Source organism: Pseudomonas sp. GL_090, from assembly GCF_057837765.1.
The window spans coordinates 1,845,317-2,303,986 of the sequence record NZ_CM174452.1; the positions used below are offsets into that span (position 1 = coordinate 1,845,317).

404 protein-coding genes, 5 tRNA genes, 1 other RNA gene, 4 pseudogenes and 1 riboswitch (2 of these 415 only partly in view) are annotated in these 458,670 nt (G+C 60.4%); of the genes and pseudogenes, 222 read left to right on the forward strand and 192 right to left on the reverse strand.

Annotation, left to right across the window (positions count from 1 at the left end; all coding sequences use genetic code 11):
• Positions 1-347, forward strand: partial view of a DUF808 domain-containing protein gene (locus tag AC3ITA_RS08190; protein WP_489279964.1) — the 3' portion only. Its footprint begins 568 nt before the window's first position; only the last 347 of its 915 coding nucleotides appear in the window; its start codon lies beyond the left edge, outside the window; the stop codon is at positions 345-347.
• Positions 348-474: 127 nt separating this feature from the next.
• On the opposite strand, the gene AC3ITA_RS08195 is transcribed toward AC3ITA_RS08190, so the two are convergent.
• Positions 475-1,263: an MlaA family lipoprotein gene (locus tag AC3ITA_RS08195; protein ID WP_095944027.1), complete on the reverse strand. Its 789-nt coding sequence runs from the start codon at positions 1,261-1,263 to the stop codon at positions 475-477.
• Positions 1,256-2,554: a serine/threonine protein kinase gene (locus AC3ITA_RS08200; protein WP_095944026.1), complete on the reverse strand. Its 1,299-nt coding sequence runs from the start codon at positions 2,552-2,554 to the stop codon at positions 1,256-1,258. Before AC3ITA_RS08200 ends, AC3ITA_RS08195 begins: the two co-directional genes overlap by 8 nt.
• A 225-nt stretch (positions 2,555-2,779) precedes the next feature.
• Between AC3ITA_RS08200 and AC3ITA_RS08205 the strand changes: the two genes are divergently transcribed.
• Positions 2,780-3,148, forward strand: coding sequence for a hypothetical protein (locus AC3ITA_RS08205; protein ID WP_095944025.1), 369 nt, complete (start codon positions 2,780-2,782; stop codon positions 3,146-3,148).
• A gap of 126 nt (positions 3,149-3,274) precedes the next feature.
• Here AC3ITA_RS08205 and AC3ITA_RS08210 read toward each other — a convergent pair whose 3' ends face one another.
• Positions 3,275-4,870, reverse strand: coding sequence for a glycoside hydrolase family 17 protein (locus AC3ITA_RS08210; RefSeq protein ID WP_489279965.1), 1,596 nt, complete (start codon positions 4,868-4,870; stop codon positions 3,275-3,277).
• 296 nt (positions 4,871-5,166) lie between these two features.
• Here AC3ITA_RS08210 and AC3ITA_RS08215 point away from each other — a divergent pair, with 296 nt between their 5' ends.
• The 3 genes from AC3ITA_RS08215 to AC3ITA_RS08225 all read left to right on the forward strand — a co-directional run bounded on the left by AC3ITA_RS08215 (position 5,167) and on the right by AC3ITA_RS08225 (position 8,225).
• The gene (locus tag AC3ITA_RS08215) at positions 5,167-6,018 is read left to right on the forward strand and encodes a glycine betaine ABC transporter substrate-binding protein (protein WP_489279967.1); all 852 of its coding nucleotides are present in this window, start codon (positions 5,167-5,169) and stop codon (positions 6,016-6,018) included.
• A gap of 240 nt (positions 6,019-6,258) precedes the next feature.
• A complete protein-coding gene (locus AC3ITA_RS08220; RefSeq protein WP_095944022.1) occupies positions 6,259-6,570 on the forward strand; it encodes a DUF485 domain-containing protein in 312 nt (103 codons plus the stop codon).
• Positions 6,567-8,225, forward strand: a complete 1,659-nt coding sequence (locus AC3ITA_RS08225; protein WP_150673892.1) for a cation acetate symporter — start codon at positions 6,567-6,569, stop codon at positions 8,223-8,225. The genes AC3ITA_RS08220 and AC3ITA_RS08225 overlap by 4 nt, the downstream gene beginning before the upstream one ends.
• A gap of 1,140 nt (positions 8,226-9,365) precedes the next feature.
• On the opposite strand, the gene gltA is transcribed toward AC3ITA_RS08225, so the two are convergent.
• Positions 9,366-10,655, reverse strand: a complete 1,290-nt coding sequence (gene gltA / locus AC3ITA_RS08230; RefSeq protein ID WP_007959044.1) for a citrate synthase — start codon at positions 10,653-10,655, stop codon at positions 9,366-9,368.
• Positions 10,656-11,019: 364 nt separating this feature from the next.
• On the opposite strand from gltA, the gene sdhC reads away from it, so the two are divergent.
• The 12 genes from sdhC (at position 11,020) to AC3ITA_RS08290 (ending at position 25,487) form a co-directional block, all read left to right on the forward strand.
• Positions 11,020-11,394: a succinate dehydrogenase, cytochrome b556 subunit gene (gene sdhC / locus AC3ITA_RS08235; protein WP_032829628.1), complete on the forward strand. Its 375-nt coding sequence runs from the start codon at positions 11,020-11,022 to the stop codon at positions 11,392-11,394.
• Positions 11,388-11,756, forward strand: a complete 369-nt coding sequence (gene sdhD / locus AC3ITA_RS08240; RefSeq protein WP_056721678.1) for a succinate dehydrogenase, hydrophobic membrane anchor protein — start codon at positions 11,388-11,390, stop codon at positions 11,754-11,756. Before sdhC ends, sdhD begins: the two co-directional genes overlap by 7 nt.
• Positions 11,757-11,759: 3 nt before the next feature.
• A complete protein-coding gene (sdhA, locus tag AC3ITA_RS08245) occupies positions 11,760-13,532 on the forward strand; it encodes a succinate dehydrogenase flavoprotein subunit (RefSeq protein ID WP_095944020.1) in 1,773 nt (590 codons plus the stop codon).
• 11 nt (positions 13,533-13,543) lie between these two features.
• Positions 13,544-14,248 carry a succinate dehydrogenase iron-sulfur subunit gene (locus tag AC3ITA_RS08250; RefSeq protein WP_095944019.1) on the forward strand — a complete coding sequence of 235 codons (705 nt, stop codon included), beginning with the start codon at positions 13,544-13,546 and terminating at the stop codon, positions 14,246-14,248.
• Between the two features lie 253 nt (positions 14,249-14,501).
• Positions 14,502-17,333 carry a 2-oxoglutarate dehydrogenase E1 component gene (locus tag AC3ITA_RS08255; RefSeq protein ID WP_095944018.1) on the forward strand — a complete coding sequence of 944 codons (2,832 nt, stop codon included), beginning with the start codon at positions 14,502-14,504 and terminating at the stop codon, positions 17,331-17,333.
• A gap of 42 nt (positions 17,334-17,375) precedes the next feature.
• Complete coding sequence (gene odhB, locus AC3ITA_RS08260) at positions 17,376-18,593, forward strand: 2-oxoglutarate dehydrogenase complex dihydrolipoyllysine-residue succinyltransferase (RefSeq protein WP_007984589.1); 1,218 nt, start codon at positions 17,376-17,378, stop codon at positions 18,591-18,593.
• 98 nt (positions 18,594-18,691) lie between these two features.
• Positions 18,692-20,128, forward strand: coding sequence for a dihydrolipoyl dehydrogenase (gene lpdA, locus AC3ITA_RS08265; protein WP_095944017.1), 1,437 nt, complete (start codon positions 18,692-18,694; stop codon positions 20,126-20,128).
• Positions 20,129-20,324: 196 nt separating this feature from the next.
• Positions 20,325-21,491: an ADP-forming succinate--CoA ligase subunit beta gene (gene sucC / locus AC3ITA_RS08270; RefSeq protein ID WP_489279969.1), complete on the forward strand. Its 1,167-nt coding sequence runs from the start codon at positions 20,325-20,327 to the stop codon at positions 21,489-21,491.
• The gene (gene sucD / locus AC3ITA_RS08275; RefSeq protein ID WP_007919877.1) at positions 21,491-22,372 is read left to right on the forward strand and encodes a succinate--CoA ligase subunit alpha; all 882 of its coding nucleotides are present in this window, start codon (positions 21,491-21,493) and stop codon (positions 22,370-22,372) included. The genes sucC and sucD overlap by 1 nt, the downstream gene beginning before the upstream one ends.
• 398 nt (positions 22,373-22,770) lie before the next feature.
• On the forward strand, positions 22,771-24,084 hold the full coding sequence (gene brnQ, locus AC3ITA_RS08280) for a branched-chain amino acid transport system II carrier protein (RefSeq protein ID WP_095946355.1): 1,314 nt from the start codon (positions 22,771-22,773) through the stop codon (positions 24,082-24,084).
• A gap of 264 nt (positions 24,085-24,348) precedes the next feature.
• Entirely contained in the window at positions 24,349-25,086 is a 738-nt protein-coding gene (locus tag AC3ITA_RS08285) for a DUF599 domain-containing protein (protein WP_489279970.1), read from the forward strand.
• The gene (locus tag AC3ITA_RS08290; RefSeq protein WP_489279971.1) at positions 25,086-25,487 is read left to right on the forward strand and encodes an MAPEG family protein; all 402 of its coding nucleotides are present in this window, start codon (positions 25,086-25,088) and stop codon (positions 25,485-25,487) included. The genes AC3ITA_RS08285 and AC3ITA_RS08290 overlap by 1 nt, the downstream gene beginning before the upstream one ends.
• Positions 25,488-25,554: 67 nt before the next feature.
• On the opposite strand, the gene AC3ITA_RS08295 is transcribed toward AC3ITA_RS08290, so the two are convergent.
• Positions 25,555-25,827, reverse strand: coding sequence for a hypothetical protein (locus AC3ITA_RS08295; RefSeq protein WP_095946364.1), 273 nt, complete (start codon positions 25,825-25,827; stop codon positions 25,555-25,557).
• Positions 25,828-25,985: 158 nt separating this feature from the next.
• Here AC3ITA_RS08295 and AC3ITA_RS08300 point away from each other — a divergent pair, with 158 nt between their 5' ends.
• The 4 genes from AC3ITA_RS08300 (at position 25,986) to AC3ITA_RS08315 (ending at position 29,694) form a co-directional block, all read left to right on the forward strand.
• Positions 25,986-26,462 carry a PaaI family thioesterase gene (locus AC3ITA_RS08300; RefSeq protein ID WP_150674167.1) on the forward strand — a complete coding sequence of 159 codons (477 nt, stop codon included), beginning with the start codon at positions 25,986-25,988 and terminating at the stop codon, positions 26,460-26,462.
• The gene (locus AC3ITA_RS08305; protein ID WP_095946360.1) at positions 26,459-26,911 is read left to right on the forward strand and encodes a PaaI family thioesterase; all 453 of its coding nucleotides are present in this window, start codon (positions 26,459-26,461) and stop codon (positions 26,909-26,911) included. Before AC3ITA_RS08300 ends, AC3ITA_RS08305 begins: the two co-directional genes overlap by 4 nt.
• An 81-nt stretch (positions 26,912-26,992) precedes the next feature.
• Positions 26,993-28,897: a molecular chaperone HtpG gene (gene htpG / locus AC3ITA_RS08310; protein ID WP_095946365.1), complete on the forward strand. Its 1,905-nt coding sequence runs from the start codon at positions 26,993-26,995 to the stop codon at positions 28,895-28,897.
• 68 nt (positions 28,898-28,965) lie between these two features.
• Positions 28,966-29,694: a dienelactone hydrolase family protein gene (locus tag AC3ITA_RS08315; protein ID WP_489279972.1), complete on the forward strand. Its 729-nt coding sequence runs from the start codon at positions 28,966-28,968 to the stop codon at positions 29,692-29,694.
• 120 nt (positions 29,695-29,814) lie between these two features.
• Here the strand turns inward: AC3ITA_RS08315 and AC3ITA_RS08320 are convergent, their stop codons facing one another.
• The 5 genes from AC3ITA_RS08320 to purM form a co-directional block, all read right to left on the reverse strand.
• A complete protein-coding gene (locus AC3ITA_RS08320; RefSeq protein WP_489279973.1) occupies positions 29,815-30,675 on the reverse strand; it encodes a pirin family protein in 861 nt (286 codons plus the stop codon).
• Between the two features lie 62 nt (positions 30,676-30,737).
• Positions 30,738-31,154 (reverse strand): OsmC family protein, encoded by a 417-nt coding sequence (locus AC3ITA_RS08325; RefSeq protein WP_150674170.1) that lies wholly within the window; start codon positions 31,152-31,154, stop codon positions 30,738-30,740.
• A gap of 142 nt (positions 31,155-31,296) precedes the next feature.
• Positions 31,297-32,010: a DUF3108 domain-containing protein gene (locus tag AC3ITA_RS08330; protein ID WP_095945917.1), complete on the reverse strand. Its 714-nt coding sequence runs from the start codon at positions 32,008-32,010 to the stop codon at positions 31,297-31,299.
• Between the two features lie 8 nt (positions 32,011-32,018).
• The gene (gene purN / locus AC3ITA_RS08335; protein WP_095945918.1) at positions 32,019-32,669 is read right to left on the reverse strand and encodes a phosphoribosylglycinamide formyltransferase; all 651 of its coding nucleotides are present in this window, start codon (positions 32,667-32,669) and stop codon (positions 32,019-32,021) included.
• Positions 32,669-33,727 (reverse strand): phosphoribosylformylglycinamidine cyclo-ligase, encoded by a 1,059-nt coding sequence (gene purM, locus AC3ITA_RS08340; protein WP_090457782.1) that lies wholly within the window; start codon positions 33,725-33,727, stop codon positions 32,669-32,671. Before purM ends, purN begins: the two co-directional genes overlap by 1 nt.
• A 385-nt stretch (positions 33,728-34,112) precedes the next feature.
• On the opposite strand from purM, the gene AC3ITA_RS08345 reads away from it, so the two are divergent.
• The 6 genes from AC3ITA_RS08345 (at position 34,113) to AC3ITA_RS08370 (ending at position 39,448) form a co-directional block, all read left to right on the forward strand.
• Positions 34,113-35,165 carry a DUF2066 domain-containing protein gene (locus AC3ITA_RS08345; protein WP_489279975.1) on the forward strand — a complete coding sequence of 351 codons (1,053 nt, stop codon included), beginning with the start codon at positions 34,113-34,115 and terminating at the stop codon, positions 35,163-35,165.
• A gap of 36 nt (positions 35,166-35,201) precedes the next feature.
• Positions 35,202-36,275, forward strand: coding sequence for an AI-2E family transporter (locus AC3ITA_RS08350; RefSeq protein ID WP_489279977.1), 1,074 nt, complete (start codon positions 35,202-35,204; stop codon positions 36,273-36,275).
• Positions 36,276-36,505: 230 nt separating this feature from the next.
• Positions 36,506-37,210, forward strand: a complete 705-nt coding sequence (hda, locus tag AC3ITA_RS08355) for a DnaA regulatory inactivator Hda (RefSeq protein WP_007984552.1) — start codon at positions 36,506-36,508, stop codon at positions 37,208-37,210.
• A gap of 222 nt (positions 37,211-37,432) precedes the next feature.
• Positions 37,433-38,065, forward strand: coding sequence for a C40 family peptidase (locus AC3ITA_RS08360; protein ID WP_056721709.1), 633 nt, complete (start codon positions 37,433-37,435; stop codon positions 38,063-38,065).
• A 165-nt stretch (positions 38,066-38,230) separates the two neighbouring features.
• Complete coding sequence (locus tag AC3ITA_RS08365) at positions 38,231-38,767, forward strand: C40 family peptidase (RefSeq protein ID WP_095945921.1); 537 nt, start codon at positions 38,231-38,233, stop codon at positions 38,765-38,767.
• An 18-nt stretch (positions 38,768-38,785) separates the two neighbouring features.
• On the forward strand, positions 38,786-39,448 hold the full coding sequence (locus AC3ITA_RS08370; protein WP_150674175.1) for an O-methyltransferase: 663 nt from the start codon (positions 38,786-38,788) through the stop codon (positions 39,446-39,448).
• 110 nt (positions 39,449-39,558) lie between these two features.
• Here AC3ITA_RS08370 and AC3ITA_RS08375 read toward each other — a convergent pair whose 3' ends face one another.
• Together AC3ITA_RS08375 and AC3ITA_RS08380 are read right to left on the reverse strand one after the other, a co-directional pair.
• Positions 39,559-40,872, reverse strand: coding sequence for a PQQ-dependent sugar dehydrogenase (locus tag AC3ITA_RS08375; protein WP_489279980.1), 1,314 nt, complete (start codon positions 40,870-40,872; stop codon positions 39,559-39,561).
• A gap of 66 nt (positions 40,873-40,938) precedes the next feature.
• Positions 40,939-41,523, reverse strand: a complete 585-nt coding sequence (locus tag AC3ITA_RS08380) for a hypothetical protein (RefSeq protein WP_095945924.1) — start codon at positions 41,521-41,523, stop codon at positions 40,939-40,941.
• 153 nt (positions 41,524-41,676) lie between these two features.
• Positions 41,677-41,909: riboswitch (cobalamin riboswitch) on the forward strand.
• Positions 41,910-41,991: 82 nt separating this feature from the next.
• Between AC3ITA_RS08380 and cobO the strand changes: the two genes are divergently transcribed.
• The 14 genes from cobO (at position 41,992) to AC3ITA_RS08450 (ending at position 53,404) form a co-directional block, all read left to right on the forward strand.
• Positions 41,992-42,603 carry a cob(I)yrinic acid a,c-diamide adenosyltransferase gene (gene cobO, locus AC3ITA_RS08385; RefSeq protein ID WP_057715808.1) on the forward strand — a complete coding sequence of 204 codons (612 nt, stop codon included), beginning with the start codon at positions 41,992-41,994 and terminating at the stop codon, positions 42,601-42,603.
• Positions 42,600-43,970, forward strand: coding sequence for a cobyrinic acid a,c-diamide synthase CobB (locus tag AC3ITA_RS08390; protein WP_489279982.1), 1,371 nt, complete (start codon positions 42,600-42,602; stop codon positions 43,968-43,970). The genes cobO and AC3ITA_RS08390 overlap by 4 nt, the downstream gene beginning before the upstream one ends.
• A complete protein-coding gene (gene bluB, locus AC3ITA_RS08395; RefSeq protein WP_489279984.1) occupies positions 43,967-44,617 on the forward strand; it encodes a 5,6-dimethylbenzimidazole synthase in 651 nt (216 codons plus the stop codon). The genes AC3ITA_RS08390 and bluB overlap by 4 nt, the downstream gene beginning before the upstream one ends.
• Positions 44,614-45,522 carry an adenosylcobinamide-phosphate synthase CbiB gene (cbiB, locus tag AC3ITA_RS08400; protein WP_095945927.1) on the forward strand — a complete coding sequence of 303 codons (909 nt, stop codon included), beginning with the start codon at positions 44,614-44,616 and terminating at the stop codon, positions 45,520-45,522. The genes bluB and cbiB overlap by 4 nt, the downstream gene beginning before the upstream one ends.
• The gene (cobD, locus tag AC3ITA_RS08405) at positions 45,515-46,507 is read left to right on the forward strand and encodes a threonine-phosphate decarboxylase CobD (protein ID WP_489279986.1); all 993 of its coding nucleotides are present in this window, start codon (positions 45,515-45,517) and stop codon (positions 46,505-46,507) included. Before cbiB ends, cobD begins: the two co-directional genes overlap by 8 nt.
• Positions 46,504-47,955 (forward strand): cobyric acid synthase, encoded by a 1,452-nt coding sequence (locus tag AC3ITA_RS08410; protein ID WP_489279987.1) that lies wholly within the window; start codon positions 46,504-46,506, stop codon positions 47,953-47,955. Before cobD ends, AC3ITA_RS08410 begins: the two co-directional genes overlap by 4 nt.
• Positions 47,956-48,076: 121 nt before the next feature.
• Complete coding sequence (gene cobU / locus AC3ITA_RS08415; protein WP_489279989.1) at positions 48,077-48,598, forward strand: bifunctional adenosylcobinamide kinase/adenosylcobinamide-phosphate guanylyltransferase; 522 nt, start codon at positions 48,077-48,079, stop codon at positions 48,596-48,598.
• Positions 48,595-49,650 carry a nicotinate-nucleotide--dimethylbenzimidazole phosphoribosyltransferase gene (gene cobT, locus AC3ITA_RS08420; protein ID WP_489279991.1) on the forward strand — a complete coding sequence of 352 codons (1,056 nt, stop codon included), beginning with the start codon at positions 48,595-48,597 and terminating at the stop codon, positions 49,648-49,650. Before cobU ends, cobT begins: the two co-directional genes overlap by 4 nt.
• On the forward strand, positions 49,647-50,222 hold the full coding sequence (cobC, locus tag AC3ITA_RS08425; RefSeq protein ID WP_150674183.1) for an alpha-ribazole phosphatase family protein: 576 nt from the start codon (positions 49,647-49,649) through the stop codon (positions 50,220-50,222). The genes cobT and cobC overlap by 4 nt, the downstream gene beginning before the upstream one ends.
• Positions 50,223-50,224: 2 nt before the next feature.
• The gene (locus AC3ITA_RS08430; protein WP_489279993.1) at positions 50,225-50,956 is read left to right on the forward strand and encodes an adenosylcobinamide-GDP ribazoletransferase; all 732 of its coding nucleotides are present in this window, start codon (positions 50,225-50,227) and stop codon (positions 50,954-50,956) included.
• A 56-nt stretch (positions 50,957-51,012) separates the two neighbouring features.
• The gene (locus AC3ITA_RS08435; protein WP_095945934.1) at positions 51,013-51,417 is read left to right on the forward strand and encodes a MarR family winged helix-turn-helix transcriptional regulator; all 405 of its coding nucleotides are present in this window, start codon (positions 51,013-51,015) and stop codon (positions 51,415-51,417) included.
• A 52-nt stretch (positions 51,418-51,469) separates the two neighbouring features.
• Positions 51,470-52,678 (forward strand): MFS transporter, encoded by a 1,209-nt coding sequence (locus AC3ITA_RS08440; RefSeq protein ID WP_046037618.1) that lies wholly within the window; start codon positions 51,470-51,472, stop codon positions 52,676-52,678.
• A complete protein-coding gene (locus AC3ITA_RS08445) occupies positions 52,675-52,797 on the forward strand; it encodes a hypothetical protein (RefSeq protein ID WP_007977581.1) in 123 nt (40 codons plus the stop codon). The genes AC3ITA_RS08440 and AC3ITA_RS08445 overlap by 4 nt, the downstream gene beginning before the upstream one ends.
• Before the next feature lie 55 nt (positions 52,798-52,852).
• The gene (locus AC3ITA_RS08450; protein WP_489279995.1) at positions 52,853-53,404 is read left to right on the forward strand and encodes a glutathione peroxidase; all 552 of its coding nucleotides are present in this window, start codon (positions 52,853-52,855) and stop codon (positions 53,402-53,404) included.
• Positions 53,405-53,598: 194 nt separating this feature from the next.
• On the opposite strand, the gene AC3ITA_RS08455 is transcribed toward AC3ITA_RS08450, so the two are convergent.
• The 3 genes from AC3ITA_RS08455 to AC3ITA_RS08465 form a co-directional block, all read right to left on the reverse strand.
• The gene (locus AC3ITA_RS08455; protein ID WP_150674186.1) at positions 53,599-54,870 is read right to left on the reverse strand and encodes an OmpP1/FadL family transporter; all 1,272 of its coding nucleotides are present in this window, start codon (positions 54,868-54,870) and stop codon (positions 53,599-53,601) included.
• Between the two features lie 146 nt (positions 54,871-55,016).
• Complete coding sequence (locus AC3ITA_RS08460) at positions 55,017-55,499, reverse strand: hypothetical protein (RefSeq protein WP_007984504.1); 483 nt, start codon at positions 55,497-55,499, stop codon at positions 55,017-55,019.
• A 275-nt stretch (positions 55,500-55,774) separates the two neighbouring features.
• Positions 55,775-55,999, reverse strand: a complete 225-nt coding sequence (locus AC3ITA_RS08465) for a hypothetical protein (protein ID WP_008051046.1) — start codon at positions 55,997-55,999, stop codon at positions 55,775-55,777.
• Between the two features lie 1,007 nt (positions 56,000-57,006).
• Here AC3ITA_RS08465 and AC3ITA_RS08470 point away from each other — a divergent pair.
• Both AC3ITA_RS08470 and AC3ITA_RS08475 read left to right on the forward strand, forming a co-directional pair.
• A complete protein-coding gene (locus AC3ITA_RS08470; protein WP_080925238.1) occupies positions 57,007-57,330 on the forward strand; it encodes an SEL1-like repeat protein in 324 nt (107 codons plus the stop codon).
• 175 nt (positions 57,331-57,505) lie between these two features.
• On the forward strand, positions 57,506-58,870 hold the full coding sequence (locus tag AC3ITA_RS08475) for a DNA recombination protein RmuC (protein WP_172435401.1): 1,365 nt from the start codon (positions 57,506-57,508) through the stop codon (positions 58,868-58,870).
• Positions 58,871-58,976: 106 nt separating this feature from the next.
• On the opposite strand, the gene AC3ITA_RS08480 is transcribed toward AC3ITA_RS08475, so the two are convergent.
• Positions 58,977-62,447: a hybrid sensor histidine kinase/response regulator gene (locus AC3ITA_RS08480; protein WP_095945938.1), complete on the reverse strand. Its 3,471-nt coding sequence runs from the start codon at positions 62,445-62,447 to the stop codon at positions 58,977-58,979.
• 352 nt (positions 62,448-62,799) lie between these two features.
• On the opposite strand from AC3ITA_RS08480, the gene AC3ITA_RS08485 reads away from it, so the two are divergent.
• From AC3ITA_RS08485 to AC3ITA_RS08495, 3 genes are all read left to right on the forward strand, one after another.
• Complete coding sequence (locus AC3ITA_RS08485; protein ID WP_095945939.1) at positions 62,800-63,111, forward strand: cupin domain-containing protein; 312 nt, start codon at positions 62,800-62,802, stop codon at positions 63,109-63,111.
• A 105-nt stretch (positions 63,112-63,216) separates the two neighbouring features.
• Positions 63,217-64,368, forward strand: coding sequence for a TDT family transporter (locus tag AC3ITA_RS08490; protein ID WP_489279998.1), 1,152 nt, complete (start codon positions 63,217-63,219; stop codon positions 64,366-64,368).
• A 96-nt stretch (positions 64,369-64,464) separates the two neighbouring features.
• Positions 64,465-66,339, forward strand: coding sequence for an MFS transporter (locus tag AC3ITA_RS08495; RefSeq protein ID WP_095945941.1), 1,875 nt, complete (start codon positions 64,465-64,467; stop codon positions 66,337-66,339).
• Positions 66,340-66,464: 125 nt separating this feature from the next.
• On the opposite strand, the gene sugE is transcribed toward AC3ITA_RS08495, so the two are convergent.
• From sugE to rdgC, 3 genes are all read right to left on the reverse strand, one after another.
• A complete protein-coding gene (gene sugE / locus AC3ITA_RS08500; protein ID WP_414929338.1) occupies positions 66,465-66,779 on the reverse strand; it encodes a quaternary ammonium compound efflux SMR transporter SugE in 315 nt (104 codons plus the stop codon).
• Between the two features lie 118 nt (positions 66,780-66,897).
• Positions 66,898-67,863 carry a bile acid:sodium symporter family protein gene (locus tag AC3ITA_RS08505; RefSeq protein ID WP_414929339.1) on the reverse strand — a complete coding sequence of 322 codons (966 nt, stop codon included), beginning with the start codon at positions 67,861-67,863 and terminating at the stop codon, positions 66,898-66,900.
• Between the two features lie 147 nt (positions 67,864-68,010).
• Positions 68,011-68,931: a recombination-associated protein RdgC gene (gene rdgC, locus AC3ITA_RS08510; protein WP_007969735.1), complete on the reverse strand. Its 921-nt coding sequence runs from the start codon at positions 68,929-68,931 to the stop codon at positions 68,011-68,013.
• A gap of 159 nt (positions 68,932-69,090) precedes the next feature.
• On the opposite strand from rdgC, the gene AC3ITA_RS08515 reads away from it, so the two are divergent.
• From AC3ITA_RS08515 to AC3ITA_RS08530, 4 genes are all read left to right on the forward strand, one after another.
• Positions 69,091-69,166 (forward strand) — tRNA-Val (locus tag AC3ITA_RS08515).
• A 19-nt stretch (positions 69,167-69,185) separates the two neighbouring features.
• Positions 69,186-69,262 (forward strand) — tRNA-Asp (locus AC3ITA_RS08520).
• 199 nt (positions 69,263-69,461) lie between these two features.
• A tRNA-Val gene (locus tag AC3ITA_RS08525) sits at positions 69,462-69,537 on the forward strand.
• 19 nt (positions 69,538-69,556) lie between these two features.
• Positions 69,557-69,633 (forward strand) — tRNA-Asp (locus AC3ITA_RS08530).
• 190 nt (positions 69,634-69,823) lie between these two features.
• Here the strand turns inward: AC3ITA_RS08530 and AC3ITA_RS08535 are convergent.
• Both AC3ITA_RS08535 and AC3ITA_RS08540 read right to left on the reverse strand, forming a co-directional pair.
• Positions 69,824-70,960, reverse strand: a complete 1,137-nt coding sequence (locus AC3ITA_RS08535; protein WP_414929340.1) for a catalase family protein — start codon at positions 70,958-70,960, stop codon at positions 69,824-69,826.
• Between the two features lie 28 nt (positions 70,961-70,988).
• A complete protein-coding gene (locus AC3ITA_RS08540; RefSeq protein WP_150674192.1) occupies positions 70,989-72,791 on the reverse strand; it encodes a di-heme-cytochrome C peroxidase in 1,803 nt (600 codons plus the stop codon).
• 269 nt (positions 72,792-73,060) lie between these two features.
• Between AC3ITA_RS08540 and bamJ the strand changes: the two genes are divergently transcribed.
• From bamJ to AC3ITA_RS08565, 5 genes are all read left to right on the forward strand, one after another.
• Positions 73,061-73,777, forward strand: coding sequence for a BamJ family beta-barrel-assembly machinery protein (gene bamJ / locus AC3ITA_RS08545; protein ID WP_007974985.1), 717 nt, complete (start codon positions 73,061-73,063; stop codon positions 73,775-73,777).
• 292 nt (positions 73,778-74,069) lie between these two features.
• Positions 74,070-74,525: a YkvA family protein gene (locus tag AC3ITA_RS08550; protein WP_150674193.1), complete on the forward strand. Its 456-nt coding sequence runs from the start codon at positions 74,070-74,072 to the stop codon at positions 74,523-74,525.
• A gap of 114 nt (positions 74,526-74,639) precedes the next feature.
• The gene (locus AC3ITA_RS08555) at positions 74,640-74,981 is read left to right on the forward strand and encodes a helix-turn-helix domain-containing protein (RefSeq protein WP_095945247.1); all 342 of its coding nucleotides are present in this window, start codon (positions 74,640-74,642) and stop codon (positions 74,979-74,981) included.
• Positions 74,978-75,349 (forward strand): hypothetical protein, encoded by a 372-nt coding sequence (locus tag AC3ITA_RS08560; RefSeq protein ID WP_007898892.1) that lies wholly within the window; start codon positions 74,978-74,980, stop codon positions 75,347-75,349. Before AC3ITA_RS08555 ends, AC3ITA_RS08560 begins: the two co-directional genes overlap by 4 nt.
• Complete coding sequence (locus AC3ITA_RS08565) at positions 75,350-75,757, forward strand: SEL1-like repeat protein (RefSeq protein WP_489280001.1); 408 nt, start codon at positions 75,350-75,352, stop codon at positions 75,755-75,757.
• 24 nt (positions 75,758-75,781) lie between these two features.
• Here the strand turns inward: AC3ITA_RS08565 and AC3ITA_RS08570 are convergent, their stop codons facing one another.
• On the reverse strand, positions 75,782-77,572 hold the full coding sequence (locus tag AC3ITA_RS08570; RefSeq protein WP_489280003.1) for an EAL domain-containing protein: 1,791 nt from the start codon (positions 77,570-77,572) through the stop codon (positions 75,782-75,784).
• Between the two features lie 145 nt (positions 77,573-77,717).
• Entirely contained in the window at positions 77,718-79,799 is a 2,082-nt protein-coding gene (locus tag AC3ITA_RS08575; protein ID WP_172435380.1) for a carboxy terminal-processing peptidase, read from the reverse strand.
• A 138-nt stretch (positions 79,800-79,937) separates the two neighbouring features.
• Here AC3ITA_RS08575 and AC3ITA_RS08580 point away from each other — a divergent pair, with 138 nt between their 5' ends.
• Complete coding sequence (locus tag AC3ITA_RS08580; RefSeq protein ID WP_489280004.1) at positions 79,938-80,900, forward strand: zinc-binding dehydrogenase; 963 nt, start codon at positions 79,938-79,940, stop codon at positions 80,898-80,900.
• A gap of 114 nt (positions 80,901-81,014) precedes the next feature.
• Here AC3ITA_RS08580 and AC3ITA_RS08585 read toward each other — a convergent pair whose 3' ends face one another.
• The 6 genes from AC3ITA_RS08585 to AC3ITA_RS08610 form a co-directional block, all read right to left on the reverse strand.
• Entirely contained in the window at positions 81,015-81,668 is a 654-nt protein-coding gene (locus tag AC3ITA_RS08585; RefSeq protein ID WP_095945207.1) for an HAD family hydrolase, read from the reverse strand.
• A 34-nt stretch (positions 81,669-81,702) separates the two neighbouring features.
• Positions 81,703-82,692 carry an ABC transporter ATP-binding protein gene (locus AC3ITA_RS08590; RefSeq protein ID WP_095945208.1) on the reverse strand — a complete coding sequence of 330 codons (990 nt, stop codon included), beginning with the start codon at positions 82,690-82,692 and terminating at the stop codon, positions 81,703-81,705.
• Positions 82,689-83,489, reverse strand: coding sequence for an ABC transporter permease (locus AC3ITA_RS08595; protein ID WP_095945209.1), 801 nt, complete (start codon positions 83,487-83,489; stop codon positions 82,689-82,691). Before AC3ITA_RS08595 ends, AC3ITA_RS08590 begins: the two co-directional genes overlap by 4 nt.
• Entirely contained in the window at positions 83,476-84,312 is an 837-nt protein-coding gene (locus tag AC3ITA_RS08600; protein ID WP_172435381.1) for an ABC transporter permease, read from the reverse strand. Before AC3ITA_RS08600 ends, AC3ITA_RS08595 begins: the two co-directional genes overlap by 14 nt.
• A gap of 5 nt (positions 84,313-84,317) precedes the next feature.
• Positions 84,318-85,124, reverse strand: coding sequence for an alkaline phosphatase family protein (locus AC3ITA_RS08605; protein ID WP_095945211.1), 807 nt, complete (start codon positions 85,122-85,124; stop codon positions 84,318-84,320).
• Positions 85,125-85,303: 179 nt separating this feature from the next.
• Positions 85,304-86,368, reverse strand: a complete 1,065-nt coding sequence (locus AC3ITA_RS08610) for an ABC transporter substrate-binding protein (RefSeq protein ID WP_095945212.1) — start codon at positions 86,366-86,368, stop codon at positions 85,304-85,306.
• A 363-nt stretch (positions 86,369-86,731) separates the two neighbouring features.
• Between AC3ITA_RS08610 and AC3ITA_RS08615 the strand changes: the two genes are divergently transcribed.
• Positions 86,732-87,445 (forward strand): UTRA domain-containing protein, encoded by a 714-nt coding sequence (locus AC3ITA_RS08615; RefSeq protein ID WP_095945213.1) that lies wholly within the window; start codon positions 86,732-86,734, stop codon positions 87,443-87,445.
• Positions 87,446-87,628: 183 nt separating this feature from the next.
• Positions 87,629-88,177 (forward strand): hypothetical protein, encoded by a 549-nt coding sequence (locus tag AC3ITA_RS08620; protein WP_095945214.1) that lies wholly within the window; start codon positions 87,629-87,631, stop codon positions 88,175-88,177.
• Between the two features lie 82 nt (positions 88,178-88,259).
• Here AC3ITA_RS08620 and AC3ITA_RS08625 read toward each other — a convergent pair whose 3' ends face one another.
• The 7 genes from AC3ITA_RS08625 to minC all read right to left on the reverse strand — a co-directional run bounded on the left by AC3ITA_RS08625 (position 88,260) and on the right by minC (position 95,130).
• Positions 88,260-90,365, reverse strand: coding sequence for a mechanosensitive ion channel domain-containing protein (locus tag AC3ITA_RS08625; protein ID WP_489280008.1), 2,106 nt, complete (start codon positions 90,363-90,365; stop codon positions 88,260-88,262).
• 126 nt (positions 90,366-90,491) lie between these two features.
• On the reverse strand, positions 90,492-90,668 hold the full coding sequence (locus AC3ITA_RS08630) for a hypothetical protein (RefSeq protein ID WP_172435382.1): 177 nt from the start codon (positions 90,666-90,668) through the stop codon (positions 90,492-90,494).
• Positions 90,669-90,839: 171 nt separating this feature from the next.
• On the reverse strand, positions 90,840-92,129 hold the full coding sequence (locus AC3ITA_RS08635) for a M18 family aminopeptidase (protein ID WP_095945216.1): 1,290 nt from the start codon (positions 92,127-92,129) through the stop codon (positions 90,840-90,842).
• Between the two features lie 213 nt (positions 92,130-92,342).
• Positions 92,343-92,978: an RluA family pseudouridine synthase gene (locus tag AC3ITA_RS08640; RefSeq protein WP_046037585.1), complete on the reverse strand. Its 636-nt coding sequence runs from the start codon at positions 92,976-92,978 to the stop codon at positions 92,343-92,345.
• A gap of 141 nt (positions 92,979-93,119) precedes the next feature.
• The gene (gene minE, locus AC3ITA_RS08645) at positions 93,120-93,374 is read right to left on the reverse strand and encodes a cell division topological specificity factor MinE (protein WP_007974947.1); all 255 of its coding nucleotides are present in this window, start codon (positions 93,372-93,374) and stop codon (positions 93,120-93,122) included.
• A 3-nt stretch (positions 93,375-93,377) separates the two neighbouring features.
• Complete coding sequence (gene minD / locus AC3ITA_RS08650; RefSeq protein ID WP_007974946.1) at positions 93,378-94,190, reverse strand: septum site-determining protein MinD; 813 nt, start codon at positions 94,188-94,190, stop codon at positions 93,378-93,380.
• Between the two features lie 202 nt (positions 94,191-94,392).
• Positions 94,393-95,130, reverse strand: a complete 738-nt coding sequence (gene minC / locus AC3ITA_RS08655; RefSeq protein WP_095945248.1) for a septum site-determining protein MinC — start codon at positions 95,128-95,130, stop codon at positions 94,393-94,395.
• Positions 95,131-95,248: 118 nt separating this feature from the next.
• Here minC and AC3ITA_RS08660 point away from each other — a divergent pair, with 118 nt between their 5' ends.
• Positions 95,249-96,181, forward strand: a complete 933-nt coding sequence (locus AC3ITA_RS08660) for a lipid A biosynthesis lauroyl acyltransferase (protein WP_095945217.1) — start codon at positions 95,249-95,251, stop codon at positions 96,179-96,181.
• A gap of 164 nt (positions 96,182-96,345) precedes the next feature.
• Positions 96,346-97,518: a patatin-like phospholipase family protein gene (locus AC3ITA_RS08665; protein ID WP_489280012.1), complete on the forward strand. Its 1,173-nt coding sequence runs from the start codon at positions 96,346-96,348 to the stop codon at positions 97,516-97,518.
• A gap of 114 nt (positions 97,519-97,632) precedes the next feature.
• On the opposite strand, the gene AC3ITA_RS08670 is transcribed toward AC3ITA_RS08665, so the two are convergent.
• The 8 genes from AC3ITA_RS08670 to puuE form a co-directional block, all read right to left on the reverse strand.
• Complete coding sequence (locus tag AC3ITA_RS08670) at positions 97,633-98,418, reverse strand: outer membrane protein OmpK (RefSeq protein ID WP_095945219.1); 786 nt, start codon at positions 98,416-98,418, stop codon at positions 97,633-97,635.
• 377 nt (positions 98,419-98,795) lie between these two features.
• Complete coding sequence (locus AC3ITA_RS08675) at positions 98,796-99,581, reverse strand: outer membrane protein OmpK (protein WP_489280015.1); 786 nt, start codon at positions 99,579-99,581, stop codon at positions 98,796-98,798.
• A 167-nt stretch (positions 99,582-99,748) separates the two neighbouring features.
• Positions 99,749-101,107 carry a nucleobase:cation symporter-2 family protein gene (locus tag AC3ITA_RS08680; RefSeq protein WP_095945221.1) on the reverse strand — a complete coding sequence of 453 codons (1,359 nt, stop codon included), beginning with the start codon at positions 101,105-101,107 and terminating at the stop codon, positions 99,749-99,751.
• A gap of 164 nt (positions 101,108-101,271) precedes the next feature.
• A complete protein-coding gene (locus tag AC3ITA_RS08685; protein WP_150674234.1) occupies positions 101,272-102,576 on the reverse strand; it encodes a urate hydroxylase PuuD in 1,305 nt (434 codons plus the stop codon).
• Positions 102,577-102,626: 50 nt separating this feature from the next.
• Positions 102,627-103,130, reverse strand: a complete 504-nt coding sequence (locus tag AC3ITA_RS08690; protein WP_008005655.1) for an ureidoglycolate lyase — start codon at positions 103,128-103,130, stop codon at positions 102,627-102,629.
• A gap of 121 nt (positions 103,131-103,251) precedes the next feature.
• Entirely contained in the window at positions 103,252-104,247 is a 996-nt protein-coding gene (gene alc, locus AC3ITA_RS08695; protein ID WP_150674233.1) for an allantoicase, read from the reverse strand.
• 87 nt (positions 104,248-104,334) lie between these two features.
• Positions 104,335-104,850 (reverse strand): 2-oxo-4-hydroxy-4-carboxy-5-ureidoimidazoline decarboxylase, encoded by a 516-nt coding sequence (gene uraD / locus AC3ITA_RS08700; RefSeq protein ID WP_489280017.1) that lies wholly within the window; start codon positions 104,848-104,850, stop codon positions 104,335-104,337.
• Positions 104,847-105,773, reverse strand: coding sequence for an allantoinase PuuE (gene puuE, locus AC3ITA_RS08705; RefSeq protein ID WP_489280019.1), 927 nt, complete (start codon positions 105,771-105,773; stop codon positions 104,847-104,849). Before puuE ends, uraD begins: the two co-directional genes overlap by 4 nt.
• Before the next feature lie 434 nt (positions 105,774-106,207).
• Between puuE and uraH the strand changes: the two genes are divergently transcribed.
• Positions 106,208-106,561, forward strand: a complete 354-nt coding sequence (uraH, locus tag AC3ITA_RS08710) for a hydroxyisourate hydrolase (protein WP_489280021.1) — start codon at positions 106,208-106,210, stop codon at positions 106,559-106,561.
• Positions 106,562-106,757: 196 nt separating this feature from the next.
• Here uraH and AC3ITA_RS08715 read toward each other — a convergent pair whose 3' ends face one another.
• From AC3ITA_RS08715 to AC3ITA_RS08745, 7 genes are all read right to left on the reverse strand, one after another.
• Positions 106,758-107,384, reverse strand: a complete 627-nt coding sequence (locus AC3ITA_RS08715) for a LysE family translocator (protein ID WP_489280022.1) — start codon at positions 107,382-107,384, stop codon at positions 106,758-106,760.
• Positions 107,385-107,456: 72 nt separating this feature from the next.
• On the reverse strand, positions 107,457-108,806 hold the full coding sequence (locus AC3ITA_RS08720; protein ID WP_008048392.1) for an NCS2 family permease: 1,350 nt from the start codon (positions 108,804-108,806) through the stop codon (positions 107,457-107,459).
• Positions 108,807-109,322: 516 nt separating this feature from the next.
• Complete coding sequence (locus AC3ITA_RS08725) at positions 109,323-109,694, reverse strand: glutathione S-transferase N-terminal domain-containing protein (protein WP_095945228.1); 372 nt, start codon at positions 109,692-109,694, stop codon at positions 109,323-109,325.
• 104 nt (positions 109,695-109,798) lie between these two features.
• Positions 109,799-110,344 carry a GTP cyclohydrolase I FolE gene (gene folE, locus AC3ITA_RS08730; RefSeq protein ID WP_003204506.1) on the reverse strand — a complete coding sequence of 182 codons (546 nt, stop codon included), beginning with the start codon at positions 110,342-110,344 and terminating at the stop codon, positions 109,799-109,801.
• Positions 110,345-110,421: 77 nt separating this feature from the next.
• Positions 110,422-110,979 (reverse strand): Smr/MutS family protein, encoded by a 558-nt coding sequence (locus AC3ITA_RS08735; RefSeq protein WP_095945229.1) that lies wholly within the window; start codon positions 110,977-110,979, stop codon positions 110,422-110,424.
• A gap of 78 nt (positions 110,980-111,057) precedes the next feature.
• Complete coding sequence (locus AC3ITA_RS08740; RefSeq protein WP_008048404.1) at positions 111,058-111,378, reverse strand: hypothetical protein; 321 nt, start codon at positions 111,376-111,378, stop codon at positions 111,058-111,060.
• Between the two features lie 131 nt (positions 111,379-111,509).
• A complete protein-coding gene (locus AC3ITA_RS08745) occupies positions 111,510-112,100 on the reverse strand; it encodes a cysteine hydrolase family protein (RefSeq protein WP_095945230.1) in 591 nt (196 codons plus the stop codon).
• Positions 112,101-112,338: 238 nt separating this feature from the next.
• Here AC3ITA_RS08745 and prmB point away from each other — a divergent pair, with 238 nt between their 5' ends.
• Positions 112,339-113,247, forward strand: coding sequence for a 50S ribosomal protein L3 N(5)-glutamine methyltransferase (gene prmB, locus AC3ITA_RS08750; RefSeq protein WP_150674230.1), 909 nt, complete (start codon positions 112,339-112,341; stop codon positions 113,245-113,247).
• Between the two features lie 126 nt (positions 113,248-113,373).
• Here prmB and AC3ITA_RS08755 read toward each other — a convergent pair whose 3' ends face one another.
• Positions 113,374-114,165, reverse strand: coding sequence for a hypothetical protein (locus AC3ITA_RS08755; RefSeq protein ID WP_489280024.1), 792 nt, complete (start codon positions 114,163-114,165; stop codon positions 113,374-113,376).
• 98 nt (positions 114,166-114,263) lie between these two features.
• Positions 114,264-115,262, reverse strand: coding sequence for an alpha/beta hydrolase (locus tag AC3ITA_RS08760; protein WP_489280025.1), 999 nt, complete (start codon positions 115,260-115,262; stop codon positions 114,264-114,266).
• An 83-nt stretch (positions 115,263-115,345) separates the two neighbouring features.
• Here AC3ITA_RS08760 and aroC point away from each other — a divergent pair, with 83 nt between their 5' ends.
• From aroC to mtnC, 5 genes are read left to right on the forward strand one after another with little or no spacing between them, the layout of a single operon-like run.
• The gene (gene aroC, locus AC3ITA_RS08765) at positions 115,346-116,437 is read left to right on the forward strand and encodes a chorismate synthase (protein WP_414929350.1); all 1,092 of its coding nucleotides are present in this window, start codon (positions 115,346-115,348) and stop codon (positions 116,435-116,437) included.
• 29 nt (positions 116,438-116,466) lie between these two features.
• Complete coding sequence (locus tag AC3ITA_RS08770) at positions 116,467-117,618, forward strand: MFS transporter (RefSeq protein WP_095945235.1); 1,152 nt, start codon at positions 116,467-116,469, stop codon at positions 117,616-117,618.
• A complete protein-coding gene (locus AC3ITA_RS08775; RefSeq protein ID WP_095945236.1) occupies positions 117,615-118,235 on the forward strand; it encodes a methylthioribulose 1-phosphate dehydratase in 621 nt (206 codons plus the stop codon). The genes AC3ITA_RS08770 and AC3ITA_RS08775 overlap by 4 nt, the downstream gene beginning before the upstream one ends.
• A 12-nt stretch (positions 118,236-118,247) precedes the next feature.
• Positions 118,248-118,793, forward strand: coding sequence for a 1,2-dihydroxy-3-keto-5-methylthiopentene dioxygenase (locus AC3ITA_RS08780; protein ID WP_095945237.1), 546 nt, complete (start codon positions 118,248-118,250; stop codon positions 118,791-118,793).
• Between the two features lie 4 nt (positions 118,794-118,797).
• Positions 118,798-119,481, forward strand: a complete 684-nt coding sequence (gene mtnC, locus AC3ITA_RS08785; RefSeq protein ID WP_095945238.1) for an acireductone synthase — start codon at positions 118,798-118,800, stop codon at positions 119,479-119,481.
• A gap of 120 nt (positions 119,482-119,601) precedes the next feature.
• Here mtnC and AC3ITA_RS08790 read toward each other — a convergent pair whose 3' ends face one another.
• Positions 119,602-119,880 (reverse strand): DUF3509 domain-containing protein, encoded by a 279-nt coding sequence (locus AC3ITA_RS08790; RefSeq protein WP_095945239.1) that lies wholly within the window; start codon positions 119,878-119,880, stop codon positions 119,602-119,604.
• A gap of 357 nt (positions 119,881-120,237) precedes the next feature.
• Between AC3ITA_RS08790 and AC3ITA_RS08795 the strand changes: the two genes are divergently transcribed.
• The 10 genes from AC3ITA_RS08795 (at position 120,238) to AC3ITA_RS08840 (ending at position 129,293) form a co-directional block, all read left to right on the forward strand.
• Positions 120,238-122,076 (forward strand): long-chain-acyl-CoA synthetase, encoded by a 1,839-nt coding sequence (locus AC3ITA_RS08795; protein ID WP_489280029.1) that lies wholly within the window; start codon positions 120,238-120,240, stop codon positions 122,074-122,076.
• A gap of 97 nt (positions 122,077-122,173) precedes the next feature.
• Positions 122,174-122,692, forward strand: a complete 519-nt coding sequence (locus AC3ITA_RS08800) for an ankyrin repeat domain-containing protein (RefSeq protein WP_095945241.1) — start codon at positions 122,174-122,176, stop codon at positions 122,690-122,692.
• A gap of 111 nt (positions 122,693-122,803) precedes the next feature.
• Positions 122,804-123,334, forward strand: coding sequence for a hypothetical protein (locus tag AC3ITA_RS08805; protein ID WP_489280030.1), 531 nt, complete (start codon positions 122,804-122,806; stop codon positions 123,332-123,334).
• An 80-nt stretch (positions 123,335-123,414) separates the two neighbouring features.
• Positions 123,415-123,606: a PLD nuclease N-terminal domain-containing protein gene (locus AC3ITA_RS08810; protein WP_046042941.1), complete on the forward strand. Its 192-nt coding sequence runs from the start codon at positions 123,415-123,417 to the stop codon at positions 123,604-123,606.
• A gap of 253 nt (positions 123,607-123,859) precedes the next feature.
• Positions 123,860-124,735, forward strand: coding sequence for a polyamine aminopropyltransferase (speE, locus tag AC3ITA_RS08815; protein ID WP_095945243.1), 876 nt, complete (start codon positions 123,860-123,862; stop codon positions 124,733-124,735).
• 217 nt (positions 124,736-124,952) lie between these two features.
• A complete protein-coding gene (locus AC3ITA_RS08820) occupies positions 124,953-125,186 on the forward strand; it encodes a hypothetical protein (RefSeq protein ID WP_414927913.1) in 234 nt (77 codons plus the stop codon).
• A 210-nt stretch (positions 125,187-125,396) separates the two neighbouring features.
• The gene (locus AC3ITA_RS08825) at positions 125,397-125,741 is read left to right on the forward strand and encodes a ribonuclease E inhibitor RraB (RefSeq protein WP_414927914.1); all 345 of its coding nucleotides are present in this window, start codon (positions 125,397-125,399) and stop codon (positions 125,739-125,741) included.
• Between the two features lie 373 nt (positions 125,742-126,114).
• Positions 126,115-127,524 (forward strand): circularly permuted type 2 ATP-grasp protein, encoded by a 1,410-nt coding sequence (locus AC3ITA_RS08830; RefSeq protein ID WP_007988088.1) that lies wholly within the window; start codon positions 126,115-126,117, stop codon positions 127,522-127,524.
• A gap of 12 nt (positions 127,525-127,536) precedes the next feature.
• Positions 127,537-128,487 carry an alpha-E domain-containing protein gene (locus tag AC3ITA_RS08835; protein ID WP_095945245.1) on the forward strand — a complete coding sequence of 317 codons (951 nt, stop codon included), beginning with the start codon at positions 127,537-127,539 and terminating at the stop codon, positions 128,485-128,487.
• Positions 128,484-129,293, forward strand: coding sequence for a transglutaminase family protein (locus AC3ITA_RS08840; protein ID WP_095945246.1), 810 nt, complete (start codon positions 128,484-128,486; stop codon positions 129,291-129,293). Before AC3ITA_RS08835 ends, AC3ITA_RS08840 begins: the two co-directional genes overlap by 4 nt.
• A 118-nt stretch (positions 129,294-129,411) precedes the next feature.
• On the opposite strand, the gene AC3ITA_RS08845 is transcribed toward AC3ITA_RS08840, so the two are convergent.
• Complete coding sequence (locus AC3ITA_RS08845; RefSeq protein ID WP_095945195.1) at positions 129,412-130,233, reverse strand: c-type cytochrome; 822 nt, start codon at positions 130,231-130,233, stop codon at positions 129,412-129,414.
• A 595-nt stretch (positions 130,234-130,828) separates the two neighbouring features.
• On the opposite strand from AC3ITA_RS08845, the gene AC3ITA_RS08850 reads away from it, so the two are divergent.
• The 3 genes from AC3ITA_RS08850 to AC3ITA_RS08860 all read left to right on the forward strand — a co-directional run bounded on the left by AC3ITA_RS08850 (position 130,829) and on the right by AC3ITA_RS08860 (position 135,024).
• The gene (locus tag AC3ITA_RS08850; protein WP_095945194.1) at positions 130,829-132,034 is read left to right on the forward strand and encodes an acetyl-CoA C-acetyltransferase; all 1,206 of its coding nucleotides are present in this window, start codon (positions 130,829-130,831) and stop codon (positions 132,032-132,034) included.
• A gap of 24 nt (positions 132,035-132,058) precedes the next feature.
• Complete coding sequence (locus AC3ITA_RS08855; RefSeq protein WP_414927915.1) at positions 132,059-134,203, forward strand: 3-hydroxyacyl-CoA dehydrogenase NAD-binding domain-containing protein; 2,145 nt, start codon at positions 132,059-132,061, stop codon at positions 134,201-134,203.
• A gap of 98 nt (positions 134,204-134,301) precedes the next feature.
• On the forward strand, positions 134,302-135,024 hold the full coding sequence (locus tag AC3ITA_RS08860) for an amidotransferase (protein WP_095945192.1): 723 nt from the start codon (positions 134,302-134,304) through the stop codon (positions 135,022-135,024).
• A 110-nt stretch (positions 135,025-135,134) separates the two neighbouring features.
• Here the strand turns inward: AC3ITA_RS08860 and AC3ITA_RS08865 are convergent, their stop codons facing one another.
• The 3 genes from AC3ITA_RS08865 to AC3ITA_RS08875 all read right to left on the reverse strand — a co-directional run bounded on the left by AC3ITA_RS08865 (position 135,135) and on the right by AC3ITA_RS08875 (position 137,893).
• Positions 135,135-136,106, reverse strand: a complete 972-nt coding sequence (locus AC3ITA_RS08865) for a magnesium and cobalt transport protein CorA (RefSeq protein WP_095945191.1) — start codon at positions 136,104-136,106, stop codon at positions 135,135-135,137.
• 160 nt (positions 136,107-136,266) lie between these two features.
• Entirely contained in the window at positions 136,267-136,989 is a 723-nt protein-coding gene (locus tag AC3ITA_RS08870; protein WP_414927916.1) for a lysophospholipid acyltransferase family protein, read from the reverse strand.
• 214 nt (positions 136,990-137,203) lie between these two features.
• Positions 137,204-137,893, reverse strand: coding sequence for a crotonase/enoyl-CoA hydratase family protein (locus tag AC3ITA_RS08875; protein ID WP_095945189.1), 690 nt, complete (start codon positions 137,891-137,893; stop codon positions 137,204-137,206).
• 308 nt (positions 137,894-138,201) lie between these two features.
• On the opposite strand from AC3ITA_RS08875, the gene AC3ITA_RS08880 reads away from it, so the two are divergent.
• The 9 genes from AC3ITA_RS08880 to AC3ITA_RS08920 all read left to right on the forward strand — a co-directional run bounded on the left by AC3ITA_RS08880 (position 138,202) and on the right by AC3ITA_RS08920 (position 141,785).
• A tRNA-Ser gene (locus AC3ITA_RS08880) sits at positions 138,202-138,291 on the forward strand.
• A 348-nt stretch (positions 138,292-138,639) separates the two neighbouring features.
• A complete protein-coding gene (locus tag AC3ITA_RS08885) occupies positions 138,640-138,894 on the forward strand; it encodes a type II toxin-antitoxin system HicA family toxin (protein WP_414927917.1) in 255 nt (84 codons plus the stop codon).
• Positions 138,891-139,223: a type II toxin-antitoxin system HicB family antitoxin gene (locus AC3ITA_RS08890; protein ID WP_414927918.1), complete on the forward strand. Its 333-nt coding sequence runs from the start codon at positions 138,891-138,893 to the stop codon at positions 139,221-139,223. Before AC3ITA_RS08885 ends, AC3ITA_RS08890 begins: the two co-directional genes overlap by 4 nt.
• A gap of 122 nt (positions 139,224-139,345) precedes the next feature.
• Positions 139,346-139,666, forward strand: coding sequence for a YbjQ family protein (locus AC3ITA_RS08895; RefSeq protein WP_489280032.1), 321 nt, complete (start codon positions 139,346-139,348; stop codon positions 139,664-139,666).
• 146 nt (positions 139,667-139,812) lie between these two features.
• Complete coding sequence (locus tag AC3ITA_RS08900; protein ID WP_095945198.1) at positions 139,813-140,001, forward strand: hypothetical protein; 189 nt, start codon at positions 139,813-139,815, stop codon at positions 139,999-140,001.
• Positions 140,002-140,315: 314 nt separating this feature from the next.
• The gene (locus tag AC3ITA_RS08905) at positions 140,316-140,684 is read left to right on the forward strand and encodes a bacteriocin (protein ID WP_095945186.1); all 369 of its coding nucleotides are present in this window, start codon (positions 140,316-140,318) and stop codon (positions 140,682-140,684) included.
• A 114-nt stretch (positions 140,685-140,798) separates the two neighbouring features.
• On the forward strand, positions 140,799-141,266 hold the full coding sequence (locus AC3ITA_RS08910) for a YMGG-like glycine zipper-containing protein (RefSeq protein ID WP_095945197.1): 468 nt from the start codon (positions 140,799-140,801) through the stop codon (positions 141,264-141,266).
• 16 nt (positions 141,267-141,282) lie between these two features.
• Entirely contained in the window at positions 141,283-141,465 is a 183-nt protein-coding gene (locus AC3ITA_RS08915) for a hypothetical protein (protein WP_095945185.1), read from the forward strand.
• A 107-nt stretch (positions 141,466-141,572) separates the two neighbouring features.
• The gene (locus tag AC3ITA_RS08920; RefSeq protein WP_414927919.1) at positions 141,573-141,785 is read left to right on the forward strand and encodes a hypothetical protein; all 213 of its coding nucleotides are present in this window, start codon (positions 141,573-141,575) and stop codon (positions 141,783-141,785) included.
• A 40-nt stretch (positions 141,786-141,825) separates the two neighbouring features.
• Here the strand turns inward: AC3ITA_RS08920 and AC3ITA_RS08925 are convergent, their stop codons facing one another.
• The gene (locus AC3ITA_RS08925) at positions 141,826-144,987 is read right to left on the reverse strand and encodes an RHS repeat-associated core domain-containing protein (RefSeq protein ID WP_489280033.1); all 3,162 of its coding nucleotides are present in this window, start codon (positions 144,985-144,987) and stop codon (positions 141,826-141,828) included.
• Positions 144,988-145,234: 247 nt separating this feature from the next.
• Here AC3ITA_RS08925 and AC3ITA_RS08930 point away from each other — a divergent pair, with 247 nt between their 5' ends.
• Positions 145,235-145,930 carry an HAD-IA family hydrolase gene (locus AC3ITA_RS08930; protein WP_095945184.1) on the forward strand — a complete coding sequence of 232 codons (696 nt, stop codon included), beginning with the start codon at positions 145,235-145,237 and terminating at the stop codon, positions 145,928-145,930.
• A 139-nt stretch (positions 145,931-146,069) separates the two neighbouring features.
• Here AC3ITA_RS08930 and AC3ITA_RS08935 read toward each other — a convergent pair whose 3' ends face one another.
• A complete protein-coding gene (locus tag AC3ITA_RS08935; protein ID WP_095945183.1) occupies positions 146,070-146,816 on the reverse strand; it encodes a 3-oxoacyl-ACP reductase family protein in 747 nt (248 codons plus the stop codon).
• Between the two features lie 124 nt (positions 146,817-146,940).
• On the opposite strand from AC3ITA_RS08935, the gene AC3ITA_RS08940 reads away from it, so the two are divergent.
• A complete protein-coding gene (locus AC3ITA_RS08940; protein WP_150671848.1) occupies positions 146,941-147,864 on the forward strand; it encodes a LysR family transcriptional regulator in 924 nt (307 codons plus the stop codon).
• Between the two features lie 116 nt (positions 147,865-147,980).
• On the opposite strand, the gene AC3ITA_RS08945 is transcribed toward AC3ITA_RS08940, so the two are convergent.
• From AC3ITA_RS08945 to AC3ITA_RS08955, 3 genes are all read right to left on the reverse strand, one after another.
• A complete protein-coding gene (locus AC3ITA_RS08945) occupies positions 147,981-148,709 on the reverse strand; it encodes an aspartate/glutamate racemase family protein (protein ID WP_489280034.1) in 729 nt (242 codons plus the stop codon).
• A gap of 56 nt (positions 148,710-148,765) precedes the next feature.
• The gene (locus tag AC3ITA_RS08950) at positions 148,766-150,307 is read right to left on the reverse strand and encodes an NCS1 family nucleobase:cation symporter-1 (protein WP_150671846.1); all 1,542 of its coding nucleotides are present in this window, start codon (positions 150,305-150,307) and stop codon (positions 148,766-148,768) included.
• A 556-nt stretch (positions 150,308-150,863) separates the two neighbouring features.
• Positions 150,864-151,604, reverse strand: a complete 741-nt coding sequence (locus tag AC3ITA_RS08955) for a phosphoadenylyl-sulfate reductase (protein WP_095945179.1) — start codon at positions 151,602-151,604, stop codon at positions 150,864-150,866.
• A 173-nt stretch (positions 151,605-151,777) separates the two neighbouring features.
• Here AC3ITA_RS08955 and thrH point away from each other — a divergent pair, with 173 nt between their 5' ends.
• The gene (gene thrH, locus AC3ITA_RS08960) at positions 151,778-152,395 is read left to right on the forward strand and encodes a bifunctional phosphoserine phosphatase/homoserine phosphotransferase ThrH (RefSeq protein ID WP_057715714.1); all 618 of its coding nucleotides are present in this window, start codon (positions 151,778-151,780) and stop codon (positions 152,393-152,395) included.
• Between the two features lie 104 nt (positions 152,396-152,499).
• On the opposite strand, the gene pabB is transcribed toward thrH, so the two are convergent.
• The 4 genes from pabB to rloA form a co-directional block, all read right to left on the reverse strand.
• The gene (pabB, locus tag AC3ITA_RS08965; RefSeq protein WP_095945178.1) at positions 152,500-153,843 is read right to left on the reverse strand and encodes an aminodeoxychorismate synthase component I; all 1,344 of its coding nucleotides are present in this window, start codon (positions 153,841-153,843) and stop codon (positions 152,500-152,502) included.
• A gap of 204 nt (positions 153,844-154,047) precedes the next feature.
• On the reverse strand, positions 154,048-155,034 hold the full coding sequence (locus AC3ITA_RS08970) for an alpha-L-glutamate ligase-like protein (protein ID WP_095945177.1): 987 nt from the start codon (positions 155,032-155,034) through the stop codon (positions 154,048-154,050).
• On the reverse strand, positions 155,034-156,569 hold the full coding sequence (gene rloB, locus AC3ITA_RS08975) for an osmotic stress tolerance membrane protein RloB (protein WP_489280036.1): 1,536 nt from the start codon (positions 156,567-156,569) through the stop codon (positions 155,034-155,036). The genes AC3ITA_RS08970 and rloB overlap by 1 nt, the downstream gene beginning before the upstream one ends.
• Before the next feature lie 5 nt (positions 156,570-156,574).
• Positions 156,575-157,111 carry a retropepsin-like aspartic peptidase RloA gene (gene rloA, locus AC3ITA_RS08980; protein WP_489280038.1) on the reverse strand — a complete coding sequence of 179 codons (537 nt, stop codon included), beginning with the start codon at positions 157,109-157,111 and terminating at the stop codon, positions 156,575-156,577.
• A gap of 296 nt (positions 157,112-157,407) precedes the next feature.
• Here rloA and AC3ITA_RS08985 point away from each other — a divergent pair, with 296 nt between their 5' ends.
• The 6 genes from AC3ITA_RS08985 to prpD all read left to right on the forward strand — a co-directional run bounded on the left by AC3ITA_RS08985 (position 157,408) and on the right by prpD (position 166,022).
• A complete protein-coding gene (locus AC3ITA_RS08985; protein ID WP_008048579.1) occupies positions 157,408-158,127 on the forward strand; it encodes a GntR family transcriptional regulator in 720 nt (239 codons plus the stop codon).
• Positions 158,124-159,014 (forward strand): methylisocitrate lyase, encoded by an 891-nt coding sequence (gene prpB, locus AC3ITA_RS08990; protein WP_095945174.1) that lies wholly within the window; start codon positions 158,124-158,126, stop codon positions 159,012-159,014. Before AC3ITA_RS08985 ends, prpB begins: the two co-directional genes overlap by 4 nt.
• 149 nt (positions 159,015-159,163) lie before the next feature.
• Positions 159,164-160,291: a bifunctional 2-methylcitrate synthase/citrate synthase gene (prpC, locus tag AC3ITA_RS08995; protein ID WP_150671843.1), complete on the forward strand. Its 1,128-nt coding sequence runs from the start codon at positions 159,164-159,166 to the stop codon at positions 160,289-160,291.
• A gap of 197 nt (positions 160,292-160,488) precedes the next feature.
• A complete protein-coding gene (gene acnD / locus AC3ITA_RS09000) occupies positions 160,489-163,083 on the forward strand; it encodes a Fe/S-dependent 2-methylisocitrate dehydratase AcnD (RefSeq protein ID WP_489280040.1) in 2,595 nt (864 codons plus the stop codon).
• 65 nt (positions 163,084-163,148) lie between these two features.
• Entirely contained in the window at positions 163,149-164,339 is a 1,191-nt protein-coding gene (gene prpF / locus AC3ITA_RS09005) for a 2-methylaconitate cis-trans isomerase PrpF (protein ID WP_489280041.1), read from the forward strand.
• Positions 164,340-164,537: 198 nt separating this feature from the next.
• On the forward strand, positions 164,538-166,022 hold the full coding sequence (gene prpD, locus AC3ITA_RS09010) for a 2-methylcitrate dehydratase (protein WP_095945170.1): 1,485 nt from the start codon (positions 164,538-164,540) through the stop codon (positions 166,020-166,022).
• A gap of 117 nt (positions 166,023-166,139) precedes the next feature.
• Here prpD and ppsR read toward each other — a convergent pair whose 3' ends face one another.
• Positions 166,140-166,958: a posphoenolpyruvate synthetase regulatory kinase/phosphorylase PpsR gene (ppsR, locus tag AC3ITA_RS09015; RefSeq protein ID WP_008048584.1), complete on the reverse strand. Its 819-nt coding sequence runs from the start codon at positions 166,956-166,958 to the stop codon at positions 166,140-166,142.
• A 174-nt stretch (positions 166,959-167,132) separates the two neighbouring features.
• On the opposite strand from ppsR, the gene ppsA reads away from it, so the two are divergent.
• From ppsA to AC3ITA_RS09055, 8 genes are all read left to right on the forward strand, one after another.
• On the forward strand, positions 167,133-169,508 hold the full coding sequence (ppsA, locus tag AC3ITA_RS09020; RefSeq protein WP_095945169.1) for a phosphoenolpyruvate synthase: 2,376 nt from the start codon (positions 167,133-167,135) through the stop codon (positions 169,506-169,508).
• A 180-nt stretch (positions 169,509-169,688) separates the two neighbouring features.
• Positions 169,689-170,678 carry an alpha/beta fold hydrolase gene (locus AC3ITA_RS09025; RefSeq protein ID WP_489280043.1) on the forward strand — a complete coding sequence of 330 codons (990 nt, stop codon included), beginning with the start codon at positions 169,689-169,691 and terminating at the stop codon, positions 170,676-170,678.
• A 140-nt stretch (positions 170,679-170,818) separates the two neighbouring features.
• A complete protein-coding gene (gene rraA / locus AC3ITA_RS09030; protein ID WP_172435379.1) occupies positions 170,819-171,307 on the forward strand; it encodes a ribonuclease E activity regulator RraA in 489 nt (162 codons plus the stop codon).
• A 26-nt stretch (positions 171,308-171,333) separates the two neighbouring features.
• Positions 171,334-172,329: a zinc transporter ZntB gene (locus AC3ITA_RS09035; protein ID WP_095945167.1), complete on the forward strand. Its 996-nt coding sequence runs from the start codon at positions 171,334-171,336 to the stop codon at positions 172,327-172,329.
• A 62-nt stretch (positions 172,330-172,391) separates the two neighbouring features.
• Positions 172,392-172,640 (forward strand): hypothetical protein, encoded by a 249-nt coding sequence (locus AC3ITA_RS09040; protein ID WP_008048593.1) that lies wholly within the window; start codon positions 172,392-172,394, stop codon positions 172,638-172,640.
• 2 nt (positions 172,641-172,642) lie between these two features.
• Positions 172,643-173,467 (forward strand): mechanosensitive ion channel family protein, encoded by an 825-nt coding sequence (locus AC3ITA_RS09045; RefSeq protein WP_053157419.1) that lies wholly within the window; start codon positions 172,643-172,645, stop codon positions 173,465-173,467.
• 90 nt (positions 173,468-173,557) lie between these two features.
• Positions 173,558-174,148 carry an RNA polymerase sigma factor SigX gene (gene sigX / locus AC3ITA_RS09050; RefSeq protein WP_095945166.1) on the forward strand — a complete coding sequence of 197 codons (591 nt, stop codon included), beginning with the start codon at positions 173,558-173,560 and terminating at the stop codon, positions 174,146-174,148.
• 107 nt (positions 174,149-174,255) lie between these two features.
• On the forward strand, positions 174,256-175,299 hold the full coding sequence (locus AC3ITA_RS09055; protein WP_489280046.1) for an OmpA family protein: 1,044 nt from the start codon (positions 174,256-174,258) through the stop codon (positions 175,297-175,299).
• 73 nt (positions 175,300-175,372) lie between these two features.
• On the opposite strand, the gene cobA is transcribed toward AC3ITA_RS09055, so the two are convergent.
• The 8 genes from cobA to AC3ITA_RS09095 all read right to left on the reverse strand — a co-directional run bounded on the left by cobA (position 175,373) and on the right by AC3ITA_RS09095 (position 186,993).
• Positions 175,373-176,137, reverse strand: coding sequence for a uroporphyrinogen-III C-methyltransferase (gene cobA / locus AC3ITA_RS09060; RefSeq protein WP_150671838.1), 765 nt, complete (start codon positions 176,135-176,137; stop codon positions 175,373-175,375).
• Positions 176,138-176,147: 10 nt separating this feature from the next.
• Positions 176,148-178,865, reverse strand: a complete 2,718-nt coding sequence (locus tag AC3ITA_RS09065) for a nitrate reductase (RefSeq protein WP_489280048.1) — start codon at positions 178,863-178,865, stop codon at positions 176,148-176,150.
• On the reverse strand, positions 178,865-179,182 hold the full coding sequence (gene nirD, locus AC3ITA_RS09070; protein ID WP_046042889.1) for a nitrite reductase small subunit NirD: 318 nt from the start codon (positions 179,180-179,182) through the stop codon (positions 178,865-178,867). Before nirD ends, AC3ITA_RS09065 begins: the two co-directional genes overlap by 1 nt.
• Entirely contained in the window at positions 179,179-181,632 is a 2,454-nt protein-coding gene (nirB, locus tag AC3ITA_RS09075) for a nitrite reductase large subunit NirB (protein ID WP_489280049.1), read from the reverse strand. Before nirB ends, nirD begins: the two co-directional genes overlap by 4 nt.
• Before the next feature lie 329 nt (positions 181,633-181,961).
• On the reverse strand, positions 181,962-183,632 hold the full coding sequence (locus AC3ITA_RS09080; protein ID WP_489280050.1) for a bifunctional protein-serine/threonine kinase/phosphatase: 1,671 nt from the start codon (positions 183,630-183,632) through the stop codon (positions 181,962-181,964).
• A gap of 7 nt (positions 183,633-183,639) precedes the next feature.
• The gene (locus tag AC3ITA_RS09085) at positions 183,640-184,851 is read right to left on the reverse strand and encodes a nitrate/nitrite transporter (RefSeq protein ID WP_008048622.1); all 1,212 of its coding nucleotides are present in this window, start codon (positions 184,849-184,851) and stop codon (positions 183,640-183,642) included.
• Positions 184,852-185,190: 339 nt separating this feature from the next.
• Positions 185,191-185,766 carry an ANTAR domain-containing response regulator gene (locus AC3ITA_RS09090; protein ID WP_008048624.1) on the reverse strand — a complete coding sequence of 192 codons (576 nt, stop codon included), beginning with the start codon at positions 185,764-185,766 and terminating at the stop codon, positions 185,191-185,193.
• Positions 185,767-185,781: 15 nt separating this feature from the next.
• Positions 185,782-186,993 (reverse strand): CmpA/NrtA family ABC transporter substrate-binding protein, encoded by a 1,212-nt coding sequence (locus tag AC3ITA_RS09095; protein WP_414927928.1) that lies wholly within the window; start codon positions 186,991-186,993, stop codon positions 185,782-185,784.
• Positions 186,994-187,221: 228 nt separating this feature from the next.
• Between AC3ITA_RS09095 and AC3ITA_RS09100 the strand changes: the two genes are divergently transcribed.
• Positions 187,222-188,241: a quinone-dependent dihydroorotate dehydrogenase gene (locus tag AC3ITA_RS09100; protein WP_489280053.1), complete on the forward strand. Its 1,020-nt coding sequence runs from the start codon at positions 187,222-187,224 to the stop codon at positions 188,239-188,241.
• Positions 188,242-188,488: 247 nt separating this feature from the next.
• Here the strand turns inward: AC3ITA_RS09100 and rmf are convergent, their stop codons facing one another.
• Entirely contained in the window at positions 188,489-188,704 is a 216-nt protein-coding gene (rmf, locus tag AC3ITA_RS09105) for a ribosome modulation factor (RefSeq protein ID WP_003223300.1), read from the reverse strand.
• A gap of 530 nt (positions 188,705-189,234) precedes the next feature.
• Here rmf and rlmKL point away from each other — a divergent pair.
• Positions 189,235-191,505 (forward strand): bifunctional 23S rRNA (guanine(2069)-N(7))-methyltransferase RlmK/23S rRNA (guanine(2445)-N(2))-methyltransferase RlmL, encoded by a 2,271-nt coding sequence (gene rlmKL, locus AC3ITA_RS09110; RefSeq protein ID WP_095945158.1) that lies wholly within the window; start codon positions 189,235-189,237, stop codon positions 191,503-191,505.
• Positions 191,506-191,709: 204 nt separating this feature from the next.
• Positions 191,710-194,109 carry a sensor domain-containing diguanylate cyclase gene (locus AC3ITA_RS09115; protein ID WP_095945157.1) on the forward strand — a complete coding sequence of 800 codons (2,400 nt, stop codon included), beginning with the start codon at positions 191,710-191,712 and terminating at the stop codon, positions 194,107-194,109.
• A gap of 135 nt (positions 194,110-194,244) precedes the next feature.
• On the opposite strand, the gene dacB is transcribed toward AC3ITA_RS09115, so the two are convergent.
• Positions 194,245-195,705 (reverse strand): D-alanyl-D-alanine carboxypeptidase/D-alanyl-D-alanine endopeptidase, encoded by a 1,461-nt coding sequence (dacB, locus tag AC3ITA_RS09120; RefSeq protein ID WP_095943264.1) that lies wholly within the window; start codon positions 195,703-195,705, stop codon positions 194,245-194,247.
• A 234-nt stretch (positions 195,706-195,939) separates the two neighbouring features.
• Here dacB and AC3ITA_RS09125 point away from each other — a divergent pair, with 234 nt between their 5' ends.
• The gene (locus AC3ITA_RS09125) at positions 195,940-196,284 is read left to right on the forward strand and encodes a YggL family protein (RefSeq protein ID WP_007971486.1); all 345 of its coding nucleotides are present in this window, start codon (positions 195,940-195,942) and stop codon (positions 196,282-196,284) included.
• 49 nt (positions 196,285-196,333) lie between these two features.
• On the opposite strand, the pseudogene AC3ITA_RS09130 reads toward AC3ITA_RS09125, so the two are convergent.
• Both AC3ITA_RS09130 and AC3ITA_RS09135 read right to left on the reverse strand, forming a co-directional pair.
• Positions 196,334-196,411: pseudogene (locus AC3ITA_RS09130) on the reverse strand (outer membrane lipoprotein carrier protein LolA); the annotation flags it as partial.
• A complete protein-coding gene (locus AC3ITA_RS09135) occupies positions 196,395-197,609 on the reverse strand; it encodes a benzoate/H(+) symporter BenE family transporter (protein WP_150671831.1) in 1,215 nt (404 codons plus the stop codon). The gene AC3ITA_RS09135 and the pseudogene AC3ITA_RS09130, both read right to left, overlap by 17 nt.
• Positions 197,610-197,871: 262 nt before the next feature.
• Between AC3ITA_RS09135 and AC3ITA_RS09140 the strand changes: the two genes are divergently transcribed.
• Positions 197,872-198,636: a GntR family transcriptional regulator gene (locus AC3ITA_RS09140; protein WP_095943266.1), complete on the forward strand. Its 765-nt coding sequence runs from the start codon at positions 197,872-197,874 to the stop codon at positions 198,634-198,636.
• A gap of 173 nt (positions 198,637-198,809) precedes the next feature.
• Here the strand turns inward: AC3ITA_RS09140 and guaD are convergent, their stop codons facing one another.
• The 4 genes from guaD to xdhA all read right to left on the reverse strand — a co-directional run bounded on the left by guaD (position 198,810) and on the right by xdhA (position 204,929).
• A complete protein-coding gene (guaD, locus tag AC3ITA_RS09145) occupies positions 198,810-200,114 on the reverse strand; it encodes a guanine deaminase (RefSeq protein ID WP_095943267.1) in 1,305 nt (434 codons plus the stop codon).
• An 8-nt stretch (positions 200,115-200,122) separates the two neighbouring features.
• Positions 200,123-200,965, reverse strand: coding sequence for a xanthine dehydrogenase accessory protein XdhC (gene xdhC / locus AC3ITA_RS09150; protein ID WP_414927931.1), 843 nt, complete (start codon positions 200,963-200,965; stop codon positions 200,123-200,125).
• Positions 200,966-201,082: 117 nt separating this feature from the next.
• Positions 201,083-203,482, reverse strand: a complete 2,400-nt coding sequence (gene xdhB / locus AC3ITA_RS09155) for a xanthine dehydrogenase molybdopterin binding subunit (protein ID WP_489280056.1) — start codon at positions 203,480-203,482, stop codon at positions 201,083-201,085.
• A complete protein-coding gene (gene xdhA / locus AC3ITA_RS09160; protein WP_150671829.1) occupies positions 203,475-204,929 on the reverse strand; it encodes a xanthine dehydrogenase small subunit in 1,455 nt (484 codons plus the stop codon). The genes xdhB and xdhA overlap by 8 nt, the downstream gene beginning before the upstream one ends.
• A gap of 277 nt (positions 204,930-205,206) precedes the next feature.
• Here xdhA and AC3ITA_RS09165 point away from each other — a divergent pair, with 277 nt between their 5' ends.
• From AC3ITA_RS09165 to ffs, 6 genes are all read left to right on the forward strand, one after another.
• Positions 205,207-205,866 carry a GntR family transcriptional regulator gene (locus tag AC3ITA_RS09165; protein ID WP_095943271.1) on the forward strand — a complete coding sequence of 220 codons (660 nt, stop codon included), beginning with the start codon at positions 205,207-205,209 and terminating at the stop codon, positions 205,864-205,866.
• A gap of 2 nt (positions 205,867-205,868) precedes the next feature.
• A complete protein-coding gene (smc, locus tag AC3ITA_RS09170) occupies positions 205,869-209,357 on the forward strand; it encodes a chromosome segregation protein SMC (protein ID WP_489280058.1) in 3,489 nt (1,162 codons plus the stop codon).
• Between the two features lie 257 nt (positions 209,358-209,614).
• Complete coding sequence (zipA, locus tag AC3ITA_RS09175; RefSeq protein WP_095943273.1) at positions 209,615-210,469, forward strand: cell division protein ZipA; 855 nt, start codon at positions 209,615-209,617, stop codon at positions 210,467-210,469.
• A 91-nt stretch (positions 210,470-210,560) separates the two neighbouring features.
• The gene (gene ligA, locus AC3ITA_RS09180) at positions 210,561-212,918 is read left to right on the forward strand and encodes an NAD-dependent DNA ligase LigA (RefSeq protein ID WP_489280059.1); all 2,358 of its coding nucleotides are present in this window, start codon (positions 210,561-210,563) and stop codon (positions 212,916-212,918) included.
• 172 nt (positions 212,919-213,090) lie between these two features.
• Positions 213,091-214,257 carry a zinc-binding metallopeptidase family protein gene (locus AC3ITA_RS09185; protein WP_489280061.1) on the forward strand — a complete coding sequence of 389 codons (1,167 nt, stop codon included), beginning with the start codon at positions 213,091-213,093 and terminating at the stop codon, positions 214,255-214,257.
• Between the two features lie 111 nt (positions 214,258-214,368).
• An RNA gene (ffs, locus tag AC3ITA_RS09190) (signal recognition particle sRNA small type) lies at positions 214,369-214,465 on the forward strand.
• A gap of 60 nt (positions 214,466-214,525) precedes the next feature.
• Here the strand turns inward: ffs and AC3ITA_RS09195 are convergent.
• Positions 214,526-215,323: a substrate-binding periplasmic protein gene (locus tag AC3ITA_RS09195; RefSeq protein WP_489280063.1), complete on the reverse strand. Its 798-nt coding sequence runs from the start codon at positions 215,321-215,323 to the stop codon at positions 214,526-214,528.
• A gap of 123 nt (positions 215,324-215,446) precedes the next feature.
• Between AC3ITA_RS09195 and dnaX the strand changes: the two genes are divergently transcribed.
• The 5 genes from dnaX to AC3ITA_RS09220 all read left to right on the forward strand — a co-directional run bounded on the left by dnaX (position 215,447) and on the right by AC3ITA_RS09220 (position 221,240).
• Positions 215,447-217,522: a DNA polymerase III subunit gamma/tau gene (gene dnaX / locus AC3ITA_RS09200; protein WP_489280064.1), complete on the forward strand. Its 2,076-nt coding sequence runs from the start codon at positions 215,447-215,449 to the stop codon at positions 217,520-217,522.
• A gap of 67 nt (positions 217,523-217,589) precedes the next feature.
• Positions 217,590-217,928, forward strand: a complete 339-nt coding sequence (locus tag AC3ITA_RS09205) for a YbaB/EbfC family nucleoid-associated protein (RefSeq protein ID WP_007971455.1) — start codon at positions 217,590-217,592, stop codon at positions 217,926-217,928.
• 259 nt (positions 217,929-218,187) lie between these two features.
• On the forward strand, positions 218,188-219,219 hold the full coding sequence (locus AC3ITA_RS09210) for an NADP-dependent oxidoreductase (protein ID WP_150671825.1): 1,032 nt from the start codon (positions 218,188-218,190) through the stop codon (positions 219,217-219,219).
• Between the two features lie 79 nt (positions 219,220-219,298).
• On the forward strand, positions 219,299-219,901 hold the full coding sequence (gene recR / locus AC3ITA_RS09215) for a recombination mediator RecR (RefSeq protein ID WP_046041325.1): 603 nt from the start codon (positions 219,299-219,301) through the stop codon (positions 219,899-219,901).
• Positions 219,902-220,091: 190 nt separating this feature from the next.
• The gene (locus tag AC3ITA_RS09220) at positions 220,092-221,240 is read left to right on the forward strand and encodes an acyl-CoA dehydrogenase family protein (protein WP_095943279.1); all 1,149 of its coding nucleotides are present in this window, start codon (positions 220,092-220,094) and stop codon (positions 221,238-221,240) included.
• A gap of 220 nt (positions 221,241-221,460) precedes the next feature.
• On the opposite strand, the gene AC3ITA_RS09225 is transcribed toward AC3ITA_RS09220, so the two are convergent.
• The 18 genes from AC3ITA_RS09225 to ccoN (AC3ITA_RS09310) form a co-directional block, all read right to left on the reverse strand.
• Positions 221,461-222,009, reverse strand: a complete 549-nt coding sequence (locus AC3ITA_RS09225; RefSeq protein ID WP_008057870.1) for an adenine phosphoribosyltransferase — start codon at positions 222,007-222,009, stop codon at positions 221,461-221,463.
• An 80-nt stretch (positions 222,010-222,089) separates the two neighbouring features.
• A complete protein-coding gene (gene fnr, locus AC3ITA_RS09230) occupies positions 222,090-222,824 on the reverse strand; it encodes a fumarate/nitrate reduction transcriptional regulator Fnr (RefSeq protein WP_095943280.1) in 735 nt (244 codons plus the stop codon).
• A gap of 90 nt (positions 222,825-222,914) precedes the next feature.
• The gene (gene hemN, locus AC3ITA_RS09235) at positions 222,915-224,297 is read right to left on the reverse strand and encodes an oxygen-independent coproporphyrinogen III oxidase (protein ID WP_414927981.1); all 1,383 of its coding nucleotides are present in this window, start codon (positions 224,295-224,297) and stop codon (positions 222,915-222,917) included.
• A 192-nt stretch (positions 224,298-224,489) separates the two neighbouring features.
• Entirely contained in the window at positions 224,490-225,173 is a 684-nt protein-coding gene (locus AC3ITA_RS09240; protein ID WP_095943282.1) for a sulfite exporter TauE/SafE family protein, read from the reverse strand.
• A complete protein-coding gene (gene ccoS / locus AC3ITA_RS09245) occupies positions 225,166-225,384 on the reverse strand; it encodes a cbb3-type cytochrome oxidase assembly protein CcoS (protein ID WP_007971444.1) in 219 nt (72 codons plus the stop codon). The genes AC3ITA_RS09240 and ccoS overlap by 8 nt, the downstream gene beginning before the upstream one ends.
• Positions 225,385-225,406: 22 nt before the next feature.
• Positions 225,407-227,857, reverse strand: coding sequence for a heavy metal translocating P-type ATPase (locus AC3ITA_RS09250; RefSeq protein WP_095943283.1), 2,451 nt, complete (start codon positions 227,855-227,857; stop codon positions 225,407-225,409).
• A gap of 140 nt (positions 227,858-227,997) precedes the next feature.
• Positions 227,998-228,537 carry a FixH family protein gene (locus tag AC3ITA_RS09255; protein ID WP_095943284.1) on the reverse strand — a complete coding sequence of 180 codons (540 nt, stop codon included), beginning with the start codon at positions 228,535-228,537 and terminating at the stop codon, positions 227,998-228,000.
• A gap of 11 nt (positions 228,538-228,548) precedes the next feature.
• The gene (gene ccoG, locus AC3ITA_RS09260; RefSeq protein WP_414927943.1) at positions 228,549-229,964 is read right to left on the reverse strand and encodes a cytochrome c oxidase accessory protein CcoG; all 1,416 of its coding nucleotides are present in this window, start codon (positions 229,962-229,964) and stop codon (positions 228,549-228,551) included.
• 205 nt (positions 229,965-230,169) lie between these two features.
• Positions 230,170-230,580, reverse strand: coding sequence for a type II toxin-antitoxin system VapC family toxin (locus AC3ITA_RS09265; protein ID WP_095943286.1), 411 nt, complete (start codon positions 230,578-230,580; stop codon positions 230,170-230,172).
• Positions 230,580-230,834 (reverse strand): type II toxin-antitoxin system Phd/YefM family antitoxin, encoded by a 255-nt coding sequence (locus tag AC3ITA_RS09270; RefSeq protein WP_095943287.1) that lies wholly within the window; start codon positions 230,832-230,834, stop codon positions 230,580-230,582. The genes AC3ITA_RS09265 and AC3ITA_RS09270 overlap by 1 nt, the downstream gene beginning before the upstream one ends.
• Before the next feature lie 177 nt (positions 230,835-231,011).
• Entirely contained in the window at positions 231,012-231,989 is a 978-nt protein-coding gene (gene ccoP / locus AC3ITA_RS09275; protein WP_095943288.1) for a cytochrome-c oxidase, cbb3-type subunit III, read from the reverse strand.
• The gene (locus tag AC3ITA_RS09280; RefSeq protein ID WP_003175465.1) at positions 231,986-232,171 is read right to left on the reverse strand and encodes a CcoQ/FixQ family Cbb3-type cytochrome c oxidase assembly chaperone; all 186 of its coding nucleotides are present in this window, start codon (positions 232,169-232,171) and stop codon (positions 231,986-231,988) included. The genes ccoP (AC3ITA_RS09275) and AC3ITA_RS09280 overlap by 4 nt, the downstream gene beginning before the upstream one ends.
• Before the next feature lie 5 nt (positions 232,172-232,176).
• Entirely contained in the window at positions 232,177-232,785 is a 609-nt protein-coding gene (gene ccoO / locus AC3ITA_RS09285; protein ID WP_095943289.1) for a cytochrome-c oxidase, cbb3-type subunit II, read from the reverse strand.
• On the reverse strand, positions 232,785-234,227 hold the full coding sequence (ccoN, locus tag AC3ITA_RS09290; protein WP_008050393.1) for a cytochrome-c oxidase, cbb3-type subunit I: 1,443 nt from the start codon (positions 234,225-234,227) through the stop codon (positions 232,785-232,787). Before ccoN (AC3ITA_RS09290) ends, ccoO (AC3ITA_RS09285) begins: the two co-directional genes overlap by 1 nt.
• 482 nt (positions 234,228-234,709) lie before the next feature.
• Complete coding sequence (gene ccoP, locus AC3ITA_RS09295; protein WP_150671821.1) at positions 234,710-235,663, reverse strand: cytochrome-c oxidase, cbb3-type subunit III; 954 nt, start codon at positions 235,661-235,663, stop codon at positions 234,710-234,712.
• Positions 235,660-235,854, reverse strand: coding sequence for a cbb3-type cytochrome oxidase subunit 3 (locus tag AC3ITA_RS09300; protein WP_150671820.1), 195 nt, complete (start codon positions 235,852-235,854; stop codon positions 235,660-235,662). Before AC3ITA_RS09300 ends, ccoP (AC3ITA_RS09295) begins: the two co-directional genes overlap by 4 nt.
• A 3-nt stretch (positions 235,855-235,857) precedes the next feature.
• Entirely contained in the window at positions 235,858-236,466 is a 609-nt protein-coding gene (gene ccoO, locus AC3ITA_RS09305) for a cytochrome-c oxidase, cbb3-type subunit II (protein ID WP_057715669.1), read from the reverse strand.
• A 10-nt stretch (positions 236,467-236,476) separates the two neighbouring features.
• Positions 236,477-237,901 carry a cytochrome-c oxidase, cbb3-type subunit I gene (ccoN, locus tag AC3ITA_RS09310; protein ID WP_095943292.1) on the reverse strand — a complete coding sequence of 475 codons (1,425 nt, stop codon included), beginning with the start codon at positions 237,899-237,901 and terminating at the stop codon, positions 236,477-236,479.
• A 94-nt stretch (positions 237,902-237,995) separates the two neighbouring features.
• Between ccoN (AC3ITA_RS09310) and AC3ITA_RS09315 the strand changes: the two genes are divergently transcribed.
• Positions 237,996-238,673, forward strand: coding sequence for an alpha/beta family hydrolase (locus AC3ITA_RS09315; protein ID WP_150671819.1), 678 nt, complete (start codon positions 237,996-237,998; stop codon positions 238,671-238,673).
• Between the two features lie 121 nt (positions 238,674-238,794).
• Here the strand turns inward: AC3ITA_RS09315 and AC3ITA_RS09320 are convergent, their stop codons facing one another.
• The 3 genes from AC3ITA_RS09320 to acnA all read right to left on the reverse strand — a co-directional run bounded on the left by AC3ITA_RS09320 (position 238,795) and on the right by acnA (position 244,144).
• Positions 238,795-240,360 carry a methyl-accepting chemotaxis protein gene (locus AC3ITA_RS09320; protein ID WP_414927947.1) on the reverse strand — a complete coding sequence of 522 codons (1,566 nt, stop codon included), beginning with the start codon at positions 240,358-240,360 and terminating at the stop codon, positions 238,795-238,797.
• Positions 240,361-240,465: 105 nt separating this feature from the next.
• Positions 240,466-241,257: a CPBP family intramembrane glutamic endopeptidase gene (locus tag AC3ITA_RS09325; protein ID WP_150671855.1), complete on the reverse strand. Its 792-nt coding sequence runs from the start codon at positions 241,255-241,257 to the stop codon at positions 240,466-240,468.
• A 145-nt stretch (positions 241,258-241,402) separates the two neighbouring features.
• Positions 241,403-244,144 (reverse strand): aconitate hydratase AcnA, encoded by a 2,742-nt coding sequence (gene acnA, locus AC3ITA_RS09330; RefSeq protein ID WP_150671817.1) that lies wholly within the window; start codon positions 244,142-244,144, stop codon positions 241,403-241,405.
• A gap of 298 nt (positions 244,145-244,442) precedes the next feature.
• Here acnA and rlmM point away from each other — a divergent pair, with 298 nt between their 5' ends.
• Both rlmM and tusA read left to right on the forward strand, forming a co-directional pair.
• Positions 244,443-245,516, forward strand: coding sequence for a 23S rRNA (cytidine(2498)-2'-O)-methyltransferase RlmM (gene rlmM / locus AC3ITA_RS09335; protein WP_489280071.1), 1,074 nt, complete (start codon positions 244,443-244,445; stop codon positions 245,514-245,516).
• A gap of 169 nt (positions 245,517-245,685) precedes the next feature.
• Positions 245,686-245,937: a sulfurtransferase TusA gene (tusA, locus tag AC3ITA_RS09340; RefSeq protein ID WP_015095965.1), complete on the forward strand. Its 252-nt coding sequence runs from the start codon at positions 245,686-245,688 to the stop codon at positions 245,935-245,937.
• Positions 245,938-246,067: 130 nt separating this feature from the next.
• Here tusA and AC3ITA_RS09345 read toward each other — a convergent pair whose 3' ends face one another.
• Entirely contained in the window at positions 246,068-247,477 is a 1,410-nt protein-coding gene (locus AC3ITA_RS09345) for an MATE family efflux transporter (RefSeq protein WP_414927949.1), read from the reverse strand.
• Between the two features lie 242 nt (positions 247,478-247,719).
• Here AC3ITA_RS09345 and pdxB point away from each other — a divergent pair, with 242 nt between their 5' ends.
• On the forward strand, positions 247,720-248,862 hold the full coding sequence (gene pdxB / locus AC3ITA_RS09350) for a 4-phosphoerythronate dehydrogenase PdxB (RefSeq protein ID WP_095943299.1): 1,143 nt from the start codon (positions 247,720-247,722) through the stop codon (positions 248,860-248,862).
• Between the two features lie 113 nt (positions 248,863-248,975).
• Here pdxB and AC3ITA_RS09355 read toward each other — a convergent pair whose 3' ends face one another.
• Positions 248,976-249,155 carry a PA1571 family protein gene (locus tag AC3ITA_RS09355; protein WP_095943300.1) on the reverse strand — a complete coding sequence of 60 codons (180 nt, stop codon included), beginning with the start codon at positions 249,153-249,155 and terminating at the stop codon, positions 248,976-248,978.
• Positions 249,156-249,406: 251 nt separating this feature from the next.
• On the opposite strand from AC3ITA_RS09355, the gene AC3ITA_RS09360 reads away from it, so the two are divergent.
• Complete coding sequence (locus AC3ITA_RS09360; RefSeq protein ID WP_489280764.1) at positions 249,407-251,188, forward strand: ABC transporter transmembrane domain-containing protein; 1,782 nt, start codon at positions 249,407-249,409, stop codon at positions 251,186-251,188.
• Positions 251,189-251,295: 107 nt separating this feature from the next.
• Here AC3ITA_RS09360 and AC3ITA_RS09365 read toward each other — a convergent pair whose 3' ends face one another.
• On the reverse strand, positions 251,296-253,224 hold the full coding sequence (locus AC3ITA_RS09365; RefSeq protein WP_150671814.1) for a transglycosylase SLT domain-containing protein: 1,929 nt from the start codon (positions 253,222-253,224) through the stop codon (positions 251,296-251,298).
• 214 nt (positions 253,225-253,438) lie between these two features.
• Between AC3ITA_RS09365 and AC3ITA_RS09370 the strand changes: the two genes are divergently transcribed.
• Positions 253,439-255,358: an ATP-binding cassette domain-containing protein gene (locus AC3ITA_RS09370; protein ID WP_414927950.1), complete on the forward strand. Its 1,920-nt coding sequence runs from the start codon at positions 253,439-253,441 to the stop codon at positions 255,356-255,358.
• Between the two features lie 190 nt (positions 255,359-255,548).
• Here AC3ITA_RS09370 and AC3ITA_RS09375 read toward each other — a convergent pair whose 3' ends face one another.
• Complete coding sequence (locus AC3ITA_RS09375; protein WP_046041383.1) at positions 255,549-255,989, reverse strand: universal stress protein; 441 nt, start codon at positions 255,987-255,989, stop codon at positions 255,549-255,551.
• Between the two features lie 104 nt (positions 255,990-256,093).
• On the opposite strand from AC3ITA_RS09375, the gene AC3ITA_RS09380 reads away from it, so the two are divergent.
• From AC3ITA_RS09380 to AC3ITA_RS09410, 7 genes are all read left to right on the forward strand, one after another.
• Positions 256,094-256,531, forward strand: a complete 438-nt coding sequence (locus AC3ITA_RS09380; RefSeq protein ID WP_095943303.1) for a hypothetical protein — start codon at positions 256,094-256,096, stop codon at positions 256,529-256,531.
• Between the two features lie 617 nt (positions 256,532-257,148).
• A complete protein-coding gene (gene fadB, locus AC3ITA_RS09385) occupies positions 257,149-259,296 on the forward strand; it encodes a fatty acid oxidation complex subunit alpha FadB (RefSeq protein ID WP_414927951.1) in 2,148 nt (715 codons plus the stop codon).
• Positions 259,297-259,325: 29 nt separating this feature from the next.
• Positions 259,326-260,501: an acetyl-CoA C-acyltransferase FadA gene (gene fadA / locus AC3ITA_RS09390; RefSeq protein ID WP_489280072.1), complete on the forward strand. Its 1,176-nt coding sequence runs from the start codon at positions 259,326-259,328 to the stop codon at positions 260,499-260,501.
• A 97-nt stretch (positions 260,502-260,598) separates the two neighbouring features.
• Positions 260,599-260,835: a DUF1653 domain-containing protein gene (locus AC3ITA_RS09395; RefSeq protein WP_095943355.1), complete on the forward strand. Its 237-nt coding sequence runs from the start codon at positions 260,599-260,601 to the stop codon at positions 260,833-260,835.
• Positions 260,836-260,949: 114 nt separating this feature from the next.
• Complete coding sequence (gene topA, locus AC3ITA_RS09400) at positions 260,950-263,577, forward strand: type I DNA topoisomerase (protein WP_095943305.1); 2,628 nt, start codon at positions 260,950-260,952, stop codon at positions 263,575-263,577.
• Between the two features lie 170 nt (positions 263,578-263,747).
• The gene (locus AC3ITA_RS09405) at positions 263,748-264,272 is read left to right on the forward strand and encodes a DUF6586 family protein (protein WP_150671813.1); all 525 of its coding nucleotides are present in this window, start codon (positions 263,748-263,750) and stop codon (positions 264,270-264,272) included.
• A gap of 94 nt (positions 264,273-264,366) precedes the next feature.
• Entirely contained in the window at positions 264,367-264,600 is a 234-nt protein-coding gene (locus AC3ITA_RS09410) for a hypothetical protein (protein WP_046041430.1), read from the forward strand.
• Positions 264,601-264,693: 93 nt separating this feature from the next.
• Here the strand turns inward: AC3ITA_RS09410 and sulA are convergent, their stop codons facing one another.
• Together sulA and lexA are read right to left on the reverse strand one after the other, a co-directional pair.
• Positions 264,694-265,170 carry an SOS-induced cell division inhibitor SulA gene (sulA, locus tag AC3ITA_RS09415; RefSeq protein WP_007991406.1) on the reverse strand — a complete coding sequence of 159 codons (477 nt, stop codon included), beginning with the start codon at positions 265,168-265,170 and terminating at the stop codon, positions 264,694-264,696.
• A gap of 10 nt (positions 265,171-265,180) precedes the next feature.
• On the reverse strand, positions 265,181-265,789 hold the full coding sequence (gene lexA, locus AC3ITA_RS09420; protein ID WP_007995278.1) for a transcriptional repressor LexA: 609 nt from the start codon (positions 265,787-265,789) through the stop codon (positions 265,181-265,183).
• A gap of 229 nt (positions 265,790-266,018) precedes the next feature.
• On the opposite strand from lexA, the gene AC3ITA_RS09425 reads away from it, so the two are divergent.
• The 3 genes from AC3ITA_RS09425 to AC3ITA_RS09435 all read left to right on the forward strand — a co-directional run bounded on the left by AC3ITA_RS09425 (position 266,019) and on the right by AC3ITA_RS09435 (position 268,645).
• On the forward strand, positions 266,019-266,726 hold the full coding sequence (locus AC3ITA_RS09425) for a TetR/AcrR family transcriptional regulator (protein ID WP_007974041.1): 708 nt from the start codon (positions 266,019-266,021) through the stop codon (positions 266,724-266,726).
• A gap of 158 nt (positions 266,727-266,884) precedes the next feature.
• Positions 266,885-267,895 carry a beta-N-acetylhexosaminidase gene (gene nagZ / locus AC3ITA_RS09430; RefSeq protein WP_489280075.1) on the forward strand — a complete coding sequence of 337 codons (1,011 nt, stop codon included), beginning with the start codon at positions 266,885-266,887 and terminating at the stop codon, positions 267,893-267,895.
• 12 nt (positions 267,896-267,907) lie between these two features.
• Positions 267,908-268,645 (forward strand): S-methyl-5'-thioinosine phosphorylase, encoded by a 738-nt coding sequence (locus tag AC3ITA_RS09435; RefSeq protein WP_007991412.1) that lies wholly within the window; start codon positions 267,908-267,910, stop codon positions 268,643-268,645.
• Positions 268,646-268,785: 140 nt separating this feature from the next.
• On the opposite strand, the gene AC3ITA_RS09440 is transcribed toward AC3ITA_RS09435, so the two are convergent.
• From AC3ITA_RS09440 to mfd, 3 genes are read right to left on the reverse strand one after another with little or no spacing between them, the layout of a single operon-like run.
• Complete coding sequence (locus AC3ITA_RS09440; RefSeq protein ID WP_095943308.1) at positions 268,786-271,479, reverse strand: DEAD/DEAH box helicase; 2,694 nt, start codon at positions 271,477-271,479, stop codon at positions 268,786-268,788.
• A 6-nt stretch (positions 271,480-271,485) separates the two neighbouring features.
• The gene (locus tag AC3ITA_RS09445) at positions 271,486-272,064 is read right to left on the reverse strand and encodes a CsiV family protein (RefSeq protein ID WP_095943309.1); all 579 of its coding nucleotides are present in this window, start codon (positions 272,062-272,064) and stop codon (positions 271,486-271,488) included.
• Positions 272,065-272,074: 10 nt separating this feature from the next.
• Positions 272,075-275,524, reverse strand: coding sequence for a transcription-repair coupling factor (gene mfd / locus AC3ITA_RS09450; RefSeq protein ID WP_489280077.1), 3,450 nt, complete (start codon positions 275,522-275,524; stop codon positions 272,075-272,077).
• 363 nt (positions 275,525-275,887) lie between these two features.
• Between mfd and AC3ITA_RS09455 the strand changes: the two genes are divergently transcribed.
• The 6 genes from AC3ITA_RS09455 to sthA all read left to right on the forward strand — a co-directional run bounded on the left by AC3ITA_RS09455 (position 275,888) and on the right by sthA (position 282,627).
• Positions 275,888-277,351 (forward strand): glyceraldehyde-3-phosphate dehydrogenase, encoded by a 1,464-nt coding sequence (locus AC3ITA_RS09455; RefSeq protein WP_056722011.1) that lies wholly within the window; start codon positions 275,888-275,890, stop codon positions 277,349-277,351.
• Positions 277,352-277,567: 216 nt separating this feature from the next.
• Complete coding sequence (locus AC3ITA_RS09460; protein WP_150671808.1) at positions 277,568-278,053, forward strand: PAAR domain-containing protein; 486 nt, start codon at positions 277,568-277,570, stop codon at positions 278,051-278,053.
• 115 nt (positions 278,054-278,168) lie between these two features.
• Positions 278,169-279,263, forward strand: coding sequence for a polymorphic toxin type 44 domain-containing protein (locus AC3ITA_RS09465; protein ID WP_150671807.1), 1,095 nt, complete (start codon positions 278,169-278,171; stop codon positions 279,261-279,263).
• Between the two features lie 40 nt (positions 279,264-279,303).
• Positions 279,304-279,660 (forward strand): hypothetical protein, encoded by a 357-nt coding sequence (locus tag AC3ITA_RS09470; RefSeq protein WP_150671806.1) that lies wholly within the window; start codon positions 279,304-279,306, stop codon positions 279,658-279,660.
• 339 nt (positions 279,661-279,999) lie between these two features.
• Positions 280,000-281,025, forward strand: coding sequence for an FAD:protein FMN transferase (locus AC3ITA_RS09475; protein WP_489280080.1), 1,026 nt, complete (start codon positions 280,000-280,002; stop codon positions 281,023-281,025).
• A 207-nt stretch (positions 281,026-281,232) separates the two neighbouring features.
• Positions 281,233-282,627, forward strand: coding sequence for a Si-specific NAD(P)(+) transhydrogenase (gene sthA, locus AC3ITA_RS09480; RefSeq protein ID WP_007984277.1), 1,395 nt, complete (start codon positions 281,233-281,235; stop codon positions 282,625-282,627).
• Positions 282,628-282,669: 42 nt separating this feature from the next.
• Here sthA and AC3ITA_RS09485 read toward each other — a convergent pair whose 3' ends face one another.
• The gene (locus AC3ITA_RS09485) at positions 282,670-283,392 is read right to left on the reverse strand and encodes a glycerophosphodiester phosphodiesterase (protein WP_095943311.1); all 723 of its coding nucleotides are present in this window, start codon (positions 283,390-283,392) and stop codon (positions 282,670-282,672) included.
• Positions 283,393-283,406: 14 nt separating this feature from the next.
• Complete coding sequence (locus AC3ITA_RS09490; RefSeq protein WP_489280083.1) at positions 283,407-283,988, reverse strand: PilZ domain-containing protein; 582 nt, start codon at positions 283,986-283,988, stop codon at positions 283,407-283,409.
• Between the two features lie 94 nt (positions 283,989-284,082).
• Between AC3ITA_RS09490 and AC3ITA_RS09495 the strand changes: the two genes are divergently transcribed.
• The 5 genes and pseudogenes from AC3ITA_RS09495 to AC3ITA_RS09515 form a co-directional block, all read left to right on the forward strand.
• Complete coding sequence (locus tag AC3ITA_RS09495) at positions 284,083-285,333, forward strand: lipoprotein-releasing ABC transporter permease subunit (protein WP_095943313.1); 1,251 nt, start codon at positions 284,083-284,085, stop codon at positions 285,331-285,333.
• Between the two features lie 7 nt (positions 285,334-285,340).
• Complete coding sequence (gene lolD, locus AC3ITA_RS09500) at positions 285,341-286,024, forward strand: lipoprotein-releasing ABC transporter ATP-binding protein LolD (protein WP_162831855.1); 684 nt, start codon at positions 285,341-285,343, stop codon at positions 286,022-286,024.
• A gap of 63 nt (positions 286,025-286,087) precedes the next feature.
• Positions 286,088-287,332: a lipoprotein-releasing ABC transporter permease subunit gene (locus AC3ITA_RS09505; RefSeq protein ID WP_095943314.1), complete on the forward strand. Its 1,245-nt coding sequence runs from the start codon at positions 286,088-286,090 to the stop codon at positions 287,330-287,332.
• 65 nt (positions 287,333-287,397) lie between these two features.
• Positions 287,398-287,604 (forward strand): annotated as a pseudogene (locus AC3ITA_RS09510) (lipoprotein-releasing system transmembrane subunit LolC); the annotation flags it as partial.
• A 65-nt stretch (positions 287,605-287,669) separates the two neighbouring features.
• Positions 287,670-287,876 (forward strand): annotated as a pseudogene (locus AC3ITA_RS09515) (lipoprotein-releasing system transmembrane subunit LolC); the annotation flags it as partial.
• A 103-nt stretch (positions 287,877-287,979) separates the two neighbouring features.
• Here AC3ITA_RS09515 and AC3ITA_RS09520 read toward each other — a convergent pair.
• Positions 287,980-289,329: a heavy metal sensor histidine kinase gene (locus AC3ITA_RS09520; protein ID WP_489280086.1), complete on the reverse strand. Its 1,350-nt coding sequence runs from the start codon at positions 289,327-289,329 to the stop codon at positions 287,980-287,982.
• Positions 289,329-290,009: a heavy metal response regulator transcription factor gene (locus AC3ITA_RS09525; RefSeq protein ID WP_489280088.1), complete on the reverse strand. Its 681-nt coding sequence runs from the start codon at positions 290,007-290,009 to the stop codon at positions 289,329-289,331. The genes AC3ITA_RS09520 and AC3ITA_RS09525 overlap by 1 nt, the downstream gene beginning before the upstream one ends.
• 155 nt (positions 290,010-290,164) lie before the next feature.
• On the opposite strand from AC3ITA_RS09525, the gene copI reads away from it, so the two are divergent.
• Positions 290,165-290,701 (forward strand): copper-resistant cuproprotein CopI, encoded by a 537-nt coding sequence (copI, locus tag AC3ITA_RS09530; protein ID WP_489280090.1) that lies wholly within the window; start codon positions 290,165-290,167, stop codon positions 290,699-290,701.
• Positions 290,702-290,762: 61 nt separating this feature from the next.
• A complete protein-coding gene (gene queF, locus AC3ITA_RS09535; RefSeq protein ID WP_095943319.1) occupies positions 290,763-291,593 on the forward strand; it encodes an NADPH-dependent 7-cyano-7-deazaguanine reductase QueF in 831 nt (276 codons plus the stop codon).
• Positions 291,594-291,767: 174 nt separating this feature from the next.
• Here the strand turns inward: queF and AC3ITA_RS09540 are convergent, their stop codons facing one another.
• A complete protein-coding gene (locus tag AC3ITA_RS09540; RefSeq protein ID WP_008053327.1) occupies positions 291,768-292,031 on the reverse strand; it encodes a DUF4404 family protein in 264 nt (87 codons plus the stop codon).
• Positions 292,032-292,156: 125 nt separating this feature from the next.
• Complete coding sequence (gene pcrP, locus AC3ITA_RS09545; protein ID WP_095943320.1) at positions 292,157-292,777, reverse strand: HAD superfamily inactivated hydrolase PcrP; 621 nt, start codon at positions 292,775-292,777, stop codon at positions 292,157-292,159.
• Between the two features lie 201 nt (positions 292,778-292,978).
• Here pcrP and AC3ITA_RS09550 point away from each other — a divergent pair, with 201 nt between their 5' ends.
• The 3 genes from AC3ITA_RS09550 to rssC all read left to right on the forward strand — a co-directional run bounded on the left by AC3ITA_RS09550 (position 292,979) and on the right by rssC (position 295,722).
• Positions 292,979-293,668: an MlaA family lipoprotein gene (locus AC3ITA_RS09550; RefSeq protein WP_095943321.1), complete on the forward strand. Its 690-nt coding sequence runs from the start codon at positions 292,979-292,981 to the stop codon at positions 293,666-293,668.
• Positions 293,669-294,058: 390 nt separating this feature from the next.
• Positions 294,059-295,240: a two-component system response regulator RssB gene (rssB, locus tag AC3ITA_RS09555; protein WP_032829882.1), complete on the forward strand. Its 1,182-nt coding sequence runs from the start codon at positions 294,059-294,061 to the stop codon at positions 295,238-295,240.
• Positions 295,240-295,722, forward strand: coding sequence for an anti-sigma factor antagonist RssC (gene rssC, locus AC3ITA_RS09560; protein ID WP_007978612.1), 483 nt, complete (start codon positions 295,240-295,242; stop codon positions 295,720-295,722). Before rssB ends, rssC begins: the two co-directional genes overlap by 1 nt.
• Positions 295,723-295,832: 110 nt before the next feature.
• Here rssC and tal read toward each other — a convergent pair whose 3' ends face one another.
• Positions 295,833-296,759, reverse strand: a complete 927-nt coding sequence (gene tal, locus AC3ITA_RS09565) for a transaldolase (RefSeq protein ID WP_095943322.1) — start codon at positions 296,757-296,759, stop codon at positions 295,833-295,835.
• Between the two features lie 201 nt (positions 296,760-296,960).
• The gene (locus AC3ITA_RS09570; RefSeq protein ID WP_489280095.1) at positions 296,961-297,926 is read right to left on the reverse strand and encodes a glycosyl hydrolase family 5; all 966 of its coding nucleotides are present in this window, start codon (positions 297,924-297,926) and stop codon (positions 296,961-296,963) included.
• A gap of 291 nt (positions 297,927-298,217) precedes the next feature.
• On the opposite strand from AC3ITA_RS09570, the gene AC3ITA_RS09575 reads away from it, so the two are divergent.
• Genes AC3ITA_RS09575 through AC3ITA_RS09610 form a run of 8 tightly spaced genes read left to right on the forward strand, consistent with a single transcriptional unit; the run spans position 298,218 to position 307,732 of the window.
• Positions 298,218-298,658, forward strand: a complete 441-nt coding sequence (locus tag AC3ITA_RS09575; RefSeq protein WP_046038070.1) for a low molecular weight protein-tyrosine-phosphatase — start codon at positions 298,218-298,220, stop codon at positions 298,656-298,658.
• Between the two features lie 39 nt (positions 298,659-298,697).
• Positions 298,698-300,917 carry a polysaccharide biosynthesis tyrosine autokinase gene (locus AC3ITA_RS09580; protein WP_489280096.1) on the forward strand — a complete coding sequence of 740 codons (2,220 nt, stop codon included), beginning with the start codon at positions 298,698-298,700 and terminating at the stop codon, positions 300,915-300,917.
• 40 nt (positions 300,918-300,957) lie between these two features.
• Positions 300,958-302,040 (forward strand): glycosyltransferase family 4 protein, encoded by a 1,083-nt coding sequence (locus AC3ITA_RS09585; protein ID WP_095943325.1) that lies wholly within the window; start codon positions 300,958-300,960, stop codon positions 302,038-302,040.
• Positions 302,041-302,055: 15 nt separating this feature from the next.
• Entirely contained in the window at positions 302,056-303,168 is a 1,113-nt protein-coding gene (locus AC3ITA_RS09590) for a polysaccharide pyruvyl transferase family protein (RefSeq protein ID WP_489280097.1), read from the forward strand.
• Positions 303,165-304,394, forward strand: a complete 1,230-nt coding sequence (locus tag AC3ITA_RS09595; RefSeq protein ID WP_095943327.1) for an MATE family efflux transporter — start codon at positions 303,165-303,167, stop codon at positions 304,392-304,394. Before AC3ITA_RS09590 ends, AC3ITA_RS09595 begins: the two co-directional genes overlap by 4 nt.
• Positions 304,385-305,488 carry a hypothetical protein gene (locus tag AC3ITA_RS09600; protein WP_095943328.1) on the forward strand — a complete coding sequence of 368 codons (1,104 nt, stop codon included), beginning with the start codon at positions 304,385-304,387 and terminating at the stop codon, positions 305,486-305,488. The genes AC3ITA_RS09595 and AC3ITA_RS09600 overlap by 10 nt, the downstream gene beginning before the upstream one ends.
• Positions 305,489-305,500: 12 nt before the next feature.
• Positions 305,501-306,541 carry an acyltransferase family protein gene (locus AC3ITA_RS09605; protein ID WP_095943329.1) on the forward strand — a complete coding sequence of 347 codons (1,041 nt, stop codon included), beginning with the start codon at positions 305,501-305,503 and terminating at the stop codon, positions 306,539-306,541.
• A gap of 24 nt (positions 306,542-306,565) precedes the next feature.
• Positions 306,566-307,732, forward strand: a complete 1,167-nt coding sequence (locus AC3ITA_RS09610; protein WP_489280099.1) for an SGNH/GDSL hydrolase family protein — start codon at positions 306,566-306,568, stop codon at positions 307,730-307,732.
• A 69-nt stretch (positions 307,733-307,801) separates the two neighbouring features.
• Here the strand turns inward: AC3ITA_RS09610 and AC3ITA_RS09615 are convergent, their stop codons facing one another.
• Positions 307,802-308,218, reverse strand: coding sequence for a mannose-1-phosphate guanylyltransferase (locus tag AC3ITA_RS09615; RefSeq protein WP_414927968.1), 417 nt, complete (start codon positions 308,216-308,218; stop codon positions 307,802-307,804).
• Positions 308,219-308,265: 47 nt separating this feature from the next.
• Positions 308,266-309,099 carry a UTP--glucose-1-phosphate uridylyltransferase GalU gene (gene galU, locus AC3ITA_RS09620; RefSeq protein WP_046038087.1) on the reverse strand — a complete coding sequence of 278 codons (834 nt, stop codon included), beginning with the start codon at positions 309,097-309,099 and terminating at the stop codon, positions 308,266-308,268.
• Between the two features lie 390 nt (positions 309,100-309,489).
• Here galU and galE point away from each other — a divergent pair, with 390 nt between their 5' ends.
• The 6 genes from galE (at position 309,490) to AC3ITA_RS09650 (ending at position 315,694) form a co-directional block, all read left to right on the forward strand.
• Positions 309,490-310,506, forward strand: a complete 1,017-nt coding sequence (galE, locus tag AC3ITA_RS09625; protein WP_095943332.1) for a UDP-glucose 4-epimerase GalE — start codon at positions 309,490-309,492, stop codon at positions 310,504-310,506.
• A gap of 232 nt (positions 310,507-310,738) precedes the next feature.
• Complete coding sequence (locus AC3ITA_RS09630) at positions 310,739-310,975, forward strand: hypothetical protein (protein ID WP_046038091.1); 237 nt, start codon at positions 310,739-310,741, stop codon at positions 310,973-310,975.
• A 90-nt stretch (positions 310,976-311,065) separates the two neighbouring features.
• The gene (locus AC3ITA_RS09635; protein ID WP_191628361.1) at positions 311,066-312,181 is read left to right on the forward strand and encodes a polysaccharide biosynthesis/export family protein; all 1,116 of its coding nucleotides are present in this window, start codon (positions 311,066-311,068) and stop codon (positions 312,179-312,181) included.
• Between the two features lie 14 nt (positions 312,182-312,195).
• On the forward strand, positions 312,196-312,861 hold the full coding sequence (locus AC3ITA_RS09640; RefSeq protein ID WP_095943334.1) for a YjbF family lipoprotein: 666 nt from the start codon (positions 312,196-312,198) through the stop codon (positions 312,859-312,861).
• Positions 312,858-313,619 carry a capsule biosynthesis GfcC family protein gene (locus AC3ITA_RS09645; protein WP_095943335.1) on the forward strand — a complete coding sequence of 254 codons (762 nt, stop codon included), beginning with the start codon at positions 312,858-312,860 and terminating at the stop codon, positions 313,617-313,619. The genes AC3ITA_RS09640 and AC3ITA_RS09645 overlap by 4 nt, the downstream gene beginning before the upstream one ends.
• On the forward strand, positions 313,616-315,694 hold the full coding sequence (locus AC3ITA_RS09650; RefSeq protein ID WP_095943336.1) for a YjbH domain-containing protein: 2,079 nt from the start codon (positions 313,616-313,618) through the stop codon (positions 315,692-315,694). Before AC3ITA_RS09645 ends, AC3ITA_RS09650 begins: the two co-directional genes overlap by 4 nt.
• Positions 315,695-315,750: 56 nt before the next feature.
• Here the strand turns inward: AC3ITA_RS09650 and phnX are convergent, their stop codons facing one another.
• Together phnX and AC3ITA_RS09660 are read right to left on the reverse strand one after the other, a co-directional pair.
• Positions 315,751-316,578 (reverse strand): phosphonoacetaldehyde hydrolase, encoded by an 828-nt coding sequence (gene phnX, locus AC3ITA_RS09655; RefSeq protein WP_095943337.1) that lies wholly within the window; start codon positions 316,576-316,578, stop codon positions 315,751-315,753.
• Between the two features lie 151 nt (positions 316,579-316,729).
• Positions 316,730-317,839, reverse strand: coding sequence for a 2-aminoethylphosphonate--pyruvate transaminase (locus tag AC3ITA_RS09660; RefSeq protein WP_095943338.1), 1,110 nt, complete (start codon positions 317,837-317,839; stop codon positions 316,730-316,732).
• 109 nt (positions 317,840-317,948) lie between these two features.
• Here AC3ITA_RS09660 and AC3ITA_RS09665 point away from each other — a divergent pair, with 109 nt between their 5' ends.
• Positions 317,949-318,812: a LysR substrate-binding domain-containing protein gene (locus AC3ITA_RS09665; RefSeq protein WP_095943339.1), complete on the forward strand. Its 864-nt coding sequence runs from the start codon at positions 317,949-317,951 to the stop codon at positions 318,810-318,812.
• A 121-nt stretch (positions 318,813-318,933) separates the two neighbouring features.
• On the opposite strand, the gene AC3ITA_RS09670 is transcribed toward AC3ITA_RS09665, so the two are convergent.
• Positions 318,934-319,806: a LysR family transcriptional regulator gene (locus AC3ITA_RS09670; RefSeq protein ID WP_095943340.1), complete on the reverse strand. Its 873-nt coding sequence runs from the start codon at positions 319,804-319,806 to the stop codon at positions 318,934-318,936.
• 268 nt (positions 319,807-320,074) lie between these two features.
• Between AC3ITA_RS09670 and AC3ITA_RS09675 the strand changes: the two genes are divergently transcribed.
• Positions 320,075-321,400: an MFS transporter gene (locus AC3ITA_RS09675; RefSeq protein ID WP_150671792.1), complete on the forward strand. Its 1,326-nt coding sequence runs from the start codon at positions 320,075-320,077 to the stop codon at positions 321,398-321,400.
• Positions 321,401-321,470: 70 nt separating this feature from the next.
• The gene (locus AC3ITA_RS09680) at positions 321,471-322,862 is read left to right on the forward strand and encodes an FAD-dependent oxidoreductase (protein ID WP_489280105.1); all 1,392 of its coding nucleotides are present in this window, start codon (positions 321,471-321,473) and stop codon (positions 322,860-322,862) included.
• Between the two features lie 3 nt (positions 322,863-322,865).
• Here AC3ITA_RS09680 and AC3ITA_RS09685 read toward each other — a convergent pair whose 3' ends face one another.
• A complete protein-coding gene (locus AC3ITA_RS09685) occupies positions 322,866-324,278 on the reverse strand; it encodes a type VI secretion system Vgr family protein (protein ID WP_489280107.1) in 1,413 nt (470 codons plus the stop codon).
• Between the two features lie 225 nt (positions 324,279-324,503).
• Between AC3ITA_RS09685 and AC3ITA_RS09690 the strand changes: the two genes are divergently transcribed.
• Complete coding sequence (locus tag AC3ITA_RS09690; RefSeq protein ID WP_008051121.1) at positions 324,504-325,208, forward strand: YebC/PmpR family DNA-binding transcriptional regulator; 705 nt, start codon at positions 324,504-324,506, stop codon at positions 325,206-325,208.
• A 136-nt stretch (positions 325,209-325,344) separates the two neighbouring features.
• Here AC3ITA_RS09690 and AC3ITA_RS09695 read toward each other — a convergent pair whose 3' ends face one another.
• From AC3ITA_RS09695 to AC3ITA_RS09705, 3 genes are all read right to left on the reverse strand, one after another.
• Positions 325,345-326,658: a leucine-rich repeat-containing protein kinase family protein gene (locus AC3ITA_RS09695; RefSeq protein ID WP_095943344.1), complete on the reverse strand. Its 1,314-nt coding sequence runs from the start codon at positions 326,656-326,658 to the stop codon at positions 325,345-325,347.
• 271 nt (positions 326,659-326,929) lie between these two features.
• The gene (locus tag AC3ITA_RS09700) at positions 326,930-327,682 is read right to left on the reverse strand and encodes an anti-sigma factor family protein (protein WP_414927973.1); all 753 of its coding nucleotides are present in this window, start codon (positions 327,680-327,682) and stop codon (positions 326,930-326,932) included.
• Positions 327,679-328,185 carry a sigma-70 family RNA polymerase sigma factor gene (locus tag AC3ITA_RS09705; RefSeq protein WP_095943346.1) on the reverse strand — a complete coding sequence of 169 codons (507 nt, stop codon included), beginning with the start codon at positions 328,183-328,185 and terminating at the stop codon, positions 327,679-327,681. The genes AC3ITA_RS09700 and AC3ITA_RS09705 overlap by 4 nt, the downstream gene beginning before the upstream one ends.
• Before the next feature lie 163 nt (positions 328,186-328,348).
• Here AC3ITA_RS09705 and AC3ITA_RS09710 point away from each other — a divergent pair, with 163 nt between their 5' ends.
• Complete coding sequence (locus AC3ITA_RS09710; RefSeq protein WP_150671787.1) at positions 328,349-329,434, forward strand: catalase family peroxidase; 1,086 nt, start codon at positions 328,349-328,351, stop codon at positions 329,432-329,434.
• On the forward strand, positions 329,431-329,976 hold the full coding sequence (locus tag AC3ITA_RS09715) for a cytochrome b (RefSeq protein ID WP_095943348.1): 546 nt from the start codon (positions 329,431-329,433) through the stop codon (positions 329,974-329,976). Before AC3ITA_RS09710 ends, AC3ITA_RS09715 begins: the two co-directional genes overlap by 4 nt.
• A gap of 62 nt (positions 329,977-330,038) precedes the next feature.
• Here AC3ITA_RS09715 and AC3ITA_RS09720 read toward each other — a convergent pair whose 3' ends face one another.
• Complete coding sequence (locus AC3ITA_RS09720; RefSeq protein WP_172435327.1) at positions 330,039-331,184, reverse strand: M14 family metallopeptidase; 1,146 nt, start codon at positions 331,182-331,184, stop codon at positions 330,039-330,041.
• A gap of 366 nt (positions 331,185-331,550) precedes the next feature.
• Between AC3ITA_RS09720 and AC3ITA_RS09725 the strand changes: the two genes are divergently transcribed.
• The 5 genes and pseudogenes from AC3ITA_RS09725 to AC3ITA_RS09745 all read left to right on the forward strand — a co-directional run bounded on the left by AC3ITA_RS09725 (position 331,551) and on the right by AC3ITA_RS09745 (position 336,406).
• Positions 331,551-332,219, forward strand: a complete 669-nt coding sequence (locus tag AC3ITA_RS09725) for a GntR family transcriptional regulator (RefSeq protein WP_489280111.1) — start codon at positions 331,551-331,553, stop codon at positions 332,217-332,219.
• 79 nt (positions 332,220-332,298) lie between these two features.
• Complete coding sequence (locus AC3ITA_RS09730; protein WP_150671785.1) at positions 332,299-333,105, forward strand: ABC transporter substrate-binding protein; 807 nt, start codon at positions 332,299-332,301, stop codon at positions 333,103-333,105.
• An 11-nt stretch (positions 333,106-333,116) separates the two neighbouring features.
• Positions 333,117-333,884 (forward strand): amino acid ABC transporter permease, encoded by a 768-nt coding sequence (locus AC3ITA_RS09735; protein WP_414927977.1) that lies wholly within the window; start codon positions 333,117-333,119, stop codon positions 333,882-333,884.
• A gap of 1 nt (position 333,885) precedes the next feature.
• A pseudogene (locus AC3ITA_RS09740) lies at positions 333,886-334,664 on the forward strand (amino acid ABC transporter ATP-binding protein).
• A gap of 131 nt (positions 334,665-334,795) precedes the next feature.
• The gene (locus AC3ITA_RS09745) at positions 334,796-336,406 is read left to right on the forward strand and encodes a gamma-glutamyltransferase family protein (RefSeq protein WP_150671782.1); all 1,611 of its coding nucleotides are present in this window, start codon (positions 334,796-334,798) and stop codon (positions 336,404-336,406) included.
• A gap of 75 nt (positions 336,407-336,481) precedes the next feature.
• Here AC3ITA_RS09745 and AC3ITA_RS09750 read toward each other — a convergent pair whose 3' ends face one another.
• Positions 336,482-336,688, reverse strand: coding sequence for a hypothetical protein (locus tag AC3ITA_RS09750; protein ID WP_489280114.1), 207 nt, complete (start codon positions 336,686-336,688; stop codon positions 336,482-336,484).
• 208 nt (positions 336,689-336,896) lie between these two features.
• Between AC3ITA_RS09750 and AC3ITA_RS09755 the strand changes: the two genes are divergently transcribed.
• The 3 genes from AC3ITA_RS09755 to AC3ITA_RS09765 are packed head-to-tail and all read left to right on the forward strand — an operon-like array spanning position 336,897 to position 341,285.
• On the forward strand, positions 336,897-338,618 hold the full coding sequence (locus AC3ITA_RS09755; protein ID WP_150671781.1) for a type I secretion system permease/ATPase: 1,722 nt from the start codon (positions 336,897-336,899) through the stop codon (positions 338,616-338,618).
• A gap of 7 nt (positions 338,619-338,625) precedes the next feature.
• The gene (locus AC3ITA_RS09760) at positions 338,626-339,960 is read left to right on the forward strand and encodes an HlyD family type I secretion periplasmic adaptor subunit (protein ID WP_150671780.1); all 1,335 of its coding nucleotides are present in this window, start codon (positions 338,626-338,628) and stop codon (positions 339,958-339,960) included.
• Entirely contained in the window at positions 339,957-341,285 is a 1,329-nt protein-coding gene (locus AC3ITA_RS09765) for a TolC family outer membrane protein (RefSeq protein ID WP_150671779.1), read from the forward strand. Before AC3ITA_RS09760 ends, AC3ITA_RS09765 begins: the two co-directional genes overlap by 4 nt.
• A 174-nt stretch (positions 341,286-341,459) precedes the next feature.
• On the opposite strand, the gene AC3ITA_RS09770 is transcribed toward AC3ITA_RS09765, so the two are convergent.
• On the reverse strand, positions 341,460-343,295 hold the full coding sequence (locus AC3ITA_RS09770) for an O-linked N-acetylglucosamine transferase, SPINDLY family protein (protein WP_489280117.1): 1,836 nt from the start codon (positions 343,293-343,295) through the stop codon (positions 341,460-341,462).
• An 82-nt stretch (positions 343,296-343,377) separates the two neighbouring features.
• Positions 343,378-349,911 carry a hypothetical protein gene (locus tag AC3ITA_RS09775; RefSeq protein WP_489280118.1) on the reverse strand — a complete coding sequence of 2,178 codons (6,534 nt, stop codon included), beginning with the start codon at positions 349,909-349,911 and terminating at the stop codon, positions 343,378-343,380.
• 397 nt (positions 349,912-350,308) lie between these two features.
• Between AC3ITA_RS09775 and AC3ITA_RS09780 the strand changes: the two genes are divergently transcribed.
• Positions 350,309-350,911: a class I SAM-dependent methyltransferase gene (locus AC3ITA_RS09780; protein ID WP_007978448.1), complete on the forward strand. Its 603-nt coding sequence runs from the start codon at positions 350,309-350,311 to the stop codon at positions 350,909-350,911.
• A gap of 424 nt (positions 350,912-351,335) precedes the next feature.
• Here AC3ITA_RS09780 and AC3ITA_RS09785 read toward each other — a convergent pair whose 3' ends face one another.
• Positions 351,336-351,677: a DUF6124 family protein gene (locus AC3ITA_RS09785; RefSeq protein ID WP_095943349.1), complete on the reverse strand. Its 342-nt coding sequence runs from the start codon at positions 351,675-351,677 to the stop codon at positions 351,336-351,338.
• A gap of 129 nt (positions 351,678-351,806) precedes the next feature.
• Here AC3ITA_RS09785 and AC3ITA_RS09790 point away from each other — a divergent pair, with 129 nt between their 5' ends.
• The gene (locus AC3ITA_RS09790; RefSeq protein WP_095943350.1) at positions 351,807-352,454 is read left to right on the forward strand and encodes a LexA family protein; all 648 of its coding nucleotides are present in this window, start codon (positions 351,807-351,809) and stop codon (positions 352,452-352,454) included.
• Between the two features lie 39 nt (positions 352,455-352,493).
• Here AC3ITA_RS09790 and AC3ITA_RS09795 read toward each other — a convergent pair whose 3' ends face one another.
• The 4 genes from AC3ITA_RS09795 to AC3ITA_RS09810 form a co-directional block, all read right to left on the reverse strand.
• Positions 352,494-354,449: an acetyl/propionyl/methylcrotonyl-CoA carboxylase subunit alpha gene (locus tag AC3ITA_RS09795; RefSeq protein WP_489280121.1), complete on the reverse strand. Its 1,956-nt coding sequence runs from the start codon at positions 354,447-354,449 to the stop codon at positions 352,494-352,496.
• Entirely contained in the window at positions 354,449-355,261 is an 813-nt protein-coding gene (locus tag AC3ITA_RS09800; RefSeq protein ID WP_095943352.1) for a gamma-carboxygeranoyl-CoA hydratase, read from the reverse strand. Before AC3ITA_RS09800 ends, AC3ITA_RS09795 begins: the two co-directional genes overlap by 1 nt.
• A gap of 131 nt (positions 355,262-355,392) precedes the next feature.
• Entirely contained in the window at positions 355,393-357,000 is a 1,608-nt protein-coding gene (locus AC3ITA_RS09805) for a carboxyl transferase domain-containing protein (RefSeq protein ID WP_489280123.1), read from the reverse strand.
• Between the two features lie 12 nt (positions 357,001-357,012).
• Positions 357,013-358,176, reverse strand: a complete 1,164-nt coding sequence (locus AC3ITA_RS09810; protein WP_007946948.1) for an isovaleryl-CoA dehydrogenase — start codon at positions 358,174-358,176, stop codon at positions 357,013-357,015.
• A 292-nt stretch (positions 358,177-358,468) separates the two neighbouring features.
• Between AC3ITA_RS09810 and AC3ITA_RS09815 the strand changes: the two genes are divergently transcribed.
• Positions 358,469-360,166, forward strand: coding sequence for an AMP-binding protein (locus AC3ITA_RS09815; RefSeq protein ID WP_489280126.1), 1,698 nt, complete (start codon positions 358,469-358,471; stop codon positions 360,164-360,166).
• Between the two features lie 683 nt (positions 360,167-360,849).
• Here the strand turns inward: AC3ITA_RS09815 and AC3ITA_RS09820 are convergent.
• The 3 genes from AC3ITA_RS09820 to AC3ITA_RS09830 form a co-directional block, all read right to left on the reverse strand.
• Complete coding sequence (locus tag AC3ITA_RS09820) at positions 360,850-361,749, reverse strand: hydroxymethylglutaryl-CoA lyase (RefSeq protein ID WP_095945975.1); 900 nt, start codon at positions 361,747-361,749, stop codon at positions 360,850-360,852.
• 146 nt (positions 361,750-361,895) lie between these two features.
• Complete coding sequence (locus tag AC3ITA_RS09825; RefSeq protein ID WP_095945976.1) at positions 361,896-362,297, reverse strand: MerR family transcriptional regulator; 402 nt, start codon at positions 362,295-362,297, stop codon at positions 361,896-361,898.
• Positions 362,298-362,503: 206 nt separating this feature from the next.
• Positions 362,504-363,433 (reverse strand): LysR family transcriptional regulator, encoded by a 930-nt coding sequence (locus AC3ITA_RS09830; protein WP_095945977.1) that lies wholly within the window; start codon positions 363,431-363,433, stop codon positions 362,504-362,506.
• A 165-nt stretch (positions 363,434-363,598) separates the two neighbouring features.
• Here AC3ITA_RS09830 and AC3ITA_RS09835 point away from each other — a divergent pair, with 165 nt between their 5' ends.
• Entirely contained in the window at positions 363,599-364,828 is a 1,230-nt protein-coding gene (locus AC3ITA_RS09835; protein ID WP_095059574.1) for an acyl-CoA dehydrogenase, read from the forward strand.
• Between the two features lie 113 nt (positions 364,829-364,941).
• On the opposite strand, the gene AC3ITA_RS09840 is transcribed toward AC3ITA_RS09835, so the two are convergent.
• Together AC3ITA_RS09840 and xthA are read right to left on the reverse strand one after the other, a co-directional pair.
• Complete coding sequence (locus AC3ITA_RS09840; RefSeq protein WP_095945978.1) at positions 364,942-366,282, reverse strand: substrate-binding domain-containing protein; 1,341 nt, start codon at positions 366,280-366,282, stop codon at positions 364,942-364,944.
• Positions 366,283-366,471: 189 nt separating this feature from the next.
• Positions 366,472-367,284, reverse strand: a complete 813-nt coding sequence (gene xthA / locus AC3ITA_RS09845; protein WP_095945979.1) for an exodeoxyribonuclease III — start codon at positions 367,282-367,284, stop codon at positions 366,472-366,474.
• A gap of 311 nt (positions 367,285-367,595) precedes the next feature.
• On the opposite strand from xthA, the gene AC3ITA_RS09850 reads away from it, so the two are divergent.
• The 7 genes from AC3ITA_RS09850 (at position 367,596) to AC3ITA_RS09880 (ending at position 378,820) form a co-directional block, all read left to right on the forward strand.
• Complete coding sequence (locus AC3ITA_RS09850; protein ID WP_414928084.1) at positions 367,596-368,246, forward strand: GNAT family N-acetyltransferase; 651 nt, start codon at positions 367,596-367,598, stop codon at positions 368,244-368,246.
• Positions 368,247-368,324: 78 nt separating this feature from the next.
• Entirely contained in the window at positions 368,325-370,052 is a 1,728-nt protein-coding gene (locus AC3ITA_RS09855; RefSeq protein WP_095945981.1) for an autotransporter assembly complex protein TamA, read from the forward strand.
• Complete coding sequence (locus AC3ITA_RS09860; protein WP_489280130.1) at positions 370,049-373,720, forward strand: translocation/assembly module TamB domain-containing protein; 3,672 nt, start codon at positions 370,049-370,051, stop codon at positions 373,718-373,720. Before AC3ITA_RS09855 ends, AC3ITA_RS09860 begins: the two co-directional genes overlap by 4 nt.
• A 237-nt stretch (positions 373,721-373,957) precedes the next feature.
• Entirely contained in the window at positions 373,958-374,431 is a 474-nt protein-coding gene (locus tag AC3ITA_RS09865; RefSeq protein WP_095945983.1) for a MarR family winged helix-turn-helix transcriptional regulator, read from the forward strand.
• A complete protein-coding gene (locus AC3ITA_RS09870; RefSeq protein WP_489280132.1) occupies positions 374,428-375,897 on the forward strand; it encodes an efflux transporter outer membrane subunit in 1,470 nt (489 codons plus the stop codon). The genes AC3ITA_RS09865 and AC3ITA_RS09870 overlap by 4 nt, the downstream gene beginning before the upstream one ends.
• A gap of 15 nt (positions 375,898-375,912) precedes the next feature.
• A complete protein-coding gene (locus tag AC3ITA_RS09875; RefSeq protein ID WP_095945985.1) occupies positions 375,913-377,115 on the forward strand; it encodes an HlyD/EmrA/EmrK family protein in 1,203 nt (400 codons plus the stop codon).
• Between the two features lie 172 nt (positions 377,116-377,287).
• A complete protein-coding gene (locus AC3ITA_RS09880; protein WP_489280133.1) occupies positions 377,288-378,820 on the forward strand; it encodes a DHA2 family efflux MFS transporter permease subunit in 1,533 nt (510 codons plus the stop codon).
• A 123-nt stretch (positions 378,821-378,943) separates the two neighbouring features.
• On the opposite strand, the gene lpxH is transcribed toward AC3ITA_RS09880, so the two are convergent.
• Both lpxH and AC3ITA_RS09890 read right to left on the reverse strand, forming a co-directional pair.
• Positions 378,944-379,696: a UDP-2,3-diacylglucosamine diphosphatase gene (gene lpxH, locus AC3ITA_RS09885; protein ID WP_095945988.1), complete on the reverse strand. Its 753-nt coding sequence runs from the start codon at positions 379,694-379,696 to the stop codon at positions 378,944-378,946.
• The gene (locus tag AC3ITA_RS09890) at positions 379,693-380,196 is read right to left on the reverse strand and encodes a peptidylprolyl isomerase (RefSeq protein WP_046037821.1); all 504 of its coding nucleotides are present in this window, start codon (positions 380,194-380,196) and stop codon (positions 379,693-379,695) included. The genes lpxH and AC3ITA_RS09890 overlap by 4 nt, the downstream gene beginning before the upstream one ends.
• Positions 380,197-380,463: 267 nt before the next feature.
• Here AC3ITA_RS09890 and AC3ITA_RS09895 point away from each other — a divergent pair, with 267 nt between their 5' ends.
• Both AC3ITA_RS09895 and cysS read left to right on the forward strand, forming a co-directional pair.
• Positions 380,464-382,161, forward strand: coding sequence for a glutamine--tRNA ligase/YqeY domain fusion protein (locus AC3ITA_RS09895; RefSeq protein ID WP_095945989.1), 1,698 nt, complete (start codon positions 380,464-380,466; stop codon positions 382,159-382,161).
• 20 nt (positions 382,162-382,181) lie between these two features.
• Positions 382,182-383,564 (forward strand): cysteine--tRNA ligase, encoded by a 1,383-nt coding sequence (gene cysS, locus AC3ITA_RS09900; RefSeq protein WP_414928090.1) that lies wholly within the window; start codon positions 382,182-382,184, stop codon positions 383,562-383,564.
• A 217-nt stretch (positions 383,565-383,781) separates the two neighbouring features.
• Here cysS and AC3ITA_RS09905 read toward each other — a convergent pair whose 3' ends face one another.
• On the reverse strand, positions 383,782-385,614 hold the full coding sequence (locus AC3ITA_RS09905) for a sigma-54-dependent Fis family transcriptional regulator (protein ID WP_095945991.1): 1,833 nt from the start codon (positions 385,612-385,614) through the stop codon (positions 383,782-383,784).
• 385 nt (positions 385,615-385,999) lie between these two features.
• Here AC3ITA_RS09905 and AC3ITA_RS09910 point away from each other — a divergent pair, with 385 nt between their 5' ends.
• The 6 genes from AC3ITA_RS09910 to AC3ITA_RS09935 are packed head-to-tail and all read left to right on the forward strand — an operon-like array spanning position 386,000 to position 391,954.
• Positions 386,000-387,094 (forward strand): ABC transporter ATP-binding protein, encoded by a 1,095-nt coding sequence (locus AC3ITA_RS09910; protein ID WP_489280137.1) that lies wholly within the window; start codon positions 386,000-386,002, stop codon positions 387,092-387,094.
• Positions 387,094-388,209: an ABC transporter ATP-binding protein gene (locus tag AC3ITA_RS09915; protein ID WP_095943708.1), complete on the forward strand. Its 1,116-nt coding sequence runs from the start codon at positions 387,094-387,096 to the stop codon at positions 388,207-388,209. The genes AC3ITA_RS09910 and AC3ITA_RS09915 overlap by 1 nt, the downstream gene beginning before the upstream one ends.
• Entirely contained in the window at positions 388,206-389,072 is an 867-nt protein-coding gene (locus AC3ITA_RS09920; RefSeq protein ID WP_008046507.1) for a carbohydrate ABC transporter permease, read from the forward strand. Before AC3ITA_RS09915 ends, AC3ITA_RS09920 begins: the two co-directional genes overlap by 4 nt.
• A gap of 8 nt (positions 389,073-389,080) precedes the next feature.
• Entirely contained in the window at positions 389,081-389,881 is an 801-nt protein-coding gene (locus AC3ITA_RS09925) for a carbohydrate ABC transporter permease (protein WP_095943709.1), read from the forward strand.
• Between the two features lie 10 nt (positions 389,882-389,891).
• The gene (locus AC3ITA_RS09930; protein WP_095943787.1) at positions 389,892-390,164 is read left to right on the forward strand and encodes a DUF2160 domain-containing protein; all 273 of its coding nucleotides are present in this window, start codon (positions 389,892-389,894) and stop codon (positions 390,162-390,164) included.
• 47 nt (positions 390,165-390,211) lie between these two features.
• Positions 390,212-391,954: an ABC transporter substrate-binding protein gene (locus AC3ITA_RS09935; protein ID WP_095943710.1), complete on the forward strand. Its 1,743-nt coding sequence runs from the start codon at positions 390,212-390,214 to the stop codon at positions 391,952-391,954.
• Positions 391,955-392,215: 261 nt separating this feature from the next.
• Here the strand turns inward: AC3ITA_RS09935 and nuoN are convergent, their stop codons facing one another.
• The 23 genes from nuoN to AC3ITA_RS10050 form a co-directional block, all read right to left on the reverse strand.
• The gene (gene nuoN, locus AC3ITA_RS09940) at positions 392,216-393,679 is read right to left on the reverse strand and encodes an NADH-quinone oxidoreductase subunit NuoN (RefSeq protein WP_095943711.1); all 1,464 of its coding nucleotides are present in this window, start codon (positions 393,677-393,679) and stop codon (positions 392,216-392,218) included.
• 7 nt (positions 393,680-393,686) lie between these two features.
• Positions 393,687-395,219, reverse strand: coding sequence for an NADH-quinone oxidoreductase subunit M (gene nuoM / locus AC3ITA_RS09945; RefSeq protein WP_095943712.1), 1,533 nt, complete (start codon positions 395,217-395,219; stop codon positions 393,687-393,689).
• Positions 395,220-395,258: 39 nt separating this feature from the next.
• Positions 395,259-397,112, reverse strand: coding sequence for an NADH-quinone oxidoreductase subunit L (nuoL, locus tag AC3ITA_RS09950; protein ID WP_095943713.1), 1,854 nt, complete (start codon positions 397,110-397,112; stop codon positions 395,259-395,261).
• A complete protein-coding gene (gene nuoK / locus AC3ITA_RS09955) occupies positions 397,109-397,417 on the reverse strand; it encodes an NADH-quinone oxidoreductase subunit NuoK (RefSeq protein ID WP_007946416.1) in 309 nt (102 codons plus the stop codon). The genes nuoL and nuoK overlap by 4 nt, the downstream gene beginning before the upstream one ends.
• 2 nt (positions 397,418-397,419) lie before the next feature.
• Positions 397,420-397,923 carry an NADH-quinone oxidoreductase subunit J gene (nuoJ, locus tag AC3ITA_RS09960; protein ID WP_489280141.1) on the reverse strand — a complete coding sequence of 168 codons (504 nt, stop codon included), beginning with the start codon at positions 397,921-397,923 and terminating at the stop codon, positions 397,420-397,422.
• Positions 397,924-397,932: 9 nt separating this feature from the next.
• Positions 397,933-398,478: an NADH-quinone oxidoreductase subunit NuoI gene (gene nuoI, locus AC3ITA_RS09965; protein WP_007970449.1), complete on the reverse strand. Its 546-nt coding sequence runs from the start codon at positions 398,476-398,478 to the stop codon at positions 397,933-397,935.
• A 10-nt stretch (positions 398,479-398,488) separates the two neighbouring features.
• The gene (nuoH, locus tag AC3ITA_RS09970; RefSeq protein WP_095943714.1) at positions 398,489-399,496 is read right to left on the reverse strand and encodes an NADH-quinone oxidoreductase subunit NuoH; all 1,008 of its coding nucleotides are present in this window, start codon (positions 399,494-399,496) and stop codon (positions 398,489-398,491) included.
• Positions 399,493-402,207 (reverse strand): NADH-quinone oxidoreductase subunit NuoG, encoded by a 2,715-nt coding sequence (nuoG, locus tag AC3ITA_RS09975; RefSeq protein WP_150671702.1) that lies wholly within the window; start codon positions 402,205-402,207, stop codon positions 399,493-399,495. Before nuoG ends, nuoH begins: the two co-directional genes overlap by 4 nt.
• Before the next feature lie 137 nt (positions 402,208-402,344).
• The gene (nuoF, locus tag AC3ITA_RS09980) at positions 402,345-403,700 is read right to left on the reverse strand and encodes an NADH-quinone oxidoreductase subunit NuoF (protein ID WP_095943716.1); all 1,356 of its coding nucleotides are present in this window, start codon (positions 403,698-403,700) and stop codon (positions 402,345-402,347) included.
• A complete protein-coding gene (gene nuoE / locus AC3ITA_RS09985) occupies positions 403,697-404,194 on the reverse strand; it encodes an NADH-quinone oxidoreductase subunit NuoE (RefSeq protein WP_008053447.1) in 498 nt (165 codons plus the stop codon). The genes nuoF and nuoE overlap by 4 nt, the downstream gene beginning before the upstream one ends.
• Before the next feature lie 2 nt (positions 404,195-404,196).
• Complete coding sequence (gene nuoC / locus AC3ITA_RS09990) at positions 404,197-405,981, reverse strand: NADH-quinone oxidoreductase subunit C/D (RefSeq protein WP_095943717.1); 1,785 nt, start codon at positions 405,979-405,981, stop codon at positions 404,197-404,199.
• A gap of 72 nt (positions 405,982-406,053) precedes the next feature.
• The gene (locus tag AC3ITA_RS09995; protein WP_007970441.1) at positions 406,054-406,728 is read right to left on the reverse strand and encodes a NuoB/complex I 20 kDa subunit family protein; all 675 of its coding nucleotides are present in this window, start codon (positions 406,726-406,728) and stop codon (positions 406,054-406,056) included.
• Between the two features lie 10 nt (positions 406,729-406,738).
• Positions 406,739-407,152 carry an NADH-quinone oxidoreductase subunit A gene (locus AC3ITA_RS10000; RefSeq protein WP_003223812.1) on the reverse strand — a complete coding sequence of 138 codons (414 nt, stop codon included), beginning with the start codon at positions 407,150-407,152 and terminating at the stop codon, positions 406,739-406,741.
• Positions 407,153-407,798: 646 nt separating this feature from the next.
• Entirely contained in the window at positions 407,799-409,124 is a 1,326-nt protein-coding gene (aceA, locus tag AC3ITA_RS10005; protein WP_034146910.1) for an isocitrate lyase, read from the reverse strand.
• A 473-nt stretch (positions 409,125-409,597) separates the two neighbouring features.
• Positions 409,598-410,359, reverse strand: coding sequence for a secretin N-terminal domain-containing protein (locus AC3ITA_RS10010; protein WP_489280145.1), 762 nt, complete (start codon positions 410,357-410,359; stop codon positions 409,598-409,600).
• Between the two features lie 321 nt (positions 410,360-410,680).
• Complete coding sequence (locus AC3ITA_RS10015) at positions 410,681-411,106, reverse strand: GNAT family N-acetyltransferase (RefSeq protein WP_032829897.1); 426 nt, start codon at positions 411,104-411,106, stop codon at positions 410,681-410,683.
• The gene (locus tag AC3ITA_RS10020) at positions 411,099-412,268 is read right to left on the reverse strand and encodes a ribosomal protein uL16 3-hydroxylase (RefSeq protein ID WP_095943720.1); all 1,170 of its coding nucleotides are present in this window, start codon (positions 412,266-412,268) and stop codon (positions 411,099-411,101) included. The genes AC3ITA_RS10015 and AC3ITA_RS10020 overlap by 8 nt, the downstream gene beginning before the upstream one ends.
• An 86-nt stretch (positions 412,269-412,354) precedes the next feature.
• Positions 412,355-413,725 carry an adenylosuccinate lyase gene (gene purB / locus AC3ITA_RS10025; RefSeq protein WP_489280147.1) on the reverse strand — a complete coding sequence of 457 codons (1,371 nt, stop codon included), beginning with the start codon at positions 413,723-413,725 and terminating at the stop codon, positions 412,355-412,357.
• Between the two features lie 124 nt (positions 413,726-413,849).
• A complete protein-coding gene (hflD, locus tag AC3ITA_RS10030; protein WP_008053455.1) occupies positions 413,850-414,473 on the reverse strand; it encodes a high frequency lysogenization protein HflD in 624 nt (207 codons plus the stop codon).
• A complete protein-coding gene (gene mnmA, locus AC3ITA_RS10035) occupies positions 414,470-415,603 on the reverse strand; it encodes a tRNA 2-thiouridine(34) synthase MnmA (protein WP_150735177.1) in 1,134 nt (377 codons plus the stop codon). The genes hflD and mnmA overlap by 4 nt, the downstream gene beginning before the upstream one ends.
• A gap of 59 nt (positions 415,604-415,662) precedes the next feature.
• Positions 415,663-416,109 carry an NUDIX hydrolase gene (locus AC3ITA_RS10040; protein ID WP_095943723.1) on the reverse strand — a complete coding sequence of 149 codons (447 nt, stop codon included), beginning with the start codon at positions 416,107-416,109 and terminating at the stop codon, positions 415,663-415,665.
• A 137-nt stretch (positions 416,110-416,246) separates the two neighbouring features.
• Complete coding sequence (locus tag AC3ITA_RS10045; RefSeq protein WP_489280151.1) at positions 416,247-418,472, reverse strand: NADP-dependent isocitrate dehydrogenase; 2,226 nt, start codon at positions 418,470-418,472, stop codon at positions 416,247-416,249.
• 328 nt (positions 418,473-418,800) lie between these two features.
• Entirely contained in the window at positions 418,801-418,968 is a 168-nt protein-coding gene (locus tag AC3ITA_RS10050; RefSeq protein WP_172435343.1) for a hypothetical protein, read from the reverse strand.
• Here AC3ITA_RS10050 and icd point away from each other — a divergent pair.
• Positions 418,967-420,223, forward strand: coding sequence for an NADP-dependent isocitrate dehydrogenase (icd, locus tag AC3ITA_RS10055; RefSeq protein ID WP_007972065.1), 1,257 nt, complete (start codon positions 418,967-418,969; stop codon positions 420,221-420,223). The genes AC3ITA_RS10050 and icd overlap by 2 nt on opposite strands.
• 80 nt (positions 420,224-420,303) lie before the next feature.
• On the opposite strand, the gene cspD is transcribed toward icd, so the two are convergent.
• A complete protein-coding gene (gene cspD, locus AC3ITA_RS10060; RefSeq protein WP_095943725.1) occupies positions 420,304-420,558 on the reverse strand; it encodes a cold shock domain-containing protein CspD in 255 nt (84 codons plus the stop codon).
• Positions 420,559-420,782: 224 nt separating this feature from the next.
• On the opposite strand from cspD, the gene clpS reads away from it, so the two are divergent.
• Both clpS and clpA read left to right on the forward strand, forming a co-directional pair.
• A complete protein-coding gene (gene clpS, locus AC3ITA_RS10065; protein ID WP_015094394.1) occupies positions 420,783-421,145 on the forward strand; it encodes an ATP-dependent Clp protease adapter ClpS in 363 nt (120 codons plus the stop codon).
• 30 nt (positions 421,146-421,175) lie between these two features.
• Positions 421,176-423,446, forward strand: a complete 2,271-nt coding sequence (gene clpA / locus AC3ITA_RS10070; protein WP_489280154.1) for an ATP-dependent Clp protease ATP-binding subunit ClpA — start codon at positions 421,176-421,178, stop codon at positions 423,444-423,446.
• A gap of 355 nt (positions 423,447-423,801) precedes the next feature.
• Here clpA and infA read toward each other — a convergent pair whose 3' ends face one another.
• The 4 genes from infA to trxB form a co-directional block, all read right to left on the reverse strand.
• On the reverse strand, positions 423,802-424,020 hold the full coding sequence (gene infA, locus AC3ITA_RS10075) for a translation initiation factor IF-1 (RefSeq protein ID WP_002553999.1): 219 nt from the start codon (positions 424,018-424,020) through the stop codon (positions 423,802-423,804).
• 111 nt (positions 424,021-424,131) lie between these two features.
• Positions 424,132-424,839 carry an arginyltransferase gene (locus tag AC3ITA_RS10080; protein WP_095943726.1) on the reverse strand — a complete coding sequence of 236 codons (708 nt, stop codon included), beginning with the start codon at positions 424,837-424,839 and terminating at the stop codon, positions 424,132-424,134.
• Positions 424,840-424,896: 57 nt separating this feature from the next.
• Positions 424,897-425,577: a leucyl/phenylalanyl-tRNA--protein transferase gene (gene aat, locus AC3ITA_RS10085; RefSeq protein ID WP_414928093.1), complete on the reverse strand. Its 681-nt coding sequence runs from the start codon at positions 425,575-425,577 to the stop codon at positions 424,897-424,899.
• A 62-nt stretch (positions 425,578-425,639) separates the two neighbouring features.
• Complete coding sequence (trxB, locus tag AC3ITA_RS10090) at positions 425,640-426,599, reverse strand: thioredoxin-disulfide reductase (protein ID WP_150671699.1); 960 nt, start codon at positions 426,597-426,599, stop codon at positions 425,640-425,642.
• Positions 426,600-426,905: 306 nt separating this feature from the next.
• On the opposite strand from trxB, the gene AC3ITA_RS10095 reads away from it, so the two are divergent.
• The 6 genes from AC3ITA_RS10095 (at position 426,906) to cysG (ending at position 434,546) form a co-directional block, all read left to right on the forward strand.
• On the forward strand, positions 426,906-429,317 hold the full coding sequence (locus AC3ITA_RS10095) for a DNA translocase FtsK (protein WP_489280155.1): 2,412 nt from the start codon (positions 426,906-426,908) through the stop codon (positions 429,315-429,317).
• A gap of 66 nt (positions 429,318-429,383) precedes the next feature.
• Positions 429,384-430,007: an outer membrane lipoprotein periplasmic chaperone LolA gene (gene lolA, locus AC3ITA_RS10100; RefSeq protein WP_095943729.1), complete on the forward strand. Its 624-nt coding sequence runs from the start codon at positions 429,384-429,386 to the stop codon at positions 430,005-430,007.
• A 150-nt stretch (positions 430,008-430,157) separates the two neighbouring features.
• The gene (locus tag AC3ITA_RS10105) at positions 430,158-431,480 is read left to right on the forward strand and encodes a replication-associated recombination protein A (protein ID WP_095943730.1); all 1,323 of its coding nucleotides are present in this window, start codon (positions 430,158-430,160) and stop codon (positions 431,478-431,480) included.
• Positions 431,480-431,854 carry a fluoride efflux transporter CrcB gene (crcB, locus tag AC3ITA_RS10110; RefSeq protein ID WP_008049383.1) on the forward strand — a complete coding sequence of 125 codons (375 nt, stop codon included), beginning with the start codon at positions 431,480-431,482 and terminating at the stop codon, positions 431,852-431,854. The genes AC3ITA_RS10105 and crcB overlap by 1 nt, the downstream gene beginning before the upstream one ends.
• 16 nt (positions 431,855-431,870) lie before the next feature.
• Positions 431,871-433,151 (forward strand): serine--tRNA ligase, encoded by a 1,281-nt coding sequence (gene serS, locus AC3ITA_RS10115; RefSeq protein WP_489280158.1) that lies wholly within the window; start codon positions 431,871-431,873, stop codon positions 433,149-433,151.
• Entirely contained in the window at positions 433,152-434,546 is a 1,395-nt protein-coding gene (gene cysG, locus AC3ITA_RS10120; protein WP_095943732.1) for a siroheme synthase CysG, read from the forward strand.
• A 117-nt stretch (positions 434,547-434,663) separates the two neighbouring features.
• Here cysG and AC3ITA_RS10125 read toward each other — a convergent pair whose 3' ends face one another.
• The 8 genes from AC3ITA_RS10125 to AC3ITA_RS10160 form a co-directional block, all read right to left on the reverse strand.
• On the reverse strand, positions 434,664-435,665 hold the full coding sequence (locus tag AC3ITA_RS10125) for a glutathione S-transferase family protein (protein ID WP_489280160.1): 1,002 nt from the start codon (positions 435,663-435,665) through the stop codon (positions 434,664-434,666).
• A gap of 91 nt (positions 435,666-435,756) precedes the next feature.
• Complete coding sequence (locus AC3ITA_RS10130; protein ID WP_150671694.1) at positions 435,757-436,758, reverse strand: glycosyl transferase family protein; 1,002 nt, start codon at positions 436,756-436,758, stop codon at positions 435,757-435,759.
• Positions 436,755-437,090 (reverse strand): TusE/DsrC/DsvC family sulfur relay protein, encoded by a 336-nt coding sequence (locus AC3ITA_RS10135; protein WP_046037873.1) that lies wholly within the window; start codon positions 437,088-437,090, stop codon positions 436,755-436,757. Before AC3ITA_RS10135 ends, AC3ITA_RS10130 begins: the two co-directional genes overlap by 4 nt.
• Positions 437,087-437,380 (reverse strand): sulfurtransferase complex subunit TusB, encoded by a 294-nt coding sequence (gene tusB, locus AC3ITA_RS10140; protein WP_489280162.1) that lies wholly within the window; start codon positions 437,378-437,380, stop codon positions 437,087-437,089. Before tusB ends, AC3ITA_RS10135 begins: the two co-directional genes overlap by 4 nt.
• On the reverse strand, positions 437,380-437,742 hold the full coding sequence (gene tusC, locus AC3ITA_RS10145) for a sulfurtransferase complex subunit TusC (RefSeq protein ID WP_095943736.1): 363 nt from the start codon (positions 437,740-437,742) through the stop codon (positions 437,380-437,382). The genes tusB and tusC overlap by 1 nt, the downstream gene beginning before the upstream one ends.
• 1 nt (position 437,743) lies before the next feature.
• Positions 437,744-438,136 carry a sulfurtransferase complex subunit TusD gene (gene tusD, locus AC3ITA_RS10150; protein ID WP_414928113.1) on the reverse strand — a complete coding sequence of 131 codons (393 nt, stop codon included), beginning with the start codon at positions 438,134-438,136 and terminating at the stop codon, positions 437,744-437,746.
• A gap of 187 nt (positions 438,137-438,323) precedes the next feature.
• Positions 438,324-438,674, reverse strand: a complete 351-nt coding sequence (locus tag AC3ITA_RS10155; RefSeq protein ID WP_150671692.1) for a DUF6388 family protein — start codon at positions 438,672-438,674, stop codon at positions 438,324-438,326.
• A gap of 20 nt (positions 438,675-438,694) precedes the next feature.
• Positions 438,695-438,943 (reverse strand): hypothetical protein, encoded by a 249-nt coding sequence (locus tag AC3ITA_RS10160; RefSeq protein ID WP_008049352.1) that lies wholly within the window; start codon positions 438,941-438,943, stop codon positions 438,695-438,697.
• Positions 438,944-439,091: 148 nt separating this feature from the next.
• Here AC3ITA_RS10160 and AC3ITA_RS10165 point away from each other — a divergent pair, with 148 nt between their 5' ends.
• Positions 439,092-439,442 carry a hypothetical protein gene (locus AC3ITA_RS10165; RefSeq protein ID WP_414928100.1) on the forward strand — a complete coding sequence of 117 codons (351 nt, stop codon included), beginning with the start codon at positions 439,092-439,094 and terminating at the stop codon, positions 439,440-439,442.
• A 130-nt stretch (positions 439,443-439,572) separates the two neighbouring features.
• Here AC3ITA_RS10165 and AC3ITA_RS10170 read toward each other — a convergent pair whose 3' ends face one another.
• Positions 439,573-439,998, reverse strand: a complete 426-nt coding sequence (locus tag AC3ITA_RS10170) for a GNAT family N-acetyltransferase (protein ID WP_095943740.1) — start codon at positions 439,996-439,998, stop codon at positions 439,573-439,575.
• Between the two features lie 146 nt (positions 439,999-440,144).
• On the opposite strand from AC3ITA_RS10170, the gene AC3ITA_RS10175 reads away from it, so the two are divergent.
• Positions 440,145-440,582 (forward strand): hemerythrin domain-containing protein, encoded by a 438-nt coding sequence (locus AC3ITA_RS10175; RefSeq protein WP_095943741.1) that lies wholly within the window; start codon positions 440,145-440,147, stop codon positions 440,580-440,582.
• A 66-nt stretch (positions 440,583-440,648) separates the two neighbouring features.
• The gene (locus tag AC3ITA_RS10180) at positions 440,649-441,242 is read left to right on the forward strand and encodes an NUDIX domain-containing protein (RefSeq protein WP_095943742.1); all 594 of its coding nucleotides are present in this window, start codon (positions 440,649-440,651) and stop codon (positions 441,240-441,242) included.
• Here the strand turns inward: AC3ITA_RS10180 and AC3ITA_RS10185 are convergent, their stop codons facing one another.
• Positions 441,243-441,755: a methylated-DNA--[protein]-cysteine S-methyltransferase gene (locus AC3ITA_RS10185; RefSeq protein ID WP_095943743.1), complete on the reverse strand. Its 513-nt coding sequence runs from the start codon at positions 441,753-441,755 to the stop codon at positions 441,243-441,245.
• Positions 441,756-441,891: 136 nt separating this feature from the next.
• Here AC3ITA_RS10185 and ggt point away from each other — a divergent pair, with 136 nt between their 5' ends.
• Positions 441,892-443,619 (forward strand): gamma-glutamyltransferase, encoded by a 1,728-nt coding sequence (ggt, locus tag AC3ITA_RS10190; protein ID WP_489280164.1) that lies wholly within the window; start codon positions 441,892-441,894, stop codon positions 443,617-443,619.
• 69 nt (positions 443,620-443,688) lie between these two features.
• Positions 443,689-444,222, forward strand: a complete 534-nt coding sequence (locus tag AC3ITA_RS10195; protein WP_095943745.1) for a cysteine hydrolase family protein — start codon at positions 443,689-443,691, stop codon at positions 444,220-444,222.
• A 494-nt stretch (positions 444,223-444,716) separates the two neighbouring features.
• Here the strand turns inward: AC3ITA_RS10195 and AC3ITA_RS10200 are convergent, their stop codons facing one another.
• On the reverse strand, positions 444,717-445,619 hold the full coding sequence (locus AC3ITA_RS10200) for a LysR family transcriptional regulator (protein WP_489280165.1): 903 nt from the start codon (positions 445,617-445,619) through the stop codon (positions 444,717-444,719).
• 199 nt (positions 445,620-445,818) lie between these two features.
• Here AC3ITA_RS10200 and AC3ITA_RS10205 point away from each other — a divergent pair, with 199 nt between their 5' ends.
• The 7 genes from AC3ITA_RS10205 to AC3ITA_RS10235 all read left to right on the forward strand — a co-directional run bounded on the left by AC3ITA_RS10205 (position 445,819) and on the right by AC3ITA_RS10235 (position 455,306).
• Entirely contained in the window at positions 445,819-447,318 is a 1,500-nt protein-coding gene (locus tag AC3ITA_RS10205) for a purine-cytosine permease family protein (protein ID WP_489280167.1), read from the forward strand.
• A complete protein-coding gene (locus AC3ITA_RS10210; protein ID WP_095943748.1) occupies positions 447,315-448,157 on the forward strand; it encodes a nitrilase-related carbon-nitrogen hydrolase in 843 nt (280 codons plus the stop codon). Before AC3ITA_RS10205 ends, AC3ITA_RS10210 begins: the two co-directional genes overlap by 4 nt.
• A gap of 85 nt (positions 448,158-448,242) precedes the next feature.
• A complete protein-coding gene (locus AC3ITA_RS10215; protein ID WP_256589065.1) occupies positions 448,243-449,268 on the forward strand; it encodes a helix-turn-helix transcriptional regulator in 1,026 nt (341 codons plus the stop codon).
• A gap of 200 nt (positions 449,269-449,468) precedes the next feature.
• Positions 449,469-451,265 (forward strand): amidohydrolase, encoded by a 1,797-nt coding sequence (locus AC3ITA_RS10220; RefSeq protein ID WP_489280766.1) that lies wholly within the window; start codon positions 449,469-449,471, stop codon positions 451,263-451,265.
• A gap of 18 nt (positions 451,266-451,283) precedes the next feature.
• Positions 451,284-453,023: an amidohydrolase gene (locus tag AC3ITA_RS10225; protein WP_095943750.1), complete on the forward strand. Its 1,740-nt coding sequence runs from the start codon at positions 451,284-451,286 to the stop codon at positions 453,021-453,023.
• Positions 453,024-453,130: 107 nt separating this feature from the next.
• Positions 453,131-453,871, forward strand: coding sequence for a TorF family putative porin (locus AC3ITA_RS10230; protein ID WP_489280168.1), 741 nt, complete (start codon positions 453,131-453,133; stop codon positions 453,869-453,871).
• 46 nt (positions 453,872-453,917) lie between these two features.
• Complete coding sequence (locus AC3ITA_RS10235) at positions 453,918-455,306, forward strand: purine-cytosine permease family protein (protein ID WP_095943752.1); 1,389 nt, start codon at positions 453,918-453,920, stop codon at positions 455,304-455,306.
• Positions 455,307-455,327: 21 nt separating this feature from the next.
• Here AC3ITA_RS10235 and AC3ITA_RS10240 read toward each other — a convergent pair whose 3' ends face one another.
• The 4 genes from AC3ITA_RS10240 to glyA form a co-directional block, all read right to left on the reverse strand.
• Positions 455,328-456,047 carry a L,D-transpeptidase family protein gene (locus tag AC3ITA_RS10240; protein ID WP_150671681.1) on the reverse strand — a complete coding sequence of 240 codons (720 nt, stop codon included), beginning with the start codon at positions 456,045-456,047 and terminating at the stop codon, positions 455,328-455,330.
• Positions 456,044-456,802 carry a M15 family metallopeptidase gene (locus AC3ITA_RS10245; protein WP_489280170.1) on the reverse strand — a complete coding sequence of 253 codons (759 nt, stop codon included), beginning with the start codon at positions 456,800-456,802 and terminating at the stop codon, positions 456,044-456,046. Before AC3ITA_RS10245 ends, AC3ITA_RS10240 begins: the two co-directional genes overlap by 4 nt.
• 33 nt (positions 456,803-456,835) lie before the next feature.
• A complete protein-coding gene (gene lipA / locus AC3ITA_RS10250; protein WP_150671679.1) occupies positions 456,836-457,825 on the reverse strand; it encodes a lipoyl synthase in 990 nt (329 codons plus the stop codon).
• A 141-nt stretch (positions 457,826-457,966) separates the two neighbouring features.
• Positions 457,967-458,670, reverse strand: partial view of a serine hydroxymethyltransferase gene (gene glyA, locus AC3ITA_RS10255; RefSeq protein WP_095943756.1) — the 3' portion only. 553 nt of this gene lie beyond the right edge of the window; 704 of the gene's 1,257 nt are visible here — the last part of the coding sequence; its start codon lies off the right edge, out of view; its stop codon occupies positions 457,967-457,969.

The following is a 458,670-nucleotide window of genomic DNA, read 5'->3' on the forward strand; positions in this document are numbered from 1 at the left end:
GATTGGTGGCGGGTATCGTCAAGCTCGACGACCTGGGCCTGTGGTTGACCCAGAAACCCGGGCAGATGGCGAAAAGCATTGGCGGCGGGATTCTGCGCGCGGCACCGTACATGATGAAAAGCCTGTCGGTGATTGGTACGGCGGCGATGTTCCTGGTGGGCGGCGGGATCCTCACGCACGGTGTGCCGGTGGTGCATCACTGGATCGAAAGTGTCGGCGCAGCGGCGGGAAGTGGCGGGTTTATCGTGCCGGTGTTGCTCAATGGCGTGGCGGGGATTATCGCGGGGGCGGTGGTATTGGTTGGCGAGATGGCCGTCAGCAAGATCTGGAAAGCCATGAAGGGCTGAAGGCAACACAAAGCAAATGTAGGAGCGAGCCTGCTCGCGATGACGGAGTGTCAGACAACCTCGTTGGTGACTGACACGACCTCATCGCGAGCAAGCTCGCTCCTACAGTTATTTGCGATCGTCTGATTTACTCGGCGACCTGCAACTTGCGCGCTTCGGTGTACACGTAGCGCACTTTCTCGTATTCGAATGGCGAGTTCATCTGGCCATAGCGGAAGCTGGTCTGGTGGCGTTTGTCGATGGCGCGCAGGATCAAGATTTCCGGATGGTTGGAGCTGACTTCGGCCACGTTGAGGAAGTTGATCGCATTCTCGGCCGAGTAGTCCACCAGCAGGCCACCGGTATCACGCAGATTCGACGGACCGAGGATCGGCAGGACGAAATAAGCGCCGCCCGGCACACCGTAGAAGCCTAAAGTCTGGCCGAAGTCTTCGCTCTGGCGCGGCAGACCCATGGCGGTGGCCGGGTCCCACAGGCCGGCGATGCCGATGGTGGTGTTGAGCAGCAGTCGCCCAGTGGTTTCCAGGGAGCGCTGACCCTTGAGTTGCAGCAGGCTGTTCATCAGGTTCGGCACATCGCCGAGGTTGTTGAAGAAGTTGCTGACACCGGTACGCAGGAAGCTCGGGGTGACGTAGCGGTAACCATTGACCACCGGCAGGAACACCCATTGGTCGAAGCGGTAGTTGAAGTGATAGACGCGCCGGTTCCACTCCTCCAGCGGATCGTAGACGGCCAGCGCGTTGAGCGTCGAACGCTCGAACTCGCGCTGATCCAGGCCCGGGTTGAATTTGAGTTTGCTCAGCGGCTCCTTGAAGCCATCGCTGTCGACGACCACGGGGGCATTGGCTTTGCTGTTGTCGGCATTGGCGACGCCTGCACAGAGTAACGCTGCCAAAAGCAGGAGGTATTTAGCCACGGAAGAACTCCAGCATGGCGTCGCTGTTGACGCGGTAGTTAATGTTGCCGCAATGGCCGCCCAGCGGGTAAACGGTCAGGCGATCGCCGAAGGTCCGGCGCAGGAAACCCAGGTCACCAGGTCCGAGGATCACGTCGTCGGCGTTGTGCATGACGGCGATTTTCGGGCTTTCGTGCAGATAGTCCTTCAGCGCATACAGGCTCACCTGGTCAATCAGTTGCAGCAGGCTGCCGCCGTCGGTGCGGGCGCGCCACATCGGGATCACTTGCTCGGTGATGTAGCAGTCGAAGTCGCATTGCAGCGCACGCTTGAGGAATGGCGTGAGGCTGGTGCCCTCGGTGATCGGGAACTTGGGTGGGGTGATCAGGCCGCGACGGTTGACCAGGTCCGAAGTGAAGGCAATGTCGGCCGCCGAAAAGCGAAACGAGGTGCCGATCAGCATGGCCATCTGCTCGTTGCTCAGGTGCTGCTTGGACTGCTGGAAGTCGTAGAGCAGGGCGTCATTGAGGTCGATGTAGCCCTTCTGCTGGAAGTAGCGGGTCAGCTTGTCCAGTACCAGCTCATAGAATGTGGTGCTGGTGTTGATGCCCTTGACCTCGGTCTGGACCAGCTTGTCGAGGTTGGTGATCGAGGTGTAGAGGTTGACCGGCGGGTTGAGCAGCAGGACTTTCTTGAAGTTGAAGCTGCGGCGGGTTTCGTCCAGGTGCGAGACGAAAGCGGCATCCAGTGCACCCAGGCTGTACCCGGTCAGGTAGTAATCGGTGACCGGCATTTTCGGGTTCTGTGCCCGTACGGCCTGCATTACCCGGTACAGATCTTCGGCGTCTTCCTTGGAAACACCCGGGGTGGCGAAGCGTGATGCGGCACTCATGAAGTCGTAGCTGGTGGGCGATGACAACTGCACCACGTGGTAGCCGGCTTTGTAGTAGAGCTTCTTCAGGTATTCGTTCAGGGTGCTGTCATAGCGCGCACCGGTGCCGGCGATCAGGAAAATCAGCGGTGCGGCGTGATCCTGTGTGGCAATGCGGTAGTCGAGTTTCTTGACCGCCCAGAAATTGTCCGGCAATTCGAACGCCCGTTCCGGACGCAAGGTGACGCTGCGCACTTCCTGATCGATATCGTCGTCCAGGGGTAACTCCGGACGCAGGTCCGGCGGCGTGGTCGCGATGGTCGCCTCGAACGGATTGGTCAGGGGGTAGCCGTAACTGGCGGCGTCAATGTCGACCGCCAGTGCGGACGCACTCAATATAAGGCCGCCAAACAGGGCAGCGAAGCGCAAGGAACGGAGCATGACTAAATCCCTTAGAAGAAGGTGCCAAATGAATTTCGCAGGCTATGACCACCGGATTTGCGCCAAAGTGCCAAGCCTCGGCACCAAACAGGCTTTATTTCGAAGTAATAGTAGCTGGACGATACACTTTGCAGCGATTGAATGACCAGTTAACAGTTGTTATCGCTTGCGAAACGCTCTTGTGCGATTAAGCTGGCCGCCGTTTTTCGCCAATTGGAGTGTTACATGTCCCGCCGCCTGCCCGTGATCCTGCTGCTTGTTTTGCTGCCTGTATGGCTGGCCGCCAGTTATGGCGCGCGTTATGGCTTCATGGAGGATGCGCAGTGGGTCGGCATTTGCGCGGATGAAGCGAGTCGTTGGGAATGCCAGGTGCGTTCGAACCTGGGGCTGATGATTCATTTCGGGGTGCTGGGTTGGTCTGCACTGGGCGCGGCGATCATCGGCTTTGTCGTGCCAGGGAGGGCAGGCTGGTGGCTCGCGGTGCTGGCGCTGGTGTTCGGTTTTCCGGCGCTGGCTTTGTACAACACGACGCTGGCGGTGTTTGCGGTGGTGATTGCGGGGTTGCGGTTGGTCAGGAAGTCTCGTAGCGCCTGATAGTCCGTCATCGCGAGCAGGCTCGCTCCCACAGTAGATCTTCAGTGAACACAAAATTTGCGTGCGACAAAGATCAAATGTGGGAGCGAGCCTGCTCGCGAAGAGGCCGATCAAGTCGCTAAAGATTCAAGCCTTACGAACCCGAAGGCAACGCCACAACGCTGCCACCATCATCATGCTCACCAGCGCCCAGCCCCAAGCCTGCTGGTTCTGCAATCCTTCGCGGAACAACTGCGGCGCAATGCCGGCACCGATGATGAAGGTCAGCAACGCAATCTCGCGGCGCGGCACGTTAACCGGGCGGCACAGATACACCAGCGCAGGCACGATGAACGCGACACTCGGGAAGCTGCGATAACGCGGATCGAGCACCAGTTCCAGCATCATCACCGCTGCCGCGAACCCTGTCGTTGCAACCAGCCAGCCAGCACGGCGTTCCAGCAGGTTGAAAGCCCGGCCACGCCAACCGCTGCGAGGGCTCAATATCAGTGCGGCATGGGCCAGCACCAGCAGATTCAGAGCGGTCAGCAATCCGACCCATAGCCATTCACTGGTAAAACGCGTGGTCACTCGTGCCAGGTCGCCCCAGGCGCCAATCGAGCACGCCGCCAGCGCACCGAGCAGGGGCAGCACCAGTGCCGAACGCGTCGTGCGGACCCGGCCACCGAGCAGCAACGTGCCGATGAAGATCAAGCCACCCACCGCGAGCCACTGCGACCAGTACGGTACGTTTGTCACGGGCCCCGCCAGCACGCCCTTGTCCTGGCGATCGGCATCGAACAGCCCCCAATAACCACCGACCGCACCTTCACTGGCGCGTTTCCAGGGCTGGTCGAAGGCTTCGATCAAGTTGTAGTGCCAACCCTGTTGCTCGGCCATGGCGACAAAGCCGCGAATGAATCTGGCTTCGTTGACCCGGCTCGGCAGGGCGGTTTCGCGCTGGCGACCTTCGCTTGGCCAGCCGGTTTCGCCGATCAGCACATCCTTGGGCGCGAACTTGTTGCCGAACCCCTGGCGTACGTCGGCCACATGTTGCAGGGCTGCGTCGATGTTCGACGGATCATCCTCCCAGTACGGCAGCAGGTGAATGGTCAGGAAATCCACGGCGGGGGCGATTTCCGGATGCTTGAGCCAGAACTCCCAGACGTCGGCGTAGGTGACAGGCTGTTTGACCTGGCTCTTGACCTTGTTGATCAGCTTCGCCAATTGCGCGCCGGTGACTTCCTTGCGCAGCAGGGTTTCGTTGCCGACGATCACTGCGCTCACCACATCCGGGTTGGCGTTGGCCGAGGCGATCAGAAGGTCGACTTCTTTCTCGGTGTCCACCGGGTTGCTGTTGACCCAGGCGCCGATCATCAGCTTCAAGCCATGCTTGCGCGCAAGGTCCGGCAGGGCTTCGAGGCCGGTCATGGAATAGGTGCGGATGCATTCGAAGTTTTTGGACAGCAGTGCGAGGTCGGCATCCATACGCTCGGGGCGCAAGTTGAAAGGCACGTCGAACGGCGATTGGTCTTTATCGAATGGGGTGTATGAGGCGCATTGCAACTTGTGCGTTGCGCTGGCGACGTCCGGCAAAATTACCGGTTTGCCGAGGCCGTACCAGAAGCCGCCAAGGGCAAACAGCCCGAGCAGGCAGGCGAATAGATAAGCAGCAAAAGGGAAACGGGAAGTCGCGGACATGGTCAGGCCGTGTGGGAACAAAGCGGCGCATGTTACCTGCATTTGTCGCGTGCTTGGTGGCCTGCATGATTTTGTCATGCAAAGTTCGGGCGGATTGGCAGGGGTGTTTGTAGCGCTGGGGGTTAATGGCTTTCTGATGTCGTTTCTCGATGCCTTGAGGTCGCTGGCAGAGCAGGTCGCCATGAGCGTCAGGTTGATTATCGCAAGTGTCAGTACTCCGCTGATGTTCGAACGAGTTTGCGGTGGGCGTGAAGGGCGTGATGGGGGCGCTGTGCACCATAACAATACGTTTAAGCGACTCGGCATCCGTCGAGCGCAGCACTTTCGGGGAAGTAACGATGAAGATGCGACGACTCTTGGGCGCAGGTGCCGCTTTGGTGCTGGCGATCAGTTCTACCGTGGCCAGTGCCGCCAGCAAGGAAGTGACTATCGGTTATGTCGACGGCTGGTCGGACAGTGTCGCCACGACCAACGTGGCGGCTGAAGTGATCAGGCAGAAACTCGGTTATGACGTGAAGTTGCAAGCCGTTGCCACCGGGATCATGTGGCAGGGCGTGGCCACAGGTAAACTCGACGCCATGCTGTCGACCTGGCTGCCAGTGACCCACGGTGACTACTGGACGAAGAACAAGGATCAGGTCGTCGACTACGGCCCGAACTTCAAGGATGCGAAAATCGGTCTGATCGTGCCGGAGTACGTTAAAGCCAAGTCCATCGAGGACCTGAAAACCGACGACACCTTCAAGAACCGCATCGTCGGCATCGACGCCGGTTCAGGCGTGATGCTCAAGACCGATCAGGCAATCAAGGACTATGACCTGACCGGCTATCAACTCAAGGCCAGTTCCGGCGCCGGCATGATCGCCGAGCTGACCCGTGCCGAGAAGAAGAATGAATCCATCGCCGTGACCGGCTGGGTACCGCACTGGATGTTCGCCAAGTGGAAACTGCGCTTCCTCGAAGACCCGAAAGGCGTGTACGGCGCGGCTGAAACCGTGAACAGCATCGGCAGCAAGGGCCTGGAAGCCAAGGCGCCGGAAGTGGCCAAGTTCCTGAAGAACTTCCAGTGGGAATCCAAGGATGAAATCGGCCAGGTGATGCTGGCGATTCAGGATGGTGCCAAGCCTGAAGCCGCGGCGAAGGATTGGGTCGCCAAAAACCCTGAGCGTGTGGCTGCCTGGACCAAGTAACAAGGAACCTCGCTGTACCCTGTAGGAGCGAGCCTGCTCGCGATAGCAGTCTGTCAGTTGACTGAGAAGTCGCCTGACACGACGCTATCGCGAGCAGGCTCGCTCCTACATTTATTTGTACATGCTGGAGTTTGGCGAATCCGTCATGGGGTTCTAAGACTAAGGTCGTCTGGAACCTGCCCCGCAGCCGCATAGAGTGGATACCGTTCCAACTAAATCTGTGCTGCGAGGATAAAAACAATGAACGACAGCATTTACCTCTCGATTCAAAACAGCCCGCGCTTCAAGGAGCTGGTTAGCAAGAGGGAACGATTCGCCTGGATTCTTTCGGCGGTCATGCTAGGGCTTTACTCCGGATTCATCCTTCTGATTGCCTACGGGCCGCAGGTGCTGGGGGCGAAAATCAGCCCTGAGTCTTCGATTACCTGGGGCATACCGATCGGTGTCGGGCTGATTGTCTCGGCCTTCATCCTGACCGGTGTCTACGTACGACGCGCCAACGGCGAGTTCGACGACCTGAACAATGCGATTCTCAAGGAGGCTCAGCAATGATCCGCCGTCTAATGGCTCTTTTGAGCATCGTAGCTTTCGCACCTGGCGCCTGGGCAGCTGACGCCCTGACCGGTGCCGTTCAGAAACAACCGCTTAACGTGTCCGCGATCGTAATGTTTGTCGCCTTCGTCGGTGCCACCCTGTGCATCACCTACTGGGCTTCCAAGCGTAATAATTCGGCAGCCGACTACTACGCCGCCGGCGGCAAGATCACCGGTTTCCAGAACGGTCTGGCGATTGCCGGTGACTACATGTCGGCAGCGTCCTTTCTGGGTATTTCCGCGCTGGTGTTCACCTCCGGCTACGACGGCCTGATCTACTCGATCGGCTTCCTGGTGGGCTGGCCGATCATTCTGTTCCTGATCGCCGAACGCCTGCGTAACCTGGGTAAATACACCTTTGCCGACGTGGCGTCCTATCGCCTGGGGCAAACCCAGATCCGCTCGCTGTCTGCTTGTGGTTCGCTGGTGGTGGTGGCGTTCTACCTGATCGCGCAAATGGTCGGAGCCGGCAAGCTGATCCAGTTGCTGTTCGGTCTCGATTACCACGTCGCGGTGATCCTGGTCGGTATCCTGATGTGCCTGTACGTGTTGTTCGGCGGCATGCTGGCGACCACCTGGGTGCAGATCATCAAGGCTGTGCTGTTGCTGTCCGGTGCTTCCTTCATGGCGCTGATGGTGATGAAGCACGTCAACTTCGACTTCAATATGCTGTTCTCCGAGGCGATCAAGGTTCACCCGAAAGCTGAAGCGATCATGAGCCCTGGTGGCCTGGTGAAGGATCCGGTCTCGGCATTTTCCCTCGGTCTGGCGCTGATGTTCGGTACCGCTGGCCTGCCGCACATCCTGATGCGCTTCTTCACCGTGAGTGACGCGAAGGAAGCTCGCAAAAGCGTGCTGTACGCAACCGGCTTCATTGGTTACTTCTACATCCTGACCTTCATCATCGGCTTCGGCGCGATCCTGCTGGTCAGCACCAACCCGGCCTTTAAAGACGCTGCCGGCGCCTTGCTGGGCGGTAACAACATGGCGGCGGTGCACCTGGCCAACGCGGTGGGCGGCAGTATCTTCCTGGGCTTCATCTCGGCGGTGGCGTTCGCGACCATTCTGGCAGTGGTTGCCGGTCTGACCCTGGCCGGTGCTTCGGCGGTGTCCCACGACCTGTACGCCAGCGTGATCAAGAAGGGCAAGGCCAACGAGAAGGACGAGATTCGCGTCTCGAAAATCACCACCATCGCCTTGGCGGTGCTGGCCATTGGTCTGGGTATCCTGTTCGAGAGCCAGAACATTGCGTTCATGGTGGGCCTGGCGTTCTCCATCGCGGCGAGCTGCAACTTCCCGGTGCTGCTGCTTTCCATGTACTGGAAAAAGCTGACCACCCGCGGTGCGATGATCGGCGGCTGGATGGGGCTGGTCAGTGCCGTGGGCCTGATGGTGCTTGGTCCGACCATCTGGGTGCAGATCCTGCATCACGAGAAGGCCATCTTCCCGTATGAGTACCCGGCGCTGTTTTCGATGATGATTGCCTTTGTCGGGATCTGGTTCTTCTCGGTTACCGACAAGTCGACTGCGGCTGACAATGAGCGGGCGTTGTTCTTCCCGCAGTTTGTGCGTTCGCAGACTGGCCTGGGTGCAAGTGGTGCTGTTTCGCACTAAGCGTTTGGGTTTGACTGTTTAAGTTGTGTTGAATGGAAATGCCCTGGTCGAGAGATCGGGGCATTTTTTATTGGGCGGTGATCGACCTGAATTTCGTGGATGTACAGATTTACTGTAGGAGCGAGCCTGCTCGCGAAGGCGGCCTGACAGCCGACCTGTCTTTTGTTGACCGCGTACATATCCATTGCTGCGGTAACGACGACTTATGGTTCCGCTCTTACAGCGGGTCACTTTGGCAAACGCCGGAGTGCCGGCCCAGCCCAAAGTAACCAAAGGTCTCGCCCCTTACGTACGGCCCCTTGCTAAGGCTCGGCGTTCCTTCGCTGCGGTATTCATCCGGGGGCATTGCCCTCCGGTCGGCTTCGCTTCGACCTACATGCAATGAGTTCGACTGCGTCGAACGGCGCTGCGCGCCAATCCCCGGATGAACACCTCCACTCAGCCTGCCGATGGGGGCGGGTGGATCAAGATCAAGAGCTGCAGGCGAGCTAACGCTCGGCCCTGTAGGAGCGAGCTCGCTCGCGATGGACGTCAACGATAACGCGTGCTGCCTGATTGAAGGTGTTGTCCAGACGTTTTTCGCGAGCAGGCTCGCTCCTACAGTGGATTAGCGTATTGGCTGGCAGGCCGAACTATTCGCAATTGAACGCGTTCCCTGTAGGAGCGAGCTTGCTCGCGATAGCAGCCTGGCAGTCACCAGGCACCTCCCGGACGAACGCACCCCGCAAACAGGCCGGCCGGTAGGCCGCCTCGGTTGCTGTTGCGGTGCAGGCCCCCCCACGTGAGGCCGAGCGCAGGTTCTGCGCAGTGGGCAACCCGGCATGGATGCCGGGTTAGCCGCCGCCGGCCATGGATGGCCGATGGCGGCGGGCCCACGGAGCAGGACCGGAGCGAGGGAATGCCGAGCCACAGCGAGGCACCGAATGTCAGGGGCAAGAGCCCTTTGGTTACTTTGGGGCTTTTCCAAAGTGACCCGCCGTAAGGGCGGAACCCTAAGAGGCCGTTACAGAAAAAACGGATATGTACCCGACCAAAGAGCCAATCGCGACAAAGCGCACAAACAAAAACGGCCTCCTGCTCTTTATATAAAAAGCAGAGGCCGTTCCCGGTACAACTCAACACCCTACAGCAAGACAGCGCTTACTTGCGGTCTTCCAGCTTGGTGATATCACGCGACTCGTAGCCGGTGTACAACTGGCGCGGACGGCCAATCTTGTACGGGCTGGAGAGCATTTCCTTCCAGTGGGAGATCCAGCCGACGGTCCGCGCCAGGGCGAAGATCACGGTGAACATGCTGGTCGGGATGCCGATCGCCTTGAGGATGATCCCCGAGTAGAAGTCGACGTTCGGGTACAACGAGCGTTCGATGAAGTACGGATCGGTCAGGGCGATCTCTTCCAGGCGCATGGCCAGTTCGAGTTGCGGATCGTTCTGGATGCCCAGTTCCTTCAACACTTCGTCGCAGGTCTGCTTCATTACCGTGGCGCGCGGGTCGCGGTTTTTGTAAACGCGGTGACCGAAGCCCATCAGCTTGAACGGATCGTTCTTGTCCTTGGCCTTGGCGATGAACTTGTCGATGTTCGAAACATCGCCGATTTCATCGAGCATGGTCAGTACGGCTTCGTTGGCACCGCCGTGGGCAGGGCCCCACAGTGCAGCGATACCGGCGGCGATACAGGCGAACGGGTTGGCACCCGAAGAGCCGGCCAGGCGTACGGTGGAGGTCGAAGCGTTCTGCTCGTGGTCGGCGTGGAGGATGAAGATCCGGTCCATGGCCTTGGCGAGCACCGGGCTGATCGGTTTGATCTCACACGGGGTGTTGAACATCATGTGCAGGAAGTTTTCCGCGTACGACAGGTCGTTGCGCGGGTACATCATGGGTTGGCCCATGGAGTACTTGTAAACCATCGCGGCCAGGGTCGGCATCTTGGCAACCAGACGGATCGCGGAGATTTCGCGATGCTGCGGGTTATTGATGTCCAGGGAGTCGTGGTAGAACGCCGAGAGGGCACCGACTACGCCGCACATGACGGCCATCGGGTGGGCGTCACGACGGAAGCCGTTGAAGAAGGTCTTCAGCTGCTCGTGAACCATGGTGTGGTTCTTCACGGTGCCGACGAACTGGGCCTTCTGTTCTGCGGTCGGCAGTTCGCCGTTGAGCAGCAGATAGCAGGTTTCCAGATAGTCCGACTTTTCAGCCAGCTGTTCGATCGGGTAGCCGCGGTGCAGCAGAATGCCGTTGTCGCCGTCGATATAGGTGATCTTCGACTCGCACGAGGCGGTCGACATGAAGCCTGGGTCAAAGGTGAAACGGCCCGTGGCCGTCAGGCCCCGAACATCGATAACATCGGGACCAACGGTGCCGGTTAAAATGGGCAGCTCGACGGGGGCTGCGCCCTCGATGATCAACTGCGCTTTTTTGTCAGCCATGTGGCCTCCTATTTATGCTTGAAATCATCAGACAGACCCCCCACGCAGGGCCCGCACCACTATAGTGAGATAAATTCGAATGTCAATTTGCCTAAAGTCTTGCTCCAGAAGGCTTTAACCGGACTTTTTTCTCGAAATTGGCTGCCATTTACGCCTTTTATGCCAGTTGCGCAATCAGCTGTTCGGGTTAGGTGTTTGCGTTGTCATTAGTAGCCTAACTGTCTATACTCGGCCACCGACCGCCAAGGGCTTTTGGGCTTGCTTTCATTGGGGGTCGCATCCCTGGGTGGTGGTTACCTGACCAGTGCACTCCCCAACAACTTTGCCCTGATTGTTAGGGGCTCTTCAGTGTGAAAAAAAAGCCGTGAAAAGCCAACGACCTGTAAACCTAGACCTAAGGACCATCAAACTCCCAGTCACTGCTTACACGTCCATCCTTCACCGAATTTCCGGTGTCATCCTCTTCGTGTGCCTTGCCATCATGCTTTATGCATTGGACAAGTCGCTGAGTTCCGAGGAAGGCTTCGGTCAGGTGAAAGCGTGTCTGACCAGTCCGCTAGCCAAGCTAGTGACATGGGGCATCCTGTCCGCTCTGCTTTATCACCTGGTAGCCGGTGTGCGCCATTTGATCATGGACATGGGCATCGGTGAGACGCTGGAAGGCGGCAAGCTGGGCTCGAAAATCGTTATCGCCGTTTCCGTGGTGGTAATCGTTCTGGCAGGAGTTTGGATATGGTAACTAACGTCACGAACCTGTCGCGTTCGGGCCTCTATGACTGGATGGCGCAACGTGTGTCTGCGGTCGTTCTCGCGGCTTACTTCATCTTCCTGATCGGATACATCGTGGCCAACCCTGGCCTCGACTACGCCCAGTGGCATGAACTGTTCGCCCACAACGGAATGCGTATCTTCAGCCTCCTGGCCCTCGTTGCCCTCGGCGCTCACGCCTGGGTCGGCATGTGGACCATCGCGACCGACTACCTGACGCCAATGGCGTTCGGCAAGTCCGCAACGGCTATACGTTTCCTTTTCCAGGCAGTATGCGGCGTTGCGATGTTCGCTTACTTCGTCTGGGGCGTGCAGATTCTCTGGGGTATCTGAGTCATGGCTAACATTCCAACGATTTCTTTCGACGCCATCATTATTGGTGGTGGCGGTGCCGGCATGCGCGCAGCGCTGCAACTGGCACAGGGCGGTCACAAGACCGCCGTGATCACCAAGGTTTTCCCGACCCGTTCGCACACTGTGTCCGCCCAGGGCGGCATCACCTGCGCGATCGCGTCCGCTGACCCGAACGATGACTGGCGCTGGCACATGTACGATACCGTCAAGGGTTCCGACTACATCGGTGACCAGGACGCTATCGAATACATGTGTCAGGAAGGCCCGGCTGCCGTTTACGAGCTGGACCACATGGGGATGCCATTCTCGCGTACCGAGCAAGGTCGTATCTACCAGCGTCCATTCGGCGGTCAGTCCAAGGACTACGGTAAAGGCGGCCAGGCTGCGCGTACTTGCGCTGCGTCCGACCGTACCGGTCACGCTCTGCTGCACACCCTTTATCAGGGCAACCTGAAAGCCGGTACCGTGTTCCTGAACGAGTACTACGCTGTCGATCTGGTGAAGAACGGCGAAGGCGAGTTTGTCGGCGTGATCGCCATCTGCATCGAAACCGGCGAAACCACCTACATCCGTGCCAAGGCCACCGTATTGGCCACCGGCGGTGCAGGTCGTATCTACGCTTCGACCACCAACGCCCTGATCAACACCGGTGACGGCGTTGGCATGGCGCTGCGTGCCGGCGTACCGGTACAAGACATCGAAATGTGGCAGTTCCACCCGACCGGCATCGCCGGCGCCGGTGTACTGGTTACAGAAGGTTGCCGTGGTGAAGGTGGTTACCTGATCAACAAGCACGGCGAGCGTTTCATGGAGCGTTATGCTCCGAACGCCAAAGACCTTGCCGGTCGTGACGTTGTTGCCCGTTCGATGGTTAAGGAAATCATCGCCGGTAACGGTTGCGGTCCGAACGGCGACCACGTGATGCTCAAACTCGACCACTTGGGCGAGGAAGTGCTGCACAGCCGTCTGCCAGGCATCTGCGAACTGTCCAAGACTTTCGCACACGTTGACCCGGTTGTTGCTCCGGTTCCGGTTGTTCCGACCTGCCACTATATGATGGGCGGCGTTGCCACCAACATTCACGGTCAGGCGATCACCCAGGACGCTGATGGCGTCGATGCCATCATCCCGGGCCTGTTCGCAGTAGGCGAAGTGGCTTGCGTATCGGTTCACGGTGCCAACCGTCTGGGCGGCAACTCGCTGCTCGACCTGGTGGTATTCGGCCGCGCTGCCGGCCTGCACCTGGAAAAGGCGCTGACCGACGGTATCGAATACGACGACGCCACCGACGCCGACATCCAGGCTGCCCTGGCGCGTCTGTCCGCTCTGAACGAGCGTACCGAAGGCGAAGACGTGGCTACCCTGCGTCGCGAGCTGCAAAACTGCATGCAGAACTACTTCGGTGTATTCCGTACCGGCGAATACATGCAGAAGGGTATTGCCCAGCTGGCGGACCTGCGCAAGCGCATCGCCAACGTGAAGATCAACGATAAGTCGCAGGCGTTCAACACTGCACGTATCGAAGCGCTGGAACTGCAGAACCTGCTGGAAGTGGCCGAAGCCACCGCCATCGCTGCCGAAGTACGTAAAGAGTCCCGTGGTGCTCACGCCCGTGAAGACTTCGAAGACCGTGACGACGAAAACTGGCTGTGCCACACCCTGTACTTCCCGGGTGACAAGCGCGTGACCAAGCGTGCCGTGAACTTCTCGCCGAAGACTGTTCCGACTTTTGAACCTAAGATTCGGACTTATTAAGGGTGGCCGCCATGTTGCAAGTCAGCGTTTATCGTTACAACCCTGATCAGGACGCCGCGCCGTTCATGCAGGAATTCCAGGTTGATACCGGTGGTAAAGACCTGATGGTGCTGGACGTGCTGGCCCTGATCAAAGAGCAGGACGAGGGTTTCTCCTATCGTCGCTCTTGCCGTGAAGGTGTTTGCGGTTCCGACGGCATGAACATCAACGGCAAAAACGGCCTGGCGTGCGTCACGCCGCTGTCTGCTGTCGTAAAAGGTAACAAGTTGATCGTTCGTCCTCTGCCAGGTTTGCCGGTTATCCGTGACCTGGTCGTCGATATGAGCATCTTCTACAAGCAATACGAAAAGGTTAAGCCATACCTGCAGAACGACACGCCGGCTCCGGCCATCGAGCGTCTGCAGTCCCCTGAAGAGCGTGAAAAGCTGGACGGTCTGTACGAGTGCATCCTGTGCGCTTGCTGCTCGACTTCCTGCCCGTCCTTCTGGTGGAACCCGGACAAGTTCCTGGGTCCGGCTGCCCTGCTGCAAGCGTACCGCTTCCTGGCAGACAGCCGTGATACCAAGACGTCCGAGCGTCTGGCTTCGCTGGATGATCCGTTCAGCGTATTCCGCTGCCGCGGGATCATGAACTGCGTCAGCGTATGTCCGAAAGGCCTGAACCCGACTAAGGCCATCGGTCACATCCGTAACATGTTGCTCTCAAGCGGCGTGTGATTCAGCTGCTGTACCCGTTGTACCCGTAGATGCTACGGCGCAGGCTTCAACCGGCGCCGTAGTTTTAACCTGAGCAGCAGCTTAAAAGGCTGCAGCTCTTATTTTGAAGAAATGAGACAAGCAGGGGCATCCGGGCTGGTACCCGGACTATCAGTGTGATCCTAGTGGCTTGTTTTGGTCGCTGCATTCGGACTTCTGCAAGTTTGCTCGGTGTCGACACCGATGGTGTTCCCCTAACCGAGGGTGACCAAGCATGCAAGAAAGCGTGATGCAGCGCATGTGGAACAGTGCCTACCTATCCGGTAGTAACGCTGCCTATGTGGAAGAGCTTTACGAGCTCTACCTGCACGACCCTAACGCTGTGCCAGAAGAGTGGCGCACCTACTTCCAGAAGTTGCCTGCTGACGGCAACTCTGCCACCGATGTTTCGCACTCCACAATTCGCGATCATTTCGTCTTGCTGGCAAAGAACCAGCGCCGCGCCCAACCGGTTTCCGCCGGCAGCGTGAGCAGTGAGCACGAGAAGAAGCAAGTTGAAGTGCTGCGATTGATCCAGGCCTACCGTATGCGTGGCCACCAGGCAGCCCAGCTTGACCCGCTGGGGCTGTGGCAGCGTCCTGCACCTGCAGACCTGTCGATCAATCATTACGGCTTGACCAATGCCGATCTTGATACGACCTTCCGTGCCGGCGACCTGTTCATCGGCAAAGAGGAAGCGAGCCTACGCGAAATTCACGAAGCGTTGCAGCAGACATATTGCCGCACCATCGGCGCTGAATTCACGCACATCACCGATTCCGAGCAGCGCCAGTGGTTCCAGCAGCGTCTGGAAAGCGTGCGCGGTCGTCCGACGTACTCCGCCGACATCAAGAGCCACCTGCTTGAGCGCGTGACCGCCGGCGAAGGCCTGGAAAAATACCTGGGCACCAAATACCCGGGTACCAAGCGTTTCGGTCTGGAAGGCGGCGAAAGCCTGATTCCGATGCTCGACGAGCTGATCCAGCGTTCCGGTTCCTACGGCACCAAGGAAATCGTCATCGGCATGGCCCACCGTGGCCGTCTGAACGTGCTGGTCAACACCTTCGGCAAGAACCCGCGCGAGTTGTTCGACGAGTTCGAAGGCAAGAAGAAGGTCGAGCTGGGTTCCGGTGACGTTAAATACCACCAGGGCTTCTCGTCCAACGTGATGACCACCGGCGGTGAAGTTCACCTGGCCATGGCGTTCAACCCGTCCCACCTGGAAATCGTTTCCCCGGTGGTCGAGGGTTCGGTTCGCGCCCGTCAGGACCGTCGTAACGATCCGACCGGCGAGAAGGTTCTGCCGATCTCCATCCACGGTGACGCTGCGTTCGCAGGTCAGGGCGTGGTCATGGAAACCTTCCAGATGTCGCAGACCCGCGGTTTCAAGACCGGCGGTACCGTGCACATCGTGATCAACAACCAGGTCGGTTTCACCATCAGCAACCCGCTGGACTCGCGTTCCACCGAGTACGCGACCGACGTTGCGAAAATGATCCAGGCGCCGATCCTTCATGTGAATGGCGATGATCCGGAAGCCGTATTGTTCGTGACCCAGCTGGCCATCGACTACCGCATGCAGTTCAAGCGTGACGTGGTGATCGACCTGGTCTGCTACCGTCGTCGCGGCCACAACGAGGCCGACGAGCCAAGCGGCACCCAGCCGATCATGTATCAGCAGATCACCAAACAGCGCACCACCCGTGAGCTGTATGCCGATCGTCTGACCCAGGGCGGTGTGCTGGACGCAGAGCGTGTTCAGGCGAAAGTCGACGAATACCGCAACGCACTGGACAACGGTCTGCACGTGGTGAAGAGCCTGGTCAAAGAGCCGAACAAAGAGTTGTTCGTGGATTGGCGTCCGTATCTGGGCCACGCCTGGACCGCGCGTCACGACACTCGCTTCGACCTCAAGACCTTGCAGGAACTATCCGCCAAGCTGCTGGAAATTCCGGAAGGCTTCGTGGTTCAGCGCCAGGTCGCGAAGATCTACGAAGACCGTCAGAAGATGCAAGCCGGCGGCCTGCCGATCAACTGGGGCTACGCCGAAACCATGGCGTACGCGACCCTGGCGTTCGAAGGTCACCCGATCCGCATGACCGGCCAGGACATCGGCCGCGGTACGTTCTCGCACCGTCATGCTGTCTTGCACAACCAGAAAGACGCGGGCACCTACATCCCGCTGCAGAACCTGTACAACGGCCAGCCACGTTTCGACCTGTACGATTCGTTCCTGTCCGAAGAAGCCGTACTGGCGTTCGAATACGGTTACTCGACCACCACGCCTGATGCGCTGGTGATCTGGGAAGCCCAGTTCGGCGACTTCGCCAACGGTGCCCAGGTGGTTATCGACCAGTTCATCACCAGTGGCGAGCACAAGTGGGGCCGTCTGTGCGGTCTGACCATGTTGCTGCCGCACGGTTACGAAGGTCAGGGGCCGGAGCACTCCTCGGCGCGTCTGGAGCGTTACCTGCAGCTGTGCGCCGAGCACAACATTCAGGTAGCCGTGCCGACTACGCCGGCACAGATCTATCATTTGCTGCGTCGTCAGGTGATTCGCCCGCTGCGCAAGCCGTTGATCGTTCTGACTCCAAAATCGCTGCTGCGCCACAAGCTGGCCATCTCGACGCTGGAAGATCTGGCCGAAGGTTCGTTCCAGACCGTCATCCCGGAAATCGATGCCCAAGACCCGAAAAAGGTCGAGCGCGTTGTTCTGTGTAGCGGCAAGGTCTACTACGACCTGCTGGAAAAACGCCGTGCCGAAGGTCGTGACGACATCGCTGTCGTGCGTATCGAGCAGCTGTACCCATTCCCTGAGGACGACTTGAAGGAAGTCCTGGCGCCTTACACCAACGTCAAAGCTGCCGTCTGGTGTCAGGAAGAGCCGATGAACCAGGGTGCGTGGTACTGCAGCCAACACCACATGCGTCGCAGCATCAGTAACCTCAACAAGTCTCTCGTACTCGAGTACGCGGGCCGTGAGGCTTCTGCTGCACCAGCATGCGGTTACGCATCGATGCACGCCGAACAGCAGGAAAAACTGCTGCAAGACGCCTTTACTGTTTAACGCCTTCGCGCACCTGAAACCGAATTTAAGGAACCACAGACAATGGCTATCGAGATCAAAGCCCCCACTTTCCCGGAATCGGTTGCCGATGGCACCGTTGCCACCTGGCACAAACAACCGGGCGACGCGGTCAAGCGCGACGAGCTGATCGTCGACATCGAAACCGACAAAGTCGTGCTGGAAGTGCTGGCTACCGCTGACGGCGTGCTGGGCGCTATCGTCAAGAACGAAGGCGACACCGTTCTGTCCGACGAAGTCCTGGGCTCCATCGTTGAAGGCGGCGCTGCTGCTGCCGCTCCGGCTGCCGCTGCTGCTCCGGCCGCCGCCGCCGCTCCAGCTGCCGGCGCTGACGAAGACGCCATCGCCGCTCCGGCTGCTCGCAAGCTGGCCGAAGAAAACGGTATCAACCTGGCTTCCGTCAAGGGCACCGGCAAAGATGGTCGTGTAACCAAGGAAGACGTGGTTGCCGCTGTCGAAGCCAAGAAAGCCGCTCCTGCTGCCGCGCCTGCCAAGGCTGCTGCTCCGGCTGCCGCTGCTCCTGTGTTCGCCGCCGGCGATCGCATCGAGAAGCGTGTACCGATGACCCGCGTTCGTGCCACCGTGGCCAAGCGTCTGGTTGAAGCTCAGTCGAACATGGCGATGCTGACCACTTTCAACGAAGTCGACATGACCGAAGTCATGGCCCTGCGTTCGAAGTACAAGGATCTGTTCGAGAAGTCCCACAACGGCGTGCGCCTGGGCTTCATGTCGTTCTTCGTGAAAGCGGCCACCGAAGCGCTGAAACGCTTCCCGGCTGTCAACGCGTCGATCGACGGCGGTGACATCGTTTACCACGGCTACGCTGACGTCGGCGTTGCAGTTTCCAGTGATCGCGGCCTGGTTGTACCGGTTTTGCGTAACGCCGAACTGATGAGCCTGGCTGAAATCGAAGGCGGCATCGCCACCTTCGGCAAGAAAGCCCGCGACGGCAAACTGTCGATGGACGAAATGACCGGTGGTACTTTCACCATCACCAACGGTGGTACTTTCGGTTCGATGATGTCGACCCCGATCGTCAACCCGCCACAAGCCGCCATCCTGGGCATGCACAACATCATCCAGCGTCCTATGGCCATCAACGGTCAGGTCGTTATCCGTCCGATGATGTACCTGGCACTGTCCTACGATCACCGTCTGATCGATGGCAAAGAAGCTGTGACCTTCCTGGTGACCATCAAGAACCTGCTGGAAGATCCGGCTCGTCTGTTGCTGGATATCTGATAGAAGCAGCCATGAGCTGCAAGCACAGGCTGCGGAAAACCCGCGACCTGGCTTGCCGCTCGCGGCTTGAAGCTTTTCGCTAAAGAGGATTTTTTTCAATGTCGCAGAAATTTGACGTAGTAGTGATCGGCGCGGGCCCTGGCGGTTACGTGGCTGCCATCAAGGCCGCCCAGCTTGGTCTTTCGACAGCCTGCATCGAGAAGTACACCGACAAGGAAGGCAAACTGGCTCTGGGCGGTACTTGCCTGAACGTCGGCTGCATTCCATCCAAGGCGCTGCTGGACAGCTCCTGGAAGTACAAGGAAGCCAAAGAAGGCTTCGCGATCCACGGTATCAACCACGCTGGCGTGACCATGGACGTGCCGGCAATGGTCGGCCGCAAGGCCACCATCGTCAAAGGCCTGACCTCTGGCGTTGCGACCCTGTTCAAAGCCAACGGTGTGACTTCCATTGAAGGTCACGGCAAGCTGCTGGCCGGCAAGCAAGTTGAAGTCACCAAGCCAGACGGCTCGGTAGAAATCATCCAGGCCGAGAACGTGATCCTGGCTCCAGGTTCGCGTCCGATCGACATTCCACCGGCTCCGGTCGACCAGAATGTGATCGTCGATTCGACTGGCGCCCTGGAATTCCAGACCGTACCTAAGCGTCTGGGCGTGATCGGCGCTGGCGTGATCGGTCTGGAACTGGGTTCGGTCTGGTCGCGTCTGGGCGCGGAAGTGACTGTCCTGGAAGCCCTGGACACCTTCCTGATGGCAGCGGACACCGCTGTTTCCAAGGAAGCGCTGAAAACCCTGACCAAACAGGGCCTGGACATCAAGCTGGGCGCTCGCGTCACCGGTTCCAAAGTGAACGGCGACGAAGTCGTGGTGAACTACACCGATGCCAAGGGCGAACAGAACATCACTTTCGACAAGCTGATCGTAGCCGTTGGTCGCCGTCCGGTGACCACTGATCTGTTGGCTGCCGACTGCGGCGTGACCCTGGACGAGCGCGGTTTCGTGCACGTTGACGATCACTGCGCCACCACCGTACCGGGCGTTTACGCCATCGGTGACGTGGTTCGCGGCATGATGCTGGCGCACAAGGCCTCGGAAGAGGGCATCATGGTTGTCGAGCGCATCAAGGGCCACAAGGCCCAGATGAACTATGATTTGATCCCTTCGGTTATTTATACTCACCCGGAAATCGCGTGGGTTGGTAAAACCGAGCAGGCCTTGAAAGCTGAAGGCGTTGAAGTTAACGTCGGCACCTTCCCGTTCGCAGCCTCTGGCCGTGCCATGGCTGCCAACGACACCGGTGGTTTCGTCAAGGTCATCGCAGATGCCAAGACAGACCGCGTTCTGGGCGTCCACGTGATTGGCCCAAGCGCTGCCGAACTGGTTCAGCAGGGCGCGATCGGTATGGAATTCGGCACCAGCGCTGAAGACCTGGGCATGATGGTTTTCTCCCATCCGACCCTGTCTGAAGCCTTGCACGAAGCTGCTTTGGCTGTGAATGGCGGCGCCATTCACATCGCCAACCGCAAGAAGCGTTAAGACAATAAGAAACCACGGCGGAATGGCCCGTCGTGAGCCTTGCATGCAAGACTCACCGCGGAATATCCGCTGGACGCAGTCTTGCATAGCTGCACCGGGTATCCGGAAAGGCTATGCAAGCAGCAGTCACAGGTGGTGCGGCACTTGAATGAGTGCAGCACCGAATGCGCAGTACCTAACGAAGACGGTAATAAGCATGAATCTTCACGAGTATCAGGGTAAGCAGCTGTTCGCTGAATACGGCCTGCCAGTTTCCACCGGTTACGCGGTAGACACCCCGGAAGCAGCAGCAGAAGCTTGCGACAAAATCGGCGGCAGCGAGTGGGTTGTCAAAGCCCAGGTCCACGCCGGTGGTCGCGGTAAAGCGGGCGGCGTAAAGCTGGTTCGCAGCAAAGAAGACGCCAAGGCATTCGCACAGCAGTGGCTGGGCAAGCGTCTGGTGACTTACCAGACTGACGCCAATGGCCAGCCAGTCACCAAGATCCTGGTTGAATCGTGCACTGATATCGCTAAAGAGCTGTACCTGGGCGCTGTCGTGGACCGTTCGAGCCGTCGTATCGTGTTCATGGCTTCCACCGAAGGTGGCGTGGACATCGAGAAAATCGCTCACGACACTCCAGAAAAAATTCTGAAGGCCACTATCGATCCACTGGTTGGCGCTCAGCCATTCCAGGGTCGCGAGCTGGCATTCCAGTTGGGTCTGGAAGGCAAGCAAGTTGCCCAGTTCGCCAAGATCTTCGTAGGTCTGGCCAAACTGTTCAAGGATCACGACCTGGCCCTGCTGGAAGTGAACCCGCTGGTGATCAAGGCTGACGGCGATCTGCACTGCCTCGATGCCAAGATCAACATCGACGCCAACGCCATGTACCGTCAGCCTAAGCTGAAGACTTTCCACGATCCGTCGCAGGACGATCCGCGCGAAGCGCACGCTGCCAAGTTCGAACTGAACTACGTAGCGCTGGAAGGCAACATCGGTTGCATGGTCAACGGTGCCGACCTGGCCATGGGTACCATGGACATCGTCAACCTGCATGGCGGCAAACCAGCCAACTTCCTCGACGTGGGCGGCGGTGCTACCAAGGAACGCGTTACCGAAGCGTTCAAGATCATCCTGTCCGACACTAACGTCGCTGCAGTATTGGTCAACATCTTCGGCGGCATCGTTCGTTGCGACATGATTGCCGAAGGCATCATCGGCGCGGTGAAAGAAGTCGGCGTGAAAATCCCGGTTGTTGTTCGCCTTGAAGGCAACAACGCTGAGCTGGGCGCTAAAGTACTGGCAGAAAGCGGTTTGAACATCATCGCTGCTACCAGCCTGACCGACGCTGCTCAACAAGTTGTCAAAGCTGCGGAGGGCAAATAATGAGCGTCCTGATCAATAAAGACACCAAAGTTATCTGCCAGGGCATTACCGGTTCGCAAGGTAGTTTCCACACCCAGCAAGCCATCGAGTACGGCACCAAGATGGTGGGTGGTGTAACTCCAGGCAAAGGCGGCACCGAGCACCTGGGCCTGCCAGTGTTCAACACCGTGAAAGACGCTGTAGCTGCCACTGGCGCCACCGCCAGCGTGATCTACGTTCCGGCTCCTTTCTGCAAAGACTCGATCCTGGAAGCTGCCTTCGGCGGCATCAAGCTGATCGTGTGCATCACCGAAGGCATTCCTACCCTGGACATGCTGGACGCTAAAGTTAAGTGCGACGAGCTGGGCGTAGTCCTGATCGGCCCTAACTGCCCAGGCGTGATCACCCCAGGCGAATGCAAGATCGGCATCATGCCAGGTCACATTCACCTGCCAGGCAAGGTCGGTATCGTTTCCCGTTCCGGCACCCTGACCTACGAAGCTGTGAAGCAGACTACTGACGCCGGTTTCGGTCAGTCGACTTGCGTCGGCATCGGTGGTGACCCGATCCCGGGTTCGAACTTCATCGACATCCTGAAGCTGTTCCAGGAAGACCCGAAGACCGAAGCGATCGTAATGATCGGTGAGATCGGCGGTTCGGCTGAAGAAGAAGCGGCTGCCTACATCAAGGCACACGTGACCAAGCCGGTTGTTTCCTACATCGCTGGTGTGACTGCTCCTCCGGGCAAGCGCATGGGCCATGCTGGCGCAATCATCTCTGGCGGCAAAGGTACTGCAGACGAGAAATTCGCTGCTCTGCAAGACGCAGGCGTTAAAACCGTGCGTTCGCTGGCAGACATCGGCAAGGCCCTGGCCGAGCTGACTGGTTGGGCTGTCAAGTAAGCCTCGCGCTTAGCTGACGCTTCACCAAACAAAGGCCACCTTCGGGTGGCCTTTGTCGTGTGCATTTGTGTTGACCGTGCGGACGCCATCGCGAGCAGGCTCGCTCCCACATTGGAACGCGGTCAACTGTGGGAGCGAGCCTGCTCGCGAAGACGGACTTGTAGGCGACAACCATTAACATGCAAAAACGCGACACTAAGATGTCGTATATCGGATAGTTCGCCCTCAAACAGTGCGTTTATCGGCCAAATTCGTTAGTCTACGCGCCATTTTTGCGTCTGCGGCCCACAAGGCGGCAACGCGCTAAAAGGGTCGGTCTTATACGGACTGACAGCATTTCCCTCACCCATAGGGAAATCCCTCTCTAAATTCCGATTCAGTAGTGTGGTATTTCCTTAATGAAAGTGTTGAAAGGCCAGGACATCCTGGCACTTGGTTTTATGACGTTTGCCCTGTTCGTCGGGGCTGGCAACATTATCTTCCCGCCTATCGTCGGTTTGCAGTCCGGGCCCAATGTCTGGATGGCGGCGTTGGGCTTTCTGGTCACGGCGGTCGGTTTGCCGGTGATCACCGTTGTGGCGCTGGCCAAGGTCGGCGGTGCAATGGATGCCTTGAGCAGCCCGATCGGTAAAGTCGCCGGTGGCCTGCTGGCAGCGGCTTGCTACCTCGCTGTTGGCCCGCTGTTCGCGACGCCACGTACCGCGACAGTATCCTTCGAAGTGGGTCTGGCGCCCCTGACCGGCGAGAGCCCGTTGGCGCTGTTCCTGTACAGCTCGGTGTACTTCCTGCTGGTGTTTTTCATCTCGCTGTATCCGGGTCGTTTGCTGGATACCGTCGGGCGTTTCCTCGCGCCGCTGAAGATCATCGCCCTGGCCGTGCTGGGCATTGCAGCGTTTGCCTTGCCGGCCGGTGACATTGGCCAGGCAACCCCTGAATACGTGGCGGCGCCGTTTTCCCAAGGCTTCATCAATGGTTACCTGACCATGGATACCCTGGGCGCCCTGGTGTTCGGCATCGTCATCGTCAACGCCATCCGTTCACGCGGCGTCGAGTCGCCGGCCCTGATCACCCGCTACGCAATCATCGCTGGCCTGATCGCTGGTGTCGGCCTGGCGTTGGTGTATGTCAGCCTGTTCCGTCTCGGTTCGGGCAGCCATGAAGTGGCCGCTGGCGCTACCAATGGCGCGGCGGTATTGCATGCTTACGTGCAGCATACCTTTGGTTCCCTGGGCAGCGGCTTCCTTGCCGTTCTGATCTCCCTGGCGTGCCTGGTGACCGCGGTTGGCCTGACCTGTGCCTGCGCCGAGTACTTCAGCCGTGTGGTGCCGCTGTCCTACAAGACGCTGGTGATCATCCTCGCTGCGTTCTCGCTGCTGGTATCCAACCTGGGCCTGACCAAGCTGATCGCGTTCTCGATCCCGGTGCTCACCGCGATCTACCCGCCGTGCATCGTTCTGGTGGCGTTGAGCTTCTGCAAGGACTTCTGGCATGAGCACGGTCGTATCCTCGGCCCGGTCATGCTGGTGTCGTTCATCTTCGGCCTGATCGACGCCCTCAAGGGTGCAGGCCTGGCGGACTGGATGCCGACGCAAATGGCCCACCTGCCCCTGAGCGAGCAAGGCCTGGCCTGGCTGGTGCCGTCGGTGATGACACTGGTGGTCGCGGTGGTTTGCGATCGCCTGCTGGGCAAGCGCGCCGAAGCCTTGGCTTAAGTCGCTTCACGACTCGCCACGAGCGGGTCTTGAGCAAAAACAGAAATGCCCCGTATCAATCGATACGGGGCATTTTTTTTGTGAGGGATGCGGTGTCTTTTCCGTTGAGCTAACGTCGAAGCACTGCAACACCCTTTGTGGGAGCGAGCCTGCTCGCGAAGGCGTCGCTTCATTCAACGCAGATGTTGATTGATCTACCGCTTTCGCGAGCAGGCTCGCTCCCACAAGGTTTCAGTGTTCCGTTACTACTTCACAAGGATCTGCATGTCGTTCATCCAAGCCAACCTGATCCACATTCTCGCCGCCGTCTGGTTCGTTATCTGCTGGGGCGGGTACACCCGCTATGCCACATGGAAAGGGCGTGACACCGCATGCCTGGCCAGTGTGCTGCACCTGTATCGTGAAGACTGGATGCGCCGCATGCTGCTGCGCGACAACCGCATCGCCGATGCCAGCGTGATCGGCAATCTGGAGCGCAATGCGTCGTTCTTCGCCTCCAGTACGCTGATTATCCTGGCCGGTATTCTCACGGTGCTGGGGGCTTCGGAACGGGCGGTATCCTTGCTGGCGGATATCCCGATGGTGCAACAGGCGTCCCAGGGCATGTCGGAAATCAAGTTGCTGTGCCTGGCGCTGGTGTTTGTCTATGCATTCTTCACGTTCAGCTGGTGCATGCGCCAATACAACTTTGCGGCAGTGCTGGTGGGTTCGGCGCCGATGGTCGGTGAACGCCATGTGTCGGAGCAGGAGCGCAAAGCGTTCGCTTTACGTGCCGCCCGCGTCATCTCCATGGCCGCCAACCAGTTCAACTTCGGGCTGCGCTCCTATTACTTCGGCATGACCATGCTGGCGTGGTTTGTCAGCCCGTGGCTGTTCATGTTGATGAGTGCCGGCGTGGTGTTCGTGTTGTACCGCCGCGAGTTTCATTCCGACGTTCTCGATGTGATGGTCTATACCCCTACAGAGGCACCGTTGCCGGAGGCGATCAAAGAGGCAGGTTGATGAGTATTCCATTCTGGTGCGTGTTGATCAGTGCGGTGTTGATTTACCTGGCGCGAATGCCCGTGACGACTGCCATGAAAGAGCAGGGCGGCTACGATAACCACCTGCCGCGCCAACAGCAGGCGCAACTCACAGGCTTGGGTGCCCGGGCAGTGGCTGCGCATCAGAACAGTTTCGAAGCCTTCATGTTGTTTGCTGTGGGTGTGTTGATGGCGCATACCACGCAGACAGCGGGCTGGCTGATCGACGGCCTGGCGATCATCTTCGTGATCACGCGGGTTATTTACCTGGTGTGTTACTGGAAAGACCTGGCCTGGCAGCGCAGTCTGGTTTGGCTGGTGGGCTTAATCTGTTCGCTGTTGTTGATAATTAGTCCGACTTTTCGAACGATTTTGCTCTAACCACTGTTTTCAAGACAAAAGAAAACCCGCACTTGGCGGGTTTTCTTTTGTCACGCTAAAAACCGTATTAGTTCTTAGGTGCTTCCGGAGCGGCCGGAGTAGCTGGAGCGGCCGGAGCAGCCTCTTTTGCCGCTTCTGCGTTCGATTCAGCCTGATCTTTGGCGGCTTCGGCGTTTTCTTTCGCCGCGTCGTTCACTTTATCCTGAGCTTCGTTCATTTTTTGCTGGGCTTGCTCAGCATTTTGGTTAGCATCTTGAGCTTTGTCCTCGGATTTTTTATCGCAGGCAGCGAGACCGAGGGAAGCGGTCAACATCAAGGCAATAGCTAAAGTCTTACGCATGGGGTGTTTCTCCTGATGAAAAGCATCTACTGGCATTAAGAGCCCACACATCAGGGTTAAGTTCCTTAATTCTTTCAGATATATAAGTTTGTTCTAGTGCGGAACTTTTACCCGTACCGCCACCGCACTGTACGGGCATAAACAAGAGCGTTTATCAAATGGCTGAAAATCCCGTTTTTGAGCGCGCGAAGCGCTTTCTGTCGGCGCTGCGACATTGCCAGGTACTTGGACTAAGCGTTCACAGCGCCAGCAACGAAGGGCTGACGATTGTGCTGCCGTACAGCCCGCGGATCGTCGGCAATCCCGAAACCGGCGTTATTCATGGCGGGGCGCTGACCTCGCTGATGGACACCGCCTGTGGCATGGCGACCCTCTGCGTGCTCCCGGAATTCGAAGTCTGCCCGACCCTGGACCTGCGCATCGACTACATGCACGCCGCCGAGCCGCATAAGGATGTCTACGGCTTTGCCCAGTGCTATAGGGTCACCACCGACGTGATTTTTGCCCGCGGCTTCGCCTATCAGGATGACCCCGGACAACCCATTGCCCATGTGATGGGCACTTTCATGCGCATGGGCAAGAACATCAAAGGCACCAAGGGCTTTGGTGGCGCGGTTGCCGGAGGGGCGCAATGAGCGAGTCTCTGAAGGATCAACTGCAAAAGGCCCACGAACGGGGCGATTACGCCGCGCTACTGGATTTGATTCCCTATGCCCGGCTGATCGGCGTCGAATGTTCGCGGGTGGGCGATGAGTTGCTGTTCAAGCTGCCAGCGAACAAGGACAACATCGGGAACCCGTTGTTGCCGGCGATCCATGGCGGTGTGATAGCCGGCTTCATGGAATTGGCCGCCGCGCTGCATCTGTTGGTGTTTACCGGATCGCCCGGGGTGCCGAAGATCATCGACTTCTCCCTGGATTACCTGCGTGCCGGGCAGTTTCGCGATACTTGGGCCCGCTGCCAGGTCTGGCGCCAGGGTCGCCGGGTCGCCAACGTGGCGATTACCGCCTGGCAAAGCACTGAAGCCGAACCGATTGCCACCGCCCGCGCACATTTCAAACTCGAGGAGCCCTTGAAATCCTGAACTCAGCCCCCAACTCAGATGACAACCCGCCGCCGACCGTCAAGGTCGCGGCTTATGCCATCTGATTGGAGTTTGATGACCATGAGTGTGGAAACTCAAAAGGAAACCCTGGGCTTCCAGACCGAGGTGAAGCAGCTGCTGCATCTCATGATCCATTCGCTGTATTCCAACAAGGAAATTTTCCTTCGCGAATTGATCTCGAACGCCTCTGACGCTGTCGATAAATTACGTTTCGAAGCCCTGGCCAGGCCAGAGCTGCTGGAAGGTGGCGCCGAACTGAAAATCCGCGTGAGCTTCGACAAGGACGCTAAAACCGTCACCCTCGAAGACAACGGTATCGGCATGAGCCGCGAAGACGCGATCACCCACCTGGGTACCATCGCCAAGTCCGGCACCGCCGATTTCATGAAGCACCTGAGCGGCGACCAGAAGAAAGACTCGCACCTGATCGGCCAGTTCGGCGTCGGTTTCTACTCCGCCTTCATCGTCGCTGACAAAGTCGATGTGTACAGCCGTCGTGCCGGCAGTGTTGCCAGCGAAGGCGTGCATTGGTCGTCCAAGGGCGAAGGTGACTTCGAAGTGGCGACCATCGACAAGGCCGAACGCGGCACTCGCATCGTCCTGCACCTCAAATCCGGTGAAGACGAGTTCGCCGATGGCTGGCGCCTGCGCAACATCATCAAGAAGTACTCCGACCACATCGCCTTGCCGATCGAGTTGCCGAAAGAAGTGGCGGCCGCTGAAGGTGAAGAGAAGCCTGCCGTCGAATGGGAAACCGTCAACCGCGCCAGCGCCCTGTGGACCCGTCCGCGTACCGAGATCAAGGACGAGGAATACCAGGAGTTCTACAAGCACATCGCTCACGATTTCGAAAACCCGCTGAGCTGGAGCCACAACAAGGTCGAAGGCAAGCTCGAATACAGCTCGCTGCTGTACGTGCCGACCCGCGCTCCATTCGACCTGTACCAGCGTGAAGCGCCGAAAGGCCTGAAGCTCTATGTACAGCGCGTGTTCGTCATGGATCAGGCCGAGTCCTTCCTGCCGCTGTACCTGCGCTTCATCAAAGGCGTGGTCGACTCCAATGACCTGTCGCTGAACGTGTCGCGGGAAATCCTGCAGAAAGACCCGATCATCGACTCGATGAAGTCGGCGCTGACCAAGCGCGTGCTGGACATGCTGGAAAAACTGGCGAAGAACGAGCCTGAGCAATACAAGGGTTTCTGGAAAAACTTCGGTCAGGTCATGAAAGAAGGCCCGGCAGAAGATTTCGCCAACAAGGAAAAAATCGCCGGCCTGCTGCGTTTCGCATCGACCCACGGCGACGATGGCGAGCAGGTTGTTGGCTTGGCCGAGTACCTGGCGCGCGGCAAGGAAGGCCAGGACAAGATCTACTACCTGACTGGCGAAACCTACGCCCAGGTCAAGAACAGCCCGCACCTGGAAGTCTTCCGCAAGAAAGGCATCGAAGTGCTGCTGCTGACCGATCGCATCGACGAGTGGCTGATGAGCTACCTCAGCGACTTCGACGGCAAGAGCTTTGTCGACGTGGCGCGCGGCGACCTGGACCTGGGCAACCTGGACTCGGAAGAGGACAAGAAGGCCGCGGAAGAAGTCGCCAAGGCCAAAGAAGGTCTGGTTGAGCGTCTGAAAACTGCGCTGGGTGAATCCGTTGCGGAAGTTCGGGTGTCCCATCGCCTGACCGACTCCCCGGCGATCCTGGCCATCGGCGAGCAGGACCTGGGCTTGCAGATGCGCCAGATCCTGGAAGCCAGCGGCCAGAAGGTTCCGGATTCGAAGCCGATTTTCGAATTCAACCCGGCTCACCCGCTGATCGAGAAGCTCGACAACGAGCAGAGCGACGAGCGCTTCGGCGACCTGTCGCACATCCTCTTCGATCAGGCGGCCCTGGCGGCCGGCGACAGCTTGAAAGATCCGGCGGCCTATGTGCGCCGTCTGAACAAGCTGTTGGTCGAACTGTCGGCTTGACTGAGTTGTAGAAAAACCCGCTTCGGCGGGTTTTTTCATTCTGGTGATTCAACAATCAGGAGTCAGAAATGAGCCAAATCACTGTACGTTCCGTTGCCTATCAGATTGACGGCCAGGCTTACGAAAGCCGTCTGGCCTTCGATGCCGACCATAAAGGCCCGCGCCCGGGTTTGTTGATGGCGCCGAACTGGATGGGCGTCAGCGCCGGTGCCGAAGAGATTGCCAGGTCGGTGGCCTCCAAGGGTTATGTGGTGTTGATCGCAGACCTTTACGGTCAGTCGGTTCGTCCGACGAACAATGACGAGGCCAGCGCAGCCATGATGCCGTTGAAGAATGACCGCCCATTGCTGCGCAAGCGCATGCAGGTGGCATTCGAACAGCTGCAAAGCCAGGGTGAAGTGGCTGTCGATACTTCGAAACTGGCCACTTTCGGTTTCTGCTTCGGCGGTTGCTGCGCCCTGGAGTTCGCCCGTACCGGCGCGCCGGTGAAGGCCGCGGTGTCGTTCCACGGCACGCTGGACACACCGAATCCGGTCGATGCGAAAAACATCAAGGGTAAGGTCCTGGTGCTGCACGGCGCTTCCGATCCATTAGTGCCGAAAGAGCAGTTGCCGGCGTTCGAAGATGAAATGAACGCGGCGGGCGTGGACTGGCAGTTGCTGAGCTACGGCGGTGCGTTCCACTCGTTCACTGACCCGCACGCCAACGTGCCGGGCATGATGATGTATAACGCCAAGGTGGCTGCTCGGGCCTTCACGTCGATGCATAACTTGCTGGATGAAGTGTTCAAGGGTTGATCATGATTCGGCCGGTGTGAGTACCGGCCTCATCGCGAGCAGGCTCACTCCTGCATTGGAATGCATTCACCTGTAGGAGTGAGCCTGCTCGCGATAGCGGTCTAACAGACACTCAACTGTTTATGGCAATTCGATCCTCTCAACTTCCCCCGGCACCGTCGGCCAGTCCCCGGCCGCCCAACGCCGGCGTGCCTCATCGATCGCCGCCGGATCGCTCGCGACAAAATTCCAGTTGATCCGCCGTGGCCCGTCCAGCGGTGCGCCGCCAAACAATACGGCGTGACTGTCGCTTTCGGCAAAAAGAGTCATCTCTTCCCCCGCAGGCAGTACCACCAGCGAGTACGGCTCTATCGGCTCGCCGTCCAGTTGCACCTCGCCGCTCAATACATACAAGGCACGTTCTTCATGCTCGGTAGGGATGAGCAAAGTCGTCGCCGTTTGCAGGTGCAGTTCCGCGTACAGCGTAGGAGAAAGCACCGGCACTGGCGATTCCAGGCAAAAGCCCGCCCCGGCAATCATGCGAATCTTCACTCCCAGGTTTTCGCTGACCGGTAAAGTCGACGCCGGATGGTGACTGTAATGCCCCGGACCTTGCTCTTTGTCCTTGGGCGAAGCCAGCCAGATCTGCAGGCCGTGCATCGTGAAGCCGCTTTCTTTCAAGGCCTCGGGCGTGCGTTCGACATGGGCGATGGCACTGCCGGCCGTCATCCAGCTGACATCGCCAGTCCCGACCACTTGATCGGAACCGAGACTGTCCTTGTGCTGGATCTGCCCTTGGAACAAGTAGGTGAGGGTGGACAGGCCGATGTGCGGATGCTGGCGGATGTTCATGCCCTTGCCCGGTGGATAACGGGTTTCCAGCATGTGGTCGAAAAACACGAATGGCCCGACGCTGCGGCATTTGGCCGACGGCAGCGGGCGGAGAATCGGCTGGCCTTCGACATCTTCAGTGCGGGGGCGGATCACGGGCGGAGTGTTCATGGTGCGTTCCAGGCTGAGCGGGTAATGCGTTCGAGCATAACCCGCTTGCGCAGCCCTTGCCGCTATTGGCTGAACGCACCTTCGGACAAATGCGTTTCGATGCTCACTTCAGACGTGGTCATCAGCTTGTGGATCGGGCAGCGATCGGCCACGCGGTGCAGTTCATCGCGCTGGGCGTCGGTGAGTACGCCCTTGAGGGTCAGTTTGACGTGCAGCGCGTACTGGCCTTTCTGTTCCAGGCTGTTGTCGCGCTTGACCTCGACGCCGACACCGGTCAGCGGGATGTCCTTCTTCTTCGCATACAGCTTCAGTGTCAGGGCCTTGCAGGCGCCGAGAGCAGCGTCGAAATAATCATGGGGCTCCGGTGCCGAGCCTTCACCACCCGCCGTGACGGGCACGTCGGCGAAGAATTCATGGTCATCGATTTGTACGCTGTGGCGAAAACCTTCGGCGGAAACGGTATTGACTGTAACGGTCATGGGAAACCTCGCAGGCGACAGGAAAACTCATTCGATCAAAAAAGACCTTGAAGGTATAGAGCCATCGCGCTTGTCGGGTGTTCCAATTTTCGAACCCACAAAAAAGCCCCGCAATGGCGGGGCTTCATGGTATCGATCCGGATCAGCTGCCTTTGACTGGCTTGCCGTTGACCGTGCCATCCAGGAGCATGATGTTGTATTCCTTGCCGTCGGTTTCGACTTGTTGCAGGCGGACCAGCAGGTAGTCCCAATCCTTGGCGAACCACATCACGGTGATGCGTTTGTTCTGTGTCGGATCGCGTACACGTTCAACCTTGATCGCATCGATCTTGCCGGCCTTGGTGTCGACCTTTTCGGCGCCCAGCACGCGGAAGTCATAGGTGTCGACTTCACCGCCGTCGACCACTTGATAACTCATGCTTTTTTTGCCGGCGGCGACGTCGTGCTGCAGGGCCAGTTGATAGCTGGATTTGTCGAGCATGCCACGGTTGAGTGGAACCTTGACCGCGTCGCCGCGATCGGTGCCGGTGACCATCTTGGTGTTCCAGTCGAAATCCAGATCCGCTTTCTTGGCCTTGCCCAGGCCGCCACGTTCGAAGTGGTACGACTCTGGAAGAAGCGTGTCCTTGTCCATGGTCAGGGTGCTTTCCTCGGACAGGCTGGCGATCATCATCGATGCCTTGAAACTCAGTTTCCATTTGCCGTCGCTGGTTTTTTCGAGGTTGCGCTCGGCAGTGCCACTCATGGGCAGCTGTTTCCAGTCGGCGGTGTAGCTGGCGGAGAAAGGTTGAAGGTCTGCCGCCTGGGCGAAGGGCAAGGCGAGCAGAGCGCAAGCGAAGAGCAGGGCGCGACGCATAAAATCTCCTAGTTTCGAATCAAGTGGCCGCTGGCCGCGAGTAACTGTCCATCCAGTAAAGCACCTTGCTCGCCGAGGGCCAGACGGCCTTCGGCAAACCAGCGTACGGCCATCGGGTAGATCAGGTGTTCCTGAACATGGACCCGTTGCGCCAGACTCTGCGGCGAATCCTGTAACTCTACCGGTATTACAGCCTGTACGACCAGTGGTCCGCCATCGAGTTCCTCGGTGACGAAGTGCACGGAGCAGCCGTGCTCGGTGTCGCCGGCCTCCAGCGCGCGCTCATGAGTGTGTAACCCTTTGTATTTGGGTAGCAGCGAGGGATGGATATTGAGCAGGCGACCCTGATAGTGGCGTACGAAACCGGCGCTGAGAATGCGCATGAATCCGGCCAGTACCACGAGTTTGGGGTTGAAGGCGTCGATCAGTTCGATCAGCGCGGCGTCGAAGGCCTCGCGACCTTCGAAAGCCTTGTGATCCAGGGCGCGGGTGTCGATACCCGCGTCACTGGCGCGCTGCAGGCCGTAGGCGTCGGCGCGATTGGAGATCACCGCAGCGATGCGGACCGGGCTGTCGCCGGTCCGCGTGCTGTCGATCAGGGCCTGCAAGTTACTGCCGGTGCCGGACAACAGCACCACCACATCACAGGTCTGAGACATCAATGAGCCTTGAGGTTCTTCAGTTCAACCTGAGCCGCGCCTTCGGCAGCGGTGGAGATCTGGCCGATGACCCAAGGCTGCTCGCCCGCTTCGCGCAGAACGTTCAGGGCCGCTTCAACGTGCTCCTGAGCCACGCAGATGACCATGCCCACGCCGCAGTTCAGCACGCGGTGCATTTCGTTCTCGTCAACGTTGCCTTTCTCTTGCAGCCAGTCGAACACAGCTGGGCGGTTCCAGCTTGCCACGTCAACCACGGCTTGCGCGCCTTTTGGCAGCACGCGCGGGATGTTGTCCAGCAGGCCGCCACCGGTGATGTGGGCCATGGCTTTGACGGCACCGGTTTCCTTGATCAGCTTGAGCAGCGGCTTCACGTAGATGCGGGTTGGGGCCATCAGCAGGTCGGTCAGCGGCTTGCCGTCGAGCTGGATGTTTTCGATGTCGGCGCCGGACACTTCGATGATCTTGCGGATCAGCGAGTAGCCGTTGGAGTGCGGGCCGGAAGAAGGCAGGGCGAGCAGGGCATCGCCGGCAGCGACCTTGGAGCCGTCGATGATTTCGGATTTTTCCACGACGCCGACGCAGAAACCGGCCAGGTCGTAGTCTTCGCCTTCGTACATGCCCGGCATTTCAGCGGTTTCGCCGCCAACCAGCGAGCAACCCGACAGTTCGCAGCCAGCACCGATGCCGGTCACAACCTGGGCAGCGGTGTCGACGTTCAGTTTGCCGGTGGCGTAGTAGTCGAGGAAGAACAGCGGCTCGGCGCCGCACACCACCAGGTCGTTGACGCACATGGCAACCAGGTCGATTCCGATGCTGTCGTGTTTGTTCAGGTTCAGTGCCAGGCGCAGCTTGGTGCCGACGCCGTCGGTACCGGAAACCAGCACAGGCTGCTTGTAGCCGGCCGGGATTTCGCAGAGGGCGCCGAAACCGCCCAGGCCGCCCATGACTTCCGGGCGCGCAGTGCGCTTGGCGACGCTCTTGATGCGTTCGACCAATGCTTCACCGGCGTCGATGTCTACACCGGCGTCCTTGTAGCTCAGGGAGGGTTGCTTGCTCATGATCCAGGCCTTTAGGGGGGGATTTCTGGGTAACGACCGAGTCCATCGGGACCGCCGAAACAGGCGAAGGCGAGGGCCATGCGCGAATTTCAGGGGGCCCGGCTGTTGCCGGTCTGCGAAGGCGCGCGATTTTATCAGGCTTGAGCCGCAGCGGCCATCCTCAGGCCGACAGCAGGGCCATATCCGGTCAAAAAAAACCGTTGATGCACGGTGTCGGTGGCATCCTGCATGGCTGTATAAGGTATCGCGATTAACCGTCTATCGTTATGACAGTGCGAAAACTTACCCGGAGCGTGTGAATGTTTTGCGTCGGGCAACGGTCACAGTCTTGCTCGATCGTCTTCATGCGGTCTGTTCCAGCCGCTCTTGTCGTCAGGAATCTTCCATGCGTTTTTGTAAACTCTTGCTTGTGAGTTGTTTGTCAGTGGTCAGCCTGGTCAGTCAAGCCGAAACCGTCAAAGGCCTTTACCTGGTGCGCGAGCCGGTGAATGGCCAGTCGCCCGAGGAGCGCGACCAGGCGACTCAGCGTGCACTGGATACACTGGTGTTGCGCCTGACCGGCGACCCCAAGGCCGCTCAAAGTCCGGGGTTGGCGGCAATTCGTAAAGACCCGCAACAGATCATCAGCCAATACGGTTTTGAGGCCGGGCCGCCGGAAGTCCTGAAAGTCGATTTCGACCCGGGCACCACCGAGCAGGCCTTGCGCCGCGCCGGCCTGGCCATGTGGGGTGCCAACCGGCCGTCGATCCTCGGCTGGTGGTTGAATGATTCCACCGAGGGTTCAAGCCTGGTGGGTGACGGCCAGGCCAGCGCAGCGCCGTTGCGTCGGGCTGCCCAGCACCGGGGCTTGCCATTGCGCTTGCCGTTGGCGGATTTGAATGAGCAGATCGTCGCGACCGCGCCGAATCTGGAGGGCGCGGACCCCGCGCCTTTGCAGGCGGCATCGGAGCGCTACAACGCCGACGCCCTGCTCGCCGTTCACGCCAGGGAGGAGGGCGGGCAGTGGCAAGCCAAGTGGCAATTGTGGCTGGGGGATAAAAAAGAGGCCGGCAACGTGCAAGGCGCCGATCAGGCCGCCGTGGCCGATGCGGTGATGCTGGCGGTCAACGAGCGCCTGGCGCCACGGTTTGTCGTCAAACCCGGTGCTTCGAGCGAGCAATTGCTGGAAGTGCAAGGCATGAATCTTGAGCACTACGCGTCGCTCGGGCGTTTGCTGGAGCCGTTTGGCGGGCGCGTGCAAAGTGTCGAGGGCGACCGGATTCTCTATCGGGTCAATGGCAGCGTCGATCAACTGCGTGCGCAACTGTCGCTGGCGAGGCTGCAGGAGGCGCCGGCGAGTCAGGTCCCGCCCCCGGTAGCGCCCGTTCAGCCAGCCACCGGCGGCGCGGTGCCAGTCGCCGCGCCGGCCCCGATCCCGCAACTGCGTTTTCGCTGGTAGTTTTTCTTTCTTTATATAGAAGCAATGGAGTGGTTCATGGCCGATTCGCGGCGTTGGTTCTGGCTCGGTGGGGTGGTCCTGCTGTGTGTGTTTGTCTGGTTGTTGCATCCGATCCTGACGCCGTTCCTGGTGGCGCTGCTGTTGGCCTACCTGTTCGACCCGCTGGTGGATCGGCTGGAGAAGGCAGGCCTGTCCCGAACCTGGGGTGTCGTGGCGGTGTTTACCCTGTTTACATTGATCTTCACCGCGCTGCTGTTGGTCTTGGTGCCGTTGCTCGCCAGGCAATTGTTTCGTTTGTATGAACTGGCTCCACAGATGCTCGACTGGCTGCAGCACACGGCGTTGCCCTGGGCGCAATCGAAGTTCGGCCTGTCAGACGGTTTCTGGAAGTTCGACCAGCTCAAGGCCGCCATCAGCGAGCATATGAGTCAGACCACTGATGTTGTCGGCGTGGTGCTGAGTCATGCCACAGCCTCTGGGCTGGCGTTGATCGGCTGGCTGGCGAACCTGGTGTTGATTCCGGTGGTGAGTTTCTACCTGTTGCGGGACTGGGACCTGATGATGGCCAGGATCCGCGGCCTGCTGCCCCGTGAGCGTGAAGCGCGCGCGGTGTCGTTGGCGGGTGAATGCCATGAAGTGCTCGGCGCGTTCGTGCGCGGGCAGTTGCTGGTGATGGTGGCCTTGGGCGTGATCTACGCGGCAGGCCTGATGCTGGTCGGGTTGGAGCTGGGCCTGCTGATTGGCCTGATTGCCGGCCTGGCGGCGATCGTGCCGTACATGGGGTTTATCATCGGCATTGGCGCGGCGCTGCTTGCTGGGCTGTTCCAGTTCGGCGGTGATCTTTATCCGATGCTCGGCATTGTCGCGGTATTCATGGTCGGTCAGGCGCTGGAGGGTATGGTGTTGACCCCTTGGTTGGTCGGTGACCGGATTGGCCTGCACCCGGTGGCGGTGATTTTCTCGATCCTGGCCGGTGGTGAGCTGTTTGGCTTTACCGGTGTGCTGCTGGCATTGCCGGTCGCGGCGGTGATCATGGTGTTGGTGCGCCATGTACATGATTTGTATAAGGTTTCTGAAATCTACGGGGGAGTCGACGAGCCGCAGGTGTAAGGGGCGTCGATAGCTATTGGCAGGCTGCCCGGGTTCGTGCCGGATCAGCCTGTCGGCGTCGCCCGCCTGTCACATGCACCGCCAAAGAATCTGCCACAAAACCGGTGCATTAACGCAAACCTTTGATTTTGCTTGTGGTCTGTCGCATTGTGCGGTCCGCTTCACGGGTATAAACTTCGCAAACTTTACACAGAGGCCACTAACGGTTCCTTTGGAACTGTTCAGTCAGCATGAAACCGATTCAGCTGCCCCTAGGTGTGCGTCTGCGTGACGACGCCACCTTTATCAACTATTACCCAGGCGCCAATGCCGCTGCACTCGGCTATGTCGAGCGGCTGTGCGAAGCCGACGCCGGCTGGACAGAAAGCCTGATCTACCTTTGGGGCAAGGACGGGGTGGGGCGTACGCACCTGTTGCAGGCCGCCTGCCTGCGCTTCGAGCAATTGGGCGAGCCGGCGGTGTACCTGCCGTTGGCCGAACTGCTCGATCGCGGTATCGAAATCCTCGACAACCTCGAACAGTACGAACTGGTCTGTCTGGATGATTTGCAGGTGGTTGCCGGGCGGGCGGACTGGGAAGAGGCGCTGTTCCATCTGTTCAATCGCTTGCGTGACAGTGGCCGACGCTTGCTGATTGCCGCATCGACATCCCCGCGTGAGTTGCCGGTGAAGCTGGCGGATCTCAAATCCCGGCTGACCCTGGCCTTGATCTTCCAGATGCGCCCGCTGTCCGATGAGGACAAACTGCGTGCCCTGCAATTACGCGCATCCCGTCGCGGCCTGCATCTGACCGATGAAGTCGGGCATTTCATTCTGACTCGCGGTACCCGCAGCATGAGTGCGTTGTTCGAGCTGTTGGAACGCCTCGATCAGGCTTCCCTCCAGGCCCAGCGCAAGCTGACCATCCCGTTTCTGAAAGAAACCCTCGGCTGGTAAGCCCGCTGAAACCGGGGCTTTTAGCCGGTTCGGCAAATTTCAGGCGCCAGCAATCCCGCTTTCCTGCAAGGTTGCAGGCCGCGTGCATGTTTAAAATGGGCTTAAGCGCTTAGATGTAAACGGGAAACGGATAAGTCACAAAAAGATCGATTGAATTTGCAAATGAGGATGATAGCGGGCATAGTCTCGGCTTCTTTACAACTTTCAGCCACGGTCGTGCCCATGCTAAATCGCTTCGCACCCCTCGTGCCTCTCGCACTCGTCACCCTGTTGTTCGGTTGCGCTGCCCACACTCCAGTGGCCCAGCAAGCTCCGCAACAGCAGGTTCAACACTCGGCCACTGCCCAGTCTTCCGCTCTCTTTCAGGAAGAGCTGGCCACCGAAAAAGAACTCGCAGACTTCGCTGGCGGCAAGTCCTACCAGCTTCCGGTCCTGGCCGACAGCATCCTCGAACGTGGCATGTCCCTGATTGGTACCCGTTACCGTTTCGGCGGTACTTCTGAAGCCGGCTTCGATTGCAGTGGTTTCATCGGTTACCTGTTCCGCGAAGAAGCGGGCATGAACCTGCCACGCTCCACCCGCGAAATGATCAACGTGGACGCTCCGCTGGTCTCGCGCAGCAAACTTGAGCCGGGCGACCTGCTGTTCTTCGCTACCAACGGTCGTCGTGGTCGCGTCAGTCACGCCGGGATCTACCTGGGCGACAACCAGTTCATCCACTCCAGCAGCCGCCGCAGCGGCGGTGTGCGCATCGATAGCCTGGGCGACAGCTACTGGAGCAAGACTTTCATCGAAGCCAAGCGCGCCCTGGCAATGGCACCTAACGCGTCGCCAATCGTCACTGCACGTAAATAAGCGGACATTTTGTAAGGCGAACTTAAAGTCTTACTTGAAGTTTGTCGTGTAGCCGCTAGAATCTTGATCTACAAATGATGGCAAACCGCCTGCGTCCAACGCAGGCGGTTTTCTTTTCTGCGCTCCCCGCAGAAAAAGCCGCAGCCAGATCAGGATGTTCTGCTTATGACGACGTCGGCCCGCCTCGCAATCATGTTCTTCGCAGCGCTGCTCAGTGCCTGCGCCAGCCGCACACCGCCTCCTGCGCCGGTGATTCGCGCTCCCATCGTATTTGGTTCCTCGCAGGCTTTTTCGCCCGAAGCGGAAGACGTGCTGTTTCGCGCCCTCGGTCTGGTGGGCACGCCTTATCGCTGGGGTGGCAACACGCCGGATTCCGGGTTTGATTGCAGTGGCCTGATCGCTTACGTGTACCGCGATGTCGCCGGTATTGCTTTGCCGCGCACCACGCGTGAGATGATCTCCATGCAAGCGGCGAATGTAGGCAAGGAAGGCCTGCAGACCGGCGACCTGCTTTTCTTTGCCACCAATGGCGGTTCCCAGGTCAGTCATGCCGGCATCTATGTGGGAGAAGGGCGCTTCGTCCACGCGCCGGCCACCGGCGGCACCGTGAAGCTCGACAGCCTGTCCAAGGCGTATTGGCAAAAAGCTTACCTGAGCGCCAAGCGTGTTCTGCAGCCTGAGCATCTGGCGCGCAATCCGTAACCTTCGGAGCTGCTGGTCATGACTGCTCGCACGCTTAATCTCGACGACGACCTGTACCAATACCTGCTCGATGTTTCCCTGCGCGAAACGCCGCTGCTCAAGCGCTTGCGCGATGAGACCCAGGCGCTGCCGATGGCGCGCTGGCAGGTGGCGCCTGAGCAGGGGCAGTTTCTTGCCCTGCTGGTGAAACTGACGGGGGCCAGGCGCTTGCTCGAAGTCGGCACCTTTACCGGCTACAGCGCGCTGTGCATGGCGGCGGCGTTGCCCGCTGACGGTTCGCTGATTTGCTGTGACATCCCTGGCGACTACAACGCCATCGCGCGGCGCTACTGGCAAGAAGCGGGGCTGGCCGGGCGGATTGACCTGCGGCTGGCTCCGGCGCTGGAAACCCTTGCCGAACTTGAGCGACAAGGGCAGGGCGGGCAGTACGACCTGGTGTTCATCGATGCCGACAAGGCCAACTACCCGGCTTATCTGGAACACGCCCTGCAATTGCTGCGGGTCGGTGGGCTGGCGGTGTTCGATAACACCCTGTGGAGCGGGCGCGTGCTCGAGGCCAGCCCCGAGAGCGCGGACACCCGGGCGATTCAGGCGCTCAACCGGGCGTTGAAGGATGATGCGCGGGTGGATTTGTCCTTGTTGCCGATCGGGGATGGTTTGACTCTTTGCCGCAAACGCTGAGCCCCTGTAGGAGCGAGCCTGCTCGCGATGGCTGTGGGGCAGGCAACATCAAAGTTGAATGCGCCGGCCTCATCGCGAGCAGGCTCGCTCCTACAGGTGATGTAGTGCCGTTACCTGGCAGCCGACACCCGCCACACCTTGTTCCCCACGTCATCGGCCACCAACAGGTCACCCTGTCGGTCGATCACCACGCCCACCGGGCGGCCCATGGCCTGTTCCTTGTCGTTGAGAAAACCTGTGAGCACTTCAACGGGCTTTCCGACCGGTTTGCCTGCGCTGAACGGCACGAAAATCACTTTGTAGCCACTGTGGGGGTTGCGGTTCCATGAGCCGTGCTGCCCGATGAATGCCCCTTGGGTGAAAGGTGGCGGCAACTTGCTGTTTTCGGCGAAGGTCAGGCCCAGTGATGCCGTGTGCGGTCCGACGGCGTAGTCCGGGGCGATAGCCTTGGCCACCAGGTCCGGGTTTTGCGGCTCGACGCGAATATCGACATGCTGGCCGTAGTAGCTGTACGGCCAGCCATAAAAAGCGCCGTCTTTCACTGAGGTGATGTAGTCCGGTACCAGGTCACTGCCGATTTCATCCCGTTCGTTGACTGCGGTCCACAGCGCACCACTGTGCGGTTCCCAGGCCATGCCGTTGGGGTTGCGCAAGCCGGAGGCGAAGATCCGCTGCCGGCCGGTGGCGCGATCCACTTCCCAGATCGCCGCGCGACCTTCTTCCTTGTCCATGCCGTTTTCGCCGACGTTGCTGTTGGAACCTACGGTGACGTATAGCTTGCTGCCGTCCTTGCTGGCGATGACGTTTTTCGTCCAGTGATGGTTCAGCGGCCCACCTGGCAGGTCGACCACCTTGATCGGCGGTGACTTGATCTGCGTATCGCCACTTTCATAGTGAAAACGCAGCAGGCGATCGGTGTCGGCCACATACAGGTCATTGCCGACCAGGGTCATGCCAAAGGGCGAGTTGAGGTTTTGCACAAACACCGTGCGGGTTTCCGCGACGCCGTCGTGGTCCTTGTCGCGCAGCAAGGTGATGCGGTTGGCGCTGGGCACCCTGGCTCCGGCGCGGCCCATGACTTTCTTCATCACCCAGCCGCGAATGCCTTTGCCGTCTTCGGGTTTGGGTGGTGCATTGGTTTCCGCTACCAGCACATCGCCATTGGGCAGTACATAAAGCCAGCGAGGGTGATCCAGGTCTTCGGCAAAAGCGGCTACTTGAGTGCCTGTGGCGGCGACGGGTTTCGCACCCTGCGGCCAGCCGATGGCCGGGGCGATGTTCACGGTCGGCACCAGTGTCTTGTTGGGTTCTGGTAGTCGGGGTGACGGGCCGGTGCCGTCGGAGACTTGCAGGCGGGAGGTCTCGCCACAAGCGGCGAGCCCTGCGCCAAGCGCGATAACGAGAACGAGCGGGGGCGTGCGCATGCTGGTCTTCCCTATGAATGCCTTGTTCTAATCATAGAGAAGGGTTGTCGTGCGATGGTTCAACCCTCAGCCGCGTGCCTCCTTGAACAGCACTGCAATACCGGGGTGATAGTTGCCGGCTTCGTTGCGCAACTTGCGATAGGCATAAGGGAAATACCAGGCGACAGCGCAGGTGTGTTCCTTTTGCAGGTCGTCGACCATGTCCTGGAGTTCTTCCGGTGTGGCGCCCTGCTGGGCTTTTTGCGGGGCGACGAACAGGCAGCCGAGCTTCAGGTCGCTGGCGTGGCTCAGGCGCTTCGCATCGCTGGCGATATCGAGCAGGGCCTGGGACAGGTTGAGGCTGTTGACCCGTGGCCAGCGCTGGCTGGTCTGGATGTAGGCGCGGGTTTCGGGGGAGGCCAGGAGCAGGTCGGCGCGGCTGTTGCGCTCGCCTTCTTCGGTCTGCTTGCGGGTGGGGGTCTGTTGCAGCGTGACCATCTCGGCCATCCAGGCGGCGGCGGACAGCAGTCCGAGATTGGCCTTTTCGTCGTGCCAGTACGGTGTGTCGCCATCGCCGCGGACGGCGTTGTAACGGTCGATGCATTCGAACCAGTGCTCGAGCACCGGACGCAGGAATTCCAGCTTTGGATTGCTGATGATCATGCCTTGCATGGGCTCACCCTTGTTATTGTGTTGTGAGATTGTGGCTCTTTGATATCACTGCTGAGAGCGTGGCACAAGATTGACGTCAGTTTATTGATTGATGGCAGTTATTCGGTCGATGGCCTCCCGGCTTTAATTGACGCTCCACCCCCAACCCTCTAACCTTCGCGGCTTGTTTCAGGTGCTCTGTGGCTTGGGTCGACAGAGTGAAACAGGGAAGCCGGTGAGTGAGTCCTTCTGTTGGTCGAAGGCCCGCAATTCCGGCGCTGCCCCCGCAACGGTAAATGAGTGAAAACTGTGTGTGATGCCACTGTGTCGATTTGATGCGGGAAGGCGCACAGTCTGGCCCCGCGCCACTCATGAGCCCGGAGACCGGCCTGATTCATCCAGCGGCATCACGGTGGGCGATGCCAGGCTTTTTGCCTTCTATTGTTGTGCCTGCCCGCCGTTATTCCTGCCTCAACGGAGAGCTCCCCCATGACTGATACCCCCGATCGTGACGAACGCCACCTGGCGCGCATGCAGCGCAAAAAAGCCGTGATCGACGAGCGCATCGCCAATTCCCCGAACGAGTGTGGCCTGCTGCTGGTGCTGACCGGCAACGGTAAGGGCAAGAGCAGCTCGGCTTTCGGCATGCTCGCCCGCGCCATGGGGCACGGCATGCAATGCGGCGTGGTGCAGTTCATCAAGGGCCGCAACAGCACGGGTGAAGAGTTGTTCTTCCGGCGCTTTCCCGAGCAGGTGCGTTTTCATGTGATGGGCGAAGGCTTTACCTGGGAAACCCAGGACCGCCAGCGCGACATCGCCGCCGCCGAAGCCGCCTGGGCGGTGTCGCAGCAACTGCTGCGCGATCCGTCCATCGGCCTGGTGGTGCTCGATGAGCTGAACATCGCCCTCAAGCACGGCTACCTCGATCTCGATCAGGTGCTCAGCGACTTGCAGGCCCGACCGCCGATGCAACACGTGGTGGTCACCGGTCGTGCCGCCAAGCCGGAGATGATCGAGATGGCTGACACCGTCACCGAGATGGGCGTGATCAAACACGCCTTTCAAGCGGGGATCAAAGCGCAGAAAGGCGTCGAATTGTGAGTCAGCCTCGGCACTGTCCGGCGGTACTGATTGCCGCGCCGGCCTCTGGCCAGGGCAAGACCACCGTCACCGCGGCGCTGGCCCGATTGCATCGCAATCAGGGGCGCAAGGTCCGTGTGTTCAAGTGCGGCCCCGACTTTCTCGATCCGATGATCCTCGAGCGCGCCAGTGGTGCGCCGGTGTATCAACTGGACATGTGGATGGTCGGCGAGCAGGAGAGTCGCCGCTTGCTGTGGGAAGCCGCCGCTGAAGCCGATCTGATCCTGATCGAGGGCGTCATGGGGCTGTTCGACGGGACGCCGTCGAGCGCCGACCTGGCGCGGCATTTCGGTGTTCCGGTGCTGGGTGTGATCGATGGCACCGCCATGGCCCAGACCTTCGGCGCGTTGGCCCTGGGGCTGGCGCGTTATCAGCCGGATTTGCCGTTCGCCGGCGTGCTGGCCAATCGTGTCGGCACGCTGCGCCACGCGCAACTGCTTGAAGGCAGCCTGACTGAAGGTTTGCGCTGGTACGGCGCGCTGTCCCGGGAAACCGGGATCGAATTGCCGAGCCGGCACCTGGGGCTGGTGCAGGCCAGCGAGTTGAACGATCTCGACCTGCGCCTCGATGCGGCCGCCGATGCCCTGGCCAGCAGTTGCGAGGTTGCGCTGCCGCCGACAGTCGAGTTCGCCGCCCCTGATGTCATCGCGGTCGAACCGCTGCTGGCCGGTGTGCGCATTGCCGTCGCCCGGGATGAAGCCTTTGCGTTCACTTACGGTGCAAGCCTGGATCTGCTGCGGGCGATGGGCGCCGAGTTGTCCTTCTTCTCGCCGATCCGCGACTGTGCGTTGCCGGAGGCGGACAGTCTGTATCTGCCGGGTGGTTACCCGGAACTGCACCATGTTGCGCTGGCGCAAAACACCGCGATGCTCGACGCGATCCGCGCCCACCACCGGGCGGGCAAACCCTTGCTCGCCGAGTGTGGCGGCATGCTGTATCTGCTCGACTCACTGACCGATGTCGAGGGCACTCGCGCCGAACTGGTTGGCTTGCTGGCCGGTGATGCGGTCATGCAAAAGCGTCTGGCGGCGTTGGCGTTGCAAGCGGTGGAATTGCCGGAAGGCTCGCTGCGCGGGCACACCTATCACCATTCGCTGACCACCACTGAACTGGCGCCGATTGCCCGTGGCTTGAGCCCTAACGGTGGGCGCGGAGCGGAGGCGGTCTACCGTGAAGGGCGGATGACCGCCTCTTATGTGCACTTTTATTTTCCGTCGAGCCCCTCGGCGATTGCCGCGCTGTTTGCGCCGGACCTTGAGGCCGTCATCGCTTCCGTAATGGATCACCTGACTCCTGTGGGAGCGAGCCTGCTCGCTAAGCGGCCATGAGCGACAACGCATTCTCTGAAGCCGAACGCACAGCGGTCTATCGCGCCATCGCCGAACGCCGCGACATGCGCCACTTCAGCGGCGGCACCGTCGAGCCCGAATTGCTCCGGCGCCTGCTCGAAGCGGCGCATCAGGCCCCCAGTGTCGGCCTGATGCAGCCCTGGCGCTTCATCCGCATCAGCGATCGCGCCTTGCGCGGGCAAATCCAGGCCCTGGTGGAAGAAGAACGCATCCGCACCGCCGAAGCCCTCGGCGAGCGCAGCGATGAGTTCATGAAGCTCAAGATCGAAGGCATCAACGATTGCGCCGAGGTTCTGGTCGCCGCACTGATGGACGACCGCGAGCAGCATATCTTCGGTCGCCGCACGCTGCCGGAAATGGACATGGCTTCGCTGTCCTGTGCCATCCAGAACCTTTGGTTGGCGTCCCGCGCCGAAGGGCTGGGCATGGGCTGGGTGTCGCTGTTCGAACCCCAGGCACTGGCGGACTTGTTGAGGTTGCCGTCGGGAGCCAAACCGCTGGCGGTGCTGTGCCTCGGGCCAGTCAAAGAGTTCTACCCGGCGCCGATGCTGGTGCTCGAAGGCTGGGCACAGGCGCGTCCGCTACATGAATTGCTGTATGAAAATTATTGGGGAGTGAGTCAATGAGTGTGGCGTTGTTGAGTGTCGCCGCGGTTGCGCTGGATGCGCTGCTGGGTGAACCCAAACGCTGGCATCCGCTGGTGGCGTTCGGCCGATTTGCCGAGCGCATCGAGCAACGTTTCAACGGCGGCGGTCGCGGCTGGCGCAGTCATGGCGTCACCGCGTGGGTGATCGCCGTATTGCCGCTTACGCTGCTGGCCACGGCACTCTCCTGGGCGCCCTATGTCGGCTGGATCGTCGAGATTCTCGCGCTCTATTGCGCCCTCGGCATGCGCAGTCTCGGTGAGCACGTCACGCCTGTGGCCAAGGCCCTGCGCGGCGGAGATCTTGATGAAGCACGCAAACGCGTGAGCTATCTGGTCAGTCGCCAGACCAGCGAACTGGATGAAACCGAGATCGCCCGTGCCGCTACCGAGTCGGTACTGGAAAACGGCAGCGATGCAGTATTCGCGGCGTTGTTCTGGTTTGCCGTGGCCGGTGCGCCGGGCGTGGTGCTCTACCGCCTGAGCAATACGCTGGATGCGATGTGGGGTTATCGCAATGAGCGTTTCGAACGGTTCGGCTGGGCGGCGGCGAAAGTCGACGACGTGCTCAATTACATTCCCGCGCGCCTGGTGGCACTGACTTACGCGCTGCTGGGCAAAACCCGGTTGGCGTTGAAATGCTGGCGCACCCAGGGCCCGACCTGGGACAGCCCGAACGCCGGCCCGGTGATGGCGGCAGGGGCGGGTACCCTTGGTGTCGAATTGGGCGGGGCGGCGATTTATCACGGCGAATTGCATCAGCGTCCGCAGTTGGGCGAAGGCGTGCCGGCGGATGCCGACTCCATTGACCGGGGCTGGCAATTGGTCCAGCGCGGGGTATGGTTGTGGCTGCTGATTCTCTGTCTGGGGGCCGAATTTTATGCTTGAGCACGGTGGGCGATTGCGCAAGGCGGTGCTCGAATACGGCATAGAGGAAGCCGACTGGCTGGACCTGTCCACGGGCCTTGCGCCTTGGCCGTTCCCGGTGCCGGATATTCCGCTGCGGGCCTGGGCCCGTTTGCCGGAGACGGACGACGGCCTGGAGCAGGCCGCCTGTGATTACTACGGCACCTTGCAGGCATTGCCGGTCGCCGGCTCGCAAATGGCGATCCAGCTGCTGCCGCGATTGCGTCGGGCGGGCAAGGTCGGCGTGCTGTCACCCTGTTACGCCGAGCACGCCGAAGCGTGGCGTCGCAACGGCTACATCGTGCGTGAAGTGCTGGAGCAGGAAGTCGACTTCTTTATCGACAGTTTCGACGTGCTGGTGGTGGTCAATCCGAATAACCCCACAGGCCTTAGCCTCACCCCCAGTCGCCTGCTCGACTGGCACACACGGCTGGCCCAGCGCGGTGGCTGGCTGGTGGTGGACGAAGCGTTCATGGATAACACGCCGCCACTGAGCCTGGCGCCGTTTGCCCATCAAGTCGGGCTGATCGTCTTGCGTTCCTTCGGCAAGTTTTTCGGCCTGGCCGGTGTGCGCCTTGGGTTTGTGCTGGCAGAACGCAAGTTGCTCAAGTTGCTGGCTGAACAAGTGGGGCCCTGGGCCGTGAGCGGGGCAACCCGGGTCGTGGGCCAGGCCTGCCTGCGCGATACGCAAGGGCAGGCGCGGCAACGGCTGCGCACCGAAGAGGCCAGCGAGCGCCTTGCGTCGTTGCTGGAGCAACACGGCTTCGAGCCCCAAGGCGGTTGTGCGCTGTTCCAGTGGCTGATCACCGAGCGCGCCGAAGAACTGTATGAATTCATGGCGCGGCGCGGCATTCTCCTGCGGTTGTTCACGCACAACGGCAGCCTGCGATTCGGCTTGCCCGGTAACGAAATCGCCTGGGTACGACTGGCGCAGGCGTTCGACGATTTCGCCAAGGACAACCAATGACCACGCTGATGGTGCAGGGCACCACATCGGATGCCGGTAAAAGCACGCTGGTGACCGCGCTGTGCCGTTGGGCCACGCGCCAAGGCGTCAGGGTGGTGCCGTTCAAGCCGCAGAACATGGCCCTCAACAGTGCGGTGACGGCCGACGGTGGCGAGATCGGCCGCGCCCAGGCGGTACAGGCCCAGGCCGCGAACCTTGCACCGCACACCGACATGAACCCGGTGTTGCTCAAGCCCAACAGTGACACCGGTGCCCAGGTGATCATCCATGGCCGCGCCGTCACGACCATGAATGCCGTCGCCTATCACGACTACAAAACCATCGCCATGCAAGCGGTGCTGGCCTCCCACGAGCGCTTGAGCGCGGCGTATCCGCTGGTGATGGTCGAGGGCGCGGGCTCGCCGGCGGAAATCAATCTGCGGGCCGGCGACATCGCCAACATGGGCTTCGCCGAAGCGGTGGATTGCCCGGTGCTGCTGATCGCCGATATCAATCGCGGCGGGGTTTTCGCCCATCTGGTAGGCACTCTTGAATTGCTGTCGCCGAGCGAACAGGCGCGGGTCAAAGGCTTCGTCATCAATCGTTTTCGTGGCGATATCGCGTTGCTGCAACCCGGCCTCGACTGGCTCGAAGAGCGTACCGGCAAACCGGTGATCGGTGTGCTGCCGTACGTGATGGACCTGCACCTGGAGGCCGAGGACGGCATCGATCAACGCCAGACCGATAAAGTTGAGCAAGTGCTGAAAGTGGTGGTCCCGGTGCTGCCGCGCATCAGCAATCACACCGATTTCGATCCGCTGCGCCTGCATCCGCAAGTGGACCTGCAATTCATCGGCCCCGGCCAGGCGATTGCGCCTGCCGACCTGATCATTCTTCCTGGCTCGAAAAGTGTGCGCAGCGACCTCGCGTACCTGCGGGCCAACGGCTGGGACACCGCCATCGCCCGGCACCTGCGTTACGGCGGGAAACTGCTGGGGATTTGTGGCGGTCTGCAGATGCTCGGAGAGCAAGTGCATGACCCGCTGGGCCTTGAAGGGGCGTCGGGTTCCAGTGCCGGTTTGGGGCTGCTGGCGTTCCAGACTCTGCTCGAACAAGAGAAGCAGTTGCGCAATGTGCGCGGTCGTCTGGCGCTGGAAGATGCGCCGGTGGCGGGCTATGAAATTCATGCCGGCGTGACCACCGGCCCGGCCCTGGAAAACGCCGCAGTGCACCTGGATGACGGTCGCTGTGAGGGTGCGCAAAGTGCTGACGGGCAGATTTTCGGCACCTACCTCCACGGGCTGTTCGAATCGGCGGCGGCGTGCAGTGCGCTGTTGCGATGGGCGGGGTTGCAGGAGGTGCAGGACGTGGATTATCACGGCTTGCGCGAGCGTGATATCGAGCGGTTGGCGGATCTGGTGGAGAAGCATCTGGATACCGGGCTGTTGCGGCAGCTCTGCGGGTTTTGATGCGGTTTTAATACCGGTATCGCGAGCAGGCTCGCTCCTACAGTTGACTGCGTTTCCATGTGGGAGCGAGCCTGCTCGCGATGACTTAAGTTGCCTCACCGAAGATTTCAAGGAAACAACCATGCTCCAACTGATCCTCGGCGGCGCCCGCTCCGGCAAGAGTCGCCTGGCTGAAAAGCTCGCCATCGACAGCGCCCTGGCCGTGACCTACATCGCCACCAGCCAGCCACTGGACGGAGAAATGAGCGAGCGGGTGGCCCATCACCGTGCCCGTCGTCCTGCCAAATGGGCATTGATCGAAGAACCGGTGGAGCTGGCCCGGGTGCTGCGCGAATCCGCCCGTATCGACCGTTGCCTGCTGGTGGATTGCCTGACCTTGTGGCTGACCAATCTGCTGATGCTCGACGATGCCCAGCGCTTGCAAGCCGAGCGTGATGCCTTGCTGGACTGCCTGGCGTCGCTGCCGGGTGAAATCATTTTTGTCAGCAACGAGACCGGAATGGGTGTCGTGCCGCTGGGCGAATTGACTCGCCGCTATGTCGATGAAGCCGGTTGGCTGCATCAAGCTCTGGCTGAGCGTTGTCAGCGTGTCGTCCTGACCGTCGCCGGCCTGCCCCTGACTCTGAAAGGAACTGCGTTATGACTCAATCCTGGTGGCTGAACCCGTGCAAGCCGGTCGATACCCAAGTGGTCGAACAGGCCCAGGCGCGGCAACAGCAACTGACCAAGCCGGCCGGCTCCCTTGGCCAGCTGGAATCGGTGGCGGTGCAACTGGCGGGTTTGCAGGGGCGGGTCAAGCCGAGTCTGGAGCAGGTGTGGATCGCGATTTTTGCCGGTGACCACGGCGTCGTCGCCGAGGGTGTGTCGGCGTTTCCCCAGGAAGTGACCGGGCAGATGCTGCTCAACTTCGTCAGCGGTGGTGCCGCGATCAGCGTATTGGCGCGGCAGCTGGGCGCTTCCCTTGAGGTGGTTGACCTTGGCACGGTCACGCCGTCGCTGAGCCTGCCGGGCGTGCTTCACCTGAACGTCGGCCCGGGCACGGCAAATTTTGTACAGGGACCGGCCATGACCGCGGCCCAGGGGCAACTCGCCCTGCAGGCCGGCCGTGACAGCGTGCAGCGGGCAATCGCCAGCGGTGTGCAGTTGTTTATCGGTGGCGAAATGGGCATCGGTAATACCACCGCCGCCAGCGCCCTGGCGTGCGCGCTGCTCGATTGCCCGGTGGTGCATTTGACCGGGCCTGGCACTGGGCTCAGCGCTGATGGTGTCAGCCACAAAGCCCAAGTGATCGAGCGCGCCCTGGCATTGCATGGCGCGCAGCGTGGCGATGCCTTGCAGACCCTGTTCAACCTCGGCGGTTTTGAGATCGCCGCGCTGGTCGGTGCCTATCTCGCCTGTGCCCAGGAAGGTGTCGCGGTGCTGGTGGACGGCTTTATTTGCAGCGTCGCAGCGCTGGTCGCGGTGCGCTTGAATTCTGAATGCCGTCAGTGGCTGTTGTTCGGTCATCGCGGCGCCGAGCCGGGGCATCGTCATGTGCTGGAAACCCTGAAGGCGCAACCCTTGCTCGATCTCGGCCTGCGGCTTGGCGAAGGCAGTGGCGCGGCAATGGCTGTGCCGCTGCTGCGCCTGGCGTGCGACCTGCACGGGCAGATGGCGACCTTCGCCGAAGCCGCTGTGGCAGATCGTCCGGCATGACTTTGCGCCTGGATCTGTTGCGTCACGGTGAAACCGAACTCGGCGGTGGCTTGCGTGGCAGCATCGATGATGCGTTGACCGACACGGGCTGGGCGCAGATGCGCGCCGCCGTGGTCGGGCAAGGGCCGTGGGATCGGCTGGTCAGTTCGCCGTTGCAGCGTTGTGCGCGATTTGCCGAGGAGCTGGGTGCGCAATCGGGTGTGCCGGTGCAACTGGATAAAGACCTGCAAGAGTTGCATTTCGGCACCTGGGAAGGGCAGAGCGCGGCGGCGTTGATGGAAACCGACGCGCAGGCTCTGGGTCTGTTCTGGGCCGATCCTTATTCGTTCACGCCGCCTCAGGGTGAGCCGGTTGCAGAGTTTTCGGCGCGGGTGCTGGCCGCGCTGGAGCGCTTGCACGCGACCTGTGCCGGTGAGCGCATTTTGCTGATCAGCCATGGCGGTGTGATGCGCCTGTTGTTGGCACAAGCGCGCGGGCTGCCACGGGAGCAGTTGCTCAATGTTGAGGTCGGGCATGGCGCGCTGTTTTCGCTGACGGTGGAGCCTGCGGGCGTGTTGAAGGAAGTACTCTGACCATGCTGCCATTCTGGATCGCTCTGCAATTTCTCGGCAGCCTGCCGATTCGCCTGCCCGGTATGCCCGAGCCCCGGGAGCTGGGGCGGTCGCTGCTGTTTTATCCGTTGGTGGGATTACTCTTTGGCGTGATTCTGTGGGCAGTCAACTGGCTGTTGCCGGGCACGCCGACCTTGCTGCACGCGGCGCTGTTGCTGAGCGTCTGGGTGCTGCTCAGCGGCGGCTTGCATCTGGATGGCCTGGCGGACAGCGCCGATGCCTGGCTCGGAGGTTTTGGCGACCGCGAGCGCACGCTGACCATCATGAAAGACCCGCGCAGCGGGCCGATCGCCGTGGTGACGCTGGTGTTGGTGTTGCTGCTCAAGTTCACCGCGCTGCTGGCGCTGATCGAACAGCCGCATTCACTGGCATTGATCATCGTGCCGTTGATCGGTCGCAGTGCATTGCTCGGCTTGTTCCTGACCACGCCGTACGTACGTGCCGGTGGCCTGGGTCAGGCATTGTCCGATCATCTTCCGCGTTCGGCGGGCAAGCAGGTGCTGGCAGTCAGCGCACTGGCCTGTGTGTTGATCGCCGGTTTGAGTGGTGCGCTGGCGGTGGTGTTGGCTGCGCTGGGATTTGTCTGGCTGCGCCAGGTGATGCTGCGGCGCCTGGGCGGCACGACGGGGGACACGGCGGGCGCGATGCTGGAGTTACTGGAAGTTGCAGTGCTGGTAGGCTTGGCGCTGTTTTAACTGTTATTGCGGATCTGTAACTTGATTTAACCGACTCGCGGGTATATACACGCACCATGCTCGATTCCCAATGTTTATGCATCAACCTGCGCCGCGCCGCCCGTGGCGTCAGCAGGCACTACGACGGCGCTCTCGACGGCTTCGGGATCAACGTTGCGCAGTATTCTTTGCTGTGCAATCTGCAGCGTCTGGATCAGCCGAGCATCTCGACCCTGGCCGAGGCCATGGGCCTGGATCGCAGCACCCTGGGGCGCAATTTGCGGGTGCTGGAGGGTGATGGCCTGGTGACGCTGGTCGAGGGCGAGGACATGCGCAACCGCATCGTCCTGTTGACCGATGCCGGGGCAGAGCGCCTCAAGGCTGCCTTGCCGGCCTGGGAAGCCGCGCAGCAGCGCTTGATCGATCGCCTGGGTGCCGAGAAGCGCGAAACCTTGTTAAAGCTGCTGGATGAACTGGCATGATGCCGGTTTTTTCGATCATAAGCGGGTATATACCCGCTACTGGAGAACAACAATGACATCGATGTGGCGTACATGCGGCTGGGTTCTGTTGGGGAGTGCGCTGATCCTTGCGTTGTCGCTGGGCGTTCGCCATGGTTTCGGGCTGTTTCTGGCACCGATGAGCGCCGAGTTCGGCTGGGGCCGTGAAGTCTTTGCCTTCGCCATCGCTTTGCAGAACCTGATCTGGGGCCTCGCTCAGCCGTTCACCGGCGCCCTGGCCGACCGCTTCGGCGCGGCGAAAGTGGTGCTGATCGGTGGCGTCCTGTACGCGGCCGGGCTGATTTGCATGGGGCTCTCCGACTCGGCAATGACCCTGTCCCTGAGCGCCGGCCTGCTGATCGGCATCGGACTGTCCGGTACGTCGTTCTCGGTGATCCTGGGGGTGGTCGGCCGCGCGGTGCCGCCGGAAAAGCGCAGCATGGGCATGGGGATCGCCAGTGCGGCCGGTTCGTTCGGCCAGTTCGCGATGTTGCCCGGCACACTCGGTTTGATTGGTTGGCTTGGCTGGTCCGCGGCGTTGCTGGCGCTGGGCTTGCTGGTGGCGTTGATCGTGCCGCTGGTGAGCATGCTCAAGGACAAGCCGCTGCCCGTCCTGGGCCACGAACAGACCCTTGGCGAAGCGCTGCGCGAAGCCTGCTCGCATTCCGGATTCTGGCTGCTGGCGTTCGGCTTTTTTGTGTGCGGATTCCAGGTGGTGTTCATCGGCGTGCACTTGCCGGCCTATCTGGTGGATCAACACCTTCCGGCGACGGTCGGCACCACGGTGCTCGCGCTGATCGGCCTGTTCAACATCTTCGGCACCTATACCGCCGGATGGCTTGGCGGGCGCATGTCCAAGCCGCGTTTGCTCACCGGTCTGTACTTGCTGCGGGCAGTGGTCATTGCGTTGTTCCTGTGGGCGCCGGTGACGACTACCACGGCCTACCTGTTCGGCATGGCCATGGGCTTCCTGTGGCTGTCGACGGTGCCGTTGACCAACGGCACGGTGGCGACCTTGTTTGGTGTGCGAAACCTGTCCATGCTCGGTGGGATTGTTTTCCTGTTTCACCAGCTCGGTTCGTTTCTGGGTGGCTGGTTGGGCGGGGTGGTGTATGACCGAACCGGGAGTTATGACTTGATCTGGCAAGTGGCAATTCTCTTGAGCCTGTTGGCCGCTGCCCTCAACTGGCCGGTGCGTGAGCGGCCGGTTGAGCGTCTGCAATCACAAATGAGTGCGATATGAACAGTCTTTGGCCGCGGATTGCTGTAGCCGCTGTCTGCGCCTTATTGCTGGCGTTGTCGTGGTGGGGCTGGCATCAGGGCGGGTTGGCGCTGATGCAGTTGGGCATGGGTGCTTGCTAGTGAGCGGTGAGGGCGAGTAACGTCGCTTTTGACGAGTTATCAAGGATGCACCGACATGCTGATGCGCTGGATTGCAGTCCCCGCGTTGCTGGCGACGTTTACCGGGCCGACCTACGCGGCCGAGTGCCCGGAACTGCTGCAGGGATCACTGCAAAAGCTGCGGGCAAAGGAATCCATCGACCTGTGCCAACGGTATGAAGGTAAGCCGCTGGTGGTGGTCAATACGGCGAGCTTCTGCGGTTTCGCCCCGCAGTTCAAAAGCCTTGAGGCGCTGAATCAGCGTTACAAAGGACAGGGGCTGGAAGTGCTGGGTGTTCCGTCCAATGACTTCAAGCAGGAGTCAAAGGATGGCGCCGAGACCGCCAAGGTCTGCTACGTCAACTATGGCGTGACCTTCACCATGACCGAGCCACAGCCGGTACGTGGCGCCGACGCAACCCATCTGTTCAAGGTGCTGGCCGAACAGAGCAGTGCGCCAAAATGGAATTTCTACAAATACGTGGTCGATCGCAAGGGTAAGGTGATCGCCAACTTTTCCAGCCTGACCAAGCCCGATGATCCCGAGTTCATTGCGGCGGTGGAGCAAGCCCTGGCTTCCGCCCCTTGATCGGTAGGTGTGGGTGTAGGTGTAGGAGCGAGCTTGCTCGCGAAAATCCAAAGGGCGCCGCGTTCATCCAGCAAGCCCCCGTCATCGTTGACGCCCATCGCGAGCAAGCTCGCTCCTACAAAAGCCCCGCCTCTGTTAAGAGCGCGGGGCTTTTTTGATTCCGATGGCGAGTTGTTCAGGCTCGCCGGGAATCATCAGAAGCGGTAGGTCGCACCAAGGCCGAAACCGTTCGCGTAGTTTTCATACTTGGCGTTGTAGGTCTGGCCACGGTCGTTGCTGTTGTTGACCTTGACCGACTCTTCCCGCAGGTACGAATACGCCAGGTCGATGGTGAGGTCGTCGGTCGGGCTCCAGCCGGCGCCCACGCTGAACGCTTTGCGATCGCCCGTCGGGATGCGTGGGGATCGGTTAACGTTGTTGGTCGGTGCCTGATCAACGGAAAGACCGGTACGCAGTACCCATTGCTTGTTCAGCTGGTAGGACGCGCCAATGGCGTGAGCCCAGGTGTCGTGCCAGTTCTGTTCTTCGGTGATGGTACCGAATTGGCCGTTCAGGACGGTTGGAACACCACTGTTTTCGACGGTGATATCTTTCAGGCGGCTCCAGCGGGTCCAGGTGCTGCCTGCGTAAAGAGTCCACTTGTCGTCGAGCTGGTGAGTGACCGAGAAGTCCACCGATTCAGGCGTGGTCAGGTCCAGCGACGCGTCGTATTTCTGATTCGGGTTCTGGCCGATCAGGCCCAGTACGTTGTAGTTGACCTTGGTGCTGCCCTCGAGCTTGTACTTCACTTTCGAGTGGTAGGTCAGGCCGACGCGAGTGCTGTCGGTGGCTTGAACCAGCACGCCGATGTTGTAGCCCAGCGCGGTGTCGTCACCGGTGATCTTGACCTTGCCGTCCGGCGCGGCCTGGGTGATCGACAGGTTCGATTCCAGGGTGCCGTCAATGCGGTTGATGGTCGGGCCAAAACCGATGGAAACCTTGTCGTTGAAGGCGTAGCTGACAGTCGGTTGCAGGGTGACGATCTTGACTTCGCTCTTGCTGCCGAAGTAGCGACCGGCAAAGCCGTTTTCGTAGTCGGTTACCAGACCGAATGGTGCGTACACGCCCACACCGAAGGCCCACTGGTCATCGATTGGCTTGACGTAGTAACCCATAGGCACGGCGATCAACGGGACCATGTCGCCTTTATTGGTGCCGCCGTTCGGGCTGGAGCTGGCGTGGCTGATGTCGGTGTGTGCGTCAATCATTGCAAAACCGCCGGTGACTTGTTCGCGCTTGATGCGCGACATGCCGGCAGGGTTGCCAAAAACTGTACTTGCGTCGTCGGCAGAGGAAGATCGCCCGGCAAAACCCGTACCCATCCCGCTGATGCTTTGTTCGTTAACGGCAAAGCCACTTGCAAAGATCTGGGTGGATGCCATGGCAACGGCGAGACTGATGGTGGTTTTGAGCATTACTTTTTTCATTATTAGAACTCCTGGTGATCACCGGGGCGAAAATTACCAACATTTTCGTCTCGGCGCCATAGGCTGTATGCCTTGATTTAGAGCGGTTTTGTAGGACAATCCGACCAGATTCGCGGCGTGTTGCGCGATCTTTGGATCCAGAGGTGTCAGCAGGCTACCTGATTCAGCGGTGAAACACAGGTCTGCCAGGCGCAAGTAAAATCACGCAGGCGTCCCTGGGGCTGAAATGTCTGGCGCCAGATTCTGGCCATGCCCAGCAAATCATCGGGGGCGGGGAGGGGGGTGTTCTGTTCTTCCACCAGCAGCCAGGCGATGGCCGTGGCGTAACGCAAGTTGACGGTCAATTCGAGGTGCGGTCCACTGAGAAACGCATGCTGGCTGGCCAGGCCGCGGACCAGGCTTGCACGCTCCGGATCAAGGGCCAGGTAGTGGTCCCAAAGGGCCTGGTGGCGGGGCTCGGCGATGCGGTACAGGCCGTGCCCACGGCGGTCATGCAGGGCGGAGCCAAGGGCGGACTGACTGGCGGCAATGCCCAGCAGCAGGGATTCGGCAGTAGCGCTATGACGTCCGAGGTAGATCAAGGTCGGACGAATCACATAACGGCACAGTTCGCTGGCAGCGATACCCATAAAACCCTCGAAACCTGAAATGGACGGCGATACCTGAAAGGGGCTTGGCAGCAGTGAATCGACTCAGGCTCGCCGCAAGCGGGTCAAGCCGCTTGAGTTGAAGTGTAGTGTCATATTCGCGCTGTAAAGGTCTGTTTTTAAAATATTTCCAGCGACCCGTTATAACCGTTATATCGGATCGTGCTTAGCCGTGATTCGAGGAAAGGGAAATATCGGGTAATAAAAAGCCCCGCTTTTCGGGCAGGGCTTTCGGGTTTTTCAGCCTTTCTGGCGTTTCAGGCAACCAGTGCCTGACGGGTACGCTCGATCACGGCCTGCAGCGGCTCGGCGCTGGAGTATTGATCGGGGTACAGGCGTTCGCTGTGACGAGCGATACCGTGTTCGTTGACCAGGGTGAAGCTGAAGCAGCCTTTGCGAGCGGCCATGATCAGGCAGTTCATTGGTGCAAAAGCATTGGTTAGGGTGCGAATGGCATCCTGAGTCTGGATTTGAGTAGACATTATTGGGTGTTCCTACAAATGACACGGATAAGAACCGTGCAACGTTAAAACGTTCCAGTAACGTCGATCACCATTGATCGAACGAAGAACCCGACTGGAACAAAGCAGCCAGTTTGAAGCGCTGACAAGTTGGCGCGCTTGGGCTGGCAGGTAGGTACTTAGGAGGGCAGGCAACACATCAAGGGCAAAGGTTCTGGGCCCGGGGTGAAGATCCTGATCAATTTGCAGGTTGGTTCGAGCAGAGTAGGCAGGCGGAACAACACCCTTTGCTTTCGATTCAAAGGTTGTGTTGGCGCAAGATTTACCTGGAAACCATCGAGGTGGTCGATCCCGCTTGTTCGGTGGAGGCTTCCGTCGGGAAGGCTGACCGGGGGGATTTGTTCGACCAGAATTGACTTTCAGCTTGGTACTAACGCTGCGGATACTAACGGATTGAACCGGCCAAGGGAAGTGTGATAGCGAAAAGAATTTCCCGGCGGGTGCCTGATCGGGCTGTTTTGCCTTGTGGAGGCGCGGATAAAGCTGCACGGTCTGGGATTGATACGCCCTGTTTCGGGACAGAACCCGACCACCGGTCATCGACGTTTGTAGCAGTGCAGCCGTCTGGATACCGGGTTTGCCAGGGCTTATCCCCAGGCACGACAAAAAAATGCGCCGAAAAAGGGCGTCGATATAACCATCGCAAAGGCACTTGTGCACATTAGTTGCGCGGTCTGTCACCCCGCTGTCATCTCTCGTTCAAGCGTAATGGCTGCCTGTAACCAAAATTTAAGTCAATGAAAAACATCGCTTTTTTTTACTGGTGAAAAAATCGTCAGTTTGACTGCGAGCCCCATTCCACAGGGCTTTGAGCGAGTTAGAAGGCGGTTGTCCACTGAGTTATCCACAGCTTCTGTGGATTGTCCCGAGCGCTTGCTCTAGGACGGGCGTGCCGGGATATTTTCAGCTTTACCTGTAAGAAAAAGAGAGTAAAGTTGCGCGCCTTCTGATCTGCCCCACAGTGCTTTATGAAGTTTCGCTCAGCCTCTGTTTCCTCTTCCTCCACACCGCCCTCTGTTGCCCCTACCAAGCGCTTTTCCATGCGCGTGGCGGAGTGGCTGTTGGACAGTCCGCATCTGGGCGAAAACCGTAACGTCAAACACATCGCCGGACGTCTGCTCAAGCAACCGGCCCGTGAAGGCGTGGTGGCTGCGCAAAGCCGCCTTGGCCAGTTGATGTGCCGCGAATGCGGGAATGCCCGGGACCGCCGGATCGGTCAGGACCTGTTGCGTCAGGCCGCTCGGGCGGGCGATCACCGCGCTCAACAGGAACTGGGGCTGATCGAAGACTGAGCTGTCCAAGACCGGACGCCTTGGTTAACCTTCAGGCTTTACCCGAATGGCAGGAGTGGCTATGGCAATGGACTTGACCAGCGTATTGCTGGGGCTGGCAGGGGCCGCGTTGCCGTTGCTGGTATTGGCCTGGCAACTGCAGCGTCGGGCCAGCACCACGCAAGCCGATGTCGCGCTGCTGCAAGAACGCCTGGCCATGGCGCAACTGGCGCAGGACGGATTGAATGCCCAGCTCGAATCCAGCCGCGATGAAGCGGCTGATCTGGCCCAGGCCAATGCCACTAAACAGGCTGATCTGGCTGCGCTGCGTCGTGAAGTCGAACTGCTGCAGATCGAGCGCGACGACGCCCGGGATGCCGCCCATGCATGGAATATCGAACGCGCCGGCAAAGAAGCCGAGTTGCGCCGTCTGGATGCCCAGGCCGCGTCGCTCAACGCCGAATTGCGCGAGCAACAGGACAGCCATCAGCAACGCCTCAATGACCTGCAAGGTTCGCGGGACGAGTTGCGCGCGCAGTTCGCCGAACTGGCGGGGAAAATTTTCGATGAGCGCGAGCAGCGTTTTGCCGAAACCAGCCAGCAGCGCCTGGGGCAGTTGCTCGATCCGCTCAAGGAACGCATCCAGTCCTTCGAAAAGCGTGTCGAGGAAAGCTATCAGAACGAGGCCCGTGAGCGCTTCTCCCTGGCCAAGGAGCTGGAGCGTCTGCAACAGCTGAATTTGCGCTTGAGCGATGAAGCCACCAACCTGACCCGTGCCTTGAAAGGGCAGAAAACCCAGGGCAATTGGGGCGAGCTGATTCTCGAACGTGTGCTTGAGCATGCGGGGCTGGAGAAGGGCCGTGAGTACCAGACGCAGGTCAATCTCAAGGGACCGGACGGCGAGCGCTTCCAGCCGGACGTGATCATTTATCTGCCAGGCGACAAGCAGGTGGTGGTCGACTCCAAGGTCAGTCTGACGGCCTATCAGCAGTATGTGGCGGCTGAGGACGAGGCTATCGGCCAGATCGCCATCAAGCAGCACGTGCTGTCGTTGCGAAATCACGTCAAAGGCCTGGCCGGCAAGGATTACAAACGCCTGGATGGCTTGCACAGCCTGGATTTCGTGCTGCTCTTCGTGCCGATCGAGGCGGCGTTTTCTGCCGCGTTGCAGGCTGAGCCGACGCTGTTCCAGGAAGCATTCGACCGCAACATCGTGATCGTCAGCCCGACCACCTTGCTGGCGACCCTGCGCGTCATCGACAGCCTGTGGAAGCAGGAGCGCCAGAGCCAGAATGCCCGGGAAATTGCCGAGCGGGCCGGGTGGCTGTATGACAAGTTCGTGCTGTTCATTCAGGATCTGGACGAGGTCGGCAATCGCCTGCAGCAACTGGACAAGGCCTACAGTTCGGCACGCAACAAGCTGACAGAGGGACGCGGCAACCTGGTCAGCCGCAGTGAACAACTCAAGCTGCTGGGTGCGCGGGCGAGCAAGAGCCTGCCGGCGGACTTGCTGGAGCGTGCGATGACTGATGTGGATGGGTTGGTCGAGTTGCCGGAGTAGCTGAAAAAGCTTCGCGAGCAGGCTCGCTCCCACATTGGAATGCGTTCTCCTGTGGGAGCGAGCCTGCTCGCGAAAAAACTGGAAGCATCACCGCACAACCCAGTGATTACAATGGTATGTAGCGGCTCAACAACGCCCGCAACGCCGCCGGTTTCACTGGTTTGGCCAGATAATCCAGCCCCGCGGCATGCACCAGGTCAACCGTCTCCGGCCGGCCATCGGCGCTGATCACCACCCCCGGAACCGGTTCGCCCATCTGTGTGCGCAACCAGGCCATCAAATCGGTTCCGGTCTCGCCATGATCGAGGTGGTAATCCACCAGCGCCAATTGCGGGCGCATGCCTTCGTCAAGCAACGTAGCGCATTCCTCGCGATTGCGCGCGGTCCAGACCTGGCAACCCCAGCGGCTGAGCAGGCTGTTCATGCCGATCAGGATGCTGTCCTCGTTGTCGATACACAGCACCTGCGCGCCATTGAGCAATTTGCCATTGAGCTCGGCGACCTTGACCGGCGCTGCGGTTTGCGCCCGGGCCAGCGGTACGCTGACGCTGAACACGCTACCGCGTCCCGGCCAGGAGCGTACGCGCAAGGTATGACCGAGCACGCGACATAGCCCGTCGGCAATCGCCAGCCCCAGACCGAGGCCTTTTTCGGCCCGTGTCTGGTGGCTGTCGAGGCGCTTGAACTCTTCGAAAATCACCTGCAGCTTATCTTCCGGAATGCCTGGCCCACGGTCCCAGACTTCCAGGCACAGTTGATCCTTGTGCCGGCGAACCCCCAGCAGCACCGGTCCTTTGCCGTAGCGGAAAGCGTTGGTCAGGAAGTTCTGCAAAATCCGCCGCAGCAGTTTGATGTCGCTGTCGACGCGCAACGTGCTTGCGCGAACCCGGAACTCCAGTTTTTGTTGTCGCGCCAGCGCTTTGAACTCTGTACCGAGGGTATCGAACAGTTCTTTCAGGGCGAATGGCTGGCGATTGGGGTTGATCTTGCCGTTCTCCAGGCGGGAAATGTCCAGCAGGTCGCTGATCAAGTCCTCGGCCGAGCGCAGCGAGCTGTCCAGGTGTTCGACCAGTTTCCGCGCTTCGCCGGACAACCCGTCGTCCTGATGGGAGAGGGCGGCGGAGAACAGCCGCGCCGCATTCAACGGTTGCATCAAGTCATGGCTGACGGCCGCGAGGAAACGGGTCTTGGACTGGTTGGCCGCCTCGGCGGTGCCCTTGGCTTCGGTCAGGGCAACGTTGAGCTGCGACAATTCGTGAGTCCGTTCGGTGACCCGTCGCTCCAGCCCTTCGTTGGCTTCGGTCAGCGCTTGCTCGGCTTCGCGGAACGCGGTGATGTCGGTGAAACTCATGACGAAGCCGCCGCCCGGCATCGGGTTGCCGATCAGCTCGATCACCCGGCCGTTGGGGAACAGGCGCTCGGAGGTGTGCGCGCGGCCCTGACGCATCCAGTGCAGACGGCGCGCGACGTGCACTTCGGCTTCGCCGGGGCCGCACAGGCCGCGCTCGGCGTTGTGGCGAATGATGTCGGCAATCGGCCGGCCGACTCTGATCAGGCCATCCGGGTAGTTGAACAAATCCAGATAACGACGGTTCCAGGCCACCAGTTTCAGCGACTGGTCGACCACGCTGATGCCCTGGGTGATGTTCTCGATGGCGCCCTGCAGCAAGGCACGGTTGAACTGCAGCACCTCCGAGGCTTCGTCGGCGATGCGCACGACGTCCTCCAGTTGCATCTCCCGGCCCTCAATGGCGGCTTTTACCACCGCGCGGGTCGAGGAGGCTCCAAGCACACCGGCCAGCAAGCGTTCGGTATGGGCGATCCATTCACTGTCGGCGTTCTGGTTCGGGTTGAAGCCTTTGCCCTGGCGATAGGCAAAACGGATGAAGCTTTGACGGGCGCGTTCTTCGCCGACGAAGCGCGCCGCCAGTTGCAGCAGGTCGTCGATCTGCACCGCCAGCATCGAGCGTGCGCTGGGGCGGGCGCTGATTTCCTGGCCGATGAAGCGGCCCGCCTGCCAATGCTCGGAAACCCGGGTACGGGACAGCACCGAGACCCAGGCGAACAGTGTGAAGTTGCCTGCCAGCGACAGCACTACGCCCTGGGTCAGCGGGGTGATCGGCAGGTTCAGTGGATTGCTGTGCAACCACGCCAGCCCCGGGAATGTGCTCAGGGACAGGCCGAGGCTATTAGCTGCAATCGGCAGGATCAAGGTGTAGAACCACAGGAAGGTGCCTGCGGCGAGGCCGGCGAAAACACCACGGCGGTTGGCCTGTTTCCAGTACAACGCACCGAGCATGGCGGGGGCCAACTGGGTCACGGCGGCGAAGGCGATCTGGCCGATGGTCGCCAGGCTGGCGGTCGAGCCCAGCAGGCGATAACTGACGTAGGCCAATAGCAGAATGACCACGATGCTGACGCGGCGCACCGACAGCATCCACTGGCGGAACACTTCGAACGGGCGCTCGGCGTTGTTGCGACGCAGCAGCCAGGGCAGCAGCATGTCGTTGGATACCATGGTCGACAGCGCGACGCTGGCCACGATCACCATGCCGGTGGCCGCCGATGCGCCACCGATAAACGCCAGCAGGGCCAGCGCCGGATGCGCCTGGGCCAGGGGCAGACTGATAACGAACGAGTCCGGCAACACCGAGCTGGGCAACATCATCTGACCGGCCAGGGCGATCGGCACGACAAACAAGGCGGCGAGGGCGAGGTAGGCCGGGAACACCCACTTGGCCAGACGCAGATCCTGGGGGTCGATGTTCTCGACGACGGTCACGTGGAACTGCCGTGGCAGGCAAATGATCGCCATCATCGCCACACCGGTCTGCACCACCATCGACGGCCAGTTGATGGTTTCCTTCCAGTACTGTTCGAGGCGCGGCGCCAGCATGGCCTGGTTGAACAGGTCGTCGAAACCGTCGTACAGGCCGTAGGTCACGAAGGCGCCGACGGCGAGGAACGCGAACAACTTCACCAATGATTCGAAGGCGATGGCCAACACCATGCCGCGGTGGTGCTCCGTGGCGTCGAGGTTGCGGGTACCGAAGACGATGGTGAACAGCGCCAATACCAGCGACACGATCAGCGCGGTGTCCTGGGCACGGGTGCCCATGGCGTCGGCACCGGCGCCGATCAGCAGGTTCACGCCGAGCACGATGCCTTTGAGCTGCAGCGCGATGTAGGGCAGCACACCGACCAGGCAAATCAGCGCCACCACCACTGCCAGCGACTGGGATTTGCCATAGCGCGCGGCGATGAAGTCGGCGATCGAGGTGATGTTTTCCTGTTTACTGATCATCACCATTTTTTGCAGGACCCACGGCGCGCCGACCAGCAACAGGATCGGCCCGAGGTAGATCGGCAGGAACGACCAGAGCTGTTCGGCGGCCTGGCCCACTGCACCGAAGAAGGTCCAGCTGGTGCAGTAGACCGCCAGCGACAGGCTGTACACCCACGCCCGCACACGCGGCGGCAAGGGCGCGCTGCGACGGTCGCCATAGAAGGCGATGGCGAACATGATGGCCATATAGGCCAGGGCGACGACGGCAATCAGCCCGGTGGACAGCGACATGGGGACTCCAGACAAAAGACTTCCGGGCCTCCCGCCCGGACAGACAGTCTCGCACGACCGCCAGCGTTAGTCAGTGTCGACCAAGGTCGTGGCGTGGTGGGGTGTCGCAGGGGAATTTGCAGTGTCTGGACTGGCCCCATCGCGAGCAGGCTCGCTCCCACAGGGATTGTGGGTGGCAGGCAAATTTTGGGAGCGAGCTTGCTCGCGATGGGGGCTTCACTGATTCAATGCAACCTCATGGCTTAGCGCAATGGCGAGTCTACTGCGATCACGTTCGGCCAGGGGCTGCGAGGCCAACCGGTAAAATTGAGTTAGCCTTGGCACCCACTCAGTTCACTCGAAGGATCGAACCATGAAGATCATCCGCAGCAAATCGTTCACTGGCGAGCGTGCCTGGGCCGCGCTGGACATCGCCAGCATGAACGGCATCACCACGCGGTTGCACTGGACCGATCAGCCCTACAAGTGGCACGTCAATGATGGCGAGGAAGTGTTCGTGGTGCTCGATGGCCAGGTGCAGATGCGGTATCGCGAAGAGGGAGTGGAGCGGGAAGCCTTGCTGGAGGTCGGTGACATTTTTCATGCCTCGGTTGGCACTGAGCATGTGGCGCATCCATTAGGACCGGCCCGGATATTGGTGATCGAATCTGAAGGGAGTGTCTGACGCTATATAAGTGATATAGATAAGATATAGAGATATTACCCGTTATATAGATATTCTATTCGGATCTAACATGGGCTCTACCTCACGAGAGGACAGGAGTTCGCCATGACATGCGCCAATCGCATCAAGCCCGGAATCAAACCTTTCAGCCATTTGCAGCATCCCCGCGAGGTGATCCGCCAGTTCACCCCCAACTGGTTCGCGGCCACCATGGGCACCGGCGTGCTGGCGTTGGCACTGGCGCAATTGCCGGTCGCCCTGCCTGCCTTGCACGCCGTTGCCGAAGCCCTCTGGCTGTTCAATATCGCTCTGTTCCTGCTGTTTACGGCGCTATACACGGCGCGTTGGGTGCTGTTTTTCGACGAGGCGCGGCGGATTTTCGGCCACTCCACGGTTTCGATGTTTTTCGGCACCATTCCCATGGGCCTGGCGACCATCATCAACGGCTTCCTGGTGTTTGGCCTGCCGCGCTGGGGTGAAGGGGTGATTCACCTCGCCGAGGTGCTGTGGTGGCTGGATGTGGCCATGTCGCTGGCCTGCGGTGTGCTGATTCCCTACTTGATGTTCACTCGCCAGGAGCACAGCATCGACCAGATGACGGCGGTCTGGTTGTTGCCGGTGGTCGCGGCAGAAGTGGCGGCCGCCAGCGGGGGCCTGTTGGCTCCGCATTTGGTCGATGCTCATTCGCAACTGGTGGTGCTGGTGACCAGCTATGTGCTCTGGGCCTTTTCCCTGCCGGTGGCCTTCAGCATCCTGACCATTCTGTTGTTGCGCATGGCCCTGCATAAACTGCCCCACGAAAACATGGCCGCCTCGAGTTGGCTGGCCCTTGGCCCGATCGGCACCGGTGCGCTGGGCATGCTGGTACTGGGCGGCGATGCACCGTTGATTTTCGCGGCCAACGGTATGCCGGGAGTCGGCGAGATTGCCGCAGGACTGGGTCTGGTGGCCGGCATCACCTTGTGGGGCTTCGGCCTGTGGTGGATGCTGATGGCATTGCTGATCACTGTGCGCTACCTGCGTGCCGGCATTCCTTTCAATCTCGGCTGGTGGGGCTTCACTTTCCCGTTGGGCGTCTATTCTCTGGCAACGTTGAAGCTGGCCAGTACCTTGAACCTGACGTTTTTCAGTGTGTTCGGCTGCGTGCTGGTGGCGTTGCTGGCGGTGATGTGGCTGATCGTCGGCAAGCGCACGGTGCTGGGCGCCTGGCGTGGCGAGTTGTTTGTCTCGCCGTGCATTGCCGGATTGAAGAAATAACCGGCAAAGATTAGGTAAGGTGTGGCCTGGATCGACTTGTGATAATCCAATAAGAATCCAGGCCACTCGTTACCTAACATCAGGGACACATGGAAGATGAGTCACCCTTCACAGTTCACCTTGCTGCGCACCCGGCGTTTCCTGCCGTTCTTCATCACCCAGTCCCTCGGGGCGTTCAACGACAACGTCTTCAAACAGTCGTTGATCCTCGCCATTTTGTACAAGCTGACCATCGAAGGTGACCGCTCGATCTGGGTCAACCTGTGTGCGCTGCTGTTTATCCTGCCGTTTTTCCTGTTCTCGGCCCTGGCCGGGCAATTCGGGGAAAAGTTCGCCAAGGACGCGTTGATCCGCCTGATCAAGCTTGGGGAAATCGCCATCATGGCGGTCGGCGCCGTCGGTTTCATGTTCGATCACCTGTCGTTGATGCTGGTGGCGTTGTTCGCCATGGGCACCCACTCGGCGCTGTTCGGGCCGGTGAAGTACTCGATCCTGCCGCAGGCCCTGCATGAAGATGAGCTGGTAGGCGGCAACGGCCTGGTGGAAATGGGTACCTTCCTGGCGATCCTCGCCGGCACCATTGGCGCCGGGATCATGATGTCTTCGGCGCATTACGCGCCGGTGGTGTCCATGGCGATCATCGGCACTGCCGTGCTCGGCTACCTGGCCAGCCGCAGCATTCCCCGGGCGGCGGCCGCCACGCCGCAAATGCGTCTGAACTGGAACATTTTCAGCCAGTCCTGGGCCACGTTGAAGCTGGGCCTGGGGCAAACGCCGGCGGTGTCACGCTCGATTGTCGGCAACTCGTGGTTCTGGTTTGTCGGGGCGATTTACCTGACGCAGATCCCGGCCTATGCCAAGGAATGGATGCACGGCGACGAAACCGTGGTGACGCTTATTCTGACGGTGTTCTCGGTGGGGATCGCCGTGGGTTCAATGCTTTGCGAAAAGCTCTCCGGGCGCAAAGTCGAGATTGGCCTGGTGCCGTTCGGATCGTTTGGCCTGACCGTTTTCGGTCTGTTGCTGTGGTGGCATTCTGGTGGAATCCCGAACAGCGCCACCGGCCATGGCTGGATCGAAATCCTCGGTTTTGGCCACAGCTGGCTGGTGTTGCTCGACATCCTCGGCCTGGGCGTCTTCGGCGGTTTCTATATCGTGCCGCTGTACGCGCTGATTCAGTCACGTACGGCGGAGAACGAACGGGCGCGGGTGATTGCCGCCAACAACATCCTCAATGCGTTGTTCATGGTGGTGTCGGCGATTGTCTCGATCGTCTTGCTGAGTGTGGCCGAGCTGTCGATTCCGCAGCTGTTCCTGGTGGTGTCGCTGCTGAACATCGGTGTCAACGCCTACATCTTCAAGATCGTCCCCGAGTTCACCATGCGTTTCATGATCTGGCTGCTCAGCCATTCCATGTACCGCGTCGAGCACCGCAATCTGGATTTGATTCCCGATGAAGGCGCGGCGTTGCTGGTGTGCAATCACGTGTCGTTCGTCGACGCGTTGCTGATTGGCGGCGCGGTACGTCGGCCGATTCGCTTTGTCATGTATTACAAGATCTACAACCTGCCGGTACTGAACTTCATCTTCCGTACCGCGGGGACGATTCCGATTGCCGGGCGCCAGGAAGACATCCAGATATACGAACAAGCCTTCACGCGCATTGCCCGGTACTTGAAGGACGGGGAGCTGGTGTGCATCTTCCCCGAAGGTAAGCTGACCGCCGATGGCGAGATCAATGAGTTCAAGAGCGGGCTGACGCGGATTCTCGAAGAGACGCCGGTGCCGGTGATTCCGTTGGCCTTGCAGGGGTTGTGGGGGAGTTTCTTCAGCCGCGATCCGGGCAAGGGACTGTTTCATCGCCTGTGGTCGCGGGTGACGTTGGTGGCGGGGCCGGCGGTGGCGGTTGAAGTGGCGGAACCGGCGAAGTTGCAGGCGTTGGTGGGGGAATTGCGCGGGGCAGTCAGATAACAGTTGTTTGAGCGGGCCTCATCGCGAGCAGGCTCACTCCTACAGGGATCGCGGGTGTGGTGAAAATCTCCGACACACCATAAAACCTTGTAGGAGTGAGCCTGCTCGCGATTGGCGGTAGTCGCTTAAGCGCTGACCTTGAGCCCAACGAGTCCGCTAATGATCAACGCCACACTCGCCAACCGCAGCAGCGCCATGGATTCGCCAAACAGAATGATCCCGGCGATCACCGTGCCCACGGCGCCGACCCCGGTCCAGATTGCATAGGCCGTACCCAGCGGCAATTCCTTCATTGCAAGGCCGAGCAAGCCAAGGCTGATCGCCATGGCCGCAACGGTCAACACAGTGGGGAGCGGGCGGGTGAAGCCGTCGGTGTACTTGAGGCCGACGGCCCAGCCCACTTCGAACAGGCCGGCGAAAAACAGAATGATCCAGGACATGAAGACCTCCATCGTCTGACGGGGTCGTCCCCTGATTAATGACTCGATCGAGCCGCGAGGTCGTCCTCGCGATGGGCAATAGAGTGCCCAGCATTAACCCGGGGATCAAGTTTTTGAATCAGTCAGTCGCCTGCTGTGCAGCCATTTCCAAATCCTGTTTCTCACTCATGCGACGGAAATACGTGGAGAGCAATGCCCCGGAAATATTGTGCCAGACACTGAACAGTGCACTTGGCACTGCCGCCAGCGGTGAGAAGTGTGCGCTCGCCAACGCGGCGCCCAACCCGGAGTTCTGCATACCGACTTCCAGGGCCAGGGACTTGCGCTGGGCCAGAGGCAGCTTGAACAGGCGCCCGGTGAAGTAACCCAGCAGGTAGCCGAAGCTGTTGTGCAGCATGACCACGGCCATGATCAACAGGCCGGACTCTGCGATCTTCGCCTGGCTGGCGGCGACGACTGCGGTGACGATGATCACGATGCTGACCACCGATACCAGCGGCAACACGTCCACGGCGTGGCGAACCTTGTCGCCGAGCACCCGTTGGGCAACCACGCCCAGCACGATCGGCAACAGCACCACCTGCAGGATCGACCAGAACAACTCCATGAACGACACCGGCAACCAGGCCGAGGCCAGCAGCCAGATCAGGGCTGGGGTCAGCAGCGGGGCGAGGAGGGTGGTGACGGCGGCGATGGCCACCGATAGCGCCAGGTCGCCACGGGCCAGCCAGGTCATCACGTTCGACGAGGTGCCGCTCGGGCAGCAGCCGACCAGAATCACGCCAACGGCGATTTCCGGCGGCAAGTGGAACACTTGGCAGAGCAACCACGCCACGCCAGGCATGATCACGAAATGGGCAACCACGCCCAGGGCCACGCGCCATGGATGGCGAGCGACTTCGGCGAAGTCTTCGAGTTTGAGGGTCAGGCCCATGCCGAACATCACCAGCCCCAGCAAGGGCACGATGGCGCCTTTGAGGCCGATGAACCATGCTGGTTGCAGAAACGCCACGACAGCGAAAATCAGTACCCAGTAAGCGAAGGTGTTGCCGACAAAACGACTCAATGCAGCCAGTGCGCGCATGGCTTGATCCTTTTTTATAAGTAGCATCACTAAACCAATGTAGGAGCGAGCCTGCTCGCGATTGCGGACTGACATTCAACAATGATGCTGACTGACATTCCGCTATCGCGAGCAGGCTCGCTCCTACAATTTGGACATCGCCAGGGTTTAGATGCCTTGCGGAGTCTCTTCGCCACCCAGCGCTTCAACCAGCGCCGGGAGGAAGTCGCCGAAAGTCAGCATCATCAGGGTGAAGCTGGCGTCCAGTTGGCCCAGGGCTTCGTCGCCGCCGTCCTGTTCCGCCTGGTCTTGCAGCAGGTCTTCGAACTTCAGGCGCTTGACCACCATTTTGTCGTCGAGGACGAACGACAGTTTGTCCTGCCAGGCCAGGGACAGTTGAGTGACCACTTTGCCGGTGCTCAGGTGCAGCTGGATTTCTTCGCTGGTCAGGTCCTGGCGCTTGCAACGCACAATGCCGCCGTCTTCGTGGGTGTCGCGCAGTTCGCACTCGTCCAGCACAAAGAAGTCGTCCGCGGCTTTCTGGGTGGTGACCCATTCGGTCATGGTCGCGGTCGGAGACATCTTCACGGTCAGTGGGCGCACCGGCAGGGTGCCGATCACTTCACGCAGGGTCGACAGCAAGTCTTCGGCGCGTTTCGGGCTGGCCGAGTTGACCAGAATCAGGCCCTGTTTCGGCGCGATGGCGGCGAAGGTCGACGAGCGACGGATAAAGGCGCGGGGCAGGAAGGCCTGGATGATTTCATCCTTGATCTGATCGCGTTCCTTCTTATAGACCTTGCGCATTTGCTCGGCTTCGATCTCTTCGACCTTTTCCTTGACCGCGTCACGCACGACGCTGCCCGGCAAAATACGTTCTTCCTTGCGCGCGGACACCAGCAGGAAGTCACCGCTGACGTGTACCAGTGGCGCATCTTCGCCTTTGCCGAACGGCGCGACGAAACCGTAGGTGGTCAACTCCTGGCTTGCACATGGGCGCGCCAGTTTGGTGGCCAGTGCAGTTTCCAACGCCTCGGCATCAACAGGCAGATCTTGGGTCAGGCGATAGATAAGCAGGTTTTTGAACCACATGGGGTGAGTCTCTCCTTTATACAAAGGGGGGCATTATTGTCTTCGCCGTGCCATAGGCCAACCCTTCTCTAAGCCTTTGGAAGGGCTCGGAAAATTATTTTAAAAAGTGCTTGCCAGAGGTTGGGTCGCTCCGTAGAATGCGCGCCACACCGAAGCGAAGGGTGATTAGCTCAGCTGGGAGAGCGTCTGCCTTACAAGCAGAATGTCGGCGGTTCGATCCCGTCATCACCCACCATTCGTTTTCAGTGTTACGCGCAGCGGTAGTTCAGTCGGTTAGAATACCGGCCTGTCACGCCGGGGGTCGCGGGTTCGAGTCCCGTCCGCTGCGCCATATTCGGTAACCTGGAACACTGAACGCCAGGTCACCACGGAAAAGCCCGCTTAGGCGGGTTTTTTTCTGCCTCAAGTTTCACTGTTGTTCCTGTGGGTTGCATCGTTTCACCGGTTTTTAGATTTTTTTGAAAAAAACTTCAAATAAATCAACACTTTATAAAAACCTGTGGCATAATGTGCCCCGCAACGAAGGTAAAGGGTGATTAGCTCAGCTGGGAGAGCGTCTGCCTTACAAGCAGAATGTCGGCGGTTCGATCCCGTCATCACCCACCACTTACTTTCAACGCTACGCGCAGCGGTAGTTCAGTCGGTTAGAATACCGGCCTGTCACGCCGGGGGTCGCGGGTTCGAGTCCCGTCCGCTGCGCCATATTCGGTAACCTGGAACACTGAACGCCAGGTCACCACAGAAAGCCCGCCTTGTGCGGGCTTTTTGCTGTCTGGCGTTTGGCTTTCCTCGCTCTCTGTAGGAGCGAGCTTGCTCGCGAAGGTCGTGAACGATAACGCGTAAACTCAGATACCCAGCGGCGCCCATGGCTTCTTCGCGAGCAAGCTCGCTCCTACAGTTCGGCATTGCGCCTGTGGCGGTAATCGCTGACGGCTTCATACACGGCCTTGCGCAGGCGATTGATCCCGCCAATCGGACGGTGCGCCTCGACGCCAAACCAGGGATTGAACGACTGGTTGTCGCATTGCAGGTTCAGCGCCGGTGTATCGAAGTCCTGCGCCGGCACCTTGATCCGCGCCACCGTCTCGAAGGGCGCATCGCTCTCGCGCCACTCAATGCTGGTGTCTTCAATCGGCATGTACTTGTTGGCGTCCTGTCGCTGGATTTGCAGGACGAAACACGCGGGCATCCGGTCGGTCGACAGCTGTTGGTGCAGCGCATTGCGCAGAAAGTTCGGCAGCTTGCGATTCTGTTCCGGCAGGTTGTAGGCCGGGCAGCTATCCGGATCGGGCATGACCCGGAACTTCGCATTGGCTTCACCGAACTTGTAGGGTGAAACCGAAAAATACGTCGTCTGGGTCGGGCTCGACGGGGCGGGGGCCAGTGTCGCCAGGGCAATGAACAGGTGGCGAACCTGCCACGTGCGTGGATCCCGGCCGGGGAAGAAGGCCATCATCTTTTTACCGTCGGCCTGGGCGGCGACGTTCTGACGGTATTCGGCGACATTACTGACAAAGAAGTTCGGGTGGCTGAACATCACAAAGTCCTGTTGGCTTCGCCCCTGCTGATCGCTCAACAGTTGCTTGCCCGGCACATCGAACAGTTTGATCGCCATGCCCCGGGCATCGCGGATGCTGTCGAACTGCGGGTAGGCATTGCCGTTGGACAGCCGCATCGTCGCTTGCCAGGTTTTGCCCGGCTCGCTGAACACGCCCTGGCGCAGTTCGCCTGGCAATTCCGGCAGCACCTGAACCTCGGCCTTCACACAGCCGTGGGCCTTGGCATGGGCGTCGCGCAAATAGCGGGTGCTTTCACGGTGCTGATCGACGATGCGCACGGCGGTCTGGATGATGTCCCGGGTCATCGCGGCTTCACCGTCCGCAATCAACTCCTGCGTCGAGACCGGCCCGCGCTGCTGCCAGGCAAACCAGGCGCTGGCCAGGGCCCAGCCAAGCACGCCGAGACCCAGTAACCACAGCAACAGCTTGCCGAGAAAGGCGCCCAGGCGCAGCCAAAGTGTAATCAGCATGGGAAAGTCCTTTTGACTGAGGCGGTGGTCATGGCAATTGCGCTTCCAGCGGGCCGCCCAGCACTTTCAGGTATTCCAGCAGGGCCCAGCGTTCTTGCGGCTGCAACCCGCGGCCGATTACACCATTGCCGAGTTTGCCGGCGCGGAATTCATGGCCACTGTTGTGGTTGCCGGTGATTCGCGTATCGAACAGAAATCCGTTGGTAAAGGCTTCGGTGCGATAGCCCAGGTGTCCCGGGTCGTATTCGAACGTGCCTTTATAGAACGTGGTCGCACGCTCATCCTGAGGCGACAGCAATTGATAAAGGCTCGGCACCGAACCGTTGTGCAGGAACGGCGGTGTCGCCCATACACCCGCCAATGGCCTGGCCTTGTACGAACGCAACTCGCGTACACCGATTGGCAGGCCGAAACCGTCCATTAAAGGACGCTCTGCAGGGGTGACATTGGCGTCTTGATACGCGCGGTCCCGGACAAATGCGGTGACGTAGGCCAGCCCCTTGGCCACGGACATCTTGCTCAGGTCCAGTGGTTCGTCGGGTTTTGGCTCGACATCGAGTTTTTCCAGTTCCGCCTGCTTCCATTGCAGCGCTGTCAGGTCGAAGCGGTGGTCAGCGATGTTGTTGGCCGCGCCGGGGTCGGTGCCGATGTAATCCACCGGGAGCATTTTCAGGTGCTGAACGTATCGCCCCTCGCCCTGGGTGGTGCGCGGTACATGACAACCTGCGCAGTTTTCGGCGAACAAGGCGCGCCCCTTGGCTGCCAGGGGTTTGTCGACCGCGCCCAACAGTTCTTCCGGCCAGGCTGGAGGCGCGAGTCGTTGCAGGGTTTGTTCGATCAGGTGCAGATCGCGCACGCGGACACTGGAGGGATAGCGGGCATCGCCCGTCAGTGGCTGGCCGTTTTTGTCGAAGAAGTTCAGCGTGGCACCGACGCCCAGCGCCTCGCCGATGTTGCGGGCCATCGGTTGTTTTGCCGAGCCGTTCCACTGCACCCATTCGAACGTCCACATGTCCCACAACTGCGGATAATCGACCGGGGCATTGGCTACGCGGTAGTTGTCGGGGGATATCGCATCACCGAAGCTGGCATTGGCGATGCGCCCGAAGGCGTCTGTGCGCCCCGGGCCTTCCTCGGTCGGATAGAGCCCGCGATGGGTGTCGTTCCAGGCCACCTTGAGGAAGGTGTCCAGTGAAGATTTGAAATCTTTGCGCAACTGTTGGTGGCGCGTCTCGTAGTCCTGACCGAGCACGTTGCGTGCGAAGCGTTCGAATTTCCACGGGTTGTAGTAAGTGGAGGCGAGGCTGGCCACCAGGGCCTGTCCGAAACTGCCCCCTTTGAGCGTAGGAACACTGGACGGCAGCACATGCTGCGCCGAGCCGCCGTCGATACGCACGGCCTGGCCCTTGAAACGCAGTTCACCGGTGTGACAGGCCGCGCAGGTGATATCCAGAAACACATCCGGGCTCCCCGCGTTCTGGTGCCGGGTAAAGCCTGCGGGGAGGTTGCCAGGGTTGTTCGGTATCGGTTTCTGGCCGGGGTCCACCAGGAAACCGAAGCGGGCGAGGTATTCGGGGGCGGCGAATCGTTGTTGCGAGAAGGGCAGTTCGAGGGCGGTGAACCAGTCGTAGCGCAAGCCTTTGACCTGAGTGCCCTGGGGGGTGAAGTAATAGGTCTCGCGATCGGCGGCGCTCCATTGCTCCAGGTAATGCACCTGTTGTGCAGGCGACCAGGCCGGCAGCTTCGGGTTGGCGACGTAGTAAAGCACCACGGCCATGATCAGCCCGAGCAGTACTGTGATGAGAACCAGCAAGCGAAGGAAGAGGCGCAAGATAAACGTCCTTGTCGAATGATCATGCCGTTATGCCCGAGTACCCAGGATGCGGCAAGAGGCCATTACGCCAGATGTTGTAGGTTCAGGAATCGGCCTGCGTCGGATCAAGATGAAAGAAGCTTCATCAGCCGAATTGTGAAAAGCGTTTAAACACCTGAACTTATCAATTGTTTCCAGCTCTCATGCCGGTAGCCATTGGTCGTGGCGGCCTGATAAGCTCGCGGCTTTACTCGATTGCCCTTTAGGCGCATGAACAAGGAAATAGCATGAAACAGCATCGGTTGGCGGCGGCGGTAGCCCTGGTTGGCCTGGTACTCGCGGGTTGTGACTCGCAGACCAGCGTAGAGCTGAAAACTCCGGCGCAAAAAGCTTCCTACGGCATTGGTCTGAACATGGGCAAGAGCCTGGCTCAGGAAGGCATGGATGACCTGGATTCCAAGGCTGTAGCCCAGGGCATCGAAGACGCCGTCGGCAAGAAAGAGCAGAAGCTCAAAGACGAAGAACTGGTCGAGGCGTTCGCCGCACTGCAAAAGCGTGCCGAAGAACGCATGGCCAAGATGAGCGAAGAGTCGGCAGCCGCCGGCAAGAAATTCCTCGAAGAAAACGGCAAGAAGCCTGGCGTGACCACCACCGCTTCGGGCTTGCAGTACGAAGTCGTGCAGAAAGCCGATGGCCCTCAGCCAAAGCCGACTGACGTAGTGACCGTTCACTACACCGGCAAGCTGACCAACGGCACCGTATTCGACAGTTCCGTCGAGCGTGGCAGCCCGATCGATCTGCCGGTCAGCGGTGTGATCCCGGGTTGGGTCGAAGGCCTGCAACTGATGCACGTTGGCGAGAAGTACAAGCTGTACATTCCTGCTGACCTGGCTTACGGCGCTCAAAGCCCAAGCCCGGCGATTCCAGCCAACTCGGTGCTGGTATTCGACCTGGAACTGCTGGCCATCAAGGATCCGGCAAAAGAAGACGCCGCTGCCAAGTAACCAGCGCCTGCTTCGATAACAACGCCTCGCTCATGCGGGGCGTTGTTGCATCTGGCGTTCGGCGGGGGTAAACAAAACGAACAGGCGCTCTAGGCCGGAGTCTTAGGCATAGTGGTGTTGGCGGTAGTCGCACAAGGCCGCCAAGTCAATGAAATTATGGGTTTTTTTTGATGAGTAAAAAACGCCCGATCTGAACGCAGACCTTGTAAAACGGGGCTTACAGCGATGAAAAGCAGCTCTGTTCACAAGGTTATCCACAATTTGTGTGGATAACATTTCAACGGGAGGAATGATGAAAGCACCCTGGAGTTTCGCTCGTTTCCTGCCACTGGCCGGACGCCTGTTGGCACGCGGTCGATTGCCGACCCTGTTGTTCGCGGTCGCCAGTAAAGTTGCAAGCCAGGGCAACCGGTTGGGCAAGCTCAAGGATGACTTGCGCCTGATGCAGGCACTCTGCCTGGCCTACTGGCGTGGTGAGTATCGCGCCATCAGCCCCAAGGCGCTGATTTCGGTGGTCGCGGGCCTGATGTACTTCCTCAGCCCGGTGGATGCGATCCCGGATTTCATTCCATTATTTGGCATGTTCGATGACATCGCGGTACTGGCATGGCTGATGAAAGTGCTCGACGACGAGCTCAATGCCTTCCGCGCCTGGCGCAAACGGCAAGTGCCGGAGAAGCTCGCGGTGGTTGAGCGTCTGCCTGATACCCCCGAGCAACTTCAACTTCAAGGCCCGAAAAAACACTGAGTCGATTTTGACCTGTTCACAGATTGATGTCCCCCGCGACCTTGGCCGCTGTTAGGATTACACTTCTAGGGAAAAGTGCTGACTCGCTAAGTGTTGTTGTCCTACGGGGTAGTGATGGATATTCAGATAATTACACGCGAAGGCGAGCCCGAATATGCGGTTCTGCCATGGGCTCAGTATCAGGCGTTACTGAAAGCAGCGGGTATCAAGGAGCAAGCGTCACCTCAAGCTGCAAAGCTTCAGGCGGCAACACCAGACGCGATTCTTCCGGGTCTGGATCAACTACGCAGTTTGCGTGAGGGGAAGGGCATCGCCATCGAGGCGTTGGCCCGCACGGTAGGCATCAGCCCGTCTTACCTGGCCATGATCGAAAGTGGCGAGCGTCTGCCCGACGCCGCGATTCGTCGCAGCCTGGCCTGGGAATTGACGGTGCCTGGGTGGAGGGATGAATCGTGAGCGTACGCATCAGTCGTCAACACTGGGACGGATTGTTGGGCGAACTGGATCAGGCGCGTCGCCAGCGCCATCTGTTGACGTATCGGGCATTGCTGGAGCGTTTGCAGCTGCCGACCCCGGCCATGCAGACCCTGACCGCGGCCCTTGAGCATCTGGCGGCCCTGGACGCCAGGGCGGAGCAGCCATTGCGCAGTTCGCTGGTGATCAGTCAGGGCGCCAGCCGCTTGCCGCGCACTGGATTCTTTGAGTGTGTCGAGCGTCTCGGGCGTTTTTCCGGGCCGTCGGACGGCGTTGCCGCCGCGTCTTGGCATGCGTCGGAAGTGGTGCGGGTGTTCGAGTACGAATACCCGGAATCGGCGGAGGCCTGAGTGTTCTTGCAACTCAAGGCGCGGGTCGGTTACTGGCTCGCGCGCCGATTGTTTCACTGGTCATGGTTTGTCCGTCAGCCTCGGGGCTGGCACTGGCTCGAAGGCCAGTTCGCCCGCATGGCCAACCTGGGCAATGTCGGCGCCCAGAGCTTCTATGGGCACATCCTGGCGTTTCGCGGCGTCGGCCTCGGTGCTCGTGAGGAGGGCGTGCGTTTGTTGCGCCTGGCGGCCTTGGCGGGCGATGGCAAGGCGGCGTATCAAGTGGGCGTGATCAGTTTGGCCGGGACGGCGAGCAAGGCTCCGGATCCGGTTGAGGCCGCGCGGTTCTGGGAGATCGCGTTGAAGGCCGGGCATCCGCTGGCGTCGATCAAGCTCGAAGAGCTGAAGTCTTCCTCGGCGCCTCGCTGATTGGACTGTTGCCGAAAAGCTCCCTTATCGATGCCCGGAAACGAGCAGCTCTTCAACCGTCGACACTACCCGGCTATCAATCACATGCACGCTATGGCCCTGCACATTCTTGGCATGGTGCTTGGCCTGTGATGCCATCTCGGCCAACTGGCTCGCATCGAGTTGTTCACAGGCCTGTGGATGCAAATGCACAACGCCGATCGACAGTGACAACAACGCAAACTCCTGGCGCTGTCCCTGGCGATTCGGTGCGATGAAGCAGCCGGCTTCCAGGTGTTCGCTGCGGTAGAAGCGCCGGCACTGACTCTGGAAGTCGCCCTGCAACTGGTTCAAACGTTTGCGCCAGTCTTCCGGGCCAAGCACCAGCAGGAAATCATCGCCGCCGATGTGTCCGACGAAGTCGCGGGACGGGTCGACGCGGTCGTTCAGGCATTGCGCCAGGCACAGCAGGACTTCGTCGCCGCGACCATAGCCGTAGATGTCATTGAAGGGTTTGAAGCTATCAATGTCCACGTAGCAGATCACTGATTCCCGTCGCTGTTGCAGCAGCCGTGTCAGGCATTGCTGGATCGGCACGTTGCCCGGAAGCAAGGTCAGCGGGTTGGCGTAGCGGGCCTGCTGGATCTTGAGTTCCGTGATCAGCTTGAGCACGTCAATCACCCGTCCCAACCCGAGATAGTCGCCGTTGAGGGTAATGATGAAATCTTCTTCGATGCGCTGTCGGGCGCGGCTGGTGATCAGGCGACTGACCTGTTGCAACGACTGGCTCAGCTCGACAGCGAGGAAGTCATCGTTCATCAGGCGGCTGATGGGCTTGCGGGCGAACAGGTCGGTGGCAAAGGGCTTGAGCAGAGCGTCGGAGAGTGAATGACGATGGACAATGCCGCAGGGCTGACCCTGTTCATCCAGGACTGCCAGTGAGTTCAGGTTGGCCTGGCGACGAAAGGCTTCGAGCACCATGGCGGTCGGGGTATCCCGGTTAACCGCGGGTAGTTCGTTGAGCAGGGCGCTGAGGTCGCTGCCGTCTTCGCTCAGTACGACGGCGGTGCTGTCCTGTCGGGGCATCAATGCCCGGGCATCCCGTGGCGGGTGTTCCTGGGGGCGGCAAAGCAGATAGCCCTGCACCAGGTCCACGCCCATTTCGGTCAGCACCGTGAGCTCTTCGGCCAGCTCGATACCTTCGGCAATGACTTGTGCCCGCGAGGCCTTGGCGATTTGCAGGATCGAGCCGACGAACTCGCGCTTGAGCGCATCCTGATGAATGCCATCAATGAAATGCCGGTCGATTTTCACGTAATCGGGCCGCAGCTCGGACCACAAGCGCAAACTCGAATAGCCCGCCCCCAGATCATCCAGCGCAATCGAAAAGCCCATCGCCCGATAGTGATGCAGGGCGGTTTGCAGCAACTGGAAATCATCCGTCGGCGTCTGCTCCGTGAGCTCGATGACCACCTGGCTGGGCGCAATGCCGAAGTTCTGCAGCAATTGCAGGGTGCGCCCCGGTTGATGGGCCGCTTCGAGCAGAGACTCCGGGGACACGTTAAGGAACAACAGGCCAGGCAGTTGCTGTTCATTGAAACGTCGGCAAGCGCTTTCGCGGCAGGCAATTTCCAGTTCGCTCAGGCGTCCGGCCTGGCGGGCGACGGCGAACAGAGCGACAGGGGAGTGCAGAGGGCTGTTGGAGGGGCCGCGACTGAGGGCTTCGTAACCTAGGATGCGTCGCTCAGAGAGGCTGATGATTGGTTGGAACAGACTGTGTAAACCGCTTTGACTCAGGATCGAGTTCAAGGCGCTCAGCTGTTCGGTTGTGGTCATGGCGATCTCTGGCAATAAAAAAAGGACCGGGCGTGCCCTTGGTAAAAAGAGCACGCCCGGTCCTTTATTTCACGACAGAATGATGACTGTTTGATGACGCTACAGGGCCGTCAGCATTAAATTGCCATCAGTTGTTTGTACAAACTCAGTGCTTGGCCACTGCCGTGTTGAGTTTCAGGTAGTCCAGCAGAATCCGCCCTGTTTCGCTGAGGTAGGCGTCGTCCTCCGGCTTGGTCTTGTCGTCCTCGGCCGCAATGGCGTCCTCGTCTTCTTTCTTCAGCTCTTTGAGCGGTTCTTCGCCCTTGGCCTTGCGACGGATGTTTTCCATGGTCAGCTGTTTGGCTTCGATGTCGGCGTGCTGGGCGCGACGCTCGACTTCATTGAGGCTGACGGTTTTCTCGGTCATCAGTTTCTGCGCCAGGGCCAGCTTGTCGCGGATGAACACGAACTCCGCATCTTTGGCCGTGCGCACGTCATGCTCGGATTGGAGCTGCGAAATGTACGGTTTGAACGGGTCGAGCGCAGGTTTGATCGCCGCCTTGATGGTGTCCCACGGCATGGCTTCCGGCAGGGCGCTTTCACCGATTTCCTTGGTGTCGATGATCGACGGGTAATCGATGTCCGGCAAGACGCCCTGATGCTGGGTGCTCTGCCCGGAAACCCGGTAGAACTTGGCCAGGGTCAGTTTCAGTTCGCCATGGTTGAGTGGCTGAATGGTCTGCACGGTGCCTTTGCCGAAGGTCTGGCCGCCGATGATCAGTGCGCGGTGGTAGTCCTGCATGGCACCGGCAAAAATCTCCGAAGCCGAGGCGGACAGGCGGTTGACCAGCAACGCCATCGGGCCTTTGTAGAACGCGCCCGGGTTTTCATCTTCCAGTACATCGACCCGGCCATCGGCGTTACGCACGAGCACGGTCGGGCCTTTGTCGATGAACAGGCTGGTCAGCTCGGTGGCTTCTTGCAAGGAACCGCCGCCGTTGTTGCGCAAGTCGATGACCACGCCGTCAACTTTCTCTTTCTGCAACTCGGTCAGCAGTTTCTTGACGTCGCGGGTGGTGCTCTTGTAATCCGGGTCGCCGGCACGGAAGGCCTTGAAGTCCAGATAGAACGCCGGGATCTCGATGATGCCGAGCTTGTAGTCCTTGCCGTCCTGCTTGAGGTTCAAGACCGATTTCTTCACGGCCTGATCTTCGAGCTTCACCGCTTCACGGGTGATCGGCACGATCTTGGTGGTCTGGTCGTTCGGCGCATTGCTGGCCGGGATGACTTCCAGGCGCACCACGGTGCCCTTCGGACCACGGATCAGCTTGACCACTTCGTCCAGGCGCCAGCCCACGACGTCGACCATTTCCTTGTTGCCCTGGGCAACGCCGATGATCTTGTCGGCCGGTGCAACCTGCTTGGTCTTGTCCGCCGGACCTGCCGGCACCAGGCGCACGACTTTCACCTGGTCGTTATCGCTCTGCAACACGGCACCGATGCCCTCGAGGGACAGGCTCATGTTGATGTCGAAGTTCTCCGCGTTATCCGGCGACAGATAGTTGGTGTGCGGGTCGTAGGACATGGCGAAGGTGTTGATGTACGCCTGGAAGATGTCTTCCGCGCGGGTCTGGTCCAGGCGCGCCAACTGGTTCTTGTAGCGCTTGGTCAGGGTTTCCTGGATTTGCTTGGAGTCCTTGCCGGCGATCTTCTGACGCAGGACTTCGTCCTTGACGCGTTTGCGCCACAGGTCGTCGAGTTCCGCGGTGGACTTGAGCCAAGGGGCATCCTTGCGATCGATCAGCAAGGTTTCCTTGGTGGTGAAGTCGATCTTGTCGACGCCCTTGTTCAGCTCGGCAAGGGCGAAGTCCAGACGCGCCTTGACGCGGTCCAGGTAGCGCTTGTAGATGGTGAACCCGGCGTTAAGGTCGCCGCTCTTGAGGAAATCGTCGAACTGCGTCTTCCACTTGTCGAATTCGGCAATGTCGCTGGCCATGAAGTAGCTGCGCGACGGATCCAGCAGCTTGAGGTAGCTGTCGTAGATGATCACCGAGCGCGCGTCATCGAGTGGCGGCTTGCTGTAGTGGTGGCGCTTGAGCAACTCCACGACGTTCAGGCTGGCGATCACTTCGTCACGATCGGGTTGAAGCTTGTCCCAGCTATTGGCTGCGAATGTATTGCTCGACATCGGCAGCAAGCCGATACCGATGAACAAGGCGAGGGCAGTGCTGGGGAACAGATGCTTCATGCTGATTCGACGCGGGGACAATTGATAACGCATATTAGGCCGTCTTTGAAGTCGCCGGTTCTTTGGGAGCCGGTCGCATAATGCAAAAAGCCCGGCGCTACAGCTTCGGGCTCAGTCCAGACTCACTATGGAGGCACTGTGAAAGCATTGCAAGGCGTTGACGGTCAAGTGGTGTGGGTTGATGAGCCGAGTCCTACATGCGATGTAGGGCAAGTTCGCATCCGAGTGTCGGCAGCGGGTCTCAATCGCGCCGATTTATTGCAGAAAGCCGGCCTTTACCCGCCACCACCGGGGGCTAGTCAAGTGCTCGGTCTAGAGTGCTCGGGGGTCATCAGCGAGGTGGGCGCCGGGACCTCCTGGCAGGTTGGTGATCGGGTTTGCGCCTTGCTGGCCGGGGGTGGGATGGCCGAAGAGGTGGTAGTCGACGGGCGGCATGTGCTGCCAGTTCCCGACGAAGTGTCACTGGTCGAGGCGGCTGCATTGCCAGAAGTTTATGCAACAGTCTGGTTGAATTTGTTTCAACTGGCTGCGCTCAAACCGGGTCAGAAAGTGCTTCTGCATGCCGGGGCAAGTGGAATCGGTTCAGCGGCCATTCAGCTGTGCAAGGCGTTCGGCAACCCCTGCTGGGTCAGTGTCGGCTCCGCCGAGCGATTGGCGTACTGCGAAGCACTGGGCGCCCAGGGCGGCGTGTTGCGTAATGGCGATCTGGAGAGCCTGAGGGATCTGGGGCCGTTCGATGTGATTCTCGACCCGGTGGGCGGCAATTACTCGGCATTGAACCTCAAGCTGTTGGCCCAGGATGGCCGCTGGGTATTGATCGGTCTGATGGGCGGCCGTGAGGCCAAACTGGATCTGGCCCAGATGCTGGCCAAGCGTGTGCAGTTGCTGGGTTCGACCCTGCGCAGCCGTGACGATCAATTCAAGGCCGATCTGTTCAGCGATCTACGCCTGCATGTGTGGCCGCTGTTCGCCGAGGGGCGCTTGAGCCCGCAACTGGCCAGGACATTCCCGATCAAGGATGCCGAGGCAGCGTTTGCCGAGCTGGCGAGCAATACCGTAGCGGGGAAGGTGGTGTTGGTGATTGACGAAAGCCTGAGCTGACAACACAAAAACCTGTAGGAGCGAGCCTGCTCGCGAAAGCGGTGGATCACTCGACGTTAATGTTGACTGACCTTCCGCAATCGCGAGCAGGCTCACTCCTACAAGGGATACGAGTTACTTCCAGAGATGGATCGGCCAGCCCGCCTTTTCAGCCTGCTCGCGCAACACCGGATCCGGGTTCACCACATGCGGATAATCCACCTTCAGCAACAGCGGCAGGTCATTGCGTGAGTCGGAATAGAAACTCGCGCCTTCGAGGTTTTCCTCCTCTGCATCCAGCCACTCCAGCAAACGGGTGATCTTGCCTTCGCGGTAGGTCAGGGTGCCAACGGTATGGCCGGTGTAAACGCCATGGTCCACTTCCAGTTCGATACCGAGAATCTCGTCGATGCCCAGGCGTTCGGCGATGGGGCCGACCAGGTGGGTGCCCGAGGCCGAAATCACCAGAATCCGGTCACCGGCCTTACGATGCGCCGCGATGGTTTTGGTGGCGTCGCTGAAGATGATCGGTTCGACGAAGTCTTCCACCCATGGGCCAACCAGATGCTCGACCTCTGCGGGCGTACGACCGATCAACGGTTCCAGGCTGAAGGCCATGTAGTCCTCCATTGCCAGATGGCCCCTGCCGTACGCATCCATCAACTCCTTGTCGCGACGCAGGAACGATTCGCCATCGACCCAGCCGAGGCGGACCATTTGCTCGCTCCAAAGCGAGGCGCAATCGCCGTGGATCAGGGTTTCGTCCAGATCAAAAATTGCCAGGGCCATCAGTGCAGTTCTCTCTTCAGCGTCAGCAAAGGCATCAGGCTACCTCACACAGGGCCGTCGGATCGATGGAAAGCGCCAGGCGCTGACCATCGGGATGCAGGTCGGCCGCCGAGCGGTTCAGCACATCCACCACCAATTCCACGCCCCGGGCTTCGACCCGGTAGCGAATCACATTGCCCAGCAGGCTGTGGCTGCGTATCTGTGCGTCCAGTTCGCCGTCAAGGCTCAGTTCGATGGCTTCCGGGCGAATGGCGATGCGCTTGCTGATCGGTCGCTGCAGCAGCTTCGAAGCGCTGTCGGCATCCAGCAGGTTGTAGTTGCCGATGAAACCGGCTGCGAACACATCCACCGGTGCGGTGTAGAGGGTTTCGGCGTCGCCGCTCTGTACGATCTTTCCCTGATTCATCAGGAAAATCCGGTCAGACATGGTCAGGGCTTCTTCCTGATCGTGTGTGACGAAAATCGTGGTCAGGCCCAGTTCACGCTGGATCTGACGAATCTGTTCACGCAGGTGTTTGCGAATCCGCGCGTCCAGGGCCGACAGCGGCTCATCCAGCAGCAACAGGCGTGGCCGGGTCACCAGGGAGCGGGCGAGGGCAACGCGCTGGCACTGGCCCCCCGAGAGCTGATGCGGGTAACGCGCGGCAAAGTCATTGAGCTCCACCAGTTTGAGTACTTCGGCGACACGTTTGCGGCTGTCGTCGGCATTGACCTTTTGCATGCGCAGGCCGAAGGCGACGTTCTGTTCCACGGTCATGTTGGGAAACAGCGCATAGCTCTGGAATACCATGCCGATCCCGCGTTTCTGCGGACTCAGGGGCACGATGTCCTGGCCGTCGAGCAGGATCTTGCCGCCATCCACCGAAGTCAGTCCGGCGATGCAGCGCAGCAGCGTGGATTTGCCGCAACCGGACGGGCCGAGCAGGGTGACGAACTCACCTTTCTGGATTTCGCAATTGATGTCGCTGAACACCGTGGTGCCCGCGAAGCTTTTCTGAAGATGTTGGACGCTGACATAGCTCATTCGCTTTTGTCCCTGTTCAAGATATTGGCAATCCAGGTCAGAACCAGCACAAAGAAGAAGTAGGAGATCACCAGCGCACTGGTGAAATGGCCGCTGCTGTTGCGCATGTTGTTGAGGTAGACCTGCAGGGTTTCGTAGCGGGTACCGACCAGAATGTTGGCGAACACGAACTCACCGAACAGGAACGAGAACGACAGCAGCAACGCCACCATCAGGCCCTTGCGCAGGTTCGGCAGCACCACCAGGAGGGCTGCCTGGAAGGTGCTGGCGCCGAGCAACTGGGCGGCGTCCATCAGGTCGCGCAGGTTGATCGCTTGCAGGTTGTTGGTGATCGCCCGGTACATGAACGGCAGCGCCACGGTGAAGTAGCAACCGATCAGGATCCACGGCGTCCCGACCATGGCGAACGGTCCGGAACCGTAGAGCTGCAACAGCCCCACCGACGACACCACCGGCGGCACGGCGAAGGGCAGCAGGATCAGGATGTTCATCAGCGCGTCGAGTTTCGGGAAGTGGTAATGCACCACGAACAGCAACGGCAGAATCAGCACCACCGAAAGGATCAGCGAACCGACGCAGACCAGCAGCGATTGTCCGAACGCATTCAGGAAGCGCGGATCGCTCCACAGCTGGATGTACCACTTGAGGGTGAAACCGCTGGGCAGGATGGTCGCCGACCAACTACTGGCGATCGAGTAGATCAGCGTGCCGGCCAGCGGCAACAGCAGGATGGCAAACAGCAAGTACACCACGACCCGGTGGTAGACACCGGCGGGCCCCAGTTCAGCGCGTGACATGGTAGCTCCTCTTCAACAGCAACTGATGCACGATGGTCACCAGGGTCATCAAGGCCACCAGCACCACGGCCAGGGCGCTGGCCAGGTTCGGGTCCAGGGAAATGTCACCGGACACCATTGCCGCGATGCGAATCGGCAGCACGTTGAAGTTACCGGTGGTCAAGGCGTACACCGTGGCGTAGGCCCCGAGGGCGTTGGCCAGCAGGATCACGAAGGTGCCCAGCAGTGCTGGCGTCAATACCGGCAAGCCGATGTGCCGCCAGAATTGCCAGCCGCTCGCGCCGAGCAGTGAAGCAGACTCGCGCCAGTCTTCGCGCAGCGCATCGAAGGCCGGGTACAGCAACAGCACGCCGAGGGGAATCTGGAAGTAGGTGTAGAGAATGATCAGTCCGGTTTTCGAGTACAGGTTGAAGTCCTGAATGATGCCGGCCTGCTTGAGCATGATGGTGAAGCTGCCGTTGAAGCCGAGCAGAATGATGAACGCGAAGGCCAGGGGCACACCGGCGAAGTTGCTGGTCATGTTGGCGAAGGCGTTGACGAAGTTGCGCAGTTTCGAATCGACCCGGCGCAGTGAGTAGGCGCCCAGAATTGCGATGACGATCCCGAACACGCTGGACCAGAAGCTGATCTCAAGGCTGTACTGGATGGCCTGCAGGTAAAACTTCGAGCTGAAGATCTTGCTGAAGTTGGCCAGGCCCCAGCCGAATTCTTCCGATTGCAGGCTGTTGATCATCACCCAGGTCAGCGGTGCGATCTCGAACACGATGAAGAACAGCGCGAACGGGACCAGGCATAAGGCTGCCAGCCATTTACTGCGTGTCATGGCATTCACTTCAACAGCTCCCGGCAGACCGGTTTGTCGTGGGGCACGCCGAGCAACTGGCAGACGGTGCCGCAGATCTCGGTCTGTTTCGGCGCGGCACCGGCGTCGAAGCTGAACGCGTCACCGAGAACGAACAGCGGCACCTCACGTTCTTCCGGCAGCAGGCCGTTGTGGGAGCGGTCGTTGTTCATGCCGTGGTCGGCGGTGACCAGCACCTGGTAACCGGCATCGAGCCAGCCTTGCAGGTAGTCGGCCAGGATGATGTCGGCCGAGCGGGCACTGTTGCGGTACTGCGGGGTGTCGAGGCCGTGCTTGTGCCCGGCGTCGTCGATGTTCATCGGGTGGATCAACAGGAAGTTCGGCGTGTGGCGCAGGCGCAGGTTTTCGGCGTCGGCGAACAGGTGCGAGTCCGGGTAGTGATCGTTCCAGTAGAAATGCCCGTGCTGGATCGGCAGTTTCGGGTCATCGGTATGACGGTCCCGGGCCGCCACGAAGGGCGAACGGTTGTACAGCTCACTGACCCAGTGATAGGCCGCCGCTGCAGTGACAAGGCCTGCGTCAGTGGCGTAGTGATAGATGCTGCGCTGGTTGGACAGGCGCGAGACGTTGTTGTGGACGATACCGCTGTCGATCGGCGCGACGCCGGTCAGGATGCATTCGTACAGCGGTCGGGACAGGGCAGGCAACTCGCACTCCAGTTTGTAGAGTGCGGCGCGTCCGGCGCCGACGTAAGCCTGCAGGTGCCCCATGGCGTGGCGGGCGACCTCGTAGTTGAGGCCGTCGAGCACGACAAGGATGACGTTGTGCTTCATAGGGGCAAAAACTCCGTGGAACAGGAATTCGGAATTCACTCGGTCCACTGTGGGAGCGAGCCTGCTCGCGATGAGGGACTACCATTCAACATCCATGTTGAATGTCTAATCGCTATCGCGAGCAAGCTCGTTCCCACAGGGATTCTCATTGGCCCATCAAAAAATGGTGGGCCACAGGGTTATTGCATATTGATGATGACTTCTTCCTGCCACTTCTGAGGAAGGGCCTTGGAGGTCTTTTCCCAGGCGTCCGCGTCTTTGATCGGCGTGACCTTCTTGTACTGCTCGTTCGGCAGCAGCTTGGCCTTCACGTCTTCCGGCAGTGTGATGTGCTCGGCACGGATCGGACGGGCGTTGCCTTTGGCCAGGTTGATCTGGCCGGCGTCGCTGAAGATGTATTCGCGGGTCAGCTTGGCGGCGTTCGGGTTTTTCGCGTACTTGTTGATGATGGTGGTGTAGCCGGATATCACCGAGCCGTCGGACGGAATCAGCACCACGTAGTCATCCGGATTGGCCATCTTGGCCTTGTAGCTCAGGCCGTTGAAGTCCCAGACCACGCCGACTTCGATTTCGCCTTTTTCCATGGCACCAATGACCGGGTTGGACATTGACAGGCGACCCTGCTTGGCGATGTCGGCGAACAGATCCAGGGCAGGCTTGAGGTTTTTCTCGTCGCCACCATTGGCCAGTGCCGCCGCCAGAACGCCGTTCGCAGCCTGGGCAGCAGTGCTCACGTCACCGATGGAAACCTTGTACTTGCCGGTCTTGAGGTCTGCCCACTTGGTTGGCACTTCGGAACCGTGCAGCAATTTCTTGTTGACGACGAAAGCGATGGTGCCGGTGTAAGCCAGTGCCCAGTTGCCGTCCTTGTCCTTGGCCCAGGCTGGAATTTGATCCCAGGTCGAAGGCTTGTAAGGCTGGACCACGCCTTGCTTGACCGCGATCGGGCCGAACGCTGCACCGACGTCGCCGATGTCGGCGCTGGCGTTGTCTTTTTCCGCGGCGAACTTGGCGATTTCCTGGGCCGAACTCATGTCGGTGTCGATGTGCTTGAGGCCGTACTTGTCGCTCAGGTCTTTCCAGGTGCCGGCCCAGTTGGCCCAGTCATTGGGCATGCCGACGCTGTTGACGGCGCCTTCCGCTTTTGCTGCGGCTTCCAGGGTTTTCAGATCATCGGCCGCCATGGCGGCGGTGCACATTGCGATGGTCGAGCCTAACAGTGATGCCAGGAAAAACTTTTTCATTCCAAAGCTCCTTGGGTCGTGTTCAACGCTGCGATTGCGGTTCGTGTTGGTCTAGGTCAGCAATACCTGAGCCAATTTAAGGGGGCTGGATGACACTTTGATGTCGCTCGTCGCCCGGAATGACTTTTTGCTCAGCGGTATAGCGACTGGCCTGCTAAGCGTAGACCATGGTCAAGGCCCCGGAAGGCAAGGGACTTGGCCGATGAATTGCAGGTTGTTGAGGGCAGAGGATGGCGACCGTTGGGCAGCTTTGTCACATCGCGGTCATCTGCACTGCCTACGCTTGCAGACTATTGAATGAGCCGGTTTACGCTGTGGTTCTGCCCTGAAATGGTGCTGGTCTAGTCCAGAAAGGAAACATTGATGCGTGAAGAGGCAACAAAAACGGTAACAGCCATCGGCCAGGTGCTTCAGGAGCAGATCGACCACGGACTGTTGACTCCCGGCAGCAAATTGCCGGCCGAGCGCAAGCTCAGTGAATTGTTCGGCACCACGCGGATCACCTTGCGTGAAGCGTTGTTGCAGTTGGAGTCACAGGGTCAGATTTATCGCGAGGAGCGTCGCGGCTGGTTCGTCTCGCCGCCACGCCTGGCCTACAACCTCATGCAGCGCAGCCACTTTCACGCGATGGTCAGCGCCCAGGGGCGGGTGCCATCCACCGAGGTGATTTCGGCGCGATTGCAACCGGCCTCGGCGGCGGTGTGTGCCTGGCTGCAATTGCCGGCGCTGTCGAGCGTGATTCAGATCTGCCGCTCACGGCGGATCGACGGGCGACTGGTGTTGTATGTGGAGCACTATCTGAACCCGCAGTACTTTCCCGGGATCCTCGATTTCGATTTGAATCAGTCGATCACCGAGTTGTATGCGCGGCATTACGACTTGCACTACGGACGGGTGCGCTTCGAGATTGTGCCCACGGCGTTGTCGGTGGATGCGGCAGCGGCATTGAAGGTATCGGTGGGCAGTCCGGGCCTGCGGATTGCCCGGGTCAACTATGACCAGCATGAACGCCTGATCGACTGCGATCTGGAGTTCTGGCGACATGATGCGATTCATGTCGGTGTGGATGTGGTTTGATTCTGCTTCAGTTGTTCGTGAAGTAAGCGTGAGCTAAGGCGCGGCAAGTGCGTGTTTGATCTGATGGTTAAATATTGATATTAATTAATGCGCTGTTTTGCTGTTTTTGTTTGTGTTTTCTGAGTAGGTTTAGGGGCGCCGCTACACAGGCGGTATTGGAGCTATTTATATAAGGATATTGTTATGACAGCATCGACTTTTTCATTTTCTGCCACCCTGCATATTTCCGGGTACCCGGTCAGGGTGCTGGAAAATGGAAGTATAGGAACGCAATGGAACGGTGGCGAACCAACACTGTTTTATTTTAATTTTGTAGGTAGTTACTGCAGTATCTATGTGGCTGGGGAGCAGGCTGCCTGCGTAAGTTGCGATGAGAGAGGGTATCTGGTGCTACGCGCTCAGCCGACAATTTTTCATCTGCAAGATACCGAGACGGGCTCAATGGAGTGGAGTGGTGTTGCCGCTGGGAGCGCTTTGATTAATCTGTCTACAGTTTACGGTGGGCCGGTTCTGCAGTTTGGTGGGGATGATGCTTTCAATGATAGAGATACACTCTATAACTTTCTGATAGCCGCCCAGAAAGTCAAGGTAGAGACCATTCGGGACACTGTTAAATATATAGTGCCAAGCGGGGAGGATAGCTGGAAAAGTATTTCTGAAAAACAATCATACTCTCCAAAGCCAGTGTCGATTGGGCTGAGCATTAAAAATATTGGAGTACCCGGCTCTTGAAGTTGATGCCTGGCAAATCGTAATGCTCTTTAAGGTGAAATCAGGCAGCGTTGGGTTATTCCCATGCTGCCTTTTCGTTTGATTACTCTTGTGACCCTGTGCCGGCTGTCATCACCTGCACGCTCATTCGCGGCATCGCCAGATCCAGCCCAGCCTCATCCATATGCCGTTTCAGTGACAGATTGAACGCCCGCGAAACCTCCCACTGCTTGATCGGCGCCGTCTTGAAGCGGGCGCGCAGGATTGCATTGCCCGACTCGAAACTTTCTACCCCCTGGAACTCCAGCGGCGACCAGATATTGCGCCGCTGCAACGGATCGGTGCGCATTTTCTGGCCGACTTCGCGCATCAGTTTGATGGCGTTGTCGATGTCCATGTTGGCCGGCACCGCGACCCGGAAGATCGCGTAGCCGAATTCCCGGGAGTAGTTCTTGATGCTTTTGATTTCACTGAACGGAATGGTGTGGACGATGCCGTCGATGTCCCGCAGACGCACGGTGCGGATGGTCAGGCCTTCGACCGTGCCAAGATGGCCGCCGACATCCACGTAGTCGTCGATGGCCAGGGAGTCTTCGATGATGATGAACAACCCGGTAATCAGGTCGGCTACCAGCGACTGCGCACCAAAACCGATGGCCAGACCGATCACGCCGGCACCGGCCAGCAGGGGCGTGACATTCATGCCCATGTTCGCCAGGGCGACAATCAGCGCGATGATAAAAATCGCTATGAACAGCACGTTGCGAATCAGCGGCATCATTGTCTGTGCGCGGGCGTTGGCCAGGCCTTTGCGCGAGCGGGTCAGCGCGTGATGCACCGCGGTATCGCTGAGAATCCAGATCAGCCAGGCGAACAGCAATGTGCCGGCGAGGCTGAACAGTTTGACACTGACTTCGTGGCCGTCGCCTTCGGTAAAGCGGATCAACGACATGCCCCAGACCCGCAGGCCAAGTTCGATGAAGGCCAGCCACACCAACAGGTGAACGATGGTGTAGAAGAAGTTTTTCAGCCGTTCCGAATACACGGCGTAGCGCCGGATACCGCCTTGGGGTTTGAGGCCTTGGCGGCGTACCAGTCCGTTGATGACCATGCACAGTACCAGCAAGACGGTGCAGATCAGCGACTGGCGCAGGGCGGTGCTGGTGTCGCCGGCGGAAATGAACGTTGCGAACAGGGAGATGGCCACCAGCACCAGCGCCGGCACGTACCAGAAGGTGCCGAGAATCGACAGGGTGTCGTTGAGCGCGCGGCGAGTCAGGCGCCGGGACAACGGCTGGTTGCGGATCAGGTGGGCGATCGGCCGGCGGAAACGCAGGATGAAGCGCCCCGTGGAGAGCGCTGCCAGGACATTGGCAACTGTTGCGGCGGTGTGGGCCAGATGGCTGCCGAGGCTGTTGACCAGTTGCGGATCGCTCAGTGCTTCGCCAAACGCGGCAAAGCTGCCGATCAGCCACAGCGGTCGAAACGCCTGGTGCCGCAGGATGTACAAGGCGCGGTGGCGGTGTGGGCCGTCGAGCAGGGAAAAGGCAATCACGCAGATGGCGGAGAAGCAGGTGCCGACCACCAGTGCATAGGCCAGCACCATCGCCAGGCTCTTGCCCAGGGACGAGGGCAGGGCGTAGCTCATGTAAACCGTGATCACCAGGGCGATCAGCCATGGCCCGAGTTTGCGCAGGGCAAAACGCAGCATGTCCAGGGCCCGGGGGTGTTGCGGCAGTTCTTCGGTCAGGCCGAAACGCATCCGCACGCGGTGGCTGATCCAGATCAGGGCGGCGGCCAGCAGGCTCCAGACCATCAGGATCATGGCGAAGGCGAACAGCATGGGCAGCCATTCATTGGCCGGCAGCGCCAGCGCCGCCAGTTCTTCCCTGGCCTGATCGAACTCACTGGACCAGCGCGTGAGCGGACTGTCGTCGCCGGTAAATTTCTTCTCGATAGTGGTCAGGGTTCCGCCAATCAGGCCCAGCACGCCTTCTTCGGTAATCGGCTGGGCCTGTTTGGTGGTGTCGCGGAGCTTTTTCAGGTCGGCCAGCAGCTTGCTGCGTTGCTGGTCGTTTTCCAGCGACTTGATCACTTCGTCCAGGGATTGCCCCAGCGGTTCCTGTGCTTCGGGCTGGGCCTTGGCCTGGTTGTTGAGCAGGCCCGGCAGGCCGGCCGCCTGGGCCGGCGCGACTGACAGCAGCGTCATCAGGCAGACAAGGACAATACACGGGAGGGCAGAAAGACGAGCGAACACTAGGCGGTCAACCTCGCAGGGAGCGGATCGACCGAGTGTACGAGCCCGTCAAAATCAATGCGAGCCAAGGGTGATGAATTATTCGTTGAGTTTGGCGAGGATCTTGATCACCACGGTCGCGAGAATGGTCAGCATGCCGATCCACATGGCAAACACGCCGGCATTTTTATCGCGAAAGTTGAAACCGATGGCCAGCAGGAGCATCCCGGCAAGAATCGGAATCAACATGGCGTGGAAGGTAGACATCGAAATCATGGAGACAGCCTTGTCGAAGGGATACTTGAAGTCTAGGCCGCTTTTGATGCGGCTGGTGTGATGTGTGCAGGAACGAGCTTGCTCGCGATGGGCGTGAACGATGATGGGGACTGCCTGAATGAGCGCGGCGCCCTGACGTTCTTCGCGAGCAAGCTCGCTCCTACAGGGTTGTTACGGCAACTCGCGGCAGGCGTAGAACGCGCTCAGCACTTTGATCAGATGCGCCAGGTCGTGGCTGCCGCACAGTTCGCGGATCGAGTGCATGGCGAACGTCGGCAGGCCGATGTCCACGGTGCGCACACCCAGGTGGCTGGCGGTGATCGGGCCGATGGTCGAACCACAGCCCATGTCGCTGCGCACCACGAAGCTTTGCACCGGTACTTCTTCAGCCATGCACAGGTGACGGAAGAACCCGGCGGTTTCGCTGTTGGTGGCGTAGCGCTGGTTGCTGTTGACCTTGATCACCGGGCCGGCATTGAGTTTCGGGCCGTGGTTGGCGTCGTGCTTGTCGGCGTAGTTCGGATGCACGCCGTGGGCGTTGTCAGCCGACACCAGCAGGGATTTCTGAATGGTGCGTACGAATTCATCACCTTCAGGCAGCAGGCGGCGTAAGGTTTGCTCGAGCATCGGGCCGTCGGCGCCGCAGGCCGAGCAGGAACCGACTTCTTCGTGGTCGTTGCAGACGAGCACGCAGGTTTCGTCGGTCTCGGCCGTCAGCAGCGCTTGCAGGCCGGCGTAGCACGACAGCAGGTTGTCCAGGCGTGCGCCGGCGATGAAGTCGCCATGCAGGCCAATGACCGCAGCGCTTTGGGTGTCATAAAAACTCAGCTCGTAATCGAGCACCACGTCGGCATTCAGGCCGTGTTCGCGGGCGAGCTGGTCGGTAAGCACCGCGCGGAAGTCCACGCGCTCGTCACCGGCAAATTGCGCGAGGATCGGCGGCAGTTCGGTCTGGGCGTTGATGGCCCAACCCATGTTGGCTTCACGGTTGAGGTGGATCGCCAGGTTCGGAATGATCGCGACCGGAGCCTTGAAGTCGATCAACTGGCTCTCGACCTTGCCATCACGACGGAAGGTTACGCGGCCTGCCAGAGACAGGTCACGGTCGAACCATGGTGCCAGCAGCGCGCCGCCATAGACTTCGACGCCCAGTTGCCAGAAGCCCTGGCGTTGCAGTTCCGGTTGCGGCTTGACGCGCAGGCACGGGCTGTCCGTGTGGGCGCCGACCAGACGAATGCCGCCGTGCAGCGGTGAATGGCGGCCCATCTTGATCGCGACAATCGAAGAGTCGTTGCGGGTGACGTAGTAGCGACCGTTGGCTTCGGTATTCCACGGCTCGCGCTCGTCGAGGCGTTGATAGCCTGCCGCTTCCAGACGATGGACAAGGCTGGCGGTGGCATGGAACGGGGTAGGGGAGGCCTTGAGGAAATCGATCAGGCCTTGGTTCAACTCTTCGCGCATAAGGTAGCTCCAGACAGCAGTGGCGCCAGTTTAACGTATTGGTCAGGGAATTGGCGGTGGACTGATGTTGGGGCATTCTCCGATATTGAGTCTGCCGGAGAACCCTGTGGGAGCGAGCCTGCTCGCGAAGACGGAGTGTCAATCGACATTTGCATTGTCTGACACACCGCTATCGCGAGCAGGCTCGCTCCCACATTGTCTGCAGTTGTAGCTTCAGAACGGAGCAGGGCACTCGAAGCGCAGGCGCTCGCCACTTTGCGGGTGGGTGAAGCTGAGCATGCTTGCGTGCAGGCACAATCGCGGCCAGGCCGCCAGCGCCTGTTCATGGGCATAGAGGCCGTCACCCAGCAGCGGATGGCCAATCGAGAGCATGTGTACGCGCAACTGGTGGGAGCGGCCGGTGATCGGTGTCAGCTCGACGCGGCACCAGTCGCCGCAACGTTCGAGCACGCGCCAGAAGGTCAGCGCATGTTTGCCGAACTCATGGTCGACCACGTGGCGCGGCTTGGTCGGCGGGTCGTAACGCAAGGGCAGGTCGATGCTGCCGCTGTCCAGTTCCGGCTGACCCCAGCACAGGGCGGTGTAGGCCTTTTCGGTTTCCCGGTCGTGAAACTGCCGGGACAGCTCGCGATGGGTGTCCGGGTCGCGGGCCAGCAGGATGATGCCGGACGTCTCCCAGTCCAGCCGGTGGACGATTCGCGCTTCCGGGTAGCCGTTTTCCTGCAGGCGGGTAATCAGGCAGTCCTTGTTGTCATCGGCCCGGCCAGGGACAGAGAGCAACAGGGTCGGTTTGTTCACCACCAGTACGGCGGCATCCTGATGGATGATGTGGATGTTGGACAACGGCATTAAAACAGCCTCGTAACAAACGCCAACGGCGGCTGTAGGAGCGAGTTTGCTCGCGATTGAGTGTCAGCGAAATCAATGTGGCTGACACACCATCGCGAGCAAGCTCGCTCCTACAACCGCCGTGGCTCCTGGCGGATCGACTCAGCGATCAGGCAGGGTGATATTGAGTTCCAGAATCGAGCAACTGCCCTGGCTTTCCAGTGCGACATGCACGTCATCGGACCCGATATTGACGTACTTGCGGATCACCTCGACCAGTTCCTTCTGCAAGGCCGGCAGGTAGTCCGGGGTACTGCGTTGGCCGCGTTCGTGCGCCACGATGATCTGTAGACGCTCTTTCGCTACCGACGCGGTGCTTTGCTTTTTGTTGGCACGAAAGAAGTCAAAAAGGTTCATTGCTTAGTTGCCTCCAAACAGGCGCTCGAAGAATCCCTTCTTCTGTACATCGAGGAATCGATGATCCACGGTTTTGCCCAGCAGGCGGTCAACGGTATCGCTGTAGGCCTGGCCGGCATCGCTCTGGTCGTCGAGAATCACCGGAACACCCTGGTTGGATGCCTTGAGCACCGCCTGGGATTCAGGGATCACGCCGAGCAGGGTCACCGAAAGGATTTCCTTGACGTCTTCTACGCCGAGCATTTCGCCTTTGCTCACACGTTCCGGGTGATAACGGGTAATCAGCAGGTGTTCCTTGATCGGGTCTTCGCCACGTTCGGCGCGACGGGACTTGCTCGCCAGCAGGCCGAGCATACGGTCCGAATCTCGTACCGAGGAGACTTCCGGGTTGGTCACGACGATCGCTTCATCGGCGAAGTACATGGCCAGGTGGGCGCCTTTCTCGATGCCCGCCGGGGAGTCGCAGACCACGAACTCAAAGTCTTCCTTGAGTTGCATCAGGACTTTTTCCACGCCTTCGACGGTCAGCGCGTCTTTGTCGCGGGTCTGGCTGGCGGCCAGCACGTAGAGGTTTTCCAGGCGCTTGTCTTTGATCAGGGCCTGTTGCAGGTTGGCTTCGCCGTTGACCACGTTGACGAAGTCATACACCACACGGCGCTCGCAACCCATGATCAGGTCGAGGTTACGCAAGCCCACGTCGAAGTCGACGATCACTGTTTTGTGGCCGCGCAGAGCGAGGCCGGTACCGATAGCGGCGCTGGTGGTGGTCTTACCCACACCACCCTTGCCGGATGTAACCACGAGAATCTTGGCCAAGGTGTTTCACCCCTAAGGAAAAAGGACTTTTCAGTCCCTGAAAAACATCTCCTGAAAAACTACTGCAGTCGGACAGCCTTGGCTGGAATCCGGTTTTGAGCGGCGTTTACCCCCGGTAAACACTGCTTTCGGCCTTTTTCCTACTTCGTTTGAGCCGTTTTCGCTACGTTTTAGAGATGCTTGGAAAATGCGGCAGTATCCGTTAAAGCCGAATGATGTTCAACACGTCGCCGGACAGGCTGACCTGCACACCCGAACCCCATAGAGGGTCGCGGCGCAGATCTTCGGAAACCTTGTAATGCCCGGCGATGGAAATCAGCTCAGCACTCATTTGCTGACAGAAAATCCGCGCCTTGGTGTCGCCCTTGACGCCGGCCAACACGCGACCACGCATCGGGCCGTATACATGGATGTTGCCATCGGCGAGAAGTTCCGCCCCCGGGCTGACCGAGGAGATCACCACCAGATCGCAGCCCTGGGCATAAATCTGCTGGCCGCCGCGTACCGGCGAGGTGATGATTTTCGTCGGCTTGATGGTCGGCTCGGGCGGTTTTTCCGGTTTTTTCTTCGGTTCGCCTTCGGTCAGGTCCAGTGGACGCTCCCGGGCGCCGGACGGTGGCAGCACGGGCAGGTCGACCGCGATGGCGGCGGCTATGTCTTCGATGCGGCTGGCGCGGATCGCCAGGGTACGCAGGCCATGCTGGCGGCAGACGCGCATCAGCCCTGGCAGATCGACCGCGCCTTCGCTGGCCGGGAGTTTGTCCAGGGCCAGTACCAGCGGCGCGTTGCTGAAGAAGTTGGGCGCCTGGGCAACCTTGGCGGCCAGTTGCCGATCAAGGCTTTCGAGGTCGTTACGGGCCAGTTCCAGCACCGTAATGGCCAGCATGCTGCCCTTCAACTGGAACACGGGATCTTGGTCTAGCGGTTCGGTTTGGCTCATGGTCGGCATACAACGACTTGTCACTAAAAGTGCCGAGACTTATAACGAGAACGCCCGCGGGCCGCAAGCCGGGTCGAACGATGTAGAATGCGCGGCCATTGTCATTCCGGAAGCATTAATGGACCGCCCGCGTTTTCGAAAAGCATTTCTATCTCCACGTTTCTGGCCGCTGTGGTGTGGCCTGGGGCTGTTGTGGCTGATCGTCCAGTTGCCGTATCCGGCACTGCTGTGGGTCGGCCGTGTCCTGGGCGCCTTGATGTATCGGGTCGCCGGCGACAGACGGCGCATTGCCAAGCGCAATCTGGAACTGTGTTTTCCGGAAAAAACCGCCGCCGAACGCAAACGCCTGCTCAAGGAAAACTTCGCCTCCACCGGCATCGCTTTCTTTGAAATGGCGATGAGCTGGTGGTGGTCGCGCAAGCGCCTGGCGAGTCTCGCTCATATCGAAGGGTTGGAGCATTTGCAAAAGGCCCAGCGCGAAGGCAAGGGCGTGATCCTGATGGCGTTGCACTTCACGACGCTGGAAATCGGCGCGGCGTTGCTCGGTCAGCAGCACACCATCGACGGCATGTACCGCGAGCACAAGAATCCGTTGTTCGACTACATCCAGCGCCAGGGCCGCGAGCGACACAACCTCGATTCGCTGGCGATAGAACGCGAAGACGTGCGCGGCATGCTCAAATTGCTGCGCTCGGGCCGGGCGATCTGGTACGCACCGGATCAGGACTACGGCGCCAAGCAAAGTGTTTTTGTGCCGCTGTTCGGCATTCAGGCTGCGACTGTCACCGCCACGAGCAAGTTTGCGCGGCTGGGCAAGGCGCTGGTGGTACCGTTCACCCAGGAACGTCTGGCGGACGGCAGTGGGTATCGCCTGGTGATCCATGCGCCGCTCGAAGGCTTCCCCGGCGAAACCGAAGAAGAGGACTGCATTCGCATCAACCAGTGGATCGAAAGCGTTCTGCGCGAGCATCCCGAGCAATACCTGTGGGCCCACCGCCGCTTCAAGAGCCGTCCACCGGGCGAGCCCAAGCTGTACGCCAAACGTCGTTGAACCCCGATACCCTGTAGGAGCGAGCTCGCTCGCGATGGTAGCCAACGATAACGCGGGGCACCTGACACCCCGCGGCGTTTTCATGACCATCGCGAGCAAGCTCGCTCCTACAAGGGAATAGGTCGAAACAACGAAATCCCATCAAGCACCATGGAGAGTTGTGCATGAGTCCAGTTGAACCGGTAACAGGGTTGATTCTTTCCGGTGGCGGGGCTCGGGCGGCCTATCAGGTCGGGGTGCTGGCGGCGATTGCCGAATTGCTGCCGCCGGGGGCCCGCAATCCGTTTCCGGTGATCGTCGGCACCTCGGCGGGCGCGATCAACGCCGTCAGCCTCGCCAGCGGTGCAATGGACTTTCGTAACGCCATCGAACGCCTGACGGCCTTCTGGCAGGGCTTTCGCAGTCATCTGGTGTTGCGCAGCGACTGGCCCGGGGTGATCCGCCAGGCCAGTCGCTTTGTCAGCCACAGTTTGCTCGGCATCGGTGCCCAGGTGCCGGTGGCGTTGCTCAACAGTTCGCCACTGCGGGATCTGCTCAACGACAAGTTGCAGATGGGCGGCATCGCCGAGGCGATCGCACAGAAGCAATTGCATGCGGTGGCGGTCACCGCGTTCGGCTATGAGTCCGGCCAGGCAGTCACCTTCTATGAGGGCGGCGGCAAGATCGATGCCTGGTTGCGCCATCGCCGCATCGGCGTTCCTACTCGCTTGTCCGTTGAACACCTGCTCGCCAGCTCGGCCATTCCGCTGCTGTTCGCTCCGGTGAAAATCGACGAAGAGTATTTCGGTGATGGCGCGGTGCGTCAGTCGGCGCCGATCAGTCCTGCGCTGCATCTGGGCGCCAGTCGGGTGCTGGTGGTGGGCGTCAGCGGCAACCCCCGTGGAGTCGACCCGCAACAACCCTTGCTGCGCAGCTACACCGGTCAGCAGCCGACCCTGGCGCAGATCGGCGGGCACATGCTCAACAGTACGTTCATTGACAGCCTGGAAAGCGACATCGAGCTGTTGCAGCGCCTGAACCAGTTCAGTCACCTGATGCCCGACGGTACGCCCATCCGCGCGTTGGGCGTGGCCCCGGTGGACGTGTTGGTGATTTCACCGAGCCAGCCGATCGATGAGATTGCCGCGCGCCATCGCCAGGAGTTGCCGGCGGCATTGCGCCTGTTTCTGCGCGGGCCGGGTGCGACCAAGACCAGCGGGGCAGGGGTGCTGAGTTATCTGCTGTTCGAGGCGGGGTATTGCAGCGAGTTGATCGAGCTGGGGCGACGGGATGCGTTGGCCAAGCGCGGCGAGTTGTGCCGGTTTCTCGGATTGGCGGAGCCTGTGCTTTCGGTTTGAGATAGGCAGTCTGCAGGAGCGAGCTTGCTCGCGATGGACGTTAACGATGACGCTGGGAGCCTGACACCCCGTGGCGCTCTCTAGTCCATCGCGAGCAAGCTCGCTCCTACATGATCAGAAGTGAACCTTGACCAGGAAGCTGGTCACGCTCTGATCAGTCTTGAATCCCTGGCTGTCTTCGATACCGTACTTGTTTTTCCAGTAGTCATACTCGACACCCACGTACAGCTGCTTGGCACCCAGGTTCAATGCCTTGCCCAGGTCATATTTGACCTGCGGATTGAAGTGCAGGTTGGCGTGGTACTCGCCTTTGCTGTTGACGTCGTTGTCGACCACCCAGTCCATGAAGCCGTCGATCAGCACGTCCGAGCCACCCACCGGAATGGTGTAGGACCAGACCGGCGAGACCTGCCAGATGTCGTCGCCCGGGCGGTCGCCTTCGGTGTGACGGTTGTAGAAGTTCAACTGGAAGTAATCGAAGCCCGGGATGGCCAGGTCGAAACCAGGACCGATCAGGTACGACTCGGTATCGTCTTCACCGAACTCGTAGGTCATGGCCAGCAGCACGTCCTTGATCGGGCCGAACTCGAACTTCTGGTCGAAGATCTTGTTGAACGACAGGCGCGGACTGAGCTCACCGTAGTGGGAGTTCTCGCCCGCGAAATGGTCTTCCTTGCCGTTGTAGAAGATCTTGTCGATGAAGAAGAAGTTGTCGCCGTACTTCCAGCCATCGGCGTGTTCGAAGGTCACCGTCTGCTGGATGCGCGGGTTGACCTGGAAGTCCTTGCCATAGAGGTAGCTCAGGCTGTTGTTCTGCCACTGCAGCAAATCGCCGGCCATGGCCTGGCCCCCGGCCAGCATCGATCCCGCCAGCATCAGGCTAGTGCACGTACGTTTCATTCGGTTGCTCCCAAAAAGTAGGTGGTTCCACGTTATTTTTTTAAGGTCGGCACTCTGGTGTGGCGCCTGTTTATGTAGCGGTAAAAAGTCATCCATTCGGTCAGCTTTAATGCTGTTAGCAAGAGCTGGGCCAAGGCTTTCAGAAAGCAAAAAAACTCCCGTTCGGCGGCTCAGGAGCGGTCGATTGAGAGGGGTTTTGGGGTGCCTTGGTGCCTGCCAGAGCCGGGGTAAGTTGGCTTTCTGGTCAGGTTTTACATCCGGGCTTTTTTTTAAACCGGATTCGGGCGGCCGCGGAGAATACTGACTCCTCGGCCAGGTCTCAAGTGCTCCGCAACGGCGCACCGACGACAGGCTTGGGGCACGGTTGCGGGGCAGCATCAGAAGTGCACCTTTACCAGCAGGCTGGTGGTGTTTTCATTGGTGTCGAAGCTGGAACTGTTTTCGATGCCGTACTTGTCTTTCCAGTAGCTGTATTCGACGCCGACGTACACCTGTTTCTCCCGCCAGCCCATGGCCTTGCCCAGGTCGTACTTGATCTGCGGGTTGAAGTGCAGGTTGGCGTGATAAGTGCCGTGGTCGTTCTGGTCGTTGTCCACGACCCAGTCCATGTAGCCGTCGATCAACAGGTTCGAGCTGCCCAATGGAAGGGTGTAGGACCAGGCCGGTGTGATCTGCCAGACGTCATCGCCGGGACGCGAGCCTTCGGTCTGGCGGTAGTAGAAGTTCAGGGTGAAAAAGTTGAAGCCCGGTACCGCGAGGTCGAAACCGGGGCCGATCAGGTAGGCCTCGGTGTCGTCTTCGCCGTTCTCGTAGGTCATGGCCAGCAGCACGTCCTTGATCGGGCCGAACTCGAATCGGCGGTCGAGGATCTTGCCGAAGGACAGGCGCGGACTGAACTCGCCGTAATAGGCGTGAACGCCTTTGTTGCGGTCCTTCTCGCCGTTGTAGTAGGTGCTGTCGATGAACATGAAGTTGTCGCCGTACTTCCAGCGGTCGGCGTGTTCGAAGGTTATCGTCTGCTGGATGCGCGGGTTGACCACGAAATCCTTGCCATACAGGTAGCTCAGGCTGTTGGTCTGCCACAGCAGCAGGTCGCCGGCCATGGCCTGACTCGCGGCCAGCAGGCCGGCACCCAACAGCAGGTTGGTTTTCGTCCGAATCATCTGTTGCTCCCTCTTGTTTTTATTTTTAAGGCGCAGGCAACCCTGCCCCTGTAGGAGCGAGCCTGCTCGCGATGAACTACAGAGCGCCGCGTTTATCCAGAAAACACGCGTTATCGTTAGCGACCATCGCGAGCAGGCTCGCTCCTACAGGGGTTGTGGTGTCTCACTTAGTGCGGGTGAGCGTGACAGTCGTTGATGGCCGCGCGTTCGGCGCCACCCAGGATGTTGAACAACAGGTTCAGCGTCAGCGCGCTGAGGGTGGCCATGGCGATGCCACTGTGGGTGATCGGGCTCATCCACACGGGCAGGTGGGCGAAAAATTCCGGGCGTACGACCGGGATCAGGCCCATGCCGATGCTCACCGCCACCAGCAACTGGTTGCGACGATCACCAATGTCCGCTTCCTGCAGGATCTTGATCCCGGTGGCGGCGACCATGCCGAACATCGCAATCGCTGCGCCGCCCAGTACTGCCGGAGGAATCGACGCTACCAAAAACGCGGCTTTGGGCAGCAGGCTCAGCACGATCAGCAACCCGCCGGCAACGATGGTCACCGAACGGCAGCGCACGCCGGTCATCTGCACCAGGCCGATGTTCTGGGCGAAGGAGGAGTGGGTGAAGGTGTTGAAGAAACCGGCGAAGAACGAGGCGCCTGCATCGCACAGCAAACCGCGCCGCAGCATCCGTGGGCAGACTTCCTGGCCGGTGATCTTGCCCAGCGCCAGAAACATCCCGGTGGACTCGACGAAAATGATCACCACCACCAGGCACATGGACAGGATCGGCGCCAGTTCGAATTTCGGCATGCCGAAGTGCAGCGGGGTGACAAATTGCAGCCATGGCGCCTGAGCCATGCCACTGAGGTCTACCATGCCGAGCAGGCCGCAGAGCACATAGCCCAGGCACATGCCGATCAGCACGGAAATGTTGACCCAGAAGCCGCGCATGAAACGGTGCACCAGCAAGATGGTACCCAGTACCAGGGCGGCGATGGTCAGGTAGATCGGTGAACCGAATTGAGCGGCGCTGGCACCGCCGCCGGCCCAGTTCACGGCCACGGGGAACAGCGACAAACCGATCGAGGTGATGACCGTCCCGGTCACCAGTGGCGGGAAGAAGCGCACGACCTTGGACATGAACGGGGCGATGAGCATGCCGAAGAACCCGGCGGCAATGGTCGCGCCGAAGATCCCTTGCAGGCCGATACCGGGCATGCCGGCCATGGCGACCATGCTGCCGACGGCGGCGAAACTGGCGCCCATCATCACCGGCATGCGAATGCCCATGGGGCCGATGCCGAGGGACTGGACGATGGTGGCGATACCCGCCACCAGCAGGTCGGCGTTGATCAGGAAGGCGATTTCTTCACGACTCAGGCCAGCGGCCTGCCCGATGATCAGCGGTACCGCGATGGCACCACCGTACATCAGCAGAACATGTTGCAAGCCGACCAGGATCAGTTGCAAGAGGGGCAAACGCTGAATGGCGGGTGCGTCGGGGATGCGCGCTTCGGATAGCTCGGACATGCAACACCTCGGATCTTTTTATTCTTGTGATTTACAGCTGCAGTGCTGCCGGCAGCTGTATTCGAATCTGGTGGGCCGTTTTGCGGCCATTCGCAGGCAAGCCCGCTCCCGCACAGGTCATGCAACACCTGTGGGAGCGAGCCTGCTCGCGAAGCTTTCAGCGATTAATTGGTCTGGGCTCCCTGCACAATCCAGGCACCGATCAGGTCACGTTCCTGCTGGGTCATCTGCGTGATGTTGCCCAGTGGCATGATCTGGCTGGTGACGGCTTGCGCCTGAATCCGCGGTGCGTTCTGGCGGATCTGCTCGGGGGTGTCGAACATCACACCGGCAGGGGCCGCACTGAACAGCGGGCTGGTCGGCTTGGCCGAATGGCAAACCGCGCAACGTTCCTGGATCACGCTGTGCACTTTGTCGAAACCCGGACCGGCATTGGAGGCCTGAACCGGAGCGGCTGCGGGCGCTTCTGCGGGTTTGGCTTCAGCAGGTTTCAATCCACCGCCCACTGCGGTTTCCGGCAGCGGCTGGTATTCGATTTTCGCTGGAGCGTTGGCCACTTCAGGGGCGCTGGACATCGGCTTCGGACCGGTCACATAAGCCAGGCAGATCATGCCCACCGCTGCAACAGGCAGGGTCCAGGCAAACTTGTGGCTGTCGTGACGGGTGTTGAAGTAGTGACGCACCAACACCGCCAGTACCGCGATCCCGGCCAGGATCAACCAGTTGTACTGGCTGCCGTAGGTGCTCGGGAAGTGGTTGCTGATCATGATGAACAGCACCGGCAAGGTGAAGTAGTTGTTGTGGCGTGAACGCAGCAAGCCTTTGGCTGGCAGCGCCGGATCGGGCGTACGGTTCTCGGCGATGGCCGCTACCAGTGCACGTTGTGCCGGCATGATGATGCGGAACACGTTGCCGACCATGATGGTGCCGATGATCGCGCCGACGTGCAGGTACGCACCCCGACCGCTGAACACTTTGCTGAAGCCGTAGGCCGCGGCGATGATCAGGGCGAACAGGATTGCGCCAAGCAGGGCAGGGCGTTTGCCCAGGGCCGAGTCGCACAGGAAGGAGTAGACGAACCAGCCGACGAACAGCGAGCCGATGCCCAACAGTACGCCTTCAGGACCGCTCAGGGAGCTGCCCGGAGCCAGCAGGTAGAGCGTCGGGTTGGAGTAGAACACCACGCACAGCAGCGCGATACCCGACATCCAGGTGAAGTAGGCTTCCCATTTGAACCAGTGCAGGTTGTCCGGCATGGTCGGTGGAGCCAGCTTGTATTTTTCCAGGTGGTAGATACCGCCACCGTGGATTGCCCATAAATCGCCGGCCAGGCCGCTTTTCGGGTTGACCCGGTTGAGGTTGTTTTCCAGCCATACGAAATAGAACGACGCACCGATCCAGGCCACGCCAGTAATCATGTGAACCCAGCGCACGCTCAGGTTCAGCCATTCCAACAGATGTGCTTCCACAGTCTTTACCTCTCGCCTGTCACTCTGTTGTCGAGTGATCAGACCTTCTCTTATTGGTGGGGGGCGAGGATCAAACGCTCATCCTCTTTGAAAAAATGCTCATCGCAGTTATTGCCTGTGCCACTGCGATCAACCACCAGGAAGTCATCCCGCTTTTCGATCGTCAGCACCGGATGGTGCCAAACGCCGCGATGGTAATTAATGCCCTGCCTGCCGTTGGTGACGAAGGCGCGGACCAAGCCTGATACAGGTTCATCGCCAAGTGGCGCGACCACGATCAGAAAGGGGTTGCCGAGCAGCGGAATGAAAGCCTGACTGCCCAGCGGGTGACGCTCCAGCATGCAGACGGTCAGCGGCATGTCCTGCGCGTCGGCGCGGAAGATGCTGATGATCGCGTTGTCCTCTGGCGTTGCGGTTTCGACCGTCGCCAGTTTATGGAAGCGCATGGTCGAACCGTTGTTGATCATGAAGTGATCGCTGCCGTCGGTTTCGATCACGTCACCGAAAGGGGCGAAGGCTTCTTTGGTCAGCGGTTCAATCGTCAGTGTGCGCATGCTGTTCTACTTACCTTGAATTCGTTGTTGTCTGTTCTATTGCTATCGCTAGCAGGCTAGCTCCCACAGGGGAATGCATTGCAAATGTGGGAGCTAGCCTGCTAGCGATTGGGTTCAGCGCTTATTTAGCGACCTTGCCCAAAACACGCAGGCGGCTCACACCACCATCCGGGAACACGTTCAGGCGGATGTGGGTGATCGGCCCCAGTGCCTTGATCTGCTCGGCAAAGGTGTGTTCGGCGTGCATTTCCAGTTTTTGTGCTGGCAACAGTTCACGCCAGAACAGCGACTGGGTTTCGATCTGGCTGTCGGTACCGCCCTTCACGAAAGCGCCCTGGATCGAGCAGGTGTCCGGGTAGTTGCCCTTGAAGTGCAGGGTGTCGACGATGACTTTCTCGACTTCGCCGGCATGACCCAGCGCGACGATGACCCAGTCGTTGCCCGGAGTACGACGACGTGCGGTTTCCCAGCCGTCGCCCATGTTGATGCCACGGCCCGGGTTGAGGATGTTGCTCATGCGGCCGAAGTGTTCGTCGGAGCAGGCGAGGGCGCGGCCACCGTTGAGGGCTGAGGCCAGGTCGACTTGTTCGTTGTCACCAACAGCGGACCAGTCGCGGAACGGAACGCCGTACACGCGCAGACGGGCCACACCGCCGTCCGGGTAGATGTTGAAACGCAGGTGGCTGAAGGCCTGGTCGTTGTTGATTTCGTGGAAGTGGTGGCTGTTGCCCTGCAGCTCGACGGCGGACAGCACTTCCGTCCACTGGGTGTTTTCATCAGGCTCGCCCGAGGCCAGGAAGCAGGCTTCCAGGGACGCCGACGGCGGGAAGTTGCCGGTGAAGAATGAAGTGTCGATGTCGACGCCCTTGATCGAACCCGGTACGCCCAGGCGGATCACTGCGCTGTCGAAGCCTTCGAAGCGCTTGCGGCGCGATTCCCAGCCGTCCATCCACTTGCCGTTGTCATCGAACACGCCCTCCTTCCATACGGCCGGGGTCGGTTGGAACAGACGGTTGGCGTCTGCGAACCAGTCATCGGTGACCGAGATGATTTTGGTGCCCAGGCGGGCATCGGCCAGGTTGACGAACTTCTCGAAAGGTACGGCGTAAGCTTTCATTCTTCTTGTCTGCCTTTAAATAAGTGGCTTGGGATGCTTGCAAGGCCCGGAGCGTTTTTTGCGTTCATCAACGTCGGGCCAGGCTTGCTATAGGGTCAGTAATCGGAACAGGGCGATCTTGTTGATCTGCGCCAGCGCGCACTTGAACTCGGTGTCGACCGGGTTGTGGATGCGCGTTTCGAACGCTGCGAGGATCTGATGCCGGTTGCTGCCTTTTACCGCCATGATGAAGGGAAACTTGAACTTGGCCTTGTAGGCGTCGTTCAGCTCGGTGAAGCGCTGGAACTCTTCGGCCGTGCATTGGTGAATACCCGCGCCAGACTGTTCTTCAGTGCTGGCTGCGGTCAGCTGGCCCTGGACGGCGGCTTTGCCGGCCAGGTCCGGGTGAGCGTTGATCAAAGCCAGCTGGCTTTCGTGATCGGCGCTCAACAGGATGTCGCTCATGCGCTGGTGCAGGGTTTCGATCTCGTCGATCGAGGCATCCTGGCCCAGGTCGAAGGCCTTCTCGGCCACCCATGGCGAATGTTCGTAGATGTCGGCGAAAGTCGCGACGAAGGCGTCGCGGCTCAGGCTCGAAGGTTTGACGGTTTGAAAGGTGCTCATTTGGCAGCCCCTGTGCACGGGTGGGTTTCTTGCCAGTGACGCGCGATGTCGACGCGACGGCTGAACCACACCTGCTCATGACTTTTAGCGTATTCGATAAAGCGCTTGAGCGAAGCCAGACGCGCCGGACGGCCGATCAGGCGGCAGTGCAGGCCGATCGACAGCATTTTCGGTGCCTCGGCGCCTTCGGCGTAGAGCACGTCGAACGCATCCTTGAGGTATTCGAAGAAGTCGTCGCCCTTGTTGAAACCCTGGACCTGGGTGAAGCGCATGTCGTTGGTGTCCAGGGTGTACGGGATCACCAGGTGCGGTTTGCCGGTCGGGTTGTTCGGTTCCCAGTAGGGCAGGTCATCGTCGTAGGTGTCGCAGTCGTAGAGGAAACCGCCTTCTTCCATCACCAGGCGACGGGTGTTCGGGCCGGTGCGGCCGGTGTACCAGCCCAGTGGGCGAGTGCCTGTGATTTCGGTGAGGATGCGGATCGCTTCGAGCATGTGCTCGCGTTCCTGGGCTTCGTCCATGTACTGGTAGTCGATCCAGCGATAGCCGTGGCTGCAGATCTCGTGGCCGGCATCGACCATGGCGCGGATCACGTCCGGGTGACGCTGGGCGGCCATGGCCACGGCGAAGATAGTCAGGGGAATGTCGAATTCCTTGAACAGCTTGAGGATCCGCCACACGCCGGTACGGCTGCCATACTCGTAAAGGGATTCCATGCTCATGTTGCGCGCGCCTTGCAGCGGCTGGGCAGAAACCATTTCCGAGAGGAAGGCTTCGGACTCTTTGTCGCCGTGCAGGATGTTGCGCTCGCCGCCTTCTTCGTAATTGAGTACGAACGACAAGGCAATGCGGGCATTGCCCGGCCAGTGTGGGTGAGGAGGGTTACTGCCGTAACCGACCAGGTCGCGTGGGTAGTCAGCGCTCACTGCAGGCTTCCTTCTTGTTCGATGATGACGGTTGGTGTGACGCAGCTGAAAAGTGGATGGCAGGCTGGCGTCACAGCGATGGGCTGATTGTATACAACTTTATATTCACTTTGTAAGCCTGATTTTTCGCATTTTTCACCGACTGTCATCTTTTACTGCTATTGGCGGGAGCCTGCAAGAAATCTGCCTGACTGGTCAATTATTGATTGAAGGGCTCATAGGTGGTGCGGTTTGGCGGGAAATCGACGGAAAATATGCCGATGGCGGGAGTCATGCGAAAAATGTCGTTTTTATTGTGTACAATTTTTTTGAAAAGTGTCTTAATCAGTCGCTCGCCGCAGCTTTTCGTGCTCCGAATCGGTGCGGTCTCCTTTTCAACTGACTTCGGGAGGCGCGAAGTCTGACTGCTCCACGCAGGCAGGCGCGCAGAATCAATGGGACGTTTGACTACACACGTTTTGGACGCAGCACACGGTTGCCCGGGCAGCTCGATCAAGGTCGAGTTGTACCGCGTTGAAGGATCGCACCTGGAATTGGTCGCCAGCGCGATAACCAACAGCGATGGTCGTGTCGATGCACCGCTGCTGCAAGGCGATGACTACCGCTCCGGGGTCTATCAGGTTCAGTTTCATGCCGGCGATTACTACCGCGCCCGTGGCGTTCAGCTGCCGGAGCCTGCCTTCCTGGATGTCGTGGTGCTGCGTTTCGGCATCTGCGCCGAGCAGGATCACTACCATGTGCCGTTGTTGATTTCGCCTTACAGCTACTCCACGTACCGCGGCAGCTGATCCCCCAGGCAGCAGCTGCACCCTGGAAGCGACTGCGCATATAGCTTCTTTGGTCTTTCGCCCGCTCACACTGCGGGCTTTTTTTCGTCTTCTGTAGGAGCGAGCTTGCTCGCGATGGAGGCCCAGACAACGTGGGCATTCAGATGGCCCGCGTCATCGTTAACGTCCATCGCGAGCAAGCTCGCTCCTACAACTGTTATCGGCTCAGCAGGGACGCTGCACCCGCACCGCTGAACAAACCGGCACTGATCCGGTTGAACCAGCTCTGCCCCTTGCCGCTGCGCAGATACCGCGCCGCGCCATGGGCGCCGAGGCCGTAGGCCAGTTTGCACAGCAGGTCGAGCACGGTCCAGGTCGCGATCATCACCAACAGTTGAGGCAGGAACGGCTGTTCGGCACTCAAGAACTGCGGCAGGAAAGCGGCGAAGAACAGAATGTCTTTCGGATTGCTCGCGCCGAGCATGAAGGCGCGGCCGAACAGTGCGCGAAAACGGGGCACTGGCGTGGCTTGTGGCACTTCAGCGCCATGGGAAGGCAGGCGCGATTGCTGCCAGCTCTGCCAGGCAAGGTAGAACAGGTAGAGGGCGCCAAGAATCTTCAGGGCACTGAACAGCTGTTCAGAAGCCAGCAGCAACGCACCCAGGCCCAGCGCCGAAGCACTCAGCAGGCAGATCGAGGCCGATACCCCGCCAAGAAAGGCCGGGTAAGAGCGGCGCAGGCCGTAATTCAGACTGTTGCTGATCATCAGCAACGACAGCGGCCCCGGGATCAGGATCACTATCAGCGCAGCGCCGCTGAACAGCAGCCAGGTTTCCAGACTCATCACTTTCCTCCATTTGCACAAAAGCCCCACCCGACGGGGTGAGGCTGTCTTCAAGCGGGTCCCGCGTAAGGTTTACAAGAAGATGAACTTGGCGATGAAGATCGCGCAGAGCACCCACAGGCTTACGGAAATTTCCTTGTACTTGCCGGTGCCGGCCTTCAGCGCCACGTAGGTGATGAAGCCCAGCGCGATGCCGTCGGCGACCGAGAAGGTCAGCGGCATCATGATCGCGGTGACGATCGCCGGAATGCTGTCGGTCGCTTCGTCCCATTCGATGTGGGCCATGCCGCCCATCATCAGCATCGCTACATAAATCAGTGCACCCGCGGTGGCATAGGCAGGAATCATCCCGGCCAGCGGTGCGAAGAACATGGCTGCAATAAATAGCACACCTACGGTCACTGCGGTAAGACCAGTCCGACCACCCGCAGCTACACCAGCGGCACTTTCAACGTAGCTGGTGACTGGCGGAACGCCGACTACCGCACCGAATACGCTGGAAGCACTGTCGGCTTTCATGGCGCGGGAGAGGTTTTCGATGCGACCGTCAGCACCGACCAGGTTGGCGCGCTGGGCAACACCCATCAAGGTACCGGCGGTGTCGAACATGTGTACGAAGAGGAACGCCAGGACCACGCTGATCATGCTGACGTTGAACACGCCGGCGACGTTCATGGCCATGAAGGTAGGGGCGAGGCTCGGTGGAGCCGACATGATGCCCTCGTAGTGCACCAGGCCCAGACCCCAGCCGGCGAGGGTCACGGTGATGATGCTGATGAGGATTGCGCCGAACACCTTGTGATAGCTGAGGATGGAGATCATCAGGAAGCACACGGCAGCGAGCAGCGGGCCGGGTTCGCGCAGGGAGCCAAGCTTGATCAGGGTAGCCGGACTATCGACGACGATACCCGCGGTTTTCAGGCCGATCAGCCCCAGGAACAGACCCACGCCGGCGCCCATGGCGAAGCGCAGGCTGACCGGGATGCTGTTGAGCAGCCATTCGCGGATCCGCGAGAAGGTCAGGATCATGAACAACACACCGGACACAAACACCGCGCCGAGGGCGGTTTCCCAGTTGTAGCCCATGGTGCCGACCACGGTGTAGGTGAAGAAGGCGTTCAGTCCCATGCCTGGTGCCAGGCCGACCGGCCAGTTGGCGTACAGGCCCATCAACAGGCAACCGAGTGCCGCGGCGATGCAGGTGGCGACGAACGCCGCACCGTGATCGATCCCGGCGTCGGCCATGATGTTGGGGTTGACGAAAATGATGTAGGCCATGGTGATGAAGGTTGTCAGACCGGCAATCAGCTCGGTCTTCACCGTGGTGCCGTGCAAGCTGAGTTTGAACAGACGTTCCAGCAAGCCATTGCGTAATGGCGGCGAGAGATCCAGCGTCGATGCTTCGGATTTGCGGCTTTCCACAGCGAATACTCCTCAAGAGTTTTATTGTTATTTCCAGGGCCGGATCCGAGAGGGGTGGCAGCGGCCCTTTGAGGTACTTGCGAATTTGTTGACCGCTTGGTCAGGAACTCGCACGAAGTGGATTATGCTTTTGTATACAAAGAATGCAAATAATGTTTTTGATTTTGTTTACGAAAAGTTTGGCTTTAGGGATATATCGCCTTTGGTCTCATCGCCAGCAAGCTGGCTCCCACAGGTTTTGTGTACGCCCAGATCACTGTGGGAGCCAGCCTGCTGGCGTTGGGGCAAGAGCAATCATCTGCGGCCTCGGGCGATTGGCGGCAGTGGTTCGACAGGCGCAAACGGCCAGATAAAAATAAACCGGCTCAGGGGCCGGTTTATTTTTATCTGGAATTGACGGCGCTTGTACCGGCCTTATCGCCAGCAGGCTGGCTCCCACAGGTTCTGTGAACGCCACAAATCCCCTGTGGGAGCCAGCCTGCTGGCGATAGGGCCAGCAGCCCCATCACAGAAACATCAGGCTGCAGCGAAACGCTTGTCCAGATAATCAATGATCACCTTGGACTCATACATCCAGGTGGTCTGGCCATTCTCTTCAATGCGCAGGCACGGCACCTTGATCTTGCCACCTTGCTCGAGCAAGGCCTGGCGATCCTGTTCGTTGTTCTTCGCATCGCGAAGGGCCACCGGCACATTCAGGCGGCGCAGGGTGCGGCGAGTCTTCACGCAGAACGGGCAGGCGTGGAATTGATACAGGGTCAGACCCTTTGCGGCGGATTCGACCTGAGCCTGAGCAGCGGCGGGGCGCTTCTTCTTGCTTGGGCGAGTAATGAAGTCGATGAAGATGATCAGTTGGCCAAGGCCGACACGAAGCGCTTTTACGAACACGTTGAAAGCCTCACGGTGCGAATGAAGAAGGGCGCGCAGCTTACCTGATTTTTTGCAGGCGAAAAAAAACCGGCGATGAATGCCGGTTTTCTTCGTGCCGCAAATTACTTGATGAGGCTGAGGAATTCGCTGCGGGTCGCGGCGTTCTCGCGGAACTCACCGAGCATCACTGAAGTGATCATCGACGAATTCTGCTTTTCCACACCGCGCATCATCATGCACATGTGCTTGGCCTCGATCACCACCGCTACGCCCAGGGCGCCGGTGACCTGCTGGACCGCATCGGCGATCTGGCGGCTGAGGTTTTCCTGGATCTGCAGGCGGCGAGCGTACATATCGACGATGCGCGCGACCTTCGACAGGCCCAAAACCTTGCCGCTCGGGATGTAGGCAACATGCGCCTTGCCGATGAACGGCAGCAGGTGGTGTTCGCACAACGAGTACAGCTCGATGTCCTTGACCAGCACCATTTCGCTGTTGTCGGAGCTGAACAGGGCACCGTTGGTGACCTCTTCCAGTGTCTGTTCATAGCCGCGGCAGAGGTACTGCATGGCTTTGGCGGCACGTTTTGGCGTGTCGAGCAGGCCTTCGCGGGAAACGTCCTCGCCGAGCTGGCCGAGGATCGCCGTGTAATTCTGTTCCAGGGACATGAAACTACCTGTGGGATTTTACGCAAAGGGCAAGGGTACGGTGACGGACACGACGCTGCAAGCGTGACGCATCAGCTTTACTCGTCGCGACCTTCCATCATGGTGCGTTTGAGCATCACATAAACGGCGCCGGCACCGCCATGTTTCGCCTGGCACGAGGTGAAGCCGAGCACCTGTGGATGCTGGCGCAGCCAGGTGTTGACGTGGCTTTTGATCATCGGCCGCTTGCCGTCCAGGCGCACGGCCTTGCCATGGGTGACGCGCACGCAGCGGATTTCGAATCTGGTGGCTTCAGCCAAAAATGCCCAGAGGGTTTCCCGGGCCTTTTCCACGCTCATGCCGTGCAGGTCGAGGCTGCCTTCGAACGGAATCTGTCCGATCTTGAGCTTGCGCATCTGGCTTTCCTGCACGCCATCGCGAGCCCACATCAGATCGTCTTCAGGGCCGACGTCGATGACGAACTGATCGGACAGCCCGTCGACGGTGGTGGATTCGGTACGTACGGTCGCCGCTTGACGCAGCTTGGCAATCTGCGCGCGGTCAGCCTTGGGTTTGCCGGTTTCGGCGCGATCATGCTTGATCGGCTTGACGCCTTGGATCGCGCTTTTGAACAGGGAAAAATCGTCGTCTTGCATGTCAGCCTCCGCGAAGGGCGGCCAGTTTACCCAACTCGAAGCGAATCGGGCGCGACAAAAACGCGCGCGACGCTTGGCTCAGTCGTGTTTTTTCATCAGGTGCGGCGACATGGCCAGTTCCCGGGACTGTCGCGAGCGACGACGGCAACGGCGCCATAGCCAGACACCGAGGTACAGCACGAACAGGCCGATGGCCAGGATCACGGCGGCACCGGTGCGGCTGGTGTTCAATTCACCCAGGGCGGGTGCGTGGCCGAGCAGGCTGGCGGCACCGGCCATGGCGAGCAACACGCCGCACATCGCCAGCAACGCCGCGAACGTCGCGCCGATTCGAAAACGCCAGTTGCTTTGGCCTTTGGGCCGCAAGCGGCGAGCGTCAAAACCATCGGATAACTTCATTCCGACCTTCCTCAATGGGTATCGGCCCTTCGACCGGGAGTTGACCGGGATGTTCCTGAGGCTAAGACAATTACGGCAAATGGGAGGCTTTTGCGGATGAGCGGCGTTCCAGGCCGCTCATTGAGCGTCGATCAGATCAGTTCACGGGTTAGCGCGAGGGTGGCGAAGTTGTCGCCCATGATCGCCATTTCCGTCTGATGAACGTGTGCGGCACTCAGCACGCCGCCCTTGTAAGGCAGGTCGCGGGTGGCGCAGGCGTCCTCGACCAGGGTGCAACGGAAGCCCAGGTTCTTGGCGGCACGCACCGTGGTGCTGACGCTGGAGTGGCTCATGAAGCCGCAGACGATCAGGTCAAGGGCGCCGAGGTCTTCCAGGCGTTTTGCCAGTTCGGTGCCGTGAAAAGCGCTTGGCAACAATTTGCCGATGACGGTTTCATCGCCCTGTGGCTCCAGGCCCGGAATGAACTCTCCACCTACGCCCTGGGGGTTGAACAACCCGCCGAGTGTACCGAGGTGGCGCACATGCACGATCGGCCGGCCGGCGGCGCGGGCAGCGGCGAGCAATTGCTTGATGTTCGCGACAGCTTCATCCATGCCGCTCAGGGCCAGGGGACCGCTGAGGTATTCTTTCTGGGCATCGATGATGACCAGCGTGGCATGGCTCAGATTGGCCGCTGCATAACCGCGGCCGCTGAGTTGAAACATCGTTTTTGGAACAGACATTCTGGGGCTCCTTGGAGTGGGGCTTTTGCGCCATTGTCCTCTGGCTGAGCGGTTCTGTGAATCGCTACGATCACAGGTGCCGTCGTTGCTGGCCTGTAGCCTTGTCAATAGTCACGTTTTGTTCAATAGCCTGGCGAAAAAATGGATAACTCCTACATTTGAATCGGTAGTTTCCTGCGTCGTCGTGACGTCGTTTGACTGGTAGAATCTCCCGTCGATTTTTCTGGAGTTTGCCGTCGTGATCACTTCCCGCCTTCGCACCCTGCGTGACCATATCCGTTGGGCTGTCAGCCGCTTCCATGGGGAGGATCTGTTTTTCGGCCATGGCACTGACAACGCCTGGGACGAAGCCCGGCAATTGGTGTTGGGTGCACTGCACCTGCCGTGGGAAATCGCCGACAGCTACCTCGACTGCAATCTGGAAGAAGAGGAAGTGGTTCACCTGCAGCTTTTGCTCAAGCGCCGTATCGAAGATCGGGTGCCGACCGCTTATCTGCTGGGCGAGGCCTGGTTCTGTGGCATGTCGTTCATCGTTGATGAGCGTGTGCTGATCCCGCGCTCACCCATCGGTGAGTTGATCGAAAACCGCTTTACCCCGTGGCTGGCTACCGAACCTGCGCGGATTCTCGATCTGTGCACCGGTTCCGGTTGCATCGGCATCGCCTGCGCCTACGAATTCCAGCATGCCGAGGTGGTGTTGGCGGACCTGTCGTTCGAAGCGCTGGAGGTGGCCAATCAGAACATTGAACGCCATGGTGTCGACGAGCGCGTGTACACGGTGCAGGGCGACGGTTTCGAGGGTTTGCCGGGTCAGCGTTTCGACCTGATCGTGTCGAACCCGCCCTACGTCGATGCGGAAGATTTCGCCGACATGCCGGATGAGTACCAGCACGAACCGGAACTGGGCCTGGCCTGCGGCGATGACGGTTTGAACCTGGTGCGGCGCATGCTCGCCGAAGCGGCGGACCATCTGACCGAGAAGGGCCTGCTGATTGTCGAAGTGGGCAACAGCCAGGTGCACGTCGAGGCGTTGTACCCGGAAGTCGACTTCGCCTGGCTGGAGTTCGAGCGTGGTGGCCATGGTGTGTTCATGCTGAGCGCGCAGCAATGCCGGGAGCATCAGGTGTTGTTCGCTTCTCGCGTTTAACCCCCCTGTAGGAGCGAGCCTGCTCGCGATGGACTAAAGGGCGACGCGTTTTTCCAGAAAACACGCGTCATCGTTAACGACCATCGCGAGCAGGCTCGCTCCTACAAGGAATGGCCGCACCGCCAACTATCGGTGCGTGGCAATCCAGATCAACAACCCCGCCTGAAACACCGCAAACGCCACCAGGCAGGTGATGGTGAATCGCAGCCCGGCGTCTTCGCGTTTGTACTTGCTGACTTTCTCTTCGTGTTTCTTGAGTTTGACTTCCTGCTCGGCCAGATTCTGCTCGGCTTGCTGGAGCATCTGCGCCGCCTCGAGAATTTCCACGACCTGCAGTTTTTCGCTGTTCCAGTCGCCAGAGAGGTCGCCGACCTTGACCGGCTTGACGCTGCCTTTCAAATGCTGGGCATCGGCATACACCACGTCGAACCCATGCACGCGCAAAAAATGATCGCGGCGCAGGCGGGTGTCTTCGTTCAGTGCATCCTTGTTGTTCAGGTCAAAGCCGTCGACGGTGTAGGTCGGCCAGCGCTTCTTCGCCCAGTTGATGCCCTGGGCCGCCATGAATCGGCCAATGCCACGGTTCAGCGGTTCGACCTGCAAGCCGCTTTGCGGTCCGAAATGCACGCGTTTTTCGGCGTGATCGACCCACACGTCCAGATGATTCTGTTCCTTGCGCACGCGCTGGCCGGGCAGGGTGATGCTCATGCGCATCAGGCTGTGCGCCTTATCGTTGCGCTCGGCATAGCCGAACTCGACAAAGCGCAACGGGCGCCCGCCGGTGTTGCGGTCAGTCTGCAGCGGCGCCAGACGGAGCATCTTGTGGTGCTCGACGTGGACGTCCGCCCAGGGCAGCTCGACCGCTGGCGGTGCGTCTTTTTCAGCGCTGGTGTCGGGTGAAGTCTGGGTGTCAGTCATAACGGCGAGATCCTGTCCAAGCTCAGCTTGTCGCCAACCAAGTGTTGGCGACAAAGGCTTATCGGCCGTTTTTCCCAGGACTGGAGGGTAAAGAGGGGTTAACTGGCACGAAGTCCGTCAATAAACCCGAGGATTCGCGTGCCCAGTTCCGCCGCCAGGGGCAACTGCGGGTCTTTATAGGAGGCCATCTGGCGTTTGACGTCGTTGGGCACGATGCGCATGACGTGGTTCATGCCCTCGATCAGCGCCAGTTCGGCGTCCGGCTTGGCCGCCTTGAGCAACCTTGCGTCATTGACACCGACCTGGATGTCGTTGCTGCCCTGGATGATCAGCACCGGCATTTCCAGCTTGGCAAACGCCGCGGCCGGGTCCTGGCGGAACAGGGAAATCAGGTACGGCTGCACGCTCGGACGGAAAATCGCCTGCAACGGAGGCGGCACATTGTCGTCGGGTTTCCCGGCCTTGAGGCTGTCGAGCAATTCATTGCTGCGCAGCATCAGCGGTGGAGGCAGACGATTGCCCAGTTGGTCGCGGATGACCTGATCGACCGGTCTTGCGCTACCCGAGACAGAAATCACCGCGTCGGCATCGATGCCTGGCGCCGCGAGGCTGGCGATCAAGGCGCCTTCGCTGTGACCCAGCACAATCAGTTTGCCGAAACGCGGATCGGTCTTGAGCTTCTGGCCCCAGGCCTCGGCATCGGACACATAGGCCTCAACCGTCAGATTGCGTTCATCCGGGGTTGCGGCCAGGCTCGCCGCCACGCCACGCTTGTCGTAACGCACGCTGGCGATGTTGTGTTTGGCCAGCACCCAGGCCAGGCGCTTGAGGCTGTCATTGCGCCCGCCATCGGTATTGTTTCCGTCACGATCCGTAGGGCCGGAGCCGGAAATGATCAGCACAACCGGCACCGGATTGTCGGACTTTGGCAGCAACAGCGAGCCGAAAAGCTCGCCGGTGCCCGTATCCAGTGTGATCGGTCGTTGCAGGACAGTCGCCTGGGCGAAGCCGGAAATCAGGGTAAGGCTCAAGGCTAGAACTCGCAGCATCATCGCGCCATCATCCAGAAGATGCCAGTTGGACTCACCGGCACCCATAAGGTTCGAGGATGAACTACTTGGGTAGCCTGCGTATACTGGCGCGCATTACGTATTCAGGTTCATTTCACGGAGCGTCCTGCATGTCCGGCAATACCTACGGCAAGCTGTTCACTGTCACCACCGCGGGCGAAAGCCATGGCCCGGCGTTGGTCGCCATTGTCGATGGCTGCCCGCCGGGCCTGGAGATATCCCTGGAGGATCTGCAGCGTGACCTGGACCGCCGCAAGCCCGGCACCAGCCGCCACACCACCCAGCGCCAGGAAGCCGACGAAGTCGAAATCCTCTCCGGCGTGTTCGAAGGCCGCACCACTGGCTGCTCGATCGGCCTGTTGATCCGCAACACCGACCAGAAGTCCAAGGACTACTCGGCGATCAAGGATCTGTTCCGCCCGGCTCACGCCGACTACACCTACCACCACAAATACGGCGAGCGCGATTATCGCGGCGGTGGTCGCAGCTCGGCCCGGGAAACCGCGATGCGCGTGGCTGCTGGCGCGATTGCGAAAAAATACCTGGCCAGCCAGGGCATCGTCATTCGCGGCTACATGAGCCAGTTGGGGCCGATTGAAATCCCGTTCAAGACCTGGGATTCGGTGGAAGAGAACGCGTTCTTCAGCCCGGATCCGGACAAGGTGCCGGAACTTGAGGCCTACATGGACCAGTTGCGCCGCGACCAGGACTCGGTCGGTGCGAAAATCACCGTGGTCGCCGAAGGCGTGATGCCGGGCCTGGGCGAGCCGATCTTCGACCGCCTCGACGCCGAACTGGCCCATGCGCTGATGAGCATCAACGCGGTCAAGGGCGTGGAAATCGGCGCCGGTTTCGCCAGCGTCGCCCAGCGCGGCACAGAACATCGCGATGAAATGACCCCGCAAGGTTTCCTCAGCAACAACGCGGGCGGCATTCTCGGCGGCATTTCCTCCGGTCAGCCCATCGTTGCGCACCTGGCGCTGAAGCCGACGTCGAGCATCACCACGCCGGGCCGTTCCATCGACATCCATGGCAACCCGGTGGAAGTGATCACCAAGGGCCGTCACGATCCGTGCGTGGGCATCCGCGCCACGCCGATTGCCGAGGCGATGATGGCCATCGTGTTGATGGACCACCTGCTGCGTCACCGTGGGCAGAACGCCGATGTGCGTGTGAGCACGCCGGTGCTGGGTCAGCTGTAAATGGTTGACTTCATGGTCGCAGCCGTCTGATGGCGACTGCGGCGCTCCCGTACTGGCGGCTCTCCAGTTTCTATTTGTTCTATTTCGCCTTGCTCGGTTCGACAGCGCCGTTCCTGGCGCTGTACTTCGATCACCTGGGTTTCAGCGCCGCGCGGATCGGCGAGCTGGTAGCGATCCCGATGCTGATGCGTTGCGTGGCGCCGAATATCTGGGGCTGGCTGGGCGACTACACCGGTCGGCGACTGGCGATCGTGCGCTTCGGCGCGTTGTGTACGCTGCTGACCTTTTCGCTGATTTTCGTCAGCAAGACCTACGCCTGGCTGGCGATGGTCATGGCCTTGCATGCGTTCTTCTGGCACGCGGTGTTGCCGCAGTTCGAAGTCATCACCCTGGCGCACTTGCAGGGGCAGACCTCGCGCTACAGCCAGATCCGCTTGTGGGGCTCGATCGGTTTCATCATCACCGTGGTCGCGCTGGGACGTTTGTTCGAATGGCTGAGCCTGGACATCTACCCGGCGGCGCTGGTGCTGATCCTGGTCGGCATCGTGGTCAGCAGTTTGTGGGTGCCTAACGCGCAACCGATTCAGGGTGAACGGTTGACCGGGGAGGGATTTCTCCAGCAACTGCGCAACCCTGGTGTGTTGGCGTTTTACGGCTGCGTGGCACTGATGCAGATGAGTCACGGGCCGTATTACACGTTCTTGACCTTGCACCTTGAACACCTGAGTTACAGCCGGGGCGTGATCGGCATGCTCTGGGCCGTTGGCGTGGTGGCCGAAGTGTTGATGTTTTTGGCCATGAGCAAGATCCTCGCGCGGTTTTCCTTGCGCCGGGTGCTGATGGCGAGTTTTCTGCTGGCGGCGTTGCGCTGGTTGCTGCTCGGGTCGTTGGCCGAATTCCTTTGGGTATTGCTGTTTGCCCAGGTATTGCACGCGGCGACGTTCGGCAGCTTTCACGCCGCTGCCATTTCATTCGTGCAACGTAGCTTCGGCGCGCGCCAGCAAGGCCAGGGCCAGGCGCTGTATGCCGCGTTGGCCGGCACAGGCGGTGCGTTGGGCGCGTTGTATTCCGGCTACAGCTGGAATGCCCTCGGCGCGGCATGGACCTTTAGTATTGCCAGTCTCGCAGCCGTCGCGGCTGCCGTTATCATTGCCACACGCATGCAAGAGGACAGGCCATGAGCCTTACCCGTGAACAACTCGCCCAGGAAATCATCGACGCCGGGCGTTTTCTGTATGGCCGCGGCTGGTCGCCGGCCACCAGCAGCAATTACTCGACCCGCCTGTCGCCGACCGAAGCCTTGCTGACCGTCTCCGGCAAGCACAAGGGACAACTGGGCATGGGCGATGTGCTGGCCACTGACCTGTCGGGCAGCAGCCTGGAACCGGGCAAGAAACCGTCCGCCGAAACCCTGCTGCACACCCAGCTCTACAGCTGGCGCCCGGAGATCGGTGCGGTGCTGCACACCCATTCGGTGAACGCCACCGTGCTGTCGCGCCTGACGCCGCAAGACTTCATCGAGTTCGAAGATTACGAGCTGCAAAAGGCCTTCAGCGGTGTGACGACCCACGAATCCCGGGTGCGCGTGCCGATTTTCGACAACGATCAGGACATTGCGCGCCTGGCCGCCAAGGTGCAGCCTTGGCTGGACACCCATCCCGATTGTGTCGGCTACCTGATCCGTGGTCATGGCCTGTACACCTGGGGCGCGCGCATGAGCGACGCCCTGCGGCAGATCGAGGCCTTTGAATTTTTGTTCGAGTGCGAGTTGAAGACGCGCTCCATCTTGTCCCGTTAAGGAGTTGCCCTGATGAGCAGCCTGTCCGTCTATCACGTCTCCAGCCCTGAAATCCCCAACAAGGTGCTGACCCATCTCGAAGACATTCAGTCGACCCTGGCCGAGCAGGGCGTGCGTTTCGACCGCTGGCAAGCGGCGGCGAAGATCCAGCCGGGTGCCAGTCAGGAAGAAGTGATCGCCGCCTACCAGGAGCAAATCGACCAGCTGATGACCGAGCGAGGTTACGTCACTGTCGACGTGATCAGCCTCAACAGCGATCACCCGCAAAAAGCCGAACTGCGAGCCAAGTTCCTCGACGAACATCGTCACGGCGAAGATGAAGTACGATTTTTCGTTGCCGGCCGTGGCCTGTTTACCCTGCACATCGACGATTACGTCTACGCGGTGCTCTGTGAGAAGAACGACCTGATCTCGGTGCCGGCCGGCACCAAGCACTGGTTCGACATGGGCGAGCACCCGCATTTCGTCGCAATCCGTCTGTTCAACAACCCGGAAGGCTGGGTCGCCAACTTCACCGGCGAAGACATCGCCAGCCAATTCCCGCGTCTTGAGGACTGAGTCAATGCCGATCAAAGCGATTCTCACCGATATCGAAGGCACCACCAGCGCGGTGAGTTTTGTGTTCGACGTGTTGTTTCCTTATGCCGCGAAACACCTGCCGGATTTTGTCCGTCAGCACGCCGAACGCGCCGATGTGGCGGAGCAAATGGCTGCCGTGCGCCGCGACAGCAACGAACCGAACGCCGACGTCGAGCGGGTCATCGAGATCCTGTTGGGCTGGATCGCTGAAGACCGCAAGGCCACGCCGTTGAAAGCGTTGCAGGGCATGGTCTGGGAGCAGGGCTATCAGGCCGGGCAATTGAAGGGGCACGTGTACCCGGACGCCGTTGAAGCGCTCAAGCGCTGGCACCGGGACGGCTTTCAACTGTTTGTTTATTCGTCCGGTTCGATCCAGGCCCAGCGGTTGATCTTCGGCTGCTCGGAGGCGGGGGATCTGACGCCGCTGTTCAGCGGCTATTTCGATACCACTTCGGGGCCCAAGCGCGAGGCCCAGTCCTACGCCAACATCAGCCAGGCGATCAACCTTGAGGCGGGGCAGATTCTGTTTCTGTCGGACATCGTCGAGGAGCTCGACGCGGCGCGCACGGCGGGGATGGCCACGTGCGGGCTGGCTCGCGAGGGTGGAGAGCTGGCAGGGCATGTCACCGTGGACAGCTTTGCGCGGATCAATCCTGCTGCCTTCTAAGCACTACACAATTTGTAGGAGCGAGCCTGCTCGCGATTGCGATCTGTCATTCAACATTGATGTTGATTGACACTCCGCTATCGCGAGCAGGCTCGCTCCCACATTTTTTTCCGCATTTTTTTACAGCGAGTGATAAGTCGGCAGGGCAAACCGTTGCTGGCTCTGCAGCATGGAAATCTGCGGCAATTCACTGGCTTGTTCGGCGAGGTCGCGGCGAATCGCACTGATCACCCACGTCAGTTGGTCGCCATTGTGCAATTGCTGATAGGAAATCGAGCGCTTGAACACTTTGCCTTCGCCGCCGCTCAGGGTCAGCAGGATCCCACCGTCGGGGCGGTCCTGGGTGGTGACTTCGAAGTTTGAGAACAGGGACGAAAATTTTTCCTGAATCAGGTTCATGTCTTTCAGCTCCGTTGGCTCTTGAATGGCAAGCATACGGAGAGGGTTGCAGTGATTGTGCCAGCCTTGTTTTTTTGTAAATCAACTTATAAAACAACAGGTTAGTATCTGTGGTGATTTTTGCTTTCGTGCATTCTGCATGAACGGCCGTCGTGCATCCTGCATTTTGCGCGGTCGTTCGGCGCTTCGATGGAACCATTGCGTGTGCGGAGGTTCACGATTGGCCCTGTATCAATCGCAGATCAAGATCGCAGATACAAAACATTTCAAAAACCGCGTGTACAGCTCAAGAACCGTTGACGTATTTTCGGGCTCAGTCATCGCAGCCCGACAATAAAAAGATCGAACGGGAGCATCATGAGTCGCACGTCGAACGACACGATTACCTGGAGCATGATGCTCCGCAAGTTGCCTTCCATCGCCAAGGCCATCCCCCGGGTGGTGAAAGGCATGAAGGCCGCCAACGTCAAGGACCCGACCCAAGCGTGTGGTTTGGGCTGGAGTTTCGAGCAAGCCACGTTGCGCAACCCGGATGGTCCGGCGCTGTTGGAAGGTGACGTAACGCTCAGTTACTCCGAGGTCAATCAATGGGCCAATCGCATCGCCCATCATCTGATCGGCCAAGGCATCGGCAAGGGTGATGTGGTGGCGGTCTTCATCGAGAACCGCCCGGAACTGCTGGTGACGATTCTGGCGGTGGCCAAGGTCGGCGCGATCAGTGCACTGCTCAATACCTCGCAAACCCGCGATACCCTGGTGCACAGTGTGAATCTGGTGGCGCCGGTGGCGATCATTGTCGGTGAGGAGCTGGTCCCGGCGTACCTGGCGGTGCGTGACCGGGTGTCGATCAAGGCTGACCGAACCTGGTTCGTCGCCGATCAGGACACCTCGCGCCAACCGGGTATCGCGCCTGAAGGCTTCATCAACCTGATGACCGTCAGTCTCGACGACGCCAGCGACAACCCGGCCAGCAGCCGGCAGGTTTTCTTCGACGATCCCTGCTTTTATATCTACACCTCGGGCACCACGGGGCTGCCCAAGGCAGGCGTGTTCAAGCACGGACGCTGGATGCGCAGCTCGGCGAGCTTCGGAATGATCGCCCTGGACATGCGCCCCGACGATGTCGTCTATTGCACCTTGCCGCTGTACCACGCCACGGGCCTTTGCGTGTGTTGGGGTTCGGCCGTCAGTGGGGCCAGCGGGTTCGCCATCCGCCGCAAGTTCAGCGCCAGTCAGTTCTGGAACGACGCGCGCAAGTACCGGGCGAGCACCATCGGTTATGTCGGCGAACTGTGCCGCTACCTGGTCGATCAACCGCCCAGCGCCGACGACAGCCGGCACGATGTGAAGAAAATGATCGGCAACGGCTTGCGTCCCGGCGCCTGGAACGAGTTCAAGACCCGCTTTGCGGTGAATCACATCTGCGAGCTGTACGCCGCCAGCGACGGCAACATCGGTTTCACCAACATACTCAATTTCGACAACACCATCGGTTTTTCCCTGATGTCCTGGGAGCTGGTCGCGTACGACCATGACAGCGGCGCGCCGATTCGTCAGGCCAATGGCCTGATGCGCAAGGTCGCCAAGGGCGAGCAGGGGTTGTTGCTGGCAAAAATCGATGACAAGGCACCCCTGGACGGTTACACCGATCCGCAGAAAACCGCCAAGGTCGTGCTTGAGAATGTGTTCGAAAAGGGCGACCGTTATTTCAACACCGGCGACCTGTTGCGCAACATCGGCTTCGGGCATGCGCAGTTTGTCGACCGCCTGGGCGATACCTACCGCTGGAAGGGCGAAAACGTCTCGACCACGGAGGTCGAAAACATCCTCCTGCAACACCCGCTGATTTCCGAAGCCGTGGCCTATGGCGTGGAGATCCGCAACACCAATGGCCGGGCCGGGATGGCGGCGATCACTCCCGCCGAATCCCTGGCCACCCTGGATTTCAGTGAGCTGCTGGCCTTTGCCCGCGAGCAAATGCCGGCCTATGCGGTGCCATTGTTTCTGCGGGTAAAAGTGAAAATGGAAACCACCGGAACGTTCAAATATCAGAAGACCCGACTCAAGGACGAGGCCTTCGACCCGGATAAAACCGGCGATGATCCGATCTATGCCTGGCTGCCGGGGACCCAGACCTACGTGCAGGTCACCGAGCAGTTGTTGTCCGACATTCACGGCGGCAAGTACCGTTATTGAATCTGGCTATGGCGGCCCATGAGAAAAAACAAGTGACAGTGCCGGGGGCGCTCGGGAAACTGTCGGCTTTTACGAATGACAGAAAAGGGAGTGCCCAATGTCAGACAAAAGCCGCCAGATGACCCCCGAAGAAGCCGCCGAATTCACCGAACAGGTATTCAACAAGGCACGGGAGGGCGATGCGGCGATGATGGCCGCGCTGCTGACCAAGGGTTTGCCGCCGAACCTGCGTAACCACAAGGGCGATACCTTGCTGATGCTGGCCGCTTATCACGGTCATGTGGACACGGTAAAAGTCCTGCTTGAGCACAAGGCCGATCCGGAGATCCGCAACGACAACGGCCAGAGCCCGATTGCCGGCGCCGCCTTCAAGGGCGACCTGGCGGTGATCAAGGCCTTGGTCGATGGCGGCGCCCAGGTTGAAGGCTCGTCCTTCGATGGCCGAACGGCGCTGATGATGGCGGCGATGTTCAACCGCGTCGAAGTGGTCGATTACCTGATCAGCAAGGGCGCCGACCCGAAAGCCAAGGACGCCAATGGCATCACTGCGTTGGAAGCGGCTAAAACCATGGGCGCTTCCGATACCGTTGCACAGCTGGAAAAACTGCTGGGCTGACGCTGAGCCCCGTGGCGAGAGGGCAAGTCCCCTCGCCACAGGTCCGCATTTCTTTTATTAATGCGCTATCCTTCGCGCCCTCAAAATTCACCTCGCTACAGGATCCTCCCCATGAAAGCCGCACTCGTCGAACTCATCAGCAAAATCAGCTCCGGGTGCATGGGCGAAGACGAAATCCTCAAGGTCGCGGACGAAGCGGCCCAGGTCTACGCCGATCCCGAGGCTTTTCTGACGGCCAATCCGGACATCAACTACGACGAAACCTTCCCGATCCCGCTGGGTGAGTGGGTGGTGGTCGGCAGCCTGCCGGAAACGGTGCTGTTCCAGGCTGACACCTACATGGACCTGTTCGCACAGATCGTCGCCTCGTTCGGCCCGGGGGTGGAGTTCAATCTCAAGCCCAAGCAACTGGCCAAGACCGAAGCCCTGACCGCGCTCAACCGTATCCAGGTGCAGATGAGCAGCATGAACAAGGAAAACGGTGGTTACACACTGATGAACTTCAGCCAGTTGCTCGATGACGAGTTGCAGGTGGTCCTGGTCTACGGCAATGACGTGCCACGGGTGCTGGAATTGTGTACTGAAGTCGGCATCGCAGCCGCGCCATCCCTGGAAGCCCTGAAAGTGGCGGTCCACGTCTGATCCAGGCACGGTCAATAAAAAGGAATCCTCGCGACGACCGTCTATCCTGAGGGGGCATATCACTCTTTGGGAGCGTCACCATGGGTTCCACGTTCAACAGCCTGGTTGCCTTGATCATTTTTGTCCTGGACATCTGGGCCATCATCAACGTCTTCAAAAGTAGCGCCGAGACCGGGATGAAAATCCTCTGGGTGCTGCTGATCGCGCTGTTGCCGGTGTTGGGACTGATCATTTGGGCCATCGCCGGGCCGCGGGGCAATGTCAAACTCTGAACCGGCAACACTGAACCTGTGGGAGCGAGCCTGCTCGCGAAGAACGATGACGCGCAGCCACTGAAACACCGCATCGCCTGCTTCGCGAGCAGGCTCGCTCCCACAATGTTCTGCGGGTACTTCGATGACGAAGGTTCGACCTGTCATGTTCCGCGACGTAGAATGCGCGCCTTTCCCGGTCAATCGAGACGCTCGATTGGCCATCATGGGCGGGTAACCGTCCGTTGCCACCGCATTCATCGGAGCACTTCCCATGAGCAACACCCCGACCAGCGACTACCTGGAAACCCTCTACGAAGGCTACGGCCAGCGTTTTCGCATGGAAAAACTGCTGCACGAAGTGCGCACCGAGCACCAGCACCTGGTGATTTTCGAAAACCCGCGCATGGGCCGGGTGATGGCGCTGGACGGCGTGATCCAGACCACCGAAGCCGACGAGTTCATCTACCACGAAATGCTCACCCACGTGCCGATCCTGGCGCACGGTGCCGCCAAACGCGTGCTGATCATCGGCGGCGGTGACGGCGGCATGTTGCGTGAAGTGGCCAAGCACCGCGGCGTCGAGCACATCACCATGGTCGAGATCGACGGCACCGTGGTCGACATGTGCAAGGAATTCCTGCCGAACCACTCCAAGGGCGCGTTCGATGATCCACGCCTGAACCTGGTGATCGACGACGGCATGCGTTTCGTCGCTACCACCACTGAAAAGTTCGACGTGATCATTTCCGACTCCACCGACCCGATCGGACCGGGTGAAGTGCTGTTCTCGGAAAACTTCTACCAGGCCTGCCACCGTTGCCTGAACGAGGGCGGCATCCTGGTGACCCAGAACGGCACGCCGTTCATGCAGATCGAAGAAGTGAAGACCACCGCCGGCCGCCTGCGCAGCCTGTTCCCGGACTGGCACTTCTACCAGGCCGCCGTGCCGACCTACATCGGTGGCTCGATGACCTTCGCCTGGGGCGCCACCAATACCGCTTATCGCAAGTTGTCCCGCGAAACCCTGCAACAGCGCTTCGCGGGCAGCGGCATCGTCACCCGCTACTACAATCCTGAAATCCACATCGGCGCCTTCGCCTTGCCGCAATACGTGCTGCAGGCGGTGAACAAGCCAAGCAACGATTGATGGGTTGAAACACAAAACCTGTGGGAGCGAGCCTGCTCGCGATGGACGTGAACGATGACGCGGGATGTCTGATTTAACGCGGCGTTCTCAAGTTTTTCGCGAGCAGGCTCGCTCCTACAGAGATCTACGATGGGTGCAGATCCGGCGGAACAATCAGCCAGCTAACAAGGTCGAGATAGAGGTAAGCCCATCCATGGGTTTTACCAAGGAGGCACCAATGCAAAAGTGGAAAGTCACTTTCGTGGATGATCATGGCGAAACCATCAACGAAGTCTTTGAGTGCACCGAGCGCCCGGACTACGAGCGTGCCGCCAGGCTCATCAAGGCCCGGCTTCTTCCTGTCGCCGCCGAACTGGATCTGAACGATCTGGAAGGGCGGACCACTGATGCATGCGTCAAAGATCTCAAGTCCCAGAACAGCATACAAATCCTCGGCATTACTCCAATCTGAACGACACCTGTCGCATTCACATCCAGCCCTTGGCAGGGGCTCTATCTTGAGGCTACTCTGCAAGCGAGATCAGCGAATGAATCGCTAAGGTCTGGTCTTGTCAGCTCCATGCTTGTTTCCCGCCGGCACATCGGTTGCCGTCGCTCGCGCTGTTCGGTTGCGGGTGAGGGAGTACGGAAAGTCTATCCATCGGTTTGAGGAGGACGTTTCATGAGCACAGCCTATCAAGAAGACATCAGCAGCAGCGTGCTGCGCCGCATGAAAGAAGGCGGTTTTGACTTTTCACGGTTCCATCCCATCGAGTTCTACGCCATTTTCCCGGACGAGGAGCGGGCACGCAGGGCGGCAGGTCATTTTCACCGTGGTGAATCCCTGGATGCGCAAGTCAGTGTGCGCGACGATGGCGCCTGGGCGCTGGAGTTGTGCAAGGTCATGTATGCCACCTACGACGACATCGGCGACTTCGAACAGGGTTTCGAAGCAGTGGTCGAGCCTCTGGGCGGCGTCATCGAAGGCTGGGGTGTGAAACAGGAGGTACGAGGGCGACTCGCATAACCTTATGAACAGTGACAACCGGCAATGACGGCTGACCTTCGGGTTGGCCGTTTTCGTTTTCGCCGACAGGACATTGACCACGACCCCGTAGGAGCTGCGGTGCGGCGATCCGACTTGCCAGCGAAGGCGTCCCCGAAGAGCGACGCATGACTCATGGGCCCCTTCGCCAGCAAGCTGGCTCCTACAGACTATGCTGGTGATAGGCGATCACAGCGCCTTGCAATGAAGCGGGGGCGATCAGGTTGGGGCATTTGTCGCACAGGATTGGTGCGGTGCGTGCGTCTTGATTATCCAACTGATTGAAATCTAAGCGTTTATGCCGATGGCACGGGCCTTGCGAAGGTCTGGACGTCCGAGTGACAAGGAGTACGGCATGATCCGCACCTATTTTGACGAGATGTACGATGCCGGCGGCCAGGTCCGCCCGCATTATCGGGAGTTTGCCCGTTGGCTGGCCGAGACGCCTGACGAGCTTCTGGCACAACGGCGACGCGAGGCCGATCTGTTGTTTCATCGCGCCGGGATTACTTTCACGCTCTACGGGGACGAGCAGGGCACAGAGCGCCTGATTCCCTTCGACACCATTCCCCGCAGCATCCCCGCCAGCGAATGGCGGATTGTCGAGCGCGGCTGCATCCAGCGGGTCAAGGCGTTGAACATGTTCCTCGCCGACCTCTACCACGAGCAGCGCATCATCAAGGCCGGTATCATTCCGGCCGAGCAGGTGCTGGCCAACGAGCAGTACCAGTTGGCGATGCAAGGGCTGGATCTGCACCGCGATATCTATTCGCACATCTCCGGCGTCGACCTGGTGCGCGACGGCGACGGCACCTACTACGTGCTCGAAGACAATCTGCGAACTCCGAGTGGCGTCAGCTACATGCTCGAAGACCGCAAGATGATGATGCGCTTGTTCCCCGAGCTGTTCGCGGCGCAACGCATCGCCCCCATCGACCACTACCCGAACCTGCTGCTCGACACCCTGAAAAGCTCAAGCCCGATCGATAACCCGAGCGTGGTGGTGCTGACGCCGGGGCGCTTCAACAGTGCGTTCTTCGAGCATGCGTTCCTGGCGCGGGAAATGGGCGTGGAGCTGGTGGAGGGCGCGGACCTGTTCGTGCGTGACGACAAGGTCTACATGCGCACCACCGACGGGCCGAAAGCGGTCGACGTGATTTATCGTCGCCTCGACGACGCGTTCCTCGATCCCCTGGCCTTCAACCCGGAATCGATGCTCGGTGTGCCGGGGCTGCTGTCGTCCTACCGTTCCGGCAACGTGGTGCTGGCCAATGCCATCGGCACGGGGGTGGCGGACGACAAGTCGGTGTACCCGTTCGTTACCGACATGATCCGTTTCTACCTCGATGAAGAACCGATCCTGAAGAACGTTCCTACGTGGCAGTGCCGTAATCCGTCTGAGCTTTCCCACGTGCTGGCCAATCTGCCGGAACTGGTGGTCAAGGAAACCCAAGGCTCCGGCGGGTACGGAATGCTGGTGGGGCCGGCGGCGACGGCGGCGGAAATCGAAGCCTTCCGCGCGCGGATCATCGCCAAGCCCCATGCGTATATCGCGCAACCGACGTTGTCGCTGTCGACCTGTCCGACCTTTGTCGAAAACGGTATTGCACCACGCCACATCGACTTGCGGCCGTTTGTCCTGTCGGGTCGTGAAACCCGGGTCGTGCCCGGCGGCCTGACCCGTGTCGCCCTGCGCGAAGGCTCCCTGGTGGTGAATTCCTCCCAGGGTGGCGGAACCAAGGACACCTGGGTGGTTGAGGATTGAAGGAAGCGTGCCATGTTAAGTAGAACTGCCTCGGATTTGTATTGGATGTCGCGTTACCTGGAGCGGGCGGAAAACCTCGCCCGGATGCTCGACATCAGCTATTCGCTGTCGCTGATGCCGCAAGACGGTCGTGGCGACGGTTTGCACGAACTGGCCATGCCGCTGTTGATCACCGGCACCCTGGACGATTATCTGGAGCGCCATGGCGAGCTGCATGCCGAACGGCTGCTGCATTTCTTCGCCCTGGATGCAGCCAACCCGGCGAGCATCTACAGCTGCCTCGGTGCCGCACGGGCCAGCGCCCATGCGGTGCGTGGGCGCATCACTGCCGATATGTGGGAAAACATCAACGCCACCTGGCTGGAAATTCGCGGCATCGCCGAACAGGGCCTCAGTCGCTACGGCATGAGCCGTTTCTGCGAGTGGATCAAGGAACGTTCCCACCTGTTCCGGGGCGCTTCCTACGGCACCATCATGCGTAACGATGCGTTTCGCTTCATTCGACTGGGGACCTTTATCGAGCGGGCGGACAACACCTTGCGCCTGCTCGATGCCCGCTACGAAATGGCCGGCGACCAGGCCGAAGCGGTCAGCGATGGCACCGCCCATGCGTATTACCAATGGAGCGCGTTGTTGCGGGCGTTGTCGTCGTTCGAGGCCTACACGGAAATCTACCGTGACGCCCCCGGTGCCCGGCATGTCGCTGAATTGCTGTTGCTGCGGGCCGATGTACCGCGATCCCTGCGCGCCTGCACCGAAGAAATCGACCAGATCCTGGCGCAATTGCCGGGGGCCAACGGTCGTCCCGCACAACGCCTGGCGGCGGAAATGGACGCACGTCTGCGCTACACCGGCATCACCGAAATTCTCGACGAAGGTCTGCACGCCTGGCTGACCGAGTTCATCCCGCTGGTGCGCCAGTTGGGTAACGCGATTCACAGTTCTTATCTGGAGGCCGCATGAGACTTTCCATTAGCCACGAGACCACCTATCACTACGAAGACAAGGTGCGGGCGAGCATCCAGTATCTGCGCCTGACGCCCCACGACAGTGAGCGCCAGCACGTGCTCAGTTGGCAGCTCGACCTGCCGCGCCCGGTGCGGGCGCAACTCGATCCGTTCGGCAACATCCTGCATGTGTTGACCATGGACGAGCCCCACGAGGCGATCGTCATCGGCGCCCGTGGCCAGGTCGATATCGACGAATGGCGTGAGGCCGAACACGAGAGCCAGTCGGCACTGCCGTTTCTGCGCTTTACCCGTTTGACCGAAGCCGACGCCGCCCTGCGGGCGTTCGCCGAGAAGGAATGCAAGCAACGCCGCGACCGCACGGCGCTGATCGATCTGATGCACGGCCTCAACCAGCATATGACCTACACACCGGGCTCCACGGAAGTGGACACCAGCGCGGCCCAGGCCTTTGCCGGAGGCGCCGGCGTGTGTCAGGACCACACCCACGCGTTTCTCGCCTGCACCCGCAGCCTGGGCATTCCTGCGCGTTATGTGTCGGGCTATCTGTACAGCGAAAACAGCGAACACCTGGCCAGCCACGCCTGGGCCGAAGCCTGGCTGGACGACGCCTGGTACAGCTTCGACGTGACCAATGAACTGGCCCGGCCGGAACGCCACCTGAAGCTGGCGGTGGGCCTGGATTACCTGGATGCCTGCCCGGTGCGCGGGATGCGGCGGGGCGGCGGGTGTGAGCAGATGCACGCCAAGGTGCTGGTTTCACCGACGCCCGCGCCGGTGATCTCGGTGCAACAGCAATAACGGAAACACCGCCGAACCCTGTAGGAGCGAGCCTGCTCGCGATGGCGTCATGTCAGTCAATACTTCGCTGGCTGACACACCGCTATCGCGAGCAGGCTGGCTCCTACAGGTAAATGCATCACGGCTTCACCTTGCGCCCCACCATGTGCTTCAAATACCCCACCAGCATCCTCAGATCCCCATCCGGCAACACCTCGGCCGAGAACCCGGGCATCTTCGCCTGCGGCCACTGGCGCAAACTCTGTGGGTCGCGAATGTAGCGCTTGAGGAAGTCCGCGCCGAAGTACTCGGTCGGGTTGTACGGAATATTCAGGTCCGGTCCGAATTGCGCGTCCCCGTCGCCATTGAGTCGATGGCAGGCCAGGCAGTTCTTCTGGAACAACGCAAAGCCCTTGTTCACCGGATCATCCGCCTTCAACGCCGGATCGGGCAGCAGGGCAGGGAAGCGCTCGGCAACGGGCGCCAGGCGTTTGATGCTCGCCACCTGGAACGGCCATTGCTCGGGGCTGATGTTGCCGGCCTGCGGATTGCTCCAGACCAGATAGAACGGCCCGGCGCCTGGCTTGCCTTCGGAGAGCGGCGGCCAGGGTTTGGCCGGGTCTTCAATCGCCAGCCATGCCTGCGCACCCTGGGTATTGAGCAACGGCGCCGCTGTCATTTCGGCGGCAAAGCCATCCAGGGCCACGGCTTGCAGGTGGTCGTCAGGCTTGATGCCGGTCAGCAATGCCGACAGCGGCACGGCGCGGTAACTCATGTCACGCTTGTAGGAAACGTCGTTGCTGATGTTGATGGTTTGAACCTGAGGATGCTTGAGCAATTGCTCGGTCTGCCAGGTGCGACTGTTCGCGCCCAGCTCCAGATTCAGCTGTGCGGCATACAGGGGCGAACCGAACAGTGTGGCCCCGAGGAGAATGAGCATTTTCAAGTGATCGTCGTCCATGTCGTGTGCAAGTGCCGCAAAGATTGGCACAGCCACGCTGGCCCGGGTAGCGGGCCAGTCACATTTTGAGAGTGGCAATTCAAAAACTGTGACGCCGTAGCTTTTAGACGCGACTAGCCGATGACCTTGGTCAGGTTCGGCAATATCAATAACAGCGTGGTGGCGAAAAGGATGAGCCCGGCTTGACGTACTTTCGATTGTTTGAACATGGCTTGACCGCCTTTTTTGTTATTTCCTGATGCCTGCCCGCATAGCTCCATGATGGCAGCGCGTTGCACTTCCTGTAGTGACGAGTGCCTCGGCAAAACCCGACGACAACTTCGTACAAGTTCACCTTAGAGCCCGCGTTAAGCTTGGTTTAGATCCATTTCGTATGGTGTTCTTGCAATTCGCTTTAAAAAAGGCATGAGGCCTATTGCCAGCTTCTTTGGCGCCCGTTGGCTAGACAGCTTGGGGTCCTGAATGGTAGCTGACTACCGTTCGTCTGAGCGTGAGCGTCAACGTCTGTGAGCGCTGCGGTCATTGAATCAAACGCGGCTCGGGCCAAGAGTGGGCACTCGGTATTTACCCACCTGCACTGCGGTTCGAGGACGTCATGACCCAAGCATTGATTTTCGACGCGTTACGCACGCCCCGTGGCAAAGGTAAGGCCGATGGCGCCTTGCACAGCGTCAAACCGGTGAACCTGGTTGCCGGTTTGCTCAACGCACTGCAACAACGCACTGCGCTGGACACCAGCCAGGTCGATGACGTGGTGCTCGGCTGCGTGACACCGATCGGCGATCAAGGTTCCGACATCGCCAAGACCGCCGCTCAGGTGGCTGATTGGGATGTCAGCGTGGCGGGAGTCCAGATCAACCGGTTCTGTGCTTCGGGGCTGGAGGCCGTGAACCTCGGCGCGATGAAAGTGCGTTCCGGTTTCGAAGACCTGGTGGTGGTCGGTGGTGTCGAGTCGATGTCCCGGGTGCCGATGGGCAGCGATGGCGGGGCCTGGGCGCTGGACCCGGCGACCAACCTGCACAGTCAATTCACGCCACAGGGCGTGGGCGCCGACCTGATTGCCACACTTGAGGGCTTCAGCCGTCAGGACGTCGATGCCTACGCCCTGCATTCCCAGCAAAAGGCTGCGCGGGCGCGAGCTGATGGCTCGTTCAACAAGTCGCTGGTGCCGGTGCAGGACCAGAACGGCATCATCCTGCTCGATCACGATGAGTTCATCCGCGCCGAATCGACCCTGGAAGGCCTGGGCAAGCTCAAGCCGAGTTTCGAGATGATGGGGCAGATGGGCTTCGATGCCACCGCGCTGCGGGTCTACAGCCATGTCGAGCGGATCAACCATGTTCACACCCCCGGCAACAGTTCCGGGATTGTCGATGGCGCGGCGCTGATGCTCATCGGCTCCGAAGCCAAGGGCCGGGCGCTGGGCTTGCAGCCTCGGGCGCGGATTGTCGCCACGGCAGTCACCAGTACCGATCCGACCATCATGCTCACCGGCCCCGCGCCGGCGACCCGCAAGGCACTGGCCAAGGCCGGGCTGCGGGTCGAAGACATCGACTTGTTCGAGGTCAACGAGGCGTTCGCGTCGGTGGTGTTGAAGTTCATCAAGGACATGGCCGTCGATCCGGACAAGGTCAATGTCAACGGCGGTTCAATCGCCATGGGCCACCCGCTGGGCGCCACCGGTTGCGCCATCCTCGGCACGCTGCTCGATGAGCTGGAAGCCCGACGCCTGCGTTATGGCCTCGCGACCCTGTGTGTCGGCGGCGGCATGGGCATTGCCACCATCATCGAACGCCTCTGAGCCCGGACTTCAAGGAACCCCGTTATGAACGAAGCCATTCGTTACGAAAAAGACCAGGACCAGATCGTCGTCCTGACCATCGACATGCCCGGCCAGAGTGCCAACACCATGAACGCGGTGTACCGCGAGGCCATGGCTGACAGCGTTGCGCGCCTGGTGGCCGACAAGGACAGCATCGCCGGTGTGATCATCACCTCGGCCAAGAAGACTTTCTTCGCTGGCGGCGACCTCAATGAACTGATCAAGGTCGGCAAACCCCAGGCCAAGGCCTTCTACGACATGGTGCTGAGCCTCAAAGGCCAGTTACGCACCCTGGAAACCCTCGGCAAGCCAGTGGTTGCGGCGATCAACGGCGCGGCTCTCGGCGGCGGCTGGGAAATCTGCCTGGCCTGCCATCATCGCGTGGCGCTGGACAACCCGTCGGTGCAACTCGGCCTGCCGGAAGTCACCCTAGGCCTGCTGCCGGGCGGCGGAGGCGTGGTGCGCATGGTGCGTATGCTCGGCCTGGAAAAAGCCCTGCCTTATCTGCTTGAAGGCAAGAAGGTGCGGCCACAACAGGCGTTGCAGGCAGGCTTGATCGACGCGCTGGCGAGCGATCACGAAGACCTGTTGGCCAAGGCGCGAGCGTGGATTCTGGCCAATCCGGCGGCGGTGCAGCGCTGGGACGTGAAGGGCTACCAGATACCGGGTGGCACGCCGTCTAACCCGAAAGTCGCGCAGATGCTGGCGATTGCGCCGTCGATCCTGCGCAGCAAAACCCAGGGCACGATGCCCGCGCCGGAGAAAATCCTCTGCGCGGCGGTCGAGGGCGCCCAGGTGGATTTCGACACGGCGCACCTGATCGAAACCCGCTACTTCACCGAATTGACCACCGGTCAGGTCTCGAAAAACCTGATCGGCACGTTCTGGTTCCAGCTCAATGAAATCAACGCCGGCGGCTCGCGGCCCCAGGGTTTTGCGCCCTATGTCACCCGCAAGGTCGGCGTACTCGGCGCCGGGATGATGGGCGCCGGTATCGCGTTTGTCAGCGCGTTGGCGGGGGTCGAGGTGGTGCTCAAGGACATCAGCCTCGCGGCGGCGCAGAAGGGCAAGGCGCATTCGGCGGCGCTGCTGGACAAGAAAGTCGCTCGCGGACAAATGAGCCTCGAGCAACGCGACACCGTTCTGTCACGGATTCAAACCAGCGAAAGCGATGCCGACCTGGCCGGTTGCGACCTGATCATCGAGGCGGTGTTCGAGGATCGAGACTTGAAGGCCAGGGTCTCGTTGGCGGCGCAGAAGGTCGTCGGCCCGGACGCTGTGATCGCCTCCAACACCTCGACCCTGCCGATCAGCGGCCTGGCGTGCGCCGTGCCCGACCAGAGCAAATTCATCGGCCTGCATTTTTTCAGCCCCGTGGAAAAAATGCCGCTGGTGGAAATCATCAAGGGCGCCAACACCAGCGACGAAACCCTGGCCCGCGGCTTCGATTACGTCCTGCAAATCAAGAAAACCCCGATTGTGGTCAACGACAGCCGCGGCTTCTTCACCTCAAGGGTGTTCGGCACCTTCACCAACGAAGGCATCGCCATGCTGGGCGAGGGCGTGAGCGCGGCGATGATCGAGACTGAAGCGCGCAAGGCCGGCATGCCGATAGGACCGCTGGCGATCTCTGACGAAGTTTCCCTCAGCCTGATGAACCATATCCGTCTGCAAACGGCCAAGGACCTGCAAGCAGAAGGCAAACCGCTGACAGAACACCCGGCATTTTCCGTGATTGACTTACTGCTCAATGAGTTCAAGCGTCCCGGCAAGGCTGGCGGTGGAGGTTTCTACGAGTATCCGGCGGGCGGCCAGAAACACCTTTGGCCTGAGTTGAAAACCCGCTTCGAGAAAGCCGACGGGCAGATTTCTCCCAAGGACGTGCGTGATCGCCTGCTGTTCGTGCAAGCCATCGAAACCGTGCGCTGTGTGGAGGAGGGCGTGTTGACCTCGACGGCGGATGCCAACGTCGGCTCGATCTTCGGCATCGGGTTCGCCGCCTGGACCGGCGGTGCACTGCAGTTCATCAACCAGTACGGCGTGCAGGACTTTGTGGCCCGGGCGCAGTATCTGGCCAAGCAATATGGCGAGCGGTTCGCGCCACCTGCCTTGCTGCTGGAGAAGGCGGCCAAAGGGGAGGTGTTCTAAGGGGGGAGAGATGATGCATTTCGGGGCTTGCCTTGTCACAGCGTTTCAAGGCAGGCTCTGGGGTGTGCATTATTCCCATCACGTGTCAGGTATTTTTTATGTCGTTACGCATCTGCATTCTGGAAACCGACCACCTGCGTCCGGAATTGGTTGACCAATATCAGGGCTACGGGCAGATGTTCAAACACCTGTTTTCGCAGCAGCCGATTGCCGCCGAGTTCACCGTCTACAACGTGGTGCAGGGTGAATACCCAAGCGACGACCTGACGTTCGACGCCTATCTGGTGACGGGCAGCAAGGCCGACTCCTTTGGCACCGACCCGTGGATCGAAACCCTCAAGAAATATCTGCTGACCCGCTACGAGCGCGGCGACAAGTTGCTGGGCGTTTGTTTCGGTCATCAGTTGCTGGCGTTGCTGCTCGGCGGCAAGAGCGAGCGTGCGACCCAGGGCTGGGGCGTCGGCACCCACAACTACAAATTGGCCGCCAAGGCGCCATGGATGAACCCGGTGCGCGAAGAACTGACGCTGCTGATCAGCCACCAGGATCAGGTCACGTCGCTGCCGGAAAACGCCACGGTCATCGCTTCCAGCGATTTCTGCCCGTTTGCCGCCTACCACATCAACGATCAGGTGCTGTGCTTCCAGGGGCATCCGGAGTTCATCCACGACTACTCCCGCGCCTTGTTGGAGATTCGCCAACAGGCACTGGGCGAGCAGGTCTACTCCAAGGGTATTGCGAGCCTGGAACAGGAACACCACGGCACCACGGTGGCCGAGTGGATGATGCGGTTTGTGGCGCACAAGCCAGCAGCTGATTGAAATTAAAAACATCGCGAGCAGGCTCGCTCCTACATTGATCTCTGCAACACCGAAGATCGACTGTGGGAGCGAGCCTGCTCGCGATCGAGTGCGAAGCACTCGCCTTGGATTTAAAGCCACCCCGACTTCTTGAAACTTGCCCACAACCCCAGACAACCCACCGTAATAAACCCCAGCACCCCGAAATACCCGTAGTGCCAGGTCAACTCGGGCATGTTCTGGAAATTCATCCCATAGATCCCCGCCACCGCCGTCGGGAAGGCCAGGATCGCCGCCCAGGCCGCAAACTTGCGTTGTACCACGCTCTGGCGTGAGGCCTCCAACAGCACCCCGACCTCAATCGTCTGGCTGGCAATATCCGCCAGCGTCGTCAGGTCTTCCATCTGCCGCGTTACATGGATCTGCACATCGCGAAAGTACGGGCGCATGTTCTTGTCGATGAACGGGAAGCTCAGCCTCTGCAGTTCCTCTCCTATCTCGATCATCGGCGCCACATAACGACGCAAGCGTAAAACATCACGACGCAGGCCATGTAGCTTCTGGATGTCGTAATCATTCAGCGAGCCACATAACACATTGCCCTCCAGCACATCGATTTCCGCGTGAATGGCTTCGCCCATCGGCTGGTAGTTTTCGATCACGAAATCGAGGATGGCATAGAGTACGAAATCTTCCCCGTGCTCAAGCAATAGCGGACGCGCCTCACAGCGCTGTCGGACATGGGCGTAGGACGCCGAGTGACCGTTGCGCGCAGTAATGATGTAGCCATTGCCGGCAAAGATATGCGTCTCGATGAACTCGAGTTTGCCTTCGTGGCGGATGGGGGAGTAGGTCACGATGAACAGTGCATCGCCGAAGGTTTCCAGCTTCGGCCGGCTGTGCTTTTCCAGGGCGTCTTCGATGGCCAGTTCGTGCAGGTTGAACTGGCGTTGCAGATTATAGAGTTCCTCGGCGTTCGGCTCTTCGAGGCCGATCCAGACAAAGTGCCCGGGCTTTGCCGCCCAGGCTGCGCCTTCGTCAAGGGTAATATTGGTGACTCTCTTACCGGCGCTATAAACCGCAGCAGCAACAACTCTACCCATGATGGTGGTTCACTTCTTTTGGCAGCTTTCAATTGGCAACGAATGCATTGGCAGTGTGGATCAGCTTAGCCTCGCAGTGTTTGAGAGTCAGTTAAATCTGCCGAGTTCTGGGCAAAGACGCACAGGCAAAAGAAAACCCGCACCAGGCGGGTCTTCTTTTTCAGGCGGCTTGCAGTTGCCGGTCCATCGATTCGATGCATTCACGCATCTGCTCGCGGCACTGGGCGATCAGCATGGGCATGTCGTCCAGGCTCAATCCGGCGGTGGGAATCGCCGGCAACGAGCGAATCAGGATTTTCCCGCTGCGCCAGCGGTTCAATCGCATGTGTTTGACGTAACTGCTGACACACACCGGGACGATCGGCACCCCGGCGGCAATAGCCATCTGAAACGCGCCTTTCTTGAAGGGCAGCAAGTCCTCACCCAGATTGCGCGTGCCTTCCGGGAAAACCCAGATCGAAGTGTCTTTGTTTTGCAGGGTGTGGGTGGTGGTCAACATCGACTGGCGTGCCTTTTGCGCATTGCCACGGTCGATCAGCACGTTGCCGGCCAGCCAGAACAACTGCCCGAACAGCGGCACCCACTTCAGGCTCTTTTTGCCGATGCACACGGTGCGGCGGGGCACCACGTTGCCAAACACAAACAGGTCGTAATTGGACTGGTGATTGGCGATGATCACGCAGCTGTCGGGTTTATCCATCAACGGCCCGACTTCGGCTTTCACCCGCAAACGCAAAATACACATGGCCGGCCATGCGTACAGGCGTGCGCACAGGCGGCTGTTGTCCGGATTGAATGGCCGACACAGGCCGAGAATCACTCCCAGCACCCCCGCCACAATAAAGTGCAGGCTCATCAATGACATACGGAACAAAAACAGCATTTACAGGCCCCACCGGGACAAAAGGTGGCGCAGTGTACGGATGTGCACTGTTTTCGGCAATTGCTCCCAGGGAAGTGGGAGATGGCCGATGTTTGAGCTGATGTTGCCGACTATTTGGTCAGACGCGGTCTAGAGCGTTTGCAGACGTTTAACCAAGACACCTATGAAAAAGCCCGACACGACGGTCGGGCTTTTCGTTGCAGCAGTTCCGGGCTTAGCCCAAATGTTCCTGGTCCTGGATGATCGCGTTGTCCAGGGCCTCCAGCAACGCCTTGCGCACTTTCAGTTTGGTGTTCTTGTGCGCGGTCATGTTGATCTTCTTCAACTGACGAGCCGCCGCCAGCGCCGCGCCTTGCAGTTCTTCAGGCGAGACCACCACATCAAGGAAGCCGGCTGCCACGGCGCCTTGTGGATTGAACATCTCGCCGTTGACCACCGAACGCTGCAACGCCACTTTGTTCAGGCGGTCACGGGCGATCTCGATGCCTGCGTGGTGCATGGTCATGCCGATCTGCACTTCGTTCAGGCCGATACTGAATGGACCGTCTACACCGATGCGATAGTCGGCCGACAACAGCAGGAACGCACCCTTGGCCACCGCATGCCCCGAGCACGCCACGATCACCGGGAAGGGGTGCGACAGCAGGCGGCGGGCCAGGGTCGAGCCGGCGGTCACCAATGCCACGGCTTCCCTGGGGCCGGCCGTCATCACCTTCAGGTCATAACCGCCAGAGAGAATGCCCGGCTGGCCGGTAATGATCACCACCGCACGATCCGTCACGGCCCGATCCAGCGCAGCGTTGAACTCGGCAATCACATCCGGAGAGATGGCATTGACCTTGCCATTGTTCAAGGTCAGGGTCGCGATACCGTCTTCGAGATGGTAAGAAATCAACTCACTCATGACGCTATTCCTTTCAATAAAGTTGGGCAGACGTTACCCACCGCCGCAGGCCAGGTAAAGCGCCGTGGCTGACCCACCAGTCACCCTTTTCCCGCTCGCCAAGCGTAGCCCGCCGCGCCTGCCGCGCATTCCCCTCTATATAGAAGAGGGCACGAAGCCGGAGATTGGCCGGTTTGCCATGGCCCGGAACGACCGCAAACGCTGAATCGCGTTAACCGCATGAAAATTCTGAAAAAAATATTTGCCATCGGAAAAGCTTTCGACTACATTAGCGCGCCTCGACAGACAGAACTTGTTTGAAGAGATACGGTGAAGTGTCCGAGTGGCTTAAGGAGCACGCCTGGAAAGTGTGTATACAGGAAACTGTATCGAGAGTTCGAATCTCTCCTTCACCGCCACATTCAGTAAGCACAAACCCCTGACTTTCCTAGAGGAAGTCGGGGGTTTGTGGTTTTTGGTGTCTGAAAAGAAGACGCATCCCGCCCAAGCTAGGCCAGCAAGGTAGTGACCCGCTAAAAGCGCAGCAAGCGTAACGCTTTACGCAACTCTCGGAAATTGCCTACAACCCCGGCGAGAGTCACCCCGATATCCTGCCTGCCGTGAAAAACAAACGCTTCCACACGAAAACGCCGCTTTCCTGTTCTGGATAAGCGGCGTTTTTTTAAGCGCGCGTTAGAGGCCTCTCCCACGCATCAGCGATGTCATTCGCGGTTGCTAAACCCTATTCGGTATCATGATATAATACCATGAATAATAAACAGCTCAGCACTCTCAAAGCCTTATTTTCAAGACCAGCCTCGGCAACCATGGAGTGGTCCCGCATCGAATCCTTGTTCGGCGCTGCAGGGGCCAGAACCGTCGAAGGCCATGGTTCGCGAGTACGTTTTGAACTGAATGGCGTGGTGGCCACTTTTCACCGGCCCCACCCCGACAAAGAAGCCAAACCCTACCAGGTGCGTGACGCCAGGGCTTTCCTTGAACAAGCAGGAGTTATCCCGTGAACGTAATGAACTACAACGGCTACTCAGCCCGGATCGAGTACAGCGACGAAGACGGCCTGTTCGTCGGCCACATTGCGGGCATCAAGGATGTTGTCGGGTTTCACGGCGAGTCAGTCAAAGAACTTCGCACCGCATTCGAAGAGGCCGTCACCGATTATCTGGAGACTTGCGCCAAGCTTGGTCGCAACCCACAGAAACCCTATTCAGGCCATCTCAGTCTGCGCCTGGCCCCAGCCCTTCACGCGACGGTTGCTGTGAAAGCTCAGTTAGCCCACAAAAGTATCAATCAGTGGGTCGCTGATGTTCTTCAACGCGAGGCCCATGTTTAGGCAGTGAATATCCGGCAGTGGACTGCTCAAACTCTTCGAACGGCCAGCAACTCGGCCAACGATCCCGTCACGTTGCCGGCGTTTGAGGCGCTGGCTGAATTTCTGAACAGTAAGGAACGCCCATGATCGTCACCACGACCCACGCCATCGAAGGCCGGCAAATTACCGCCTACCTGGACATCGTCAGCGCCGAGTCGGTGCAAGGGATCAATGTTGTCCGCGACGTGTTTGCCGGGATGCGCGACTTTTTCGGCGGGCGTTCCCAGACACTGGAACGAGCGTTGAAGGAAGCGCGCATTCAGGCCACCGATGAGATCAGGGAGCGGGCGCTGGCGCTTGGGGCGGACGCGGTGGTCGGGCTTGATTATGAGATCAGCATGCCGTCCGGCAAGGGCGGGATGGTCGTGGTGTTTGTGGCCGGGACGGCGGTCAAGTTGAGGTGAAAGGTGAGAAGCCATTCGTCGGTCACGGGGAAATCCGAACAGCAGGTCTGTTAGTGACCGGCTAGTCTGAAAACCCTTGGCGATCGATATTCTTTCAGGCAAAGGGTTTGCCGGTGTCGATCGCGCGTTTTGAAAGGGGTGAAGAGATGGCTGATCCATATATCGAGGACGATGGCGCAGAATTTCCGATCAACAACGCCGTGCGGTGTGGTCAGACCCAGTATGTGGCGAGTTTCGGCGAGGACCAGACTGAGGTCGGCAAGATCAAGACCAGGGCGTGCCGGGTACTGAAGGGCAAATTCTTACCCAGGGTGACAGCACCGGTCAGGAAGTAACCGAACGTTAGACAGACCCCGTCATAGAACGGGGTTTTTTGTGTCTGAAAAATTTCATGACAATTTTTTTGAAGGGAGTGATTTTTCACAAACTTTTCACAGGTCCCTTCGTAATCTCGACTCATCCGTTAGAAAGCAACACCTGGCCCGTTTCCCCAGCGGGCTTTTTTTTGTCCGCGATAAAACCTTTTCGGTAAACGCTGTCCAACCGTCGCCAATCGCGAAGATGGACCGGCGTGCTGGACATTATCCGCGCAAAAGCATTCAATCTCGCCCCCCCTTTTTGTGTACCCCTATTTTTTGAGGTTTTTGTCATGCGTTTAACACTGCCTGCTCTGGTTCTGGGGCTTCTGGTTGCTCAAGGTGCAATGGCTGGTGACGGTACCGCCGCGCTGGGCGGTGGCTTGGGTGGCGCGTTGGGTAACGTGGTCGGCCAGAAGATGGGCGGCAGCACTGGCGCAGCAATTGGCGCGGGCGTCGCTGGCGCGGCGGGCAGTGCAGTTGCCGCCAAAAAAGGTCATCGCACCAGCGCTGCTATCGGTGGCGGTGTTGGCGCGGCCGGTGGTTCGGTGATCGGCAATAGCCTTGGCGGCAAGTCCGGCGCCACCATCGGTGCCGGCCTGGGCGGTGCATTGGGCGGTGGCGTAGGCAGCAACCTGGCCAAGGGTCACAAGGGTCACTGATCCTGATTGTGCATCTAAAAAGAGCCCGGCTTGATGCCGGGCTTTTTCATTTATGAACGTTTTACGGTGCCGCGGCTCAAATCTTCCATACCCCTGAAAAATGTGAGGCATGCCATGGACCCGAAAACCAACGGCAAGAAAACCGCAAGCCTGAGTGCTCGACGATTGATGTTGCCTGCGATTGTTTTTGGATGGCTGATCTCTCAGGCGGCACTGGCGGGAGGTAATGGAGATGCCGCGGTGGGCGGTGGTCTTGGTGGGGTGTTGGGCAACGTTGTCGGTGGTCAGGTGGGCGGTAGTACGGGGGCAGCGATTGGTGCAGGTGTCGGCGGAGCGGCCGGCAGTGCCATTGCCGCACCCAAGCGCAGTCGCACCGAGGCGGCGGTAGGCGGTGGTTTGGGCGCGGCGGGTGGATCGGTGGTCGGCAACAGTCTTGGCGGTTCGACCGGATCGGCCATCGGCGCAGGCCTGGGCGGTGCAGCCGGCGGTGCGGTCGGCAATGATCTGGGGAGTGACAGCGGTCATTCCCATTCCGGTAACGGTTATAAACATTCGAACAAACACCACAAAAAGCATCGCTAGTTGAGTGAGGCATCCCATGACAGTGAAAAGCAAAGGCAAGGAAGAAAAAGACCCGAGCGGACTGCCATCTATCAACGATCCCGGCAATGAAGATCCGGGATCGCTGATGGATGATGCGACGGTGCCGCTTAATGATGCTGATGATTTGGGCGATGTGGGGAATATCGAGTTTGACGATGAGGAGGAGGACGAAGATTGATCGAGCCGAGTTGGTGGATTGACTGGTTGTCCAGCTGAGCGAACGCGTCCATCGCCCGGTCCTCGTCAGGTCGTGACCTGCACTTCAGGTCACACGAGAGGTGCGATATGAAGACTGATCGGAAAGTCCCCGACGCTGATGAAACACCGGAGTATCCGCTGCCGTCGCCTACCGATTCCTTGAGCCGCGATCAACGACCGCCGGACGATGATGATGCAGGTGTGGAGCAGGTTCCGAGCGAGGACGATATTGAGGCCGATTCCGATGATCGGGACGATGGCGCGGGTGCGGGTGAGCCAGCTATTACGAAACGACAGTGAGCAAGCCCGGGACTCCCGTGAGTCTGCGTGATACGCGTATTTATTCGAAGGTTGGAGAGGGCACACCAGGCTCCCCCACATCAACCTTTGCCCCTCCTTCCCCAAATGGAGCCGAGCATTCCGGCTTGTTCGCCTGCGGGCAATTCCCGTCCAACCCCAATGGATTCACCCACCCTGTCGGGTTCCGGGTGTACCGATACGGGTTCAACCCACCGGCCAGCTTGACCGGATCCGGTGTCAGATAGCGACCGATGTCGGGATGGTAGTAGCGATGGCGGTTGTAGTGCAGGCCGCTCTCGGCGTCGAAGTATTGCCCCTGGAACCGTAGCGGCTGTTCGAATCGTTCGCCGGCGCCCTGGCTCAGTTCGCGGAGTTTGCCGTAGGCGGAGTATTTCGCCGACCAGACGATGGCACCACTGTAGCTGGTCAGTTCCTGCGGGGTGCCGAGATGGTCGAGTTGGTAGTAGAACGGGCGGACGTCTGCCCGGCCCTTGCCGTCGAGCAGCGCCAGCGGGCGGAAGCTGCCGGGTTCGTAAATGTAACTGCGGTAGTGTCGGGGAGCGCTTTCCGCGATGAGCCGGTCGCCTTGCCAGAAGAATTGCGTGGTCTGGCCGTCGACGGTTTTGCGGATGCGCCGGCCGAAGGCGTCGTAGCGGTAGCTGACACTTTTACCGTCCGGGGTGCTGATACTGATCAGGCGGTGCTGGCTGTCGTAAGTGTATTGGGTGACCAGAGGCGGCATACCGCGGTGTTCTCGGATCAGGTTGCCGAAGACGTCGTAGACGTAGTGGCTGTTGCAATGGCGGCGCAGGCGGTTGCCCTGGTGCACGAACGGGCTCGGACGGCCGTGGATCTGCAGGTTGCCGGCCGGGTCATGGGTGAAGCTCTCCGCGAACGGGTCGCGGGCGTGGTGTGCGCCGGTCAGGCGATCGAGTGCATCGTATTGATAGTGGCGTTGGTCCCGACGGCTGTCGGCAATCTGCAGGAGATTGCCCTTGGCGCTGTAGGCATACTCGCGGCTGTACAGCGGTCGTTGCTTTTGGCTGACGGCATGGGCCTGCAAACGGCCTTGCTCGTCGTAGGCGTAATCGCTGAGCAGCAGGCCCTGTTGGCGTTGCTGTTCGCGCCCGCCGACAAAACGGTGGCTGGTCAGGCGCGTGCCATTGAGATCGATGGCAGTGAGGACGCCGCCCTTGGCATGGTGGTAGACAAGGACACAGTCGTCCGGCAGGCGCAGTCGCTTGAGCCGACCGCAGGCATCGTAGACGTAACGCAGGGTGACCCGGCCCTGATGCTCGGTGATCAGCCGGCCCTGGCAGTCGTATTCGAACGCCAGCGGATGGTCCTGACCGTCATCGACGCGGACCAGTCGCCCGAAGTTGTCGTAGTGGTACTCGACCTTGATCCCGTCGGGCAGGGTCTTGAGCAATAGGCGCCCGGCACTGTCGCGTTGGTACTGCGTGACGAGTTGCGAACCGTCGTCGCCGAACTCGGTTTTCTCCAGCAACTGACCATTACCGTCATACGCATAAGTGGTACGACGGCCATCGAAGCCGGTTTCCTGTCGGATCAATCCGCCTGGCGTGTAGTCCAGCCGATAGGTGTCGCCGACCTCGTTTTCGATCTCGGTGAGCAATAGCTGCGCATGATCGTAGCCGTACTTCAGTGCGCTGCCGTCGGGGTTGATCCGACGGCTGACCAAGTGCAGGTCGTCGGCGTATTCGTAACGGGTTACCCGTCCCAGTTCGTCGGTTTCGGCGGTGACCTGGCCGTAGGCGTTGTAGCGACAGGCACGGCAGGCACCGGTGGGCAATGTGGTCCGTGTCAGTCGACCCACGGCGTCCCACTCATAGCTGGTGACCGCACCGTGTTCGTCCTGCCCGGTAATCCGCCGGCCCAGCACATCGTAGGAAAAAGTGCGCTGGGTACCGTCCGGCAAAGTCTCCTCCAACAGTTGCCCCAAGGCGTTCGAGACAAACCGGTGACTGCTCTGGTCGGGGAATCGGATTGTCAGCAAGCGCCCCTGCGGGTCGTAGACATAGCGGGTGATCTGCCCGTCCGAATCAGTAACGGCAGTGATATCGCCCTGGAGATTGCGCTGACAGGTCCACGTCTCCTGACCCCGCGTGTGGGTGTGCAGGGCGCCGTGACGATACTCGCAGGACGTGGGCGCCTCATTCTGCGCAAGCAGCGTAACCAGCCGACCGACTTTGTCATATTGGTATCCGGTGACGGCGCCGAGGGCGTCCTGCTCAGCGATCAGGCGGCCTTGATCGTCGTAGGCGTAACGCGCCTCCATTTGGGTAAACGAGGCCCAATGATGGATGCAGCGGGCTGCCTTGCCGGAGCGTTCCCACGCCCAGAAAAAACTCGCGCCACCAGCCAGTTGCCGTTGCAGGATGACGTGCTGCTCGTCGTAGTCATAGCGCTCGCTTTCACCCGCGGCGTTGGTTGCCTCGATCAAGCGCTGGCGGGCGTCGTAGCGGTAGCTGACCAGTGTCTGTTCGGTGCGCCAGGTGTTCGTCTCGGGATCGCCGCGCTGAAACACCTGATAGTCGACGGCCACCAGGTGCTTGAGGTCGTAACGCAGCAATAAGGCGCGGTCGGCGCCGTTGTCCAGGCGTTGGATCCGGTCACAGCGGTCCCGCTCTACTGTCAGGCGGTTGCCGTAGGCGTCGCTGATCGCGCTGAGCCGGCCGTCATGAAAGTGGTAGAACCGCGCGCGGTCGCCGGCCGGGGAAAGGATCAGTTCGTCCGGCTTCTCGCCGAGGTAAATCGCCGTCCGCGACAGGCTGTTGTGGAGCACCGGCCGCGTCGCCGTCGGTCGTGGAAAGGGTGTGCGGCGGTTTTCGGGGTCGATCCACAGTACCTTATCGCCGTGGAGTTCCAGGTGCTGGGACAGTGAATGGCTCCAGCCAAAACCGAGGCCGCTGTCGATTTCAACGGCACTGGTGCGATAGAGGCGGGTGAAATCGAAGGGCAGGATCCCGTCGAGGGTGCCGTCGGTGAGGGACAGCAATCCTTCGCCGGTAACCATCGACACCGGGCCGTTGTGGGTGGCGGTTCGCTCGACGGTGTCGGCGCTGTCGTCGTTGGGGTTTTTCGCTTGCCTGGAGGCGTCCTCGCGGCGTTCCTGCCTACCGGAGCGAAGTGTCAGGGGACCGCTGGCGGGGCATGCCAATACCTCTTGGGGATCGAACATCTGCTGTCTTTCGCTTGGCGGAGTATGGAGCGCGAAACTCTGCGGGGGATCAGCGAGGAAAGAAGTCGGGAAAGGTGGCGCTTGCTGTAGGGCGATTCGCTAAATCGCGGAGGGCCATTCGGCGTCGATTGGGATTTGATCATTGCTCTGGACCGGTGGCGCTCGCTATGCTGCTGAATCCTTTAATCCATGGGGCATCGGCCGTACCTGAGCTGCCCGGGATGACTTAGAAAACGGATCAGATGCAATGAATGCACCACTGAAAGCAATCGGCCCGATCAAGGCCGTGATTTTCGATATGGACGGCTTGTTGCTGGATACAGAGGGCATTTACACCGAAGTCACGTCCATCATCGCCGCGCGTTACGGCCGGACGTTCGACTGGAGCATCAAACAGAACATCATTGGCCGGGGCGCAGGCGATCTGGCGCGCTATGTGGTTGAAGCGCTGGACTTGCCGATTACGGCGCAAGAATTTCTGGTGATCCGCGAGCCGCTGATGCGCGAGCGTTTTCCTACAGCACAGGCAATGCCCGGCGCACAGGAACTGGTACGGCATCTGAAGGCCAACAACATTCCCATTGCCGTGGGCACCAGTTCGTCGAGTCAGTCGTTCGGTCAGAAAACCACCTTGCACCGCGACTGGTTCGCCCTGTTCGACTTCATCGTCACCGCCGATGACCCCGAGGTGGGCGCGGCCAAACCGGCACCGGATATTTTCCTGACGGCGGCGCGGCGCCTGGGTGTTGCACCCGAAGATTGCCTGGTGTTCGAGGATTCGCCTTTCGGTGTCACCGCGGCGAAAGCGGCGGGGATGACGGCGATTGCAATTCCGGATGCGGCAATGGCCGACGCCAGGTACGCACATGCCGATGGCATTCTTCGTACGCTGAAGGCGTTTGTGCCGAGTGCTTTTGGTTTGCCGGCGCTTGAGTGGACCTAGCAAAAAGACGGCTCGACTCTGGCCAATGTGGGAGCGAGCCTGCTCGCGAAGGCGGTGTTTCAGACAACATCAAGGTGTCTGATACTCCCTCTTCGCGAGCAGGCTCGCTCCCACAGTTATTGCAGTTGGCAGATACGAATCAGGCGCCGAAACCACCGTCGATGGTCAGGCTGGCTCCAGTGATGTAGCCCGCTTCAGGGCTGACGAGGTAGGCGACGAAACTGGCGATCTCTTCGGCCTTGCCGTAACGGCCCACGGCCATCAACGGGATCAGGCTTTCCGCAAAGTCACCGTGGGCCGGGTTCATGTCGGTGTCGACCGGGCCCGGTTGCACGTTATTGATAGTGATGCCTTGCGGGCCGAGATCACGGGCCAGGCCTTTGGTCAGGCCGACCAGCGCCGACTTGCTCATGGCGTACGGGCCGCCACCGGCGAAGGGCATGCGGTCGGCGTTGGTGCTGCCGATGTTGATGATGCGACCGCCTTCGGTCATGTGCCTGGCGGCGGCCTGGGTGGCGATGAACACGCTGCGCACGTTGATGGCCAGGGTCTGGTCGAAGTCTTCGAGTTTGAACTCGGCCAGCGGTGCGACCGCCAGTACGCCGGCATTATTGACCAGGATATCCAGGCGACCGAAGGCTTCTACCGTGGTGGACACGGCACCGCGGATGGCGTCGGCGTCGGCGCTATCGGCCTTGATGGCCAGGGCCTTGCCGCCCTTGGCGATGATGCTGTCTTGCAGTTCTTCGGCCTTGGCCGTGGAGCTGACGTAAGTGAAGGCAACGGTCGCGCCTTCAGCGGCCAAGCGCTTGACGATGGCGGCGCCGATACCGCGGGAACCACCTTGAATCAATGCCACTTTGCCGCTGAGGTTCTGAGTAGTCATGTCGATCTCCAAGTCCCGAGGCGAGATGTCCCGGTTGATGGAGCCTAGTATCGATTCAGGATTACCTGCTGTGTAGACCATAATTGCGATAGTCTGTGTAAACCAAAAGTTTATAGTGGCGCCTATGGAAACCTTCAGCAGTATCGAATGCTTTGTGCGCAGTGCCGAGGTCGGCAGCTTTGCCGAAGCGGCGCGTCGCTTGAGCCTGACACCGGCGGCGGTGGGCAAGAGCGTTGCCAAACTCGAGGCGCGCCTGGGCGTCAGATTGTTCCAGCGCAGCACTCGCAGCCTGACCCTGACGGAGGCCGGTCAACTTTTCCTTGGTGAAGTCAGTGCCAGTCTGCACACCATCCAGAATGCCGTGGCTAATCTCGCCAGCGCCGAGGGACGCCCGGCAGGCACCTTGAAGGTCAGCATGGGCACGGTGTTCGGACGCTTGTATATCGTGCCGCTGCTCGGGGAGTTCTTGGGGCGTTTTCCGGCGATCAATCCGGACTGGCATTTCGACAACCGTCAGGTCGACCTGATCGGCCAGGGTTTCGATGCCGCGATCGGTGGCGGATTCGAACTGCCTCAAGGGGTGGTGGCACGCAAGCTGACGCCAGCCCATCGCGTGTTGGTAGCCTCTGCGGGTTACCTGGCGGCGCACGAAGCGATCCTCGAGCCCGATGATCTCAAGCAGCACGACGGCATCCTCATTCGCTCGCCGCAGACCGGTCGCGTGCGCTCCTGGCAATTGACCAGTCGCACCCAGCAACACAGTTCGTTGGCCCTCAAGACGCGGATGACCCTGAGCGACTCGGAGGCCGCTTGCGCCACGGCCACCCAGGGCCTGGGCATTGCGCTGGTGAGCATGCCGTTTGCCGTGGGCTATCTGGAGGCGGGGACGTTGCAGAGGGTGTTGCCGGACTGGTATGTCGACGATGGCAATATTTCCATCTATTACGCCGAACACAAACTGCTGCCTGGCAAGACCCGGGCGTTTGTGGAATTCGTCATTGAGCAGTTTGCCGAGCGGGGGTTGGGGCAGAGGTTTAGTGCTGTTTGAGCAAGTCTTGAAACCGGGGTGCGGCCATCGCGAGCAGGCTCGCTCCCACACTGGATCTGCGACGCAAGCAAATTCCCTGTGGGAGCGAGCCTGCTCGCGATGAACGATAACGCGGTCTACCGGGCAAACCGCCCCGGCCAGCCAATGATGTTTTTCGGCCGCGGCGTCGCATAGGTCCGCACTTTCGATGTCGACAGCCCCAGTCGCACCAATGATTCGGCAATGGTCACTGCCGCCGTCACGCCGTCCACCACCGGTACCCCGGTACGCCGGCGAATCTGCTCGTCCAGCCCGGCCATGCCGCCGCAGCCCAGGCAAATCACTTCGGCCTTGTCCCGGGTCACCGCCAGTTCGGCCTGATGCACGATGGCCTCCAGTGCGCGCTGCGGTTCGTGTTCCAGTTCCAGCACGGCCAAACCACTGGCCCGTACCGAGGCGCAACGGTCCCAGAGGCCGGAGAGCTTGAGGCGATCTTCGATCAGCGGCACGGTGCGGTCGAGGGTGGTGACCACGCAATAGGCGTGACCGAGAAACATTGCCGTGCTGGCGGCGGCATCGGTGATGTCCACCACCGGCACATTGAGCAGTTCCTGCAAGCCTTCACGGCCGTGTTCGCCGTAGCCGGCCTGGATCACGGCGTCGAACGGCTGGTCGTAGGACATCACCCGGTCCATGACCGCGATGGCCGCCAGGTAACTTTCGAAATTGCCTTCGATGGAGTCTGCGCCGAAATGCGGGGTGAGACCGACGATTTCCGTGCCGGGCGACGCGACGGCCTGCGCCGAGCGGGCGATGGCCTGGGTGATGGATTCGGTGGTGTTGACGTTGACCACGAGAATGCGCATGGGGAGTCCTTATTGCAGTTGGTTCTGCGGCCCGACAACGGCGGGCCGCGACAGGATCAGTGGCTGACGTTGTCGACCGCGATGGCTTCGCCGCTGACATCGGTGTAGAGCGGTTGGCGCTTGGCGATGATCAGGTAGAGCATCCCGGCGATGCCGGCACCCATCAGCCAGGAGAACGGCGATACGCTGTGGAAACCCGGCACCAGGGCCAGGACGATGGCGATGAGGGCGGCGGGAATGAACGCCGCCACGGCGCGCAAATTGACCCCGCGGCTGTAGTAATACGCGCCGTTCGGGTCTTCGCTGTACAGCTGCGGCACGTTGACCTGGCCTTTTCGCACCAGCCAGTAGTCGACCATGATCACCCCGTACAACGGGCCGAGCAGGGCACCGAGGCCGGACAGGAAATACACGATCACCAGTGGGCTGTTGTAGAGGTTCCACGGCAGGATCAGCACGGCGATGGTCGCGCTGATCAGCCCGGCGCGGCGGAAGGTCAGGTACTTGGGCGCCAGGTTGCTGAGCACGAACGCCGGGGCGACGAAGTTGGCCATGATGTTCACTGCCACGGTGACGATCAGGAACGCCAGGCAGCCGAGCACCAGGAAGAAGGTATTGGGGATCGAGGCGATGATTTCGGTCGGGCTTTCGATGATCCGGCCATTGATCTGAAATTGCGCGCCGCACAGCAGGACGGTGATGCTGGCGAACACCAGGATATTCACCGGCAAGCCCCAGAAATTTCCGACCTTGATGGTCTTGCGGCACGGCGAAGAGCGGGCGAAGTCGCAGAAGTTGAGGATCAAGGTGCCGTAGATCGCCAGCCACAACGCGCCACCGGCAAAGATGTTGCGCCACATCTCACCGCCAGTCAGCGGTTCGCGGATCGACCAGGCGATGGTCGCATCGGCCTGGGTGTACATCCACGCGGCAAGGGCGGCAACGGTCAGCAGAATCACCGGGCCGGCAAATGCCTCGTAGCGCCGCACCATCTCCATGCCATAGGCAAGGATCGCCAGTTGCACGAACCAGATCGCGACGAAACACACCCAGCCCAGGGTCGACAGGCCGAGGATCGAGTCGTGGTCGTAGTCGGCGAAGCCGGGATGGACCGCCGTCAACAGCACGCGAAAGACCACGGACGCAAGGTACGTCTGAATGCCGAACCAGGCGATGGCGATAACGGCGCGGATCAACGCAGGAATTTGCGCACCGTGAATGCCGAAACTGATCCGGCTGATGACCGGAAACGGCACCCCGGTTTTCTGGCCCATGTAGCCAGACAGGTTCATGAAGAAGTAAACCAGCGCCGCGCCGATCCCCAGGGACAGGAGAATCTGCCAGCCACCCAGACCCAAAGCGTACAGACCGATGGCAAACGAGTAGTTGGCAATGTTGTGCACGTCGTTGGTCCACAGGGCAAAGATGCTGTAGCGGCCCCAGCGCCGACCTTCGGCCTTGGTCGGCGCCAGGTCCTTGTTGTGCAATCGGGGGCTGAGCACCACGGGGGCGTGATGCGCCTGATTGTCGGCGGTGTGGGTGGAATGGGAGGAGGGTAGATCCAGCGCGATGTTGTTATTGGAGAGACTAGTACGCATTCCGGCAGGCTCCTGATGCTCGACGCCGCGATGACTGTGCATGAGCGTTGGCTCGACAAATCTTCGTCGCGGGTGGCGAATATCATTGGTTACGGGGCATCTGCAGCCTGTACGGGATAGGGCGCTTCAGGCTTGCGGATCTAAAGTGTGTGTATGTTTTGATTTTATTGTATACAAAACATGTATGCACTTAAGCCAAATCCATGCCAGTCGCGATTCTATAAAAACCAGTACTCATTTCGTTTTGTTATCGATAACGGATAACTAACTGAAAAGCAGAAAATTTAAATTGACCGATTGAACAGGTATTTATTTTTTGAGAGGGAGATGAAGGCGAGGTGATGGGAAAGGAGATGTAACTTTTTGGGGCGCTGAAACTAAAAGTGCACACACAAATGGCACCGATGGTGACGTTCGTGTGTACACATTTTTTCAAGCTGCAGATAACACTGTAGGAGCGAGCCTGCTCGCGATGAACCCGAGAACGCAGCGGGGTATCATGCACCCCGCGTTATCGTTGACGACCATCGCGAGCAGGCTCGCTCCTACAGTGGGTTTACGCTTTGGATTTGCTAATGATATTCCCCGCATGCAGCCCGCATTCCTTCTGCGTCGCTTCTTCCCACCACCAGCGGCCTTCGCGTTCGTGCTGGTTCGGCAGTACCGGGCGGGTGCAGGGTTCGCAGCCGATGCTGATGAAACCGCGTTCGTGCAGGCTGTTGTACGGCAGCTCCAGCATGCGGATGTAGCCCCAGATCTCTTCGCTGGTCATTTGTGCCAGCGGGTTGAACTTGTACAGGGTGCGTTCCGGGGTGGAGAACGCGGTGTCGATTTCCATCACCGCGACGGCGCTGCGGGTGCCGGGGCTCTGGTCCCGGCGCTGGCCGGTGGCCCAGGCCTTCACGCCTGACAGCTTGCGGCGCAGCGGTTCGATCTTGCGGATGCCGCAGCATTCGCCATGACCGTCCTTGTAGAAACTGAACAGGCCTTTTTCCTTAACGAACGGTTCAAGTTTCGTGTGGTCCGGCGACACCAGTTCGATGTCGATCTTGTAGTGCTCGCGCACCTGATCGATGAAGCGGTAGGTCTCGGGGTGCAGGCGGCCGGTGTCGAGGCTGAACACCTTGACGTTCTTGTTCAGCTTCCAGGCCATGTCCACCAGCACTACGTCTTCGGCGCCGCTGAAAGATATCCACAGGTCATCGCCGAACTCGGCAAAAGCGAGTTTGAGAATGTCCTGGGCGGACTTGTTGGCATAGGTCGTGGCGAGTTCCACGACGTCGAACGTTGGGCTCATCAGGGCGGCTTCCTACAGGTCGGTGGCGCTGGGCGCTCTATATGGGGTCGATGGTAACAAAAAGCTGCGCGGGCCGGGGCATCCTCTGCGTTGCGCAGGCAGGCCCGAGTCGCTAGAGTTCGGCAGTCTTTTTGCTCGCTCGACTCAATAATCAATACAAATGGGAGTGTCTTGTGGAAATTGCCTGTCTGGATCTTGAAGGTGTGCTGGTTCCGGAAATCTGGATCGCCTTCGCCGAAAAAACCGGGATCGAATCCCTCAGGGCCACCACCCGGGACATTCCCGACTACGACGTGCTGATGAAGCAGCGCCTGCGGATCCTCGACGAGCACGGCCTGAAGCTCTCCGACATTCAGGAGGTGATCGCCACGCTCAAGCCGCTGGACGGCGCCATCGAGTTCGTCGACTGGCTGCGCGAGCGCTTCCAGGTGGTGATCCTGTCGGACACCTTCTATGAGTTTTCCCAGCCGCTGATGCGTCAGCTGGGCTTCCCGACCTTGCTCTGTCATCGCCTGATTACTGACGACACCGGGCGAGTCACTGACTATCAACTGCGTCAGAAAGATCCAAAACGTCAGTCGGTCCTGGCCTTCAAGAGCCTCTACTACCGGGTGATCGCGGCAGGGGATTCCTACAACGACACCACGATGTTGGGCGAAGCCGATGCCGGGATTCTGTTCCATGCGCCGGACAATGTGATTGCGCAGTTCCCGCAGTTCCCGGCGGTGCATACGTTTGAAGCGCTGAAGCAGGAGTTCATCAAGGCTTCGAACCGCACTTTGAGCCTGTAACCTCGACCTTGTAGGAGCGAGCCTGCTCGCGATGAGCCTGAGAGCGCCGCGGGGTGTCAGGTTTCCGGCGTTATTGTTGACGACCATCGCGAGCTGGCTCGCTCCTACAGGTTTTGCAGCGTATCGAGCAAGACCTTCACCTTGGTGATCGACTCCTGATATTCGGCCTGCCACTCCGAGTCCGCGACAATCCCGCCGCCGCCCCAGCAACACACCTGCCCGTCCTTGACCAGCAAACTGCGAATGGCGATGGAGCTGTCCATCTCGCCGCGTACGTCCAGGTACAGTAACGAACCGCAATACAGGCCGCGCCGGGTCGGCTCCAGCTCGTCGATGATCTGCATGGCGCGAATCTTTGGCGCGCCGGTAATCGAGCCGCCAGGGAAGCTGCCGGCGATCAGGTCCAGGGCATCGCGCTCATCCGCCAGTTCACCGGTGACGCTGCTCACCAGGTGGTGCACGTTCGGATAGCTTTCCAGGCTGAACAGTTCCGGCACCCGTACTGAACCGGTGCGGCAGGTGCGACCGAGGTCATTGCGCAGCAGGTCGACAATCATCAGGTTTTCCGCGCGGTCCTTGGGGCTGGCCAGCAATTCGGCGGCGTTCGCGGCGTCTTGCTCAGGCGTCAGGCCCCGCGGGCGGGTGCCCTTGATCGGGCGGGTTTCCACATGACCCTGGCTGACTTTGACGAAGCGTTCCGGCGACAGGCTGAGTACGGCGTCGCCGTCGGGCAAGCTCTGAAAACCGGAAAAAGGCGTTGGGCATGCTGCGCGCAGCGCACAGTAAGCGGCCCACGAATCACCCTGGCAAGGCGCGCGAAACCGTTGGGCGAAATTGACCTGGTAACAGTCGCCGGCCTGAATGTACTGCTGGATGCGTTCGATGGCCTGTTGATACTCGTCTGCGCTCAAGTCGGCGGTCATCGGGGTGAGCAGTTTGAAGGGCGCGACCTCTTGCGGGGCAGGCTGGCTGAACAGCTCGATCAGGCGCTGACGCTCGCTGTCGGGCAGGGTCGGGTGGAACACCAATTGACTGCTCAGCGACAGGTGGTCGCTGATCAATGCCCAGCCGTACAAGCCGAAACGCGCGTCGGGCAAATGGAGGTCGTCACGGGCCTGGCTCGGCAGGCGCTCCAGATGTCGGCCGAAGTCGTAACTCAGATAGCCGATCAACCCACCGGCAAACGGCAACTCATAAGGTGCCGGCAGAGTGGCTTCGCCCAGTCGTGTCAGGTTGTCGCGCAGGCGTTGCAGGAACGCGTCGCCACTTTCGTCGGGTGATACCGTCAATTGCTCCAATGGCCAGGCGCTGAGCAGGTCATAGCGACCGCGGTCGGCGCTGGGGCGGCCACTGTCGAGCAGGACGGCGCCGGGCGCATGGCGAATCGCCGCGAAATATTCGGCGGGGTTGGCGCGATAGGGCAGCGGGTGTACGGAGCAGATCAACATGGGCGGGGGAAGTCAGCCATCGAGGCGGGGTGGCGATTGTAGTCCTCTGCAGGATTTGGTCCTAGAGGGATGTCGGAAATTGGAAGATTGGGTGCTTGTAGGAGCGAGGCTGCTCGCGATGAACCTGAGAGCAACGCGTACATCCAGGAAGCACGCGTTATCGTTGACGTCCATCGCGAGCAAGCTCGCTCCTACTGGAGTTGCTCAGCCCTCGACCGCAGGAATATGCCCAAACAACTCCTGCACAAACGCCACGCGCTCTTCGACCGTTTCGGTCACGCCACGGGTCTTCAGGTCTTCCAGCCGTGCCTCGACCGCATGAGTACGCAACGTCAGGCCGCAGTCATTGGCAATCTGGATATTCAGCCCGGGCCGGGCGTTGAGTTCCAGAATCAGCGGGCCTTTTTCCTGGTCCAGGACCATGTCGACACCGATGTAGCCCAGGCCGCACAACTCATGACAGCCAGCGGCGAGCTTCATGAAACCGTCCCAGTAGGGCAGTTGCACGCCATCCACTGCGTTGGTGGTGTCCGGGTGTTTGTTGATGATGTTGTTCAGCCAGGTGCCGCGCAGGGTCAGGCCGGTGGCCAGGTCCACGCCGACACCGATGGCGCCCTGGTGCAGGTTGGCCTTGCCGTTGGACTGGCGCGTCGGCAGGCGCAACATGGCCATCACCGGGTAGCCCATCAACACAATGATGCGAATGTCCGGTACGCCTTCGTAACTGATGCTCTTGAAGATCTGGTCCGGAATCACGCGGTATTCGATCAGCGCCCGGTCGCGGTGACCGCCCAGGGAGTACAGGCCGGTCAGGATGCTGGAAACCTGGTGCTCGATTTCTTCATGGCTGATGATCCGGCCGGACACCGTGCGGTAACGCCCTTCAAAGCGGTCGGCAATGACCAGGATGCCATCACCGCCAGCGCCCTGCGCCGGTTTGATCACGAAGTCATTGCGTGCGCCGATGATCTCTTCGAGGTTATCGATTTCCTTCTCGGTGGAAATCACCCCATAGAGTTCCGGTACATGAATGCCGGCGGCGATGGCGCGCTCCTTGGTGATGATCTTGTCATCGACGATCGGGTACAGGCTGCGCTTGTTGTACTTGAGCACGTAGTCTGCGTTGCGCCGATTGATCCCCATGATGCCCCGGGCTTCCAGGGCCTTCCAGGTCTTCCAGAGGCCGAACATCAGGCGTCAACCTTTTTCAGGAAGGCCTTGAAGCGCACCAGTTCGGTCAGGCGATAACCGCGATAACGCCCCATGGCCAGCATGAAACCTACCAGGATCAGCAGGATCGCCGGGAAAGTGAACACGAAGTACACCAGTTCCGGCACGGTCATGATCAGGTGCGCCAGGGACGCGGCGAACAGCGTGCCGATGGCCACTTTCATGGCATGGCCACCGCCGCGCTCTTCCCAGGTGATCGACAGGCGTTCGATGGTCATGGTCAGGATCACCATCGGGAACAGCGCGACGGACAAGCCGCGTTCCAGGCCGAGTTTATGGCTGAACAGGCTGATCGCCGCAATCAACACCACCACGAACGTCAGCACCACCGACAGCCTCGGCAGCATTTGCAGTTTCAGGTGTTCAAGGTAGGAACGCAGCGACAGGCCCAGCGCCGTGATGATGGTAAACAGCATGATGCCGAAGCCGAGCTGGGTTTCGCGGAAGGCCAGGGCGATCAGCACCGGGGTGAAGGTGCCCAGGGTCTGGATGCCGATCAGGTTGCGCAGGATCAGGATCACCAGCACGCCGATCGGGATCATCACCATGATCATGAAAGTCTGCTGGGTCTGCAGCGGCAGGCCGTACAGCGAGTATTCGAGGAAGTTGGCGTCGGTGTTTTCGTCGGTCAGCTTGGCCAGGCGAATGGCGTTCATTTCGCTGTTGTTCAGGCTGAAGGTCACGTTGGCTTTCTTGCCGCCATCGACGGTGATCAGGTTTTCGTCGCCGGTCCACCACAGCAGGCGGTCGGTCGGCAGGCCTTGTTCACCGGTTTCCGGGTTGAAGTACAGCCAGTCGGTGCCATTGAAACTGCGCAGCCACAGTTCCGGCATTTGCGGCTGGTCGGCCACCAGGCGGATGGTGTGGACCTTCTCGATCGGTACGTGGGCGATGGACAGCAGCAACTCGACGATTTTCGCCTTGTGCGCAGCGGATGGGTCGCCGGCCAGCAGCAGTTTCACGTTGTCGTCGTTGAGGTTGTTGACCCGCTTGATGGCTTCGCCGACGAAGGTTTCGACGTCGGCCGAGTGTTGGCGAATCGGTGCAAGCAGGGCTTCGGCGGCGATTTTTTCCGGGCCTTCGATGGTCAGGCTGTCGCGAAAGGTCGGGCCTTTGATCTTGGCTTTCTCGCCGGAATAACGCTTGGTCAGCACCAGACGGTAATACAGCGTCTGGTTGCCTTTGGCCCGGCGCGCCGACCAGGTGACCTTGCGGTTGCCGTCGACCCGGTTCACGGCCACGCCGTAGTTATTGGAGATGAAGCTCTCGTTGAGGCTGACGAAGTCGCGGCTCAGCGGAGGCACGAACATCTGGATCTTGACCGGGTCTTTGGCACTGGCGACGAACTCGACCTTGGCGTCGATGTTCCACAGGTCGTCGGTGGCGTCTTCGGTCACCGGGATGCCCAGGACGAAGATCTGGTAGGCCGTAATTGAAATGCCCAGCACCACCAGGATGGCGATCAGCAGTTTCAGGTGAAGGGTAAGAGAGCGCATTTGAATTACTCGGCGGTATGAGCGTCGGTGGTGCAGGCGGGTTTGCCGGCAGCATATTTAAGGCTGGGGTCAACCAGTGCATCGAAGCGTTTGAGCGCTTCGGAGCCAATCAGTAGCGGGTATTGGAAAGCGCTGCGGTCGGTCAGGTTCACTTCGATGCTGCGCAGGGCCGAGCCCATGCAGATATCCAGTTCGATCACCGGGCGGGCGGTGTACTTTTTGCCTTCCTCCGGGTCGTAGTCGCCGGCCCGGCGCTTGATCTTGCTGACACGGGCCAGCGGGCGTTCGATCGGGTGCGAATGGGCGGCGTCGATGGCCAGGTAAAAGCGCACCCACGACTCGCCATTGCGTTTGAAGCGTTTGATATCCCGCGCACTCAGGGACGCGGTTTTCGCCCCGGTGTCGAGTTTGGCTGCCACTTCCAGGTTAATGCCATTGAGCGATGCGTACTCATTGAGGCCATACACGGTCTTTTCCCCGGCCATTGCGAAACCAGGCAGACAAAGCAAATAAAGGAAGGCAGGGAAGGGCTTGAGTCTCATAAATCCTGATGCGCAGCGGTCCGACTTGATAAGGCCCTGGCATCGCTGCGCAAGCTCCCTCGTATGCCTGGCAGCGTTTTATGACAGGCAGTGCAGATGTGACAAACAAATGCGGGCGGCATTCTAGCACGGTGGTCTGTTGGCGCCAGCGCTGGCCGGTGGCTATAAATAGAGGGGGTTGCTTCGTAATGGTGCAACCGGTTATCAGAAGATTGTCGACAATATCGATTTAACCTTTGACTGTGCCGCCTGTATTCGTTAGTTTTTGCGGCATTGGCTTGCAAGGTGTCGACAATATGCTGGATCAACTCGATCCCCCGGTTTCTACGCAAGACGATACGGAGACACTTTCCGAGAACGTCTTCCGACGCATTCAGGCGGCTATCGTCAAAGGCGATATCGCGCCGGGCAGCAAAATCTCCGAGCCGGAACTGGCGCGCACCTACGGCATCAGCCGTGGCCCGTTGCGCGAGGCCATCCACCGTCTGGAAGGTCAGCGCCTGCTGGTTCGCGTACCGCATGTCGGCGCCCGGGTGGTGTCGCTCAACCACGCCGAACTGATTGAGCTATACGAAATTCGCGAATCCCTGGAAGGCATGGCCTGTCGACTGGCCGCCGAGCGCATGAGCCTCGAAGAAATCGACGAGCTGCGTCGGGTCCTGGAAACCCACGAGCGCGATGAAGCGTTTCAGGCCGGGAGAGGCTACTACCAGCAGGAAGGCGATTTCGACTTTCATTACCGAATCATCCAGGGCAGCGGTAACCGCACGCTGACCCAAATGCTCTGCGGCGAGCTGTATCAACTGGTGCGCATGTACCGCATCCAGTTTTCCACCACGCCCAATCGCCCGCACCAGGCGTTTGCCGAGCACCACCGAATTCTCGATGCCATCGCCGACCGTGACGGTGAGCTGGCCGAGTTGTTGATGCGCCGTCACATCGGCGCCTCCAAACGCAACATCGCCCGTCATTACCAGGACGGCGCTAACCCGACAGCCAAACGAGGTGAGTCATGAGTTTGAACAAGAGCACTCCAGGCCAGCGTTTCCGCGATGCGGTCGCCAGCGAACATCCACTGCAAGTGGTCGGTGCGATCAACGCCAACCACGCGCTGCTGGCCAAGCGCGCCGGTTTCAAGGCGATCTACCTGTCGGGTGGCGGGGTGGCTGCAGGCTCCCTCGGCGTACCGGACCTGGGCATCACCGGCCTGGATGACGTGCTGACCGACGTGCGCCGTATCACCGATGTTTGCGACCTGCCGCTGCTGGTGGACGTGGACACCGGTTTCGGTTCCTCGGCGTTCAACGTCGCTCGCACCGTCAAGTCGATGATCAAGTTTGGCGCCGCAGCGATTCACATCGAAGACCAGGTCGGCGCCAAGCGCTGCGGTCACCGTCCCAACAAGGAAATCGTGACCCAGCAGGAAATGATCGACCGCATCAAGGCGGCCGTCGATGCCCGTACCGATGACAGCTTCGTGATCATGGCCCGTACCGACGCCCTGGCGGTGGAAGGCCTGGAGTCTGCCCTGGATCGCGCCGCTGCGTGCATCGAGGCCGGCGCCGACATGGTGTTCCCGGAAGCCATCACCGAGCTTGAAATGTACAAGCTGTTCGCCAGCCGTGTGAAAGCGCCGATCCTGGCCAACATCACCGAGTTCGGCGCGACGCCGCTGTACACCACCGAGCAGCTTGCTGCTGCCGACGTATCGCTGGTGCTGTACCCGCTGTCGGCGTTCCGTGCCATGAACAAGGCTGCGGAAAACGTCTACACCGCGATCCGTCGCGACGGCACTCAACAAAACGTCATCGACACCATGCAGACCCGCATGGAGCTTTACGATCGCATCGACTACCACACCTTCGAGCAGAAGCTCGATGCGTTGTTCGCCGCCAAGAAATAATCGAACTTTTTATATGTAGGAGCGAGCCTGCTCGCGATGGACGTCAACGATTACGTGGTGTCCCTGATGCACCGAGGTGTTACATCCACCTTCGCGAGCAGGCTCGCTCCTACAGGTTTCTCTGACAAAAAGAATAATGGAGACAAAAAATGGCCGAAGCAAAAGTACTCAGTGGCGCCGGGCTCCGTGGCCAGGTCGCCGGGCAAACCGCACTGTCCACCGTGGGCCAGTCGGGTGCCGGTCTGACCTACCGTGGTTATGACGTACGTGAACTGGCGGCTGACGCACAGTTCGAAGAAGTGGCCTACCTGCTGCTGTACGGCGAACTGCCGAGCAAGGCGCAACTGAACGCCTACATCGACAAACTGAGCAAGCTGCGCGACCTGCCGCAAGCACTGAAAGAAGTGCTGGAACGCATCCCCGCCGACGCCCACCCGATGGACGTGATGCGCACGGGCTGCTCGTTCCTGGGCAACCTGGAGCCGGAGAACAATTTCTCCGAGCAGCACGACAAGACCGACCGCCTGCTGGCCGCGTTCCCGGCGATCATGACCTACTGGTATCGTTTCAGCCATGAAGGCAAGCGCATCGATTGCGTGAGCGACGAGCAGTCCATCGGTGGACACTTCCTGCACCTGCTGCACGGCAAGAAGCCGAGCGAGCTGCATGTCAAGGTGATGAACGTTTCGCTGATCCTCTACGCAGAGCACGAGTTCAACGCATCGACCTTCACCGCACGTGTTTGCGCGTCGACCCTGTCTGACCTGTATTCGTGCATCACCGCGGCCATCGGCTCGCTGCGCGGCCCGCTGCACGGCGGCGCCAACGAAGCGGCGATGGAAATGATCGAGCGTTTCTCGTCGCCGGAAGACGCGATCAAGGGCACCCTCGGCATGCTCGAGCGCAAAGACAAGATCATGGGCTTCGGTCACGCGATCTATAAGGACAACGATCCGCGCAATGAGGTGATCAAGGGCTGGTCGAAAAAACTCGCTGACGAAGTGGGCGACAAGGTGTTGTTCCCGGTGTCCGAAGCCATCGACAAAACCATGTGGGAGCAGAAAAAACTGTTCCCTAACGCCGACTTCTACCATGCCTCGGCGTACCACTTCATGGGCATCCCGACCAAGTTGTTCACACCGATCTTCGTCTGCTCACGCCTGACCGGCTGGGCCGCCCACGTGTACGAACAACGTGCCAACAACCGCATCATCCGTCCAAGCGCTGAATACACCGGCGTTGAACAGCGCAAGTTCGTACCCATCGAACAACGCTGAATGGTGGAGGTTTGACGCAGGGATCTGAATTCAACGCAGATCCCTGTAGGAGCGAGCCTGCTCGCGATGGTGTGTCATTCACACGGGTGTCGTCTGACACACCATCGCGAGCAGGCTCGCTCCTACAGTGGATCGTGTTGATTTCGAACCCGGTGCCAGGCCCCGCCTTTTGTAACTACCGTGACCGAGTCCTGACGATGAACACACAATTTCGCAAATCGCTGCCTGGCAGCCACCTGGATTACTTCGATGTCCGCGCGGCAGTCGAGGCGATCCAGCCTGGCGCCTACGACACCCTGCCGTACACCTCCCGTGTGCTGGCGGAAAACCTTGTGCGTCGCTGCGACCCGGCCACGCTCACCGAATCCCTGAAGCAATTCATCGAGCGCAAGCGCGACCTCGACTTCCCGTGGTTCCCGGCTCGCGTGGTGTGCCACGACATTCTCGGCCAGACCGCGCTGGTCGACCTCGCCGGCCTGCGTGACGCCATCGCCCTGCAAGGCGGCGATCCTGCGCAAGTCAACCCGGTGGTGCCGACCCAACTGATCGTCGACCACTCCCTGGCCGTGGAGCGCGGTGGTTTCGATCCCGAGGCGTTCGAGAAGAACCGCGCCATTGAAGACCGTCGCAACGAAGACCGTTTCCACTTCATCAACTGGACCAAGAAGGCGTTCAAGAACGTCGACGTGATCCCGCCGGGCAACGGCATCATGCACCAGATCAACCTGGAGAAGATGTCTCCGGTGATCCAGGTGCGTGACGGCGTGGCCTTCCCTGATACCTGCGTCGGCACCGACAGCCACACCCCGCACGTCGATGCGTTGGGCGTGATCGCCATCGGTGTCGGTGGTCTCGAAGCCGAAAGCGTGATGCTTGGCCGCGCATCGTGGATGCGTCTGCCGGAAAGCGTTGGTGTCGAACTGACAGGCAAGCTGCAACCGGGCATCACCGCCACCGACATGGTGCTGGCGCTGACCGAGTTCCTGCGCCAGCAAAAAGTCGTTGGCGCGTGGCTGGAGTTCTTTGGCGAAGGCGCGTCAAAGCTGACCCTCGGCGACCGCGCGACCATCTCCAACATGGCCCCGGAATACGGCGCCACCGCGGCGATGTTCTACATCGATCAGCAGACCATCGACTACCTCAAACTCACCGGCCGTGAAGACGAGCAGGTGCAACTGGTCGAGAACTACGCCAAGCAGACCGGTCTGTGGGCCGACAGCCTCAAAGGCGCGCAGTACGAACGTGGCCTGACCTTCGATCTGTCTTCGGTCGTGCGCAACATGGCTGGCCCGAGCAACCCGCACGCTCGTGTCGCGGTTTCGGATCTGGCAGCCAAAGGCATCTCCGGCCAATGGGACGATGTGCCGGGTCAAATGCCGGACGGCGCGGTGATCATCGCCGCCATCACCAGCTGCACCAACACCAGCAACCCGCGCAACGTGATCGCCGCCGGCCTGCTGGCGCGCAACGCCAACAAGCTCGGCCTGACCCGCAAACCATGGGTCAAGTCGTCCCTGGCACCGGGTTCGAAAACCGTCGCGCTGTACCTCGATGAAGCCGGTTTGACCGAAGAGCTGGATCAGCTCGGTTTCGGCGTCGTGGCCTTCGCCTGTACCACCTGCAACGGCATGTCCGGCGCACTGGACCCGGTGATCCAGCAGGAGATCATCGACCGCGACCTGTACGCCACTGCCGTGTTGTCTGGTAACCGCAACTTCGACGGCCGGATTCACCCGTATGCCAAGCAGGCGTTCCTCGCGTCGCCGCCATTGGTCGTTGCTTACGCCATCGCCGGTACCATCCGTTTCGACATCGAAAAAGATGTGCTGGGCGTGGTGGATGGCAAGGAAATCCGCCTTAAAGACATCTGGCCGAGCGACGAAGAAATCGACGCCGTAGTGAAAGCCTCGGTGAAACCTGAGCAGTTCCGTCAGGTCTACATCCCGATGTTCGCCATCCACGAAGACACCGGCCCGAAAGTCGCGCCGCTGTACGACTGGCGCGAAATGAGCACCTACATCCGCCGTCCGCCGTACTGGGAAGGCGCGTTGGCCGGCGCTCGTCCGCTCAAGGGCATGCGTCCGCTGGCAGTGCTGCCGGATAACATCACCACCGATCACCTGTCGCCGTCCAACGCCATCATGCTCGACAGCGCCGCCGGCGAATACCTGGCGAAAATGGGCCTGCCGGAAGAGGACTTCAACTCTTACGCGACTCACCGTGGTGACCACCTGACCGCGCAGCGCGCGACCTTCGCCAACCCGAAACTGTTCAACGAAATGGTTCAGGAAAACGGCAAGGTCAAGCAGGGTTCGCTGGCCCGTGTCGAGCCGGAAGGCAAAGTGATGCGCATGTGGGAAGCCATCGAGACCTACATGGAGCGCAAGCAGCCGCTGATCATCATCGCAGGTCAAGACTACGGTCAGGGTTCGTCCCGCGACTGGGCGGCGAAGGGCGTGCGTCTGGCCGGTGTGGAAGCGATTGCAGCCGAAGGTTTCGAGCGCATTCACCGCACCAACCTGGTGGGCATGGGCGTGTTGCCGCTGGAATTCAAGCCGGGCACCAACCGCCACACCCTGGCCATCGACGGCAGCGAAACCTACGACGTGATTGGCGACCGCACCCCGCGTGCCGAGCTGACGCTGGTGATCCATCGCAAGAACGGCGAACGCGTCGATGTGCCGGTGACCTGCCGCCTGGACACCGCTGAAGAAGTGTCGATCTACGAGGCTGGCGGCGTGTTGCAACGCTTCGCCCAGGACTTCCTCGAAGAATCGGCGGTTGCCGTTTAATACAGCTGTGCAGACACGGGACTTTGAGTCCCGTGTCTGTTTTCAAGGTTAGGAGTAAGAGCACCATGGCTCACGCAGCTCAGATCAAGATTCCAGCAACTTACATGCGCGGCGGCACCAGCAAAGGCGTGTTTTTCAGCCTGAAGGATTTGCCTGAAGCGGCACAGGTCCCGGGCCCGGCCCGCGACGCTTTGTTGCTGCGTGTGATCGGCAGCCCCGACCCGTACGACAAGCAAATCGACGGTATGGGCGGCGCGACTTCCAGCACCAGCAAAACCGTGATCCTGTCGAAAAGCATCAAGGCTGATCACGATGTCGATTACCTGTTCGGTCAGGTGTCCATCGACAAGCCTTTCGTGGACTGGAGCGGCAACTGCGGCAACCTGTCGGCGGCGGTCGGTTCGTTTGCCGTCAGCAATGGCCTGGTCGACGCCAGCCGCATCCCGCACAACGGCGTGGCGGTGGTTCGCGTGTGGCAGGCCAACATTGGCAAGACCATCATCGCCCACGTGCCGATCACCAATGGTGAAGTGCAGGAGACCGGCGATTTCGAACTCGACGGCGTGACCTTCCCGGCGGCCGAAGTGCAGATCGAGTTCCTCGATCCGGCGGCGGACGAAGAGGGCGGCGGCGGTTCGATGTTCCCTACCGGCAACCTCGTGGATGACCTGGAAGTGCCCGGCGTCGGTACCTTCAAGGCGACCATGATCAACGCCGGCATCCCGACGATTTTCGTCAATGCCGAAGACCTCGGCTACAAGGGCACCGAGTTGCAGGGCGCGATCAATGGCGACCCGAAAGCCTTGCTGATGTTCGAAACCATCCGCGCTTACGGTGCATTGCGCATGGGCCTGATTGCCAATATCGACGAAGCGGCCAAACGCCAACACACACCAAAAGTGGCCTTCGTGGCCAAGCCGGCGGACTACGTTTCGTCCAGCGGCAAAGCCATTGCGGCAGGCGATGTCGACCTGTTGGTGCGTGCGTTGTCCATGGGCAAGCTGCACCACGCAATGATGGGCACGGCAGCCGTCGCAATCGGCACGGCGGCAGCGATCTCCGGCACTCTGGTCAACCTCGCAGCGGGCGGCATCGAACGCAACGCGGTGCGCTTCGGACATCCGTCCGGCACTTTGCGTGTAGGCGCCGAGGCCAGTCTGGTGAACGGCGAGTGGACTGTGAACAAGGCAATCATGAGCCGCAGTGCGCGGGTGTTGATGGAAGGCTTTGTGCGTGTGCCGGGTGATTCTTTCTAAGATCACCGAAAACCCTGTGGGAGCGAGCTTGCTCGCGATAGCTGAGTGTCAGACGACATCAATGCTGGATGTGCCGACGCCATCGCGAGCAAGCTCACTCCCACAGTGGAATGGATTTCAATAGTAAGAATTGTCATTGACTGAGAATGCCCTGAACCGAGGTCCCATCAACGACCCACTTCATAGAGTGAATCGAACATGAGTGCCAACGTCGACCTGAATAACCGCCCCGACTACGACAAGGTCCTGCAGGACATTGCCGATTACGTTCTCAACTACAAGATCGAGTCCGCAGAGGCGCTGGATACCGCGCGCAACTGCCTGATCGATACCTTGGGTTGCGGCCTGCTGGCCCTGCGTTTTCCGGAGTGCACCAAGCATTTGGGGCCCGTGGTGGAAGGCACCGTCGTGCCGTTCGGCGCCCGGGTGCCGGGGACCAGTTACCGACTCGATCCGGTGAAGGCGGCGTGGGACATCGGCTGCATCGTGCGCTGGCTCGACTACAACGACACCTGGCTCGCGGCGGAGTGGGGGCATCCGTCGGACAACCTCGGCGGTATTCTCGCCGTAGCCGACCATTTATCACAAAAGCACCTGGCCAATGGCGTGGCACCGCTGACCATGCGTACAGTGCTTGAAGCGATGATCATGGCCCACGAGATTCAAGGCGTGATCGCCCTGGAAAACTCGTTCAACCGTGTCGGCCTCGATCACGTCATTCTGGTGAAAGTCGCCTCTACCGCGGTCACAGCCAAGCTGATGGGTGCCAATCGCGAGCAGTTGTTGTCGGCGTTGTCTCATGCCTTTGCTGACGGTCAGGCATTGCGCACGTATCGGCATGCACCGAATGCCGGTTCGCGTAAATCCTGGGCGGCGGGTGATGCGTCCAGTCGTGGCGTGCGTTTGGCTGACATGGCGATGCGCGGCGAGATGGGCATTCCCGGTGTATTGAGTGCCAGGCAGTGGGGGTTTTACGACGTATTGTTCAGCCACACCAACAATGATCTGGCGCTCAAGCCTGAAGACAAGCGTGCGTTCAGTTTTTCGCGGACGTATGGCAGTTATGTGATGGAGAACGTGTTGTTCAAGATCAGTTTTCCGGCCGAGTTCCACGCGCAAACGGCCTGTGAGGCGGCGGTGACTCTGCACCCGCAGGTGCGCAATCGACTGCATGAAATCGACAGGATCGTGATTACTACGCACGAGTCGGCGATTCGCATCATTTCCAAGGTCGGCCCACTGGCCAATGCTGCTGATCGCGATCACTGCATCCAGTACATGACGGCTGTACCGCTGGCTTTCGGCAATCTGGTTGCCGAGTACTACGAAGATGATTTTCACAAGGCACATCCGATCATCGATGTGCTGCGCGACAAGATGGTGATTGTTGAGGAGCCGCGTTTCACCCGCGAGTATCTGGAGCCCGACAAACGCTCGATTGCCAACGCGGTGCAGGTGTTTTTCAAGGACGGTTCGAGTACCGAAAATGTAGTGGTGGAGTACCCGATCGGGCATCGTCGGCGTCGGGCTGAAGGGATTCCGTTGCTGGAGGACAAGTTCAGGGCGAACTTGCTGACACGATTCACCGGGCAGCGCAGTGAGGAGATTTTCGCGCTGTGCAAGGATCAGCAGAAACTCGAGGCGACAGCGGTAAACCGGTTTGTGGATTTGTTTGTTATCTAGGAGACCGCGTTATCGTTCAATCGCTGGCAGGCTAGCTCCCACAGGGATCTGCGGTGAACACAAATCAACTGTGGGAGCTAGCCTGCTAGCGATGAGGCCAGAACAGGCAATAGAGATTTATTTGAACCGCCGCTCGACGCCTTTCTCCACAAGGATTTTCGCGGAGATTTCCTCCACGGAAAAATGCGTGGAGTTGATGTTCGGGATGTTCTCGCGGCGGAACAGGTTTTCCACCTCGCGCACTTCGAACTCGCACTGGGCGTAGCTCGAATAGCGGCTGTTGGGCTTGCGCTCGTTGCGGATCGCGGTGAGGCGGTCGGGGTCGATGGTCAGACCGAACAGCTTGTGCTGGTGGGCGCGCAGGGCGGACGGCAGTTGCAGGCGTTCCATGTCGTCTTCGGTCAGCGGATAGTTGGCTGCACGGATACCGAATTGCATCGCCATGTACAGGCACGTCGGCGTCTTACCACATCGCGACACGCCCACTAGTATCAGGTCGGCCTTGTCGTAATAGTGCGTGCGGGCGCCGTCGTCGTTGTCGAGGGCGAAGTTAACGGCCTCGATACGCTCCATGTAATTGGTGTTGGCGCCGATGGAGTGGGATTTGCCCACGGTGTAGGAAGAATGCTCGGTCAGTTCCTGTTCAAGCGGTGCCAGGAACGTCGAGAAAATGTCGATCATGAAACCATTCGAGGTTGCGAGAATCTCACGAATGTCCTGATTGACGATGGTGTCGAAGATAATCGGACGGAAGCCGTCGGTTTCGGCGGCTTTGTTGATTTGTTGTACCATGGCCCGAGCTTTGTCCACGTTGTCGATGTACGGCCGCGTGACTTTGCTGAAGGTAATGTTTTCGAACTGCGCCAGAAGGCTTTGACCCAGGGTTTCGGCAGTAATACCGGTACCATCGGAGATAAAGAAAGCAGATCGTTTCATTTGCACCTTGGGCCTTAAGCTAGTGACGAATCTTGGATATGATAGGCGCGATTTGCCGGCCGCCATTGGCCCGCATTCTCACTTATTTTCCAGGTCCAGGCCATATAGCCGGCAAATGCACATTCAAGCAGCCGGTTTCTGAGCTTTTCCAACACAGTTAGTGGAGAGATCACCTTGGTAGAGTACGTAGTTTCCCTCGATAAGCTCGGCGTCCATGATGTAGAGCATGTGGGGGGCAAGAACGCATCCCTGGGCGAGATGATCAGCAACCTTGCAGGTGCCGGTGTATCGGTGCCCGGCGGCTTCGCCACGACCGCTCAGGCTTATCGTGACTTCCTGGAACTGAGCGGCCTGAATCAGCAGATTCACGATGCGCTCGATGCCCTGGACGTCGATGACGTGAATGCCCTGGCCAAGACCGGTGCCCAGATCCGCCAATGGATCATGGAAGCCGAGTTCCCTGAAAAACTGAATGCCGAAATCCGTACCGCGTTCGCCACGCTGTCCGCCGGCAACCCTGACATGGCCGTGGCCGTGCGTTCTTCGGCCACCGCCGAAGACTTGCCGGACGCATCCTTTGCCGGCCAGCAGGAAACCTTCCTGAACATCCGTGGTGTCGAAAACGTCATTCGCGCCGCCAAAGAGGTGTTCGCCTCGCTGTTCAACGACCGTGCCATTTCCTATCGCGTGCACCAGGGCTTCGACCACAAGCTGGTCGCCCTGTCCGCTGGTGTGCAGCGCATGGTCCGCTCCGAAACCGGCACCGCCGGCGTGATGTTCACCCTCGATACCGAATCGGGCTTCCGTGACGTGGTGTTCATCACCGGCGCCTACGGCCTGGGCGAAACCGTCGTACAAGGCGCAGTGAACCCGGATGAGTTCTACGTCCACAAAGGCACGCTGGCAGCCGGTCGTCCGGCCATCCTGCGCCGCAACCTGGGCAGCAAGGCCATCAAGATGATCTACGGCGACGAGGCCAAGGCCGGTCGTTCGGTCAAGACCGTCGACGTGGACAAGGCTGAACGCGCACGTTTCTGCCTGACCGACGCTGAAGTCAGCGAGCTGGCCAAGCAGGCGATGATCATCGAGAAGCATTACAAGTGCCCGATGGACATCGAGTGGGCCAAGGACGGTGACGACGGCAAACTGTACATCGTGCAGGCCCGTCCGGAAACCGTGAAGAGCCGCACCCAGGCCAACGTCATGGAACGTTACCTGTTGAAAGAGACCGGTACCGTGCTGGTGGAAGGTCGTGCCATCGGTCAGCGCATCGGCGCCGGCAAGGTCCGCATCATCAAGGACGTGTCCGAGATGGACAAGGTCCAGCCAGGCGACGTACTGGTTTCCGACATGACCGACCCGGACTGGGAACCGGTCATGAAGCGCGCCAGCGCCATCGTCACCAACCGTGGCGGACGTACTTGCCACGCGGCGATCATCGCTCGCGAGCTGGGTATTCCAGCGGTAGTAGGTTGCGGCAACGCCACCCAGCTGTTGAAAGACGGCCAGGGCGTGACCGTTTCCTGCGCTGAAGGCGACACCGGTTTCATCTTCGAAGGCGAACTGGGCTTCGATATCAAGAAGAACTCCGTGGACGCCATGCCGGAGCTGCCGTTCAAGATCATGATGAACGTCGGCAACCCGGACCGTGCCTTCGACTTCGCGCAGCTGCCGAACGCCGGTGTGGGCCTGGCCCGCCTCGAGTTCATCATCAACCGCATGATCGGCGTGCACCCCAAGGCACTGCTGAACTACGACGGTCTGCCGCTGGACATCAAGGAAAGCGTCGACAAGCGCATCGCCGGTTACGACGACCCGGTCGGCTTCTATGTCGAGAAACTGGTTGAAGGCATCAGCACCCTGGCGGCTGCGTTCTGGCCGAAAAAGGTCATCGTGCGCCTGTCGGACTTCAAGTCCAACGAATACGCCAACCTGATCGGCGGCAAGCTGTACGAACCGGAAGAAGAAAACCCGATGCTGGGCTTCCGCGGTGCCTCGCGTTACATCAGCGAATCGTTCCGTGACTGCTTCGAACTCGAATGCCGCGCTCTCAAGCGCGTGCGCAACGAGATGGGCCTGACCAACGTCGAAATCATGGTGCCGTTCGTCCGTACCCTGGGCGAAGCGAGCCAGGTGGTGGATCTGCTGGCGGAAAACGGTCTGGCTCGTGGCCAGAACGACCTGCGCGTGATCATGATGTGCGAACTGCCATCCAACGCCATCCTGGCTGAAGAGTTCCTCGAGTTCTTCGACGGTTTCTCCATCGGCTCCAACGACCTGACCCAACTGACCCTGGGCCTGGACCGTGACTCCGGCATCATCGCCCACCTGTTCGACGAGCGTAATCCGGCGGTGAAGAAGCTGCTGGCCAATGCCATTGCCGCGTGCAACAAGGCCGGCAAATACATCGGCATCTGCGGTCAGGGTCCTTCGGACCACCCGGACCTGGCCAAGTGGCTGATGGAGCAGGGCATTGAAAGCGTTTCGTTGAACCCGGACTCCGTACTGGAAACCTGGTTCTTCCTGGCGGAAGGTCAAGCTTCGGCCTGATCCGCTCTCTGTGGGAGCGAGCCTGCTCGCGATGGTCGTAAACGATAACGCGTGTTTTCCGGATAAACGCGTTGTTCTGGAGTCCATCGCGAGCAGGCTCGCTCCCACACGGGGCGGTGCCTTTAAGATTCAAGCAGGGCGGGCTCCATCTGGATGCCGCCCTTTTTTGTGCAAGAGATTATGCAAAGCAGCAGCAACCTATTTCCTGTCGCCCTGATCAGCGCCGAACGGCGCGGTGATCTGAGCGAAGATGTGTATCGTTTGAAACCCGGTAACAGCCCCGACTTCACCGTCGAACTGGCTGTGACACGCCTTGGCATGGCCGATGAGTCGTCCTCCCGTGGCGTGCCAGTGATCCTGCTGCACGGCAGCTTTTCCAATCGCCGGTTCTGGTTTTCTCCCAAAGGCCTGGGGTTGGGCGCTTACCTGGTCCGCCTGGGGTTCGACGTCTGGATTCCGGAAATGCGCGGTCACGGCCTGTCCCAGCGTAACCATGACTACCGCAAGAACCGTGTCGCCGACTACGCACGCTATGACCTGCCGGCCATTGGCGCGTTCGTGCGCGAACAGAGCGGGCAGGTGCCGCACTGGATCGGTCACTCGCTGGGCGGTACTACACTGGCCGCAGCATTGGGTGGCGAGTACATCGGTGAGCCGGTCGTGGCCTCGGCGGCGTTTTTCGGTACGCAAGTCAGTCGTACTTACTGGCCATTGAAGATTCCACCGGTGGAGTGGAGCGGTCGCTTCATTCTCAAGCGTTTTGCCCAGTTGTCCGGCTCAAGGCTCAAGCGCGGCCCGGAGGACGAGCCCATCGGCCTGGCTCTGGAAAGCATGCGCTGGTTTGGCTTGTTCGGGCGCTTCGGTGATGCCGACAAGGACTGGTGGGCAGGCCTGGCCGAGGTCAAGTTGCCCGTATTGGCGGTCAGTGCCGCGGGTGATCATCAGGACCCGGCCTGGGCGTGTCGCAAACTGTTCGAGCAGTTCGGTTCCGAGCACAAGCAATTCATCCACCTGGGACGCGAGCAGGGCTTCGGCGACAATTTCGGTCACGTGGAAATGCTCGTCAGCAAGGCAGCCCAGGCTGAAGTCTGGCCTTTGGTGACTCGCTGGCTGGCCGATCAGCAGACACCTTTGCCGGGCGCGCAACAGGATTTGGTCGCGGCAATCTGAGCCCGATGCTCTAACAAGGGCATTTCGCTCTGGTCGGCTTGCGGCTAAGATATGACGCATTGAGCTGTTCTGGTCACTTTGCGTGGCTGAGTCATCACTGATGTTCGTGCTGTCTTCCTCTTCACAGGAGTTTCTCGATGATCCATTACCTCACGCCTGACCTTTGCGATGCCTATCCGGAACTGGTGCAGGTGCTGGAACCGATGTTCAGCAATTTCGGCGGCCGTGATTCCTTCGGCGGCGAAATCGTGACCATCAAGTGCTTCGAAGACAACTCGCTGGTCAAGGAGCAAGTCGAGCTCAAGGGGGATGGCAAGGTCCTGGTAGTCGATGGCGGAGGCTCCCTGCGCCGCGCACTGCTGGGTGACATGCTCGCCGAGAAAGCGGCCAAGAATGGCTGGGAAGGCCTGGTGATTTACGGTTGCATCCGTGACGTCGACGTCATCGCGCAAACCGACCTGGGGGTTCAGGCGCTGGCCAGCCACCCAATGAAAACCGACAAGCGCGGTATCGGCGATCTCAACGTTGCCGTGACCTTCGCCGGCGTGACCTTCCACCCGGGTCATTACATCTATGCGGACAACAACGGCGTGATCATCTCGCCCAGCCCGCTGAAAATGCCTGAATAAAGCGCTGGTCGACCAAAGGAGTGCGGATGTTCGAGGAAGAAAACGCGCAATGGGGGCTGGTGCATGCCCTGGTGCTGGACGGTAAAGGCGGCGCGCGTTCGATTGCCCGGACTGAGCTCGATGACTTGCAGCTGCAGGCCCATGAAAGCCTGTGGCTGCACTGGGATCGCAGTCATCCGCAAACCCGGACCTGGTTACGCAAATCCAGTGGTCTGAGCGAGTTCAGCTGTGACCTGTTACTCGAAGAAAACACCCGTCCGCGACTTTTACAGCTTTCCGACAGCGAACTGCTGCTATTTTTGCGCGGGGTCAATCTGAACCCCGGTGCCGAGCCGGAAGACATGGTGTCGGTGCGGATCTTCGGCTCTGCCCAGCGTGTCATTTCCCTGCGTTTGCGTCCGTTGCGTGCCACTGACGAGTTGCTGGTGCAACTGTCCGAAGGCAAGGGGCCGAAAACCGCCTCCGAACTCATCCTTTGCATGGCGCAGTACCTCACCAACAAAGTGCAGGATCTGGTCAGCTGTCTCTCGGAAGTGGTCGATGAGGAAGAAGAAAAACTGGATGCCGACGAACGGTATACTCCTGAACACGGATCGGTTTTGCAGATTCGACGCCGGGCGGCTGCGTTGAAGCGCTTTCTTGCTCCGCAGCGGGACATTTTCGGTCAATTGACGCGGATCAAGTTGCCCTGGTTCGTCGAGGACGATGGCGATTACTGGAACGAATTGAACAACAGCCTGACCCGCTACCTTGAAGAGCTGGAATTGACCCGGGAACGGGTGGGGCTGGTCCTGGAGGCTGAAGACCGCCGCTTGAGCGTGCGCATGAATCGCACGATGTATCGCTTCGGGATCATCACCGGGATCTTTTTGCCGATGAGTTTTCTGACCGGGCTTTTGGGGATCAACGTCGGTGGAATTCCGTTCTCTGCCAGCCCTTACGGCTTTCTGATCGCCTGCCTGATGATGGTCTCGGTGGCGCTGGGGCAGTGGTGGTTGTTCCGACGATTGCGCTGGGTCTGAGGGAAAGCATGTGACCCGAGCAAAACTGACCGCGTCTCCCACAGACATCACGAGAGGTGCGTATGCACGATCCGTTTGAACAGTCTTTACGCGACATGCTCAACGCCTCACCGTCCACCCGGGACGACGATGCGTGCCTGGGGCGTGTGCTGAAAACCGCCAACCGCCAGGTTGGCGCCGGTGATTTGTTCAGCCTGCTGGGGCGCTGGTTGCCCGCACTGATGATCGCCCTGAATAACGGATCGGCCCATGTCGCGCCGGTATCCCGTCTTCGTAAACCTGCTGCTCGCACTGCTGATAAGGCTGATTGAATATGGAACTTGATCTCTGGACTCAGAGCCTCGTCACTGCAATGACTGCGTTGTGGACCAAGGTTGCGAACTTCATTCCGAACCTGTTCGGCGCACTGGTCGTGCTGCTGTTGGGTTTTGTCGTGGCCAAGCTGCTCGACACCCTGCTGTCCAAATTGCTCGCCAAATTGGGCCTTGACCGCTTGATGGGAGGCACCGGCCTGACCAAATTGCTGGCCCGCGCCGGGTTGCAAGTGCCTATTTCGACCCTGATCGGCAAGATCGTCTATTGGTTCGTTCTGCTGATTTTTCTGGTTTCTGCCGCAGAATCCCTTGGTCTTGAGCGAGTTTCAGCTACGCTGGACATGCTAGCGTTGTATTTGCCGAAGGTTTTCGGCGCGGCGCTGGTGTTGCTGGTAGGTGTCTTGCTGGCGCAACTGGCCAACGGGCTGGTGCGCGGAGCGGCAGAAGGCGTGGGGCTGGACTATGCTTCAGGGCTTGGACGGATTGCCCAGGGACTGGTGATCATTATCAGTATTTCGGTTGCAATCAGCCAGTTGGAGGTCAAGACTGACCTGCTGAACCATGTGATTGTGATTGTGTTGATAACCGTTGGTCTGGCGGTAGCGCTGGCCATGGGATTGGGAAGCCGGGAAATTGCCGGCCAGATTCTTGCGGGAATCTACGTGCGTGAGCTGTACCAGGTTGGGCAACAAGTGCGTGTTGGCGAGGTCGAAGGCCAGATCGAAGAGATCGGCACGGTTAAAACCACATTGCTGACCGATGAGGGTGAGCTAGTCTCTCTTTCCAATCGGATCCTCCTTGAGCAGCATGTGAGTAGCCGCTAACCCGGCAAACCCTGCTAATGTATGCCGCCGCAAAATGCCTGCTCACGCTGGCTGCGGCGGACATTGACCTGACTGTCGGCCCGACTTGTTTTGAATAAAGCCCAATCGTTATCCATGCGCTACGACCCCCGCGAGCTCTCTGATGAGGAGTTGGTCGCGCGCTCGCATTCCGAGCTGTTTCACGTAACACGCGCCTATGAAGAACTGATGCGGCGTTACCAACGAACATTATTTAATGTGTGTGCACGATATCTCGGGAACGATCGCGACGCAGACGATGTCTGTCAGGAGGTCATGTTGAAGGTGCTGTATGGCCTGAAGAACTTCGAAGGTAAATCGAAGTTCAAGACATGGCTATATAGCATCACGTACAACGAGTGCATTACACAGTATCGAAAGGAACGGCGAAAGCGTCGCTTGATGGACGCATTGAGTCTTGACCCCCTCGAGGAAGCGTCCGAAGAAAAGACGCCGAAACCTGAGGAAAAGGGTGGACTTGATCGCTGGTTGGTGTATGTGAACCCGATTGACCGGGAAATTCTGGTGCTACGATTTGTCGCAGAGCTGGAGTTTCAGGAGATCGCAGACATCATGCATATGGGTTTGAGTGCAACAAAAATGCGGTACAAACGCGCTCTAGATAAATTGCGTGAGAAATTTGCAGGCATTGCTGAAACTTAGTTCAGCGCAAATATCTCTTACGTGTAGGCAAGTTCTGTTAGACTTGCCGCCGAGTTGTCCCCCGGTTTGCGGGACTGCTTCACAATCACCAGATGGGGATTTAACGGATGAAACTGAAAAACACCTTGGGCTTGGCCATTGGTACTCTTATTGCCGCTACTTCGTTCGGCGCACTGGCACAAGGCCAAGGCGCAGTTGAAGGCGAGCTCAACTACGGGAAGAAGTACAACGACAGCGTTAACAACGTTGAAGACGGCTACACTCCTGGCGCCTCCATCGGTTACTTCTTGACCGACGACGTATCGTTGAACTTTACCTACAACAATGACGACCACACCCGTTCGAACAACGGTACTGGCAATCAGAAAATCGAAGGCGACCAGTTTGGTCTGAACGCTCAGTACCACTTCAACAACGCTGGCGACGCTCTGCGTCCTTACGTTCAAGGTGGTGTCAAGCACGGCAGCATGACCAACGTAGCCGCTGACGGCCACACCGGTCGTGACCAGTCGACTTTCCTGACTGCTGGCGCTGGCCTGAAGTACTACTTCCTGGAAAACGTCTACGCTCGTGCTGGCGTAGAAGCTGACTACAAGCTGGACAACGGCCGTTGGGACTACATCCCGTCCGTAGGTCTGGGTGTTAACTTCGGTGGCGGCAACAAGCCTGTCGCTGCAGCTCCAGCTCCAGAAGTCTGCTCCGACAGCGACAACGATGGCGTTTGCGACAACGTTGACAAGTGCCCGGACACCCCGGCCAACGTAACTGTTGACGCTGATGGCTGCCCAGCTGTTGCTGAAGTCGTTCGTGTAGAGCTGGACGTCAAGTTCGACTTCGACAAAGCGGCAGTCAAGCCAAACAGCTACGGCGACATCAAGAACCTGGCTGACTTCATGAAGCAGTACCCATCCACCACCACTACTGTTGAAGGTCACACTGACTCCGTCGGTCCTGACGCTTACAACCAGAAACTGTCCGAGCGTCGTGCAAACGCCGTTAAGCAAGTTCTGACCAACCAGTACGGTGTTGAGTCGTCCCGCGTTCAGTCCGTTGGCTACGGCGAATCCCGCCCAGTTGCCGACAACAAAACTGAAGCTGGTCGCGCTGTTAACCGTCGCGTAGAAGCGCAGGTTGAAGCTCAAGCTAAGTAATTAGCTCGTAGCTCTGAAAAGCCCGGCTCAGGCCGGGCTTTTCTTTGTCTGCAATTTGGTGAAACAGGTGAAACTAAGCTGACTGATCTGCCGCCATCACAGGCAAATCAAGCTCCCCCAGGGATTGAGTTGCACAGGCTGCCACTGCACCGATCACCAGTATGGCGGGGCTTTTCAGCTGGAATCTGCAGGCCGCTTCATCCATGTCTGTGAGAGTGCTCCGACATTCCCGTTGATGGGGCAAGGACGCATTTTCAATCATGGCCACGGGCGTATCCGTCGCCATGCCGCCGGCCAATAGCTGCTCACGGATTTCACCGAGCTTGGCCACTCCCATGTAAATCACCAACGTCGTTCCGCCTTGGGCCAGTGCCTGCCAGTTCAATTGGCTGTCGTCCTGGGTGTGTGCGGTGACCAACGTGACACCACGGGCGACACCGCGCAAAGTCAGCGGAATATCGCATTGCGTCGCCCCCGCCAGCCCGGCAGTGATGCCGTTGACCAACTCGGCTTCGACCCCACGCTCACGCAACCACTGCGCCTCTTCTCCACCTCGGCCGAAAATGCACGGATCGCCGCCCTTGAGCCGTGCCACGCATTTACCCTGCCGGGCATAACGAAGCATCAGGCGATGGATGAACGCTTGCGGGGTGGAGCGGCAGCCGCCGCGCTTGCCCACCGGAATGATCCGCGCGCCAGGGCAATGCTCGAGTACCGCGACATTGACCAGATCATCGATCAACACCACATCTGCTTCCCGCAAGGCGCGTACCGCTTTCAACGTGAGTAACTCCGGATCACCAGGGCCCGCACCTACCAGCCAGACTTTTGCACTCATAGTGTTTTCCTCACGAGATGACGGTGATTGGCCGCGCCGTGGCAGCCAGCAGGCGTTTGATTTCCGGAACGCAGGACCCGCATTGGGTGCCGCAACCCAGTTCTTGCTTGAGTCCCTGCAAGTCCAGGCCTCGGCTGATACCGGCGCGGATCGCGTTCTGGTCGACGTTCTTGCAATTGCACAGGATCTTGTTCGCATTGACCGGCGCATCGAGATTGCCCGGTGGTGCGCTCAGTGGCGCAAGCAACCAGCGCCGCAATTGCTGGTCCGCGCGACCTTCGAGCCAAAGCCCCTGCAACCAGTGTTGGGCAAGGGTTTCACCGGCCAGTCGAATAGCCGTGATCCGGCCATTTTCGATTCGCACGCGTTTGCCAATGGCCCGTCGAGGGTCGTCGTAAGCCAGTACCGGGCCGTCATCGAGCGCCAGGTTTTTATCGATTTCGCTTAGCAGCTCTGCCGAAGGTGCTGAAGTATTGGCGGCCCGTACAAGCAGGGCAGGGCGCTCACGACCAACCAGGCTGAGGCTGACGTAGGAAAACGCCTCACAGAGCGGTCGTAGCGTCTCGAAATGCCGTTGAACATCGCCCTCGATCAGTGCGAACAGTTTCCAGGGCAGATCAACCGGATCCAGGCGAACGCCGCTGTGTTTGAGTTCGGGCTGTTTCGACAAAGGATCGAATGCGGGCAGGGTGAGGCTGTTCACTCCGCCCTTGAGAAAACGATCGCCCCAATGCATCGGCAAAAAGGCCTGGCCCGGGCGCACGCTGTCATCGCTGGCAACCGCGACGACGACTGCGCCGCGCCGGCTCTTCAGGCTGACCAGATCCCCCGGTTGCAGGCGATGGCGGCGCAGTTCGTCCGGGTGCAGGCTCAACTCCGCTTCGCTGACATGGCCGAACAGCTGCGCGGCGGTGCCGGTGCGACTCATGCCGTGCCATTGGTCGCGCAGGCGGCCGGTGATCAGGGTCAGCGGGAAGCGTGCATCGCGTTGCTCCTTGGCGGCGCGGTACGGATCGGCCACGAACTGCGCGCGCCCATTGGCAGTGGCAAATACCCCGTCGACGTACAACCGGGTCGTGCCTTCAACGGCACCCGCAGGGAAGGGCCATTGCTGCGGGCCGAGACGATCGATCAGTGCATGGCTGATACCGGACAGATCCAGATCGCGACCTTGAGTCAGTTGTTTGTACTCGTCAAAGACCTGAGCGGGATTATCAAATTCAAACAGGCTGGTTTGGCCGGGACGCAGGTGTTTTTCCAGGCGCTGTGCGAAATCTACGGTGATTGCCCAGTCCGGCCGCGCCTCACCCGGTGCGACGATTGCCTGGCGTACGTGGGAAATGCGTCGCTCGGAGTTGGTCACGCAACCTTCCTTTTCTCCCCAGCTGGCGGCGGGCAGCAGAAGGTCAGCGAATTTCGCAGTTTCAGTGGTGCTGAAGGCTTCCTGTAACACCACGAACGGGCAGGCTTGCAACGCTGCACGCACGGCTGTCTGGTCGGGCATGGATTGAGCGGGGTTGGTACAGGCGATCCACAACGCCTTGATCTTGCCGTTGCGCACTTGCTCGAACAGTTCGATCGCGCTGAGCCCCGGATTTTCCGGTAGTTGCTCGACGCCCCAGTAGGACGCCACTTGCGCACGATGTTGCGGATTGGCGGCGTCACGGTGGCCGGGCAGCAGGTTGGACAAACTGCCGGTTTCCCGCCCGCCCATGGCATTTGGCTGACCGGTGAGGGAGAAAGGTCCGGCACCGGGACGACCGATCTGCCCGGTGGCCAGGTGCAGGTTGATCAATGCACTGTTTTTCGCGCTGCCGGCGGTGGACTGGTTAAGCCCCATGCACCACAGCGACAGAAAGCTCGGTGACGTGCCGATCCACTCGGCACATTGCTGCAATTGCCCGAGGCTGATTCCGCAGAGCTGCGAAACCATTTGCGGTGTGTAGTCACGCACCAGGTTTTTCAGTTCAGCCAGGCCTTCGGTGTGGTCGCGGATGAAGTCACGATCGATCCAGTCTTCCCACAGCAGCAGATGCAAAATCCCATGGAACAAGGCGACGTCGGTGCCAGGCAAGATCGCCAGGTGCAGGTCAGCCAGATCGCAGGTATCTGTACGACGAGGGTCAATGACGATGACCTTCATCTGCGGTCGGCGGGATTTGGCGGCTTCCAGCCGGCGAAACAGCACCGGGTGGGCGTAGGCCATGTTGCTGCCGACGATCATCACGCAATCGCTCAGCTCCAGGTCTTCGTAGCTGCAGGGCGGGGCGTCGGCACCCAGGCTGCGCTTGTAGCCGACCACCGCCGAGGACATGCACAGACGCGAATTGCTGTCGATGTTGTTGGTGCCTACCAGGGCACGTGCCAGCTTGTTGAAGGCGTAGTAGTCCTCGGTCAACAGTTGCCCGGAAATGTAGAACGCCACGCTGTCCGGGCCATGCTCGGCAATGGTCGCGCCGAATACACTGGTGGCATGATCGAGGGCGGTATCCCAATCGGTGCGGTGGCGGGCCAGGCCTTTACCGAGGCGCAGTTCGGGGTACAACGCCCGCGCCGTCAAGTCGCCGGTCAGGTGCAGGGTCGAACCCTTGCTGCACAGTTTGCCGAAATTGGCCGGGTGCGCGGGATCGCCGCTGACGCCGAGGATGCGTGAACCGTCGTGCTCGATCAGCACCCCGCAGCCGACCCCGCAGTAACAGCAGGTGGACGCAGTGATCTGGCGGTCCATCAGCCTGCATCCCGCAGGGCCAGCATCACCCGGCCATTTTCCACCCGGGCGAGATGGTGATGGGCACAGCCGATGTCCGGGGCCAGGGCTTCGCCACTTTCCAGGTCGATTTGCCAGTTGTGCAACGGGCAGGCCACCCGCTTGCCGTACACCAGACCTTGGGACAACGGGCCGCCCTTGTGCGGGCAGCGGTCGTCAAGGGCGAACACTTCGTCGTCGCTGGTACGAAAAATCGCGATGTCTCCCTTTGGTCCGGCGATGATCCGCGAGCCCAGGGCATTGATCTCTTCCAGTGCGCAGATATCCAGCCAGTTCATGCCAGCACCTCCAGGTTTTTCACGGGGATGACGTCGAATTCTTTTTTCAGCTGGGGCTGTTCCAGGCGCTCCTTCCACGGGTCCTGTTCGAACGACAGGGAGAATTGCAGGCGATCGTTGAGCGCCTTGCGCCGCTGCGGATCTTCCAGAACGGCTTTCTTGACGTGTTCCATGCCGACCCGTTGCAGGTAGTGCACGGTGCGTTCGAGGTAGAAGGCTTCTTCGCGATAGAGCTGCAGGAATGCACCGTTGTATTCGCGGACCTCTTCGGCGGTTTTCAGTTTGACGAAGAATTCCGCGACTTCGGTCTTGATCCCGCCGTTGCCACCGATGTACATCTCCCAACCGGAGTCCACACCGATAATTCCCACATCCTTGATACCGGCTTCCGAACAGTTGCGCGGGCAACCGGAGACCGCCAGCTTCACCTTGTGCGGTGACCACATGTTGAACAGGTCATGTTCCAGTTCAATGCCAAGTTGTGTGGAGTTCTGGGTGCCAAAGCGGCAGAACTCGCTGCCGACGCAGGTTTTCACCGTGCGGATGGATTTGCCGTAGGCGTGGCCGGACGGCATGTCCAGGTCTTTCCACACCCCCGGCAGGTCTTGCTTGCGAATGCCCAGCAAGTCGATGCGCTGACCACCGGTGACCTTGACCATCGGTACGTTGTACTTGTCGGCGACGTCGGCAATGCGTCGCAGCTCTGAAGGATTGGTCACGCCGCCCCACATCCGCGGGACTACAGAGTAGGTGCCGTCTTTCTGAATGTTGGCGTGGGCGCGTTCGTTGATCAGGCGCGATTGTGGATCGTCCCTGGCTTCCCCTGGCCAGGTGGAAATCAGGTAATAGTTGAGCGCCGGCCGGCAGGTGGCGCAGCCGTTGGGGGTGCGCCAGTTCAGGTAGCTCATGGTGCCGGCGATGGTCAGCAGGTGCTGCTCGCGGATGGCCTGGCGGATTTGCCCGTGATTGAGGTCGCTGCAGCCGCAGATGGCCTTTTCGCTTTTCGGTTTGACGTCCGCGGCGCCGCCCACGGTGTTGATCAGGATCTGTTCGACGAGGCCGGCGCAGGAGCCGCAGGAGCTGGCCGCCTTGGTGTGTTTCTTGACGTCGTCGACACTGAACAGCCCGTGTTCCTGAATGGCCTTGACGATGGTGCCCTTGCACACACCGTTGCAGCCACAGACTTCGGCCGTGTCAGCCATGCTCATGGCCTTGTCCTGGCCTTGATGTCCTACGTCGCCAAGCGCATTTTCACCGAACATGAGGTGATCGCGAATTTCGCCGATGGCGTGATTCTCACGGATTTGCCGGAAATACCAGCCGCCGTCTGCCGTATCGCCGTACAGGCAGGCGCCGACCAGCACGTCATCCTTGATCACCAGTTTCTTGTAGACCCCGCCAATCGGGTCCGAGAGGGTGATGGTCTCGGTGCCTTCGCCGCCCATGAAGTCGCCCGCGGAGAACAGGTCGATGCCGGTGACCTTCAATTTGGTTGAGGTCACAGACCCCTTGTAGGTGGCAAACCCCAGTTGGGCGAGGTGGTTGGCGCAGACTTTGGCCTGTTCGAACAGCGGCGCCACCAAGCCATAGGCGATGCCGCGGTGGCTGGCGCACTCACCGATGGCATAGATCCGTGGGTCGTAGGTTTGCAGTGTGTCGTTGACCAGAATCCCGCGGCTGCACGGAATGCCGGATTTCTCCGCCAGTTCGGTATTGGGACGAATGCCAGCGGCCATCACGACCAGGTCGGCGGGGATGATGTCGCCGTTCTTGAATTGCACCGAACCGACCCGGCCGTTGCCCGCGTCATGCAAGGCCTGGGTCTGCTCGCACAGGCGAAAGTGCAGGCCGCGAGATTCCAGCGCGCTTTGCAGCAGCTGGCCGCTGGTCTTGTCCAGTTGTCGTTCCAGCAACCACTCGCCGATATGCACCACGGTCACGTGCATGCCCCGCAGCATCAGGCCGTTGGCGGCCTCCAGGCCGAGCAGGCCGCCACCGATGACCACGGCGTGCCGGTGGGTTTTCGCGGTGTCGATCATGGCCTGGGTGTCGGCGATGTCGCGGTAGCCGATCACGCCCTCAAGGGTGTTGCCGGGAATGGGCAGGATGAAGGGCGTCGAGCCGGTGGCGATCAGCAGGCGATCGTATTCGGCTTCGCTGCCGTCTTCGGCAATGACCCGGCGCTTGACCCGGTCGATCTCCACCACCTTGCGGTTGAGCAGCAGCTTGATGTTGTTTTCCAGGTACCAGTCCAGGTCGTTGAGCACGATCTCTTCGAAGGTCTGTTCGCCCGCCAGCACCGGCGACAACAGGATGCGGTTGTAGTTGGTGTGCGGTTCGGCGCCGAAGACCGTGATGTCGTACAGTTCATTACTCAGCTTGAGCAGTTCTTCCAGGGTACGAACCCCGGCCATGCCGTTGCCGATCATCACCAGTTTTAGTTTTTTCATCAGGTTCTCCGGGGGAGCTCAGGCCTGCCTCATCAGGGTTCAGGCCATGCTCGACAAATTTTGCGCAAACAAAAAAAGGCGTCCCGCTAGTTGCCTAGCGAGGACGCCTTTGTCCTGGTCCCGTTCTCTCGGGCAGCGCAGCTTTCTACGTTGAAGGCCGGGCTTTATGTATGTTGGGAAAGGTAATGCAGTGGTTGTGCCAAGTTTCGCAAGGGCCCGATTTATGGGCTCTCGTCATGGGAGGAGGGTGTTTGCGTGCACTGGTTCAAGGCGCGATGCCCGGTTTTGAAGCAGAAAAATCAAAAAATCTGTTGGGTGCAGTGAAAAACTCAGCCATGAAACAACAAAAACAGCAGCACCAGATTCACCAGCAAGGACACCAGCGCCAACGTCCGCCAGACTTTCAACGGTTCGCGCTCTAGCAAAGGTTTGGGGCGCACGCTCAAACTGCGTCGTTCTCCCTGTTCCAGCAGCAACAACCATTCTTCCGCTGTTTCAAAGCGCTGATCCGGAGCTGCCGCCACCGCGCGTTCCAGACTTTGCGCGATCCATTCCGGCAGGTCGGGCCGGTAGCGACTGGCGCTGACCGGCACACCAAACCGTGGGCGCTGGAACGCTTCGATTTCGCCGTAGGGATAATGCCCGGTAAGCAGGTAATACAAGGTCACGCCGACCGCATACAAATCCTGTTGCGGTGTCGGTAAATCCCCGCGAAAGGCTTCCGGTGCGATATAGCTGGGCGTTCCGGGCAGGGCGAAGGCTTGATCTTCGGACAGCCCGGGACAGTACGCGAGACCGAAATCCAGCAGGCGCAACTCGCCGTCGTCCCCCAGAAGCAGGTTCTCCGGTTTGATATCACGATGCAGAATCTGGCGTCGATGCAGTATGCCGACCGCTCGCAGCAGGCGTTCGGCCAGGTCCAGCCATTGAGCCAGTGGCAGCGTTCCGACACGCTCCTGCAATTTAGCCAGGGTATATCCGGAATATTCGCGCATCACGTAGTACAAATGCTGACGCTGACTGGCGGCATGAACTTCAGGAAAATGCCGCCCGGCCACACGTTTGAGGAACCATTCCTCCGACAACAATGCCTGCCCGGCCTGATGATCGTCACGAAGCGCACCGGGCAAGGTTTTCAGCAGCCAAGGCTGTTGTTGAGCATCTCGTACCCGGTAGAGCAGTGATTGCTGGCTTTGGCCGAGGATCCCTTCAATCTGCCAGCCTTCGAAGGTCTGGCCTGGCTTCAATGCAGGCGGGAGTGGCCATTGCTGCAGATGAATCAGTGCATCGCCGATGCTGGTTTCGCCAAGGGCATCGACCCGCACCAGCAGGGCGCTGGCGTTGTCCTGACTGCCAGCCAGGTGCGCGGCGCTGACCAACGTCCGCGCGGCACTGTTCAGGTCAGGTTGATCGCGCAAAATGCCCGCAATGGCGGTATCGCCCAGGACGGCCCAGACGCCGTCGCTGAGCAGCACGAAACTCTCGGTCAAACGCAGTTCGCCATCCAGAAAGTCCAGCACCAGATGTTGATCCAGCCCCAGGGCCCGTTTAAGCACATGCTGCATGCCAGGCTGGTCCCAGACGTGATCCTCGCTCACCCGTTGCAGCGTGTCGGCGTGCCAGCGATAAACCCGGCAGTCGCCGACATGTGCCAAGGTAAAACGCCGGCCGCGCATCACCAAGGCACTGACGGTGGTCAGCAGCGGTTGGCCGCCACCGTTAGCCTGCAACCAGCGGTTTTGCGCCAGCAACAGACGATCCAGTGCCTGGGCGACGCCCCAGGTTTCCGGGGTGGCGTAGTAGTCCAGCGCCAGCGCCTGCAAGGTCGAACGGGCGGCGAGCCCGCCATCGGCACATTGGCTGACACCGTCGGCAATCGCGAACAGGTAACCCTTGCTCGCGGCCAGCGCCGGAGCCGGCGTGACCAGGCGCAGGGCGTCCTGGTTTTCCTCGCGAGGACCGATGGCGCTGGCTTCGGCAAAACTCAGTTGCAGGCTCATCGAGGCGTCAGACCCGCGCAGCCGTCACGGCGGCCGAACCCCAGGTGGTTCTCCAGCGACGTTTCACGCCGTGCAGACCGAACCAGGCCAGAACGCCGAGGCTGGCAAACAACCACAGCGCCAATTGATAACTGCCGGTGCTTTGCTTGATCGCGCCCATGCCGGCCGCGAGGGCAAACCCGCCGATGCCACCAGCCATGCCGATCAGGCCGGTCATCACGCCGATTTCCCGGCGAAAACGCTGGGGCACCAACTGGAATACCGCGCCATTGCCTGCACCCAGACCGAGCATGGTGCAGACGAAAAGTGCCAGTGCGGCGTAGGAACTCGGCAGATTGAAACCGACCACGGCAATGCAGGTCGCCGCGACGGTGTACATCGCCAACAGAGTCCGAATGCCGCCGAACCGGTCAGCCAGTGCACCACCCAAGGGGCGCATCAGGCTGCCGCCGAACACGCAGGCAGCGGTGTAGTAACCGGCAGTCACCGGACTCAGGCCGTACTGGTCGTTGAAGTAACCGGGCAGGGCGCTGGCCAGGCCAATGAAGCCGCCGAACGTCACGCTGTAGAAAAACATGAACCACCAGCTGTCACGGTCACCCAGGGCCTTGAAGTAGTCGGCCATGGATTTGGCTTTTGGCCGCTCGGGGGCATTGCGGGCCAGCCAGGCGAAGACGATCAGGGTCAGGATCAACGGAATCAGGGCAAAGCCGAACACGTTGCTCCAGCCAAACGCCGCCGCCAGCACCGGAGCGATCAATGCGGCGAGCACTGTGCCCGAGTTGCCCGCGCCGGCGATGCCCATGGCCTTGCCTTGATGCTGCGGCGGATACCACTGCGAGGCCAGGGGCAGGGCGACGGCGAACGAAGCGCCGGCCATGCCGAGGAACAGGCCCAGCAGCAACGCCTGCTCGTAGCTGTGGATCCCGAGTTTCCAGGCGCCGAACAGGGCGCAGATCACGATGACCTGGCCGATCAGGCCGGCGGTTTTTGGCGACAGGCGATCAGCCAGCATCCCCATCACGAAGCGCAACACCGCCCCGGCCAGAATCGGCGTGGCGACTACCAGCCCCCTTTGCTGCGTTGTCAGGTGCAGGTCGGCGGCGATCTGCACCGCCAGAGGACCGAGCAGGTACCAGACCATGAAACTCAGGTCGAAATAGAGGAAGGCTGCGAACAATGTGGGGGTATGGCCGGATTTCCAGAAGCTTGAATTCATTGCGCACCTCAGCTGTGAAGAGTCTCGAAAGGAGTCATGAGCTTGCAGGTGGGGCGCCGATACGGCCGCACCACCGACCCCGTGCTGTGGGGCCAAAACGAAAAAACGCCGCCACCCGATCCGCCAAGGGCAAATGAGGTGAGCGACGTCTTTGTCGTAGGTGGGGCAACCGCCGTTGGTTACCTGTGGTGATTACTTAGCGAGATCTGTGCCAACACTCGAAATCGAGTCGCCGCCATTCGCGAGCAGGCTCGCTCCCACAAGGGAATGGCGTCGAACACAAATCACCTGTGGGAGCGAGCCTGCTCGCGATGGCGCCCGGACAGGCGCTACAGGACTTCAGCCGAGCAACTCGCTCATGGCAATGATCTGCTCCGCCACCTGTATCAGCTTCTGCTGGCGGCTCATCGCTTGGCGGCGCATCAGCGTGTAGGCCTCTTCCTCGTTGCAGTCCTTCATTTTCATCAGCAGCCCCTTGGCCAGTTCGATGCGCTTGCGCTCGGCCAATTGCTGGTCACGGGCATGCAACTGGGCACGCAGGGCCTGGTCGCTCTCGAAGCGTGCCATGGCCACATCGAGAATCGGCTGCAGGCGTTGTGCGTGAATGCCTTCGACGATGTAGGCGCTGACCCCGGACTTGATCGCCTGTCGCATCACATCGGGGTCGTGTTCGTCCGTGAACATCACAATCGGTCGTGGCTGGTCGCGCGTCACCAGCACCACTTGTTCCATCACATCGCGACCCGGTGACTCGGTATCGATCAGAATCACATCCGGACGCACCGTTTCGACGCGTTCAGGCAGGTCGATGGTCAGGCCGGATTCATCGATCACTTCGAATCCGGCCTCGGTCAGGGCGGCCTTCAAGCGTCCGACTTTCTTGGCGGTGTCGTTGATCAGCAGGATACGCAGCATATTCGTGGTCTCCTGTCAGCGGCTGGCGGATCGGTGCGAGCTGTCGCTCATGGCGTGCAGTTTGAAACTGCGGGCATAACCGGCCGGGTCCGAGCCGTCCCAGATCTTGCCGTCGATCAATTGGCTGCTGCGCATTTCCCCGGCTGATGAAGCGACGCCGACGGCACGAGCGGCTTCACGGTAGAGGTCCAGTTGCTGGACCTGCCGGGCCACCGCGAGATAGTCCGGATCATCGCGCAACAAGCCCCAGCGGCGGAACTGGGTCATGAACCACATGCCGTCGGACAGGTACGGCAGGTTGACCTCGCCATCCCCATGCAAGCGCAGCGCGTGCGGGTCTTGCCAGCGGTGGCCAAGGCCGTCGGCGTACTCGCCCAGCAAGCGTGGTTCGATGCAGTCCAGTGGTGCGTCAAGGTACTGCGCGGCACTGAGCAATTGTGCGGTACTGCGGCGATTCTCGGTGCTTTCTTCGATGAAGCGGCTGGCTTCCAGAACCGCCATCACCAGTACCCGCGCGGTATTGGGGTATTGCTCGACGAACGCACGGGTGCAGCCGAGGACCTTTTCCGGATGATCGGGCCAGATGTTCTGCGTAGTGGCCAGGGTAAAGCCGAGATCCTGCTGTACGGCGCTGGCGGACCAGGGTTCGCCGACGCAAAACCCGTCGATTCGTCCAGCCCGCAGGTGCGCGACCATCTGCGGCGGCGGCACCACCACGCTGTCGACATCCAGCAGCGGGTGTATGCCTTGGCTGGCGAGCCAGTAATACAGCCACATGGCGTGGGTGCCGGTGGGAAACGTCTGGGCGAAGGTGAGTTTTGAGCGAGTTTGGTGCACGTGCCGATCCAGTGCTTCAGGACTGGTCACTCCAAGCGCTTGCAAACCGCGGGACAGGTTGATGCTCTGGCCGTTCTGATTCAGGCCCATCAACACGGCCATGTCGGTCGCGGCCACGCCGCCTATGCCCAGGTGAACGGCGTAAATCAGGCCATAGAGGCTGTGGGCGGCGTCGAGTTCGCCGCTGACCAGTTTGTCCCGCAGGTTGGCCCAGGACGACTGACGCTTGAGGTTCAGGGTCAATCCGTGGGGCTGGGCGAAGCCCTGGGTGGCGGCGACAACCACCGAGGCGCAGTCGCTCAGGGCCATGAAGCCGAGATTGATTTCGGTTTTCTCCGGGGCATCGCTGCCATTGACCCAGGCCAGAGGGCCGGCTGACGGTTCGTTCATCGCGTGTTCACCTTGCAAAAAAAACGTCGTCCCGAGTTCTTGCATGAGCAGGCCGGGGACGACGCCATTGTCTTTGCACCCATTCCGTCGTTGGCATGGGTGTTGGTGCCCAGAGTGGTGCAAGGCATATGCCATTAACCGCTGATTTGATCACGCGCCTCGCTTGCCACCCCGTTGCCCGGCTATAATCGCCGCCTCAATTCGCCGCCAATCGAGTCAAATCCGCCCATGTACACCCTGGCCCGTCAGCTGTTGTTCAAACTCTCCCCGGAAACCTCCCACGATCTGTCCCTGGACCTGATCGGCGCGGGCGGGCGTCTTGGGCTCAACGGCTTGCTGTGCAAGGCCCCGGCGAAGCTGCCGGTGAATGTCATGGGCCTGGACTTTCCGAATCCGGTGGGGCTGGCCGCGGGCCTGGACAAGAACGGCGCGGCCATCGACGGTTTCGCCCAGCTGGGTTTCGGTTTTGTCGAAATCGGTACCATTACGCCGCGTCCGCAGCCGGGCAATCCGAAGCCACGTTTGTTCCGCTTGCCGGAAGCCGAGGCGATCATCAACCGCATGGGCTTCAACAACCTCGGCGTCGATCACCTGCTGGCCCGCGTGGCGGCGGCCAAGTACAAAGGCGTGCTGGGCATCAACATCGGCAAGAACTTCGATACGCCGGTCGAGCGTGCCGTGGACGACTACCTGATCTGCCTGGACAAGGTCTACGCCCACGCCAGCTATGTGACAGTCAACGTCAGTTCGCCGAACACACCGGGCCTGCGCAGCCTGCAATTCGGTGACTCGCTCAAGCAGTTGCTGGCCGATCTGGCCGAACGCCGCGCGGAACTGGCATTGCGTCATGGCAAACATGTACCGCTGGCGATCAAGATTGCGCCGGACATGAACGACGAAGAAACCGCACAAGTTGCGCAAGCGCTGATCGAAACCGGGATGGATGCCGTCATCGCCACCAACACCACCCTGAGCCGCGTAGGCGTCGAAGGCATGGAGCATAGCGAAGAAGCCGGCGGTCTGTCCGGTGCGCCGGTTCGTGACAAGAGCACCCACACCGTGCAAGTGCTGGCGTCGGAGCTGGGCGGGCGTTTGCCGATCATTGCGGCGGGCGGCATTACCGAAGGCAAGCACGCGGCAGAGAAAATCGCCGCAGGCGCGAGCCTGGTGCAGATCTACTCGGGCTTCATCTACAAAGGCCCGGCGCTGATTCGCGAGTCGGTAGACGCCATCGCAGCGCTACGCTGATCCCCTGTAGGAGCGAGCTTGCTCGCGATGGTCGGTAACGATGACGCGTGATTTCTGGATGCACGCGGTGTTCTCGGGTCCATCGCGAGCAAGCTCGCTCCTACAGGGGATTGTTTGGACCAACGAGCAGGCATAAAAAAGGGCTCCATAAAGGAGCCCCTGGGCCGGAGCCCGCCGTCCGGATGGGACGTGCGTGGTTAATTCAGTACAAGTTCAGATTGTCGTGTCGGAGTGTTGTGCCCTGTAATTAGCCGACGGCGTGAAGTTCGTTGAGTCTGTGGATTCCCGCAGTGCCGGTCATACCGTCCCAGTTGTCGCCGCGTCCTTCTCGCCAGCCGTTGATCCAGGCTTGACGTACCGACGGTAGAGTAAATGGGCAAAGCTCACGGGATTTACCACCAACGCCATATTGATATCCGCGCAAAAATGCTCTTTCCAACGGATCACGCTTAAGTCTTCTCATAGGGTGTTGCCCTCACTTGTTGACTGTATTTATCGCGTCGACCTCTATTGAGGTCTGGCAGAAAAACTCTGCCGTTGGGGGCTCGTTGCCGGCGTGACGAGCCAAGGTGTTGGCGTCATTGCGGCGCCAACCTGTATTGAGTTCTAACCAATGCGTCACATCGAGGGAATGATCGTTTTGTCATAAGGACGTAACCATTAATGTGCTAACGCCATAAGTAACAGAGCGTTTGTAGCGTATTTATTGGCCAAACCCCGGTATGATCGGCCCTGCGCTGGATGATGGGCTTAATCCTTTAGTGAGAATGGCTCCCGTTGCCGGGATGCACTATTCGACGAAGGGTCGACTTATGACATTTTGTTGCATCAACTTTTTTATCTGTCCTTGCATCTAAGCTCATTTAACCCGGGCAGCAGGGGTGGAGCGGCACACCTTCGTGCCACGCGGGCGCTCTTCGAGAAAAGCGCCTGATTGAAAACCGGACCGGCAATGCGTTGCCCGGTCACTCAGCTAAAGGTTCTGGAATTCCCATGTCCGATCGTTTCGAACTCTTCCTCACTTGCCCAAAAGGCCTTGAAGGCCTGCTCATCGAGGAAGCCGTCGGGCTTGGCCTTGAGGAAGCGCGGGAACACACCTCCGCCGTGCGCGGCATGGCTACCATGGAAACCGCTTATCGCCTGTGCCTGTGGTCGCGCCTGGCCAACCGCGTGCTGCTGGTGCTCAAGCGCTTTCCGATGAAGGACGCCGAAGACCTGTACCACGGCGTGCTGGACATCGAGTGGCAAGACCACATGCTCAATGACGGCACCCTGGCCGTCGAATTCAGCGGCCATGGCTCGGGTATCGACAACACCCACTTCGGCGCGCTGAAGGTCAAGGACGCCATCGTCGACAAACTGCGCACCCCGCAAGGCGACCGTCCGTCCATCGACAAGCTCAACCCGGACCTGCGCATTCACCTGCGCCTGGATCGCGGCGAAGCCATTCTGTCCCTGGACCTGTCGGGCCACAGCCTGCACCAGCGCGGCTATCGCCTGCAGCAAGGTGCGGCGCCGCTCAAGGAAAACCTCGCGGCCGCCATCCTGATCCGTTCCGGCTGGCCACGAATCGCGGCCGAAGGCGGCGCACTGGCTGACCCGATGTGCGGTGTCGGCACCTTCCTGGTGGAAGCGGCGATGATCGCCGCCGACATCGCGCCGAACCTGCGCCGCGAGCAGTGGGGCTTCACCGCCTGGCTCGGTCACGTCCCGGCGCTGTGGAAAAAACTCCACGAAGAAGCGTCCGAGCGCGCCGCTGCCGGCCTGGCCAAGACTCCGTTGTGGATCCGCGGCTACGAAGCCGATCCACGACTGATTCAACCGGGCCGCAATAACGTCGAGCGCGCCGGCCTGAGCGAGTGGATCAAGATCTACCAGGGCGAAGTCGCGACTTTCGAACCGCGCCCGGACCAGAACCAGAAAGGCCTGGTCATCTGCAACCCTCCGTACGGCGAGCGTCTGGGCGATGAGGCGAGCCTGCTCTATCTCTACCAGAACCTCGGCGAGCGCCTGCGTCAGGCCTGCCTGAACTGGGAAGCGGCGGTGTTCACCGGCGCGCCGGACCTGGGCAAGCGCATGGGTATCCGCAGCCACAAGCAGTATTCGTTCTGGAACGGTGCCTTGCCGTGCAAGCTGCTGCTGATCAAGGTGCTGCCGGACCAATTCGTCACCGGCGAGCGTCGTACTCCGGAACAGCGTCAGGTCGAGCGCGAGCAAGCCGCCTACGATCAGACACCGAATGAACCGCAGGAACGCAAGTTCAACAAAAACGGTAATCCGATCAAACCGACGCCGGCACCGGCTCCGGTGGTCGAGCAGCCGCGCCTGAGCGAAGGCGGGCAGATGTTCGCCAACCGCCTGCAAAAGAACCTCAAGGCCCTGGGCAAGTGGGTCAAGCGTGAAGGCATCGACTGCTACCGCGTGTACGATGCCGACATGCCGGAATATTCCATGGCCATCGACCTGTATCACGATTGGGTCCACGTCCAGGAATACGCCGCGCCGAAATCCATCGATCCGGAAAAGGCCTCGGGCCGTATGTTCGATGCCCTGGCAGCCATCCCGCAGGCGTTGAACATCGACAAGAGCCGTGTGGTGGTCAAGCGCCGCGAGCGTCAGAGCGGCACCAGGCAGTACGAGCGCCAGGCGGCACAGGGCAAGTTCGTCGAGGTCAATGAAGGCGGGATCAAGCTGCTGGTGAATCTCACCGACTACCTCGACACCGGTCTGTTCCTCGACCACCGGCCGATGCGCATGCGTATCCAGAAAGAGGCGGCCGGCAAACGCTTCCTCAACCTGTTCTGCTACACCGCGACGGCCAGTGTGCATGCGGCCAAGGGCGGTGCGCGCAGCACCACCAGTGTCGACCTGTCGAAAACCTACCTGGACTGGGCTCGGCGCAACCTGTCGCTGAACGGTTTTTCCGACAAGAACCGCCTGGAGCAGGGTGATGTGATGGCCTGGCTTGAAGCCAGTCGTGACGAGTACGACCTGATCTTCATCGACCCGCCGACGTTCTCCAACTCCAAGCGCATGGAAGGTGTCTTCGACGTGCAGCGCGACCAGGTGCAACTGATCGACCTGGCCATGGCGCGGTTGGCGCCCGGCGGCGTGTTGTACTTCTCCAACAACTTCCGCAAGTTCGAACTGGAAGCCAATCTCGGCGAGCGCTATGCGGTCGAGGAGATCACCGCCCAGACCATCGATCCGGACTTTGCCCGCAACACCAAGATCCATCGCGCCTGGAAAGTCACGGCTCGCTAAATAGCTGTGCTGATTCACTGTAGGAGCGAGCCTGCTCGCGATGAACCCGAAAGCGCCGCGTGTATTCAGAAAGCATGCGTTATCGTTATCGACCATCGCGAGCAGAGCTCGCTCCTACAGTGCTGGTCAAATTAGTGGCTAATAGCTATAACTCAACTCAGGGCCAAAGGGCTTTCCCGCACCTGGCGTTTTGAGTTGTGTTTTATGTCGTTGCACGCCATGCGCCCAAAGATCCTGGGGTTTATCAGCGAAGATGCCTCGGCCTGGCTGGTCGCACTGCTGGTATTGCTGATCGGCGGGGTGCTCACCGGGTTGCTGGCGTGGTCGACGCTGAATCTGTTTCACCATCAATTGCGGCAACGCTTCCAACTGCTGGTCAGTGAGCGTTACAGCCGTATCGAAGAGCGTTTCGAAGATCAGGAGCAGCGCCTCGACGGTCTGCGCCGGTTTTTCGCCAATTCCGATTCGGTGTCCCGAGCGGAATTCGACGGCTACACCCAACCTTTACTGCTGCGGACCCAGGCGTATTCCTACGCCCAGCGGGTCACCCGTGACGAGCGTTCGGCGTTCGAGCGCCGAGTGCGTGACGAAGGTTTGAGCAGTTTCACCCTGAGAGAACTCAACGCGGACGGCCAATTGCAACTGGCCGGAGAACGAGATGAGTACGTGGCGGTGCTGTATAGCCAGACCCAAAGCAAACTCGGTTCTCCTCTCGGTTACGACTTGCTGGCCCAGCCGCTGCGGCGTGCCACGCTCGATCGGGCCGATCGGCATGGCGGCATGGCGGTGTCGCAACCGATGCATCTGGTGAGTATCGAGCCGGCTTATGCGCGTGGTGTGCTGCTGGTCGCACCGGTCACGCAGCACAACAGTCAAGACCACAAGGCCGTGAAGCCCTACGGTTATGTCATGGCCGTGATCAGCATGCGCCAGTTGCTGGCGGACGGACTGCCGGACGCCAGCCATGACTATCTCTCGGTGCGCATCCTCGATTTGTCTACCGATGACCAGCACGAAGTGCTGTTTGAGTCACCCAACCCGCCGGCCATCGGCGAGCTGTCCACCACGCGCCTGTTGCGCATGGCCGACCACGACTATCAAGTCGATATCCAGCCCAGCGACGCGTTCGTGCAGGCCAACCATTCCTCCGTGACCAGTGTGGTGGTGTTGGGTGGATTGCTCAGCGTGATGCTCAGTGCCTTGCTGTATGTGTTGGTCAGTCAGCGGCAGCGGGCGTTGAAACTGGTGGAGCAACGCACTCGGGAGCTGCGCGATCGAGAGCAGGAGTTGCGTGGCACCCACGGCCAGTTGCGTGGCGTGCTGAATGCCGCCACCCAGGTCGCGATCATTGCCACCGACCTGCGCGGGGTCATCAGCACCTTCAACGCCGGTGCCGAGCAGATGCTCGGCTATTCCAGTGCCGAAGTGGTGGGGCATATGACCCTGGAGAACCTGCACCTGCCCCGGGAACTGGTCGCTCGCTCGGCAGAGTTGAGCACCCGCTATGGCAAACCGGTGCCGACCTGCCAGGCGATGCTGGTCGAAGGCGACACGGAGGGCGACCACGAGGCGCGGGAGTGGACGCTGGTACGCGGCGATGGCAGCCATCTGATGGTCAACATGCTCGCCACGCCGGTGCTCGACGAACAAGGCCTGTGGGTCGGGCACCTGGCGGTGTGCATCGACATCACCGAACGCAAGCGGGTCCACGAGGCACTCGCGGCGCGGGACCTGTTGTTGAAAAAGCTCAGCGCCCACGTGCCTGGTGGCATCTACCAGTTCAAGATGGAGTTCGACGGACGCTTCAGTGTGATCTACGCCAGCGACGGCATTCGCGAGATCTACGAGCTCGAACCTGACGTGCTGCTACTCAATGCCGAAGCGATCTTCACCCGGATTCATCCCCAGGACACCACCCGTGTCCGCGCCTCGATCCGAGCCTCGGCCGACACCCTCAGCCCCTGGCGCGAGGAATACCGCGTGCAACTGCCGCAACGGGGTCTGCGTTGGGTGCGTGGCGAGGCCACGCCGGAGGAACTGCCCGGTGGCGGTGTGCTCTGGCACGGCTACATCTCGGACATTTCCGATATGAAGCGGGTGGAAGAAGAATTGCGCGCGCTGTCGGTCACCGATTCGCTGACCGGTATCCACAACCGCCGTTATTTCCAGGAACGCCTGACCATCGAAATGGCCCGGGTGGAGCGTGGCGGTGGGAATCTGTCGGTGATCATGCTCGATATCGACCATTTCAAGCGCATCAATGACCTGCATGGCCATGCCATCGGTGATCGGGTGTTGCAGGCCGTGTGCCAACGGATCGGCCACCGGTTGCGGCGCACCGATGTGTTCTGCCGCCTGGGCGGAGAGGAGTTCATGGTGCTGTGCCCGGATATCAGCGGCGAACAGGCCTATATGTTGGCCCGGCAATTGTGGCAAGGCTTGCGCAGTTCACCCATTGAAGGAGTCGGTACGGTCACCGCCAGTTTCGGGATTGCCGGTTGGCGGGTCGGGGAGGGCGCCGATGCCTTGCTGTTGCGCGCGGATTCGGGGGTTTACGCGGCGAAGCAGGCGGGAAGGGATCGGGTTGAGGGGGAGATGAGCTAAAGGTTGCATGTAATCCATGTAGGAGCGAGCCTGCTCGCGAAAGCGGAGTGTCAGTCACCATCAGTGTTGACTGGGCTGACGCTATCGCGAGCAGGCTCGCTCCTACAGGGGATTTACTGTGCCCTTTAGATCCGGTTACAACACCGAAGCCGTCTGCGGCAGTTTCGGTTGGCGGTACAGGTCCAGCAGCACCTGATCGAGCACCGACGAGGCGCCGAACGGGGCCTTGTCGTTGAGGATCGCCACCACCGCCCAGGTGTTGCCGTTGACGTCGCGACTGAAACCGGCAATCGCCCGCACGGTGTTCAGGGTGCCGGTCTTGACGTGGGCTTCACCGCGCATGGCAGTGGTCTTCAGGCGTTTGCGCATGGTGCCGTCGGTGCCGGCAATCGGCATCGAGCTGATGTATTCGGCGGAATACGGGCTGTGCCAGGCCGCTTCGAGCATCGAAGCCATTTCCCGGGCGCTGACACGCTCGGCACGGGACAGGCCGGAGCCATTCTCCATCACCAGATGCGGCGCGGTGATGCCCTTTTTCGCCAGCCACTGACGCACCACACGCTGGGCGGCCTTGGCGTCGTCACCATCGGCATCGGTGCGGAAGCGTTGGCCGAGGCTCAGGAACAACTGCTGGGCCATGGTGTTGTTACTGTACTTGTTGATGTCGCGGATGATTTCCGCCAGGTCCGGCGAGAACGCCCGGGCCAGGACCTTGGCGTCTTTCGGTGTAGGCGCCAGCACATCCTTGCCCTGAATGCTGCCACCCAGTTCCTTCCAGATCGCGCGGACGGCACCGGCGGTGTAGGTCGCGTGATCGAGCAGCGACAGATAAGTCTGTGAGCTGCAGCCTTCACCCAGCTGACCGCCGACCGTCACGGTCATGCTGCCGTCGGCCTGTGCCACCGGGTTGTAGCGCACGCCACCGGTGCATTGCCTGGAATTGAGGGCCTTGACCTGGTTGTCGATGCGGATGCTCGCAATTGGCGGCTCCACCGAGACCAGTACCTTGCCCGAGTCATTACGTGCGACGAAGCGCAGCGCCTTGAGGTTGACCAGCAGCGAGTCGGGTTTGACCAGGAACGGCTTGTTCTCGTCGTTGCCGTCGTCATTGAATTCCGGCAGTTGCGGTTGCACGAAGAAGGTTTTATCCAGCACCAGGTCGCCGGTGACCTGGGTCACGCCGTTGGCACGCAAGTCGCGCATCAGCAGCCAGAGTTTTTCCATGTTCAGCTTCGGATCGCCGCCGCCCTTGAGGTAGAGGTTGCCGTTGAGGATGCCGCCGCTCAAGGTGCCGTCGGTGTAGAACTCGGTTTTCCACTGGTGGTTCGGACCGAGCATTTCCAGCGCCGCGTAGGTGGTGACCAGTTTCATGGTCGACGCCGGGTTGACCGACACGTCGGCGTTGAACACCGTCGGGGTGCCGGGACCGGTGAGCGGGATCATCACCAGCGACAGGGCGTTGTCCTGCAACTTGCTGGCTTTCAGGGCTTTTTCAACGTTGGGCGACAACGCGGTATTGATGGGAGCGGCGCAAACGGGAAGGGCCAGGGGGAGAAGAAAACCGGCCAACAGCAATGGACGCAAAGATTTGATCATCTGAAATAAAACCCTACAGCCGAGGGGAAATAAGGTGAGGGCATGGAGATAAATTCCCTCAATGGTCATGAAAGTGTCGGCATTATGCCCCAAGGTGCCACCGCTTGGGCCGTGCGTGGGCATTCAGATCGGCTATTTTTTTACCGACGGTAGGCGTGGTGGCCCAGAGAGTCAGGCAATCGGCGGCTTAAACTGCTAAAGTGCCGCCCGTTATTACTTAAGAGGATTGTTCCAATGGCGACTAACCGTTCCCAGCGTCTGCGCAAAAAACTGTGCGTCGATGAATTTCAAGAGCTGGGTTTCGAACTGAACCTGGATTTCAAAGAAGATTTGGCTGATGAGGCCATTGATGCTTTCCTCGACGCGTTCCTCAAAGAAGCCATGGAAGCCAACGGTCTGGGTTATGTTGGCGGCGACGACTACGGTCTGGTTTGCCTGCAGAAGCGTGGCTCGGTCAGCGCTGAACAGCGCGCTGCCGTTGAAGCCTGGCTCAAAGGCCGCACCGAGCTGACCAGCGTTGAAGTCAGCCCGCTGCTGGACGTCTGGTACCCGGAAAAGCCGATCAATCCGGTAGCTTGATGTTCTAAAAAAACGGCGACCCGAGGGTCGCCGTTTTTTTTCTTTTTTTTGTAGGAGCGAGCTTGCTCGCGATGAACCTGAGAGCACCGCGGGGTGTCATGTTCCCAGCGTTATCGTTGACGACCATCGCGAGCAGGCTCGCTCCCACAGTTCAGAATCACCAGGGTCGCCACCCCCGCAACAATCCCCCAGAACGCCGAACCGATGGAAAACAGCGTCAGCCCCGACGCCGTGACCATGAAGGTGATCAGCGCCGCCTCACGTTCTTTCACTTCGCTCATGGCGATGCTCAAACCGTTGATGATCGAGCCGAACAGCGCCAGCGCCGCAATCGACAGCACCAGTTCCTTGGGCAGCGCGGCAAACAATGCCGCGAGCGTCGCGCCGAACACGCCGGCAATCCCATAGAAAATCCCGCACCAGACCGCCGCGGTGTAACGCTTGTTGCGATCCTCATGGGCGTGCGGTCCGGTACAGATCGCTGCGCTGATCGCCGCCAGGTTGATCCCGTGCGAGCCGAACGGCGCCAGCAGCAAACTGGCGATGCCGGTAGTGGTGATCAGCGGCGAGGCGGGCACCGTGTAGCCATCGGCGCGCAATACGGCGATGCCGGGCATGTTTTGTGAGGTCATGGCGACGACAAACAGCGGGATGCCGATGCTGATGGTCGCGGCCAGGGAGAAGTGTGGCGTGGTCCAGACCGGCGTGGCCACTTCCAGGTGGAAACCGCTGAAGTCCAGCAGTCCCATGAAGCCTGACAATGTCGTGCCGATCAGCAATGCCGCCAGCACCGCATAGCGCGGCGACAGGCGCTTGACCAGCAGATAAGTGACGAACATCCCCAGTACCAGGGCGGTGCGGTGTTGCGCCGCGACGAAAATCTCGCTGCCGATCTTGAACAGGATCCCCGCCAGCAGGGCGGCGGCCAGGGATGCCGGGATTTTTTTCACCAGCCGCTCGAAGCTGCCGGTCAGCCCGCAAATCGTCACCAGCACCGCGCAGGTAATATAGGCACCAATGGCTTCTCCGTAGCTCACGCCGCCCAGGCTGGTGATCAGCAGCGCGGCGCCGGGGGTCGACCAGGCAATGGTGATCGGCGTGCGATAGCGCAGGGACAGGCCGATGGAGCACACCGCCATGCCGATCGAGATGGCCCAGATCCACGAAGAAATCTGCCCGCTGCTCAGGCCCGCCGCTTGCCCGGCCTGGAACATCAGCACCAGGGAGCTGGTGTAGCCGGTCATCATGGCGATGAACCCGGCGACGATGGCCGAGGGCGAGGTGTCGGCCAACGGGCGGATTTGCGTGTGGGTGGCGTCGTTCATGACGGTGGCGTTCCTTTTACAGATGAAGATGTCCGCAGCAACACTCAACCCAGTGGTTACAAAGGCGGATTCTGCGAACAAGCCTAAACTCAAAAGTAATCAGGCGTTGCAATACAGCCGAGGCAACATTCAGCCGTACAGTCGTGTTGCCACCTTCCATTGTGTACAATTGCAGTGTTTTTTACGCGATACTTGCCAGCGACCCACTGTGCCGTATTACAGTCGCGGTCAATTCGCCGCAGTTCTTCCGACTCGAGTGCCCATGAACGAACAGTTGCAACCCCTAAAGAAACAACCGCGCGCAGGCAAAGCCGGCCGCAGCGGTACCCAGGACGATATTGTCTACGCGCATATCTTCGAGGCCATCCTCGAGCAGCGTCTGGCGCCCGGCACCAAGTTGAGCGAAGAAGCGCTGGGGGAAATTTTCGGGGTCAGCCGCACCATCATTCGCCGCGCCTTGTCGCGCCTGGCCCATGAAGGCGTGGTGTTGCTGCGTCCGAATCGCGGCGCCGTGGTCGCAAGCCCAAGCGTCGAAGAGGCCCGTCAGGTGTTCATGGCCCGTCGTCTGGTGGAGCGTGCGATCACCGAACTGGCCGTTCAACACGCAACCGCCGAGCAGATTGCCGAATTGCGCCAGATGGTCAACGACGAACGTGACAGCTTCTCCCGTGGCGATCGTGGTGCCGGTATCCGCCTGTCGGGTGAATTCCACCTGAAACTGGCCGAAGCTGCGAAAAACGCCCCGCTGATCAGCTTCCAGCGCAGCCTGGTGTCCCAGACGTCGCTGATCATCGCCCAGTACGAAAGCGGCAACCGTTCCCATTGCTCCTACGACGAGCACACCCAGTTGATCGACGCCATCGAGAAGCGCGACTGCGAGCTGGCGGTGAACCTGATGATGCATCACATGGATCACATCGACAGCAAGCTCAATCTCGACGAAGAAAGTGCTTCGGATGATCTGCATGCGGTGTTCTCGCATTTGCTGCAGACCAAGAAGCCTGGGCGCTCGCCGGCGAAAATCTAACACCGCCCCCTGTAGGAGCGAGCCTGCTCGCGATGGTCGTTAACGATTACGCGTAAAGCCTGGCACCCCCGTGGCGCCCTCAGGTTCATCGCGAGCAGGCTCGCTCCTACAAAGGGCATAAAAAATCCCCCGGATCTGACGATTGCGGGGGATTTTTTTATGCCTGAGGAAATTTAGCGCTGATGCACCAGATTCCCCGCCGCATAGGTCTGCTGCACCGTCCGGTCATCCCCCAGGGTCATCAACACAAACAACGTCTCGGCAATGTTGTTGGCCTGCTTCAGGCGATAGCCCAGCAGCGGCGTGGCGTTGTAGTCCAGCACCAGGAAGTCGGCGTCCGTGCCCGGTTGCAGGGTGCCGATCTTGTCCTCAAGGCGCAGTGCGCGGGCGCCGCCGAGGGTGGCCAGGTACAGCGACTTGAACGGGCTCAGGCGCGCACCTTGCAGCTGCATGACCTTGTAGGCTTCGTTGAGGGTTTGCAGCAGTGAGAAACTGGTGCCGCCGCCCACATCGGTACCGATGCCGACATTCAGGTTGTGCTTCTCGGCCATCGGCAGGTTGAACAGGCCGCTGCCGAGGAAGAAGTTCGAGGTCGGGCAGAACGAGATGGCCGAACCGGTTTGCGCCAGTCGAGCGCACTCGTCATCGCACAGGTGCACACCGTGGGCGAACACTGAGCGCTCGCCGAGCAACTGGTAGTGGTCGTAGACGTCCAGGTAACCCTTGCGCTCCGGGAACAGCGCCTTGACCCACTCGATTTCCTTGAGGTTTTCGCTGATGTGGGTCTGCATGTACAGATCCGGGTATTCCGTCAGCAATTGGCCGGCCAGGGTCAGCTGTTCCGGGGTGCTGGTCGGTGCGAAGCGTGGAGTGACCGCGTAGTGCAGGCGACCCTTGCCGTGCCAGCGCTCGATCAGTGCCTTGCTTTCGACGTAGCTGGATTCGGCGGTGTCGGTCAGGTAGTCCGGGGCGTTGCGGTCCATCATCACCTTGCCGGCGATCATCCGCAGGTCGAGCTGTTCGGCGGCTTCGAAGAACGAGTTCACCGATTGTGGGTGCACACTGCCGAATACCAGCGCCGTGGTGGTGCCGTTGCGCAGCAGTTCCTTGATGAAAATGTCCGCGACCTGGTCGGCGTGGGCCTTGTCGGCGAACTGGCTTTCACACGGGAAGGTGTAGGTGTTGAGCCAGTCCAGCAATTGCTCGCCATAGGCGCCGACCATGCCGGTTTGCGGCAAATGGATGTGGGTGTCGATGAAGCCGGGGGTGATCAGTGCATCCTGATAGTGGGTGATCTCGATGTCGGCCGGCAGGGTCGGCAGCAGTTCGCTGGCGTGGCCCAGGGCACTGATCTGGCCGTTTTCCACAACCAGCAAGCCGTCTTCGAAATACTCGTAGGAGGCTTCGATGCCCACGACGGCTGGGTCGGCGATGCTGTGCAGGATGGCGGCGCGGTAGGCTTTGCGAGTCAGAGGCATGAGGGTTCTCAATGGGAGGCTTGGCTGCGGCGTGACGCAGGCAGCAGTTTGGCAATCGATCCGGCGCTGGCGGTGTGCTGACCGAAGTTCGCGTTATAGGTGGCGATGATTTCGCCGGCGATGGAGATGGCGATTTCCACAGGCAACTTGCCTTTGACTTCGCCGATACCCATCGGGCAGCGCATGCGTTGCACGACGCTGTTGTCGAAACCGCGGTCGCGCAGGCGATGTTCGAACTTCACCCGTTTGGTCTTCGAACCGATCAGGCCGAAGTAGGCGAAGTCGTTGCGCTTGAGGATCGCAGCGGTCAGTTCGAGGTCGAGTTGATGGTTGTGGGTCATCACGATGCAGTAACTGCCAGCGGGCAGGTCGTCGATTTCGTCTACCGGTTCTTCGCTGACGATCTTGCGTACGCCATGGGGGACCTGCTCGGGGAATTCATCTTCGCGCGAGTCGATCCAGCGCACCCGGCAGGGCAGGCTGGCCAGCAGTGGCACCAGGGCGCGGCCGACGTGGCCGGCACCGAACACGGCGATCTGCGCCTGCACCTGGCCCATCGGTTCGAACAACAATACCGTGGCGCCACCGCAGCATTGGCCAAGGCTGGCACCGAGGCTGAAACGCTCCAGATGGGTGTCCTGCTTGCCGCTGGCGAGCATCTCGCGGGCGATCTTCATGGCCTTGTATTCCAGGTGCCCGCCACCGATGGTGTCGAAGCTCTGGTTCGCGCTGATGACCATCTTCGAGCCAGCGTTGCGCGGCGTCGAGCCGAGCTCTTCGATGATGGTCACCAGCACGCAGGGCTCACCGCGGTTTTGCAGGTCGGCGAGGGCGTCGATCCAGTTGTACATAAACACCTCAACATCTCTGTTGTCTGTTCCGGCCTCTTCGCGAGCAGGGCTCACTCCTACATTTGAAATGCATTCCCCTGTAGGAGTGAGCCTGCTCGCGATAGGCGCACCTCGGTTTTAGAGCGAAGCCAACTCGGTCTCAGCCTCGACAGCTTTCGCCGCCTTCAGCTGACGCATCTGCTCACAGCCCCACAACACTCGCTCCGGGGTCGCCGGGGCGTCGATTTTCGGTTGATGTTTGTAGTCGCCCAGGCTCGCCACGGCGTCCTTGATCGCACACCACGAGGCGATGCCGAGCATGAACGGCGGCTCGCCCACGGCCTTGGAATGGAACACCGTGTCTTCCGGGTTCTTGCGGTTCTCCACCAGCTTGACCCGCAGGTCCAGCGGCATGTCCGCCACGGCCGGGATCTTGTAGCTGGCCGGGCCGTTGGTCATCAGCTTGCCCTTGTTGTTCCACACCAGTTCTTCCATGGTCAGCCAGCCCATGCCCTGGATGAAACCGCCCTCGACCTGACCGATGTCGATGGCCGGGTTCAGCGAGGCGCCGACGTCGTGGAGGATGTCGGTGCGCAGCATCTTGTATTCGCCGGTCAGGGTGTCGACCAGCACTTCGCAGCACGCCGCGCCAAAGGCGAAGTAGTAGAACGGACGGCCGCGCGCCTGGCTGCGGTCGTAATAAATTTTCGGGGTCTTGTAGAAGCCTGTGCTCGACAGCGACACCTGGGCGAAGTACGCCTGCTGGATCAGCGCTTCGAAGGTCAGGATGTGATCGCGGATTCGCACGTGGCCGTTGTGGAATTCCACGTCTTCTTCGCTGACCTTGTACTGGCGAGCCGCGAATTCCACCAGGCGTTGCTTGATGGTTTCGGCGGCGTTCTGCGCGGCCTTGCCGTTCAGGTCGGCACCGCTGGAAGCGGCGGTCGGCGAGGTGTTCGGCACTTTGTCGGTGTTGGTGGCGGTGATCTGCACGCGGTCCATTTCCACCTGGAACACTTCGGCCACGACCTGCGCGACTTTGGTGTTCAGGCCCTGGCCCATTTCGGTGCCACCGTGGTTCAAGTGGATGCTGCCGTCGGTGTAGACGTGCACCAGCGCGCCGGCCTGGTTGAGGAAGCTGGCGGTGAAGGATATACCGAATTTCACCGGGGTCAGCGCCAGGCCTTTTTTCAGGATCGGGCTGTTGGCGTTGTAGCGACGGATCGCTTCGCGACGTTCGGCGTACTGGCTGCTTTCTTCCAGTTCCGCGGTCATCTCTTCGAGCATGTTGTGCTCGACGGTCTGGTAGTAATGGGTGACGTTGCGCTCGGTCTTGCCGTAGTAGTTGGCCTTGCGCACAGCCAAAGGATCCAGGGCCAGATGGCGGGAGATGGCGTCCATCACTTCTTCGATGGCGACCATGCCTTGCGGGCCGCCGAAACCACGGTAGGCGGTGTTCGACGCGGTGTTGGTCTTGCAGCGGTGACCGTTGATGGTCGCATCGCCCAGGTAGTACGAGTTGTCCGAGTGGAACATCGCGCGGTCGACGATCGACGCCGACAGGTCAGGGGAGCACCCGCAGTTGCCAGCCAGTTCCAGATTGATGCCGTGCAGGCGGCCGGTGCTGTCGAAGCCCACGTCGTACTCGACATAGAACGGGTGACGCTTGCCGGTCATCAGCATGTCTTCGACCCGTGGCAGACGCATCTTGGTCGGCTGGCCGGTGAGGTGCGCGATCACTGCGCACAGGCACGCCGGGCTGGCTGCCTGGGTTTCCTTGCCGCCAAAACCGCCGCCCATGCGACGCATGTCGACGACGATCTTGTTCATCGACACGTCCAGCACTTCGGCCACCAGTTTCTGCACTTCGGTGGGGTTCTGCGTGGAGCAGTAGACGATCATGCCGCCGTCTTCGGTCGGCATCACCGAAGAGATCTGGGTTTCCAGGTAGAAGTGTTCCTGGCCGCCGATGTGCAGCGTGCCCTGGATGCGATGTTCGGCGGTGGCCAGCGCCGTGGCCGAATCGCCGCGCTGATGGGTGTGGCTTTCGAGGACGAAGTGGCGCTTGCGCAGGGCTTCGACCACGTCCAGCACAGGTTCCAGGTCTTCGTATTCGATGATCGCGGCCATGGCCGCCTTGCGCGCGGTTTCCAGGTCTTTCGCCGCCACGGCGATCACCGGTTGACCGACGAACTGCACGGTATCGATGGCCAGCAGCGGATCGCCCGGCAGCAACGGACCGATGTCTTTCAGGCCCGGCACGTCTTCGTGGGTGATGGCGATACGCACGCCTTCGAAGGCGTAGCAGGGCGAGGTGTCGATGCTGATGATCCGCGCGTGGGCACGGTCGGACATGCGCGCATAAACGTGCAACTGGTTCGGAAACTCCAGGCGATCGTCGATGTATTGCGCTTCACCGGCCACATGCTTGGCGGCGCTGTCGTGCTTGACGCTGCGGCCGACACCGGTGGTCAGGTCCTTGGCAAACAGTTCAGCCAATTCGGCTTGGGTCTTCTCTACGGCGTGATGATTAGACATAAGCGGTCACCCGAGTCTCGATGTGCGGTGTTTGCAGTTCGATGAAGTATTTGCGCAGCAGGTTCTGCGCGCTGAGCAGGCGATATTCCTTGCTGGCGCGGAAGTCCGAGAGCGGCGTGAAATCTTCGGCCAGGGCAGCGCAGGCGCGTTCAACGGTGGCGTTGTTGAACGGCGCACCGAGCAATGCGGCTTCGCAGGCGGCGGCGCGTTTCGGGATGGCGGCCATGCCGCCGAAGGCGACACGGGCTTCAGCCACTACGCCGTTTTCCAGGCGAATGTTGAAGGCGGCGCAGACGGCCGAGATGTCGTCGTCCAGGCGCTTGGAAACCTTGTAGGCGCGGAACAGTTTTTCGACGCTGGCGCGGGGCACGATGATCTTCTCGATGAACTCGCTTTCCTGGCGCGCCGTGACGCGGTAATCGATGAAGTAGTCTTCCAGCGCCAGGGTGCGGCGGGTTTCGCCTTTGCACAGCACGATCTGCGCGCCGAGGGCGATCAGCAGGGGCGGCGAGTCACCAATCGGCGAGGCGTTGCCGATGTTGCCGCCAAGGGTGCCCTGGTTGCGGATCTGCAAGGAGGCGAAGCGGTGCAGCAATTCACCGAAGTCCGGGTACTCGGCGTTCAAGGCTTCGTAGCAATCGGACAGGGCCGTGGCGGCGCCGATTTCCAGACGGTCGTCAAAACGGTCGATGCGCTTCATTTCGGCGACGTTGCCGACGTAGATCATCACTGGCAGGGTGCGGTGGAACTGCGTGACTTCCAGTGCCAGGTCGGTACCGCCGGCCAGCAGGCGGGCCTGTGGATAAGCGTCATAGAGATCGGCCAGGTCGGCCACGGTCAGCGGCACCAGGCAGCGTTTGTCGCCGCTGTTGAGTTCGCCGATATCGGTCGGGGCAATGGCTTTGAGGCGCGCGATGGTGTCGGCTTCGCGAGCGTCGAACTGGTCCGGCTGCTTGGCGCAGCAGGATTGCTCGGCGGCTTCCAGGATCGGCCGGTAGCCGGTGCAACGGCAGAGGTTGCCGGCCAGTGCTTCGTGGGCCTTGGCATGATCCGGTGCATCACTGTTCTTTTGCAGGGCAAACAGCGACATCACGAAGCCGGGGGTGCAGAAACCGCATTGTGAGCCGTGGCACTCGACCATGGCTTTCTGCACGCTGTGCAGTTCACCCTTGTGCTTGAGGTCTTCAACGCTGATCAGTTGTTTGCCGTGCAGGGACGACACGAAGGTCAGGCACGAGTTGAGGCTGCGATAGCGAATGTGTTCGCGGCCGTCGTCATCGGTCTGCAATTCGCCGACCACCACGGTGCAGGCGCCACAGTCACCGCTGGCGCAGCCTTCTTTGGTGCCGGGTTTGCCCACATGGTCGCGCAGATAATTGAGCACGGTCAGGTTCGGGTCCAGGGCGTGCTCGCTACGGAGTTCCTGGTTTAGTAAAAACTGGATCACGGAAGGCCTCGCAGACTCATTATTGTTGTTAACCGATAGGAACTGAATTTAGCAGGTCTGACTTTTCGGTCAATGATTTTCTGACTTAAAGGTCAGGAAATTGCAATTTGTCGATTAACCACCTGTTCCTTAATTATTGTCGTTGCTTCGATAGCCTGCCTTTTTGCTTGAATTTGCTTGAATCGTGCCAAAAACCTCCGGGCGGGCACTCCGCCATGGTGCAGCAATTGCGCTACACTGCGCCGCTTGTACAGATCAAAGAGTTTGAAGGACAACCATGACGTTCAAGGCGCCGGACAGCCTCGCCGAGCAAATCGCTCACCACCTCGCCGAACGCATCATTCGCGGTGAAATGAAGCCCGGGGAGCGCATCCAGGAACAGAAGGTCACGCTGGCCCTCAATGTCAGCCGTGGTTCGGTCCGCGAGGCCTTGCTGATCCTCGAGCGTCGGCACTTGATCGCTATTCTGCCGCGACGGGGAGCCCACGTTACCGAGCTCACGCCGCATAAGGTCCAGAGCCTGTGCACGCTGATGAGTGAACTCTATATTCTGCTCGGTAACTCCGTGGCCAGCGGCTGGAAAACCCAGGCCGACATGGCGCCGTTCGTGCAGATCCAGCAACGCCTGACGGCCAGCTTTGAGCGTCAGGACATCCGCACGTTCGTCGACGACAGCTTCAATGTGATGCGCGCCGCGTACCCATTCGCCAACAATCCGTACTTGCAGGAAACAGTCGAGAATCTGCAGCCGGCCATGAGCCGTGCGTATTTCCTCGCGCTGGACCTGCGCAAAGCGTCGATGAGCGAATTCCTCGAGCTGTTCGAACGCTTGCTCGCTGCCGTGCTGGCCCGTGACTTTGCACAGATTCGCGTGGTGCTGACGGCTTACGCCCAGCGCAGTTGCGATCTGGTGATCTCCGCCCTGACGGACGCCTGATCTTGCGGCTCAAGTGCATCAAGCTGGCGGGGTTCAAGTCCTTCGTCGATCCGACCACGGTGAACTTCCCCAGTAACATGGCGGCGGTGGTCGGGCCCAATGGCTGCGGCAAGTCGAACATCATCGACGCCGTGCGCTGGGTGATGGGCGAGAGTTCGGCGAAGAACCTGCGCGGCGAATCGATGACCGACGTCATCTTCAACGGCTCGACCAGCCGCAAGCCAGTGAGCCAGGCGAGCATCGAACTGGTGTTCGATAACTCCGACGGCACCTTGCTCGGGGAATACGCCGCCTACGCGGAAATCTCCATTCGCCGCAAAGTGACCCGCGACAGCCAGACCACCTATTACCTCAACGGCACTAAATGCCGGCGCCGCGACATCACCGACATCTTCCTCGGCACCGGTCTTGGCCCGCGCAGCTACTCGATCATCGAGCAGGGGATGATTTCCAAGCTGATCGAGTCCAAGCCCGAGGACCTGCGCAACTTCATCGAAGAAGCCGCGGGCATCTCCAAGTACAAGGAGCGCCGGCGCGAGACGGAAAACCGCATCCGCCGCACCCACGAAAACCTTGAGCGCCTGACCGACCTGCGCGAAGAGCTTGAGCGTCAGCTCGAACGCTTGCACCGCCAGGCCGAGGCCGCCAAAAAGTATCAGGAATTCAAGGGCGAGGAGCGTCAGCTCAAGGCCCAGCTGTCGGCCCTGCGCTGGCAGGCGCTGAACGATCAGGTCGGCCAGCGTGAAGCGATCATCGGTAACCAGGAAGTTTCTTTCGAAGCCCTGGTGGCCGAGCAGCGCAACGCCGATGCGAGCATCGAGCGCCTGCGTGACGGGCATCATGACCTGTCGGAGCGCTTCAACCTGGTGCAGGGGCGCTTCTATTCGGTCGGCGGCGACATTGCCCGGGTCGAGCAGAGCATCCAGCACGGCCAGCAGCGTTTGCGCCAGTTGCAGGATGACCTGAAAGAAGCCGAGCGCGCACGCCTGGAAACCGAATCGCATTTGGGGCACGACCGCACGCTGCTGCTGACCCTTGGCGAAGAGCTGAACATGCTCACCCCGGAGCAGGAAGTCACCAGCGCCGCCGCCGAAGAGGCCGCTGCCGCGCTGGAAGAATCCGAAACCACCATGCACGGTTGGCAAGAGCAGTGGGATACGTTCAATCTCACCGCCGCCGAGCCGCGTCGTCAGGCCGAAGTGCAGCAGTCGCGGATCCAGCAGCTGGAAACCAGCCTGGAGCGCCTGGCCGATCGCCAGAAGCGTCTTGGCGAAGAGCGCGCCTTGCTCTCGGCGGACCCGGAAGACGCGGCGATCATGGAACTCAGCGAGCAGCTCGCCGAATCCGAAGCAACGCTCGAGGATTTGCAGACCAGCGAAGAAGCGCAGGTCGAAAAGCTCGAGCAGTTGCGTCAGGAACTGCAGCAGGCGCTGACCGCGCAGCAGCAGGCCCAGGGCGATTTGCAGCGCCTCAACGGTCGGCTGGCTTCGCTCGAAGCCTTGCAGCAAGCGGCGCTCGATCCGGGTACCGGTACCGCCGAATGGCTGCGCGAACAGAATCTTGCGAATCGCCCGCGCCTGGCCGAAGGCCTGAAGGTTGAGGCCGGTTGGGAGCTGGCCGTGGAAACCGTGCTCGGCGCCGACCTGCAAGCGGTGCTGGTGGACGATTTCAACGATTTCGATCTGTCGGGTTTTGCCCAGGGCGACTTGCGTTTGCTCAGTCCGTCCAGCGATGGCGTACGGATACCGGGCAGCCTGCTGGACAAGGTCGAGGCGCAGCTCGATCTGTCGCCATGGCTGGGGCAGGTCAAGCCGGTCGATAGCCTCGAACAGGCCTTGGCCCTGCGGGCTCAATTGGCTGCCGGGCAGAGCCTGATCAGCCGTGACGGTTATTGGGTCGGCCGGCATTTTCTGCGGGTGCGTCGGGCCAGTGAAGCGGAAAGCGGCGTACTGGCCCGCGGCCAGGAAATCCAGCAACTGGGCCTGGAGCGCGAAGAGCGTGAAGCCGCTGTCGAAACCCTGGAAACCCGACTGCAGAATCTCCGGGCGCAGCAGCGTCAGCAGGAAAACGGTCGCGAACATTTGCGCCGTTTGCTGCAGGACGAAGCGCGTCAACAAGGTGAATTGAAGGCTCAATTGTCCGCCGGCAAAGCCAAGGCCGAACAATTGACCCTGCGCCGTACCCGTCTCGACGAAGAGCTTATCGAGCTCGATGAGCAGCGAGCGTTGGAGCACGAAAACATCGGCGAAGCGCGCCTGCAATTGCAGGAAGCCCTCGACAGCATGGCGCTGGACACCGAGCAGCGTGAGTTGCTGCTGGCCCAGCGCGACAGCCTGCGTGAACGTCTGGACCGGGTGCGTCAGGAAGCGCGGCAACACAAGGATCACGCCCATCAGTTGGCGGTGCGTCTGGGCTCGCTCAAGGCGCAGCATGATTCGACACGCCAGGCGCTGGAGCGTCTGGAGATGCAGTCCGAGCGCCTGACCGAAAAGCGCGAGCAATTGAGCCTCAATCTGGAGGAGGGCGAAGCACCGCTGGAAGAGCTGCGCCTGAAACTCGAGGAGTTGCTCGACAAGCGCATGACCGTCGACGAAGAGCTCAAGACCGCGCAGATCGCCCTCGAAGACGCCGACCGCGAACTGCGCGACGCCGAGAAGCGCCGCAGCCAGGCCGAACAGCAATCCCAGTTGATTCGCAGCCAGCTCGAAACCCAGCGCATGGAATGGCAAGCCCTGACCGTGCGCCGCAAGACCTTGCAGGACCAATTGCTGGAAGACGGCTACGATCTCCACGGCGTACTCGCGACCTTGACGGCCGAGGCCAGCGAGAAGGATGCCGAGGAAGAGCTCGAGCGCATCGCCGCCAGGATCCAGCGCCTGGGCGCGATCAACCTGGCGGCCATCGATGAGTACCAGCAACAATCGGAGCGTAAGCGTTATCTGGATGCCCAGAACGACGATCTGGTGGAAGCCCTTGAAACCCTTGAGAACGTGATTCGCAAGATCGACAAGGAAACCCGCAACCGTTTCAAGGATACCTTTGATCAGATCAATGGCGGTTTACAGGCGCTTTTCCCAAAAGTTTTCGGTGGTGGCCGCGCATATTTGGAACTGACGGGCGAAGATTTACTCGATACAGGGGTAACAATCATGGCGCAGCCGCCAGGAAAGAAGAACAGCACCATCCATTTGCTCTCCGGCGGCGAAAAAGCCCTGACCGCATTGGCCCTGGTTTTTGCGATCTTCAAATTGAACCCGGCGCCGTTCTGCATGCTCGATGAGGTTGACGCGCCACTGGATGACGCTAACGTTGGACGCTACGCGCGATTGGTAAAAGAGATGTCACAGACAGTGCAGTTCATCTATATCACCCACAACAAGATCGCCATGGAAATGGCTGAACAACTGATGGGTGTGACGATGCACGAACCCGGTTGTTCACGTCTGGTGGCGGTGGATGTCGAGGAGGCGATGGCGATGGTGGATGCCTGAGTCGTGGTTGTAGGAGGAATGTTTGCGGTCTGTAGGACTCTTTTCCTGCCTTCGACTTGCTGGCCAATCGACATATTCGCGCTAGCCAAGGTGGTAGACGGTGTAAAGTTGCCTTTGGTCGTGCTAGTTTAATGTCAATTTTTCGTATACGTGGGCAAAACGCCTGTCAGAACATAGAGTTGGCGCCACGTTTTAAAGCGGTTTGCAGGTTGTAAACCCCTTATTTTTCAGCATTTTTTATAGAGGCACGGGATTACATGGAAATCGGTCTGCGCGAGTGGCTGATCGTCATCGGCATTATTGTCATTGCCGGTATTCTTTTCGATGGCTGGCGCCGTATGCGCGGCGGCAAGGGAAAACTGAAGTTCCGTCTTGATCGAAGTCTGTCCAACCTGCCGGACGAGGACAGCAGCGCCGAACTGCTGGGCCCGCCGCGTGTGCTGGACGGACATAAAGAGCCGCAGCTGGACGAGCAGGACCTGCCTTCGGTCAGCATGCCGGCCCGCGAGCCTCGCGAGTCGGGTTCCAAGCGCGGCAAGCGTGGCCACAGCGAGCCTTCCCAGGGCGACATGAACCTCAGCCTGGACCTGGACGGCGGCCCGAGCTTCAGCAGCCGCGACGACGATTTCCCGGATGACAGCAAGTCCGCGCCAGCAGTCAACGACAAGGATCAGCCGCAAGCGGAAGAAGTGCTGGTGATCAGCGTGATCTGCCGCGACGCTGCCGGCTTCAAGGGCCCGGCGCTGTTGCAGAACATTCTGGAGAGCGGTTTGCGTTTCGGCGAGATGGACATTTTCCATCGCCACGAAAGCATGGCCGGCAACGGTGAAGTGCTGTTCTCCATGGCCAACGCCGTCAAGCCTGGCGTATTCGACCTGGACGACATCGACCACTTCAGCACTCCGGCGGTGAGCTTCTTCCTGGGGCTGCCAGGCCCTCGCCATCCGAAGCAAGCCTTCGACGTGATGGTGGCAGCGGCACGTAAATTGTCCCAGGAGCTCAACGGTGAGCTGAAGGACGACCAGCGCAGCGTACTGACCGCCCAGACGATCGAGCACTACCGTCAGCGCATCGTCGAGTTCGAGCGCCGCGCCTTGACCCAGAAACGTTGATTGAAATGGTTATTCCCGCGCGGTGCGCGGGATGATCGGCAAAACAGATTGAGCAGCCTCGGCTGCTCTTTTGCTTTATGAGAGAACACCCATGACCGCCGCCAAGAACCGTATTTTAGAGCTGCGCGCTGAGCTGGATCAGCACAACTATCGTTACCACGTGCTCGACGAGCCGAGCATTCCGGACGCCGAGTACGACCGCTTGTTCAACGAGCTCAAGGCGCTGGAAGCGGCCAACCCCGAACTGATCACCAGCGACTCGCCAACCCAGCGAGTGGGCAGCGCGGCGCTGTCGGCGTTTACCCAAGTGCGTCACGAAGTGCCGATGCTCAGCCTCGGCAACGCCTTCGAAGAAACCGACATGCGTGAGTTCGACCGCCGGGTGACCGAAGGCCTGGACCTGCCGGCCGGTGATCTGTTCGGTGGCGGCGCGACAGTCGAGTACAGCTGTGAGCCCAAGCTCGATGGCCTGGCCGTCAGCCTGCTGTATCAGGACGGCATCCTGGTGCGCGGCGCCACCCGTGGCGATGGCACCACCGGCGAAGATATCAGCGTCAACGTGCGCACCGTACGCAACATCCCGCTCAAGCTGCACGGTACCGGCTGGCCGGCGACCCTGGAAGTGCGCGGCGAAGTGTTCATGTCCAAGGCCGGTTTCGAGCGGCTCAACGCCACGCAACTGGAGGTCGGCGGCAAGACCTTCGCCAACCCGCGCAACGCGGCGGCAGGCAGTTTGCGCCAGCTGGATTCGAAGATCACCGCCAATCGCCCGTTGGAGTTCTGCTGCTACGGCATCGGCCAGGTGTCGGCGGACATTGCCGATACGCACATCGGCAATTTGCAGCAGCTCCAGGCCTGGGGCATGCCGATCAGTCATGAGCTGAAACTGGCGCACGGCATCGCCGAGTGCCTGGATTACTACCGCGACATCGGTGAGCGTCGCAATGCGCTGCCGTATGAAATCGACGGCGTCGTATTCAAGGTCAACAGCATTGCCTCCCAGCGCGAACTGGGCTTTCGCGCCCGTGAGCCGCGTTGGGCCATCGCCCACAAATTCCCGGCGATGGAAGAACTCACCGAGCTGCTCGATGTGGAATTCCAGGTCGGCCGCACCGGGGCGGTGACGCCGGTGGCGCGTCTGAAACCGGTCAAGGTCGCCGGTGTCACGGTGGCCAACGCCACACTGCATAACATGGACGAGGTCGCGCGCCTGGGCCTGATGATCGGCGACACGGTGATCATCCGCCGCGCCGGTGACGTGATTCCGCAGGTGGTGCAAGTGGTCATGGAGCGCCGTCCGGAAAACGCCCGGCCGGTGCAGATTCCGGAACAGTGTCCGGTGTGCGGCTCCCATGTCGAGCGCACGCAGTTGATCAAGCGCAGCAAGGGCCGCGAGACGGTCAGCGAAGGCGCGGTGTATCGCTGCGTCGGTCGTCTGGCCTGTGGCGCGCAACTCAAGCAGGCGATCATTCACTTCGTTTCCCGTCGTGCCATTGACATCGAAGGCTTGGGTGAGAAGAGCGTCGAGCAACTGGTCGACGAAGGCCTGGTGAGCTCGCCGGCCGATCTGTACGCCCTGACCTTCGAGCAAATCGTCGATCTGGAAGGCTTTGCCGAACTGTCGAGCAAGAACCTGCTCGGCGCCATCGAAGACAGCAAGAGGCCGGGCCTGGCGCGGTTCATCTACGCCCTGGGGATTCCCGATGTCGGCGAGGAGACAGCCAAGGTCCTGGCTCGCTCCCTGGGTTCGCTGGAGCGGGTGCAACAGGCTTTGCCCCAGGTGCTGACGTACTTGCCGGATGTCGGCCTGGAAGTCGCGCACGAGATCCACAGCTTCTTCGAGGATGCGCATAACCAGCAGGTGATCGCTGATTTGCTCAGGCATGGTATGCAGATCCAGGATCAGGGCGAGTTGGGTGCCGAGTTTTCGGCGAGCACCACCCTGGGTGGTTTCCTCGACAAGCTGCATATTCCCCTGGTCGGACCAGGCGGGGCGCAGAAACTGGCGGACAAATTCGGCTCGCTGCAGGCGGTGATCGGCGCGGACTGGCTGGACATGCGCCAGGCGCTGCCGGAGAAGCAGGCCAATTCGGTGCGCGAGTTCTTTGCGGTCGAAGACAATCGCCAATTGGCCGAGGCGGCGGAGAAGCAACTGGCCGATTTCGGCATGCACTGGCAGAGCGAGAAGAAGGTCGTCGAAGGCTTGCCCCTGGCCGGGCAGACCTGGGTGTTGACCGGCTCGCTGGAGTTGATGAGTCGCGATATCGCCAAGGACAAACTCGAAAGCCTCGGCGCCAAGGTCGCCGGCTCGGTGTCGGCCAAGACCCATTGCGTGGTGGCCGGGCCGGGGGCTGGTTCGAAGTTGACCAAGGCCAATGAATTGGGGTTGAAAGTGCTGGATGAAGAGGCGTTTGTTGAAACATTGCGCGGGTACGGCAAGGTAGATTGAGCAGCAATTCAACCTGTAGGAGCGAGCCTGCTCGCGATGGTGGATCAGGCGCATTGATGTCGACTGACACTCCATCGCGAGCAGGCTCGCTCCTACAGGTGTTGCGTTCGACCTGGGAACGATCCTGTCTGGTAAATGATCTAGTCTCTGCAAGCCTCAGGGAGAGATCGCCATGTACCGTTTTTTCGAGCAGCTCAGCTCGCGCATCGCCGCACCGTTCATGGGTGAAAGTTCGCGCAACAGCAAGGTCTGGCCCTGCCGTTGCGGGCAGTCGTTGTTCTTTCGCAACAGCCAGTGCCTGGCCTGCTCGGCGGCGTTGGGCTATCAGCCAGAGCAGAGTCGCTTGTCCTCGCTGCAGCCGGGTGTACAAGCGGGCACCTGGCTGCTCGATGCCGATCCCGGGGCTGGCCTGTTTCGCCGCTGCGCCAACCTCGACTCCCCGGCGGCCTGTAATTGGTTGCTGCCTGCCAATGACCATGACGTGTGGTGCCTTGCCTGCAGCCTCAACCGCACCATTCCCGACCTGTCGATAACCGACAACCACGAGCGCTGGCGCAAGGTGGAAACCGCCAAGCGGCGTCTGGTCGCGCAACTGCTCAGCCTGGGGTTGCAGGTGATTCCCAAGACCGTCGATGAAGACACGGGCCTTGCCTTCGACTTCATCGGCGTGGACCTCGAAGGCAAACCGCCCACCACCGGGCACGCCAATGGTCTGGTCACCCTCGATATCAAGGAAGCCGACGATGCCCACCGCGAGCAGGTGCGGGTGCAAATGCACGAACCCTATCGCACCTTGCTCGGGCATTTTCGTCACGAAGTCGGGCATTACTACTGGGATCGATTGATCGCCAATAGCCAGTGGCTTGAACCGTTTCGCGCAGTGTTCGGCGATGAGCGCGCCAGCTATGCCGAAGCCCTCGAGCGGCATTATCAGCAGGGCGCACCGCTCGACTGGCAGCAGCACTACGTCAGCGCCTACGCCACCATGCACCCGTGGGAAGACTGGGCCGAAACCTGGGCGCATTACCTGCACATGATGGATGCGGTGGACACCGCGCTGGGCTTTGGCATGAGTGCCCGGGAAATGGACTTCGACTATCAGCCGTTTCCGTTGGATACCCTCTACGATCCACAGCATCCCGGCGGCGCGGCGTTCCTGTCGTTCGTCAATGCGTGGATCGAACTGGCGGGCATGCTCAATGAGCTGTCACGCAGCATGGGGCAGCCGGATTTCTATCCGTTCGTCCTGCCGCCAGCCGTCATTGCCAAGCTGCACTTTATTCACCTGGTGATTCAGCAGGAGGGCGGCAGGGCGGACGAAGTGCTAGAGGCGCAATAGCAAGTGCTTGAAGCCCCTCATATTTTTATTCCGAAACCAACGGTTGTAACTTCGTCTCAGATAGGTACAATGGCGCGGCTCGCCGACAGGTGAGCGTCGTTATGGTGACCCCATCGGTCCCCCCGCAACGATTACCCGTGAACCTGGTCAGATCCGGAAGGAAGCAGCCACAGCGGGAACATTGTGTGCCGGGGTGTGGCTGGTGGGGTTACCACCTTAACGCCGCGCGAGTGTTCTCTCGCGTTATCTCTCTGAAATCAGGCTTTCGCTAGCTGCCAGGATCTTCTCCGGGGCGGTTTTTTGTCGTTTCCGATTTATCCACGGCCGCAGGCTCGCTACCGATATACAGCCGAACAATCTCATCGATCTCCCCGGACATCTTCATCCGCCCCAATGTGCGCAGGACGCTCTGCACCGGGAGCTTCGGGTCGTTGCGAACGTAGCAACCGATCTGGTTTTCCTGCAGCACTGCCACGCCTTGCAGTTGCTGCTCCGGCAGAAGGCGGTGATTGAACCAGTCCAGGCTCCATTGATTGCTGACGGCATAGTGATTGCGGCCGGCCAGGAGCTTTTCCAGCACTTGTTCCTGATTGCGTGCGTCGTCGCGCTGCAGTTGGCCGGTGTCGAACAGCGGCTGCAGGGTCGGGTAGTTGTAGCCCAGCACGGTGCCAATGGACTGTTGCGGCAAGTCGGCGGGTTTGACCGCGCCGGGCGGCGCATGCAGGGTGATCAACACATCCGGTTGAGTGAAGAGCGGGATGCTCCAGAGATAATCATCAGGCTGATCGGGCAGCCACGATTGCGTGACATAACAGCGGACATCGACCTCGCCTTGCTCCATGGCACTTTGTATGCGCCGGCGGGGCAATACATGGAATTCGGCCGGTACGCCGACCTGGGTCGCGAGGCTGAGCATCATGTCATACAGGATGCCCTGGGTTGGTTTGCCCCGTTCAAGCTGCACCATGGGCATGCTCCAGCTGTCGGGTATCACGAAGCGCAGCGGTGCTTGCGCAGCCACGCCGTCCAGGCTGATCAACAGCAATGCCCCCAAGGCCAGCCGCATAAACACTCCGTTAATAGCCTCCGATGTGCAGCTTAGCCACAATACACGAGCGCACCGGATGCAATTTGTCCCTTGCTCCGCTAGCATTAGCCGCTTCTGCTTCCTTCGCTGCGACGGTTTTCGATGAGTTATCAGGTTCTTGCACGTAAATGGCGTCCGCGCTCGTTCCGCGAAATGGTCGGCCAGACCCATGTGCTCAAGGCTCTGATCAATGCCTTGGACAGCCAGCGGCTGCACCACGCCTACCTCTTTACCGGTACCCGTGGGGTCGGCAAGACCACCATCGCTCGGATCATTGCCAAATGCCTTAACTGCGAGACAGGTATCACTTCGACCCCCTGTGGCGAGTGTTCGGTGTGTCGCGAAATCGACGAAGGCCGCTTTGTCGACCTGATCGAGATCGACGCCGCGAGCCGCACCAAGGTCGAAGATACCCGCGAACTGCTCGACAACGTGCAGTACGCCCCGAGCCGCGGGCGCTTCAAGGTCTACCTGATCGACGAAGTGCACATGCTCTCCAGTCATTCCTTCAACGCACTGCTCAAAACCCTTGAAGAGCCGCCACCCTACGTCAAGTTCATCCTGGCGACCACCGACCCGCAGAAACTTCCTGCAACGATTCTGTCGCGGTGCCTGCAGTTCTCCCTGAAGAACATGACGCCTGAGCGCGTCGTCGAGCACCTGACCCACGTACTGGGTGTCGAGAACGTGCCGTTCGAAGACGATGCGCTGTGGCTGCTGGGCCGCGCCGCCGACGGGTCGATGCGTGATGCCATGAGCCTGACCGACCAGGCGATTGCCTTCGGTGAAGGCAAGGTCATGGCCGCCGACGTGCGGGCGATGCTTGGGACCCTCGATCACGGGCAGGTCTACGACGTGCTGCATGCGCTGATCGAAGGCGATGCCAAGGCGTTGCTCGAAGCCGTCCGCCACCTGGCCGAACAAGGCCCGGACTGGAACGGCGTGCTCTCGGAAATTCTCAATGTGCTGCACCGCGTTGCCATCGCCCAGGCCTTGCCGGAAGGTGTCGACAACGGTCACGGCGACCGTGATCGGGTGCTGGCACTGGCCCAGGCCTTGCCGGCCGAAGACGTGCAGTTCTACTACCAGATGGGCCTGATCGGCCGCCGCGACCTGCCGCTGGCGCCGGATCCGCGGGGCGGTTTTGAAATGGTGTTGCTGCGGATGCTGGCGTTCCGGCCCGCAGACACCGCGGATGCCCCGAGGCAACCGCTAAAGCCAGTGGGGATCAGCCAGGCCACAGTTGATTCCGCAAACTCAGTGGCTGCCGCGCCGGTGATTGCGCCGGTAGTCGCTGCGGCCGTTGCACCGGTAGCGGCTGCGCCAGTGACGGCTCCAGCGCCTGCACCGGAACCGGTTGCGCCGGTCGTTGTGCCAGAACCTGCGCCTGTGGTTGAAGCGGTCGTGGTCGAAGAGGTGGTCGACCTGCCGTGGAATGACCCGGTCGAGCCGGCACCCGTCCAGCAACCGACGACGGAGCCGGTACTGGAAGCTGCCAGCGAACAGCCCGAATTGCCGCCGATGCCGTTGCCGACGCCGGACAGCGTGGTGCCGGACGCGCCTGAATGGGCTGCCGCGCCGATCCCGGAACCCTCGGTGGCCGCCGTCGATGCCGCGACGCCGGGGATGGACCTGGATGACGAGCCGCCGCTGGACGAGGATTACATCGAGCCGGACATGGATTCGGCCTACAGTTACCTCGACGAACTGGCCAGCGAGCATACCGCCGACCCGGCTCCGGAGCCCGAGCCGGAGCCCGCGGCAATGCCGGCCACCGGATTGGCCCTGCAATGGCTGGAGCTGTTCCCGAAATTGCCGATCTCCGGCATGACCGGCAGCATCGCCGCCAACTGCACGCTGATCGCGGTGGATGGCGACAATTGGCTGATGCACCTGGACCCGGCCCACAGTGCCTTGTTCAACGCCACGCAACAGCGCCGCCTCAACGATGCGCTGAACCAGTATCACCAGCGCACGCTGACCCTGAGCATCGAGCTGATCAAGCCCGAGCAGGAAACCCCGGCACAAGCGGCTTCGCGCCGCCGCGCCAACCGTCAGCGCGAGGCGGAGGAATCGATCCACGGTGATCCGTTCATCCAGCAAATGATGCAGCAGTTCGGTGCGGTGGTCCGTAACGATACTATTGAACCTGTCGACGCCCTGGTCGTTCAGGGCTAATAACTGAAGGCGTCCGGCCGCATGGGCCGGGCGCTGTTTTAATCCAAGTACTTTTGAGGTGATTACCATGATGAAAGGTGGCATGGCCGGCCTGATGAAGCAGGCGCAGCAGATGCAGGAAAAAATGGCCAAGATGCAGGAAGAACTGGCCAACGCCGAAGTCACCGGTAAGGCCGGTGGCGATATGGTCACCGTGGTGATGACCGGTCGTCATGACGTCAAGAGCGTGACCATCGACCCAAGCCTGGTCGAAGGCATGAGCGAAGACGACAAGGAAATGCTGGAAGCGGTCATCGCATCCGCGGTCAACGATGCCGTGCGCAAGATCGAAGCCAACAGCCAGGACAAGATGGGCAGCATGACTGCCGGCATGCAACTGCCGCCGGGCATGAAACTGCCATTCTGATTCGCCTTCAGGCGGCAGATGAGTTACAAAAAGTGCCAGGCATAGCGCCTGGCATTTTTGTTTCTGGCCATGGGAAATGTGGTGTCTGGAATGCCGCCATCGCGAGCAAGCTCGCTCCCACAGGGGATCGCATTCCAAATGTGGGAGCCTGCTCGCGAAGAACTCACCCTGGTCCAACTGAAAACACATCGAACGCCCTACCGCCACAAAGGTCTGCTCCCTATATCACCGAACCTCAACGATCACAGGAGACGCTGCCATGTCCGACCCCATGACCCTCAATCAACGCATTGTCCTGGCTTCTCGCCCGGTGGGTGCGCCAACGCCGGAAAACTTCCGCATGGAGCGGGTGGCGCTGCCGGACCTGGCCGAGGGTCAGGTGCTGCTCAAGACCGTTTTCCTGTCGCTGGATCCCTACATGCGCGGACGCATGAGTGACGCACCTTCCTACGCCGCGCCGGTGGAAATCGGCGAAGTCATGACCGGGGGCGCTGTCAGCCGGGTCGAGCGTTCGCTCAATCCGAAGTTTCAGGAAGGTGATCTGGTGGTCGGTGCCACCGGTTGGCAAAGCCACAGCATCAATGACGGTCGCAGCATCATTCCGATTCCCGCGCTGCCAAGCCCTTCGATGGCCCTTGGGGTACTGGGTATGCCGGGCATGACCGCGTACATGGGCCTGATGGACATCGGCCAGCCCAAGGCCGGCGAAACCCTGGTGGTCGCGGCGGCGTCCGGGGCGGTGGGGTCGGTGGTCGGGCAGGTGGCGAAGATCAAGGGCCTGCGGGTGGTTGGTGTGGCGGGTGGTGCGAAAAAGTGCCGCTATGTGGTCGACGAGTTGGGTTTCGACGCCTGCATCGATCACAGGAGCCCGGATTTTGCTGAGGAACTGGCGCAAGCCTGTCCCAAGGGCATCGACATTTATTATGAAAATGTCGGTGGCAAGGTATTCGACGCCGTGGTGCCGTTGCTCAATCCCAAGGCGCGGATTCCACTCTGCGGCCTGATTGCCTCCTATAACGCCCATGAGGCGCCGAGCGGCCCGGATCGCCTGCCACTGTTGCAGCGCACCCTGTTGACCAAGCGGGTGCGCATCCAGGGCTTCATCGTGTTCGATGACTATGGTGATCGCCAGCCGGAATTCCTCAGTGCCATGGCACCCTGGGTACGTGATGGCAAGGTGAAGTTCCGCGAAGACGTGGTCGATGGCCTGGAACAGGCGCCCGATGCGTTCATCGGCATGCTGGAAGGGCGCAACTTCGGCAAGCTGGTGGTTCGGGTTTCCCGGGACTGAGTAATTCACGCTGCAATTTGACGCTCAACCGAGGCGCGGGTATAAACCGCGTCTCGTTGTTTTGTCGGACTTTTCCACCATGAGCTTCAGCCCTTTGATTCGCCAACTGATCGACGCCCTGCGAATTTTGCCCGGCGTGGGTCAGAAAACCGCCCAGCGCATGGCGTTGCAGTTGCTCGAGCGTGACCGCAGCGGCGGCTCGCGACTGGCGCTAGCCCTGAGCCAGGCCATGGAAGGGGTCGGTCACTGCCGTTTGTGCCGTACGTTGACGGAAGATGATCTGTGCCCGCAATGCGCCGATACCCGTCGCGACGACACCTTGCTTTGCGTGGTGGAAGGCCCGATGGACGTCTATGCGGTGGAGCAGACCGGTTTTCGCGGGCGCTATTTCGTGCTCAAGGGGCACCTGTCGCCGCTCGACGGCCTGGGGCCGGAAGCCATCGGCATTCCGCAGTTGATGGCGCGGATCGAAGAGGCCGGCACGTTTGCCGAAGTCATCCTGGCCACCAACCCGACCGTGGAAGGTGAAGCCACGGCGCACTACATCGCCCAATTGCTCAGCAGCAAAGGCCTGATCGCCTCGCGCATCGCCCACGGCGTACCGCTGGGTGGCGAGTTGGAACTGGTGGATGGCGGGACGCTGGCGCATTCGTTTGCCGGGCGTAAGCCGATCACCCTGTAATTCGTGTTGTTCGGGCTGGCGCCATCGCGAGCAGGCTCGCTCCCACATTGGTTTTGTGTACGCCGCAATACCCTGTGGGAGCGAGCCTGCTCGCGATAAGGGCACCTCGGTCTACCTGACTTACACAATCTTGTTGAAAACCAAGCAAGCGCTCGGTTAACTTCACTGACCCCTTCAGTGGAGCTCGCCGATGTCTGCCTTTCAGGAATACTTCGACCCCAGCCACCAATTGGTCCGAGACAGCGTCAGACGTTTCGTCGAGCGCGAGATCCTTCCTGATATCGAGCAGTGGGAAGAAGCCGAAAGCTTTCCTCGCGAACTCTATCTCAAGGCCGGCGCGGCAGGAATTCTCGGCATCGGCTACCCGGAAACTTACGGAGGCAGCCATGAAGGGGATCTGTTCGCCAAGGTTGCCGCCAGTGAAGAGTTGATGCGCTGCGGTTCAGGTGGGTTGGTTGCCGGCCTGGGGTCGCTGGATATCGGCTTGCCGCCCATCCTCAAGTGGGCCCGACCCGAAGTGCGGGATCGTGTGTTGCCCCAGGTGCTGTCAGGAGAGAAGATCAGCGCCCTGGCCATCACCGAGCCCGGGGGCGGTTCCGACGTCGCCAACCTGCAAACCCGTGCCGTGCGCGAAGGTGATTTCTACCGGGTCAGTGGCAGCAAGACCTTTATCACCAGCGGCGTGCGCGCGGATTTCTATACCGTTGCGGTGCGAACGGGCGAACCAGGTTTCGGTGGCATCAGCCTGCTGCTGATCGAGAAGGGCACGCCTGGTTTCACTGTAGGGCGGCAGCTGAAGAAAATGGGCTGGTGGGCGTCAGACACCGCTGAACTGTTCTTTGATGATTGCCAAGTACCTGTAGGAAACCTGATCGGCACACAGAACATGGGTTTTGCCTGCATCATGGGCAACTTCCAGAGCGAACGCCTGGCCCTGGCGTTGATGGCCAACATGACCGCCCAGCTGGCGCTGGAGGAGAGCCTGAAATGGGCGCGCCAGCGCGAAGCCTTTGGCAAACCGATCGGCAAGTTTCAGGTGATCAAGCATCGCCTCGCCGAGATGGCGACCGCGCTGGAAGTGTCCCGGGAGTTCACTTACCGGCAGGCCGCGAAAATGGCGGCGGGGCAGAGCGTGATCAAGGAAATTTCCATGGCCAAGAATTTTGCGACGGATACGGCAGACCGGATCGTCACCGATGCGGTGCAGATACTCGGTGGGCTGGGTTACATGCGCGAGAGCCTGGTGGAGCGGTTGTATCGCGATAACCGGATCCTGTCGATTGGCGGTGGAACGCGGGAAGTGATGAACGAGATCATCAGCAAGCAGATGGGGCTTTGAAGATATCTGGTGAGGCTACTGACGTCATCGCGAGCAGGCTCGCTCCTACAGTGGATTGCATTCTTCCTGACAGAACGCGGTCGAATGTGGGAGATATCTGGTGAGGCTACTGACGTCATCGCGAGCAGGCTCGCTCCTACAGTGGATTGCATTCTTCCTGACAGAACGCGGTCGAATGTGGGAGCGAGCCTGCTCGCGATGGCGGTCTGACAGACGCCGCTTACTTGTCGCTCAACGCAAACTGCGTCAGGCAGAAGGTAGGAATGCCCATGTCTTCCAGACGCTGCGAGCCACCCAGCTCCGGCAGATCGATGATCGCCGCCGCTTCATGCACCCGCGCGCCCATGCGGCGGATCAGGTTGGCCGCAGCAATCAGGGTGCCGCCGGTGGCGATCAGGTCATCGAACATCACCACCGAATCCCCTTCGCACAGGCTGTCGGCGTGCACTTCCAGGAAGGCTTCGCCGTATTCGGTCGCATAGCCCTCGGCCAGCACGTCAGCCGGCAGCTTGCCTTGCTTGCGGAACAGCACCAGCGGCTTGTTCAGCTGATAGGCCAGCACCGAGCCGATCAGAAAACCACGGGCGTCCATCGCGCCGATGTGGGTGAAGTCTGCCTCGACATAACGGTGGGCGAAACTGTCCATCACCAGGCGCAGGGCCGTGGGCGACTGGAACAGCGGGGTGATGTCGCGAAAGATCACACCCGGTTTCGGGAAGTCGATGACAGGGCGGATGAGGGATTTGATGTCGAAGGAGTCGAAGACCATCGTCGTGGTGTCCTGGCAGGGCTGCAAACGACGCAGTATAACGGCGGCTGAACCCTTTCGCTCAGCCGCAACGGTTTGTTTCAACCTTCCAGTGAGCCACCGGCCAGGGCGCACAGCTGGATCGGGTCGATAATCCGGATTTCCTTGCCTTCCGCCGCAATCAGTTCGTTTTGCTGGAAGCGGGTAAAGACCCGGGACACGGTTTCTACCGCCAGGCCCAGGTAGTTGCCGATTTCGTTGCGCGACATGCTCAGGCGGAACTGATTGGCGGAAAAACCCCGGGCGCGGAAACGTGCCGAGAGGTTGACCAGGAAGGTGGCGATGCGTTCGTCGGCGGTCTTTTTCGACAACAGCAGCATCATCTGCTGGTCGTCACGGATTTCGCGGCTCATCACGCGCATCAGCTGACGGCGCAACTGCGGCAATTGCAGGGCCAGTTCGTCGAGGCGTTCGAAAGGAATTTCACACACCGAAGTGGTTTCCAGGGCTTGTGCCGACACCGGGTGCTTTTCGGTGTCCATGCCCGACAGGCCGACCAGTTCGCTGGGCAGGTGGAAGCCGGTGAGCTGTTCTTCACCGGTATCGCTCAGGCTGAAGGTCTTGAGGGCGCCGGAACGCACTGCGTAGACAGAATCGAAGGTATCGCCCTGGCGGAACAAAAACTCGCCTTTTTTCAGCGGCCGGCCGCGTTTGACGATGTCGTCCAGCGCATCCATGTCTTCCAGATTCAGCGAAAGTGGCAGGCAAAGAGGGGCCAGGCTGCAATCCTTGCAATGGGCTTGATTATGAGCGCGCAGTTTTACTGGCTCGGACATTTCTTCAATCCTTGTGGGAATTCACACATAAGACGTAAGGGTAACTCACCATAGGAGATCGAGGCCAGTCTGAGTCGCTTGCTTGCAGAATTAGATTACTCGTGAAAAACGCTGGCGACTGTGTTGTTCCAGGTACGCGTCGAACACCATGCACACCGAGCGCGCCAACAACCGCCCGGCGGGCAGGATGGTGATCCTGTCGCAATCGAGTTCGATCAGCCCGTCTTTGGTCATGTCTTGCAACTGGGGCCAGAGATCGCCGAAGTAGCCCTGGAAATCGATGTTGAAGGCTTGTTCGATATCGCAAAACTCCAGGCTGAAATTGCAGATCAATTGCTGGATGACCGCGCGCCGCAGCCGGTCATCGGCATTGCACAGCAGGCCGCGGCTGGTGGCCGGTTGCATTGATGCAAGGACGTTCTGATACTCGTTCAGGTCGCTGCTGTTCTGGCAGTACAGGTCGCCGATCTGGCTGATTGCCGACACGCCGAGGCCGATCAGGTCGCAATGACCATGGGTGGTGTAGCCCTGGAAATTGCGTTGCAGGGTCGACTCTTCCTGGGCAATCGCCAGCTCGTCGTCGGGCAGGGCGAAGTGGTCCATGCCGATGTAGCGGTAGCCGGCGCTGATCAGTTGCTCGATGGTGCGCTGCAGCATTTCCAGTTTCTGCGCGGGTGTCGGCAGTTCATGGCTGTTGATGCGCCGCTGGGGCATGAATCGTTCCGGCAAGTGGGCGTAGTTGAACACCGATAACCTGTCCGGTTGCAGGTTGATGACCTCTTCCACGGTGCGGGCGAAATTCTCCGGCGTCTGTCTCGGCAGGCCGTAGATCAGGTCGATATTGATCGAGCGAAACTGCAAGGTGCGGGCGGCATCGATCACCGCGCGGGTTTCTTCCAGGCTTTGCAGGCGATTGACTGCGCGTTGCACCGCCGGGTCGAGGTCTTGCAGGCCGATGCTGACCCGATTGAAACCCAGTTCGCGCAGCAGGCCCATGGTCGACCAGTCGGCCTCGCGCGGGTCGATCTCGATGCCGTAGTCACCGGAGTCGTCGTCCAGCAAATTGAAGTGTTTGCGCAAATGCGCCATCAATTGGCGCAGTTCGTCGTGGCTGAGAAAGGTCGGTGTGCCGCCACCGAAGTGCAGTTGCTCGACTTTCTGCGTGGGGTCGAGGTGGCAGGCGATCAACTGGATTTCCTGTTCCAGGCGCTGCAAATACGGCTGCGCCCGGCCGCGATCCTTGGTGATGACCTTGTTGCAGGCGCAGTAATAGCAAATGTTCGCGCAGAACGGCACGTGCACGTACAGCGACAACGGGCGTTGGGCCTTGCGGCTGTCGCGCAGGGCATGGAACAGGTCGAAGGTGCCGACCTGGCTGTTGAATTGCACGGCGGTCGGATACGAGGTGTAGCGTGGTCCCGCCAGGTCATAACGGCGGATCAGATCGGTGTCCCAACGAATGGCGTCGAGCATCATGCGGACATTCCCCCGGATAGGCTGGCAATGTCAGCCACTTTATGCGAAGGCGGGGTGGGGCATCTTGATTTGCATCAAGGTCAGAATCTTTGTTGTTTATGAGGGCCCCATCGCGAGCAAGCTCGCTCCCACATTTGGAATGCGTTCCCTTGTGGGAGCGAGCCTGCTCGCGATGGGCGCGCCGCCGATTTAATGTCCCATGAGCCAATGCTGATGCGGCCCCGGCAAGGTCCAGATGCCGAACAGCATCACCAGCAATCCGCCTGCCATGCGCACGCTGCGTTTGCGCAACAGTGCGGTGATGCGCTCGGCGGCAAGGCCTGTCGCCAGCAGCACCGGCCAGGTGCCGAGCCCGAACGCGAGCATCAACAACGCGCTATCCAGTGCGTTGCCCTGGCTGGCCGACCATAGCAAGGTGCTGTAGACCAGGCCGCACGGCAGCCAACCCCAGAGCGCGCCCAACAACAACGCACGGGGAACGTTCGACACCGGCAGCAACCGGTTGGCGACTGGCTGGATGTGCCGCCACAAGCCGCGACCGAGGCTTTCGATACGGGTCAGGCCGCTCCACCAGCCGGCCAGGTACAGGCCCATGGCAATCAGCAGCAACCCGGCGAGGATGCGCAGGAACATCGCCGCCGGGCTGCTGGCCACGGCCCATCCGGCCAGGCCGATCAGCAGTCCGGCGCAGGCATAGCTCAGAATTCGGCCCAGGTTGTAGGCCAGCAGCAGGCGAAAGCGGCGGCTGCGTTGCTCCTTGGGAATCGCCAGGGTCAGCGCGCCCATCAAGCCGCCGCACATGCCCAGGCAGTGGCCGCCGCCGAGCAAGCCGAGGATCACCGCAGACACCAGCAGGGGCGCCAATTCAAGCATGAGGTGGGGCCTTGTCTTGCGGTTTGGCCGGTTGGCCGCTGGCCTCATCGACGGCAGCGGTGTGGTTCGGGTCCTGGTCGTCGAACAGGATGCTGTGGGCCGGGCCGTCGAGATCGTCGTACTGACCGCTGTCCACCGCCCAGAAGAAGATATAGACGGCAATGGCCACAATCAGCAGCGCAGCGGGAATCATCACGTAAAGAGCTGGCATCTGGACTCCATGCCCGCACGGCTCAGGCCGGCAGCGGGCGGGTTTCTGGCATGGTGCAGGGGGCGGGCGCGCTCGGCATGCGAGTCAGGCGCAGCGCGTTCAACACCACGGTCAACGAACTGATCGACATGCCCACCGCCGCCCAGACCGGAGTGATCCAGCCGAGGGCGGCGAAGGGCAACATGAGGCCATTGTACAACCCGGCCCACAGAAGGTTCTCGATAATGACCCGGCGGGTGCGCCGCGCCAGGCTGAAGGCTTGCACCAAGGCGTCGAGGCGGTTGGACAGCAGCACGGCATCGGCACTGGTTTTCGCAAGGTCGGTGGCCGAGCCCATGGCGACGCTGATATCCGCAGCCGCCAGCACCGGCACGTCATTGACCCCGTCCCCGAGCATCAACACCTTGCGACCTTCCTTGTGCAGTTGTTGCAGGACCTGCAGTTTATCGTCCGGACGCAAACCGCCACGGGCTTCGTCGATACCGAGTTCCGCCGCCACGCTGGCGACCATCGGCGAGCTGTCGCCGGACAACAACAGCGTGCGCCAGCCACGCGCCTTGCATGCGGCCAACAATGCGGGCGCATCGGCCCGCAAGCGATCATCGAGGACGAGCCAGGCCAGCGGTCCCTGGCTGTCGCCAAGCAGCAGCCATTGGCCGGCCTCTTCGGGCATCGACGGCACCACGGCGCCGCTGAGTTCGCAGACGAAACACGGTTGGCCAATGCGCAGTCGTCGCCCTTCAACCAGACCCTCCAGGCCAAGGCCCGGTGTGCTGTGGACTTCTTCGGCAGCCATCGGCGCGCGTCCGAAAGCACGGGCGATCGGGTGTTCGGAGCGGTTTTCCAGGGCGGCGGCGAGGCTCAGGCATTGGTCGCTGTCGAGCGCGCCGAGGGGGCGGATCGAGCGCAGCGCCAGGCGCCCTTCGGTGAGGGTGCCGGTCTTGTCGAAAATCACCGTGTCGATCTGGTTCAGTCCTTCCAGGACATGGCCGCGGGTCAGCAACAGACCGAGTTTGTGCAGTGTGCCAGTAGCCGCGGTGAGGGCGGTCGGCGTCGCCAGCGACAAGGCGCACGGGCAGGTCGCGACGAGCATCGCCAGCACGATCCAGAAGGCCCGCGATGAGTCCAGTTCCCACCACAGCAGGCCAATGGCCGCAGCAGCAATCAACGACAACAGCAGGAACCATTGCGCGGCGCGGTCGGCGATTTCCGCCAGTCGCGGTTTTTCGGCCTGGGCACGATCGAGCAGGCGAACGATGGCCGAGAGGCGAGTGTCCTGGCCCAGGGCCTGGACCTCGACGGTCAGCGCGCCTTCGACGTTCATTGTGCCGGCGGTGACCGCATCGCCCAGGGTACGGGGTTGCGGCAGGTATTCGCCGGTCAGCAGCGACTCGTCGACACTCGACTGGCCGTCGAGGATCTTGCCGTCAGCCGGGAGAATGGCGCCCGGATGAACCAGCACCTGATCGCCAACACGCAGTTCACTGAGCAGAATGCGTTCGCTCTGGCCGTCGGCGGTCAATCGCAGGCACGAGGCGGGCAACAGATTCACCAGCTGCGCGGTGGCGGCGGCGGTGCGCTCGCGGGCGCGTCGCTCCAGATAACGCCCGGCCAGCAGGAACAGGGCAAACATGCCGACGGCATCGAAATACAGTTCGCCGACCCCGGTGATGGACGTCCAGATCCCGGCGATGTAGGCGCTGCCGATGGCCAGCGACACCGAAACGTCCATGGTCAGATGGCGGGTGCGCAGATCGCGCATGGCACCTTTGAAGAACGGCGCGCAGCTGTAGAACACGATCGGGGTGGTGAGGAACAGCGCGACCCAGCGCAGGATGGTGTGCAGTTCGGGGCTGAGGTCGATGTTGAATTCAGGCCAGGTGGCCATGGTTGCCATCATTGCCTGGAACCACAGCAACCCGGCCACGCCGAGCTGGCGCAGGGCCAAGCGGTTTTCGCTGGCCAGTTGTTCACTGGCCCGGTCGGCCTGATACGGGTGTGCGGCGTAACCGATGTGGCGCAGTTCGCTGAGGATCTGGCTCAGCGGTAATTGCGCGTCGGACCAGCGTACATGCAGGCGATGGTTGGACAGGTTCAGGCGCGCTTCAGCCACGGCCGGCAAGGTACGCAGGTGTTTTTCGATCAGCCAGCCGCAGGCGGCGCAGCTGATGCCTTCCATCAACAGTGTGGTTTCGGCGAGTTCGCCGTCGTGGCGAACGAAGGGTTGCTGCACATCGGCACGGTCGTACAGCGCCAGTTCATCCACCAGTTGCACCGGCAGCGCCTCGGGGTTGACCGAGGCTTCGCTGCGGTGCTGGTAATAGCTTTCCAGACCGCCGGCCACAATGGCTTCGGCCACGGCCTGGCAACCCGGGCAGCAGAATTCGCGGGTTTGCCCGAGGACCGCGGCGGTGAAGCGGCTGCCGGCCGGGACGGGGAGCGCGCAGTGGTAGCAGGGGAGTTGGGTGGTCATGAAGTGGAGTCTACATCGTCCGGGAGGGCCTCATCGCGAGCAGGCTCGCTCCCACATTTGATCGGTGTCGTGCACAGGATGCGGGTGCACAGGCGATCCACTGTGGGAGCGAGCTTGCTCGCGATGCGCGAAGCGCGGCTTTATTTCTTCAGATCTTCGGCACCTTGCAGCGGCTCGTCGCCCAGCAGCAGGTCCTTGTCATGGCTGACCATTTCCTCTTCGAACATGCGCCAGATGTGCTCGTCCTGAGTGCCAAGCAATTCGACAAAACGCCGGCCTTCGATCTTGTCGCTCAACTGGCCGATGTAGCGGCCCTGTTCGGTTTCGCTGCGGGTCAGGGTGATCTTGCGATCCTTTTCCGGCTGGGTCGGCGAGATCAGGTTCAGCTCCAGGGTCCCGGGCTGGCTGTCGCCGCTCAGGCGCAGGTCAACCTCGCCGGTCATGCCGTCGAGATGAACACTGGCACGCATTTTCAGGGTCTGGGCCAGAAGCTCACGGTCAAGGGAGCGGTTGATGCCTTTGCCGGCCTCGTAGTAGTTGTCGTTGACCAGGTTGTCCGGGTTGTTCACCGCGATGGTCACCATGGACAAGGTCAAGGCCACCGAGCAGGCCAGGATCCCGATGATGATCCACGGCCAGAGGTGCTTGTACCAGGGACTTGCGGCAGTTGCTGCGGGCATGTTCAGTTCTCTCAACGATTCTGTGGGCCGATGAACCGGCTCTTGGCTTCAATGTGGACGCTGTCGTCATCGGCGTCCTTGAGGATGAATTTCACCTCGTTGGTGCTCGACGGCAGTTTTTCCGGTGCGACGGACAGCTCGACAGGCTGGCTGACGATGTCGCCGGCCGCGACCTTGATCTCGCGTCGACCCTGCAATTTGAGATCCGGCAGGCCGGAGGCGTCGAGCAGGTAGGTATGGTCGCGCTGGTCCTTGTTCATGATTTTCAGGCTGTAGACGTTTTCGATTCGGCCTTCGGCGTTCTCGCGGTACAGCACGCGGTCCTTGCTGACATCGAAGCCCACCAGCGCACGCATGAAGAATGCCGTCACCAGCAGGCTGATCATTGCCAGCAGCACAATGGCATAGCCAATCAGGCGCGGACGCAGTTTATGGGTTTTCTGCCCGGACAGGTTGTGCTCGGTGGTGTAGCTGATCAGCCCGCGTGGATACTCCATTTTGTCCATGATGGCGTCGCAGGCATCGATGCACGCGGCGCAACCGATGCACTCGATTTGCAGGCCGTCGCGGATGTCGATACCGGTCGGGCAGACCTGGACGCACATGGTGCAGTCGATGCAGTCACCCAGGCCCTGAGCCTTGTAGTCGATGCCTTTCTTGCGCGGGCCACGGCCTTCGCCACGGCGCGGGTCGTAGGAAACGATCAGGGTATCCTTGTCGAACATCACGCTCTGGAAGCGTGCGTACGGGCACATGTAGATGCACACCTGTTCGCGCAACCAGCCGGCGTTGCCGTAAGTGGCGAGGGTGAAGAAACCGACCCAGAAGTACGACCAGCCATCCGCCTGGCCGGTGAAGAAGTCGAACATCAGTTCGCGGATCGGCGAGAAGTAGCCGACGAAGGTCATGCCGGTGACGAAACCGATCAACAGCCACAGGGTGTGCTTGCTGAGTTTGCGCACGAACTTGTTGGCGCTCATTGGCGCTTTGTCGAGCTTGATGCGTTGGTTGCGGTCACCTTCGGTGACTTTTTCGCACCACATGAAGATCCAGGTCCAGACGCTTTGCGGGCAGGTATAGCCGCACCAGACCCGTCCGGCGTACACGGTGATGAAGAACAGGCCGAACGCGGCGATGATCAACATGCCGGACAGCAGAATGAAGTCCTGGGGCCAGAAGGTGGCGCCGAAAATGAAGAACTTGCGCTCCGGCAGGTTCCACCACACAGCCTGATGACCGCCCCAGTTCAGCCACACCGTGCCGAAATACAGCAGGAACAACAGGGCTCCGCCGGTCATCCGCAGGTTGCGAAACAGGCCGGTGAAGGCGCGGGTGTAGATTTTTTCCCTGGCGGCGTAGAGGTCGACGCTGTTGTTCGCGTTCCTGGTGGGTGGAGTGACGTCGTGTACCGGAATCTGGTTGCTCATCATTGCATCCCACGGCAGTGGAAAAATGCCTCGGTCAGTACGTGCCAACCGCGGTCAAAAAGGGGTGTTGCAGTGGCGCAATGATACGCCTGTCGCTCTAGCCAGCGGGTGCGACCTTTGGTCACGTTTGGCAAAATCATTTGATAGTGTAATGACTTGAATCAATTGACTTGGGAATTATGGACGGTTTTGCGCATGTCGCCGGTCATTCGACCCATGGGTTAATCAGTTGTACGCCGCTGGACTGAAAGTCTGCGACATTGCGTGTTACGACGGTCAATCCATGAACCAGCGCCGTAGCTGCAATCAACGCGTCACTTTCATTGGCGCGGTCTGGGACATGCAGCCCTGCACAGCGTATAGCTACGGCCGTATCGACCGGCAGGATGCGGGAATCGAATGCCGGCATAACATGATGCTTCAACCAAGTGCGCAGTACCTTCCCTTGGGTGGCATCCCGGCGCTCTATTCTCAGGACGCCAGTCTCCAGCTCCTTCAAGGTGATAGCCGAAATGAACAGGCGTGGCGCGATCACACTTTTGGCCCATGCAACGACGTTCGCGTCGGCATGCGGTTTGCGCAGTTCAGAAATCACGTTGGTGTCGAGTAGATACATCAGGTCAGATCCACAGGGCGATGGTTGATCACAGCGCGCTCGGTTTCGAATTCAATGTCTGCCGCGTCCGGCATCACCAGCAATTCAACGATATCAGCGTTGGTGCCAGTCAGTTTTTGGTAGTCCTCAATGCTTAGCAGTACATGGGCCGGTTTGCCTCGATCAGTGATGAAAACGGGCCCCTGACGAGTGGCTTTTTTGGCACCACTTGTGTCCTGGTTGAATTCGCGGCTGGATATTGTGGTGATGGCCATCACGGTTGGCCCTCCTGAAGCAGCTTTGTAGAAACGTTACTACTATGCGTGGCGATCGACAACCTCGAAGTAGGTGCCGGGCATTACCGTCGGTCGAAACCAACACTGCCGAACAAACAAAACGGCCCCGCCAATTCACATTGGCGGGGCCGTTTTTTGTTGCTTCAAGCGTTTGCCTTACTCGGCGTCCGCTGCCTTCTCACCGTGAGACAGGCTGTAGACATAAGCGGCCAGCAGGTGAACCTTGTCGTTACCCTGCATTGCCTCTTGCGCAGGCATCTGGCCCTGACGGCCGTAACGGATGGTCTGCTGCAACTGAGCGAAGCTCGAACCGTAGATGAACGCTGCCGGGTGAGTCAGGTCAGGTGCGCCCATCGCTGGGGTGCCTTTGCCTTCCGGGCCGTGGCACGCCACGCAGTTGGTAGCGAACAGTTTCTGTCCGGCAACCGGGTCGGCCTTGGTGCCTTCCGGCAGCTTGCGGCCATCAAGGTTGGTCAGGACAAACGCGGCCACGTCGGCCACGCCTTGCTCGCCGATCACTTCAGCCCACGCAGGCATTACCGCATGACGGCCGCCCATGATGGTGGTCTTGATGGTTTGCGGCTCGCCGCCCCAGCGCCAGTCGGCGTCGGTCAGGTTCGGGAAGCCATAGGCGCCTTTGGCGTCGGAACCGTGGCAAACCGAGCAGTTGGAGGCGAACAGGCGGCCACCCATCTTCAGGGCTTGCGGGTCCTTGGCCACTTCTTCGATTGGCATGGCCGCGAACTTGGCGAAGATCGGACCGAACTTGGCGTCCGACCTGGCCATTTCCTTTTCCCACTCGTGAACGCCGGTCCAGCCGGTCTGACCGTTGGCGAACGCGGTCTGCTTCTCGTTATCGAGGTAGTTGTAACCCGGCAGCAGGCCTTTCCAGTTGCCCAGGCCCGGGTACAGTACCAGGTAGCCGAGGGCGAAGATGATGGTGCCCACGAACAGCATGAACCACCATTTCGGCAGCGGGTTGTCGTACTCCTCGATCCCGTCGAAGGAGTGACCAACCGTCTCGTCGGTTTGCTCGGCGCGCTGGCCCTTGCGGGTGGACAGCAGCAGCCAGGTCAGGGCGAAGATGGTGCCGAGACTGAGGACTGTGACGTACAGACTCCAGAATGTAGTCATTCTTTGTTACTCCTAGAAGCTTGCTCGACGTGCTTGATGGCTTCGGGATCATCCGCGAAAGGCAGCAAGGTCGCGTCTTCAAACTCCGACTTGCGCTTGGGACTGAACACCCACAGTGCCAGTCCGATGAAGGCCACCATCACGACAACGGTGCCCAGGCCACGAATCATCCCGATATCCATCCAATTCACCGTTTGCTTTTGATGATGGTGCCCAGGCCTTGCAGATAGGCCACCAGCGCGTCCATTTCGGTTTTGCCCTTCACAGCATCCCTGGCGCCGGCGATGTCTTCGTCGGTGTAAGGGACGCCGAGCGTGCGCAAGACTTCCATTTTCTTGGCGGTGTCTTTGCCGTCGAGCTTGTTTTCCACGAGGAACGGGTAGGCCGGCATTTTCGACTCGGGCACTACGTTGCGCGGGTTGTACAGGTGCGCACGCTGCCAGTCATCGGAGTAACGGCCGCCGACGCGGGCCAGGTCCGGACCGGTACGCTTGGAACCCCACAGGAACGGGTGGTCCCAGACGCTTTCACCGGCGACCGAGTAGTGGCCGTAGCGTTCGGTTTCGGCACGGAACGGACGGATCATCTGCGAGTGGCAGCCGACACAACCGTTGGCGATATAAACGTCCCGGCCTTCCAGTTCAAGGGCGGTGCGGGGCTTCATGCCCTCGACCGGCTTGTTGGTGACGTCCTGGAAAAACAGCGGAACGATCTGGGTCAGGCCGCCGATGCTGACGGCGATGACCATGAAGAAGGCCAGCAGGCCAATATTCTTCTCGACTGCTTCATGCTTCATCAGTGAGCTCCAACTACGGCAATCTGTTCGGCGGCTTTGGCTTCAGCCGGGTTCGAGGCGCGTACGGTACGGAATACGTTGTAGGCCATGAACAGCATGCCGGTGGCGAAGAACGCACCGCCCAGGGCGCGGACGATGAAGCCCGGGTGGCTGGCTTGCAGCGCTTCGACGAACGAGTAGGTGAGGGTGCCGTCATCGTTGATTGCACGCCACATCAAACCCTGGGTGATGCCGTTGACCCACATCGAAGCGATGTAGAGCACGGTACCGATGGTCGCGAGCCAGAAGTGGGTGTTGATCAGGCCGGTGCTGTGCATCTGCGCACGACCGAACAGTTTCGGGATCATGTGGTAGATGGCGCCGATCGAGATCATTGCAACCCAGCCCAGAGCGCCGGCATGTACGTGGCCGATGGTCCAGTCGGTGTAGTGCGACAGGGAGTTGACAGTCTTGATGGCCATCATCGGACCTTCGAAGGTCGACATGCCGTAGAACGCCAGGGAAACCACCAGGAAGCGCAGGATCGGGTCGGTGCGCAGCTTATGCCAGGCGCCCGACAGGGTCATCATGCCGTTGATCATGCCGCCCCAGCTTGGCGCCAGCAGGATGATCGACATCGCCATGCCCAGCGACTGAGCCCAGTCCGGCAAGGCGGTGTAGTGCAGGTGGTGTGGACCCGCCCAGATGTACAGGGTGATCAGCGCCCAGAAGTGCACGATCGACAGGCGATAGGAGTAGATCGGGCGTTCGGCCTGTTTCGGCACGAAGTAGTACATCATGCCCAGGAAGCCGGTGGTCAGGAAGAAGCCCACGGCGTTGTGGCCGTACCACCACTGGATCATCGCGTCCGTCGCGCCCGAGTAGGCCGAGTAGGACTTGAACAGGCTGACCGGCAGCGACATGTGGTTGACGATGTGCAGCATCGCGGTCACGACGATGAATGCGCCGTAGAACCAGTTACCCACATAGATATGCTTGGTCTTGCGCTTGACGATGGTGCCGAAGAACACCAGACCGTAGGTGACCCAGACAATGGCCAGCAGAATAGCCAGGGGCCATTCCAGTTCCGCGTATTCCTTGGTGGTGGTGAAACCCATCGGCAAGGTAATGATTGCGCCGACGATCACCGCTTGCCATCCCCAGAAGGTGAAGGCAGCGAGGCTGTCGGAAATCAGTCGCGTTTGGCAGGTTCGCTGCACGACGTAATAAGAAGTGGCAAACAGTGCACATCCACCGAAGGCGAAAATCACCAGGTTGGTGTGCAGCGGGCGCAGGCGTCCAAAGCTCGTCCATGCCAGACCGAAGTTCAACTCCGGCCAGACCAGTTGCGAGGCAATGAAGACACCGAGCCCCATGCCAAGGATCCCCCAGACCACCGTCATGATGGCGAACTGGCGGACTACCTTATAGTTATAAGCAGTCGGACTGATTGCTGTGCTCATTCTAAGGTTCCACGGTTTGGGTGTTTTATTAGGATTAAAAATCGGCCGCAAGTATGGAGAAAGCAAGGGGTCATTGCAACGCGCCATGACCTGGGTCAATGCTTTCAAAAGCTGATTCTGCGGCCTTTCCATGCGCCGCGTAAGGACAAAATTGCCCGCGGGCAAAACATCCCGGCGGACTGATCAGGCGAGGGGGTCAGGTCGGATGTAACGGGGTGTGTTCAAACGCAACGTTTGGCTGACCGAAGGCAATTGGTGCGACAGCCGGTATCTACCAGCCTTTGCGGCCTGTCATCGGGCAGATTCGTCGAACACATCGTTCAGGGTCGACCTGGAACCGGCACCGGCCAGTCCGCATCGGGGGAAGCTTAGACCCGAATCCCGGGATCCGAAAGAAAGAGTCACAGAGGGTGCGACAATGCGTCGCAAAGGGGCAGGGAACTGCCGCATCCGGGAGAATGCGGCAGCAGAGCGGTCGGGATTTATTTGCGGTTGTCTTCAGCCTGCAGGCGCTCGGTATTCAAACCGTGGGACAGGCTGTACACATACGCGGCCAGCAATTGCACCTTGTCATTGCCCAGCAGTTCGTTCTGCGCCGGCATATGGCCCTGGCGGCCATGCCGAATCGTCTGTTCAAGCTGCGTCAGGCTCGTCCCGTAAATGAAGCCGGCAGGGTGTGTCAGGTTCGGCGCGCCCATGGCTTCCGTGCCCTGACCGTTTGCCCCATGGCAGGCGACGCAGGTGGTGCTGAAGGCTTGCTGTCCGGCTTGCAGGTCGGCTTTGTTGTCGGCGGGCAACGACAGGCCGGCCAGATCATGGCGCACATAGGCGGCGACGTTTTTCACACCTTCCTCCCCCAGGACTTCACCCCAGGCCGGCATCATCGCCATCCGGCCACCCATGATGGTTGTCTTGATGGTTTCTGCATTGCCGCCCCAGCGCCAGTCGCTGTCGGCCAGGTTGGGGAAGCCGTAGGCGCCCTTGGCGTCCGAGCCGTGGCACACCGAGCAGTTGGAGGCAAACAGGCGGCCGCCCATTTTCAGTGCTTGCGGGTCCTTGGCCACTTCCTCTACGGGCATCGCCGCGAATTTGGCGAAGATCGGCCCAAACTTCGTGTCAGCCCTGGCCATTTCCTTTTCCCATTCGTGCACCCCGGTCCAGCCGTTTTGGTAGCCGGGGAGGATGCCTTTCCAATTGCCCAGGCCCGGATAGAGGATCAGATAACCGACGGCGAATACCAGGGTGCCAACGAACAGCATGAACCACCATTGCGGCAGCGGGTTGTCGTACTCCTCGATGCCGTCGAAGCTGTGGCCCATGGTCTGGTCGACGCTGCCCTTGGTTTCGCCCTTGCGGGTGCTGAGCAGCAGCCAGGTCAGGCCGATCAGGCTGCCGATGGTCAGCACGCAGATCCACGTACTCCAGAAGGTGGTCATGGCCGGGTACTCCTTGTTGCTGATTCTTCAGTGATGTCGGGTTGTGGCTCGTCGGCGAACGGCAGCAGGCGCGCTTCGGCGAATTCCGGACCGCGCTTGCCGTTGAATACCCACAGGGTCAGGCCGACGAAGGCCACGAACACCACGACGGTGCCCAGGCCGCGGATCATTCCAGTGCTCAATTCAAACATTGCTCACCTCTTGCTCTTGATGGCAGTGCCGAGCACTTGCAGGTAGGCGACCAATGCATCCATTTCGCTCTTGCCCTTGAGCGAAGCGACGGCACCGGTGATGTCCTCGTCGGTGTACGGCACGCCCAGGGTGCGCATGGCCTTGATCTTGGTCTCGGTATGACTGCTGTCGACCGGGTTGGCCACCAGCCACGGGTAGGCCGGCATCTTCGACTCCGGCACGACGTTGCGCGGGTTGTACAAGTGCGCGCGGTGCCAGTCATCCGAGTAACGCGCGCCGACCCGGGCCAGGTCCGGCCCGGTGCGTTTGGAACCCCACAGGAACGGGTGATCCCACACGCTTTCGCCGGCCACCGAGTAGTGCCCGTAACGTTCGGTCTCGGCGCGGAACGGACGGATCATCTGCGAGTGGCAGCCGACGCAGCCTTCGCGGATGTAGATGTCTCGACCTTCCAGTTGCAGCGCGGTGTAGGGCTTCATGCCTTCCACCGGCTTGTTGGTCACGTCCTGGAAGAACAACGGGACGATCTGGGTCAGGCCACCGATGCTCACGGCCAGGATCATCAGCAGCAGCAACAGGCCGACGTTTTTCTCGATAGTTTCGTGTTTCATGGCGGACTCCTCAGGCCATCTGCGCGGCAGCGGCGACTTCGGCAGGCTGCGAGGCCCGCACGGTGCGCCAGGTGTTGTAGGCCATCAGGAACATGCCGCTGAGGAAGATCGCGCCACCCACCAGCCGCACGACGAAGCCAGGGTGGCTGGCCACCAGGGTTTCGACGAAGGAGTAGGTCAGCGTGCCGTCCTCGTTCACCGCACGCCACATCAGGCCCTGGGCGATGCCGTTGACCCACATCGAGGCGATGTAGAGCACGGTGCCGATGGTGGCGAGCCAGAAATGCGCGTTGATCAGGCCGATGCTGTGCATCTGCTCGCGGCCGAAGACTTTCGGGATCATGTGGTACAGCGCGCCGATGGAAATCATCGCCACCCAACCCAAGGCGCCTGCGTGTACGTGGCCGATGGTCCAGTCGGTGTAGTGGGAGAGGGCGTTGACCGTCTTGATCGCCATCATCGGCCCTTCGAAGGTCGACATGCCGTAGAACGCCAGCGACACCACGAGGAAACGCAGGATCGGGTCGCTGCGCAACTTATGCCAGGCGCCCGACAGGGTCATCATGCCGTTGATCATGCCGCCCCAGCTCGGTGCCAGCAGGACCAGCGACATCACCATGCCCAGCGATTGCGCCCAGTCCGGCAGCGCGGTGTAGTGCAAGTGGTGGGGACCTGCCCAGATGTACAGGGTGATCAGCGCCCAGAAGTGCACGATCGACAGGCGATAGGAGTAAACCGGGCGCTCGGCCTGTTTCGGCACGAAGTAGTACATCATCCCGAGGAAGCCGGCGGTGAGGAAAAAGCCTACGGCGTTGTGCCCGTACCACCATTGCACCATCGCGTCGGTGGCGCCGGAGTACAGCGAGTAGGACTTGGTGAAGCTGACCGGCAATTCCATGTTGTTGACGATGTGCAGGATCGCCACGGTGACGATGAACGCGCCGAAGAACCAGTTACCGACATAAATGTGTTTGGTCTTGCGCTGCATGATCGTGCCGAAGAACACGATGGCGTAGGCGACCCAGACGATGGTGATCAGGAGGTCGATCGGCCATTCCAGCTCGGCGTATTCCTTGGAGCTGGTGTAGCCCAGCGGCAGGCTGATGGCCGCCAGAAGGATCACAAGCTGCCAGCCCCAGAAGCAGAACGCGGCGATCTTGGGCGCAAACAATTGGGTCTGGCAGGTGCGTTGCACCGAATAGAAGGAACTGGCGAACAGCGCGCAGCCACCGAAGGCGAAGATCACCGCGTTGGTGTGCAGCGGGCGCAAACGGCCGAAGCTGGTCCACGGCAAATTGAAGTTGAGTTCGGGCCAGACCAACTGGGCAGCGAGAAAAACCCCGAGCCCCATGCCGACGATGCCCCACACCACCGTCATAATGGCGAATTGGCGGACCACCTTGTAGTTGTAGGCGGTACTGATAGAAGTGTTCATGGTTCCCCATCCACGGTTCAGCGGAAGTGAGCGCGCAGCGCAAGGCAGTGCACCCTTCGGCCGGAGTTATAGGCAGACTAAAAGCGAGGCAAGCATGGACAAAGGGCACAAGGCCGGTATTGACGGGGATCAATGGGCGCAGTGCGTGCGGGATCATGGATGGTTGTGGAATGCCGCCGCTGGCAAGGCTGCGGCGACGCTGATTCTTGCCCATGGCGCCGGCGCACCGATGGACAGCGACTGGATGAGCGACATGGCTGCACGCCTCGCCGCGCAAGGCGTCAACGTGTTGCGCTTCGAGTTTCCCTACATGGCGCAGCGGCGCCTCGATGGCGGCAAACGCCCGCCGAATCCGGCACCGAAACTGCTGGAATGCTGGCGCGAGGTGTATGCCCAGGTGCGACGCCATGTCACTGGGCCACTGGCCATTGGCGGCAAGTCCATGGGCGGTCGCATGGCCAGTCTGCTGGCCGATGAGTTGGGCGCGGATGCCCTGGTGTGCCTGGGTTATCCGTTCTATGCGGTGGGTAAACCGCAGAAGCCGCGGGTTGAGCATCTGGCGGGGCTGAAGACTCGGACCTTGATCGTGCAAGGTGAACGCGATGCGTTGGGCAACCGGGAGGCGGTCGAGGGGTATGCGCTATCGCCGGGTATCGAGGTGTTTTGGCTGGTGGCGGGGGATCATGACTTGAAGCCGTTGAAGGCTTCGGGGTTTAGCCATGTGCAGCATTTGGCGGCTGCGGCGCAGAAGGTAGCCTCATTTCTTCAGTGAGGTTTTGTGCAGGCTGTGATGGCCCCATCGCGAGCAGGCTCGCTCCTACATTGGATCAACTGTAGGCGCGAGCCTGCTCGCGATGAGGGACTACCAGACAACATCACTTTCACTGGCTCAATCAGCGGTTAAACCGCTCCACCAATGAATACTGTGTATTGGCAGTCTTGGTCAGCTCTTCACTCAGCAACGCCGAGTTCTGCGCCTGTTCCGAGGTCTGGTCCGCCAGTTGCGAAATGTTGCTGATGTTGCGGCTGATCTCTTCGGCCACGGCGCTTTGCTCTTCGGTCGCGGCGGCGATCTGGGTGGTCATGTCGGTGATGTTGGCCACCGCTTCGCTGATCCCCACCAGTGCCTGGTCCGCTTCCAGCACCCGCGCCACGCCTTCTTCGGCCTGACGATGCCCGGCTTCCATGGTTTGCACGGCGGTGCTGGCGGTTTGCTGGAGCTTGGCGATCAGCGCATGAATCTGCCCGGTGGACTCGCTGGTGCGTTGCGCCAGTTGACGGACTTCGTCGGCCACCACCGCAAATCCACGCCCCATCTCACCGGCGCGGGCTGCTTCGATGGCGGCGTTCAGCGCCAGCAGGTTGGTCTGGTCGGCGATGCCTTTGATCACGTCGACCACACCACCGATTTCGTTGCTGTCCTTGGCCAGTTGGGTCACCGTCACGCCGGTCTCACCGACTACCACCGACAGGCGCTGGATGGCTTCGCGGGTTTCCCCGGCGATGTCACGACCACGACCGGTCAGGCGATTGGCTTCCTGGGTGGCATCGGCGGTGCGTTGCACGTGGCTGGCGACTTCCTGGGTGGTCGCGGCCATCTGGTTGACCGCGGTGGCCACCTGTTCGGTCTCGACCCGTTGACGTTCCAGGCCGCTGGAGCTGTTGTGCGCCAGGGCATCGGATTGCCTGGCCTGATCGGTCAGGTGTTCGGCCGTGTCCTGCAGACGCGTCAGGCAGGTTTTCAGGCGTGCCTCCTGACTGAGGATGGACATTTCCAGGCGCGCCTGGGCGCCGCGACTGTCGGTGTACATCTGTGCGATCAACGGATCGGAGGTGGTCTGCTCGGCCAGGCGCAGCAAACGCTTGAGGCCACGCTGTTGCCACTGGAGGCCCATCAGGCCCAGCGGCACCGAAAGACCGGCAGCCAGGGCAAACCCCCAGTGGGAGTTCAGCGATGCACCGATCATGAAGCTCAATTGGCTGACCAGAATGAACGGCAGCCAGTCCTGCAGGATCGGCACCCATTTATCCGAGGAGGGAATGGCCGACTTGCCCTGGTTGATGCGTTGGTAGAGCGCTTCGGCACGGCGGATCTGTTCGGCGGTGGGCTTGACCCGCACAGACTCGTAACCGATCACCTGTTTGCCTTCGAAGACCGGTGTCACATAGGCGTTCACCCAGTAATGATCTCCGGTCTTGCAGCGATTCTTGACAATGCCCATCCATGGCAAGCCTTGTTTCAGCGTTTCCCACATGTGTGCGAACACCGCGGCCGGGACGTCGGGGTGACGGACCAGGTTGTGCGGAGCACGGATCAGTTCCTCTCGGGAAAACCCGCTGATCTCGACGAAAGCGTCGTTACAGTAGGTGATCATGCCCTTGGCATCGGTGGTGGATATCAACCGTTGCTGAGCCGGGAAGGTCCGCTCGCGTTGTGTAATAGGCTGGTTGTTACGCATGGCTTTTTTAATCCGCAAGGCTTTCAAGTGCTGTATCGGCAAGGTCGACGGATTGTTGAGATTATTTTTCGATAATCGGCAATGCGTTGCAAAATGACCCTTGCGTCAGCTGGCGAGCATCGGATAGGTGAACAGACCGAAGTGCAGCAGGTTCAGGCCAAAATGAGTAGCGATGGCTGCTGTCAGTCCTCCAAAACGGTAGGCCAGGCCATAGCCGATCCCGGCCAGGCTGGCCAGCAGGACCCATTGCCAGCCAGCACCGGCATGCGCCAGGCCAAAGATCAGCGAAGCCAGGAGCAGCGCAAAGTTTTCACCATGACGCAGATTTTTCAGCCAGCGACTCAGGCCGCTCTGGATGTAGCCGCGAAACAGCGCCTCCTCGACCAGTGTCACCAGCAGCAGATTGTTGAGCAGCCAAAACCAGGCGGCATCCGGCCATTTCGGTGCCCAAGCGACGACACCCAGCAACAGCGCACCACCCAAGGCCAGCACGGCACTCAGGGGTAGCGCCAGTGCGGTGGCAAACAGGATCGATCGAAACGAGCGCCGACCGACAAGCCATGGGCAGACCAGTAACAGCCAAAATCCGATCAGGGGTTTGTCAAGGTTTGCGTACATGGTAAATGGCACTGCGTCGTCGGTGAAACGCTGCGTGGCGATGATTGGGCCGTTGTAGAAATCGGGCCACCAATGCGTCGCCAGGGTCAGAGCTAGAATTATGAATAGGCCATGGCCTACGTATCGACCGAACTGAAGCGTTTGCTGGCTAGCGGCAAAACCGGAAACCAACAGCAAAACAATAGGAATCGCCGCCGGCCAACTCATACTGCTGAAGTCCAGTGCCAAGTAGTAGCCGATGGAGAGGAGGGCCAGAAAAGTCCTTGGCAGAGCAAACATTGAAAGTCCTTGTGTCGAAATTCTGTGGATTCCCCCAGCCCCCAGTGGTAGCGAGTGTCGGGCCAACATCAAGCAGAGCGAGATTATAGTGGGGTGGTCACAAACAAAAACACCGCCCGAAGGCGGCGTTTGTATCAGCGCATGCCTAGGAGGCAATCAACTGCCGCAACACGTAATGCAAAATCCCTCCGGACTTGAAGTACTCCACCTCATTGAGCGTATCGATGCGGCACAACACCTCGATCTTCTCGCTGCTACCGTCTTCGCGAGTGATGACCAGCGTCAGGTTCATCCGTGGCGTCAGCTCGACGCCGGTCAAACCGAGGATGTCCAGGTTTTCACTGCCATTGAGGTTCAGCGTCTTGCGGTTCTGATCCAGCTTGAACTGCAACGGCAGCACGCCCATGCCCACCAGGTTGGAGCGGTGAATCCGTTCGAAGCTTTCGGCGACGACCGCTTTCACTCCCAGCAGATTGGTGCCCTTGGCGGCCCAGTCGCGACTCGAGCCGGTGCCGTATTCCTGGCCGGCGATCACCACCAGCGGCGTGCCTGAAGCCTGATAGCGCATGGCGGCGTCGTAGATCGACATTTTCTCCCCGGTGGGAATGTAGCGAGTGTTGCCGCCTTCTTCGCCGCCGAGCATTTCGTTGCGTATGCGGATGTTGGCGAAGGTGCCGCGCATCATCACTTCATGGTTGCCGCGCCGCGAACCGTAGGAGTTGAAGTCCCGCGGCTCCACGCCTTTGTCGCGCAGGTATTGTCCTGCCGGGCTGTCGACCTTGATGTTGCCGGCCGGGGAGATGTGGTCGGTGGTCACCGAGTCGCCCAGTAGTGCGAGGATTCTGGCGCCGTTGACATCCTTGACCACGGGCGGCGGGCCACCGATGTCGTCGAAGAACGGCGGGTGCTGGATGTAAGTCGAATCGTCCTGCCAGACATAGGTCGCCGCCTGCGGGACCTTGATCGCCTGCCATTGCGCGTCACCGGCAAACACTTCGGCGTATTCCTTGTGGAACATGGCGGTGTTGACCTGATTCACGGCGTCGGCAATTTCCTTGCTGCTGGGCCAGATGTCCCGCAGGTAAACCGGGTTGCCATCCTTGTCCTCGCCCAACGGCTCGCGACTGAGGTCGGTGCGCACGGTGCCGGCCAGCGCGTAGGCCACCACCAGCGGCGGGGAGGCCAGCCAGTTGGTTTTCACCAGCGGATGCACCCGGCCTTCGAAGTTGCGATTACCCGAGAGCACGGAGGCCACGGTGAGGTCCGCTTGCTGGATGGCTTTCTCGATGGGTTCCGACAGTGGTCCCGAGTTGCCGATGCAAGTGGTGCAGCCATAGCCGACCAGGGCAAAACCCAGTTCATCGAGGTAATGGGTCAGGCCGGCCGCCTTGTAGTAGTCGGTGACCACTTTCGAGCCGGGGGCCAGCGAGCTCTTCACCCAGGGTTTGCGTTTCAGGCCTTTTTCCACAGCCTTCTTCGCCACCAGCCCGGCGGCCATCATCACGCTGGGGTTGGAGGTGTTGGTGCAGGAGGTGATCGCGGCGATGACCACGGCGCCGTTTTTCAGGCGATAGGTCTGGCCTTCGTAATCGTAATCCGCTTCACCGGCCATATCGGCATTGCCGACGGCAACACCACCACCGCCTTCGCTTTCCAGGCGGCCTTCTTCCTTGCTGGTGGGCTTGAATTGCAGGTCGGTGAAGTCGCTGAACGCTTGCGCAACGTTGGGCAGCGACACCCGGTCCTGTGGGCGTTTTGGTCCGGCGAGGCTGGCTTCGACGCTGCCCATGTCCAGTGCCAGGCTGTCGGTGAACAGCGGTTCCTGGCCGGGCAGGCGCCACAGGCCCTGGGCCTTGCTGTACGCCTCCACCAGTTGCACCGTTTCCAGGGGGCGGCCGGACAGTCGCAGGTACTCCAGTGTGATGTCGTCCACCGGGAAGAAACCGCAGGTGGCGCCGTATTCCGGGGCCATGTTGGCGATGGTCGCACGGTCGGCCAGGGGCAGGTCGGCGAGGCCATCGCCATAGAACTCGACGAATTTGCCCACCACGCCTTTCTTGCGCAGCATCTGGGTCACGGTCAGCACCAGGTCGGTGGCGGTGATGCCTTCCTTGAGCTTGCCGGTGAGTTTGAAGCCGATGACTTCCGGAATCAGCATCGACACCGGTTGCCCGAGCATCGCCGCTTCCGCCTCGATACCGCCGACGCCCCAGCCAAGCACGCCGAGGCCGTTGATCATGGTGGTGTGGGAGTCGGTGCCCACCAGGGTGTCGGGGAAGGCGTAGGTGCGGCCGTCCTCGTCCTTGGTCCAGACCGTTCGGCCGAGGTATTCAAGATTGACCTGGTGGCAGATCCCGGTGCCCGGCGGCACCACGCTGAAATTATCGAAGGCACTCTGGCCCCAGCGCAGGAACGCATAGCGCTCGCCATTGCGCTGCATTTCAATGTCGACGTTCTGCTCGAAGGCGCTGCTACTGGCGAACTTGTCGACCATCACCGAGTGGTCGATTACCAGGTCCACCGGTGACAGCGGATTGATCCGTTGCGGATTGCCGCCGGCCTTGGCCATCGCCGCGCGCATGGCGGCCAGGTCGACCACCGCCGGTACGCCGGTGAAATCCTGCATCAGCACCCGCGCCGGGCGGTACTGGATTTCGCGGTCGGAGCGACGCTCCTTGAGCCACGCGGCGAGCGCCTTGAGGTCGGTGCCGGTGACGGTTTTTTCGTCCTCCCAGCGCAGCAGGTTTTCCAGCAGGACTTTCAACGACATCGGCAACCTGTCCAGATCGCCCAGGCTTTTGGCGGCATCGGGCAGGCTGAAGTAGTGGTAGGTCTTGTTGCCGACTTGCAAGGTCTTGAGCGTTTTCAGGCTATCGAGGGACGGCATTGCGATCACTCCTTTGAGTCCGCACGGCTACGGACTGAGGGGACGGGCAGAACATTAAACCTAGCCCTGTTTTCAGTAGCTGGCTAATAACTGGACTCTATGGACAAGCTCCAGGTTCCGATCTCGGCTATCATGCGCCGGTTTTCGTGACAGGCTTTGCTTCAACGCAAGCGGTCTCTCTTTGTGGGAGCGAGCCTGCTCGCGATGGACGTTAACGATAACGCGTGTTTCCTGAGTAAACGCGCCGCCCTTGAGTCCATCGCGAGCAAGCTCGCTCCTACAGGGTCTAGGAGTAAGAATGAACACCCTATTCATGCATTGCCGGCCGGGCTTCGAAGGCGAAGTCTGTTCCGAGATTTCCGACCTCGCCGCGCGCTTGAGCGTAGCCGGTTATGCCAAGGCCAAGGCCGCCACGGCTTGCGCCGAATTCGTCTGCACCGAAGAAGACGGCGCCGAGCGCCTGATGCGCGGGCAGCGTTTCGCCGAGCTGATCTTCCCGCGCCAGTGGGCCCGGGGAATCTTCATCGATCTGCCGGAAACCGACCGCATCAGCGTGATCCTGGCGCATATGGCGGACTTTCCGCTGTGCGGCAGCCTGTGGCTGGAAATGGTCGACACCAATGACGGCAAGGAACTGTCGAACTTCTGCAAGAAATTCGAAGTGCACCTGCGCAAGGCGCTGATGGCGGCCGGCAAGCTGGTGGAAGATGCCCACAAGCCGCGTCTGTTGCTGACCTTCAAGAGCGGCCGCGAAGTGTTCATGGGGCTGGCGGAGTCGAACAACTCGGCGATGTGGCCGATGGGCATTCCCCGTTTGAAGTTCCCCCGCGAGGCGCCGAGCCGTTCGACCCTCAAGCTGGAAGAGGCCTGGCACCACTTCATCCCGCGCGACCAGTGGGACGAGCGGCTGCATGGTGACATGACCGGCGTCGACCTCGGGGCCGCCCCCGGTGGCTGGACCTGGCAACTGGTCAACCGCGGCATGCTGGTGACCGCCATCGACAACGGCCCGATGGCCGAAAGCCTGATGGATACCGGTCTTGTGCAGCATTTGATGGCTGACGGTTTCACCTTCAAGCCCAAGCAACCGGTGGACTGGATGGTCTGCGACATCGTCGAGAAGCCGGCACGCAACGCCGCGATGCTGGAAGAGTGGATCGGCGACGGCCATTGCCGCGAGGCGGTGGTCAACCTCAAGCTGCCGATGAAACAGCGCTACGCCGAAGTGAAGCGCTTGCTCGAGCGCATTGCCGATGGCTTCAAGGCCCGGGGCATCAAGGTCGAGATCGGCTGCAAGCAGCTGTACCACGACCGTGAGGAAGTGACCTGCCATTTACGTCGGATTGATGTGAAGAAGCCGAAATCCCGCTGAAACACCGCAACCCCCTGTAGGAGCGAGCCTGCTCGCGATGAGGCCATTACATTCAACATCTTTGTTGATTGACCCACCGCCATCGCGAGCAGGCTCGCTCCCACAGGTGCCACAGATGACGTTACACCCGGCAATGCGCGACAATGCCGGCCAGTTTCAGGAGTGAATCATGAGTGAAATGCTTGATACGCCGGTAGACGGCACCCTCGATGCCACCGGCCTCAACTGCCCCGAGCCGGTGATGATGCTGCACCAGCACATCCGTGACCTGGTGCCCGGCGGCCTGCTCAAGGTGATCGCCACCGATCCGTCGACCCGTCGCGACATTCCCAAGTTTTGCGTGTTTCTCGACCATGAACTGGTGGCGCAGCACGAAGAGGAAGGCACCTACCTCTACTGGATTCGCAAGAAGTCCGTTTAAGTTCGCATCATGACGCAACTGTAGGAGCGAGCTTGCTCGCGAAAAAAACGAAAGCGCCGTTGGGCATCTGGTTTTACGCGTTACCGTTCACGACCTTCGCGAGCAAGCTCGCTCCTACAATTTTCGCAAGTCAACCCGCCGAGCGGCTGATACGAATCCGTTTGCGCGCACTGCGCGTCAGGCGAAACGACAGCATCAGTGCCGCGCAGCTCAAGCCCACGATCAAGCCCTGCCACAGCCCGCTCGGGCCACTCGGTGTACCGAACCAGTCGGTCAGGCCGAGGGCGTAACCCACCGGCAAACCGATACCCCAGTACGCGAACAATGTCAGGAACATCGTCACCCGGGTGTCCTGATAACCGCGCAATGCACCGGCGGCGGTCACCTGGATCGCGTCGGAAAACTGGAACAGCGCCGAATACACAATCAGCATCGCCGCCACTCGGATCACGGTCGGGTCGGCGGTGTAGATCGCGGCGATGTGTTCGCGCATCAACAGCATCATGCTCGCCGAAAGACACGCGTAGGCCAGTGCGGTGCCCATGCCAACCCCGGCCGCGAAGCGTGCCTCGCGCGGTTCCTGGCGTCCGAGGGCCTGGCCGACCCGAACCGTCACGGCCATGCCGAGGGAGTAGGGGATCATGAACACCAGTGAGCTGAAGTTCAGTGCGATCTGGTGTCCGGCCACGACAGTGGCGCCGAGGCTGCCGATCAGCAGGGCGATCACGGCGAAGATGCTCGATTCGGCGAATACCGCGATGCCGATGGGCAGGCCGATGCCCAGCAGGCGTTTGATCACCGACCACTGCGGCCAGTCGAAACGGCTGAACAATTGGCTCGATTTATAAGCCGGTGCCCAGCGTTCCCATCCGGCGATGCCCAAGGTCATCACCCACATCACGATGGCAGTGGCCCAGCCGCAGCCGACGCCACCCATGGCCGGGACGCCAAAGTGGCCATAAATGAAGATGTAGTTCAGTGGAATGTTCAGGGCCAGGCCGCACAGGCCAAGCACCATGGCCGGGCGGGTGCGGCCCAGACCGTCACTGAAACAGCGCAATACGCAATAAAAAGCTGTGGCGGGAAGGCCGCTGGCAATACCGTTCAGGTATTGCATGCACGGGCCGATCAGCTGCGGGTCAACCTTCATGATGTGCAGAATGGGTTCGGCGTTCAACAATGCAGTCGTTGCCAAGAGCCCGACCAGCAATGCCAGCCACAACGCCTGTCGAACCAGTGGACCGATTTCACTGTGAGTGCCGGCCCCGAAACGCTGGGCGACTTTGGGGGTAGTGGCCAGCAGGGTGCCGGTCATCAGCAGAAAGACCGGCACCCAGATCGAGTTGCCCAAGGCAACCGCCGCGAGGTCGCGAGGACTGAATCGGCCTGCCATCACCGCATCGACGAAACCCATCGCCGTAGTAGCGAGCTGCGCGATCATGATCGGTAGCGCCAGGCCAAGCAGCGTCTTGAGCTCCAGGCGAATCCGGGCCGGGCGGGAAAGGGGGAGGGCAGTAGGGTGGTCGGTTACGGAGTTCAAGGGCGAAACGTCCAAAAATTTGCGAAGCACAGGCGCGCATTCTACGCGTTGACGCGCCAGTCAGGAAAAGACCCGTGTTGTGGATTTGTAATCAAAGTTTGAGTGCGAAACGATTCCTTGTGGCGAGGGGGCCTGTCGGAGCGCCGAACCGACAAGCCCCCTCGCCACAAAGGACGCGCAATGCTTGCTGGCTCACAACGGCCATCTACGCCTAAACTGCCGATCCGCCAAAGGAGCCTGCCATGCTGATTGTTGCCGACGAAAATATCCCCCTGCTCGATGCCTTCTTCGGAGGTTTCGGTGAAATCCGCCGGGTGCCGGGTCGCGCCATCGACCGTGCCACGGTCGAGCAGGCCGATGTGCTGTTGGTGCGTTCGGTGACCAACGTCAATCGCGCGCTGCTTGAGGGCAGCAAGGTGCGCTTTGTCGGTACGTGCACCATCGGCACCGATCATCTGGACCTGAATTATTTTCAGCAGGCCGGTATCACCTGGTCCAGCGCCCCGGGCTGCAATGCCCGAGGCGTGGTCGACTATGTGCTCGGCAGCCTGCTGACCCTGGCCGAAATCGAGGGTGTCGACCTGACCCGGCGCACCTACGGTGTGGTCGGTGCCGGCGAAGTGGGCGGACGGCTGGTCAAGGTCCTGCAAGGCCTGGGCTGGAAGGTGCTGGTGTGCGATCCGCCTCGGCAAGCTGCGGAAGGGGGGGATTACGTCAGCCTCGAGCAGATCATCGATGAATGCGATGTCATCAGCCTGCACACGCCATTGACGAAACAGGGTCAGCAATCGACCTGGCACTTGTTCGATGAAAAACGTCTGAACCAGCTCAGGTCCGGCACCTGGCTGATCAATGCCAGTCGCGGGCCGGTGGTCAACAACGCGGCCCTGCGCGACGTGCTGCTGGAGCGCGAAGACCTGCAAGCGGTGCTCGATGTCTGGGAAGGCGAGCCTGAAGTCGACGTGGCGCTGGCCGAACTCTGCGTGCTGGCAACGCCACACATTGCCGGTTACAGCCTCGACGGCAAGCAGCGGGGTACCGCGCAGATTTATCAGGCGTATTGCGATTTCCTCGGGCAACCGGCCCGCGTCAGCCTGGGCGATTTGCTGCCGGCACCGTGGCTGTCGCACGTGACCCTCAATGCGCAAAGCGATCCGGCCTGGGCGTTGGCGATGCTGTGCCGTGGCGTGTATGACCCGCGACGTGACGATGCCGATTTCCGTCGCAGCCTTGTCGGCAGTGTCAGCGAGCAGCGAGCGGCATTCGATGTGCTGCGCAAGCAATACCCGTCGCGCCGCGAGATCGATGGATTGCAGGTGCGGATCGAGGGGGATGCGCCGCAGTTGCAGAGGATTGTGGCGGCGCTGGGGGCGACGGCAATCTGATAGACCGTGGCGGCCCTATCGCGAGCAGGCTCGCTCCCACAGGAGCCGGATTGGATAAGCAGGCATAAAAAACCCGGCCAACAATGGGCCGGGTCAAGAAGACGGTGGCTATATCACCTTTGTTCGGCAGGTTTGACCAATCGCTTTTCCAGTTCGCTGCAAGCTTTCTGGATCATCTTTTCAGTGATCGGTACTTCGCGACCCTGCTCGTCAATAATCGAGCAACCCAGAGACTGGTCTGGTTGCGTGCGGATCACTTGAATTTTGTCATCGCTGCTGTGTTGCAAGGACATGGCCTGTCTCCTCATCAGGTTGTTAGCTTACTGTAGAACCGCCAGGTGACCGGGCTATGACAACTCCCTGCGATCTTTCCGGGGGGACAGAACCAGTCCAGCAGAAATGCCTTCGCCTGGCTACCCGAACTTTAGACCAATAGTGTCTAGCCTCTAGTGTTGGTGGACATAATTAACCCGACTCATTGTGATTTGCAGCGAGCCACCCCATTGAGCGGTATAGGCTGACCCTAATGACCGCCTTGTCCAGGATGATTACGATGCTCTCTGCCCGCCACCGCCGTGCCATTCGCCTGGCCAGTCGCTTCATCGCGCCGTATCGCTGGCAGGCCTTTGGCGCCTTGCTGGCGTTGATCGCCACCGCCGGTATTACCTTGTCCATGGGGCAGGGTATCCGCCTGCTGGTGGACGACGGGTTCATGACCCAGTCACCGCATCTGCTCAACCAGTCCATCGGTCTGTTCATGTTACTGGTGGCGGGATTGGCCATCGGAACCTTTGCGAGGTTTTACCTGGTGTCGTGGATCGGCGAGCGCTGCGTCGCCGACATCCGCCGCAACGTGTTCAATCATCTGATTTATCTGCACCCGGGGTTTTACGAAGACAATCGCAGCTCGGAAATCCAGTCCCGCCTGACCGCCGACACCACGCTGCTGCAATCGGTCATCGGCTCTTCGCTATCGTTGTTCCTGCGCAATCTGCTGATGGTGGTCGGCGGGATCGTCCTTTTGTTCATTACCAACCCCAAGCTCACGAGCATCGTGGTGGTTGCCTTGCCTCTGGTGATCGCGCCGATCCTGATCTTCGGTCGCCGGGTGCGTAACCTCTCACGCTTGAGTCAGGACCGGATTGCCGACATCGGCAGCTATGTGTCGGAAACCCTGGGGCAGATCAAGACCGTGCAGGCCTACAACCATCAGTCCCAGGACGAGCGCCGGTTTGCCGTGGCGGTGGAAGAGGCGTTCAACACCGCATGCAGGCGCATCTTCCAGCGGGCCTGGCTGATTACCCTGGTGATCGTGTTGGTCCTGGGGGCGGTCGGGGTGATGCTCTGGGTTGGAGGCATGGATGTCATCGCCGGGCGAATTTCCGCCGGCGCACTGGCGGCGTTCGTGTTCTACAGCCTGATCGTCGGCAGCGCGTTCGGCACGTTGAGTGAGGTGATTGGCGAGTTGCAGCGGGCAGCCGGCGCCGCCGAGCGGATTGCCGAGTTGCTGCGTTCGGAAAACATCATCCTGCCGCCGGTGGCGGGCGCGGTAAAACTGCCGGAGCGGGTCGATGGCCAACTGCAACTGCACAATGTGCGTTTTTCCTACCCGTCGCGCCCGGAAAGTTATGCCGTCGACGGGTTGAGCCTGACCGTCAATGCCGGTGAGACGCTGGCGCTGGTCGGGCCATCGGGGGCCGGCAAATCCACGGTGTATGACTTGCTGCTGCGTTTTTACGACCCCGCCGAGGGTCGCATCCTGCTCGATGGCGTGCCGTTGACTCAACTCGATCCGCTGGACCTGCGCCGCTGTTTCGCCCTGGTGTCGCAAACCCCGGCGCTGTTTTTCGGCAGCATTGAAGAAAACATTCGCTACGGCAATCCGCAGGCGACCTTGGCCGAGGTGCAGGAAGCGGCAAAAATCGCTTACGCCCATGACTTTATCGAAGCCATGCCCAATGGTTACCAGACTCATCTGGGTGACGGCGGTCTCGGCTTGTCCGGCGGCCAGCGTCAACGCCTGGCCATTGCCCGCGCGCTGCTGGTGGACGCCCCGATCCTGCTCCTCGACGAAGCCACCAGCGCCCTCGACGCCCAGAGCGAGCACCTGATCCAGCAGGCGCTGCCGAGCCTGATGAAAAACCGCACCACCCTGGTGATCGCCCATCGCCTGGCCACGGTGAAAAACGCCGATCGCATCGCAGTGATGGATCAGGGGAAGCTGGTAGCGGTGGGCACGCATCAGGAGCTGATTGCCAGCAACGCGTTGTATGCGCGACTGGCGGCTTTGCAGTTCAGTGACGGCAAGGTTGCCACCGAACTGTAGGCGCTGCCGCAGTCTGCGATCTCTTGATCTTTGCGCCTTCAAAGCCCCTGAAAAAAAATGCCCGCATCGTTTGATGCGGGCATTTTTTAGAGCACCGGCGTTACCGGTCATTGATCATCAAAATACCGCTCATGCCAGTCCACGATCGGCTGCGGTAAGTTGAGCTTCTCACCGTAGATCACCGAATACGACAGCACGTTTTGCACGTACTGGCGGGTTTCGTCGAACGGAATGCTTTCTACCCACACGTCGAAACTCAGGTGGTCGGCACCGCGCAGCCATTGGCGCACGCGGCCGGGGCCGGCGTTGTAGGCGGCGGAGGCGAGGACGCGGTTGCCGTTGAACTGGCTGTGTACCTGGCTCAGGTAAGCGGCACCGAGCTGGATGTTCTTGTCCGGGTCGAACAGTTGCTGTGGCGAGCTGTAGGGGATGCTGAACTTGCGTGCGGTTTCCTTGGCGGTGGCGGGCATCAGTTGCATCAGGCCCGAGGCGCCGACCCCGGAGCGGGCATCTTCCATGAAGGCGCTTTCCTGGCGAGTGATGGCGAACGCCCAGCTCGGATGCAGGCCGCGATTCTTCGCTTCACGCACCAGCGTGTTGCGGTGGGCCATCGGGAAACGGATATCCAGATCGTCCCAATACTGCGCCTGGCTGATGGTGCGAATAGCCGGGAAGTACCATTTCAGGTCGTACGCCAATTTGGCCTGGGCAACCATCTCGTCGCGGCTGAAGTGGCGGCTGACGTGGTACCACTCGCGGCGACCGTCGACGATTTGCCCGCGAGCGTGGAACTCCAGGGCGCGACGTATGCCGGGGGTGTTGCGCACTTTATTGATCAGCGCCTGGCTCATCACCAGCGGCTTGTTGTTCAGCGAATAGGGTGATTGCGAGCGATCCGCCGCAAGGAATCCATAGAAGTCGCGCTCACGAGCCACGCTTCGATAAAGGGTCTGGGCTTCCGGATTCTGCGGTTGCGCCAGCTCCAGGGTGCGGGCCTGCCAGTAACGCCAGCGGTTGGTGGTGGCCAGGTCCTGGGGCAGGCGACGGGTCAACTGATAGGCATCGTCCCAGCGCGCCAGGCGCAGGAGCAGGCGCAAGCGCCATTCCGAAACCGTGTTGTCGCGCAGCTCCGGGTCGTATTTGGTCATGACGTCCAGGGCTCGACCGTCGAAACGTTTGGCGAGGGTCAGCCCGATTTCCCGTGCGATCGCCACTTTTTCATCCCGGGAGAAATGCATGCTGCTGGCATAGCCGTCGAGCAGGTTCATGGCCTTGTCCGGGTCCTGGCGGGCCAGGCGGCGAAGGCCGAGGCTGACCACGTCGGACATGGCTTCATCGGCCGGGGTGAAGCGTGACGGCTGGTTGAGCAGTTCCGGTTTCTGCGCCACGTCCACCAGCAAGCGACCGCGAGGGGCGAGGGTGGACATGCCGTTGACCAGGCTGTTGGCCAGTGGGTAGTTGCGCGCCTGGGCGGCGAGTTTGGCGCGTTCCCAACGCTTTTGCTCGGTCAACTGGCCATCGGCGGCCCACATGCCGAACAGGGCATCGCAGGCTTCGGGCTGGGATTTACCGGTCAGCCAGAGCTTTTCGGTGTTGGCATACCCTTCGGCCTTGAGGTTGTGGCTGATCTGGTACTGCGCATTCAGGCAGTCCAGTTCGGTGAAGTTCATTTTCGGGTCGTAGTACTTGACGAAGGTCGCCCAGTCGCCACGGTCCGCCAGCCAGCGCAACCAGCGCAGCTTCATCCAGTTGGCCTGGGGCAGGTCGCCGTGTTCGGCAAGGAACTTCTCGATTTCGGCGTTGCTCGCGGTTTTCAGGCGCGCGGTCAGCTCGTCGTACGCCAGGTACGGTTCCAGCGGATAATCGGCGAGGGCCTGGCTGTAACGGAAATACGGGCCACTATCGCCCTTGGCCAGGGCACGCTTGGCTTCATCGTAATACTGGCGTTGGGTGGACAGGTCCACCGCCTGAGCGGATTGGACGGCAGCGGCAGACAGTAAAAAAGCAGATAAAAGATTGAAAAGGCGACTGCGCATGAGACATCCGGGCAGAGAAAATCATGACAAGCGCGGGCCTGGCCCGCGCTGAATTGCCTGTAGCTTAGCCTTTTGCCAGCAGCCGGTGAAAGCTTTGCGGGTCTTCCCGCATCAGTTCGCAACATTTGTCATGCAGAGTGCTACGAGAGTGAAATTGCCGGCCTTCTGAAGCCTCAAGTCAGGTAGAATGCGCGCCCGGTTTTTGGAGAAGCTCATGACCCTGCTCAAATTCAGCGATGTGTCCCTTGCTTTCGGCGCTATGCCGTTGTTGGACAAGGTGTCCTGGCAGATCGCCCGTGGTGAGCGGGTGTGCATCATCGGCCGCAACGGCACTGGCAAGTCCAGCATGATGAAGCTCGTCAAGGGCGACCAGAAGCCCGATGACGGCTCCGTTTGGCGCGCGCCCGGGCTCAAGATCGGCGAATTGCCGCAAGAATTGCCGGTGGCCGACGAGCGGACAGTGTTCGACGTGGTGGCCGAAGGCCTGGACGGCGTCGGCGCCTTGCTCGCCGAATATCACCACCTGAGCCAGAACATCGTCACCGACGCCGATCTGGACAAGCTGATGCACGTCCAGCACGACCTCGAAGCCCGCGATGGCTGGCGCTTGCAGACCCTCGTCGACAGCACCCTGAGCCGCCTGCAGCTGCCGGCCGACAAGACCCTCGCCGAGTTGTCCGGCGGCTGGCGTCGTCGCGTCCTGCTGGCCCAGGCCCTGGTGTCCGAGCCGGACTTGCTGCTGCTCGACGAACCGACCAACCACCTGGACATCGGTGCCATCGCCTGGCTTGAAGAAGCGCTGAAGGATTTCCAGGGCGCCGTGCTGTTCATCACGCACGACCGTTCTTTCCTGCAGAACCTGGCCACCCGCATCCTCGAACTGGATCGCGGTGGCCTGATCGACTGGAACGGCGACTACGCCAGTTTCCTCGTGCACAAGGAAGCTGAGCTCGCTGCCGAAGCCACTGCCAACGCGCTGTTCGACAAACGCCTGGCCCAGGAAGAAGTGTGGATTCGCCAGGGCATCAAGGCCCGTCGTACCCGTAACGAAGGTCGTGTCCGTGCACTGAAAGCCTTGCGTGTCGAGCGCAGCGAGCGTCGTGAGCGTACCGGCAAGGCCAACATTCAGCTGGATACCGCCGACAAGTCCGGCAAGCAGGTCATGGTGCTCGAGAACGTGAGCTTCGCTCACCCGGGCGGGCCGTTCCTGATCAAGGATTTCTCCATGGTGCTGCAGCGCGGCGACCGTATCGGTCTGCTCGGCGCCAACGGTACCGGCAAGACCACGTTGCTGAAGCTGATGCTCAGCGGCTTGCAGCCGACCAGCGGCAAAGTGGAAGAGGGCACCCGAATCGATGTCGCCTACTTCGACCAGTTGCGCCATCAGCTGGACCTGGAAAAAACCGTGATCGACAACGTGGCCGAAGGTCGCGACTTCATCGATATCGACGGCCAGAGCCGCCACGTGCTGAGCTACCTCGGCGACTTCCTGTTCAGCCCGCAGCGTGCCCGCACGCCGGTCAAGGCGCTGTCTGGTGGTGAACGTGCCCGTCTGTTGCTGGCCAAGCTATTCAGCAAGCCGGCGAACCTGCTGGTACTCGACGAACCGACCAACGACCTCGACGTTGAAACCCTCGAGTTGCTCGAAGAGGTCTTGCTGACCTTCAACGGCACCGTACTGATGGTCAGCCACGACCGGGCATTCCTCGACAACGTGGTGACCAGCACCCTGGTCTTCGAAGGTGAAGGCAAGGTTCGCGAGTATGTCGGTGGCTATCAGGACTGGCTGCGTCAGGGCGGCTCGCCGCGCCTGCTGGGCGTGACCGAGAGCAAGTCCGGCAAGGCCGACTTGAACTCCGCAGTGGTGAAGGCCGAGCCTGCGCCGGTTGCGGCAGCCGTCGAAGCGCCAGTGGCGAAGAAAAAGCTCAGCTACAAATTGCAGCGCGAGCTGGAAGCGTTGCCGGGGCAGATCGAAGCCATGGAGCAGCAGATTGCCGTCGTTGAAGCGCAAATGGCGGATGCGGGCTTCTATCAGCGTCCTGCTGCCGAAACGGCTGCGGTGATTGCTCAGCTGGAGCAGTTGCAGGCTGAGCTCGACGTGATGGTCGAGCGTTGGGCCGAGCTGGATGCCTGATTGATCCGGTAACAAAAAAGCCCGGCGTTCAGTGATGAGCGCCGGGCTTTTCATATGAAATTGGATCGAAACGATCCCCTGTAGGAGCGAGCCTGCTCGCGATGGTCGTCAACGATGACACGGGGAACCTGACACCCCGTGGCGCTCTCGGGTTCATCGCGAGCGGGCTCGCTCCTACAGGGAGGTGTTGTCAGGATTTGTTTTGCAGGCGCACCGCCAGCACATCGCAAGGCGCGCCATGCAACACGTCATTGGCGGTGGAGCCCAGCAGCAGTGCCAGGCCGTGCCGGCCATGGCTGCCCACCACGATCAGGTCGCAGGTTTGCTCCTTGGCCAGGTGGTGGATTTCCTGGCGTGGCTGGCCGTAGGTCAGGTGGCTGTATTCCCTGGAGAGCTCCGGGTATTTCAGAATCAAGCGGTCAAGGCGCTCCTTGGCCTGATCGAACTGCTGCTGTTGCAGTTGTGACAGGTCCATTGGCACGTCACCACCGAAGGCCATCGCCATCGGCTCGACAATGTGCACCAGCGACAATTTCGCACCGTTGCTCACCGACAGTTCGCGAGCGCGGTGAATCACAGGGTCGCACTCTTCGGTCAGATCTACAGCGACCAGAATATGGTTGTAGGGCATGAGGTGCTCCTCCTGAGGGATGCAATATTGGTAAGTATGGCTGGTTTCAAGCGCATTGGTTCCAAAGTGACACAATGGGCTCATTCAAATTCGGGAGTACAGATATGACGGTCTGGATAGTGGTGTCAATCCTGCTGGTGGTGCTGAGCCCGCTGGCATGGTTGCGGCCGTCGCGAGTTCAGAGCGGGCGCATAGCCTTGCGGATGGAGGCCCGGCGCATCGGGCTGGCCATGCAATTGGCCCCTCAGGAGTGGCCGCACTGGCTCAGCCAGGAGCCGCCGAGCCCTTGCGCCCAGTACCATCGTCCGCGGCGTGGCACTCAGCCCGCGTGCTGGAGTTACTGGCAAAAATCCCCGGGTGTCTGGGTCAATCAGTGGCAGGAAATCTGTGAGGATCGGACGCTGCTCGATCATTTTGAAAAATTGCCGGGCAATGTCTTCAAGGTCGAGGCCGACAAACAAATAATCGCCTTGTATTGGGGCGAGAAGGGCGAGGCCGAAGTGTTGCAGCGGATCGATGCCACTCTCAAAGCCCTCGCCTGAACCCCACCCCCCCCTGTAGGAGCGAGCCTGCTCGCGATGAACCTGAGAGCACCACGGGGTGCCAGGCTTCCCGCGTCATCGTTGACGTCCATCGCGAGCGAGCTCGCGCCTGCAGGCGTTTTTCGCAGGCAATAAAAAGCCCGACAAAATCATCGGGCGGGTTGGCCAGGCAGGCCGGTAAATCGGTGTTGGCTGATCTTACGCTGAGCATTCGCCAAAAGCGTTCACAATTTTCCCCTTGGTTCCGCCAGCGTAGCTTGTTAAACACGGGCTGCAGCGAATTAGGGCGATTTTTCTAACAATTGATTCTATGAATGACCTTGCATGTTTCGGCGTGTTTAAGGTCTTCGCAGTACGGATATGACCGGAAAGTCGCGTTTCAACCCGTGTTTCGGGCGATTGACAATTGTCGGAAATTCCGTGAAGGTGACGTACCCAAATCAAACGGGCGTATGAATTGAGCGTTTGTATTTCAGACCGCTCCTACAGAATCCCGACTATCGCGTTGGCGGGTGTGCCGGGGGAATGGGCGTAGCATTGACGATCGACGTCCCTGCCAAGCCATTCGCCTGCGTCCGACGTGTACTGTTCAGCTTCCATATCGTGGAGATCAGTTGATGATTTACGAAGGTAAAGCCATCACGGTTAAGGCTCTTGAAAGTGGCATCGTCGAACTGAAGTTCGACCTCAAGGGTGAGTCCGTCAACAAGTTCAACCGTCTAACCCTGAACGAACTGCGTCAGGCCGTAGACACCATCAAGGCAGATGCTTCGATCAAGGGCGTGATCGTCAGCAGTGGCAAGGACGTGTTCATCGTCGGCGCCGACATCACCGAATTTGTCGACAACTTCAAGCTGCCGGATGCAGAACTTGTTGCTGGCAACCTCGAAGCCAACAAGATTTTCAGCGATTTCGAAGACCTCAACGTCCCGACGGTTGTTGCCATCAACGGCATCGCGTTGGGCGGCGGTCTGGAAATGTGCCTGGCGGCGGACTACCGCGTCATGTCCACCAAGGCCAAGATCGGTCTGCCGGAAGTCAAGCTGGGCATCTACCCGGGCTTCGGCGGTACCGTGCGTCTGCCGCGCCTGATCGGTGCCGACAACGCCATCGAGTGGATTGCCGCCGGCAAGGAAAACCGTCCTGAAGACGCGCTGAAAGTCGGCGCCGTCGACGCAGTGGTTGATCCTGAGAAGCTGCAGGACGCCGCGCTGGAACTGATCAAGCGCGCCATCTCCGGCGAGTTCGACTACAAGGCCAAGCGCCAGCCGAAGCTGGAAAAGCTCAAGCTGAACGCTATCGAACAAATGATGGCTTTCGAAACCGCCAAGGGTTTCGTGGCCGGCCAGGCTGGCCCGAACTACCCGGCGCCGGTTGAAGCGATCAAGACCATCCAGAAAGCCGCGAACTTCGGTCGCGACAAGGCGCTGGAAATCGAAGCGGCCGGTTTCGTCAAACTGGCCAAGACCTCTGCCGCGCAGAGCCTGATCGGCTTGTTCCTGAACGATCAGGAACTGAAGAAAAAGGCCAAGGCCTACGACGAAATCGCCAAGGACGTGAAGCAGGCCGCTGTACTGGGCGCCGGCATCATGGGTGGCGGTATCGCCTATCAGTCGGCTTCCAAAGGCACGCCGATCCTGATGAAGGACATCAACGAGCACGGTATCGAGCAGGGTCTGGCCGAAGCCGCCAAACTGCTGGTCGGCCGCGTTGATAAAGGTCGCATGACCGCCGCGAAAATGGCTGAAGTGCTCAACGGCATTCGTCCAACCCTGTCCTACGGTGATTTCGGTCACGTGGACCTGGTGGTCGAAGCGGTCGTCGAGAACCCGAAGGTCAAGCAAGCCGTTCTGGCCGAAGTCGAAGACAAGGTCAAGGAGGACACCATCCTGGCGTCCAACACCTCGACCATTTCCATCACCTTGCTGGCCAAGGCCCTCAAGCGTCCGGAAAATTTCGTCGGCATGCACTTCTTCAACCCGGTGCACATGATGCCGCTGGTGGAAGTGATCCGTGGCGAGAAGTCCAGCGAGCTGGCGGTTGCCACCACCGTTGCCTACGCCAAGAAAATGGGCAAGAACCCGATCGTCGTCAATGACTGCCCGGGCTTCCTGGTCAACCGCGTCCTGTTCCCGTACTTCGGCGGCTTCGCCAAGCTGGTCAGCGCTGGTGTGGACTTCGTCCGTATCGACAAGATCATGGAAAAATTCGGCTGGCCGATGGGCCCGGCCTACCTGATGGACGTGGTTGGCATCGACACCGGTCACCACGGTCGTGACGTAATGGCTGAAGGCTTCCCGGACCGCATGAAGGACGACCGTCGCTCGGCCGTCGACGTGCTCTACGAAGCCAAGCGCCTGGGCCAGAAGAACGGCAAGGGCTTCTACGCCTACGAGACCGACAAGCGCGGCAAGCAGAAGAAGGTTGCCGATCCTTCGGTACTGGAAGTGCTCAAACCGATCGTTTACGAGCAGCGCGAAGTCACCGACGAAGACATCATCAACTGGATGATGATCCCGCTGTGCCTGGAAACCGTGCGTTGCCTGGAAGACGGCATCGTCGAAACCGCCGCCGAAGCCGACATGGGTCTGGTCTACGGTATTGGTTTCCCTCCATTCCGTGGCGGTGCGCTGCGTTACATCGACTCGCTCGGTGTGGCAGAGTTCGTTGCCCTGGCTGACCAGTACGCTGATTTGGGCGCGCTGTACCACCCGACCGCGAAGCTGCGCGAAATGGCCAAGAACGGCCAGAGCTTCTTCGGTTAAGCGCCCCCAACTAGAGTGAGAGTGAACTTATGAGCTTGAATCCTAGAGACGTCGTGATTGTCGACTTCGGTCGTACTCCGATGGGCCGCTCCAAGGGCGGCATGCACCGCAACACCCGCGCCGAAGACATGTCGGCGCACCTGATCAGCAAACTGCTGGAACGAAACGTCAAGGTCGACCCGAACGAAGTCGAAGATGTGATCTGGGGCTGTGTGAACCAGACCCTGGAGCAGGGCTGGAACATCGCGCGCATGGCATCGCTGATGACCCAGATCCCGCACACCTCGGCCGGCCAGACCGTCAGCCGCCTGTGTGGCTCGTCCATGAGCGCTCTGCACACTGCCGCGCAAGCGATCATGACCGGCAACGGTGACGTTTTCGTGGTTGGTGGCGTCGAGCATATGGGGCACGTGAGCATGATGCACGGTGTCGATCCGAACCCGCACATGTCGCTGTACGCGGCGAAAGCCTCGGGCATGATGGGCCTGACCGCGGAAATGCTGGGCAAGATGCACGGCATCACTCGCGAGCAACAGGACGCTTTCGGCGTGCGCTCCCACCAACTCGCCCACAAGGCGACCGTGGAAGGCAAGTTCAAGGACGAAATCATCCCGATGCAGGGCTACGACGAGAACGGTTTCCTGAAAACCTTCGACTACGACGAAACCATTCGTCCGGAAACCACCCTGGAAAGCCTGGCGGCTCTGAAGCCGGCGTTCAATCCAAAGGGCGGCACCGTGACAGCCGGTACCTCGTCGCAGATCACCGATGGTGCCTCGTGCATGATCGTGATGTCGGCGCAGCGCGCACAGGACCTGGGCATCCAGCCTCTGGCGGTGATTCGCTCGATGGCGGTGGCAGGTGTGGATCCGGCAATCATGGGCTATGGTCCAGTACCGGCCACACAAAAAGCATTGAAGCGCGTGGGTCTGGGTATCTCCGACATCGACTTCTTCGAGCTCAACGAAGCTTTCGCCGCACAGGCCCTGCCAGTGCTGAAAGATTTGAAAGTACTCGACAAGATGAACGAGAAGGTTAACCTGCACGGCGGCGCGATCGCTCTGGGCCACCCGTTCGGTTGCTCCGGTGCGCGTATCTCCGGCACTTTGCTCAATGTGATGAAGCAGAATGGCGGTACCTTCGGGGTAGCCACCATGTGCATTGGTCTCGGCCAAGGCATCTCCACCGTCTTCGAACGCGTTTAAGCGTCTCGTTGATGGAAGCCGGGGCCAAGTGCCCCGGTTTTTGTTTTTCCGGATTTATTTTGTTTTTATTTTGAAAAAATTCAGTGAGGGCCAAAACATGCCGATACAACCTGGGCTCTACGAACATTACAAAGGTCCGCAATACCGCGTATTCGCTGTTGCGCGGCATTCGGAAACCGAAGAAGAAGTGGTCTTCTATCAAGCCCTGTATGGCGATTACGGCTTTTGGGTGCGTCCCTTGAGCATGTTCCTGGAGTCCGTCGAGGTTGACGGTGAACAGGTGCCACGCTTTGCTTTGGTGCAGGCCGAAGAAAGCCTTTTCAACAAGCCATAAGCTGAGTGCGCGCAGATTCCTGCGCTTGACCTCACCTTGTTGCCACTATATATAGCGGTGCCGCGTCAGGCGCCAACCGCCTTTCACTTCTCGAATTCAGGAATTTTCTGATCCATGGGCAAATCGCTGGTCATTGTGGAATCCCCGGCTAAGGCCAAGACCATCAACAAGTATTTGGGCAACGAATACGTGGTGAAGTCGAGTATCGGCCATATCCGAGACCTGCCCACCAGCGGTTCGGCTAGCGCCAGCAAAGAGCCAGCCGCCAAGCGCGGCAAGGCTGCCGCGGGCGAAGGTCCGGTGCTCTCGCCGAAAGAAAAAGCGCGCAAGCAGCTGGTCGCGCGCATGGGTGTCGATCCGGACCATGGCTGGAAAGCCAAGTACGAGATCCTCCCGGGCAAGGAAAAAGTCATCGAAGAGCTGCGCCGGCTCGCCAAGGATGCTGACACCATCTATCTCGCAACCGACTTGGACCGCGAGGGGGAAGCCATTGCCTGGCACCTGCGCGAAGCCATCGGTGGTGACGACACCCGCTACAAGCGCGTGGTGTTCAACGAAATTACCAAGAAGGCGATCCAGGAAGCCTTCTCGAAACCAGGCGAGCTGGATATCGACCGCGTCAACGCCCAGCAGGCGCGTCGCTTCCTCGACCGCGTCGTGGGCTACATGGTTTCGCCGCTGCTGTGGGCCAAGATCGCTCGCGGTCTGTCCGCCGGTCGCGTGCAGTCGGTTGCCGTGAAGCTGGTGGTCGAGCGTGAACGTGAAATCCGCGCGTTCATCCCGGAAGAGTACTGGGAAGTGCATGCTGACCTCGGCACCGCCAAAGGTGCGACCGTGCGTTTCGACGTGGCCCGCGAAAAAGGCGAAGCCTTCAAGCCGCTCAACGAAACCCAGGCCATGGCTGCGCTGGAGAAGCTCAAGGCTTCCAGCTACAGCATCGTCAAGCGCGAAGACAAGCCGACCAGCAGCAAGCCGTCGGCGCCGTTCATCACTTCCACCCTGCAACAGGCCGCGAGTAACCGCCTGGGCTTCGGTGTGAAGAAAACCATGATGATGGCCCAGCGTTTGTACGAAGCCGGCTACATCACTTATATGCGTACCGACTCCACCAACCTCTCGGTGGATGCCGTGGCGATGGCGCGTACCTATATTGAAGGCGAGTTCGGCAAGAAGTACCTGCCGGAAACGCCGAACGTCTACAGCAGCAAGGAAGGCGCACAAGAGGCTCACGAAGCGATTCGTCCGTCCGACGCCAATACCGAGCCAAGCAAGCTGTCGGGCATGGAGCGTGACGCTGAGCGCCTCTACGAGCTCATCTGGCGCCAGTTCCTCGCTTGCCAGATGCTGCCGGCGCAATACCTGTCGACCACGGTCACTGTGGGCGCCGGCGACTTCGAGCTGCGCGCCAAGGGCCGCATCCTGAAGTTCGACGGTTACACCCGCGTCATGCCACAAATCGCCAAGCCGGGCGACGATGACGTACTGCCGGACATGGCCCAGGGCGACGCGATGAAGCTGATCAAGCTTGATCCGACCCAGCATTTCACCAAGCCGCCGGCGCGTTACTCGGAAGCCAGCCTGGTAAAAGAAATGGAAAAACGCGGCATCGGTCGTCCTTCGACCTATGCGGCGATCATTTCGACCATCCAGGATCGCGGCTACGTGGCGCTGCACAACCGTCGTTTCTACTCGGAAAAGATGGGTGACATCGTCACCGAGCGTCTGGCCGAGAGCTTCTCCAACCTGATGGACTACGGCTTCACCGCCGGCATGGAAGAGCATCTCGATGACGTGGCCCAGGGCGAACGCGACTGGAAAAACGTGCTCGACGAGTTCTACGGCGACTTCAAGAAGAAACTCGAAGTAGCCGAAAGCCCGGAAAGCGGCATGCGCGCCAATCAGCCGGTCATGACTGACATTCCGTGCACCACTTGCGGGCGGCCGATGCAGATCCGTACCGCGTCGACTGGCGTATTCCTCGGTTGCTCGGGCTACAGCCTGCCGCCGAAAGAGCGTTGCAAGGCTACCGTCAACCTGGTGCCGGGCGACGAAATCGCTGCCGACGACGAGGGTGAATCGGAGTCGCTGGTGTTGCGTGGCAAGCATCGCTGCCCAATCTGCAGCACCGCGATGGATGCCTACCTGCTCGATGAAAAGCGCAAGCTGCACATCTGCGGTAACAACCCGGATTGCGATGGCTACGAAATCGAAGAGGGCACCTATCGCATCAAGGGCTACGAAGGTCCGAGCCTGGAGTGCGACAAGTGTGGCAGCGAGATGCAACTCAAGACCGGCCGTTTCGGCAAGTTCTTCGGGTGCACCAATGCCACCTGCAAGAACACCCGCAAACTGCTGAAGAGCGGTGATGCGGCACCGCCGAAGATGGATCCGGTGAAGATGCCTGAGCTGAAATGCGAAAAGGTCAACGACACCTACATCCTGCGCGACGGTGCATCCGGCCTGTTCCTGGCGGCTAGTCAGTTCCCGAAAAACCGCGAGACCCGTGCTCCGCTGGTGATGGAAATCATTCCGCACAAGGACGAGATCGATCCGAAGTATCACTTCCTCTGCGAAGCGCCGAAGAAGGATCCGGATGGTCTGCCGGCAGTGATCCGTTACAGCCGCAAGACCAAGGAGCAGTACGTGCAGACCGAAGTCGACGGTAAGCCGACTGGCTGGAAAGCGTTCTACGACGGCGGCAAGTGGGCGGTCGAAGATAAACGCCCGGCTGCCAAGGCGTAAGATAGCAAGACCCCTGTAGGAGCGAGCTTGCTCGCGAAGGACGTGAGAGCAACGTGGGTATTCTGAAGGCCCGCGTCATCGTTGACGACCATCGTCGGAACGCCGCCCGGAGCAAGCTCGCTCCTACATGACCTGCATGAAGCTATTATTTCGTTGTGGAGGCTGCCGTCATGGCCCACGAACTGTATACCCGCACCAATCAGAAGATTTATTTCGCCGGCTTGTCGCTCGAAGCGCTGGCCCGCACTGAAGAAGGGCGGGCGATGAATTCGCTGGCGCTGATCCAGGCTGGGCGCGAATCCGCGCTGTTTCACCTGTACGGCGCGCTGTTGGGCTTGTGTCACGAGATCGCCGGTTTCTATCGCTTGCCTCAGGCCAATGCGCCTCGTGCGGAGTTGTTGCTGACTCGCGAGGTGCTGGACACCATCGCCATCCCGGAAATGGCTGAGCTGGTCGAACTGGCCAATAATCCGGAAACCTGGCTGGCCAAGCTGTTGGCCGCCCATGCTGCATTGTTTCAGCCGCCGCGCGCGCCCCACAAGCCGAAAGGGGACGTGACCCAGCCCCTGATCCTGGCTGTCAATCTGGATGAAGAGGAAGCGCCGCAAGAACTGAGTCGGGAGGAGCTGGAGAGCTGGCGTCAGAACCTGAAAGCATTGGCGATCCGCTTTCGCGAAGGTCTGAACGAGTGCTGACAGAAACAGTTTCGGGATGGCATCTGGTCAAGATCCCGAGCGAAGCCTGGCCGATGCCTATATAATCCCCGCCTTTCGTGGAGAACAGTCCTTTATGCCAACGTCCTTTCTAGAAATTGTCGAGTTACCAGACGGCCGTATCGAGCTGCGCAGGGCCGAGGACGAGGGTTCTCTGGTTACTTTGGATTTCTCCGAGGACGCCAAGGCATTCCTGCAGGGGCAGCACGTGGAAGTCGCCAAGGCGATGTTGAGCGTGGGTGTTCAGATGGCAGGTCGCCTGGTTGAAGGCGAATTCGACAAGGAAGAGGGGTCGCGGGTTCTTCATTGACCCCCGTCTGTCGCTTTTCTTGATGTCGTTACTCATCGGCTTCTCTGTCCCTGGAGAAGCCTTGCGCGGTGAAGCGCGCGTCTTGCCTGCCGGTTAACCCAGTCGAATATTCAGGCTCTGAGCGTCCCCGGTGCGGGCGGCGCTGATCAGTTGTTGCCGCGATTGGGGGCTCAACGGGTTGATCCAGCTGACCACCGTGTGGCTACGACCCAGGCGCAGAGCTTCGCAGGTCAGTTGCTGGGCGCTCTGGGTGCCCCGCGGTTGCAGCAGCAGAATGCGCTCGCGGTTGAGTCCGGCATCTCGCAACCAGGCTTGAGTCAGGCTGGCGGGCGGCGCGATCAGTGTCAGCCAGCGTGCGTCCTGGTCCTGGCTCAATTCCCTGAGGATCGGTGCCAGAAGGCTCAGGCAGTTCCCGGCTGCACCACGCAGTGACAGCTCGCTGAAAACGTCAGGTTCGGCGCTCCAGGGGGACTCGACTACGTCTTTCAGAATCGGCGCCAATGGCTGTGCCATGAACGCTTCGAACAACGGCAGTTGGGTTTGCTGTGGTGATGTCTGTGGGAACTGCATGGTGCCTCCTTTAGCGGCGAATGACGCCGACACTCAAGCCTTCGATCACCAGTTCCTGGTCTTGAAGGTTCACTTCAATAGGGGCGAACTCGGGGTTCTCGGCGATCAGCCAGACTTTGCTGCCGTCACGCTTGAAGCGCTTGACGGTCACTTCGTCGCCGATTCGCGCCACCACGATCTGGCCGTTGCGGGCTTCGCGGGTGGTGTGGACCGCCAGCAGGTCGCCGTCGAAAATGCCGATATCCTTCATGCTCATCCCGTGGACACGCAGCAGGTAGTCGGCGCGCGGATGGAAGAAGGCAGGGTTGATGTTGCAGGACTCTTCGATGTGTTGCTGCGCAAGAATCGGGGCGCCGGCTGCGACCCGGCCAATGATCGGCAGGGTGGAATCGTCGGCCTTGGCTTCGAAACCGGGGATGCGAATGCCACGGGAGGCGCCAGGCGTCATCTCGATTGCACCCTTGCGGGCCAGTGCCTTGAGGTGTTCTTCCGCCGCATTGGGCGACTTGAAACCCAATTCCTGAGCGATTTCCGCACGGGTGGGTGGATACCCGTTGTCTTCCAGGCAGCGTTTGATGAAGGCCAGAATCTCTGCTTGTCGTGGCGTCAGCTTTAGCATATCGATCGCTCTGTTTTTTTATACAGTGACTGGGATTATATACAGTAAGGCGGTCTTGGCAATGCTCCATTTTTCAGTCGCCGCCGGACGGTCGAACAGTCAGTGGATTGAAGCCTGGCTGTTGTGTGGTTAAATGTCTGACCGACCATTCCCGAAACGAACTGCCAGACTTGACAATGCACAGGCTGAAACGTATGTTTCAAACAAGTGTTTGTCAGGCGGAGTAGCCATGGCCCAGTCGGAAACCGTTGAACGCATTCTTGATGCCGCCGAGCAGTTGTTCGCGGAAAAAGGTTTCGCCGAAACCTCGTTGCGTCTGATCACCAGCAAGGCGGGTGTCAACCTGGCGGCGGTGAACTATCACTTCGGTTCGAAGAAAGCGTTGATCCAGGCGGTTTTCTCGCGGTTCCTCGGGCCGTTCTGCATCAGCCTCGATAAAGAGCTGGAGCGGCGTCAGGCCAAGCCTGAAATCAAGCCGACACTCGAAGAGTTGCTGGAAATCCTCGTCGAGCAGGCGCTGGTGGTGCAGCCGCGCAGCGGCAACGACCTGTCTATCTTCATGCGCTTGCTGGGGCTGGCGTTCAGTCAGAGCCAGGGGCACTTGCGTCGTTATCTGGAAGACATGTACGGCAAGGTGTTCCGCCGCTACATGATGTTGGTCAACGAAGCGGCGCCGCGCATTCCACCCATCGAACTGTTCTGGCGCGTGCACTTCATGCTGGGTGCGGCGGCGTTCAGCATGTCCGGCATCAAGGCCCTGCGCGCGATTGCCGAAACCGACTTTGGCGTGAACACCTCGATCGAGCAGGTCATGCGCCTGATGGTGCCGTTCCTGGCTGCCGGCATGCGCGCCGAATCCGGCGTTACCGACACGGCCATGGCCACGGCCCAGTTGCGTCCACGTAGCAAATCGACACCGGTTGCCGCCAAGGTTTAACCGCACACGGGTGGGCGCGGCAGCTGACATCCGCTAAGCTAGCCGCCCATGCCGACTCTCGTTCTGAACCCGTTTCCCATTGATATCGCCGACCTGTCGGGCACTGTGCCTGGCTTCGAATTCGTGTGGGCCGGGTTTTCTGTTATCAAGGAATTTTTATGACTGCTGGCTTGCAAGGCTCGTTGATGGTGGACGTCGCCGGTACCTGGCTGACGGCTGAAGATCGCCAATTGTTGCGCCAGCCCGAAGTGGGTGGCCTGATCATCTTTGCCCGCAACATCGAGCATCCGCGTCAAGTGCGCGAGCTGAGTGCGGCCATTCGCGCCATTCGTCCCGATCTGCTGCTGGCAGTGGATCAAGAGGGCGGCCGCGTGCAGCGCCTGCGCCAGGGTTTCGTGCGCTTGCCCGCCATGCGCGCCATTGCCGACAACCCGAACGCCGAATACCTGGCCGAGCAGTGTGGCTGGATTATGGCGACCGAAGTGTTGGCCGTTGGCCTGGACCTGAGCTTCGCTCCGGTGCTCGACCTCGACTACCAGCGCAGCGCCGTTGTCGGCACCCGTTCGTTCGAAGGTGATCCCGAGCGCGCGGCCTTGCTCGCGGGTGCGTTTATCCGCGGCATGAACAGCGCCGGAATGGCCGCCACCGGCAAGCATTTCCCAGGTCATGGCTGGGCCGAGGCTGACTCCCACGTCGCGATTCCCAACGACGAACGCAGTCTCGACGAGATCCGCGCCAATGACCTGGTGCCGTTTGCCAAACTGAGCAAGCAACTGGCCGCGGTCATGCCGGCCCACGTCATTTATCCACAAGTCGATTCCCGGCCCGCTGGCTTCTCCCGCCGCTGGTTGCAGGACATCCTGCGCGGCGAGTTGCAGTTCGATGGCGTAATCTTCAGTGACGACCTGTCCATGGCGGGCGCTCACGTGGTCGGTGATGCCGCCAGCCGTATCGAAGCGGCGCTGACTGCCGGTTGCGATATGGGCCTGGTGTGCAACGATCGCGCTGCCGCCGAACTGGCCCTGAGCGCTGCGCAGCGCCTGAAGGTCAAGCCTTCCGAGCGCATCGCGCGGATGCGCGGCCAGTCGTTTGGCAACGTCGAATACCGTCAGGACCCGCGCTGGCTGGCCGCTGTCGGCGCGCTCAAAGAAGCTCAATTGATTGATTAAGGACTGTTCGTTATGACGGTTTACGCGATTATCGGTGGCACAGGCCTGACTCAACTCGAAGGCCTGAGCATTCGCCAGTCACTGGCAGTGGACACGCCTTATGGCGCACCTTCGGCCGAGGTTCAGATCGGCGAATATGCCGGCAAGGAAGTGCTGTTCCTCGCGCGTCACGGTCATCCGCACCGCTTTCCGCCGCATCAGGTCAACTACCGCGCCAACCTCTGGGCGCTGAAGCAGGCCGGTGCCGAAGCCATTCTGGCGGTCAACGCCGTGGGCGGCATCCATGCCGCAATGGGCACCGGGCATTTCTGCGTGCCGCATCAGTTGATCGACTACACCAGCGGTCGTGAGCACACCTACTTTGCCGATGACCTCGAACACGTTACCCATATCGACTTCAGCTACCCCTACAGCGAACCGTTGCGTCAGCAACTGATTGCGGCATTGGCGGCGGAAGGCGTGGGCTATAGCAGCCATGGCGTGTATGCGTGCACTCAAGGGCCGCGCCTTGAGACTGTGGCTGAAATCGCCCGGCTGGAGCGCGATGGCTGCGACATCGTCGGCATGACCGGTATGCCGGAAGCGGCATTGGCCCGTGAACTGGAACTGGACTACGCCTGTCTGGCGCTGGTGGTGAACCCGGCGGCGGGCAAATCGACGGCGGTGATCACCATGGCCGAGATCGAGCAGGCGTTGCATGACGGCATGGGCAAGGTGAAATCGACGCTGGCGCGGGTGCTCAAGGGTTGAGCCCCGCTTGATATCGAGTTGACCTCATCGCGAGCAGGCTCGCTCCCACAGCTTCAGCGGTGTACGCAGAGTTTGTGTACAGCACGGACCTTGTGGGAGCGAGCCTGCTCGCGATGGCGGACTAAAAAGCGCCGCACATCTCAACGCTTTTCAAGGTTTTCCGGCAGCGGCGCAAACAGTGCCTCGATATCATCGTTCTGCAGCTTCCAGTCCCCGGCCTTGCGCCCATCCAGCACACCTGCCGCTAGGTCGGATTTTTCCTTTTGCAGGTGTTGAATCTTCTCTTCGACCGTGCCGCGCGCAATCAACTTATAGACGAACACCGGTTTCTCCTGGCCGATGCGATACGCCCGGTCGGTCGCCTGGTTTTCCGTCGCCGGGTTCCACCACGGATCGTAATGAATCACCGTGTCCGCTTCGGTCAGGTTCAGGCCAACGCCACCGGCCTTCAGGCTGATCAGAAAAATCTGACGCTTGCCGCTCTGGAATTCCTTCACCGGGGTGCGGCGGTCGCGGGTCTGGCCAGTCAGCAGAGCGTAGGCCACGCCGCGTTTGTTCAGTTCGTCTTCGATCAGCGACAGCATCGAAGTGAACTGCGAGAACAGCAGGATCCGCCGACCTTCCTCGAACAATTCCTCGAGCATTTCCATCAGACTGTCGAGCTTGCCCGATGTGCTGCCACGGCTTGGCAGGGTCGCCTCGTTGACCAGGCGCAAATCGCAGCACACCTGGCGCAGCTTGAGCAGGGCTTCGAGAATGATGATCTGGCTGCGGGCCACGCCTTTGCGAGTGATCTCGTCGCGGACTTTCTTGTCCATGGCCAGGCGCATGGTTTCGTACACGTCGCGCTGGGCTTCGTTGAGTTCGACCCAGTGGATGATCTCGGTTTTCGGCGGCAACTCGGTGGCCACCTGTTCCTTGGTGCGGCGCAGCAGGAAAGGTTTGATCCGGCCGTTGAGGTGCTGGAGCCTGACTTCGCTGGTGCGTTTTTCAATCGGCACGCGGTAATCGCGGTTGAAGCTTTTGACGTCGCCCAGCCAGCCGGGCAAGAGGAAGTGAAACAGCGACCAGAGTTCGCCGAGATGATTTTCCAGCGGCGTGCCGCTCAGGCACAGGCGCTGCCGGGCATTGAGCTCGCGGGCAGCCTGTGCAGCCTTGCTGTTCGGGTTCTTGATGTATTGCGCTTCGTCCAGCACCAGTATGTGCAAGGGCTGCGCCGCCAAGCGTTCGACATCCTTGGGCAGCAGCGCATAGGTGGTCAGGATCAGATCGTAGTCAGCCAGCTTGTCGAAGTGCTTTTTACGGCTGGCACCGTACAGCGCCAGTACCTTGAGCTGCGGTGTAAAGTGCGCCGCTTCGTCGAGCCAGTTGGGGATCAGGCTGGTCGGCATCACCACCATGCACGGCCGATCCAGGCGACCGGCGTTTTTCTCGCTCAGCACGTGCGCCAGTGTCTGCAGGGTTTTACCCAGGCCCATGTCGTCCGCGAGAATTCCACCCACTTCCAGCTGTCGCAGCGACTGCATCCAGCTCAAGCCTTCGAGCTGATACGGACGCAGCGTCGCATTCAGGCCTTCCGGGGCGATGGCCGTGTGGTCCTTGATGTCACGCAGGCGCTGGGCAAAGGTGCGGATCTGTTCGCCACCCTCCCAGAGCAGCGGCATGTCTTCCAGCGGGTTCAGGCGCGTGGCATCGGCCTTGCTCAGGCGTAGCGTGGTGTCGCCGGGTTCCTGCAGGTAGAACTCGCCGAGGGTGGCCAGCACCGGCTTCAAGCGGCCGAAGGGCAGGGCGACCTGCAATGGGCCGTGCTCGGAGTTCGGGCGGTTGGGGATGTTGACCAGGATCAGCTCGTCGTCGCGGCGTCGGGCAAGGCGTTCCGGGTTGAGGATTTCAGTGTGGGAGCGCATCAGGTTGAGCAGGATCGGCAACAGGCTCAGGCGTTCGCCGTTGACGATGATCCCCAGTTCCAGATCGAACCAGTCGCGTTCCGGAGCCTGTTCGACCGTGGCGTACCAGTCGTCTACCGCCGTCAGGTCGAAACCGAAGTCCTCGTCGATCTGCAATTCCCAGCCCTGGGTGCGCAACTTCGGCAGTTCATTGAGGGTAAAGGTCAGCCAGGCGCTGTCATTGACCATCTCGAACAACTCGCCGGCGCTTTCCGGCAAGGCCTTGCTTTGCCGGGTGGCGACTTTGAAGCCGAGGATTCGCAGCTGTTCCCGGTAGGACTGTTCCACTTCCGGGTGGCGTTTTATCCGCAGCGTCTGGGTTTCCTGGCGAATCAGGATGTCGGTGTTTTTCTGCCCGCAAACGTACTCATCCAGATAACTGAAGGACAGTGCCGCTCGATGCTGGATGTAGCGTTGCATCCGGCCGTTGCGCGGTTCGAATGCGCTGAATTCGATGCTGGCCAGCCACAGGCGCGGTACCGGTTGAACATTGTCGACCAGCACTTGTGGTGGGGCCTTTGGGCTGCGGTTTTCCAGGACTGCCTGGAGCTTTTCCAGGAGTTCGGCGTCTTTGGCAGCGGCGGGGTAGTCGAGGGTTTCCTGTACTTGCAGGAGCACCGCCGCGCAATGTTTGCAGTTGCTGTGGACCGGACAGGAGCAGGTGGCGTCGACCATCAGCAGCGTGCCTTTGGCTGACTCGCGCAGGCGAATGGTCTGACGATAAACGTTACCACCAGAGCCTTCGCAGGCGGCGACGATGGTTGCGTCGCCGGCCTCGACGATCCTGACGCGATTCTCCAGCGCGTAACGGCGACCACGCTCCAGGCTCTGTTCCTTGAATCGGCTGACCCAGGACGGTGCGAGGGGTTTGCTCAGGGTCGCGGACATAGGGAATCAGTCCGGAATTTCTTCGGGAGCTGCTCGGGGTGCGGGGGCGGTCAGCGAAGTGATCTTGATCAGCAGGCCGAGGTGGCCGTTGTCGAGGAAGTTCAGCTGGCCGTTCTTGGTGTGGCTTTCCTGTTTCAGGCGCTCGCTGGCGGTCACCATGCCATTGGCATCGATCTGGTTGACCCAGAAATCGGCGTCGACGTCGGTAAAACGTCCCAGTTTCATGTCCAGTGTGCCCTCGATCGGGAACTGACCATATTGTTCCTTGCCGTCGCTGATCGCCACTTTGCTGGCCGTTTCGCCGAGGGGCTGTTGCCAGGCCTTGTGCAGCAACACGGTGTAGTCAGCGCTGCTGGTGAGTTTTTCCACCTCGCCATTGAGGCTTGGCGTGCGCAGGCTGTCGGGGCTGACCGGTTGGGCGCCCGCCGCCCAGTCTTCCGGCGCGGCGCGGCTGACTATCGCCGGCACGGCGTTTTGACGGACCAGAATCATTTCGACCTGATACAGGTCATCGGCAAATGCCGTGGGTGCAATCAGCGCTGGCACCAACAGGGTCAGCAAGGTCAGGGAGCGAAACAGGCGCATGCGGCGTCCTTCAAGCAGTTTTCGGAACGAGGCGCTCGAACAGCGCCTCTACAGTATTAAAGCGCTCTTCCGGGCGCTCCATCGGAACCATGAATTTGAACATCGTGGCGCCTTCGAATTTGTAGCGTTTTGGCTGGCTCTGGATCAGTTTGATCAGGGTCAGCGGGTCGACCGGCGTCTGTGCGGCGAACTCGACGCGACCGCCTTGTGGGCCGCCATCGACTTTCTTGATGCCCAGTTGTTCGGCCTGCAATTTCAATGCAGTGATGCGGATCAGGTTCTTGGTCGGCTCCGGCAACAGGCCGAAACGGTCGATCATCTCCACCTGCAAATCCTTGAGGCCGTCCTCGTCAGTGGCCGAGGCAATGCGCTTGTAGAGAATCAGGCGGGCGTGGACATCCGGCAGATAGTCTTCGGGAATCAACGCCGGTACCCGCAAGTTGACTTCCGGGCCGCCGCCGAGTGGTTGATCGAGGTTCGGCTGCTCGCCCTTGCGGATCGACTTCACCGCGCGCTCGAGCATTTCCATGTACAGCGTGAAGCCGACTGCCTGGATCTGCCCGCTCTGGCCGTCGCCGAGCAATTCGCCGGCGCCACGGATTTCCAGGTCGTTGGTGGCGAGCACGAAGCCCGCGCCGAGGTCCTGGGTATTGGCAATCGCTTCCAGGCGCTTTTCCGCGTCCGGGGTGATTTGCTGGCGTGGCGGCGTCAGTAGATAGGCGTACGCCTGGTGGTGGCTGCGTCCGACCCGGCCGCGCAACTGGTGCAACTGTGCCAGGCCGAACTTGTCGGCACGCTCGATGATGATGGTGTTGGCGCTCGGTACGTCGATACCGGTCTCGATGATGGTCGAGGCGATCAGCACGTTAAAGCGCTTGTGATAGAAATCGCTCATCACCTGTTCGAGATCGCGTTCGCGCATCTGCCCGTGACCGATGCCGATCCGTGCTTCCGGCACCAGTTCGGCGAGGTCGGCGGCGCATTTCTCGATGGTCTTCACGTCGTTGTGCAGGTAATAGACCTGACCGCCACGCAGCAACTCACGCAGCAGGGCCTCTTTGACCGTGCTCTTGTTCTGTTCCATGACGAAGGTGCGTACCGACAGGCGACGGGCCGGCGGCGTGGCGATGATCGACAGGTCGCGCATGCCCGACACCGCCATGTTCAGCGTGCGCGGAATCGGCGTGGCGGTCAGGGTCAGGATGTCGACTTCGCTGCGCAGGGCCTTGAGCTGTTCTTTCTGGCGCACGCCGAAACGGTGTTCCTCGTCGATGATCACCAGGCCGAGGTTTTTGATCTTCACGTCGTCCTGCAGCAGCTTGTGGGTGCCGATGACGATGTCGATCTTGCCTTCGGCCAGGTCCGCGACCGCCGCATTCACTTCCTTGGCCGACTTGAAACGGCTCATCACTTCCACGGTCACCGGCCAGTCGGCGAAACGGTCGCGGAAGCTGTTGTAGTGCTGCTGGGCGAGCAGGGTGGTCGGCACCAGAATCGCCACTTGGCGACCGCCATGCACGGCGATGAACGCGGCGCGCATCGCCACTTCAGTCTTGCCGAAGCCGACGTCGCCGCACACCAGGCGATCCATCGGCTTGGGCGCAAGCATGTCTTCGCGTACCGCTTCGATGGTGGTTTGCTGGTCCGGGGTTTCTTCGAACGGGAAGCCGGCGCTGAAGGTGGCGTAGTCGGCTTTCGGGTCGGCGAAAGCGTAGCCTTCGCGGGCGGCGCGGCGGGCGTAGATATCGAGCAACTCGGCGGCCACGTCACGTACCTGCTCGGCGGCTTTGCGCTTGGCTTTCTGCCAGGTCTCGGAACCGAGGCGGTGCAGCGGGGCCAAGGCATCGTCGCTGCCGGTGTAGCGGGCGATCAGGTGCAGGTTGGCCACCGGCACATAGAGCTTGGCGCCTTCGGCGTATTCCAGGGCGAGGAATTCAGCGGTCTGGCTGTCGATTTCCAGGGTCGCCAGGCCCAGGTAGCGGCCGACGCCGTGGTCGATGTGCACCACCGGCGCGCCCTCGCGCAGCTCGGTGAGGTTCTTGATGACGGCATCGTTGTTGGCATCGGCGCGTTTTTCGCGGCGACGGCGCTGCATCACGCGCTGGCCGAACAACGGGCTTTCGGCGACGAGGGCCAGGGCCGGGTCGTCGAGCAGCAAGCCTTCGTCGAGTGGTGCGATGGTGATCGCCAGGCGTTCCTTGCCGGCGACAAAGTCCGGCCAGCTGTCGACGGTTTTCGGTCGCAGCTTCAGGCGTTCCAGCAGTTCCAGCAGCACTTCGCGGCGGCCTGCGGATTCGGCGGTGAACAGCACGCGACCGGGGAACTGGTCCAGGAAGTCGGCCAGTGCCGCCAACGGTTGGGTGGCCTTGGCTTCGATCGCCAGGTTGGGCAACTCGCGAGCCGGGAAGCGCTCGCGACCGCCACCGCTTTCTACATCCTGTTGACTGGCCACCACGCGCGGCCAGTTTTTCAGGCGCGCGAAGCAGTCTTCCACCGGCAGGAACAGTTCGGCGGGCGGTAATAAAGGGCGGGACGGGTCGACGCGGCGTTCTTCATAGCGATTGCGCACATCGTTCCAGAAGTTTTCCGCGGCCTGCTCAATGCCCGGCAGGGAAAACACTTGCGTGTCATGGGGCAGGTAATCGAACAGTGTCGAGGTTTCTTCGAAGAACAGCGGCAGGTAGTACTCGATGCCGGCCGGGGTAATCCCGCTGCTCAGGTCCTGGAAGATCGGGCAGCGGCGGAAGTCGACGTCAAAACGCTCGCGGAACCGCGCCTTGAAGCGAGTGACCGCTTCTTTTTGCAGCGGGAATTCCTTGGCCGGCAACAGCTTGACCGAGTCGACTTTGTCGATCGAACGCTGGTTCTCCGGGTCGAAGGTGCGCAGGGTTTCGATTTCGTCGTCGAACAGATCGATGCGATATGGCAGTTTGCTGCCCATCGGGAACAGATCGATCAGCGAACCGCGAACGGTGAACTCGCCGTGTTCATACACCGTATCAACGTAGCGATAACCCGTGGCTTCAAGCCGGGTGCGCATTTGCTCGACGTCGAGCTTCTGACCGATATCCAGCACCAGGCTGCTGCCGAGCAGGAATTTGGTCGGCGCGAGGCGGTGCAGGGCGGTCGTGATCGGCACCACCAGCACGCCATGGCTCAGTTCCGGCAGCCGGTACAGGCTGGCGATGCGCTGGGAAATGATGTCCTGGTGCGGCGAGAACAGGTCGTAGGGCAGGGTTTCCCAGTCGGGGAAGTGCAGTACGGGCAAATCCGGGGCGAAGAAACCCAGCTCCTGTTCCAGCCGTTCGGCACTTTGGCTGTCGGCGGTCAGTAGCAGGGTAAAGCGCTTGGCAGCGCTGGCGGCCTCGGCGATGGCCAGGCTCAGGGCGGCACCGGGCAGGTTGCCCCAGTGCTGTTTACCTGCCGCGGCAGGGAGAAGCGGTAGACGCAGAACGGGCACGGAAGGTTGAGCTCCAAGCGTTGCGACAAAGTCGGCAATTGTAGCGGTCAACGATGCCGCCTGTCAGTTGCTGACTGCGCCTAAAGCACGGGTTTGGTGAAATGTAGTGGTAAAGACAAAATTCAACGGTTTTTTGCCAGGAATTACTGAATATGTAGTGGCAAAAACAACGAGTGTTACGGAGGGTTACGGACAACGAGGCGCGGCCTCCAAAAAATTGACTGCGCTGAAAGCCCCGGTTTTATTGGCTTTGCGCGGGGCGTAATTTTTTTGAACGACGAATTGTTACGTAAAGCACGACGGGCGCGCATTGCTACCGCTGTCACTCGGCGGCATAATGTAGCCCCTTTTTTCTGCCCCTACATGTGGAAGGTTCCCGTGACTCAGAAGCCCGACCAGTGTCTTGGTGAATGGATCGACCGTGAAGCACTCGCAGAAGCGATGATTCCGCTTATCGGTCAGCTCTACCGCAATAACAACGTGGTGAGCTCGATCTATGGCCGCAGCCTGATCAATCGTTCAGTCATTGCGATTCTCAAAGCTCACCGCTTTGCTCGTCACCGTCAGTCCGACGAAAGCGAGCTGTCCGTCCACGAAACATTCCCGCTGATCAAGGCGATGAGCGAACTCAAGCTCGGCGCCGCTTCGGTGGACCTGGGCAAGCTGGCGGCCAAATTCAAGGCCGAAGGCAATGGCCGTACCGCCGAGCAGTTCGTCCGTGAAGAACTGGCCGACGTGGTTGGCCAGCAAAACGCATCGGCCCGCAAAGGCACCGACGTTGTCCTCTACGGCTTCGGTCGTATCGGCCGTCTGCTGGCGCGCATCCTGATCGAGAAAACCGGTGGTGGCGACGGCCTGCGCCTGCGCGCCATCGTTGTCCGCAAGGGCGCCGAGAACGACCTGGTCAAGCGTGCCAGCCTGCTGCGCCGCGACTCGGTCCATGGCCCGTTCGATGGCACCATCACCATCGATGAAGCCAACAACACCATCACCGCCAACGGCAACCTGATCCAGGTTATCTACGCCAAGAGCCCGGCCGAAGTCGACTACACCCAGTACGGCATCGAAAACGCTCTGATCGTCGACAACACCGGTGTATGGCGTGACGCTGACGGCCTGGGCCAGCACCTGGCCTGCCCGGGCGCTGCCCGCGTGATCCTCACCGCACCTGGCAAGGGCGCGCTGAAGAACATCGTGCATGGCATCAACCATGGCGAAATCACCCCTGACGACAAGATCATTTCGGCGGCTTCCTGCACCACCAACGCCATCGTGCCGGTGCTCAAGGCAGTCAACGACAAGTACGGCATCGTCAACGGTCACGTCGAAACCGTTCACTCGTTCACCAACGACCAGAACCTGATCGACAACTTCCACAAGGGCAGCCGTCGTGGCCGCGCCGCGCCGCTGAACATGGTCATCACCGAGACCGGTGCCGCCACCGCAGCCGCCAAGGCGCTGCCAGTGCTCAAGGGCAAGCTGACCGGCAACGCGATTCGCGTGCCTACGCCGAACGTGTCGATGGCCATCCTGAACCTGAACCTGGAAAAGGCCACCACTCGCGAAGAGATCAACGAGTACCTGCGCCAGATGGCCATGCACTCGGATCTGCACAAGCAGATCGACTACGTGAGCTCCCAGGAAGTGGTTTCCACCGACTTCGTTGGTTCGCGCCACGCAGGCGTAGTGGACGCTGAAGCGACCATCACCCAGGATAACCGCGTTGTTCTGTACGTTTGGTACGACAACGAGTTCGGTTACAGCTGTCAGGTGGTTCGCGTGATGGAAGACATGGCCGGTGTAAACCCGCCAGCATTCCCGCGCTAAGCCTTAGCTGCACATGAAAACGCCCCGACTTTGGTTGGGGCGTTTTTGTTTGTGCACTCCGCAATAAATACGCTTTAGAAACTATCCTGTAGGAAAAGGATCGTTTCTTTTGGCGAAACTTCTGAATCATTTTTTTGACCCTGCCGTGAGAGTCGCGCCGCTGTTAGCGTCCGCCGCATTATTTCTGAACACCCTTCCAAGGATAAGGATTTTGAAATGAATGCACCCTTGCAGCCGTTGTATACCAACGATGTTTCCTCAGAGTATCTGCGCAGTCTGGACAATCCACACTTCACTGAGCAGCAAATTGCGCAATTCCATGAGCACGCTCAAGTGGTTGTGCGTCAACAGCAGGCTTACATCGACACTCATCCTGCTATCGCAATCTTCCGGTGCGCAACCGAGGGCAGCCACACCCGTAACGGCGGGGTGATCCATCAAGGGACAGGGCCGCTGGAGTTCAAGTTGGAAAATGGAAGCTCGGTGCGCGTAGCGCGAATAGGCGACTACGTCCTGTATGCCGATGGCAGTACGGCGCAAATCATCACCGGCGCAGGGCAAGACAACAATGATGTGGCGCTGGTCGGCAGCATCCTCAGCAATGGCGACGAAATCATCAATACACCGCAAGGCGGCTACGTGTTTATTGCGCGCGAAGGTGTGTCGATGGGCGAGGATTTTTTGCCATCGGTCGCGGATTGAGTGACGAAGTCTGGCGCTGTCCAAAGCTTTCTCAGTGCTGCGTTGCTTAAATGCTCATGCAGCTGATGGTCGAAAACTTTCTGGACTCGGCCGGAAGTAACGGAGAAGTAATTCAATGAAAGAAGGACATTTCATCGGTCTGAATGACCGAACCACCTGTGGTGGCAAAGTTCTGGATGGTGACACCCGGATCATGATGTATGGCGTTGCCCACGCCTGCGATGGTGATCGAGTCACGTGTGGAAAAGACGGGAAGACGTATCGGATCGTCGGTGGCATTTCGCACATGATCAGTCATGGAAAACCCATGGCTGGTACGCTGGACAGTTACAGCAATTGCCCCTGTAAAGCTCGACTGATCCCCTCCGTAATGACGGCCACGTATCAAAGCAACGCGAGCCCAGCACAGCCGGCCGCGAGGGCTACGGGCTCATCGGCGGCTCCGGCTGAAAACAGCTTTACGGCCAAGCCTCAGGTAGTTGATCTGAAGCTGGCAGATAAAATCTCTGCACCACCCGGCGACCTTGGTGGAAGCGAAGCCTGTAACCATCCAGACCAGATGGAAGAGCTTGCCAGCTACATCGCAAGTGAGATGAATAGGAACATCAAGCATCCGTCCGTGTTGAAAATGAAAGAGCTGATGAGCTACGACAGCAGCGCGCAAGCCAGGAAGTTTCGGGCGTTACCCTGGTACGCTAGACTGGTTGGACCACCAAACTTCAACGGAATTGCATGGACGAAGAAGCTTGAGGCGATGGCGATTTGGACGAAGCAGGTGGGTCAGAATATGGAGTGGGATCACAAGCCGAAGCTGCAAGCGATGTACAACGGTGTCGTCCGACACAAGCAAGGTAAGTACGACTACTACTACGATATTTGGTCGAATATCCATTATGGGTACGTCGGCATCGTAGGAGGGCTTTCAGAAAGCGTATTGTTAGATGGCGCGGGAGTTGAACAAATAGGTTCGGACACGAAAAGGTGGTTAGAAGACCGTAAAAAGAACCCCGGGCCACATCTAACGGCGAGTCTATCTGATGGGCTGCGGGCATTTGACGATATCGCAGATAGAGTGGCGATAAGTATTGGTGTGAAGCTCGCCAATCTACATTCAAGTGGTGGGTTGACAGCTAAAATTATCATGGCCGAAGTGCTGGCAGTCGCACCCGAAAATTGGGGAGATGGAGTCCGTGTCCACACCTGTACGTAAAACAGGTCCAAGGTATAAAAGGTGGTTGTGGATTCCATTTGTGTATCTGGCCATTAGCTACTGGGATATTGCACTTCCGACCGTAACCATTCACTACTCCGAAAATGGAAGGGAGGAACTCAGGTATATCTGGAATGTCCAGCACCGGATATACAAAGGCGGGATGCAACCCGGCGGAGGTACGGTCGATAATGGTTTTTTGTTTCCGGATGATAAATTTTTTATGGAAATATCCTGGTGGAGCAAAAATGTTCGCGCCCACTGCATCAACATAACCCCGAAGTGGCCTAATACGGATATCTATCTTGATGCCAACGGCGATATCGATCTCAGCGAAGGCAGTGGCACGGATTCGGATCGACTAAAACAATGCGTCACCGATACCGCGACTCCATGAAAAGGCCCCGTTTGCAGCCGTTGCTGTTCGGTCAAGTATTTAGTAGGAGCGAGCTTGCTCCGGGCGGCGTTCCGGTGATGCAGCCAAGAACACTGCGTTTAACTAGTAAGCATGCGTTATCGTTGACGACCATCGCGAGCGAGCTCGCTCCTACAGGGATTGGTGGTGTTTGCGCGGTAGTGATCGCACCAGCCATCCAATGTAGGAGCGAGCCTGCTCGCGATAGCGGTCTGACAGAAATATCAATGTTGAATGTGATGACCTCATCGTGAGCAGGCTCGCTCCAACAGTTCTGTCGCATAATGGCTAGCCTTGGTGGCGTGTCAGGGATTCTTGGAGATGCAGGATTTGTTCAAGTGGCGGCTGCATGGCCTTGGGGCTCTGATCATCATGCTGTCCGCCTGCGGCAGCGGCGACACTCTGGAAACCTTCGGCGGCCCGACCATGGGCAGCACTTATTCGATCAAGTATGTGCGCCATGCCGGCCTTCCGGCGCCGGACGAGGTCCGCGTCCAGGTTGAGCAGATCCTCGCTGACATTGACCGGCAAATGTCGACCTACCGCAGCGACTCGGACATCGAACGCTTCAATGCATTGCCTGCCGACGGCTGTCAGGTTATGCCGGCGTCGATCCTCGAATTGGTCCGCGTGGGCGAGCAACTGTCAGTGCAAAGCGACGGTTCCTACGATCTGACGGTGGAGCCGTTGCTCAATCTCTGGGGATTTGGTCCGCAGGCCCGTGGAGAAAAAGTCCCGACCGCCGAAGCACTCGCCGAAGTTCGCCAGCGCGTTGGCCATGAACACTTGCGCATTGAGGGCGACCGGTTGTGCAAGAACGCCGCCGTCGAGGTCGATTTCAACAGCATCGTCGCCGGTTATGCGGTGGACGCGATTGCCGCAAGACTCGAGGCGATGGGCGTTCGCGATTATCTCGCCGAAGTGACGGGCGAACTCAAGGCGTCCGGCAAGAAGGCTGATGGCTCGCCATGGCGCATTGCGCTGGAAGAGCCACGGGATGATCGGCAGGTGGCCGAGCGCGTCATTGTTGTCGACGGCTATGGCCTGTCCACCTCCGGCGACTATCGTAATTACTTCGAGCAGGACGGCCAGCGTTTTTCCCACACCTTCGATGCCCGCACCGGTGCGCCAGTCTCACACCGCCTGGCGTCGGTCACGGTGATTCATCCTTCGGCGTTGATGGCCGATGGCTTATCGACGCTGTTGCTGATTCTTGGTCCTGCGCGCGGTTGGGACTACGCAGAAGAACACGATATCGGCGCATTTTTTGTGATTCGTGCCGATACAGGTTTCGTCACACGCAGCAGTCACGCTTTTGAGCGCCTCAGTGGCAAAAAAACCGAATGATTTAGGCGATTTGAGCATTGAAAACTGGCGTTGTGGTGCAGGCAAAAGTAGCCTACGACGCGACCAAGGGTTAATGTGCGCGGCGTTGACGCTTCTATAGACTGTGTCCGGGTTCTGCACTGGCCCCAAATTGTTCCTTCATGCCACGCGTTGGCGTGATTTAGCCGCAGGTGCCGAGGGTGCCGCGGCCTGTTCTGAGGAGTACGCATGGCTGTCTACAACTACGACGTGGTGGTGTTGGGTTCCGGCCCGGCGGGGGAAGGCGCGGCAATGAACGCCGCCAAGGCAGGGCGCAAGGTGGCGATGGTCGATAGCCGTCGCCAGGTCGGCGGCAACTGCACTCACTTGGGCACCATCCCGTCCAAGGCACTGCGTCACTCGGTGCGGCAGATCATGCAGTTCAACACCAACCCGATGTTCCGGGCCATTGGTGAGCCGCGCTGGTTCTCGTTCCCGGACGTGTTGAAAAGCGCCGAGAAAGTCATCTCCAAGCAAGTCGCTTCGCGTACTGGCTACTACGCCCGTAACCGTGTCGACGTGTTCTTCGGCACCGGCAGCTTCGCCGACGAGCAAACCATCGAAGTGGTCTGCGCCAACGGCGTGGTCGAGAAACTGGTGGCCAAGCACATCATCATCGCCACCGGTTCGCGTCCTTATCGCCCGGCGGACATCGATTTCCACCACCCGCGTATCTACGATAGCGACACCATCCTCAGCCTCGGCCACACCCCGCGTAAACTCATCGTTTACGGCGCCGGCGTGATCGGTTGCGAATACGCCTCGATCTTCAGCGGCCTGGGTGTATTGGTTGAGCTGGTGGACAACCGTGGTCAACTGCTGAGCTTCCTCGACTCGGAAATTTCCCAGGCGTTGAGTTATCACTTCAGCAACAACAACATCACGGTTCGCCACAACGAAGACTACGACCGCGTCGAAGGCGTGGACAACGGCGTGATCCTGCACCTCAAGTCCGGCAAGAAGATCAAGGCCGACGCCTTGCTCTGGTGCAACGGTCGTACCGGCAACACCGATCAGTTGGGTCTGGAAAACATCGGCGTGAAGGTCAACAGCCGTGGCCAGATCGAAGTCGACGAGGCGTACCGCACCTGCGTGCCGAACATCTATGGCGCTGGCGACGTGATCGGTTGGCCGAGCCTGGCCAGTGCCGCCCACGACCAGGGTCGTTCGGCCGCTGGCAGCATCGTCGATAACGGTAGCTGGCGTTTCGTGAATGACGTGCCGACCGGCATCTACACCATTCCGGAGATCAGCTCGATCGGCAAGAACGAGCAGGAGCTGACCCAGGCCAAGGTGCCGTACGAAGTGGGCAAGGCCTTCTTCAAGAGCATGGCGCGGGCGCAGATCGCCGGCGAGCCGCAAGGCATGCTGAAGATCCTGTTCCACCGCGAAACCCTGGAAGTGCTGGGCGTTCACTGCTTCGGTTATCAGGCGTCGGAGATCGTGCACATCGGTCAGGCGATCATGAACCAGCCGGGCGAACTGAACACGCTGAAGTATTTCGTCAACACCACGTTCAACTACCCGACCATGGCCGAAGCCTATCGGGTAGCCGCATACGACGGTCTCAACCGGCTTTTTTGACGGGCTCCGGCCGGTGGCCTGAGCCGGCCGGGGAGACCGATTTCAGCAATTCTCGAGCGTGGCAGTGGCCAAACCGGGAAAGTCTGTAATCAGGCTGTCAACGCCGAAGTCGGCGAGTCTGCGCATCAGCGCGGGCTCGTTGACGGTCCACACCGACACATGCAGCCCCTGACGCTGCGCCCTTTGCAGGCGTTCCGGCGTGCACAGGGTCCAGTTCAGCGCCAGGATCTCACAGCCATAGCTGGCCGCGACCTTCAGCGGGTCGAGCCAGGCATATTCGGCCACCAGCCCGCGGGATACGTCCGGCACCAGTTCCAGTGCGGCCTTGAGCACTTCACGGGAGCTCGAGGTGATGGTCACCTTGTCCAGCAGACCATGACGCTGCACCATTTCACGGATCGCCAGCACGGTGGTCGCGGCACGCATCCTCGATGCGCTTTTGACCTCCAGTTGCCAGTGATCGAAGTCGCACTTCTCGAACAGTTCTTCCAGCGTCGGAATCGGGCACGGCTTGATCCAGCCCGGGCCACCCTTGCGTGCGTCATACGTCACAAGCTCGGCCGCCGTGTGTTCGACGACCTTGCCGCGACGGTCCGTGGTGCGCTTGAGGGTCGGGTCGTGGATGACCATCAACTCGCCGTCCATGGACAGGTGCAGGTCCAGTTCGCAGCGACGCACGCCGTGCTTGAGACATTCCTGAAAGCTGGTCAGGGTGTTTTCCGGTGCTTCGCCCTTGGCGCCGCGATGGCCGTAGATGAGGGTCACGGTTCTTCCTTAAATTAATTGCCTGGTTCGAGTTGTTCGCGGGCCAGGCGTCGTTCCTGGGCCTGCTTTTGCAAGATGTGGCGGGCCAGCAGCTGGCGCTGGGCGTCGGTCAGGTGTTCGAACTCGGTACCGATGTCATAGCCATCGCCCTTGCGGTCGCAATGGGTGACGCGGGCGCGCAGCAGCAGGCCCAGGGCTTGCGGCATCAGCACCAGCTTGACCGACAGGCGTGCGCCGATGGCAAGGGATGAGGGATGCTGAAAGTCGATGCCGCCTTCGGAGATGACCACCGGTTGCGGTTCGCCGATCTGCCCGAGTACTGTCAGAGCGACGACCTGGCCCAGCAAATCGATGCGTTTGTTCTGGGATTTGAGGAATGCGGCGGTCGTGCGGTCGCGTTCGCTGATCTGGCGCAACAGGTGTTGCGACTCGAATTCGCTCAGGTGCAGTTCGCTGAGCAAGTTGAAGAGTGGTGAAGCATCCTGCAACACTTCATGGCCTGTGGCTTCAGAAGCGGACAGGGGCCGAATTTCCAGTGCGATCGTATCCTCGATACGGTAGTATTCGCGGCGATCTTCTTCATCTAATGTCGACATGGCGAACCCATGGTAGCGGCGGTGGTCTGAGTGTAAAGCTGGTTATCGACCCCCGCCACAAGGACGTTCCTTTTCCCTCCGAACAAGCCCCGACATGTTCAGACCTCTCTTCGTATTTATCGGCACGCGTTACACCCGTGCAAAGCGTCGCAATCATTTTGTGTCATTCATTTCCCTGACTTCGATGATCGGGCTCGCCCTTGGCGTGGTCGTGATGATCGTGGTGCTGTCGGTGATGAACGGCTTCGATCATGAGATGCGCACCCGCGTGCTGGGCATGGTGCCCCACGCGACCATCGAGTCCGGCGAGGCGATCAGCGATTGGCAAAGCCTGGCCGCCAAGGTCAAGCAGAACCCGCAGGTGACGGCCGTGGCGCCGTTTACGCAAATGCAGGGTTTGCTGACCAATAACGGCAAGGTCTCGAAAGTGCTGCTCAATGCCATCGACCCGGCGCAAGAGCGCCAGGTGTCGATCATCGATCAGTTCATGACCCAGGGGAAACTCGACGACCTGGTGCCGGGCGAGTTCGGCATCGTCATCGGCGACAAGGCCGCGGCCAAGCTCGGTGCCGTGATCGGAGACAAGCTGACCTTCGTCGCGCCCGAAGTCACCGTGACCCCGGCCGGGATGTTCCCGCGCATGAAGCGCTTTACCGTGGTCGGCATCTTCCATGTCGGCGCCGGTGAGCTCGATGGCTATCTTGGCGTCACCAACCTGCAGGATCTGGCCCGGCTGCACCGCTGGAAACCGGATCAGGTCCAGGGCCTGCGCCTGAAGTTCGACGATTTGTTCCAGGCACCGCGCACCGCGTGGAGCATCGCCCGCGATCTCGGCGAAGACCGCTTCTACGCCCGCGACTGGACCCGCACCCACGGCAACCTGTACCAGGCGATCCGCATGGAAAAAGCCATGATCGGGCTGTTGCTGCTGCTGATTGTCGCGGTCGCCGCGTTCAACATCATTTCCACGCTGGTGATGGTGGTGAACGACAAGAAGGGCGACATCGCGATCCTGCGTACGCTGGGCGCCACGCCGGGCACGATCATGCGCACGTTCATGGTGCAAGGCACCGTCATTGGCGTGGTCGGCACGGCCATTGGCGCCGTGGTCGGGATCTTCGCCGCGTTGAACGTCAGCGCCGCGATCTCGGCCCTCGAAGGCCTGATCGGGCACAAGTTCCTCAACGCCGACGTGTACTTCATCGATTACCTGCCGTCGCAGGTGCAGAGCCAGGACGTGGTGATGGTCTGCTCCGCGGCGTTGGTCCTGAGTTTCCTCGCCACCCTGTATCCAGCCTGGCGTGCCGCGCGCACCCAGCCTGCGGAGGCGCTACGTTATGAGTGAGTCGGGCATGAGTGATAAAGCAATCTTGAGCTGCCGCAGCCTGGGCAAGTCCTACGAGGAAGGCCCGGAATCGGTGGAAGTGTTGGCCGGCCTGCAACTGGAGTTGCACCCGGGAGAGCGTGTGGCGATTGTCGGCAAGTCGGGCTCGGGCAAAAGTACCTTGCTCAATCTGCTGGGCGGCCTCGATACACCCACCAAGGGCAGCGTCTGGCTCGACGGTGAAGAACTGTCGGCGCTGAGCGAGAAGAAACGCGGTCTGCTGCGTAATCGTGCCCTCGGCTTCGTGTACCAGTTCCACCACCTGCTGCCGGAATTCACCGCCCTGGAAAACGTCTGCATGCCGCTGCTGATCGGCAAGACCGCGATCCCTGAAGCGCGCAAGCGTGCCACGGCTTTGCTGGAGCGGGTAGGGCTGGGCCATCGCCTGGAGCACAAGCCGGCCGAATTGTCCGGTGGTGAGCGTCAGCGTGTGGCCATCGCCCGCGCCCTGGTGAACAATCCGGGCCTGGTGATGCTCGACGAGCCGACCGGCAACCTCGATTCCCACACCGCCCAGGGGATCCAGGACTTGATGCTGGAGCTCAGCACCTCGATGCGCACGGCGTTCCTGGTGGTGACCCACGACATGAACCTGGCCCGCCAGATGGATCGCGTCCTGCATTTGCAGGAAGGTTGCCTCACTCCTATCTGATTGGCTGAAACCCGATGTCTGAAAAGGCGTCGGGTCTTTTATTTTTATACGGTGCCCCAGCGAATGTTCAGACCGTTATCGATCTTTATCGGCACGCGCTATACCCGCGCCAAGCGCCGCAATCGCTTTGTTTCCTTCATCTCGATGACGTCGATGATCGGCCTCGCCCTCGGCGTGCTGGCGATGATCGTGGTGTTGTCGGTGATGAACGGCTTCCAGCGCGAAATGAGCTCGCGCATCCTCGGCATGGTGCCCCACGCCACCATCGTCGGCGTCAATCCGCTTGATGACTGGAAGCCCGTGGCAGCGGCCGCGATGAAAAACCCGGAAGTGACGGCGGCGGTGCCGTTCACCGAGATGGAAGGCATGCTGTCCTACAAGGGTACGATGCAGCCGATCCAGGTCAGCGGTGTCGACCCTGCGCTGGAAGGCCAGGTGTCGATCGTCGCCAAGCACATCGTTCAAGGCAGCCTCGAAGCCCTGAAGCCGGGCGAATTCGGCGTGGTGATCGGTGAGATCACGGCGCGCCGTTTCCGCTTGAATGTCGGCGATAAGATCACCCTGATCGTGCCGGAAGTCAGCAATGCGCCGGGCGGCATCACCCCGCGCATGCAGCGGCTGAATGTGGTCGGCGTGTTCAAGGTGGGCGCCGAACTGGACGGCACCATGGCGCTGATCCACATGGCCGATGCCGCGCAAATGCAGCACTGGGAGCCGAATCAGGTGCAGAGCGTGCGCCTGGCGGTGAAGGACCTGTATGCCGCGCCGCAAGTGTCGAGCGACATCGCCACGGGGCTGGGTGCCGCCTACAAGGCTGACGACTGGACCCACACCCAGGGCAGCCTGTTCAGCGCGATGAAGATGGAAAAAACCATGATCGGCCTGCTGTTGCTGATGATCGTCGCGGTGGCGGCGTTCAACATCATCGCGACCCTGATCATGGTGGTGAACGACAAGGGCGCGGACATCGCGATCCTGCGCACCATCGGCGCTACGCCACGGCAGATCATGGCGATCTTCGTGGTGCAGGGCACGGTGATCGGCATCGTCGGCACCTTGATCGGCGGTGTGTTGGGCGTGATTGCCGCGCTGAACGTCAGCCAGATCGTGGGCTGGATCGAGCGGGTCAGTGGGCAGCACATCTTCAGTTCCGATGTGTATTTCGTTAGCAACCTGCCGTCTGAACTGCAAGGCGCGGATGTGGCGTTGATCTGCACGGCGGGCTTTGTCATGAGCTTCCTGGCCACGGTTTACCCGGCCTGGCGAGCGGCGAAGATCGAGCCGGCTCATGCGTTGAGATATTCGTAACCCTTTTGATCGCAATCGCTAGCAGGCTAGCTCCCACAGGGGGGAGCGGCGCAGATCCAATGTGGGAGATCGTGGGCTGGATCGAGCGGGTCAGTGGGCAGCACATCTTCAGTTCCGATGTGTATTTCGTTAGCAACCTGCCGTCCGAGCTGCAAGGCGCGGATGTGGCGTTGATCTGCACGGCGGGCTTTGTCATGAGCTTCCTGGCCACGGTTTACCCGGCCTGGCGAGCGGCGAAGATCGAGCCGGCTCATGCGTTGAGATATTCGTAAACCTTTTGATCGCAATCGCTAGCAGGCTAGCTCCCACAGGGGGGAGCGGCGCAGATCCAATGTGGGAGATCGTGGGCTGGATCGAGCGGGTCAGCGGGCAGCACATCTTCAGTTCCGATGTGTACTTCGTCAGCAACCTGCCGTCTGAACTGCAAGGCGCGGATGTGGCGTTGATTTGCACGGCGGGCTTTGTCATGAGCTTCCTGGCCACGGTTTACCCGGCCTGGCGAGCGGCGAAGATCGAGCCGGCTCATGCGTTGAGATATTCGTAACCCTTTTGATCGCAATCGCTAGCAGGCTAGCTCCCACAGGGGGGAGCGGCGCAGATCCAATGTGGGAGCTAGCCTGCTGGCGATGAGGCCGGAACGGCTGGCCTCAATCCTTCTTGGGTAACTCGATCACAAACCGCGTCCACCCATTCTCCGATTCACAACGAATCTGCCCGCCATGGGCGCGGATGATCGACTGGGTGATGGCCAGCCCCAGTCCCGCATGTTCGCTACTGCCTTCACGACGCGCAGGATCGGCCCGGTAAAACCGGTCAAAAAGGCGCGGCAATAGATCTTCGGCAATCTGTTGGCCGGTGTTTTCAACGGTCAGGCGCAGTTCTTTCGACTGATCGACGATTCGCACCCGAACCTCGCCATCGGCCGGCGTGAACCGCAGCGCGTTGTCCAGCAGGTTCGACAACGCCCTGCGCAACATGCTGCGGTCACCTTCGATGCGGGCATTGCCGTCACGAGTCAGTTTTACCTGCGCGTCCTCGGCCAATGGCGCAAAGAACTCCAGCAGCAGATCCGCTTCCTCCGCCAGTTCCAGTGGTTCGCATTTGGGCATTAACAAACCGTGATCGGCTTTCGCCAGGTAGAGCATGTCGTTGACCAGTTGCGCCATCCATTGCAGCTCTTCGAGGTTGCTGTGCAAGGCTTCGCGGTAGTCCTCGATGGGGCGAGGGCGGGTGAGGGTGACCTGGGTGTGGGTCAGCAGGTTCGACAATGGCGTGCGCAGTTCATGGGCAATGTCGGCGGAGAACGCGGACAGGCGCTGAAACGAGTCGTCGAGGCGTCCGAGCATGGCGTTGAAGTTGTGGGCCATTTCCGCCAGCTCCGGCGGCATGTTTTCTTCAGGCAGCCGCGAGTTCAGCGATTGCGCGGAAACACCGCTGGCCACCGCGCTGATCCGCCGTAACGGGCGCAAGCCGCTGCGCGCCGCCCAGGCGCCCAGCAGTGCGGTGGCCAGGGCTGACAGGCCGACGGTCAGCCAGATCAAATGCTGCATGCGTTGCAGAAAGTGTTGGTGGTGGGTGATGTCCAGCAGCAGGGTCAGTTGCGGTGATTCGGGTCTGTCGGCGAAAAGCGGCGCATTCAGCACGCGGTAATCCGTGCCTTCATGGCTCACCGTCGACAATCCGGGTTGGCGCGGCAATGCCTGGGGAATGTTGGTCGAGCTGTCATACCAGCGCTGGCCGTCGCTGCCGGTGATTCGCAGGGGCAGGCCAGCTTGCCGACTCAATTCCTCGGCCAGTTTCACGCCACTGTCACTCGACTGAAGATCGTGCAGGGCCCGACGCAAGCCAATCAACTTGCCATCCAGCAGTTGCTGGTCGAGCTCAACGAAGTGCGCCTCGCTGGCGCGGCTGAACAGCACCCCGGCGAACAACGACACCACGGCGGTGCACGCCGCAAACAGCAGGGCCAGGCGGCTGCTCAGGGAGAGGCGGCGCATCAGGCGGAGCGCTCTTCGAGGACGTAGCCCATGCCGCGCACGGTGTGGATCAGCTTATTGGGGAATTCATCGTCGATCTTCAGGCGCAGGCGACGGATCGCCACCTCGATGACATTGGTGTCGCTGTCGAAATTCATATCCCAGACCTGGGACGCAATCAGCGACTTGGGCAGGACTTCGCCCTGACGGCGCAGGAGCATTTCCAGCAGGGCGAACTCCTTGGCGGTCAGGTCGATACGCTGGCCGCTGCGTTCGACCCGGCGACGGATCAGGTCCAGGCGCAAATCGGCCAATTGCAGGCTGGTTTCCTGAGGCGTGGCGCTGCCGCGACGCAAGAGGCTGCGGACCCGGGCCAACAGCTCGGAGAAGGCAAATGGCTTGACCAGATAGTCATCGGCACCCAGTTCGAGGCCGTAAACCCTGTCCTCCACGGCATCACGTGCGGTCAGAAAAAGTACCGGCGTGTCCAGGCCGGCGCTGCGCACCGCTTGCAGAATCTGCCAGCCATCACGACCCGGCAGCATCACATCGAGAATCAGCAGGGCATATTCGCCGCTTAAGGCCAATTGCTGACCGGTGTTGCCGTCGGCCACCAGTTCGGTGTTGAACCCGGCCTCGGCCAGGCCCTGGCGCAGGTAATGGCCGGTTTTCGGTTGGTCTTCGACGATCAGCAGTTTCATGGGCGACTCTTGGCAAGTGGAACGAACGCTTTATACCGTGGGAAGCATTGGCACAGGGCAACCTGACAAAGTTGTAATCTGCCTGTCAGGTTGCGGGCAGTGCCGGCAGTTTAGAGTTTTGCCCATGCTGAGCCTTATCTTGTTGGAGTATGACGATGTTTTTACGCAAATCCGTGGCGCAAATCCTGTGTTTGCTGGCGCTGAGCTCGCCGGTGTGGGCGGACGCCGGGCATGGCTACGATTTCGGTCAGCCAACCCCGGCGGCCAAGGCGACCCGCAGCGTCGAATTAGTCATGGGCGACATGTCCTTCACGCCGAAGGCTATCGACATCAAGGCCGGGGAAACCGTGCGTTTCGTGCTGGTCAATAAAGGCCAGTTGTTGCATGAGTTCAACCTGGGGGATGCGGCGATGCACGCCAAACACCAGCAGGAAATGTTGCAGATGCAACAGAGCGGCATGCTGACGCCCACCGGCATGAAGGCAATGGACCACGGCAACATGACCGGCATGGACCACGGCAAAATGGACCATGGCATGAAGCATGACGACCCCAACAGCGTGCTGGTGGAGCCGGGCAAGACCGCCGAGCTGACCTGGACCTTCAGCAAGGCCACCAACCTGGAATTTGCCTGCAACATCCCCGGCCATTACCAGGCCGGCATGGTCGGCAAAGTGACTGTCAGTCAGTAAGCACTCAAAGGCGGGAGCAAAGGCTGATAGAATCCGCTGATTCTTCAGTCAGGTTTCCGCCATGCATCCCGCAGCCGAACACTCGCCGCTGGGCAAGTCCAGCGAATACATCGCCACCTACACGCCGTCCTTGCTATTCCCGATCCCGCGCACCGCGAAGTGGGCGGAACTGGGCCTGACGGCGCAAACCCTGCCGTACAAAGGCGTGGACTTCTGGAACTGCTTCGAGCTGTCCTGGTTGCTGCCGTCGGGCAAGCCGGTGGTGGCGATCGGCGAATTCAGCATTCCGGCGGATTCGCCGAACATCATCGAATCGAAGTCGTTCAAGCTGTACCTCAACTCTCTGAACCAGACGCCGTTTGTCGATACCGCGAGCCTTGAGGCGACGCTGGCCAAGGACTTGTCGGCGGCTGCCGGCAAGCCGGTGGGCGTGCGCATTCGCAGCCTCAAGGATGTCGAGAGCGAAGGCGTCGTGGCCTTGCCGGGCGTGTGCATCGACGAGCTGGATATCAGCGTCAGCAACTACGAGCATCCACGGCCGGAACTGCTGCGTTGCGATGATTCGCGCATTGTCGAGGAGAGCGTGCACAGCCATTTGCTCAAGTCCAACTGCCCGGTCACCAGCCAGCCGGACTGGGGCAGCGTGGCGGTGGAGTACCGTGGTGCGGCGCTGGATCACGCAAGCCTGCTCGAGTATATCGTCAGCTTCCGCCAGCATTCGGATTTCCATGAACAATGTGTCGAGCGGATCTTCCTCGACCTGCAGCGGTTGCTCAAGCCCGAGAAACTGACGGTGTATGCGCGTTATGTGCGGCGTGGCGGGCTGGATATCAACCCGTACCGCAGCACTGAAGAGGTGCAGCTGCCGAACCATCGACTGGTCCGTCAATGAAGATCCAATTGTAGGAGCGAGCCTGCTCGCGATGGCTGAGTGTCAGGCAACATTGATGTTGGATGTGCCGGCCTCATCGCGAGCAGGCTCGCTCCTACAGGGGATTTGCATTGTCAGTCGTAGAAACGAAAAAGCCCTGCTATCGCCAGCAGGGCTTTTTTGCATCAGCAGGGTTCAGATCCCCATGTTGGCCAAGGCCTGCCCGATGTTGCGCAGGGTGCCGGCAAGGGTAGGGTGTTCGAGTTCGAAGCGTTCCACGGCCAGGTTGACGCCATCGGCGAGGCTGGAATCCTGGGTTTTGGTTTCGAGCTCAAGCTTCAACTCGATCTGTTGCATCAGTTCGTGTAGCTCGGCGCGTTCGGCTTCAGACAATGGAGGATTCTGTTCCAATTGCTCGCGCAGGGCATTGAGCTGTTCTTGCAGTTCGCGGGCAGGCATGGCGTTCTTCCTTCTTTTATCGATAGGCACTGGCATAGACCATGGCGGCACGCCAAGGCGGCGCGCCAAAGGTCGATGGCTGACCTTTAGATTAATCCACTCGCGCCCAACGTGCATGATCTCGATCAGGGCTTTTCGCCCTTGAGCCGACGCAAGTTGATATCCGCCAGGCAGGTGTCGAGTTCACCGAGGTGATCGATCACCGAATGTACGCCCAGACCGAACAGTTGCATCGTCGCCTTGGCGCGTTTGATGTCGCGCTCCTGCGGGGTCAAGGCTTGCCATTGCTCGGGCGCCAGGCCGCACAGCGAGCCGCAGGACGCCAGGCCGATGGTCCACAACCCGGCATTGAGCCCCGCTTGCAGCAAGCGGGGTTCGCCGCTCACCAGTACGCAGCCGTCGAGTCGTTCGACGTTCAGGGTCATCAAGGCTTGCCAGCAGGCATTCGGGGCGGGCCATGGTTGGTTTGTTGCTGGATGTTGCGAAGGTTTGATCCATTCCGGCAGCGCCGCGGCCAGGGATTGGCTGAGGACAGGGGGCAGTTCATCGAGCCAGGCGCAGGGGATTTGCTGGCGCTGCAAGCTGCGCAGGCTATCCAGTGCGCCGGGTGTGGCCTCGGCGTGTTCGGCCGAGTGGCTGCCGTGCCGGTGCGTGTGCGCGCCGAAATCCACCAGGCAGCCACTGAGGCCGAACAGGACGGCGGTCAGGCTGGGTGCGGTTTGGGGCAAGGCTTCGGCGAGCGGCATGTGGACGTCCCTGAAATAGCCAGAAGGCTAGTGGGCGCCGGTGACAGTTGAATGACATGGATGTAAATCCCTCACATTTGGCACGATTGTGTCTGTGTGGATCTCGTGCAAAGTGCGTTAAACGGTGTTTACGTCTTATACTTGCCCACTTATTGCCTGGGCCAAGTGCCCGAGCCGGTACAAACCAAGGAGTTTTTTTCTATGCGCTGGAGCAATCATCTAGCCAGGATTTGTGTATGCGCCAGTGCGATGCTGGTTCCGTTCGTTGCCCAGGCAGCCACGGAAGATGATCCTTGGGAAAGCGTCAACCGCCCGATTTACAAGTTCAACGACGTGATCGACACCTATGCGCTCAAACCCCTGGCCCAAGGCTACCAGTACGTGACGCCGCAGTTTGTCGAAGACGGCGTTCACAACTTCTTCCGCAACATCGGCGATGTGCGCAACCTGGCCAACGATATCCTGCAGGCCAAACCTCACGCCGCAGGCGTTGATACCGCACGAATCATTTTCAACACCACTTTCGGTTTGCTGGGCGTCATCGATGTCGGCACCAAAATGGGCCTGCAGCGCAATGACGAAGACTTCGGTCAGACGCTGGGCTACTGGGGGGTCGGCAGCGGCCCTTACCTGATGCTGCCGCTGCTGGGGCCAAGCACCTTGCGTGATGCGCCGTCCAAGTACGTCGACAGCTATACCGGTGCTTATCGTTATGTAAACGACGTGCCTGTGCGTAACTCGTTCTACGCGCTGGATATCGTCGATACCCGCGCCAACCTGCTGTCGAGCGAGAAGCTGATCACCGGCGACAAGTACACCTTCATCCGTAATGCGTACTTGCAGAACCGTGAATTCAAGGTGAAAGACGGTCAGGTCGAAGACGATTTCTGATCTCGACCGGTAAACTGAAAAAGGCGGCCATCAAGGCCGCCTTTTTTGTCTGTGAAGACCCCGCATGCGGATGAGGTCGCGCTTTTCGCTGTAGTCCCGAGCGGTTTGACTCATGGGTTCGAACCTTCCATTGGGTTACGGATTTGCCTGTTCTTATAACTCTCGGTGATTTGACAAATAAAGACGTCAAGCGACCATCGGCGTGAGCTTGAAACGCCCCGCGGATGGGAGTACCGTCTGCGCCTTAGAAGGGCACCTCTGGTGTACATGTGTGTAGGGCAAATGCCCGAAAGCGGTGCGACAGAGAGGCTAGAAAGCGAATCCAGTAGTCAGCGCCGGGCCAAAGTCCCCGCCTGCTACGCCAACCTAATTCTGGCGCCGTTTGCCCACATGCCAAAAACCAGTGCCACGCTGCTGATAATCGATGATGACGAAGTAGTGCGCGCGAGCCTCGCCGCCTATTTGGAAGACAGTGGTTTCAGCGTCTTGCAGGCCAGCAATGGTCAGCAGGGTCTTCAGGTATTCGAGCAAGACAAGCCCGACTTGGTCATCTGCGATCTGCGCATGCCGCAGATGGGCGGACTCGAACTCATTCGCCAGGTGACCGAGCTGTCGCCGCAAACCCCGGTGATCGTGGTGTCGGGTGCCGGCGTGATGAATGACGCGGTCGAAGCCCTGCGCCTGGGCGCGGCGGACTACCTGATCAAGCCTCTCGAAGATCTGGCCGTGCTCGAGCACTCCGTGCGCCGGGCCCTGGATCGTGCGCGCCTGCTGCTGGAGAACCAGCGCTACCGCGAGAAGCTGGAGAAGGCCAACCGCGAGCTCGAAGCCAGCCTGAACCTGCTCCAGGAGGACCAGAACGCCGGTCGCCAGGTGCAGATGAACATGCTGCCGGTCAGCCCCTGGACCATCGACGAGTTCAAGTTTGCTCACCAGATCATCCCGTCGCTGTACCTGTCGGGTGATTTCGTCGACTACTTCCGGGTCGACGAGCGCCGGGTCGCCTTTTACCTGGCGGATGTTTCCGGTCACGGCGCCTCTTCAGCCTTCGTCACCGTGCTGTTGAAGTTCATGACCACGCGCCTGCTGTTCGAATCCAAGCGCAGCGGCACCTTGCCGGAATTCAAGCCTTCAGAGGTTCTTGGTCATATCAACCGGGGCCTGATCAGTTGTAAGCTGGGAAAACACGTCACAATGGTCGGTGGAGTCATCGACGAGGAGACAGGTTTGTTGACCTATAGCATCGGTGGTCATCTGCCGTTGCCAGTGTTGTACACGCCAGACAGTGTTCGTTATCTGGAAGGGCGTGGTCTGCCGGTGGGCCTCTTCAACGAAGCCACCTACGAGGACCATGTGCTGGAACTGCCACCGACGTTCAGCCTGACGCTGATGTCTGATGGCATTCTGGATCTTTTGCCAGAACCCACACTCAAAGAAAAAGAGGCGGCGTTGCCCCAACGGGTCAAAGCTGCGGGCGGCACCCTGGATGGGTTGCGGCAGGTTTTTGGATTGGCCACGCTAGGGGAGATGCCGGATGATATCGCCCTGTTGGTGTTGAGCAGGAATCTTTGATGAGTACCGGTAGAATCCAGTTCGCCGAGCAGGATGGCACCTTCGTCCTGAAGTTCGTCGGTGAAGTTCGCCTGACCCTGTGTTCGGCGTTGGATGCGACTATTGAGCGGATCTTCAGCGCGTTGAACTTCAACGCGATCGTGATCGATCTGACCGAAACCCGCAGCATCGACAGCACGACGCTTGGCTTGCTGGCCAAACTGTCGATCCTGTCGCGGCAGAAGGTCGGCCTGCTGCCGACCGTCGTCACCACCCATGAAGACATCACCCGTCTGTTGCAGTCCATGGGCTTCGAGCAGGTGTTCAACATCGTTGATAAGCCGGTGCCGTGCCCGGAATGCCTGGACGACCTGCCAGATCAGGATCAGTCCGAAGAAGTGGTGCGGATCAAGGTGCTTGAAGCGCACAAGATCCTCATGGGGCTGAACGACACCAATCGTGAAGCCTTCCATGACCTGGTGAATGCGCTCGAACGCCACTGATCCCTTGTAGGAGCGAGCTTGCTCGCGATGGCGTCCTGACAGTCACCCAATACATACAAAAAAGGGCGAACCTGTGAAAGTTCGCCCTTTTTGCATTACTCCCGATCAGGTCACAGCTTGGCCTGCAACAACGCCTCGAGCTTCTCCTGATCCCGCGCGAATTGACGAATGCCTTCAGCCAGTTTTTCGGTTGCCATCGCGTCTTCGTTGGACAGCCAGCGGAACTGCGATTCGTTGAGGCTCAGGCGCGCTTCACCGGCATGGCCTGGCACCAGTTTGCGCTCCAGCTTGCCGGTGTCCGCGGCCAGCTTGTCGATCAGGTCCGGGCTGATGGTCAGCCGGTCGCAACCGGCCAGTTGTTCGATCTGACCCAGGTTGCGGAAGCTCGCCCCCATGACCACGGTCTTGTAGTCATTGGCCTTGTAGTAGTTGTAGATGCGCGTCACCGACTGCACGCCCGGATCATCCGCGCCGGTGTAGTCGTTGCCGTTGGCTTTCTTGTACCAGTCGTAGATACGACCCACGAACGGCGAAATCAGGAACACCCCGGCGTCGGCGCAGGCTGCCGCCTGGGCAAAGGAGAACAGCAGGGTCAGGTTGGTCTGGATGCCTTCCTTTTCCAGGATCTCGGCAGCGCGGATGCCTTCCCAGGTGGAGGCGATCTTGATCAGCACGCGGTCGCGGCCAATACCGGCCTTGTCGTACAGCTCGATCAGGCGATGGGCACGCTTGAGCATGGCGTCGGTGTCGAACGACAGGCGCGCATCCACTTCGGTGGAAATGCGGCCCGGGATCACTTTCAGGATTTCTTGCCCCACGGCCACGCCAAAGCGGTCGCTGGCCAGGCCCACATCGCCCTTGCAGTCATGGACGCAGGCATTCAGCAGCTCGGCATACGCAGGAATGGCCGCGGCCTTGAGCAACAGGGAAGGGTTGGTGGTGGCGTCCACGGGTTTAACGCGAGCGATAGCGTCGAAGTCGCCGGTGTCGGCAACCACGGTGGTCATTTGTTTGAGTTGTTCCAGCTTGGAAGTCATGGGCGTGCTCTGTCCTATGGGTCTGATGACATTACCCGAGCGCTGACAGCCACTCAAGGGCGTGTACGTGTATCGACGGCCCCTGCGGCAACAACCTGAAAACAATTGTTTGAAAGGCGGGGCCTGGTATCGATGAATACGATGCCAAAACGCGGCACAGGTTCCAGGCAACTGACCGTCAGCATCCCGTGGACGTATGTCCTACTGCGAATTCAATTGGGTAGAGGCCGCCATTTTCGCCGGTTTCGCCTGGCCGTCGGAGGTCAGCAAACCGAAGTTTTGCTCCCGATCATTGCTGCCCGTTTCACTGTTTTTCCACTCGTAAATCGATGTCAGCGGGATGTCGAGCCTCTTGACGTCGGCGATGAAGGTGCTGATTTTGCTGGCCTGCGCTTCGATCCCGCCGTTTGAGCTGAGTGAGGGTACGCCCCACTCACTGATGACCCCCGGTAGATGGAAGTTTTGCTGAATAAACGCCTGGGTCTTGCTGATCTGCGCGCCGGACATGCCATAGGGGTGATAAGAGATCGCACTCAGGCAATGGGGGTACTCACTGACGATTTTGTTCAATGCCAATGCCGATGTCGTGCCGGCACTCGGTGCCCGGGCGAAGCCAAAGCCGATCAGCGGCGTCGATTGCGGTTTGTCCTGCAGCGACTTGCACACGGCACTCATGAACGGAACAAAGGTCGTGTCGAGATTTCGGGTTGGCCAGTACTTCGCCAGGTCCGGTTCGTTCCATATTTCAATCGCGACGAGCTGCGCGGCGTATGACTTCTCCAGCCCCTTCACCGAACTGGCGAACGATTCGCCCGCGGCAACGAGTTCGCTGGTGTTGTCAGGGGTGGAGGTCAGCGCCTTGGTCGAGCGTACGGTCATCAGTACCGGCAGATCGGCGGATTTGGCCGCGGCGAAGGCATCGCTGAGCTGCTTTTGATACGCCGCGCCGCCCAGGCTGTTGGTCCAGACGCCAAAGCGCACGAATCCGAAGCCCGCGGCCTTGATCTGCTCGGCGTCGGTGGGGGAGAAGGTCTGGATCTTCACCTGGACACCGATGGTTTTGTTGGCGGCAAGTACGGGGAACACGTCACTGGCGTCAACCTGACTGGCTGCACCCAGCATTAACAGGGTTGAGGCAGTGAGCCGTTTGAAACGTGCTGATTTCATGCCTGCTCTCCTGGCGGGTAATGACATTTTCCAATCGTTGACTTGTTACTTTTATTTCGATGCTCGCGAGGGTGCGAAGTGCACGAATGTTATTTTTTGTCAGGTAGTGAGTTCCGAAAAATCACAGTTATTTTTGGTCCGGTAATTCTGGTTGGGTGGCTTTTGGGGGCTGTGGTACTTAATGCACTTGTATTAACAGGGCGAATCTATTTCTCAGTGCCGCAAGGTCTTGTGGGTTCACTAAAGCCCACTCGAAATGTTGGCATATTGATATTACACGGGAAAGTAACCTTGTTCAGAAAGATCCTTGTCGTCTGCGTGGGCAATATCTGCCGAAGTCCGACAGCAGAAACTTTGCTGCGTAACGCGCTGGCCCCTTCAGCGATCACGGTGACCTCGGCGGGCCTTGCCGCGCGGGTTGGCGAGGCCATGGAACCGTCGGCCCTCCAGGTTCTGGAAGATCACGGGCACAACGCCCAGGGGTTTAAGGCGCGGCAAATTACACCGGACATCGTCAATGAATCAGACTTGATTCTGGTCATGGAAAAAGAGCATGTAAAACAAGTACTGAAGATTGCCTCTCATGCCAGGGGCAAAGTTTTTCTGCTCGGCAAGTGGCAGAGCGAGCGAGAAATACAGGATCCGTATCGTCAAGGAAAGGCCGCCTTTATTCATGCCCATGCATTGATTGAAGATGCTGTTAGCTCATGGGCGCAGCGCCTCGGACATTGATGAATATTCTTCAGATCAGTGAATGGTAAGAACAGACTTATGCAGTTACCGTCAGTAATCGGCACCCGTGACAACGATCAAGACAGTATTGATCTTCTCGGCATATTTGGCAGTTTGATCGACCAGAAGTGGTTGATCGGCGCGCTCACCGGTGCCTTCATGGCGACCGGCGTTGCCTATGCGGTTTTGGCGACTCCCGTGTACCTGGCGAACGCGCTGGTGCAGGTCGAACCGAAGAAGAACGACATGCTCGGGTTTTCCGATCTCAACAGCATGCTCGGCGGGCAATCGCCGTCGGTGACCGAAATCGGCATCATCAAGTCCCGCGCGGTGATCGGCAAAACGGTCGATGATCTTCGCCTTGATATCGACGTCACCCCCAACACCTTCCCGCTCATTGGCGGTTTTCTCGCCCGACGTTATCGCGGCGAGACCGAGTTCAGTGTAGCGGCGCCGCGTTTGGGCCTGAACAGCTACGCCTGGGGCGGTGAGCGCCTGGAGATCAATCGGCTCAATCTGCCGAAAGCACTGCTGGGCAAGAAACTCACGCTGATCGCCGGCGAGCAGCATCGATTCCGGTTGTTCGATGAAAACGACAACTTGCTGGTCGAGGGCGTCGCTGGCGAAGCGTTCAAACAGGACGAAGTAGAGGGGCAGATCGCTCAGCTGTCGGCGAACCCTGGCACCCGCTTCGAAGTGGTGCGTAATCCACGGATCGTGACCATCCAGAGTTACCAGGATGCGCTGGATATCTCCGAGCAAGGCAAGGAGTCGGGGATTATTCGTCTGGCCCTGGCCAGCACCGACGCGGCCGAGGCGGTGAAAATCCTCAATAAAATCGCTTCGTTGTATGTGCAGCAGAACGTGCAACGCACGTCGGCGGAAGCGGCGCAGAGCCTGGCGTTCCTGCAAGGCCAGTTGCCGCAGGTCAAACGCGACCTGGCCAAGGCCAGCGACGCGCTCAACGGTTATCAAACCCGTGGCAAGACGGTCAACATTTCCCTCGAAACCCAATCGGTGCTCGAACAGGTCGTCAGTCTGGACACCCGTATCTCCGAACTGAAAATGCAACAGGCGGAGATGGATCGCAAGTTCACCAGGCAGCATCCGGCGTATCGCGCGCTGATGACCCAGATCGGCGAATTGACCCAGCAGCAGAAGGCGCTGGAGAGCAAGGCCCAGGACCTGCCTGCGACGCAACAGGAACTGCTGAACCTGACCCGCGACGTGGAAGTGGCATCGCAGATCTACACGCAACTGCTGAACAAATCCCAGGAGCTGGACATCGTCCGGGCAGGGGCTGTGGGCAACGTGCGATTGGTCGACAGTGCGGATGTCGACCTGACCAGCCCGGTCAAACCGAAAAAAGCCTTGATCGTTCTGATTGCCACCTTCCTCGGTGCCTTTTTCGGGGTGGCGCTGGTGTTGCTGCGCAAGTCCCTGAGCCGGGACCTGGAAGGTCCGGAGGCCATCGAGCAACTCGGTTTGCCGGTGTACGCGTCGATTCCATACAGCGCGCTGCAACAGGAAGAGGACAGTAAAAAAGTTCGTGCCAAGGACGGGACGGACAAGCCGGCGTATCTGTTGGCCTTGCGTAACCCGACGGACCTGTCCATCGAGTCGATCCGCAGTTTGCGCACGTGCCTGCACTTTGCGGGGCTGGATTCGACCAATAACCGGATCATGATTTCCGGCCCTAGCCCGCAGGTCGGCAAGACCTTTGTCTCTTCCAACCTCGCGGCAGTCATGGCGCTAAGCGGGCAGCGGGTCGTACTGATCGATGCCGACATGCGCAAAGGCCATCTGCACAAGACGCTGGACACACCGATCACCAATGGCTTGTCGGACCTCTTGGTCAAGCGCTGCAGCATCGAGCAGGCGATCAATAAAGTCGAAATCGACAACTTGCATTTCATCAGTCGCGGGCAGGTCCCGCCCAATCCTTCCGAGCTGCTGATGCACGCCAACTTTCGTGAGCTGCTGGCGCAACTCAGCGAGCGGTATGACGTGGTGATCATCGACACGCCACCGCTGCTGGCGGTGACGGATGCGGCGATTGTCGGACGCGATGCGGGGATCAGCCTGATTGTCACGCGCTTCGGGGTCAACCCGGCCAAAGAGATCGAGCTGACGATTCGTCGATTCGCCCAGAACGGCATCGAGTTGAAGGGCGCGGTGTTCAACGGCGTCGAGAAGCGCGCGGCCAGTTACGGTACTGGCGGCTATTACAACTACGAATACGCGTCCGACAAATCCTGAGTGTCAGTGATTGTCCTTTCATGTTTGAAGTGGGTGAGTTGTGAAAAAAATACTGCACGTGGCAGAGACGATCAAAGGTGGCGTCGCGACGGTGATCCGCACGATTTCGGCATCGCCCGAAGGCGACGCGGCAAACTATGAGCTGGTCTATCTGGTCCCGCAGGATCAGGAAAAGGAATTGCACGGGATTGCCGGGCATCAGATCCGCACCTTCGCCCGGACCGGGCGCAATGTGCCGTCGTTGCTGCGCTTCGCCTGGCGACTGACCCAGGTGATGCTCAAGGAAAAACCCGACGTCGTGCATTTGCACAGCACCTTTTCCGGCGTTATCGGGCGTTGCGTGTGCGTAATGTTGCGACCCTGGCGCAAGCCGAAGATCGTCTACTGCCCCCATGCCTTTTCGTTCCTGATGGAAAGCTCACCGATCAAGCAAAAAGCCTACGCGTGGATCGAGCGGGTATTGCAGAAGGTCACCGACGTGATCATCTGCGTCAGCCAGTACGAGCTCGACAAAGCCGCGCGGTTCGGCATTGAGCGCAAGCGCATGAAGCTGATCTACAACGGCATTCATCGTAAGGATGACGCGCCGAAAGCCAGCAGTCCCGAGCCGATTCATCTGCTCTTCGTCGGCCGTCTCGATTATCAGAAAGGCTTCGACGTGTTGCTCAAGGCTTTCGCCAAAGTCCAGCGCAGTGACCTGAAACTGACGGTGGTGGGCAGTGCCGTGAACGAGGGTTCGGTCGAGTGCCCGCCGATGGAAGGGGTTGAATACCTGCCGTGGGTGACGCCGGACGAAGTCCAGGCGCTGTACCGCAAAGCCGATGCGCTGATCGTCCCGAGTCGCTGGGAAGGCTTTGCCATGGTGCCGCTCGAAGGCATGGCCATGGGCTTGCCGGTGATTGCCAGCAACTGCACGTCGCTGCCCGAACTGGTTACCAACGAGGTGTCCGGCTACGTCTTCCCCAGCGGGGATCACCAGGCGCTGGCCGATGTGCTGACAAAAATCCAGAAGCCGCGGTTGCTCGACCTTGGCAGCGAAGGGCGCAGCATCGTCCGCGAGCGCTTCAGCGCCGCGTTGATGATCCGCCAGACCTATGACCTGTATCGCGCCCCCACTTTTTAAGTAGAACTCAAGCATATGAACGTAACGATTTTGCATGGCTACAGTGCGTCCAACTCCGGTGACGGTCTGCTCGTGGATCTGGCCATTGCCCTGGTGCAGCGAAACTTTGGTGACGACACCTCGATCAGTGTCGTGGCCTCCGATCCAGAGTCCTTCAGTTACTTGCCGCACCCGTGTTTTGACGCGCCGGTCATGGCGGCCAAGGGGCTGGGGCGGGTCAAGCAGGCGGTGTTCCTCAACCAGTCCTACGCCGGTCTCGCTGATCTGTTGAAGAAAACCGATTTGATCGTCGGCGTCGGTGGCGGCTACATGCGCTCCAAAAGCGCGTTTGAACACATCAAGTTGAAACTGGGGCACGCCAAGCAACTGGAAACGGCGATCCTCAGCAAAGTGCCGTCGGTGTACCTGCCGCAAAGCATCGGGCCGTTCCACGGTGAGAGCAGCAAGATCGTCGAGCATTACGCCAGCGCCGATGCGGTGTTCGTGCGTGACAATCGCTCATCGGCGATTTTCGATGCTTGTGAAAATGTTTACCGCGCGCCGGATCTGGCGGTGCAGTCATTGGCCAGCAAAATCCTCATGCAGCCCAAGTTCACCCGTTGCGCGTCATCGCCGGCAACGGTGTGCGTGGTGCTGCGCAAGCCGCCGGAATGGAGCAAGGAAAAGAAGGTCGCCTACGTGGCCAACTTGAAGTTGCTGCTGCAGCGCTTGAAGAATAAAAGCAAAGTGGTTTGCGCGGTCCAGAGCGCCGTTCGCGGCAACGATGACGGTGCGTTCTATCGCGAATTGGGCATTACCGAAGACCTGCTGCCATTGAAAGCGACGTTGGCCAAGTATCAGCCGGACCTGGTGATTTCCGTGCGCCTGCACGGCGCCATCGAATCGCTGCTGTCCGGCGTTCCGGCGTATCACATCAGCTATGAGCGCAAAGGCTTCGGCGCCTATCAGGACATGGGCGTGGAAGACTGGGTGATCAACGGTGGCGATATCGATGTCGACACCATCATCAATACGGTCTACGCACCGAACGCCTTGTCCAGTTTCGGCAAACGCCTGACTGACACGTGCCGCGAGATCGAGGCAAAAACCGTGGCCATGGACGACATCATCAAAGGTATCGTTCGATGATATTTCGGCTACTGCTTCGCGGCGGGGCATTGGGCGCGAAGTTTTTGCTGGTGCTGGCGATCACCCATTTCCTCGGGTATGAGGCGCTGGGCTTTTACGGCGTGGTGGTCGCCGCCTCGTTGATTGCGTCGAAGTTCTACAGCGTTGGCTTCAGTTCCGAAATCAATCGGTTGATCAGCGTCGGTGGCAGTTCGCGACGGGTCGTCGACAAGGTCCTGCTGCTGTACCTGGCCGTGGGGCTGTTGTTGTCGGTGGCGACGGTGTTGGTTTATTCGCTGTTCCAGGCAGTCGAGGCAACGACCACGCTGATCCTCTGCGTGACCCTGGTTTTGCTCACCGAACACCTGTCGTTCGAAATCAACTCCTTCGTGTTTTCCGCGCAGAAAGCCACGGCCGGCGCGCTGTTGTTTTTCATCAAGACCGGCCTCTGGGCGCTGTTGGCGGTGGGCGGGATGATGCTCGGCTGGGTGTCCGGGATCGCCAGTGTGCTGTGGTTGTGGGTTGTGGCCAACGTGCTGGTGATCGTCGCCGGTTACCTGATTGTGGTGAACGTGCACAAGGGCCGGGTGAGCGGGACGCTGGCCACGGCAACCGTGTGGAAGGCCGGGTTGCCGTTCTATCTCGGCACAGGCTTGATCGCGTTGAGTCAGTACGTCGAGCGCTTTCTGATCATCGACATCGAACCCTACGCCAGCCTTGGTAAATACGTGTACGCCTGGTCGGCGGCCAATACCTTGCAGGCACTGTCCTATGCGGTGGTGGCGGTGGTCGGCATTCCAGTGCTCGCCAAGCGTTTTCAGGCTGATCAACAGCCGTTCACCGTCCGGCAATTGTTCGTGAACAAATGGGTCATGCGCTCGCTGGTGGTGTCCGCTGCGGTGGCGGTGCTGATTTATCTGTTCTTCAATGTCGTGCTCGATTACGTCGCCACGAGCGTTCCTCGCCCGGACAACGCGATCCTCGGCGTGCTGATTTTTTCCTTTGCCCTGCGTGCCATTGGCGACATCGTATGGGGCGGTCTGATTGCCTCGAAGAACAGCCGGGTGTCACTGGCCAGCGCGGCGATCTGCTTGCTGGTTTCGGTGCCCGTCAGCTACGTGCTGATCAAGCACTATTCGATTTATGGCGCTGCCTGGGGCAACGTCTTTGCGATCATCGTGCAGCTCGGCGTGATTGCCGTGTTGACCCGTGTGACCCGGCCGAAAGGGGCTTTGGCATGGGGTTGAAGCTGCCGTGCATCGAGTTTCGCGGCAAGAAACTCGATTCCTCGATTTCGTTCCTGATCCTGTTTACCGGGTTGTTCCTGTCGGTGGCCATGCCGCTGTTGATCCCCCGCGATCCAGGTCCGGATGCCATGACCTTGTGGTCGTCCTACGCCCGTGCCGACAACTGTAATTTCTGGAACCCGTTCTCGCCGGATCGCTCTTCCTATGAGTGTTCGGCGTTCCTGCTGCGGCCCACCGGGATCAATCTGACCAATGCCTGGGCCTACGGCATGTTCTGCAATTTTTTCCTCACGGCGATTCCGGTGGTGGTCTTCCGGCGCATGCCGCTGGCGATTTTCGGCACGCTGTGTCTGTGGGGCATCGTTCGCTCGTTTTTCCTTGAAAACCTGACCAAGGAAATCATTGTGTCGGTGGCGGTGTTGAGTATTTTGCTCAGCTCGTTGACGCGTAAATATCGCGGCGGATTTTTCTTCTCGGCGGTGATCTACGGCGTGCTGATCCGCCCCTACTGGATTCTGTTTTCGCTGTCCTGGGTCGGCGTCTGCGTGATGAAGAAGTATGTCTCGCGCTTCACCTTCTTCCTGATGCTGTTCCTGTTCTACCTGGCGGTCGCCATGGCGATCCAGGTGGCGCTCGGGTTTCCGGTGTCGTCGATTCGCGCGAGTAACAACGAACTGCGCACGGCGGGTGAGGAGGGTTCCAAGTCGCTGATCGTCTCGTGGCTCAGCGGCAGCGACTTTGTCTCGCAGGCGCTGGACTCGATGATCATTTTCTTTCGGCTGTCGTTCCCGGTGGAGCTGATTCTGCTGTCGGGGCCGGGCCAGGTGATCTTCGTGGCGTTGATGATCATGACCGCGTTGCTGCTGTTCAAGGTCATCACCTCGACCGATTACAAAGGCGCACCGATCCAGACCAAACCCAAGGAACTGATCGCGATTCCGCTGGCGTTCCTGCTGGTTCAAGGCCTGTTCGAGCCGGACTTCGGCTCCTTTGCCCGGCACTTTTCGATGGTGGTGCCGGTGTTGTTCGTCGGCCTGGGATTGATGTTGCGGGCCAACAAGCCGGCGCAGGTTGAATCAAGAATTCTGAATTGAGGCAGGTGCTTTATGTCGAGCAAGAAAAAGTCCCTGGAGATCGAAACCCTGCGTGGCCTGGCGTGCCTGCTGCTGGTGCTCTATCACGTGATCGGTCCGTTGGGCGGCGGCTTGAAAATAGACCTGGGCTCGCCGTTCCGGGTGATCGCCGACTCGATGGTGTATGTGCGCATGCCGCTGTTCACCTTTATCTCCGGCTACATCTACTCCATCTACAAAATCCGCGGCAATGACTTTTCGGCGTTCTTCTCTGGCAAGGTGCGACGGCTGATCGTGCCGCTGTTCTGCGTGGGTGTGCCGTTCTCGGTGTTGCAGGCGGTGGGGCCGGGTGTGAACAAGGACGTCGGCGTGATCGATGCGTTGTTGTCGTTCTGGGTGCCGGTCAACCACTTCTGGTTTTTGCAGGCGGTGTTCATCATTTTCATGTTCGTCGGCTTGCTCGAGTGGCGTGGTTTGCTGCGTTCGGCGACGCGCTTGTACCTGCTGTTTGCCTTTGCGGCAGGGGTGTTTCTGCTGCCGCCGTTCAAGCTCGATGCGTTCGGTATTAATGGCGCGATCTACCTGCTGCCGTTTTTTGTGGCGGGGATGATTGGCCAGGAAAATGTCGATGCGTTGAAGCAGCGGTTCAAGGTGATCGGGCCGTTGGTGTTTGTGCTGATCTCGCTGACGCTGCTGTACGTGGCGGCGATTGATCGCGAGTTGATCGTCGACCGCCGCAGCCTGATCGGTTTGATCGTGGGTTGCGTGTCCTGCATTGCGTTGCTGTCCAGTGACATGCGCTCGAAGTGGCTGACCTGGCTCGGTGGGTATTCCTATGGGATTTTCCTGTTCCATGTGTTGTTTGCCGCCACTTCGCGGTTTGTCCTGGGGCGTTTGGGCGTGAAGGACGAAAGCCTTCTGGTGCTCGGTGGCTTGGCGTGTGGCTTGCTGGGGCCGGTGGTTCTATCGATGGTTTTCAGTCGATTCAACTTCACCTCCGTGTTGTTCCTGGGGGAGCGCGCGGCGGCTAAAAAACAGCCGGCAAACGTCGGCCCGGTGCCACAAACCCGATGATTGTCCGAGTGAAGGAAGCGATGCATGTTGGCAGTCGATGACGTCCAGCCTGTTGCGGTGTCAGTGGTTGAGGTCGGTGACGCTCGCGAACGGTTTGGCCAGTGGCGCGAAGGGAAGGCGGGGAAGGTCCTGTCCATCTCGGTGATCGGCGACAGCTACAGCGCCGGACAGGATTTCTATCTGAACAAGCTGGTGCAGCGGCTGGCCGGGGAGGCGGGTTTCGCCGGCCCCGGCTATGTCGGCTTCAACCACGGCGCGGCACTGGGCGGCACGCACTTCAAATACACCCGCAGCAGCGAAAAGTACTTCGGCGGTGACTGGCAGGTGTCCGCCCTTGGCCAGGTCAGCCCCGACAGTCGCACCCTTACCGGTCGGCCCGGCGCCTGGCTGGAGATCGATGCCAGCCCGACACCGGCCATCAACACGGCTGTCACCCAAGCGAAATTGCTCTACCTCGGTAATGGCGAGCCCAATGAGGTTCGCTACCGCTTTGCGCCGTCAGACACCTGGCAGCCATTGACGCTCGCAGGCTCAGGGGTTCAGGAACTGCCACTGCCAGGCACATCGGCAGCGACAGACTGGGCGTTCCGGCTGGAAGTGGTGAAAGGCGCGCCAACGCTCTTCGGCCTGTGGATGAGCAACGAACAGGACGGCGTGCGGGTATCCAAACTCGCGGCGTCCGGTGCGGCGTCCGCAGATTTCTACCGCAGTGATGACCGTTGGCAGGCGCAGTGGAAGGCGGTGGTGTCGAAGATTCCCGCCGACATCTACCTGATCATGCTGGGTGGCAACGACCAGGGTTTTGGCGTGAAACCCGAGCAGTACCTGAAGAACATTCAAGGTTTGGTGGGGATGGTCCGCGAGATTCAGCCGGCGGCGAGCATCAACCTGATCGTGCGTCAGGACACGACGCGCTCCAGTGCTTACCCGATGTCGGCCTATGCGCAAGTCCTGGAGCCCTGGGCACGCAAGGAACACCTCGGTTACGCCAATCTGCAGTGCGCGTTTGGTACCGACTTCAAGCGTTATGCCGCCACCATGATCGGCCCGGACAAGATTCATCCTCTCCCGGAGTCGGGAGGGCGCGTGATCGCCGATTTCTTTTATCGTCTGATCGTCGGTGGCAATACCGGGGTATCAGCACAGGACACCTGTAGGAGCGAGCTTGCTCGCGATGGTCGTCAACGATAATGCGCGAATCCTGAAGACCTGCGGTGTCATTGAGTTTTTCGCGAGCAATCGAGCGTCGACCGGCTGCTCCTACAGGGCAGCTGATTCGAAGTGATCCAGTTGACTCAGCAGCTCTGCAGTTTTAAGCGGCATCAGTTGCGTAGCACAACGGGTCTCCACGTTGATGATGATGGCCGGGTCGTTGCAGCAAATGCGCACCCGGAATCGCCAGTCGCTGAAAATCACTTTCAGCCCATCGCGGTCATCGATTTCCAGCGCCTGCCCGCGGTAAAGCCTTTTCAGATGAGCGAGGAGGGGATAGGGGTCGAGCATCGGCCGGCGGATGTCTCCGGAAGAGGGAAACATACCGATCCGTTCCACCAGCAGAGTGGGGCCGAGCCAGGATTCGTTGGCGCTCGGCAACCGCTGATGTCGTGATAACGAGGCCATCACCCCGAGGTTGCCCACCTCCATTTCAATGTATGCCGAGAGTTTTTCAATGTTCATGGTTGGCCTGCCTGAATGAAGAGTGGGCGTCGGGTGTTGGAGCCGTCTTAGCGGCCCTTCAAGTACACGTTTTCGTAGCAGAAGTTGGTCGCCTGCAAGTAACCCTCGGCGTCGCCGCAATCGAAGCGCAAACCCTTGAACTTGTAGGCCAGCACACAGCCGTTCTGCGCCTGTTTCATCAACGCGTCGGTGATCTGGATTTCCCCGCCTTTACCCGGTTCGGTGTCGGCGATCAGGTCAAAGATATCCGGCGTCAGAATGTAGCGGCCGATGATCGCCAGGTTCGACGGGGCGTCCTGCGGGGCCGGTTTTTCCACCATGTTGTTGACCCGGTAGATCCCGTCGGAGATCGGCTCGCCGGCAATCACGCCGTACTTGTGGGTCTGGTCGCGGGGGACTTCCTGGATGGCCACGATCGAGCAGCGGAATTTCTTGTAGAGCTGGATCATTTGGGTGAGGACACCATCACCTTCCAGGTTCAGGCACAGGTCATCGGCCAGTACCACGGCGAAGGGTTCGTCGCCGATCAGCGGGCGGCCACTGAGAATGGCGTGGCCCAGGCCTTTCATTTCCACCTGGCGGGTGTAGGAGAAGGTGCAGGTGTCGATGAGCTCGCGGGTTCCGGCCAGGAACTTCTCTTTCTCGGTGCCGCGAATCTGGTGCTCCAGCTCATAGCTGATGTCGAAGTGGTCTTCCAGCGCGCGCTTGCCCCGCCCGGTGACGATCGCCATGTGTTGCAGGCCGGCGTCCCGTGCTTCTTCAACGGCGTACTCGATCAATGGCTTGTTGACGATCGGCAGCATTTCCTTGGGCATGGCTTTGGTCGCCGGCAGGAAACGAGTGCCATAGCCGGCAGCGGGGAACAAACATTTACGAATCATAAAAATATCCTGGACAGTCATGGAACACAGCCAACGGGTGCGCGCAATAACGAGTGATTGCAAGTTTCAATGTTTATTGAAGGCTTACTTTAATACCTGAGTATGGCCACTAGTGGCAAATAGCAATGTGCGGATAACGCAACAATGTTATGAGATGTCGGGTTGATAGTTGTTGGTTATTTTTAGTCGGTATCTGTTGATAGTGGTGAGTGCGTCGGAATGCTAATAAGTATTCCGCAATACAGTTTGGCCTGAAAAAATATTTATTGCCAGTCGTTGAACTAATTTTGTTTTTGGTTGTTGTCGCTCTTGTTTGTGTGGTGCAGCACACACCTTTAACAAGAGGGGCTTGACACGCAACTTCGCACTTTTCCCACTATGGACCGCGCTATGAAAATTCTGGTAACGGGTGGAGCTGGATACATCGGTTCGCACACCACGCTCGCACTGCTTGAAGCAGGCTATGAAGTTGTTGTGCTGGATAATCTTTGCAACAGCAGCGACGCGGCCTTGCACGCGGTGGAAGCCATTTGCGGCAAGAGTGCGCTGATGATTCGCGGCGATGTTTGCGACCGGGCCTTGCTGGACCGGATTTTCCAGCAGCATGCCATCGATGCCGTCCTGCATTTTGCCGGTCTCAAGGCCGTGGGCGAGAGCGTGCGCAAGCCCCTTGAGTATTACGAGACCAACGTCAGCGGCAGCATCACGCTGTGTCAGGCGATGGCCGCTGCGGGGGTGTTTCGCCTGGTGTTCAGTTCGTCGGCCACGGTATACGGCGAGCCAGAGCAGATGCCGATCCGCGAGGATTTCCCCACGGGCATCCCGACCAATCCCTACGGTCAATCCAAGTTGATCGTCGAGAATGTGCTGCGCGACCTGGCCTTGGCCGAGCCGCGCTGGAGCATCGCGCTGTTGCGTTACTTCAACCCGATCGGGGCGCATGACAGCGGCCATCTGGGCGAAGACCCGAGTGGCATTCCGAATAACCTGGTGCCCTACATCAGCCAGGTGGCGGTTGGCAGCCTGCAAGAGTTGTCGATCTTCGGCAACGATTACCCCACGGTCGACGGCACCGGGGTACGCGACTACATCCACGTCGTGGACCTGGCGGACGGTCATCTCAAGGCCTTGCAGTCCATCGCCGGGCGCACCGGCATTCATACCTGGAACCTGGGCACGGGCGATGGTTACAGCGTGTTGCAAGTGCTGCGGGCGTTCGAGCAGGCGTGCGGTCAGGCGGTGCCCTATCGAATGATGCCGCGTCGCTCGGGCGATATCGCCGAGAGCTGGGCCGACCCTTCCAAGGCGGAGAAAGAGCTGGGCTGGAAGGCCACGCGCAACTTGCAGGACATGGTCACGGATACCTGGCGCTGGCAATCGAATCACCCCAAAGGCTATCTGGGATGATGGCGTTTTAGCCTAATGTTATTTCTGGTCAGGTTGTTAGATATCGTCGGGAAAATACACTGGCCATGCCTTTTGCAAGCCCGTAGATATAAACCTGCCGTTCGACTTTTATCAGTTGGGTAAGACTGTGAAAGAACAACGGATCTTGTTCGCACTTTTCGCGGACTTGAACTCTACCACCTCTAACGTAATGCCCGATTTCGATCGGGTTGAATGTTAGAAAGGAGTTGATATGAAGAAAGTGATGGCAATTGCCCTGTTGACGATGTTGAGCAACTGGGCGTCTGCGGTAGAAGCGCCGCTTACAACTGCGACCAATGTATTGGGTAACGTGGCGGCGACTCAAGCCACTGCAGCCAGTACTGCAATGGTCGCCAGTGCTGTAGCGGCGTCCAACAGTGGTGGAAGTGCAAACGGCGGTACGACGGGTACGACAGGTACCACGGGTACAACCGGTACGCACAACTAACTGAAACACCTGTTGGTGCAGTACAAGGTCGCCCGATGCAAATCGGGTGACTTTGTTTTTAGATTCGCCCTTGAATAGCGTAGTGCCATTATGACTCGTAGTTTTTCTCTTTTAATGTTGGCAAGCATCGCTTTACAAGGTTGCATGTTTTCCCCCGGCCAATACCTGAGCACCAGTGATATCACGCGCCAGGGCGCCAGCGAGAGCAGCCGGGTCGAGCTCATTCCGATCACGCCCAAGCTCATTTCCATGAACAGGGTCACGCAAAAGCGTGAGTCCGTGCCGGCAGAATTGTTGGCGGCCCCGGCCGAGTACCGCATCGGCAGTAACGATGTCCTGTACATCACGGTCTGGGATCACCCGGAGCTGACGGCACCCTCCGGCGCGCAACAGCAGATCGATGCCAACGGTCGTCTGGTCCGTGCCGATGGCACGCTCTACTACCCGTTTATCAAAGAGGTTCAGGCGGCCGGAAAAACCGTCCAGCAACTGCGATCGGACATCGAAACCAGGCTGTCGGCCTTCATCGCCGAACCGCAAGTGGATGTCGCCGTGTTGCGTTTTTCCAGTCAGAAAGTCGTGGTGACGGGCGCCGTTTCGAAGGCCGGTCCGCAACCGATTTCCACCAACCCGCTCAGTGTGGTCGAGGCCCTCGGTTCCGCCGGTATCGATACGGCGAGTGCCGATTTGTCCGGTCTGTTGCTGACACGAAACGGGCGGGTCTACACGCTCAATCTCGACACGCTCAATCAGCCGGATTCCGAGTTGCAGAACGTCTACCTCAAGGGTGGCGATCAGTTGTATCTGCCATACAACGACAAAAAGCGCATCTACGTCATGGGCGAGGTCAACCAGCCCCGCGCACTGAGCTTCAAGACCGCCACCATGAACCTGTCCGATGTGCTGGGCTCGGTCGGTGGATTGAGTCAGACCACCTCCAACGGTAACGCCGTGTACGTGATCAGGGGTGTTGAAAACCTCGATGTGGAACCGGCGAAGGTCTACCAGTTGCAAGCCCAATCCCCGACTGCCATGGCGCTGGCCACGCACTTTGAAGTACGTCCCCAGGACGTTGTCTACGTAGGTCCTGCCAACGTGACTCGCTGGAATCGCTTCATCAGCCAATTGGTGCCGTCGGCATCGATTGTCGGTACGGGTGCTTCCGCGGCGAAGAACATGAGTGAAGTCAGCAGCAACAGCAATTAAGGCCGGGTCCGATCGTGAGAACGTTGAATGTTGGCGTCTGCTTGATAGCGGCCTTGATGTTGTGTGGCTGTAACCCGCTGATGGTCGCTTCGATGACCAACCTCAAGTCAGCGGTGACGGGGCCGGATGAGCTGGACGTGACGGCGGCCCAGGTGGCGGATGTACGCTATCCCCAGCTCAAGCTGACCACGCCGTCCGGTTCCGGCGTGCTGGCGCTGGTGCGTGAGCGCGGCGACCTGCAGTTCTGGGTCGCGTCCGGCAAACAGGTTCTGCTGATGCGTGATGGCCTGGCGGTGCGCAGCATCGGCCTGGGCCTGGACGGCGATCTGGACGGAACGCGTCTTGCCGACGTCTCGCCCTTCAAGCAAGGCCTCCATCAAGTGCCCGATGGCTACACCAGCCAGCGCTGGATCGATCTCTATCAGGGCCAGGAAGTCGGGGTGATCTTGAACAGTCGCTTCTCCCGCCAGTCCATGGAAACCCTGGAAATCCTCAACAAGGAATACGCCGTGCTACGTGTCGACGAGCAGATTGACGCGCCGGCCATCGGCCTGCGTGCGACCAATCGTTACTGGGTCGATCCCGTTGACGGTTTCATTGTGCAGAGTGAGCAACAACTGACCTCGCAACTGCGGGTCAAGATCGTGCAACTGACCCCTGACCGCAGGCATGCCCGGTGAGGCGGCTCAGGGCTCTATCGGCGTGCCTGCTGTTGATCGCCAACGTCAGCCATGCAGCGGTCACCGTCACCGGTGACGTTGCCAACCCGGGGGTGGTCGACCTGCCGGCGGGCGGGCGATTGCTGGACGTGATCAGCGTGGCACAGCCCAATGCCGAGAGTTACTGGTTGGCGGGCGTATTGCTGCGTCAGTCCCTGGTCGAACAACAGACCCGGCTCAAGGCCGGGGTGTTGTTCGATCTGGACGTGTTGCAACGCATGGCCGTGCTGTTCGACAGGCCGAGCCGGGCTGCCTTGGCGGTGCGGTTGGCCGAGCAAGTCAGGCGCATGCCGGTCACCGGGCGCCAGGTGGCTGTTCTGGACCCGGTCGCCGTGGAAGTCGGGTTTGCCCGCAACATTCGCCTGGACGACGGCGATCGCCTCATCTACCCGCTGCGGGTCGACGAAGTCGAGGTGCTCGGCGCTGTCGCCGAGCCGTGTCGGTTGCCCTATCAAGCGCTGCAAGAGGCCCGTGATTACCTGCAAGGTTGCACGCCGCTGGTCGATGCGGACGCCGATTACCTGTGGTTGATCCAGCCCAACGGCGTCACCCGGCGCGTCGGCATTGCCCACTGGAATCGCGAGAGCGGGCAGATACCGGCCGCCGGCAGCAAGATTCTGGTCCCGGTCAAAAACGATGATCTTGATCCGCCTATCCCTGAACTGAATCAGCAGTTGGCCGAATTTATTGCCACGCAGCTGGCTGAGGTGGTTCGTTGAATTTACGTTTTGCAGCCGTATTGTTATTGCCGTGTGGTCTGGCTCATGCAGAACCACGCATTACCCAGAATGATTTCGGTGGCGCGGGCTTATTGCAAACGCCGACGGCGCGCATGGCGCCGGCCGGTGAGTTGAGCCTGAATGCCAACCGCACCGAGCCCTATAGTCGCTACAGCGTTTCACTCCAGCCACTTGAGTGGCTGGAAGGCTCGTTTCGCTACACCGCGATCACCAACCGCCCCTATGGCCCCGAGTCGTTGAGCGGCAACCAGAGCTACAAGGACAAGGCGGTCGACCTCAAGGCCCGCCTGTGGGAAGAAACCCATTGGGCGCCCGAGGTGGCCTTGGGCTTCCGGGACATCGGTGGTACAGGCCTGTTCTCCAGTGAGTTCGTGGTGGCCAACAAGCGCTACGACAATTTCGATTTCAGCGCCGGCATTGCCTGGGGCTACCTGGGCAACCGCGGCGACTTCGAAAACCCGCTGGGCTACATCAGTGACCGCTTCAAGACCCGGCCCGACAGCGAAGGTACCGGTGATGTCAACGCCGGGGCCTATTTTCGCGGCAGCCCTTCCTTTTTCGGCGGAGTGAGCTACCAGACACCCTGGGATCGTCTCAGCCTGAAACTCGAATACGAAGGCAACGATTACAAGCACGAGCCGAAGGACAACCAGATCAAGCAGGACTCGCCGATCAACCTCGGCGCGGTGTTCAAAGTAACTGACTCGATCGACCTCAGCGCAGCCTGGGAGCGCGGCAATACAGCGATGTTCGGTGTCACCTTCCACACCAACTTCGCCAGCCGCAAGGCGCCGGCCAAGACGTTCGATCCGCCGGCTGAACCCTTGCCGGCGAAAGCGCCGAGCACCGGGATGGATCAGGTCGATTGGGCCGATGTGTCCCGGCGTCTGCAGCAAAATGCCGGGTACAAGGTCGAGCGCATCAGCCAGCGCGATTCCGAGTTGATCGTGTATGGCGAGCAGCAGCGTTACTTCCATTCGGCCAAGGCCGTAGGCCGGGCGAGCCGGATTCTGGACAACAGCGTCAACGACGACATCGACTGGTTCACCGTGGTGAACAAGCGCTACGACCTGCCGCTGGAAGAAACCAGCGTGCCGCGGCAAACCTTCCGCGAAGTGATCAACAACGAGGAGCCGTTGCAATCGCTGCACCGCACCACCGAAATCAATCCGGCGATGCCGCACAACGAGAAAACCCTCTACACCGAAGCGATGCAGCCATTCGCCTATGGCGTCGGGCTGGGCTTCAAGCAGAACGTCGGTGGCCCCGATGGCTTGCTCTATCAATTCAGTGCCGACGCGGACGCGGAGTACCGCTTCAACCGCAACACCTGGTGGAGCGGCTTGCTCAGTGCCAACCTGATCAACAACTTCGACAAGTTCACCTATGACGCACCCAGCGGCTTGCCCCGCGTGCGCACGGACTTGCGCCAGTACATGACCACGTCCGATGTCACCATGCCGTTGTTCCAGGTCAGCCATGTCGAGCAGTTGGACAAGGACCTGTATGGCATGGTGTACGGTGGCTACCTGGAGTCGATGTTTGCCGGTGTCGGGGGCGAGGTGCTGTTCCGTCCGACCGGTGAGCGCTGGTCGTTGGGCGCGGACCTGAACTACGTCCGCCAGCGTGAGTTCGACCAGGGTTTTGGCTTGCGTGATTACGATGTGTTGACCGGCCACATCACCGGCTACACCGACTTGCCCTACGATACGCTGGCAGCCGTCAGCGTCGGGCGTTACCTGGCAGGTGACTGGGGCGGCACGCTGGATATTTCACGGGAGTTTTCCAACGGCGTGCGGTTTGGTGCCTGGGCAACGATCACCACCGCAACCGGCGCTGAATACGGCGAAGGTAGTTTCGACAAAGGCATCTACCTGTCCATTCCGTTCGACGAACTGATGAGCATGTCGACCATGCGCCGCGCCAATCTTGTCTGGTCGCCGCTGACCCGGGACGGTGGTGCACGGCTCAATCGCAGCTACCAGTTGCACTCGATGACCGACAGCCGCGACGATGACATGTTCTATCGCAACTTCGAGAAGATCACTGAGTAACCTCGGCACAAAGGCCCTTGTGGGAGCAGGTTCCCACAAGGGCAATGCGGGATTTATCAGCTGGACTGTGGCATTTCGCCGTTGGCCAGACGCTTGTTGATGTCGGCGATCACTTCCGGCAGATCGGTGATGGTGTCGATCATGTAGTGCGGGCGCGAACTTTCGAACATCCCGTGGATGCGCTTGCGCTCGCTGTCCAGTTGGTCGCTGCCCAGGGCGCGATAACCTTCGTAGTCCAGGCCCAGGGCGTTGCCCGAGCAGATCAGCGCCACGGTCCACATACCGGCGCGGCGACCCTCGAGAATGCCCGGCACGGTGTCGTCGATCTTCACGCAGGCGGCGACGTCGTCGATGCCCAGGGCGATGACGTTGGCCAGTGCCTGGGCCGGCCATGGACGACCATTCGGGACTTCGTCGGTGGCAACCACGTGATCGGCCACGTAGCCGTTGGTGGCGGCCAGTTCAACGACCTTGTCCATGACCTGTTTCGGGTAACCGGAGCAGGAGCCGATCCTGATCCCTTGCTGGCGCAGGTTGGCGATGGTCTCCAGCGCCCCAGGGATCAGTGCCGAGTGTTCGGCGATTTTTTCGATCTGCAGCGGCATGAAGCGTTGGTAAATCGCGGTGACGTCATCGTCGGTCGGCGTGCGGCCGAACACTTTGCGATAACGCTCGGCAACTTGCGGCTGATCGCACAGGGTGCGGATGTGGTCCCACTTGCCCATGCCCATCGGGCCACGGGCCTCTTCGATGGACACCTGGACGTCGAACTCGGCGAAGGCCTCGACGAAAATCTGCGTCGGGGCGAAGGAGCCGAAGTCGACCACGGTGCCGGCCCAGTCGAGGATGGCGGCTTGCAGTTTGCTTGGGTTGGAGTAGTTCATGTCTGGAAATCCTTTGGCAACTGGCTAATGGGGGCTGCTTTTACTGTGGGAGCCAGCCTGCTGGCGATGAGTGCCTGACATTCAACGGATGTGTTGGCTGACAGTCCGCTATCGCGAGCAGGCTCGCTCTCACAGGGGAATGCGGTGTGGGTTAGATCTCTAACACTTCCATCTCGCGCAACACTTCGGCAATCGCCGCCACGGCTTCGCGCATTTCGGCTGGCTGGACGTAGCCGATGCAGCCGACGCGGAAGGTTTCGACCTGGGTCAGTTTGCCGGGGTAGAGGATGTAGCCCTTGGCCTTGACCCGCTCGTAGAATTCCTTGAATGCGTAGCGCGGATCTTTCGGGGCGTGGAAGGTGGCGATGATCGGCGCCTGGATAGCCGTCGGCAGGAAGCTGCGCAGGCCCAGTTTGCCCATCTCCTCCATCAATGCCTGGCAGTTGGCGGCGTAGCGTTCGTGCCGCGCCGGCAAGCCGCCTTCTTCGTTGTATTGCAGCAGGGCTTCGTGCAGCGCCGCGACCACATGGGTCGGCGGGGTGAAGCGCCACTGACCGGTCTTGGCCATGTAGGCGTGCTGGTCCTGCAAGTCCATCGCCAGTGAGTGCGAGTTACCGGCGGCGCTGGCCAGGGATTCTTTGCGAGCGAAGACAAAACCCATGCCCGGCACGCCTTCCAGGCATTTGCCCGAGGCGGCGATCAGTGCGTCGAATGGCACTTGCTGCGCATCCACCGGCAGGGCGCCGAAGGAGCTCATGGCGTCGATGATCAGGCGCTTGCCGTGTTCTGCGACGACCTGGGCGATCTGCGGCAGCGGATTGAGGATCCCGGTACTGGTTTCGCAGTGAATCAGGGCGACGTGGGTGATGCCGCTATCGGCGCGCAGCAGGCGGTCGACATCGGCGGCGGTGGTCGGCTCGTCTTCTGCGGTTTCGAACGTGCTGAAGGAGCGGCCCAGCACTTCGCAGATTTTCGCCAGGCGTTTGCCGTAGGCGCCGTTGATCAGTACCAGAATCTTGCCGTCCCGAGGCACCAGCGTGCCGATCGCCGCTTCGACCGCGAAAGTGCCGCTGCCTTGCAAAGGCACGCAGTGGTGGGTGGCGGCGCCGTTGATGATCGCCAGCAGTTGCTCGCAGAGGCTGGCGGTCAGTTGATTGAAGCGGTCATCCCATGAACCCCAGTCAACCATCATTGCCTGACGGGTGCGGGCCGACGTGGTCAACGGGCCGGGGGTGAGCAGGATGGGTTCGGCAGTACTCATTCTCGTGTCCTCGCAATCGATGGGATGAAGCGTTGGTGCCTAAATTGCAATTTGCCGTGTTATCAATCAAATTGTTTGTTGTTATGCCAGCCATCAGCGAGAGTTATTCATGAACCTGTTTCAGCTGCGCGCCTTCGATGCCGTGGCGCGCGAAGGCAGTTTTACCCGGGCGGCGGCGCGGCTGTTCATCAGCCAGCCGGCGGTTACCGGGCACATCAAGGCCCTGGAGGAGCACTACCAGATCACCCTGCTGCGCCGCACCGCCCGCCGGGTGGAACTGACGGAGGAGGGCACCAAACTGGCGGCAATCACCCGGGCGATGTTCGGTCTGGCCGAGGAGGCGCAGGTGATGCTCGAAGCCAACCGGCAATTGCTCACCGGGCGCCTGGAGGTAGCGGCGGACGGCCCGCACATGGTCATGCCGATGCTCGCCAGCCTGCGGGCGCGCTATCCGGGGATCACCGTGAACCTGCGCCTGGGCAACGCGCAGGAAACCCTGGCGGCGTTGTTGTCTGAACATGCCGACGTGGCGGTGCTGACCGAGGTCGAGCCGCGCAAGGGACTGCATCTGCAAGCGCTGAGCGAATCACGGATTTGCGCGCTGGTGCCCGACGGGCATCCTTGGGCGCAGAAGAGCAAAGGCGTGCAACTCAAGGAGCTGGATCAGGTGATCATGGTGCTGCGCGAACCGAGTTCGATAACCCGGCGCACCTTCGATGAGGCTTGTGCCCAGGCCAGGGTCAATCCGCGGGTGTTGCTGGAACTGGACAGCCGCGAAGCGGTGACCGAGGCGGTGGCCGCCGAACTGGGGGTGGGAGTGGTGTCGTCGGTAGAGGTCAGTCACGACCCTCGGGTGGCGGCGGTGCCGATCATTGGCGAGGGGTTGGTGAATCGGCACATGATTGGCTGTATGGAGCGACGGCGGAATTTGCGCTTGATCCAGGCGTTTTTCGGGTTGGCGCCAGTCAGGTAGACCGAGTTGCCTGCATCGCTAGCAGGCTGGCTCCCACAGTGGTCCTGTGTTGTCTGCATAATCTGTGGTCAACGCAAATCTCCTGTGGGAGCTAGCCTGCTAGCGATGGGGCCGGACCTGCTTACACAAGACTTTCGCGAACCATCTCGAGAAAAGTCGCCACCACCCGCCGCGAACTCTGCTCGCGCAAGCACACCAGGGTTTCAGTCAGCCTGCGTTTGCAATCGGTAATCGGCAACGCACACACCCGTGAATCCGCACCAAACTCGGCAGCCGACACCACGCCCACCCCAATCCCGACCACCACCGCTTCCCGCGCCGCTTCCCGACCTTCAACCTGAATTGCCGGGCGAATGCGAAACCCGGCCCCGGCCATTTCCTCTTCCAGGGTCTGCCGGGTCACCGAACCGATTTCCCGCAACACCAGCGGCGTGTCGTCGAGGTCGGCGAGAGTGATGGATTCGCGTTCTGCCCACGGATGATTGCGCGACACGAACGCCACCATCGGGTCGTTACGCAGGGGCAGGGAAATCAGGCGTTCATCGCTGACGTCACGGCCCAACAACGCCAGGTCGGCCTGATAGTTGAACAGTCGGAACAGCGATTCATCGGTGTTGCCGGTTTCGATCTTCACGCTGATCCCGGGGTAGCGTTCGCAGAAACGGGCAATCTGCGGCAGCACATGCACCGGCGCATCCACCGCCAGAATCAGGCTGCCGGTTTGCAAGGCCTGGGAGTCCTGCAACAGCTCCTGAGCTTCGGCTTCGATGACAAACAATTTCTGCGTCACGCCGAGCAGGCGCTCGCCCAGGTCGGTCAGGCGCACGGAGCGCTTGTTGCGGTGAAACAGCAAAACCCCGTAGCGCTCTTCGAGTTTGCGCACCTGGTCGGAAATCGCCGGTTGCGTCAGAAACAGGCGCTCGGCGGCCTTGGTAAAGCTTCCATGCACCGCCACGGCATGGAAAGCTTTGAGCTGGGCGTGGGACACCGACATGGGAATCTCCAGTAACAAGCTGGCCTTATATTTGAAATACGATAAATCGATTTCACTTATTAATCAGTAATTGTTTTTATCCACCTCAGCCCCGGTGACTGGTCAGTCGAACAGCAGCGGGAGCCATGAGCCTGTGCGTGCAACTACAGGACTCATCTGACCGGTATCCGCCGTAGGGACAGGGCGATATCGCAGTGCTCAACAATAAAAACACAGGCGTTTTCTTCCAATTCTGCCGGCACACTCACACCCTGAGGTCAGAACCACAATGAACAAGCACATCGGCACCATCAAGCGTTGGCGCGTGCAGATCTTCGCGATCACCTGGCTCGCCTACGCCGCGTTCTACTTCACCCGCAAAGCCTTCTCGGTCGCCAAGCTCGGTATTGGCGAAGACCCGACCTTCATGCTCGACAAAATGGCCATGGCCAACCTCGACGCCATCTACCTGACGGCCTACGCCGTCGGTCAGTTCACCTGGGGCATCCTCGCAGACCGTTTTGGTCCTCGGGTGGTGGTGCTCGGCGGATTGCTGATTTCCGCCGGCGCGGCGCTGGTGATGGGCAACTTCGCAACCTTACCGATTTTCGCTACCTGCATGCTGATACAAGGCCTGGCGCAGTCCACCGGTTGGTCGGGGCTGTGCAAGAACCTCGGCAGCTTCTTTCCCTCCGAGCAACGCGGGCGGGTATTGGGCTTGTGGAGTTCCTGCTACGCCTTTGGCGGTCTGGTAGCCTCGCCGTTTGCCGGTTGGTGGGCGTACACGCTCATCGGCAGCTGGCATGCGGCGTTCATTTCCAGTGCGGCGGTGGTTGGGCTGGTCGCCGTGCTGTTTTTTATTTTCCAACGCAACAAACCGGAAGACGTCGGCTTGCCGGCGGTGGAGCCGGAACCCGAGCTGACCGCTGAACAGGCCGACGCGCAAAGCAAAATCAGCATGTGGGAGCCGTTGAAGGAAATCCTGCGCAACCGCACCGTGCTGGTGCTGGGGTTGGCGTACTTCATGCTCAAGCCGGCGCGCTACGCGATTCTGCTGTGGGGGCCGGTGATCGTTTTCGAACAGATGCCCTCGGTGGGCAAGGTCGGCGCGGCGATCATACCGACCGCGTTTGAACTGGCCGGGTTGCTCGGGCCGATCCTGATTGGCCTGGCCTCGGACAAACTGTTCGGCGCCCGGCGCATGCCGGCCTGTGTGATCAGCCTGTTGGCGCTGACTGTGTCCCTGGCGTTTTTCATGGGCGCCCTGCATACCGGCAGCGTGCTGCTGGTGGTGGCGCTGCTGTTCGTCATGGGCCTGACCCTCTACGGACCGGACTCGATGATCAGCGGCGCGGCCGCCATCGACTTCGGCACCGCCAAGGCCGGCGCCACGGCAGCCGGTTTCGTCAACGGCTGCGGCTCGGTCGGGGCGATTCTTGGCGGACTGCTGCCGGGCTACTTCGACACCGTTACCGTGTTCATTGTCTTCGCCGGTTGCGCCATGTTTTCGGCGCTGGTGTTGATCCCGCACTGGAACAGCCGCCCCGGTGGCCTGGGTACTCACTTCGCCTATGTACCCAATAAAGCGATGACCATCAAACCCCTGCGTACCTGAATCCTGTCCCTCGTCGCCTGCTGCACCTGCGGCAGGCCGGCGTGTGGGCAACTGACCGGAGATTGACCCCATGAGACCCTTTTGGCTGGACCAGGCCTTGAAGGCTGATGCATCCGAAACCTGTCCGCCACTGGAAGGCGACACCCGCGCCGATGTCTGCATCGTCGGCGGTGGTTACACCGGGTTGTGGACCGCGATCATGCTCAAGGAGCAGAACCCCGAGCTGGACGTGGTGCTGATCGAAGCGGACATCTGCGGCGCCGGGGCCAGTGGACGCAATGGCGGATGTGCGTTGTCGTGGTCGGCCAAGTATTTCACCCTTGAGCGCTTGTTTGGCGTCGAAGAAGCCGTGCGCCTGGTCAAGGAGTCCGAGCGCAGCATCCATGCCATCGGCGCCTTCTGCCAGCAGTATGGGGTGGACGCCGATTACCGCCTCGACGGTACGCTCTACACCGCGACCAATCGTGCTCAGGTCGGCTCGACCGATGCGGTGATCGCGGCGCTGGAGCGCAACGGCATCAACTCGTTCACCCAGCGGCCGGTGGCCGATGTGCAGCGCATGGCCGGTTCCGACAAACACCTGGAAGGCTGGTTTTCCCCGGCCGCGGCCAGCGTGCAGCCGGGAAAACTGGTGCGAGGCTTACGCCGGGTAGCCCTGCAACTGGGGGTGAATATTCACGAAAAGACCGCCATGACCGGGCTGGAGGAGGGCAGGCCGGCAGGCATTCAAACCCCCAACGGCACCATTCGCGCCGACCGTGTGGTGCTGGCGATGAACGCCTGGATGGCCCGGGCATTCCCGCAGTTCGAACGCAGCGTGGCGATCGTTTCCAGCGACATGCTGATCACCGAGCCTCGGCCGGACTTGCTCGACGAAATCGGCTTGACCAGCGGCGTCACGGTGCTCGATTCGCGGATTTTCGTGCACTACTACCACAACACTCCGGACGGCCGGATCATGCTCGGCAAGGGCGGCAATACCTTCGCTTATGGCGGGCGCATGCTGCCGGTGTTCGATCAACCTTCGCCTTACGCCGGTTTGTTGCAGAGCAGCCTGGCGGATTTCTTCCCGGCGTTCGCCGACGTCAAGGTCGAAGCGACCTGGAACGGTCCATCCGACCGCTCGGTGACCGGGTTGCCGTTCTTCGGGCAGATGAGCGCCAGTGGCAATGTGTTCTACGGTTTTGGCTATTCAGGCAGCGGTGTCGGTCCCTGCCATATGGGCGGGCAGATTCTGGCGTCGATGGTCCAGAGCCTGGACAACCCCTGGACCCGTTCGCCGCTGGTCAATGGACCGCTGGGTTTTTTCCCGCCGGAGCCGATTCGCTACATCGGCTCGCTGATGGTGCGCAACGCCATCCGCCGCAAGGAGCGCGCGGAGGATCATGGGCGTCGGCCACGGCATCTGGACGTGCGTCTGGCGAAGTTCGCTGCGGCGGCCGGCAAGGCTGACAAGGGCTGAGCGTCAGTGCGCAAGGTCCGAGCGGTTGAGCAGCCAGTCGAACAGCAGGCGGGTATCGCCACGGGGCTCACGCGGGCGAGGGCGGTGAGCTTGTGGCCGAGGGCCCATGGCCGTACAAAGCACCGGGCGATCCGGGTCACTGTCGAGGAAAATCACCAGCACCTCGCTGCCAGCCACGGGCAAGCGGGCCGGATCGATCCAGTCCTCGGCGGTGGTCAGCGCCAGCGGTAGCCACAGGCCGTCGGACGCCTCCGCGGCTGATGGTGTGGCGGGCCAGAGGTTCACCTGAACCCGGCCATCCTCGTCCACTGCCGCCGGTTGCCCGATCGGGCCGCACACCTGACCAGGCTGATACCCGGGGATACTCGGCCTGGGTTGTTTGAGCGCCGGCCTGAACACCGTAGACCAGGGGATGGCGCTGAATTGATTGCGGTAACCCTGGGCCATGTCGGGTGTGTCATCGAGCAGAATGGATGAATGACGGCCCTGATGACGGATTTCGGTAACCAGCCATTGATCATTGAAATTCGCCAGCGGGTGCTCGGCCACCTGCAGGATTCCGCCACTGCGTAATGTCCCCTGGTTGCTTTGACCGTGGATCTGCAGGTGTCGGCAGCGCAGGCGTTCCAGTTGTCGACGACTGAGCTGGTCGCGATGTTGTTGTAAGCCAGCGGGACAGTGTCTCGCCGTGGCGAACGAATGATTGGCTGCGCCTTCGCTGATGTCCGCTGCACCCGGATTCCTGGTGCCTGGGCGCACAGGGGAGAGCGGAGCATCATGGCGCTGGAACAGTTCGCTGATCACAGGTTCCTGGTGTTCGCCGCTGCTCATCGACATGAGCAGCGGTTCCTGGGAGAAACTCAGGCTGTCATCGGCCAGCACCAGCACATGGCCGTCGCGTTGATGCTCGAAGTGATAGTGGATGCCTTCTTCCTCGCACAGCCGTTGCAGCAGCGCCAGGTCGGTTTCTTCGTACTGAATGCAAAAAGGTCGCAGGGGGTAGTGCCCGGTTGCCAGTTCAAAACGATAGCTGCCGGCGGGTAACCCATGTTCCTCCAGCAACTGGCGCAGGATCATGGGTACGCTGGCACACTGGAAAATACGTCGGCATCGTTGCTGTTCCAGCGACTGGACACGGGGTACCAGCGCCAGTTTGTAAGCGACCCGGTGTCCGCTTCGATGTTCACAACTGGCGCTGTGCATTACGCCATGAATGCCTTGGTCGTGGCCGAATTCGAGGAACGCCGGTTGATGCAGCAATCGCTCAAGGTTCAGGGCCGGTGCCAGCCCGATCACCTCGATGTCGAATCGATAGGGCTGGTTGAGAGCTTCATGACCACTGAACCGGACCACCTGGAAGCTCAGGTCGTCGTCGAGAAGCGTCAGGGTGGTGGGACTTTCCTTGTCGTTGTGCATCGAACTCGCTACCGCTGTGGAGTAGGGTGCAAAGCGTACGAAACCCCGGCGCATTGCGGGCACGCTAAAGCGACATTTCCGAATCGCCCTACAACCGCTGGTGAAGATGTCGATGCAAGTCGGGATTTTTTGGTCGATTGCCAACTTTAGGCCGTATAAACTTGCGCAAAGCGTCGGCCAATAGAAGTCTCGGCGCCACAGTTGCCACAGATAAGAGAGTGAGAAATGGGCGCACAGTGGAAGGTTAAACACAAAGAAGCGGCAGCTAATGCCAAGGGCAAGATCTTCGGCAAACTGGTGAAGGAAATCACCATTGCTGCGCGCAACGGCGCTGATATTGCTACCAACGCGCACTTGCGCCTGGTGGTTGAACAGGCCAAGAAAGCTTCGATGCCCAAGGAAACACTGGATCGCGCCATCAAGAAGGGTGCGGGCCTGTTGGGCGAGACCGTGCAATACCATCGCGTGACCTATGAAGGGTTCGCTCCGCATCAGGTACCGTTGATCGTTGAGTGCGTGACCGACAACATCAACCGCACCGTCGCCGAGATCCGCGTGGCGTTCCGCAAGGGCCAGCTGGGGGCTTCCGGTTCGGTGGCCTGGGACTTCAACCATGTCGGCATGATCGAAGCGTCGCCGGACACCCCGGACGCCGATCCGGAAATGGCCGCCATCGAAGCCGGTGCACAGGATTTCGAACCGGGTGAAGAAGGTGCGACCCTGTTCCTGACCGAGCCGACCGACCTCGATGCGGTACAGAAAGCCCTGCCGGAACAAGGCTTCACCGTGCTGTCGGCCAAACTGGGCTACCAGCCGAAAAACCCGGTCAGCGGCCTGAGCGATGAGCAGATGGCGGAAGTCGAAGCGTTCCTCGAAGGCCTCGATAACCATGACGACGTGCAGGATATGTTCGTCGGGTTGGCGGGTTAAATCTTTGTGTCAATGACGGCTCTGTTGTCTGGCAGGCCGTCATCGCGAGCAGGCTCGCTCCCACAGTTGACCGAGTTGTCTGGTCGGGCGCGATCTAATGTGGGAGCGAGCCTGCTCGCGATTGACCGCGCAGCGGTCACAGGCTTTCCAATTGCCGCACGACTTCGCTGAACCCAGGCCGCGCCAGTACCTGCGGCTGACAGCAACGCCGCTCCAGATCCTCCAGCGCCCCACGCTGTTCAGCGCTGAACCCCGAATCAACCCGCTCCAGCAACTCCCCCAGCAATACCCCGAATGCCCGCACCTCGATCCGTTGCAAGGCTCGGCTTTCAAGGCTGTCGGAAATCTCGTGGAACGACGCCGCGCCAAAATCCCCCAGCAAGCAATCACCCTGCTCATTCCACAGAATATTGTGCCCGTAGAGGTCGCCGTGGGTGATGCCATGGCCGTGCAGGTGCTCGGCCACCGAGGCAATGCCCGAGGCAATGCGCAGCGCCACCGCCGCACTGAAGCGCAGGTCGTCGGGGTAAATGTCGCGGCTGCACGACGCCAGGCTCGGCAGGCTGGCGAGGTTGAGAAAACTCGGTGGGATCAACTGCATGACCAGCCCGGCGGTGTGTTGCGGGTGATCGACAATCCGCCCTTCGACGCGAATCAGGTTCGGGTGCAACCCGGCGGTAATGCAGGCGTTCATCTCGTGCAGCGGCGAGCCATCGCTGGTCATTTCGCCCTTGTAGAGCTTTACCGCAACGGCCATGGGCGGTTGGTCGGCCGATTGCCAGACGGCCTGATGAATCACCCCGGACGCCCCTTCGCCGAGTTTTTTCTCCAGGTGCAATGTCGACCAGTCAATGCGCGGTGTGGCGTCGAGGGCGGCCGCATCGGCTTCGGTTTCCAGTGGGTTACCGGCATAGGCCAGCCAGGTCAGGCTCGGCAGCGTCAGTAGCCATTGCGGCAAGTCGGTGAACTGGTTGGCGGCGATGCGGATCAGCTCCAGCCGATGACAATTGCGCATCGACTCCGGCAACGCCTGCAGGCGGTTACCGGCCAGCATGAGCTTTTGCAGGTAGGGCCGCTCTCCCAACTCGCTCGGCAGCGTCTCGATGCAGTTGTCGGTCAGGATCAGCCAGCGCAGCAGCGGTGGCAGTGCCGCTGCGGGCACGTGGGCGATGCGGTTGGCCTTGAAGCCGATCATTGTCAGTGCGGCGCATTGGCCAACACAGGCCGGCAACTCGGTGAAGCGGTTATCGGAGCAGAACAGCACGCGTAAACGGGTCAGGCGATGCAAGTCCTCCGGCAGTGCGCTCAAGGCATTGCCGCTGAGGTTGAGCACTTCCAGCGAATCCGCCAGATCGAAGATCTCCCGGGGAAACTCGGTCAGGCCTTCGGCCAGATCCAGCCGCGTGATGCCCGACAACTCGCCGGCGCGCAATTGAGCAAGGGTATGCATGAACAGATTCGCCATTTACTAAGGGGAGGGCGCGGGGCCCTGGAAATGGGCGACATGATAGCGGGAAAGATGTGGCGACTGTCAGGTCGCCTTCGCGAGCAGGCTCTCCCACATTTGATCGGTGTAGATCACAAATTCTGTATCCGACACAAATCCAGTGTGGGAGCGAGCCTGCTCGCGATAGCGGTCTGTCAGGCACCATCTCGGTGATTGTCAGGCCGTCATCGTCGGAACGCCGCCCGGAGCAAGCTTGCACCCACAGGGGGTGTGATCAGAACTGAGTGGTCTGTTTGAGCATCCGCGCCGCCGGTGTATCCGCCGGGCTGACCATCGCATAGTTGTAGCCACTTCCCGACCAGTACTCGGCCTGTAACTCGCCATCGCTGCGACTGCCCCTGGGCAGCAGGAAGTTTTTCGGCCCTGGCGGGCGCACATAGAAACTGATTTTCTGCCCGCCCTGGTTCTCGTAGACCACCATCGCCGCAGGGCCTTGCTCGGTACTCAGCAAACGCCCGCTGGCCGGCTTGAAGCCGGCACCCGAGAGGTCGGGCAGGCGATTGGCCCGGGTGAAGTAGCGGTCGAGCCAACCCTGCATGTCACCGTCGTCGCCGACTTTGTAATCTGCCGGCAGGAGACCTTGCTGGGCAATCAGGCGATACGCCTGCAGGGCATCGGTCATCGGCAGTTGGGGGCTCGCCAGTGTCATCTCCCGCGCTTGCCAACCGCTGAATCCGCCGACGCTGACGGCGATGAGCAGCGCCGCGGCACTGGCCAGGTGTCGACGGGATTGGCGTTTGAGGCGCTGGCGTATCACGACTGGATCAAGGTCCGGGTTCGAGGGGTGTTGCAAGGCCCCCCCCAAGGCTGCGCGCAGTGCCTGGGCATCCCGCTGCCAGGCGCGCACTTGCGCGGCCGCCTGCGGGTCAGTGGCCAGAAAAGTCTCCACCAGGCGTCGGTCGGCGTCGCTGAGTTGGTGGTCGACGTAGGCGTGCAGGTCTCGCTCGCTGGGGGGCATGCTGATCATTTGAGTCTCCGCAGGGAAGGGCGGTTGATTTCGCCCTCGCTGAGTTGGCGTAGGGCCTGGCGAGCCCGGGACAGGCGGGACATCACGGTGCCGGTGGGTACGTCGAGAATCTCGGCGACCTCTTTGTAACTCAAGCCTTCCACCGACACCCAGAGCAGCAGCGCGCGTTGCTCGGTGGGCAGTCGGTCGAAGGCGTTGAGGGTCGATTGTGCAATCACGGTGCGCTCCACCGAAGGCTGTGCATCATTACGCCCGGTGAAGAATTCGAGCATGCGCGCATAGCGCCGGGAGCGGCGGTGCGCATCGAGAAACTGCCGATAGAGAATCGAGAACAGCCAGGCGCGCAAGTCGCCCTCGGCGCGTTTGCTGGCCCAACTCGAGAGTGCCCGCTCCAGGCTCGCCTGCACCAGATCGTCAGCGCTGCTGGTATTGCGCGTCAACGACACGGCAAACCGCCGCATTCCGGGAATGATTTCTCTGAGTTGTTCGTCGATATCGTTCATGAAGTTCTGGCTAGTCACTACGCTTGACTGTGGACCAGGAAGACGCCCGGCATTCGAGGTTATTCCACGTCAGAAAAAATAAAAACCGCGCGTGGGAATAAACCTGCGAGCGGTTCGTCTGCTTGATTCTTCTCACTTGTGGCCGATGGCCCTGGAGTCTTTCATGGTAGATCGATCATCACCGCCAACCCGGCCACCCTTGAGTGCGGCGAGCCTGACGTTGCGCCTGGCTGGCATTGCCGTGGTCGTTGCCGCCGTGGCAGGGGCGTTTGCCTACGTCAACGGCACCCTCGACCCACAGCGGCTGACCCCGAAGAAACTGATCAACGTGCTGGAAACCAACAACGGTGTGCATCCGGGTTTCCGTCGCAACCACTCCAAAGGTGTGTGCGTGATCGGGCATTTCGAGAGCAGCGGCGAGGCTCGCAGTTACTCCACCGCCCAGGTGTTCAACGAAACGCAGACCCCGGTGGTGGGGCGTTTCGCCTTGGGGTCCGGCAACCCTTACGCGCCGGACAGTGCCGCGCCGATCCGCAGCATGGCCTTGCGCTTCACTCAGGCCAACGGCCAGCAGTGGCGCACCGGGATGAACAGCATGCCGGTGTTCCCGGTGGGCACGCCCGAGGCGTTCTATCAATTGCAGCAGGCGCAGTCGCCGCTACCCGCTACCGGCAAACCGGACCCCGCCGCAGTGCCGGCGTTTTTCGGTGCACATCCGGAAGCCGCCCCGTTTCTGGCCTGGATCAAGACCGCCAAGCCTTCAGCCAGTTACGTCACGGAGACCTATAACAGCGTCAACGCTTTCTATCTGGTGAGCGCCACCGGACAACGCCAGGCCGTGCGCTGGAGCATGGTGCCGGTGACTCAGGATGCGCCGGGTGCTGCGGTGCCGCAGGGGAGCGACTTTCTGGAGAAAGACCTGGTTCAGCGCATTGCCGCAGGGCCGTTGCGTTGGCAGTTGAACATCATCCTGGCCAATCCTGGCGATCCAGTGAACGACGCCAGCAAAGCCTGGCCCGAAGGGCGCAAGGTGCTGAACGCGGGCACGCTGGTGCTGGAAAAAACCCAGCCGCAGCTCAATGGCGAATGCCGTGACATCAACTACGACCCATTGGTATTGCCCGCCGGCATCGAAGGTTCCGACGACCCGTTGCTCGCCACTCGCTCAGCCGGTTACGCCAATTCCTACCTGCGTCGCACCAGCGAAGTCAGCCAGTTGCCCGCCGCCAAACAGGAAGCCCAGCAATGAGCACTCAACCCAACCACTTCGCACCCTTGGCGCGTTTGCTGCACTGGCTGATGGCGCTGATGATCATCGCCATGCTGTTTATCGGTGCCGGCATGGTCGCCTCGGTCTCCGAGCGGCATGAATGGCTGATTCATCTGCACAAACCCTTGGGCGTTGCGATCTTGCTGTTGGTGATCGTGCGTCTGGTCGTGCGTTTCTCTACCACGCAACCACCGCTGCCGGCGGATCTGCCAGGTTGGCAAGCGCTGGCGGCCAAGGCCTCGCATGTGTTGCTGTACGCCTTGATGCTGGTCTTGCCGCTGCTGGGCTGGGCGATGATTTCGGCGTCGGGTGAGCCCGTGATGCTCAGTAGTTCGTTGCAGTTGCCATCGATTGTGCCGGCCAATGCGCAAGTGTTTGCGTTCCTGCGCAAGGCTCACGGGTATCTGGCGTACCTGCTGTTTCTGACGGTGTTGCTACATTTGGCAGCCGCGTTGTTTCACGGCTGGGTGCGTCGCGATGATGTGCTGGACAGCATGCTGCGGGGCAAGGATCGCGGCTAGCAGCCATGGAGAAAAAGATCGCCGCCTGCGGCAGGCGGTGATCTTTTGATCTTGAAGGGTGATCAGCGCAGGGTATCGACCATATCCGCAATGGTGGTGAGTACATCCTTGCCCAACTGCTTCGAGCGCTTGCCCGACCAGCCCGTCAACGGGTTCGGATGATCGTCGTGATCCTTGAACGGCATTTCCAGGGTCAATGACAGGCAATCGTACTTCTGACCCACGCTGTTGCAGGCCAGCGTCATGTTGGCCTGACCCGGTTCATCGCGCACATAGCCATACCTGGTCTGGAAATCTTTGGTGGTGCGTTTCAGATGACTGCGGAAGTGCTCCTCGAGCTTTTCGATCCGCGGCGTGTAACCGGGGTTGCCTTCGCAACCGGCGGTGAAGACGTGAGGGATTTCCTCGTCACCATGGACGTCGAGGAAAAGGTCGACGCCGTACTTTTCCATCTGCTGCTGTACGAAAAAGACTTCCGGGCTGATCTCCTGGCTGGCGTTCTGCCAGGCGCGGTTCAGGTCCTGGCCCATGGCGTTGGTGCGCAGGTGACCGTGGAAGGCGCCGTCCGGGTTCATGTTCGGCACCAGGTACAGGTCGGCGCCGGCCAGCAGTTTGTTCAAAACCGGGTCGTCGTGTCTTTCCAGGCGCTCGATCACGCCTTCCATGAACCACTCGGCCATGTGTTCACCCGGATGTTGCTGGGCAATGATCCACACTTTGCGCTGGCCTTCGGCGCCGGTGCCTTTGCGCAATAGCTGGATGTCGCGACCTTCGACACTCTTGCCGGTGGCCAGCAGTTCGGTGCCGGCCTTGGTCAGCGCCTGCTCGATCAGCCAGTCGTGGCGACCACGGCTGTAGGGTTCGAAGTAGGCGAACCAGGCGTGGGTCTGCTCGGCTTCGAGGCTGAAGCGCAGGCAGTCGCCCTCGAAAATGGTGGGTACGCGGAACCAGTTGACGTGATCGTAGGACGCTACCGCCTGATAGCCGGTCCAGGCCTTGTTATAGGAGGATTGACTGGCATTGTTCAAGCGAAACCAGTGGTCCTGGCCGACATGCAGGCCGCTGGCCTTGAAGTGGAACCATTGGAAATGGTTGCTTTTGGTATCGGGACGGATCGCCAGCAGGGGCTTGAGCGGGTCGCTGAGGTCGATCACCTGGATGTTGCCGCTGTCGAAGTTGGCACTGATGTCGAGGGAGGATTTAGCCACGATTGGGTTCCTGATCAAGATTTTTATGGCGGCTACTTTACACGCAAGCGCAGGGCCTTAGGAGCGCAGAAAAACCGCCTCGCCCCCAAGGCGCCTGTTCACTTTGCGACTCAAGGTTTGCCGCGAAGTCTTCCAACCAAGCGTAGCGATCATCCGTGTTACCACCAGCACCGTTTTAAGGCTGCCCTGTAACAGGATGGGGCATTTCAACTCGTTCCTGCTCGACGTCCCCGTAAGTATCCCGTCGTCGTGATGGCTGTTATCTCAATCCAATCAACTACCTGCAAGCGATGTGCTGAGTCTGGCACGCAATGTGCTGTTTTGGCTTTGTGGATAATTGGATACAAAAATACAAAAGGTGCACTGATGAAATTCGCCCCTGCCTATACCGAGCGCCAGCCTGTCACTGCCGAGGAGGAGGCTTACAACTTTCTCCTGGAGGCCATTTGCAAAGGACGTTACCGCACCGGCGAGCGGCTGATTGCCGAGGACATCGCCGGTGAAATCGGCATGAGCCGCATGCCGGTGCGCGAAGCGTTTCGCCGTCTGGATGCCGACGGCCTGGTGACGTTGCGGCCCAATCGCGGCGCCATCGTTCGGGGCCTGAACATCGATGAAATGCGTGAAGTGTTCGAGATGCGCAGTGCCCTTGAGAGGCTCGCCATCCGGGTGGCGGTCGGCAAAATGACCGAGCGCCATTTCAGCCATCTGGAGCGTCTGCTCGACGAGATGGACGACTACCGCGAGGATGGTGCCGAGTGGGTCAGCCGTCATCGGGCCTTCCATGAATATCTGTGCAGCCTGAGTGAACGCCCGCGCCTGATGCGGCAAATTTCGGCGCTGTATTCGGTGATTGAGCCGCACATGCGCCTGTGGCTGCAACACGCCGACAAGCCCCGCAGTGCCCGGGACGAACACGCCTCGATCGTGGCTGCGTTGCGTTCCGGCGATCCGGATAAAGCGGCGGCGGTGGTGTGCGAGCACATCGAAGGAACGATTCCGCGCCTGATTCAGTTTCTTGAGGCTCATCAGTAACAGGAGCCGTCCTGCCTAGCGATTTGCGGTTGTTGTGATTTTGCGTAACCCCGTTACCTCACCTGACTGGAGTATTGCCATGCACAAGCCTTGCGCGTTAGCTGCTGTCCTTTCCTTGAGCCTTTGCTCGCAATGGGCGCTGGCGGCTCCTGAACTTCCCGAGCGATTAAGCAAGAGCGAGAAGATCGTCTATTGCTCCGGCATGGATTCGCCGCCGCTGGTGTCGTTTGACCTGAAGCAAAAACCGGTCGGGCTCCAGGTGGATATGGGCGAGGCGATTGCCCAGCGCCTGGGTGGCAAAAAAGTTGAATGGCGGATCTCTCCGTTCGCCGGGCTGATCCCGGCGCTGCTGGCGCAACAGTGCGACATGATCGTCGATCAACTGTTCGACAAACCCGAGCGCCGTGAAGTGATCGATATCGTCAACTTCATGTATTCCAGCCAGTCCATCGTGGTGCCCAAAGGCAATCCGAAATCGGTGAGCACGCTGGAAGATTTATCGGGGCTCAAGGTCGCGGTCAGTAACGGTTCGACCATCCGCGTGCTGCTGGGCAAAGAGAACGAAAAACTCGAAGCGGCCGGCAAGGCACCGATGAAACTGGTGGTCTACAACGTCGACGCCGATGCGTTCCAGGCCTTGCGCATCAACCAGGTGGACGCTTTCGGCACCACGGTCGAGTCTGCCGGCCATTACCAGCAACTGGCCCCTGACCTGTTTCAATCAGCGGTGCCTGCTTTCAACCGCATCCTGACCGGTTTCGGTGTGCGCAAAAGTGATCCGCAATTGACGGTCGCGTTGACCGAAGTCTTGCAAGGCATGCGCGCCGACGGCAGTTACGAAGCGCTCCTCAGTAAATGGCATGTCGGCAGCGACAAACTGGACTGAGGACGAACCTGATGAACTTCAATTGGGATGTGTTCTGGCAGTACCTGTTACAGCCCAGTGATGTCTACCTGACGGGGCTGTGGCTGACGTGCCTGATCAGTGTGTCAGCGATGTTGCTCGGCTGTGTGCTGGGGTTGATCGCGGCGTTGATGAAGCTGTCGAGTAACCCGCTGTTGCAATACCCGGTGCGCTTTTATGTGTGGCTGATGCGCGGCACGCCGCTGTTGGTGCAGATCGTGTTTCTGTACACGGCGTTGGCGGCGGGCGGGATTTTCCGCTTTGAAGACCTGGACCTTGGCTGGCTCATCGTGCCCGGCAATATCCAAGCGGCGATCATTGCTCTGGGCCTCAACGAAGGCGCGTACATGGCCGAGATCATTCGGGCCGGCATCGGCGCGGTGGACAAGGGCCAATACGAAGCCGGACGCTCGTTGGGCATGACGTTCTCCAGGCTGATGCGCCGTATCGTCCTGCCGCAGGCCTTCCGGGTCATCGTTCCGCCGCTGGGCAACGAGTTCAACGTGATGTTGAAAAACACCACGCTGGTCAGCGTGATCGGCGTGCAGGAGTTGTTGCTCAGCACGCAAATGGTGACCTCGGCGACCTTCCGGGTGTTCGAGTTGTATCTGGTGGTTGCCATTTACTTCCTGGCCTTGACCACGCTCTGGGGCTTTTTCCAGCGCTGGCTCGAGGCGCGTTTCGGCCAATCCGATCGTCCGACTCCGGCCGCCAGCCGAATGTTCGGTCGCAACACCATGAAACTGTTGAGAGGGCGTTGAGATGGCGCACATGAGTGAAGAGCTGGTCATCGAAGCGCTGGATATTCACAAGTCGTTTGGTGACCTGGAAATTCTCAAGGGCATTTCGCTGCAAGTGAAACGGGGTGAAGTCGTGGTGCTGATCGGCGCCTCCGGTTCGGGCAAAACCACGTTTATTCGCTGCATCAATTTGCTTGAGGACATTCAGTCCGGGCAAATCCGTGTCAGTGGCCGGCCCATGGGTTATCGCTCCCGTGCCGATGGCAGCCTGGTCCGGGACTCGGAGCGCAACATTGCGCGTCAGCGCCGGGACATCGGCATGGTGTTTCAGCGCTTCAATCTGTTCCCGCACATGACCGCCCTGGAAAACATCATCGAGGCGCCCATCCACGTGCTCGGCGTGGCGCGCGCGGCAGCGGTGGAGCAGGCGCGGGCGCTGCTCAAACGGGTCGGGCTGGCCGAGAAGGCGGATCACTACCCTTCGATGCTGTCCGGTGGGCAGCAGCAGCGGGTGGCCATCGCCCGGGCGCTGGCCATGAAACCCCAGGCGATGTTGTTCGACGAGCCCACCAGCGCCCTTGACCCGGAGACGGTGGGTGAAGTGCTGCAAGTCATGAAGGAACTGGCCGAGGAGGGCATGACCATGGTCGTGGTCACCCATGAAATGGGCTTTGCCCGCGAAGTGGCCGATCGGGTGGTGGTCCTCGATCAAGGCGAACTGATCGAGCAGGGCCGCCCGAACAGATCTTCAGTCAGCCCAAGCACGCCCGTACCCGCTCCTTTCTCAGTCGTGTGTTGTAGGAGCGAGCCTGCTCGCGATGGACTCAAGAGCACCGTGTTTTTCCAGGAAACCCGCGTCATCGTTAACGTCCATCGCGAGCAGGCTCGCTCCTACAGGTTTTTATGAACATTACTTTTGTGTGAGTCCTGCCATGTTCAAGTTTTCTGCCCATGAGTATCCCTACACCTCACAACGTCAAAGCGTTTTCGCCAAGCGCGGCATGGTCGCGGCCTCTCAGCCACTGGCCGCCGAAGCCGGGATTGAAGTGATGCGTCGCGGCGGCAATGCCATCGATGCGGCCATCGCCACGGCAGCAGCATTGACGGTGGTCGAGCCCACCGGTTGTGGTATCGGTGGTGACGCTTTTGCCTTGGTCTGGACCCAGGACAAACTGCATGGCCTGGCTGCCAACGGCGCCGCCCCGCAAGCCCTGAGCATTGAGGCCGTGAAAGCGGCCGGTCATGAAAAAATGCCGCTGCATGGCTGGACGCCTGTCACTGTTCCTGGCTGCCCGTCGGCCTGGGCGCAATTGTCCCGGCGATTCGGTCGTCTGCCCTTTGCGGACTTGCTGCAGCCGGCGATCAGTCTGGCGCGGGACGGATTTCCCGTTTCGCCAGTGGTCGCCTTGCAGTGGCAAACCGCGCTGGAGGATTTCACTCCCGACCGTAGCGACGTGCTTGAGAGCTGGTTCGAGACCTTCCTGATCGAAGGCCGTGCCCCCCGCGCCGGCGAGTTGTTCCGTAACCCGGCCCAGGCACGGACCTTGAGCGAATTGGCCGCCACCGAGTGTGAAAGTATTTATCGTGGCGCGCTGGCGCAGAGGCTGGATGCGCATTCGCGGGCCACGGGCGGCTATCTGCGCGCCAGTGATTTGCAGGACTACCGCGCTCAGTGGGTCGAGCCGATCAAGGTTAACTATCGTGGTGTCGACGTCTGGGAGATTCCTCCCAGCGGTCAGGGACTCGTGGCGTTGATGGCGTTGAAGATTCTCGAGGGCTTTGACTTCGATCATCGCGACAGCCAGCGGACCTGGCATCGTCAACTTGAGGCCATGAAACTCGCCTACAGCGATGGTTTGCACTACATCACCGATCCGGAGCACATGCGGGTGGCGGTGCACGATCTGCTCAGCGACCACTATTGCGCTCATCGCCGGGCACAGATCGGTGAGCAGGCCGTGGCGCCCCAGCCGGGTGATCCCCATGCCAGTGGCACGGTCTATCTGGCCACCGCCGATGCGGAGGGCAACATGGTTTCGTTCATCCAGAGCAACTATCACGGCTTTGGCTCTGGCGTGGTATTGCCCGACAGCGGTATCGCCCTGCAAAACCGTGGTGAAGAGTTCAGCCTTGATCCCGGCCATTCCAATTGCCTGGCGCCTGGCAAAAAGACCTTCCACACCATCATTCCAGGGTTCCTTACAAAAGACGGTGAAGCGATGGGCCCCTTCGGTGTCATGGGCGGCTACATGCAACCGCAAGGACATGTGCAGATGGTCATGAATCTGGTGGATTTCGGACTCAACCCTCAAGCCGCGCTGGACGCACCGCGTTGGCAATGGTTGGGGGACATGAAGGTGGGCATTGAGCAGGACGCTTCGCGGGATATGGTTGCGGCACTGGCGCGTCGCGGGCACGAGGTTCGGGTGGCGTGCGATCTCACCAGTTACGGGCGTGGGCAAATTATCTTGCGCGATCCTGAAACCGGCGTGTTGTGCGGCGGGACAGAGCCACGAACGGACTCACATATTGCGGTGTATTGAAGAACACGAGAGAGGGCGAGGAGTGGGGGCGTCCTCCTTGACGCCGCCGCAGCTTAGAGACTGTGCGACTGATTCTCAAGTGCTATCTGTCGCTGGTTTGAACCAATGATGCCGGGCTTCTCTTGCCTGCTGGAATTCTTTTGACATCATCCGCGCCATCGAATTTGCGACACCCAAAGACTTCATTAGCCTGAAGCCAATGCCAGAAAAACCGGCAAATAAAGGACCCGGCCAAAAGCCGGGTCTTTTATTTGGTAATGCATTTATATTTTTTGATTTCATTTCTTAAAGCCTTTCTATTCCCCCGTTTGTCCCTCCGTCGAAAAACCACTCAAGATCGCCTCCTTCAAGCCGATGGAGTAGAGGTGCCAACTGGCTTCAAGCTGTTCATTAATAGAGGGCAAAGTGCTAGCATCGCCGCCGCGCAATGCAGCCCGGGCATCAACATAACCGTTGTCTTTCCCAATGCTTTTTTCATCTTTCGGACTTTATGCGATTTTTCCTAGATCCCCAGCGAGATATCGATGCAGCGCTGCTACGTTATCGTCGGCTGTTCGGCGTGTTGGCACTGTTCAGCGGGGTGATCAACCTGCTGATGCTGGTCCCGTCCATCTACATGATGCAGGTTTTCGACCGCGTCCTGACCAGTCGCAATGAAACCACGCTGTTGATGCTGAGCCTGATCTTGCTCGGGTTCTTTGCCCTTGGCTGTTTGCTGGAGTGGGTGCGCGGCCAGGTGATGATCAAGATGAGCGCCGGCCTGGACACTCAGTTGGGCGAGCGGGTATTCGATGCGGCGTTCGAGCGTAGCCTGAAGGAGCACAGCTCCAACCCGGCGCAGGTGCTGAGCGATTTGAACAGCATCCGGCAGTTCGTCACCGGTCCGGCATTGATTGCCATCTTCGATGCGCCGTGGCTGCCGATCTATGTCATCGCGACGTTCCTGTTCCATCCCTGGCTTGGGGTGTTCACTGTCATCGGCTCGCTGATCCTTGCCGGGCTGGGAGTCTGGAACGAGCTGACCACCCGCAAAAGCATGAGCGAAGCCAACCGTTTGTCCGTGGCGTCTTCCAGCTACGTGAACAGTACCTTGCAGAACGCCGAGGTGATTCAGGCGATGGGCATGCTCGCGCCCTTGCGCCAACGCTGGTTCAACGTGCAGCAGCGGGTCATTACCGAGCAGGGCGAGGCCAGTGACCGCAGTTCGCGGATCGCCGCGCTGTCACGCTTTGTGCGCATGACCTGGCAATCGCTGGCCCTTGGCCTGGGAGCCATCCTGGTGATCGAGAATCAGATTTCCGCCGGGGTGATGATTGCCGTGTCGGTATTGCTGGGACGGGCCATGGCGCCGGCCGAAGCGCTGATCGGTTCGTGGAAGCAGATGGGTAACGCCAAAAGCAGTTACGAACGTTTGAACCGCCTGCTCGGCGAGTTCCCCAAGGTCGCGCCAGGCATGCCCCTGCCAGCGCCGACCGGGGCCCTTAGCATCGACCGCCTGGTAATCATCCCGCCGGGCATGCACAAGCCCGCCGTCAATGGCGTGACCATCAGCCTGGCCAAGGGCGAAGTACTGGCGATCATCGGTCCGAGCGCGTCGGGCAAGTCTTCCCTGGCGCGTGCCATGGTCGGCATCTGGACCGCCAGGCAGGGCTCGGTACGCCTGGACAGCGCCGAGGTCGGCCAGTGGTCGCGTGCAGCCCTCGGCCCGCACCTCGGTTACCTGCCCCAGGACATCGAGTTGTTCGATGGAAGCATCGCCGAAAACATCGCGCGCTTCGGCGAGGTGGATGCAGACAAGGTCATCGCAGCGGCGCAACTGGCCGGTATCAACGAGATGATCCTGCACTTCCCCAAAGGCTATGACACCTTGCTCGGGACTGGCGGGCTGGGGCTGTCCGGCGGCCAGAAGCAGCGCATCGGCCTGGCCCGCGCGTTGTATGGCCAGCCGGCGCTGGTGGTGCTCGACGAACCCAACTCCAACCTCGACGATGCCGGTGAAGCGGCGCTGGTGCAGGCCGTGCGCAAGCTCAAGGCCGAAGGCTGCACCGTGGTGCTGGTCACCCACAGGCCGAGCATTCTCGGCGCGGTCGACAAGCTGTTGTTCCTCAAGGACGGCGTACAAACCCTGTTCGGCCCGCGTGACCAGGTGCTCAAGACCCTGGTGCCAGCGGCCCCGGCAAAAGCTGTCGAACCCCGCAATCAAGAAGCCTGAGGCGTCAATGCAAGCCAGTTCGAGCGACATTTCGACCCCCGAGAACAAGCCCGATGCGGATGCCGCGGGCATTGCCAGGATCGGTGTGTGGTTTTTGCTCCTGGGCCTCGGCGGGTTTCTGCTCTGGGCCTGCCTGGCGCCGCTTGACCGCGGCGTGGTCGGTAGCGGCACAGTGGTGGTTTCCGGCGAGCGCAAGACCGTGCAGTCGCGCACCGGCGGCACGATCGACAACATCCTGGTCCGTGAAGGCGACCGGGTGCAGCAGGGGCAGGTGGTGATGCAGCTCAACACCGTCCAGGCCAAGTCGCAACTGGATGTCGCCCTGGGCCAGTGGCTCGGCGCCCGCGCCGTCGAGGATCGGCTGATGGCCGAACGCCTGAACCGCGACGCTGTGCAATGGTCCGCGGCATTGCTGGCCCGCGCCGGCGACCCGCGCGCCGTCGCGGCGATGGAGCTGCAAGGCTATCTGTTCGCCACCCGCCGTGCCGAACTGGCCAGCCGCATGCAAATCAGCCGGCACGAAATAGCCTCGCTCAAAGAACAGCTCCAGGGTTTCGAAGAGATCAAGCGCAACCACGCCGTACAGCTGCAATTCCAGCAGCAGGCGCTCAAGGGGCTGCGGGAACTGGCCAGTGAAGGTTATCTGCCACGTAACCGGCTGTTCGAAGCGGAAAGCAGTGCGGCGCAGCTGGGTGCCCAATTGGCTTCGAGCGTTTCCGATATCGGCCGCACGCGCCAGGCGATCAATGAAAGCGAGCTCAAGGCGCTGCAACAGGGGCAGGTCTTTCGCAGCGACGCCGAGTCGCAATTGACCCAGGTCGTGGCGCAGACATCGAGCCTGATCGACCAGATCAAGTCACTGGAGTTCGAAGTCAACAGCGCCGCCATCGTCGCGCCCGTCGCCGGCCAGGTGATGGGCATGACCGTGCACACCGTCGGCGGCGTCGCACCAGCGGGCCAGCGCCTGATGGACATTGTCCCGCAAGGCTCCAGCTGGGTGGTCAAGGCGCAATTCCCGCCGATGATGGCCGACCGGCTCAAGCCGCAGCTGCCGGTCGATCTGCGTTTCGGTTCGTTGCAACGGGTCCACACCCCGGTGATCGTCGGCCAGGTGCTCACGGTGTCGGCCGACCAGTTGATCGACGAACACAGCGGTTCGCCCTACTTTTCGGTGGAGGTCTCGGTCAGCCCCGAGGCGATCATCCATCTGCGCGAGCTGGGCCTGGATGTCAAGCCAGGCATGCAGGCCGAAGTACTGGTCAAGACCGGCGAACGCACCCTTGCCAACTACTTGATGCAGCCGGTGACCGAGCGTATGGCCGGCGCGTTCAAGGAAGAATGACCGTGTCCGTACGTATCGCCTTGCTACTCTCCGTGTTCTGCTCGTGCCGGCTGCTGGCGGCTGAAGCGCCGTTGTCACTGGTCGCCCTCTACGACGCTTCGCGACTCAACGATGCGACCTACCAGGTTGCCAACCATGACTACGAGGCATCGCGCCAGGAAGAGGCTATCGGCCGCAGCGGCTTGCTGCCGCAGGTCGCCATCAACTCACGCTACGGCCATGGTGGCCTGTTCGAAAGCCAGTCCTCCGCCAGCAGCCAGGAGGATCAGTACGCTTCCGACAGCATTGCCCTGTCGGTTATCCAGCCGCTGTTCGACAAAGGCCGCTGGGCCTCCTACGAACAGGCCAAGGCGCGTGGGCAACTGGGTGGAGTCCAGCACGAAGGCGCCGATCAGGAGCTGTTCGATCGCGTGGTGCAGGCCTATTTCGATCTCGCCCAGGTGGAAAACGAACTCAAGCTGACAACCCAGCAGAAAGCCTCGGTCGAAGAACTGGCCAAGCAATCGCGGCGACTGTTCGAAGCCGGTGAAGGCAGCATCACCGACCTTGAAGAGGCGCAGGCCCGGCTCGATTCGATCCGCGCCCTGGAAATTCAGTTGCAGGCCCAGCATCGCGCGGCCCTGCGCAAGCTGGCGGGCCGCGCCGGGATTGCCGTCAGTGAGATCCCGCAGATGCAGGAGCAGGCACCGGCCGCCGCCTTGCTTGCCCCCGAGCAGGACCTCGACTACTGGCTGATCAAGGCCGACCAGGCCGCGTCTGCACTGGGTATCAGCCGTGCTTCGATCAAAGTGGCCGAAGCCAACCTCAAGCAGCAGAAGGCCGGGCATTACCCGACGGTGGCGCTGAGCGGGCGGCTGGCCCGGGTCGGCCAGAGCGACCTCAACGAAACGTCCCAGCGCCAGTCGACCTACTACGTGGGTGTCGTCATCGATATCCCGCTGTACCAGGGCGGCGGGGTCAGCGCTTCTTCCGAAAAGGCCCGTGCTGCCCTGGAGAGTGCCCGGTCCGGCTATGAGGTCCAGCTCCAGCAAATGAACGAGGACCTCGAGCTCAACTACCTGGGGGTGGTGGCGGGCTTCGAGAAGATCAAGGCCCTGGTGACCGCCGTGCGCTCCAGCCAGACCGCCCTGAAATCCGCGGAAAAAGGCTATGAGGCCGGCGTGCGATCAACGGTCGACATCCTCGATGCCCAACAGCGCCTGTTCTCTTCCAAGCGTGACCTGCTCGATACCAAGCTGGCGATGCTGCAAAGCTATGTCAACCTGCACACCCACACCGGCCAGATGACCCGCAACGAGCTGGAAAAGGTCCAGGGGTTGTTCTGACAACCTGATCCTCTGCAGGAGCGAGCTTGCTCGCGATGGAGGCCAACGATGACGCGGCAAGCCTGATACCAGCCTGACACCCCGCAGCGCTCTCGGGTTTTTCGCGAGCAAGCTCGCTCCTACAGAAGCAGTCCATCGTCGGAACGCCGCCCGGACCAGGAACCAGCAATACGGCTACACCCGGCCGGGCGCCACACTGCTGATCGCGTCCTCGAAATCCCTGACGAAGCGTGGTGTGTCGAACAGCGCCGAGTGCTCTCGTCCCCGGTGCAGACGCTCACGCAAGCCGGGCAACAGATCGGCCTGGGTCGCCAGTTCGACGGCACGCTCTTCGTACTCGGCCAGGGTGGTGGTGATCAGCTCCGGCAGGTCCAGCGCAGTCAGCAGGCTGCCGGCCATGCGCGAGGCAAAAGTGCGTCCTGAGCGGGTCAGCACCGGCAGGCCCATCCACAGGGCATCGTTGGCCGTGGTCCCGGCGTTGAACGGATACGCGTCGAGGAACAGATCCGCGGCACTGTAGCGGGCCAGGTATTGCGCCGGTGCGACCCGCGGGGCGAACAGCAGGCGTGCCGGGTTCACGCCATGTGACTGGGCTCTGGCGCAGAGGTTTTCCTGGGCCCAGGGGTTGTCGGCCAGCAGCCACAGCACACTGTCGGGAGCGCGCTGCAGGATACGCATCCAGCAATCGAACACTTCTTCGTTGAACTTGTAGTTGTTGTTGAACGAGCAAAACACGAAACGGTCTTGCGGCAAGCCGCACTCGGCGCGGGTCGGCAACGCCGCAACGGGTCGCTGGCGGTCGCTGCACTGGTAGATCTGCGCCAGGTACAGCGGTGTTTCGCTGTAGTACGCCTTCTCGCTGTCGGGGATCAGATAGCGATCGGCGATCACATAATCGATGCCCGGCAGCCCGGTCGACCCGGGAAAGCCCAGGTAGGTCATCTGCACCGTAGCCGGGCGGAAGGCCGGAATGTCCGGACGGGCCCCGGACGTCAGCCCGTGCAGGTCGATGAGGATGTCGATCTCATGGTTGCGGATGCATTGCGCGGCAGCGGCATCATCCATGGCGTCGATGCGCACGAAGTGATCCATGGCCTGCCTGACCCGTTCGCGCAGGGCCGAGCCGTCTTCGCGGGTCCAGCAAAAACCGTACACCTCGAAGCGCTGCCGATCGATCAGCTCGAACAGCTCCACTGTCAGCAACGACACCGCATGCAGGCAGAAGTCCGAAGACAGGAAGCCGATGCGCAACTTCCGGTGGCCATAGCCCTGGGCCGGAGCCAGGGCGGGGACCCGGACATTGACCCGCTCCTTGACGAAGTGCACCGCGGCGGCCAGTTGCAGGCCGGGGTCATCGCTGCCGGCGAGCAGTGCCAGGGGCGAGGAGGCCTTGAACAGGTCGCCACGGGTCAAGCCTGCCGGCGGCTCATAGACCGGCCAGACGCATTGTTTCTGGCGCAGGTGCACCCAGTGCTGAATCACCTTGGGTTGATGGGGGTCGGCTTCCAGGCTGGTGCGCAGGATGGCTTCGGATTTTTGCAACTGCCGGGTTTCCTCGAGCAGGCGACCCAGGTTGTTGCAGGTCATCAGGTACAGCTCGCGGCTTTGCGTGGCGTCGACCAGCCTGTCATCGAGCATCGACTGCCAGATGGCCAGGGCCTCCTGCGGTTTGTGCTGACGCTCCAGCAGCGTCCCCAGGTTGAACCACGCCTGGGCGAACTCCGGGTTCTGGGCAATGGCGGCGCGATAGGCTGCCTCTGCGGCCTCTATCTGCCCCAGTTGCGACAGCGTGGTCCCGAGGTTGAACTGGATAATGTAATTGACCGACGAATGGCAGTGCTGCAGCCAGCGCTGGTAGAGCGCAGCGACATCGGTGATGCGCTGTGCGCCATTGAGCCGGTCTGCGGTTTCGAGCAACTTCATCGGTTCCAGAGCGACGCCCTCGGCCAGCTGCAGGGCTGCGGCCAGCACGATATCGAGGTTCGGGCTCTCAAGATTCTGTCTAGGCATTTGCGCGACGGTCTCTTCCAATAAAAAAATACCGAGCTCTTTCGAGCCCGGTATCGGATCAGTCAAGGTTTACCACTGAAACTCAGTGAATCCAAGTCTGCACGTCGGTTGCGACCAACAACTGGACGTCGCCGTCGTTGAACACGTTGTAGCTGGCGCCATCGACCGTGGTGCTCCCGGCCGCCTGCCACTCGCCACTGTCGCCAGTGATGTTGACCGTGTCGTTGTGGTCACCGTCGATGATCATCTGCACCGGTGCCGCGGCACCGCTGGCCACATCCACCTGGCCGGCCTGGCCGAGCTTGGCAACTGCCTCGGCATTGACGGTCAGTACGCTGGCCTTGCCGCCGTCCGCCGCCAGATCGATGGCACCCAGGGAGTGGGCATCGAGTGTCGACGAATCCAGCTTGGTCAGGTCCAGGGACTGATTGCCATTGGCGTCGGTGCGGAACCAGACGTCGGCGATCGTATGGCTCTGGCCATCGCTGGTTTCGTAGCTGCTGTCGAGGCCGATCAGGTTGCCGTGGTTGAGTTCGGCGGTCTTGGCCACATCCAGGTTGAACTGGGTGATGCCCAGCTCCTTGAGGGTGTGCATCTCACCCTTGTCACTGACGCCATCGTTGTTGGCATCGACCCAGACTTGCAGCGCCGCGAACAACTGGTCAGCGCCGTTGACCGCACCGTCATGGTTGCTGTCCAGGCTGACGAGTGCCTCGAAACCGTCTTTGGCCAACGAACCGTCGGGCAGGCGGAACGAGGAACCGAACAGCTCGGAGCCATCGTTGACCTGGCCATCGCCATTGAGGTCGAGCGCCAGCAGGCCGTCACCGCCAGCGGTCCAGCCAGTTGCCTCCTTGTGGCCATCGGCATTGAGGTCGAACTTGACGCCGCTGCTCAGGTGCGTGGTCTGCACGCCATCACCGTTGAGGTCCAGGACCAGCGGCGTGGACAGGGCCAGCGCGTCGATCTGGGTGGCGGTCATCGCCTGCAGTTGCGCGGTGGTGAACGAATCAACCTGGGTCATCGACAGGTGCGACAGTTGCGCCGTGGTCAGGACTGCGGCTTGCGCCGTGGTCAGGGCCGCGACTTGCGCCGTGGTCAACGCCGCCATGTCGGCGGTTTCGATCGCTACGATCTGCGCGGTGGTCAGGGCCGCTACATCGGCGGTTTCCAGGGCGCTGATCTGGGTCGGCTTGAGGGCCGCGATCTGCGCGGTGGTCAGGGCCGCGACCTGGGCAGTGGTCAACGCTACCAGTTGGGCAGAAGTCAGCGCGCCGATATCGGCGGTTTCCATGGCCGCCACTTGCGTGGTGGTCAGGGCTGCGATCTGGGTCACCTTCAGCGCCGCCACCTGGGCGGTGGTCAGGGCAACCACCTGGGCGGTGGTCAGGGCAGCAGTCTGCGCGGTGGTCAGGCTTGCAGTGTTGGTCACTGTCAGCGCGGCGATGTCCGCGGTTTCAAGGGCCGCCACTTGCGTGGTGGTCAATGCCGCCGCTTGGGCGGTGGTCAAGGCCGCCACCTGAGCAGTGGTCAGGGCCACGACCTGGGCGGTGGTCAGCGCCGCGACATCGGCGGTTTCCAGGGCACTGATCTGGGTCGGTTTCAGTGCCGCCACTTGTGCCGTGGTCAGTGCCGCGGCCTGGGCGGTGGTCAAGGCTACCAGTTGAGCGGCAGTCAGGACGCCGACATCGGCAGTTTCCATGGCCGCCACTTGCGTGGTGGTCAGGGCAGCCACCTGGGCAGCGGTCAGTGCCGTCACTTGGGCGGTGCTCAGGGCCACGACCTGGGCGGTGGTCAAGGCGGCCACGTCGGCGGTTTCCAGGGCGCTGATCTGGGTCGGCTTCAGGGCAGCCACCTGGGCGGTGGTCAGCGCCGCCACTTGGGCAGTGGTCAGGGCCACGACGCTGGCGGTGGTCAGCGCGCCGACATCGGCAGTTTCCATGGCCGCCACTTGCGTGATGGTCAGTGCAGCCACTTGGGCCGGTTTCAGCGCGGCCACCTGGGCAGTGGTCAATGCCACCACTTGGGCGGTGGTCAGGGCCGCGGTCTGCGCGGTGGTCAGGGCCGCAACGCTGGTCGCTGGCAAGGCAGCGATGTCAGCGGTTTCGATGGCCGCCACTTGCGTGGTGGTCAGCGCAGCCACTTGTGCGGTGGTCAGTGCCGCCACCTGGGCGGTGGTCAGGGCCACCACCTGAGCGGTAGTCAGTGCCGCCACATCAGCGGTTTCCAGGGCGCTGATCTGGGTCGGTTTCAGTGCCGCCACTTGTGCCGTGGTCAGTGCCGCGACCTGGGCAGTGGTCAACGCTACCAGTTGGGCAGAAGTCAGCGCGCCGACATCGGCAGTTTCCATGGCCGCCACTTGCGTGGTGGTCAGTGCAGCCACCTGGGCCGGTTTCAGCGCGGCCACCTGGGCAGTGGTCAATGCCACGACCTGGGCGGTGGTCAGGGCAGCGGTCTGCGCGGTGGTCAGCGCGGCGACGCTGGCCACTGGCAAGGCAGCGATGTCAGCGGTTTCGATGGCCGCCACTTGGGTGGTGGTCAAAGCAGCCACTTGCGCGGTGGTCAGTGCAGCCACCTGGGCGGTGGTGAGGGCCACGACCTGGGCGGTGGTCAGCGCCGCGACATCGACAGTTTGCAGGGCGCTGATCTGGGTCGGTTTCAGCGCCGCCACCTGGGCGGTGGTCAGTGCCGCCACTTGGGCAGTGGTCAAGGCGACGACACCCGCGGTGGTCAACGCACCGATATCAGCGGTTTCGATGGCCGCCACTTGTGTGGTGGTCATGGCACTTACTTGCGCGGTGGTCAGGGCTGCCACCTGAGCGGTGGTCAACGCCACCACCTGAGCGGTAGTCAGTGCCGCCACGTCAGCGGTTTCCAGAGCAGCGATCTGAGCCGGGGTCAGCGCTGCGACCTGGGCGGTGGTCAGCGCCGCCACCTGAGCGGTGGTCAGAGCCACGACGCTGGCGGTGGTCAGCGCGGCGACATCGGCGACCTGCATGGCCGCCACTTGCGTGGTGGTCAGTGCAGCCACCTGGGCCGGTTTCAGCGCGGCCACCTGGGCGGTGGTCAGGGCAACCACCTGGGCGGTGGTCAGGGCAGCGGCCTGCGCGGTGGTCAGGGCCGCGACGCTGGCCACTGGCAAGGCAGCGATGTCAGCGGTTTCGATGGCCGCCACTTGGGTGGTGGTCAAAGCAGCCACTTGCGCGGTGGTCAGGGCTGCCGCCTGGGCGGTGGTCAGTGCCACGACCTGGGCCGTGGTCAAGACGGCCACGTCGGCGGTTTCCAGGGCGCTGATCTGTGTCGACTTCAGGGCCACGATCTGCGCCGTGGTCAGTGCCGCAACCTGTGCGGTGGTCAACGCTACCAGTTGGGCCGATGTCAGGGCGCCGACATCGGCAGTTTCCATGGCTGCCACTTGCGTGGTGGTCAGTGCAGCCACCTGGGCCGGTTTCAGCGCGGCCACCTGGGCGGTGGTGAGGGCCACGACTTGGGCGGTGGTCAGGGCTGCGGTCTGCGCGGTGGTCAGCGCCGCGACGCTGGCCACTGGCAAGGCAGCGATGTCAGCGGTTTCGATGGCCGCCACTTGCGTGGTGGTCAAAGCAGCCACTTGCGCGGTGGTCAGGGCTGCCGCCTGGGCGGTGGTCAGGGCCACCACTTGAGCGGTAGTCAGTGCCGCCACGTCAGCGGTTTCCAGGGCGCTGATCTGGGTCGGTTTTAGAGCAGCCACCTGAGCGGTGGTCAGTGCCGCGACCTGTGCAGTGGTCAACGCTACCAGTTGGGCCGATGTCAGCGCGCCGACATCGGCAGTTTCCATGGCCGCCACTTGCGTGGTGGTCAGTGCAGCCACCTGGGCCGGTTTCAGCGCGGCCACCTGGGCGGTGGTGAGGGCCACGACCTGGGCGGTGGTCAGTGCAGCGGTCTGCGCGGTGGTCAGGGCCGCAACGCTGGTCGCTGGCAAGGCAGCGATGTCAGCGGTTTCGATGGCCGCCACTTGGGTGGTGGTCAAAGCAGCCACTTGCGCGGTGGTCAGTGCAGCGACCTGGGCGGTGGTGAGGGCCACGACCTGGGCAGTGGTCAGCGCCGCGACATCGACAGTCTGCAGGGCGCTGATCTGGGTCGGTTTCAGCGCCGCCACCTGGGCGGTGGTCAGTGCCGCGACTTGGGCAGTGGTCAAGGCGACGACACCCGCGGTGGTCAACGCACCGATATCAGCGGTTTCGATGGCCGCCACTTGTGTGGTGGTCAAAGCAGCCACTTGCGCGGTGGTCAGGGCTGCCACTTGAGCGGTGGTCAGGGCCACCACCTGAGCGGTAGTCAGTGCCGCCACGTCAGCGGTTTCCAGAGCAGCGATCTGAGCCGGGGTCAGCGCTGCGACCTGGGCGGTGGTCAGCGCCGCCACCTGAGCGGTGGTCAGAGCCACGACGCTGGCGGTGGTCAGCGCGGCGACATCGGCGACCTGCATGGCCGCCACTTGCGTGGTGGTCAGTGCAGCCACTTGGGCCGGTTTCAGCGCGGCCACCTGAGCGGTGGTCAGGGCAACCACCTGGGCGGTGGTCAGGGCAGCGGCCTGCGCGGTGGTCAGGGCCGCGACGCTGGCCACTGGCAAGGCAGCGATGTCAGCGGTTTCGATGGCCGCCACTTGGGTGGTGGTCAAAGCAGCCACTTGCGCGGTGGTCAGTGCCGCCACTTGGGCGGTGGTCAAGGCCACCACCTGAGCCGTGGTCAGCGCCGCGACATCGACAGTCTGCAGGGCGCTGATCTGTGTCGACTTCAGGGCCGCGATCTGCGTCGTGGTCAATGCCGCGACCTGGGCGGTGGTCAAGGCTGCCAGTTGAGCGGCAGTCAGGGCGCCGACATCGGCAGTTTCCATGGCTGCCACCTGCGTGGTGGTCAGCGCGGCCACTTGAGCGGTGGTCAGTGCAGCCACTTGGGCGGTGGTCAGGGCCACGACCTGGGCGGTGGTCAGCGCCGCGACATCTACAGTCTGCAGGGCGCTGATCTGGGTCAGTTTCAGAGCCGCCACCTGGGCGGTGGTCAGTGCCGCCACTTGGGCAGTGGTCAAGGCGACGACACCTGCGGTGGTCAATGCACCGATATCGGCAGTTTCCATGGCCGCCACTTGTGTGGTGGTCAAAGCAGCCACTTGGGCGGTGGTCAGGGCTGCCACCTGAGCGGTGGTCAACGCCACCACCTGAGCGGTAGTCAGTGCCGCCACGTCAGCGGTTTCCATAGCCGCGATCTGAACCGGGGTCAGTGCCGCAACCTGGGCGGTGGTCAGTGCTGCCACCTGAGCGGTGGTCAGAGCCACGACGCTGGCGGTGGTCAGCGCGGCGACATCGGCGGCCTGCATGGCCGCCACTTGCGTGGTGGTCAGTGCAGCCACTTGGGCCGGTTTCAGCGCGGCGACCTGGGCAGTGGTGAGAGCCACGACCTGGGCGGTGGTCAGGGCAGCGGCCTGGGCGGTGGTCAGGGCCGCAACGCTGGTCGCTGGCAAGGCGGCGATGTCAGCGGTTTCGATGGCCGCCACTTGTGTGGTGGTCAAAGCAGCCACTTGCGCGGTGGTCAGTGCCGCCACCTGGGCGGTGGTCAGGGCCACCACCTGAGCGGTGGTCAAGGCGGCCACGTCGGCGGTTTCCATGGCACTGATCTGGGTCGGTTTCAGTGCCGCCACTTGTGCCGTGGTCAGTGCCGCGACCTGGGCGGTGGTCAGGGCGACGACGCCAGCGGTGGTCAGTGCGGCGACATCGGCGGCCTGCATGGCCGCCACTTGCGTGGTGGTCAGTGCAGCCACCTGGGCCGGTTTCAGCGCGGCCACCTGGGCGGTGGTGAGGGCCACGACTTGGGCGGTGGTCAGGGCTGCGGTCTGCGCGGTGGTCAGCGCCGCGACGCTGGCCACTGGCAAGGCAGCGATGTCAGCGGTTTCGATGGCCGCCACCTGGGTGGTGGTCAAGGCAGCGAGTTGGGTGGTTTTCAGCGCCGCGACCTGGGCGGTGGTCAGGGCCACCACCTGAGCCGTGGTCAAGGCGGCCACGTCGGCGGTTTCCAGAGCACCGACCTGGGCCGGGGTCAGCGCTGCGACCTGGGCAGTGGTCAGTGCCGCCACCTGAGCGGTGGTCAGGGCCACGACGCTGGCGGTGGTCAGCGCGGCGACATCGACGGTCTGCAGGGCCGCCACTTGCGTGGTGGTCAGCGCTGCGACTTGCGTGGTTTTCAGGGCCGCCACCTGGGCAGTGGTCAGGGCAACCACCTGGGCGGTGGTCAGTGCGGCGGTCTGGGCGGTGGTCAGGCTGGCGAGCGAGGCAACGGGCAGCGCAGCGATATCCGTCGTTTCGAAGGCAGCGACTTGCGTAGTCGTCAGCGCGGCGATCTGCGTGGTTTTCAGTGCGGTGACCTGAGCGGTGGTCAGGGCTACGACCTGCGCAGTCGTCAGTGCCGGTACCTGCACGGTCGAAAGCACGGCAATGTTCGGCGTGGTGATGACCGCGATCTGCGCAGTGGTCATCACGGCGATCTGAGCGGTGCTCAAGGCGGCAATATCCTGGGTCGCAAGCCCGGCAATGGTGGTTGTACTCAGGGCAGCGACTTGCGCTGGGGTCAACGAAGAAATAAAGCTCATGGACGCATCCTGTATAGGGGTCATTTACGGCGCTGCCAGCGTTGTCGCCGTAGCCTTGGGCGAAAATTTGGTAGCCCTCGTGTCATTAGCGACACGGTCGCTGAAAACATTAAGAATCTTTTTGATGGCTTTTTGCCTTTTTTAAACTTTTAGTTATAAAAAGGTATTGTTTTATAGGCTCGTATAGTAATGGGTAGATATCATATAGCCACTATCTTGGGTTTCCGCCATTCTTTGCGAGCTGACCAGTCGGTACGCCGTTGTGCTGCCATGACCTTGACCCTCACCCAGCACTTCCCCTAGTGTGCGCGGGCGTCCGTTGGAGGCATTGGCCAGCGGAACATGCCCCCATTTCCCCTTTTGCCATCCGGCAAGGGCCTTGATCGAGTAACTGATTGTGAAAACCTTCCTCCATGTAGGTTGCGGTCCAAAGAGCAAGAACAGCACGACCAAGGGCTTCGCCTCGGAGCAGTGGCAGGAACTGCGCTTCGATATCGATGAGAGTGTCAACCCGGACATCGTCGGCACCATGACCGACATGTCCCAGGTCAAGGACGCTTCGGTGGATGCGCTGTTCTCCAGCCACAACATCGAGCATCTCTATCCCCATGAAGTGCCGGTTGCCCTGGCGGAGTTCAAGCGCGTCCTCAAGCCTGGCGGCTTCGTGATCATCACTTGCCCGGACCTGCAATCGGTGTGTGCCCTGGTGGCCGAAGACAAGTTGACCGACGAGGCCTACCTTTCACCGGCCGGCCCGATCGCGCCCATCGACATCCTCTACGGCCATCGCCCGGCCATGGCCAACGGCAACGTGTTCATGGCGCACCGTTGCGGTTTCACCAAGAAGGTCCTGACCGGTTCCCTGCAAGCGGCCGGCTTCGACATGGTGCTGCCGATCCAGCGCGCCCATCCGGCCTATGACCTGTGGGCGGTGGCGGCTCTTGCGCCGATCTCCGAGCAGGAAGTGGTGGCGATCGCCAACCAGCATTTCCCTGCCTGAGCCATGCTGAACCGCGGGCCCGGCATGCAGGGCCCGACTTCGCCCAGGCAGATTTTGCGGGTCCGGACGCGTCGGGATGGTTTGTCCCACCACTGTATTTCCCAGCGGAATCATTGAGTGGCTCAATGGTCATCACCAGGGTGAGCGCAGCGCAAAGAGACTAAGTGGAAAGCGCCGTCCAATTTATTCCTTACGGAAAAATACGAAATGCGGCGGACAAAAAAAGACCCGGCAAAAAGCCGGGTCAAAAACCGTGATTAGCCTGATGAGGAGATAGTCCAGGAGACCGACCTAAGGCGACCTGGTCCATCGGCTGATCTCGCGATCAGTTGATGCAATAATAATCATTCTCGTTTGGGGGTCAAGCGTTTTTGCCTGCTCGACAGGAAAATTCTTTCCAGTCCTCTCGATTTGCCTTCTCACTTCAACCGTTTTCATACTTCTCCAGCGATCGATCGACCATCGCCTTGGCCATGTCGATCATGTGCACCGTCGAAAACGCCAGGTCGCGGCTTGCGCCTTGCAGGTGACTGGCTGACTCGTGCGCGGTGGCGGCAGCACAGCGCAACAGGTCCAGGGCATGGACCAGCGCCTCTTCGCCGCTGATATTGCGGTTCACATCAAAAAAACGCGGCTCGGCCACTTCCTCCGAAATAGCTGGTTTCAAGTAATAGTCCAGCGCGCGTTGTGCCGCCGCAGAGTCCAGGGGCGAGGTAAAGGTGTTGTCGATTTGCAGGTCCAGGCGGTCGTTGGTGGGTGGGTTCATGGCGATGGCAAGCTCCGTGTTAGATTCAGATCCGTGGATTGATCCTAATACGAACTGTATTTGTGACGACAATTTAAATACTACATTTTGTGTTTTGATGGCTGGAGTCGCCCACGTATCGTGCCGCACATGGATAAATGGATTGAATTGGTCAAGGCCAAGATGAGTGAACTCAAAATCACTCAAGAGATACTCGCCGAGCGCCTCGGGATGTCCCAGGGCGGCATTGGCCACTGGCTCAACAAACGTCGTGAACCCGGCATCGAAGACATGAACCGTGTGCTGGGGGCGCTGGGCCTTGAGTTTCTCGAAGTGGCGCTGGTGATCCGGGAACCGCTGGCGTCAACGGACGACGAAGTTCCCCTGACACAGAAGTACAACCCGTACTTTCGCTACCCGGTCAGTGACTGGCGCGAACCTGTCGAAGTGCGCGACGGCGAGGTCCCGGCGTACGGAAAAGGGCACTTTGAACTGTCCGATTACCACGCCCGGGGGCCGGCATTCTGGTTGAGGGTGGCAGGCGATGCGATGACCGCACCCAATGGCATGAGCATTCCGGAAGGCATGCTGATCCTGGTGGACCCTGCGGTGGACGCCGAGCCTGGCAAACTGGTCATTGCCCAGTGGCCGGGCAGCGCCGAAGCGACGTTCCGCAAGCTCATCGAAGAGGGCGGGCAGCGTTATCTGGTCCCGCTCAATCCGACGTATCCGAAAGCCTTGTACACCGAAGAGTGTCGAATCATCGGCGTAGTGGTTCAGGCAACAGCCAGGTTCTGATCAGATCGGTCCTCGCGGTGCGTAGGACCGATCTTCATTTCACGCTTCTTCCAGTTCGACCAGTGCACTGCCTTCGCTGACCATTTCACCTTCCTGGCAATACAGCGCCTTGATCACCCCGGCATGGGGCGCGCGGATGCTGTGCTCCATCTTCATCGCTTCCAGTACCACCAATTGCGCCCCGGCTTCGACCGATTGCCCGGCTTCCACCAGCACCCGGACGATGCTGCCGTTCATGGGGGCGGTGAGCCCGCCCTGATGGCTGTGGCTGGCCTCGACGGCGCTGATCGGGTCGTAGGTCTCGATGCGGTGCAACTCGCCATCCCACTGCAAATACACGTAATCGCCACGGCGTATTGCGCGGTGCTGACGGCGTACGCCAGCCTGCTCGGTCAGCAGCTGCTCGCCCTTGAGCCGAGCGCTGTGGGCATCGATGTCGCCCAGGGTCAGCGCCCGGTCCTGGCCTTCACAGCTCAAGTGCAGGGTGATTTCTCTCGGCAAACCCGCACGCAGGCCATTACCCGCCGCCCACGGCGAACTCGGGTCATCGGCGCGGGTGGCTGGCGGCTGACTCTGGGCAAACGCTTGGGCGGCGGCTTGCCAGAAATCATCGCTGAGTTCCGCCGGGGCCGGCAGCAATTGCTCCTGATAGCGCGGAATGAAGCCGGTATCCAGTTCGGCATCGGCAAACGCCGGGTGGCCGATGATGCGCCGCAGGAAGTTGATGTTGGTCTTCAACCCGCCGATGGCGAATTCGTCGAGCATGCTCAGCAGGCGCAAGCGCGCCTGTTCACGGTCTTCGCCCCAGGCAATCAACTTGCCGAGCATCGGGTCGTAGAACGGCGAGATCTCGTCGCCTTCTTCAACGCCGCTGTCCACTCGACGCCCCGGCCCTTGGGCGGATTCGCGATACAGTTCCAGGCGACCGGTCGCCGGCAGGAAATCGTTGCCCGGGTCTTCGGCATACAGCCGCACTTCGATCGCATGACCCACCAGTGGCACCTGGTCCTGAGTCATCGGCAAGGCTTCGCCACGAGCCACACGAATCTGCCAGGCTACCAGATCGAGGCCGGTGATGGCTTCGGTGACCGGGTGTTCCACTTGCAGACGGGTGTTCATCTCCATGAAGAAGAACTCGCCGCGCGCATCCAGCAAAAACTCCACGGTGCCGGCACCGACATAACCGATGGCCTGTGCCGAACGCACGGCGGCTTCACCCATGGCCCGACGCAACTCCGGGCTCAGACCCGGAGCAGGGGCTTCTTCGACGACTTTCTGGTGACGGCGCTGAATCGAGCAGTCGCGTTCGTTGAGGTACAGGCAGTTGCCGTGCTGGTCGGCGAACACCTGGATTTCCACGTGACGTGGCTTGAGCAGATATTTCTCCATCAGCATCCGCGAGTCGCCGAACGACGATTGCGCTTCACGCTGGGCCGAGGCCAGGGCTTCGGCCAGTTGGCTGACGTCCTCGACCACTTTCATGCCTTTGCCGCCGCCCCCGGCCGTGGCCTTGAGCAGCACCGGGTAGCCGATGCGTTCGCAGGCGGCGCGGAAGGTTTCCAGGTCCTGGGCTTCACCGTGATAACCGGGCACCAGCGGTACGCCGGCGGTTTCCATCAAGGCTTTGGCGGCGGACTTGCTGCCCATGGCGTCGATGGCCGACGCGGGTGGGCCGAGGAAGATCAAACCGGCGTTTTCGATGGCGCGAGCGAACCCGGCGTTCTCCGACAAAAAGCCATAGCCGGGGTGAATCGCCTGGGCGCCGCTGGCCTTGGCGGCGGCGATCAGTTTGTCGATCTGCAGATAGCTGTCGGCGGCTTTACTGCCACCGAGGTTAACCCGAATGTCGGCTTCGCGGCTGTGCCGGGCGTCACGGTCGGTGGCGCTGTGTACGGCCACGGTAGTCAGGCCCAGGGCCTTGGCGGTACGCATCACCCGGCAAGCGATTTCGCCACGGTTGGCCACCAGCAGGGTGGTGAGGACAGGTGCGCTCATCAACGGGGCTCCTTGGTGGTTTGTGCTTGCCAGCTCGGCGGACGTTTTTGCAGGAAGGCGCGCAGGCCTTCCTGGCCTTCGGGGCTGACGCGGATGCGGGCGATGGCGTTTTCGGTGTAGCGGCGCAATGCCGGGGTCAGTGAGCCGTCGCCGACTTCACGCAACAGGTCCTTGCTGGCGCGCATCGCGGCCGGACTGTTGAGCAGCAGATTGTCGATCCATTGCTCGACTTTCTGTTCCAGCTCGGCGCTTGCATAGCTCTCCGACAACAAACCGATTTCCCGAGCCCGTTGCCCGCCGAAGCGTTCAGCGGTCAAGGCGTAGCGACGGGTCGCGCGCTCGCCGATGGCTTGCACCACGAACGGGCTGATCACCGCCGGCGCCAGGCCGATGCGCACTTCCGACAGGCAGAACTGCGCGTCATCGGCGCCGATGGCCATGTCGCAGCAACTGATCAGGCCCAGCGCGCCACCAAAGGCTGCGCCTTGCACCACTGCCAGGGTCGGGACTTTCAGTTTGGCCAGGTTGTACATCAACTCCGCCAGTTCCCGGGCATCATCGAGGTTGGTGGCGTAATCGAGTTCGGCCGATTGCTGCATCCAGGCAAGATCAGCGCCGGCGCTGAAATGCTTGCCGCGACCGCGCACGATCAAAAACCGCAGGCTGGCATCGCTCGCGACCTTGTCGAGGGCGAGGATCAGTTCGCGGATCATCTCGGCGTTGAACGCGTTGTTCTTTTCTTCACGGCTGAGCCACAGGGTTGCAAAACCCCTTGGGTCGCTCAGCAGTTCGAGGGTGTTGAATTCGCTCATATTCGTCCGTCTCCACAACTCTATTCTGTAGGAGCGAGCTTGCTCGCGATGGTCTTGAGGACGCCGCTGGGTGTCAGGCTTGCAGCGTTATCGTTGACGACCATCGCGAGCAAGCTCGCTCCTACAAAAAATCACATCCGGAACACGCCGAAGCGGCTCGGTTCGATTGGCGCGTTCAACGACGCGGACAAGGCCAGGGCCAGTACGTCGCGGGTCTGGGCCGGGTCGATGACACCGTCGTCCCACAGGCGCGCGCTGGAATAGTAGGGGTGACCCTGTTCTTCGTACTGGTCGAGGATCGGTTGCTTGATCTCGGCTTCCTGCTCGGCGCTGAAACCATGGCCACCGCGTTCGGCTTGCTCGCGCTTGACCTGCACCAACACGCCGGCCGCCTGTTCGGCGCCCATCACGCCAATGCGCGCATTCGGCCACATCCACAGAAAGCGCGGATCGTAGGCCCGACCGCACATGCCGTAGTTACCGGCACCGAAGCTGCCGCCGATGATCACGGTGAACTTCGGCACCTTGGCGCAGGCCACTGCCGTCACCAGCTTCGCGCCGTGCTTGGCGATGCCGCCGGCTTCGTATTTTTGGCCGACCATGAAGCCGGTGATGTTTTGCAGGAACAGCAGCGGGATGCCGCGTTGGCACGCCAGTTCGATGAAGTGCGCGCCTTTCTGCGCCGCTTCAGCGAACAGGATGCCGTTGTTGGCGAGGATCGCGATCGGGTAACCGTGCAGGTAGGCAAAACCGCAGACCAGTGTGGTCCCGAACAGCGCCTTGAACTCGTCGAACACCGAACCATCCACCAGCCGCGCAATGACTTCGCGCACGTCAAACGGTTGCTTGGCGTCGGCCGGGACCACGCCGTACAACTCGTCGCTGTTGTAGAGCGGGGCGATTGGAGTGCGTTGTTGAACCTCGCCTTGCTTGCGCCAGTTGAGGTTGGCCACGCTACGACGCGCCAGCGCCAGAGCGTGTTCATCGCTCTCGGCGTAATGGTCGGCCACACCGGAAATCTTGCAGTGCACATCGGCCCCACCGAGGTCTTCGGCGCTGACCACTTCACCGGTCGCGGCTTTCACCAGCGGCGGGCCGGCGAGGAAAATCGTCGCTTGCTGGCGCACCATGATCGCTTCGTCAGCCATCGCGGGCACATACGCACCACCAGCGGTGCACGAGCCCATCACCACGGCAATCTGTGGAATGCCCATGGCGCTCATGTTGGCCTGGTTGAAGAAGATCCGCCCGAAGTGCTCGCGATCCGGGAACACTTCATCCTGACGCGGCAGATTGGCGCCGCCGGAGTCCACCAGATAGATGCACGGCAGGCGATTCTGCTGGGCGATGGTCTGGGCGCGCAGGTGTTTTTTCACGGTCAGCGGGTAGTACGAGCCTCCTTTCACGGTGGCGTCGTTGGCGACGATCATGCATTCGACGCCTTCCACGCGTCCGATCCCGGCAATCACGCCAGCGGCGGGGACGTCTTCGCCATACACCTCGTAAGCCGCCAGTTGGCTGATTTCCAAAAACGGCGAGCCCGGATCGAGCAAGCGGTTGATGCGCTCGCGAGGCAGCAGTTTGCCCCGCGAGGTGTGGCGTTCCTGTGCCTTCGGGCCGCCACCTTGCGCCACTTGGGCGAGCAGGGTGTGCAACGCGTCGACCTGCTTGAGCATCGCCGCGCTATTGGTGGCGAACTCCGCTGAACGGGGGTTGAGCTGGGTATGCAGGGTAGCCATGTGCAGCTCCGTTTAGCGGGTTTCGTTGAACAGTTCGCGACCGATCAGCATGCGACGGATCTCACTGGTGCCGGCGCCGATTTCGTACAGCTTGGCGTCACGCAGCAGACGGCCGGCGGGGAATTCATTGATGTAGCCGTTGCCGCCGAGAATCTGGATCGCGTCGAGGGCCATTTGCGTGGCCCGTTCGGCGCTGTAGAGGATCACCCCAGCGGCGTCCTTGCGTGTGGTTTCGCCGCGCTCGCAGGCCTGGGCCACGGCATACAGGTAGGCGCGACTGGCGTTCAGTTGGGTGTACATGTCGGCGACCTTGCCCTGGATCAGCTGGAATTCGCCGATGCTTTGGCCGAACTGCTTGCGGTCGTGGATGTAGGGCACGATCAGGTCCATGCACGCCTGCATGATCCCGGTCGGGCCACCCGAAAGAACGACGCGCTCGTAGTCGAGGCCGCTCATCAGCACTTTCACACCGCCGTTGAGCACACCGAGGATGTTTTCTTCCGGCACTTCGACGTCATCGAAGAACAGCTCGCAGGTGTTCGAACCGCGCATGCCGAGCTTGTCGAACTTGTTGCTGCGGCTGAAGCCTTTCCAGTCGCGCTCGACGATGAAGGCGGTGATGCCGTGGGGGCCCTTTTCCAGGTCGGTCTTGGCGTAGATCACGTAGGTGTTGGCATCCGGACCGTTGGTGATCCAGGTCTTGCTGCCGTTGAGCACGTACTTGTCGCCGCGTTTGTCGGCGCGCAGTTTCATCGATACCACGTCGGAACCGGCATTCGGTTCGCTCATGGCCAGGGCGCCGATGTGCTCGCCGCTGATCAGCTTGGGCAGGTATTTGGATTTCTGCTCGTGGTTGCCGTTGCGGTTGATCTGGTTGACGCACAGGTTGGAGTGGGCGCCGTAGGACAGCGCCACCGAGGCCGAGCCACGGCTGATTTCTTCCATGGCCACCACGTGGGCCAGGTAACCCAGGCCGGCACCGCCGTACTCCTCCGGCACGGTAATGCCCAGCAGGCCCATGTCGCCGAACTTGCGCCACAGGTCGGCGGGGAACAGGTTGTCGATGTCGATCTGAGCGGCGCGCGGGGCGATCTCCTTGGCGACGAAGGACTGAACCTGATCGCGCAGCATGTCGATGGTTTCACCGAGGGCAAAGTTCAGGGATGGATAGCTCATGGGTCACCTTTTGGCATTTTTGTCGGTTGGTGAGACTGTCAATGGGTTCTCACCTTTACGTTAACGTAAGCCTGTGACGAATGGCTGTCAATCACCCTTTACGTTAACGTCAACTTGAGCGAGAGTAGAGCCAGTTCAAGATAGAACGCGGACCAATCCTGTAGGAGTGAGCCTGCTCGCGATGGCGGTGTATCAGTTGGCGACAATGTCGGCTGTAAGTCCATCATCGCGAGCAGGCCCACTCCTACAGGGGATCGCCGGTAGCCCATCAATAAAGACAATAGGGGTCGTCATGGATCAACCCAGTGCAAGCCCGCAACGCAGTTACACCCGTGGTTCCCAGGACAAAGCCTTGCTGGCGATGACCATTGGCCAGGCGTTCGACAACACGGTTGCACAGTACCCGGACAGGGAGGCGCTGGTGGTGCGCCATCAGCAGCTGCGTTACACCTGGCGGCAATTGGCCGAGGCTGCGGACCTGCACGCCAGAGCACTGCTGGCGCTGGGGCTGCAAACCGGGGACCGCCTTGGCATCTGGGCGCCCAACTGTGCGCAGTGGTGCATCAGCCAGATCGCCACGGCGAAAATCGGCGTGATCCTGGTCAACATCAACCCCGCCTATCGCAGTTCCGAACTCGAATACGTATTGAAGCAGTCCGGCTGCCAATGGCTGGTGTGTGCCGGGGCCTTCAAGTCCTCGGACTATCACGCGATGCTGCAAGGCCTGGTGCCGGAACTGGCCGAGCAATCCATCGGCAAGTTGCAGAGTGAGCGGCTGCCGCAGTTGCGTGGCGTCATCAGCCTGGATGCGCAGCCGCCGTCGGGGTTCCTGCCATGGTCGCAACTGGCCGATCTGGCGGGTAGCGTGGCGGTCGAGCAACTGCATGAACGCCAGGACAGCCTGCATTTCGATCAGCCGGTGAATATCCAGTACACCTCCGGCACCACCGGTTTCCCCAAGGGCGCGACCCTCAGCCACTACAACATTCTCAATAATGGCTACATGGTCGGCGAAAGCCTCGGCCTGACCGCCACTGATCGTCTGGTGATCCCGGTGCCGTTGTACCACTGCTTCGGCATGGTCATGGGCAACCTCGGCTGCATCACCCATGGCAGCACGATGATTTATCCGAACGACGCGTTCGATCCATTGTTGACCCTCGGCACCGTGGCCGAAGAAAAGGCCACCGCGCTGTACGGCGTACCGACCATGTTCATCGCCATGCTCGATCAACCTCAGCGTACCGGGTTCGACCTGTCGAGCCTGCGCACCGGGATCATGGCGGGCGCAACCTGTCCTATCGAAGTGATGCGCCGGGTCATCAGCGAAATGCACATGAGTGAAGTGCAGATTGCCTACGGCATGACCGAAACCAGTCCGGTGTCGTTGCAGACCGGTCCTTCAGACGACCTGGAACTGCGCGTGACCACCGTCGGCCGCACCCAGCCGCAACTGGAAAGCAAGATCATCGACGAGGCGGGCAACCTGGTACCGCGCGGCACCATCGGCGAGCTGTGCACCCGTGGTTACAGCGTGATGCTCGGTTACTGGAACAACCCCGAAGGCACGGCGGACGCCATCGATCAGGCCGGGTGGATGCACACCGGTGACCTGGCGAGCATGAACGACGAGGGTTATGTGTGCATTGCCGGGCGCAACAAGGACATGATCATCCGTGGCGGTGAAAATATTTATCCACGGGAGCTGGAAGAGTTTTTCTTCACTCACCCGGCTGTGGCGGACGTGCAGGTGATCGGGATTCCCTGCTCGCGCTACGGCGAAGAGATCGTCGCCTGGATCAAGTTCCACCCCGGTCACAGTGCCACCGAGCAAGAGTTGCAAACCTGGTGCAAGGAGCGCATCGCGCACTTCAAGACGCCGCGTTACTTCAAGTTCGTCGAGGAGTTTCCAATGACGGTGACCGGCAAGATCCAGAAATTCAGGATGCGCGAGATCAGTATCGAGGAGTTGCGCATCAACAAGGCCTGACTCATTCCCCTGTAGGAGCGAGCCTGCTCGCGATGGCGATTGAACATCCAGCAAGGATGTCGACTGACCCACCGCTATCGCGAGCAGGCTCGCTCCCACAGTGGGCGGTGGTGAGAAATATAAATGCCAGACAGCACAAAGGGGAGCCGAAGCTCCCCTTTAATTTCGTTGCGCGTGCTCTTTTTTTATTATTGAGGGTCGGTCTGTTGTTGTTTTTGGCAACCGTTGCCCTTTACCGCTGTTTTTGGCGATCCCCATTCGGGATCAAGAGCAAACGTATTTTTTTGAGCGCTGATCTACTTTCTCGCTGAGCGATCCAACCAGTTCGGGAGCTACCTGAAGGTAGTTTTATTATTCTCTGCCCGGTTGCGGGTAACTCCGAAAAGCACCCTGAAAAGCACATCTTCTCCAAAAAAATCTGTTAGCTGCGTCTCTGCCGTGTTGTTTTTGTTATGTCAGAGTCGTTACGTCTTGTTTTTATTAGGTTTGCTGCAATTTTTTTATTCTTGTTATGCGATAGATATAGCAGGAGGCGTGCCAACTTTTTAAAAGCCTTTAAAATCAATGGTTTGAAAAATTGTAGGGTTTTTGGTCTCAGGCAAAACCCTACATTTTGTTTCCGTGTTACTCGCTTCTGCCCACGTTTCAGAAACAGCGGTAACACCCTGACACACTCAGCGCACTCACTGTGCGCTGCGGGCCTTGGCCACGCGGGAACCGGTAGGGCGACCCAATACTGTGCAGATCTGCTGGCCAGCGAGCATCAAGGCGTCGAGGTCGATTCCGGTGTCGATGCCCAGGCCGTTGAGCAGGTAAACCACATCTTCGGTGGCGACGTTACCGCTGGCGCCCTTGGCGTAGGGGCAGCCGCCCAGGCCTGCGATGGAACTGTCGAACACCGAAATGCCTTCCAGCAGGCTGGCGTAGATGTTTGCCACAGCCTGGCCGTAGGTGTCGTGGAAGTGACCTGCGAGTTTCTCCCGGGGCACATCCTTCGATACCACTTCAAACATCCTGCGGGTTGCGCCAGCGGTGCCGGTGCCGATGGTGTCCCCCAGCGAGACCTCATAGCAGCCCATGGCATACAGCTCGCGGGCGACCACGGCGACCTGCTCCGGGGCGACGTTACCTTCATAGGGACAGCCCAGCACACAGGACACATACCCGCGCACGGTCACCCCATGTTGTCTGGCGGCCTCCATGAGCGGCCCGAAACGCTCCAGGCTTTCGCTGATCGAGCAATTGATGTTGCGCCGGGAAAACGCCTCGGACGCCGCGGCGAACACGGCCACTTCCTTTACCCCGGCGGCGAGGGCATCTTCGAAACCGCGCAGGTTGGGGGCGAGCGCGCCGTAGACCACACCGGGTTTGCGCTGGATCTGCGCGAAGACCTCGGCGGAGCCGGCCATCTGCGGCACCCACTTGGGCGAAACGAAACTGCCGACTTCTATATAGCCAAGCCCGGCGGCGGTCAGTGCATCGACCAGTTGTACTTTGTCGGTAACACTGATGGGTTGGGCTTCATTTTGCAGGCCGTCGCGTGGGCCGACTTCGACCAGGCGTACGTGGGTTGGGAGGGACATGGGATTCGACCTGTGTGAATTGTTCGAAGAATCCTGTAGGAGCGAGCCTGCTCGCGATGGACTCCCAGGCACCGCGTTTATCCAGCAGACACGCGTAATCGTTAACGACCATCGCGAGCAGGCTCGCTCCTACAAGGGGGCGGGTTTTATTGGATGGCTTCCTGGCTTTTGAGCGTCTGCTCCAGTGCCTGCACGCAGCGCTCTTCGGCCGTGTCCAGTTCCAGCTTCATCTGTTCGATGTCCAGCATTTGCTGTTCAAGCTGCTCACGGCGCTCGCTGATTTTCGCCAGCATGCTGTGCAACTGCTTGGTGTTACCGCTGGACGGGTCGTAGAGTTCGATCAGCTCGCGGCATTCCGCCAGGGAGAAACCGATGCGCTTGCCCCGCAGGATCAGCTTCAGGCTGACCTTGTCGCGGGGCGAGTAAATGCGTTCCTGGCCACGGCGCTCGGGGCTGAGCAAGCCTTGCTCTTCATAAAAGCGAATGGCGCGGGTGGTGATGTCGAGCTCGCGGGCGAGGTCGGAAATGCTGTAGGTCTGGCTGCTCATGGGCGCGCTCGCAATAGGTCATGGCGCTAAGCTAATGGCAGGTTGACGTTTACGTCAAGGGGTGTGAGATTTCAGTGTTCTTGCGGGCCTCATCGCGAGCAGGCTCGCTCCCACAGTGGTTCTTCATTGAACTCAACATCTGAGTACAACAAATAATCCCTGTGGGAGCGAGCTTGCTCGCGATGGGGGCGCTTCGGTATCAAGCCCTACACCTTCTCGAGCTTTTTCTCCTGCGCCGTCACCTGCTGGCACAACTCGATCATCTGCTCGCGCATCCAGCGGTTCGCCGGGTCCTGGTCGGTGCTTTCGTGCCAGTAAAGGTGGGTTTCCACCGGCGGCACATCGTTGACCGGCAGATTAAAGGCTTGCAGATCGTTACGACGGGCAAAACGTTCCGGCACGGTCATGACCATGTCGGTCTGCTGCATCACCTGTGAGGCCATCAGGTAATGCTGGGAGCGCAGGGCGATCTTGCGCTGGATGCCCATCTTGCCCAGCGCCAGGTCGACATAGCCGAGGCCGCTGCGTCGGCTGGAAATATGGATGTGGGTCAGGCCCAGATAATCATCCAGGCTGAGTTTATCCTTGCCCGCCAGCGGATGCCCCTTGCGCATGGCGCACACGTAGCGGTCCTCCATCAACTTGACGTGACGCACCTGCGGGTCGGTGTTGAGTGGCGCATCCACCGCGAAATCGAGGCGACCGGCTGCCAGCTCTTTGGTGGTTTCCCGGCGTTTGGACAGGAAGCTTTCGATGATCACCGCCGGCGCCAGGCGGCGCAGGCGCTGGAACAATGGCGGCAGGATCACCGCTTCGGTGAGGTCGGTCATGCTGATGCGATAGGTCTTGACCGCTTGCTGCGGGTTGAAAATGCGGCTTTCCTGCACCGACACGCGCAGCAGCGAGAGCGCGTTGCGCACCGGGCCGATGATGTTCTGCGCCATGGGCGTGGGCACCATGCCTTGGGCGGTGCGTACGAACAACGGGTCGTTGAAGGTCTCGCGCAACCGGGCCAGAGCGTTCGACACCGCTGGCTGGGTAATGCCCACAATCTGCCCGGCACGGGTCAGGTTGGCTTCGGTGTAGATCGCGTCGAAGACGATGAAAAGGTTGAGATCGACCTTGCTCAGATTCATTACGCGGCTCTCTTGTTGTGTGGGCGGGCTGACCGTGACGATCAGTCGATCATATATCGGTGATGAATGTTTATACACGCCGAGAATAGGCTAGGTAAATTATCAGCGCTGTTCTAGCATCGATTGCATGACCTAAACAACCTCCCCCAAGAAGGTATCTCGCTCATGGATTTCGCTTATTCGCCCAAGGTTCAGGAACTGCGTGAGCGTGTAACAGCGTTCATGGACACCTACGTCTATCCCGCCGAAGCCGTGTTCGAGCGCCAGGTCGCCGAGGGCGATCGCTGGCAGCCGACCGCGATCATGGAAGAACTCAAACTCAAGGCCAAGGCCGAGGGCCTGTGGAATTTGTTTCTGCCTGAGTCCGAACTGGGTGCCGGGCTGACCAATCTCGAATACGCGCCATTGGCGGAAATCATGGGTCGCTCGCTGCTGGGGCCAGAGCCATTCAACTGCTCGGCACCGGACACCGGCAACATGGAAGTGCTGGTGCGTTACGCCAACGAAGAGCAGAAACAACGCTGGCTCGAACCCCTGCTGCGCGGCGAGATCCGCTCGGCATTCGCCATGACCGAACCGGACGTCGCGTCCTCCGACGCCACCAACATGGCCGCCCGTGCCGTGCGCGATGGCGACGAGTGGGTGATCAACGGCAAGAAGTGGTGGACGTCGGGTGCGTGCGACCCGCGCTGCAAAATCCTGATCTTCATGGGCCTGAGCAATCCGGACGCGCCACGTCATGCCCAGCACTCGATGATTCTGGTGCCGGTGGATGCGCCTGGCGTGAAGATCGTGCGTCCACTGCCAGTGTTCGGTTACGACGATGCACCACATGGGCACGCCGAAGTGCACTTTGAAAACGTGCGGGTGCCGTACGAAAACGTCCTGCTGGGCGAAGGACGCGGCTTCGAAATCGCACAAGGTCGCCTTGGCCCTGGCCGGATTCACCACTGCATGCGTTCGATCGGCATGGCCGAGCGGGCGCTGGAACTGATGTGCAAACGCTCAGTGAACCGTACGGCGTTCGGCAAGCCGCTGGCACGCCTGGGCGGCAATATCGACAAGATCGCCGACTCGCGGATGGAGATCGACATGGCACGCCTGCTGACGTTGAAAGCGGCGTACATGATGGACACCGTCGGCAACAAAGTGGCGAAAAGCGAGATCGCGCAGATCAAGGTCGTGGCGCCGAACGTCGCGTTGCGGGTGATCGACCGGGCGATCCAGATCCATGGCGGGGCAGGGGTTTCCAACGATTTCCCGCTGGCCTACATGTACGCGATGCAACGCACCCTGCGCCTGGCCGACGGCCCGGACGAAGTGCACCGTGCGGCGATCGGCAAGTTCGAAATCGGCAAATATGTGCCAAAGGAGATGATGCGTAGCGGGCACTAACACCGCAGCGGCTTCAATCGCCAGCAGGCTGGCTCCCACAGGTTCAGTGTGATCCCTGTGGGAGCCAGCCTGCTGGCGATGGCGTCGTCGAATTCAATACATCAACATCAAATTCAATACACCCAAACCTCAACCCGCCGATTCTTGATCCTTCCCTCATCGGCGCTATTGGCCGCCACCGGCATTTCGGCACCGAATCCACGTATCTCGCGAAACACCACGCCGCTCTTCGCCAACTCCCGCCGTACCGCCATGGCCCGCAGCTTCGACAACAGATCGGCACGCGCCGGGTCGCTCTTGGCATCGCCAAACCCCACCAGCGTCACTTGCCCGGACATTTTGTCTTGCTGCTTTATATAGTCGAGCACTCGCGTCAGGTCTTGCCGCGCCTTGTTGTCCAGGCTGGCACTGCCTTCTTCAAAGCGAAAATTCACCGACAACCGCTGGGCATGACGACTGAGGGACTGGTATCCCTCGGGCATCAATGCATTCGGCGTGACGGCCATGGCCTGGACGGTCTGGGCAACAAACCCGTTGGCGGCAACAATCGCCTGCCCTTTGCTGCTTTGGGCATAGGCCACCAGTGCCTGGGCCCAGGGATTTTTCCCCGTCGGTGGCAGGTAAAAGAACAACCGACGGGACAGCGGATAATCTTCCGTGGCAATCAGGCTGTTGAGCGGCAGCATGGCCTGCGATTGACCGTCGACAATGGCCACGGCTTTGGCCCGGCGCACGTAGGGCAAACCGATAAAACCGATACCTTGCGGGTCTGCGCTGACCGCATCGGACAATTGTTCGCTGGACTCGAAACGTTTCGCTGTACTGCCCAGGGTTTTCCCTCGGCCGCTGAGGACCAGTTCCTTGAAGGTGTCGTAGGTCCCGGACTGATCATCCCGAGCATACAGATGTATCGGCCCGCCGCGACCGCCGATGTCTTCCCAGGTCTTCACCTCGCCACTGAAGATGCGCGCCAGTTGCAGGGTGTCGAGTTGGTTCAGCGGATTGTCCGGGTGAAGGATGATCGCCAGGCCATCGATGGCAATGACCTGTTCGGCGCCCGGGCTTTTAAGGTCACCGAGCGATTGCAGGCTGACCAGTTCGCTGTCCTTGATCGGGCGCGACGAGGCGGCAAGATCGGCTCTGGCGGCTTTTAGCGCGGTAAAACCGGTGCTGGAACCATGGGCCGCCACCTCCACCACGACCCGACGGCCCTGAACGGTTTCGCCGACGATGCGCAGTTCGTTGGCGGTGTCCGGGGGTTCGCGGTGGATCTTGCGCAGGCCCTGTTCACTCAGCAGGCCCTCGACCAGTGCCGGTGCCAATGCCGCGCCGATGGTGTTGGAACCCTGAATCCGCAACACCGGGCCGTGTTCGGGTGTCGGCAAGTCGCCGGCCGAGGCCGCTTGCGGCAAGCCCGTGCACAGCATCAACAGGAACAACACGCGCAGCATCATGCCGGCACCTTACATAGCCAAAGGAGGTGTCGGGAGATTAAGTCAGTAAGGTTTCGGAAAAATGACACTTTCTCATGTGGGAGCGAGCCTGCTCGCGAAGAGGGCGTATCAGTCGACATCATTGTTGAATGACACACCGCTTTCGCGAGCAGGCTCGCTCCCACAGGAGTTTGATGCAGCCGGGAGGGATCAGCTCAACTCAAGCCAGATCGGCGCATGGTCCGAAGGTTTTTCCATGCCACGCAGTTCGTAGTCCACACCGGCGGCCTTCACCCGTGGCAGCAAGCCGTGGGAAGCCAGGATCACATCAATGCGCAGCCCACGCTTGGGCTCGTCCTCAAAACCGCGGCTGCGGTAGTCGAACCAGCTGAAGACATCCGCCACGTCCGGGTTCAGGTGGCGGAAACTATCCACCAGGCCCCAGTTTTTCAGGCGGGCCATCCACTCGCGTTCTTCCGGCAGGAAGCTGCATTTTCCGGTTTTCAGCCAGCGCTTCATGTTGTCCGGGCCGATGCCGATGTCGCAGTCTTCCGGGGAAATGTTCACATCGCCCATCACCACCAGCGGCTGGTCGTTCTTGAACTGGCTTTCCAGCAATTGCTGCAAGTCGCCATAGAAACGCTGCTTGGCCGGGAACTTGGTCGGGTGGTCGCGGCTTTCGCCCTGTGGGAAATAACCGTTCATGATGGTCACCGGCACGCCGTTGACGTCGGCGAAGGTGCCCCAGATGAAGCGTCGCTGGGCGTCGTCTTCGTCGGTGGCGAAACCTTTATGCAGGGCCAGCGGCTCCTGGCGCGAGAGCAGGGCGACGCCGTAATGGCCTTTTTGCCCGTGGAAGTACACGTGATAACCCAGGGCCTGAACCTCTGCCAGTGGGAACTGATCGTCGTGGACCTTGGTTTCCTGCAAGCCGATCACATCGGGCTGGTGTTTTTCGATCAGCGCCGCCAGCTGATGGGGACGGGCGCGCAGCCCGTTGATGTTGAAGGAGACGATCTTCATGGTCGGCAGTCCTGGCAAAAGGGCGATGCTAGCTGACATGTGGGAATCGGGCCAGTGTGGGGTGAGGGGATTCGGTTTTGTCAGTCAGTCTTGTGTGGGCAGTGATGGCCTCATCGCGAGCAGGCTCGCTCCCACAGGGAACGGATGTGGTCTGTCCCTTTGTGGGAGCGAGTCGGCTCCGGGCGGCGTTCCGACGAAGGCGATTTCATTGCCTACACTGAGTTCGGATCTGTAAGGAACTGTGTCAGCGCCGACAGGCTCGTAACAACAAGAGCGCAGCCACCCGAGCTGTGCCGGGGAGATCAACCGTCATGCCCGAAACCTCGACCGCCATCGCCGATATTCACATGCTCGACAGCGGCTACGCCCGCGAAGCACGTTCGCTGCTGTACCAGGCTTATCGACACGAGCCGACCTTCGGCTATTTGTTCGAAGCCGAGCGCCCCGGCTACGAACAGCGGGTTCGCGCCACCGTGCGCGAACTGGTGACCCAGCACTTTCTCCAGGACCTGCCGGCCATCGGCCTGCTGGTCAACGACCGCTTGATCGGCATCGCCCTGATCGCACCGCCGCAACGACGCCTGGGCGTCACTGAAAGTTGGGCCTGGCGCCTGCGCATGGTGCTCAGCACGGGATTTCGCTGCACCCGTCGCTACCTCGAGTATCACGCCGCCGTGGAGGCCTGCGTGCCGAACGAGTCGGTGCACGTCCTGCCGTTGCTGGGGGTACATCCGCAGTTCCAGGGCCAGCATTTCGGCGAACAACTGTTACAAGCCGTGCACAACTGGTGCGCGGTGGATGAAAACTCTCAGGGCGTGATCCTCGACACCGGGAACCCTCGCTACCTGGAGTTCTATAAGCGCCAGGGCTATCAGGAAATCGGTGAGGTTGCCGTAGGACCGATTCGCGAACACGTGTTTTTTCACCCCAATCCCCAGCTGTTACATACTGCAACGGCTTGAACGACGAACTTTCTTTGCTTGTCAGGCTCTATCACGCTCCCATGTTCATGATCCATGCTCGTGATAGCATCCGCGCCTATGAAGTTTCCAGGAAGAATTACCAGCGGTGTGCTGATGCTGATGACCAGCTGCACGGCGCTGGCACAAAGTGAATTGGATGTACGGATCAAACCGTCCAATGACGAGCTGAAGGCCAATATTGAAGGCTATATCGGCGGCCTCGGCGATCGCGATGAAGAGGCGTTGCTGCGCTTCAGCCGTGGCGCCGAAGAGCAGGCGCGCAAGGCCGCCCAGGCCCTGGGTTATTACCAGCCGCACATCGACAGCGAGGTGAAGGGCGGCGAAAAGCCGCGCCTGGTGCTGAAGGTCGACCCCGGCGAGCCGGTGCACTTGCGCAACGTCACGGTGCGTGTCGACGGTCCGGCAGCTTCCCTCAAGTCCTTTCGAATCCCTAAAAGCGACGCGCTCAAGCCCGGCGCCGTGCTCAACCATGGGCATTACGAGGACGCCAAGCGCCTGATCCAGAATCAGGCTTCGCGTTATGGCTTTTTCAGCGGCCGTTTCACCCGTTCAAAACTGTCGGTCGACCCCCGTGCTGGCGTCGCCGATATCGAACTGATCTATGAAAGCGGTCCGCGCTATACCTTGGGCAAGGTCAGTTTCGAGGGCGATACGCCGTTCGATGACGATCTGCTGCAACGCATGGTGCCGTTCAAGACCGGCACGCCGTATGACTCGGAACTGATCGCTGAACTCAATCAGAACCTGCAATCGAGCGGCTACTTTGAAGTCGTTCGCGTGGACGCGGCACCCACGGCGTCCAGGGACGAAGCGATCCCGGTGGACGTCAAGCTCGAAACCCGCAAGCCGCGGACCATGGGCCTGGGCCTGGGCTTTTCCACCGACGTCGGTCCACGGGCCAAGGCCAACTGGACCCGGCACTGGGTCAATGCGCAAGGGCACAGTTATGGCTGGGAAACCGAAGTCTCGGCACCTCGGCAAAACGTCGGGCTGTTCTACGACATTCCGCTGGACCCGCCACTGACCGACAAACTGCGTTTTGCCGGTGGCTATCAGAATCAAGAAATTGCCGATAAGGACAGCCACAGCAAGCTGCTGACCCTCGGTCCCGAGTGGCACAGCAAACTGCCCAGCGGTTGGCAACGGGTGGTGTCGCTGAAGTGGCAGCGCGAGGATTACCAACTGGGCGACGACTCGGGACTCAGTACCTTGCTGATGCCCGGCGTGAGCTACTCGTACCTCAAAAGCGACAACCGCATCGATCCGCACAACGGCTATCGCCTGCAATTCGAGTCCAAAGTGGCCAAGGAAGGTTTGGGTTCCGACAGCAACTTGCTCTACGGCACGGCATTGGTCAAAGGCCTGACCACGGTGTTCGATAATCACCGGTTCCTCGGGCGGGTGCAGGTCGGTGGCAGTGCCACCAACGGCTTCAAATCGGTACCGCCATCGTTGCGCTTCTTTGCCGGTGGCGATCAGAGCGTGCGCGGTTACGACTATCAGAGCCTGTCCCCGGAAAACTCCGACGGTGACCGCATCGGTGGCCGCTACATGGTAGCCGCCAGCGCGGAATATCAATATTCCATCGCCGAAAAATGGCGGATCGCGACCTTTGTCGATCAGGGCAACGCCTTCAACACGCTTGAGTTGCCGAACCTCAAGACCGGGGTCGGTATCGGCGTGCGCTGGGTATCGCCGGTGGGGCCGATCCGCCTCGACCTGGCCCACGCGCTGGACGACGATGGCGGCATTCGACTGCACTTTTCCATGGGGCCTGAGCTGTGAAGCGTGGTTTGAAAGCAACACTGCTGACGATGGCGGCGCTGGTGGCGGTGGTTGTCCTGACGCTGGCCACGGTGCTGGGCACGGCGACGGGCAGCCGCTGGGCATTGGGTTTCGTGCCGGGTTTGACCCTGGAAAACTACCAGGGCCGGCTGGGCGGGCAGTGGAGTGCCGACCGGGTGCTGTGGCAGCAGGACAGCAACCGGGTTGAGCTGAGCAAGGTGATTTTCGCCTGGTCGCCGTTGTGCCTGACCCGTATGACCCTGTGCATCGAGCAATTGCACGCCGATCAGGTCAGCCTGACGTTCCCGCCGGGTGCCGAAGAGCCAGACAGCGGCCCGATCACACTCCCGGAGCTCAAGTTACCGTTGGCCATCGAACTGGGGGAGATCAAGGTCGGCAGCCTGTTGTTCAACGGCAGCGAAGCGCTCAAGGGTTTGCAACTGGCGGCGCACTGGACGACGGCGGGTTTGAAGATCGACGCGGTGTCGTTGCAGCGCGATGACCTGAGCCTGAACCTGTCCGGTCTGTTGCAACCCTCCGGCAACTGGCCCCTCAGCGCTTCCGGCAAGCTGACCCTGTTGTCGACGCCTGAGCCCCTGGCGCTGGCGCTGAAGGTCGACGGCGACCTGCTCAAGACCCTGAACCTGAAAGCCGACAGCAGTGGTTACCTCAACGGGCAACTGACCGGCGAACTGCAACCGCTGGTGGAAAACCTGCCGGCCAAGGTGCGGATCACCGCCGATGGCTTCAAGCCCAGTGCCGATCTGCCGGACACCCTGCAACTCAATCAGCTTGAACTCACGGGGGCGGGCGACCTGAAAAACGGCTACGCGCTGCTCGGCAAAGCCACGCTGCCCGCCGAGCAAGGGCCAGTCGCCCTGGCGCTGCAAGGCAAGGTCGACGCCAAGGGTGCGCAGATTGCCGCGCTGGACCTGACCGCCAACGACAAGCAAAGCCTCAAGCTCACAGGGTTTGTGGATTGGAGCAAGGGTCTGAGCGCCGAGGCGAAGATCGACTGGCTGGACTTTCCGTGGCACAGGCTCTATCCGCTCATCGACGAACCGCAAGTTGCGCTTCGCACGTTCACCGGCGAAGTCTCTTACACAGACGGCAAGTACCTCGGTCATTTTGACGCAGCGGCGGATGGTCCGGCCGGCGCCTTCACCCTGGCCAGCCCGTTCGCGGGCGACCTGACGAAAATCTACCTGCAACAGATTCAACTCCAGGCCGGGCAGGGCAAGGCCGAAGGGCACCTGAACCTGCAATTCGCCGACGGCATTGCCTGGGACACCGCGCTGGACCTGTCGGCGATCAACCCGGCGTACTGGGTCGCAGAGCTGCCGGGCACACTGGCCGGGCCGCTGCGCAGCACGGGCGAGCTGAAAAACGAAGTGCTCAGCCTCAATGCCGACCTGGACCTCAAGGGCAAACTGCGTGGTCAGCCGGCGGTGATCCAGGCCAAGGCCGACGGCCGTGGCGAGCAATGGAACCTCAACGCTTTGCAAGTTCGCCTCGGCGATAACAGCATCAGCGGCAAAGGCAGCCTGCAACAGAAACTCGCCGGCCAGATCGATCTCAAGCTGCCGCGCCTGGCCCAGCTCTGGCCGCAATTGCGCGGCCAGCTCAATGGTCGCGTGGATGTCGCCGGCACGCTCAAGGCGCCCCAGGGCAAGCTTGACCTGCAAGGCTCGCAACTGGCTTTCCAGGACAATCGCCTGCAAAGCCTGAACCTGGACGCCACGCTCGACAGTGCGCAACGGGCGAAGATCAACCTCAAAGGCAGCGGCATCCGGGCCGGCGACACTTTACTGGGAACCCTGACCGCCAGCGGCCAGGGCGACATCAAGAACCAGAAGCTGAGCCTCGATCTGCAAGGGCCGAAGCTGACACTGGCGATGGGTCTGGACGGTGCGCTGGACAAAGGCAATTGGCGCGGACGCCTGGCCAGCGGTGATATCCAGGCCGGTGGCCAGGACTGGAGGCTGCAAGGGCCGGCGAAACTCGAACGCCTGGCGGACGGCAAAATCAACTTTGGCGCCCATTGCTGGGCATCCGGCCAAGCCAGCCTGTGCGGTGAAGACTCACGCCTGATGCCCGAGCCGAAGCTGCGTTATCACCTCAAGCAATTCCCGATCGACAGCCTCGCGCAGTGGTTGCCGAAGGATTTCGCCTGGCAGGGCCGGCTCAACGCCGACCTGCAACTGGACCTGCCGGCCTGTGGCCCGAACGGCCAGATCAGCGTCGATGCCGGCGGCGGCACGCTGCGCATCAAGGACAAGGACCAGTGGCTGGACTTCCCGTACCAGACCCTGAAACTCTCCAGCAAACTCACGCCCAAGCGCATCGATACCGAGCTCAACTTCGTCGGCGGCAAACTCGGCGAACTGATGGTGCAGGCGCAGCTCGATCCGTTGCCGAAGAACAAACCGTTGAGCGGCTCGTTCCGCTTGAGCGGGCTGGACCTGTCGGTGGCGCGGCCGTTCGTGCCGATGGTCGAGAAACTGACCGGGCGCTTGAATGGCAGCGGCACGATTTCCGGCGGGCTGCTGGTGCCGCGGGTCAATGGCAGCCTGCAACTCAGCGACGGTCAGATCTCCGGGCCTGAATTGCCGATGGAGTTGAAAAACCTGCACGTTCAAGCACTCATCGCCGGCGAAAGCGTAGAACTGAACGGCGGCTGGAACAGCGGCAAGGTCGGGCAGGGCAGCCTGAGCGGCAACGTCGCCTGGGGCCAGGCACTGGTGGTGGACCTGGCGCTCAAGGGGGCGCAGTTGCCAGTCACCGTCGAGCCATACGCCAAGCTGGAAGTCGCTCCGGACCTGAAGATCTCGATGAAAGGCGACGAGTTGGCCATCGCCGGCAAAGTGCTGGTGCCCAGGGGCGAAATCACCATTCGCGAGTTGCCGCCGTCGACGGTCAAGGTCTCCGATGACACGGTGATCATTGGTCAGCAAACCGAGGAGGGTAAACCGCCGCTGGCGATGAAGATGGACATCGAAGTGCTGGTCGGCGAAGACAAGCTGAGCTTTGCCGGGTTTGGCCTGACCGCGAATGTGCAGGGGCATGTGCACATCGGCGACAACATGGACACCCGTGGCGAGCTGTGGCTCAACGACGGGCGTTATCGCGCCTACGGCCAGCGGCTTTCGGTGCGCCGGGCACGCTTGCTGTTTGCCGGGCCCATCGATCAGCCGTACCTGGACATCGAGGCCATTCGCAAGACCGGCGACATCATCGCCGGCATTCGCCTCAGTGGCAGCGCTGAGCAGCCGACCACACAGATCTTTTCCGAACCGGCCATGAGCCAGGAGGAGGCCCTGTCCTATCTGGTGCTCGGGCGTCCGCTGAGCAGCAATGGCGAGGACAACAACATGCTCGCCCAGGCGGCCCTCGGTCTGGGCTTGATGGGCAGTTCCGGGGTGACCAGCGGCATCGCCAAGAACCTGGGCATCCAGGACTTCCAACTCGACACCCAGGGTAGCGGTACTGCCACCAGTGTGGTGGCCAGCGGCAATATTTCCGAGAAGCTCAGCCTGCGCTATGGCGTCGGCGTGTTCGAACCGGCCAACACCATTGCCTTGCGCTACAAGCTGAGCAAGAAGGTTTACCTCGAAGCCGCTGGCGGCGTGGCCAGTTCGCTGGACATCTTCTACAAGCGGGATTTCTAAGCCCCCGTTTCTTCTCGGATCCGAGTCGCTGCCATCGCGAGCAGGCTCGCTCCCACAAGGGTTACGCAGAACCTGTGGGAGCGAGCCTGCTCGCGAAGGCGTCGGCGTGGGCAGCACAAAATCTGACGCCATTAGTCAACTATTTACCAAGCCTGCTAACTATTGCGTTGACATTCGCTGCCTAGGCAGTAACATCTCGACATACATTCACTGCCTAGGCAGCTAATTGGTGGTCAGATGAAACATTTCTCTCCGGACGATTTCCAGAATTGCCATCTCGGCCTGTTGCTCGGGCGTGCCGCGCTGCTCAAGGACCGGATCATCGACACCCACATGGAACCCCACGGCATCACCGCCGCACAGTTCAAGGTGTTGATCATCATCGCCCAGTTCGGCGTCGATTCGCCGGGCGAGTTGTGCCGCCACCTGTCCCTGGACAGCGGCTCGATGACGCGCATGCTCGATCGTCTGGAACAGAAGGGTTTCCTCGCTCGCCAACGCTCCGAGGCGGATCGCCGTCAGGTGCAGTTGGTACTGACCGAAGAAGGGCAGAAACTGGCCGACCGCCTGCCGCACATCGGTGCCGAAGCCATGAATGAACTGGCCGGTGCCATCACTCCAGAGGAACTGAAAACCCTGGAGTTGATCCTGAAGAAAATTTTGGTGGCAGCCGGTGACGCGATCACCCTGCTGCGGGTAGGTGACAAATGAGCAGTAACCCCTTGCGTACCGGCCTGAGCCTGGTGCTGTTGGCCATGAGCGTCGCCGGTTGCGCCAGTTACAGCGGCCTGAAAACCGAAGGCGTCAGCCTCGACGCGAAGACCCTCAAGACCGGGAAATCCCTCAGCGGTGTGACTTTATCCCCCGCCGCCTGGCCGAAAAGCGACTGGTGGAAAAGCCTCGGCGACCCGCAACTCGACGGTTTGATCCGCGAGGCCCTGCGCGACAGCCCGGACATGCAGATCGCCGACGCCCGTGCCCATCAGGCCAGCGCTGCCGCTTCCGCAGCCGACGCCGAGCGGATGCCGACCCTGGATGCCAGCGCCGGTGTCAGCCGCTCGCGCCTGGCCCGGGACCAGGACCCGCGTGGGCAGGGCGATACGTACGCCACCGTGCGTAACATCAGCAGCAGTTTCAATTACAACTTCGACCTGTGGGGCGGTCAGCGCGATGCCTGGGAAGCGGCCTTGGGCCAGGCCCGCGCGGCCGAAGTCGACCAGCAGGCTGCGCAACTGACCCTGGCCGCCGATGTCGCCCGTGCCTATAGCGACCTCGGCCAGGCACACATCGTCTATGACCTGTCCAGTGAAGACCTCAAGCGCACCCGGCAAATGCTCGACCTGAGCCAGCGACGCCTGACTGCCGGGATCGACAGCCAATACCAGTTCCAGCAGACCGAAAGCCTGGAAGCCACTTCCCAGGCCAACCTGATCGACGCCGAAAAACGCCTGAACAGCGCGAAAATCGCTCTCGCGGTGCTGCTCGGCAAAGGCCCTGACCGCGGCAATGAAATTGCCCGCCCGAACATCCTTCAGCCGAGTGCGGTAGCGCTACCTTCGGTGCTGCCGGCCGAATTGCTCGGGCGTCGCCCGGACCTGGTGGCCGCGCGCTGGCGGGTCGAGGCAGCGAGCAAAAGCATCGATGCCGGCAAGACCCGGTTCTATCCCAACCTGAACCTCAGCGCCGCCGCCGGTGCCGAATCGTTGTTGGGCGATGCGATGTTTGGTTCGGCCAGCCGCTTCTTCAACATCGCACCGACGATCTCGGTGCCGATCTTCGACGGTGGCCGCTTGCGCGCCGACCTCGATTCGCGCGACGCCGATTACGACCTCGCCGTGGCGCAGTACAACAAAAGCCTGGTCAAGGCACTGGGGGATGTCAGTGACAGCATCAACCAGCTACGCGATATCGGCCGGCAGATCGCTGCCCAGCAGCACGCCACCGACATTGCCCAGGATTCCTACAACACCGTGGTACAGCGTTACGGTTCCGGCATCGGCAACTACCTGGACGTGCTCAGCATCGAGCAGCAATTGCTCCAGGCCCAGCGTCAGCTGGCCAACCTGAATGCCGAGCGGATTGACCTGTCGATCCAGTTGATGCAGGCGCTGGGCGGCGGTTTCCAGCCTGAGGCCATTGCCACGGCCACCGCCACGCCAGCCACGCTGACCCACTAATTCAAGGTACTTGTCATGGCCACTGCCGATACAACTCAACCTCCTGAAAACACCCAGGGCAACCCCAATTCGGGCAAGCGCAAGTTCATGCTGCTGGTCCTGGCGACCATCGTCGTGCTGAGCGGCGCGGGCGTCTGGGCCTACCATGAGTTCTACGGGCGCTGGAGCGAAAGCACCGACGACGCCTATGTGAACGGCAACGTGGTGGAAATCACCCCGCTGGTCACCGGCACCGTGGTCAGCATCGGCGCCGATGACGGCGATCTGGTCCATGAAGGCCAGGTACTGGTGAACTTCGACCCGAACGATGCCGAAATCGGCCTGCAAAACGCCCAGGCCAATCTGGCGCGTACCGTGCGTCAGGTGCGTGGCCTGTACAGCGATGTGGATGGCATGAAGGCCCAGGTCAACGCCCAGAAAGCCGAAGTGCAAAAGGCCCAGGACAACTTCAGCCGGCGCAAGAACCTTGCCGCTGGCGGCGCGATTTCCCAGGAAGAGCTGTCCCACGCCCGCGACGACCTGACCTCGGCGCAAAACGCCCTGGCCAATGCCGAACAGAAGCTCAAGACCACCAGTGCGCTGGTCGATGACACCGTTGTTTCATCGCACCCGGACGTGATGGCCGCCGCCGCACAACTGCGCCAGGCCTACCTGAACAACTCGCGCAGCGTCCTGATTGCACCGGTCACCGGTTACGTGGCCAAGCGTTCTGTACAACTTGGCCAGCGCGTACAACCGGGTACCGCACTGATGGCGGTGATTCCTCTGGATCAACTGTGGATCGACGCCAACTTCAAGGAAACCCAGCTACGTGACATGCGCATCGGCCAACCGGTGGAGATCGAAACCGACCTCTACGGCAGCGACGTCAAATTCAGCGGCACCATCGACAGCCTCGGCGCCGGGACCGGCAGCGCCTTTGCCCTGCTGCCGGCGCAGAACGCCACCGGCAACTGGATCAAGATCGTGCAGCGCGTGCCGGTGCGAGTCCACGTCAACGCCGAGGAACTGGCCAAACATCCGCTGCGGGTCGGCCTGTCGACCATGGTCGATGTGGACCTGCACGACCAGAGCGGACCGGTGCTGGCGCAACAGCCACCGCAGAAGGCGTCGTTCAGCACCAACGTCTACGACCGTCAACTGGCCGAGGCCGACGCGATGATCACCCAGTTGATCCACGACAACAGCGCCGCGGTCAGCAAGACCGCGCAACGCTGATCCCTCTGCCCTTGTGGGAGCGAGCTTGCTCGCGATAGCGGACTGACATTCAACATCAATGTCGACTGAGCTGACGCCTTCGCGAGCAGGCTCGCTCCCACAGGGTTAGCTGCGTCTGTTACCGGCGCAGCGCCGGCCCCGCTCCAAAAAACTCAGCTCCAAAGGATTCGCGATGAGCAATAACGCGTCTTTCACGCCGCCCAGCCTGCTGCTCAGCACCATCGGCCTGTCGCTGGCGACCTTCATGCAAGTGCTCGACACCACCATCGCCAACGTGGCGTTGCCGACGATCTCCGGCAACCTGGGCGTGAGTTCAGAGCAGGGCACCTGGGTCATCACCTCGTTCGCCGTGAGCAACGCCATCGCCTTGCCGCTGACCGGCTGGCTCAGTCGACGGTTCGGCGAGGTGAAGCTGTTTGTCTGGGCGACACTGCTGTTCGTGCTGGCTTCGTTCCTGTGCGGGATTTCCACCTCGATGCCGGAGCTGGTGGGCTTCCGTGTGCTGCAGGGGGTGGTGGCCGGGCCGCTGTACCCGATGACCCAGACCCTGCTGATTGCGGTTTACCCACCGGCGAAACGGGGGCTGGCGCTGGCGCTGTTGGCGATGGTCACGGTAGTCGCGCCGATTGCCGGGCCGATCCTCGGCGGCTGGATCACCGACAGCTATAGCTGGCCGTGGATTTTCTTCATCAACGTGCCGATCGGTCTGTTCGCGGCGTGGGTGGTGACCCGGCAGATGAAAAAGCGTCCGGTGGTCACCAGCCGCCAGCCTATGGATTACGTCGGCTTGATCGCGTTGATCATCGGTGTCGGGGCGTTACAGATCGTGCTCGACAAGGGCAACGATGCCGACTGGTTCGAATCCAGCTTCATCGTGATCGGCTCGGTGATTTCGGTGGTGGCCCTGGCGTTCTTCGTGATCTGGGAAATGACCGACGAACACCCGGTGGTCAACCTGCGCCTGTTTGCCCATCGCAACTTCCGCTACGGCACCATCGTGCTGATCCTGGGTTATGCCGGGTTCTTCGGGATCAACCTGATCCTGCCGCAGTGGCTGCAAACGCGGCTGGGCTACACCGCGACCTGGGCCGGTTTTGCCGTGGCACCGCTGGGGATCCTGCCGGTGCTGCTGGCGCCGTTTGTCGGCAAATACGCACCGAAATTCGACATGCGCCTGCTGGCGGGCGGGGCGTTCCTGGCCATCGGCCTGAGCTGTTTCATGCGCGCCGGGTTCACCAATGAAGTGGACTTCCAGCACATCGCCATGGTGCAACTGTTCATGGGCATCGGCGTGGCACTGTTCTTCATGCCGACCCTGACCATCCTTCTGTCGGACCTGCCGCCCAGCCAGATTGCCGACGGTTCGGGGCTGGCGACATTCTTGCGGACCCTGGGCGGCAGTTTCGCGGCGTCGTTGACCACCTGGATCTGGATACGCCGGGCGGACCAGCATCATGCCTACCTGACCGAAAGCATCACCCCCTTCGATCCGGCAACCCGCGAAGCACTGAGCCAACTGGGCGGGGCAGGGGCCAAGGCCTATACGCAGCTGGAGCAGACGGTGGTCAGCCAGGCGTACATCATGTCCACGGTGGATTACTTCACCTTGTTGGGCTGGATGTTCATGGGGCTGATATTGATCGTGTGGCTGGCGAAGCCACCGTTTACGGCGAAGGCCGGGCCTGCGGCCTCGGCCGGACACTAAACACCGCACACCCCCTGTAGGAGCGAGCCTGCTCGCGATAGCGGTGGATCAATCAACAATGATGTTGAATTTGAGTCCGCAATCGCGAGCAGGCTCGCTCCTACAGGGTTTTGTGTTTGGTAGTCAGTTCGCGGGTGCAGCCAGTTGCGGTGGCGGCGTGAAATCAAAGGGCGCCAGCGCAAACCCTTGCTCATCCACCTGCAGCGCCCACCCTTGACGATCCCAATCCCCCAGCACAATACGCTTGGCCGCTTGCTCGCCAAGCTGCAACTTGTGAATCGCGGGGCGGTGGGTGTGCCCGTGGATCAAGGTTTTCACGCCGTATTCCTGCATGATCCGCGGAATCTCCTCAGGCGTGACGTCGACAATGTCATTGGCCTTCATCCGCGTTTGCGTGCGGCTTTCACTGCGCAGCTTGCGCGCCAGCTTGTGCCGGGTGCGCAGCGGCAAGTGCCGCAGGATGAACAGGGTGATCGGGTTGCGCAGGTAGCGACGCAGCTTCATATAGGCTTCGTCGCGGGTGCAGAGACTGTCGCCGTGCATCAGCAGCACCGGCTCGCCGTTGAACTGCACGACACTCGGATCTTTCAGCAAGGTGCAGCCGGCTGCTTTGCAGAAGGCCTTGCCCAGCATGAAGTCGCGATTGCCGTGCATCAGGAAAATGGCCGTGCCACTGTCGCTGAGGTCGCGCAGGGCCTGGCAGATGGAGCGCTGGAAGGGGGTCATGGCGTCGTCGCCAATCCACACCTCGAAGAAGTCGCCCAGAATGTACAACGCACTCGCCGAGCGGGCGCGTCCGGCGAGCAAATCCAGAAACGCCCGGGTAATGTCCGGGCGCGCATCGATCAGATGCAAGTCTGAAATCAGCAATATCACTCAATGATCTCGGCTTTCTCGATGATCACGTCGTCTGCTGGTACGTCCTGGTGGCCGGACTTGGAAGTGGTGGCCACGCCTTTGATCTTGTCGACAACGTCGGTGCCGGCGGTCACTTTACCGAATACCGCGTAGCCCCAGCCCTGAACGTTCTTGCCGCTGTGGTTCAGGAAGCTGTTGTCGGCCACGTTGATGAAGAATTGCGCGGAAGCCGAATGCGGCTCCATGGTGCGGGCCATGGCGACGGTGTACTTGTCGTTGGAAAGACCGTTGTCAGCTTCGTTCTGGATGCTTGGGCGCTTGTCTTTCTTTTCTTTCATGCCTGGCTCGAAACCGCCGCCCTGGATCATGAAGTTACCGATGACACGGTGGAAAACGGTGTTTTCGTAGTGACCGGCTTTAACGTACTCGACGAAGTTGGCCACGGTGATCGGGGCTTTGTCGGCGTTCAGTTCGAGGACGATGTCGCCATGGTTGGTAGTCAGTTTGACTTGGGTCATGATCGGTACTCTTTTGAGATGAAGCATATCTAAGGAATTCGTGGTTCTGGGACATTCCGTCCCGCAACCGGTTCGGCCTGTCTTGGCCAAGGTGCGCAGTTTAGCGTGCCAGACGCGAATTTCGAGGCAGTTTTTTCATTTGCGGCCTATTAAATACGACGGTTTACAGAGTGCGCTCTGTCAGGTACTTGACGGCATCGGCTATGATAGCGCCTTTGTTTTGTCCGGCCTTCATTACGGCCACGCACTTGTACGTTCAAGGATCCTATGAGCAAGCCCACTGTCGACCCTACCTCGAATGCCAAGACCGGCCCTGCCGTGCCGGTCAACTTCCTGCGGCCGATCATCCAGGCAGACCTGGACTCGGGCAAGCACACGCAAATCGTCACCCGTTTCCCGCCTGAACCCAACGGCTACCTGCACATCGGCCACGCCAAGTCGATCTGCGTGAACTTCGGCCTGGCCCAGGAGTTCGGCGGCGTCACGCACCTGCGTTTCGACGACACCAACCCGGCCAAGGAAGACCAGGAATACATCGACGCGATCGAAAGCGATGTCAAATGGCTGGGCTTCGAGTGGTCCGGCGAAGTGCGCTACGCCTCGCAGTATTTCGACCAGTTGCATGACTGGGCGGTGGAGTTGATCAAGTCCGGCAATGCCTACGTCGATGACCTGACCCCGGAGCAAGCCAAGGAGTATCGCGGCAGCCTGACCGAGCCGGGCAAGAACAGCCCGTTTCGCGAGCGCAGCGTCGAAGAGAACCTGGACCTGTTCGCCCGCATGAAAGCCGGCGAGTTCAAGGACGGCGCACGGGTGCTGCGGGCCAAGATCGACATGGCCTCGCCGAACATGAACCTGCGCGACCCGATCATGTATCGCATCCGTCACGCTCACCACCACCAGACCGGTGACAAGTGGTGCATCTACCCGAACTACGACTTCACCCACGGTCAGTCGGACGCCATCGAAGGCATCACCCACTCGATCTGCACCCTGGAGTTCGAAAGCCATCGTCCGCTGTACGACTGGTTCCTCGACAACTTGCCGGTGCCGGCGCACCCGCGCCAGTACGAGTTCAGCCGCCTGAACCTGAACTACACCATCACCAGCAAGCGTAAGCTCAAGCAGCTTGTGGACGAAGGTCACGTCAATGGCTGGGACGACCCGCGCATGTCCACGCTGTCGGGCTTCCGCCGCCGTGGCTACACGCCGAAATCGATCCGCAACTTCTGCGAAATGATCGGCACCAACCGTTCCGACGGCGTGGTGGACTTCGGCATGCTCGAATTCAGTATCCGTGACGACCTCGACCACAGCGCCCCGCGCGCCATGTGCGTACTGCGTCCGCTGAAAGTCGTGATCACCAACTACCCGGAAGGCCAGGTCGAGAACCTCGAACTGCCGTGCCACCCGAAAGAAGACATGGGCGTGCGCGCTTTACCGTTCGCCCGGGAAATCTACATCGACCGTGAAGACTTCATGGAAGAGCCGCCGAAGGGCTACAAGCGCCTGGAACCGGCCGGTGAAGTGCGCCTGCGTGGCAGCTACGTGATTCGTGCCGATGAAGCGATCAAGGACGCCGATGGCAACATCGTTGAACTGCGCTGCTCGTACGATCCGGACACCCTGGGCAAGAACCCTGAGGGCCGCAAGGTCAAAGGCGTGGTCCACTGGGTACCGGCTGCGGCCAGCGTCGAGTGCGAAGTGCGGTTGTACGATCGTCTGTTCCGTTCGGCCAACCCTGAGAAGGCCGAAGACAGCGCCAGTTTCCTGGACAACATCAACCCTGATTCGCTGCAGGTACTCACCGGTTGTCGTGCTGAACCCTCGTTGGGCAATGCACAGCCGGAAGACCGTTTCCAGTTCGAGCGCGAGGGTTACTTCGTCGCCGATCTCAAGGACTCGAAACCAGGTCAGCCGGTATTCAACCGTACCGTGACCCTGCGTGATTCGTGGGGCCAGTGATTTAGCGTCAAGGAATTAACGTGCTTACGATCTACAACACGCTCACCAAGAGCAAAGAAGTCTTCAAGCCGCTCGATGGCAACAATGTGCGCATGTACGTCTGCGGGATGACCGTGTACGACTACTGCCACATTGGCCATGGCCGCAGCATGGTTGCGTTCGACCTGGTGACCCGCTGGTTGCGCTTCAGCGGTTATAACCTGACTTATGTGCGCAACATCACCGACATTGAAGACAAGATCATCAATCGGGCGAAAGAGAACGGCGAGCCGTTCGACGCGCTGACCGAACGCATGATCACCGCGATGCATGAGGACGAGGCGCGCCTCAACATCCTCAAGCCGGACATGGAGCCACGTGCCACGGATCACATTCCGGGCATGCTGAGCATGATCCAGACCTTGATCGACAAGGGCTACGCCTACGCCCCGGGCAATGGCGACGTGTACTACCGCGTTGCCAGGTTCATGGGCTACGGCAAGCTGTCGCGCAAGAAGATCGAAGACCTGCGCATCGGTGCACGCATCGAAGTCGACGAGTCCAAGCAGGACCCGCTGGACTTCGTGCTGTGGAAAGCCACCAAGCCGGGCGAGCCGAGCTGGGAATCGCCGTGGGGCGCCGGGCGTCCGGGCTGGCACATCGAATGCTCGGTGATGTCCACCTGCTGCCTGGGCGAGACCTTCGACATTCATGGCGGCGGCAGCGACCTGGAGTTCCCGCACCATGAAAACGAAATTGCCCAGAGCGAAGCAGCGACCGGCAAGACCTACGCCAACGCGTGGATGCATTGCGGCATGATTCGCATCAATGGCGAGAAAATGTCCAAGTCCTTGAACAACTTCTTCACCATTCGCGACGTGCTCGACAAGTACCACCCGGAAGTCGTGCGCTACCTGCTGGTGTCGAGCCACTACCGCAGCGCCATCAACTACTCGGAAGACAACCTCAAGGACGCCAAGGGCGCCCTGGAGCGTTTCTACCACGCGTTGAAAGGCCTGCCGAACGTTGCACCGGCTGGCGGCGAAGCTTTCGTCGAGCGTTTCACCTCGGTGATGAACGACGACTTCGGTACGCCGGAAGCCTGCGCGGTGCTATTCGAGATGGTCCGCGAGATCAACCGCCTGCGCGAGAGCGATCTGAACGCAGCGGCCGGTCTGGCAGCCCGTTTGAAAGAGCTGGCCAGTGTGTTGGGTGTGTTGCAGCTTGAGGCAGATGACTTCCTGCAGGCTGGCGCCGAAGGGCGCGTGGATGCAGCCGAAGTCGAGGCACTGATTGCAGCGCGCCTGGCGGCACGTGCCGGCAAGGACTGGGCCGAATCCGACCGCATCCGCGACCAGCTCACCGCCATGGGCGTGGTGCTGGAAGACGGCAAGGGCGGCACGACCTGGCGTCTGGCTGACTGATAGTTTTACTTGTTACAGACAAAACCCGCCTTGTGCGGGTTTTTGTTTATGAGGTGGCTGCTGTTTTTGAGGTGCCTGAGCTGACGTAATCGCGAGCAGGCTCGCTCCTACATTGGGTTTTCGCCAGGTTTGAGTTTTGTGAGCAACATAGATCCCCTGTAGGAGCGAGCCTGCTCGCGATGGTCTCAAGCCAAACCCCACCAGCGCGGTTCAATCGTCATTCAGTCTGGCGCAACCGCTTGTAAAGGGTATTGCGACTAACCCCCAACCGCCGCGCCAGATACGAAATATTCCCCCCTGCCGCCTGCAATTGCCGGTTCAAATCCTCGGTATCATTCAGATCCACGGCCAACGGTTCCGGCGTATCGACCGGTTCCATCTCCAGGTCGACAAAAAAATCATCCGGCAAATGCTCCGGCCTTATCGGTTGTTCCTCGGCCATCGCCAATGCCACCTGCATCACACTGCTGACCTGGCGCAAATTTCCCGGCCACGGATGACGGTCGAACAGCTCCAATACCTCGCGGCTCAGCCCAGCCCATTGGCTGGGTTCGCGATGCTGTTCCCACAGGCGTTTGAACAGTGCCTCTTTATCGCTGCGCTCTCTTAACGGCGGCAGTTCCAGGGTCAGGCCGCCAATGCGGTAATACAGGTCTTCACGAAACCGCCCCAGTTGTACCTGTTCGCGCAACGAGCGATTGGTCGCGGAAATGATGCGCAAGTCCACAGGGAACAACTCGCTGCTGCCCACCGGCTGCACGCAACGCTCCTGTAACACCCGCAACAGTCGTGCCTGGGTCGGCAGCGGCATGTCACCGATTTCATCGAGGAACAGCGTGCCCTTGTCAGCCTTGCGGATCAGCCCGATGCTGCCTTTCTGGTTGGCGCCGGTGAACGCGCCTTTCTCATAGCCGAACAGCTCGGACTCCACCAGTTCGGCGGGAATCGCTGCACAGTTGACGGCGATGAACGCTTGTTTGCTGCGTGAGCTGGCCTGATGCAGGGCTTTGACGAACACTTCCTTGCCAACCCCGGTTTCACCGTGGATCAGCAATGGAATGTCTTTTTCCAGCAAGCGCTCGGCCTGACGCACGGCTTTTTCCACGCGACTGTCGCCGAAGTGCAGGGTGTTGAGGCTGATGGGCGCGGGTGCAGCTACAACCGGCTCGGTGAACACTCGAGGTTGAATCGTTGCCTGTTTCGGCCGCTTCAACAGGCACTGGAAGCGATTGCGCCCCGAGGTTTGCAGGGCGAAGGGCAGGCCGTCGGGCTGGTTCAGCAACTCCAGCAGCGAGACCTTGAACAGGCTTTCGACACTGACCCGCGACAGGCTGATGCCCAGCAGATTGTCAGCCCGGCGATTGGCCGACAGCACCTGGCCGGTCTCGTCGAATATCAGCAACCCGGCCCACTGACTGTCGAGGTTGTTCAGTCCGGTATTGAACGTCAGCTGGAAATGCTGGCCATGGAACAGGTTGAGGATCAGCCGGTTTTCCACGGTCTGGCTCATCATCTTGACCATGCCCAGGGTGTGGGAGGGGGGCAGGTAGCTGTCGCTGGACACGTCCAGCACCGCGATCACCTTGCGCTCGGCATCGAAAATCGGCGCGGCGGAACCGGTCATGAAGCGGTTGGCCTTGAGGTAATGTTCATCGTGCTCGATGTGCACCGCTTGTTCGCAGGCCAGGGCGGTGCCGATGGCGTTGGTACCGGTGCAACGTTCCATCCAGCTGGCGCCGGCGCTGAAACCCCGGGCCAGTTTCGGTTCGATGAAGCGCTGGGTGCCCCAGGACGTTAGCACCTGGCCCTGGTGGTCGGCGAGCATGATCAGGCAATTGGAATTGCTGAGGATGTTCTCGTAGTAGGGCAGCACTTCCTGATGGGTGGTTTGCACCAGTGAATGCTGGCTCTCCAGCAATTGTGCGATGCCCGCGGCCGGCAATTGGTCGAATGCCGGCGTGCTTTGATGGCTGAGGCCGAACGCGCGGCAACGGGACCAGGAGTCCTGGATGATGGCGTCGTGGGACAACGGCGATGCGGGTGCGGCCATGGCAGTCGATCTCTGAGCAAGCTTTTATTGTTTTTATGGGTAGTTCCCTGTGGGAGCGAGCCTGCTCGCGAATGGGAGTGTCAGTCGACATTGATATTGGCTGAACCACCGCTATCGCGAGCAGGCTCGCTCCCACAGGTTTTGCATTTATTTCATGTTCTGGGAAAGGCAAAAATCATCCGTAGAGTGTTGTTCACTATTGTTCACTGTCAATGGGTGAACTGTTCAATTGTTCATTTCCGATTGTTCATTTGTGTTCAGCAACGAACGCTGTTTCGCCGTCTTCTTCGAGAATTTCAAGCTGAATCAACAGTTTGAGATTTTTGGCACGGATTTCGCTTTAGAGCTCCGGTCGCTTGACTCCAAATAATAAAAAGGCCGAGCCATGTCACTCACCCTGGAGCACGTCAGCCGCACCGTCGAGGGCCAGACCTGGATCGACGATGCCAACCTGAGTTTTGAACCCGGTTCCTTCAACGTTTTGCTGGGGCGCACCTTGTCCGGCAAGACCAGCCTGATGCGCCTGATGGCCGGTCTGGACAAGCCCGACAGCGGCCGCATCCTGATGAACGGCGTCGATGTCACCCAACGCCCCGTGCGCTTGCGCAATGTGTCGATGGTCTATCAGCAGTTCATCAACTACCCGACCATGACGGTGTTCGACAACATCGCCTCGCCGCTGCGTCAGGCCGGTGTATCCAGCGAAGTGATCCAGAGCAAGGTGCTGGAAACCGCGAAGATGCTGCGCATCGAGAAGTTTCTCAAGCGCTATCCATTGGAGCTTTCCGGCGGTCAGCAACAACGCACGGCCATGGCCCGGGCGCTGGTCAAGGATGCCGAACTGATCCTGTTCGATGAGCCGCTGGTCAACCTCGACTACAAGTTGCGCGAAGAACTGCGCCAGGAAATGCGCGAGCTGTTCAAGGCGCGCCACACCATCGCGATTTACGCCACTACCGAACCCAACGAGGCCCTGGCCCTGGGCGGCACCACCACCATTGTTCACGAAGGCCGGGTGATCCAGAGCGGCCAGTCTTCCTCGGTCTATCACCAGCCGCAAACGGTGCTGGCGGCGGAGCTGTTCTCCGAGCCGCCGATCAACCTGATGCCGGGACGCATTGCCGGCAACGAAGTGAGTTTCGCCAACTTCGTGCATTTCCCGCTGAACGTCGATCTGCGCCCGGTGGGCGAGGGCGAGTTCCGTTTCGGCGTGCGGCCCAGCCATATCTCGCTGGTGCCGAGCAACGACGATGACCTCGAATTGGCGGTGACCGTCGAAGTCGCGGAAATCAGCGGCTCGGAAACCTTCCTGCACGTGCGCAACGAGCACTTCCTGCTGGTGCTGCACTTGCCGGGTGTCCACGAATACGACGTCGATGCGCCGATACGCATCTACATCCCGACCCATAAACTGTTTGTGTTCGATACGCAGGGGCGGCTGGTCCAGGCGCCGGGCCGGCGTGTCACGAGGGTTGCCTGATGGCCGAAATCCGTTTGCAGAACCTCGCCCACAGTTACACCAGGACCCCGGCGGGACCGGAGGACTATGCGATCCGCGAGATGGACCACATCTGGGAGCAAGGCGGCGCCTATGCCTTGCTCGGTCCATCGGGCTGCGGCAAATCAACCTTGCTCAACATCATTTCCGGGCTGCTCAGCCCGTCCCAGGGCCATGTGCTGTTCGACGGCAAAGCGGTCAACAACCTGACCCCGGAGAAGCGCAACATTGCCCAGGTTTTCCAGTTCCCGGTGGTCTACGACACCATGACGGTGTTCGACAACCTGGCCTTCCCGCTGCGCAATCAGGGCATGGCCGAGGCCAGGGTCCATAGCAAGGTGCAGGAAATCGCCGAGGTCCTCGACCTGCAGAACCTGCTGAGCAAAAAGGCGCGCAACCTCACCGCCGACGAAAAACAGAAAGTTTCCATGGGGCGCGGCCTGGTGCGCGATGACGTGTCGGCGATCCTGTTCGACGAGCCGCTGACGGTGATCGACCCGCACCTGAAGTGGAAACTGCGGCGCAAGCTCAAGCAGATCCACGAGCAGTTCAACATCACCATGGTCTACGTCACCCACGATCAGTTGGAGGCCTCGACCTTTGCCGACAAGATTGCGGTGATGTACGGCGGGCAGATCGTGCAATTCGGCACGCCAAGGGAATTGTTCGAGCGCCCGAGCCACACCTTTGTCGGCTACTTCATCGGCAGCCCCGGGATGAACCTGATCGAGGTGCAGCCGCAACCCGGCGGTGTCGGTTTTGCCTCGACGCACCTGCCGCTGTCCGAGGCGATGCAGCAGCGTATTGCCGAGTCCGAGTGGAATACCCTGAAGGTCGGCATTCGTCCGGAGTTCGTCCATGTGTGGGACGAAGCCTTTGATGACGCGCTGCGGGCACAGGTCGTACACGTCGAAGACCTGGGCACCTACAAGATCATGAGCCTCGACCTCGATGGCGTGCCCTTGAAAGTGCGCCTGGCCGAAGACAAACCAGTGCCGCAAGGCACGGCCTACATCAGTTTTCCGGCGCAGTGGCTGATGGTCTACGCCGATGAATTCCTGCTCGAAGCCAATGCCAACCAAGAGGCGCAGCCATGAACAAGGTGCAGAACAACAAGGCCTGGTGGCTGGTGTTGCCGGTGTTCCTGCTGGTGGCGTTCAGTGCGGTGATCCCGATGATGACCGTGGTCAACTATTCGGTGCAGGACATCTTCGACCAGTCCAGCCGCTACTTCGTCGGCGCCGACTGGTACAAGCAAGTGCTGCTCGATCCGCGCCTGCACGACTCGTTGCTGCGCCAGTTCATCTACTCGGCCTGCGTGCTGCTGATCGAAATTCCCCTGGGGATTGCGATTGCCCTGACCATGCCGACCAAGGGCCGCTGGTCGTCGGTGGTGCTGATCATCCTGGCGATTCCGTTGCTGATTCCGTGGAACGTGGTCGGCACCATCTGGCAGATCTTCGGCCGCGCCGACATCGGTCTGCTGGGGGCGAGCCTCAAGGCCATGGGCATCAGCTACAACTATGCGGCGAACACCATGGATGCCTGGGTCACCGTGCTGGTGATGGACGTCTGGCACTGGACCTCGCTGGTGGCGCTGTTGTGCTTCTCCGGCCTGCGGGCGATTCCGGATGTGTATTACCAGGCGGCGCGGATCGACCGGGCCTCGGCATGGGCGGTGTTCCGGCACATCCAGCTGCCCAAGCTCAAGAGCGTGCTGCTGATCGCGGTGATGCTGCGCTTCATGGACAGCTTCATGATCTACACCGAGCCCTTCGTGCTCACGGGCGGCGGTCCGGGCAATTCCACCACCTTCTTGAGCCAGACCCTGACGCAAATGGCGATCGGGCAGTTCGACCTCGGGCCGGCCGCCGCATTCTCGCTGGTGTATTTCCTGATCATCCTGTTGGTGTCCTGGCTGTTCTACACCGCCATGACTCACTCCGACGCCAACCGCTGAGGCCCGCCATGAGCAAGAGAAAGCTTGTTCCACTGCTGATCTACATCCTGTTCCTGCTGGTGCCGATCTACTGGCTGCTGAACATGTCGTTCAAGAGCAACAGCGAAATCCTCGGCGGCCTGACACTTTTCCCACAGGACTTCACGCTGGCGAACTACAAGGTGATCTTCACCGATCCGAGCTGGTACACCGGCTACATCAACTCGGCGTACTACGTGAGCCTGAACACGATCATTTCCCTGACCGTGGCGCTACCGGCAGCCTATGCGTTCTCGCGTTATCGCTTCCTGGGCGACAAGCACCTGTTCTTCTGGCTGCTGACCAACCGCATGGCGCCACCGGCGGTGTTCCTGCTGCCGTTCTTCCAGTTGTATTCCTCGATCGGCTTGTTCGACACCCACATCGCCGTGGCCCTGGCCCACTGCCTGTTCAACGTACCGCTTGCGGTGTGGATTCTCGAAGGCTTCATGTCCGGCGTGCCCAAGGAAATCGACGAAACCGCCTACATCGACGGCTACAGTTTTCCCAAGTTCTTCGTGAAGATTTTCATCCCGCTGATTGGTTCCGGCATCGGCGTCACGGCGTTTTTCTGCTTCATGTTTTCCTGGGTCGAACTGCTGCTGGCGCGAACCCTCACCTCGGTGAACGCCAAGCCGATCGCAGCGGTGATGACCCGCACCGTCTCGGCATCCGGCATTGACTGGGGCGTGCTGGCGGCGGCGGGAGTGTTGACCATCCTGCCGGGCATGCTGGTGATCTGGTTTGTTCGCAACCACGTGGCCAAGGGCTTTGCCCTGGGCCGGGTATGAGGAACTGATGATGGAATGGATGAGCTGGACCGTCCCCACGGCGGCATTTTTCAGTGTGATCGCCCTGATCCTGGTGGTCATGACCACTTGGGAATTACGTTCGCCGAGCATCCTTCGGCGTGGATTTTTGCCGATTGCCACCACCCGTGGCGATCGCTTGTTCATCGGTCTTCTCGGCAGCGCCTACCTGCATTTGCTGGTAATCGGCGTCACCGACTGGAGCATCTGGGTCGCCTTCGCGATGTCCCTGGTGTGGCTGTTGGCTGTGATGCGTTGGGGCTAGTCGAATCGCTCGGCAATGTTGCTCCGAAACTCAATAAGGAGGTCTCTATGTTCGACAAAAACAATAAGCTGCGACATAGCATTTCATTGGCAGCCATGCTGGCACTCAGCGGTTTGAGCGCGTCTGCCTGGGCCGATGCCTATGAAGATGCCGCGAAGAAATGGATCGGCAGTGAATTCAAGCCATCCACACTGACGGCCGATCAACAACTCGAAGAACTGAAGTGGTTCATCAAGGCGGCTGAGCCGTTTCGCGGAATGAGCATCAAAGTGGTGTCGGAAACCATCGCCACCCACGAGTATGAATCCAAGGTGCTGGCCAAGGCCTTCACCGAGATCACGGGGATCAAGCTGACCCACGACCTGCTGCAGGAAGGCGACGTGGTGGAAAAGCTGCAGACCCAGATGCAGTCGGACAAGAACATCTATGACGGCTGGGTCAATGACTCGGATCTGATCGGTACGCATTTCCGCTACGGCAAGACCGAATCGATCACCGACCTGATGGCTAACGAAGGCAAGAACTTCACCTCGCCGACCCTCGACATCAAAGACTTCATCGGCATCTCCTTCACCACCGCGCCGGACGGCAAGATCTATCAGTTGCCTGACCAGCAGTTCGCCAACCTGTACTGGTTCCGCGCCGACTGGTTCGAGCGCGCGGACCTCAAGGCCAAGTTCAAGGAAAAGTACGGCTACGAGCTCGGCGTGCCGGTGAACTGGTCGGCCTATGAAGACATCGCCAAGTTCTTCAGCGAAGACGTCAAGGAAATCGATGGCAAGCGCGTCTACGGGCACATGGACTACGGCAAGAAAGACCCGTCCCTGGGCTGGCGCTTCACCGATGCCTGGTTCTCCATGGCCGGTGCTGGCGATAAAGGCATACCCAACGGCTTGCCGGTGGACGAGTGGGGTATCCGCGTCGAGGATTGCCATCCGGTCGGCTCCAGCGTAACCCGCGGTGGCGACACCAACGGCCCGGCGGCCGTGTATGCGACCACCAAGTACGTGGACTGGATGAAAAAATACGCGCCACCGGAAGCGGCGGGCATGACCTTCTCCGAGTCTGGGCCGGTGCCGTCCCAGGGCAACATCGCCCAGCAGATCTTCTGGTACACCGCGTTCACCGCCGACATGACCAAACCGGGCCTGCCGGTGATGAATGCCGACGGCACGCCGAAATGGCGCATGGCGCCTTCGCCGAAAGGCCCGTATTGGGAGGAGGGCATGAAACTCGGTTATCAGGACGCCGGCTCCTGGACCTTCATGAAATCCACGCCTGAGAAACAGAAACTCGCGGCCTGGCTCTACGCGCAGTTCGTGACCTCGAAAACCGTGTCGCTGAAGAAAACCATCGTCGGCCTGACGCCGATCCGCGAATCGGACATCAACTCGCAAGCCATGACCGACCTGGCACCGAAACTCGGCGGCCTGGTGGAGTTCTACCGCAGCCCGGCCCGCGTGCAATGGACCCCGACCGGGACCAACGTGCCGGACTATCCACGCCTGGCGCAACTGTGGTGGAGCCACATCGCCGAAGCCGCCAGCGGCGAGAAAACCCCGCAACAGGCACTCGACGGCCTGGCCAAGGATCAGGACGCGATCATGACCCGTCTGGAACGCTCGAAAGCCCAAGCCACCTGCGCCCCGAAAATGAACCCCGAGCGGGATGCGCAATACTGGTTCGACCAACCGGGCGCACCGAAGCCGAAACTGGAAAACGAGAAGCCTAAGGGCGAGACCGTGAGCTATGCCGAACTGCTGAAATCGTGGGAGGCGGCGCGTAAATAAGGCGACCTGTAAGAAGCGAACGGCACCGTAAGGTGCCGTTTTCTTTTGTACCTGATCTACCGCGATCGCGAGCAGGCTCACTCCTACAGGTTATGTGTCATGCAATGAATTTGTGGGCGACCCGACCACTGTAGGAGCGAGCCTGCTCGCGATGAGGCCATTCCTGACAACCGATTACCTATGACCGAACACAAATCCCCAAACGCAAAAACGGCACCCGAAGGTGCCGTTTTTGTTTACCACCGAGGGTCGCCTAAGCGATCAACCCGCCAACCCTGACTGTTGAACCAGGTTCAGCAGCGGTTGTGGGTACAGGCCGAGGAAGAAGGCCAGTACCGCGATGGCCAGCAGCATCACGCCGCCTGCCTTCTGTTCCCAGTGCAACTGGGCATCAACGCGACGCAGGTTCGGTTCGATCAGGTACAGGGTGACCATCACACGCAGGTAGTAGAACACGCCGATGGCGCTGCCCAGTACCAGCGAGCCGACCAGCCACCATTGGTGCGATTCAACGCCGGTGGCGATGATGTAGAACTTGCCGATGAAGCCCGCGGTCAGCGGGATACCGGCCAGGGACAGCATCATCACGGTCAGTACGGCGGTCAGGTACGGACGGCGCCAGAACAGGCCGCGGTATTCGTACAGGGCATCCGCGTCACGGCCTTTGTACGGCGAGGACATCAGGGTGATCACGCCGAAGGCGCCGAGGCTGGTGATCACGTAGGTGACCAGGTACACGCCGATCGCTTCCACGGCCAGACCCTTGCTCGCCACCAGGGCGATCAGCAGGTAACCGAAGTGGGCGATGGACGAGTAACCCAGCAGACGCTTGAGGTTGCTCTGGGTCAGTGCCAGCAGGTTACCGAACAGGATCGACGCGATGGCGATGATGGTCAGCACGTCGCTCAGCACGCCGCTGCTCGCCGCAGGCGAGATCTGGAACAGACGCACCATCACCGCGAACACGGCCACTTTGGAAGCGGTCGCCAGGAACGCCGCGACCGGCGCCGGAGCGCCTTCGTAGACGTCTGGAGTCCAGAGGTGGAAGGGTACCAGCGACAGCTTGAACGCCAGGCCGATCAGCATCATGCCCAGGCCCAGTTGTGCCAGCGAGCTTGGCAGGCCGGTGGCCGCCAGGGCCTGACCGATGCCGACGAAGCTCAGGGAACCCGAGTCTGCGTACAGCAGCGCCATGCCGAACAACAGGAACGCGGAACCGGCAGCCGACAGCACCATGTACTTGATGCCGGCTTCCAGCGAGCGCTTGTTGAAGAAGGCGTAAGCCACCAGACCGTAGACCGGCACCGACAGCAGTTCCAGACCGATGAACAACCCGGCCAGGTGCTGCGCGCTGACCAGCACCAGGCCACCGGCGGCGGCCATCAGGATCAGCAGGTACAGTTCTTCACGGTTGCCCGGGTAACCCGTGCCGCCATCGCCGAGGTAGGCGTGGGCGAGGGTCACACAAGCGAGGGTGGCGACCAGGATCAGCGCCATGTACAGGCAGGCGAAGCTGTCGATCTGCAGCAGTGGGGTCACGGCCAATGGCGCGACTTTCAAGGCAGGCAGGATCGACAGCAGTGCCAGGTTCAGACCCGCCACGGACAGCAGGAAGGTCTGGGAGTGGTTGCGGCGCCAGGCGATCGCCAGCATCACCACGATGATCGTGGCGCTGGTGATCAACAACGGCGCTAGCGCGATAAAGTGTTGAGTCGTGAATTCCATAGCGCTCTTACCGGGCCGAAGCGAGTTGAGTGAAGGCGGTGCCGAGCCACTGCTGCACGCCATGCATCGTAGCGGCAGAGGTATCGAGGAACGGTTGTGGGTACACGCCGATGTAGATCAGCAGCGCAGCCAGACCGACCACCATGATCATTTCGCGACCGTCCATGCCATGCAGAACTGCGTCCGATTTGGCCGGACCGAAGTACGCACGGTGGATCATGATCAGCGAATAGACCGAACCGAACACCAGGCCGGACGTGGCGATGATGGTGACCCATGGAGCGATCGGGAAGGTGCCGATCAGGATCAGGAACTCGCCGACGAAGTTACCGGTACCCGGCAAGCCCAGGGACGCGGCAGCGAAGAACAGGCTGAGGGCCGGCAGGTAAGCGATCTTCGACCACAGGCCACCCATTTCACGCATGTCGCGGGTGTGGGTGCGTTCGTACAGCTGGCCACTCAGGATAAAGAGTGCCGCCGCCGACAGGCCGTGGGCCAGCATCTGCATCACCGCACCCTGCAGCGCCAGTTGGCTGCCGGAGTAGATGCCGATCAGTACGAAGCCCATGTGGGAAACGGACGAGAAGGCAATCAGACGCTTGATGTCGGTTTGCGCGAACGCCAGGAACGCACCGTAGAAGATCCCGATCAGACCCAGGGCCATCGCAAACGGCGCGAACTCGGCCGAAGCATTCGGGAACAGCGGCAGGGCGAAACGCAGCAGGCCGTAGGCCGCGGTCTTCAGCAAGATACCGGCGAGGTCGACGGAACCTGCGGTCGGCGCCTGGGCGTGAGCGTCAGGCAACCAGGAGTGGAACGGCACGACCGGCAGCTTGACCGCGAAGGCGATGAAGAAACCGAGCATCAGGATGTACTCGGTGGTCATCGACATCTTGGTCTTCAACAGGTCGGCGTAGTTGAAGGTAATCACGCCGGTGTCGTTGAAGTTGACCAGTACCAGGCCCAGGATCGCCACCAGCATGATCAGGCCGGAAGCCTGAGTGAAGATGAAGAACTTGGTCGCCGCGTAGATCCGGGTTTTCTTGCCGTCCGAAGAACTGTGACCCCAGAGCGCGATGAGGAAGTACATCGGCACCAGCATCATTTCCCAGAAGAAGAAAAACATGAACAGGTCGAGGGCCAGGAACACGCCGACGACACCGCCCAGGATCCACATCAGGTTCAGGTGGAAGAAGCCCACGTGACGCTGGATCTCTTTCCACGAGCAGAGTACCGAGAGCACACCCAGCAGACCGGTCAGCATGATCATCAACAGCGACAGGCCGTCGAGGGCCAGGTGCACGTTGATGCCGAAGCGCTGGATCCAGACGTGCTTGAACTCAAGCGCCCAGGTCGGGTCGGCGCCAGGCGCCGGGGCAAAAGAATAATCGCCGTTGGCCCACAGCCAGAGGCCGAGGGAGAGCAACAGGGACATGGTGATCAGCGCAATCCAGCGGGGGAGGGTGGCGCCGAAGCGCTCACCCATCCAGCACAGCAGGCCGCCGATGAAGGGGATCAGGATTAGCCAAGGCAGAATCATGACGGGTTCGTTTCCTTTCGCAAATTCGCAAGGTTCATATCAGACCGCTACCAGCACGACGGCGCCGATGACCAGCACGGCACCAGCAGCCATCGAGGCGGCGTACCAACGCAGTTGACCGGTCTCGGTACGGCTCAGGGCGGTGTGACCGCCTTTGGCCATGCGCGGGATCAGACCGATGGTCTGGTCGAGCGGGTCTTTGCGCAGGATGTGGCTGATCGCCAGGTACGGCTTGACGAACAGTTTGTCGTAGATCCAGTCGAAGCCCCAGGCAGCGAACCACCAGGCCGAGAGGAAACGGCCGATGCCGCTGTTGGCGACGGCGGTGACGAAGCGACGCTTGCCGAGGAACAGCAGGGCAGCCAGCAGGATACCGGCCAGGGCAATGGCGCCCGAGGCGATTTCCAGGCTGTGCTTGGCTTCGCCGCCGGCATGGCCGACGCTTTCCGGCAGCACGCCGTGCAGTGGTGGAACGATCATCGCGCCGATGGCGGTGGACAATACGATCAGCACCGACAGTGGCAGCCAGTGGGCGATGCCGTGACCGGCGTGGGCTTCGGTCTTCACTTCACCGTGGAACGCGATGAAGATCAGGCGGAAGGTGTAGAGCGACGTCATGAACGCGCCGACCAGACCGGCATAGAGCAGACCGTTGTTGCCGCTGGCGAACGCTTCCCAGAGGATTTCGTCCTTGGAGTAGAAACCCGCGGTAACCAGTGGCAGGGCCGCCAGGGCCGCGCCGCCGACGATGAAGCTGGCGTAGGCCAGTGGCAGCTTCTTCCACAGACCGCCCATCTTGAAGATGTTCTGCTCGTGGTGGCAGGCAACGATCACCGAACCGGACGCAAGGAACAGCAGGGCCTTGAAGAAGGCGTGTGTCATCAGGTGGAAGATCGCGCCGTCCCAGGCACCGACGCCCAGGGCCAGGAACATGTAGCCGATCTGGCTCATGGTCGAGTAGGCGAGGATACGCTTGATGTCGGTCTGGACCAGGGCTGCGAAACCGGCGAGAACCAGGGTCACACCGCCAACGATGCCCACCAGGTGCAGGATTTCCGGCGCCAGGGTGAACAGGCCGTGGGTACGGGCGATCAGGTAGACGCCAGCGGTCACCATGGTTGCGGCGTGGATCAGTGCCGAAACCGGAGTCGGGCCGGCCATCGCGTCCGCCAGCCAGGTTTGCAGCGGCAGTTGCGCGGATTTACCGACAGCGCCGCCCAGCAGCATCAGGGTGGCCATGACCATCCAGAAGTCGCCGGACTGGAATTTCTGCGGAGCCAGCACCAGCAGTTCCTGAACGTTCAGCGTGCCCAGCTGGGCAAACAGAATGAACAGGCCGATGGCCATGAACACGTCACCGATACGGGTCACGATGAAGGCCTTGAGTGCCGCGTTACCGTTGTTGCGGTTGCTGTAGTAGAAACCGATCAACAGGTACGAGCACAGGCCCACGCCTTCCCAGCCGAAGTACAGGAACAACAGGTTATCGCCCAGCACCAGGAACAGCATGCTGGCGATAAACAGGTTGGTGTAGGCGAAGAAGCGCGAGTAACCGTCTTCACCGCGCATGTACCAGGACGCGAACAGGTGGATCAGGAAGCCGACGCCAACCACCACGCCGAGCATGGTCAGCGACAGGCCGTCCAGATACAGCGCGAAGTTCGGCGTGAAGCCTTCCACCGCCATCCACTGCCACAACACCTGGGTGTAGTGGCCGCCTTCCGGCGGGGCGACGTTGAACTGCCAGATCACGTAGGCGGTAACGATCGCCGACAGACCGATGGAGCCGACGCCGATCAGCGCAGCCAGGTTTTCCGAAATGCGGCCGCGTGAGAACGACAGCAGCAGGAAACCAATGAGAGGGAATACGAAAGTCAGAAAGAGTAGGTTCATCCGCGCATCTCACTGGCAGCGTCGATATCGAGCGTGTGGAAGCGGCGATACAGTTGCAGCAGGATCGCCAGGCCAATACTGGCCTCGGCGGCTGCCAGGCTGATCACCAGGATGAACATGATCTGTCCATCCGGCTGCGCCCAGCGGCTACCGGCAACGATGAACGCCAAAGCGGAGGCATTCATCATGACCTCCAGGCTCATCAGCACGAAGAGGATGTTGCGGCGGACCATCAGGCCGACCAGACCGAGGCAGAACAGGATGCCGGCGACCGCCAGACCATGCTCCATGGGGATAGCAGGCATCGTCATTGCTCCTTGGCTTCGTTACGGCCCAAATGGAACGCCGTGACGGCTGCGGCGAGCAGCAGCATCGAGGCGAGTTCGACCACCAGCAGGTAAGGACCGAACAGGCTGATGCCCACGGCCTTGGCGTCTACGGTGGTGTGGCCGATGGCTTCACCGGTCTGGTGGGAGAACAGCACATACAGCAGTTCCACCAGCAGCAGCGCGGCGAGGAGGACCGGGCCGCCCCAGATACCGGGCTTGAGCCAGGCGCGCTCTTGCTGAGCCGAGGCCGGGCCCAGGTTCAGCATCATCACCACGAACACGAACAGCACCATGATGGCGCCAGCGTAGGCGATCACTTCCAGGACACCGGCAAACGGTGCGCCGAGGGCGAAGAACGTCATCGCCACGGCGATCAGCGAAATGATCAGGTAGAGCAGGGCGTGCACAGGGTTGGTGTTGGTGATCACGCGAAGCGTGGACAACACAGCGATACCCGATGCGAAATAGAAAGCGAATTCCATCTTTCTTCCTTAAGGCAGCAAGCTCTTCACGTTGATCGGTTCGGCTTCATTCTGCGCGGAGCCTTTCGGCTTACCGGCAATCGCCATACCTGCAACACGATAGAAGTTGTAATCAGGGTTTTTGCCGGGGCCGGAGATCAGCAGATCTTCTTTCTCGTAAACCAGGTCCTGACGTTTGAACTCGGCCATTTCGAAATCCGGCGTCAGCTGGATCGCGGTGGTCGGGCAGGCTTCCTCGCAGAGGCCGCAGAAAATGCAGCGCGAGAAGTTGATGCGGAAGAAGTCCGGGTACCAGCGACCGTCTTCGGTTTCAGCTTTCTGCAGCGAGATGCAACCGACCGGGCACGCCACGGCGCACAGGTTGCACGCTACACAACGCTCTTCGCCGTCGGGGTCGCGGGTCAGGACGATACGCCCACGGTAGCGCGGCGGCAGGTAGACCGGTTCTTCCGGGTACTGCAGCGTGTCGCGCTTGCGGAAGGCGTGGCCGAAAATCATCACCAGGCTGCGAAGCTGGGTGTAGAAGCCATGCACGATGTCAAAAATGTACTTCATGATTCTATCCTCACTGAGCCGCGACGGCGGGCGTGTTGAGCAACACGATCGCAGCGGTCACCAGCATGTTGACGAGGGTCAGCGGCAGGCAGAACTTCCAGCTGAAATCCATCACTTGGTCATACCGTGGGCGCGGAATCGAGGCGCGCAGCAGGATGAAGAACATGATGAAGAACGCGGTTTTCAACGCGAACCAGATGAACGGGATCTGCGGCAGGATGCCGAACGGACCGTGCCAGCCACCGAAGAACAAGGTCACCAGCAGCGCCGAGATCAGCACGATGCCGATGTACTCGCCGACGAAGAACATGCCCCATTTCATGCCGGCGTATTCAATGTGGTAACCGTCGGCCAGTTCCTGTTCCGCTTCCGGCTGGTCGAACGGGTGACGGTGAGTCACGGCGACGCCAGCGATGAAGAAGGTCAGGAAACCGAAGATCTGCGGAATGACGAACCACAGATTCTGCGCTTGATACTCAACGATGTCGCGCATGTTGAACGAGCCGACCTGGATCACGATGCCCATCAGCGACAGGCCCATGAACACTTCGTACGACACGGTTTGCGCCGAGGCCCGCAGGCTGCCCAACAGGGCGAACTTGTTGTTGCTCGACCAGCCGGCGAACAGCACCGCGTAGACCGACAGGCCAGCCATGGCGAAGAAGAACAGGATGCCGATGTTGATGTCCGCGACACCCCAGGTCGGGGTGATCGGGATGATTGCGAAGGCAATCAGCAAGGCGCTCATGGCCACGACCGGCGCCAAAGTGAAGATCACTTTGTCGGCGAACGGCGGGGTCCAGTCTTCCTTGAAGAACATCTTGATCATGTCGGCGGCGATCTGGAACGCGCCGAACGGGCCGACGCGGTTCGGACCGTAACGGTCCTGCCAGAGGGCGAGCAGACGACGCTCGACCCAGCTCAGCAGGGCACCGCAAACCACCACGGCGAGCAGAATCACCACGGCCTTGAGGACCGCGATGATCACGTCGATCACTTCAGGAGTGAACAAGGTCATTGAGCTGCCTCCTGCAGACCGTCAACGGATTTGCCAAAGATCGCTGGCGGAATGCCAGCGATGCCCGCAGGCAATGCCACCAGACCAGCACCCAGCTCTTCATTGATGCGCAGCGGCAGACGCAGGGTCTGGCCAGCCACGTTCAGGCTCAGCATGGCGCCGTCATTGACACCCAGGCGGTCGGCTTCGGACCTGGCCAGAGCAACATAAGCAGCCGGGATGCGTTCCTGAACCGGAGCGGCTTTCGAAGAGTTCTCTTCGCTGCCGAACAGGTGGAAGAACGGCACGGCCTGCCAGGTACCAGGAGCTGGGTTGAACGCACGCGGAGCGCTGGCGAACCAGTTCAGCGAGTCACCAGTGCTTTCGATCAGGCGGGTGCCCGGGTCGCCAGCGCGGATGTGACCACCGACTTCGTCCTGGAACTTGTTCCAGGCTTGCGGCGAGTTCCAGCCCGGAGACCAGGCGAATGGTACTTGCTGACGCGGTTCGGCCGAGCCCGAGTAACCTTCCATCGAGAAGGCGAACGCGGTGTCCTTGTCCTGCGGGGTACGCGGTTCGTGCACGTTGATGTCGGCGCGCATGGCGGTACGACCGGAGTAACGCAGCGGTTCACGGGCCAGTTTCATGCCCTTGATGCGGAACGCGGCGGACGGTGCGGCATCGACGATGCGATTCAGGATCGAAGTGCTGGAAGCGACGGCAGCGGTGGCGTGGTCCAGTTGGGTCCAGTCAATCGGCTGGTTCAGCAGGGTTGCGCGCAGTGCATGCAGCCAGCGCCAGCCTTCGTGAACCAGGATGCTCGCGTCCATGTACTTCGGATCGAAGACCTGGAAGAAGCGCTGGGCGCGGCCTTCCTGGCTGACCAGGGTGCCGTCGCCTTCAGCGAAGCTGGCGGCTGGCAGAACCAGGTGCGCGCGATCGCTGGTGGCAGTCTTCTGATGGTCGGCGACGATCAGCACTTTGGCGGCGCTCAGGGCAGCATCGACCTTGGCCTTGTCGGTACGGGTGTACAGATCGTTTTCCAGCACGACGATGGCGTCGGCTTTACCGTCGATCACGGCTTGCAGCGCGGCGTCGACCGATTCGCCACCGAGCATGGCCAGGCCGAGGCTGTTGGCCTCTGGCACGATCAGGCTGATGGAACCGTTCTTCTCGCGCAGCTTCAGAGCTTTCGCAATGTTGGCAGCAGCCTCAATCAACGCTTTGGAGCCCAGGGAGGTACCGGCGATGACCAGCGGACGCTTGGCTGCGAGCAGGGCGTCGGCGATGCGCTTGGCCAGTTCGAGCGCTTCGCTGTCCAGGCCTTCAACGGCCGGTGCGCTAGCGTCGAGGGCGTGAGCCACGGCGAAACCGATGCGGGCCAGGTCGTCTGGAGCGGCGTGAACGCACTCTTCGGCGATGTCGTCGAGCTTGGTTTCAGCCAGGCTTGCGATGAACAGCGGGTTCAGCGCGTGCTGACCGATGTTCTTCACGGCGGCGTCGAGCCAAGGCTGGACGCGCATGGCATCGGCCATGTCTTCGGCCTTGCCCTTGACCGATTGACGCAGGGACAGGGCCATGCGCGCGGCAGTCTGGGTCAGGTCTTCACCGAGGACGAACACGGCATCGTGGTCTTCGATGTCGCGCATGTTCGGCACTGGCAGCGGGCTGTCTTTCAGTACTTGCAGGACCAGGCGGATGCGTTCCAGTTCGGCAGCTTCGATACCCGAGTAGAAGTGCTCGGCACCCACCAGTTCGCGCAACGCGTAGTTGCTTTCGAGGCTGGCGCGGGGCGAACCGATACCGACGATGTTGCGACCGCGCAGCAGGTCGGCGGCTTTATCCAGCGCTTCGTCGAGACTCAGCTTGGTGCCGTTGGCCAGCAATGGCTGACGCGGGCGGTCTTCGCGGTTGACGTAGCCATAGCCGAAACGGCCACGGTCGCACAGGAAGTACTGGTTCACCGAACCGTTGAAGCGGTTTTCGATGCGACGCAGTTCGCCGTAACGTTCGCCCGGGGAGATGTTGCAACCGCTGGAGCAGCCATGGCAGATGCTCGGCGAGAACTGCATGTCCCACTTGCGGTTGTAGCGCTCGGAGTGAGTCTTGTCGGTGAACACACCGGTCGGGCAGACCTCGGTGAGGTTGCCGGAGAACTCGCTTTCCAGGGTGCCGTCTTCAACGCGACCGAAGTACACGTTGTCGTGGGCGCCGAATACACCGAGGTCGGTGCCGCCGGCGTAGTCTTTGTAGAAGCGCACGCAGCGGTAGCAAGCGATGCAGCGGTTCATTTCGTGGGAAATGAACGGGCCCAGTTGCTGGTTCTGGTGGGTACGCTTGGTGAAGCGGTAACGGCGCTCGTTGTGGCCGGTCATGACCGTCATGTCTTGCAGGTGGCAGTGACCGCCTTCTTCACAGACCGGGCAGTCGTGAGGATGGTTGGTCATCAGCCATTCGACAACACTGGCGCGGAAGGCCTTGGATTCTTCATCTTCGATGGAGATCCAGGTGCCGTCGGTGGCAGGGGTCATGCAGGACATGACGATACGACCACGGGTGTCGTTTTCGTCGGTGTACTGCTTGACCGCGCACTGGCGGCAAGCGCCAACGCTGCCGAGGGCAGGGTGCCAGCAGAAATAAGGGATATCGAGGCCTAGCGACAGACATGCCTGTAACAGGTTGTCTGCCCCATCGACTTCGAGCTCTTTGCCGTCTACGTGGATAGTGGCCATGGTTCAAAGTTCTTCGTTGGCCCGGTGTCAGCGGGCGTGGCTAATGGAATCTTGTTATCCGCGTGAATCAACACAGCCGTTAAAGGCGTCATCACACGAAAAGCGAAGGGCACGGACCCTTCGCCTTTTTTAAGCGTTTACGCGCCGACTACGATCGGCCTTGCCAGAGGCGGGACGGCGGCGCTGACAGGCGCGATACCGGCTTCGAACTCTGGACGGAAGTATTTGATTGCGCTGCCCAACGGCTCCACGGCGCCCGGTGCGTGAGCACAGAAGGTCTTGCCTGGGCCGAGGAAACCAACCAGACCCAGCAGGGTCTCGATGTCGCCTGGCTGGCCTTCACCGTTCTCGATGGCCATCAGGAGCTTGACGCTCCATGGCAAACCATCGCGGCACGGCGTGCAGAAGCCACAGGACTCGCGGGCGAAGAACTGCTCCATGTTGCGCAGCAGGGACACCATGTTGACGCTGTCGTCCACCGCCATGGCCAGGCCGGTACCCATGCGGGTGCCCACTTTGGCGATGCCGCCGGCGTACATTTGTGCGTCCAGGTGTTCCGGCAACAGGAAGCCGGTACCGGCGCCGCCAGGCTGCCAGCACTTGAGCTTGTAACCGTCGCGCATGCCGCCGGCGTAGTCTTCGAACAGCTCGCGACCGGTGACGCCGAACGGCAGTTCCCACAGGCCCGGGTTCTTGACCTTGCCGGAGAAGCCCATGAGCTTGGTGCCCATGTCTTCACTGCCTTCGCGAGCCAACGATTTGTACCAGTCCACGCCGTCGGCGATGATCGCCGGCACGTTGCACAGGGTCTCGACGTTGTTCACGCAAGTCGGCTTGCCCCACACGCCAACGGCGGCAGGGAAGGGCGGTTTGGAGCGCGGGTTGGCGCGGCGGCCTTCGAGGGAGTTGATCAGTGCGGTTTCTTCACCGCAGATGTAACGTCCGGCGCCGGTGTGGACGAACAGCTCGAAATCAAAGCCGCTGCCCAGGATGTTCTTGCCCAGCAGGCCCGCTGCCTTGGCTTCTTCCACGGCACGGTTGAGGTGCCTGGCGGCGGTGGTGTACTCGCCACGCAGGAAGATGTAGCCACGGTAGGTTTTCAGCGCGCGGGCACTGATCAGCATGCCTTCGATCAGCAGATGGGGCAGTTGCTCCATCAGCATGCGGTCTTTCCAGGTGTTGGGCTCCATTTCATCCGCGTTGCACAGCAGGTAGCGGATGTTGATGGATTCGTCCTTGGGCATCAGGCCCCACTTCACGCCAGTGGGGAAGCCAGCACCGCCGCGACCCTTGAGGCCGGAATCTTTCACGGTCTGGACGATGTCGTCCTGAGCCATGTCGGCGAAGGCCTTGCGCGCAGCGGCGTAACCGTTCTTGGCCTGGTACTCGTCGAGCCATACGGCTTCGCCGTCGTCACGCAGACGCCAGGTGAGCGGGTGAGTCTCGGCCGAACGCTTGATGCGGTTGGCCGGACCGAAGGAAGTCAGGGTCATACGTAGCCCTCGAGCAATTTGGCAACGCCTGCTGGCTGCACATCACCGAAAGTGTCGTCGTCGATCATCAACGCCGGCGCCTTGTCGCAGTTGCCGAGGCAGCAGACCGGCAGCAGGGTGAAACGACCATCGGTGGTGGTCTGACCCAGGCCGATGCCCAGTTTGCTCTGGATTTCGCTGACCACGGACTCGTGGCCGCCGATGTAGCAGACCATGCTGTCGCAGACGCGAATGATGTGACGGCCGACCGGCTGACGGAAGATCTGGCTATAGAACGTCGCCACGCCTTCAACGTCGCTGGCCGGGATGCCGAGGATCTCGCCGATGGCGTACAAGGCGCCGTCCGGCACCCAGCCACGTTCCTTCTGGACGATCTTCAGGGCTTCGATCGACGCCGCGCGCGGGTCTTCGTAGTGATGCAGCTCGTGCTCGATGGCCGAGCGCTCGGTTTCACTCAAGGTGAAACGGTCTGTCTGGATAAGCGTGCTGTTCATGCTTAGCGGTCCACGTCGGCCATAACGAAATCGATACTACCCAGGTACGCAATCAAGTCCGCGACCATGCTGCCTTTGATCACCGAAGGGATCTGCTGCAGGTGCGGGAAGCTTGGGGTACGAATCCGGGTGCGGTAGCTCATGGTGCCGCCATCGCTCGTCAGGTAATAACTGTTGATGCCCTTGGTCGCTTCGATCATCTGGAAGGATTCGTTGGCCGGCATGACCGGGCCCCACGAAACCTGCAGGAAGTGCGTGATCAAGGTTTCGATGTGCTGCAGGGTGCGCTCTTTCGGCGGCGGCGTGGTCAGCGGGTGATCCGCCTTGTACGGGCCTTCCGGCATGTTGCGCAGGCACTGGTCGATGATCCTGATGCTCTGGCGCATCTCCTCGACACGCACGATGCAGCGGTCGTAGGCATCGCCATTGGCGGCCAGCGGCACTTCGAATTCGAAGTTCTCGTAGCCCGAGTACGGGCGCGCTTTACGCAGGTCGAAATCGCAACCGGTCGAACGCAGACCGGCACCGGTGACACCCCATTCCAGGGCCTCTTTGGTGTTGTAGTCGGCGACGCCGATGGTCCGGCCACGCAGGATGCTGTTGTCCAGTGCGGCTTTCTGGTATTCGTCCAGACGCTTGGGCATCCACTCGACGAAATCCTTGACCAGTTTTTCCCAACCGCGCGGCAGATCGTGGGCGACGCCACCGATGCGGTACCAGGCCGGGTGCAGACGGAAACCGGTAATGGCTTCGATCACCGTGTACGCGCGCTGGCGGTCGGTGAAGGTGAAGAACACCGGGGTCATGGCGCCGACGTCCTGGATGTAGGTACCCAGGAACAGCAGGTGGCTGGTGATCCGGAAGAATTCGGCCATCATGATGCGGATGACGTCGACCTTCTCCGGCACCTTGATGCCGGCCAGCTTCTCGACCGAGAGCACGTACGGCAGGTTGTTCATCACACCGCCGAGGTAGTCGATACGGTCGGTGTACGGGATGAAGCTGTGCCAGGACTGACGCTCGGCCATCTTCTCGGCACCACGGTGGTGGTAACCGACGTCCGGTACGCAGTCGACGATCTCTTCGCCGTCCAGTTGCAGGATGATGCGGAACGCACCGTGGGCGGACGGGTGGTTCGGGCCGAGGTTGAGGAACATGTAGTCCTCGTTCGGGCCGGAACGCTTCATGCCCCAGTCTTCCGGCTTGAAGCGCGCGGACTCTTCTTCGAGCTGCTGCTTGGCCAGGTTCAGGGTGAACGGGTCGAACTCGGTGGCGCGGGCCGGGAAGTCCTTGCGCAGCGGGTGACCTTCCCAGGTCGGCGGCATCATGATGCGCGACAGGTGAGGGTGACCTTTGAAGTCGATGCCGAACATGTCCCAGACTTCACGCTCGTACCAGTTGGCGTTCGGCCAGATGCTGGTGACGGTCGGCAAGCTGAGGTCGCTCTCGGACAAGGCGACCTTGATCATTACGTCACTATTACGTTCGATCGACATCAAGTGATAGAACACGGAGAAGTCGGCGCCGCTCGGCAGCCCTTGACGCTTGGTGCGCAGACGCTCGTCCACGCCGTGCAGGTCATAGAGCATGACGTACGGCTTGGGCAGGTTACGCAGGAACGTCAGCACTTCGACGAGTCTGGCGCGGGCAACCCAAAGCACCGGCATGCCGGTGCGGGTCGGCTGGGCGGTGAACGCCTCCGGGCCAAAACGGTTGTTCAGTTCGACGACCACATCCTGGTCGTCTGCCTTGTAAGGCGGGATGTACAGAGCACTGCCTGTAGTCATGGTTATTTATCGCTTTCGGTCAACGTAAAGAATGAAGCCAGGTTCTCGTTCTTTTTAAGGAGCAGATCTGGATCAGACTTCGTCGGGGCTGCGCAGGTTGGTTACCTGAATACGCTGTTCGCGGCGCTTTTCCTTTTCGGAAGGCATCTCGGCGCGATAAACGCCTTGATCGCCAACGACCCAGGAAAGTGGACGACGCTCCTGGCCAATCGACTCCTGCAACAGCATCAGGCCTTGCAGGAAAGCTTCAGGGCGGGGCGGGCAGCCAGGCACGTAGACGTCCACGGGCAGGAACTTGTCCACCCCTTGAACGACGGAGTAAATGTCGTACATGCCACCGGAGTTGGCGCACGAACCCATGGAGATGACCCATTTAGGCTCGAGCATTTGCTCGTAGAGACGCTGAATGATCGGCGCCATCTTGATGAAGCAGGTACCGGCGATAACCATGAAATCCGCCTGACGCGGAGATGCCCGGATAACCTCGGCGCCAAAGCGCGCGATGTCGTGGGGCGCCGTGAAGGCGGTGGTCATTTCCACGTAGCAGCACGAAAGACCGAAGTTATACGGCCACAGGGAGTTCTTGCGCCCCCAGTTGATCGTGCCGTTAAGCACGTCTTCGAGCTTGCCCATGAAAATGTTTTTGTGGACTTGATCTTCTAACGGATCGGAAACGGTTTCCCGTTGGCCAATCGGATATTGCTCGTTAGGAGCATCGGGGTCGATCCTGGTGAGATTGTATTGCATTGCCAAAGCCTCATTGTTTCAGCTTCGCTTGCCGCTTGCGCCGAGCTTCCGGAGCCCAGTCAAGGGCGCCCACTCGGAATAGGTAGACAAGGCCTGCCAACAGAATTGCTATGAAAACGAGAGCTTCGACGAATCCGGTCCAGCCGCTTTCGCGGACGGACACAGACCATGCAAAGAGAAAGAGGGCTTCGATATCGAAGATCACGAAGAGCATCGCGACCAGATAGAATTTGGCTGAGAGCCGCAAGCGGGCGCCACCTGTAGGTAGCATGCCGGACTCGAACGGTTCGTTTTTGCTGCGGCCCCAGGCTTTTGACCCAAGGAGGCTGGAGACGCCCAGCATGAAGGCACAGAGGCCGACGACGCCTAGAAGGAAAATGGCAAAGCCCCAGTTGTGGGCCATGAGTCCTGTCGCTTCGGGCATGCTGGTAATCCTTAACAGAGAGCAAAGGTCTCTGAGCTTGAAAAGAAACAAAAGCAGTGACGATATGTCGCAGCAATCAATCCCGCTGATTTTATGGCTAAACACCCGGCAAGTAAAATTCCTGTAGCGAAATTTATTATAGGAATAAGGACATAGCGCGCTTCAAAACCCCCGCAGGCCTTGCGGCTCGGGCATTAGCCGGCATTTCGTCAATTATGTTTTGTAGGGAATGTAACGAACATTGTTATTGATAAATGATAATCAATACTGTTTGACGCGGTTTTTAAACTGCTAGTCCTTCGGATACTCGGGAAGTTGACTTATAAGGGCGTTACAGCAAGTAGCGGCGGTGAGCGTTTTAGCGGGTTTTTCTGACAGTCGTAGCGCTCTGGATCAATGATTTGCTACAGGCACCACCGTCCCCTGTAGGAGCGAGCTTGCTCGCGAAAAACTCAAGAGCACCGCTGGGAGTCAGGTTTCGCGCGTTATCGTTCGCGACCATCGCGAGCAGGCTCGCTCCTACAGGGGAGGTGCGGTGTTTGTTGAATAGCAGGCAAAAAAACGCCCCGAACCAGTCGGGGCGTCAGATTTGCGGCGTTGCGGTTTCTAATGGGTCCGCAACGGCCGTTTGCTCAAGCGAAGCCGATCAGTGGAACTGTTCTTCTTCAGTCGAACCGGTCAGTGCGGTTACCGAAGACGAGCCACCCTGGATCACAGTGGTCATGTCGTCGAAGTAGCCGGTGCCCACTTCCTGCTGGTGAGCCACGAAGGTGTAGCCCTTCGAAGCGTCAGCGAACTCCTGCTCTTGCAGCTTCACGTAGGCAGTCATGTCGTTGCGGGCGTAGTCGTGCGCCAGGTTGAACATGCTGTGCCACATGTTGTGAATGCCGGCCAGGGTGATGAACTGGTGCTTGTAGCCCATGGCGGACAGTTCGCGCTGGAACTTGGCGATGGTCGCGTCGTCCAGGTTTTTCTTCCAGTTGAAGGAAGGCGAGCAGTTGTACGACAGCAGTTGGTCCGGGTATTCCTTCTTGATCGCTTCAGCGAAGCGACGAGCCTCGTCCAGATCCGGCTTGGCGGTTTCACACCAGATCAGGTCGGCGTACGGAGCGTAGGCCAGGCCGCGAGCGATGGCCTGGTCCAGACCGGCGCGCACTTTGTAGAAACCTTCCTGGGTACGTTCGCCAGTCACGAATGGCTGGTCGTACGGGTCGCAGTCCGAAGTCAGCAGGTCGGCGGCGTTAGCGTCGGTACGAGCCAGGATGATGGTCGGAGTACCGGCAACGTCAGCAGCCAGACGGGCAGCGGTCAGCTTCTGTACGGCTTCCTGGGTAGGAACCAGTACCTTGCCGCCCATGTGGCCGCATTTCTTCACGGAAGCCAGTTGGTCTTCGAAGTGAACGCCGGCGGCGCCTGCTTCGATCATGCTCTTCATCAGCTCGTAAGCGTTCAGTACGCCGCCGAAACCGGCTTCGGCGTCAGCCACGATCGGTGCGAAGTAGTCGATGTAGCCGTCATCGCCCGGGTTCTTGCCGGCTTTCCACTGGATCTGGTCGGCACGACGGAACGAGTTGTTGATGCGCTTGACCACGGTTGGAACCGAGTCCACCGGGTACAGCGACTGGTCCGGGTACATCGATTCGGCGGAGTTGTTGTCCGCAGCCACTTGCCAGCCCGACAGGTAGATTGCCTGGATGCCGGCCTTGACTTGTTGCACAGCCTGGCCGCCGGTCAGGGCGCCCATGCAGTTGACGAAATCTTTCTCAGGACGGAAGGCCGGCTTGGCACCCTGGGTGACCAGGTTCCACAGCTTCTCGGCGCCCATCTTTGCAAAGGTGTGCTCAGGTTGAACCGAGCCACGCAGGCGGACGACGTCAGCAGCGGAGTAAGTGCGTGTCACGCCTTTCCAGCGCGGGTTTTCAGCCCAGTCTTTTTCGAGGGCTGCAATTTGCTGTTCGCGTGTCAGTGCCATGGGAGATAAACCTCGTCGCGTCTTTATGAAAAGTTGTTCTGCGGTGGAAAATTCCTGCGCTCGCTGATCAGAAGCTTAAGCGGTCAAGTCGGATTCGGCGGGGAGGGCGACGGGATGAACGATGGGCTCGAGGGGAAGTGAGCAGGTAAAGGCGAACTGCGGGCGCATTCGGGCGTCGTGGGCCTTGGTGCGAACAACAGTGTGGTGCCGGGTTACCTATTACGCTTCCGTCCCTCGGGACAACTTCGTTCCAGTCGACAACCTCGTCAAACACACCTTGTGGGCGGTACAGACACGAAGCGGTTCGCGGGGTAGGTGCGAACATCGCTTCGAAGGCCCTTGCCAGGGCCTCTGATTAGCGGGAGCGAGGCCATCATGCCTTTGCTTTTTTGGCTCGTCAAACGTTTTGTAGTGCTTTTTTTTAGGCACTACATCTTTGGTCTAATACGACTCGTCAGTCAGTTTTTGGTGCTTTAGTCCAGGGTGTCGACTTTCACCCGCAGTGTCATGTCGTTGCGGCTCTGGGTCGAGTAGCTGCGGGTCTGGCCCTGTTTGTCGGCCTGAGTCTGGCCGTTGACCCCGGCCAGCAGGATCCACTCACCGAGGTGGCCGGTGACGGTTGTGTCGGTGCTTTGTACGTTCACTACATCGGGACGTTCCTGGCTCATGCGGTCACGGTTGGTGCTGATCGACAGGTGAACGATGTCGCCGGTGACGTTTGCCGTGACGTAGAAGCCCTGGGTGACGTTGCGGTATTCGGTCTGGCGGCGCAGGTCGCCGTAGGAATCGGTCTGCGAACTGGTCAGCGGCACGCTCTGGCCGACCTGGATCAGTGCCGGCGCGCCTTCGCTGGCCTGCACTTGCTGAATGCCGCCGTCGCGGCTGTCGGTGCTGTAGTTGATGATGCGGGTCTGGCTTGGCTTGGCGCCATTCACCGAATGACCCTGGTCGCCCTGGAAGTTGTTGTCGCTGGTATCGACGGTGATCAGCAGGCGTTTGGGTGCGGTATCGAGTTGCGAAAGAAGGGCTTTAAGTTCGTCGATCTTGCGCTGATCGGCATTGACGATGAGTTGATTGCCGTAGGCGCTGACCTGGCCGTCCTTGCCGATGAAATCCTGCGCAACGGGCAGCATATCTGCGCTGGTGCGGTAGTTCAGGGGCACGATTTCGGTGGCTGCCATAACCGAAAAACTGCAGGCCACCAACAGAGTGCTGAGCAGGGTGCGTAGGGACATATCCGTTATCTCCGGCTTTGTGGTGTGTGTAGGAGCGAGCTTGCTCGCGATGGTCGTCAACGATAATGCGTGATGCCTGATACCCCGCGGCGCTCTCAAGTCCATCGCGAGCAAGCTCGCTCCTACAAGTATTGATAGTGCCAGTTTGTCGGCCCGGGATGGGGCAAGTTGAATGGTAGACAGCAAAACGCCCCGGCATCCGGGGATGGCGGGGCGTTTTGTGGTGTTCTTCAGGGCCTCATCGCGAGCGGGCTCACTCCTACAAGGTCTAGCGCAATCCTTGTAGGAGCGAGCCTGCTCGCGATTGGGGGCACCTCGGTATCAGGCCGAGTGCCGCACCATGTCCACATGTGGAATCCCGGCTTCCAGGAATTCCTCACTGACCATGTGAAAGCCCAGGCGCTCATAGAACGCCGTGGCTTGTACCTGGGCGCTGAGCATCTGCTGCTTCAACCCGCGCTCTTCGGCTTCACCGATGACCGCTTGCATCAGCGCATCGCCGACTTTCAGGCCGCGCCAGTCCTTGAGTACCGACACCCGGCCGACGTGCCCATCGGGCAGCAGGCGGGCGGTGCCGATGGGAAAGTCGCCTTCGTAAGCGAGGAAATGCACTGCATCAATGTCATCGGCGTCCCATTCCAATTCTGGCGGAACGGATTGCTCGGCGACGAACACCGTCTCACGAATGCGCCGGATCTCGGCGTTGTCCTTCTGCCAGTCTGCGACACGTACGTGAATCTTATTCATCGGCAAACCCCAGGCTTCCTTGCTTGACCAGTTCGCACAGCAGGCCGCGACCGTCTTCGTCGCTCAGCCAGTCGCCAAGGTTGTCGGCGTGCAGTGCGTCGGCAGCGCAGATCATCTTCAGCAGTTCGCGCAGTTTGCCCGGCAGGTAACGGCTCTGGCCGCTGGCGAACAGCAGCAGGTCGTCATCGACTTCAGACCACGCCAGGCGTGCGCTCGGGTTGCGAATCAGGATCGCGCCTTGCTCCAGGGCGGACATGAAGTCCTCTTCTTCGACGTCTTCCGGGCCCACCACCAGTTCCGGGTAGCGTGGCTCGGTCATGAACTGGCCGAACCAGGTCAGCAGCAGGCGCTCGTCGCTCATGTGCTCGGCCAGCAGGCCTTTCAAGCGGTCGAGTGCGTCGCGCTGGATCTGGTGAGGATCGGCAGTCGGCAAGGCGTCGGCGTCGGTGTAGCGTTCTTCGTCCGACAGGAACTGGCTGAGGAAGTCCGTGAAATGGGTCAGCACTTCAGCAGCGCTCGGTGCACGGAAGCCGACCGAGTAGGTCATGCATTCATCAACGGCAACGCCGCAGTGGGCCAGGCGCGGTGGCAGGTAGAGCATGTCGCCCGGTTCCAGCACCCATTCATCGGTGGCTTCGAATTCGGAGAGGATGCGCAGGTCGGCATGGGTCAGCATCGGGCTCTCGGTGTTGCACATCTGGCCGATCTTCCAGTTGCGCTTGCCGTGGCCTTGCAGCAGGAACACGTCGTAGTTGTCGAAGTGCGGACCAACGCTGCCACCTGGCGCGGCGTAGCTGATCATCACGTCGTCGATGCGCCAGCTCGGCAGAAAGCGGAAGTTTTCCAGCAGTTCGCTGACTTCCGGGACGAACTGATCCACGGCTTGAACCAGCAGGGTCCAGTCAGTTTCAGGCAGCTTGCTGAACTCATCTTCGGCGAACGGGCCGCGACGCAGTTCCCACGGGCGCTCGCCATTCTCGATGATCAGTCGCGATTCGACTTCTTCTTCCAGCGCCAGGCCGGCCAGTTCGTCGGCGTCGATCGGGCTTTCGAAATCAGGAATCGCCTGACGGATCAACAGCGGCTTTTTCTGCCAGTAGTCGCGCAGGAATTCCCGTGCCGTGATGCCGCCCAGAAGTTGAAGAGGAATATCAGGATTCATGTGTAACCTATTGAAAAAATGCACTTTTCAGACGGGAATAAAAACGCCCGGCGCGGCCGGGCGTCTTAAAAGGGTCTAGCGGTCGATCAGATGCGTCTGGCTTGTTCTACAGCGTTGCCGATGTAGTTCGCCGGGGTGAGCAATTTCAGCTCGGCCTTGGCGGCGGCCGGCATGTCCAGCCCGTCGATGAAAGTCTGCAGCGCTTGCGGGCTGATGCCCTTGCCGCGGGTCAGTTCTTTCAGCTTTTCGTACGGGTTTTCGATGTTGTAGCGACGCATCACGGTCTGGATCGGCTCGGCCAATACTTCCCAGCAGGCGTCCAGGTCAGCGGCAATCTTCTGCTCGTTGAGCTCAAGCTTGCTGATGCCTTTCAGGCTCGCTTCGTACGCGATCACGCTGTGGGCGAAGCCGACGCCGAGGTTGCGCAGTACGGTGGAGTCGGTCAGGTCGCGCTGCCAGCGGGAGATCGGCAGCTTGCTCGCCAGGTGCTGGAACAGTGCATTGGCGATACCCAGGTTGCCTTCGGAGTTTTCGAAGTCGATCGGGTTGACCTTGTGCGGCATGGTCGACGAACCGATTTCGCCAGCGATGGTGCGCTGTTTGAAATAACCCAGGGAGATGTAGCCCCAGATGTCGCGGTCGAAGTCGATCAGGATGGTGTTGAAGCGAGCGATCGCGTCGAACAGCTCGGCAATGTAGTCGTGCGGTTCGATCTGCGTGGTGTACGGGTTGAAGCCCAGGCCCAGCTCGTCTTCGATGAAGGCGCGGGCGTTGGCTTCCCAGTCGATCTCAGGGTAGGCCGACAGGTGGGCGTTGTAGTTGCCGACAGCGCCGTTGATCTTGCCCAGCAGCGGAACGGCGGCGACCTGAGCGATCTGACGCTCCAGACGGTAAACCACGTTCGCCAGTTCTTTGCCCAGGGTGGTCGGCGAGGCCGGTTGACCGTGGGTGCGCGACAGCATCGGCACGTCGGCGAAACGGATCGCCAGTTCGCGGATGGCGTTGGCGGTCTGGCGCATCAGCGGCAGCATTACGTCATCACGGCCTTCGCGCAGCATCAGGGCGTGGGACAGGTTGTTGATGTCCTCGCTGGTGCAGGCAAAGTGGATGAACTCGCTGACCTTGGCCAGTTCCGGCAGCTTGGCCGCTTGCTCTTTGAGCAGGTACTCGATGGCCTTGACGTCGTGGTTGGTGGTGCGCTCGATCTCTTTGACGCGCTCGGCGTGCTCCAGAGAGAAGTTTTCCGCCAGGGTGTTGAGCACAGCGTTGGCTTGCGCGGAGAACGCCGGCACTTCACTGATGGCAGGGTGAGCGGCCAGGCGCTGGAGCCAGCGCACTTCAACCAGAACGCGGGCACGGATCAGGCCGTACTCGCTGAAAATTGGGCGCAGGGCCTGGGTTTTGCCGGCGTAGCGGCCGTCAACAGGGGAAACCGCAGTGAGCGAAGAGAGCTGCATGGGGTGTTCTCGGACAGTCGGGCAACGAAATGGGGCGCGTATCATACATGAAAAAATCCGCCGGTCCGTCGCCAACTGACCGGCGTATTACGCGTATTGCTGAGTTCTGTTCTGTCGATGCGGGTTATTCGTTACGCATCAAGGGGTAAAGCTCTTTGAGCAATTTGCGACGGCTGATCACCAGCTGCCAGCGATGACCGCCCAATTGCCGCCACAGGCGCGCCGAACGAATGCCGGCCAGCAGCAGGGCGCGAATTTTCGAGGCGTTGCTCGGTTGTTGCAGGTTGCGCATGTCACCGTGCACCTGGATGCGTTGGCGCAGGGTGCTCAGGGTGTCCTGGTACAGCGCGCCGCAGGCGGCGACCACGTTTTCGTGGGCCGGGCCGAAGTGTTCCACCTGGGACTGAATCTGCGGCAGGCGTTTGCCGATCACGTCGAGCATGTCGTTGCGCTTGGCCAGCTGACGCTCAAGGCCGAGCATGGCCAGGGCGTAGCGCAGCGGCTCGCGCTGCAGGGCGCTCGGGTCGCGTTCGAGGGCGCCGATCAGGGCGCGATAGCCTTCACGCAGGTTGATGTCGTCGCCGCCATAGACTTCCAGTGTGTCCTTGGGGTCGCGAATCAGCAGGCTGCCGAGCATGCAGGTCAGCCCGGCTTCGTTGGTCTGGCCGGTCTTGGCGATCCTGTCCACCAGCACCGCGGCGAGAAACACGCCACCCAGTGCCGTCAGTTGCTCCTGAATCGGGTTCATTGGGCCTGGCCCTTGCTCGTCCACGGCTCGGCGACTTCAATCACGCCGCCGCCGAGGCAGATTTCACCGTCGTAGAACACCACGGACTGGCCTGGAGTGACCGCGCGTTGCGGGTCATCGAAGGTCGCGCGATAACCGGTGGCGGTTTTTTCCAGGGTGCACGGCTGGTCGCTCTGGCGATAACGAACCTTGGCGGTCAGCTTGCGTGGCTGGCTCAGGTCGATCGGGTTGACCCAGTAGATATCGGAAGCGAGCAGGGCACGGGAGAACAGCCACGGGTGATCATTGCCCTGGCCAACGATCAGCTCGTTGTGTTCCAGGTCCTTGATCAGCACGTACCACGGCTCGTCGCTGGCATCTTTCAGTCCGCCAATGCCCAGGCCCTGGCGCTGGCCGATGGTGTGGTACATCAGGCCGTGGTGGCGGCCGATGATTTCACCTTCGGTGGTCTTGATCTCGCCCGGTTGCGCCGGCAGGTACTGCTTGAGGAAGTCGCTGAAGCGGCGTTCGCCGATAAAGCAGATTCCGGTGGAGTCCTTTTTCTTCGCGGTCGCCAATTCGTATTTCTCGGCAATGGCGCGCACTTGCGGTTTTTCCAGCTCGCCGACCGGGAACAGAGTCTTGGCGATCTGTTCACCGCCGACGGCGTGCAGAAAGTAGCTCTGGTCCTTGTTCGGGTCCAGGCCCTTGAGCAGTTCGGTGCGGCCATCGATGTCGCGGCGACGCACGTAGTGGCCGGTGGCGATCAGGTCGGCACCCAGCATCATGGCGTAGTCGAGGAACGCCTTGAACTTGATTTCGCGGTTGCACAGGATGTCCGGGTTCGGCGTGCGACCGGCCTTGTATTCAGCCAGGAAATGCTCGAACACGTTGTCCCAGTACTCGGCGGCGAAGTTGGCGGTGTGCAGCTTGATGCCAATCTTGTCGCACACGGCCTGGGCGTCCGCCAGGTCATCCATGGCGGTGCAGTATTCCGTTCCATCGTCTTCTTCCCAGTTCTTCATGAACAGGCCTTCCACCTCATAACCCTGCTCGATCAGCAGGAGGGCGGAAACGGAAGAGTCCACGCCGCCGGACATGCCGACAATGACGCGCTTCTTTTGTGTGTCAGAAGGGGCTGGATCACGCATAGGGATTCAATGAGTGTCTTGAAAAAGGACGCGATTCTAACAGGCTGGAGCCTGCATGGCTAAAGAGAAGGACGGATCAATTCGAGGCCGAAGCGTTGACCTGCCAGATAGTCGTCGATGCAGCGGATGATCAGTTCACTGCGCCAGTTGTCGCGCTGCTCGATTAATTCCTCGCGGGTCAACCACTTGGCGCCGACGATGCCGTCGTCCAGTTGATAATCCGGGTGGTGTTTCAGTGGTTTTGCGATGAAGCAGACCCGCTGGTAGGTCACGCCGTTGCTCGGGGCGGTGTAGAGGTAAATGCCCAGTACGCCGGTGGGTTCGACGTCCCAGCCGGTTTCCTCCAGTGTTTCGCGCACGGCGGCTTCGGTCAGGGTTTCGTTCGGGTCCAGGTGGCCGGCAGGTTGATTGAGCACTGCGCGCCCGTGCTTGAGTTCTTCGACCATCAGGAAGCGGCCGTTGTCTTCGACGATGGTGGCGACGGTGATGTGGGGTTTCCAGTCCATGAGATGTCCTCAAATTCCAAAGTTGAAACACAGTCCAATGTAGGAGTGAGCAGGCTCACTCCTACAATGGGTTTGTGTGAATTCTGAAAACACAAACCCCGGCACAGGGCCGGGGTTTGTGATGTTCCCTTACAACCTTACACCAGCGCAGCTACCGCCGCGTTGAAGGTCGCGCTTGGGCGCATGGCCTTGCTGATCAGCTCGGCGTCGGCGTGGTAGTAACCGCCGATGTCGACTGGCTTGCCCTGAACGGCATTGAGTTCGGCAACGATGGTCGCCTCGTTCTCGGTCAGGGTCTTGGCCAGGGTCGCGAACTGCGCTTGCAGTGCAGCGTCTTCGGTCTGGGCAGCCAGGGCTTGAGCCCAGTACAGCGCCAGGTAGAAGTGGCTGCCGCGGTTGTCGATGTTGCCGACTTTGCGCGATGGCGACTTGTTGTTGTCCAGGAACTGGCCGGTGACCTGGTCCAGGGTCTTGGCCAGAACCAGCGCCTTGGGGTTGTTGTAGGTCACGCCCAGGTGTTCCAGGGACGCAGCCAGGGCCAGGAATTCACCCAGCGAATCCCAACGCAGGAAGTTTTCTTCCAGCAGTTGCTGAACGTGCTTCGGAGCCGAACCGCCGGCGCCGGTTTCAAACAGGCCACCGCCGTTCATCAGCGGCACGATCGACAGCATCTTGGCGCTGGTGCCCAGTTCCATGATCGGGAACAGGTCGGTCAGGTAGTCGCGCAGTACGTTGCCGGTCACCGAGATGGTGTCTTTGCCTGCGCGGGTGCGCTGCAGGGTGTACTTCATCGCGTCGACCGGCGCCATGATCTGGATGTCCAGGCCGGCGGTGTCGTGATCCTTCAGGTAAGCCTGAACTTTCTCGATCACCACGCCGTCGTGGGCGCGCATCGGGTCCAGCCAGAAGATCGCCGGGGTCGCGCTTGCACGAGCACGGTTGACGGCCAGTTTGACCCAGTCCTGGATCGGCGCGTCTTTGGTCTGGCACATGCGGAAGATGTCGCCGGCCTCGACAGCCTGTTCCATCAGCAGGTTGCCCTTGCTGTCGGTGACGCGAACAACGCCGTCAGCCTTGATCTGGAAAGTCTTGTCGTGGGAGCCGTACTCTTCGGCTTTCTTCGCCATCAGGCCAACGTTCGGCACGCTGCCCATGGTGGTTGGATCGAACGCACCGTTGGCTTTGCAATCTTCGATCACAGCCTGGTAGATGGTGGCGTAGCAGCGATCCGGGATCACGGCCTTGGTGTCGTGCAGCTGGCCGTCGGTGCCCCACATCTTGCCGGAGTCACGGATCATCGCCGGCATCGAGGCGTCGACGATGACGTCGCTCGGCACGTGCAGGTTGGTGATGCCTTTGTCGGAGTTGACCATCGCCAGGGAAGGGCGAACGGCGTAGACCGCCTGGATGTCAGCTTCGATGGCCGCTTGCTGCTCGGCAGGCAAGGCCTTGATGCGAGCGTACAGGTCGCCGATGCCGTTGTTCAGGTTGAAGCCGATCTGTGCCAGCACGTCAGCGTGCCTGGCCAGTGCGTCTTTATAGAACTCGGCAACGATCTGGCCGAACATGATCGGGTCGGAGACCTTCATCATGGTGGCTTTCAAGTGAACCGACAGCAGCACGCCTTGTGCCTTGGCGTCTTCAATTTCGGCTGCGATGAAGCTGCGCAGGGCGTTTTTGCTCAATACCGCGCAATCGAGGATCTCGCCGGCTTGTACGCTGGTCTTTTCTTTCAGGACGGTGGCGGTGCCGTCTTGAGCGATCAGTTCGATTTTCACGGCGTCAGCGGCGTCGATCAGGGCGGCTTTTTCGCTGCCGTAGAAATCGCCGGTGCTCATGTGTGCGATGTGGGACTTGGAGTCTTTGGCCCAGGCGCCCATTTTGTGCGGGTGCTTGCGTGCGTAGTTCTTGACCGACAGCGGCGCGCGACGGTCGGAGTTGCCTTCACGCAGGACCGGGTTCACGGCGCTGCCCTTGATCTTGTCGTAACGCGCCTTGGCTTCTTTGTCGGCGTCGCTGGTGACGGTCTCAGGGTAGTCCGGCAGTGCAAAGCCTTGAGCTTGCAGCTCTTTGATTGCGGCTTGCAGTTGCGGAACCGAGGCGCTGATGTTCGGCAATTTGATGATGTTGGCTTCAGGCGTAACGGCCAGGGCGCCCAGTTCGGCGAGGTGGTCGGCTACGGCTTTGTCACCCAGTTGCTCGGGGAAGCTGGCCAGGATGCGCCCTGCAAGAGAGATATCGCGGGTTTCAACGGCGATATCAGCCGAGGCGGTGAACGCCTCTACGATAGGCAACAGTGAATAGGTGGCGAGGGCAGGAGCTTCGTCGGTGAAGGTATAGATGATCTTCGAGCGGGTGGGCATATTCGGATTAACTCTCTCTTCTTTGCTAAAGCGTGCGCAGAAACTCGAGGGCGCCGGGTAAGCGCGTTCGTTTCAAAGTCATCCATGAGCCGAATATCGAGGTTTCGTTGCTGTGATGTTGGGTGCATCAGTAGGGCGTCAAGTAGCCGGACTGCGATAACAGGCCGGCTTGCCGGGCGGAAAGTCTCATCGTAGAGCACTTCCTCCGTCGTGACCCTGTGGTCAGCGGGCGGCATTATACATAGGTAGCTGGCAATCTGCCGATGGTTCATATGCAACGAATGTCGTCCATTGGTCTAAAGGTCGCAGGGGCGACCAGGGCGTAGAGTCATTCGTCGTGCTTGAGTTTGGCGTTTTTCCCTTTGCTTTCAGGCTTGTAGCGCGCGAGTTGCAAGGCTTTGCGCCAGATCGATGGAACATAGGGTTTGCGCGCCGATTCAACTGGGTTACGCTCGAACCAAGCCAGATGTTCAATCCAATCAATGGAGTTCAGCATGGGTTACAAGAAGATTCAGGTTCCAGCCGTCGGCGACAAAATCACCGTCAATGCAGACCATTCTCTCAATGTTCCTAATAACCCGATCATCCCCTTCATCGAAGGCGACGGCATTGGCGTCGACATCAGCCCGGTCATGATCAAGGTTGTCGATGCTGCTGTTAAGAAGGCTTACGGCGGCGAGCGCAAGATTTCCTGGATGGAAGTGTACGCCGGGGAGAAAGCGACTCAGGTTTACGATCAGGACACCTGGCTGCCTCAGGAAACCCTGGACGCGGTCAAGGATTACGTGGTTTCCATCAAGGGCCCGCTGACCACCCCGGTCGGTGGCGGTATCCGTTCCCTGAACGTGGCCCTGCGTCAGCAACTCGACCTGTACGTCTGCCTGCGCCCGGTGCGCTGGTTCGAAGGCGTGCCGAGCCCGGTCAAGAAGCCAGGCGATGTCGACATGACCATCTTCCGCGAGAACTCCGAAGACATCTACGCCGGCATCGAGTGGAAGGCCGGTACGCCGGAAGCCACCAAGGTCATCAAGTTCCTGAAAGAAGAAATGGGCGTTACCAAGATCCGTTTCGACGAGAACTGCGGTATCGGCGTCAAGCCGGTGTCCCTGCAAGGCACCAAGCGTCTGGCACGCAAGGCCCTGCAATATGTGGTCGACAACGATCGCGATTCGCTGACCATCGTGCACAAAGGCAACATCATGAAGTTCACCGAAGGTGCCTTCAAGGAATGGGCCTATGAAGTGGCGGCCGAAGAGTTCGGCGCGACCCTGCTCGACGGCGGTCCGTGGATGCAGTTCAAGAACCCGAAAACCGGCAAGAACGTCATCGTCAAGGACGCCATCGCTGACGCCATGCTTCAGCAGATCCTGCTGCGCCCGGCCGAGTACGATGTGATCGCGACCCTGAACCTGAACGGCGACTACCTCTCCGACGCCCTGGCGGCGGAAGTGGGCGGTATCGGTATCGCGCCGGGTGCCAACCTGTCCGACACCGTGGCCATGTTCGAAGCCACCCACGGTACGGCACCGAAGTACGCCGGCAAGGACCAGGTCAACCCGGGTTCGCTGATCCTGTCCGCTGAAATGATGCTGCGCCACATGGGCTGGACCGAAGCGGCCGACCTGATCATCAAGGGCACCAACGGCGCGATTTCCGCCAAGACCGTGACCTATGACTTCGAGCGCCTGATGGAAGGTGCCAAGCTGGTGTCGTCGTCCGGCTTCGGTGATGCGCTGATCTCGCACATGTAAGAAAACGCAGGCACACAAAAACCGCCTGGTTCAAGAGCTTGAATCAGGCGGTTTTTTTATGACTGGTTGACGCTGCGGTGTTAAACCTCAACGGTCTCTTCAGTTGTGGGTGTCGTGGCTTTCGAGGTATCTACCGGGTTGCCGATGTTGACCGCGTGCAGGCCTTTGGGGCCCTGGATGATATCGAATACGACAGCTTGCCCGGCTTTCAGGGTTTTATAACCATCCATTTTAATGGCTGAGTAATGGGCAAACAGATCTTCTGTCTTGCCTTCCTCGTTGATGAATCCGTAACCCTTGGCATTGTTGAACCACTTCACCTTGCCGACAGCCATACCCAACTCCCTCTGCAACAGACTCCATCACTGGAGTATCATCCAGTACATCCGCAGTCGAATCTGTAAATAAGATTGACTCCGCGGACCTTTTTTACCCACTGTGGGCTCTATTGGTTGTAACACCCTTTTGCCGATAGTCAAGCTGACTCGGCAGTCGGAGTTGAAAACGCTGATAGCCGCCCCCACCACTGTATTTGAACAACTGACGAACCTTTCTTTCCATGCATGCAATCAGCCAGATTCGACTAACATTCAATCAGGATCGCCCTGATTTACACGACGACGATTCCGCAGGCATTGCTGTTCAGGAGGCAAAGCCTGCACTACAGGCGCCGCCGATGTACAAGGTGGTTTTGTTCAACGATGACTACACACCGATGGATTTCGTCGTCGAAGTGCTCGAGGTGTTTTTTAACCTGAATCGCGAGCTGGCGACCAAGGTCATGCTGGCCGTCCACACAGAAGGGCGGGCAGTATGTGGAGTGTTTACCCGTGACATCGCCGAGACCAAGGCCATGCAGGTCAACCAGTACGCCAGGGAAAGCCAGCATCCGCTACTCTGTGAAATCGAGAAGGACGGTTAATCGCCGACCACTTGGGTATGAGGTGAAGCTATGTTAAACCGCGAGCTCGAAGTCACCCTCAATCTTGCCTTCAAGGAAGCTCGTTCGAAGCGTCATGAGTTCATGACCGTCGAACACCTCCTGCTGGCCCTATTGGACAATGAGGCTGCCGCCACCGTTCTGCGTGCGTGCGGCGCAAACCTCGACAAACTCAAGCATGACCTGCAGGAGTTCATCGACTCCACCACGCCATTGATCCCTGTTCATGACGAGGATCGCGAAACCCAGCCAACCCTGGGCTTCCAGCGTGTACTGCAACGTGCTGTGTTTCACGTACAGAGCTCGGGCAAACGCGAAGTGACTGGCGCCAACGTGCTGGTCGCGATCTTCAGTGAGCAAGAGAGTCAGGCGGTGTTCCTGCTGAAACAGCAGAGCGTTGCCCGTATAGATGTCGTCAACTACATCGCCCATGGCATTTCCAAGGTGCCGGGGCATGGCGATCACTCTGAAGGTGAGCAAGATATGCAGGACGACGAGGGCGGTGAGTCTTCTTCCTCAGGTAATCCTCTGGATGCTTATGCCAGTAACCTCAACGAACTCGCGCGCCAGGGTCGCATCGATCCGCTGGTAGGTCGTGAGCTGGAGGTCGAGCGCGTCGCGCAGATCCTGGCGCGTCGTCGCAAAAACAATCCGCTGCTGGTAGGCGAGGCGGGCGTGGGTAAAACCGCGATTGCCGAAGGCCTGGCCAAGCGCATTGTCGACAACCAGGTGCCGGACCTGCTGGCCAACAGCGTGGTTTACTCCCTCGACCTGGGTGCCTTGCTGGCCGGTACCAAATACCGTGGCGATTTCGAGAAGCGCTTCAAGGCGTTGCTCAATGAGCTGAAAAAACGTCCGCAGGCGATCCTGTTCGTCGACGAGATCCACACCATCATTGGTGCGGGCGCCGCGTCCGGTGGCGTCATGGATGCCTCGAACCTGCTCAAGCCGTTGCTGTCGTCCGGTGATATCCGTTGCATCGGCTCCACAACGTTCCAGGAGTTCCGCGGCATCTTCGAGAAGGACCGTGCCTTGGCCCGGCGCTTCCAGAAGGTCGATGTGTCGGAGCCTTCGGTGGAAGACACCATTGGCATTCTGCGCGGCCTGAAGGGGCGTTTCGAAAGCCATCACAATATCGAATACAGCGATGAAGCCCTGCGCGCGGCTGCCGAACTGGCTTCGCGATACATCAATGATCGACACATGCCGGACAAGGCCATCGACGTCATCGACGAGGCGGGTGCCTACCAGCGCCTGCAACCGGTCGAGAAGCGTGTGAAGCGCATCGAAGTGCCGCAAGTCGAGGACATCGTCGCGAAAATCGCGCGGATTCCGCCAAAACACGTCACCAGTTCCGACAAGGAGCTGCTGCGTAACCTCGAGCGTGACCTGAAGTTGACCGTGTTTGGTCAGGATGCCGCGATCGACTCGCTGGCAACCGCGATCAAGCTGTCCCGTGCCGGCCTCAAGTCCCCTGACAAGCCTGTGGGTTCGTTCCTGTTCGCAGGGCCTACCGGTGTCGGTAAAACCGAAGCGGCGCGTCAGCTGGCCAAGGCGTTGGGTGTCGAGCTGATTCGTTTCGACATGTCCGAGTACATGGAGCGCCACACTGTATCGCGTCTGATCGGTGCGCCTCCAGGTTATGTCGGGTTCGATCAGGGCGGTCTGCTGACCGAAGCCATCACCAAGCAGCCACACTGCGTGCTGTTGCTCGATGAGATCGAGAAGGCGCATCCGGAAGTCTTCAACCTGCTGCTGCAGGTGATGGACCATGGTACGTTGACCGATAACAACGGGCGCAAGGCGGATTTCCGTAACGTGATCGTCATCATGACGACCAACGCCGGCGCCGAGACCGCAGCACGCGCTTCGATCGGTTTCACCTATCAGGATCACTCGTCCGATGCGATGGAAGTGATCAAGAAGAGCTTCACGCCGGAGTTCCGCAACCGTCTGGACACCATCATCCAGTTTGGTCGCCTCAGTCATGAGGTCATCAAGAGCGTGGTGGACAAGTTCCTTACCGAGCTTCAGGCGCAGCTGGAAGACAAGCGTGTGTTGCTGGAGGTCACCGATGCAGCCCGCAACTGGCTGGCCGAAGGTGGCTACGATGCGGCGATGGGTGCTCGTCCAATGGCTCGCCTGATCCAGGACAAGATCAAGCGTCCGCTGGCGGAGGAGATTCTCTTTGGCGAACTGGCCGAGCATGGCGGTGTGGTACACATCGACATCAAGGACGGCGAACTGACCTTCGAGTTCGAGACCACGGCCGAGATGGCCTGACGTTCAGAAGCAAAACAAAAAGGCGCCGGGAGGCGCCTTTTTGTTGTCTTGAAGAAATGCGTCGAGCCCCTGTGGGAGCGAGCCTGCTCGCGATTGGATCTGGTAGTCGCTGCTTCATTGGCTGACCCACCGCTTTCGCGAGCAGGCTCGCTCCCACATTGAAGTTGCGGTGAGCTTCAAATCGCAGATAAACAAAAACGCCCGGCATGAGCCGGGCGTCTTGTATTGACTTGCATAGCGAGTGGACTCTATCTCTGTAGGAGCGAGCTTGCTCGCGATGTTCGTCAATGATGATGCGGGGACTCTGACTTGACGCGGTGCCCTCAGGTTTTTCGCGAGCAAGCTCGCTCCTACCTTAGCGGGCGCGGTAAGTGATGCGCCCTTTGCTCAAGTCATAGGGAGTCAGCTCTACGCGCACTTTGTCGCCGGTAAGAATACGGATGTAGTTCTTGCGCATCTTGCCGGAGATGTGCGCGGTTACGACGTGCCCATTTTCCAACTCCACACGAAACATGGTGTTGGGCAGGGTGTCGACGACAGTGCCTTCCATTTCGAAGCTGTCTTCTTTCGACATGCAGTAAAGCCCTCGGTGTCCAATGAATGGCCCGGTGCAACTGCGCCAGGCAAAAGCGGCGTGCATTGTGCCCGAAAAGTGGGGTTTAAGCCAAGGGGTTTAGGGCCTGCTCTAGTTTAGAACCACCCAGCGCTGATTAATCAGCAACTCAATAGGGCGATATTGAGTCTTGTAGTTCATTTTTTTGCAGTTTTTGATCCAGTAGCCGAGGTAGACCGCCTCCAGTCCCAGCCGCCTGGCCTCGGCGATTTGCCAGAGAATCGCATAGCGCCCAAGGCTGCGGCGCTCTTCAGCCGGTTCGTAGAAGGTGTAGACCGCCGAAAGACCGTTCGGCAGTAAATCGGTCACGGCGACGGCCAGCAGCCGGCCGTTCAGGCGAAACTCATAAAATCTTGAAAACGGCAGGTCCCGCACCAGGAATGTCGAAAACTGGTCGCGACTCGGCGGGTACATGTCGCCATCGGCGTGACGCTGTTCGATATAGCGCTGGTAAAGGTCGAAGTACTCTTCGTTGAAGCCGGGCCTGGCCGGACGCACCTGCAAATCCGTGTTGCGCTTGAAGATGCGTTTCTGCTGCCGGTTGGGCGTGAACTGCCCCACGGGAATGCGCGCCGGAACGCAGGCATTGCAATTCTGGCAATGCGGCCGGTAGAGATGGTCGCCACTGCGACGAAACCCCATCTCCGACAGGTCTGCGTAGACATGCACATCCATGGGCTGACTAGGGTCGAGGAACAGGGTTGTGGCCTGCTCCTCGGGCAGATAACTGCAAGAGTGCGGCTGAGTGGCATAGAACTTCAAACGCGCCAACTCGGTCATGATCAACCCTCGGGATAATGCTTTTGAATAAGTGTAAGCCACGCGCGCAAATGTCGCTCAGCAAACCCAATTGGCGCTGCTGGGCTGGTCCAGATGCTGCGCAAGGTAATTGGCAAACTCGCGGCGCGCAATCGCCCGGGCGCCCAGACTGTGCAGGTGGTCGGTGGGCATCTGGCAGTCGATCAACACGAACCCCGAGTCTTTCAGATGCCGGACCAGTGTGGCAAAGCCGAATTTCGAGGCGTTGTCGGCAAGGCTGAACATGGACTCGCCGAAAAACAGCTGGCCCATTGCCAGGCCATATAACCCACCGACCAGTTCGTCCCCGTCCCACACTTCCACCGAGTGCGCATGCCCGCGCCTGTGCAGTTCGATGTAAGCGTCCTGCATGGCCTCGGTGATCCAGGTGCCGTCAGCATATTCCCGAGGGGCTGCACAGGCACGGATGACGGCGGCGAAGTCCTGGTCAAAGGTCACTTGATAGCGTTGCTGACGCAGCAGTTTGTTCAGGCTGCGCGAGACGTGCAATTCGTCGGGAAACAGAACCGTGCGTGGGTCCGGCGACCACCAGAGGATCGGCTGGCCTTCGGAAAACCAGGGGAAGCAGCCGTGGCGATAAGCCGAGATCAGCCGATCGGCGGACAGGTCGCCCCCGGCAGCCAGAAGCCCGTTGGGGTCGCGCATGGCCTTTTCCAGCGGTGGGAAATGCAAGGTGTTGCGTTGTAACCAAGTCAGCATGGCATCCGGGCTTGCAGAAGGGGAGGGCAGTGGCGGGTTTTGGCCCGCCATAAAGTTTGCCTTTAAACGGCAGGAATGTCGTCGAGGTATTTTTCAGCGTCCAGCGCCGCCATGCAACCGGCCCCGGCAGACGTAACGGCCTGGCGATAAACGTGGTCGGCCACGTCGCCGGCGGCAAACACCCCGGCAATCGCCGTAGCGGTGGCATTGCCTTCGCTGCCACCCTTGACCAGCAGATACCCGTCGCGCATTTCAAGTTGGCCCGCGAACAGGTCGGTGTTGGGTTTATGGCCGATGGCGATAAACACCCCGGCCAGCGGCAGTTCCTTCGTTTCGCCGGTGTGGCTGTCCCGCAGGCGGGCGCCGGTCACGCCGCTGGCATCGCCGAGCACTTCGTCCAGGTTCTGGTTCCAGTGCAGGCGGATATTGCCATTGGCGGCTTTTTCGAAGAGTTTGTCCTGGAGGATCTTCTCCGAACGCAGCTTGTCGCGGCGGTGAATCAGGTGCACTTCCTTGGCGATGTTCGACAGGTACAAGGCTTCTTCGACCGCTGTGTTGCCGCCGCCGACTACCGCAACCACCTGATTGCGATAGAAAAATCCATCGCAGGTCGCGCATGCCGACACCCCTTTGCCGGCAAACGCTTCTTCCGACGGCAGGCCCAGGTATTGCGCGGAGGCACCGGTGGCAATGATCAGTGCGTCGCAGGTGTAGATGCCGCCATCGCCGATCAGCTCGAACGGCCGTTGTTGCAACTTGGCGGTATGGATGTGGTCGTAAACGATCTCGGTGGCAAAGCGCTCGGCGTGTTTTTGCATGCGATCCATCAGCACCGGTCCGGTCAGGCCTTCAACGTCCCCTGGCCAGTTATCCACTTCAACGGTGGTGGTGAGTTGGCCGCCTGCCTGGATGCCGGTAATGACAACGGGCTTGAGGTTGGCACGGGCGGCATAAACGGCCGCGCTGTAACCAGCGGGGCCGGAGCCCAGGATAATCAGGCGTGAATGCTTCGCTTCGCTCATAAAAACACCTCATAAGCCTTTGTCACAAAAGAGAATGCATGCTCAAATTGAACAGCATGTCATATGCTTTTGACTATGCTACACCCAAGGATCTCAAGCATGGCGTCGTGCGTACAAACCCGTACAATGCCCTGCGTGTTACCTATATTCAGTGCGCGCCATGTTTATAAAAACCGGGGCGCAGTGTTAAAAGTAGTCCCGGTAACGCGTGTTAACTTTTTTACCTGCCTGGATTGGGCAGTTTTTTTGCAGTTTTTATAGACATTCATCAGATGGACGCGCCATAGGCGCAGGAAAAGAAGCGTTTTGAAGAAATCCACCGCAGCACCTAAACCAGCCGTCGTACCACTCTGGCGCCAGCACTTGCACTACCGACTCAAGGAAGGTGCGCTGATCGCCATCGGTGCCTTGTGCCTGTTCCTGATGATGGCCTTGTTGACCTATGGCAAGGATGATCCGGGCTGGAGTCATAACAGCAAGATCGACGACGTGCAGAACTTCGGCGGACCAGCGGGCTCCTACAGCGCCGATATCCTGTTCATGGTGCTGGGTTACTTCGCCTACATCTTCCCGTTGCTGCTGGCCGTCAAGGCGTACCAGATCTTCCGCCAGCGCCACGAACCGTGGCAATGGAGCGGCTGGTTGTTCTCCTGGCGCCTGATCGGCCTGGTGTTCCTGGTGCTGTCGGGCGCCGCCCTGGCCCATATCCATTTCCATGCCGCGACCGGTCTGCCGGCCGGTGCGGGCGGTGCGCTGGGGGAAAGCCTCGGCGAACTGGCCAGGAACGCCCTGAATATCCAGGGCAGCACGCTGTTGTTCATTGCCTTGTTCCTGTTCGGCCTGACCGTGTTTACCGACCTGTCGTGGTTCAAAGTGATGGACATCACTGGCAAGATCACCCTCGACCTGTTCGAACTGTTCCAGGGCGCCGCCAATCGCTGGTGGGCAGCCCGTACCGAGCGCAAACAGCTGGTCGCCCAGTTGCGTGAAGTCGACGACCGTATGGATGAAGTGGTCGCGCCGACCGTCACCGACAAGCGCGAGCAGGCCAAGGTCAAGGAGCGCCTGATCGAGCGTGAGCAAGCCCTGAGCAAGCACATGTCCGAGCGCGAGAAGCAGGTGCCGCCGGTGATTGCGCCCGCGCCGCCAAAGCCCGCCGCACCGAGCAAGCGCGTCGAAAAAGAGAAGCAGGCGCCACTGTTCGTCGACAGCGCCGTGGAAGGCACCTTGCCGCCGATCTCGATTCTCGACCCGGCGGAAAAGAAACAGCTCAATTACTCGCCCGAATCCCTGGCTGCGGTTGGCCACTTGCTGGAAATCAAGCTCAAGGAATTCGGCGTCGAAGTCACAGTGGATTCGATTCACCCGGGCCCGGTGATCACCCGTTACGAAATCCAGCCGGCGGCCGGGGTCAAGGTCAGCCGTATTTCCAACCTGGCCAAAGACCTTGCGCGCTCCCTGGCCGTGACCAGCGTGCGCGTGGTGGAAGTTATTCCGGGCAAGACCACGGTCGGTATCGAGATTCCCAACGAAGACCGGCAGATCGTGCGCTTCTCCGAGGTGTTGTCGACCCCCGAGTACGACAACTTCAAGTCGCCGGTCACCCTGGCCCTGGGCCACGACATCGGTGGCAAGCCGGTCATCACCGACCTGGCGAAAATGCCACATTTGCTGGTGGCCGGTACCACCGGTTCCGGTAAGTCGGTGGGTGTGAACGCGATGATCCTGTCGATCCTGTTCAAGTCCGGCCCGGAAGACGCCAAGCTGATCATGATCGACCCGAAAATGCTCGAACTGTCGATCTACGAAGGCATTCCGCACCTGCTGTGCCCGGTGGTCACCGACATGAAGGACGCCGCCAACGCCCTGCGCTGGAGCGTTGCCGAGATGGAGCGACGCTACAAGCTGATGGCCAAGATGGGTGTGCGAAACCTGTCGGGCTTCAACGCCAAGGTCAAGGAAGCCCAGGACGCCGGCGAGCCGTTGAGCGATCCGCTGTACAAGCGCGAAAGCATCCACGACGAAGCGCCGCTGCTGAGCAAGTTGCCGACCATCGTGGTCGTAGTCGACGAATTCGCCGACATGATGATGATCGTGGGCAAGAAGGTTGAAGAACTGATCGCCCGTATCGCGCAAAAGGCGCGTGCGGCCGGTATCCACTTGATCCTGGCTACCCAGCGTCCGTCGGTGGATGTGATCACCGGTCTGATCAAGGCCAACATCCCGACCCGCATGGCGTTCCAGGTATCGAGCAAGATCGACTCCCGGACCATCATCGACCAGGGCGGCGCCGAACAACTGCTGGGTCACGGTGACATGCTCTACATGCCGCCGGGCACCAGCCTGCCGATTCGTGTTCACGGTGCTTTCGTGTCCGACGATGAGGTTCACCGCGTGGTGGAAGCCTGGAAGCTGCGGGGCGCGCCGGAATACAACGACGACATTCTCAATGGGGTCGAAGAGGCGGGCAGCGGCTTTGAAGGCAGCAGCGGTGGCGGCGACGGAGACGATCCCGAGGCCGATGCGCTGTACGACGAAGCCGTGCAGTTCGTGCTGGAAAGCCGTCGCGCCTCCATTTCCGCGGTTCAGCGCAAGCTGAAGATCGGCTACAACCGTGCCGCGCGCATGATCGAAGCCATGGAAATGGCCGGGGTCGTGACGTCCATGAACACCAACGGTTCGCGTGAAGTCCTGGCCCCGGACCCGGTGCGCGACTGACCCGAGTTTGAAAGGGGTGGTGCCTTCGGCGCCGCCCGCACTCCCACGAATGTTATGAGGACTCCCATGCGTCTGATCCGCATGCTGTTGCTGCCGGTACTGGCCTTGACCACGCTCCAGGCTAACGCCGATGACAAGGACGTGGCACGCCTGACCCAACTGCTGGAAAAATCCAAGACGCTGACGGCCAACTTTTCGCAGCTGACCCTCGACGGCAGCGGCACCCAGTTGCAGGAAACCAGCGGCGACATGACGCTGCAGCGCCCGGGCCTGTTCTACTGGCACACTAATGCGCCGGCCGAGCAGACCATGGTATCCGACGGCAAGAAAGTCACTCTGTGGGATCCGGATCTGGAACAGGCGACGATCAAGAAGCTGGACGAGCGTCTGACCCAGACCCCGGCTCTGCTGTTGTCCGGTGACGTGTCGAAGATCAGCCAGAGTTTCGACATCACCGCGAAAGAGGCCGGTGGCGTGATCGACTTCACCTTGAAGCCGAAAACCAAGGACACTCTGTTCGACAACCTGCGTCTGTCGTTCCGCAACGGTCTGCTCAACGACATGCAATTGATCGACAGCGTCGGCCAGCGCACCAACATCCTGTTCACCGGGGTGAAGGCCAACGAGCCGATCCCGGCGTCGAAGTTCAAGTTCGACATCCCCAAGGGTGCGGATGTAATTCAAGAGTAAAACGCCGAACCTTGTAGGAGCGAGCCTGCTCGCGATGAACTCCAGGACACCGCTGGGTGTCAGGCTGCCAGCGTTATCGTTGACGTCCATCGCGAGCAGGCTCGCTCCTACAGAATCGGCGTCAGACCCAGTGAGGTTTCAGAGATAGCCATGGACCTGTTTCGCAGCACCCCCATCGCCCAGCCTTTGGCCGCCCGCTTGCGTGCGGCCAATCTGGACGAGTACGTCGGTCAGGAGCACGTGCTCGCTCGCGGCAAGCCCTTGCGCGAAGCGCTGGAGCAGGGGGCCCTGCATTCGATGATTTTCTGGGGCCCGCCCGGGGTCGGCAAAACCACCCTGGCGCGATTGCTCGCGGAAGTCTCGGACGCGCACTTCGAAACGGTCTCGGCGGTGCTGGCCGGGGTCAAGGAGATCCGCCAATCGGTGGAAATCGCCAAGCAGCAGGCCGCGCAGTACGGCCGCCGCACCATCCTGTTCGTCGACGAAGTGCATCGCTTCAACAAGTCCCAGCAGGATGCGTTTCTGCCCTATGTCGAAGACGGCACGCTGATTTTCATCGGCGCGACCACGGAAAACCCCTCGTTCGAACTCAACAACGCCTTGCTCTCCCGGGCGCGGGTCTATGTGCTCAAGAGCCTCGACGAAGCGGCCCTGCGCAAACTGGTGCACCGTGCGCTGACCGAGGAGCGTGGCCTGGGCAAGCGAAACCTGACCCTCAGCGACGAAGGCTTCCAGATGCTGCTGTCGGCCGCCGATGGTGATGGCCGGCGCCTGCTCAACCTGCTGGAAAACGCCTCGGACCTGGCCGAGGACAACAGCGAGATCGGCACCGAGCTCCTGCAAAGCCTGCTTGGCGATACCCGCCGGCGGTTCGACAAGGGCGGTGAAGCGTTCTACGACCAAATCTCCGCGCTGCATAAATCGGTGCGCGGCTCCAACCCCGATGGTGCGCTGTACTGGTTTGCGCGGATGATCGACGGCGGTTGCGACCCCTTGTACCTGGCCCGGCGCGTGGTGCGCATGGCCAGCGAAGACATCGGCAATGCCGACCCCCGGGCCCTGAGCCTGTGCCTGGCGGCCTGGGAAGTGCAGGAACGCCTGGGCAGCCCCGAAGGCGAGCTGGCGGTGGCCCAGGCCATCACCTATCTGGCCTGCGCGCCAAAGAGCAACGCGGTGTACATGGGCTTCAAGACCGCACTGCGCGCCGCCGCCGAACACGGCTCGCTGGAAGTGCCGCTGCACCTGCGCAACGCGCCGACCAAGCTTATGAAACAGCTGGGTTATGGCGATGAATACCGTTATGCCCACGATGAGCCGGACGCCTATGCTGCCGGCGAAGACTATTTCCCGGAAGAACTCGACCCGATCCCGTTCTATCAGCCCGTGCCCCGTGGCCTTGAGTTGAAGATCGGAGAGAAGCTCAATCACCTGGCGAAACTCGACCGTTTAAGCCCAAGGCAGCGGAGAAAATAGTGCTTCCCTTGATCGTTGCGGTTTCCGTCGGCGGGATGGCCGGCACTCTGTTGCGCTTCGCCACCGGCAACTGGATCAACGCGAATTGGCCACGGCACTTCTATACCGCGACGCTGGCCGTTAATATCGTGGGCTGTTTGCTGATCGGCGTTTTATACGGTCTGTTTTTGATACGCCCGGAGGTGCCCATCGAGGTGCGTGCCGGGTTGATGGTCGGCTTCCTCGGGGGGCTGACGACTTTTTCATCCTTTTCACTGGATACGGTGCGCCTGCTGGAAAGCGGGCAAGTACCGCTGGCCCTGGGCTATGCGGCGCTCAGCGTATTCGGCGGGCTGCTTGCCACCTGGGCCGGCCTGTCCTTGACCAAACTTTGATAAACGAGAAACCGACATGCTCGATTCCAAACTGTTACGTAGCAACCTTCAGGACGTAGCGGACCGCCTGGCATCCCGTGGCTATACCCTGGATGTTGCGCGCATCGAAGCGCTGGAAGAACAGCGCAAGACCGTCCAGACCCGCACCGAAGCACTGCAGGCTGAACGTAATGCGCGCTCCAAATCCATCGGTCAGGCCAAGCAGCGCGGTGAAGACATCGCGCCGCTGATGGCGGACGTCGAGCGCATGGCGGGCGAATTGAGCGCCGGTAAAGTCGAACTGGACGCGATCCAGACCGATCTGGACTCGATCCTGCTGGGTATCCCCAACCTGCCGCACGAATCGGTACCGGTCGGCGAAGACGAAGACGGCAACGTCGAAGTGCGCCGCTGGGGCACCCCGACAGCCTTCGATTTCCCGGTTCAGGACCACGTCGCCCTGGGCGAGAAGTTCGGCTGGCTGGACTTCGAAACCGCCGCCAAGCTGTCCGGCGCCCGTTTCGCCCTGCTGCGCGGCCCGATTGCCCGTCTGCACCGCGCCCTGGCGCAGTTCATGATCAACCTGCACGTCACCGAGCACGGCTACGAAGAGGCCTACACGCCTTATCTGGTCCAGGCCCCGGCGCTGCAAGGCACCGGCCAGTTGCCGAAGTTCGAAGAAGACCTGTTCAAGATCGCCCGCGAAGGCGAAGCCGATCTGTACCTGATCCCGACCGCCGAAGTGTCGCTGACCAACATCGTCGCCGGCGAAATCGTCGATTCGAAACTGCTGCCGATCAAGTTCGTCGCCCACACGCCATGTTTCCGCAGTGAAGCCGGCGCGTCGGGCCGCGACACCCGCGGCATGATCCGCCAGCACCAGTTCGACAAGGTTGAAATGGTGCAGATCGTCGAGCCGTCGCAGTCGATGCAAGCGCTGGAAGGCCTGACCGCCAACGCCGAGAAAGTCCTGCAACTGCTGGAACTGCCTTACCGCACCCTGGCGCTGTGCACCGGCGACATGGGCTTCAGCGCGGTCAAGACCTACGACCTGGAAGTGTGGATCCCGAGCCAGGACAAGTACCGCGAAATCTCGTCGTGCTCCAACTGCGGCGACTTCCAGGCCCGCCGCATGCAGGCGCGCTTCCGCAACCCGGAAACCGGCAAGCCGGAACTGGTGCACACCCTGAACGGCTCCGACCTGGCGGTCGGTCGTACCCTGGTGGCGGTGCTTGAGAACTATCAGCAGGCCGACGGTTCGATCCGCGTGCCTGAAGTCCTCAAACCGTACATGGGTGGCCTCGAGGTTATCGGCTAAATGAACTATCTGCCGCTGTTTCACAACCTTCGCGGCAGTCGTGTGTTGGTCGTCGGCGGGGGGGAGATTGCCTTGCGCAAATCCCGCCTGCTGGCCGATGCCGGTGCGCTGCTGCGGGTGGTTGCACCTGAAATCGAAGCGCAACTGCGCGAACTGGTTGCCGGCAGCGGTGGCGAGTGCCTGCTACGTGGCTACGCCGAGGCGGATCTGGACGGTTGCGGGCTGATCATTGCCGCCACCGACGACGAAACGCTGAACGCACAAGTCTCCGCCGATGCCCATCGGCGTTGCGTACCGGTCAATGTGGTGGACGCGCCAGCCCTGTGCAGCGTGATCTTCCCGGCCATCGTCGACCGTTCTCCGTTGATCATTGCAGTGTCCAGCGGCGGCGATGCGCCGGTGCTGGCGCGTTTGATTCGGGCCAAGATCGAAACCTGGATTCCTTCCACCTACGGTCACCTGGCCGGGCTGGCGGCGCGATTCCGTCATCAGGTCAAAGGCCTGTTTCCGGATGTGCAGCAGCGTCGGGCGTTCTGGGAAGATGTTTTCCAGGGACCGATTGCCGATCGGCAACTGGCCGGGCAGGGCGGTGAAGCCGAGCGCTTGCTCCAGGCGAAAATCGATGGCGAAGCGCCAGTGGCTACCGGTGAGGTCTATCTGGTGGGCGCAGGGCCAGGTGACCCCGACCTGCTGACGTTCAAGGCACTGCGTCTGATGCAGCAAGCTGACGTGGTGCTGTACGACCGCTTGGTGGCGCCAGCGATTCTCGAACTGTGCCGTCGCGACGCCGAGCGGGTCTACGTCGGCAAGCGTCGTGCTGATCATGCAGTGCCGCAGGATCAGATCAACCAGCAATTGGTGGACCTGGCCAAGCAAGGCAAGCGTGTGGTGCGATTGAAGGGCGGTGATCCGTTCATCTTCGGTCGTGGTGGCGAGGAGATCGAAGAATTGGCTGCCCATGGCATCCCGTTCCAGGTCGTGCCGGGGATCACGGCGGCCAGTGGTTGCGCAGCCTATGCCGGGATTCCGCTGACTCACCGCGATTATGCGCAGTCGGTGCGCTTTGTCACCGGGCACCTGAAGGACGGTTCCACCGATTTGCCCTGGGCCGATCTGGTGGCCCCGGCGCAAACCCTGGTGTTCTACATGGGGCTGGTGGGCTTGCCGATCATCTGCGAGCAGTTGATCAAGCATGGTCGCGCCGCCGATACCCCGGCGGCACTGATCCAGCAGGGCACCACGGTCAACCAGCGGGTGTTTACCGGCACCCTGGCGGACCTGCCACGCCTGGTGGCGGAGCATGAAGTGCATGCGCCGACCTTGGTGATCGTCGGTGAAGTGGTGCAACTGCGCGAGAAACTGGCGTGGTTCGAAGGGGCTCAATCAGACGTCTGAGTACCGCGTCGACCTCAATCGCGAGCAGGCTCGCTCCTACAGTGGACTTGTGTCGTTTACACATCCCCTGTAGGAGCGAGCCTGCTCGCGATGGGGCCTTCAAAACCTGCACAAATCTCAACCCCTGCGCCAAACCCCTTTCCCGCTCAACCGCTCCCGATCATGGGCCGCGGTGAAGTCCTGGGCTGGCCCTTTTGGCACCACGCCCGTCGGGTTGATGGTGCGGTGGCTGGCGTAGTAGTGGTTTTTGATGTGGGTGAAGTCCACCGTCTCGGCGATCCCCGGCCACTGATAAATCTCCCGCAGCCAGTTCGACAGGTTCGGATAATCGGCAATCCGCCGCAGATTGCACTTGAAGTGCCCGTAGTACACCGCATCGAAGCGAATCAGCGTGGTGAACAGGCGGATGTCCGCTTCGCTCAGGCACTCGCCAGCCAGATAACGGTTGGCGCCCAGCAGCAACTCCAGGCGGTCCAGTTCGGCAAATACCTCATCGAAAGCTTGTTCATAAGCCTGTTGCGAGGTGGCAAAGCCGGCGCGGTACACGCCATTGTTCACCGCCGGATAAATCCGCTCGTTCAACGCATCGATCTCACCGCGCAACGGCGCCGGGTAGAAGTCCAGGTCGTTAGCGGTCAGATCGTCGAAGGCGCCATTGAACATGCGGATGATTTCCGATGATTCATTGTTGACGATGCGATTCTGTTGTTTGTCCCACAGCACCGGTACGGTGACGCGGCCGGTGTAGTCGGCGGTGTCGGCGGTGTAGCGCTGGTGCATGAAGGCGAAGTGATCGAGCTTGTCGCCGGTCGAGCCAAGGTGCTGGTCGAAGGTCCAGCCGTTTTCCAGCATCAACCAGCTGACCACCGAGACGTCGATCAGCCTTTCGAGGCCTTTGAGTTTGCGCAGGATCAGCGTGCGATGGGCCCACGGACAGGCCAGCGACACGTACAAGTGATAGCGCCCGGGCTCGGCCGCAAAACCGCCGACGCCGGTCGGACCCGGCTTGCCGTCAGCGGTCAACCAGTTGCGACGCTGCGCCTGTTCACGCTGGAACGCGCCGTCCTTGCTGCTTTCGTACCACTTGTCCTGCCAGCGGCCATCCACTAACAAACCCATGTTCAAGACTCCTTAAACCCATAATCGATGGAGTCGAGTCTATTCCGATGAGTTCGAACAAAAAGCGCAAAGATCGGGCGAGAATGATCGATTAAATCGATTTGTCCCGCGCGGCCCAGTATTTTTCAGCGGTTTCGAAGGCCTGTTCGCGGCTCTGTCCCAGGCCGCGCAGGGCCAGGGCCATGGTCGAGATCAGGGCCATTTGCGGGTAGCTGTCGACCACATCGCCACGCCAGACCGCTTTCAAATGTTCAGGGTCAAGCGAGGCAGGTTTGACGTGACGCTGCGCCGACAACTGCGGCCATTCCTCGTCCCAGCTCTCGCCGCCGGTGGTGCCGTACAGGTGGCTGTCGGCGTCCGGGTTGATCTCGATCTCGCCGCCATCGCCCTTGATCACGATGGCGGTGTCACCCAGCAGGCCGCTGGCATCGCGATGCACGGCCTGATAGCCCGGGTGAAAAATGCTCTGCAGGCCGCAACGGGCGCCCAGCGGATTGAGAATCCGCGCCAGGGAGTGGATCGGCGAGCGCAGGCCCAGGGTGTTGCGCAGGTCGATCATGCGTTGCAGCTGCGGCGCCCAGTCCATCAAAGGCATGAAGGCCAGGCCGCCGTTATCCAGCGCGGAGCCGACCTGTTGCCAGTCGCGGCACAGCGGGATGTTCAATTCACCCAGCAGTTGCTCGCTGTACAGCCGACCGGCCGTGTGGGCGCCGCCGCCGTGCATGAAAATCCGCACGCCGTTTTGCGCCAGGCACTTGGCTGCCAGCAGATACCACGGCAAGTGCCGTTTCTTGCCGGCATAGGTCGGCCAGTCCAGATCCACCGCCAGCGCCGGAGGATTCAGGCGTTCACGCAGGGCTTCGGTGAAACCGGCCATTTCCTCGGCGCTTTCTTCCTTGTGCCGCAGCAACATCAGGAACGCGCCGAGCTGGGTTTCCTCGACCTTTTCATCAAACACCATGCCCATGGCTTCGCGGGCCTCGACCCGGGTCAAGTCACGGGCGCCGCGCTTGCCTTTGCCAAGGATCCGCACGAACTGGGCGAACGGATGCTCGGCGGGCGTTTCGAGTGTCAGTGCTGGGTAATCGGTCATAAGCAATTCGTCGGTTTGGGCAGGCCCGCCAGTTTCGCGGCGAGTTTGGCGGGAGTGCCTTTGAACAGTCGGTTCAGGTGCAGGCTGTTGCCTTTTTCCGGGCCGAGTTTCAGGGCGGTGTATTTGATCAGTGGTCGGGTGGCCGGTGACAGCTGGAATTCGGCGTAGAAACTGCGCAGCAGTTCGAGGACTTCCCAGTGTTCGGGCGTCAACTCGATGTCTTCGGCAGCCGCCAGGGCACTGGCCACATCGGCGGACCAGTCACTGAGTTCGACCAGGAAACCGTCCTTGTCCAGTTCGATGGCGCGGGCGCCGACCGTCAATGCATTCATAGCCAACTGTTGACCTTGTCGTAGTGAATCGACAGTTCGACGAAGGCCGGGTAATCGATGGCGTTGGTCCAGTCTGGAACTGCAAGCGCACGGGCCTGGGCATCTTCGGCCAGCACGAACAGCTTCAGGCCGCGTGCGCTGAGCGCCGTGAACGGCGCGGTGCCTGGTTGCAACGCATAGGTGGCATCACCGGACAACAGCAACCCGTCGTTGGCGCCGATCACGCGCAGGCAACTGGTCAGGCGTTCGTCGCCGAAAGGGGAATGAGACAACACATGCAAAGTCGGCATCAGAGGGTGATCACCTGGTCGTAACGGTCAATGAGGGCGGTGATTTCGTGGGCGGTCAACACTTGGGCTTCTTCCAGCGACAGGCCGCTCGGGTCCAGGCCGCGCTGGGCGATGCTGTCTCCGCAGGCAAACAGTTCCTCGACACCGAACATCGGCAGGGCTTGCAGGTTGGCGCTCAGGTCTTTCTGTTGCAGGGCCCTGGCGTTCTGACTGGCGGCCAACTGGAACACGCCGTCATCGAGAAACAACAGGCCGATCGGCAGATCGAAAGCGCCCCCTGCCAGCACGATGTCCAGTGCTTCCCGCGCGCCCGGGCCGGACCATGGCGACTGGCGGCTGACGATCAATATGGATTTGGCCATGTCATGCGCCTCCGAAACAGATCAGACGGTCGGCATCCTGCGCCGCGTCATGCAATTGGCCGAGGCCGGACAATTCCCACGGCGCACCGACGGCAACCGCCTCGCGTTGATAGCGCTTGGCTTCTTCTTCATTCAACACGCCACGACGCAGCGCGGCGGCGATGCACACCACGCCATCGAGTCGATGGTCGCTGACGAATGCCCGCCATTGCTTGGGCAAGTCCGGTTCATCCTGGGGCGTGACCACGCTGGCGGACGCGTTGTAGACGCCATCCTGGTAGAAAAACAGCCGGACAATCTCGTGCCCGCCAGCCAGCGCGGCCTGGGCGAACAGCAGGGCGCGGCGCGAGGAGGGCGCGTGGGGGGCGGAAAATACGGCGATGGCGAACTTCATGACGGACTCGATCAGCGAAACTGTGGCCATGATAATGCTTTATCGGCGGGGCGGCTAAAGTGATGTTGTCTGCGCGGGCCTCTTCGCGGGCAAGCCCGTTCCCACAGTGATCTGTGCCATGCCAAAGATTGCGGTATGACCACAAAACCTGCGGGCTTGCCCGCGATGACAGCCTGGAGGACACCGCTCAGTGCGGACTTGAACGCGGTTGCGGTTCTATCCCGTACAGGTCGCAATACTCCAGCCAATCCATCCCGGCCATTTCCGCGACTTCGCGGTGTACTTCAAGGCGCTGGGCCTCATAGTCCTGAGGGGTGGCGGTGGTCAATTTGAGGGTCAGTTCCCAGGCGAACAGTCCGAGGCGCTCGGCTTCGGCTTCGAAGGCTTCATGCAAGCGTTCGTCACGGTACTGCGCCGGCGTTTCGCCCTTGACCTGGGCCAGCAACGGGTTGAGATGATCGAGGTCGTGGCGCAACTCGGGGCGCTCATCGAGAAATCTCTTGAGTGCTTGCTCATGCTGCTGTTCGGTTGCCGCCATGGTCGCTCCTTGAGAACCGATTACGAGGATTGCTTCTTGCCGGCCTTGGCCGCTGCCGCCAGGCATTCGAGGGCGAACTGTTCGGTGTAGGTCATCTGGATCGGCGTGGTTTCGCCTTTGACGGTTCTTTCGCCGTCGAGGATGTAGCGAATCCGCTTGTCGGTGACGCCGATTCGCTTGGCAATCCAGGACGGCGTCTGACCGATCTGGCTGATCAGCTTGTCGGCATATTCAGTGCTCGGTTTGTAGAACTCGGCATTAGGTGTCATCAGATTTCCAGTCAGGGGTGCGATGGGGCGTTATTGGCGCGACAGGGTGCGCGAATCGTTGCGCGCTGTCGCGGTATAAATGCAGTAAAGCAGAACGATACGGGCTGCCGGGGTGATAAAGTCCGCTTTTTCCCGATGAGTGAATGCAATGCGAATTCTGATGGTGGCGCTGGCCGTGACGTTGCTGGCCGGATGCGCCGGCTCGACGATGAACGACGCCCGCACCAAAGCCCCGTACAAGACCCTGACCTCGGAAAAACCGGGAAAAGACGTCGCCCAGTGCGTGCAGTTTTCCTGGCAGGACGAGGCTGTGTTCGGCGTCGATGCGGCTGCCTATTTGCAGCCAGGGGAGAAGGGCGGCACGACGGTTTACACCCGCTCGGCGGAGTCCTTCGTCGACGTGACCACCGATGCCTCGGGCACGGTGTTGAGCTATTACGCGCAGAAGGACGATTTCGTGGCCAAACGCCGGCTGGCGGCGTTGGCGACTTGTCTGTGATTTGAAGGTTTATTGCATACCCCTGTAGGAGCGAGCCTGCTCGCGATAGCGGTAAGTCAGTCGACATCAATGTTGAATGACAGTCCGCCATCGCGAGCAGGCTCGCTCCTACAGTGGTTTTGTGTGTTGGTCAGTAATTCAGGCGCTTCTGGAAGAAGTAGTGCTTGTGGCCCGGCGGGTAATCGGCAATGTGCCCGATCTCGCTGTAGCCGCATTTCTTGTAGAACCCAGGTGCCTGGAATTCGAAGGTGTCGAGCCACAGCCCGACGCAGCGTCGTTCCCGCGCCAGGTCCTCGGCCATCTGCATCAGTCGCGAACCCAGGCCCTGTCCCCGGGCCTGCTCCGGCACCACCAGCAAGTCGATGTACAGCCACTGGTAAAACAATCGTCCATGCAGGCCGCCGAGGATCTCGTCGTTGTCGTCGCGCACCAGCAAGGCGATGTGCTCAGGCACGTTACCTTCGGCCTTCGAGCCGTTGTAGGCGCGCAAGGGTTTGAGGATGGCCTGGCGTTGTTCTTCCGTGGGGTTTTTCGACAGTTCGATACGCAGGTTCATGGCTATATCCTTATGGCAGTGAAACCGCAGCCTAACGTGGTCGCCGCCAATGTTCCATCAGTACCCGGCAGGTGGAACCGTCGCCTGCGCGCAGATGTCATTCATTAGTACGCGTCATTCCAGAGTGCGACCGATGAGGACACGCCGTGAATATCTTCGAAGCCCTGCGCGAAAGCCATGAACGCCAACGTACCTACGCCAAAGCCCTGATCCACACCAGCGGCGACAGCCCCGAACGTGTCGAGGCCTACAAACGACTCAAGTCTGAATTGCAGGCTCACGCCACGGCCGAAGAGCGGCATTTCTACATCCCGTTGATGGAGTTCGACAACGGAGTCGACCTCAGCCGTCATGGCATTGCCGAACATCACGAAATGGATGAAATGATGGAAGAACTGGACGACACCGAGATGTCCAGCCCGGCCTGGCTGGTGGCCGCTAAAAAGCTCTCGGAGAAGGTGCATCACCACCTCGAGGAAGAAGAGCAGAAGTTCTTCCAGATGGCCGGCAAGCTGCTCGATGACAAACAGAAAGAGTCGTTGGCCGGACAATACGAGAAGGAGTACAAGGCGCAGCTTGCCTGAGGGGGCAAAGGCTGTCCGTTTTCACTTAACATAGGGCCCTTCAGACCAATAACAGGACGCGTTGTCATGTCGAACACTGCCGAGCGGGTCAACATCCTGGAGTCTCAGGTGCTGTCCCACGACTGGTACCTGCTCAAGAAAATCACCTTCGATTACCAACGCAACAATGGCGAGTGGCAACGCCAGGTCCGGGAGGTTTACGACCGTGGCAATGGCGCGGCGATTCTCCTGTACAACCGCGAAAAGAAAACTGTGGTACTGACTCGACAATTTCGCCTGCCGGTGTTCGTCAACGGTCACGATGGGCTGTTGATCGAAGTGGCGGCGGGGCTGCTGGAAGGCGCGGCGCCTGAAGACCGTATCCGCGATGAAGCGGAGGAAGAGACGGGTTACCGCGTGCACCATGTGCAGAAGGTGTTCGAGGCGTACATGAGCCCCGGTTCGGTGACGGAAAAACTGCACTTCTTCATTGCCGAATACGACGCGAAGTCGAAAGTCAGCGACGGTGGTGGGCTGGAGGCGGAAACCGAAGAGCTGGAAGTGCTGGAGTGGACGTTCGATAACGCGCTCGAAGCGTTTTACCGTGGCGAAATCTGCGACGCCAAGACCATCATGCTGTTGCAGTATGCAGCGATGAAAAACCTCTTCGCCCAAGCATGATCAAAAGCCTGGCAGGCGTGCCGTGCCAGGCCATTGCCCACCCTCCAGCGTCAGCAACAACGCCTTCGCCTCAAGCCCACCGGCAAACCCGGTGAGCTTGCCCGACGCGCCAATCACCCGGTGACACGGCGCCACGATCGAAATCGGGTTCTTGCCATTCGCCGCACCCACCGCCCTGACCGCCGCCGGGTTGCCGATCTGTTCGGCGATCTGGCTGTAGCTGCGGGTCTCGCCGAACGGGATGGTCAGCAGCGCCGCCCAGACCTTCTTCTGGAATTCCGTGCCGGCAAAATCCAGATCCAGTTCGAAGCGATCGCGGGTGCCGGAAAAATATTCGCGTAGCTGCGCAGCCGTGCGCACCAGGATCGGATTGTCCGGCGCTTCGCTCATCGGCCCCAGGCGCACCCGGCCCGGTTTGTCGTTTTCCCAGAGGATGGCCGCCAGTCGTGAACCGTTCGCGACCAGCTTCAACTGGCCCACGGGTGAAGACACGGTGGTGCAGGTAGAGGTCATGCCAGGGCTCGCGCAAAATTGCTGAACAGGCGTTAAGGATACTGCCTCGACGGGGAGGCGCAATACGTAATCCCGACCATACTTGGCAACGGCTTTTGAAACGTTTCCCTGTTTAATGACAAGAAGAGACCGACTCATGAAGTACGAACCTTTTGCCAAATCGCTGATTGCGACCTCGTTGGCGCTCAGCTGCCTGACCGCCCATGCCGCCTCCGTGGCCCCGGCTACCGGGGAAAACGGCATGGTGGTCACGGCCCAGCACCTGGCCAGCCATGTGGGCGTGGATGTGCTCAAGAACGGCGGCAATGCCGTGGATGCGGCGGTCGCGGTCGGCTATGCGCTGGCGGTGGTGTACCCCGCGGCAGGCAACCTCGGCGGTGGTGGTTTCATGACCATTCAACTGGCGGACGGGCGCAAGACCTTCCTCGACTTCCGTGAAAAAGCGCCGCTGGCCGCCACCGCCAACATGTACCTGGACAAGGAGGGCAACGTCGTTCCCGATCTGAGTACCCGTGGCCACCTGGCCGTGGGCGTGCCGGGCACCGTTTCGGGCATGGAACTGGCGCTGTCCAAGTACGGCACCAAACCGCGCAAGGAAATCATCGCCCCGGCCATCAAGCTGGCCGAAGACGGTTTCGTGCTGGAGCAGGGCGACGTCGATCTGCTGGACTATGCCACCGACATGTTCAAGAAGGACATCAAGGATTCCGGCGCGATCTTCCTGAGCAAAGGCGAGCCGATGCAGGTCGGCCAGAAACTGGTGCAAAAGGACCTGAGCAAGACCTTGCGGGAGATCTCCGAGAAAGGCGCCGACGGTTTCTATAAAGGTTGGGTGGCCGACGCCATCGTCACCTCCAGCCAGGCCAACAAGGGCATCATCACCCAGGCCGACCTCGACAAATACAAGACCCGTGAACTGGCGCCCATCGAGTGCGACTACCGTGGCTACCACGTGGTTTCCGCACCTCCACCGAGTTCCGGCGGCGTGGTGATCTGCGAAATCATGAACATCCTCGAAGGCTATCCGATGAAGGATCTGGGCTATCACTCGGCCCAGGGCATGCACTATCAGATCGAGGCCATGCGCCACGCCTATGTGGACCGCAACAGCTATCTGGGCGACCCGGATTTCGTGAAGAACCCGATTGCCCACTTGCTGGATAAAAACTACGCGACCAAGCTGCGCGAAGCGATCAAGCCGCAAAAAGCCGCGATTTCCAGTGAACTCAAACCCGGTGTAGCGCCCCATGAAGGCAGCAACACCACGCATTACTCCATCGTCGACAAGTGGGGCAACGCGGTGTCGGTGACCTACACCCTCAATGACTGGTTCGGTGCCGGCGTGATGGCGAGCAAGACCGGGGTCATCCTCAACGATGAAATGGACGACTTCACCTCGAAAATCGGCGTGCCGAACATGTACGGCCTGGTGCAGGGCGAGGCCAACGCCATCGCGCCCGGCAAGGCGCCGCTGTCGTCCATGAGCCCGACCATCGTCACCAAGGACGGCAAAGTGGTGATGGTGGTCGGTACGCCGGGTGGCAGCCGCATCATCACCGCGACCTTGCTGACCATGCTCAACGTGATCGACTACGGCATGAACATCCAGGAAGCGGTGGATGCACCGCGTTTTCACCAGCAGTGGCTGCCGGAGGAAACCAACCTGGAAGCCTTCACCACCAGCCCGGACACAGTGAAAATCCTCGAAAGCTGGGGCCACAAGTTTGCTGGTCCACAGGATGCCAACCACCTGGCGGCGATCCTGGTCGGCGCGCCGTCCCTGGGTGGCAAGCCGGTCGGCAATAACCGTTTCTACGGGGCGAACGACCCACGGCGTAACACCGGGTTGTCGCTCGGTTATTGAGGGTTGTGTCCGGAGGGGGACGGGCTTATGTTCGTCCCCTGATCCATCGACGATTCAAGGAAGGAAATCATGACCACTGCGTTGTTAATCATCGACGTCCAACAGGCTTTGTGTTCCGGGGAGTACGAGTGCTTCGAGATTGGACGAGTCATCAATACCATCAATGACCTGTCTGCCCGGGCGCGCAAGGCGGGAGTGCCCGTGGTGCTGATCCAGCACGAAGAAGCGGGCAGCCCGCTGGCCCATGGCGCTGCCGGCTGGCAACTGGCTGAAGGTCTGGAAACCTCGCCAAAGGACCATCGCGTGCGCAAGACTACCGGGGATTCGTTCTACCAGACCAACCTGCAAAAACTGTTGCCGAAAGAGGACTTCGAGCGCCTGGTCATCTGCGGCCTGCAGACCGATTATTGCGTCAACGCCACCGTGCGCCAGGCCCTGAAACTGGGCTACGACGTGGTGCTGGCGGGCGATGCCCATTCCACCGTCGACAACGGCAACCTGACCGCCGAAGACATCATCGCCGAGCACAACAAGGACCTGAAGCGCCTGACCGGTTCCGTGGCGCGGATCGACGTAGTCCCGGCCAAGGACATCCACTTCTGAACCCACCCTGTTTCCCTGTGGGAGCGAGCCTGCTCGCGATGAGGCCAGCACATTCAACATTGATATCGACTGGCCCACCGCCATCGCGAGCAGGCTCGCTCCCACAGTAGTTTCGGTTGCTCCCGGATCTTGTGTACACCCACCACCCCCCTGTGGGAGCGAGCCTGCTCGCGATGAGGCCAGCACATTCAACATTGATATCGGCTGACCCACCGCCATCGCGAGCAAGCTCGCTCTCACAGTAGTTTCGGTTGCTCCCGGATCTTGTGTACACCCACCACCCCCTGTGGGAGCGAGCCTGCTCGCGATGAGGCCAGCACATTCAACATTGATATCGACTGGCCCACCGCCATCGCGAGCAGGCTCGCTCCCACAGTAATTTCGGTTGCTCCCGGATCTTGTGTACACCCACCACCCCCTGTGGGAGCGAGCCTGCTCGCGATGGCGTCGTTACAGCCGGCATCGGGTTGACTGACCCACCGCTCCCACAGGACCTACACCGCCCCGAAAATCTCGATCAGCTCATTCAGAAACGCACTCACCAGGTCCCGCTGCCGCGCCGAATGCCGCACCGCCGCATGAAAGCTCACCTCATAGCGCAACAGATCCGGGTTCAGCGGGTGTAACTGCCCTAGTTGTTCATGGCGGGTGGCGTAGTGCTGCGGCAGAAACCCCAGGTGCTGACCGGACAGGATCAGCAGGGCCGCGCCGTCCATGCTGTCGGTGAGCACGGTCAGGCGCTCGATGGACGTGGGGGCCGGCATTTCCGGCAGGGGATGGCTCGGCCAGACCCAGTCGAACCCGCTGACATCTTCCCGGGTCAGTGCGCCGACTTGTCCGAACAGCGGGTGCGAGGGCGCGCAATAGGCGATCTGGGTTTCCGGGAACAGCGGGAAATAATCGATGCTGGGCAGGCGATGCCAGAAGTAACCGATGGCCAGGTCGATATGGCCGTTGATGATTTTTTCTTCCAGCAGCGACGACGACAGTTCGGTGAAATGGAAGTACAGCCCTTCGTGCCGCGCCCGCAAACGGGCAATGGCCTGGCCGATTTTCCTGTTCGCCACCGGGTCGATTTGCCCCAGCAGGCCGATGTTGATGCTGCCCGAGACTTTGCGGTTGATGTGCTGCACCTCGACCCGAAAACCTTCGGCCGCCGCCAGCAAGCGCCGGGCCGCCTCGATGAATTGAGTGCCTTTGGGTGTCACGGAAAACCCGCCGCGCCCGCGTTCGCACAGGCGGAAACCGACCCGGGCTTCCAGCGTCGCCAACTGCGCGCTGATCGTGGGTTGTGTGGTGTTGAGGGCGGTTTGTGCCGCCGAGATGCCGCCCGCTTCGACGACGGTCAGAAATACCCGGATCAGGCGCAGATCCAGTTCCGTTACAGTTCCCAGCATGGGGTCTCCCGATTCTCGCTTACATAGATGCTGATCTATGTGAACAGTGTGCCTGCGATATTTTACTGCCCGGACTCACGCCCTACATTGCCGTGAAACCAGCGTCATCGTCAGTTTTTTCTGGAGTTTCACCTGAACTGGACGTCGTAGCGAGCGCTATACCCACAAAAACAACAAACAACAGCATAGGAACAATCGTATGTCAGGTTCCCCAGTGTCTGCGCACGCCACCGAGGCGAGCGGCGGGTTGGCCATCGAAGGCCACTCCATCGACTACATCCCGGAAAACGAACGTCACGCCAAACTCAGCAGTCAGGGCCCTTTCTGGTTCCTGGGCAACTTCCACTTCTTCACCATCTCCATCGGTTTTGTCGGCCCGAGCCTCGGCCTGTCTGCGCTGTGGACCATGCTCGCCGGTGCCCTGGGCATTATGTTCGGCACCATCTTCATGGCGTTCCACGGCTCACAAGGCCCGGAAATGGGCCTGCCGCAGATGATCCAGTCCCGCGCCCAGTTCGGCTATCGCGGGGTGATCCTGGCGCTGATGGCGACGATGTTTGTGTTCGTCGGTTTCAACGTGGTGAACATCTCGTTGATCATGAACGGCCTTGAACATGTGTTCGGCATCGACCCGACCATCGTCGCCGTGACCGTGGTGCTGATCGGCGCGCTGTTGTCGATCTACGGCCATGACCTGATGCACAAGGCCTTCAAGTGGGCCTTGCTGGCGACCTTGCCGCTGTACGCACTGGTGACCATCGCCCTGATGTTCGGCGCGGGCCAGGAAGGCGTCACGCCAGCGGCCGACCTGGGCTTCAACTGGGTGGCCTTCGCCACGCTGTTCGCCATCGGTGCCAGCTACAACATTTCCTATGCACCCTACGTGTCTGACTATTCCCGTTACCTGCCGAAAAACACCAGCCGGGCGAAACTGATCGCGGCGGTGTTCATCGGCGCCTCGTTGTCCGGCAGCTGGATGATCGGCCTCGGCGCCTGGCTGGCGCAGGAGCTGAAAGCGGCGGATGCGCTGGTGGCGTTGAACCAGGTCGGCTCCTCGATGGTGCCGGGGCTGGGCAATCTGCTGGTGATCGTCTCGGTGGCGGGCTTCCTGCCGATCATCGCCCTCAACACCTACAGCGCCATGCTGACGCTGCTGACCGGTGTCGACTCGATCAGGAAAATCACCCCGACACCCCGCGCCCGTGTGCTGTCGATCAGTGTGATCAGCGTCATTCTGTTGACCTGCGTGCTGTCGATCAAAGGTGACGGCATCGCGCTGTTGAACACCTTCCTGGTGCTGTTGCTGTACTTCCTCGTGCCGTGGACCGCCGTCAATCTGGTGGACTACTTCTTCGTGCGCAAGGGTCGTTATGCGATCCCGCATTTCTTCACGCCGAAGGGCATCTACGGCGCCTGGCAATTTCGCGGCATCGTCTCGTACCTGATCGGCTTCGCCGCCATGGTGCCGTTCTTCTACATCTACGATGCCGCCGCCGGCAAAGAGGTCTTCGTCGGCCCGCTGGCGCGAGTGCTGGAAGGCGTGGACATCGCCTGGCTGGTGGGCCTGGTGGTGTCGGGCCTGACGTATTACCTGCTCAGCCGTTCGATCGATCTGGCCGCCGAACGCCGGGTGATCGACGCGCTGAGTGAAAGCGACATCGTCGCCATGACCTATTCATCTGCGGAGGCAGGGCGTTGAACAGCGTAAAAAATACCGTGGTCGCCTGTTGTCAACTGGCACCGAGAATCGGCGACCTGGCCTACAACCGCACGCTCACCGAACGCGCGATCCGCCGGGCAGCCTTACAGGGCGCGCAAGTCGTGGTGCTGCCCGAGCTGGTGCAGAGCGGCTATCTGTTCGCTGACCGCTTTGAGGCGCTGTCGCTGGCGGAAACCGTGGACGGCCCGACCTTGCAACTGTGGCAGGCCCTGGCCCGTGAGCTGAACCTGGTGATCGTCGGCGGATTCTGCGAGCGCCTGCCCGGTGATGAACTGGCCAACAGCGCGGCGATGATCGACGCCAACGGCCTGCGCGCGGTGTACCGCAAGGCGCATCTGTGGGATGCGGAGAAGGACATCTTCACCGCTGGCGATGCGCCGCCACCGGTAGTCGAAACGGTGCATGGGCGGCTGGGCATGCTGATCTGCTACGACCTGGAGTTCCCCGAGTGGGTGCGTCTTGCGGCGCTGGCCGGGGCCGATCTGCTGTGCGCGCCGGTCAACTGGCCCGACGGTCCGCGGCCGCAGACCGAGCGCCCGGCCGAAGTGCTGCGGGTGCAGGCCAATGCCTCGGTCAACCGCATGTTCATCGCCGCCTGTGATCGTTATGGCCATGAGCGTGGAGTCGGCTGGGTGCAAGGCTCGGTCATCGTCGATGCCGATGGCTACCCTTTGGCCGGGCCGGCGGAGCAGGGCGGCGAGCAGATGTTGCTGGCCACCCTGAACCTCGCCGAGGCGCGCAACAAGCGCATCAGTGCCCGCAATGATCTGCACAAGGACCGCCGACCATCGTTGTACGGGTTGCACAGTGGTTTGTAACTGCTGATGTCAAAGTGCGCTGGACCCCTTCCCGAGCCTATGGCATCGTCCAGACGACAAAAACCATGCAGTGAACGGGATCGCAATGATTGAGGAGGAGATCAAGGCCGGCGACAACACGTCCATGGCCACGCTGAAGGCGTTCAATCGCTGCGTGTTGCACGTTGGACGGCTGGCGCGGGAAAGTGGCGCGTCGCGCTTCATCGCCGACGGTTTGCAGGCATTCGGTCAACTGGTGCCGTTTGCGTCGGCCTGGTGGGGCGAAATGTCTACGCCGGGTCCCAATGTCGTCCCGCAGAGCTGGATGCACGGCAGCATCAATCTCCCTGAATCCTTTGCCGCCGAATGGCATCCGGTGGCGGCAAACGATCAGTTCTCCCATACCACCCTGAGTCAACCCGGCGAGGTGGTGCGTGATAAAGGGTTCAACGACCCGTGCGAAGCCGTCAACGATTTCGCCCGGCGTTACGATCTCTACCACTTGATGGGCATCACCTTTGAGTTGCCCGAGAGTGGCTTGATGTTCTTCGTTTGTCTCTACCGCGGCCAGCACGAACAGCATTTCGATGAACACGAGGCCGAGCTGTTTTCGGCATTCTGCGATCACCTGTTCCAGCTGTGGCGGTTCCAGGTGCAGGACATGATTCGCTTCGACACCGATGACGGCGCAAGCGACTTCGGTGTTGCGCGCATGGACGGCAGCCTGCTGTATGTCGGCGCCCGACTGTGCGCAGCGATTCAGCGTGAACTGCCCGGCTGGAACGGTTCAATGCTGCCGGTCGAAGTTGTCTCACAGTTGCAAAAAGCGCCCTGCGTGGTTCGTTTGGGCCGCTGCGCGTTGACCCTGAGCCCCAATGCCGAACATGTCATCTTGTCCCTCGAAGCGCCATCACGGGCCGAAGGCCTGGCGCCTCGGGAACGCACGGCGGCGATGTTGTTCGCCGCCGGCCATTCCTATAAGGAAATCGCCAAACTCCTGTCCCTTAGCCCGGCGACCGTGCGTACCTACCTGCGCAATTGCTATTTGCAGCTCGGCGTGAAAAGCAAGGTGGAACTGGGTTCGGTCCTGCGTTCGCCCGGTTCGTTGATTGAGTCTGCGCGCCGCGATTAATCGCGTCATTTCAACTATTTGCCTCACCCCTCCTCATTTGCAGAGGTCCATTCGAACGCTGCGCCCTATAGGGTAGGCCCTGTCTATCAGGGGCTGGCGCAGTCGCCTCGGACCGCTTCAAAACAATAAGAACAGGGGTGAGGCATTTGAGACTTTCCAGGCTTTTTGTCGCCGTTGCGGCGACGACGGCATTTTCCGGCATGGCGTTGGCGGCGACACCCGCCGACACGGTCATGCGCAATGGCTACGTCTACACCGTCGATGGCCAGAATTCCGTGCAGCAGGCCATTGCCATTTCGGGCGGCAAGATCGTCTATGTCGGCAGCGATGCCGGGGTCGACGGCTACATCGGCAAACAAACACAACTGATCGACCTGGCCGGGCGCATGCTGATGCCCGGTTTTGTCGATGCGCACATGCATCCCGGCGATGGCGGCCGCGCCATGACGCTGTGCGACCTGAAATACCAGACCATGACCCGCGCGCAGTTTCAGGCGAGCATCCAGGCCTGCCTCGATGCCGACAAGGACAAGGGCCCGGACGTGTGGCTGGAAGTGGGCAGTTGGGATCGCATGGGCATGACCGGGCTCGACGGCGACGCGGACAAATCGACCCTGGATGCGCTCAAGACCCGGCGTCCGATCCAGGTGCGCTCCACCGACTTTCACACCGTGCTGACCAACTCTCGCGGCCTGGAACTGGCCGGCATCAACAAGAACACCGCTGACCCCGAAGACGGCAAATACCGACGCGACAGCGCCGGCAACCCGAACGGCATCTGCGAAGACGGCGCCGCCGAATCGTTGGCCGCCGTGGTGCCGCCCGCCACCGAGGCGGAAAAACTCAATCAGGTTCGCGCAGCCCTCGACGCCATGCGCCGGCAAGGCATCACCAGTTTCATGGATGCGCTGTCGGGCCCGGAAAACGGCAAAGCCTTCACCAGCCTGCAAAAGTCCGGCGAGCTGACCGCCCGGGCCTTGCTGGCGATCAAGCTGGACCCGGCCGCCGCTGCCGCCGACCCGGTGAAAACCATCGCCGAGGCCAAGGCCCTGGCCAGCACCTACGACCAGGGCGAAGTGCATGTCGCGCCGGGCGTGAACATGCGCCACGTCAAACTGTTCATGGACGGCATCATCAATGCCCCGGCGGACACCGGCGCCATGTTGACCCCGTACCTGCACAACAGCGGCACCGACAAGGCGCCGAAGTGGACGCCGGGCAAGAACCTGGGCGAGCTGTACTTCCCGCCGTCAGTGCTCAATCCGTTGTTGCTGCAAGCGGTCAAGGCCGGTCTCGATCCACATCTGCACGCCACCGGCGAGCGCGCGGTGCGCGATGCACTGGACAGCGTCGCCTACGTGCGCAAGGAACTGCCAGGTCAAGACTTCCGCCCGGCCATCGCCCACGCCGAGTCTGTCGACCCTGCCGACTATTCACGCTTCAAGGCACTGGACGTCACGGCCACCATGTCGTTCCAGTGGGCACAGCAGGCACCGTCCACGGTCGACGGCACCCGTGATCACCTTGGCGTCGAGCGATTCGAGCGCATGGAACCCTCGGGCAGCATCGCCCATGCCGGCGGTCGAGTGGCGTTTGGCAGCGATTGGCCAGTCGATCCGCTGGATGAATTCCTGGCGCTGAAAGTCGGTGTCACCCGTTCCGGCGACCCGACCAATCCGCACAGCTATGGCCCCAAGTATGCCGGACGACTCAACGCCGATCCGGCGCTGTCGCGAGCCGAAGCGCTGCGCAGCATCACCCTTGGTTCCGCCGAGCAGTTGAAGCTGGACGCGGTGCTGGGTTCGGTCGAAGTCGGCAAATTCGCTGACCTGATCGTGCTCGACAAGAACTTCATGCAGGTGCCCGAGGAGGAACTGGGCCGCAATGACGTGCTGCTGACGCTGGTCGGCGGCAAGGTCGTGTGGGCCAAGGCGCCGTTCCTGGGGCTCGCGCCACAGGTTGTTTCCCAAGCTGTTACTTCCCGATCCGCCCTATAAAAACCAGAGAGCGTTCCGATGCGATTGATTCCAAACCTATTGGCCGCCGCGCTGGCCTTGTCGTCGGTGCAGGCCATGGCCGCCGCTGACCTGGTGTTGTTCAACGGCAAGGTCTTTACCGCCGAACCCGGCCAGGCGCTGGTGCAGGCTGTAGCGGTGCAAGACGGCAAGATTCTGAAAGTGGGCAGCGATGCCGAAATCAATGCCTTGGCCGATGCCAAGACCCAGCGCATCGACCTGGCGGGCAAAGTGTTGATGCCGGGCATGATCGACACCCACAGCCACCCGGTCTCGGGCGCTTTCGACAGCATGAAGGCCAACCTGCTGGACGAGGTCAAACCCTTGCCGGAACTGGAGCAATGGTTGATCGAAGAGGACAAGGCCGGGCGTGCCCGCTCCGGCGATGTGATCAGCGTGGCCGGGGTCAGTTCGGCCTACTGGGAGAAGAGCCGTGAGCTCGGAAAAGTGTTCAACCAGGGGCGCTGGGCCGATCAACCGATTGTCTTCAGTGGCATCGACGGCCACACCGGTTGGGCCAACAACGCGATGCTCAAACGTCTGAACATCGACGCGGCACTGGTCAAGGGCCTGCCGGAGAAAGAGCGCAGTTTCGTCGGCCATGAAGCGGACTTCACCCCTAACGGCTACTTCGCCGAATCCCGCTGGGACGTGGTGCGCAACGGTATTCCGGCGCCGAGCCCGGAGGCCATGCTCAAGGCCGCTCGCGAGGCGGTGAAAATCAACAATCAATTCGGCGTCACCGCCTGGATGGACGCGGCGGCGAACGGCGGCAGCGAAGATTCGCTGTTCGATTTCCATGCCACCGCCGAAAGTGTCGGCGTGCTGCCGCTGTACAAGGAGCTGGCGCAGAACGGCGAACTCAGTGCCCACGTCGCCGCGTTGATGGTCACCAACCCGAAGAGCAAACCCGCCGACCTGGAGGTGATTGCCACGGTGATGAAGCAATTCGAGGGTGTGCCTAACCTGACGTTCCCCGGCGTGAAGATATTTGTCGACGGCATTCTCGAGTTCCCGGGACAAACGGCGGCAGTCGTCGTGCCGTACAAGAACAGCCACAAGGACGGTCAACTGCTGACCGACCCGGCGCACTTCGGCGAACTGGTGGTGGCGGCGGAAAAGCGCGGCTGGATCGTGCACATGCATGCCGTCGGCGACCGCGCGGTGCGTGAAGCGCTCAATGGCGTGGCGTATGCGCGCAAGCTCAGCCCGACACCCGTGCCCCACAGCATCGCGCACCTGCAACTGGTCAATCCCAAGGAGTTTCCCCGCTTCAAAGAACTGGGCGTGATCGCTTCGATGCAACTGCTGTGGGCCACCGGCGAGTCCTACACCGTCGAACTGGTCAAACCTTACATCAGCGCTTTTGCCTACGGTTACCAGTATCCCGCGCGGTCCCTGCATAACGCCGGCGCGACGATTGCCGGTGGCAGCGACTGGCCGGTGTCGAGCGCCAACCCGTTCAACGCCATTGCCCAGGCCAGCACACGCAAAGGTCCGTTGGGCGTACTCAATGCCAAGGAAAGCATCGACCGCCAGACCATGTTCTACGCCTACACCATCAACGCGGCGAAAACCCTGCGCCTTGATCAGCAGATCGGTTCGCTGGCACCGGGCAAGCAGGCCGACCTGATCATCCTCGACCGCGATGTGTTCAAGGTCAGCGATGACGACCTGTTCGAAACCAAAGTCTTGAACACCTTTTTCGCCGGCAAGCAGGTCTACGCCCCCGCGTCCTGACCTGCGTACACCCAGCTCACGCAAAACCAGCCAGCCCCTCGTAGCGCGAGGGGCCCGGCATCGCCATGCCTGAAATTCCCCGTACGCCATAACAACAAGAGAACTGTATGAACGCACTTTCAGCATTGACCCTCGCCGCACTGGCACTGGCCCCCCTGACCAGCCAGGCCCTGGTCCTCAACGATGATTTCAGCCTGGAGATGACCCTGGGCGTCGTCAGCGACTACCGCACCCGCGGCATCTCGCAGACCCTGGGTGATCTGGCGGTGCAGGGCGGCGCAACGCTGCTGCACAGCAGCGGTCTGTACATCGGCGCCTGGACCTCCAACGTGGATTTCGGCGGCGGCTTCGACACCCGGCAGGAGCGTGAGTACTACGCCGGTTACTACTGGCAGGCGACGGACGCCATCAGCCTGGACCTGGGCTACATCAAGTACGACTACCCGAAAAACTCCGAATTCAACCTTAGCGAGGCGTACGCCGTTCTCGACCTGTACGGCGTGAAGCTGGGTGCTTTTTACTCCAAGGACACGCCGAACTTTTTCGGCGAGGACCAGGACACCCTTTACACCTACGTGGGCTACAAAATCGATTTGCCGGCCGAAGTCGGCCTGGACCTGCGCTTTGGGCGCAACGATGTGAATGATCCCGCGTTCTGGTCCGCCAATGGCGATAGCCGTGAGTCTTACTACGAGTGGGAAGCCAAGCTGACCCGCGACTTCGTCGGCGTGACCTGGGGGTTGAGCTATGTCGATACCGACTTGTCGAAAAGCGAGTGCAGCAGTTGGTACGGCTATGACGACCTCTGTTCGGCGACAGTTGTAGCCAGCGCCACCAAGACCTTTTAAATTCCGTCCCTGACAACAAAAACAGTTCCACAAAGGAAACACCCTCATGAGTGCGCAACGCAGTCCCCTGATCGAGACCCGCTCGATCGATTTCATTCCCGAGGCTGAGCGACACGGCAGTCTCTACAGCCAGTTCACTCTGTGGCTCGGCGCCAACCTGCAAATCACCGCCATCGTCACCGGCGCCCTGGCCGTGGTGCTGGGCGGCGATGTGTTCTGGTCGCTGATCGGCTTGCTGATCGGGCAAGTGCTCGGCGGTGCCGTGGTGGCGCTGCACGCGGCACAAGGGCCGAAGCTCGGGCTGCCGCAGATGATCTCCAGTCGCGTGCAGTTCGGGGTGTATGGCGCGGCGATCCCGATTGTCCTGGTGTGCCTGATGTATCTGGGTTTCAGCGCCACCGGCGCGGTGCTGTCAGGGCAGGCGATCGCGCAGTTGATCAGTGTCAGCGACAGTGCCGGCATCCTGATCTTCGCGGCGTGCATCGCGTTCCTGACGATCTTCGGCTATCGGGTGATTCACCTGGTCGGGCGGGTGGCCAGCGTGCTGGGCATCATCGCCTTCGCCTACCTGTTCACCCGGTTGATGACCCTCAACGACATCGGCCTGCTGCTCGACAATCGTCATTTTGCCTGGAGCACTTTCCTGCTGGCGGTTTCGCTTTCGGCATCCTGGCAGATCGCCTTCGGCCCCTACGTGGCGGACTACTCGCGCTACCTGCCGAGCAAGACTTCGTCCTGGAAAACCTTCACCGCCGTGGGCCTCGGCACAGTGCTGGGGGCTCAGACTTCGATGGTGCTGGGGGTGTTCGCCGCCGCACTGGCCGGGGCCAGTTTCCGTGGGCACGAAGTGGCGACCATTGTCGGCCTGGGCAGTAGCGGTGTGATCGCGTCCTTGCTGTACCTGAGCATCGTGTTCGGCAAGGTCACGGTGTCCACCCTCAACGCCTACGGCAGTTTCATGTGCATCGCCACCATCATCAGTGGCTTTCGTCGTCGCCTGGAAATCACCGCCCGCCAGCGCATGCTGTTTGTGCTGCTGATCGTCGCGGCATCCACCACGCTGGCATTGCTGGGGCAGTACTCGTTCCTCAACTCGTTCAAGTACTTCATCCTGTTTTTGCTGACGTTCTTCACCCCGTGGAGCGCGATCAACCTGGTGGACTACTACTTCATCAACAAAGAACGTTACGACGTTCCGGCGCTGTCCGACCCGAACGGGCGCTACGGTCGCTGGAACGTGCTGGGGATCAGCGTCTATGTGATCGGCGTGTTGATCCAGTTGCCCTTTGTCGACACTCATTTCTACTCCGGGCCGATGGTTGCGCAACTGGGCGGCGTGGATATTTCCTGGATCGTCGGGCTGCTGGTGCCGGGTGTGATCTATTACGCGCTGGCCAAACCGTCGATGAGTGCGGTGGTGGTTGAGCGGGGTTAATACTCGCCACAAGTTCAGCGTTTACTGGCGCTCGGGAAGCTTCCAGCGCTGGCGCAACCGCTCGTACTGCGCTTGCGGCAGTTGCACCAGCACCGGGGATTTGCCCGGGTCGAGCCAATCGAACAGCCGTGCGATATTCGCCGGGTCCATGGCTGTACAGCCTCGGGTCGGTGCCGTGGGGCCGCGCCAGATGTGGAAGAAGATGCACGAGCCGGCTGCGGGCGTGGCCGGGGTGTTGTGCTGGATGACGATGCCTTGTCGGTACAGCTCATCCGAGCGGCGCATCCGTTCGGAGCTGCTCCAGTCCTTTTTCACGACCGCTGCGTCGACCAGTTCGTTGTAACGCGTGGACTGGCTGTCATCCACGCATTCGATGGTCGGCGTCAACGGTAGATACGGAAGTCGGGTTTCGGCCGAAGGCGCGTAGCCAAACGCCGTGCCCAGCTTGAACATGCCGGCCGGCGCCTTGCCATCGCCTTCCTGTTTGACCGGTCCTTCAGGTTGCCCGATATCGAGCAGCCCCTTGCCCCAGCCCATGCCGTTCTTGCCGAGAACGACTGCAAAGGGCGCTTCGAATTTTTCAAAGGTCTGCCCGTGCCGTTCATAGCGCTGGGCAGTGCCCTGGATGTCATCCCAGTTTTTACTGGTGACCACGATCAGTTGGTCGCTGCCGTCGAGTCCCTGGGCCATTGCGGTCAGCGGAATAAACGCCACCGACAGGGCCTTGAGCAGAATGTTCATGGTGCAAGCGGCGTGATGGGGAAGTCCATGACGTCCGGCTTCTGCGGATTCCCGCTGTACGTGAAGTGCCACCACTCGGCCGAATAACCCACAAAGCCTTCCTTGGCCATGGCACTGGTCAGGCGCTGGCGATTGGCTTTGGCCGTGGCGTTGATCAGCGCCGAGTCGGTATGCGCCCGCTCATCGAAGCAATCGAAACCGGTGCCCATGTCGAGTGCGCCGTCGTGCCAGCGCTGGCCGTAAGGGGCGGTGCAATCCACCTGCATGGCCGAAGGTGTCCAGGTGTCGGCGGGCAGGGCGTCGGGGCCGGTCATCGTCAAGTCGACGGTGTTGCCCCGGGAGTGATTGGACACCCGGGCCACATAACCCAGGCGCCAGAAGTCCTGCTTGTCGACCCGTGGATAGAACTCGGTCTTGAGCGGGTCGCCGGGTTCGGTGGCGAAACGGCCCATGTCCGCCACTGCGCGGGTCGGGCGATAGCAGTCGAATACCTTCAAGCCGTAACCCTCGGCTTTCAGTGAACTTTGCACTCGGGCCAATGCCTTTGCAGCGTCCTGCGACAGCAGACACTCCGCCGCCTGGTATCCGTCGAGCGGATGCCCGGTGAAGTTGTGCGCGCTGGCGTAGCGGATGTCCTGCTCGATGCCCGGGTCGACGCTGCGCACATACACCATGTGCCCGGGTTTCGACGCGTCTGCCAGGCACGGCGTGGCAAGGCTCAGGCACAGCAACAACAGACAGGGTGAACGCGACATCGGAAACGGCTCCATGCATGACCAGTCATTCCATCATGGCTTGAAACCGTCCGTACCTCCATGAAGTTGTTGATCGGCGTGATAGGACGAACGCACCAGCGGCCCGGATGCCACGTTCTTGAAGCCCATGCGCGTGCCTTCCTCGGCGAACCAGGCAAAAGTGTCCGGGTGCACGAAGCGCTGCACTGGCAAGTGGCTGCGCGAAGGTTGCAGGTATTGGCCGAGGGTCAGCATGTCGATGTCGTGCTCGCGCATGCGCTGCATGACCTCAATGACTTCCTCGTCGGTTTCGCCCAGGCCCAGCATCAGGCCGGATTTGGTCGGCACATGGGGCACCGCTTGCTTGAATTTCTGCAGCAGGTCCAGCGACCACTCGAAGTCCGACCCCGGCCGCGCGGCCTTGTACAGGCGCGGTACGGTTTCCAGGTTGTGGTTGAACACATCCGGCGGCTCATGGGCGGTGATCGCCAGGGCCACGTCCATGCGTCCGCGATAATCCGGCACCAGGGTTTCCAGTTGGATGCCGGGGGACAGCTTGCGGATTTCCCGCAGGCAATCGACGAAGTGTTGGGCACCACCGTCGCGCAAATCGTCGCGGTCCACCGAGGTGATCACCACGTATTTCAGGCGCAGCTCGGCGATGGCCACGGCCAGGTTCATCGGCTCGTTGGTGTCCAGCGGCTTGGGCCGGCCATGGCCAACATCGCAGAACGGGCAGCGACGGGTGCAGATGTCGCCCATGATCATGAAGGTCGCCGTTCCGCCGGAAAAACACTCGCCCAGGTTCGGGCACGACGCTTCTTCGCAGACGCTGTGCAGCTTGTGCTTGCGCAACAGCTGCTTGATCCGGTCGACCTCGGGAGAGATCGGCATGCGCACACGAATCCAGTCGGGTTTGCGCGCAAATTCATCCGTGGGAATGATCTTCACCGGAATCCGCGCGACCTTTTGCGCACCGCGCAGTTTGGTGCCGACCTCCACTTTGGCCGGGCTTTTGCCGGTCGATTCGACAATGGCATTCATGATGCTTTCCTTGTGCAGCAGGGAGCAGAACCTGTAGGAGTGAGCCTGCTCGCGATAGCGGTGGATCAGGCTCTATTCATGTTGACTGATACGACGCTATCGCGAGCAGGCTCGCTCCTACAGGGGATTTGTGTGGATTGCTCAGTCGCGGTAGACCGGGAAGTCGGCACACAAGGCAGCAGCCTGCCGTGCGACATTGGCCTCGATATCGGCATCGCCCAGGTGATCGAGGATGTCGCAGATCCAGCCCGCCAACGCGATGCTTTGCGCTTCCTTGAAGCCGCGACTGGTAATCGCCGGCGTACCAATGCGCAAACCGGAAGTCACGAAGGGCGATTGCGGATCGTTGGGCACGGCGTTCTTGTTCACGGTGATGCCGGCGCGACCGAGGGCGGCGTCGGCGTCTTTGCCGGTGAGGCCCTGGCGGATCAGGCTGACCAGAAACAAGTGGTTATCCGTGCCGCCGGACACCACGTCATAACCGCGCTCGATAAACACCTGCGCCATGACCTGTGCGTTGCGGATCACTTGCGTCTGATAGGTCTTGAAGCCTGGCTCCAACGCTTCCTTGAAGCACACGGCCTTGGCGGCGATCACGTGCATCAGCGGGCCGCCCTGACCACCTGGGAATACCGCGGCATTGAGCTTCTTCTCAAGCTCCGCATTGGACTTGGCCAGAATCAGACCACCGCGAGGGCCGCGCAGGGTCTTGTGGGTCGTGGTGGTGACCACGTCGGCGTAGGGCAGGGGATTGGGGTACAGACCCGTGGCCACCAGCCCGGCAACGTGGGCCATGTCGACGAAGAAGTACGCGCCGACCTTGTCCGCGATCTGGCGGAAACGCG

Coding starts and splice junctions, on each gene's coding strand:
- AC3ITA_RS08200 (WP_095944026.1), bottom strand. CDS start 2,554: ATGCTCCGTTCCTTGCGCTTCGCTGCCCTGTTTGGCGGCCTTATATTG.
- AC3ITA_RS08205 (WP_095944025.1), top strand. CDS start 2,780: ATGTCCCGCCGCCTGCCCGTGATCCTGCTGCTTGTTTTGCTGCCTGTA.
- AC3ITA_RS08210 (WP_489279965.1), bottom strand. CDS start 4,870: ATGCAGGTAACATGCGCCGCTTTGTTCCCACACGGCCTGACCATGTCC.
- AC3ITA_RS08215 (WP_489279967.1), top strand. CDS start 5,167: ATGAAGATGCGACGACTCTTGGGCGCAGGTGCCGCTTTGGTGCTGGCG.
- AC3ITA_RS08220 (WP_095944022.1), top strand. CDS start 6,259: ATGAACGACAGCATTTACCTCTCGATTCAAAACAGCCCGCGCTTCAAG.
- AC3ITA_RS08225 (WP_150673892.1), top strand. CDS start 6,567: ATGATCCGCCGTCTAATGGCTCTTTTGAGCATCGTAGCTTTCGCACCT.
- gltA (WP_007959044.1), bottom strand. CDS start 10,655: ATGGCTGACAAAAAAGCGCAGTTGATCATCGAGGGCGCAGCCCCCGTC.
- sdhD (WP_056721678.1), top strand. CDS start 11,388: ATGGTAACTAACGTCACGAACCTGTCGCGTTCGGGCCTCTATGACTGG.
- sdhA (WP_095944020.1), top strand. CDS start 11,760: ATGGCTAACATTCCAACGATTTCTTTCGACGCCATCATTATTGGTGGT.
- AC3ITA_RS08250 (WP_095944019.1), top strand. CDS start 13,544: ATGTTGCAAGTCAGCGTTTATCGTTACAACCCTGATCAGGACGCCGCG.
- AC3ITA_RS08255 (WP_095944018.1), top strand. CDS start 14,502: ATGCAAGAAAGCGTGATGCAGCGCATGTGGAACAGTGCCTACCTATCC.
- odhB (WP_007984589.1), top strand. CDS start 17,376: ATGGCTATCGAGATCAAAGCCCCCACTTTCCCGGAATCGGTTGCCGAT.
- lpdA (WP_095944017.1), top strand. CDS start 18,692: ATGTCGCAGAAATTTGACGTAGTAGTGATCGGCGCGGGCCCTGGCGGT.
- sucC (WP_489279969.1), top strand. CDS start 20,325: ATGAATCTTCACGAGTATCAGGGTAAGCAGCTGTTCGCTGAATACGGC.
- sucD (WP_007919877.1), top strand. CDS start 21,491: ATGAGCGTCCTGATCAATAAAGACACCAAAGTTATCTGCCAGGGCATT.
- brnQ (WP_095946355.1), top strand. CDS start 22,771: ATGAAAGTGTTGAAAGGCCAGGACATCCTGGCACTTGGTTTTATGACG.
- AC3ITA_RS08285 (WP_489279970.1), top strand. CDS start 24,349: ATGTCGTTCATCCAAGCCAACCTGATCCACATTCTCGCCGCCGTCTGG.
- AC3ITA_RS08290 (WP_489279971.1), top strand. CDS start 25,086: ATGAGTATTCCATTCTGGTGCGTGTTGATCAGTGCGGTGTTGATTTAC.
- AC3ITA_RS08295 (WP_095946364.1), bottom strand. CDS start 25,827: ATGCGTAAGACTTTAGCTATTGCCTTGATGTTGACCGCTTCCCTCGGT.
- AC3ITA_RS08300 (WP_150674167.1), top strand. CDS start 25,986: ATGGCTGAAAATCCCGTTTTTGAGCGCGCGAAGCGCTTTCTGTCGGCG.
- AC3ITA_RS08305 (WP_095946360.1), top strand. CDS start 26,459: ATGAGCGAGTCTCTGAAGGATCAACTGCAAAAGGCCCACGAACGGGGC.
- htpG (WP_095946365.1), top strand. CDS start 26,993: ATGAGTGTGGAAACTCAAAAGGAAACCCTGGGCTTCCAGACCGAGGTG.
- AC3ITA_RS08315 (WP_489279972.1), top strand. CDS start 28,966: ATGAGCCAAATCACTGTACGTTCCGTTGCCTATCAGATTGACGGCCAG.
- AC3ITA_RS08320 (WP_489279973.1), bottom strand. CDS start 30,675: ATGAACACTCCGCCCGTGATCCGCCCCCGCACTGAAGATGTCGAAGGC.
- AC3ITA_RS08325 (WP_150674170.1), bottom strand. CDS start 31,154: ATGACCGTTACAGTCAATACCGTTTCCGCCGAAGGTTTTCGCCACAGC.
- AC3ITA_RS08330 (WP_095945917.1), bottom strand. CDS start 32,010: ATGCGTCGCGCCCTGCTCTTCGCTTGCGCTCTGCTCGCCTTGCCCTTC.
- purN (WP_095945918.1), bottom strand. CDS start 32,669: ATGTCTCAGACCTGTGATGTGGTGGTGCTGTTGTCCGGCACCGGCAGT.
- purM (WP_090457782.1), bottom strand. CDS start 33,727: ATGAGCAAGCAACCCTCCCTGAGCTACAAGGACGCCGGTGTAGACATC.
- AC3ITA_RS08345 (WP_489279975.1), top strand. CDS start 34,113: ATGCGTTTTTGTAAACTCTTGCTTGTGAGTTGTTTGTCAGTGGTCAGC.
- AC3ITA_RS08350 (WP_489279977.1), top strand. CDS start 35,202: ATGGCCGATTCGCGGCGTTGGTTCTGGCTCGGTGGGGTGGTCCTGCTG.
- hda (WP_007984552.1), top strand. CDS start 36,506: ATGAAACCGATTCAGCTGCCCCTAGGTGTGCGTCTGCGTGACGACGCC.
- AC3ITA_RS08360 (WP_056721709.1), top strand. CDS start 37,433: ATGCTAAATCGCTTCGCACCCCTCGTGCCTCTCGCACTCGTCACCCTG.
- AC3ITA_RS08365 (WP_095945921.1), top strand. CDS start 38,231: ATGACGACGTCGGCCCGCCTCGCAATCATGTTCTTCGCAGCGCTGCTC.
- AC3ITA_RS08370 (WP_150674175.1), top strand. CDS start 38,786: ATGACTGCTCGCACGCTTAATCTCGACGACGACCTGTACCAATACCTG.
- AC3ITA_RS08375 (WP_489279980.1), bottom strand. CDS start 40,872: ATGCGCACGCCCCCGCTCGTTCTCGTTATCGCGCTTGGCGCAGGGCTC.
- AC3ITA_RS08380 (WP_095945924.1), bottom strand. CDS start 41,523: ATGCAAGGCATGATCATCAGCAATCCAAAGCTGGAATTCCTGCGTCCG.
- cobO (WP_057715808.1), top strand. CDS start 41,992: ATGACTGATACCCCCGATCGTGACGAACGCCACCTGGCGCGCATGCAG.
- bluB (WP_489279984.1), top strand. CDS start 43,967: ATGAGCGACAACGCATTCTCTGAAGCCGAACGCACAGCGGTCTATCGC.
- cbiB (WP_095945927.1), top strand. CDS start 44,614: ATGAGTGTGGCGTTGTTGAGTGTCGCCGCGGTTGCGCTGGATGCGCTG.
- cobD (WP_489279986.1), top strand. CDS start 45,515: ATGCTTGAGCACGGTGGGCGATTGCGCAAGGCGGTGCTCGAATACGGC.
- AC3ITA_RS08410 (WP_489279987.1), top strand. CDS start 46,504: ATGACCACGCTGATGGTGCAGGGCACCACATCGGATGCCGGTAAAAGC.
- cobU (WP_489279989.1), top strand. CDS start 48,077: ATGCTCCAACTGATCCTCGGCGGCGCCCGCTCCGGCAAGAGTCGCCTG.
- cobT (WP_489279991.1), top strand. CDS start 48,595: ATGACTCAATCCTGGTGGCTGAACCCGTGCAAGCCGGTCGATACCCAA.
- cobC (WP_150674183.1), top strand. CDS start 49,647: ATGACTTTGCGCCTGGATCTGTTGCGTCACGGTGAAACCGAACTCGGC.
- AC3ITA_RS08430 (WP_489279993.1), top strand. CDS start 50,225: ATGCTGCCATTCTGGATCGCTCTGCAATTTCTCGGCAGCCTGCCGATT.
- AC3ITA_RS08435 (WP_095945934.1), top strand. CDS start 51,013: ATGCTCGATTCCCAATGTTTATGCATCAACCTGCGCCGCGCCGCCCGT.
- AC3ITA_RS08440 (WP_046037618.1), top strand. CDS start 51,470: ATGACATCGATGTGGCGTACATGCGGCTGGGTTCTGTTGGGGAGTGCG.
- AC3ITA_RS08445 (WP_007977581.1), top strand. CDS start 52,675: ATGAACAGTCTTTGGCCGCGGATTGCTGTAGCCGCTGTCTGCGCCTTA.
- AC3ITA_RS08450 (WP_489279995.1), top strand. CDS start 52,853: ATGCTGATGCGCTGGATTGCAGTCCCCGCGTTGCTGGCGACGTTTACC.
- AC3ITA_RS08455 (WP_150674186.1), bottom strand. CDS start 54,870: ATGAAAAAAGTAATGCTCAAAACCACCATCAGTCTCGCCGTTGCCATG.
- AC3ITA_RS08460 (WP_007984504.1), bottom strand. CDS start 55,499: ATGGGTATCGCTGCCAGCGAACTGTGCCGTTATGTGATTCGTCCGACC.
- AC3ITA_RS08465 (WP_008051046.1), bottom strand. CDS start 55,999: ATGTCTACTCAAATCCAGACTCAGGATGCCATTCGCACCCTAACCAAT.
- AC3ITA_RS08470 (WP_080925238.1), top strand. CDS start 57,007: ATGAAGTTTCGCTCAGCCTCTGTTTCCTCTTCCTCCACACCGCCCTCT.
- AC3ITA_RS08480 (WP_095945938.1), bottom strand. CDS start 62,447: ATGTCGCTGTCCACCGGGCTGATTGCCGTCGTCGCCCTGGCCTATATG.
- AC3ITA_RS08485 (WP_095945939.1), top strand. CDS start 62,800: ATGAAGATCATCCGCAGCAAATCGTTCACTGGCGAGCGTGCCTGGGCC.
- AC3ITA_RS08490 (WP_489279998.1), top strand. CDS start 63,217: ATGACATGCGCCAATCGCATCAAGCCCGGAATCAAACCTTTCAGCCAT.
- AC3ITA_RS08495 (WP_095945941.1), top strand. CDS start 64,465: ATGAGTCACCCTTCACAGTTCACCTTGCTGCGCACCCGGCGTTTCCTG.
- sugE (WP_414929338.1), bottom strand. CDS start 66,779: ATGTCCTGGATCATTCTGTTTTTCGCCGGCCTGTTCGAAGTGGGCTGG.
- AC3ITA_RS08505 (WP_414929339.1), bottom strand. CDS start 67,863: ATGCGCGCACTGGCTGCATTGAGTCGTTTTGTCGGCAACACCTTCGCT.
- rdgC (WP_007969735.1), bottom strand. CDS start 68,931: ATGTGGTTCAAAAACCTGCTTATCTATCGCCTGACCCAAGATCTGCCT.
- AC3ITA_RS08535 (WP_414929340.1), bottom strand. CDS start 70,960: ATGCTGATTACACTTTGGCTGCGCCTGGGCGCCTTTCTCGGCAAGCTG.
- bamJ (WP_007974985.1), top strand. CDS start 73,061: ATGAAACAGCATCGGTTGGCGGCGGCGGTAGCCCTGGTTGGCCTGGTA.
- AC3ITA_RS08550 (WP_150674193.1), top strand. CDS start 74,070: ATGAAAGCACCCTGGAGTTTCGCTCGTTTCCTGCCACTGGCCGGACGC.
- AC3ITA_RS08555 (WP_095945247.1), top strand. CDS start 74,640: ATGGATATTCAGATAATTACACGCGAAGGCGAGCCCGAATATGCGGTT.
- AC3ITA_RS08570 (WP_489280003.1), bottom strand. CDS start 77,572: ATGACCACAACCGAACAGCTGAGCGCCTTGAACTCGATCCTGAGTCAA.
- AC3ITA_RS08575 (WP_172435380.1), bottom strand. CDS start 79,799: ATGAAGCATCTGTTCCCCAGCACTGCCCTCGCCTTGTTCATCGGTATC.
- AC3ITA_RS08585 (WP_095945207.1), bottom strand. CDS start 81,668: ATGGCCCTGGCAATTTTTGATCTGGACGAAACCCTGATCCACGGCGAT.
- AC3ITA_RS08590 (WP_095945208.1), bottom strand. CDS start 82,692: ATGAGCTATGTCAGCGTCCAACATCTTCAGAAAAGCTTCGCGGGCACC.
- AC3ITA_RS08595 (WP_095945209.1), bottom strand. CDS start 83,489: ATGTCACGCGCTGAACTGGGGCCCGCCGGTGTCTACCACCGGGTCGTG.
- AC3ITA_RS08600 (WP_172435381.1), bottom strand. CDS start 84,312: ATGACACGCAGTAAATGGCTGGCAGCCTTATGCCTGGTCCCGTTCGCG.
- AC3ITA_RS08605 (WP_095945211.1), bottom strand. CDS start 85,124: ATGAAGCACAACGTCATCCTTGTCGTGCTCGACGGCCTCAACTACGAG.
- AC3ITA_RS08610 (WP_095945212.1), bottom strand. CDS start 86,368: ATGAAAAAGTTTTTCCTGGCATCACTGTTAGGCTCGACCATCGCAATG.
- AC3ITA_RS08615 (WP_095945213.1), top strand. CDS start 86,732: ATGCGTGAAGAGGCAACAAAAACGGTAACAGCCATCGGCCAGGTGCTT.
- AC3ITA_RS08620 (WP_095945214.1), top strand. CDS start 87,629: ATGACAGCATCGACTTTTTCATTTTCTGCCACCCTGCATATTTCCGGG.
- AC3ITA_RS08625 (WP_489280008.1), bottom strand. CDS start 90,365: ATGACGCTGCTGTCAGTCGCGCCGGCCCAGGCGGCCGGCCTGCCGGGC.
- AC3ITA_RS08630 (WP_172435382.1), bottom strand. CDS start 90,668: ATGATTTCGATGTCTACCTTCCACGCCATGTTGATTCCGATTCTTGCC.
- AC3ITA_RS08635 (WP_095945216.1), bottom strand. CDS start 92,129: ATGCGCGAAGAGTTGAACCAAGGCCTGATCGATTTCCTCAAGGCCTCC.
- AC3ITA_RS08640 (WP_046037585.1), bottom strand. CDS start 92,978: ATGCCGTTGTCCAACATCCACATCATCCATCAGGATGCCGCCGTACTG.
- minE (WP_007974947.1), bottom strand. CDS start 93,374: ATGAACCTTTTTGACTTCTTTCGTGCCAACAAAAAGCAAAGCACCGCG.
- minC (WP_095945248.1), bottom strand. CDS start 95,130: ATGAGCCAAACCGAACCGCTAGACCAAGATCCCGTGTTCCAGTTGAAG.
- AC3ITA_RS08660 (WP_095945217.1), top strand. CDS start 95,249: ATGGACCGCCCGCGTTTTCGAAAAGCATTTCTATCTCCACGTTTCTGG.
- AC3ITA_RS08665 (WP_489280012.1), top strand. CDS start 96,346: ATGAGTCCAGTTGAACCGGTAACAGGGTTGATTCTTTCCGGTGGCGGG.
- AC3ITA_RS08670 (WP_095945219.1), bottom strand. CDS start 98,418: ATGAAACGTACGTGCACTAGCCTGATGCTGGCGGGATCGATGCTGGCC.
- AC3ITA_RS08675 (WP_489280015.1), bottom strand. CDS start 99,581: ATGATTCGGACGAAAACCAACCTGCTGTTGGGTGCCGGCCTGCTGGCC.
- AC3ITA_RS08680 (WP_095945221.1), bottom strand. CDS start 101,107: ATGTCCGAGCTATCCGAAGCGCGCATCCCCGACGCACCCGCCATTCAG.
- AC3ITA_RS08690 (WP_008005655.1), bottom strand. CDS start 103,130: ATGCGCACACTGACGATTGAACCGCTGACCAAAGAAGCCTTCGCCCCT.
- alc (WP_150674233.1), bottom strand. CDS start 104,247: ATGAAAGCTTACGCCGTACCTTTCGAGAAGTTCGTCAACCTGGCCGAT.
- uraD (WP_489280017.1), bottom strand. CDS start 104,850: ATGAGCACCTTTCAAACCGTCAAACCTTCGAGCCTGAGCCGCGACGCC.
- uraH (WP_489280021.1), top strand. CDS start 106,208: ATGGGACGTTTGACTACACACGTTTTGGACGCAGCACACGGTTGCCCG.
- AC3ITA_RS08715 (WP_489280022.1), bottom strand. CDS start 107,384: ATGAGTCTGGAAACCTGGCTGCTGTTCAGCGGCGCTGCGCTGATAGTG.
- folE (WP_003204506.1), bottom strand. CDS start 110,344: ATGTCCCTGGAACAGAATTACACGGCGATCCTCGGCCAGCTCGGCGAG.
- AC3ITA_RS08735 (WP_095945229.1), bottom strand. CDS start 110,979: ATGCAAGACGACGATTTTTCCCTGTTCAAAAGCGCGATCCAAGGCGTC.
- AC3ITA_RS08740 (WP_008048404.1), bottom strand. CDS start 111,378: ATGAAGTTATCCGATGGTTTTGACGCTCGCCGCTTGCGGCCCAAAGGC.
- AC3ITA_RS08745 (WP_095945230.1), bottom strand. CDS start 112,100: ATGTCTGTTCCAAAAACGATGTTTCAACTCAGCGGCCGCGGTTATGCA.
- AC3ITA_RS08755 (WP_489280024.1), bottom strand. CDS start 114,165: ATGACTGACACCCAGACTTCACCCGACACCAGCGCTGAAAAAGACGCA.
- AC3ITA_RS08760 (WP_489280025.1), bottom strand. CDS start 115,262: ATGGGTGCCGGTGAGTCCAACTGGCATCTTCTGGATGATGGCGCGATG.
- aroC (WP_414929350.1), top strand. CDS start 115,346: ATGTCCGGCAATACCTACGGCAAGCTGTTCACTGTCACCACCGCGGGC.
- AC3ITA_RS08770 (WP_095945235.1), top strand. CDS start 116,467: ATGGCGACTGCGGCGCTCCCGTACTGGCGGCTCTCCAGTTTCTATTTG.
- AC3ITA_RS08775 (WP_095945236.1), top strand. CDS start 117,615: ATGAGCCTTACCCGTGAACAACTCGCCCAGGAAATCATCGACGCCGGG.
- AC3ITA_RS08780 (WP_095945237.1), top strand. CDS start 118,248: ATGAGCAGCCTGTCCGTCTATCACGTCTCCAGCCCTGAAATCCCCAAC.
- mtnC (WP_095945238.1), top strand. CDS start 118,798: ATGCCGATCAAAGCGATTCTCACCGATATCGAAGGCACCACCAGCGCG.
- AC3ITA_RS08790 (WP_095945239.1), bottom strand. CDS start 119,880: ATGAACCTGATTCAGGAAAAATTTTCGTCCCTGTTCTCAAACTTCGAA.
- AC3ITA_RS08795 (WP_489280029.1), top strand. CDS start 120,238: ATGAGTCGCACGTCGAACGACACGATTACCTGGAGCATGATGCTCCGC.
- AC3ITA_RS08800 (WP_095945241.1), top strand. CDS start 122,174: ATGTCAGACAAAAGCCGCCAGATGACCCCCGAAGAAGCCGCCGAATTC.
- AC3ITA_RS08805 (WP_489280030.1), top strand. CDS start 122,804: ATGAAAGCCGCACTCGTCGAACTCATCAGCAAAATCAGCTCCGGGTGC.
- AC3ITA_RS08810 (WP_046042941.1), top strand. CDS start 123,415: ATGGGTTCCACGTTCAACAGCCTGGTTGCCTTGATCATTTTTGTCCTG.
- speE (WP_095945243.1), top strand. CDS start 123,860: ATGAGCAACACCCCGACCAGCGACTACCTGGAAACCCTCTACGAAGGC.
- AC3ITA_RS08820 (WP_414927913.1), top strand. CDS start 124,953: ATGCAAAAGTGGAAAGTCACTTTCGTGGATGATCATGGCGAAACCATC.
- AC3ITA_RS08825 (WP_414927914.1), top strand. CDS start 125,397: ATGAGCACAGCCTATCAAGAAGACATCAGCAGCAGCGTGCTGCGCCGC.
- AC3ITA_RS08830 (WP_007988088.1), top strand. CDS start 126,115: ATGATCCGCACCTATTTTGACGAGATGTACGATGCCGGCGGCCAGGTC.
- AC3ITA_RS08835 (WP_095945245.1), top strand. CDS start 127,537: ATGTTAAGTAGAACTGCCTCGGATTTGTATTGGATGTCGCGTTACCTG.
- AC3ITA_RS08840 (WP_095945246.1), top strand. CDS start 128,484: ATGAGACTTTCCATTAGCCACGAGACCACCTATCACTACGAAGACAAG.
- AC3ITA_RS08845 (WP_095945195.1), bottom strand. CDS start 130,233: ATGGACGACGATCACTTGAAAATGCTCATTCTCCTCGGGGCCACACTG.
- AC3ITA_RS08850 (WP_095945194.1), top strand. CDS start 130,829: ATGACCCAAGCATTGATTTTCGACGCGTTACGCACGCCCCGTGGCAAA.
- AC3ITA_RS08855 (WP_414927915.1), top strand. CDS start 132,059: ATGAACGAAGCCATTCGTTACGAAAAAGACCAGGACCAGATCGTCGTC.
- AC3ITA_RS08860 (WP_095945192.1), top strand. CDS start 134,302: ATGTCGTTACGCATCTGCATTCTGGAAACCGACCACCTGCGTCCGGAA.
- AC3ITA_RS08865 (WP_095945191.1), bottom strand. CDS start 136,106: ATGGGTAGAGTTGTTGCTGCTGCGGTTTATAGCGCCGGTAAGAGAGTC.
- AC3ITA_RS08870 (WP_414927916.1), bottom strand. CDS start 136,989: ATGCTGTTTTTGTTCCGTATGTCATTGATGAGCCTGCACTTTATTGTG.
- AC3ITA_RS08875 (WP_095945189.1), bottom strand. CDS start 137,893: ATGAGTGAGTTGATTTCTTACCATCTCGAAGACGGTATCGCGACCCTG.
- AC3ITA_RS08885 (WP_414927917.1), top strand. CDS start 138,640: ATGAATAATAAACAGCTCAGCACTCTCAAAGCCTTATTTTCAAGACCA.
- AC3ITA_RS08895 (WP_489280032.1), top strand. CDS start 139,346: ATGATCGTCACCACGACCCACGCCATCGAAGGCCGGCAAATTACCGCC.
- AC3ITA_RS08900 (WP_095945198.1), top strand. CDS start 139,813: ATGGCTGATCCATATATCGAGGACGATGGCGCAGAATTTCCGATCAAC.
- AC3ITA_RS08905 (WP_095945186.1), top strand. CDS start 140,316: ATGCGTTTAACACTGCCTGCTCTGGTTCTGGGGCTTCTGGTTGCTCAA.
- AC3ITA_RS08910 (WP_095945197.1), top strand. CDS start 140,799: ATGGACCCGAAAACCAACGGCAAGAAAACCGCAAGCCTGAGTGCTCGA.
- AC3ITA_RS08915 (WP_095945185.1), top strand. CDS start 141,283: ATGACAGTGAAAAGCAAAGGCAAGGAAGAAAAAGACCCGAGCGGACTG.
- AC3ITA_RS08920 (WP_414927919.1), top strand. CDS start 141,573: ATGAAGACTGATCGGAAAGTCCCCGACGCTGATGAAACACCGGAGTAT.
- AC3ITA_RS08925 (WP_489280033.1), bottom strand. CDS start 144,987: ATGTTCGATCCCCAAGAGGTATTGGCATGCCCCGCCAGCGGTCCCCTG.
- AC3ITA_RS08930 (WP_095945184.1), top strand. CDS start 145,235: ATGAATGCACCACTGAAAGCAATCGGCCCGATCAAGGCCGTGATTTTC.
- AC3ITA_RS08935 (WP_095945183.1), bottom strand. CDS start 146,816: ATGACTACTCAGAACCTCAGCGGCAAAGTGGCATTGATTCAAGGTGGT.
- AC3ITA_RS08940 (WP_150671848.1), top strand. CDS start 146,941: ATGGAAACCTTCAGCAGTATCGAATGCTTTGTGCGCAGTGCCGAGGTC.
- AC3ITA_RS08945 (WP_489280034.1), bottom strand. CDS start 148,709: ATGCGCATTCTCGTGGTCAACGTCAACACCACCGAATCCATCACCCAG.
- AC3ITA_RS08950 (WP_150671846.1), bottom strand. CDS start 150,307: ATGCGTACTAGTCTCTCCAATAACAACATCGCGCTGGATCTACCCTCC.
- AC3ITA_RS08955 (WP_095945179.1), bottom strand. CDS start 151,604: ATGAGCCCAACGTTCGACGTCGTGGAACTCGCCACGACCTATGCCAAC.
- pabB (WP_095945178.1), bottom strand. CDS start 153,843: ATGTTGATCTGCTCCGTACACCCGCTGCCCTATCGCGCCAACCCCGCC.
- AC3ITA_RS08970 (WP_095945177.1), bottom strand. CDS start 155,034: ATGTTCGGCCTCTGGAAGACCTGGAAGGCCCTGGAAGCCCGGGGCATC.
- rloB (WP_489280036.1), bottom strand. CDS start 156,569: ATGCGCTCTCTTACCCTTCACCTGAAACTGCTGATCGCCATCCTGGTG.
- rloA (WP_489280038.1), bottom strand. CDS start 157,111: ATGAGACTCAAGCCCTTCCCTGCCTTCCTTTATTTGCTTTGTCTGCCT.
- AC3ITA_RS08985 (WP_008048579.1), top strand. CDS start 157,408: ATGCTGGATCAACTCGATCCCCCGGTTTCTACGCAAGACGATACGGAG.
- prpB (WP_095945174.1), top strand. CDS start 158,124: ATGAGTTTGAACAAGAGCACTCCAGGCCAGCGTTTCCGCGATGCGGTC.
- prpC (WP_150671843.1), top strand. CDS start 159,164: ATGGCCGAAGCAAAAGTACTCAGTGGCGCCGGGCTCCGTGGCCAGGTC.
- acnD (WP_489280040.1), top strand. CDS start 160,489: ATGAACACACAATTTCGCAAATCGCTGCCTGGCAGCCACCTGGATTAC.
- prpF (WP_489280041.1), top strand. CDS start 163,149: ATGGCTCACGCAGCTCAGATCAAGATTCCAGCAACTTACATGCGCGGC.
- prpD (WP_095945170.1), top strand. CDS start 164,538: ATGAGTGCCAACGTCGACCTGAATAACCGCCCCGACTACGACAAGGTC.
- ppsR (WP_008048584.1), bottom strand. CDS start 166,958: ATGAAACGATCTGCTTTCTTTATCTCCGATGGTACCGGTATTACTGCC.
- AC3ITA_RS09025 (WP_489280043.1), top strand. CDS start 169,689: ATGCAAAGCAGCAGCAACCTATTTCCTGTCGCCCTGATCAGCGCCGAA.
- AC3ITA_RS09035 (WP_095945167.1), top strand. CDS start 171,334: ATGTTCGAGGAAGAAAACGCGCAATGGGGGCTGGTGCATGCCCTGGTG.
- AC3ITA_RS09040 (WP_008048593.1), top strand. CDS start 172,392: ATGCACGATCCGTTTGAACAGTCTTTACGCGACATGCTCAACGCCTCA.
- AC3ITA_RS09045 (WP_053157419.1), top strand. CDS start 172,643: ATGGAACTTGATCTCTGGACTCAGAGCCTCGTCACTGCAATGACTGCG.
- AC3ITA_RS09055 (WP_489280046.1), top strand. CDS start 174,256: ATGAAACTGAAAAACACCTTGGGCTTGGCCATTGGTACTCTTATTGCC.
- cobA (WP_150671838.1), bottom strand. CDS start 176,137: ATGAGTGCAAAAGTCTGGCTGGTAGGTGCGGGCCCTGGTGATCCGGAG.
- AC3ITA_RS09065 (WP_489280048.1), bottom strand. CDS start 178,865: ATGGACCGCCAGATCACTGCGTCCACCTGCTGTTACTGCGGGGTCGGC.
- nirD (WP_046042889.1), bottom strand. CDS start 179,182: ATGAACTGGCTGGATATCTGCGCACTGGAAGAGATCAATGCCCTGGGC.
- nirB (WP_489280049.1), bottom strand. CDS start 181,632: ATGAAAAAACTAAAACTGGTGATGATCGGCAACGGCATGGCCGGGGTT.
- AC3ITA_RS09080 (WP_489280050.1), bottom strand. CDS start 183,632: ATGAGCCTGCAACTGAGTTTTGCCGAAGCCAGCGCCATCGGTCCTCGC.
- AC3ITA_RS09085 (WP_008048622.1), bottom strand. CDS start 184,851: ATGAATTCAAGCTTCTGGAAATCCGGCCATACCCCCACATTGTTCGCA.
- AC3ITA_RS09090 (WP_008048624.1), bottom strand. CDS start 185,766: ATGCTGCGTATCCTGCTGATCAACGACACCGCCAAGAAAGTCGGACGC.
- AC3ITA_RS09095 (WP_414927928.1), bottom strand. CDS start 186,993: ATGAACGAACCGTCAGCCGGCCCTCTGGCCTGGGTCAATGGCAGCGAT.
- AC3ITA_RS09100 (WP_489280053.1), top strand. CDS start 187,222: ATGTACACCCTGGCCCGTCAGCTGTTGTTCAAACTCTCCCCGGAAACC.
- rmf (WP_003223300.1), bottom strand. CDS start 188,704: ATGAGAAGACTTAAGCGTGATCCGTTGGAAAGAGCATTTTTGCGCGGA.
- rlmKL (WP_095945158.1), top strand. CDS start 189,235: ATGTCCGATCGTTTCGAACTCTTCCTCACTTGCCCAAAAGGCCTTGAA.
- AC3ITA_RS09115 (WP_095945157.1), top strand. CDS start 191,710: ATGTCGTTGCACGCCATGCGCCCAAAGATCCTGGGGTTTATCAGCGAA.
- dacB (WP_095943264.1), bottom strand. CDS start 195,705: ATGATCAAATCTTTGCGTCCATTGCTGTTGGCCGGTTTTCTTCTCCCC.
- AC3ITA_RS09125 (WP_007971486.1), top strand. CDS start 195,940: ATGGCGACTAACCGTTCCCAGCGTCTGCGCAAAAAACTGTGCGTCGAT.
- AC3ITA_RS09135 (WP_150671831.1), bottom strand. CDS start 197,609: ATGAACGACGCCACCCACACGCAAATCCGCCCGTTGGCCGACACCTCG.
- AC3ITA_RS09140 (WP_095943266.1), top strand. CDS start 197,872: ATGAACGAACAGTTGCAACCCCTAAAGAAACAACCGCGCGCAGGCAAA.
- guaD (WP_095943267.1), bottom strand. CDS start 200,114: ATGCCTCTGACTCGCAAAGCCTACCGCGCCGCCATCCTGCACAGCATC.
- xdhC (WP_414927931.1), bottom strand. CDS start 200,965: ATGTACAACTGGATCGACGCCCTCGCCGACCTGCAAAACCGCGGTGAG.
- xdhB (WP_489280056.1), bottom strand. CDS start 203,482: ATGTCTAATCATCACGCCGTAGAGAAGACCCAAGCCGAATTGGCTGAA.
- AC3ITA_RS09165 (WP_095943271.1), top strand. CDS start 205,207: ATGACGTTCAAGGCGCCGGACAGCCTCGCCGAGCAAATCGCTCACCAC.
- zipA (WP_095943273.1), top strand. CDS start 209,615: ATGGAAATCGGTCTGCGCGAGTGGCTGATCGTCATCGGCATTATTGTC.
- ligA (WP_489280059.1), top strand. CDS start 210,561: ATGACCGCCGCCAAGAACCGTATTTTAGAGCTGCGCGCTGAGCTGGAT.
- AC3ITA_RS09185 (WP_489280061.1), top strand. CDS start 213,091: ATGTACCGTTTTTTCGAGCAGCTCAGCTCGCGCATCGCCGCACCGTTC.
- AC3ITA_RS09195 (WP_489280063.1), bottom strand. CDS start 215,323: ATGCGGCTGGCCTTGGGGGCATTGCTGTTGATCAGCCTGGACGGCGTG.
- dnaX (WP_489280064.1), top strand. CDS start 215,447: ATGAGTTATCAGGTTCTTGCACGTAAATGGCGTCCGCGCTCGTTCCGC.
- AC3ITA_RS09205 (WP_007971455.1), top strand. CDS start 217,590: ATGATGAAAGGTGGCATGGCCGGCCTGATGAAGCAGGCGCAGCAGATG.
- AC3ITA_RS09210 (WP_150671825.1), top strand. CDS start 218,188: ATGTCCGACCCCATGACCCTCAATCAACGCATTGTCCTGGCTTCTCGC.
- recR (WP_046041325.1), top strand. CDS start 219,299: ATGAGCTTCAGCCCTTTGATTCGCCAACTGATCGACGCCCTGCGAATT.
- AC3ITA_RS09220 (WP_095943279.1), top strand. CDS start 220,092: ATGTCTGCCTTTCAGGAATACTTCGACCCCAGCCACCAATTGGTCCGA.
- AC3ITA_RS09225 (WP_008057870.1), bottom strand. CDS start 222,009: ATGGTCTTCGACTCCTTCGACATCAAATCCCTCATCCGCCCTGTCATC.
- fnr (WP_095943280.1), bottom strand. CDS start 222,824: ATGTCCGAGCCAGTAAAACTGCGCGCTCATAATCAAGCCCATTGCAAG.
- hemN (WP_414927981.1), bottom strand. CDS start 224,297: ATGCTCGACGCCATTCGTTGGGACACCGATCTGATCCGCCGTTATGAC.
- AC3ITA_RS09240 (WP_095943282.1), bottom strand. CDS start 225,173: ATGCTTGAATTGGCGCCCCTGCTGGTGTCTGCGGTGATCCTCGGCTTG.
- ccoS (WP_007971444.1), bottom strand. CDS start 225,384: ATGCCAGCTCTTTACGTGATGATTCCCGCTGCGCTGCTGATTGTGGCC.
- AC3ITA_RS09250 (WP_095943283.1), bottom strand. CDS start 227,857: ATGACCACCCAACTCCCCTGCTACCACTGCGCGCTCCCCGTCCCGGCC.
- AC3ITA_RS09255 (WP_095943284.1), bottom strand. CDS start 228,537: ATGCCCGCAGCAACTGCCGCAAGTCCCTGGTACAAGCACCTCTGGCCG.
- ccoG (WP_414927943.1), bottom strand. CDS start 229,964: ATGAGCAACCAGATTCCGGTACACGACGTCACTCCACCCACCAGGAAC.
- AC3ITA_RS09265 (WP_095943286.1), bottom strand. CDS start 230,580: ATGTATCTACTCGACACCAACGTGATTTCTGAACTGCGCAAACCGCAT.
- AC3ITA_RS09270 (WP_095943287.1), bottom strand. CDS start 230,834: ATGGCCATCACCACAATATCCAGCCGCGAATTCAACCAGGACACAAGT.
- ccoP (WP_095943288.1), bottom strand. CDS start 231,989: ATGACTACATTCTGGAGTCTGTACGTCACAGTCCTCAGTCTCGGCACC.
- AC3ITA_RS09280 (WP_003175465.1), bottom strand. CDS start 232,171: ATGGATATCGGGATGATTCGTGGCCTGGGCACCGTTGTCGTGATGGTG.
- ccoO (WP_095943289.1), bottom strand. CDS start 232,785: ATGAAGCATGAAGCAGTCGAGAAGAATATTGGCCTGCTGGCCTTCTTC.
- ccoN (WP_008050393.1), bottom strand. CDS start 234,227: ATGAGCACAGCAATCAGTCCGACTGCTTATAACTATAAGGTAGTCCGC.
- ccoP (WP_150671821.1), bottom strand. CDS start 235,663: ATGACCACCTTCTGGAGTACGTGGATCTGCGTGCTGACCATCGGCAGC.
- AC3ITA_RS09300 (WP_150671820.1), bottom strand. CDS start 235,854: ATGTTTGAATTGAGCACTGGAATGATCCGCGGCCTGGGCACCGTCGTG.
- ccoO (WP_057715669.1), bottom strand. CDS start 236,466: ATGAAACACGAAACTATCGAGAAAAACGTCGGCCTGTTGCTGCTGCTG.
- ccoN (WP_095943292.1), bottom strand. CDS start 237,901: ATGAACACTTCTATCAGTACCGCCTACAACTACAAGGTGGTCCGCCAA.
- AC3ITA_RS09315 (WP_150671819.1), top strand. CDS start 237,996: ATGGACAAAGGGCACAAGGCCGGTATTGACGGGGATCAATGGGCGCAG.
- AC3ITA_RS09320 (WP_414927947.1), bottom strand. CDS start 240,360: ATGCGTAACAACCAGCCTATTACACAACGCGAGCGGACCTTCCCGGCT.
- AC3ITA_RS09325 (WP_150671855.1), bottom strand. CDS start 241,257: ATGTTTGCTCTGCCAAGGACTTTTCTGGCCCTCCTCTCCATCGGCTAC.
- acnA (WP_150671817.1), bottom strand. CDS start 244,144: ATGCCGTCCCTCGATAGCCTGAAAACGCTCAAGACCTTGCAAGTCGGC.
- rlmM (WP_489280071.1), top strand. CDS start 244,443: ATGAACACCCTATTCATGCATTGCCGGCCGGGCTTCGAAGGCGAAGTC.
- tusA (WP_015095965.1), top strand. CDS start 245,686: ATGAGTGAAATGCTTGATACGCCGGTAGACGGCACCCTCGATGCCACC.
- pdxB (WP_095943299.1), top strand. CDS start 247,720: ATGCTGATTGTTGCCGACGAAAATATCCCCCTGCTCGATGCCTTCTTC.
- AC3ITA_RS09355 (WP_095943300.1), bottom strand. CDS start 249,155: ATGTCCTTGCAACACAGCAGCGATGACAAAATTCAAGTGATCCGCACG.
- AC3ITA_RS09360 (WP_489280764.1), top strand. CDS start 249,407: ATGATTACGATGCTCTCTGCCCGCCACCGCCGTGCCATTCGCCTGGCC.
- AC3ITA_RS09365 (WP_150671814.1), bottom strand. CDS start 253,224: ATGCGCAGTCGCCTTTTCAATCTTTTATCTGCTTTTTTACTGTCTGCC.
- AC3ITA_RS09370 (WP_414927950.1), top strand. CDS start 253,439: ATGACCCTGCTCAAATTCAGCGATGTGTCCCTTGCTTTCGGCGCTATG.
- AC3ITA_RS09375 (WP_046041383.1), bottom strand. CDS start 255,989: ATGCCCTACAACCATATTCTGGTCGCTGTAGATCTGACCGAAGAGTGC.
- AC3ITA_RS09380 (WP_095943303.1), top strand. CDS start 256,094: ATGACGGTCTGGATAGTGGTGTCAATCCTGCTGGTGGTGCTGAGCCCG.
- fadB (WP_414927951.1), top strand. CDS start 257,149: ATGATTTACGAAGGTAAAGCCATCACGGTTAAGGCTCTTGAAAGTGGC.
- fadA (WP_489280072.1), top strand. CDS start 259,326: ATGAGCTTGAATCCTAGAGACGTCGTGATTGTCGACTTCGGTCGTACT.
- AC3ITA_RS09395 (WP_095943355.1), top strand. CDS start 260,599: ATGCCGATACAACCTGGGCTCTACGAACATTACAAAGGTCCGCAATAC.
- topA (WP_095943305.1), top strand. CDS start 260,950: ATGGGCAAATCGCTGGTCATTGTGGAATCCCCGGCTAAGGCCAAGACC.
- AC3ITA_RS09405 (WP_150671813.1), top strand. CDS start 263,748: ATGGCCCACGAACTGTATACCCGCACCAATCAGAAGATTTATTTCGCC.
- AC3ITA_RS09410 (WP_046041430.1), top strand. CDS start 264,367: ATGCCAACGTCCTTTCTAGAAATTGTCGAGTTACCAGACGGCCGTATC.
- sulA (WP_007991406.1), bottom strand. CDS start 265,170: ATGCAGTTCCCACAGACATCACCACAGCAAACCCAACTGCCGTTGTTC.
- lexA (WP_007995278.1), bottom strand. CDS start 265,789: ATGCTAAAGCTGACGCCACGACAAGCAGAGATTCTGGCCTTCATCAAA.
- AC3ITA_RS09425 (WP_007974041.1), top strand. CDS start 266,019: ATGGCCCAGTCGGAAACCGTTGAACGCATTCTTGATGCCGCCGAGCAG.
- nagZ (WP_489280075.1), top strand. CDS start 266,885: ATGACTGCTGGCTTGCAAGGCTCGTTGATGGTGGACGTCGCCGGTACC.
- AC3ITA_RS09435 (WP_007991412.1), top strand. CDS start 267,908: ATGACGGTTTACGCGATTATCGGTGGCACAGGCCTGACTCAACTCGAA.
- AC3ITA_RS09440 (WP_095943308.1), bottom strand. CDS start 271,479: ATGTCCGCGACCCTGAGCAAACCCCTCGCACCGTCCTGGGTCAGCCGA.
- AC3ITA_RS09445 (WP_095943309.1), bottom strand. CDS start 272,064: ATGCGCCTGTTTCGCTCCCTGACCTTGCTGACCCTGTTGGTGCCAGCG.
- AC3ITA_RS09455 (WP_056722011.1), top strand. CDS start 275,888: ATGTGGAAGGTTCCCGTGACTCAGAAGCCCGACCAGTGTCTTGGTGAA.
- AC3ITA_RS09460 (WP_150671808.1), top strand. CDS start 277,568: ATGAATGCACCCTTGCAGCCGTTGTATACCAACGATGTTTCCTCAGAG.
- AC3ITA_RS09465 (WP_150671807.1), top strand. CDS start 278,169: ATGAAAGAAGGACATTTCATCGGTCTGAATGACCGAACCACCTGTGGT.
- AC3ITA_RS09475 (WP_489280080.1), top strand. CDS start 280,000: ATGCAGGATTTGTTCAAGTGGCGGCTGCATGGCCTTGGGGCTCTGATC.
- sthA (WP_007984277.1), top strand. CDS start 281,233: ATGGCTGTCTACAACTACGACGTGGTGGTGTTGGGTTCCGGCCCGGCG.
- AC3ITA_RS09490 (WP_489280083.1), bottom strand. CDS start 283,988: ATGTCGACATTAGATGAAGAAGATCGCCGCGAATACTACCGTATCGAG.
- AC3ITA_RS09495 (WP_095943313.1), top strand. CDS start 284,083: ATGTTCAGACCTCTCTTCGTATTTATCGGCACGCGTTACACCCGTGCA.
- lolD (WP_162831855.1), top strand. CDS start 285,341: ATGAGTGATAAAGCAATCTTGAGCTGCCGCAGCCTGGGCAAGTCCTAC.
- AC3ITA_RS09505 (WP_095943314.1), top strand. CDS start 286,088: ATGTTCAGACCGTTATCGATCTTTATCGGCACGCGCTATACCCGCGCC.
- AC3ITA_RS09520 (WP_489280086.1), bottom strand. CDS start 289,329: ATGCGCCGCCTCTCCCTGAGCAGCCGCCTGGCCCTGCTGTTTGCGGCG.
- AC3ITA_RS09525 (WP_489280088.1), bottom strand. CDS start 290,009: ATGAAACTGCTGATCGTCGAAGACCAACCGAAAACCGGCCATTACCTG.
- copI (WP_489280090.1), top strand. CDS start 290,165: ATGTTTTTACGCAAATCCGTGGCGCAAATCCTGTGTTTGCTGGCGCTG.
- queF (WP_095943319.1), top strand. CDS start 290,763: ATGCATCCCGCAGCCGAACACTCGCCGCTGGGCAAGTCCAGCGAATAC.
- AC3ITA_RS09540 (WP_008053327.1), bottom strand. CDS start 292,031: ATGCCTGCCCGCGAACTGCAAGAACAGCTCAATGCCCTGCGCGAGCAA.
- pcrP (WP_095943320.1), bottom strand. CDS start 292,777: ATGCCGCTCGCCGAAGCCTTGCCCCAAACCGCACCCAGCCTGACCGCC.
- AC3ITA_RS09550 (WP_095943321.1), top strand. CDS start 292,979: ATGCGCTGGAGCAATCATCTAGCCAGGATTTGTGTATGCGCCAGTGCG.
- rssB (WP_032829882.1), top strand. CDS start 294,059: ATGCCAAAAACCAGTGCCACGCTGCTGATAATCGATGATGACGAAGTA.
- rssC (WP_007978612.1), top strand. CDS start 295,240: ATGAGTACCGGTAGAATCCAGTTCGCCGAGCAGGATGGCACCTTCGTC.
- tal (WP_095943322.1), bottom strand. CDS start 296,759: ATGACTTCCAAGCTGGAACAACTCAAACAAATGACCACCGTGGTTGCC.
- AC3ITA_RS09570 (WP_489280095.1), bottom strand. CDS start 297,926: ATGAAATCAGCACGTTTCAAACGGCTCACTGCCTCAACCCTGTTAATG.
- AC3ITA_RS09580 (WP_489280096.1), top strand. CDS start 298,698: ATGCAGTTACCGTCAGTAATCGGCACCCGTGACAACGATCAAGACAGT.
- AC3ITA_RS09590 (WP_489280097.1), top strand. CDS start 302,056: ATGAACGTAACGATTTTGCATGGCTACAGTGCGTCCAACTCCGGTGAC.
- AC3ITA_RS09595 (WP_095943327.1), top strand. CDS start 303,165: ATGATATTTCGGCTACTGCTTCGCGGCGGGGCATTGGGCGCGAAGTTT.
- AC3ITA_RS09600 (WP_095943328.1), top strand. CDS start 304,385: ATGGGGTTGAAGCTGCCGTGCATCGAGTTTCGCGGCAAGAAACTCGAT.
- AC3ITA_RS09605 (WP_095943329.1), top strand. CDS start 305,501: ATGTCGAGCAAGAAAAAGTCCCTGGAGATCGAAACCCTGCGTGGCCTG.
- AC3ITA_RS09610 (WP_489280099.1), top strand. CDS start 306,566: ATGTTGGCAGTCGATGACGTCCAGCCTGTTGCGGTGTCAGTGGTTGAG.
- AC3ITA_RS09615 (WP_414927968.1), bottom strand. CDS start 308,218: ATGAACATTGAAAAACTCTCGGCATACATTGAAATGGAGGTGGGCAAC.
- galU (WP_046038087.1), bottom strand. CDS start 309,099: ATGATTCGTAAATGTTTGTTCCCCGCTGCCGGCTATGGCACTCGTTTC.
- galE (WP_095943332.1), top strand. CDS start 309,490: ATGAAAATTCTGGTAACGGGTGGAGCTGGATACATCGGTTCGCACACC.
- AC3ITA_RS09630 (WP_046038091.1), top strand. CDS start 310,739: ATGAAGAAAGTGATGGCAATTGCCCTGTTGACGATGTTGAGCAACTGG.
- AC3ITA_RS09635 (WP_191628361.1), top strand. CDS start 311,066: ATGACTCGTAGTTTTTCTCTTTTAATGTTGGCAAGCATCGCTTTACAA.
- phnX (WP_095943337.1), bottom strand. CDS start 316,578: ATGAACTACTCCAACCCAAGCAAACTGCAAGCCGCCATCCTCGACTGG.
- AC3ITA_RS09660 (WP_095943338.1), bottom strand. CDS start 317,839: ATGAGTACTGCCGAACCCATCCTGCTCACCCCCGGCCCGTTGACCACG.
- AC3ITA_RS09665 (WP_095943339.1), top strand. CDS start 317,949: ATGAACCTGTTTCAGCTGCGCGCCTTCGATGCCGTGGCGCGCGAAGGC.
- AC3ITA_RS09670 (WP_095943340.1), bottom strand. CDS start 319,806: ATGTCGGTGTCCCACGCCCAGCTCAAAGCTTTCCATGCCGTGGCGGTG.
- AC3ITA_RS09675 (WP_150671792.1), top strand. CDS start 320,075: ATGAACAAGCACATCGGCACCATCAAGCGTTGGCGCGTGCAGATCTTC.
- AC3ITA_RS09680 (WP_489280105.1), top strand. CDS start 321,471: ATGAGACCCTTTTGGCTGGACCAGGCCTTGAAGGCTGATGCATCCGAA.
- AC3ITA_RS09685 (WP_489280107.1), bottom strand. CDS start 324,278: ATGCACAACGACAAGGAAAGTCCCACCACCCTGACGCTTCTCGACGAC.
- AC3ITA_RS09690 (WP_008051121.1), top strand. CDS start 324,504: ATGGGCGCACAGTGGAAGGTTAAACACAAAGAAGCGGCAGCTAATGCC.
- AC3ITA_RS09695 (WP_095943344.1), bottom strand. CDS start 326,658: ATGCATACCCTTGCTCAATTGCGCGCCGGCGAGTTGTCGGGCATCACG.
- AC3ITA_RS09700 (WP_414927973.1), bottom strand. CDS start 327,682: ATGATCAGCATGCCCCCCAGCGAGCGAGACCTGCACGCCTACGTCGAC.
- AC3ITA_RS09705 (WP_095943346.1), bottom strand. CDS start 328,185: ATGAACGATATCGACGAACAACTCAGAGAAATCATTCCCGGAATGCGG.
- AC3ITA_RS09710 (WP_150671787.1), top strand. CDS start 328,349: ATGGTAGATCGATCATCACCGCCAACCCGGCCACCCTTGAGTGCGGCG.
- AC3ITA_RS09715 (WP_095943348.1), top strand. CDS start 329,431: ATGAGCACTCAACCCAACCACTTCGCACCCTTGGCGCGTTTGCTGCAC.
- AC3ITA_RS09725 (WP_489280111.1), top strand. CDS start 331,551: ATGAAATTCGCCCCTGCCTATACCGAGCGCCAGCCTGTCACTGCCGAG.
- AC3ITA_RS09730 (WP_150671785.1), top strand. CDS start 332,299: ATGCACAAGCCTTGCGCGTTAGCTGCTGTCCTTTCCTTGAGCCTTTGC.
- AC3ITA_RS09735 (WP_414927977.1), top strand. CDS start 333,117: ATGAACTTCAATTGGGATGTGTTCTGGCAGTACCTGTTACAGCCCAGT.
- AC3ITA_RS09745 (WP_150671782.1), top strand. CDS start 334,796: ATGTTCAAGTTTTCTGCCCATGAGTATCCCTACACCTCACAACGTCAA.
- AC3ITA_RS09750 (WP_489280114.1), bottom strand. CDS start 336,688: ATGAAATCAAAAAATATAAATGCATTACCAAATAAAAGACCCGGCTTT.
- AC3ITA_RS09755 (WP_150671781.1), top strand. CDS start 336,897: ATGCGATTTTTCCTAGATCCCCAGCGAGATATCGATGCAGCGCTGCTA.
- AC3ITA_RS09760 (WP_150671780.1), top strand. CDS start 338,626: ATGCAAGCCAGTTCGAGCGACATTTCGACCCCCGAGAACAAGCCCGAT.
- AC3ITA_RS09765 (WP_150671779.1), top strand. CDS start 339,957: ATGACCGTGTCCGTACGTATCGCCTTGCTACTCTCCGTGTTCTGCTCG.
- AC3ITA_RS09770 (WP_489280117.1), bottom strand. CDS start 343,295: ATGCCTAGACAGAATCTTGAGAGCCCGAACCTCGATATCGTGCTGGCC.
- AC3ITA_RS09775 (WP_489280118.1), bottom strand. CDS start 349,911: ATGAGCTTTATTTCTTCGTTGACCCCAGCGCAAGTCGCTGCCCTGAGT.
- AC3ITA_RS09785 (WP_095943349.1), bottom strand. CDS start 351,677: ATGAACCCACCCACCAACGACCGCCTGGACCTGCAAATCGACAACACC.
- AC3ITA_RS09790 (WP_095943350.1), top strand. CDS start 351,807: ATGGATAAATGGATTGAATTGGTCAAGGCCAAGATGAGTGAACTCAAA.
- AC3ITA_RS09795 (WP_489280121.1), bottom strand. CDS start 354,449: ATGAGCGCACCTGTCCTCACCACCCTGCTGGTGGCCAACCGTGGCGAA.
- AC3ITA_RS09800 (WP_095943352.1), bottom strand. CDS start 355,261: ATGAGCGAATTCAACACCCTCGAACTGCTGAGCGACCCAAGGGGTTTT.
- AC3ITA_RS09805 (WP_489280123.1), bottom strand. CDS start 357,000: ATGGCTACCCTGCATACCCAGCTCAACCCCCGTTCAGCGGAGTTCGCC.
- AC3ITA_RS09810 (WP_007946948.1), bottom strand. CDS start 358,176: ATGAGCTATCCATCCCTGAACTTTGCCCTCGGTGAAACCATCGACATG.
- AC3ITA_RS09815 (WP_489280126.1), top strand. CDS start 358,469: ATGGATCAACCCAGTGCAAGCCCGCAACGCAGTTACACCCGTGGTTCC.
- AC3ITA_RS09820 (WP_095945975.1), bottom strand. CDS start 361,749: ATGTCCCTCCCAACCCACGTACGCCTGGTCGAAGTCGGCCCACGCGAC.
- AC3ITA_RS09825 (WP_095945976.1), bottom strand. CDS start 362,297: ATGAGCAGCCAGACCTACAGCATTTCCGACCTCGCCCGCGAGCTCGAC.
- AC3ITA_RS09830 (WP_095945977.1), bottom strand. CDS start 363,433: ATGAATCTGAGCAAGGTCGATCTCAACCTTTTCATCGTCTTCGACGCG.
- AC3ITA_RS09835 (WP_095059574.1), top strand. CDS start 363,599: ATGGATTTCGCTTATTCGCCCAAGGTTCAGGAACTGCGTGAGCGTGTA.
- AC3ITA_RS09840 (WP_095945978.1), bottom strand. CDS start 366,282: ATGATGCTGCGCGTGTTGTTCCTGTTGATGCTGTGCACGGGCTTGCCG.
- xthA (WP_095945979.1), bottom strand. CDS start 367,284: ATGAAGATCGTCTCCTTCAACATCAACGGGCTGCGCGCCCGTCCCCAT.
- AC3ITA_RS09850 (WP_414928084.1), top strand. CDS start 367,596: ATGCCCGAAACCTCGACCGCCATCGCCGATATTCACATGCTCGACAGC.
- AC3ITA_RS09855 (WP_095945981.1), top strand. CDS start 368,325: ATGAAGTTTCCAGGAAGAATTACCAGCGGTGTGCTGATGCTGATGACC.
- AC3ITA_RS09865 (WP_095945983.1), top strand. CDS start 373,958: ATGAAACATTTCTCTCCGGACGATTTCCAGAATTGCCATCTCGGCCTG.
- AC3ITA_RS09870 (WP_489280132.1), top strand. CDS start 374,428: ATGAGCAGTAACCCCTTGCGTACCGGCCTGAGCCTGGTGCTGTTGGCC.
- AC3ITA_RS09875 (WP_095945985.1), top strand. CDS start 375,913: ATGGCCACTGCCGATACAACTCAACCTCCTGAAAACACCCAGGGCAAC.
- AC3ITA_RS09880 (WP_489280133.1), top strand. CDS start 377,288: ATGAGCAATAACGCGTCTTTCACGCCGCCCAGCCTGCTGCTCAGCACC.
- AC3ITA_RS09890 (WP_046037821.1), bottom strand. CDS start 380,196: ATGACCCAAGTCAAACTGACTACCAACCATGGCGACATCGTCCTCGAA.
- AC3ITA_RS09895 (WP_095945989.1), top strand. CDS start 380,464: ATGAGCAAGCCCACTGTCGACCCTACCTCGAATGCCAAGACCGGCCCT.
- AC3ITA_RS09905 (WP_095945991.1), bottom strand. CDS start 385,614: ATGGCCGCACCCGCATCGCCGTTGTCCCACGACGCCATCATCCAGGAC.
- AC3ITA_RS09910 (WP_489280137.1), top strand. CDS start 386,000: ATGTCACTCACCCTGGAGCACGTCAGCCGCACCGTCGAGGGCCAGACC.
- AC3ITA_RS09915 (WP_095943708.1), top strand. CDS start 387,094: ATGGCCGAAATCCGTTTGCAGAACCTCGCCCACAGTTACACCAGGACC.
- AC3ITA_RS09920 (WP_008046507.1), top strand. CDS start 388,206: ATGAACAAGGTGCAGAACAACAAGGCCTGGTGGCTGGTGTTGCCGGTG.
- AC3ITA_RS09925 (WP_095943709.1), top strand. CDS start 389,081: ATGAGCAAGAGAAAGCTTGTTCCACTGCTGATCTACATCCTGTTCCTG.
- AC3ITA_RS09930 (WP_095943787.1), top strand. CDS start 389,892: ATGGAATGGATGAGCTGGACCGTCCCCACGGCGGCATTTTTCAGTGTG.
- AC3ITA_RS09935 (WP_095943710.1), top strand. CDS start 390,212: ATGTTCGACAAAAACAATAAGCTGCGACATAGCATTTCATTGGCAGCC.
- nuoN (WP_095943711.1), bottom strand. CDS start 393,679: ATGGAATTCACGACTCAACACTTTATCGCGCTAGCGCCGTTGTTGATC.
- nuoM (WP_095943712.1), bottom strand. CDS start 395,219: ATGATTCTGCCTTGGCTAATCCTGATCCCCTTCATCGGCGGCCTGCTG.
- nuoL (WP_095943713.1), bottom strand. CDS start 397,112: ATGAACCTACTCTTTCTGACTTTCGTATTCCCTCTCATTGGTTTCCTG.
- nuoK (WP_007946416.1), bottom strand. CDS start 397,417: ATGCCTGCTATCCCCATGGAGCATGGTCTGGCGGTCGCCGGCATCCTG.
- nuoJ (WP_489280141.1), bottom strand. CDS start 397,923: ATGGAATTCGCTTTCTATTTCGCATCGGGTATCGCTGTGTTGTCCACG.
- nuoI (WP_007970449.1), bottom strand. CDS start 398,478: ATGAAGTACATTTTTGACATCGTGCATGGCTTCTACACCCAGCTTCGC.
- nuoH (WP_095943714.1), bottom strand. CDS start 399,496: ATGACCTTGTTCACTCCTGAAGTGATCGACGTGATCATCGCGGTCCTC.
- nuoG (WP_150671702.1), bottom strand. CDS start 402,207: ATGGCCACTATCCACGTAGACGGCAAAGAGCTCGAAGTCGATGGGGCA.
- nuoF (WP_095943716.1), bottom strand. CDS start 403,700: ATGACCCTGACTTCCTTCGGTCCGGCCAACCGCATCAAGCGTTCGGCC.
- nuoE (WP_008053447.1), bottom strand. CDS start 404,194: ATGAACAGCACGCTTATCCAGACAGACCGTTTCACCTTGAGTGAAACC.
- nuoC (WP_095943717.1), bottom strand. CDS start 405,981: ATGACTACAGGCAGTGCTCTGTACATCCCGCCTTACAAGGCAGACGAC.
- AC3ITA_RS09995 (WP_007970441.1), bottom strand. CDS start 406,728: ATGCAATACAATCTCACCAGGATCGACCCCGATGCTCCTAACGAGCAA.
- AC3ITA_RS10000 (WP_003223812.1), bottom strand. CDS start 407,152: ATGCCCGAAGCGACAGGACTCATGGCCCACAACTGGGGCTTTGCCATT.
- aceA (WP_034146910.1), bottom strand. CDS start 409,124: ATGGCACTGACACGCGAACAGCAAATTGCAGCCCTCGAAAAAGACTGG.
- AC3ITA_RS10010 (WP_489280145.1), bottom strand. CDS start 410,359: ATGTCCCTACGCACCCTGCTCAGCACTCTGTTGGTGGCCTGCAGTTTT.
- AC3ITA_RS10015 (WP_032829897.1), bottom strand. CDS start 411,106: ATGAATAAGATTCACGTACGTGTCGCAGACTGGCAGAAGGACAACGCC.
- AC3ITA_RS10020 (WP_095943720.1), bottom strand. CDS start 412,268: ATGAATCCTGATATTCCTCTTCAACTTCTGGGCGGCATCACGGCACGG.
- purB (WP_489280147.1), bottom strand. CDS start 413,725: ATGCAGCTCTCTTCGCTCACTGCGGTTTCCCCTGTTGACGGCCGCTAC.
- hflD (WP_008053455.1), bottom strand. CDS start 414,473: ATGAACCCGATTCAGGAGCAACTGACGGCACTGGGTGGCGTGTTTCTC.
- mnmA (WP_150735177.1), bottom strand. CDS start 415,603: ATGCGTGATCCAGCCCCTTCTGACACACAAAAGAAGCGCGTCATTGTC.
- AC3ITA_RS10040 (WP_095943723.1), bottom strand. CDS start 416,109: ATGGACTGGAAACCCCACATCACCGTCGCCACCATCGTCGAAGACAAC.
- AC3ITA_RS10045 (WP_489280151.1), bottom strand. CDS start 418,472: ATGCCCACCCGCTCGAAGATCATCTATACCTTCACCGACGAAGCTCCT.
- icd (WP_007972065.1), top strand. CDS start 418,967: ATGGGTTACAAGAAGATTCAGGTTCCAGCCGTCGGCGACAAAATCACC.
- AC3ITA_RS10050 (WP_172435343.1), bottom strand. CDS start 418,968: ATGCTGAACTCCATTGATTGGATTGAACATCTGGCTTGGTTCGAGCGT.
- cspD (WP_095943725.1), bottom strand. CDS start 420,558: ATGGCTGTCGGCAAGGTGAAGTGGTTCAACAATGCCAAGGGTTACGGA.
- clpS (WP_015094394.1), top strand. CDS start 420,783: ATGCATGCAATCAGCCAGATTCGACTAACATTCAATCAGGATCGCCCT.
- clpA (WP_489280154.1), top strand. CDS start 421,176: ATGTTAAACCGCGAGCTCGAAGTCACCCTCAATCTTGCCTTCAAGGAA.
- infA (WP_002553999.1), bottom strand. CDS start 424,020: ATGTCGAAAGAAGACAGCTTCGAAATGGAAGGCACTGTCGTCGACACC.
- AC3ITA_RS10080 (WP_095943726.1), bottom strand. CDS start 424,839: ATGACCGAGTTGGCGCGTTTGAAGTTCTATGCCACTCAGCCGCACTCT.
- aat (WP_414928093.1), bottom strand. CDS start 425,577: ATGCTGACTTGGTTACAACGCAACACCTTGCATTTCCCACCGCTGGAA.
- trxB (WP_150671699.1), bottom strand. CDS start 426,599: ATGAGCGAAGCGAAGCATTCACGCCTGATTATCCTGGGCTCCGGCCCC.
- lolA (WP_095943729.1), top strand. CDS start 429,384: ATGCGTCTGATCCGCATGCTGTTGCTGCCGGTACTGGCCTTGACCACG.
- AC3ITA_RS10105 (WP_095943730.1), top strand. CDS start 430,158: ATGGACCTGTTTCGCAGCACCCCCATCGCCCAGCCTTTGGCCGCCCGC.
- serS (WP_489280158.1), top strand. CDS start 431,871: ATGCTCGATTCCAAACTGTTACGTAGCAACCTTCAGGACGTAGCGGAC.
- cysG (WP_095943732.1), top strand. CDS start 433,152: ATGAACTATCTGCCGCTGTTTCACAACCTTCGCGGCAGTCGTGTGTTG.
- AC3ITA_RS10125 (WP_489280160.1), bottom strand. CDS start 435,665: ATGGGTTTGTTAGTGGATGGCCGCTGGCAGGACAAGTGGTACGAAAGC.
- AC3ITA_RS10130 (WP_150671694.1), bottom strand. CDS start 436,758: ATGACCGATTACCCAGCACTGACACTCGAAACGCCCGCCGAGCATCCG.
- AC3ITA_RS10135 (WP_046037873.1), bottom strand. CDS start 437,090: ATGAATGCATTGACGGTCGGCGCCCGCGCCATCGAACTGGACAAGGAC.
- tusB (WP_489280162.1), bottom strand. CDS start 437,380: ATGCCGACTTTGCATGTGTTGTCTCATTCCCCTTTCGGCGACGAACGC.
- tusC (WP_095943736.1), bottom strand. CDS start 437,742: ATGGCCAAATCCATATTGATCGTCAGCCGCCAGTCGCCATGGTCCGGC.
- tusD (WP_414928113.1), bottom strand. CDS start 438,136: ATGAAGTTCGCCATCGCCGTATTTTCCGCCCCCCACGCGCCCTCCTCG.
- AC3ITA_RS10155 (WP_150671692.1), bottom strand. CDS start 438,674: ATGGCGGCAACCGAACAGCAGCATGAGCAAGCACTCAAGAGATTTCTC.
- AC3ITA_RS10160 (WP_008049352.1), bottom strand. CDS start 438,943: ATGACACCTAATGCCGAGTTCTACAAACCGAGCACTGAATATGCCGAC.
- AC3ITA_RS10165 (WP_414928100.1), top strand. CDS start 439,092: ATGCGAATTCTGATGGTGGCGCTGGCCGTGACGTTGCTGGCCGGATGC.
- AC3ITA_RS10170 (WP_095943740.1), bottom strand. CDS start 439,998: ATGAACCTGCGTATCGAACTGTCGAAAAACCCCACGGAAGAACAACGC.
- AC3ITA_RS10180 (WP_095943742.1), top strand. CDS start 440,649: ATGTCGAACACTGCCGAGCGGGTCAACATCCTGGAGTCTCAGGTGCTG.
- AC3ITA_RS10185 (WP_095943743.1), bottom strand. CDS start 441,755: ATGACCTCTACCTGCACCACCGTGTCTTCACCCGTGGGCCAGTTGAAG.
- ggt (WP_489280164.1), top strand. CDS start 441,892: ATGAAGTACGAACCTTTTGCCAAATCGCTGATTGCGACCTCGTTGGCG.
- AC3ITA_RS10195 (WP_095943745.1), top strand. CDS start 443,689: ATGACCACTGCGTTGTTAATCATCGACGTCCAACAGGCTTTGTGTTCC.
- AC3ITA_RS10200 (WP_489280165.1), bottom strand. CDS start 445,619: ATGCTGGGAACTGTAACGGAACTGGATCTGCGCCTGATCCGGGTATTT.
- AC3ITA_RS10205 (WP_489280167.1), top strand. CDS start 445,819: ATGTCAGGTTCCCCAGTGTCTGCGCACGCCACCGAGGCGAGCGGCGGG.
- AC3ITA_RS10215 (WP_256589065.1), top strand. CDS start 448,243: ATGATTGAGGAGGAGATCAAGGCCGGCGACAACACGTCCATGGCCACG.
- AC3ITA_RS10220 (WP_489280766.1), top strand. CDS start 449,469: ATGGCGTTGGCGGCGACACCCGCCGACACGGTCATGCGCAATGGCTAC.
- AC3ITA_RS10225 (WP_095943750.1), top strand. CDS start 451,284: ATGCGATTGATTCCAAACCTATTGGCCGCCGCGCTGGCCTTGTCGTCG.
- AC3ITA_RS10230 (WP_489280168.1), top strand. CDS start 453,131: ATGAACGCACTTTCAGCATTGACCCTCGCCGCACTGGCACTGGCCCCC.
- AC3ITA_RS10235 (WP_095943752.1), top strand. CDS start 453,918: ATGAGTGCGCAACGCAGTCCCCTGATCGAGACCCGCTCGATCGATTTC.
- AC3ITA_RS10240 (WP_150671681.1), bottom strand. CDS start 456,047: ATGAACATTCTGCTCAAGGCCCTGTCGGTGGCGTTTATTCCGCTGACC.
- AC3ITA_RS10245 (WP_489280170.1), bottom strand. CDS start 456,802: ATGTCGCGTTCACCCTGTCTGTTGTTGCTGTGCCTGAGCCTTGCCACG.
- lipA (WP_150671679.1), bottom strand. CDS start 457,825: ATGAATGCCATTGTCGAATCGACCGGCAAAAGCCCGGCCAAAGTGGAG.